This window comes from Bacillus sp. AF23, assembly GCF_020861455.1.
Classification (GTDB): Bacteria; Bacillota; Bacilli; order Bacillales; family Bacillaceae; genus Bacillus; species Bacillus halotolerans.
Genome location: NZ_JAJHVY010000017.1, coordinates 224,854 through 555,371 on the forward strand (window position 1 = coordinate 224,854; position 330,518 = coordinate 555,371).

The 330,518-nt window shown below is 44.6% G+C and carries 343 protein-coding genes, 7 tRNA genes, 11 pseudogenes, 4 riboswitches and 1 other annotated feature (1 of these 366 running past the window's edge); of the genes and pseudogenes, 136 read left to right on the forward strand and 225 right to left on the reverse strand.

The window, feature by feature from the left end; genetic code table 11:
• Nucleotides 1-959: the 5' portion of an AimR family lysis-lysogeny pheromone receptor gene (locus tag LNN34_RS10025; RefSeq protein ID WP_229043232.1), read on the reverse strand. The gene continues 208 nt to the left of window position 1, outside the view; only the first 959 of its 1,167 coding nucleotides appear in the window; its start codon is at nucleotides 957-959; its stop codon lies beyond the left edge, outside the window.
• A gap of 108 nt (nucleotides 960-1,067) precedes the next feature.
• On the opposite strand from LNN34_RS10025, the gene LNN34_RS10030 reads away from it, so the two are divergent.
• Together LNN34_RS10030 and LNN34_RS10035 are read left to right on the forward strand one after the other, a co-directional pair.
• Nucleotides 1,068-1,292, forward strand: a complete 225-nt coding sequence (locus LNN34_RS10030) for a helix-turn-helix domain-containing protein (protein ID WP_229043234.1) — start codon at nucleotides 1,068-1,070, stop codon at nucleotides 1,290-1,292.
• 27 nt (nucleotides 1,293-1,319) lie between these two features.
• Nucleotides 1,320-1,565 (forward strand): helix-turn-helix transcriptional regulator, encoded by a 246-nt coding sequence (locus LNN34_RS10035; RefSeq protein WP_229043236.1) that lies wholly within the window; start codon nucleotides 1,320-1,322, stop codon nucleotides 1,563-1,565.
• Here the strand turns inward: LNN34_RS10035 and LNN34_RS10040 are convergent.
• The 18 genes from LNN34_RS10040 to LNN34_RS10125 all read right to left on the reverse strand — a co-directional run bounded on the left by LNN34_RS10040 (nucleotide 1,562) and on the right by LNN34_RS10125 (nucleotide 11,868).
• Entirely contained in the window at nucleotides 1,562-2,575 is a 1,014-nt protein-coding gene (locus LNN34_RS10040; RefSeq protein ID WP_229043238.1) for a toprim domain-containing protein, read from the reverse strand. The two genes, LNN34_RS10035 and LNN34_RS10040, sit on opposite strands and share 4 nt — an antisense overlap.
• 110 nt (nucleotides 2,576-2,685) lie before the next feature.
• Complete coding sequence (locus LNN34_RS10045; protein ID WP_229043239.1) at nucleotides 2,686-4,080, reverse strand: DnaB-like helicase C-terminal domain-containing protein; 1,395 nt, start codon at nucleotides 4,078-4,080, stop codon at nucleotides 2,686-2,688.
• On the reverse strand, nucleotides 4,080-4,367 hold the full coding sequence (locus tag LNN34_RS10050; RefSeq protein WP_229043241.1) for a hypothetical protein: 288 nt from the start codon (nucleotides 4,365-4,367) through the stop codon (nucleotides 4,080-4,082). The genes LNN34_RS10045 and LNN34_RS10050 overlap by 1 nt, the downstream gene beginning before the upstream one ends.
• Before the next feature lie 218 nt (nucleotides 4,368-4,585).
• Entirely contained in the window at nucleotides 4,586-5,386 is an 801-nt protein-coding gene (locus LNN34_RS10055; RefSeq protein WP_229043243.1) for an ATP-binding protein, read from the reverse strand.
• Nucleotides 5,387-5,405: 19 nt separating this feature from the next.
• The gene (locus LNN34_RS10060; protein WP_229043245.1) at nucleotides 5,406-5,741 is read right to left on the reverse strand and encodes a hypothetical protein; all 336 of its coding nucleotides are present in this window, start codon (nucleotides 5,739-5,741) and stop codon (nucleotides 5,406-5,408) included.
• Nucleotides 5,738-6,703, reverse strand: a complete 966-nt coding sequence (locus LNN34_RS10065; protein WP_229043247.1) for a hypothetical protein — start codon at nucleotides 6,701-6,703, stop codon at nucleotides 5,738-5,740. The genes LNN34_RS10060 and LNN34_RS10065 overlap by 4 nt, the downstream gene beginning before the upstream one ends.
• The gene (locus LNN34_RS10070; RefSeq protein ID WP_229043249.1) at nucleotides 6,696-7,073 is read right to left on the reverse strand and encodes a hypothetical protein; all 378 of its coding nucleotides are present in this window, start codon (nucleotides 7,071-7,073) and stop codon (nucleotides 6,696-6,698) included. The genes LNN34_RS10065 and LNN34_RS10070 overlap by 8 nt, the downstream gene beginning before the upstream one ends.
• Before the next feature lie 18 nt (nucleotides 7,074-7,091).
• Complete coding sequence (locus tag LNN34_RS10075; RefSeq protein ID WP_229043251.1) at nucleotides 7,092-7,460, reverse strand: hypothetical protein; 369 nt, start codon at nucleotides 7,458-7,460, stop codon at nucleotides 7,092-7,094.
• Nucleotides 7,457-7,723 carry a hypothetical protein gene (locus LNN34_RS10080; RefSeq protein WP_229043253.1) on the reverse strand — a complete coding sequence of 89 codons (267 nt, stop codon included), beginning with the start codon at nucleotides 7,721-7,723 and terminating at the stop codon, nucleotides 7,457-7,459. Before LNN34_RS10080 ends, LNN34_RS10075 begins: the two co-directional genes overlap by 4 nt.
• Nucleotides 7,720-8,073 carry a hypothetical protein gene (locus tag LNN34_RS10085; RefSeq protein WP_229043255.1) on the reverse strand — a complete coding sequence of 118 codons (354 nt, stop codon included), beginning with the start codon at nucleotides 8,071-8,073 and terminating at the stop codon, nucleotides 7,720-7,722. The genes LNN34_RS10080 and LNN34_RS10085 overlap by 4 nt, the downstream gene beginning before the upstream one ends.
• Nucleotides 8,070-8,246, reverse strand: coding sequence for a hypothetical protein (locus LNN34_RS10090; protein ID WP_229043257.1), 177 nt, complete (start codon nucleotides 8,244-8,246; stop codon nucleotides 8,070-8,072). Before LNN34_RS10090 ends, LNN34_RS10085 begins: the two co-directional genes overlap by 4 nt.
• Complete coding sequence (locus LNN34_RS10095) at nucleotides 8,247-8,492, reverse strand: hypothetical protein (protein ID WP_229043259.1); 246 nt, start codon at nucleotides 8,490-8,492, stop codon at nucleotides 8,247-8,249.
• Nucleotides 8,492-9,091, reverse strand: coding sequence for a hypothetical protein (locus LNN34_RS10100; RefSeq protein ID WP_229043261.1), 600 nt, complete (start codon nucleotides 9,089-9,091; stop codon nucleotides 8,492-8,494). Before LNN34_RS10100 ends, LNN34_RS10095 begins: the two co-directional genes overlap by 1 nt.
• Before the next feature lie 44 nt (nucleotides 9,092-9,135).
• Nucleotides 9,136-9,459 carry a hypothetical protein gene (locus LNN34_RS10105; RefSeq protein WP_229043263.1) on the reverse strand — a complete coding sequence of 108 codons (324 nt, stop codon included), beginning with the start codon at nucleotides 9,457-9,459 and terminating at the stop codon, nucleotides 9,136-9,138.
• A complete protein-coding gene (locus LNN34_RS10110) occupies nucleotides 9,449-9,787 on the reverse strand; it encodes a hypothetical protein (protein ID WP_229043265.1) in 339 nt (112 codons plus the stop codon). Before LNN34_RS10110 ends, LNN34_RS10105 begins: the two co-directional genes overlap by 11 nt.
• Before the next feature lie 235 nt (nucleotides 9,788-10,022).
• Complete coding sequence (locus LNN34_RS10115; protein WP_229043267.1) at nucleotides 10,023-10,442, reverse strand: helix-turn-helix domain-containing protein; 420 nt, start codon at nucleotides 10,440-10,442, stop codon at nucleotides 10,023-10,025.
• Between the two features lie 151 nt (nucleotides 10,443-10,593).
• A complete protein-coding gene (locus LNN34_RS10120; protein WP_229043269.1) occupies nucleotides 10,594-11,637 on the reverse strand; it encodes a tyrosine-type recombinase/integrase in 1,044 nt (347 codons plus the stop codon).
• Nucleotides 11,638-11,795: 158 nt separating this feature from the next.
• A tRNA-Val gene (locus LNN34_RS10125) sits at nucleotides 11,796-11,868 on the reverse strand.
• A 173-nt stretch (nucleotides 11,869-12,041) separates the two neighbouring features.
• Between LNN34_RS10125 and LNN34_RS10130 the strand changes: the two genes are divergently transcribed.
• Complete coding sequence (locus LNN34_RS10130; protein WP_229043270.1) at nucleotides 12,042-13,232, forward strand: DUF819 family protein; 1,191 nt, start codon at nucleotides 12,042-12,044, stop codon at nucleotides 13,230-13,232.
• Between the two features lie 72 nt (nucleotides 13,233-13,304).
• Nucleotides 13,305-13,847: a GNAT family N-acetyltransferase gene (locus LNN34_RS10135; protein ID WP_199398444.1), complete on the forward strand. Its 543-nt coding sequence runs from the start codon at nucleotides 13,305-13,307 to the stop codon at nucleotides 13,845-13,847.
• Between the two features lie 35 nt (nucleotides 13,848-13,882).
• Here LNN34_RS10135 and metC read toward each other — a convergent pair whose 3' ends face one another.
• Nucleotides 13,883-15,055: a cystathionine beta-lyase gene (gene metC / locus LNN34_RS10140; protein ID WP_059293016.1), complete on the reverse strand. Its 1,173-nt coding sequence runs from the start codon at nucleotides 15,053-15,055 to the stop codon at nucleotides 13,883-13,885.
• The gene (gene metI / locus LNN34_RS10145; RefSeq protein ID WP_193660633.1) at nucleotides 15,048-16,169 is read right to left on the reverse strand and encodes a cystathionine gamma-synthase/O-acetylhomoserine thiolyase; all 1,122 of its coding nucleotides are present in this window, start codon (nucleotides 16,167-16,169) and stop codon (nucleotides 15,048-15,050) included. Before metI ends, metC begins: the two co-directional genes overlap by 8 nt.
• A 68-nt stretch (nucleotides 16,170-16,237) precedes the next feature.
• A riboswitch (SAM riboswitch) is annotated at nucleotides 16,238-16,358 on the reverse strand.
• A 166-nt stretch (nucleotides 16,359-16,524) separates the two neighbouring features.
• Here metI and LNN34_RS10150 point away from each other — a divergent pair.
• From LNN34_RS10150 to LNN34_RS10160, 3 genes are read left to right on the forward strand one after another with little or no spacing between them, the layout of a single operon-like run.
• The gene (locus LNN34_RS10150; protein ID WP_059293017.1) at nucleotides 16,525-17,247 is read left to right on the forward strand and encodes an esterase family protein; all 723 of its coding nucleotides are present in this window, start codon (nucleotides 16,525-16,527) and stop codon (nucleotides 17,245-17,247) included.
• Nucleotides 17,248-17,275: 28 nt separating this feature from the next.
• Nucleotides 17,276-17,791, forward strand: a complete 516-nt coding sequence (locus LNN34_RS10155) for a YjcG family protein (RefSeq protein WP_010333788.1) — start codon at nucleotides 17,276-17,278, stop codon at nucleotides 17,789-17,791.
• A 4-nt stretch (nucleotides 17,792-17,795) separates the two neighbouring features.
• Nucleotides 17,796-18,218, forward strand: a complete 423-nt coding sequence (locus LNN34_RS10160) for a GNAT family N-acetyltransferase (RefSeq protein ID WP_059293018.1) — start codon at nucleotides 17,796-17,798, stop codon at nucleotides 18,216-18,218.
• 71 nt (nucleotides 18,219-18,289) lie between these two features.
• Here the strand turns inward: LNN34_RS10160 and LNN34_RS10165 are convergent, their stop codons facing one another.
• A complete protein-coding gene (locus LNN34_RS10165; protein ID WP_024120952.1) occupies nucleotides 18,290-18,544 on the reverse strand; it encodes a hypothetical protein in 255 nt (84 codons plus the stop codon).
• A 115-nt stretch (nucleotides 18,545-18,659) separates the two neighbouring features.
• On the opposite strand from LNN34_RS10165, the gene LNN34_RS10170 reads away from it, so the two are divergent.
• Entirely contained in the window at nucleotides 18,660-20,939 is a 2,280-nt protein-coding gene (locus LNN34_RS10170) for an ATP-dependent helicase (RefSeq protein WP_059293019.1), read from the forward strand.
• A 65-nt stretch (nucleotides 20,940-21,004) separates the two neighbouring features.
• On the opposite strand, the gene LNN34_RS10175 is transcribed toward LNN34_RS10170, so the two are convergent.
• From LNN34_RS10175 to LNN34_RS10190, 4 genes are all read right to left on the reverse strand, one after another.
• Nucleotides 21,005-21,259 (reverse strand): stage VI sporulation protein F, encoded by a 255-nt coding sequence (locus LNN34_RS10175; protein WP_010333784.1) that lies wholly within the window; start codon nucleotides 21,257-21,259, stop codon nucleotides 21,005-21,007.
• A gap of 164 nt (nucleotides 21,260-21,423) precedes the next feature.
• Nucleotides 21,424-21,564, reverse strand: coding sequence for a YjcZ family sporulation protein (locus tag LNN34_RS10180; protein ID WP_010333783.1), 141 nt, complete (start codon nucleotides 21,562-21,564; stop codon nucleotides 21,424-21,426).
• 81 nt (nucleotides 21,565-21,645) lie between these two features.
• Nucleotides 21,646-21,852: a hypothetical protein gene (locus LNN34_RS10185; protein ID WP_059352740.1), complete on the reverse strand. Its 207-nt coding sequence runs from the start codon at nucleotides 21,850-21,852 to the stop codon at nucleotides 21,646-21,648.
• 284 nt (nucleotides 21,853-22,136) lie between these two features.
• Nucleotides 22,137-22,493, reverse strand: coding sequence for a DUF1360 domain-containing protein (locus LNN34_RS10190; RefSeq protein WP_010333781.1), 357 nt, complete (start codon nucleotides 22,491-22,493; stop codon nucleotides 22,137-22,139).
• Nucleotides 22,494-22,648: 155 nt separating this feature from the next.
• Between LNN34_RS10190 and cotV the strand changes: the two genes are divergently transcribed.
• The 5 genes from cotV to cotZ all read left to right on the forward strand — a co-directional run bounded on the left by cotV (nucleotide 22,649) and on the right by cotZ (nucleotide 25,226).
• Nucleotides 22,649-23,035 (forward strand): spore coat protein CotV, encoded by a 387-nt coding sequence (gene cotV / locus LNN34_RS10195; protein ID WP_014476456.1) that lies wholly within the window; start codon nucleotides 22,649-22,651, stop codon nucleotides 23,033-23,035.
• A gap of 40 nt (nucleotides 23,036-23,075) precedes the next feature.
• Nucleotides 23,076-23,405: a spore coat protein CotW gene (cotW, locus tag LNN34_RS10200; protein WP_014476455.1), complete on the forward strand. Its 330-nt coding sequence runs from the start codon at nucleotides 23,076-23,078 to the stop codon at nucleotides 23,403-23,405.
• 88 nt (nucleotides 23,406-23,493) lie between these two features.
• Nucleotides 23,494-24,009 carry a spore coat protein CotX gene (gene cotX, locus LNN34_RS10205; RefSeq protein WP_069486389.1) on the forward strand — a complete coding sequence of 172 codons (516 nt, stop codon included), beginning with the start codon at nucleotides 23,494-23,496 and terminating at the stop codon, nucleotides 24,007-24,009.
• 149 nt (nucleotides 24,010-24,158) lie between these two features.
• Entirely contained in the window at nucleotides 24,159-24,647 is a 489-nt protein-coding gene (cotY, locus tag LNN34_RS10210) for a spore coat protein CotY (RefSeq protein ID WP_003239243.1), read from the forward strand.
• A 129-nt stretch (nucleotides 24,648-24,776) separates the two neighbouring features.
• Nucleotides 24,777-25,226 (forward strand): spore coat protein CotZ, encoded by a 450-nt coding sequence (gene cotZ, locus LNN34_RS10215; RefSeq protein WP_024120943.1) that lies wholly within the window; start codon nucleotides 24,777-24,779, stop codon nucleotides 25,224-25,226.
• A gap of 86 nt (nucleotides 25,227-25,312) precedes the next feature.
• Here cotZ and cotO read toward each other — a convergent pair whose 3' ends face one another.
• The 10 genes from cotO to LNN34_RS10265 all read right to left on the reverse strand — a co-directional run bounded on the left by cotO (nucleotide 25,313) and on the right by LNN34_RS10265 (nucleotide 34,352).
• Nucleotides 25,313-26,038 carry a spore coat protein CotO gene (cotO, locus tag LNN34_RS10220; protein WP_082687939.1) on the reverse strand — a complete coding sequence of 242 codons (726 nt, stop codon included), beginning with the start codon at nucleotides 26,036-26,038 and terminating at the stop codon, nucleotides 25,313-25,315.
• 100 nt (nucleotides 26,039-26,138) lie between these two features.
• On the reverse strand, nucleotides 26,139-26,915 hold the full coding sequence (gene fabI, locus LNN34_RS10225; RefSeq protein ID WP_059336253.1) for an enoyl-ACP reductase FabI: 777 nt from the start codon (nucleotides 26,913-26,915) through the stop codon (nucleotides 26,139-26,141).
• A 136-nt stretch (nucleotides 26,916-27,051) separates the two neighbouring features.
• On the reverse strand, nucleotides 27,052-27,867 hold the full coding sequence (gene thiD / locus LNN34_RS10230) for a bifunctional hydroxymethylpyrimidine kinase/phosphomethylpyrimidine kinase (protein WP_059336254.1): 816 nt from the start codon (nucleotides 27,865-27,867) through the stop codon (nucleotides 27,052-27,054).
• Between the two features lie 18 nt (nucleotides 27,868-27,885).
• Nucleotides 27,886-28,896, reverse strand: coding sequence for a thiazole biosynthesis adenylyltransferase ThiF (thiF, locus tag LNN34_RS10235; RefSeq protein ID WP_059336256.1), 1,011 nt, complete (start codon nucleotides 28,894-28,896; stop codon nucleotides 27,886-27,888).
• Nucleotides 28,893-29,663 carry a thiazole synthase gene (thiG, locus tag LNN34_RS10240; protein WP_082687940.1) on the reverse strand — a complete coding sequence of 257 codons (771 nt, stop codon included), beginning with the start codon at nucleotides 29,661-29,663 and terminating at the stop codon, nucleotides 28,893-28,895. Before thiG ends, thiF begins: the two co-directional genes overlap by 4 nt.
• Entirely contained in the window at nucleotides 29,660-29,860 is a 201-nt protein-coding gene (thiS, locus tag LNN34_RS10245) for a sulfur carrier protein ThiS (protein ID WP_081638285.1), read from the reverse strand. Before thiS ends, thiG begins: the two co-directional genes overlap by 4 nt.
• Nucleotides 29,860-30,969: a glycine oxidase ThiO gene (gene thiO / locus LNN34_RS10250; protein WP_059336259.1), complete on the reverse strand. Its 1,110-nt coding sequence runs from the start codon at nucleotides 30,967-30,969 to the stop codon at nucleotides 29,860-29,862. The genes thiS and thiO overlap by 1 nt, the downstream gene beginning before the upstream one ends.
• Nucleotides 30,953-31,570 carry a thiazole tautomerase TenI gene (gene tenI, locus LNN34_RS10255; RefSeq protein WP_229043272.1) on the reverse strand — a complete coding sequence of 206 codons (618 nt, stop codon included), beginning with the start codon at nucleotides 31,568-31,570 and terminating at the stop codon, nucleotides 30,953-30,955. Before tenI ends, thiO begins: the two co-directional genes overlap by 17 nt.
• Complete coding sequence (gene tenA / locus LNN34_RS10260) at nucleotides 31,548-32,255, reverse strand: thiaminase II (RefSeq protein WP_202656897.1); 708 nt, start codon at nucleotides 32,253-32,255, stop codon at nucleotides 31,548-31,550. The genes tenI and tenA overlap by 23 nt, the downstream gene beginning before the upstream one ends.
• Before the next feature lie 81 nt (nucleotides 32,256-32,336).
• Nucleotides 32,337-32,445, reverse strand: a riboswitch (TPP riboswitch).
• A gap of 62 nt (nucleotides 32,446-32,507) precedes the next feature.
• Nucleotides 32,508-34,352 (reverse strand): monovalent cation:proton antiporter family protein, encoded by a 1,845-nt coding sequence (locus tag LNN34_RS10265; protein ID WP_202656896.1) that lies wholly within the window; start codon nucleotides 34,350-34,352, stop codon nucleotides 32,508-32,510.
• A 183-nt stretch (nucleotides 34,353-34,535) separates the two neighbouring features.
• Between LNN34_RS10265 and prpE the strand changes: the two genes are divergently transcribed.
• Entirely contained in the window at nucleotides 34,536-35,273 is a 738-nt protein-coding gene (gene prpE / locus LNN34_RS10270) for a bis(5'-nucleosyl)-tetraphosphatase PrpE (protein ID WP_059336261.1), read from the forward strand.
• Between the two features lie 17 nt (nucleotides 35,274-35,290).
• On the opposite strand, the gene LNN34_RS10275 is transcribed toward prpE, so the two are convergent.
• The 4 genes from LNN34_RS10275 to LNN34_RS10290 are packed head-to-tail and all read right to left on the reverse strand — an operon-like array spanning nucleotide 35,291 to nucleotide 38,057.
• Nucleotides 35,291-36,190, reverse strand: coding sequence for an RluA family pseudouridine synthase (locus LNN34_RS10275; RefSeq protein WP_059336263.1), 900 nt, complete (start codon nucleotides 36,188-36,190; stop codon nucleotides 35,291-35,293).
• A gap of 14 nt (nucleotides 36,191-36,204) precedes the next feature.
• Nucleotides 36,205-37,005, reverse strand: a complete 801-nt coding sequence (locus tag LNN34_RS10280; RefSeq protein WP_010333761.1) for an NAD kinase — start codon at nucleotides 37,003-37,005, stop codon at nucleotides 36,205-36,207.
• 19 nt (nucleotides 37,006-37,024) lie between these two features.
• Nucleotides 37,025-37,660 (reverse strand): GTP diphosphokinase, encoded by a 636-nt coding sequence (gene yjbM, locus LNN34_RS10285; protein ID WP_024120930.1) that lies wholly within the window; start codon nucleotides 37,658-37,660, stop codon nucleotides 37,025-37,027.
• A 28-nt stretch (nucleotides 37,661-37,688) separates the two neighbouring features.
• On the reverse strand, nucleotides 37,689-38,057 hold the full coding sequence (locus tag LNN34_RS10290; RefSeq protein WP_024120929.1) for a hypothetical protein: 369 nt from the start codon (nucleotides 38,055-38,057) through the stop codon (nucleotides 37,689-37,691).
• Nucleotides 38,058-38,180: 123 nt separating this feature from the next.
• Here LNN34_RS10290 and LNN34_RS10295 point away from each other — a divergent pair, with 123 nt between their 5' ends.
• The 5 genes from LNN34_RS10295 (at nucleotide 38,181) to LNN34_RS10315 (ending at nucleotide 41,522) form a co-directional block, all read left to right on the forward strand.
• On the forward strand, nucleotides 38,181-38,753 hold the full coding sequence (locus tag LNN34_RS10295) for a CYTH domain-containing protein (protein WP_024120928.1): 573 nt from the start codon (nucleotides 38,181-38,183) through the stop codon (nucleotides 38,751-38,753).
• Nucleotides 38,754-38,767: 14 nt separating this feature from the next.
• Nucleotides 38,768-39,490, forward strand: coding sequence for a lytic transglycosylase domain-containing protein (locus tag LNN34_RS10300; protein ID WP_316274810.1), 723 nt, complete (start codon nucleotides 38,768-38,770; stop codon nucleotides 39,488-39,490).
• Between the two features lie 256 nt (nucleotides 39,491-39,746).
• Nucleotides 39,747-40,145, forward strand: coding sequence for a thiol management oxidoreductase (locus LNN34_RS10305; RefSeq protein WP_010333756.1), 399 nt, complete (start codon nucleotides 39,747-39,749; stop codon nucleotides 40,143-40,145).
• Nucleotides 40,142-41,041, forward strand: coding sequence for a protease adaptor protein SpxH (gene spxH / locus LNN34_RS10310; protein WP_044156379.1), 900 nt, complete (start codon nucleotides 40,142-40,144; stop codon nucleotides 41,039-41,041). Before LNN34_RS10305 ends, spxH begins: the two co-directional genes overlap by 4 nt.
• 313 nt (nucleotides 41,042-41,354) lie before the next feature.
• Nucleotides 41,355-41,522, forward strand: coding sequence for a hypothetical protein (locus LNN34_RS10315; RefSeq protein ID WP_024120925.1), 168 nt, complete (start codon nucleotides 41,355-41,357; stop codon nucleotides 41,520-41,522).
• A 36-nt stretch (nucleotides 41,523-41,558) separates the two neighbouring features.
• Here the strand turns inward: LNN34_RS10315 and pepF are convergent, their stop codons facing one another.
• The 4 genes from pepF to LNN34_RS10335 all read right to left on the reverse strand — a co-directional run bounded on the left by pepF (nucleotide 41,559) and on the right by LNN34_RS10335 (nucleotide 45,690).
• Entirely contained in the window at nucleotides 41,559-43,388 is a 1,830-nt protein-coding gene (pepF, locus tag LNN34_RS10320; RefSeq protein WP_229043274.1) for an oligoendopeptidase F, read from the reverse strand.
• Between the two features lie 229 nt (nucleotides 43,389-43,617).
• On the reverse strand, nucleotides 43,618-44,769 hold the full coding sequence (locus LNN34_RS10325; RefSeq protein ID WP_267476660.1) for a competence protein CoiA family protein: 1,152 nt from the start codon (nucleotides 44,767-44,769) through the stop codon (nucleotides 43,618-43,620).
• Nucleotides 44,770-44,926: 157 nt separating this feature from the next.
• The gene (gene mecA / locus LNN34_RS10330; RefSeq protein WP_024120921.1) at nucleotides 44,927-45,583 is read right to left on the reverse strand and encodes an adaptor protein MecA; all 657 of its coding nucleotides are present in this window, start codon (nucleotides 45,581-45,583) and stop codon (nucleotides 44,927-44,929) included.
• Nucleotides 45,550-45,690 carry a hypothetical protein gene (locus tag LNN34_RS10335; protein WP_125825429.1) on the reverse strand — a complete coding sequence of 47 codons (141 nt, stop codon included), beginning with the start codon at nucleotides 45,688-45,690 and terminating at the stop codon, nucleotides 45,550-45,552. The genes mecA and LNN34_RS10335 overlap by 34 nt, the downstream gene beginning before the upstream one ends.
• Before the next feature lie 171 nt (nucleotides 45,691-45,861).
• Here LNN34_RS10335 and LNN34_RS10340 point away from each other — a divergent pair, with 171 nt between their 5' ends.
• Nucleotides 45,862-46,518, forward strand: coding sequence for a TerC family protein (locus tag LNN34_RS10340; protein WP_044156385.1), 657 nt, complete (start codon nucleotides 45,862-45,864; stop codon nucleotides 46,516-46,518).
• Nucleotides 46,519-46,563: 45 nt separating this feature from the next.
• On the opposite strand, the gene spx is transcribed toward LNN34_RS10340, so the two are convergent.
• From spx to oppA, 8 genes are all read right to left on the reverse strand, one after another.
• Nucleotides 46,564-46,959, reverse strand: coding sequence for a transcriptional regulator Spx (spx, locus tag LNN34_RS10345; RefSeq protein ID WP_024120919.1), 396 nt, complete (start codon nucleotides 46,957-46,959; stop codon nucleotides 46,564-46,566).
• Between the two features lie 179 nt (nucleotides 46,960-47,138).
• Nucleotides 47,139-47,717, reverse strand: coding sequence for a GNAT family N-acetyltransferase (locus LNN34_RS10350; protein ID WP_059293039.1), 579 nt, complete (start codon nucleotides 47,715-47,717; stop codon nucleotides 47,139-47,141).
• A 166-nt stretch (nucleotides 47,718-47,883) separates the two neighbouring features.
• Nucleotides 47,884-49,101, reverse strand: a complete 1,218-nt coding sequence (locus LNN34_RS10355) for an MFS transporter (protein ID WP_229043475.1) — start codon at nucleotides 49,099-49,101, stop codon at nucleotides 47,884-47,886.
• Nucleotides 49,102-49,207: 106 nt separating this feature from the next.
• Complete coding sequence (oppF, locus tag LNN34_RS10360) at nucleotides 49,208-50,125, reverse strand: oligopeptide ABC transporter ATP-binding protein OppF (RefSeq protein WP_229043276.1); 918 nt, start codon at nucleotides 50,123-50,125, stop codon at nucleotides 49,208-49,210.
• Between the two features lies 1 nt (nucleotide 50,126).
• A complete protein-coding gene (gene oppD, locus LNN34_RS10365) occupies nucleotides 50,127-51,203 on the reverse strand; it encodes an oligopeptide ABC transporter ATP-binding protein OppD (protein ID WP_229043278.1) in 1,077 nt (358 codons plus the stop codon).
• A 4-nt stretch (nucleotides 51,204-51,207) separates the two neighbouring features.
• Nucleotides 51,208-52,125 (reverse strand): oligopeptide ABC transporter permease OppC, encoded by a 918-nt coding sequence (gene oppC / locus LNN34_RS10370; RefSeq protein ID WP_024120915.1) that lies wholly within the window; start codon nucleotides 52,123-52,125, stop codon nucleotides 51,208-51,210.
• Between the two features lie 3 nt (nucleotides 52,126-52,128).
• The gene (oppB, locus tag LNN34_RS10375; RefSeq protein WP_024120914.1) at nucleotides 52,129-53,064 is read right to left on the reverse strand and encodes an oligopeptide ABC transporter permease OppB; all 936 of its coding nucleotides are present in this window, start codon (nucleotides 53,062-53,064) and stop codon (nucleotides 52,129-52,131) included.
• 107 nt (nucleotides 53,065-53,171) lie between these two features.
• Nucleotides 53,172-54,809, reverse strand: coding sequence for an oligopeptide ABC transporter substrate-binding protein OppA (gene oppA, locus LNN34_RS10380; RefSeq protein ID WP_229043280.1), 1,638 nt, complete (start codon nucleotides 54,807-54,809; stop codon nucleotides 53,172-53,174).
• A 471-nt stretch (nucleotides 54,810-55,280) separates the two neighbouring features.
• Nucleotides 55,281-55,492: a binding site (T-box leader), on the forward strand.
• Between the two features lie 58 nt (nucleotides 55,493-55,550).
• Here oppA and trpS point away from each other — a divergent pair.
• Nucleotides 55,551-56,543: a tryptophan--tRNA ligase gene (trpS, locus tag LNN34_RS10385; RefSeq protein WP_229043282.1), complete on the forward strand. Its 993-nt coding sequence runs from the start codon at nucleotides 55,551-55,553 to the stop codon at nucleotides 56,541-56,543.
• A gap of 39 nt (nucleotides 56,544-56,582) precedes the next feature.
• Here trpS and LNN34_RS10390 read toward each other — a convergent pair whose 3' ends face one another.
• The 9 genes from LNN34_RS10390 to fabH form a co-directional block, all read right to left on the reverse strand.
• Nucleotides 56,583-57,335, reverse strand: a complete 753-nt coding sequence (locus tag LNN34_RS10390; RefSeq protein ID WP_024120912.1) for a YjbA family protein — start codon at nucleotides 57,333-57,335, stop codon at nucleotides 56,583-56,585.
• Between the two features lie 203 nt (nucleotides 57,336-57,538).
• Nucleotides 57,539-58,450 (reverse strand): oligopeptide ABC transporter permease AppC, encoded by a 912-nt coding sequence (gene appC / locus LNN34_RS10395; protein ID WP_229043284.1) that lies wholly within the window; start codon nucleotides 58,448-58,450, stop codon nucleotides 57,539-57,541.
• A gap of 16 nt (nucleotides 58,451-58,466) precedes the next feature.
• Complete coding sequence (locus LNN34_RS10400; protein WP_044156395.1) at nucleotides 58,467-59,417, reverse strand: ABC transporter permease; 951 nt, start codon at nucleotides 59,415-59,417, stop codon at nucleotides 58,467-58,469.
• Between the two features lie 74 nt (nucleotides 59,418-59,491).
• Entirely contained in the window at nucleotides 59,492-61,120 is a 1,629-nt protein-coding gene (locus tag LNN34_RS10405) for a peptide-binding protein (RefSeq protein WP_069486373.1), read from the reverse strand.
• A gap of 87 nt (nucleotides 61,121-61,207) precedes the next feature.
• Entirely contained in the window at nucleotides 61,208-62,197 is a 990-nt protein-coding gene (gene appF, locus LNN34_RS10410) for an oligopeptide ABC transporter ATP-binding protein AppF (protein WP_044156397.1), read from the reverse strand.
• The gene (gene appD / locus LNN34_RS10415; protein WP_229043286.1) at nucleotides 62,194-63,180 is read right to left on the reverse strand and encodes an oligopeptide ABC transporter ATP-binding protein AppD; all 987 of its coding nucleotides are present in this window, start codon (nucleotides 63,178-63,180) and stop codon (nucleotides 62,194-62,196) included. The genes appF and appD overlap by 4 nt, the downstream gene beginning before the upstream one ends.
• A 190-nt stretch (nucleotides 63,181-63,370) precedes the next feature.
• The gene (locus tag LNN34_RS10420) at nucleotides 63,371-64,156 is read right to left on the reverse strand and encodes a DUF2268 domain-containing protein (protein ID WP_229043288.1); all 786 of its coding nucleotides are present in this window, start codon (nucleotides 64,154-64,156) and stop codon (nucleotides 63,371-63,373) included.
• Nucleotides 64,157-64,235: 79 nt separating this feature from the next.
• The gene (gene fabF, locus LNN34_RS10425; protein WP_024120905.1) at nucleotides 64,236-65,474 is read right to left on the reverse strand and encodes a beta-ketoacyl-ACP synthase II; all 1,239 of its coding nucleotides are present in this window, start codon (nucleotides 65,472-65,474) and stop codon (nucleotides 64,236-64,238) included.
• A gap of 22 nt (nucleotides 65,475-65,496) precedes the next feature.
• Nucleotides 65,497-66,435 (reverse strand): beta-ketoacyl-ACP synthase III, encoded by a 939-nt coding sequence (gene fabH, locus LNN34_RS10430; protein ID WP_010333732.1) that lies wholly within the window; start codon nucleotides 66,433-66,435, stop codon nucleotides 65,497-65,499.
• 165 nt (nucleotides 66,436-66,600) lie between these two features.
• On the opposite strand from fabH, the gene LNN34_RS10435 reads away from it, so the two are divergent.
• Nucleotides 66,601-66,831: a hypothetical protein gene (locus LNN34_RS10435; RefSeq protein ID WP_082687943.1), complete on the forward strand. Its 231-nt coding sequence runs from the start codon at nucleotides 66,601-66,603 to the stop codon at nucleotides 66,829-66,831.
• Between the two features lie 29 nt (nucleotides 66,832-66,860).
• On the opposite strand, the gene comZ is transcribed toward LNN34_RS10435, so the two are convergent.
• The 4 genes from comZ to LNN34_RS10455 all read right to left on the reverse strand — a co-directional run bounded on the left by comZ (nucleotide 66,861) and on the right by LNN34_RS10455 (nucleotide 69,494).
• Nucleotides 66,861-67,052: a ComG operon transcriptional repressor ComZ gene (gene comZ, locus LNN34_RS10440; protein WP_003224559.1), complete on the reverse strand. Its 192-nt coding sequence runs from the start codon at nucleotides 67,050-67,052 to the stop codon at nucleotides 66,861-66,863.
• Nucleotides 67,053-67,066: 14 nt separating this feature from the next.
• Nucleotides 67,067-68,020, reverse strand: coding sequence for a BMP family ABC transporter substrate-binding protein (locus tag LNN34_RS10445; RefSeq protein ID WP_229043289.1), 954 nt, complete (start codon nucleotides 68,018-68,020; stop codon nucleotides 67,067-67,069).
• A gap of 90 nt (nucleotides 68,021-68,110) precedes the next feature.
• Entirely contained in the window at nucleotides 68,111-68,674 is a 564-nt protein-coding gene (locus tag LNN34_RS10450; protein ID WP_229043291.1) for a hypothetical protein, read from the reverse strand.
• Between the two features lie 82 nt (nucleotides 68,675-68,756).
• A complete protein-coding gene (locus LNN34_RS10455; protein WP_229043293.1) occupies nucleotides 68,757-69,494 on the reverse strand; it encodes a hypothetical protein in 738 nt (245 codons plus the stop codon).
• A 258-nt stretch (nucleotides 69,495-69,752) separates the two neighbouring features.
• Between LNN34_RS10455 and LNN34_RS10460 the strand changes: the two genes are divergently transcribed.
• Nucleotides 69,753-69,938 carry a YjzD family protein gene (locus tag LNN34_RS10460; protein ID WP_010333727.1) on the forward strand — a complete coding sequence of 62 codons (186 nt, stop codon included), beginning with the start codon at nucleotides 69,753-69,755 and terminating at the stop codon, nucleotides 69,936-69,938.
• Nucleotides 69,939-69,984: 46 nt separating this feature from the next.
• Here LNN34_RS10460 and LNN34_RS10465 read toward each other — a convergent pair whose 3' ends face one another.
• The 13 genes and pseudogenes from LNN34_RS10465 to LNN34_RS10525 all read right to left on the reverse strand — a co-directional run bounded on the left by LNN34_RS10465 (nucleotide 69,985) and on the right by LNN34_RS10525 (nucleotide 83,258).
• Entirely contained in the window at nucleotides 69,985-70,164 is a 180-nt protein-coding gene (locus LNN34_RS10465; RefSeq protein ID WP_003239319.1) for a YjzC family protein, read from the reverse strand.
• Between the two features lie 85 nt (nucleotides 70,165-70,249).
• A pseudogene (argF, locus tag LNN34_RS10470) lies at nucleotides 70,250-71,207 on the reverse strand (ornithine carbamoyltransferase).
• 2 nt (nucleotides 71,208-71,209) lie between these two features.
• Entirely contained in the window at nucleotides 71,210-74,302 is a 3,093-nt protein-coding gene (locus tag LNN34_RS10475; RefSeq protein ID WP_229043297.1) for a carbamoyl phosphate synthase large subunit, read from the reverse strand.
• Nucleotides 74,295-75,356 (reverse strand): carbamoyl phosphate synthase small subunit, encoded by a 1,062-nt coding sequence (locus tag LNN34_RS10480; RefSeq protein ID WP_059293050.1) that lies wholly within the window; start codon nucleotides 75,354-75,356, stop codon nucleotides 74,295-74,297. The genes LNN34_RS10475 and LNN34_RS10480 overlap by 8 nt, the downstream gene beginning before the upstream one ends.
• 70 nt (nucleotides 75,357-75,426) lie before the next feature.
• On the reverse strand, nucleotides 75,427-76,584 hold the full coding sequence (locus LNN34_RS10485) for an acetylornithine transaminase (protein ID WP_229043299.1): 1,158 nt from the start codon (nucleotides 76,582-76,584) through the stop codon (nucleotides 75,427-75,429).
• Nucleotides 76,581-77,357 (reverse strand): acetylglutamate kinase, encoded by a 777-nt coding sequence (argB, locus tag LNN34_RS10490; protein WP_044156412.1) that lies wholly within the window; start codon nucleotides 77,355-77,357, stop codon nucleotides 76,581-76,583. The genes LNN34_RS10485 and argB overlap by 4 nt, the downstream gene beginning before the upstream one ends.
• A gap of 14 nt (nucleotides 77,358-77,371) precedes the next feature.
• Nucleotides 77,372-78,592: a bifunctional ornithine acetyltransferase/N-acetylglutamate synthase gene (gene argJ, locus LNN34_RS10495; RefSeq protein WP_229043301.1), complete on the reverse strand. Its 1,221-nt coding sequence runs from the start codon at nucleotides 78,590-78,592 to the stop codon at nucleotides 77,372-77,374.
• A gap of 19 nt (nucleotides 78,593-78,611) precedes the next feature.
• Complete coding sequence (argC, locus tag LNN34_RS10500; RefSeq protein ID WP_229043303.1) at nucleotides 78,612-79,649, reverse strand: N-acetyl-gamma-glutamyl-phosphate reductase; 1,038 nt, start codon at nucleotides 79,647-79,649, stop codon at nucleotides 78,612-78,614.
• A gap of 204 nt (nucleotides 79,650-79,853) precedes the next feature.
• Entirely contained in the window at nucleotides 79,854-80,393 is a 540-nt protein-coding gene (locus LNN34_RS10505; protein ID WP_044156416.1) for an MFS transporter, read from the reverse strand.
• A complete protein-coding gene (locus LNN34_RS10510) occupies nucleotides 80,393-81,823 on the reverse strand; it encodes an FAD-binding oxidoreductase (RefSeq protein WP_069486623.1) in 1,431 nt (476 codons plus the stop codon). Before LNN34_RS10510 ends, LNN34_RS10505 begins: the two co-directional genes overlap by 1 nt.
• A gap of 64 nt (nucleotides 81,824-81,887) precedes the next feature.
• Nucleotides 81,888-82,055 carry a YqaE/Pmp3 family membrane protein gene (locus tag LNN34_RS10515; RefSeq protein ID WP_229043305.1) on the reverse strand — a complete coding sequence of 56 codons (168 nt, stop codon included), beginning with the start codon at nucleotides 82,053-82,055 and terminating at the stop codon, nucleotides 81,888-81,890.
• Nucleotides 82,056-82,118: 63 nt separating this feature from the next.
• Nucleotides 82,119-82,427 carry a metal-sulfur cluster assembly factor gene (locus LNN34_RS10520; protein WP_003224525.1) on the reverse strand — a complete coding sequence of 103 codons (309 nt, stop codon included), beginning with the start codon at nucleotides 82,425-82,427 and terminating at the stop codon, nucleotides 82,119-82,121.
• A 63-nt stretch (nucleotides 82,428-82,490) separates the two neighbouring features.
• Nucleotides 82,491-83,258 carry a prolyl oligopeptidase family serine peptidase gene (locus LNN34_RS10525; protein WP_059336294.1) on the reverse strand — a complete coding sequence of 256 codons (768 nt, stop codon included), beginning with the start codon at nucleotides 83,256-83,258 and terminating at the stop codon, nucleotides 82,491-82,493.
• Nucleotides 83,259-83,377: 119 nt separating this feature from the next.
• Here LNN34_RS10525 and LNN34_RS10530 point away from each other — a divergent pair, with 119 nt between their 5' ends.
• The 3 genes from LNN34_RS10530 (at nucleotide 83,378) to LNN34_RS10540 (ending at nucleotide 84,645) form a co-directional block, all read left to right on the forward strand.
• Nucleotides 83,378-84,190, forward strand: a complete 813-nt coding sequence (locus LNN34_RS10530; RefSeq protein ID WP_044156420.1) for a Cof-type HAD-IIB family hydrolase — start codon at nucleotides 83,378-83,380, stop codon at nucleotides 84,188-84,190.
• Between the two features lie 104 nt (nucleotides 84,191-84,294).
• Nucleotides 84,295-84,447 carry a hypothetical protein gene (locus LNN34_RS10535; protein WP_044156421.1) on the forward strand — a complete coding sequence of 51 codons (153 nt, stop codon included), beginning with the start codon at nucleotides 84,295-84,297 and terminating at the stop codon, nucleotides 84,445-84,447.
• Nucleotides 84,448-84,645, forward strand: a complete 198-nt coding sequence (locus LNN34_RS10540) for a DUF3813 domain-containing protein (RefSeq protein ID WP_003224518.1) — start codon at nucleotides 84,448-84,450, stop codon at nucleotides 84,643-84,645. It abuts the gene before it with no gap.
• Between the two features lie 30 nt (nucleotides 84,646-84,675).
• Here LNN34_RS10540 and LNN34_RS10545 read toward each other — a convergent pair whose 3' ends face one another.
• Entirely contained in the window at nucleotides 84,676-85,131 is a 456-nt protein-coding gene (locus tag LNN34_RS10545) for a BsuPI-related putative proteinase inhibitor (protein WP_059293057.1), read from the reverse strand.
• Nucleotides 85,132-85,149: 18 nt separating this feature from the next.
• A complete protein-coding gene (locus LNN34_RS10550; protein WP_024120888.1) occupies nucleotides 85,150-85,992 on the reverse strand; it encodes a YitT family protein in 843 nt (280 codons plus the stop codon).
• A 138-nt stretch (nucleotides 85,993-86,130) separates the two neighbouring features.
• Here LNN34_RS10550 and LNN34_RS10555 point away from each other — a divergent pair, with 138 nt between their 5' ends.
• Complete coding sequence (locus LNN34_RS10555; RefSeq protein ID WP_059336296.1) at nucleotides 86,131-86,985, forward strand: DegV family protein; 855 nt, start codon at nucleotides 86,131-86,133, stop codon at nucleotides 86,983-86,985.
• Nucleotides 86,986-87,027: 42 nt separating this feature from the next.
• Here LNN34_RS10555 and LNN34_RS10560 read toward each other — a convergent pair whose 3' ends face one another.
• The 4 genes from LNN34_RS10560 to LNN34_RS10575 form a co-directional block, all read right to left on the reverse strand.
• On the reverse strand, nucleotides 87,028-88,650 hold the full coding sequence (locus LNN34_RS10560) for a M4 family metallopeptidase (protein WP_229043308.1): 1,623 nt from the start codon (nucleotides 88,648-88,650) through the stop codon (nucleotides 87,028-87,030).
• Between the two features lie 136 nt (nucleotides 88,651-88,786).
• Nucleotides 88,787-89,080 (reverse strand): DUF3784 domain-containing protein, encoded by a 294-nt coding sequence (locus tag LNN34_RS10565; RefSeq protein WP_024120885.1) that lies wholly within the window; start codon nucleotides 89,078-89,080, stop codon nucleotides 88,787-88,789.
• Between the two features lie 19 nt (nucleotides 89,081-89,099).
• Nucleotides 89,100-89,687, reverse strand: a complete 588-nt coding sequence (locus LNN34_RS10570; protein WP_101863844.1) for an HAAS signaling domain-containing protein — start codon at nucleotides 89,685-89,687, stop codon at nucleotides 89,100-89,102.
• The gene (locus LNN34_RS10575; RefSeq protein WP_010333707.1) at nucleotides 89,684-90,031 is read right to left on the reverse strand and encodes a PadR family transcriptional regulator; all 348 of its coding nucleotides are present in this window, start codon (nucleotides 90,029-90,031) and stop codon (nucleotides 89,684-89,686) included. The genes LNN34_RS10570 and LNN34_RS10575 overlap by 4 nt, the downstream gene beginning before the upstream one ends.
• Before the next feature lie 181 nt (nucleotides 90,032-90,212).
• Here LNN34_RS10575 and LNN34_RS10580 point away from each other — a divergent pair, with 181 nt between their 5' ends.
• Genes LNN34_RS10580 through LNN34_RS10590 form a run of 3 tightly spaced genes read left to right on the forward strand, consistent with a single transcriptional unit; the run spans nucleotide 90,213 to nucleotide 92,250 of the window.
• Nucleotides 90,213-90,749, forward strand: a complete 537-nt coding sequence (locus LNN34_RS10580; RefSeq protein ID WP_024120883.1) for an SdpA family antimicrobial peptide system protein — start codon at nucleotides 90,213-90,215, stop codon at nucleotides 90,747-90,749.
• A complete protein-coding gene (locus LNN34_RS10585) occupies nucleotides 90,734-91,669 on the forward strand; it encodes a sporulation-delaying protein SdpB family protein (RefSeq protein ID WP_024120882.1) in 936 nt (311 codons plus the stop codon). Before LNN34_RS10580 ends, LNN34_RS10585 begins: the two co-directional genes overlap by 16 nt.
• Complete coding sequence (locus tag LNN34_RS10590; protein ID WP_024120881.1) at nucleotides 91,666-92,250, forward strand: sporulation delaying protein family toxin; 585 nt, start codon at nucleotides 91,666-91,668, stop codon at nucleotides 92,248-92,250. Before LNN34_RS10585 ends, LNN34_RS10590 begins: the two co-directional genes overlap by 4 nt.
• A gap of 53 nt (nucleotides 92,251-92,303) precedes the next feature.
• Here LNN34_RS10590 and LNN34_RS10595 read toward each other — a convergent pair.
• Nucleotides 92,304-93,202, reverse strand: a pseudogene (locus tag LNN34_RS10595) (S1 RNA-binding domain-containing protein).
• Between the two features lie 98 nt (nucleotides 93,203-93,300).
• Here LNN34_RS10595 and LNN34_RS10600 point away from each other — a divergent pair.
• The 7 genes from LNN34_RS10600 to LNN34_RS10630 all read left to right on the forward strand — a co-directional run bounded on the left by LNN34_RS10600 (nucleotide 93,301) and on the right by LNN34_RS10630 (nucleotide 100,557).
• Nucleotides 93,301-93,792 (forward strand): YajQ family cyclic di-GMP-binding protein, encoded by a 492-nt coding sequence (locus LNN34_RS10600; RefSeq protein ID WP_044156433.1) that lies wholly within the window; start codon nucleotides 93,301-93,303, stop codon nucleotides 93,790-93,792.
• A gap of 107 nt (nucleotides 93,793-93,899) precedes the next feature.
• Nucleotides 93,900-94,017, forward strand: a riboswitch (SAM riboswitch).
• A 90-nt stretch (nucleotides 94,018-94,107) separates the two neighbouring features.
• Entirely contained in the window at nucleotides 94,108-95,946 is a 1,839-nt protein-coding gene (locus LNN34_RS10605; protein ID WP_059293062.1) for a bifunctional homocysteine S-methyltransferase/methylenetetrahydrofolate reductase, read from the forward strand.
• 98 nt (nucleotides 95,947-96,044) lie between these two features.
• On the forward strand, nucleotides 96,045-96,494 hold the full coding sequence (locus tag LNN34_RS10610; RefSeq protein WP_217827165.1) for a GNAT family N-acetyltransferase: 450 nt from the start codon (nucleotides 96,045-96,047) through the stop codon (nucleotides 96,492-96,494).
• Between the two features lie 4 nt (nucleotides 96,495-96,498).
• Nucleotides 96,499-97,350 (forward strand): GNAT family N-acetyltransferase, encoded by an 852-nt coding sequence (locus LNN34_RS10615; protein WP_229043310.1) that lies wholly within the window; start codon nucleotides 96,499-96,501, stop codon nucleotides 97,348-97,350.
• An 89-nt stretch (nucleotides 97,351-97,439) separates the two neighbouring features.
• The gene (locus tag LNN34_RS10620; protein WP_215510667.1) at nucleotides 97,440-98,708 is read left to right on the forward strand and encodes an MFS transporter; all 1,269 of its coding nucleotides are present in this window, start codon (nucleotides 97,440-97,442) and stop codon (nucleotides 98,706-98,708) included.
• Nucleotides 98,709-98,716: 8 nt separating this feature from the next.
• Nucleotides 98,717-99,832, forward strand: a complete 1,116-nt coding sequence (locus LNN34_RS10625) for a mandelate racemase/muconate lactonizing enzyme family protein (protein ID WP_106294501.1) — start codon at nucleotides 98,717-98,719, stop codon at nucleotides 99,830-99,832.
• A gap of 95 nt (nucleotides 99,833-99,927) precedes the next feature.
• A complete protein-coding gene (locus tag LNN34_RS10630) occupies nucleotides 99,928-100,557 on the forward strand; it encodes a YitT family protein (protein WP_044156440.1) in 630 nt (209 codons plus the stop codon).
• A 45-nt stretch (nucleotides 100,558-100,602) separates the two neighbouring features.
• On the opposite strand, the gene LNN34_RS10635 is transcribed toward LNN34_RS10630, so the two are convergent.
• The gene (locus LNN34_RS10635; protein ID WP_044156442.1) at nucleotides 100,603-101,361 is read right to left on the reverse strand and encodes a phosphosulfolactate synthase; all 759 of its coding nucleotides are present in this window, start codon (nucleotides 101,359-101,361) and stop codon (nucleotides 100,603-100,605) included.
• The gene (locus LNN34_RS10640; protein ID WP_059293065.1) at nucleotides 101,358-102,041 is read right to left on the reverse strand and encodes a 2-phosphosulfolactate phosphatase; all 684 of its coding nucleotides are present in this window, start codon (nucleotides 102,039-102,041) and stop codon (nucleotides 101,358-101,360) included. The genes LNN34_RS10635 and LNN34_RS10640 overlap by 4 nt, the downstream gene beginning before the upstream one ends.
• A gap of 201 nt (nucleotides 102,042-102,242) precedes the next feature.
• On the opposite strand from LNN34_RS10640, the gene LNN34_RS10645 reads away from it, so the two are divergent.
• The 3 genes from LNN34_RS10645 (at nucleotide 102,243) to cysC (ending at nucleotide 104,853) form a co-directional block, all read left to right on the forward strand.
• Entirely contained in the window at nucleotides 102,243-102,953 is a 711-nt protein-coding gene (locus tag LNN34_RS10645) for a phosphoadenylyl-sulfate reductase (RefSeq protein ID WP_083244448.1), read from the forward strand.
• A 134-nt stretch (nucleotides 102,954-103,087) separates the two neighbouring features.
• The gene (sat, locus tag LNN34_RS10650) at nucleotides 103,088-104,257 is read left to right on the forward strand and encodes a sulfate adenylyltransferase (protein WP_193660354.1); all 1,170 of its coding nucleotides are present in this window, start codon (nucleotides 103,088-103,090) and stop codon (nucleotides 104,255-104,257) included.
• The gene (cysC, locus tag LNN34_RS10655; protein WP_059336310.1) at nucleotides 104,254-104,853 is read left to right on the forward strand and encodes an adenylyl-sulfate kinase; all 600 of its coding nucleotides are present in this window, start codon (nucleotides 104,254-104,256) and stop codon (nucleotides 104,851-104,853) included. The genes sat and cysC overlap by 4 nt, the downstream gene beginning before the upstream one ends.
• 25 nt (nucleotides 104,854-104,878) lie before the next feature.
• Here the strand turns inward: cysC and LNN34_RS10660 are convergent, their stop codons facing one another.
• The gene (locus tag LNN34_RS10660; RefSeq protein ID WP_059336312.1) at nucleotides 104,879-105,682 is read right to left on the reverse strand and encodes an alpha/beta fold hydrolase; all 804 of its coding nucleotides are present in this window, start codon (nucleotides 105,680-105,682) and stop codon (nucleotides 104,879-104,881) included.
• 207 nt (nucleotides 105,683-105,889) lie between these two features.
• Here LNN34_RS10660 and LNN34_RS10665 point away from each other — a divergent pair, with 207 nt between their 5' ends.
• Nucleotides 105,890-106,528, forward strand: coding sequence for a pentapeptide repeat-containing protein (locus tag LNN34_RS10665; RefSeq protein WP_229043312.1), 639 nt, complete (start codon nucleotides 105,890-105,892; stop codon nucleotides 106,526-106,528).
• A 1-nt stretch (nucleotide 106,529) separates the two neighbouring features.
• Here LNN34_RS10665 and LNN34_RS10670 read toward each other — a convergent pair whose 3' ends face one another.
• Complete coding sequence (locus LNN34_RS10670; RefSeq protein ID WP_229043477.1) at nucleotides 106,530-107,987, reverse strand: PLP-dependent aminotransferase family protein; 1,458 nt, start codon at nucleotides 107,985-107,987, stop codon at nucleotides 106,530-106,532.
• An 87-nt stretch (nucleotides 107,988-108,074) separates the two neighbouring features.
• On the opposite strand from LNN34_RS10670, the pseudogene LNN34_RS10675 reads away from it, so the two are divergent.
• Both LNN34_RS10675 and LNN34_RS10680 read left to right on the forward strand, forming a co-directional pair.
• Nucleotides 108,075-108,714, forward strand: a pseudogene (locus tag LNN34_RS10675) (LysE/ArgO family amino acid transporter); the annotation flags it as partial.
• Between the two features lie 56 nt (nucleotides 108,715-108,770).
• Nucleotides 108,771-109,280, forward strand: a complete 510-nt coding sequence (locus tag LNN34_RS10680) for a DinB family protein (RefSeq protein ID WP_059293070.1) — start codon at nucleotides 108,771-108,773, stop codon at nucleotides 109,278-109,280.
• A 51-nt stretch (nucleotides 109,281-109,331) separates the two neighbouring features.
• Here LNN34_RS10680 and LNN34_RS10685 read toward each other — a convergent pair whose 3' ends face one another.
• The 3 genes from LNN34_RS10685 to LNN34_RS10695 form a co-directional block, all read right to left on the reverse strand.
• A complete protein-coding gene (locus tag LNN34_RS10685) occupies nucleotides 109,332-110,360 on the reverse strand; it encodes a Gfo/Idh/MocA family oxidoreductase (protein ID WP_059293071.1) in 1,029 nt (342 codons plus the stop codon).
• 204 nt (nucleotides 110,361-110,564) lie between these two features.
• Nucleotides 110,565-111,587: a LacI family DNA-binding transcriptional regulator gene (locus tag LNN34_RS10690; protein ID WP_044156456.1), complete on the reverse strand. Its 1,023-nt coding sequence runs from the start codon at nucleotides 111,585-111,587 to the stop codon at nucleotides 110,565-110,567.
• Nucleotides 111,588-111,604: 17 nt separating this feature from the next.
• Entirely contained in the window at nucleotides 111,605-112,468 is an 864-nt protein-coding gene (locus tag LNN34_RS10695) for an AraC family transcriptional regulator (protein ID WP_095713660.1), read from the reverse strand.
• Nucleotides 112,469-112,591: 123 nt separating this feature from the next.
• Here LNN34_RS10695 and LNN34_RS10700 point away from each other — a divergent pair, with 123 nt between their 5' ends.
• Complete coding sequence (locus LNN34_RS10700; RefSeq protein WP_229043314.1) at nucleotides 112,592-113,959, forward strand: MATE family efflux transporter; 1,368 nt, start codon at nucleotides 112,592-112,594, stop codon at nucleotides 113,957-113,959.
• A gap of 28 nt (nucleotides 113,960-113,987) precedes the next feature.
• On the opposite strand, the pseudogene LNN34_RS10705 reads toward LNN34_RS10700, so the two are convergent.
• Nucleotides 113,988-114,813, reverse strand: a pseudogene (locus tag LNN34_RS10705) (phytoene/squalene synthase family protein).
• A 266-nt stretch (nucleotides 114,814-115,079) separates the two neighbouring features.
• Here LNN34_RS10705 and LNN34_RS10710 point away from each other — a divergent pair.
• Nucleotides 115,080-115,559 (forward strand): DinB family protein, encoded by a 480-nt coding sequence (locus tag LNN34_RS10710; RefSeq protein WP_229043315.1) that lies wholly within the window; start codon nucleotides 115,080-115,082, stop codon nucleotides 115,557-115,559.
• A gap of 144 nt (nucleotides 115,560-115,703) precedes the next feature.
• On the opposite strand, the gene asnB is transcribed toward LNN34_RS10710, so the two are convergent.
• Entirely contained in the window at nucleotides 115,704-117,548 is a 1,845-nt protein-coding gene (gene asnB, locus LNN34_RS10715; RefSeq protein WP_229043316.1) for an asparagine synthase (glutamine-hydrolyzing), read from the reverse strand.
• A gap of 174 nt (nucleotides 117,549-117,722) precedes the next feature.
• On the opposite strand from asnB, the gene LNN34_RS10720 reads away from it, so the two are divergent.
• Entirely contained in the window at nucleotides 117,723-118,280 is a 558-nt protein-coding gene (locus tag LNN34_RS10720) for a DUF2777 domain-containing protein (protein WP_059293077.1), read from the forward strand.
• Nucleotides 118,281-118,309: 29 nt separating this feature from the next.
• On the opposite strand, the gene LNN34_RS10725 is transcribed toward LNN34_RS10720, so the two are convergent.
• From LNN34_RS10725 to LNN34_RS10735, 3 genes are all read right to left on the reverse strand, one after another.
• Nucleotides 118,310-120,994 carry a peptidase S8 gene (locus LNN34_RS10725; RefSeq protein ID WP_229043318.1) on the reverse strand — a complete coding sequence of 895 codons (2,685 nt, stop codon included), beginning with the start codon at nucleotides 120,992-120,994 and terminating at the stop codon, nucleotides 118,310-118,312.
• A gap of 168 nt (nucleotides 120,995-121,162) precedes the next feature.
• Nucleotides 121,163-121,519 carry a YisL family protein gene (locus LNN34_RS10730; protein ID WP_044156468.1) on the reverse strand — a complete coding sequence of 119 codons (357 nt, stop codon included), beginning with the start codon at nucleotides 121,517-121,519 and terminating at the stop codon, nucleotides 121,163-121,165.
• A gap of 114 nt (nucleotides 121,520-121,633) precedes the next feature.
• Complete coding sequence (locus LNN34_RS10735; protein ID WP_044156469.1) at nucleotides 121,634-122,539, reverse strand: fumarylacetoacetate hydrolase family protein; 906 nt, start codon at nucleotides 122,537-122,539, stop codon at nucleotides 121,634-121,636.
• A 156-nt stretch (nucleotides 122,540-122,695) separates the two neighbouring features.
• On the opposite strand from LNN34_RS10735, the gene LNN34_RS10740 reads away from it, so the two are divergent.
• The 8 genes from LNN34_RS10740 to LNN34_RS10775 all read left to right on the forward strand — a co-directional run bounded on the left by LNN34_RS10740 (nucleotide 122,696) and on the right by LNN34_RS10775 (nucleotide 126,387).
• Entirely contained in the window at nucleotides 122,696-123,652 is a 957-nt protein-coding gene (locus LNN34_RS10740) for a CotH kinase family protein (protein WP_229043320.1), read from the forward strand.
• A 152-nt stretch (nucleotides 123,653-123,804) separates the two neighbouring features.
• Nucleotides 123,805-123,969, forward strand: coding sequence for an aspartyl-phosphate phosphatase Spo0E family protein (locus LNN34_RS10745; protein WP_229043322.1), 165 nt, complete (start codon nucleotides 123,805-123,807; stop codon nucleotides 123,967-123,969).
• A gap of 483 nt (nucleotides 123,970-124,452) precedes the next feature.
• Nucleotides 124,453-124,674, forward strand: a complete 222-nt coding sequence (locus LNN34_RS10750; protein WP_010333672.1) for a spore germination protein — start codon at nucleotides 124,453-124,455, stop codon at nucleotides 124,672-124,674.
• 14 nt (nucleotides 124,675-124,688) lie between these two features.
• Nucleotides 124,689-124,922: a spore germination protein GerPB gene (locus LNN34_RS10755; protein ID WP_229043324.1), complete on the forward strand. Its 234-nt coding sequence runs from the start codon at nucleotides 124,689-124,691 to the stop codon at nucleotides 124,920-124,922.
• Between the two features lie 24 nt (nucleotides 124,923-124,946).
• Entirely contained in the window at nucleotides 124,947-125,564 is a 618-nt protein-coding gene (locus tag LNN34_RS10760; protein WP_229043326.1) for a spore germination protein GerPC, read from the forward strand.
• Nucleotides 125,561-125,743 (forward strand): spore germination protein GerPD, encoded by a 183-nt coding sequence (gene gerPD, locus LNN34_RS10765; protein WP_024120844.1) that lies wholly within the window; start codon nucleotides 125,561-125,563, stop codon nucleotides 125,741-125,743. The genes LNN34_RS10760 and gerPD overlap by 4 nt, the downstream gene beginning before the upstream one ends.
• A complete protein-coding gene (locus tag LNN34_RS10770) occupies nucleotides 125,736-126,137 on the forward strand; it encodes a spore germination protein GerPE (RefSeq protein ID WP_044156475.1) in 402 nt (133 codons plus the stop codon). Before gerPD ends, LNN34_RS10770 begins: the two co-directional genes overlap by 8 nt.
• 31 nt (nucleotides 126,138-126,168) lie before the next feature.
• A complete protein-coding gene (locus LNN34_RS10775; RefSeq protein WP_010333667.1) occupies nucleotides 126,169-126,387 on the forward strand; it encodes a spore germination protein in 219 nt (72 codons plus the stop codon).
• Between the two features lie 33 nt (nucleotides 126,388-126,420).
• On the opposite strand, the gene LNN34_RS10780 is transcribed toward LNN34_RS10775, so the two are convergent.
• The 5 genes from LNN34_RS10780 to addB form a co-directional block, all read right to left on the reverse strand.
• Nucleotides 126,421-126,723: an HNH endonuclease gene (locus LNN34_RS10780; RefSeq protein WP_059352698.1), complete on the reverse strand. Its 303-nt coding sequence runs from the start codon at nucleotides 126,721-126,723 to the stop codon at nucleotides 126,421-126,423.
• Nucleotides 126,724-126,736: 13 nt separating this feature from the next.
• Nucleotides 126,737-130,129 (reverse strand): exonuclease subunit SbcC, encoded by a 3,393-nt coding sequence (sbcC, locus tag LNN34_RS10785; RefSeq protein WP_229043328.1) that lies wholly within the window; start codon nucleotides 130,127-130,129, stop codon nucleotides 126,737-126,739.
• On the reverse strand, nucleotides 130,126-131,304 hold the full coding sequence (gene sbcD, locus LNN34_RS10790) for an exonuclease subunit SbcD (protein ID WP_229043330.1): 1,179 nt from the start codon (nucleotides 131,302-131,304) through the stop codon (nucleotides 130,126-130,128). The genes sbcC and sbcD overlap by 4 nt, the downstream gene beginning before the upstream one ends.
• A 71-nt stretch (nucleotides 131,305-131,375) precedes the next feature.
• A complete protein-coding gene (gene addA / locus LNN34_RS10795) occupies nucleotides 131,376-135,080 on the reverse strand; it encodes a helicase-exonuclease AddAB subunit AddA (protein WP_229043332.1) in 3,705 nt (1,234 codons plus the stop codon).
• Nucleotides 135,067-138,567, reverse strand: coding sequence for a helicase-exonuclease AddAB subunit AddB (gene addB / locus LNN34_RS10800; protein ID WP_229043334.1), 3,501 nt, complete (start codon nucleotides 138,565-138,567; stop codon nucleotides 135,067-135,069). Before addB ends, addA begins: the two co-directional genes overlap by 14 nt.
• Nucleotides 138,568-138,751: 184 nt before the next feature.
• Between addB and LNN34_RS10805 the strand changes: the two genes are divergently transcribed.
• The gene (locus LNN34_RS10805; RefSeq protein WP_044156482.1) at nucleotides 138,752-139,189 is read left to right on the forward strand and encodes a ferritin family protein; all 438 of its coding nucleotides are present in this window, start codon (nucleotides 138,752-138,754) and stop codon (nucleotides 139,187-139,189) included.
• A 128-nt stretch (nucleotides 139,190-139,317) separates the two neighbouring features.
• The gene (locus LNN34_RS10810) at nucleotides 139,318-139,632 is read left to right on the forward strand and encodes a four-helix bundle copper-binding protein (RefSeq protein ID WP_199398403.1); all 315 of its coding nucleotides are present in this window, start codon (nucleotides 139,318-139,320) and stop codon (nucleotides 139,630-139,632) included.
• Nucleotides 139,633-139,665: 33 nt separating this feature from the next.
• Here LNN34_RS10810 and LNN34_RS10815 read toward each other — a convergent pair whose 3' ends face one another.
• Complete coding sequence (locus tag LNN34_RS10815) at nucleotides 139,666-141,396, reverse strand: SgrR family transcriptional regulator (protein ID WP_229043336.1); 1,731 nt, start codon at nucleotides 141,394-141,396, stop codon at nucleotides 139,666-139,668.
• Nucleotides 141,397-141,511: 115 nt separating this feature from the next.
• Between LNN34_RS10815 and LNN34_RS10820 the strand changes: the two are divergent.
• Both LNN34_RS10820 and LNN34_RS10825 read left to right on the forward strand, forming a co-directional pair.
• Nucleotides 141,512-142,713 (forward strand): annotated as a pseudogene (locus tag LNN34_RS10820) (MDR family MFS transporter).
• 107 nt (nucleotides 142,714-142,820) lie between these two features.
• Nucleotides 142,821-143,975, forward strand: coding sequence for an AbrB family transcriptional regulator (locus LNN34_RS10825; RefSeq protein ID WP_229043339.1), 1,155 nt, complete (start codon nucleotides 142,821-142,823; stop codon nucleotides 143,973-143,975).
• Between the two features lie 413 nt (nucleotides 143,976-144,388).
• Here the strand turns inward: LNN34_RS10825 and ntdR are convergent, their stop codons facing one another.
• Nucleotides 144,389-145,378 (reverse strand): NTD biosynthesis operon transcriptional regulator NtdR, encoded by a 990-nt coding sequence (ntdR, locus tag LNN34_RS10830; RefSeq protein ID WP_229043341.1) that lies wholly within the window; start codon nucleotides 145,376-145,378, stop codon nucleotides 144,389-144,391.
• A gap of 105 nt (nucleotides 145,379-145,483) precedes the next feature.
• Between ntdR and LNN34_RS10835 the strand changes: the two genes are divergently transcribed.
• From LNN34_RS10835 to LNN34_RS10855, 5 genes are all read left to right on the forward strand, one after another.
• Complete coding sequence (locus LNN34_RS10835) at nucleotides 145,484-146,809, forward strand: DegT/DnrJ/EryC1/StrS family aminotransferase (protein WP_229043343.1); 1,326 nt, start codon at nucleotides 145,484-145,486, stop codon at nucleotides 146,807-146,809.
• Nucleotides 146,781-147,629, forward strand: coding sequence for a kanosamine-6-phosphate phosphatase (gene ntdB, locus LNN34_RS10840; protein ID WP_044156490.1), 849 nt, complete (start codon nucleotides 146,781-146,783; stop codon nucleotides 147,627-147,629). The genes LNN34_RS10835 and ntdB overlap by 29 nt, the downstream gene beginning before the upstream one ends.
• A 14-nt stretch (nucleotides 147,630-147,643) precedes the next feature.
• On the forward strand, nucleotides 147,644-148,696 hold the full coding sequence (gene ntdC / locus LNN34_RS10845; RefSeq protein ID WP_044156492.1) for a glucose-6-phosphate 3-dehydrogenase NdtC: 1,053 nt from the start codon (nucleotides 147,644-147,646) through the stop codon (nucleotides 148,694-148,696).
• A 71-nt stretch (nucleotides 148,697-148,767) separates the two neighbouring features.
• The gene (gene glcP, locus LNN34_RS10850; protein ID WP_044156493.1) at nucleotides 148,768-149,973 is read left to right on the forward strand and encodes a glucose/mannose transporter GlcP; all 1,206 of its coding nucleotides are present in this window, start codon (nucleotides 148,768-148,770) and stop codon (nucleotides 149,971-149,973) included.
• A 363-nt stretch (nucleotides 149,974-150,336) separates the two neighbouring features.
• The gene (locus LNN34_RS10855) at nucleotides 150,337-150,531 is read left to right on the forward strand and encodes a hypothetical protein (RefSeq protein WP_059293208.1); all 195 of its coding nucleotides are present in this window, start codon (nucleotides 150,337-150,339) and stop codon (nucleotides 150,529-150,531) included.
• Between the two features lie 26 nt (nucleotides 150,532-150,557).
• Here LNN34_RS10855 and LNN34_RS10860 read toward each other — a convergent pair whose 3' ends face one another.
• From LNN34_RS10860 to LNN34_RS10875, 4 genes are all read right to left on the reverse strand, one after another.
• Nucleotides 150,558-151,085, reverse strand: a complete 528-nt coding sequence (locus LNN34_RS10860; protein ID WP_044156494.1) for a MarR family transcriptional regulator — start codon at nucleotides 151,083-151,085, stop codon at nucleotides 150,558-150,560.
• Nucleotides 151,086-151,161: 76 nt separating this feature from the next.
• Nucleotides 151,162-152,655 carry a monooxygenase gene (locus LNN34_RS10865; RefSeq protein ID WP_069486342.1) on the reverse strand — a complete coding sequence of 498 codons (1,494 nt, stop codon included), beginning with the start codon at nucleotides 152,653-152,655 and terminating at the stop codon, nucleotides 151,162-151,164.
• Between the two features lie 167 nt (nucleotides 152,656-152,822).
• Entirely contained in the window at nucleotides 152,823-153,344 is a 522-nt protein-coding gene (lepB, locus tag LNN34_RS10870; protein WP_044156498.1) for a signal peptidase I, read from the reverse strand.
• Between the two features lies 1 nt (nucleotide 153,345).
• Complete coding sequence (locus tag LNN34_RS10875; RefSeq protein WP_044156499.1) at nucleotides 153,346-153,966, reverse strand: TVP38/TMEM64 family protein; 621 nt, start codon at nucleotides 153,964-153,966, stop codon at nucleotides 153,346-153,348.
• Between the two features lie 155 nt (nucleotides 153,967-154,121).
• Between LNN34_RS10875 and LNN34_RS10880 the strand changes: the two genes are divergently transcribed.
• The 3 genes from LNN34_RS10880 to LNN34_RS10890 all read left to right on the forward strand — a co-directional run bounded on the left by LNN34_RS10880 (nucleotide 154,122) and on the right by LNN34_RS10890 (nucleotide 156,375).
• Complete coding sequence (locus tag LNN34_RS10880; protein WP_059336343.1) at nucleotides 154,122-154,484, forward strand: hypothetical protein; 363 nt, start codon at nucleotides 154,122-154,124, stop codon at nucleotides 154,482-154,484.
• 224 nt (nucleotides 154,485-154,708) lie between these two features.
• Nucleotides 154,709-154,909: a DUF3311 domain-containing protein gene (locus LNN34_RS10885; RefSeq protein WP_010333642.1), complete on the forward strand. Its 201-nt coding sequence runs from the start codon at nucleotides 154,709-154,711 to the stop codon at nucleotides 154,907-154,909.
• Nucleotides 154,906-156,375: a sodium:solute symporter family protein gene (locus LNN34_RS10890; protein WP_229043345.1), complete on the forward strand. Its 1,470-nt coding sequence runs from the start codon at nucleotides 154,906-154,908 to the stop codon at nucleotides 156,373-156,375. Before LNN34_RS10885 ends, LNN34_RS10890 begins: the two co-directional genes overlap by 4 nt.
• Nucleotides 156,376-156,414: 39 nt before the next feature.
• Here LNN34_RS10890 and LNN34_RS10895 read toward each other — a convergent pair whose 3' ends face one another.
• Nucleotides 156,415-156,684 (reverse strand): excalibur calcium-binding domain-containing protein, encoded by a 270-nt coding sequence (locus LNN34_RS10895; protein WP_199398395.1) that lies wholly within the window; start codon nucleotides 156,682-156,684, stop codon nucleotides 156,415-156,417.
• Between the two features lie 212 nt (nucleotides 156,685-156,896).
• Here LNN34_RS10895 and LNN34_RS10900 point away from each other — a divergent pair, with 212 nt between their 5' ends.
• Nucleotides 156,897-157,796 (forward strand): SDR family oxidoreductase, encoded by a 900-nt coding sequence (locus LNN34_RS10900; RefSeq protein WP_229043347.1) that lies wholly within the window; start codon nucleotides 156,897-156,899, stop codon nucleotides 157,794-157,796.
• A gap of 44 nt (nucleotides 157,797-157,840) precedes the next feature.
• On the opposite strand, the gene comK is transcribed toward LNN34_RS10900, so the two are convergent.
• A complete protein-coding gene (gene comK, locus LNN34_RS10905) occupies nucleotides 157,841-158,419 on the reverse strand; it encodes a competence transcription factor ComK (RefSeq protein ID WP_099042780.1) in 579 nt (192 codons plus the stop codon).
• Nucleotides 158,420-158,711: 292 nt separating this feature from the next.
• Between comK and LNN34_RS10910 the strand changes: the two genes are divergently transcribed.
• Nucleotides 158,712-158,945, forward strand: coding sequence for an IDEAL domain-containing protein (locus LNN34_RS10910; protein ID WP_044156508.1), 234 nt, complete (start codon nucleotides 158,712-158,714; stop codon nucleotides 158,943-158,945).
• 28 nt (nucleotides 158,946-158,973) lie between these two features.
• Here LNN34_RS10910 and LNN34_RS10915 read toward each other — a convergent pair whose 3' ends face one another.
• Complete coding sequence (locus tag LNN34_RS10915; protein ID WP_059293097.1) at nucleotides 158,974-159,831, reverse strand: SDR family oxidoreductase; 858 nt, start codon at nucleotides 159,829-159,831, stop codon at nucleotides 158,974-158,976.
• Nucleotides 159,832-159,942: 111 nt separating this feature from the next.
• On the opposite strand from LNN34_RS10915, the gene LNN34_RS10920 reads away from it, so the two are divergent.
• The 7 genes and pseudogenes from LNN34_RS10920 (at nucleotide 159,943) to LNN34_RS10945 (ending at nucleotide 166,792) form a co-directional block, all read left to right on the forward strand.
• Nucleotides 159,943-161,472, forward strand: a complete 1,530-nt coding sequence (locus tag LNN34_RS10920) for an FAD-dependent oxidoreductase (protein ID WP_229043349.1) — start codon at nucleotides 159,943-159,945, stop codon at nucleotides 161,470-161,472.
• Nucleotides 161,473-161,729: 257 nt separating this feature from the next.
• Nucleotides 161,730-162,104, forward strand: a pseudogene (locus LNN34_RS22085) (protoglobin domain-containing protein); the annotation flags it as partial.
• Between the two features lie 12 nt (nucleotides 162,105-162,116).
• Nucleotides 162,117-162,911 carry a methyl-accepting chemotaxis protein gene (locus LNN34_RS22090; RefSeq protein WP_372588344.1) on the forward strand — a complete coding sequence of 265 codons (795 nt, stop codon included), beginning with the start codon at nucleotides 162,117-162,119 and terminating at the stop codon, nucleotides 162,909-162,911.
• 134 nt (nucleotides 162,912-163,045) lie between these two features.
• Nucleotides 163,046-163,603, forward strand: a complete 558-nt coding sequence (locus tag LNN34_RS10930) for a biotin transporter BioY (protein ID WP_229043351.1) — start codon at nucleotides 163,046-163,048, stop codon at nucleotides 163,601-163,603.
• A 6-nt stretch (nucleotides 163,604-163,609) separates the two neighbouring features.
• Nucleotides 163,610-165,049, forward strand: coding sequence for an acyl-CoA synthetase (locus tag LNN34_RS10935; protein WP_229043353.1), 1,440 nt, complete (start codon nucleotides 163,610-163,612; stop codon nucleotides 165,047-165,049).
• On the forward strand, nucleotides 165,046-166,140 hold the full coding sequence (locus tag LNN34_RS10940) for an acetyl-CoA C-acyltransferase (protein WP_229043355.1): 1,095 nt from the start codon (nucleotides 165,046-165,048) through the stop codon (nucleotides 166,138-166,140). The genes LNN34_RS10935 and LNN34_RS10940 overlap by 4 nt, the downstream gene beginning before the upstream one ends.
• A 70-nt stretch (nucleotides 166,141-166,210) precedes the next feature.
• The gene (locus LNN34_RS10945; RefSeq protein ID WP_044156517.1) at nucleotides 166,211-166,792 is read left to right on the forward strand and encodes a histidine phosphatase family protein; all 582 of its coding nucleotides are present in this window, start codon (nucleotides 166,211-166,213) and stop codon (nucleotides 166,790-166,792) included.
• A 28-nt stretch (nucleotides 166,793-166,820) separates the two neighbouring features.
• Here the strand turns inward: LNN34_RS10945 and LNN34_RS10950 are convergent, their stop codons facing one another.
• From LNN34_RS10950 to LNN34_RS10960, 3 genes are all read right to left on the reverse strand, one after another.
• Entirely contained in the window at nucleotides 166,821-167,792 is a 972-nt protein-coding gene (locus LNN34_RS10950; RefSeq protein WP_229043356.1) for an ABC transporter substrate-binding protein, read from the reverse strand.
• 227 nt (nucleotides 167,793-168,019) lie between these two features.
• Nucleotides 168,020-169,012, reverse strand: a complete 993-nt coding sequence (locus tag LNN34_RS10955; protein ID WP_229043357.1) for an NADPH:quinone oxidoreductase family protein — start codon at nucleotides 169,010-169,012, stop codon at nucleotides 168,020-168,022.
• A gap of 71 nt (nucleotides 169,013-169,083) precedes the next feature.
• Nucleotides 169,084-169,533 (reverse strand): GNAT family N-acetyltransferase, encoded by a 450-nt coding sequence (locus tag LNN34_RS10960; RefSeq protein ID WP_059293103.1) that lies wholly within the window; start codon nucleotides 169,531-169,533, stop codon nucleotides 169,084-169,086.
• A gap of 441 nt (nucleotides 169,534-169,974) precedes the next feature.
• Between LNN34_RS10960 and aprE the strand changes: the two genes are divergently transcribed.
• Nucleotides 169,975-171,120, forward strand: a complete 1,146-nt coding sequence (gene aprE / locus LNN34_RS10965; RefSeq protein WP_044156525.1) for a subtilisin AprE — start codon at nucleotides 169,975-169,977, stop codon at nucleotides 171,118-171,120.
• Between the two features lie 40 nt (nucleotides 171,121-171,160).
• Here the strand turns inward: aprE and LNN34_RS10970 are convergent, their stop codons facing one another.
• On the reverse strand, nucleotides 171,161-172,453 hold the full coding sequence (locus LNN34_RS10970; protein WP_229043358.1) for a M48 family metallopeptidase: 1,293 nt from the start codon (nucleotides 172,451-172,453) through the stop codon (nucleotides 171,161-171,163).
• A 143-nt stretch (nucleotides 172,454-172,596) separates the two neighbouring features.
• Between LNN34_RS10970 and LNN34_RS10975 the strand changes: the two genes are divergently transcribed.
• Complete coding sequence (locus tag LNN34_RS10975) at nucleotides 172,597-172,992, forward strand: hypothetical protein (protein WP_024120804.1); 396 nt, start codon at nucleotides 172,597-172,599, stop codon at nucleotides 172,990-172,992.
• A gap of 40 nt (nucleotides 172,993-173,032) precedes the next feature.
• On the opposite strand, the gene LNN34_RS10980 is transcribed toward LNN34_RS10975, so the two are convergent.
• From LNN34_RS10980 to LNN34_RS10995, 4 genes are all read right to left on the reverse strand, one after another.
• Nucleotides 173,033-174,574 carry a fatty acid--CoA ligase family protein gene (locus LNN34_RS10980; protein WP_229043359.1) on the reverse strand — a complete coding sequence of 514 codons (1,542 nt, stop codon included), beginning with the start codon at nucleotides 174,572-174,574 and terminating at the stop codon, nucleotides 173,033-173,035.
• Between the two features lie 117 nt (nucleotides 174,575-174,691).
• Nucleotides 174,692-175,336: an SDR family oxidoreductase gene (locus tag LNN34_RS10985; RefSeq protein WP_229043360.1), complete on the reverse strand. Its 645-nt coding sequence runs from the start codon at nucleotides 175,334-175,336 to the stop codon at nucleotides 174,692-174,694.
• 63 nt (nucleotides 175,337-175,399) lie between these two features.
• The gene (gene lplJ / locus LNN34_RS10990) at nucleotides 175,400-176,395 is read right to left on the reverse strand and encodes a lipoate--protein ligase LplJ (protein ID WP_229043361.1); all 996 of its coding nucleotides are present in this window, start codon (nucleotides 176,393-176,395) and stop codon (nucleotides 175,400-175,402) included.
• A gap of 12 nt (nucleotides 176,396-176,407) precedes the next feature.
• Nucleotides 176,408-177,142 carry an MBL fold metallo-hydrolase gene (locus LNN34_RS10995; RefSeq protein WP_229043362.1) on the reverse strand — a complete coding sequence of 245 codons (735 nt, stop codon included), beginning with the start codon at nucleotides 177,140-177,142 and terminating at the stop codon, nucleotides 176,408-176,410.
• A 157-nt stretch (nucleotides 177,143-177,299) separates the two neighbouring features.
• Between LNN34_RS10995 and yhfH the strand changes: the two genes are divergently transcribed.
• Nucleotides 177,300-177,434 carry a protein YhfH gene (gene yhfH / locus LNN34_RS11000; RefSeq protein WP_069486333.1) on the forward strand — a complete coding sequence of 45 codons (135 nt, stop codon included), beginning with the start codon at nucleotides 177,300-177,302 and terminating at the stop codon, nucleotides 177,432-177,434.
• A 271-nt stretch (nucleotides 177,435-177,705) separates the two neighbouring features.
• On the forward strand, nucleotides 177,706-178,995 hold the full coding sequence (gene gltT / locus LNN34_RS11005) for a glutamate/proton symporter GltT (RefSeq protein WP_044156533.1): 1,290 nt from the start codon (nucleotides 177,706-177,708) through the stop codon (nucleotides 178,993-178,995).
• Nucleotides 178,996-179,036: 41 nt separating this feature from the next.
• On the opposite strand, the gene LNN34_RS11010 is transcribed toward gltT, so the two are convergent.
• The 4 genes from LNN34_RS11010 to LNN34_RS11025 all read right to left on the reverse strand — a co-directional run bounded on the left by LNN34_RS11010 (nucleotide 179,037) and on the right by LNN34_RS11025 (nucleotide 181,688).
• The gene (locus tag LNN34_RS11010) at nucleotides 179,037-179,444 is read right to left on the reverse strand and encodes an ASCH domain-containing protein (protein WP_229043363.1); all 408 of its coding nucleotides are present in this window, start codon (nucleotides 179,442-179,444) and stop codon (nucleotides 179,037-179,039) included.
• A gap of 14 nt (nucleotides 179,445-179,458) precedes the next feature.
• Nucleotides 179,459-180,499: a M42 family metallopeptidase gene (locus LNN34_RS11015; RefSeq protein ID WP_229043364.1), complete on the reverse strand. Its 1,041-nt coding sequence runs from the start codon at nucleotides 180,497-180,499 to the stop codon at nucleotides 179,459-179,461.
• A gap of 133 nt (nucleotides 180,500-180,632) precedes the next feature.
• Nucleotides 180,633-180,815, reverse strand: coding sequence for a hypothetical protein (locus LNN34_RS11020; RefSeq protein WP_081638270.1), 183 nt, complete (start codon nucleotides 180,813-180,815; stop codon nucleotides 180,633-180,635).
• A gap of 96 nt (nucleotides 180,816-180,911) precedes the next feature.
• Nucleotides 180,912-181,688 (reverse strand): YhfC family intramembrane metalloprotease, encoded by a 777-nt coding sequence (locus tag LNN34_RS11025; protein WP_229043365.1) that lies wholly within the window; start codon nucleotides 181,686-181,688, stop codon nucleotides 180,912-180,914.
• Nucleotides 181,689-181,809: 121 nt separating this feature from the next.
• On the opposite strand from LNN34_RS11025, the gene fabHB reads away from it, so the two are divergent.
• Complete coding sequence (gene fabHB / locus LNN34_RS11030) at nucleotides 181,810-182,787, forward strand: beta-ketoacyl-ACP synthase III FabHB (protein ID WP_044156538.1); 978 nt, start codon at nucleotides 181,810-181,812, stop codon at nucleotides 182,785-182,787.
• A 42-nt stretch (nucleotides 182,788-182,829) separates the two neighbouring features.
• On the opposite strand, the gene LNN34_RS11035 is transcribed toward fabHB, so the two are convergent.
• From LNN34_RS11035 to LNN34_RS11060, 6 genes are all read right to left on the reverse strand, one after another.
• Nucleotides 182,830-185,157 (reverse strand): YhgE/Pip domain-containing protein, encoded by a 2,328-nt coding sequence (locus tag LNN34_RS11035; protein ID WP_229043367.1) that lies wholly within the window; start codon nucleotides 185,155-185,157, stop codon nucleotides 182,830-182,832.
• 70 nt (nucleotides 185,158-185,227) lie between these two features.
• Entirely contained in the window at nucleotides 185,228-185,803 is a 576-nt protein-coding gene (locus LNN34_RS11040; RefSeq protein WP_014479348.1) for a TetR/AcrR family transcriptional regulator, read from the reverse strand.
• Between the two features lie 150 nt (nucleotides 185,804-185,953).
• Nucleotides 185,954-187,366: a protoporphyrinogen oxidase gene (gene hemY / locus LNN34_RS11045; protein ID WP_229043369.1), complete on the reverse strand. Its 1,413-nt coding sequence runs from the start codon at nucleotides 187,364-187,366 to the stop codon at nucleotides 185,954-185,956.
• 14 nt (nucleotides 187,367-187,380) lie between these two features.
• The gene (hemH, locus tag LNN34_RS11050; protein WP_010333609.1) at nucleotides 187,381-188,313 is read right to left on the reverse strand and encodes a ferrochelatase; all 933 of its coding nucleotides are present in this window, start codon (nucleotides 188,311-188,313) and stop codon (nucleotides 187,381-187,383) included.
• Nucleotides 188,314-188,387: 74 nt separating this feature from the next.
• Complete coding sequence (gene hemE / locus LNN34_RS11055; protein ID WP_059293115.1) at nucleotides 188,388-189,449, reverse strand: uroporphyrinogen decarboxylase; 1,062 nt, start codon at nucleotides 189,447-189,449, stop codon at nucleotides 188,388-188,390.
• Between the two features lie 120 nt (nucleotides 189,450-189,569).
• Nucleotides 189,570-191,714, reverse strand: coding sequence for a transglycosylase domain-containing protein (locus LNN34_RS11060; RefSeq protein WP_044156544.1), 2,145 nt, complete (start codon nucleotides 191,712-191,714; stop codon nucleotides 189,570-189,572).
• Nucleotides 191,715-191,835: 121 nt separating this feature from the next.
• On the opposite strand from LNN34_RS11060, the gene hmoB reads away from it, so the two are divergent.
• The 4 genes and pseudogenes from hmoB (at nucleotide 191,836) to LNN34_RS11080 (ending at nucleotide 195,382) form a co-directional block, all read left to right on the forward strand.
• The gene (gene hmoB, locus LNN34_RS11065) at nucleotides 191,836-192,336 is read left to right on the forward strand and encodes a heme-degrading oxygenase HmoB (RefSeq protein WP_229043370.1); all 501 of its coding nucleotides are present in this window, start codon (nucleotides 191,836-191,838) and stop codon (nucleotides 192,334-192,336) included.
• 42 nt (nucleotides 192,337-192,378) lie between these two features.
• Nucleotides 192,379-192,646: pseudogene (locus LNN34_RS11070) on the forward strand (hypothetical protein).
• Nucleotides 192,647-192,730: 84 nt separating this feature from the next.
• Nucleotides 192,731-194,119 carry a hypothetical protein gene (locus LNN34_RS11075; protein WP_229043375.1) on the forward strand — a complete coding sequence of 463 codons (1,389 nt, stop codon included), beginning with the start codon at nucleotides 192,731-192,733 and terminating at the stop codon, nucleotides 194,117-194,119.
• Between the two features lie 72 nt (nucleotides 194,120-194,191).
• Nucleotides 194,192-195,382: a M20 family metallopeptidase gene (locus LNN34_RS11080; RefSeq protein WP_105955314.1), complete on the forward strand. Its 1,191-nt coding sequence runs from the start codon at nucleotides 194,192-194,194 to the stop codon at nucleotides 195,380-195,382.
• Nucleotides 195,383-195,398: 16 nt separating this feature from the next.
• On the opposite strand, the gene LNN34_RS11085 is transcribed toward LNN34_RS11080, so the two are convergent.
• From LNN34_RS11085 to ecsA, 3 genes are read right to left on the reverse strand one after another with little or no spacing between them, the layout of a single operon-like run.
• Nucleotides 195,399-196,106, reverse strand: coding sequence for an EcsC family protein (locus LNN34_RS11085; RefSeq protein WP_229043377.1), 708 nt, complete (start codon nucleotides 196,104-196,106; stop codon nucleotides 195,399-195,401).
• Nucleotides 196,107-196,128: 22 nt separating this feature from the next.
• Nucleotides 196,129-197,355 carry an ABC transporter permease gene (locus tag LNN34_RS11090; protein ID WP_229043379.1) on the reverse strand — a complete coding sequence of 409 codons (1,227 nt, stop codon included), beginning with the start codon at nucleotides 197,353-197,355 and terminating at the stop codon, nucleotides 196,129-196,131.
• On the reverse strand, nucleotides 197,348-198,091 hold the full coding sequence (ecsA, locus tag LNN34_RS11095; protein ID WP_229043380.1) for an ABC transporter ATP-binding protein EcsA: 744 nt from the start codon (nucleotides 198,089-198,091) through the stop codon (nucleotides 197,348-197,350). Before ecsA ends, LNN34_RS11090 begins: the two co-directional genes overlap by 8 nt.
• Before the next feature lie 490 nt (nucleotides 198,092-198,581).
• On the opposite strand from ecsA, the gene LNN34_RS11100 reads away from it, so the two are divergent.
• The 3 genes from LNN34_RS11100 (at nucleotide 198,582) to LNN34_RS11110 (ending at nucleotide 200,888) form a co-directional block, all read left to right on the forward strand.
• Complete coding sequence (locus tag LNN34_RS11100; protein WP_059293119.1) at nucleotides 198,582-199,019, forward strand: HIT family protein; 438 nt, start codon at nucleotides 198,582-198,584, stop codon at nucleotides 199,017-199,019.
• A gap of 147 nt (nucleotides 199,020-199,166) precedes the next feature.
• Entirely contained in the window at nucleotides 199,167-200,246 is a 1,080-nt protein-coding gene (serC, locus tag LNN34_RS11105) for a 3-phosphoserine/phosphohydroxythreonine transaminase (protein WP_044156553.1), read from the forward strand.
• Nucleotides 200,247-200,369: 123 nt separating this feature from the next.
• Nucleotides 200,370-200,888 (forward strand): tryptophan transporter, encoded by a 519-nt coding sequence (locus LNN34_RS11110; protein WP_044156554.1) that lies wholly within the window; start codon nucleotides 200,370-200,372, stop codon nucleotides 200,886-200,888.
• 73 nt (nucleotides 200,889-200,961) lie between these two features.
• On the opposite strand, the gene LNN34_RS11115 is transcribed toward LNN34_RS11110, so the two are convergent.
• Nucleotides 200,962-201,153, reverse strand: a complete 192-nt coding sequence (locus tag LNN34_RS11115; protein ID WP_024120779.1) for a hypothetical protein — start codon at nucleotides 201,151-201,153, stop codon at nucleotides 200,962-200,964.
• A gap of 127 nt (nucleotides 201,154-201,280) precedes the next feature.
• On the opposite strand from LNN34_RS11115, the gene LNN34_RS11120 reads away from it, so the two are divergent.
• On the forward strand, nucleotides 201,281-201,637 hold the full coding sequence (locus LNN34_RS11120; protein WP_024120778.1) for a YtxH domain-containing protein: 357 nt from the start codon (nucleotides 201,281-201,283) through the stop codon (nucleotides 201,635-201,637).
• 177 nt (nucleotides 201,638-201,814) lie between these two features.
• On the forward strand, nucleotides 201,815-202,426 hold the full coding sequence (locus LNN34_RS11125) for an HTH-type transcriptional regulator Hpr (RefSeq protein ID WP_024120777.1): 612 nt from the start codon (nucleotides 201,815-201,817) through the stop codon (nucleotides 202,424-202,426).
• Here LNN34_RS11125 and LNN34_RS11130 read toward each other — a convergent pair.
• Nucleotides 202,423-202,764, reverse strand: a complete 342-nt coding sequence (locus LNN34_RS11130) for a YhaI family protein (RefSeq protein WP_024120776.1) — start codon at nucleotides 202,762-202,764, stop codon at nucleotides 202,423-202,425. The two genes, LNN34_RS11125 and LNN34_RS11130, sit on opposite strands and share 4 nt — an antisense overlap.
• Before the next feature lie 207 nt (nucleotides 202,765-202,971).
• Here LNN34_RS11130 and LNN34_RS11135 point away from each other — a divergent pair, with 207 nt between their 5' ends.
• Both LNN34_RS11135 and LNN34_RS11140 read left to right on the forward strand, forming a co-directional pair.
• A complete protein-coding gene (locus LNN34_RS11135; RefSeq protein WP_044156556.1) occupies nucleotides 202,972-203,490 on the forward strand; it encodes a DUF3267 domain-containing protein in 519 nt (172 codons plus the stop codon).
• A 71-nt stretch (nucleotides 203,491-203,561) separates the two neighbouring features.
• The gene (locus LNN34_RS11140; protein WP_081638266.1) at nucleotides 203,562-203,780 is read left to right on the forward strand and encodes a hypothetical protein; all 219 of its coding nucleotides are present in this window, start codon (nucleotides 203,562-203,564) and stop codon (nucleotides 203,778-203,780) included.
• Between the two features lie 70 nt (nucleotides 203,781-203,850).
• Here LNN34_RS11140 and yhzE2 read toward each other — a convergent pair whose 3' ends face one another.
• Both yhzE2 and yhzE1 read right to left on the reverse strand, forming a co-directional pair.
• Nucleotides 203,851-203,937 (reverse strand): sporulation protein YhzE2, encoded by an 87-nt coding sequence (gene yhzE2 / locus LNN34_RS11145; RefSeq protein ID WP_003155248.1) that lies wholly within the window; start codon nucleotides 203,935-203,937, stop codon nucleotides 203,851-203,853.
• Nucleotides 203,938-204,062: 125 nt separating this feature from the next.
• Entirely contained in the window at nucleotides 204,063-204,149 is an 87-nt protein-coding gene (gene yhzE1, locus LNN34_RS11150; RefSeq protein WP_003327753.1) for a sporulation protein YhzE1, read from the reverse strand.
• 159 nt (nucleotides 204,150-204,308) lie between these two features.
• Here yhzE1 and LNN34_RS11155 point away from each other — a divergent pair, with 159 nt between their 5' ends.
• Complete coding sequence (locus LNN34_RS11155; protein WP_059336389.1) at nucleotides 204,309-205,184, forward strand: peptidylprolyl isomerase; 876 nt, start codon at nucleotides 204,309-204,311, stop codon at nucleotides 205,182-205,184.
• 41 nt (nucleotides 205,185-205,225) lie between these two features.
• Here the strand turns inward: LNN34_RS11155 and LNN34_RS11160 are convergent, their stop codons facing one another.
• The 6 genes from LNN34_RS11160 to LNN34_RS11185 form a co-directional block, all read right to left on the reverse strand.
• The gene (locus tag LNN34_RS11160) at nucleotides 205,226-205,438 is read right to left on the reverse strand and encodes a sporulation YhaL family protein (protein ID WP_044156559.1); all 213 of its coding nucleotides are present in this window, start codon (nucleotides 205,436-205,438) and stop codon (nucleotides 205,226-205,228) included.
• Between the two features lie 124 nt (nucleotides 205,439-205,562).
• Nucleotides 205,563-206,507 carry a 3'-5' exoribonuclease YhaM gene (gene yhaM, locus LNN34_RS11165; RefSeq protein ID WP_024120773.1) on the reverse strand — a complete coding sequence of 315 codons (945 nt, stop codon included), beginning with the start codon at nucleotides 206,505-206,507 and terminating at the stop codon, nucleotides 205,563-205,565.
• Between the two features lie 73 nt (nucleotides 206,508-206,580).
• Nucleotides 206,581-209,478, reverse strand: coding sequence for an ATP-binding protein (locus LNN34_RS11170; RefSeq protein ID WP_229043382.1), 2,898 nt, complete (start codon nucleotides 209,476-209,478; stop codon nucleotides 206,581-206,583).
• A gap of 4 nt (nucleotides 209,479-209,482) precedes the next feature.
• Nucleotides 209,483-210,709, reverse strand: a complete 1,227-nt coding sequence (locus tag LNN34_RS11175; RefSeq protein WP_059293123.1) for a metallophosphoesterase family protein — start codon at nucleotides 210,707-210,709, stop codon at nucleotides 209,483-209,485.
• Between the two features lie 116 nt (nucleotides 210,710-210,825).
• On the reverse strand, nucleotides 210,826-212,085 hold the full coding sequence (locus LNN34_RS11180) for an ABC transporter permease (RefSeq protein WP_229043384.1): 1,260 nt from the start codon (nucleotides 212,083-212,085) through the stop codon (nucleotides 210,826-210,828).
• Nucleotides 212,078-212,974: an ABC transporter ATP-binding protein gene (locus LNN34_RS11185; RefSeq protein WP_202647139.1), complete on the reverse strand. Its 897-nt coding sequence runs from the start codon at nucleotides 212,972-212,974 to the stop codon at nucleotides 212,078-212,080. The genes LNN34_RS11180 and LNN34_RS11185 overlap by 8 nt, the downstream gene beginning before the upstream one ends.
• Nucleotides 212,975-213,101: 127 nt before the next feature.
• On the opposite strand from LNN34_RS11185, the gene LNN34_RS11190 reads away from it, so the two are divergent.
• On the forward strand, nucleotides 213,102-213,287 hold the full coding sequence (locus tag LNN34_RS11190; RefSeq protein ID WP_059336506.1) for a YhzD family protein: 186 nt from the start codon (nucleotides 213,102-213,104) through the stop codon (nucleotides 213,285-213,287).
• Nucleotides 213,288-213,307: 20 nt separating this feature from the next.
• Here LNN34_RS11190 and LNN34_RS11195 read toward each other — a convergent pair whose 3' ends face one another.
• Nucleotides 213,308-214,075 carry an enoyl-CoA hydratase gene (locus LNN34_RS11195; protein ID WP_229043386.1) on the reverse strand — a complete coding sequence of 256 codons (768 nt, stop codon included), beginning with the start codon at nucleotides 214,073-214,075 and terminating at the stop codon, nucleotides 213,308-213,310.
• A gap of 165 nt (nucleotides 214,076-214,240) precedes the next feature.
• Between LNN34_RS11195 and LNN34_RS11200 the strand changes: the two genes are divergently transcribed.
• From LNN34_RS11200 to khtU, 3 genes are all read left to right on the forward strand, one after another.
• Complete coding sequence (locus tag LNN34_RS11200; RefSeq protein ID WP_229043388.1) at nucleotides 214,241-214,579, forward strand: hypothetical protein; 339 nt, start codon at nucleotides 214,241-214,243, stop codon at nucleotides 214,577-214,579.
• Between the two features lie 62 nt (nucleotides 214,580-214,641).
• Complete coding sequence (khtT, locus tag LNN34_RS11205) at nucleotides 214,642-215,139, forward strand: K(+)/H(+) antiporter subunit KhtT (RefSeq protein ID WP_010333581.1); 498 nt, start codon at nucleotides 214,642-214,644, stop codon at nucleotides 215,137-215,139.
• Between the two features lie 7 nt (nucleotides 215,140-215,146).
• A complete protein-coding gene (gene khtU / locus LNN34_RS11210) occupies nucleotides 215,147-216,367 on the forward strand; it encodes a K(+)/H(+) antiporter subunit KhtU (protein ID WP_229043390.1) in 1,221 nt (406 codons plus the stop codon).
• A gap of 17 nt (nucleotides 216,368-216,384) precedes the next feature.
• Here the strand turns inward: khtU and LNN34_RS11215 are convergent, their stop codons facing one another.
• Nucleotides 216,385-217,890, reverse strand: a complete 1,506-nt coding sequence (locus LNN34_RS11215) for a coproporphyrinogen III oxidase (protein WP_229043391.1) — start codon at nucleotides 217,888-217,890, stop codon at nucleotides 216,385-216,387.
• Nucleotides 217,891-218,001: 111 nt separating this feature from the next.
• Nucleotides 218,002-218,868 (reverse strand): Cof-type HAD-IIB family hydrolase, encoded by an 867-nt coding sequence (locus LNN34_RS11220; RefSeq protein ID WP_229043392.1) that lies wholly within the window; start codon nucleotides 218,866-218,868, stop codon nucleotides 218,002-218,004.
• A 487-nt stretch (nucleotides 218,869-219,355) separates the two neighbouring features.
• Between LNN34_RS11220 and LNN34_RS11225 the strand changes: the two genes are divergently transcribed.
• Nucleotides 219,356-220,429, forward strand: a complete 1,074-nt coding sequence (locus LNN34_RS11225; protein WP_229043394.1) for a DNA alkylation repair protein — start codon at nucleotides 219,356-219,358, stop codon at nucleotides 220,427-220,429.
• 44 nt (nucleotides 220,430-220,473) lie between these two features.
• Here LNN34_RS11225 and LNN34_RS11230 read toward each other — a convergent pair whose 3' ends face one another.
• On the reverse strand, nucleotides 220,474-220,827 hold the full coding sequence (locus LNN34_RS11230; RefSeq protein ID WP_010333576.1) for a YlbF family regulator: 354 nt from the start codon (nucleotides 220,825-220,827) through the stop codon (nucleotides 220,474-220,476).
• Nucleotides 220,828-220,919: 92 nt separating this feature from the next.
• Nucleotides 220,920-222,053, reverse strand: a complete 1,134-nt coding sequence (locus LNN34_RS11235) for a DUF445 domain-containing protein (protein ID WP_044156575.1) — start codon at nucleotides 222,051-222,053, stop codon at nucleotides 220,920-220,922.
• A 262-nt stretch (nucleotides 222,054-222,315) separates the two neighbouring features.
• On the opposite strand from LNN34_RS11235, the gene LNN34_RS11240 reads away from it, so the two are divergent.
• From LNN34_RS11240 to LNN34_RS11265, 6 genes are all read left to right on the forward strand, one after another.
• On the forward strand, nucleotides 222,316-223,407 hold the full coding sequence (locus LNN34_RS11240) for a YheC/YheD family protein (RefSeq protein WP_059336406.1): 1,092 nt from the start codon (nucleotides 222,316-222,318) through the stop codon (nucleotides 223,405-223,407).
• Nucleotides 223,397-224,758, forward strand: coding sequence for a YheC/YheD family protein (locus tag LNN34_RS11245; RefSeq protein WP_229043396.1), 1,362 nt, complete (start codon nucleotides 223,397-223,399; stop codon nucleotides 224,756-224,758). The genes LNN34_RS11240 and LNN34_RS11245 overlap by 11 nt, the downstream gene beginning before the upstream one ends.
• Nucleotides 224,759-224,916: 158 nt before the next feature.
• Nucleotides 224,917-225,126 carry a YheE family protein gene (locus tag LNN34_RS11250; protein ID WP_044156578.1) on the forward strand — a complete coding sequence of 70 codons (210 nt, stop codon included), beginning with the start codon at nucleotides 224,917-224,919 and terminating at the stop codon, nucleotides 225,124-225,126.
• 212 nt (nucleotides 225,127-225,338) lie between these two features.
• A complete protein-coding gene (sspB, locus tag LNN34_RS11255) occupies nucleotides 225,339-225,542 on the forward strand; it encodes a beta type acid-soluble spore protein SspB (protein WP_010333571.1) in 204 nt (67 codons plus the stop codon).
• A gap of 106 nt (nucleotides 225,543-225,648) precedes the next feature.
• Nucleotides 225,649-225,774, forward strand: coding sequence for a hypothetical protein (locus LNN34_RS11260; protein WP_081638264.1), 126 nt, complete (start codon nucleotides 225,649-225,651; stop codon nucleotides 225,772-225,774).
• A gap of 38 nt (nucleotides 225,775-225,812) precedes the next feature.
• Nucleotides 225,813-226,433 carry an NAD(P)-dependent oxidoreductase gene (locus tag LNN34_RS11265; RefSeq protein ID WP_229043397.1) on the forward strand — a complete coding sequence of 207 codons (621 nt, stop codon included), beginning with the start codon at nucleotides 225,813-225,815 and terminating at the stop codon, nucleotides 226,431-226,433.
• A gap of 45 nt (nucleotides 226,434-226,478) precedes the next feature.
• Here the strand turns inward: LNN34_RS11265 and LNN34_RS11270 are convergent, their stop codons facing one another.
• Both LNN34_RS11270 and LNN34_RS11275 read right to left on the reverse strand, forming a co-directional pair.
• Nucleotides 226,479-228,500, reverse strand: a complete 2,022-nt coding sequence (locus LNN34_RS11270; protein WP_069486317.1) for an ABC transporter ATP-binding protein — start codon at nucleotides 228,498-228,500, stop codon at nucleotides 226,479-226,481.
• A complete protein-coding gene (locus tag LNN34_RS11275) occupies nucleotides 228,497-230,254 on the reverse strand; it encodes an ABC transporter ATP-binding protein (RefSeq protein WP_099042758.1) in 1,758 nt (585 codons plus the stop codon). Before LNN34_RS11275 ends, LNN34_RS11270 begins: the two co-directional genes overlap by 4 nt.
• 447 nt (nucleotides 230,255-230,701) lie before the next feature.
• On the opposite strand from LNN34_RS11275, the gene LNN34_RS11280 reads away from it, so the two are divergent.
• Nucleotides 230,702-231,202, forward strand: coding sequence for a universal stress protein (locus LNN34_RS11280; RefSeq protein ID WP_059293132.1), 501 nt, complete (start codon nucleotides 230,702-230,704; stop codon nucleotides 231,200-231,202).
• A gap of 125 nt (nucleotides 231,203-231,327) precedes the next feature.
• The gene (gene nhaC, locus LNN34_RS11285) at nucleotides 231,328-232,689 is read left to right on the forward strand and encodes a Na+/H+ antiporter NhaC (protein ID WP_229043399.1); all 1,362 of its coding nucleotides are present in this window, start codon (nucleotides 231,328-231,330) and stop codon (nucleotides 232,687-232,689) included.
• 37 nt (nucleotides 232,690-232,726) lie between these two features.
• On the opposite strand, the gene dat is transcribed toward nhaC, so the two are convergent.
• Complete coding sequence (dat, locus tag LNN34_RS11290) at nucleotides 232,727-233,578, reverse strand: D-amino-acid transaminase (protein WP_229043401.1); 852 nt, start codon at nucleotides 233,576-233,578, stop codon at nucleotides 232,727-232,729.
• Between the two features lie 282 nt (nucleotides 233,579-233,860).
• On the opposite strand from dat, the gene LNN34_RS11295 reads away from it, so the two are divergent.
• Entirely contained in the window at nucleotides 233,861-234,709 is an 849-nt protein-coding gene (locus tag LNN34_RS11295) for a polysaccharide deacetylase family protein (RefSeq protein ID WP_106294596.1), read from the forward strand.
• Nucleotides 234,710-234,734: 25 nt separating this feature from the next.
• On the opposite strand, the gene LNN34_RS11300 is transcribed toward LNN34_RS11295, so the two are convergent.
• The 3 genes from LNN34_RS11300 to LNN34_RS11310 all read right to left on the reverse strand — a co-directional run bounded on the left by LNN34_RS11300 (nucleotide 234,735) and on the right by LNN34_RS11310 (nucleotide 236,932).
• A complete protein-coding gene (locus LNN34_RS11300) occupies nucleotides 234,735-235,478 on the reverse strand; it encodes an NAD-dependent protein deacylase (RefSeq protein WP_229043403.1) in 744 nt (247 codons plus the stop codon).
• Nucleotides 235,479-235,559: 81 nt separating this feature from the next.
• The gene (locus LNN34_RS11305; RefSeq protein WP_044156590.1) at nucleotides 235,560-236,675 is read right to left on the reverse strand and encodes a mechanosensitive ion channel family protein; all 1,116 of its coding nucleotides are present in this window, start codon (nucleotides 236,673-236,675) and stop codon (nucleotides 235,560-235,562) included.
• Nucleotides 236,676-236,824: 149 nt separating this feature from the next.
• The gene (locus LNN34_RS11310) at nucleotides 236,825-236,932 is read right to left on the reverse strand and encodes a YhdX family protein (RefSeq protein WP_024120747.1); all 108 of its coding nucleotides are present in this window, start codon (nucleotides 236,930-236,932) and stop codon (nucleotides 236,825-236,827) included.
• Nucleotides 236,933-237,166: 234 nt separating this feature from the next.
• Between LNN34_RS11310 and LNN34_RS11315 the strand changes: the two genes are divergently transcribed.
• From LNN34_RS11315 to crcB, 3 genes are read left to right on the forward strand one after another with little or no spacing between them, the layout of a single operon-like run.
• Nucleotides 237,167-237,892, forward strand: coding sequence for a glycerophosphodiester phosphodiesterase (locus LNN34_RS11315; RefSeq protein WP_059336418.1), 726 nt, complete (start codon nucleotides 237,167-237,169; stop codon nucleotides 237,890-237,892).
• On the forward strand, nucleotides 237,885-238,277 hold the full coding sequence (locus LNN34_RS11320) for a fluoride efflux transporter FluC (RefSeq protein ID WP_229043405.1): 393 nt from the start codon (nucleotides 237,885-237,887) through the stop codon (nucleotides 238,275-238,277). The genes LNN34_RS11315 and LNN34_RS11320 overlap by 8 nt, the downstream gene beginning before the upstream one ends.
• Nucleotides 238,277-238,633, forward strand: a complete 357-nt coding sequence (crcB, locus tag LNN34_RS11325) for a fluoride efflux transporter CrcB (RefSeq protein WP_044156777.1) — start codon at nucleotides 238,277-238,279, stop codon at nucleotides 238,631-238,633. The genes LNN34_RS11320 and crcB overlap by 1 nt, the downstream gene beginning before the upstream one ends.
• A 13-nt stretch (nucleotides 238,634-238,646) precedes the next feature.
• On the opposite strand, the gene LNN34_RS11330 is transcribed toward crcB, so the two are convergent.
• Together LNN34_RS11330 and LNN34_RS11335 are read right to left on the reverse strand one after the other, a co-directional pair.
• Nucleotides 238,647-240,032: a hemolysin family protein gene (locus LNN34_RS11330; RefSeq protein ID WP_059336420.1), complete on the reverse strand. Its 1,386-nt coding sequence runs from the start codon at nucleotides 240,030-240,032 to the stop codon at nucleotides 238,647-238,649.
• Nucleotides 240,033-240,665: 633 nt separating this feature from the next.
• Nucleotides 240,666-241,847, reverse strand: a complete 1,182-nt coding sequence (locus tag LNN34_RS11335; RefSeq protein ID WP_229043407.1) for a pyridoxal phosphate-dependent aminotransferase — start codon at nucleotides 241,845-241,847, stop codon at nucleotides 240,666-240,668.
• 157 nt (nucleotides 241,848-242,004) lie between these two features.
• Between LNN34_RS11335 and LNN34_RS11340 the strand changes: the two genes are divergently transcribed.
• From LNN34_RS11340 to LNN34_RS11350, 3 genes are all read left to right on the forward strand, one after another.
• Nucleotides 242,005-242,436, forward strand: coding sequence for a MerR family transcriptional regulator (locus tag LNN34_RS11340; RefSeq protein ID WP_229043479.1), 432 nt, complete (start codon nucleotides 242,005-242,007; stop codon nucleotides 242,434-242,436).
• Between the two features lie 58 nt (nucleotides 242,437-242,494).
• Nucleotides 242,495-243,829 (forward strand): hemolysin family protein, encoded by a 1,335-nt coding sequence (locus LNN34_RS11345; protein ID WP_044156594.1) that lies wholly within the window; start codon nucleotides 242,495-242,497, stop codon nucleotides 243,827-243,829.
• 178 nt (nucleotides 243,830-244,007) lie between these two features.
• Nucleotides 244,008-244,907 (forward strand): NAD-dependent epimerase/dehydratase family protein, encoded by a 900-nt coding sequence (locus LNN34_RS11350; protein ID WP_044156596.1) that lies wholly within the window; start codon nucleotides 244,008-244,010, stop codon nucleotides 244,905-244,907.
• 24 nt (nucleotides 244,908-244,931) lie between these two features.
• Here LNN34_RS11350 and LNN34_RS11355 read toward each other — a convergent pair whose 3' ends face one another.
• The 3 genes from LNN34_RS11355 to LNN34_RS11365 form a co-directional block, all read right to left on the reverse strand.
• A complete protein-coding gene (locus LNN34_RS11355; RefSeq protein ID WP_059336424.1) occupies nucleotides 244,932-246,059 on the reverse strand; it encodes an NAD(P)/FAD-dependent oxidoreductase in 1,128 nt (375 codons plus the stop codon).
• A gap of 101 nt (nucleotides 246,060-246,160) precedes the next feature.
• On the reverse strand, nucleotides 246,161-246,760 hold the full coding sequence (locus LNN34_RS11360; RefSeq protein WP_044156599.1) for a 1-acylglycerol-3-phosphate O-acyltransferase: 600 nt from the start codon (nucleotides 246,758-246,760) through the stop codon (nucleotides 246,161-246,163).
• 135 nt (nucleotides 246,761-246,895) lie between these two features.
• A complete protein-coding gene (locus LNN34_RS11365) occupies nucleotides 246,896-247,891 on the reverse strand; it encodes an aldo/keto reductase (protein WP_069486309.1) in 996 nt (331 codons plus the stop codon).
• A gap of 196 nt (nucleotides 247,892-248,087) precedes the next feature.
• Here LNN34_RS11365 and sigM point away from each other — a divergent pair, with 196 nt between their 5' ends.
• From sigM to LNN34_RS11380, 3 genes are read left to right on the forward strand one after another with little or no spacing between them, the layout of a single operon-like run.
• Entirely contained in the window at nucleotides 248,088-248,579 is a 492-nt protein-coding gene (sigM, locus tag LNN34_RS11370; RefSeq protein WP_024120735.1) for an RNA polymerase sigma factor SigM, read from the forward strand.
• Entirely contained in the window at nucleotides 248,569-249,645 is a 1,077-nt protein-coding gene (locus LNN34_RS11375) for an anti-sigma factor (protein WP_082687947.1), read from the forward strand. Before sigM ends, LNN34_RS11375 begins: the two co-directional genes overlap by 11 nt.
• A complete protein-coding gene (locus tag LNN34_RS11380) occupies nucleotides 249,633-249,923 on the forward strand; it encodes a hypothetical protein (protein WP_024120733.1) in 291 nt (96 codons plus the stop codon). Before LNN34_RS11375 ends, LNN34_RS11380 begins: the two co-directional genes overlap by 13 nt.
• 33 nt (nucleotides 249,924-249,956) lie before the next feature.
• Here the strand turns inward: LNN34_RS11380 and LNN34_RS11385 are convergent, their stop codons facing one another.
• Nucleotides 249,957-250,385 carry a GNAT family N-acetyltransferase gene (locus LNN34_RS11385; protein ID WP_059293143.1) on the reverse strand — a complete coding sequence of 143 codons (429 nt, stop codon included), beginning with the start codon at nucleotides 250,383-250,385 and terminating at the stop codon, nucleotides 249,957-249,959.
• Between the two features lie 109 nt (nucleotides 250,386-250,494).
• Between LNN34_RS11385 and LNN34_RS11390 the strand changes: the two genes are divergently transcribed.
• On the forward strand, nucleotides 250,495-251,901 hold the full coding sequence (locus LNN34_RS11390; protein WP_229043408.1) for a PLP-dependent aminotransferase family protein: 1,407 nt from the start codon (nucleotides 250,495-250,497) through the stop codon (nucleotides 251,899-251,901).
• A gap of 37 nt (nucleotides 251,902-251,938) precedes the next feature.
• Here the strand turns inward: LNN34_RS11390 and LNN34_RS11395 are convergent, their stop codons facing one another.
• From LNN34_RS11395 to citA, 4 genes are all read right to left on the reverse strand, one after another.
• Nucleotides 251,939-253,294, reverse strand: a complete 1,356-nt coding sequence (locus LNN34_RS11395; protein ID WP_059352610.1) for a sodium-dependent transporter — start codon at nucleotides 253,292-253,294, stop codon at nucleotides 251,939-251,941.
• Nucleotides 253,295-253,411: 117 nt separating this feature from the next.
• Nucleotides 253,412-254,809, reverse strand: coding sequence for a branched-chain amino acid transporter BcaP (gene bcaP, locus LNN34_RS11400; protein ID WP_229043410.1), 1,398 nt, complete (start codon nucleotides 254,807-254,809; stop codon nucleotides 253,412-253,414).
• A gap of 250 nt (nucleotides 254,810-255,059) precedes the next feature.
• Nucleotides 255,060-255,929 carry an SDR family oxidoreductase gene (locus tag LNN34_RS11405; RefSeq protein ID WP_024120728.1) on the reverse strand — a complete coding sequence of 290 codons (870 nt, stop codon included), beginning with the start codon at nucleotides 255,927-255,929 and terminating at the stop codon, nucleotides 255,060-255,062.
• Nucleotides 255,930-256,001: 72 nt separating this feature from the next.
• The gene (citA, locus tag LNN34_RS11410) at nucleotides 256,002-257,102 is read right to left on the reverse strand and encodes a citrate synthase CitA (protein WP_024120727.1); all 1,101 of its coding nucleotides are present in this window, start codon (nucleotides 257,100-257,102) and stop codon (nucleotides 256,002-256,004) included.
• 108 nt (nucleotides 257,103-257,210) lie between these two features.
• Between citA and citR the strand changes: the two genes are divergently transcribed.
• Complete coding sequence (gene citR / locus LNN34_RS11415) at nucleotides 257,211-258,086, forward strand: transcriptional regulator CitR (protein WP_024120726.1); 876 nt, start codon at nucleotides 257,211-257,213, stop codon at nucleotides 258,084-258,086.
• Nucleotides 258,087-258,155: 69 nt separating this feature from the next.
• Here the strand turns inward: citR and LNN34_RS11420 are convergent, their stop codons facing one another.
• A complete protein-coding gene (locus LNN34_RS11420; RefSeq protein ID WP_024120725.1) occupies nucleotides 258,156-259,157 on the reverse strand; it encodes a LysM peptidoglycan-binding domain-containing protein in 1,002 nt (333 codons plus the stop codon).
• A gap of 539 nt (nucleotides 259,158-259,696) precedes the next feature.
• Here LNN34_RS11420 and phoA point away from each other — a divergent pair.
• Nucleotides 259,697-261,073: an alkaline phosphatase PhoA gene (gene phoA / locus LNN34_RS11425; protein ID WP_202656850.1), complete on the forward strand. Its 1,377-nt coding sequence runs from the start codon at nucleotides 259,697-259,699 to the stop codon at nucleotides 261,071-261,073.
• 30 nt (nucleotides 261,074-261,103) lie between these two features.
• On the opposite strand, the gene spoVR is transcribed toward phoA, so the two are convergent.
• On the reverse strand, nucleotides 261,104-262,510 hold the full coding sequence (spoVR, locus tag LNN34_RS11430; RefSeq protein ID WP_059293151.1) for a stage V sporulation protein SpoVR: 1,407 nt from the start codon (nucleotides 262,508-262,510) through the stop codon (nucleotides 261,104-261,106).
• Between the two features lie 166 nt (nucleotides 262,511-262,676).
• Here spoVR and LNN34_RS11435 point away from each other — a divergent pair, with 166 nt between their 5' ends.
• From LNN34_RS11435 to LNN34_RS11445, 3 genes are all read left to right on the forward strand, one after another.
• Nucleotides 262,677-264,209, forward strand: a complete 1,533-nt coding sequence (locus LNN34_RS11435) for a mechanosensitive ion channel (protein WP_059336448.1) — start codon at nucleotides 262,677-262,679, stop codon at nucleotides 264,207-264,209.
• 111 nt (nucleotides 264,210-264,320) lie between these two features.
• Nucleotides 264,321-264,761 (forward strand): nitric oxide-sensing transcriptional repressor NsrR, encoded by a 441-nt coding sequence (nsrR, locus tag LNN34_RS11440; RefSeq protein ID WP_010333538.1) that lies wholly within the window; start codon nucleotides 264,321-264,323, stop codon nucleotides 264,759-264,761.
• 152 nt (nucleotides 264,762-264,913) lie between these two features.
• Nucleotides 264,914-266,368, forward strand: coding sequence for a LysM peptidoglycan-binding domain-containing protein (locus LNN34_RS11445; protein WP_202656849.1), 1,455 nt, complete (start codon nucleotides 264,914-264,916; stop codon nucleotides 266,366-266,368).
• Between the two features lie 42 nt (nucleotides 266,369-266,410).
• Here the strand turns inward: LNN34_RS11445 and LNN34_RS11450 are convergent, their stop codons facing one another.
• A complete protein-coding gene (locus tag LNN34_RS11450) occupies nucleotides 266,411-266,734 on the reverse strand; it encodes a YqzG/YhdC family protein (RefSeq protein ID WP_044156615.1) in 324 nt (107 codons plus the stop codon).
• Between the two features lie 201 nt (nucleotides 266,735-266,935).
• Here LNN34_RS11450 and LNN34_RS11455 point away from each other — a divergent pair, with 201 nt between their 5' ends.
• Nucleotides 266,936-267,178 carry a YhdB family protein gene (locus LNN34_RS11455; protein ID WP_024120719.1) on the forward strand — a complete coding sequence of 81 codons (243 nt, stop codon included), beginning with the start codon at nucleotides 266,936-266,938 and terminating at the stop codon, nucleotides 267,176-267,178.
• Nucleotides 267,179-267,193: 15 nt separating this feature from the next.
• Here the strand turns inward: LNN34_RS11455 and LNN34_RS11460 are convergent, their stop codons facing one another.
• The 14 genes from LNN34_RS11460 to LNN34_RS11525 all read right to left on the reverse strand — a co-directional run bounded on the left by LNN34_RS11460 (nucleotide 267,194) and on the right by LNN34_RS11525 (nucleotide 282,266).
• Nucleotides 267,194-267,718, reverse strand: a complete 525-nt coding sequence (locus LNN34_RS11460; protein ID WP_229043412.1) for an NADPH-dependent FMN reductase — start codon at nucleotides 267,716-267,718, stop codon at nucleotides 267,194-267,196.
• Nucleotides 267,715-268,362, reverse strand: coding sequence for a response regulator (locus LNN34_RS11465; RefSeq protein WP_229043414.1), 648 nt, complete (start codon nucleotides 268,360-268,362; stop codon nucleotides 267,715-267,717). Before LNN34_RS11465 ends, LNN34_RS11460 begins: the two co-directional genes overlap by 4 nt.
• Complete coding sequence (locus tag LNN34_RS11470) at nucleotides 268,359-269,501, reverse strand: GAF domain-containing sensor histidine kinase (protein WP_229043416.1); 1,143 nt, start codon at nucleotides 269,499-269,501, stop codon at nucleotides 268,359-268,361. Before LNN34_RS11470 ends, LNN34_RS11465 begins: the two co-directional genes overlap by 4 nt.
• A 147-nt stretch (nucleotides 269,502-269,648) precedes the next feature.
• A complete protein-coding gene (locus LNN34_RS11475) occupies nucleotides 269,649-271,394 on the reverse strand; it encodes a phospho-sugar mutase (RefSeq protein WP_099042741.1) in 1,746 nt (581 codons plus the stop codon).
• A 133-nt stretch (nucleotides 271,395-271,527) separates the two neighbouring features.
• Complete coding sequence (gene glpD, locus LNN34_RS11480; protein WP_229043481.1) at nucleotides 271,528-273,195, reverse strand: glycerol-3-phosphate dehydrogenase; 1,668 nt, start codon at nucleotides 273,193-273,195, stop codon at nucleotides 271,528-271,530.
• A gap of 144 nt (nucleotides 273,196-273,339) precedes the next feature.
• Nucleotides 273,340-274,830: a glycerol kinase GlpK gene (gene glpK, locus LNN34_RS11485; protein WP_229043418.1), complete on the reverse strand. Its 1,491-nt coding sequence runs from the start codon at nucleotides 274,828-274,830 to the stop codon at nucleotides 273,340-273,342.
• Between the two features lie 18 nt (nucleotides 274,831-274,848).
• Nucleotides 274,849-275,673, reverse strand: coding sequence for a glycerol uptake facilitator protein GlpF (gene glpF / locus LNN34_RS11490; RefSeq protein ID WP_229043420.1), 825 nt, complete (start codon nucleotides 275,671-275,673; stop codon nucleotides 274,849-274,851).
• A gap of 170 nt (nucleotides 275,674-275,843) precedes the next feature.
• Nucleotides 275,844-276,419, reverse strand: coding sequence for a glycerol uptake operon antiterminator GlpP (gene glpP, locus LNN34_RS11495; protein ID WP_029441192.1), 576 nt, complete (start codon nucleotides 276,417-276,419; stop codon nucleotides 275,844-275,846).
• Nucleotides 276,420-276,449: 30 nt separating this feature from the next.
• On the reverse strand, nucleotides 276,450-277,802 hold the full coding sequence (locus tag LNN34_RS11500; protein ID WP_229043422.1) for an aspartate aminotransferase family protein: 1,353 nt from the start codon (nucleotides 277,800-277,802) through the stop codon (nucleotides 276,450-276,452).
• A gap of 137 nt (nucleotides 277,803-277,939) precedes the next feature.
• Nucleotides 277,940-278,851 (reverse strand): AEC family transporter, encoded by a 912-nt coding sequence (locus tag LNN34_RS11505; protein WP_229043424.1) that lies wholly within the window; start codon nucleotides 278,849-278,851, stop codon nucleotides 277,940-277,942.
• Between the two features lie 116 nt (nucleotides 278,852-278,967).
• On the reverse strand, nucleotides 278,968-280,509 hold the full coding sequence (locus LNN34_RS11510; RefSeq protein WP_024120710.1) for a bifunctional GNAT family N-acetyltransferase/carbon-nitrogen hydrolase family protein: 1,542 nt from the start codon (nucleotides 280,507-280,509) through the stop codon (nucleotides 278,968-278,970).
• A gap of 15 nt (nucleotides 280,510-280,524) precedes the next feature.
• Nucleotides 280,525-281,187, reverse strand: a complete 663-nt coding sequence (locus tag LNN34_RS11515) for an HAD family hydrolase (protein ID WP_044156626.1) — start codon at nucleotides 281,185-281,187, stop codon at nucleotides 280,525-280,527.
• 124 nt (nucleotides 281,188-281,311) lie between these two features.
• Entirely contained in the window at nucleotides 281,312-281,734 is a 423-nt protein-coding gene (locus tag LNN34_RS11520; protein ID WP_024120708.1) for a CBS domain-containing protein, read from the reverse strand.
• A 136-nt stretch (nucleotides 281,735-281,870) separates the two neighbouring features.
• On the reverse strand, nucleotides 281,871-282,266 hold the full coding sequence (locus tag LNN34_RS11525) for a YhcU family protein (RefSeq protein ID WP_024120707.1): 396 nt from the start codon (nucleotides 282,264-282,266) through the stop codon (nucleotides 281,871-281,873).
• A 111-nt stretch (nucleotides 282,267-282,377) separates the two neighbouring features.
• Between LNN34_RS11525 and LNN34_RS11530 the strand changes: the two genes are divergently transcribed.
• Nucleotides 282,378-283,286: an RluA family pseudouridine synthase gene (locus LNN34_RS11530; RefSeq protein WP_059352601.1), complete on the forward strand. Its 909-nt coding sequence runs from the start codon at nucleotides 282,378-282,380 to the stop codon at nucleotides 283,284-283,286.
• Between the two features lie 28 nt (nucleotides 283,287-283,314).
• On the opposite strand, the gene srtA is transcribed toward LNN34_RS11530, so the two are convergent.
• Both srtA and LNN34_RS11540 read right to left on the reverse strand, forming a co-directional pair.
• The gene (gene srtA, locus LNN34_RS11535) at nucleotides 283,315-283,908 is read right to left on the reverse strand and encodes a sortase SrtA (protein WP_229043426.1); all 594 of its coding nucleotides are present in this window, start codon (nucleotides 283,906-283,908) and stop codon (nucleotides 283,315-283,317) included.
• Nucleotides 283,905-287,468 (reverse strand): 5'-nucleotidase C-terminal domain-containing protein, encoded by a 3,564-nt coding sequence (locus tag LNN34_RS11540; protein WP_416378570.1) that lies wholly within the window; start codon nucleotides 287,466-287,468, stop codon nucleotides 283,905-283,907. The genes srtA and LNN34_RS11540 overlap by 4 nt, the downstream gene beginning before the upstream one ends.
• 144 nt (nucleotides 287,469-287,612) lie before the next feature.
• On the opposite strand from LNN34_RS11540, the gene LNN34_RS11545 reads away from it, so the two are divergent.
• The gene (locus LNN34_RS11545) at nucleotides 287,613-288,260 is read left to right on the forward strand and encodes a spore coat protein (protein WP_024120704.1); all 648 of its coding nucleotides are present in this window, start codon (nucleotides 287,613-287,615) and stop codon (nucleotides 288,258-288,260) included.
• Here the strand turns inward: LNN34_RS11545 and LNN34_RS11550 are convergent.
• A pseudogene (locus LNN34_RS11550) lies at nucleotides 288,192-289,158 on the reverse strand (hypothetical protein). The gene LNN34_RS11545 and the pseudogene LNN34_RS11550 overlap by 69 nt on opposite strands.
• Before the next feature lie 121 nt (nucleotides 289,159-289,279).
• Complete coding sequence (locus tag LNN34_RS11555) at nucleotides 289,280-289,849, reverse strand: YhcN/YlaJ family sporulation lipoprotein (RefSeq protein WP_024120703.1); 570 nt, start codon at nucleotides 289,847-289,849, stop codon at nucleotides 289,280-289,282.
• 154 nt (nucleotides 289,850-290,003) lie between these two features.
• Here LNN34_RS11555 and LNN34_RS11560 point away from each other — a divergent pair, with 154 nt between their 5' ends.
• Nucleotides 290,004-290,444: a hypothetical protein gene (locus LNN34_RS11560; RefSeq protein WP_059293169.1), complete on the forward strand. Its 441-nt coding sequence runs from the start codon at nucleotides 290,004-290,006 to the stop codon at nucleotides 290,442-290,444.
• Between the two features lie 259 nt (nucleotides 290,445-290,703).
• On the opposite strand, the pseudogene LNN34_RS22095 reads toward LNN34_RS11560, so the two are convergent.
• Together LNN34_RS22095 and LNN34_RS11565 are read right to left on the reverse strand one after the other, a co-directional pair.
• Nucleotides 290,704-290,814: pseudogene (locus tag LNN34_RS22095) on the reverse strand (hypothetical protein); the annotation flags it as partial.
• 278 nt (nucleotides 290,815-291,092) lie between these two features.
• On the reverse strand, nucleotides 291,093-291,716 hold the full coding sequence (locus LNN34_RS11565) for a hypothetical protein (RefSeq protein ID WP_229043428.1): 624 nt from the start codon (nucleotides 291,714-291,716) through the stop codon (nucleotides 291,093-291,095).
• Between the two features lie 82 nt (nucleotides 291,717-291,798).
• Between LNN34_RS11565 and LNN34_RS11570 the strand changes: the two genes are divergently transcribed.
• Nucleotides 291,799-291,972, forward strand: a complete 174-nt coding sequence (locus tag LNN34_RS11570; protein ID WP_169793539.1) for a hypothetical protein — start codon at nucleotides 291,799-291,801, stop codon at nucleotides 291,970-291,972.
• 85 nt (nucleotides 291,973-292,057) lie between these two features.
• On the opposite strand, the gene LNN34_RS11575 is transcribed toward LNN34_RS11570, so the two are convergent.
• The 4 genes from LNN34_RS11575 to LNN34_RS11590 all read right to left on the reverse strand — a co-directional run bounded on the left by LNN34_RS11575 (nucleotide 292,058) and on the right by LNN34_RS11590 (nucleotide 296,108).
• Nucleotides 292,058-292,237, reverse strand: coding sequence for a hypothetical protein (locus tag LNN34_RS11575; RefSeq protein ID WP_229043430.1), 180 nt, complete (start codon nucleotides 292,235-292,237; stop codon nucleotides 292,058-292,060).
• A 96-nt stretch (nucleotides 292,238-292,333) separates the two neighbouring features.
• Entirely contained in the window at nucleotides 292,334-292,750 is a 417-nt protein-coding gene (locus LNN34_RS11580; RefSeq protein ID WP_229043432.1) for an immunity 70 family protein, read from the reverse strand.
• Between the two features lie 11 nt (nucleotides 292,751-292,761).
• Nucleotides 292,762-294,381, reverse strand: a complete 1,620-nt coding sequence (locus tag LNN34_RS11585) for a ribonuclease YeeF family protein (protein ID WP_229043434.1) — start codon at nucleotides 294,379-294,381, stop codon at nucleotides 292,762-292,764.
• Nucleotides 294,382-294,716: 335 nt separating this feature from the next.
• Complete coding sequence (locus LNN34_RS11590) at nucleotides 294,717-296,108, reverse strand: L-cystine transporter (RefSeq protein ID WP_199398353.1); 1,392 nt, start codon at nucleotides 296,106-296,108, stop codon at nucleotides 294,717-294,719.
• 172 nt (nucleotides 296,109-296,280) lie between these two features.
• On the opposite strand from LNN34_RS11590, the gene LNN34_RS11595 reads away from it, so the two are divergent.
• On the forward strand, nucleotides 296,281-297,372 hold the full coding sequence (locus LNN34_RS11595) for a diguanylate cyclase (RefSeq protein ID WP_229043436.1): 1,092 nt from the start codon (nucleotides 296,281-296,283) through the stop codon (nucleotides 297,370-297,372).
• Here the strand turns inward: LNN34_RS11595 and LNN34_RS11600 are convergent.
• Nucleotides 297,362-298,192: a MetQ/NlpA family ABC transporter substrate-binding protein gene (locus LNN34_RS11600; RefSeq protein ID WP_229043438.1), complete on the reverse strand. Its 831-nt coding sequence runs from the start codon at nucleotides 298,190-298,192 to the stop codon at nucleotides 297,362-297,364. The genes LNN34_RS11595 and LNN34_RS11600 overlap by 11 nt on opposite strands.
• A 444-nt stretch (nucleotides 298,193-298,636) precedes the next feature.
• Here LNN34_RS11600 and cspB point away from each other — a divergent pair, with 444 nt between their 5' ends.
• A complete protein-coding gene (cspB, locus tag LNN34_RS11605) occupies nucleotides 298,637-298,840 on the forward strand; it encodes a cold shock-like protein CspB (RefSeq protein ID WP_010333511.1) in 204 nt (67 codons plus the stop codon).
• A 91-nt stretch (nucleotides 298,841-298,931) separates the two neighbouring features.
• Here the strand turns inward: cspB and LNN34_RS11610 are convergent, their stop codons facing one another.
• The 18 genes and pseudogenes from LNN34_RS11610 to queG all read right to left on the reverse strand — a co-directional run bounded on the left by LNN34_RS11610 (nucleotide 298,932) and on the right by queG (nucleotide 315,191).
• Complete coding sequence (locus LNN34_RS11610) at nucleotides 298,932-299,873, reverse strand: ABC transporter permease (RefSeq protein ID WP_044156646.1); 942 nt, start codon at nucleotides 299,871-299,873, stop codon at nucleotides 298,932-298,934.
• Nucleotides 299,866-300,783: an ABC transporter ATP-binding protein gene (locus tag LNN34_RS11615; protein ID WP_229043440.1), complete on the reverse strand. Its 918-nt coding sequence runs from the start codon at nucleotides 300,781-300,783 to the stop codon at nucleotides 299,866-299,868. The genes LNN34_RS11610 and LNN34_RS11615 overlap by 8 nt, the downstream gene beginning before the upstream one ends.
• Nucleotides 300,784-300,799: 16 nt before the next feature.
• Entirely contained in the window at nucleotides 300,800-301,498 is a 699-nt protein-coding gene (locus LNN34_RS11620; RefSeq protein WP_069486290.1) for an ABC transporter ATP-binding protein, read from the reverse strand.
• Nucleotides 301,495-301,866 (reverse strand): GntR family transcriptional regulator, encoded by a 372-nt coding sequence (locus LNN34_RS11625; RefSeq protein ID WP_069486289.1) that lies wholly within the window; start codon nucleotides 301,864-301,866, stop codon nucleotides 301,495-301,497. Before LNN34_RS11625 ends, LNN34_RS11620 begins: the two co-directional genes overlap by 4 nt.
• A 5-nt stretch (nucleotides 301,867-301,871) precedes the next feature.
• Complete coding sequence (locus LNN34_RS11630; protein ID WP_099042732.1) at nucleotides 301,872-302,651, reverse strand: hypothetical protein; 780 nt, start codon at nucleotides 302,649-302,651, stop codon at nucleotides 301,872-301,874.
• Between the two features lie 169 nt (nucleotides 302,652-302,820).
• Nucleotides 302,821-303,195, reverse strand: a complete 375-nt coding sequence (locus tag LNN34_RS11635) for a hypothetical protein (RefSeq protein ID WP_044156652.1) — start codon at nucleotides 303,193-303,195, stop codon at nucleotides 302,821-302,823.
• A gap of 12 nt (nucleotides 303,196-303,207) precedes the next feature.
• Nucleotides 303,208-303,738, reverse strand: a complete 531-nt coding sequence (locus LNN34_RS11640) for an NAD(P)H-dependent oxidoreductase (protein ID WP_044156653.1) — start codon at nucleotides 303,736-303,738, stop codon at nucleotides 303,208-303,210.
• 22 nt (nucleotides 303,739-303,760) lie between these two features.
• A complete protein-coding gene (locus tag LNN34_RS11645) occupies nucleotides 303,761-305,365 on the reverse strand; it encodes an MFS transporter (RefSeq protein WP_059293177.1) in 1,605 nt (534 codons plus the stop codon).
• Between the two features lie 40 nt (nucleotides 305,366-305,405).
• Nucleotides 305,406-306,072: pseudogene (locus tag LNN34_RS11650) on the reverse strand (HlyD family efflux transporter periplasmic adaptor subunit).
• 35 nt (nucleotides 306,073-306,107) lie between these two features.
• Nucleotides 306,108-306,572: a MarR family transcriptional regulator gene (locus LNN34_RS11655; RefSeq protein WP_044156656.1), complete on the reverse strand. Its 465-nt coding sequence runs from the start codon at nucleotides 306,570-306,572 to the stop codon at nucleotides 306,108-306,110.
• Between the two features lie 158 nt (nucleotides 306,573-306,730).
• On the reverse strand, nucleotides 306,731-307,909 hold the full coding sequence (gene yhbH, locus LNN34_RS11660; protein WP_229043442.1) for a sporulation protein YhbH: 1,179 nt from the start codon (nucleotides 307,907-307,909) through the stop codon (nucleotides 306,731-306,733).
• 178 nt (nucleotides 307,910-308,087) lie between these two features.
• Nucleotides 308,088-309,983: a serine/threonine protein kinase PrkA gene (gene prkA / locus LNN34_RS11665; protein WP_024120689.1), complete on the reverse strand. Its 1,896-nt coding sequence runs from the start codon at nucleotides 309,981-309,983 to the stop codon at nucleotides 308,088-308,090.
• A gap of 357 nt (nucleotides 309,984-310,340) precedes the next feature.
• Nucleotides 310,341-311,048, reverse strand: coding sequence for a hypothetical protein (locus LNN34_RS11670; RefSeq protein ID WP_229043443.1), 708 nt, complete (start codon nucleotides 311,046-311,048; stop codon nucleotides 310,341-310,343).
• A 10-nt stretch (nucleotides 311,049-311,058) separates the two neighbouring features.
• Entirely contained in the window at nucleotides 311,059-311,772 is a 714-nt protein-coding gene (locus LNN34_RS11675; RefSeq protein WP_229043445.1) for a bactofilin family protein, read from the reverse strand.
• Complete coding sequence (locus tag LNN34_RS11680) at nucleotides 311,763-312,404, reverse strand: YhbD family protein (RefSeq protein ID WP_069486287.1); 642 nt, start codon at nucleotides 312,402-312,404, stop codon at nucleotides 311,763-311,765. Before LNN34_RS11680 ends, LNN34_RS11675 begins: the two co-directional genes overlap by 10 nt.
• Nucleotides 312,405-312,516: 112 nt before the next feature.
• A complete protein-coding gene (gene trmL / locus LNN34_RS11685) occupies nucleotides 312,517-312,999 on the reverse strand; it encodes a tRNA (uridine(34)/cytosine(34)/5-carboxymethylaminomethyluridine(34)-2'-O)-methyltransferase TrmL (RefSeq protein ID WP_081638260.1) in 483 nt (160 codons plus the stop codon).
• Nucleotides 313,000-313,036: 37 nt separating this feature from the next.
• Nucleotides 313,037-313,966, reverse strand: coding sequence for an amidase domain-containing protein (locus tag LNN34_RS11690; protein ID WP_229043447.1), 930 nt, complete (start codon nucleotides 313,964-313,966; stop codon nucleotides 313,037-313,039).
• Between the two features lie 79 nt (nucleotides 313,967-314,045).
• Nucleotides 314,046-315,191 (reverse strand): tRNA epoxyqueuosine(34) reductase QueG, encoded by a 1,146-nt coding sequence (gene queG / locus LNN34_RS11695; protein ID WP_044156663.1) that lies wholly within the window; start codon nucleotides 315,189-315,191, stop codon nucleotides 314,046-314,048.
• 83 nt (nucleotides 315,192-315,274) lie between these two features.
• On the opposite strand from queG, the gene LNN34_RS11700 reads away from it, so the two are divergent.
• Complete coding sequence (locus LNN34_RS11700) at nucleotides 315,275-315,898, forward strand: hypothetical protein (RefSeq protein ID WP_229043449.1); 624 nt, start codon at nucleotides 315,275-315,277, stop codon at nucleotides 315,896-315,898.
• 90 nt (nucleotides 315,899-315,988) lie between these two features.
• On the opposite strand, the gene LNN34_RS11705 is transcribed toward LNN34_RS11700, so the two are convergent.
• A tRNA-Gly gene (locus LNN34_RS11705) sits at nucleotides 315,989-316,062 on the reverse strand.
• A gap of 193 nt (nucleotides 316,063-316,255) precedes the next feature.
• Here LNN34_RS11705 and LNN34_RS11710 point away from each other — a divergent pair.
• Nucleotides 316,256-316,456, forward strand: coding sequence for a helix-turn-helix transcriptional regulator (locus LNN34_RS11710; RefSeq protein ID WP_010333491.1), 201 nt, complete (start codon nucleotides 316,256-316,258; stop codon nucleotides 316,454-316,456).
• 1 nt (nucleotide 316,457) lies between these two features.
• Entirely contained in the window at nucleotides 316,458-316,931 is a 474-nt protein-coding gene (locus tag LNN34_RS11715; RefSeq protein WP_229043451.1) for a hypothetical protein, read from the forward strand.
• Nucleotides 316,932-316,948: 17 nt separating this feature from the next.
• On the opposite strand, the gene rpsN is transcribed toward LNN34_RS11715, so the two are convergent.
• The 6 genes from rpsN to LNN34_RS11745 all read right to left on the reverse strand — a co-directional run bounded on the left by rpsN (nucleotide 316,949) and on the right by LNN34_RS11745 (nucleotide 321,717).
• The gene (gene rpsN, locus LNN34_RS11720) at nucleotides 316,949-317,218 is read right to left on the reverse strand and encodes a 30S ribosomal protein S14 (protein ID WP_227598365.1); all 270 of its coding nucleotides are present in this window, start codon (nucleotides 317,216-317,218) and stop codon (nucleotides 316,949-316,951) included.
• A gap of 107 nt (nucleotides 317,219-317,325) precedes the next feature.
• Nucleotides 317,326-317,856: a hypothetical protein gene (locus tag LNN34_RS11725; protein ID WP_229043485.1), complete on the reverse strand. Its 531-nt coding sequence runs from the start codon at nucleotides 317,854-317,856 to the stop codon at nucleotides 317,326-317,328.
• A gap of 91 nt (nucleotides 317,857-317,947) precedes the next feature.
• Nucleotides 317,948-319,084 (reverse strand): FMNH2-dependent alkanesulfonate monooxygenase, encoded by a 1,137-nt coding sequence (gene ssuD / locus LNN34_RS11730; protein WP_044156667.1) that lies wholly within the window; start codon nucleotides 319,082-319,084, stop codon nucleotides 317,948-317,950.
• Nucleotides 319,085-319,103: 19 nt separating this feature from the next.
• Nucleotides 319,104-319,937 (reverse strand): ABC transporter permease, encoded by an 834-nt coding sequence (locus LNN34_RS11735; RefSeq protein WP_082687952.1) that lies wholly within the window; start codon nucleotides 319,935-319,937, stop codon nucleotides 319,104-319,106.
• A complete protein-coding gene (locus tag LNN34_RS11740; RefSeq protein WP_202647114.1) occupies nucleotides 319,931-320,932 on the reverse strand; it encodes an aliphatic sulfonate ABC transporter substrate-binding protein in 1,002 nt (333 codons plus the stop codon). Before LNN34_RS11740 ends, LNN34_RS11735 begins: the two co-directional genes overlap by 7 nt.
• Before the next feature lie 17 nt (nucleotides 320,933-320,949).
• Nucleotides 320,950-321,717: an ABC transporter ATP-binding protein gene (locus tag LNN34_RS11745; RefSeq protein WP_202647113.1), complete on the reverse strand. Its 768-nt coding sequence runs from the start codon at nucleotides 321,715-321,717 to the stop codon at nucleotides 320,950-320,952.
• A 397-nt stretch (nucleotides 321,718-322,114) separates the two neighbouring features.
• On the opposite strand from LNN34_RS11745, the gene katA reads away from it, so the two are divergent.
• A complete protein-coding gene (gene katA, locus LNN34_RS11750; protein ID WP_069486281.1) occupies nucleotides 322,115-323,566 on the forward strand; it encodes a catalase KatA in 1,452 nt (483 codons plus the stop codon).
• A 38-nt stretch (nucleotides 323,567-323,604) separates the two neighbouring features.
• Here the strand turns inward: katA and LNN34_RS11755 are convergent, their stop codons facing one another.
• The 3 genes and pseudogenes from LNN34_RS11755 to LNN34_RS11765 form a co-directional block, all read right to left on the reverse strand.
• Nucleotides 323,605-323,790 carry an FbpB family small basic protein gene (locus tag LNN34_RS11755; protein WP_229043487.1) on the reverse strand — a complete coding sequence of 62 codons (186 nt, stop codon included), beginning with the start codon at nucleotides 323,788-323,790 and terminating at the stop codon, nucleotides 323,605-323,607.
• Between the two features lie 142 nt (nucleotides 323,791-323,932).
• Complete coding sequence (gene thiC, locus LNN34_RS11760) at nucleotides 323,933-325,705, reverse strand: phosphomethylpyrimidine synthase ThiC (protein WP_229043489.1); 1,773 nt, start codon at nucleotides 325,703-325,705, stop codon at nucleotides 323,933-323,935.
• Between the two features lie 132 nt (nucleotides 325,706-325,837).
• Nucleotides 325,838-325,945: riboswitch (TPP riboswitch) on the reverse strand.
• 68 nt (nucleotides 325,946-326,013) lie between these two features.
• A pseudogene (locus LNN34_RS11765) lies at nucleotides 326,014-326,704 on the reverse strand (Type 1 glutamine amidotransferase-like domain-containing protein).
• 101 nt (nucleotides 326,705-326,805) lie between these two features.
• Between LNN34_RS11765 and LNN34_RS11770 the strand changes: the two are divergent.
• Genes LNN34_RS11770 through LNN34_RS11780 form a run of 3 tightly spaced genes read left to right on the forward strand, consistent with a single transcriptional unit; the run spans nucleotide 326,806 to nucleotide 328,543 of the window.
• The gene (locus tag LNN34_RS11770; protein WP_024120670.1) at nucleotides 326,806-327,030 is read left to right on the forward strand and encodes a hypothetical protein; all 225 of its coding nucleotides are present in this window, start codon (nucleotides 326,806-326,808) and stop codon (nucleotides 327,028-327,030) included.
• Nucleotides 327,027-327,386, forward strand: coding sequence for a spore coat protein (locus LNN34_RS11775; protein ID WP_010333479.1), 360 nt, complete (start codon nucleotides 327,027-327,029; stop codon nucleotides 327,384-327,386). Before LNN34_RS11770 ends, LNN34_RS11775 begins: the two co-directional genes overlap by 4 nt.
• A 20-nt stretch (nucleotides 327,387-327,406) precedes the next feature.
• Nucleotides 327,407-328,543 (forward strand): zinc-dependent alcohol dehydrogenase, encoded by a 1,137-nt coding sequence (locus LNN34_RS11780; RefSeq protein ID WP_059336490.1) that lies wholly within the window; start codon nucleotides 327,407-327,409, stop codon nucleotides 328,541-328,543.
• A 40-nt stretch (nucleotides 328,544-328,583) separates the two neighbouring features.
• Here the strand turns inward: LNN34_RS11780 and LNN34_RS11785 are convergent, their stop codons facing one another.
• Entirely contained in the window at nucleotides 328,584-328,781 is a 198-nt protein-coding gene (locus LNN34_RS11785; protein WP_010333477.1) for a hypothetical protein, read from the reverse strand.
• Nucleotides 328,782-328,934: 153 nt separating this feature from the next.
• Between LNN34_RS11785 and LNN34_RS11790 the strand changes: the two genes are divergently transcribed.
• Nucleotides 328,935-329,711 (forward strand): sporulation protein, encoded by a 777-nt coding sequence (locus tag LNN34_RS11790; protein ID WP_229043452.1) that lies wholly within the window; start codon nucleotides 328,935-328,937, stop codon nucleotides 329,709-329,711.
• Between the two features lie 98 nt (nucleotides 329,712-329,809).
• Here LNN34_RS11790 and LNN34_RS11795 read toward each other — a convergent pair.
• The 5 genes from LNN34_RS11795 to LNN34_RS11815 form a co-directional block, all read right to left on the reverse strand.
• Nucleotides 329,810-329,891: transfer RNA gene (locus tag LNN34_RS11795), tRNA-Leu, on the reverse strand.
• Nucleotides 329,892-330,145: 254 nt separating this feature from the next.
• Nucleotides 330,146-330,234, reverse strand: a tRNA-Leu gene (locus LNN34_RS11800).
• Between the two features lie 7 nt (nucleotides 330,235-330,241).
• A tRNA-Cys gene (locus tag LNN34_RS11805) sits at nucleotides 330,242-330,312 on the reverse strand.
• A gap of 5 nt (nucleotides 330,313-330,317) precedes the next feature.
• Nucleotides 330,318-330,392 (reverse strand) — tRNA-Gly (locus LNN34_RS11810).
• Nucleotides 330,393-330,441: 49 nt separating this feature from the next.
• Nucleotides 330,442-330,513: transfer RNA gene (locus LNN34_RS11815), tRNA-Gln, on the reverse strand.
• Nucleotides 330,514-330,518: the final 5 nt, after the last annotated feature.

A 330,518-nucleotide genomic window follows, 5' to 3' on the forward strand; every position in this document is an offset into this window, starting at 1 on the left:
GCTATACTCCCTTCTTTAACTAATTGGAAATACCTAAGAATCACGTTTCGCCTTCCGAGTAACATGTCTTCGGGTTTCGGAATATCTAAGGGAACCACACCGCTTTCTTTATAGGAATAGAACCCTTCGAATAGCTTCAACGTGTTATCAGATTCTTTGATAATTCTAATATCATTGCTTCTCTTTGCTTCGGCTGCGCTTTTCCGCAGATAGTGTAAGCACATTTCTCTGCTTTCGCCTAAGAAAGATGCACCCATGTAATAATACCCATCAGAATTAGTTTTCGCACTCAAATTCGAGGAAAAAAGAAATTCAGCATGCCGACGGCATTTGGATAGGTCCTTTAGGTACAGATATGCAGGGGCTAGTACTTCTGATAACCTGATTAAATAGCACTCTTTAAAAAATATTTTTCTCGCGTCACTTAATTGGTAAAGCTCTTTTTCTATATCAGACGCTTTCTCAACAATAGAAACATACTTATTCTCAAAGTAGTAACAATAACACACAAATATGTCTTTCAAGATTTTCAGCTCTTTATCTTTTCCGTACTTAATGGATGAGACGTATTCTTGCAAATTAGATGGATTAATTTCACCTAACATATAGTTATATATCACTTGGTAAAATTGTGTATACTTTATTAGGTGAGTATCTGTTCTGTGCGTGTTCAACAAGTTTTTAAGTAGGGGAAGGTCTCTTTTAATTGCGGCGTATTCGAATGCGTGTTTTATTGCCTCTGTTGTGGTAAGTTTCATGCACCATTCTCGCATCAGAATGTGATACTCCTCTTTATAAAACATCTGAGATAATTTTAATAATGTACGGAACCCGATTTTACCAGTTCTTTTAAAGTTATAAAGCTGATTGACATGGATATCAAGCTTATTTGCGGCATATTCAAAATCCAAAAACATATCGTCGAAACAATTTAACACGTCTTGCTGGATAGCTCCCACTGTAATACCCCCCTGTATTTATTACAACGTTGCTTTAGTTTATATCTATAGTATAATGAATATGTGTACATAAGTAAACATTTTTTTATTATTGAAAGGAAGATAAGCATGATTGACTACTCCCCATTATTTGAACGACTTGATAACAAACGAATGAAACTAAGTTACTTTAGGGAAAAAGGTCTGAATTCCCGCACACAAGCACGAATCAACAAAGGAGAACCTGTTAGTCTTGCTACTATTGAACTTCTTTGCAAAGAGTTAGATGCCCCTATAGAAGGTATTGTAAGAATAGTCAAAGACAATCAAAGTAACACGGACACAGAGAAATAGTGTAAAATGTTACGGACACCTTTACGAATGGAGGTGTTTACTACGTTTAAGGTCGGCAAATGCCGGATACCCGAATTATGCAAGGATATCGGAATTGAACACGCACAACTCGCAGCCAAGGTCGGACTAGATAAATCGCGTATTTCCGATTACGCCAGTCTTCGCAATATACCGAATATCGAGCTCGCCTATAATATCGCTCATGCACTCGGCTGTAGACTCGAAGACTTGTACGAATGGGTAGAGGTATCCGGCGACGAAACGGAGGGCTAGAACCTCCGGCCGACCTGAAGTTCGGAAATTCCCGAACCGACTCGTAATACAGTACGTACACCCTCCGCACGATCATAAACGTTTCTCAACGCCTCTGCACCGTGCGCCACTAGAAGCTCATTAGCGTCTTTCACCTCCGTTATATAACCGTGCGCAAGCCGCACCTTTCCGCTTAAATAACGCTCAATCGCCTCACGTAATTTATCGCCAGCTTTGTCGTTATCTGTAACTACCGTTAAATATTCGATAGGTGACTGCGTAATTATGTCCGCCTTTTTCAAATTAAATGCGCTACCGCCGGTTCCGATCGCCGGTACCCCCACCGAACGCCACGCCATGGCATCGATTTCCGCCTCGCAGATCACCGCGTGCCTTAGCCGCTTAGCATAAACGATATCCATTCCGTAGACTAAATCGCGAATAGGCCAGCCGCCCGACGCGTACCAGAACGCTTTGCCCCACACCGACCGGTATTTCACGTTGGCTAAACGTCTATTCGGCAAACGCCACGGAATCGCGACCGCATTGCCTACGAGACCTACGCCGGCCTCACGTTGCACCAAAGGAGCTATACCCCGACCGTTTAGGTAAGCGTTTGTTCCGAGGCGCACGTTCGCTAAAATAGATTCCGACAAAGGTTCCGGCTTGGTTGCAGCCTTAAGTTTCGGGAGGCGAAGCGTTAGGCGCCCGTTTTCAGACGCAGGTGCATACGAATCCAATAAATAATCGACGGTCTCGGCTTCGGTTTCAGCGCGCAAGAAAGCGAGCAGTTTAACGAACCCACCGCGCGCAAAATCCTCTTCAATGGCGCCTGAGTCTCCCCAATATCCGGCCTTTGCTGACGATGTGTCTTCAAGATAAACGTAGAAGCTTGGCGTTCGGTCGTAACGAAACGGACTGGCAGCGAGTAATCTGTCGTCCGTCCATGCGGGTCGCGTCCATTCGAATTGTTCAAGCTCGTAACGGACGTCTATATCGATATGGCGTCCATTTAGTATTAAATTCGGCATGCAAACGCCTCCTTTCGATCTTTTTGTAAGTTATATTACACGATTGCTATACGATATACAGTCGTTTCTTGTCGAAACTATTCAGAATTTTATATGAAATTGTTACCATTTTAGAAATCGAACTGTGCTGCCGCCGCCTCTCCGGCTTCGGGTTGCTTCACGACGCCGATTTGCGGTAGGTAGATAATCTCCGCGGACTCTCCTTCACCACCGTCACGCCCTTTATTCAGACCGATCAAACCGCGCCCTTCCTTTGCGTTCGTATCAACCGCAATCAATAACGCAGCATCTTCGAGCAGAGCCTTCGTTTTCTTAACGCCTTTACGTTGTGGCAATTTAAGTTCGCGCGATCCATCCTCGGAGTCTTTCTCGTCTTCTTCATCCGCCTGGGTAAGCGCAAAGATAGTCGCCTTTGTCTGGCCCGCTAAACGGCGTAGCTTTTGCGAAGTATTAGCCGCGTCTCCGCCCGCCGTCTTTGACGTATTGGCCTCGTAGTCCAGGTAATAAAAGGGATCTACGAGCACCACGTCGGCTTTCGTTTCGATAATGTCCGACTTAAGATCACGCAATGTACGTGATCCAAAGTCTTCGTCATCCACGCCACGTACCGTAATGTTGCCCGGCAGTATATCGTTAAGCCGCCCGAGGAATTCCATAAAGCCCGCTTCAAATTCTTCGTTTAGGTTTCCCTGGCGAACGTCACGCGAATTAAATCCGGCTTCCATATTGACACCGTTTAGAGTCGCAGTTGTAACGCCAAGACTGCCGGAAATTGATACGTACAGGCGCACTAGGACCTCGTACCAGCCCATCTCCATCGACCATATCAGAACGTTCGCGCCCTGCATCGCACAGTTAACGACTTCTTCTAGCGCAATGGCCGATTTACCGCGCCCCGACTTTCCGTAAATAACGTAGACGTTGGACGAAACATAGCCGCCCATAGCCCGATTAATAAAGTCGAACTTGCTGCGCCAGATCCGGAAAGACTCGCCGGCCTTGCGGTTTTCGTATTCGGCTTTGAATTTATCGATGTCACGCTTGATGTCCGTTCCAACCGAACTTCGAACGTTTGTTCTCATTTTAAGACTTTCGGCCTGCTCCGTCAACCACTCGAAGAAACTTCCCATATCGCCGCTTTTTTGCGCTTCAATAAATCGTTTTTCGAGTTGCGGTTCCTGTACTTGGCGGCCAGTTTCCGGATCAACCCGACCGCTAACAAGCTCGATAAATTGGCGCTCAGCCGCCTGTTCCTTAAGGTTCTTCGCGAGGTAATCCCAGCTGGCTTCGATATTAAAGTCCGGCTGGAAGTCCGGCACCTCATTCGCAAGCATTTCAGCCGTCGGCGCTTGGCCTCGGTGCTGCTCCGCGTATTGCATGACGTACCGGAAGGCTTTGCGTTCGCCTTGCGTTGGTAGGTCGTTTTCAGCGATATTAAAACGCAATAGAGCGTTCGGGTCGTTCGCTTCGATGGCTTTCGATATTAGTAAAGTCCCGTAGTTCATTAGCCCGCCTCCCGTCTCATTTTCGCCAACACACCGTCAGCCTTCGTTTTATACTCCGCATCCCCAAACGCCTCGTACAGGCGCATGTAATCGTTATACTCGTCCAGCAGCCCGTCAGTCTCCCGCTTGCGTTTCGCTACCTCTTGCGCACTTACCGCCCGCGCCGTCTTCGGAGTTTCTTTCGGTTCTTTCGCCATCCCAACCGCCTCCTCTTTTGCGTAGTTGATTTCCGTAAAGTGGAACGCCGTATTCGTCGGTTCCGGATAATTCGTCATGTCATACGTCATCAAGAAATCTTCCGACACTGCCTTCCGACAGACCAACCGCAGATCGTCGCTATCGGCTTCCAACCATTCGCCGTTAATCGCGTCGGTAAGGTCGTACTCGACGTAATCAAAGGCGCCGTATTCTTCGTGCTGCGTTACTTCGCGCCAGCAATCTACGTAGAAAATCCGATCTTTGTATCCGTCTACTGCGACAATGTCTCCGATAGCGAATTTCGGCTTCATCTACGCATCCCCCTTTTCGATTCACCTACGAATTCAATCTCGCGGCACAGATCGCCAATACGGTCGGCTAGGCGCTTTTCCTTGAAAACATCCGACAACGAACCAAGCGCAATGTTACTCGTATAGATTGTCGGTAGCTGATTCGTTACTCTCGCGTTTATTACGGCGTGTAGATAGCCGCGAAATGCGGGCGTACAGTCTCGCACCCCTATATCGTCTAACACCGCGAATGGCGCTGACATTGCGAGCTTCATCTTCCGTTGAAATTCCGTCATGCCTTCGTCGTCATTAGCCATAGTCGCCAAGTTAAACTCTGTTTGCCATTCGTTAACATCAAGGAAATATGCCGGACGTTGTAATGGCGTTAACCCCCGACGCAATGAGCCGCTATAATGGACGCGCAGCCATTCGTTAAGGAGCGCCGCTGCTGTCGTTGTTTTGCCAGTTCCGGTCTTTTCACTTACGAGGTACAGCGATTTGATGCGCTCGGCTGGTGATATTATTCCGGTCTCTTGGTCGAACTGGCGCTCGAAAGATTTAACGTAAGCTTCCGCCATAGTTGTTACGCTTTCTTTTATAACGGACGGCTCCCGTTCCTTTATATAAATGGCATCGCGCGCCGGCGAATTCTGAAGCGTCACGAGCCGATACTCACGCGGAAGTCCTGCCGCCGCCGACCGTCCGCCATTGCCGCTGACGCCGTGCATCTGAATGAACGCCGCGCAGTGTTTCGTACAGGCGCCGCCGCCCGCCGCTTTGCATCCGTTAGCAAGTACGCAATTATTTTCGTTAGTCATATTCGCCGACCTCCTTTCGTTACTCACCGCTTTTTAGATACGCATCTTTCTCTTCTTCGGTTAAGACCTCGTAATCATCGTTCTCAAGGAAAAACATCGTTCCGAAGCACTCTTCATGAACGTCTACACCCATCCGAACCCAAGTCGGAAAAGCCGTAACTTCATCCGCCGCAGTTCCTTCCGGATAGTTGATTTCTAAGCATTCCCGATCATATTCGCCGTTTTCGATCTTTTCTCTAATCGGAGACATGTCGATAATTTTATGAACTCGGAGTACACTCCCTTCCGGATAACTTTCACCTCCGTAAATAGTCAATCGAATCAAATCCCCTACGCTCGCTTTTGCCTTGGTCATCCGTCCACCTCTTCGCGTGAGTCATCGATGATAGTTGTTATGCCGTCCCCTAAAAACTGTCTTACTAATCGAATGGATACGAAACATGCCCGATCATCTGGTCCTTCAGATACCGTTAAACGCGGGAACGTACGACTGTAATGAACAACGTCCTTCACACGAACCTCAGTCGGCTGCGGCGCGTTCAAGTATTCGTCCGGCACCGCCAAGCCTAGCGCACGTCTTAGCGCGATCGCTTTACCGATGTGAACGTTGAAGCAGTCGTCAGGTGCGGCTTTGGCGATTCCTTTTGCGACTACTTCGCGACCTATTCTTTTAATGAGGGCAACGACGGTCCGTTTGTCGTGGTTTACTACGTATTCAACTTCATGAATCGGAAGATACCGCTCTTTTCCGTTATCTTTCGGCCAGAACTTTAAAATATCGCTTGGAATTGGCGTTCCTGATTTACCACACAAATCAACGTCTGCCTTCGCCTGCTCAACGATTTCATCACGGCGGGCTTGTACGGTCTTTTCCGGCTTCCATAAACGTTCCTCTAGCGTCGTACAAACCGGAGTCGTTACCGTATTCACATCGCCAGGTATAATAACAACGTCTTGATTCGTTTTTGCGTAGTGTGCTACAAATCTATAAGAATATGCTCCGCCAATAACGATATCTCCAAAACGAGATTTATAACCGAAATACTTATCGTCCTTCTTTTCAAAAACCGTATTCGCATTATTGATTACCGTTTGATTTACGTTTTTCATTTCGTCATCCTCCTCGTTTTTAACTTCGTTATTGACGATGACTTCGGCGTCTTCTTTACGGATTGCCGATAAATGATGCGGCCCTGTCCGGGTAAGATAATTAGGTCCCTCTCGTTCTACTTCGAATACCTGACCGATTTTATCTGCGTACCAAGCCGCTTCATATGTCGCCTTCTTAATCCGAACATACTTTTTCGTTTCAGTCATTACACAACCACCTCTCAGCCGTTTTAATTGCGATCTCTGCGTGCTCAATCGTCAAAGGTTCCGTATTGTCGTCCGTCATAAATACCGCATTGCCGACCCTTCCGCGCTCTTTGTACCACATCATTACGATATAGCCGCCAAACCCTTCGTAAGTATCAGGCGCATAATTATCGCTTAGAGGTACGTACCCTATAGATCCGCAAGAATCATCGTCGCGATCGGAATGTCCGAGTTCCTCCGATAATCTGCGCAGTTTACCCATCGTTGCGCACGCCCAGTTATCCGGCGAAAACACGCCATTTTCGAAAGCGCATACCGGATCGGAGCCGTGCCACGTCTTTCCGCGTTCCTTACATAATCGACATACCATTCCGCAATCCCTCCTCGTTTAAAACCACGTATTATCTACGCCGTCATTGCGCTCGGCTCTTTGCTGTTCGGCCGCCAGACCGCTAGCCGCCCGCTGTAAATTTCGCCCCATGAACGTCTGCATAAATCCGAAGCTCAAGCCCGGATAATCGAGCGACGGTTTATATTCCGCGAAGCATAGATCGATGAAGCGCTTCGTTAATTCCGGACCGTGCTCGCCTGGCTTACGTTTAGTTCCGACCCATCGTCCGAGCATGCCCGCTTCGGCTTGGTAGCCGCGAAAAGGTACGTACGGGACGCCGTAGATCCGTTCGTGCTCCGCTTTGAGATACGCCTGGAAATCACGCGTATTCCACTTGGCGACCGGCTTTGATTCATACGTTGTCATTTTCCTATCGCCTCCTTCTTTAGAGCGTCGGGGTTATGGATTAAGGTTAATGACGTAATTCCTTTCGTGAAAATAATCCCATCGCCATGGTTTCCGTTGTTATACTCATTCCACGCTAAATCGAACGTTATTAAATCGTTTTTAACTAGCGCACTTATTCCGATGTCTCTTAGTCGCGTAAAAGATTCTTCGGTAATTTCAAACTCAATCGCATCGCCGATTCTATATGTCGCTTTAATAAAATACCGCGGATACTTCATCAAGCGTTCACTCCTTCGATTTTGATTCCGAAAATCCCCAACGTGGTGTGTATTCCGACTAATGCCCCGGCATGAAATCGTTTCCCTTCGGTATCCCCCGCTAAATATCTTTCTTCCCGCAAATTCCGTACAGCTTCGTAATACTCCCGCACCTTTTCCTCCGGCGTCTTTTCGACTTCGTATCCGTTGACCAGTGCGGCTGCTAGCGTCATGATGTCGAGATCGTTTAACGCGCTACATGATTTGCCCCAATCGACCGTAAGGTGGTAACTTAGTATGTCGTCTCTCGTCCATTCCTCGGAATACAGTCGTAATAATACATCCGCCTGTTGCTTCGTGATTGTCGGCTTCATTTTAGCGCCTCCTTTGCTATAACGTCGTCTGCATACAGTTGTATATCGAAACGTACAGAATCGTTGTCATCTGCGTACATCTGCGATCCTTTAACGTGAAACCCCTTCTGCGCAAAGTGATTCCGAATGATTGCCTCGATTTCATCGTTATAAAGCGTAATTACGAGGTTCACTTATTCGCCCTCCTTCAATTCGTTTAATAACAGCGCGTGTAATTCGGTAATTATCTGCCTTTGATTCGCCGAAAGATTTTGCGGAAGCTTCATCATAACCACTCCCGGGTCGGATAGATTTCGTTCTGATCGGACGTATATATCCGCAACCAACTCTTCCGCCTCTTCAATCGTCCCCCTCAACCGCTCATTCTCGCCAATCAAATCTGCCACAGCACATCGCAATCGTTTGACTTCTTCGGGCATCACTTACCCTCCTCTAAACTTTCGTTATAGTCACGGATAGCCGCATCACAAAACGCCTCCGCCGTATTTTTCAAGGACATAAGTTCCTCCGCAGTCAAATACTTAATAACGATTGCGTCTCCGAAATCCTCTCTAGATACGCCGTCATCGTCATGCCCAAGTAACGCTTTCCCAATCGTCAACGTATACTCCGACCACTTTTTCGGAGTTTCTTCGTCTTCTTGCTTAACCGAGTAGTCGTACCGTTCAATTTTGTAGTAGTATTCGTTATCCATTCCGAAGGCATCTTCGAGAACAATTTGCGCATAATCTATGTTCCTAACAAATCCGCCATCTACGGTTCGTTCAAGCGTGTATCCTTTCGTCATATCGAACGTTAGAATATGTTCGAGGAAAGCCGGCAAGCTTGGAACCTTCGGGAAATCGTGTGTACACGCTGAGAATATCGTTTTCTTACCGTGTAAAATCGTAATGTCGTAATAGAAATAAATTACATCACGCATACTTTCGATTTTCTCATCGTCATCACCAAACGTAGTTATCACTGGACTTCCGTACGAAATCAACAGGTCACCTTTTCGCCAAGTTCTACGTGTCAATTTAACGCCTCCACTCCGTGTATTTTCGCGTTTTATCGTCTACCCTACCGAATACCCTCGACCGTCATTAACGCCGCTAATTCGCCGCGAAATTCCTGTATTAATCGTGCTAATTCCGCCAGCGATTGCGCATCCGAGTTCCGCAGCCGTCGATTCATCACGTCCATTAGCGCGCGTTCGACCGTCGAGTGATACGCTACCTCGCGCCACTTTTCCTGCGGCGTTGGGTCGGCGTCCGGATTTTCCGCGAGACGCTTCGCCCAGTTCGGCGCTTTCGTTGGGTCGCTGAAGTAGCGCTCCTTTACGATGATATTACGTTCGTCTGACGTGAGTTTGTAATCGGGTGATACCGGAATGTTAATCGTCATGGTTATCGTTACTCCTTTCGTTAGAAAACTGATTAACAAAAGCGCGCATCATATGCAGAGGAACTTCACTTAATCCGTAATTACCTCCGAGCAATACCTCATTGATTTCGTTCTGATACGCTTTAAGTAGACGGCGAATTCCTGACTGCGGGCTACACGAACATTCGGGCCTGCCACAGTATTTATAACCGTTAACATATTGCGTTGAATATAAGATTAGCTCCAGAAATACTATACGGAGTTTTTCTTTATCTTCGCCTTGATATCCGCACATGAAATCGTTCTGATAAACTTCGATCATTCCACCTAGAATCGTTTTATCGTCCATATTAACGCTTCCTTTCGTTTATTATTAAGACCTAGCAATCGCTCGCTTTCGCTCACTCTTGCAGATATTCTTTATCGCGATAAGATTCTATTAATTAATAAATATCTGCGCGAAAAGGTTTTAATTGAGCGCTATTATTTATCTAGTTATTAATGGCTCTAGTTAAAAGATGGTTCTAGTTAGTGTAAAGTCGAGCCGTGTATGGGTCCGCCGTGTATGGCTAGGCGTCACATGGCTACGTAAGCTCCTCCGTATCTCCATCGAATATCGCGAGCTGGCTAATCGGCATGATCGTATACCGCGCATTATCCCATCGTTGCGTCTTCGGGTCTCGCGCCTTCTGCTTTACGACTAACGGCCGTTCTTGCCAACGGTAATCACACAGCGATTTAATCCGCCTATTTGCCGCGGCTCGGCTGAGGTTCAGCGCGCTTGCGATCTGGTCCTGTGTCGGATAACATTCGCCGTTAGCGTTCATGAACGAAGACAGTACGCAAAGTGTTTGCCAGCGCTCCGCTCCGATGTCCGCGATAAGGCCTTTCTTGACGGCATCGACGTACATCTTAACGAAGATACGTGTTTCGGACTTGCCGGACGTGATGTTGTATTCCGATTGAGATTCGACGGATACGAGCCGTTGGTGTTCGTTTGTCATTCGTTATCACCTCGCTTGCTATTCAATAGATAATACCCGCGACTTTTTCAAACCGCACAATTCAGCGAAAAATTCTTCCGTCACTATAAGTTGCGTATGTACTTCAGAAAATGAGCAAAAAAAAAAATAACCCGGCCGTTAAGCCGAGTCATCATCGTTTTATTTTACGCTGCTTATTTAGTTTTCCACGCACCTTATTTATTGCGGAATATTTTTCGTGTTGAGCCGTCAGCGAACTTCCTGATAAGTGTGTGTACCGTTGAACCATTCGTAAATCACTATGCCCCAATAACATCTGTAAGTGCCTCATATCTCCACCGCTCTCCAAGTACATAGTCGCCGCCGTATGTCGGAATAAATGCGGATGCACACGCTTTTTAATACCGACTTCTTTCGCATATTCAACGAGCCGTTTACGGAAGTGATCGCGCGTTAAACGTTCGCCATAGTTTGCGAGAAAAATATATTCGCTCTCAAAATCCGCACGATTTTCTACTATTAATTCGTTTAGCATTTTCGCTGTGCCAAACTCGATAGGAACCGTACGAGCTCGTCTGTTTTTCGCGATAGTAGCCGGAATATGAAGAGTGCGCGCTGCAAAGTCGAAGTTTTCCTGCTTAAGTCCGAGCGCTTCAGAGATACGCATCATTCCGTCCAATAGAACGTTCATTAAAACGTAGTCCCTAAAGTCGGCATACTCGCGTTGATTCGGTGCAGCAAATAACATACGAAGCTCGTCCTCGTCTAAGATAACGATTTCCTCTTCGGGCTCTCTAACGTTTTTAATGCCCAGCATCGGATTATGTTCGATAAGTCCTTCGTCATATAGCGTCTTAAAGAAAACGCGCAATGTTTTCAGTCGCGTATTGATCGTACCAGGCGCAAGTCCTTTTGTCATATGCTCGTCCTTCTTAAAGTGATGATCCTCGAATTTAACCCATTCGTCTTGCATATAAACGATATACTTCCGAATCACATCCCGGTTCATTTCGTGAATGGATCGCGCGATTCCTTTTCGGTCTAGAAATTCGAGAAAAAAGCCGTAGTTGTCTTCGTATTGACCGAGGGTAGATTCCGCCCGCCCCTCCGATTTCTTGATTGCGCGAAACTGGACGAAAAGCACATCGAGATTGCTCGTTGTCTTTCGTAACGTACGTTCCTTTTTAACGCGTTTTCCTGTTCTATTTGCGGACATATTACCGCCTCCATTCGGTTAAGTCACCGAAATAAAAACCGCTACCTTGTCGTTAATAGGACCGCTACCCTGCGCTTTAATACGCCTAAGTCATCGACTAAGTCAACGCAATAAAAAACGGCTAGAAACGTTGATATAACGCCTCTAACCGCCGTGTATGATTCCGACTGGGCTCGAACCAGCGACCTCTACCCTGTCAAGGTAGCGCTCTCCCAGCTGAGCTACGGAATCATGATATGTATGTGTTGCTGGGTATATTGTTGTCTTTCTGACAAGTTCTATTATATTACCTTCCCTTCTATTCGTCAACTGCTTTTTTAGAAAAACTTTTTTTCGGACTTGCTGTTATGTTCATCGGCTATTATAATATGTCTTAATTTTCTAACAATAGGGGTGATGGGGTTTTGCATTCTTTGATTTCTTCTGATGATGTATGGGTATTATGGGGATTTATTGCGGTGTGGGCGGCAGTGAGCATCGGGCTGGAGCAACGGTTTAAGTGGGCTTCCGCTGTGTCTGGCGCTATTATCGCGCTGGCTGGTGCAATGGTGTTTACAAATATAGGAGTGCTTCCTGTTGAATCACCTGTATACGACACCGTATGGTCATATGTAGTGCCGCTGGCGATCCCCCTTTTGCTGTTTCAGATCAATGTGCGGCAGATTTTTAAGGAAAGCAGGCGTTTGCTGTTTATTTTCCTTATAAGCTCCTTAGGGACAGTGGTTGGCAGCATCATCGCTTTTTTTCTATTAAAACAGTATATTCCCTATCTAGATAAGATCGGCGGGATGATCAGTGCCTCCTATATTGGCGGCGGAATTAATTTTGCGGCGATGGCTGCGAAATTTGAGACACCGGGCGAATACGTGTCGGCAACGGTTGTGGCAGATAACTTCATGATGGCGCTGTTGTTTTTTATTTTAATCAGTATTCCCGCACTCAAATGGTTTCGCCGGCATTATGCGATGCCGTTTGAAGATCAGGCAAAAGCGGAAGGAAACAGTGGTAACAGCGCGGAAAGCTATTGGAAGCGGAAGGACATTTCATTAAAGGATATTGCCTTTAACGCTGGAGCTGCTTTTGCCCTTGTTGCGGTAAGCGGTAAGATTTCCGGCTATTTCAAAATTACGTTTTCTCATCCCCTTTTGACCGGGACGCTTGGCGATCAGTACCTTGTGCTTACGTCTTTAACCGTTCTTATCATCTTTCTGTTCCCTCGTTTTTTTGAAAGGCTCAATGGATCTCAGGAGCTTGGCACCTACTTGATTTATTTGTTTTTTGTGGTGATTGGAATTCCTGCAGACCTCCGGTTAATCATCACAAATGCGCCTCTTATTCTCTTATTTGTCTTTATCATCGCCATCAGCAATTTAGCGGTTTCCTTAGCTGTCGGTAAATTGTTCCGCGTGCGCCTTGAGGAAATTCTGCTTGCCGTAAACGCCACAGTCGGCGGCCCTACGACAGCAGCTGCGATGGCGATTGCCAAAGGGTGGCGGGAGCTTGTTGCACCGATTATGCTGGTCGGCACACTCGGCTACTTGATCGGCAATTATGTTGGCACCTTTATGGGAAATTGGTTTTCTTCCTTATTATAAAAAGGATTTTCACACTTTCCTCAGAATACTATGTAAGAGAAATTGCTGACGAGAGAACGGAGAGATCACTGTATGTTAAAGGGACATACCATTTATATAAGACTTTTAGAAACAGAAGATGCTGAAGAGAATCTTCGGCTGCAAAGCGAAAACCGGGCATTTTTTGAACAGTTCTCCATGATTCGCGCAGACGATTACTATACGGTTGAAGGACAGAGAAAAAGGATCGAACAATATCAGCAAAGGCTGGACAATGATCAAGAGTATCACTTCGGCATCTTCACAAATAAAGACCATACATTAATCGGGACGGTTTCCCTTTTCCAAATCATCCGCGGAGCGCTGCAATGCGCGTTTATTGGATACTTTTTAGATAAAGCCCATAACGGAAAGGGCCTTATGACAGAGGCGGTCAGACTGATTGTTGACTATGCGTTTTACGATCTGAAGCTGCATCGTATTGAAGCCGGTGTCATGCCTCGCAATCTGGGGTCCATGCGCGTATTAGAAAAAGCGGGATTTCATAAAGAGGGCATTGCCCGAAAAAACGTGAAAATCAACGGGAAATGGGAGGATCATCAAGTACTGGCGATTCTGAATCCTGATGATGAATAATAAAAAAGAAGCCGGGATATCGCCCGGCTTCTTTTTTAACGCGCAGCTACAGGCGCAATTTCTTTCAGCGCTTGTTCGAAATCGTGTTCTAAATCATCTGCATGTTCGACTCCCACACTAAGACGGAGCAGGCCGTCTGTGATGCCGCGTTTTTCACGTTCTTCCTTAGGCATTGCCGCGTGAGACATCGTTGCCGGATAAGACAAAATCGATTCCACGGCGCCAAGGCTCACAGCAAAGACCGGAAGTGATACATTCTCTACTAATTTCTTAACGGCCTCCTTGCTTTCTAGCTCAAAGGAAAGCACGGCTCCCGCTCCCATCGACTGACTTTTATGGGTTTCGGCTCCCGGATGATCAGACAGCCCCGGATAATACACGCGTTTCACCGCCGGATGCTTCTGGAAAAATTCCGCAAGCCGCTGCGCTGTTTGGCTCGCTTTTTCTAAACGGACCTGCAACGTTTTTAAGCCGCGCAGCACGAGCCAGCAATCTTGCACGCCAAGGACGGCGCCGAACGAGTTTTGCAGCTTATACAGCTGCTTCCCAAGCTCTTCATCCTTGACAGCAGCCAGTCCTGACAGCACATCGCTGTGTCCGCTCAGGAATTTTGTTGCGCTGTGAAGCACAATATCCACGCCGAGATCAAGCGGGCGCTGCAGTGCCGGTGTCATGAATGTGTTATCCAGAAAGGTCAGACAGCTGTTTTCTTTTGCAAGCTGGACAACCGCTTTAATATCAGTAATTCCAAGTGTCGGATTTGACGGTGTCTCCATATAAATGACCTTTGTGTTTGGCTGGATATTCCGCGCCACTTCGTTGATATCCGTCATATCAACAAACGTGTGCTCAATGCCAAAACGGGTCAAAACCTCTGTCACCATGCGGAAGGTTCCGCCGTATACATCTTCTGTCACAAGAACGTGATCGCCCTGTGAGAGAAGTAAAAATGCTGTTGAGATCGCAGCCATGCCTGAACTGAAAGCAAAACCTCTCGTTCCGCCTTCCAGTGCGGCAATTGTTTCTTCGAGAGCCGTTCTTGTCGGCGTGCCTGAGCGGCTGTAATCATATGCGCCAAATTCTTCAAATGAAGATTGATGGAAGGTCGATGCGTGCTGGATCGGTACACTGACCGCCCCGGTTGCACCGTCTGTTTTAAATGGATTGTGCACGAGCTGGGTTTCCAGCGTCCAATTGTGATTACTCAAATGAAACAGCTCCCTCTTTGACCTGACATAACGCCTGTTTTAGGTCCTCTTTTAAATCTTCCGCATGTTCAATTCCGACTGAAAAACGCAGAAGACGGTTACAGACCCCGTTTGCGATACGGATTTCTTCAGGAATATCCATGTGCGTCTGTGTGGCAGGGTATGTAATAAAGCTCTCCACCCCGCCGAGGCTTTCAGCAAAGCAAATCGTTTTCAGTGCTCTTAGAAATGGATTCACCCACTCTTCTTTTTGCAGACGGAAGGACAGCATGCCTCCTTTTCCCGGGTAAAGCACATCCTTGATTTCTTCTTGCTCATCTAAAAAGGCCGCAAGCTCTTGCGCGTTCGCCTGATGCTGGCGCATTCTGAGACTGAGCGTCTTCATTCCTCTCATCAAAAGCCATGAGTCAAACGGAGGCAGGACCGCGCCGATGGCGTTTTGATGCTGAAACATTTCTTCTCCAAGCTGTTCATCCTTTACAACAACAAGGCCTGCGAGCAAATCATTATGGCCGCCTAAATATTTGGTTGCGCTGTGAATGACAATGTCAGCTCCGAGCTCAAGCGGACGCTGCAAAACCGGTGTATAAAATGTGTTATCAACAATCACCAGAAGACCGTGCTCTTTTGAGATCCGGGCGATCTTTTCAATGTCCGCCTCCTGCATCAGCGGATTTGTCGGTGTTTCCACAAACACCGCTTTTGTATTTGGTGTAATCTTGGAGCGTAAACAGTCCTCATCGCTGAAATCATCATAATAAAAGGTCAAGCCGTATTTTTTCCATTCATTTTCAAACAGACGGTACGTGCCGCCATACAAATCCGATGAAACGATCAGTTCATCCCCGCTTTTAAACAGCGCCATAATCGTTTGAATCGCTGCCATTCCCGAACTGAAGGCAAGCCCTCTCGCTCCATTTTCTAAACTGGCAATCGCGTCCTCAACAAGCTGGCGTGTCGGGTTTTTTGTCCGAACATAATCAAATCCGGTCGATTCGCCGATCCCTCTGTGGCGGTATGCTGTTGATAAATAAATAGGAGGACTCACTGTTCCCGTTACATCGTCGCTTCGGTTTCCGATTTGGGCTAATTTCGTTTCAACGTGCTGTGACATATAGCTGACACCTTCCCTTTTCATAATAAAAAACCCCTTCTTCATAAGAAGAAGGGGTTTAACGCTTCTTCTTATCTTCCAAGCATAGTACGCTTGCTGGATTTAGCACCTTGGCGCTTTGCACGTATGCAAAACAAGCCGGTTGCTGAGGTTTCTAAGGGCCAGTCCCTCCACCTCTCACGATAAGAAATATCGATTTCAATTTTCTGATTGTTTTATATTAGCGCAATTTGCAGTTTATTTCAATACTTTTTTCTTCGGGCACCGAACTGTTTAAAGAGAGAAATTTCTAATAATTCATGGTACAATAATTTCAAACGCAAGAAAGTCTAGTGATGTCCTGGAGGAATGTATTATGGCACCGAAAAACGGCACAGTTCAAGAAATGAAGCTCTTTTCAAAAGAGCTTAACGAGGAAATGACAGTACTCGTTTATCTGCCGTCAAACTACTCCCCTCTTTATAAATATCATCTTATTATCGCGCAGGACGGCCACGATTATTTCAGGCTGGGGAGAATCGGCAGACAAGTGGAGGAATTGCTGTCCAAAAGAGAAATAGACCGATGCATTATTATCGGTGTTCCTTACAAGGATGTAAAAGAACGCAGAAAAACCTATCATCCGGAAGGTTCTAAGTTTTCGGCATATAAACGATTTATTGCCCACGAGCTAGTTCCTTTTGCGGACCATGAATTTCCGACGTACCAAGTCGGCTACGGGCGGACACTGATCGGTGATTCTCTCGGAGCGACAGTTTCTCTTATGACAGCGCTTGATTATCCGAATATGTTTGGTAACATCATCATGCAGTCTCCCTATGTAGATCAACATGTATTAGAAGCCGTGAAACAGTCAGACGACATCAAACACCTCTCTCTTTATCACCAAATCGGAACAAAAGAAACAGACGTCCATACGACAGACGGCAATATTTTGGACTTCACAGAACCGAATCAGGAGCTGAAAAAGCTCTTGGAGGAGAAGCTTTCCGATTATTATTTTGAGCCGTTTGACGGAGACCACAAGTGGACATACTGGCAGCCGCTCATTACGCCGGCTCTCAAAAAAATGCTCTAACATACTTTATTTTCAGGAGGGACATACTATGAAATACGGAATTGTTTTATTTCCATCAAAAAAACTGCAAGATCTCGCGAACTCTTACAGAAAGCGCTATGATCCGAGCTATTCCCTGATCCCGCCTCATTTGACGCTGAGATCTTCATTTGAATTTACGGAAGAGGAAGCCGGTGAATTGGTATCACAATTGAGAGAAATCGCTAAAGAATCTCATCCGATTGTTCTCAAAATGACCAAATACAGTTCTTTTGCGCCTGTCAATAATGTCATTTACATTAAAGCAGAACCGACGGAAGAATTAAAAACACTGAATGAAAAACTTTACACCGGTGTATTAGCCGGTAATCAGGAATACAATTTTGTTCCGCATGTGACGGTCGGCCAAAACCTTTCCGACGATGAGCATTCGGATGTATTAGGGCAGTTAAAAATGCAGGAAGTATCTCATGAAGAAATTGTTGACCGTTTTCATCTGCTGTATCAATTGGAAAACGGTTCGTGGACGGTATATGAAACGTTCCTGTTAGGCGGAGGAGAATAAACGATTGGAAGCAGTTATCGCAAAAAATGAAAATCAAATGAAAGATGCATTTTATGTAAGAAAAGAAGTCTTTGTCAAAGAACAGAACGTACCAGTTGAAGAAGAAATTGACGAACTTGAAAATGAGTCAGAGCATATCGTCGTGTATGACGGTGAAAATCCTGTCGGCGCCGGAAGATGGCGCATGAAGGACGGCTACGGCAAGTTAGAGCGAATTTGTGTATTGAAAAGCCACCGCGCAGCCGGTGTCGGCGGCATCATTATGAAAGCGCTGGAAAAAGCGGCAGCAGACGGCGGTGCTTCAGGTTTTATGTTAAATGCACAAACACAAGCGGTGCCATTTTACAAAAAACATGGATATCGGGTGCTGTCTGAAGAGGAATTTCTCGATGCCGGCATTCCCCATTTGCAAATGATTAAGGATTAAACACCATCCGGGTCTTCTGAGATCCGGATTTTTTCGCATATAAAAAACCGCTCTCTCATGTGAACGGTTTTTTATACATATCGATTAATAGATGTGCCTATCCCTTTTTCTCGCAATCTTTTATAAAGAGAGCGCTTACGTTTCGCCTCGTTTACTTTCCTTTCAGCAGCCGTTAGATTCTCCTGCTGCTTTTCAAGTTCCTTGTATACCCGCTGAAACGGGACATAGCTGATCTTCTCTGTTCCGGCATAATCCTGTTTATGGCCTATTGTGCGATTGGCATATTGAGCGTATTGCTGGTTCTGAATCTGACCTGCATATATCATACGATACCCACCCTTCTGCTGTTCTTTTCCCTTAAACTTACTTTTTGAAACACGTTTCTTTTGATATGATAGTCTTTGTCTGTAATGAACACCTTTTTATTGGGAGGACCCCTTTTTGAAATGCGCCCGACTGAATGATCGAACAATACATTTACATACATATTCGAGAGAACATTATCAATTCCTCTATGAAGAAGGAATAAAAGGGAATTTATTTTGTTCTCATTGCGGAAAGCCTGTTTTGTTAAGGCTCAACATCGCTGAACCGCCTGCATTTATTCATCGGCAGCCTGGTGATTTCCCGGCGTGTGAGGAAGCCTGCGAACCGAAACCGGCGAAAGAAGAGAGAAAAGAAGACTTTCAGGAATCCGGCGTCTTTCGTTTGCCTAAAGGAAAAGCAATATCAGCTGATCCGGCACCCGGTGTCACGGATTGGCAGACTCCAAGACATATTAAACCCGGTACACCTTTTATAAAAAGACCGGAAACACCTGATATGAGCCTTTTTCCGACTGTCGGCTTAAACACAGATCAGCTGAAAGCTGTCACGGAAACGGAAGGCCCTTTATTGGTGCTTGCCGGTGCAGGAAGCGGAAAAACACGTGTGCTGACCGCGCGCGCTGCCCACATGATCGAACACTTAGACATACCGCCGGAACATATGCTGCTTGTCACCTTTACAACAAAAGCCGTCGCGGAAATGAAAGATCGCATGGCGAAGCAGTACGGATTACAGCCGTCAAAAGTCAGAAGACTTGTCACCGGAACATTCCACAGCTTGTTTTATAAAATCCTGTATCACTATGATTCTGCCAAATGGAATGGCGAGCATTTGCTGAAAATGGAGTGGCAAAAGGAACAATATATAAAAAAAGCACTCTATGAAGAAGGCGTAGATGAGAAAGAGTTCCCCGTCGATCAGGCATTGCAGCAAATCGGCTTCTGGAAAAACACTTATTTGCCGAATGAACGTATTCCTTTAAAGGATGAGTGGGAAAAACAAGTCTACCGCCTATACGAATATTATGAACGCCAGAAAAAAGAACACCGCCAATTTGATTTTGATGATATGGCGTCAGCCTGCTATGAACTGTTTATAGAACGGCCTGACCTTCTGGAGCAATATCAATCTAGGTTTACGTATATTTTAATCGATGAGTTTCAGGACATTAATCCGGTTCAATATAAAATCATGCAAATGCTGGCGAGTCCGGAACAAAACCTGTGCTGTGTCGGTGACGATGATCAGTCAATCTATGCGTTTCGCGGCAGCAGCCCTTCTTTTATTCTGGATTTTCAAAAGGATTATCCCGGTGCCAAAACAATCTATTTAACAGCGAACTACCGTTCAACACATCCTATCGTTTCCAGTGCTGATATTGTCGTGAAAAAGAACAAAAACAGGTATGCCAAGATGCTGGAAGCCGCTCGTGACGACGCACAGGTCCCTGTGCTGTTTTATCCTTATGACGAAGAAGAAGAAGCGACAATGGTGGTTTCCGATATGAAAGAAAAAATTCAAAACGGCGCAAAACCTGAAGATTTTGCGGTTCTCTACCGCACAAACAGCGCCGGCCGCGCCATTTATGAAAGGCTTCATCAATCATCCATTCCGTATACCGCAGATCGCGGCGTCCAGTCCTTTTACAGCAGAAGGATCGTCCGCCAGATACTCGCATACTTGTACGCAAGCCAAAACGAGGATGATACTGAAGCGATTAAGCACTTGCTGCCTGCCTTATTTCTAAAACAGTCTGCTTTAAACACGCTGAAGGCGCTCTCGATTACCGAGGACTGCTCCATGATCAAAGCGCTGGCCAAATTGCCGGATCTGAAGCCGTTCCAGCTGGATAAAATCAAAAAAATCGTGCCCTTTTTCGCAAGCATCCGCACCATGAAGCCGGTGGAAGCCATTACCTTTGCCGAAGGAAAAATGGGCTTCTCCGAATACTTAAAAAAACGGGGCAACGAAGGAAATAAGCTGGAAAAAGGCTCTGATGACCTGCGTGACGTTAAGGTTGTCGCCAAAAAATTCAAAACCATCCCTGACTTTCTCGCCCATGTCGATCACATGCGGGCTGCTGAAAAAAACAAAACGGATGAAAACGGCGTGCAGCTGATGACCATTCACCGTTCAAAGGGTCTCGAATTCAAAACCGTCTATGTATTAGGCACGGTAGACGGCTCCATCCCGCATGATTTCTCACTAGAAACAGCGAGAAAGGGAGACGAAGCTCCGCTTGAGGAGGAAAGACGCCTTCTGTATGTTGCAATGACACGGGCCAAACAGCATTTATATTTGTCTTGTCCCGCAAACAGGCGCGGCAAAACCGCCCACCGTTCAAGGTTTTTGTATCCTCTTTTGCAGCAAACGAAACAGCCTTTGCCCAAATAAACAGCCCGGCAGTGATCCTGCCGGGTTTTTCACTGTAAAAAAGGCCCGCTGCCCAGGCCATCCGCTTATTTATTATCCAACATTTTAGAAATCGTTCCAAAATCAAGCTTTTCTTTTCCGCTTGTAATGGACTGGACAATCTTATCTTCCATTTCTTTCGGCACGCGTCTGTTTGCCAGCTGCGCCACGCGTTTAATGACACTGCGGACTGTGTTTTCATCTTTAAAATTGGCGTTTTGAAGTGATCCTGCAAGATTCATGACATCCTGCATGTTCACGCCTGTTTTCTTTTCAATGTTCTTAAAAAATTGATTATCCATGATACGCCTCCTTTTGGCGGAGTAATACAGTATTGTATGAACGCTTTACGCATAATGTGATGATTTGCAATCAAAAATAAGTTACTGATTTAAAAAGCAGCAAAGGGTACACAATGTAAGGAAGAAGCACGGAAATCATCCGTACTTCCTCCTTCATTCATTTCTTAGTAGTTAAAAAAAGATGCACCTACGATGATGAGAAGAATGAACAGTACGACCACAAGAACGAATGTTGAACCGTAACCGCCTGAATATCCTCCAGCATAACCGCCGCCGTAGCAGCCGCCTCCGTAACCAAATCCCATAACTAAGCACCTCCTTTACTCTCTATACACTATGTGAGACATCATGATCGGCTTGGATATCCGCATAGGGCGTTTGCGGATTTATGATGGATCATGCTGAGCCTGCCGTTTTTTCAGTAAGTCTTCCGTCTTTTCAGCCAATTCTTCAATTTCTTGTTCAAACGACAGGCCGGCTTCATCAAATAAAGCCAGTTCCTTTTCAATATGTTTGATTGTCTTGTCATGTTTGTTTTGCTTTTGATCGTGCGGTCCATACCTGCCCTCTATGAATTTTTCAAACTCGTTCATGAGATCCCCCCTCTCATGACATATGCTGAGCGAATCAGCATTGTTAAAAAAACAAAAAACCGGACATCTCCGGTCTCTTGTCAGTGTCAGGCTATTGAGGTTTTTTCTTTTTACTGCCGCACCCGCAGCCTTTCTTTTTGATCTTTTTTGTTTGATACGATGAATCTGTATATGGAGTTTTTTGGGAAGGTTTGTTAAATTGATTCACTTTGATCCCTTCCTTTCCTTATGTCATATATGCTACTTTATGCGGATACTGACGGAAAGTTGCTGGTGGGAATGCCTCATTCCTGCAGCCATTTTGATACAAGGGTTTCAATAATACCGGCCAGCCCTGCGATCGCCAGCAGTAAAACCAGCCACTGGGCCGCCTCTGGAATAAAGGCCTGGCATAAAATCAAAAAGCCGGCGCACCACACGCCTGTGCACCAATAGCAGCTCAGCAATTCACCGATAAACGCCCTCACACCCGTTCCCTTTATGACAATATACGTTTCAATGTTCCCGTCCGCATCCTTTTCCTCCTTCTCTTCATGAAACAGACTGCGAAGCGGCGCCATAATCGTGTCAAACACGAAAAGACGCGCGAGCCGGAAGACCGCAAGCGAAAGAAGGAAAAGAGACAGCCAATTGATAACCACTGGTTCACTCCTTTCATCATCCCCTTCACATATATGCAGAAACCCTAGCTTTCATGAATTTGTATCTTGTCCTGTTGAAAATTGGTTATTTTTCTTATTCCGCTCTGCACTTGTTCTGCATTATATACAGTATGGATAAGAAAGGAGTGAAGGTTATGTCATTTGAAGAAAAAGTTGAATCCCTGCATCCTGAAATATTTGAGCAATTATCTAGCGAATTCGAGCAGCAGATCGAAGTCATTGATTGCGAAAATATCACAATAGATACGTCACATATAACAGCTGCCCTTTCTATACAAGCCTTGGTCACAACAATGATTATCCTGGCAACACAGCTCGTCATCGCCGACGAGGATTTAGCTGACGCAGTAGCAAGCGAAATACTCATTCTCGATAATTCCCAAATCAAAAAAAGAACCATCATTAAAATTATCAATAGCCGAAATATCAAAATTACTTTATCTGCCGACGAAATAATAACCTTTGTACAAATTTTGCTTCAGGTGCTTAACAGCATTCTCCTTGAAATCGACGTCCTTTAAGCCTTTCTTTTCACAAACTTAAAAGCCGAGGTGAAAACAAATGTCAGATAACGATAAAATCAAAGAAGAGCTTGAAAAGCTTCCGGAAGCTGATCCAATGACGAAAATGCTGGTTCAAAATATCTTTCTTAAACACGGTGTCACGAAAGACAAAATGAAAAAAGTATCAGATGAAGAAAAAGAAATGCTCTTGAATCTGGTAAAAGACTTGCAGGCTAAATCAGCTGCATTAGTTGAAAATCAAAAGAAGAAAAAAGAAGAAGCCGCCGCGCAAGAGAAAAAGAACGAAAAACCGCTAAGCCGCAGAGAGCAATTAATTGAACAGCTCAGACAAAGACGGCAAAACAATAACAATTCAAACCAATCATAAAAAATAGGGTTTTTCATCAAGATATATGCCTCAGTCAAAGTATGAGGCTCGCTCATTTAATAACAGTAAAAGAAAAGGAGGAATAGATATGGAAAGCAGACCATACTCTTGGGTTGCACTTGATCCTGACTGTGACCATCCGTTAGACGAAAAAGAAAAAGATAAAAAAGAAGAAAGAAAATGTCATTGCGATGTTTGCTGTAATGATAATGGGTTTTTTGGCAACGACAACGCCTTTATTGACCAAAATCTGGCTCAGGCAAATCTCAATAAACAAGTCTCCGATGAAACAATTATTATCAGAGACTCTTGTGATATCAACGTTTCATCTACAGACGTTCAAGCCGTAACATCAGTTGTAACGGCGGTTAATGCAGCTGTCCTAACAGTAGCTCTCACATCCATTGCAGACGGAGTAATTGCCGAATTAGTCGCACAAGATTTATTGCAGCTTTCAGCTAACAAACAAGTAAACCGCCAAAAACTTCTCATCGAATGCTCCCGGGGCGTAAATATCACAACAGTAGATGCTGATATAGCAACATTGGTTTCCACAGCTACTAACACACTTGTGGCACTCTTAGCCATCACACTCGTCCTCTAACTCTAAAAGCAGAGCTAAAAACGCTCTGCTTTTTCTTATTTTCCCAGCATATGATGATTATATAGACGTTCACCCACACCAAGTGAGGCACGAGTACATATGTTGTTAAGGACTAAAGTCAAATACCCTATAAGAAGGAGCTGAAATCAATGAGCTGCGGAAAAACCCATGGCCGGCATGAGAACTGTGTATGCGATGCAGTGGAAAAGATTTTAGCAGAGCAGGAGGCAGTTGAAGAACAGTGTCCGACTGGCTGCTATACCAACCTTTTAAACCCGACGATTGCTGGAAAAGACACAATTCCGTTTCTCGTTTTTGATAAAAAAGGCGGATTGTTCTCCACATTCGGAAACGTGGGGGGATTTGTGGATGATATGCAATGCTTTGAGTCCATTTTCTTCCGCGTTGAAAAATTATGCGATTGCTGTGCAACACTCTCTATTTTACGCCCGGTCGATGTCAAAGGCGATACCTTAAGTGTTTGCCACCCTTGTGACCCAGATTTCTTCGGGCTCGAAAAAACAGATTTTTGCATCGAAGTGGATCTCGGATGCTTCTGTGCGATTCAATGCCTGTCACCAGAATTAGTTGACAGAACTTCGCCTCATAAGGATAAAAAGCATCATCACAATGGATAAACACTTGTAAAGAGGAATCCCCTTCCAAGCTCTATTACAAGTGCAAATCATTCAGCTGCTTCGAAAGTGAGGCAGCTGACTCTCCATCATTTCGCCAGTCTCAAAATTACAAGGCAGGAGGGATAATATATGAGCCAGAAAACATCAAGCTGCGTGCGTGAAGCGGTAGAACAAATTGAAGATCTGCAAAATGCGGTTGAAGAGGATTGCCCGGCCGGCTGCCACTCTAAGCTTTTGTCTGTAAGCCATTCATTAGGCGATACAGTGCCTTTTGCAATATTTACATCAAAATCAAAGCCTTTAGTCGCCTTCGGTAATGTCGGCGAGCTGGATAACGGACCTTGCTTTAATACAGTATTTTTTAGAGTGGAAAAAGTTCATGGCAGCTGCGCAACGCTATCCTTATTAATCGCTTTTGACGAACATAAACACATTTTGGACTTCACCGATAAAGACACGATTTGTGAAGTGTTCCGACTTGAAAAAACGCACTACTGCATTGAAGTGGATTTAGACTGCTTCTGCGCGATCAATTGCTTAAATCCCCGTTTAATCAATCGTACACATCATCATTCATGATAAGGCGGAAAAGCTTGCAGATTTGCAGGCTTTTCTCTATGTAAAAAAGCTGCCGGAACGATCTGCCGGGCAGCTTTTTGCTTTCATTAAAAACCTAACGGGTGCAAAGATGTGATATCATCGATCGCCAGCTCAGTCGGAGCGCCGTTTCCGGTCGTCCGAAGCAGAACAGAATCATTTCTTCTTCCGACAATCACGCCTCTGTACGTTTTCCCATTGGCTTCAATCAGACAAAGCGCTCTCGGCATGTTATGCGGCAGTTTTGTTAAAAAGTCGATTTTTTCATGGATGGACATCTTGCTCATCGGTTTTTTCACTTTTCTGGCCGGCGGTGTCTTTTCTTCAGCTTTAGCTGCATTATGAACGGCCTCCGGTTCCTTTTCAGGCTTACGGGCTTCAGGTGCAGGCTCTTCCTTTTTTTCCGCTTCCTGAGGATGCTGTTTGGCGGTGTCTTCAATTGCCTGCGGCTCTTCTAACGGTTCCTGCTGCTTTTTCTGGTTCTCCGACTCTCTCGCCTCTTGTTTTTGCTGACTCACTTGTTCCTCTGCCTGTTTTTTCTCTGTTTGCTGAGCATCTTTTGCCTGAATGTCTTCCCGCTCTTTTTCCTCTGTTTCAATGGCACCTTTTACCTGAATGTCTTCCCGCTCTTTTTCATGATAAACCGGCTGTTCCTCTGCTTTTGTCGGAGCCGATTTGGCTTTTCTTTTAATGACGATCTCCTGCATGGACGAGCGTGTTTCCATATAATCCGGCTGAACAATATACATGAGCGGTTTTTTATCCGCGTTTCTTTTCTTATTAGACATCTTCATCCCTCCGATTCTGTCATATTCTATCTATATGACAGAATGCTGAAAATCAGAAGAAATAAAAAAGCAATCCCTATATGGGACTGCTTGATGGTGAATCTGCTTAGCGGGCAGTGATATGGAAACCTGAATCAACATGAAGATTTTCACCTGTGATGCCTCGGGACATATCGCTAAATAAAAATGCTGCTGTATCTCCCACCTCTTCAGGTGTAGTCGTGCGGCGTAGCGGCGCACGCTCTTCGATGTCTTTTAAGATGGAGTTGAAGTCACTGATGCCTTTAGCAGACAATGTTCTGATCGGACCGGCAGAAATGCTGTTAACGCGGATATTTTCTTTTCCTAAGTCAGCAGCTAAGTACTTCACACTTGCGTCAAGAGAAGCTTTCGCTACACCCATCACGTTGTAGTTCGGCATAACGAGCTCTCCGCCAAGATAAGTCAGCGTTACGATGCTTCCGCCTTCAGTCATCATCGGACGCGCCGCTTTTGTGACAGCGGTCAGTGAGTATGAGCTGATGTTGTGAGCTAGAAGGAAGCCCTCACGATTTGTGTTTAAGTATTCGCCGACAAGCTCTTCTTTGTTGGCAAACGCGATACAATGGGCGATACCGTGGATCACACCGACCTGCTCCTTTATGCTTGCGAAACAAGTTTCGATTTCCGCGTCGTTTGTCACGTCGCAAGGAAGGATAATGGAATCGTTTCGCTCTAAAGTTCCAGCGAGTTCATGAACAGATTTCTCCAGGCGTTCACCTGCATATGTGAAAATCAATCGTGCGCCCGCTTCATGTAAAGAGCGCGCAATCCCCCAAGCGATACTGCGTTTGTTGGCTACTCCCATAACAACAATGTTGCGGCCTTCAAGTGAAAAATTCATATGTATAAAGCCTCCTATATTTGTTAAAGACATAGTATTAGTACCTGATCTTAATACCTATCATATCATAACCTTGTCCAGATGAAAAGCGCATACCAAAGTCAAACATGAAAGAGACCACCATAAGCAGGTGGTCTCATCGGTTTATTTTTAAGCTGTTTCGCATAAAAGCGAAATGATTTGTCGGCCCGTGGCCCGATCCGATGCCGAGCGTATTTTCCACAGCTTCGCGGACAAAGTTGGCAGCAATCTCGAATGCCTGATGGATGCTGTCTCCTTTAGCGGTTTGGGCTGTTAAAGCCGCAGCAAAGGTGCAGCCTGTGCCATGCGTATGCTTCGTATCGATATAAGGATGGCTGATTTGCATAAACATGTTTCCATCAAAAAGAAGGTCAGTAATGTGATGGTCCTCAGGCTGGTGCCCGCCTTTGATAATCACATGCTGCGCACCCATCTTCACCAGCTGTTCCGCAGCTTTCTTCCGGTCATCAAGCGAACGGATCGCCATACCCGTCAGCGCTTCTGCTTCCGGCACATTCGGCGTGATCGCATAGCTTCTTGGAATCAGCAGCTCCTTCAGCGTAACGATTGATTCATCGCGCAGCAAGGACGCCCCTCCCTTTGCGATCATAACCGGATCAACGATCACCCGGCTTAATTCGTATTGATCAATTTTCCTTGCCACTTCTTCAATCATTTCTGCATTCCAAAGCATTCCTGTTTTTACCGCGTCCGGTCTCAAATCCTCCGCCACAGCGTCAATTTGCTCTCTCAATGCCTCTGCAGTCAGCGGATACACGCCGTGGACGCCAAGTGTATTTTGAGCAGTTACCGCCGTAATGGCAGACATTCCGAATACACCAAGCTCCTGAAAGGTTTTAATATCTGCCTGTATCCCCGCGCCGCCGCCTGAGTCAGAGCCGGCGATCGTCAAAGCTTTATATATACTCATCAAACTACACTCCTTTTATTACCCGATCCATTTATGATAGATGGATTTTGCCCTGACAATATCATTTGTTCCATGGATCAATGCTCTGCCGTCCCTAAACAGCACCATTTTCATGTCATCCGAGCGGCAGGATATTAAATACGGATTCGCTGCTACTTCTAGCCCCGCCTGCCTCAGCTGTCCCGCCATCACGTCAAGATCTGCTTCTTTTGTGAAAGAGGATCTGATTTGCACCGTGTTTCTGCCGCACAATACTGCTGCTTTCGTTTGGTTTTCGTATGATAAAAACGGAAAATCCTTTGTCCCGCAGCTTGGACACGAGTCATTTTTAAGTCCCGCTGCTCTTACCTCTGACCGCTCATTTTTCCACAGATCAAAGGAGCGCAGCACGGGCTCGCCTTCCTCTCCCGTCAGCAGTTTCAGGGCGTCTGTCACCTGAAGGACAGCAACCTGCAGAACAGCCGGGCTGATAATGCCGGCTGTGTCGCATGTCGCACCGCCAATCGGAAGAGTATCGAGTAAACAATGAAGGCAGGGTGTTACTCCCGGCAATACAGTAAACGCGAGACCGTAGCTCCCCACACAAGCGCCGTAAAGAAACGGAATGCCTTCTTTCACCGCAGCATCGTTAACAATGAGCCGGGTTTCAAAATTATCGGCGGCATCTACAATGATTGATGCGCCGCGAATCAGCTCCGATACGTTTTCTGCTGTGACATCCATGACAAGTCCGGTCACATCCACATCACTGTTAATGGAACGAAGACGCTGCTCAGCAGCTGCTGCTTTCGGCAGTTCCTTTTTGACATCATTTTCTGTGTAAAGCTGCTGGCGCTGCAGATTGCTCCATTCGACGTAATCTCTATCGGCGATTTTCACCGATCCGACTCCCGCTCTCACCAGCATCTCTGCGCTGGCTGTTCCCAGTGCGCCGGCGCCGATGATCACAACGCGCGCCTCTCTCAGTTTCTTCTGGCCTTCGCGGCCGATTGGAGCAAATAGCTCCTGTCTGGAATACCTGTCCGTCATACAGGAAGACCTTCTCCCGGACTGCTTGCCGTCCCATATGACTTGGCTGGAATGCGGCCTGCTTCATAAGATAGACGTCCTGCTTCTACTGCGAGCTTCATGGCGTGTGCCATTTTCACCGGATCGTTCGCGCCTGATACGGCTGTATTCAGCAGTACGCCGTCCGCTCCAAGCTCCATTGCATATGCCGCATCTTTTGGCGATCCGATTCCGGCATCCACGATGACCGGCACTTTCGCCTGTTCAATGATAAATGACAGATTCAGAGGATTTAAAATCCCCTGTCCCGATCCAATCGGAGAAGCCCCCGGCATAATGGCATGAACACCAAGGTCTTCAAGCTTTCTCGCCAGCACCACATCATCCGAGGTGTACGGCAGTACAATGAATCCTTCTTCAAGAAGCTGTTCAGACGCTTTTAACGTTTCCACAGGATCGGGCAGCAAGGAACGGCTGCACCCGATGACTTCGACTTTAATCATGTCACAAAGCCCGGATGCTTTCGCAAGCCGTGCAATTCGAACTGCTTCTTCCGCCGTGCTGGCGCCTGCTGTATTTGGCAGAAGCGTATATTTGGATAAATCAAGCTGCTCCAGAAAATTAGGCTGAGACGCTTCAAAGATATTCATTCTCCGCACAGCAAAAGTTAAAATATCAGACTCTGAAACAGCCACCGCTTCCTTTTGAATGTCAAACGATGGATATTTTCCCGTGCCCAGCAGCAACCTTGATTGAAACTGTTTCCCGCCAATTGTTAACATTCTCATCCGCCTCCTACAAAATGGACAATTTCGATGACATCACGATCAGAAAGCTCTACCTCGTGATATTGTTCTTTGCCGATAATTTCTTTATTTCTTTCAACGATCACGATTTTATTTTCAAGCTGATAAGACGCAAGCAGATCCTGAATCGTACCTGTGTCTCTATCCCACTCAACTTGTTTACCGTTCAGCTGAAGCATCATATCTGAACCGCCTCCTTGCGATCAATTCGAAAGGCGTGTAGCCAGTCTGCCTTGACCTCTTTATTCATCATGAGATCACCGATGAAAGCACCCGTTGCAGGAGCAAGCAGAATCCCGTTTCTGAAATGGCCCGCCGCAAATAAAATGCGGCTGTCCTCAGGGTGTCTGCCAATGTATGGTTTTCCGTCCTTTGTCCCTGGACGCAGTCCCGCCCAAAAACGATCAACCTTCATATTCTGAATCGCCGGCAGCATCGTTTTCGCTTTTTCCATAACCGACTGAAGTCCGCCAAGATCCGGCTTATCGCTCCAATCACCAGGCTTCATCGTCGCGCCGACAACCAGTCTGCCGCTTTTTCTCGGTACGATATAGCAATGATCATGATAAAGTGTTTTTGTCAGCGGAATATCATCATTCCAAACAGACAAGCACTCTCCTTTTACAGGAAAAAATGACTGGTTCAACCCGAGCTGTTTAAAAAACATCCCGCTCCAGACCCCGCTGGCAACCACGACATGGTCTGCATGCACGTCACCGGACGCTGTTTTGACCAAAATGGATTCACCGCCACGTGTCACATCGAGAACAGGAGTATGCTCAAAAATTTCCGTACCAAGCGCTTTAGCCGATTTAGCGTATGCCTTGCATACAAAATAAGGATCAACATGAACATCGTCCTGAATAAAGCTCGCCCCGTAAATCTCACCGGCCGTATACGGCTCTTTTTCCAGCACTTCTTCTTTTGTATGCCAGCTGACAGAATCCAAATCGTCCATACGTCTCAGGCGTGACACGTCTTCTTCTGAGAATGCAAGCTTAAACATACCGCCATCATGCCTTCTGATATCAATGCCGGATAAGGCAAACAGCTCCTCTCCAAGACCCTGATACAAACGCTGACTGTGCATGGCGAAATCAAAAAACGCATCCCGCTCCTCGCACTCAGCATGGGCGCCAAGCATCCCTGCCGCGGCGCTTGTTGTTCTGCCGCCGATTGTTCCGCTTTCAAGCAATGCGGTGTTTTTCTTTTCTTTTGCCAACTGATAAGCTATCGCGGAACCAATGATTCCGCCTCCAATGACAACTGCATCATAATGCCTTTTCATACTGAATCTCCTTTAGCTTGCGGGAATATCGTCTGGCAGCTTCCAAAGGATCATCGGAAGAAAAAATTCCAGACATGACAGCGATACCGTCTGAACCTGCTTGTTTCACTTCTCTTAATCTGGCAGGTGTCATTCCGCCAATTGCAATAACCGGAATCGAGATCCTCTGTTTGATTTCTGAAAGCAAAGACACGCCTCTGCCCTCAAGTCCTTGTTTGCAATCCGTTTCAAACACATGGCCGAACAAAACATAATCAGCGTCTTCCTTTTCTGCCTGAAGCGCTTCCTCCAGTGAATGCACCGATCGCCCAATGTGCAGGTGAGGAAATCTGGCTCTTACTTGTTTCGGCGAAAAGCTGCTGCTCGGCAGCTGAACGCGGTGAATATTTGAAAAAAGCGCAATATCAACCCGGCCATTCATCACCAGCTTTTGCTTATCAACACCGCCTTCAGAAATAAGCTCCAGCAGTTTCAAAATGTCAGCCGCCGATTTAGACCGTTCACGAATATGGATGAAATCAACCTCATCCTGAATAGCTATAATTGATCTCACTAGATTTTCAACCGGCTTGCGGTCATCAGTTATGGCGTGCAGCTCCAAGCCCTTCCACCTCTTTTACGCCGCTGTCTGACCAGCCTTCTTTTCGATAAGCCATTCCCCAGAACTGATATTCATAATAGCTCGAAATAACGAAATTCTCTTTCATCTTGGCGCGCACTTCCTCCGTGCTGTTTTCCGCCAGCTCATCCAGGCGGTTAATTTGTTCTTCCACCTGCTGTCTGAACCAGTCACCGCCGTATGTGCTAATCCACTTCTGGTAAATCGGATGCCCCGGATCACATGTCAGCAATTTCTCACCAACCTCATAATAAAGCCAATAGCACGGGAGAAGAGCTGCCAAGATTTCTGCAAAGTTCCCGCTCAAAACCGAACGGTACATATGGGATGTATAGGAGTAAGCGGTAGGAGCTGGCTTAAATGACTTCCGTTCTTCCTCACTGATTTCCAAAAGCTCCGTAAACTCGCGATGAAGCGCCATCTCCGCTTCATATGTACCTTGAGCATGGCTGGCCATACGTCCCGTTGTATAAAGGTCCTTCGCATAAGCGGCTCCGAACGATTGCACCTTTGCAAAATGAGTTAAATAGTAAGAATCCTGAAGCACGTAATATTTAAAGCGGTCGATCGGAAGCGTTCCGTCACCGATCCCCTGAACGAACGGATGGACAAAGCTGCCTTCCCACCATTCCGCGGCTGCACTGCGGCATTCTTCTGAAAACTTCACACGTCATTCCCCCTGTCTGAAAAATAAAAAAACCACTTTCCCGCAAGGAAAAGTGGTTTGGAATTGGCATAGTTATATAACACAAATACCGCTCCACTTCCCTACGCAGGTCTGAACCTGTTCAAGTTATGAGGGTCTAAAAGTCACACTTTTATCTCAGCCCTTATAAAGGACACCCCTAGTGGTTTTACGAATACATATTGAATTGTTCTGCACCTCTATATTAACACGAATCCTTATTTGGTCAAGATATTATCCTTCCAATGTTTTCTTAAGATCCGTTACGTACCCGCGTGATCCGGTGACAATTAAGCGGTCTCCGATTTTCAGTCTTGTATCGCCGTGAGGAACGATGCTGTCCACACCCCGGAAAATCCTGACAAAAATCACGTCGCCTGTTAAAGGGAATTCTCGGAGAATCACGCCATCGTATTTGCTGTTTTCCATATTAATTTGATACAGCGAAGACTCCTGGTTCGTGAGCAGTTTCATGACGCCAGGCGCTTCTATCAGCGCGCGAAGCAGCGTTTTGGTCGACAGCAAGATGGAAAAGATGCTGATGCCCTGCTCTTTCAATTTCGCTTCGTTCTCCGGTGATCCGGTGCTGGCAATGACTCTTTCTGTTCCTTTTTCTTTGGCGTATAATGCGATGTCCGTATTCATGTCTTCATCCCCTGTCGCCACTACAAGGATTTCTGTATCAAATATACCGAGTGATTCAAGGGTTTGATGCTCATAATCAGAAATCGTTTCGACGGAAAATACTGAGTCTGACAGCTTTTCCGCAGCGTTTTCTTGATAAACGTGCACGACACGCACTTCATACTCGCTCTCAGGCAATTCAAGTGTCACAGGCAGTGTCATTTGATTAGCGCCGATAAATGTGATCTTCTTTTTCTCCTCCGGCTGCTCCTGTTTTTTGTACAGCTTTTTAAAACCGACTGGGGTAAAAATACTTGCAATAACCGCCACCAGCGTAAGCGCTCCTGACATATTCGCGCTGATGACATGAAGCTGCTGGCCGATTGTCGCAGCGGCAATCACAAGAGAGAGCGTTGATGTCAGCAGGAAACCAGACGCCAATATTGTGCGGTTATCATACCATTTCTTCAAGTACAGGACAGGAAGAATCTTGCTTACTAACAGCGCCATAAGCAGCAGCGGAATCATCACTAAAATTTTCGGGTCCTGAAAAAGTGTCCAAATATCCAATTTTACACCGACCATCACAAAGAAAATCGGTATTAAGAACCCGTAGCCGAAGGAATCAAGCTGCTGAACCAATTCCTTGTTCGGCGAGAGCAGGGAAACAAGCACGCCCGCTAAGAAAGCGCCGAGAATATTTTCTGCCCCCAGTGATTCAGACAGAGCCACCAGTACGATAATTAAGGTGAAAATAGCACGAGTCCCGATCTGGATCGTCCCTTTTGACATGGACTGAACAAAAGAACGGTGTTTGAAGACCCGACCGAAGAAGTAGAGCACTACTCCGGCTGCGAACAGGATCATCAAGAGCCACATGTTTCCGCTGTCCTCTCCGTATAGAGAAGAAAATACAGCAAGAAGAATCATAGTGACCAAGTCAGCAATCACAGCAACAAGCAGGATAATCTGCCCGATGTTTGAATCCATGATCCGTTCTTCCTTTAAGGTTGGAACAACAACACCTAACGAAATCGTAGAAATAATAAGCGTCATTAAAAAAGCATTTTGGATAAATCCGGCCAAGACGAACCCATAGGACAGCAGCAATGATAAAATAAAAATACCGATAAAAATAATGGATGCTGTGGCAAATGTATTGGGTGCTTCCTTGCCGTTTTGCAGAAACTGCTTTTTCTTTCCTCTCTCAAAGGATGAAAAATCAATTTCAAGCCCGCTTAAAAACATTAAAAAGATAAATCCGAGCATAGAGAGCGTCTGCAGCCAAGTATCACCCTCCACAACTAAATTAAGACCGCTTTTTCCTATAATCAATCCCATAATAATTTCAGCAACTACAACAGGGATGCTGAGTTTAAACCGATGCAAAAGGATGGGAGTTAGAAATGCAACGATAAGTACGACAACTAATGATGCGACAGATGTATGCGCCATAATCTGAACCTCCTTTTAAAAAAACATAACGCGATTTTAACAAGGGTAATGATGAAAAATAAAGTAATAAGGTCTCATTTTTTTTTAGAAAATGATTCTTCTATAATTTGCACATAAAAGCTGGTGATGACTCACAGCAATTTGCTTCATAATAAATAAAATCATGAGTAAGGAGGATGCTGCATGGCTTACTACGATATTATCAGCGATATTCATGGCTGCTACGATGAAATGACAGCCCTGATAGAAAGACTTGGATACACAATAAAAAATGGATTGCCTGTACATGATGAAGGCAGGATGCTTGTTTTTGCCGGGGATTTGACAGACCGAGGCCCTAAATCAATTGAAGTCATCCGCTTTGTAGCCGGCGCTTATGAACAAGGAGCAGTGCGTTATGTCCCGGGAAATCATTGCAACAAGCTATACCGCTACTTAAAAGGAAATCCCGTTAAAGTGATGCACGGTCTTGAAACAACTGCGGCAGAGCTTAAAGCACTTTCTGAGGAAGAAAGAAGAAAAGTCAGCGAACAATTTATGAAGCTTTATGAAACTGCGCCGCTTTACGACATCTTACATAATGGAGAATTGGTTGTCGCCCATGCTGGCATAAAGGCTGACGATATCGGCAAAAACACAAGGAGAGTAAAGGACTTTGTGCTTTACGGCGATGTGACGGGTGAAACGTATCCGGACGGCAGACCCGTCAGGAGGGATTGGGCCGCCGCCTATAATGGGAAAGCATGGGTTGTATACGGACACACACCTGTTAAAGAGCCCCGCATCATAAATCGCACCATTAACATTGATACGGGCTGTGTGTTTGGGAATGAACTGACGGCCTTGCGTTTTCCCGAACTGGAGACAGTCTCCGTTCCAAGCTCTATGCCCTATGACGAATCTAGATTTCGCCCCATATAAAAAAGGAGAGAATCGTTTTAATGATTCTCTCCTTTAACTAATTCTTGCATATCGTGCGGCAGAGCCGCATGAAACGTCATATTCTCCTGCGTCAGCGGGTGGATAAACGACAGCTGCTCACTGTGCAGCGCCTGCCTGTCAATCTTTTGTCTCGTTCCGCCGTACAACGTATCGCCGCACAGCGGGTGTCCGAGATAGCTCATATGGACGCGAATCTGGTGGGTCCGCCCTGTCTCAAGCTGCAATGCCACCGAGGTTAAGTCATCTGTTATACGTGTGACACGAAAGTGAGTAACAGCCTTCTGACCGCCCGGTGTCACCATCCGTTCAATGATACTGTCAGGATGTCTGCCAATCGGGGCGTCTATCTTTCCCTCTGTCTTTGTCATATGTCCATGCACAACCGCAACATATCTGCGTTTCACAAGGCCGTTTTTTTGCGCCGACGATAAAATGGAGTGGGCAAAGCGATGCTTGGCAATCAGCATGACACCTGACGTATCCCGATCTAGCCGGGTGACAAGGTGAACCGTGGCCCGCACTCCGTTTTTTTGGTAGTGATGGATGATGCCATTTGCGATGCTTCCCGCCGGGTGCTCTCGCGACGGAATAGATGACACATACGGCTGTTTGTTTATCACAAGCACGTGTTCATCCTCATACAGAATATCGAGCGGAACAGGCTCGGCCAAAAGCGTCTCGCTCACCTGTTCCTCAGGAAACTTTACAACAAGAAGGTCTCCCTCTCTCAATACGTATTTAACAGTCACATGCTCACCGTTAATGAGAAGATCTCCTCCGCTAAACTTGATGTCGGTCAGCAGACGTTTCGAAATCCCCAGCTCGCCCGCATATTCCTTTAAGGTCATTCCGTCTTCAGCGGAAGTGATGTTCTTTTCAATAATAAATTGCTCCACGATACGTCCTCTTTCTACTCACCTTTTCCGATAAATGAATCCTGGACTCTTTTCCAAAACGGAAACGGACGGAATCTTGCAAATCTTACATTTTCGGATGCAACCTGGCAGCGGATGGACTTTACATCCTTATGAAGCAGGGTTAAATGGTCAATTGTTACTTGAAAGTCAACTTCGTTTCTCGGTTTAATCATGCAATCATGATGGGAAGGGAGAAGGAGCGGTGATCCGACCGTCCGGAATACGCGGTTATTGATAGATGCCATTTCCGCCAGCTGAATCGCTCTGATGGATGGGTGGATAATTGCTCCGCCCAGCGCTTTATTATAGGCTGTGCTCCCGGAAGGCGTGGACAGGCAAAGACCGTCGCCTCGGAACGTTTCAAAGAGCTGCCCTTTGATTTCCACATCCGCCACAAGGCTTCCTTCAATGCTTTTAATCGTACATTCATTTAACGCCAAATATCTTTCCTCTCGCTCATTTTCATGATAGGTCACGATCACTTCAAGGAGCGGATATTCCACAGTATGATACGGTGTTTTCGCAATTGCGAGCACGAGTTTTTCAATTTCATGAGGAACCCAGTCCGCATAAAACCCAAGATGACCCGTGTGAACGCCGACAAAAGCTGTTTTATCTAACCTGTCGCTGTATCTGTGAAAAGCGTATAAAAGCGTCCCGTCGCCCCCGACTGAAATGACGATTTCCGGTTCATTTTCATCCAGTTCCATGTCAAAATCCAATAAATACGCCTGTATTTTGCTTTTCAGCGTATCAGAAACATTATCTCCTTTTGACGATACGGCAAATTTCATGCTTTTTCTTCCCCTTTACCTATTGATGCTCGCTTCCTTTTTTCTTTCTAGAAAAGGCAGCTTGAGCTTCCTGTATTTCACCCTTGATCTCCGACATCTCTTCATCAAGCCGCGAAGCCGCTTCAGAAGCGCGCTGGAGCCTCAGTTTTACTTTTTCAGGAATGTTTCCGCTGTATTTATAATTTAATGAATGCTCAATGGTCGCCCAAAAATTCATCGCCAGTGTACGGATCTGTATTTCAACAAGAACATGTTTCTCTCCGGATATCGTCTGCAAAGGATACATCACGACAAGGTGATATGACCGATACCCGCTCTCTTTATGTTCTGCAATATAATCTCTCTGATCCACAACGGTGAAATCTTTTCGGGCAAACAGCATTTCCTTTACAAATTGGATGTCATCGACAAATTGGCACATGATCCTAAGGCCTGCGATATCCTGCATGGTTTCAATTTCATGTAACGGTATGCTTTTCCGTCTGGCTTTTTCGAGTATACTCGCCACAGGCTTGACGCGTCCTGTCACAAACTCAATCGGTGAATGGTCATCCTCATATTCATAAAGCGTGCGGATCCCCTTGAGCTTCACTTTTAATTCTTCAACAGCCTGGCGGTACGGCACTAAAAAACGCTCCCATTGCTTGTCATCCATCATACATCCCCCAATTCAGCACCAGTTTCTATAGAAATACGCGTTTCACTTTTTCTTCCATTTCTTCTCCGTAGTTCGCATTATCTTTAATATTTTCTAAAAGATACTCCAGCTCCTCATAGAGGCCTGACAGCTCAATGCTTTCCTTCCCTGCCTCTAAAACAATCGGTTTTCTTTGATCATGGGCCTGCTTCAGTTCAGGCCATATATGTTCCTTTATCATGACATATTCAAAAGAATCAGCTAATTCAAGTATGTATACAAAAGCAATGTTGTCAGAATCAACAAGCATTTGACCTGACGGCTTGCGTTCTGCTTCGTTCCCTTCTGTCTCACAGGTAAGGCGAAGCTCATCGTCCGATAGTGTTGCATTTAAGATTTCGATTCTGTTTTGCATAATGCTCTCCTTTATAAACAAAGTACAGATTCATTTTATCATATCAAGCTCGATATTGATAAACCAAACATCTAAAGAGATAATAGTAAAAATGAGATTTACAGAGCTGAAAGGAAGACAATCATGAGCCAAGAAATTGAAATTGAATTTAAAAATCTGCTGACAAAACATGAATTTGAAAACATAGCTGCAGCACTGCACTTGACAGAAAAAGAATTTACAAATCAAGAGAATCACTATTTTGATACAAACAGCTTCGCACTGAAACAAAAACATGCGGCGCTTCGAATACGTAAGAAAAATGGCGAGTATGTGCTGACGTTAAAAGAACCGGCTGAAGTCGGACTTCTGGAAACCCACCAGAAACTTTCCGGCGTATCCGACTTTACACGTTTCACGATTCCGAAAGGCCCTGTCGAGGACCAGCTGAAGAAGCTTCACATCGATACAGACGCCATTCATTATTTTGGATCTTTAGCAACAAATCGTGCAGAAAAAGAAACAGAAAAAGGTTTAATAGTTTTAGATCACAGCCGATATTTAAATAAAGAGGATTATGAAATCGAATTTGAGGCGGCTGACTGGCATGAAGGCAAACTGGCCTTTGAAAAGCTGCTTCAGCAATTCAGTATTCCTCTGCGCGAAACCAAAAATAAAATTCAGCGTTTTTATGAAGAAAAACGAAAGTCTATATAAGGTGGAATGACATAGTGAACGTAACGAATTGGGCGGCTCTCCTTCAGCTTCAGGCATTACAGTCTATATCAAATGCAAGCAGCACGGGCGGTCAAAGTGCCGAAAGCCCGCTTTCAAGCTTCAGCTCCTTGCTCAGCCAATATACAAATGGACTGTCCCAGCAAACAACAGCGTCAGCAGCATCTTCAAGCCAGCTGAACAGCGTTTACGGGACATCGCCGTCACTGCTTTCAGCTTACGGTCTTACCTCCTATTCAAACGGCAATGTCGGCCAAATGACAAAAGCGAGTGAAAGCACTGAAACAGCCGCTGTTGATGTCTCCTCAAACAAACAAGAGGATAAAAACATCAGTTCGGGTGACTTCTCAATCGACAGCGCTATAAAAAAAGCCTCTGACAAATACGGAGTCGATGAAAAATTAATCCGCGCTGTCATCAAACAGGAATCAGGCTTTAATGCAAAAGCCGTCAGCGGTGCAGGCGCAATGGGCTTAATGCAGCTGATGCCGTCAACAGCAACCTCACTTGGCGTTTCCAATCCGCTTAATCCGCAGCAAAACGTTGAGGGCGGAACGAAGTATTTAAAACAAATGCTGGATAAATATGATGGCAATGTATCCATGGCGTTAGCAGCTTATAACGCCGGACCGGGAAACGTTGATCGATACGGAGGCATTCCGCCTTTCAGAGAAACTCAAAACTATGTAAAAAAAATAACAGCAACCTATTACGCGTAACCGGAGCGGCTCTTGCCCTCCGGTTTTTTTGCGGAGTGAAATCTTACACATTCATGATTTGTATGTGATATGATATGAAATACAAACCCGGCTCGAAAGCCGAACCCTGTCTTCAAGCACATAAAAGGCAGTTTGTTTGTAGAAATGATGCCTTGTTGCTAAAATAAATCATAGATGAATTGAAATAAATACAGAAAATAACTTTTTGCAATAGGAATTATGATTCCTATTAGCCATATTTAAAGGAGTAGTCAACATGGGACAATCGTTTAACGCACCTTATGAAGCGATTGGAGAAGAACTTCTATCGCAACTTGTTGATACTTTTTATGAGCGTGTCGCGTCTCATCCTTTGCTTAAGCCCATATTTCCGAGCGATTTAACAGAAACGGCCAGGAAACAGAAGCAATTTTTGACACAGTATTTAGGCGGGCCTCCCCTTTATACTGAGGAACACGGCCATCCCATGCTCAGAGCAAGACATCTACCCTTTCCAATTACAAACGAGAGGGCCGATGCGTGGCTCAGCTGTATGAAAGACGCAATGGACCATGTAGGACTAGAGGGCGATATTCGTGAATTTTTGTTTGGCCGGCTGGAGTTGACAGCAAGGCATATGGTGAATCAAACAGAAGCGGAGGATCGATCATATTGACAAACTATCAGCATGAGCAATACTTCGCCCATTGCCACGGCCATCCAAAAAAACCGCTGGAAATCTACATGTTTGTTGACCCTTTATGTCCCGAATGCTGGTCCTTAGAGCCTGTCATAAAAAAAATGAAAATCAGATACGGGCGTTTTTTCACCTTACGCATCATCGCATCCGCAAGCCTTACAGCGTTAAATAAGAAACGTAAAAAACATCTTCTGGCAGAAGCCTGGGAAAAGATCGCTAGCCGCTCCGGTATGCCGTGTGACGGCAGTGTATGGTTTGAGCAAGGTCAGCCGCTCTCTTCTCCATATATGGCCGCTCTCGCATTTAAGGCAGCCGAACTTCAAGGAAGAAGAGCCGGTATGCAATTTCTTCGGAATATGCAAGAGAGTCTGTTCGTTTCGAAGAAGAATATTACGGATGAAAACGTGCTTTTGGAAATAGCGTCAAAAACAAGCCTGGATCTCGAGGAATTTCAAAAAGACCTTCACTCCCAAAGCGCGGTAAAGGCGCTTCAATGTGACATGAAAATCGCGGCTGAGATGGATGTTACAGCCACCCCGACGCTGACGTTTTTTAATACGCAGCATGAAGACGAAGGACTTAAGGTCCCCGGCAGCTATTCATATCATGTATATGAAGAAATCTTATTTGAGATGCTTGGCGACGAGCCGAAGCCGTCGGAAACACCGCCTCTGGAATGTTTTATTGAATATTTCCGTTTCGTTGCCTCTAAGGAAATCGCTCTTGTATATGATTTGAGTCTTGAAGAGGTAGAAAAGGAAATGAAAAAATTGGCGTTTGCTAAAAAGGTTGCCAAAGTAGAGGCCAAGCACGGAATGTTTTGGCAGTCCCTCACCAGCAGTTCTGATGAATACCAATCATGTGAAAAATAGCCGCAGGCGTGTATATGCTTGGGGCTGTTTTCTTGCACAAAAACCAAACGCATGTTCCGTCCAAAGCACTAAAGAAACCGCGCCGGGATAAGCGCGGTTTCATATGTCTTAACGACAACAAAGGGGATGGGAGAAATTTTTCACGGTCAAACAAAGGGGTAATGTTTGTTTGTGATCAATTTCACATCCTTATCATATCAAAAGTTGTCGACTGTTGACAACCATTAAGCTTAATGTTCATATTTTTGTCACAAAACATAACTGACAGATTTCATTCATATGCTTGTAAGGAACAAGGACGAGGAGGATCGCCATGATGTTTAATGTGATCTCAATTGTGTGCATTGTTGTTTTTTTCTGTTTAAATTTATTGGCTATGATGCATATGCTGCCTCTTTACATTACATCCCCTCTGCTGTTTCTGTCTATTCTGTTTACCTTGTACCGCCTGAACCATCGGAAAACCTTTAAAGGATTTTAAAAAGCCTGTGCATCATTTATGCACAGGCAATTTTTTTTAAGACTGCTTTACTTTTAACAGCAGTTCTTCCATCTCATCAAGCTTTTCCTCAAACATTTTGCACGCAGCTTCAATCGGTTCTGGAGACGTCATATCAACGCCCGCTTTTTTCAGGATGTCGATCGGATATTGTGAGCTGCCCGCTTTCAGGAAGTCAATATAACGGTCAACCGCAGGCTTGCCTTCCTTCAAAATTTGGCTGCTTAACGCCTGGGCCGCACTGTACCCTGTCGCATACTGATATACATAGTAGTTGTAATAGAAATGCGGAATCCGTGACCATTCGAGTCCGATTTCTTTATCAATCACCATGTCGTTTCCGAAATACTTTTTATTCAGATCATAATATACATTGGTCAGGAGCTCAGGTGTCAGGGGCTCTCCTTCTTGCGCTTTTATATGGATAAGATGTTCAAATTCTGCAAACATCGTTTGTCTGAAGACGGTTCCTCTAAAGCCCTCAAGCATATGGTTGAGAATATATAAACGCTGTTTTTCGTCCACTAAATTGTTCAGCAAATATTCACCAAGCAGCGCTTCATTTGTCGTGGAGGCAACTTCCGCGACAAAGATGCTGTAATTGCCGTAAGGATATGGCTGATGTTTTCTCGTATAGTAGCTGTGAACAGAGTGGCCGAACTCATGGACCAGCGTAAAGAGATTATTGACGTTATCATGCCAGTTCATTAAAATATACGGATTTGTGCCGTATGTTCCAGAAGAGTAAGCGCCGTTGCGTTTCCCTTTATTTTCATAAACATCAACCCAGCGGTTTTCAAGCCCCTCTTTTAAGATAGAGCGGTATTCTTCTCCTAAAGGTGCAAGCCCCTTTAGCATATAATCTTTAGCTTGTTCGTACGTAACCTTCATCCCCGCATCCTTCACAAGCGGTGTATACAGATCATAGATATGCACTTCATCCAGCTCAAGCACTTTCTTTCTCAGTGCAATATAGCGATGCAGCAGCGGAAGATGTTTGTTAATCGTTTTGACGAGATTGTCGTATACCTCTTCAGGGATACTGTTGTTAGAAAGCGCAGCTTCGCGTGCTGATTTGTACTTTTTCATTCTTGCGTAGAAGTTGTCTTTTTTCACAGTCCCGCTCAAGGTAGTCGCCATTGTGTTTTTATATTGGCCGTATGTTTTATATACAGCGTCAAACGCATTTTTGCGGACTTCGCGGTTTTCGCTTTCTAAGAAATTAATAAAATTGCCATGAGTGATCTGTTTTTCATTTCCCTCTTCATCTTTAATAGATGGAAATGTAATATCGGCATTATTTAACACGCTGAACGTATTTGACGACGAAGACAGCACCTCAGAAGCTTCAGCCAGCAGCGCTTCTTCCTTCTCGCTCAGCACATGCGGGCGTTCCTTTGTGATTTCCTCAATCGCGTGTGAGTAAAGCTTCAGCTCTTCTTTTTCAAGAATAAACTGCTGCAGTTTGTCTTCCTCTATGGATAAAATCTCCGGAACAAGATAGGCTGTTGCGCTTGCGGCCTGTGTATACAGATTTCCAGCCTTATCATTAAGTCCCTGATAAAAGGAGTTCCCGGTATCTTGGTCTGAGCGCATATGCGCGTATGTGTAAAGTTTGCCCAAACGCTCCATCACCTTATCTTGGTAAGTAAGGGCTTCGTATAAATGATCAGCTGAATCAGCCAGCTTGCCTTTATACTTAGATAAATCCGGTATTAATTCTTTGACAGCTTGAAATTCTTTATTCCAGGCCTCATCACTAGGAAAAATATCCTCTAGTCTCCATGTGTCCTCTGCCTTTACCTCGCTTCGGTCAGGCAGTTGATTAGCTTTTTTTTCCTCAGCCATGGTGATCCCCCTCGTTTTCTTTGATTCAAGCCAATTGAAAAAACGGTTGTTTCTCAATAAACTTGTGTTGTGAATATCTTCCGGTTTTTCACTGCCATTTGTCAAATCATATGCAGTTATGAAGAGAACGAATGCCAAAAAAGCAGTAAAAACACGAAAAACCTTTCCTTTTGTGCTTCTCACAACCAGCCCACCACCTTTGTCTTAGGGTGAGCCAAATCAGGAAAACTCATTCGATAAAACAGCTTCTGTCTTTTTCAATGAGATCCTGTAATGATTGGCTCCGCTTTGCGGGCTGATTCAGCACATATACTTCTTTCTGAGTCTCCCTCAAAAATCCCTTCTTGCACAAAAACTCAATGTACTGTTTAACCGCCTCAATGAAATCCTGATCCCTGTATACGCCTCTTAGCAGAATGTTCTTTTTATGAATGTGTATTTTGCAGTGCTGCAAAACGGCTGAAAAGCGAATGGGCGCATGTTTATATCCAAGATCCGTAATAAACAGATAAAGATAGCCCTGCCATACAAAAACTGGACTCTTAAAAACAGCTCCTTTCTTTACAGGAACAAACACCTCTGTCGGAAGAAAAGAGAGAGGTGTTTGCCGTTTTTCATAAAACAGAAGCCTGATCCGATTCATATCTTTAGAGAGAAACCGATGAGTTTTGCGGCGAAAACGGAGAATGGCTCCTGTCCAATCTGAGTGCTTAAACGACGAATCTGGTTCAGTGAAAAATAAATCTTCAGCCGTTGCCTGGCGGATTGGAATCGTTTGGACGGAGCAGTAAAAACGGGTTGTGTAAAACGGGATCATGCGGCTGAGCCTCAGGAAAGAATGTGTTTCGGGGCAGTAACATAACAGATCACTGTTCGGACTGGCATTGATAAACTGCCAATGGAAATCGGACAGCTGGTAAAAGGATGATGATGTCCGTTTTAAGCGGCTGCCTCCAAGAATCCACTGCGGTATCATTCCTGCTTGTTTGAAACCGGCTGTTCTTTTTTGAAAGACATCTGGAGCGAGAGTCGCGCATTGGTATTCAACTGCAAGCGTATCCCCCTTTACTTTTGCCAAGATGTCGGGCCTTTGTTTAATCTCTTTCACGTACGGCTCTAAGAGCGGGGAAGCCTTTTGCGTTTTCAGCCATACATAAAGCTGCCGTTTTCCTTCTAAGTGATAGGCGCTCTCAGGTTCTATGTCTATCGTGCAGGACTTGTTCTGTTTATGGGCAAAATGCGGCGCTTTCTGAGACCCTAGCTTCACATCGAGCTCCTCAGCACACACCGGGCAGAAAAACCTGGTCTGCTTTAATTGTTCTCTCCTCTGCCTGCCTATGAGGTGAAACACTTGGCCGTCTTCTGTCACAGCACTAAACAATTGTCATCTCTCCTTTCCAGATTCATAACTCTTTCTGGAAATAACCGATGAACTCCTGTTCGCTGATGTTTTGCCTATATGTATGTTTTTGATTTTCCAGCTTCAATATGTTGTTTTGAAATAGAAAAAAACCGATTTCCGGCAAGAAATCGGTCTGCTATGATGCAAAGTGTTTTTTTATCGTTTCAAGAGCGTGCTCTGATACAACCAGCTTGCCGTATTCTTCAAGACGGTGTATGCTGATTGAGGATTCAGACGCGTACTCCAACAGGATGCTTAGCTGATTTTCAACCTCTTCATCAGTCAAATTGTAAAAATCCACATATAAATAATATCGGTTCTCAAACGAATATAAAGTCGTTTTACTTCCGTTAACGTTTAATTTAGATAGAGAAATTACATCTTCGAAGTCATCAAACCGTAAGACAAATTGAAGCTTTTGCTCCTTCTCTTCCTGATTGACTTCTTGCTCTTCTTTTTGAAAATCATCCAGCAAGGCGTCAAGATCCTCAGATGCTGGTTCTTGCTTTTTATCCTCAGGAATCGGCAGTTCGAGCTTTTGTCCGTCTTTGGAAAGCTGGGCTTTGGTGACGATAATTTCTAATCCTTTGTCCAGTGCCTGAACTTGAATCCAAAGAGGACCTTCAACAGCGAATTCCTCTTCCTCATGAACTTCATCCATGACTTCCCAGAATAGTTCTTCACTGCGCTCACGGTTATACCAAATTTCTTCTCTGTCAAAACCGCGATCTTCAATATCTCCATAAGACATATAAAATTTTACTGTATGCTCGTTAATTCTTTCAATTTCCATTTGCCAACCTTCCCTTCTATATAAGATGTTGAAGGGACATCTAAGCTCCCGATTAATAGTACTTTACTACACTTTACCCATTCCGTCCACATCTTAACCTTGAACAAAGGCAAGTGTGAATTCCTTTGTATTTCTATTTTATGATAAATCAGACACAAAAGAAATAAAAATGCATCTTCGGCCAAAAAATGGCTTGTCTTCCGCACCGCTATCATAAATTGCCTCCCGCTTCATATATTAGTGGTACAAGCGATGGAACGAAAGCGAGGTGCCGATTCATGGAGCATGACTATCTGATATCGCTGCTGCTTATCGTCGGAATTGATCTGATTCTCGGCGGCGATAATGCAGTCGTGATCGCCATGGCCAGCCGAAATTTACCGGACAAGCAAAGACAGCAAGCCATTATTCTCGGAACATTTATCGCCGTTGCGATGAGAATTGGATTAACAAGCGCAGCGGTTTATCTTTTGAATATTCCTTTCCTGCAATGCGCCGGCGGAATTTTCCTTCTATATTTGGGATACCAGCTATTAATTGAAAAAAAAGACGCGCAGCACGTCAAAAGCAGCACCTCTCTGTGGAAAGCCATACGAACAATTGTACTCGCAGACCTGTTTATGTCGCTGGACAATGTTATTGCTGTCGCAGGAGCGTCGCACGGTGAGCTTTCTCTCGTTATGATTGGTCTGTGTGTATCGGTGCCGGTAATTATTTGGGGCAGCAAACTTATCCACATCGCGCTTGAGAAAATACCTTTATTGATTTATGCGGGAAGCGGATTATTGGCTTATACAGGCGGAGAAATGATTGTCCGGGATAAAAAGCTGTCTTTTTTTATGGCTCAGCACGGGGCCGTTGAAGCGCTTCTCCCCATTTTAACTGTCGTCTTTGTCATCCTTGCCAGCATTTATTATCAGCAGGTTGAAAAATAAAAGAAGGCTGATGATGTCTCAGCCTTCTTTTTAACGTGCGATCTATTAGTTTGCCAAACGCTGTGCTTCTCTTAATTGGAAAGAGCGGACTTTTCTTGGCAGGAAACGTCTGATTTCGTCTTCGTTGTATCCGACCTGCAAACGTTTTTCATCGATGATGATCGGACGGCGAAGCAACCCTGGGTGCTCGTTGATCAAGCGGTACAAGTCTTGCAGCGGCATTGATTCAACGTTCACATTCAATTTTTGGAATACTTTTGAACGGGTTGAGATGATCTCATCTGTTCCGTCCTCAGTCATTCTTAAGATTTGTTTTATTTCATCAATTGATAAAGGTTCAGAGAAAATGTTTCTTTCTACATAAGGAATCTCATGCTCCTCGAGCCACGCTCTCGCCTTTCTGCATGAAGTACAGCTTGGTGATGTGTATAATGTAACCATTCATCTTCACTCCTCTAATTAGTAGGATGAACATCTATTTTATTCTTAAATTGAAATTACTCTAAAAAAGGAATCTTTATAGGTATTATACTATAAAAAAGTAAGTGTGAACAGTGTCCTAAGAAAAAAATGTGTCAATCCAGCAAATTTTTATTTTATTCATGTGTTTGCATTCTCAATTAGCTTAACTCATCGAAAATATTTTTTTGCTTCTCTTCATCAATGAGTGTCAGGACTTCATCCGTTTTTTCGTATGATTCCCCGTACCATTTCTCATCTTTATAAGTATGAATGTTTTCATATGTCTGTTTCATGGCTTCTAGAATTTCTTCTTCTGATTCTGTTTTCGGTGACCAGTACAGAATCTCCATCTTGTTGACTTCATTCGTAGCCAATGACCGGCGCCGGTACCCAATTGACTGAGCATGCTTAAAATGCTCTCTTTGATAAAATCTCAGGCGTTTTTCTGTATCAGCATCATCTTCATCCACAGGCTCCACCTCAAGCAATATCGGCTTATTTTTCTTTTTCAGCTTGGCAAGCAGTTTGCCCCCAAGCCCCTGCCCTCTTGCATCTTTTGAAACATACAGATAATCAACGAAGATAAAAGATTCAAATTCCGCAAACATTAAAATATGATGCTTGCCTTCGTCTTTATGATAAATATCGCTTCGCTCTTTCAAAAGAGCTTCCATATGCGCTTTTGATTTCAATTCTTCAATTGGAAAGTACTCGCTAAGCTTTTCGTACCAGTTCATTGATTTGCTCCTTATGAGTTCGTTGTCTTCATACTTTTAGATATACCCCATTTCTTCTTGTTTAAACAGCCTTACATCTATAAAGACGTACGAACTTTCCGCATGGTTTCATTTTTTTTCGGCAAGTAAGACGATTCGTCGTTCCACCGGAGATGTTTGGTCAGGCTCAATTCGCGTGTTTTTTCCGTTTGTAATGACTCAGGCCGGGCTGCGCCAACGCAATCAAAAAAGTCATGCCGTATAATACAGCCGCCGAAATAAAAGCTGTTTTTGCACCAGCAGCATCGGCCAGCAGTCCCATGATGGAATAAGTAACACCAGACCAAGGAGTCAACAGCGCGTTTTTGGCAGCCATGATCCCGATGCGCTTATGTGCCGGAATGACCTCCTGCAATACGGTTTCCTGACAAATATCTCTGACCTGATAAAAAGGCCCCATCGCCGCGCAAACCAGGGCGCATAAAAACGGCAAGGGAGAAAACGCAAAGAAAAATGTCAGCACTGACATCACAAGTGAGCTGAATATAATCGCGTACCCCATGTTTCGCTCAAAAAATGCAGAATAATGGATGGCAATGACACTGCCGATCATAGCACCTATAAAATAAGAAGCATTAAAGATTCCCCACCACACTTCTGTTTCATGCAGAACAGCCACTGTAAAAGCCAAAAGAATGGCAGATGACCAAACTGAGCCGGCAAGAGCTTCTATCATGTCCATTGCAGTGATGTCTCTTACAATCGGGGTTGTCACCAAATCCTTCCATACACTTCTGGCAGATGCTGCTTCAGCTGTTCTTTTCGTTCTTTCATCGTTCACATGAAGCAGGCTGATAAAAGCTCCGGAAAAAACAAACAGGCATATGGCACTGCCGACAACGAACTCAAAAGATACAGCATATGTAAGAAAACCTCCAAGTCCCCAGCCAGCTGTTAAAAACAATTGATTAGCGAGTGAAATCACGCCGTTTGCTTTCACGTAATGCTCTTTTGAAACAATGACAGGCAGCAGCGCGAACCTTGCCGGCTGAAAAAAAGCGCCCGAAAATGAAAAACAAAAAACAAACAGCAGCGTCATGATCAAGGAGGAAATTCCGTTTTGGCTGACACTGTATGCGATTAGCATCGCAAAAACCGCTCTCAGCAGGCTTGCACCGGCAAGCACCTTTTTAAAACCAAGCTTATGGAGTGCATCTGAAATGCAAAAGCTTGCCGCAACACTTGCAAACGACATGAATGATAAAATAAGACCCGAAAAAAAGACAGAATCGGTCATTTGATAGACCCTTACCATTAAAACGATTGTCACCAGTACTCCAGCTAAAGATTGCAGAGATTGCGACAGAAGCAGCGCAAAGACATTTTTCTGATGAATAATTTGAATAGTGTCCGCCTCCGTTTTTCCTCTAATTGTAAAAGATATGACTTTTACTTTCTATCAGCCTGTATAAAAAAATCCTTCAAAACATTTGTTTTGAAGGATTTTCAACTTATGAATAGGCTTTAAATTCTTCTTTCGTGCACATCACAAAATGACCTGGTTTTACTTCACGGAATTCCATCTTTTCTCCATCCTTTAATCGATGCACGGACGGATCGTATTTCTGGCGGACACGATTTCTCTCATAATCCGGGTCAGGAAGCGGAATGGCAGAAAGCAATGATTTTGTATACGGGTGTAGCGGGTTTTCGTAAAGTTCATCTGCCGGCGCAAGTTCAACCAGCTTTCCGAAATACATCACTCCGATACGGTCGCTGATGTATTTGACCATTGATAAATCATGAGCGATAAACAAGTAGGTGAGCCCTTTTTCCTTTTGGAGTTCTTTCATTAAGTTCACGACCTGTGCCTGAATAGACACATCCAATGCAGAAATCGGTTCATCCGCGATAATAAATTCAGGATCAACGGCAAGAGCTCTCGCAATCCCGATTCTTTGCCGCTGTCCGCCGGAAAATTCATGCGGATAACGGTTGGCATGCTCCTTGTTTAAACCGACTGTTTGCAGGAGCTCATGAACCCGCTGCATACGCTCTTTCTTCGTTTTGGTCAGCTTATGAATGTCGAGGCCTTCTGCAATAATATCTGCGACTGTCATTCTCGGATTCAGCGATGCATATGGGTCCTGGAAAATCATTTGCATTTTGCGGTTGAATTCAAGCAGCTTTTTGCGGGATTTTTTACCGTGAACATTTTCACCGTTAAACAGCACCTCGCCATCGGTTGCTTCGTACAGCCGAATGATACTTCGGCCTGTTGTCGATTTACCGCAGCCGGATTCACCAACAAGCCCCAATGTTTCGCCTCTATAGATATCAAACGACAGGTCATCTACGGCCTTAACCGTTCCTCTCGATGTAACAAAGTGCTGTTTTAAATGTTTGATTTCTAATAGTTTCTCCGTCAATTTATTCACCTTCTCTCACTAAGACAGGTTTTTGATACGTATTCGCCAGCGTCCGCATTTTCGCTTTTACCGCTTCAGGCGGCTCTACCTTTGGCGCATTAGGATGAAGCAGCCACGATTTCACATAATGAGTATCGGAAACCTTAAACATTGGCGGCTCCTGTTCAAAATCAATTTTCATCGCATATGGACTCCGGAGGGCAAAGGCATCTCCTTTTGGTGGATTTGTCAAATCAGGCGGCGTGCCCGGGATTGCCGTCAGCTGTTCGTCTCCTGAGCTGTCAAGTGTCGGCATGGATGCCAGCAGCCCCCAAGTATACGGATGTCTCGGATCGTAGAAAATTTCGTCTACCGTGCCGGTTTCTACAATCTGTCCCGCATACATGACAGCGACGCGGTCTGCAACGTTTGCCACAACACCGAGATCGTGAGTGATAAAGATAATGGACGTGTCAATTTTCTTTTGTAAATCCTTCATCAACTCCAGAATCTGCGCTTGTATCGTTACATCAAGAGCAGTTGTCGGCTCATCGGCAATCAGAAGCTTCGGATTCGCTGCAAGCGCCATCGCAATGACGACACGCTGTCTCATCCCGCCTGAAAACTCGTGCGGAAATTGGTTGACCCGTTTTTCCGGCATTGGGATACCTACTAAATCCAGCAGCTCAACAGCACGTTTTTTCGCAGCTTCCTTTGAAATGTTTTCGTGTTTAAAAAGCACTTCTGTAATTTGTTTGCCGACTTTCATTGTCGGATTTAAAGAGGTCATCGGATCTTGGAATATCATTCCGATCTCTTTCCCCCGTACATTTTGCATTTCTTTTTCGGACAGCGGCACTAAATCCTTGCCGTCAAATAAAATCTCACCGCGTTTAAAATAACCCGGGGGCATCGGTATCAGCTTCATGATCGCTTGAGATGTCACACTTTTTCCAGATCCTGACTCCCCGACGATTGCCAATGTTTCACCTTTATTCAGATGGAAATTCACTCCGCGGATCGCCTGGACCTCTCCGCCGTATGTTTTAAATGAAATCGCTAAATCTTTTACTTCTAATAGGCGTGTCACCCGTATCACTCCCTTATTTACGTAACTTAGGATCCAATGCGTCTCTTAATCCGTCGCCGACAACGTTAAAACCAAACATGGTAATGCAGATAAAACCGGCAGGGAAAAACAAACGCCACGGATAATAGGTCAATGCAGGCAATCCGTCAGAAGCCATCGTTCCCCAGCTTGCAAGAGGAGCCGGAACACCAAGTCCTAAATAGCTTAAAAAGGCTTCTGTAAAAATCGCGGTTGGAACAGTTAGTGTCATCGTGACTAAAATAGAGCCCATTGCGTTCGGCACGATATGTTTAAACAGCAGACGGGATGTTTTCGCCCCGAGTGTCTGCGACGCAAGCACGTATTCCTGGTTCTTCAGCTGCAGCACTTGTCCGCGAACGATTCTGGCCATGTTAATCCAGCCCGTAATCGTCATGGCAATAATAATCGTTAACAGCCCTTTCGGAAGAACGACCATCAGCAGGATAACCATTAATAATGAAGGAACAGCCCAAAGGATATCTGCGATACGCATCATAATCTCATCTGTTCTGCCTCCGCGGAACCCTGAAATGCTTCCCCAAATGACGCCAATCAGCAAATCAAGAACAGCGGCTGCGACACCGATAAAGATTGAGATTCGAGCTCCTACCCATGTACGGACGAAAATGTCCCTTCCTAGATCATCAGTCCCGAACCAGTGATCTTTTGAAGGCGGCTTATCCGCATTTAAGAGATTGGTAGTCGAATAATCATATTTTGAGAAAACAGGCGCAAAAATCGCCATGAGAATAATGAGAACAATAATAACAAGCCCGACCATCGCAAGCTTATTGCTGCGGAAGCGTAACATCGCATCTTTCCAGAGGGAAAGGCTCTTTTTACTTATTTTCTCAGCATCGCCGGCATTCGCTGCGGCTGGTTCAAACATGTTTTTTGGAATGTTCTGCATGGCCTAGGCTCCTTTCTTTGCTTTGGAAAGCTTGATTCTTGGATCAATAATGCCGTATAACACGTCTACGATTAATACACACAATAGCAGGATGACACTGAAGAACACCGTTACACCCATAATGACCGTATAATCACGGTTTGTAATACTGTTTACGAAGTGTGAACCAAGCCCCGGGATACCAAAAATGGTTTCAATGATAAAGCTTCCAGTTAAAACTTGAGCGGCCATAGGGCCCATATATGTAACGACTGGCAACAGCGCGTTTCGGATGGCGTGCCGCACTGTAACTGCAGGACGCGACAGCCCTTTTGCTTTCGCTGTGCGAATATAATCACTGTTTAACACTTCGATCATGCTTGAACGGGAAAGTCTGGCAATAAACGCCATCGGCATGGAAGCAAGTGCGATGGAAGGCAAAAAGGTGTATGACCAGGACTCCCACCCCGCGACCGGAAACAGCTCAAGCTTCATGGAGAACACATATTGCAGCACAGCCGCCATGATAAAGCTCGGAACTGAAATACCAAAGATCGTTAAAATCGCGACGGTATAATCCTGCCACTTATTATGGTAAAGGGCTGCAATGACCCCAAACAGTACACCAAACGCTAAAGCGAGGAGAATAGCTTCTGCTCCAAGAGTGAATGAAACGGGGAAACCTGAACTGATCAGGTCATTGACACTCTGACCTTTATATTTAAATGACGGTCCGAAATCCCACATTGCAACTGATTTCAAATAGCTCGCATATTGTACAAACAGCGGCTTGTCCAAGCCATAATGCGCATTTAAGTTTGCTTCAATTTCAGGCGGAAGCTTTTTCTCACCCGAAAACGGCCCGCCCGGTGCTGCTTGCATTAAGAAGAATGTCACGGTTACAATCACAAATAATGTGATAATCATATAGACTAAGCGTCTTCCAATATATTTTAGCAAGGGGGAACACCTCCATGATTTTTACATTTTTACAATCCTTCAGTAAGAAAGGTATATGGGAAATAAGTCCCCATATACCTTGAGGTTTTTGTTTTCACAAATAAGACTTATTGAAAGTACGCGTTTCTGAAATAAATTTCTCCGGTTCCAGTAATGATGGTTCCTTTCAGATTTTCGTCTTGCACCCAAGGAATCGTATAAAAATAAACTGGCGCTACTGGCATTTCATCAATGAAAATACCTTCAGCTTTTTTCAGCAGCTCAGCACGTTTAGTTGGATCAGTTTCAGTTTGTGACTGGTTCAGAAGTTTTTTGAATTCTGGATTTTCCCAGCCGGTATCGTTATTTCCTCCGTCTTTGTCACGGAACAGCTCAAGGAAGTTAATCGGATCGTTGAAGTCGCCAAGCCAGCCCATACGGCCGATTTGATAATCTTGGCTGTGAAGCTTATCAATATATACATTCCATTCTGAGTTATCAAGCTCTACATCCACGCCTAAATTTTTCTTCCACATTTCTTGCACTGCCTGAGCGATTTTTGCATGTGCATCATCAGTGTTATAAGACAACTTGATTTTCGGAAGGTCAGATGCCTTGCTTAAGCCCATTTCTTTCAGGCCTTTTTCAAGATATTCTTTTGCCGTTTTGACATCGTTGTCTTTGTAGTAGCCTTCTTTGTTATCTTCAAATCCCTTCATTGTCGGCGGCACCGCAGCCATTGCCGGGATTTGTTCACCCTGTGTAATGTTTTTAACAATCGATTGGCGGTCAATCGCATAAGATAATGCTTTGCGGATATTGACGTTGTCTAACGGCTTTGCTTCAGTATTGAATTTGTACCAATACACACCCGCCATCGGCTCAACATGTAAAGAACCGTCTTTTTTCAAGCTAGGAAGCGATTCAGTCGGAAGCTGTCCGAGCGGCAAACCAGCCCAATCAAGTTCACCAGCTTGGAATTTTTTGAGTTCAGTATTGTTATTGTTGATCATAACCATATTGATACTCTTCAGTTTGACTTTGTCTTTATCCCAGTATTGATCATTCTTTTCAAGATCGATAGATCCGCTGTGTTTCCATGCCGTCATCTTAAATGGCCCGTTTGACACATAATCGTCTCCGGCATTTGTGTTCCACTTTTTGTTTTTCTCTGCAATTTTTTTGTTAATCGGCATATAAGTATAGAATGCTGTTAATTCAGTGAAGTATGGAATCGGGTTGTTTAGTTCAACCTTTAATGTCTTATCGTTTTCAGCTTTCACTGCCACATCATCAAGGCTGCCTTTACCGGTATTTGCCGCCTCAGCACCTTTTATGTAGTAGAGCTGGTAAGCGTATTGTGATTCGTTTTTAGGATCAAGCGCCCATTTCCATGCATATTCAAAATCTTGCGCTGTGACAGGGTCACCGTTTGACCACTTTGCATCATCACGAATCGTAAACGTATAGGTTTTTCCATCTTTGCTTGTTTCAATTTTAGAAGCTGCGCCTTCTTCAGGCTCACCCTCTGCATTAATACGTGTCAATCCTTCAAAAGTCTGACGGATAACACCGCCTGATACCGAGTCATTTGCCAATCCGGGATGTAAGGAGAACGGCTCAGTTTTAATATTAATGTTAAGTGTCGTCTTCCCTTTGCTGTCTTTTTTCCCATCACCGTTTGAACCGCTGCCGCCAAAGCCGCATGCGCTCAGCACGAGAGTGAAAATGAGCATTAACGTGACAATCGACCAACGTTTTTTCATATCCACAAACCCCCTAATAATCATTTTTTCAGCTCCTTACGGCTAAATCCTCAGAAATATCAGACAAATGAACCTAAGTTTACATAACTTTTATTCTGTTCCGTCTTTTCTGATTATTTTTGTAAAAAAGCTGTAACAATAGAGTGAACAAGTTCATTATAATGAAACAAATTCTTTATTGCAATATTATTTTATCAATTTAAAATTTTTAAACTTCGTTAGTTTTTCTGCCAATAACGCGATATCCTTCTACCGTTTAAAGCATAAATTGATTAAAAACTATTTTAGGAGTTTCCAATCCATATTGCTTTATACATATAATATCTAGCTGTTTAACTGCTGAGAGCGGTTATCATTTGGGCGATTTACAACTGTTCTTTTATTTATATCATTACAATTTTCATGCAAAAAGAACGTTTTTTCAGGATGACAATTGGTTATAATTGATTTATAATGAAGCAATCAAAAGAAAAGCTTGCTATGAAAAAGAGTAGTACGCATTTCACCCGTTTGAAGAGAGTCTGCGGTGCTGGGAGCAGATAACGGGCAATGTGGAATGGACTTTGGAGCAGCTGACCGAACCAAAAAGTAGGCTCAGCCGGAGCAGTCTCCGTTACAAACGTCAGAGTGATTCCATTTTAATGGAATAATCAGGGTGGTACCACGGTTCATTCGTCCCTTTTTTATAGGGGAAGAATGAGCCTTTTTTATTATGTTCTAAGAAATGAGGTTGATTTTCCAATGAAACAGACGATTTTTTCAGGCATCCAGCCAAGCGGTTCCGTTACACTCGGCAACTACATCGGTGCAATGAAGCAGTTTGTCGAACTGCAGCATGATTATCACAGCTATTTTTGCATAGTAGACCAGCATGCGATCACAGTGCCTCAGGATCGGCTTCAGCTGAGAAAAAACATCCGCAGTCTGGCTGCGCTTTATCTAGCTGTCGGTCTCGACCCTGAAAAGGCAACACTGTTTATTCAATCAGAGGTTCCCGCACATGCACAGGCCGGTTGGATGATGCAGTGCGTCGCTTATATCGGTGAGCTTGAACGAATGACTCAATTTAAGGACAAGTCAAATGGCAAAGAAGCAGTTGTCTCGGGCCTGTTAACGTACCCGCCGCTGATGGCTGCTGACATTCTGCTGTACGGAACAGATCTTGTGCCTGTCGGCGAGGATCAAAAGCAGCATCTTGAGCTGACACGAAACCTTGCAGAGCGATTTAACAAAAAATATAACGACATCTTTACAATTCCAGAAGTGAAGATTCCAAAAGTAGGCGCTCGGATCATGTCTTTGACTGACCCGCTGAAGAAAATGAGTAAATCTGATCCAAACCAGAAATCTTTTATTACATTGCTGGACGAACCAAAGCAGCTTGAAAAGAAAATCAAAAGCGCTGTGACAGATTCTGAAGGTATTGTAAAATTTGATAAAGAAAACAAACCGGGCGTTTCCAATCTTCTTACGATTTATTCAATTCTCGGCAATACGACGATTGAAGAGCTTGAAGCGAAATACGAAGGAAAGGGCTATGGCGAGTTCAAAGGTGATTTGGCAGAAGTGGTAGTCGGTGCATTAAAGCCAATTCAAGACCGTTATCATGAACTGATTGAGTCCGAAGAATTAGACCGGATTCTTGATGAAGGCGCTGAGCGGGCGAACCAGACAGCAAACAAAATGCTCAAAAAAATGGAAAATGCCATGGGTCTCGGCCGAAAAAGACGATAACAAAAAGACCGCTCTTGCGATTTGCAAGAGCGGTCTTTTTTAATTTACCTTTGATTCATTTTCTATTTCCCAAAGCTTCTCGAAAAAAGGCTGTCCTTTGATCAGGTTTTCGCAAAAAGCCAAATGCTTGTCCGACCAGCCTTCAATGGTTTCGTTATACAGCATGTCCCAAATCTCTTCAAAGCTCATCCGTTTGATTTGCTCATACATATGCGGGTTCCACTCTGTGTACCAGTAGCCAATCTCCGCACGGTTTTTCAGCCCTTTTAATTGATCCAGGGCCATAAACATAAGCTGCTTAATTTGCCGCTCTTTTCTCGTTAATCCTCTGACGTGCTCTGGTGCCAATGATAAGATATGATATTCTTTTGAGGACTCCAGCTTCTTCGGCTCAAATTCATACGTTTCCGGCTCTACATCTTTCACCATTTCATACACGAGCTGCTCCTGCCGCGGGATAAGGCGGCTTTTTCTGACAGGGATCGTGTAGCCGATTGTATCAACAGCCAAAATGCCGATTCCGTCCGTCACAACAAAACAATACTCCAGCTTTGTGCGTTCATGATTTTTGCGAATGTACGACTTTTGATGAACCTCTTCAAGCAAATCTTTCGGAAGCTCTGACAAATCGTTTTCTATGTAATGAAACAATACTGACGGCACCCTTAAGAGAGGCACCTGATCCAAAAGCTCAACCGTATCTTCCTTGCGCCATTCATGAAAGTGGCATACATTGTAGCCATTTTCTTCCCCTTCAAACCAATTGACCCACACATCATGAAGAAATAACATCTCTAACCCCTCACTTTATAAAAACTGTTGTCCACAGTATAGGCAAGGTGCAGAGAAATTATTCCATAGAGATTGAGGAAATCTGGAATAACTGGGTTTCTGTTATAAACACAAAAAGCAGACTTCCTCGTATATTTTCTGACAAAGGAAATCTGCTTACTTTAGGAATTCGTTACATTTTCTAACGAACATGATTTTCATTTTTATTTAATATTTTTGGGATCAAGAGCATCCCGCAAACCGTCTCCGACAAAGTTGAAGCACAGCACGGTAATTAAAATAAATAGCCCGGGAAATAATGGGTACCACCATGCTTGAATCATCACTGTGAAATTTTGTGCATCTTGAAGCATATTTCCCCAGCTTGCGATTGGCGGCTGAATCCCAAAGCCTAAGTAGCTCAGTGCGGACTCAGCGAGAATAACGGAACCTACCTTTAATGTTGCTGACACAATAATCGGCCCTAATGCATTGGGGAGAATATGTGAAAAGATAATTTTGTGAGTCTTCGTTCCAATTGTTTTAGCAGCCAGAACGTATTCCCTTGAACGAAGCGATAGAAACTCTCCTCTTACCAATCGTGCCGTTGTTGTCCAGCCGGTGAGACAGAAAATTAAAATCAGTTTGTCCACGCCAGGCTTGAAAATGGTAACCAGCGTGATCAGCAAGAAAATATCCGGAATGGATAATACAATGTCGACTAAACGCATAATGACAGCGTCGACAATTCCTCTGAAATAACCTGCTAATGCTCCTAATACAGTTCCGATTAAAATAGAACCGACTACAGAAGCAAAACCGACCAATAAAGAGACGCGCGCTCCATATAAAATCCGGCTGAAAATATCGCGGCCGAATTTATCCGTTCCCATCAAATGTTCAAGGCCCGGCGCTTTATACTTATCAAGCAAGCTTTGCTGCTCTTGAGGATAAGGTGCAATCAAAGGAGCGAAAACAGCCGACATAACAATGATAAACAGAATGACGGCACCTAGAATGGCCAGCTTGTTTTTCGAAAATTTTTCCCAGAAGATCTTGGCCATCGTCTCTGGTTTTTTCGAAATGTTTTCTTTCAGTCTGATCTCCGGCGAGGGAGTTGTTTGCAGCTCTGACATCTCTGTTTCCCTCCTCTTAATATTCGATCCGTGGATCAACAATCGCGTAAAGGATGTCTGCAACGAGGTTTCCGACCACGACAAGCACCGCTGAAATTACGGTCATTGCCATAATAACCGGATAATCACGCTGGAATGCCGAATCCACAAACAGTTTTCCCAGCCCCGGCCAAGTGAAAATCTGCTCTACGACAACTGCTCCACCGATAAAAGAGGGAATCATTAATCCGAAGATCGTAATAACAGGCAATAGCGCATTCCGCAAGCCATGCTTAAATAGCACGCGATTTTCTTTAAAGCCTTTTGATCTGGCTGTTCGGATATAGTCTTGGTTTAACACATCAAGCATATTTGACCTTGTATATCTCGTTAAGCCAGCCATATCTGCTGTAGCTAACACAAATGCGGGTAATAACAAATGATGAATCCGGTCTAATAAGCTAAAATCTGTGTTAAGAGTAGCGACTCCCCCAGTTGGGAACCAGCCGAGATTCACAGCAAACACCATAATTAAAATCAATCCAAACCAAAAATTCGGGATCGCTAAACCGATAAATGAAGTAAATGTAATGCCATAATCCAGTTTTGAATACGGTTTTTTTGCAGAAATCACACCAAATGGGATTGAAATGATCAGCGCCAAAATCGTCGACACCAGCATAAGGAGGAGTGTGTTAGGCAGCCTTGCTATAATCAGCTCTGAAACAGGCGTTCCTTTTCTGATAATGGACGTTCCGAAATCCCCTTGAACCATATTGCCGAGCCATTTTAAATATTGAACGTATTCCGGGTCATTCAGGCCGTATTTTTCAATAAACTGCGCTCTGTCTGCCTGGCTGATGGTAGGGTCCATCATAAGCGTCATCGGATCTCCGGGAGCCGCTTTCATAATGACGAAAGACAAAATTGTAATTCCTAATAGGATAGGAATCGAAGATAGCGTTCTTCGAATGATATATGTAACCATATTCTTGTCCCCTTCGTTGTTCTTTTTCAAATTCAAAGGGGAAGGAAACGCGCTCCCTCCCCTGCAAGGGAAAATTATTGGGCAAGCCACCATTTTTCAATTTGGTACAGCTCGCGTTTTGGATGATACACATACCCCTCTAAATTAGCCGGCATCGCCATATGGTTGTTTGGATAATAAAGGAAGGTATACGGCTGATCTTCAGCAAGTTTTTGATAAATTTTTTCATAGGCCTTAGAGTATTCCTTCCGGTCACTGATCGATTTTGCGTCTTTCAGAAGCTTATCAACTTCAGGGTTTTTGTACCACATGTTATTTAAGCCTTTTTCAGACTGGCTTGAATGGAAGATATCGTAATGATCCGGGAAAGTGGACAGACTCCAGCCTAATACCATTGCGTCATAGTCCCAATTAGGGGCACTGGTTTGTTCAACAAGCGCACTCCATTCCACGATTTGCGGCGTTACTTTAATACCGACTTTCTTCAGCTGCTCTTGGACAACAACTGCAATATCCTCACGCACCTTATTTCCTTGGTTCGTTTTCAGCGTAAACTCGAATTTTTTGCCGTCTTTATCTAAGATGCCGTCACCGTCAGTATCTTCCCAGCCGGCTTCTTTGAGCATCTTCTTCGCTTTTTTCACGTTGTATTTAAATTTAGGCACTTCTACGCCTTTCGGATAGTTCCAGGAAGCCGGGCTTTCCGGAATATAAGCGACTTCCGCGTCTCCATCCAATACAGTTTGCACCATCGTTTCACGGTCTAAAGCGGTGGTGAGCGCTTGGCGTACTTTTTTATCTTTAAAGAGCTCGTTTTTCTCATTCCAGCCGATATATGAGTAGCTCAGCGCCAAGTCTGTTACAACCTTGACATTATTAAACGATTCGGCTGTCTTATAATCAGTTGACGGAACGTTAAAGAAATCAATATCCCCCGCTTGAAGCTGGGCAACCGCAGCATTGGCATCAGGAATGATTTTATACGTGACACTGTCTAAATACGGGCGCCCGTCATAGTAATCATCATTGGCAACGAGCTTGACGTATTGCCCATCTTTCCATTCTTTAAATTTGAAAGGCCCTGAGCCGATTGGATTTTTTCTGTTAAATTCATTATCTTCAAGCTGCGCAACCGGTACATCTTTTAAAATATGCTCCGGAAGAATGCCGTAGCTGTCTAATGTATTGTTATAGAAGTTAGGGTCTTTGTATTTCAGGGTAAATAAAACCTCGTAATCTCCCTTTTTCTCTACTGATTTCAGCATTTCAAAGTTAGAGCCGCGCTCACCTTTGTAGTCCTTGTTCAGCGGGATGTTAAACGTAAATACTACATCGTCAGCAGTAAGTTCTTCTCCGTCATGAAACTTAACGCCTTTTTTGATTTTTACATCATATTTCAGTCCGCCATCCAGCTCTTTGACACTCTCAGCCAATGACATTTTGACATTTAATTTTTCATCTGTTTTTGTTAAAAAGCTGTAAATCATTTGTTCTATATCTGTACTCGATTCATCCGTTGAATATAATGAGTTGAAAAGTGTCGGGGCACCGATTGAACCAACAACCAAGTCCCCGCCCTGCTGCGGTTTGCCGGTTGATTTTTTCTCGCTGCTGCTTGACTTCGATCCCGAGCAGGCCGATAAAAAGATGGCCATCACCATTAATACACTTAGCATCATCAGTGCGGTTTTACGTCTTTTCATTAGATATTCCCCCTCTTGAAATGTTCGTTCTTCTTAGCTGCTGTTTATGTAGTAGCATACCCCCTCTCAAAGCTGTGCGGGCGACAGTTAGCTATAAAGGTGACAAGCCACAAAATGGCTGGGAGCAGCTTCTTTGAATTCTGGTATTTGTTCCTTGCATATCGGTTTTGCAACAGGACATCTCGTATGGAAAACACAGCCTTTAGGCGGATTGGCCGGGCTGGGCAGTTCTCCTTTCAGGACGATGCGTTCGCGTTTGACAGATCCTTTTTTTCTTGTAACCGGGACAGATGATAAAAGGGCTTGGGTGTATGGGTGCAGCGGATTGTCATATAACTCATGCTTGTCGGTCAGTTCCATCATTTTGCCGAGGTACATTACTCCGACCCTGTCACTGATATGGCGGACGACACTTAAATCGTGAGAGATAAATAGATACGTCAGATTAAATTCTTCCTGCAATTCTTCCATTAAGTTGATGACCTGGGCCTGAATCGATACATCAAGTGCAGAAACCGGTTCGTCTGCAATGATAAGCTCCGGATTCAGCGTGAGGGCTCTCGCAATGCCGATCCGCTGACGCTGCCCGCCGGAAAATTCATGGGGATAGCGTGAGGCAAACGACGGATGAAGGCCTACTCTCGCAAGCAGCTCTTCGACTTTCTCATTTCGTTCTCGCATCGTGTACATGTGATGTGTGTTAAAAGGCTCCTTAATAATAGAACGCAGCGTTTTTCTTGGATTCAGCGAAGCAAATGGATCTTGAAAGACCATCTGAATATTTTTGCGGACGTTTTTTCGTAAATTCTCCTCTGACAGATTGGAAATATCCTGTCCCTTAAAGAGAATCTGGCCTTCAGTTGGTTTGTACAGCCTGATCATCGTTCGGCCGGCAGTCGATTTTCCGCAGCCCGACTCTCCAACGATTCCGAGTGTTTCTCCTTTTTTTAAAGAAAACGAAACACCGTCCACCGCTTTCACATCACCAACTTTTCTTTGAAAAAAGCCTGAGCGGATTGGGAAATATTTTTTTACGTCTCGAAGTTCTAAAATTGTTTCCTGATTAGCTGCTGTCATGATTGTTCGGCACCTTCTTCCTCATATAAAAAGCATCTCACTGACCTTCCGCTTTTGTGCGTCAAAAGCGAAGGCTGATGGGTCCAGCATTTATCCATCGCTTTTGGGCACCTTGGAGCAAAACGGCACCCCGGCGGCAGATTATCCGGTGTCGGCACGCTGCCTTTAATCGCATTTAATTTATCAATCTCTCCATCTATGACAGGAATAGACATAAGCAGGCCTTCTGTATAAGGATGAAGGGGCTCTAAAAATAACTCATCGACTGAGGCATTTTCTACGACTTGTCCGCAGTACATGACAATGACTCTGTCGGCTGCTTCCGATACGACACCTAAGTCATGTGTAATCAGCAAAATTGAAGTATCGAACTTCTGGCAGAGATCCTTCATTAGCTCCAGCACTTGGGCTTGTATCGTCACGTCTAACGCCGTGGTCGGTTCATCGGCAATAAGCAGTTTTGGATTACAGCTGAGCGCGATGGCAATCATTACCCTCTGTCTCATGCCGCCAGATAGACGGTGCGGGTATTCCTTCATCATTTGCTCCGCTCTTGAAAACCCAACCATCTTCAAGAGTTCGACGGCTCTTTGATACGCTTCTTTTTTCTTCATGTTTTTATGGTAAATCAGCACTTCGGTAATTTGTTCTCCGATCGTTAACACCGGATTAAGGGAGGTCATTGGTTCTTGAAAGATCATGGATACATCGTTTCCGCGGATTTTGCAATAGTCATTCTCAGTGAATGAGGTGAGGTCCTTGTCTTCGAGTTTAATCGTACCGTCCATGATTTTTCCGCCTGAGCTCTGGACGAGACCCATAATAGACAATGAAGTAATACTTTTGCCGGAGCCCGATTCGCCTACAAGCGCGACGGTTTCGCCTTTTTTGATGTAGAAATCGACTCCGTCCACCGCAGGGATCGGCTCCTTTTTTCTAAAAAAATAAGTCTTTAAATTATTCACTTCTAAAAGTGTGCTCATGCTAGCTCCCCTTTCCCCCTCTTGTCGCCAAACGTTTTCAAGAGAAAGTAATCCCTCTATTCAGAAATAATAAACAATATTGAATTATCGAAAAATTTTATAGTTGTATATTATTACAATCATTTTGCAAAATCAAGAATTTTTTAGGATAATTGTAATATTATTAATGGAATTCCATTATTTTATTCTTTTAAAGCGTTGCTTTCAAAAAGGTTTCAGGAGAGATGGACAACCCTTCTGCTGTACTGGCTCTGTTCTCTGTTAAATATTTTTTTACAATATTGAATCCGACTGCGTATCCAAGCATTTTCGGCTGATATCCTTTGCCGTATAAAAGCTGATCGAACAATCGATGACCCCGTTTGATGTTCAGATGAGGCGCTATCTTTTTTTCGTAAAAAATCTCAAGCTGCAGAGGGGTATACCAGGTGGTCCATTCAGCCGTTTGGCTTTGGCCTAACCTCTCATAAACAGCATATTCTGCCAGCCCCTCCATGATGATTGTATCAAGTAATGTGACGTCTTTTTCCTCTTTTGTCATATGATCTAACCGGCAAACATGATGATATTCATGTGTCATAAGGGCTGAAACCGAGGACAATTCGATATCTGACGAGAGAAAGAGAAACATTTTATCTGGAAAGGCGAGCCCTGATTTTGACCCGAATTCTAAACGGATTCTTCTGTTTCGTTCATCAACCGGCAGTGCTACGATTGGCACGTCAGGTCCTTGCCACTTCTTTTTGAGGTACTGCTCCTCTTTTTGTATATGCCTGAAAAGTCCTTTTTCTTTCAGAATGGAAGACGTGCTTATTCCCTCTGTTATGTTTTTAAACATCCCGTGATGCTGCAAATGTCCCAAGATGCCTTTCCAGTCTTCTTTCTTCGTTTTTGAAAAGTACGGGACAATGTAATGCGCCAGATCATCTATTGAAGCGGCTTTTTCAAACCATTTGTATGTTTGTTCCACGCTCATGCTATCGCCTCCTCTTTTTTATCCTATGCGCACGAAAAAAACCGGCTACCCTTTTAGGGCAGCCGGTTTGGCGTTATGATTACTGATATTTTTTGAAGATTAGCGTTGCATTATGTCCGCCGAATCCCAGTGAGTTGCTGAGAACATAGCTGAGATCCTGTCTGCGTGCTTCATCGGGCACATAATCTAAATCGCATTCTTCGTCAGGCGTTTCAATATTGATTGTTGGCGGGATCATGCCTTCTTTAATGGCAAGGATAGAGAAAATGGCTTCAATACCGCCCGCCGCGCCTAGAAGGTGGCCCGTCATAGATTTTGTAGAGCTTACCGCAAGTTTATAGGCATGCTCGCCAAAAACTGTCTTAATCGCCATTGTTTCATATTTGTCATTGTAATATGTGCTTGTGCCGTGAGCATTGATATAGTCAATCTCTTCAGGCGCAATGCCCGCATCTTTAATGGCTTCTTGCATCGCTCTCGCTCCGCCTTCGCCGTCTTGGGCAGGCGCTGTGATATGATAAGCGTCTCCCGTCGAACCGTAACCGACGATTTCTCCGTAAATTTTGGCGCCGCGTGCAAGTGCATGCTCAAGTTCTTCAAGAACGATAATACCCGCACCTTCACCCATAACGAATCCATCACGGTTTTTATCAAACGGACGGCTCGCTGTTTTCGGATCCGGATTTGTAGAAAGCGCTTTGTTGGCACTGAAGCCCGCGAATGACATTCTAGTCAGCGGCGCTTCTGTTCCGCCTGTGATCATAGCGTCTGCATCGCCGCGCTGAATCACTTTAAATGCGTCACCGATAGAGTTTGTTCCTGTTGCACATGCAGTTACCGTACAAGAGTTAACTCCCTTTGCTCCTAAAGCGATAGAAATTTGGCCTGTCGCCATATCAGGAATCATCATCGGCACAAAAAACGGGCTTACCCGTCTTGGGCCTTTTGTTAAGAAGATTTCAAACTGAGACTCAAGCGTTTCAAGCCCTCCGATTCCGGAACCAACCCAAACACCGACTCTCGGCGCGATTTCATCAGTAATTTCAAGACCTGCGTCTTCAACTGCCATTTTCGCAGCGACAACCGCATATTGAGTGAAACGGTCCATTTTTCTTGCTTCTTTTTTGTCCATGTAATCTTCAACATTAAAGTCTTTTAATTCAGCGGCTACTTTAGCCGGATATTCTTCAGAATCAACACGAGTGATCGGACCGATCCCGGACACACCGTTGATTGCGTTATTCCAACTTGTATCGACGTCGTTGCCAAGCGGAGACAATGCTCCGAGTCCTGTAACAACTACTCTTTTTTTACTCATCTTGTGTGCACCTCACCTTTTTTTATCGGCCCCAGCGGATTGCAATGGCGCCCCAAGTTAATCCTCCGCCGAATCCTACCATGACGATCACATCGCCATCTTTGATTTTACCGGCTTCCAATTCTTCTACTAGAGAAATAGGAATGGATGCGGCAGAAGTGTTTCCATATTTATGAACAGTTTTAGACATCTTTTCGACAGGAAGCTCTAAACGCTCACGTGCAGCTTCCATTATGCGGATATTCGCCTGATGCGGAATCAAAAAGTCGACGTCCTCTTTTGAGAGTCCGGCTTTTTCAATGACGTTTACGCATGATTCACCCATTTGGCGGACCGCAAATTTGAAAACTTCACGTCCATTCATGATTGTATGTCCTTTTTCATTCAGATACAAGTGCTGACCGCCTGTGCCGTCTGCTCCTAGTTCAAATGAAAGGATTCCTCTGTCATCACTGACTGGCCCGACTACCGCAGCGCCCGCTCCGTCACCAAACAGAACGGCTGTGTTGCGGTCTTCCCAGTCTGTAATGCTTGAGAGCTTTTCTACACCGACAACAAGGACATGCTTATAAGTTCCGGATTCAATAAATTGTTTACCCGTTACAACCCCGTACATAAAGCCTGCACAAGCCGCGCTGATATCCATGGCACATGCTTTCTTTGCGCCGAGCTGTTCTTGAATCATACAAGAAACTGTAGGAAATGACTGATCAGGTGTGACAGTCGCAACGAGAATCATATCGAGATCCTCAGCGGACACTTCAGCTTGTTCCAGCGCTTTTTTCGCTGCTGCAACAGCCATATGTGATGAATATACGTCATCAGCGGCAATTCTTCTTTCTTCTATTCCTGTTCTTGTACGAATCCACTCGTCAGAAGTTTCAACCATTTTTTCTAAATCATGATTTGTTAAAACCTTCTCAGGGATATAACGTCCAACTCCAAGTATTCCAGCTTTCATAAGGGAAGACTCCTTTATATAGTTAATTTAGAAGATCAATCAGGTTATGATCAATTATTAGTATCAGGTACTAATTCTATCTTATTTTTTTTCACATGGCAATATATTCGTCTAATCTATCGGTTCATCTTACTCATAGAGTATGGTATATGGAAAAGGAGGCGTATGCAGGTGGATGTGTTTTCAAAAATGATGTTCGGCGATAACGCCAAACAAAAAACAGAAAAAGAAGAAGTGCAGGAGGAGGAGGTTTCCCCGGCAAACGAAGAAGAGACGATTGATTACATGTATATTATGAACCAAATCGGTTCGATTATGAACTCTCTCGATCAAATCAAGCCCGCTCTGAAGGAACTCGCGCCTATGGTATCCGCTATTAAAAAGAAAATCATGTGAAAAGCCACTTTCGAGAAAGTGGCTTTTTCTTATTCGGTTTCAGATTTCGCGTCGGATTTACCCAGCTCATAGGCTTCCGCCATTACCGTTGTAAATAAATTCATAAACGGCTGAATGGCCTCCATCGACAGCTCTATTCCTGATTTTTCAAGCTGCTCTTTCGCTTCAGGCAGATATTTCATTGCTATTTGCAGAAACTCAAGTGATTTTTCGTGCTGCATGTAAAGTCACCCCGTTACTCGTTTTTTGGCAGTTCACCTGTTTTGTTATATGTTTTGACCAGTGTGGCGATTTTTTTCTGAAAGGCTTTGTCTACAAGCGGACTGAAGGTTCCCATTTCGACAACTCGGCTTTTCAGATCGTAATAGTGATCGCCGCCTTTTAAAGTGCCTTTGTCGAATTGCTCAGCTATAATTTCATAGGCCTTGTCCACATTTTGCACCGTGCTGGTTAACACGGTGTTCTCGCCAAGATCGGATTGATCTGTGACATAGCCGATCGCATATAGGCCGTCTTTTTTGATTTGCTGAATGACAGGAACATTATACCCGTCTCCGGCAGGATACACAACATCCGCGCCTTCGTTCTTCATTTTTTGATAAAGGTTCACCGCAGTCGAATCATCATCCCAGTGATCCGTATATTTTGTATTCACTTCTATATTAGGATTTTCATGCTTAGCCCCTTTTATAAAGCCGTCCACTTCTGGCTGCCATGAAAAAGAAGCGATGACGCCGACCTGATTGGTTTTTGACATATGGGCAGCGGTCATTCCGCCGAAAAAGCCGATAGCTTCCCCGCTGAGATGGACGCTTGTGACATTGTCCGCTTTTGCTTTTGCGTTTGAAATCACAAACTGCATATCCGGATAGTCTTCACTCACCAAGTTAAATACTTCTTCATACTCACTTCCATGGCCAAAGAGGAGATTGACGCCGCGCTTATGAAAATCTTCAATCGCATTTATAATATCTTCATCTGTTTTTACGCCTTCTTTATAGTAGACGTCCACATTGTATGTAGATTGTATATTCAGTAATCCTTTATACCCTTTTGTGCCCCATACGAGGTCATTAATCGTATCAGGAAAGAGCATGCCGACCTTCTCAATTTTTCCTTTAAACGGAGTTTGTCCACATCCGCTTAATAAAAGGAGGACAGAAAAGATCATGACAAGCCTAGTGATCAAGTCATGTTCAACTCCTTTTGACAAGCTATCACATGTATTCAAATGATACGTTTATTGTATCTAGAAAACTCGAAACATGGAAGGTTTTTCTTAATATTTGTCGAAAATTGATGAAAATTGTCTTTTCCACTCGAGAATTTTTGTTTTCGCTTCATCTTTTGAAGTTTTTTTCGTGACTTGCAAATCAAAAATGCAATCTTTGCCGGTGTCACGGCCGGGCTCAAGCAGGAATCTCAACAGCTCGTCAGCTACATCTTCTGTATAAAAGCCCTCTTCCTCCTGTTCTTCTTTCCACGGCCCATACATTTTAGGAAGGATCACCGCTTGTTCTGAACCTGTCTTCTCACGTTTCTCCCACTCTTTTCGGTCTTGTTCGTATACCAATACATATGCGGATTTATATTGGTCCAAAGGCAAAAAGCCGCTGCCATATTGGATACAAATTGTATCATACTTTTGATCCTCAATGTGCTCAAGCTGCCGAAAGTGCTCGTTTCTTCCAAGCCACATGAGTCTTTCTTCTAAGTACATTTGTCTGTTTTCATCATCTGTTTCAGCCAAAACGACATCTACGTATATGCCTTCATCCATCATTCGCTCGCATAAAGAAAGGCCGAAAAATTCATCCGCCCCTACAATCAGCGTTGATTCCATTTCATCTGCCGCCCTTCCGGTTTTTCATTTATCCAAAGCAAAACAGCCTCCGCAAAAGAGAAGGCTATTGTTATTGTATTCTTTATAACTCTTTTTCATGCCTGTGAAAGAATTTGCAGATTGATGCATAGATCCTGCTTGGGTGCTCAAATAAATGAAACGTTATGTCAACCGGACAGCCTTGGTTTTGCTGCTGCTTTTCCTTAAATACTTCCGCATGCAGGCTGTACGGATACGGTGCTCCGGTCATCCGCTGCCATATATGAACCGGTACGCTGCTAGGATAGCTTTCGATTGTTTTATAACGGAGTGAAGCCGCTTCTTTTTCGGAGATTTCGTAGCTTTGCGATACTTCTTTCAAAAATTGCTTATAGAAAAATTTATTTTCTTTTTCTGATTCATAATGTGCCTGAAGATCGAGACAAGGATTCAACATCGCGGCTGATCGGACATGATCCGGGGAAAAACGAAGCAATTCATCGGCCACGAGAGCGCCCATCCCTTCTGCTAAAATATGAATCTTCGGATTGAGTATTTCCTGCTTCAACACGAAATGTATCAGCTGTTTGGCATAGGTGACCGCTTTTTCCGCGCCCCAGTGCCTTCCGAACAGATTGCTGTTAAAAATGGTATAGCCTTCGTCCCTCAGCATATGTAAAAGCTGATTTCTGCCATAATGCTGAAGCCAAAAGCTTGAATCATTACCGACAAAGTGGGTTCTGTCCCCGAGGACAAAGATGCCAAAGCCGTTTGGACGATAGGGCAGATGAATCACGTTATGCTCCGTTCCCAATTGAAAATACCTTTCCGTTATTCCCATCGCTTGCCCGCCTCCTTTCACACTTCATCTCACGCTATCTTATGTAAAAAGAAACGAAACGAATAAGGTAAAGTCCTAGCCTTTCTATGTTTTGGCTATTATACCAATTGACGATATTTATTTTTTATATTTTACCATTAAAAATGTGACGAATCAGACTCTTTTGTCACCTCACTTTCTTCTAAAATTAGATTCCCCCTTGGCTTTATGTATGGTATGATAACTTCTAGAATAGAATGAGAAGGACGAGGTGGAAACGTGCGATTTATTATTGCTTTTATTTGGACGTTCCTTTTATCGCATATGGCATGCTATTTGATTGCCAGCATGAACAGTGTAGCGTATAACTTCACAACATCATCCGTAATTGCTGTCGTTTTATATGTGCTGATCATGGCGCTAGCAGCAATCATGCCTATGAACAACAATGCCAGCCAGCATTAATAAGCCAAAAAACCCAAAACATGTATTGTTTTGGGTTTTTTCGTGATCACGGTTTTCTTTTATACGTCCACAAGCGATTGTGATTCGATGTTTCAGGAAACATATCTCCTGCTGACAGATGGACCTTTTGCGGGTTTTTGACCATACTCCCCGTCTCGCCGATTTCTACATAGATGCCGTTGTTGGGCGCTTTCTGCCCGGGCCGGAATTGATGCTGCTGTCCCACTGTTTTTCCTCCTTTTCCTTTTTCGTGTAGTATGCGCCTAAGCGGGTGTGAATATGTTTCCATAAAAAAACTGCTGAGAGTCGGCTCAGCAGTTTTTTCGGTTATTCCCCTTTGTAAAGGATCGCCTTTAACAGCGCTTTTTGCACATGGAGACGGTTTTCGGCCTGCTGGAATACAGCGGAATTCGGACCGTCAATAATCTCTGCCGTCACTTCTTCTTCACGGTGTGCAGGAAGACAGTGCAAAAATGTATAGTCAGGTTTAGCATGGCTGACAAGCGATGCATTCACCTGGTAAGGCGCGAAGACTGCGAGACGCTCTTGTTCTTCCGCTTCCTGTCCCATGCTTGTGAATACATCTGAATAAATGACGTCCGCATTTTTTACGGCTTCAATCGGATCAGCTGTAAGTGTAATGGAAGCACCGGATTGAAGGGCAAATGCTTTGGCTGCTTCCGCCGCTTCGTCTAACACTTCGTATCCCTTAGGCGAAGCAATCGAGATATCACAGCCCATTTTTGCGCAGCCGATCATCAGGGAGTGCGCCACATTATTTCCGTCACCGATATATGCGACTTTCACACCTTTGAGATCGCCTTTGATTTCCTTGATCGTCAATAGGTCCGCCAGCGCCTGGCAAGGATGATATTTATCAGTAAGCCCGTTGATGACCGGAATATCAGCGTGTTCAGCAAGCTCCTCCACCTTTTCATGCTCGAAGGTCCGGATCATGATTGCATCTACATAGCCCGAGAGCACTTTTGCCGTGTCAGCCACAGTTTCACCGCGGCCCAGCTGCAGATCTTTCTGGCTTAAAAAGAGGGCATTTCCGCCAAGCTGCGCCATGCCGACCTCAAATGAAACACGTGTCCGCGTGGATGATTTTTCAAAAATCATCGCAAGGGTTTTGCCTTGAAAAATAGGCTGAATCTTGTTTTGTTTCAGTTCACTGGCTTCAGCAAGCAACGCGCTGATATCCTGTTCACTGAGATCTTTTAGCGTTAATAGGTCTTTTCCGAATAGATTGGTTTGCATTTCTCCCATATTCACTGTGTGCATGATGCCACTTCCTTTTTATAAAGATCTCTGAGGGAAACAGGGTGCGGACTGCCTGATCCGCTTTGCAAAAACGCCCGTACGGTTTCCTCTTCAGTAAAGACGGTAATGCCGTGTGTCATGGCTTCCAAACGCTCTTTGCGTGCTTCTTCAGAGCCATTCAAGTTGATATGGAGCGCTTTTTCATCCTGTTCCATCCATGAGGCGAATGTGCCTTCATGAACCGTAAAGCCGGCGTTTTCCGCTAATGTCTTCAAATCTTCCGGTCCGTTTTGCAAATAAATGCTTCCTTTTTGATTCCAAACACGCGTGTAGATTTTTTTCAAGGCGCTGTCGGCGTCGTATGCAACACACATGCCTTCTCCTGTCGATTTCATTTCCGGTCCAAGCTTCACATCTACATCTTGAATCGCATGTGATGAAAAGACCGGGAACTTTACAGCAACACCATGGTGATTTTGAATTGCCGGGTTTACATCTTTTAGAGATGCCCCCGCCAGCAGCCGTGTGGCGAGCGGAATCATCGGGACGCCCATGACTTTGCTGACGACCGGAACTGTACGGCTCGCTCTCGGGTTCACTTCAAGGACGAGAATGGTTTCGTTATCGATCACAAATTGGATGTTCATAATGCCTTTAAATGAAAGCTTTTGGGCAATTTTTTGCGCAGCATCTTTTATTCCCTGCTGCAGCTTGTTTGTGACGGAAGGCCCCGGGAGAATGGCGAAGCTGTCTCCTGAGTGGACGCCCGCCCGCTCAATATGTTCGGTATATGTCGGGATAAAGACTTCTTCACCATCGGAAATCAGATCAATTTCGACTTCTTTTCCTGACACGTACTGATCAATTAAAATGGGGTACGGCATGCTGTCTTCTCCGTCCAGCAGCTGAGAAAGCGCAGCTTCCGATTCAACGATGATCATGCCCATTCCGCCAATGACATAAGAAGGACGGATTAATACCGGATAGCCGATGCCGTTTGCTTTCTCTGCAGCCTCTTCTTTTGTATAAGCAATTTCTCCTTTAGCGTGCTGCAATCCGAGTTCATCAAGAAGCTGATAAAATTGATCGCGATCCTCTAACACGTCGAGCGTTTCAAACGATGTGCCGAGAAGCGTGATTCCGGCTTTTTCGAGCGCTTCAGCAGCATTGATCGCGGTTTGGCCGCCGAACTGCACGATCGCAAAGTCAATGTTTTCCTGCTCCGCCACGTTTAATATGTGCTCCGTTGTCAGCGGCTCAAAATACAGGCGATCCGCAATTTCATAATCTGTGCTCACGGTTTCCGGGTTGTTATTAATCATAATCGTTTCGAATCCAAGCTTTTGCAGCGTTAACACCCCATGAACAGCACTGTAATCGAATTCAACGCCCTGGCCGATGCGAATCGGTCCTGAGCCGATAATCAGCGCGCGCTTTTTCTCTTTGCGGCTGATGTCTCCATCGGTTTCTCCGAAATACGTGGAGTAAAAATAGTTGGTTTTCGCATCAAACTCAGCTGCGCAAGTATCAACAATTTTGAAGGAAGGCGTAATCCCCTTCTCCTTGCGAAGAGCGCGCACCTCTTCCTCTGTCTTGCCGATAAGCGAGGCAATCGTTGCGTCTGAAAATCCTTTTTCCTTTGCCTTTTTCAATAAATCAAAAGAGAGGTCGCTCCCCGCTTCCATGATCTGATTTTCCAGCTTGATGATATTGTTAAAGGTGTGAAGGAAAAACGGGTCGATTTTTGTTTTTGCATGGATTTCTTCTATTGATATGCTTCGGCTTAACAGCTCCATCACAACGAAAAATCTTCGATCGTCAGGTGTGATTGCCAGTTCCCAGAGCGCTTCAATTGATAAACCGCCGAGCTCGGGCAGATGCGTGCCGACGTTTTTCAGCTCAAGGGAGGCTGCCGCCTTTTGAATTGCCGCTTCTATATTACGTTCAATCGCCATCACTTCTCCGGTGGCTTTCATTTTTGTGCCGAGCTTGCGGTCCGCGTTTTTGAATTTATCAAACGGCCAGCGCGGAAACTTTACGATGACATAGTCCAATGCCGGTTCGAAGCTCGCATAAGTGGAGCCTGTAAGCGGGTTTTTTAATTCGTCAAGCGTGTATCCGACCGCCAATTTCGCAGCCATTTTCGCAATGGGATAACCTGTTGCTTTTGAAGCGAGTGCAGATGAACGGCTCACACGCGGATTCACTTCAATGACGTAGTATTGCTTGCTGAACGGATCAAGCGCAAACTGAATGTTACAGCCGCCTACGACATCAAGTGCCGAAATGATCGTCAGACTTGCCGTCCGGAGCATTTGATAGTCTTCATCAGTTAATGTTTGTGAAGGCGCCACTACGATCGAATCGCCTGTATGCACGCCGACCGGATCGATGTTTTCCATATTACAGACAGTAATGCATGTGTTGTTGCTGTCGCGCATCACTTCATATTCAATTTCTTTAAAGCCGGCAATGCTCTTTTCTACCAGACATTGATTGATCGGGCTAGCCAGAAGCGCTTGCTTGATCATGGCGGCAAATGCTTCTTTCGTAAGCGCGATGCCCCCGCCTTTTCCGCCTAACGTGTAAGCAGGCCGGATAATGACCGGAAAGCCGATGGATTCCGCAAAACGAAGGGCATCGGTTTCGTTATCGACAATTTCGCTCTCTGGAACTGGCTGATTCAGCTCGTTCATTAAAGAACGAAATTTTTCCCGGTCCTCTCCTTTTTGTATTGTATCAACGGATGTACCCAGAAGTTTGACGCCGTGCGCCTTTAAAATACCCGCTTCTTCAAGTTCAACCGCAAGATTCAGTGCAGTCTGCCCGCCTAAATTGGCCAGAAGTCCGTCGGGCTTTTCTTTCTTAATGATGTCTGTCAGGCTTTCTACCGTCAGCGGTTCAAAATAAATGTCATCCGCGAAAGCTTCATCGGTCATAATTGTTGCCGGGTTGTTGTTGACGAGAATAACACGATAGCCTTCTTCTTTGAGCGCGATGCACCCTTGAGTGCCTGAATAATCAAATTCTGCCGCCTGGCCGATGATGATCGGGCCTGAGCCGATTACTAATATGCTTGAAATACTGGTGTCTTTAGGCATGGGCGATTTCTCTCCTTGCTGGTATCACATTCTTTAAATAATCATCAAAAATCCATTCGCTTTCCGCCGGCCCTGGATGGGCTTCCGGATGAAATTGCACACTCATGACAGGCAGCTTTTTATGGGAAAGCCCTTCAACTGACGTGTCATTGACATGGTGGAATCTAATCGTCAGCTCTTCTTGATTAATGGATTTTTCATCGACCACATAGCTGTGATTTTGGCTGGTCATGAACACCCGCTTCGTTTCACGGTCGATGACCGGATGGTTTGCGCCCCTGTGACCGAACGGCAGCTTAAACGTATTTCCGCCGAAAGCGAGCGCAATCAGCTGGTGGCCGAGACATATGCCGAGTGTCGGAAAGCGGCTGACGATGTTTTTGATTTGTTCCATATACGGTGTAATGGCTTTCGGATCTCCGGGTCCGTTGGATAACACGACACCGTCGGGCTTTATGCCGTAAACCGATTCCATTTGCTGATACGGTATAACAGTGACCTTGCAGCCTCGTTTCACGAGTGATGATGCAATTGATTTTTTATAGCCAAAGTCAATGAGAGCGATATGTTTATTCCCTTCGCCGATTGTGCTGATGTCCTGTGCGGACGCCTGTTCTGCGACGTTCTCAGGCTGCAGGGCAATCTCAGCCGCTTCTTTAGAAGCAGTGACAGACGCCCCCATCGTTCCGTTCGCGCGAATTTTTTTGACGACAGCCCTCGTATCGACATGGGACAAGAGCGGGATGTTCCATTTTTTCAGATATTCCTTAAGACTGTATACCGCTTCATGATGAGAAAAATGTTCGCACGCCTCGTAAACAACCGCTGCTTTCACTTGCGGTTTTTTGCTTTCAAAGTCGTTTTCATTAATACCGTAGTTGCCGATCAGCGGGTACGTAAATACGATAATCTGTCCTTTGTATGACGGGTCTGTCAGCACTTCCTGATAGCCCGTCATTCCTGTGAAAAACACAGCTTCGCCCGTACAATCTTCATGTCCGTCCAGTTCTCCGCTGAACACTGTTCCATCTTCTAATACTAAATAACCTTCCATCTAAAAGCCCACCTCTTGATGAATAATTAATTATAAAAATGAATTTTTATGCTTTCATATCGAAAAAAAATTACAAATTGACAGCGGTATGCTGAGCAATCGCTTGTTTCAGCTTGCTGACGGCTTCTGTTATTTCATCCTTTGTCACGGTGAGCGGCGGCAGCAGACGAATCACGTTCGGTCCGGCCGGCAGTACGAGCAAGCCTAATGTCTGCAATTCAGCAATGATGTCTGCAACCGGCCCATCACACTCAATTCCAAGCATTAATCCTTTGCCGCGGATTTGCCTCACAAAAGGACTCTTCAGTTCAGCCTCCAGCTGTTCTTTCAAAAACGCACCCTTATCAGCAGCCTCTTGCAGAAATTCAGGCTGGAATACAACCTGCAATGTTGCATTAACGGCGGCCATCGCCAGCATATTCCCTCCGAAGGTCGTTCCGTGAGATCCAGGAGTAAACGCTGCTCCCAGCTCTTGCTTGCCGATTACCGCACCGACTGGAAAGCCGTTCCCCAATCCTTTTGCAGCTGTGATGATATCAGGTGAGAGGCCGAAGTGTTCGTATGCGAAGCCCTTTCCTGTCCGTCCAATACCGGTCTGAATTTCATCTACGATCAGAAGCGCCTGCTTTTCCTTGCAAAATGACTGTACGGCTGTTAAAAATTCTGCACTGGCCGGATTGACTCCGCCTTCTCCCTGTACGGTCTCAAGCATGACCGCGGCTATGCCGTCTTCCTCCCCAAGAGCATCAAAAGCGCCAGGATCATTGTACGGGAGGTAGTGAAAGCCTTCCAGCATCGGGCCGAAGCCTGTTTTGATTTTATCCTGTCCGGTAGCTGCCATCCCTGCATAGGTACGGCCGTGGAATGATTGGAGAAATGTGATGATTTTCGTTTTTCCAGTTGCTTTTCGCGCCAGCTTAATCGCGCCTTCATTCGCTTCCGCTCCGCTGTTGCAGAAAAAAACGAGATCTCCGGCACTGTTTGCCGCTAACTGCTGTGCCGCTTGCTCCTGAAGACTGTTTTCAAACAGATTGGATACGTGCCATACGCTGTCGAGCTGTTTTTTGACCGCTTCTGTGACCGCTTCATGGCAGTGGCCTAGGTTGGAAACCGCAATCCCTTGAATGAAATCGAGGTATGTTTTGCCGTTTTGATCCTCAACGCAAGTTCCCTTCGCTTTCTTTATCTCAATGTTCCACCGTCCGTAGGTTTGAAACAAGCTGCTCATGAAACAGCCTCCTTTGCTTTAACGATTTTTGTTCCTTGAAATGTTTGATCTGAGAAAAACGATCCTTTTCCATTTACGATCATCACTTCTGATACTTGATCTGATAATGCTGACAAGGCTGAATTGACCTTTGGTATCATCCCGCCTGTGATCACTTCCTGTTTAATGAGAGTCTGAATTTCCTCAGGGGTCAGGATGTCGAGACGCTGTTTTTCCTTCATAATTCCTTCCACGTCTGTGACGAACATCAGCTTATCGGCTTTCAGCGCTCCGGCGACTGCCGAAGCTGCAAGATCAGCATTGACATTCAGTGTTTTGTAATCGCTCGTCAAAGACAGGGGCGCAATTACCGGAATGATGCCTTCATCCATCAGCGCGTTTACCATAGAGGCATTAACCTTTTTAATTTCTCCGACTTCCCCGTATGTGTCCGGATCGAGATAGTCTGCTTCGAGAAGGCCTCCATCCTTGCCGGACACTCCCGCAGCCCGGAGCCCGTGTTTTGCAAGCTCGGCAACGAAAAATTTATTCACTGAGCCGGACAGTACCATTTCAGCGACTTCCAATACCGGTTTGGTTGTTTTCCGCTGTCCGCCTGCAAACTCTGTTTTGATGTTTAACCGTTTCAGCATATGTGTGATTTCCGGTCCGCCGCCGTGCACGATCGCCAATTTCCAGCCTGATTCCATCAATTCTTTCAGGTTTTGAAAAAATTCTTCCGACAGCTCACGGATGACACTTCCCCCGCATTTAAAAACGATTGTTTTCTTCATTGTGCTCCCCTTTATTACGTGCGATAGCTCGCATTAATTTTGATATAATCATAGGTCAGATCACAGCCCCATGCTCTTCCGTTCCCGTCTCCTTCATGCATCTTGATGACAATGGCAATCTCGTCTCCTTCGAGATATTCTTTCGCGAGAGATTCAGAGAATGGCTGAGGCTCGTTGTTTTTAAACAGGCATTGGCCCCCGAGATAAACCTCTACTTCTTCAGCCTTCACCTGAGCCGCGCTGTGCCCGATAGCACCGATAATGCGCCCCCAGTTCGCGTCTGTTCCGTATACAGCGGTTTTTACGAGGTTCGACCCGACAATTTTCTTGGCAATTACGTTTGCATCAAGATTGTTTTTCGCCCCTTTTACTTGGGCTTCGATTAGTTTTGTCGCGCCTTCCCCGTCTCTGGCAATCTCCTTAGCCAAATCTTCGCAAGCCATCAGAAGCGCTTTTTTAAAGAGCGGCCAGTCTTTATGATCTTCCGTAAGGCGCTCATTTTCCGCGCAGCCATTTGCCATGACCAATACCATGTCATTGGTAGAGGTTTCTCCGTCAACTGTAATTTGATTAAAAGAGACGTCAGTGATGTCGCGGAGCGCTTTTTGCAGCGTTTTTTCTTCGATTGCCGCGTCTGTTGTCACAAACCCCAGCATCGTAGCCATGTTTGGGTGAATCATTCCGGAGCCTTTAGCCGCTCCGCCGATGGTGACTTTTTGACCGCCGATTGTCAGTTCATAGCACGTTTGCTTGATGACGGTATCTGTCGTTAAAATCGCTTCCTCGAAATCTCCAGATCCCGCAGGCGTTTCTTTCAAAAGCTCGATGCCGGCCTGAATGTTTTCCATATTTAAATGTTCGCCAATGACACCAGTTGAAGAAACGGCGACAAGCTCCGGCTCAATGCCCAGCTGTAAAGCGAGGCTCTCCCGCATTTTGTATGCGTCCTCTAAGCCTTGTTCCCCTGTACAAGCATTGGCAATGGCGCTGTTGACAATGACTGCTTTCAGAGCTGATCCGTGCTTTAAGCTGTCCTGTGTGACTTTAATCGGAGCCGCCTGAAAGTGGCTTTGCGTATAAACTGCCGCGCTCACTGCCGGTGTCGCGCTGATAATGACGCCAAGGTCTTTTTTCGAGTAGCGCAGCCCGCAATGCACGCCCTTTGCCTGAAATCCTTTTGGCGAGGATACATCGCCTTTTACTTTCACTATTTGATCTTCACTCAACTGAATCATGGTTCGATTCTCTCCTGTTCTATGGATAAATTGGTGTCATGGTAAGACCTGTCTCTTCGTTCCAGCCATTCATGATATTGAAATTTTGTACTGCCTGCCCAGCGGCACCCTTCATCAGATTATCAATTACCGAAACGATCGTGACCCTGTTCGTTCTTTCGTCGAGGGTAACGGATACATCGCAGAAATTGCTGCCGAACACTTCCTTCGTTTGCGGGTAATGACCCTTTGGCCTCACTCTCACAAAATATGAATCTTGGTAAAATTCCGAATATAAATCGTGCAGATCTTCTGCAGATAGATCAGATGTTAATTGCGTATACATTGTCGCCATGATTCCCCTTGTCATCGGAACCAAGTGAGCAGAAAATGTAATAGCCTTCAACCCTGGCTGCCATTCTTTTAACGTCTGTTCAATCTCAGGGGTGTGCTGATGTTCATTTACTTTATAAATTTTAAAATTGTCGTTAAGCTCAGAAAAATGGGTTCCCATGGACGCTTTTCTCCCCGCACCGGAAACGCCTGTTTTCGCATCAACGATAACGAACGATTCATCAAGCAGCTTTTGTTGAGCCAAAGGCGCGAGGCCTAGCAGCACAGCCGTCGGGAAACACCCCGGATTGGCGATGAGCTTCGCCTGCTGAATGTTCCTTTGATTCAGCTCCGAAAGGCCGTAAACCGCCTCTTGAATTGTTTCTTTTGGTGCCGCTGTCCGTTTATACCACTTTTCATATACAGCAGGCTCTTGGATCCTCAGATCACCTGACAGATCAATAACCGGAATTCCCGCCTCTGCAAGCTGCGGAGTCAGTTCACTTGATACTCCCGGGGGCGCAGCAAGAAACATGACATCGATTTCCTGTTTGATTGTATTCATATCAATGGGCTTGAGCTTCTGCTCAGCCAAGCCGGTAAGATAAGGATAAACATGACTATAGACCTTTCCTTCCCCGCTGGATGAATAAAGTATACATTCTTCTGCATGAGGATGATGTGTAAGAATCCTGACAAGTTCGGCGCCTCCATAACCCGTAGCGCCTACAATTCCTATTTTCAAAACGAATTCACCTTCTTGGTCTTTGTGAAATTATTTAACATTATAACATGAATAAAAATTAATTCAATCGTATATTTAATATTTTTATTCATTTATAAAATTTCTGTTCAATAAAAAAATCGGCGATTAAAAAGCAGGCAGAAACCGCTTCAAGTTGTTGATCCGGCGCCATTTGCAGCTGCATAAAAAAACAGGCTGACCGTGTCAGCCTGTTTTCATCATCATCAATCCGCTCAGAAAATATAGAATAGAGCTTGTATAAAAAATCATTTGCACCGTAAAAAAGTCGGCGAGAAAACCGCCGAGCATAATGGCAGCCGCTGAAAAAACAGCGGTCCAAAAATGATAATTCCCAATCTTTTTTCCGCGTTCCCCGGTGTCTGTAAAGTCGGCGATTAATACTTTTTCTCCGTGTTTTTGCATCGCCCCAAAGAGGCCTAACAGCACTTGCACGATGTACACTTGAAGAACGCTGTTTACATGTGGAACATACAAAAGCAGAACCGCCATGCCCCATGAGTTCGCAAGCAGATAATAGCGGCTGTCGATCCTTTCAGAAAGCCGGCCGAGGAGCGGGTAAATGAGCGCTCCGCTCAGTCCGAATAATCCGTAGGAAAAACCGAACTGCGTGTAGCTTGAGCCGATATTCTTCACAAACAGAATATAAAACGGAAAGATTAAACTGCTTGCGAAAAACACGCTGCTTTGTGAAAGTGTCAGCCATTTTAATTTGTTTTTCCCCATTATTTATACCTCTGATAAAAGTAATTCATAAACCGCTCATCCGGATCATACGTCTGTTTTTTCTGAAAAAACGCTTCGCTTTTCGGATACGCCTGTCTCATTTGCGCCTTTGTCTGATATGTCATATACGGCAGATAATAGCTTCCTCCGTGTTTGAGCGCAACGTCTGTCATACGCCTGATGATCCTGGCAGCGTCAGCCTGGTCTTCTTTTGAAAAGCCCTCGTTGATTAAGAGCACGAGCGAAAACATATCATCCTTCGCATAAGACAGGTCAGCCTTTTCGTTTTTTTGCACATACCGGATCGTGATATTAAGCAGATTCAGGTCTTCGTGTGACAGCGTTTGTCTCAGGTCATCAATATAGGAAGCGTACTCCTTCACCGGCACAAAGTATTCCTGCAGCACGTCTGTATTTTCATTGTTTTCGTATTCGAGAAATTTTGATTCTGACCGCATGACGTTATTGCGTGAGACCTTTGTTCCATTTTGGCTTAGAAAATAGGATTGCTGGGTGTTCCACAGCCAGTTTCTGCCCCACCCGTACCTTCTTGACAGGCCGAGCGCGAATTTCGTCACCTGTGTATGCTCATCCTCTTTGAGATCGCTGTAAGATGTCAGCTGATCCTGCTCTTCTGATAATACGTAATTTGTGACATACATGTCTTTCAGAAATCCTTTTTCTGCTGTTGAGATGCGAGCGAGATGCATGCGGACACCGGGATTGCCTTTGACATGCTTTGTAAAATAGTCAGCATATGTACTGTAGTTCATTTTTTCCGTCTGCATGACGTACAGCTCGTCATCCGTTAATTCAAGCTCAGCATCGAGAATCACGCCAAAAAGACCGTACCCGCCGATGACTGCTGAAAATAAATCATCTTTTGGAGTGACAGTGACAATTGTGCCGTCGGCTTTTAAAAGACGGAATGATTTGACTGTATCAATCAGCGACCCATAGCGGATATCACGCCCGTGGGCATTGGCGCTGAGAGATCCTCCGATTGTAAAAATATTTTGTGACTGCATGACTTTTACTGCAAGCCCGTATGGATTTACGTATTTCTGTATGTCATTCCACGTCGCCCCGCTTTGGACCCTGATGGTTTTTTTCTCTTTATCGAAAGCGAGGATTTTGTTGTAGCCTGTCATGTCGAGAACGATGCCGTCCTCGTAATATGTATGGCCGCCCATCGAATGCTGGGTTCCGGCTATTGAGATTTTTATGTTTTTTCGATTGGCTTCTTTGACTGTGTCAATAAGGTTATTTTCTTCCTGCCCTTTCACTGTCTGCTTAATTTTCACCGGCATCAAGCGGCTGACATCAGTCATCTCGCTGGAGCCGCTTTTTTGCTCTGAATGAACAGAGTACGCAAACAGGACCGCATACGCACCGGTGCACAGCGCGAATGCAAGCAATTTCTTTTTCATGGCGCTCTCCCTGCTGTTTTTTATGGCCATTATACCATGTTTGCGTCCTCTTTTTTCCAGATTATCATCTTGCCCGTTTTTCAGCGCGGCGGTCAGCCACGATAAAACAAGCGTGAATGGCGCCCGGCAGCCAAAAGATGCATGTCAATATGAGATTGAGCAGGGCCTGAAACGGCTTTCCCGTAAACAAAACAGCAAGCGGCGGGCATAGAACGGCAAGCAGATACATCATTTTGCTTCACTCCTTTTCAGCTGTAAAAAGGACAGCCTCACAGTAAGGCTGTCCTCTTTTGTTTTATTGTATGCCAAGCGCGATTTTTGCATATCTTGACATTTTGTCCCGAGTCCACGGCGGATTCCACACAATGTGAACTTCCGTCTCTTTCACTTCCGGAATGTCCGCAAGCGCTTTTTTCACTTCATCAACAATAATCGGCGCTAAAGGGCATCCCATTGACGTCAGTGTCATTGTGACGTGCGTTAAGCCGTCTTCATCCATATCAACATCGTATACTAACCCGAGGTTTACGATATCAACGCCAAGCTCAGGGTCGACAACCTGTTCCAGGGCGCCCATAATGTTTTCTTTTAATGCTTCTTCCACGTTCCCTCACTCCTTTTTTCTACAGTATAACGTAAATCCGGCCTATGTTTACACCTTTGTGCTTTATAAATGTGTTTCAAACCATTCAACGGTTTTTAACACAGCGTCCCGCGGCACTTTGTGATCGGCTCGTTCATCCGCAATGAACTGGAGATGTTCCGGCTGCTCGCTGTAATAAGATTTAATCGTGTCATAAAATTTCCGGGTCGGCGCGTAAGGCACGACTTGATCTTTAACGCCATGCCAAAATAAAAGCGGGCGCTGGCGAAGTTTCTCCGGCTGAAGGCTGAGATCCAGCACTTTAAGGCGCTCCATGAGCTCCCGCACCCTTTCCTCCGGCACATCGATATCGATGCCCTGAGATTTGATGTGATCGATCTGCTGCTGAAACAGCTCGACATAATTCGGGCTTCCCATCAGGCTGACGCCGGCTTGTACCCAATCATAAACCGTTAAGGCGCCAAGCGTTGTAATGCCGCCCATTGATGTACCCGCAAGCCCGATACGGCCGCCGTCTATCAGGCCTTCCTTCTCAAAATGGCTCTTGAGTACTTCAAGCTCTTCAATCTCGTTTAGCACGATGTCCCAAAAATGGCCGGCCAGCTTTTCAACAGCCATTTGCTCTCCCCGTTCACCATGGTGCAGCGCCTCCGGCAGAACGGCTCTAAAGCCCTTCTCCGCAAGCAGATAAGCAATATGAAGGTTGTGTTCCTTTGCGCTTGTAAAGCCATGTATAAAGAAAACAAGAGGAACGGCACGGTGCCTGTTCTCTTCTTTTACAATATGTAAAAACGGAATGCCGGAAACGGTTTGATTTTCAATTTGAATCACAATGTCCCCTCCTTAGGATAACCATAATCATAAGTGTAACATGTAGACAATAAAGATGGTAAAAAGCTACACTGTAATTAAGGCAACTCACGCAAAATCTAAGGTTAAAGGAGCTTTTCATGGAGACAAAACCCTATGTAATCGCATTAGATTTAGATGGAACATTATTAAAGGACGATAAAACAATATCAGAAAATACCCTTCAAACGATACAGCGCCTAAAAAATGACGGACATTACGTTTGCATCTCCACCGGCCGGCCGTACCGTTCAAGTTCCATATACTATGAGCAAATGAATCTGACAACGCCGATCGTCAATTTCAATGGAGCGTTTGTCCACCATCCGCAAGATGACAGCTGGGGACGGTATCATACCTCACTGCCGCTTCAAGTTGTGAAACAGCTTGTGGATATCAGCGAGACCTACAACGTACATAATATACTTGCTGAAGTCATCGATGATGTGTACTTCCATTATCATGATGAGCATCTGATTGATGCCTTTAACATGAACACAACAAATGTCACCGTCGGCGATTTGCGTAAAAATCTCGGTGAGGATGTCACCTCTGTGCTCATCCATGCGAAAGAGGAAGATGTGCCAGAGATACGCGCTTATCTAACAGATGTGCACGCCGAGGTGATCGATCACAGGAGATGGGCAGCCCCGTGGCATGTGATTGAGATTATTAAAAGCGGCATGAACAAAGCGATTGGCTTGCAGAAAATCAGCGATTACTACGGCGTGCCGCGAGAACGGATCATCGCTTTTGGCGATGAAGATAACGACTTGGAAATGCTTGAATTTGCAGGATGCGGCGTCGCCATGGGAAATGGAATTGACGCAGTCAAGCAGATCGCTGACAAAACGACGGGTTCCAATGAAGAAGATGGGGTCGCCCAATTTTTGAAAGAATATTTCTCAATCTAAAGAGCGGAGTGTTTTAATTTTTCCCACTTATAAACCTTTACCCGCCTTAGCATACTATGGGAGACGACTCATCTCGTCAAAGTATGGAAGGGGGCAGTCTCACAATGGGTAAACGAAGCAAATCCAAAAGGTTTATTCAGCAGGGTAAAGACTCCATCGGGCTACACGCCGCAAGATTTCCATATCGGTCTACATTAGAAGAAGCTCACCAGCATGCCGCGGCACGAGATTCAGCCGAAAGACAGGTTGAATATTAAATGAGAAACGAACTGTTTCAGCAGGCGAAATCATTTGTTCAACAGGCAGTCATGGTGACAAACGGCTTTGAGGAAGGCGATCAGGAGCAAGCGATTCTGAGGGCCAAAAATGCTGTGTCTTCTGCGTATGCCAATTCGACAGATGCGGAACGTCAACAGCTTCATCAATTTCAAGATCAACTGGATAAATTGCAATAAAAAAGGGCTATGGCGATTCGCCATAGCCTATTATTTGACCTCAAACTGCTGTACAGCCTGGACCTGCTTAAGATTCTCCGCTCTGCCCTTAAACGTCACCTTCACCTCATATGTCCCCGGCTCCGGTACTTCCTTCCATTCATCAGAGAAATCATATGTTTCTCCCGATTCAAGCGTCAGGTTTTGAAAAGCCTGTGTAAACATTTTGTCTTTCGAATAACGGTATCTTTCTTTGTGCTCAGAATCATACACGACAAGTTCAAATTTTTGTCCCGTGCTGAATTGAAACTCCACACTGCGTTCGCTTTGGTTCTTCAGTGACATGTTAAACTTGATTTGTTCAGGCTCCTGAATTGCTTCAACAGATAAAACAACCTCTTGATTCTCCATTCCGCCTGATACCTCCTTATCGGGTTCTGTCTGCTCATTTTTCCCGCAGCCTATTAATAGCACCACAGGCAAGAGCATCACAAGCAGCCGTTTCACGACTTCCACCTGCTTTCGTCAGTCTTTTCTAAAGAAACCAAAAATCCCGGTCGTTTGGACAATGTTCGTAAATGCTTTCGGGTCCACTTCTTTTACGATTTTTTCTAAATCGTACAATTCATACCTCGTGATGACGATAATCATCATTTCTTTCTGCTCGTTTGTAAAAGCTCCTTTGGCTGGGACAGTCGTTATGCCCCGCACCATTTTTCCATAAATGGCTTCTTTGATTTCGTCCGCTTTTTTCGTCACAATCATTGCTGTCAGCTTCATGTGCCGCGTATGAATCGCGTCGATCACCCTCGTTGTCACATACAAAGTAACAAGGGTATATAAAGCTTTCTCCCAACCTTGCAATAATCCTGCCGTCAGAATGATAATCCCGTTCAGAATAAAGAAATACGTGCCGACGGGTTTATCCTTCCACTTGGCCAGCACCATAGCGACGATATCAAGGCCGCCTGTCGAAGCGCCGTACTTTAATGTTAAACCGATTCCGACCGCGGAAATCACACCGCCGAATACCGCGTTCAGCAGAATGTCATGAGACAGTCTCATTTCCGGCAGGATTCCCATAAACAATGTGGTCAGTGCGACACTCAAAATGCTGTACACCGTAAACGATCTGCCGACCTTCAGCCACCCTAAAATACCGACCGGAATATTTAAGAGGAACAAGAGCGTTCCCGTCGATATGTAAAAAGGGGCATATTGGTCAACGACGCTTGATAAAAGCTGGGCGACACCTGTGAATCCGCTGGCATATACATCTGCCGGAATCAGAAATAAGTTCAGCCCGGCCGCATTAAGTAAAGCCCCGATGATGACGATGAGTAATTTTTTTGTTTGATCTAGTACCATGGCATGTTCCTCCGCTCATTCTTCTTTATTATGTTTTCCCTTAAAACAAATATTTGAACACGATTTTGACAAATTAATATGATATAGTTGGCTTAAATCATATGATGACGAGCGATAAACGGAAAGAAGGGAAGCAAAATGACAGTTCATCTCATCGCTGACAGCGCTGCTGATCTGCCTCGTTCTTATTTTGAGGAAAACGGCATTGGCTTTATCCCGCTTAGGGTTTCTCTCGGCGACAAAGAATATGAAGATGCAGTCACGATTCATGCGGAACAAATATTTGAAGCGATGCAAAATGGGGAAGCGCCAAAGACGTCCCAAGCCTCACCGCAAACCATTAAAAATGTATTTTTGCAATATGCCGAAACAGGAGAGCCCGCACTTTACATCGCTTTTTCCTCAGGACTCTCCGGCACCTATCAGACAGCCGTCATGATCGCCAATGAAGTGAAGGAAGAATTCCCCGATTTTGATTTGCGGGTGATTGATTCCAAATGCGCTTCATTAGGCTGCGGTCTGGCCGTCCGGCATGCACGCGAACTCTGTATCAACGGAAATACAATACAAGAAATTGAAACGTCTGTAAAGAGCTTTTGCGCACAGCTTGAGCACATTTTTACAGTCGATGATTTAACGTACCTCGCCCGGGGCGGCCGAATTTCAAAAACGTCCGCTTTTGTCGGCGGTCTGCTCAATATTAAACCGCTTCTTCATATGGAGGACGGCAAGCTTGTGCCTCTTGAAAAAATCCGCGGACAGAAAAAGCTGTTCAAACGGATTATTGAATTAATGAAAGAGCGAGGAGACAATTGGAGCGACCAAACCGTCGGAATCAGCTATGCCGCTAACGAAGGAACAGCCAATGAAATGAAACACTTGATCGAAGACGCGTTCAAGCCGAAAGACATCATCATGCACTCCATCGGCTCTGCTGTCGGATCCCATTCCGGGCCGGGCACACTGGCCATATTTTTTCTGGGTAGATCATAAAAAAACAGCCAGGCTAAAAAAGCCCTGGCTGTTTTTTCATTTTTATTGAATTCCGACTGCGTCATATGCCTTTTCGACAGAAGCTGATTGCTTCGAGTCTTCACCGTATAAATCATTGGCGGCTTCGATAGCCGCTTGCTTCATCATGCTGAAGTCTGAAGAAGGCGTTACATAATATGTCAAAGCCCGGTAATAAATTTGCTCACAAGCTTCACGCCCGATCCCCTCAACCCGCACATCATGGTGCACGCCGCCTTCTGCGAGAAGATATGCCGCTTTATTGTGGATCGACGAATTGATGTGCACCCCGCCGTAATCCTCTGTGCCCGTATACCGGTTTGAATAATGATCCGGATTCCCCTGCTTGGAAGGGTCCTCTAACGAACGTAAAGCATCCCCGCGTACTTCCGGCGTATATACATCCTCGCCGATTTCCCAGTCATCCCGGTCTGTCATCGCCGCCATAATGTCAGAAATGGATTCGTTTAGCGCGCCGGGTTCTCCCTGATATAAAAGGCCGGCGGAATACTGGGTGACCGCGTGTGTCATTTCATGCGCCACAATGTCGAGCGATCCGGACAGCGGCTTAAACCTAGCGCCGTCACCATCCCCGTACACCATCTGCACACCGTTCCACGCCGCATTGTTCCACTGTGTTCCCACATGTACGGTAGACGTAATTCTCGCTCCGTTTTGATCAAAAGAATGGCGGCCGAACGTGCGGCTGTAATAGTCGTAAACGGTTTGTGCGTTTGCATGGGCATCTACAGCCGCGGGATCATGAAATACGGACGTGCCGCTGACCACTTCACTGCCTGTATACCCGATCAATTGAGACAAAAGGGTAAACAAGGTTTCGTTCAGGTTCTTTGCGTCAAAAGTATTTATCCCTTTTCCCCTTGTTTCGTCAGCCAAATAATAACGCCCATTCTGTTCAGTTACTTCAAAGCTTTTTTCTTCGCCTGATACGCCGATCCCTGTACCGGCTGCTTCATGAATGGCATTGAAAGAATCAATGACCTTTCCGCTTTTGGCATTGATGAAATAATGCCAATATCCAGGTTCAGGTTCAGACGTCGAAAGTCTCACAAGGTAGGCAAGATCATATGCGCCTTCGTGCGGATAAATATATAATTCGGCTTTCGGTTCTCCGTCAACATACTCGATTTTTCCAATGGAGGCCTCAAGCGCACGGCGCGCTGTATGTATGGCTTTTTTCTTAGATACAGACGGTGTGACAGATATGTCATTTATTTGCGGGTGCACCTTCCCGAAGAAACTTTTCACTTGTTTGTTTTCCTTCATCGCGACCGCCTGTCCAAAACCGTAAACAGGAATCCCTTTATACACTTCCTCTAATTTAAAAAATGTTTGTTTTGTCTTTGAATCCTTAATTGTTTTTGAAATGCGAAAATGGCTGTTCGCGTTTCCTTTGAGCTTAAAATGGGTTTGTTGCTTGTCCAGATATGAAAATAGCGCTTCTTTCTGCGTTAGGTTTTGAGCTGGCTGCCATGATGGCTGTGATTTTTCGATGATGTATGAAGGGGTTTGATACGTATGGTCGTATTTGATGCTTTGATCTGCTGAGGCATTTGATGCAAAAACACATTGAGCCGCCGTGCATAAGCCGGCCATGAACAGAGATGTTTTGAACAGTGTACGCAAAACACCACATCCTTCCTGTTTTGGAATCTACTTTTTCGTTCATCCTAACAAAAAAGCCGAAACTTGTATGTGGTGCTTCGTTCCTATTTTCAGGAAAAAGAAAGAAGGACAGAGGTTTCGCTCCGTCCTTCAGCTCCTATTCTACCAGTTTTTTATTCACGTAAATAATAACCCCTGCGCCATATGCCAAAATAAGCGGCGGAATCAGCTGCTCCTGGCCTTGAAATGAGATAAAGCTGTTCAGCAGAATGAACAAACCGGAATTCAAGAAAAAGTAGCCTGCTATTCTGGCCAGCCGATCCTTATCCCGGATACGTGCCTCATTAAACCCCGCCAGCATCCACGTCTGTTTTTTGATCCCGACAAAATAGGCTACCACAAAGAATAAAAGCGAAATGACAATTAATAGATAATTGATGCTGATCTCCATATTACAGCCTCCTACAACATTACTTGACGTTTAAATAAAGAAAAAAAGCAGCACAGCTAACCACAATCAGCAGAAGGACGACGAATGCATTGATGAGCGGCTGCACAAGAAGCAGAACAGCCAAAAACAGCAGATAGCCCGCACCGACCCTAGAAATCGTGACAATCTCTTGTTGAGAGCGCATTTTGTTTTTTCTTACACCCGCAAACATCATTAACTTCTTCCGCTTCCACACATAGCCTGCGAGCACCGCCAAGTAAAGAGCCAATGGCGCATATCTGTATGAGGGCGGCAGCAGCGGCAGGAGTATGATTACAGCAATAAGAAAAACTGAAAGTCCGCTTTTTCCTAACACAGAACCCCTCCGTTTCTGTTCCTCCCCTTCACCCATCATCGCTTCGGCAAGCTCTTTCGGATGAGAAAACTCATTTTCGACAGCTTCCCGCAGATCCTCTACATTATGGCCGGCATTCATTCTGTCTTGAACAAAAGCGGTTAAATGGCCCTTCAGTTCGGCTATCGTGTTTTCTCTCTCTACTTCAGGCATATTCGCCAGCTCAGCGTTTAGTTCCTCCGTATAGCGGTCAATGATGTGCTGTGCATTCATAGCAAATCCCCCGATAAAGACAATAAAGCTTGATGGGTTTCCAGGTACTTCTCCAGCCGTTCTTTTAACATCTCTTCTCCTTTTTGCGTCATTTTATAGTACTTCCTTTTCGGGCCGTCCAAAGAATCTTGCCAAAAAAATTCGACCCAGTCCTTCTCCGTCATCCGTTTCAAAATCGGATAAATCGCACCCTCTGAAATAGCCAGTGCAGGGGTTGTTTTTAAGGACGATGTCAGCTCATAACCATACATCGGTTTTGAGCGCAGCAGGGATAAAATAGCCAGCTCGAAAATCCCTTTGCGAAATTGAACAATCCAGCGGTCGTTAATTTGATTCGTTTTCATGGTTTAAATATATCGAAAAAATCACTATATATCAATGACATATAGCTATGAAAAATGTCCTATTTTCCCCATTAACAAAAATGGAATTTCTCATACTTTTTAACCTTTTTATTACAGAAATGTTTTTATATTATGAAAAGTAAGAAAAATGAATTTCTTCAGTTTAAAAAGGAGCAGTCGAATGCAGAAATCGATATCATTTTTTATCATTTTTTCAGTTCTCTGGGGGTCTTTATTTCTGTTTTCAATCATTGGCAGCTTAGGGACAACCCCGATTCCGCTGACAAAGGACTCCAAATTTCTCATGTCCAGCGTCATTCCTCAAGGCTGGGGCTTTTTCAGCAAAAACCCCCGCGATACCGCCATCGGCTTATATGAAGATGGAGATGCCAGCGCCAAGGTCAGATGGCCTAATATGAGGGCTGATAACCTATTCGGCCTGTATCGTTATGGGCGATCGCAGGGCGTAGAAATGGGCGTTATCTACAGCCAAGTCGGCAAGGAACAGTGGACAGAATGTAAAGAAACGGACCTGAGTGCCTGCAAAAGCAAAGCCAAAACCGTTCAGCTGCAAACACCGGCGCCCCGCCCGCTGCTTTGCGGCAGCTATTATTTGACGAAAGAGGACATCGTTCCTTGGAGCTATTCTAAATACACCGCTTCGTCTTATCAGGTAAAAAGCATAGTCAAGGTTGTGATCTCATGCTCGAAAACATAAAACAGACCATCACCGGATGGGACAAAAAAAATCCGTGGACAAATGTATACGGACTCGCGCGAAGCATTATTGCTTTATCCAGCCTGCTGACGCTGCTTGTCAATCATCCGAGCCTCATTATGAAGCCAGCCAGCGGAATCAGCAGTTACCCTGCTTGTAAAATGAATCTCAGTCTCTTTTGCCTCGGCGAAAATAACTATATGATGTTAAATCTGTTCAGGTGGGTCTGTATTGCCATTCTGGTGCTTGTTGTGATCGGGTGGCGCCCCAGAATCACCGGGATTCTCCATTGGTATGTCAGTTACAGCCTGCAGTCGTCGTTAATTGTCATCGACGGAGGCGAGCAGGCAGCCGCGGTTATCACATTTTTGCTGATTCCTATCACGCTGACTGACCCGAGAAAATGGCATTGGAGCGGAAGACCTGATGATCCAGAGGGCCAAAGAACAATTGGTAAAATCACAGCTTTTATTTCTTATTTTGTCATCAGGCTTCAAGTAGCGGTACTTTACTTCCACTCTACTGTCGCTAAGCTGTCTCAGCAGGAATGGGTGGACGGAACGGCCGTCTATTATTTCGCCCAGGAAAAAACCATCGGCTTCAACGGCTTTTTCCAGGCTTTAACGAAGCCGTTTGTATCAAGTCCGTTTGTGGTGATTCCGACATGGGGGACGCTTCTCGTTCAGATTGTCATCTTTGCGGCACTGTTCGCGCCGAAGAAGCATTGGAGATTGATTTTAATTATCGCTGTTTTTATGCATGAGATATTCGCGGTTATGCTGGGTTTAATCAGCTTTTCACTCATCATGGCCGGCATTTTGATATTGTATCTCACTCCAATTGATTCCACGTTTCAATTTACATATATACGCAGACTGAAGTGGAATAAAAAAGAAAAGAAGGGAGAGGTTTCAGTTTGAAGAAGGCGTTTCTTGTATTTTTGTCGGTTGTATTGGTGACAACAGTGTTTTTGGTAAAGCAGCAGGAAAGTGTAGCACAGGCGAAGCAGCTTGAGTATTCAGGTGAAGAGATTTTTAAAGGGTTTGTGTTTGCTCAGGGTGAAGTGGGCAAAAAGCTTCCAGAGGTATTTAATAAAGCCATGACTGACAAGCTCAACACAAAACAGGCAAAGGCTTTTGCCAATCAGGTTGTTGCTGATATCAAAAAAGAGGATGCTGACTTTTTTGACAATCTGAAGAAAGCTGTTTACAGCAAAGATGCAATGAAGGTGGATGAACTGCTGAAAAAAGCAGGTCAAATCGTTGAAGAAAAAGTAGAAGCTGCAAAGGACATCGCCGCTTCCAAGGATGATACGTCCAGAGTTCAAGCCGAGCTCGTCAACACGGTCGATACCGCTAACTATTTCTATTATGTTTCTTATGTTGCCGCAGCCGGTGCGCTGATTCTTGTCATTCTTGCCATTGATATTACGCCGATCGCGATTTCAGACAATGTGGATCGCGAAATGGCAATCAGAACGCTGGTTGATGAATTAAATTAGAATTAAAAAAGGCTCGCTCCGCAGTTCTGCTGCAGGCGAGCCTTTTTCATGCACTATTTTTTCTCGTATGTCCAGCCGTCTTCCTGATACACTTTTCCGTTTTTCATTAAGTGGCCAAGCGCCCGTTTAAAGGCAGCCTTGCTCATGTTAAAACGTTCTTTGATATCATCAGGCTGGCTTTTGTCGCTGTACGGCATGGCGCCGTTTCTCGTTCTTAAATACGTTAGAATATACTCGGCATCAACAGACAGCGCATCTTGCTTTCTCGGAAGAAGCGACATATTCACTGAGCCGTCTTCCTTCACTTGAATCACACGTCCTGTCACTCTTGAGCCGAGTCTAGGCTCTTCTTTTCTTTCTGATGAATGAATAAAACCGCGGATTCCGTCATCCGTAATGATGAACGATCCTGAAGCGATCAGCCTGTACACCGTTCCGGTCAGCTCTTTATTCATCAGATCGTCTGAAGCGTCCGTAAACAGCTCGCTGATGATGTCCTCCGGTGCGGGTTTGGCAAACATGCGCCCCCGATTTGTCACCTTCAGCATACAGTAGAGCTTATCCCCTTTTTGCGGCCAGACATCTTCATACGGCGGCAGATGCTCTGTTGCGACAAGCGCGTCTTTCGAAAGGCCGACATCGACGAATACGCCCATATCCTCTACCGTGTCCACCACTTCTACCCAGCCGTACTCATCAGCGCTGATGACCGGAATTTTCATCGTTGCTGCAAGCCGTTCCTGCTGGTCAACGTATATAAAGACCTCTACCTCATCTCTATCTTCTATATCCTCTGTCACTTCACTGTTATGTAAGAGAATCGTATCTTCTCCATCGGTTAAAAAGTAACCGAAGTCCGTTTCGTGATCTATACTCAAGGTTAATTGCTGCCCTGGTCTCATGCTATCGTCCTTCCTCTTCCCGCTTATTTCACTGCGGATCTTGTTAACATTTTTTCCAATCATCACAAATTGATTCTTTGTTCTGTTGGAAGTTTCTCTTTATTCTACTATAATCAACACATAAGTTAAATGTTATGGAGGTTTTCATATGGCAAAAGAAAGTTCATTTGATATTGTATCCAAGGTGGAACTCCCTGAAGTGCAAAACGCGATTCAAATCGCACTGAAGGAAATCAGCACACGCTATGACTTCAAAGGGAGCAAAAGTGACATTTCATTAGATAAAGAAGAGCTTGTTCTTGTTTCCGATGACGAATTCAAATTAAGCCAGCTCAAGGATGTGCTTGTCAGCAAATTGATTAAGCGCAGCGTGCCGACAAAAAACATTGATTACGCCAAAATTGAGAACGCGTCCGGCGGCACCGTACGCCAGCGCGCAAAGCTTGTTCAAGGGATTGACAAAGACAACGCCAAAAAAATCAATACCATCATCAAAAACTCCGGACTGAAAGTAAAGTCTCAAGTGCAGGATGATCAAGTGCGTGTCACCGGAAAAAACAAGGATGATCTTCAGCAGGTTATCGCAGCCGTTCGAGGTGCTGATCTGCCAATTGACGTTCAATTTATAAATTTCAGATAAATTTTCTGATTCCTATTGATTATTGTCTTTATTTTCGGTAAATTTGGAGAAAGGGAAAATGCCAGGCATCTTTTGGCAGCTCCTGAACATGTAAAATTTCATATCCGTTCTTATCAAGAGAAGCAGAGGGACTGGCCCGACGAAGCTTCAGCAACCGGTGTAATGGCGCATTGCCATGACCAAGGTGCTAAATCCAGCAAGCTCGAACAGCTTGGAAGATAAGAAGAGACAATATCACTGACAAAGTCTTCTTCTTAAGAGGACTTTTTTTATTTCTCTTTTTTCCTTGCTGAATGCGAATAAAGGAGGCAGACAATGGGACTTTTAGAAGATTTGAAGAAACAGGTGTTAATCGGTGACGGCGCAATGGGCACGCTGCTTTACTCCTTCGGAATAGACAGGTGCTTTGAGGAGCTTAATCTTTCAAAACCTGAGGAAATTCAGCGTATACATAAAGCCTATGTCGAAGCGGGAGCAAACATCATTCAAACCAACACGTACGGAGCGAACTATATTAAATTATCAAGACACGGCCTTGAAGATGACATTAAAAAAATGAATCAGGAGGCAGTAAAAATCGCGCGGGCTTCCGCCGGCGATGCGTATGTGCTCGGGACGATGGGCGGCATCCGCACGTTTAACAAAAATGCGTACAGCCTTGACGAAATCAAACGAAGCTTTCGCGAACAGCTGTACTTACTGCTGCATGAAGAGCCGGACGGTTTGCTGTTAGAAACGTATTATGATTTGGAAGAAGCCCGTGAAGTGCTGAAAATCGCCCGGAAAGAAACCAATCTCCCGATTATGCTGAATGTATCCATGCATGAGCAAGGCGTACTTCAGGATGGAACGCCGCTTTCTGATGCGCTGCGCTCGGTTGCGGATCTCGGTGCCGATATCGTCGGCATTAACTGCCGGCTCGGCCCTTACCACATGATTGAAGCGCTCAGTGAAGTGCCGATTTTTGATGACGTGTTTTTATCTGTCTACCCGAACAGCAGCCTCCCCTCTCTCGAAGAAGGCCGGCTTGTATATGAAACTGACGACACGTATTTTCAAAACAGCGCGGCTGAGTTCCGCAAGCAAGGCGCGCGGATTATCGGCGGCTGCTGCGGCACCACGCCAAACCACATCCGGGCGATGGCAGAGGCTGTGGGCGGACTCGCCCCCGTTACGGAAAAGCATGTAAAGGTTCGGGCAAAGGAATTGGTGACTGTTCAGCACGAACGGACAGAGCCGGGATTAAATGAACTCGCTGCGGAAAAGCGCTCAATTATTGTTGAGCTGGACCCGCCGAAGAAATTGAGCTTTGACAAATTTCTGTCCGCCGCTGCTGAATTAAAAGAAGCGGGAATCGACGCCCTGACGCTCGCCGATAACTCCCTGGCAACCCCGCGGATCAGCAATGTTGCCTGCGGCGCCCTTGTTAAGCAGCAGCTCGATATGCGGTCTCTTGTCCATCTTACATGCCGGGACCGAAACATTATCGGCCTCCAGTCACATTTAATGGGACTCGACACATTAGGGCTGCATGATGTGCTGGCGATTACCGGCGATCCTTCTAAAATCGGTGATTTCCCGGGTGCAACGTCTGTCTATGACTTAACGTCCTTTGATTTAATCAGGCTGATTAAACAGTTCAATGAAGGGCTGTCTCTGTCCGGAAAACCGCTCGGAAAGAAAACCAATTTCTCAGTGGCCGCTGCTTTTAATCCAAACGTCCGCCATCTCGATAAAGCTGTAAAACGGCTGGAGAAAAAAATCGACTGCGGCGCCGATTATTTTATCTCACAGCCCGTCTATTCGGAGCAGCAGCTTGTCGATATTCATAATGAAACAAAGCATTTGAAGACTCCGATTTATATCGGCGTTATGCCGCTGACAAGCAGCCGGAACGCTGAGTTTATCCATAACGAAATTCCCGGCATCAAGCTGTCCGATTCCATCCGCGAAAAAATGGCGCGCGCCGGCGAAGATAAAGAGAAACAAAAGGCGGAAGGCCTTGCGATTGCACGCTCCCTTCTGGATACTGCCTGCGAGCTGTTTAACGGCATCTATTTAATCACGCCTTTTCTCAGATCCGACTTGACCTCAGAGCTTACTTCTTACATTAAGCAAAAAGATGAACAGCGTCAGAATATTTATTTGCATTAACATCCCTTACTAAGACTGTCCGAACCAATTGGGCAGTCTTTTTCAAACCCGATTCGTGTTACGATATAGAAAATAAATCACATAAGAGGAGGATCATCATGCTTGAAGTGAAAACCATTCCCGCAGAGGATACATATGAAATCCGGAACCGCATTTTGCGTCCCCATCAATCAATTGAACAATGCAAATATGAACAGGATCAAGCAGAAGGCTCTTTCCATCTCGGCGCTTTTTTTGAAGGAAAGCTGATCAGCATCGCTTCCTTTTCTCCCGAGAATCAGCCGCTATTGACTGATTCACCCGCATATCGGCTTAGAGGCATGGCAACGCTCGAAGAATACCGTGATCAAAAAGCCGGAAGCACACTGATCACATACGCGGAGCAGAAGCTGGCCGATATGGGCGTGCAGGCGGTCTGGTGCAACGCAAGATACCATGTGAAAGGCTATTACGAAAAGCTTGGCTGGAAAGAACTTGGCGAGCCGTTTGAGATTTCCGGCATTGGCACCCATATTGTGATGTACAAAAAACCAGGAACAAGCAGGTGATGACATGCATTCAGCGATTGAGCTGATTCAGCTTACTGAAAAACATGTGCCTGGCCTATTGCGTCTGTCCCGGCAAGCCGGGTGGCCGGATTACGGCGAACGAGAGCTGCAGTTGCTCGTAAAACACGGACGCTTCTTCGGGTATCAAAACAGCCAAGGAGACATCATCTCCTGCATCGGTTTGTTTTTGTATGGCCGACTTGCTTCTATCGGACTCGTTATCGTCGACAACGAGTCCAAACGGCGAGGCCTGGGGAGGCAGATGGTGAACGCGTGTATCAGCCAAGTCGATGAAAACACCGCCATCATGCTTTGCGCCACGAAGGAAGGTTTGCCGCTTTATGAAAAAGTCGGTTTTCAAACTGCGGGTTCAATCCGCAAATACAGCTGTCAAAGCTTCAAGCCGCTTACAAAGCAGCATGACATTGAACTGACATCTTTTACAGAAAAGGATTTTCCGGAATTAATCGCGGCTGATCAAGCCGCCTTTGGCGGAGACAGAGCAGCACTTCTGCATCATTTGATCTCTCAATCAGCGGAATGTGTAATTGCCAGAAATAATGAAGGCACATTCATTGGCTATGGCTTATCTGTACAAACACCGGCCAATCTGAAATTAGGCCCGCTTATCGCACCTTCACCGGGTCTCGCTGCTGTATTGGTCAACAGGCTGGCCGCAGGAAAACAAGGGCCGTTGCGAATCGACGTGCCTGGGGACAACCCGTTTCTGCATGACAGCCTGGAAGCAATGGGATTTCACTTAGACGATGAGCCCCCGCTTATGATGTACCAAAAAAAGACGCTGCCTGCACGAAACAGACAATTATTCGCTGTCATCTCACAAGCGCTCGGTTAACCCTTTTTTACCCGAACAGGAAGATTCTGTTCGGTTTTTTTAATGCCTTCAGGGACACTCTAAGCAGAAGAAAAGGAGTGTGCTTTGAGATGGAAACATCAAAACAAAATAACGGAATGACGATTGTAGCTATCGGTTCTATCCCTTTAATATTAACCCTTGGAAACTCTATGCTTATTCCTATACTGCCAAAAATGAAATCTGAACTTCATTTATCCCAATTTCAAGTCAGTCTCGTGATCACGGTGTTTTCCCTGATTGCGGCGTTTGCGATTCCGATTGTCGGCTATCTCGCAGACCGGTTTTCACGGAAAATCATCATTATTCCCTGCTTATTTTTGTATGGAGCAGGCGGATTGCTGGCCGGGTTTGCGGCAGGTTTTTTTGACAATGCTTATCCGTGGGTCATGGCTGGCCGGGCTCTTCAGGGTATCGGAGCAGCCGGAACGGGACCGATTGCGATGGCGCTGTCAGCGGACCTATTTAAAGGCGCACAGGAAAGCAGAGTGCTCGGCCTTGTTGAAGCGTCAAACGGAATGGGGAAAGTTCTATCGCCGATTATTGGCTCACTTATCGCCCTGATCGTTTGGTATGGCGCATTTTTTGCCTTTCCTGTGTTTTGTATCATTTCAATCGTGCTGACTTGGATTTTTATTAAAGAAAAGGAAAAAGAAAAAGAACCGCCTCCTATCGGAAAATATGCAAAAGGGCTGTTAAGTGTATTTAAGCATGAAGGCAGATGGCTGTTTACCGCTTATTTAGCCGGGGCTACCTGTTTGTTTACCTTATTCGGCATTTTGTTTTACCTATCAGACGTACTGGAAAAAACTTACGATACAGACGGCGTCAAAAAAGGGCTGATTTTGGCGATTCCCCTTTTGGTCATGTGTGTGACATCCTATACGACGGGCAGCAAAATCGGACAAAAGCAATCGTTAATGAAAAAGCTGATCGTCATCGGTTTAACGTTTATGACTGTGTCTTACGCGGCACTGTCATTCATTGAAAATCTCGTCCTGTTTATCAGCGTTCTCGTGCTGAGCAGTATCGGTTCAGGCCTTGTCCTTCCTTGTATAAACAGCTTTATCACAGGTGCTGTCGGCAAAGAACGACGGGGTTTTGTGACATCGCTGTACGGATCAGTCCGTTTTCTGGGCGTGGCGATCGGGCCTCCTATTTTCGGGCGCTTGATGCAGTGGTCAAGACCCGGCATGTTCTTAAGCATTGCGGGCTTGACACTGGTTGTCGGTATTCTTGTGCTTACGCTGATTCATGTCAAACAAAATAAAGACGAGACGAATGAAAAAGAAGAGCCTGCAATGAATGGCAATCGGCTTCAGCCGGCTGAGGAAAGGTAGCGTCCGGTTTGAAAATCGAACGGATCGAGACTTTTCCGCTCTTGCACCGATTAGAGAAACCTTACGGAGATGCAAACGGATTTAAACAATACCGGACATGCTATCTGATCAGAATTATCACAGAAAGCGGCATTGACGGCTGGGGAGAGTGCGCGGATTGGCTCCCGGCCCTGCATGTCGGTTTCACAAAACGAATCATTCCCTATCTCTTAGGTAAACAGGCAGGCAGCCGCCTGCCTTTAGTGCGCACAATCAAAAAATGGCATCAGCGGGCGGCATCGGCTGTAAGCATGGCACTGACGGAGATTGCGGCGAAAGCGGCAGGTTGTTCCGTATGCGACATGTGGGGCGGGCGGTACAGAGAAGAACTCCCTGTATATGCCTCTTTCCAATCCTATTCAGACCATCCGCAATGGATCAGCAGCTCGCTTACGAATGTTGAAGTTCAATTGAAACAGGGCTTCAATCAAATTAAAGTCAAAATCGGCGGGACAACCTTTGAGGAAGATGTGCGGCATATCACCGCCCTGCAAAACAATGCCGGCAGCTCTGTTTCTATTATTCTGGACGCAAACCAAAGCTACGATACAGCAGCAGCTTTAAAGTGGGAGCGTCTTTTTTCGAAATGGGCCAATATCAGCTGGCTGGAAGAGCCTCTGCCTTTTGACCAGCCGCAGGATTACACTTTGCTGCGGAGCCGTTTATCCGTTCCTGTCGCCGGCGGAGAAAATATGAAAGGCGCGGCACAATTTGCACCTCTCCTCTCACAGCGCAGCCTGGATATTATTCAGCCTGATGTCATGCATGTCAATGGAATCGATGAGTTTCGCGACTGCCTCCAGCTCGCGCGTTATTTCGGTGTGAGAGTGTCTGCCCATGCCTATGACGGCGCTCTTTCCCGGCTTTATGCTTTATTTGCGCAGGCCTGTCTGCCTCCGTGGTCAAAAATGGAGAACGACCAAATTGAACCGATTGAGTGGGACGTAATGGAGAATCCTTTTACAGAACTGATCAGCCTTCAGCCTTCAAAAGGAATCGTGCACATACCGAAAGGAACAGGGATCGGCAGAGAAATCAATACGGAGATCATCAATCGGTATATGTGGGATGGTTCAGCGTTTTAAGCTGTACCATCCCTTTATTTATAGACATAAATCATGGACAGCCTCATAAAATGGTAACAGCGGACAAGTCTTTTCATAAAGGAGCAAATGACTTAATGGCTGAACTGCTGATGAAAGCAAAACTCACGTTTATGATTGTCACAGGCGGTGTATTACAGGGACTCGGCATGTCCTTATTTTTATTTCCGCATGATATTCCGACAGGCGGGGCGGCAGGTATTGCGGTCTTATTGCACCATTTGTTTCACATTCCCCACGGCTTCTCGGTATGGGCTGTGAATGTGTCGATGCTTTTCACTGCTTTAAAATGGCTGGAGATGAGAACATTCACCGGCACTCTCGCCTCGATTACCGTCACCTCTGTATCGGTATTGGTCTTCGATGTCATTTTTCCGGACATCACCTCAAACCTGTGGCTTGATTTGGCAAGCGGCGCTGTTTTATTAGGACTCGGCATCGGACTTTTATACAAATATAAAATTTCTAACGGGGGGTTTGGAGCCCTTGCTCTTATGATCTCAATTTACCGGGGCGGAAACCCGGGAACCATCTTGCTCATTATGAATTGCGTCATTTTTATGATTACCGCATCAATTATTGCCTGGGGCATTGTGATTCAAGCTCTGATTTGCCAAGTGATATCAACAAGAGTCATCGACTTCATCTATAACATCCGCCTGACCTCTCTTCCCATACTTACGCCTATGTACCGTCATAAAAAATAATAGGCAAGAGGCTCTCCCGATACAGAGAGCCCCGCAGCCGCTGTTTTACAAAAAAAAGGTATCGGATCTTAACCCCAAGCGCAAAGTCTCCAGAGCAATCGCATCATGAAATGAGATATTCGCCAAATTGACATTCGGCCCAATCCTTTGGATAAAACCTTGCTGGAGCGTTTTGTTCGGTGCTTCAAATATCATTCGGCTGATATCAATATCCGACAAAATGATATCATCAACAATTTGAAACCGGACATCTCCGCTGCTGGAACAGATCCCCCCTGTCCCGCTTTCCCTTGCTTCCGTAATCACTTTCTCTGCGCCTGCCTCCATATCTTCGAGAATATACTCAAGCCATTCCTCAGAGCACTGGCAGCTTGATACTTCCTCATCCTTGCTGCCCACCTCGCTGAGCACAAGAAATTCATCAGAAAAATCAGCAATGTAAGCCGCTTTTTCTTTATTCGTCATCGGGAGAGTGCCGTTTGAAATCTCAATATATTCGCACCCGAAGTATGTGCAGTACCGATGAAATTCGTTGACTTTATTCTGGCTTACATATTTCTCAAACAGCGTGCCGCCGAAGAAAAACTTCACATCATGCTCTTTCAGGGAGCTGATTTTTTCTTCAAGGTCTTTCGTAAGTAATGAAGTGCCCCAGCCGAATTTCACAAAATCTATATAGTCGGATGCCGCGCCTATCACATCTTTGAAAAACTGTAAGGGGTAGCCGTTGTCGATTAAAATGGTCTGTCCGTTTTCTCTCGGTTTACTTGTTCTCACTGGCAATTCTAGTGAAAAATCATTCATATCATGACCCTCTCTATCGTTGGAACTTCTCTTTCTTGTTTTACTTTCATCACGAAGTCGCCCATTATTTCTTTTGTACAGTACGCAATGTCTTCCGGATCAAATAACGGCTGGCTGCTGTCAAAAAACTTCTCCGCAACGGATGAGTTTTTGATTCTTTCAATCACTTCAGCCGCCGCACCATTCGTCCCTTCTATGATGCTTTTGATATATTCCGCACACGCCATATCATCATCACCTGACGGATGGGAAGCCACAATGTTCAGCACACAATCTTTTGCAGCGAGCTTTTTCACATATTCCGCTGTTGTTCTGGCATTAGAAAATCCGGTCACAAAAAGATGCTTGGCCTTCAGCGCTCCTAACGCCGCTGTGACGCCGTTTGTCGTTTTCTGGATCAGCCGCTTATCCGCCATATCCTGCTCTGCCATACGCTTTGGAGAATTATCCAAATCAAATCCTTTGATTCCGACCCCCTTTTCCTCTCCTGTTAATACATAATCCGGATAGGTTTCTTTCAACTTGAAGGCTTCCTCAGTTGTCCGGACCAAGAGAATTTCTTTCGCCCCGCCGATAAAAGCAAAATGGGCCACGGTAAAGGCTCGAATGACGTCAATAACGATATTGATATCTGCCGGGGCAAGTGAATGATGATGCCCCTGATAAATGGTAATCGGCATAATACCTCTCCTTGGGCATAAAACCATTTTGCTAAAAAGCATATTCAGCTGGTCTCTTATTGGTTCCGCCGCGCCTCCGTCTCCTCATTTTAGGCGGCCGCACACCTAAAAACCCTGAACCTTTATCTCAAAAGTGAATAGTCTGCCTATAACTCGATCAATAGATAAAAAAACAGACAGATGCAAAACGGGGGGAAAATATTGAACGAACACATCACCTTTGACACATGGAACGAAACGCTGGCAAAAGAGATGACAGACCAATTGATCGATGAGCTCGATGTATTGAAATGGGCTTACAGGACATACGGGGATAAGATCGTGTATGCATGCAGCTTTGGCGCTGAAGGGATGGTGCTTCTCGACTTAATTTCAAAGATCAACAAACATGCGCACATCATCTTTTTAGATACAGGGCTCCATTTTCAGGAAACATATGAGCTGATCGAAGCCGTCAAACAAAAATACCCGGCATTTACGATCCAGCTGCTTGAACCCGAGCTGAACTTAAAAGAACAAGCGGCGCAATACGGCGATGAATTATGGAAACACAACCCGAATCTCTGCTGCCAATTACGGAAAATCGCACCTCTGCAAAAACACTTATCAGGCATGACAGCTTGGATTTCAGGTCTGCGCCGGGAGCAATCGCCGACGAGAAAGCATATTCAATTCATCAATCAGGATCAGAAATTTAAGCTTATTAAGGTCTGTCCGCTCATTCACTGGACATGGGATGATGTTTGGACGTACATCCGGCTCCACAATTTGCCTTACAACAAACTGCACGATCAAAATTACCCGAGCATAGGCTGTGAAATGTGCACATTGCCTTCTTCAAACCCAAATGATGAGAGAGCGGGAAGATGGGCCGGACGCGAGAAAACTGAATGCGGTCTGCACCAGGAATGAAAGACCGTATGTCGTGAGAATGGAAGCGCCGGCAGGTCTCAATCTACATTTTCTATTGATGAGAAAGCCCGTCCAGCGAAGAAATGGCAGACTATTAAAAAACAATGTAAAACGCAAAGATGGAGGTTAAGCACGTGAATGCAATCGAGCCCCATGGAGGGGTGTTAATCAACCGCATCGATCCCGCATGCACTTTTGATGGCTGCACTTGCGAAGCTGAGCTTGATCAGCTGGCACTGAGCGACCTCGAGCTTATCGCGATCGGCGGCTACAGCCCGTTAACAGGTTTTTTGGGAGAAAAAGATTATCATTCCGTTGTGAAAGAGATGAGGCTGGCGAACGGTTTGCCGTGGAGCCTGCCTATTACGCTGCCTGTCAGCGAAGAAACAGCCAAACAGCTGTCTGTCGGAAATCACGTGAAGCTTGTGAAACACGGCGTGACGTACGGCATGATGACAGTGACCGATATCTATCAGCCAGACAAATCACAGGAGGCGCTGTCTGTTTATAAAACAAACGATCCCGCACACCCCGGAGTAAAAAAACTGCTGGAGCGTCCGGACTTTTATATTGGAGGGCCTATCCTTGTCAGCCGCCTTCCCGATAAGTCCTTCGAACAGTTTTATGCAGCGCCGGCACAAACGAGAACGGCCTTTGAAAAGCTCGGCTGGAAAACGATTGTCGGCTTTCAGACGCGGAATCCCGTTCACAGAGCCCATGAATATATTCAAAAAACAGCGTTGGAAACCGTCGACGGTCTGCTGCTTCATCCGCTAGTAGGAGAAACGAAATCAGATGATATTCCGAGTGATATCAGAATGGAAAGCTACCAAGTACTGCTTGACCAGTATTATCCAAAGGATCGGGTGATGTTATCGGTGTTCCCTGCCGCCATGCGGTATGCCGGGCCGCGTGAAGCGATTTTCCATGCGCTCGTCCGCAAAAATTACGGCTGCACCCATTTTATCGTCGGACGCGATCATGCAGGCGTCGGCAGCTATTACGGAACATACGACGCACAGACCATTTTCAGATCATTCACCGAGGAAGAGCTGGGCATCAAGCCGCTGTTTTTTGAGCATAGCTTTTACTGCCGGAAATGCGGAAATATGGGCACCTCTAAAACGTGTCCGCACAGCGCGAGAGATCACATCCATTTATCAGGCACCAAAGTGAGGGAGCTTCTCCGCCAAGGCAAAAAGCCGCCGAAAGAATTCAGCCGGCCCGAGGTTGCAAGCGTGCTGATAAAAGGGCTCCATCAGCAGCCTGTTGCCATTCAGAGAAACAGCGGGGGATCAGAATGACACACAACCCGAATATCGTTTGGCATCCAGCGGTGATCCAAAAATCTGACAGACAGAGCTTAAACGGACATAAAAGCTGCGCCCTTTGGTTTACCGGTCTGTCCGGCTCAGGAAAATCAGTGCTCGCCAATGCCGTAGATGAAAAGCTCTATCACATGGGAATTCGGAGTTATGTCCTTGACGGCGATAATATCCGCCACGGATTGAATCGAGATCTCGGCTTTCGGACTGAGGACAGAATCGAAAACATCCGCCGGATCGGGGAAGTCGCAAAGCTGTTTGTCGATAGCGGCCAAATGATCTTAACAGCCTTTATTTCTCCGTTCAGAGAGGATCGGGATATGGTCAGAGCGCTGTTTCCCGACGGAGAATTTCTCGAAATTTATGTGAAGTGCCCGCTCCAGGTTTGTGAACAGCGGGACCCGAAAGGTCTTTATAAAAAAGCGCGCAACGGAGACATTAAACATTTCACGGGGATTGATTCTCCCTATGAAGCGCCTCTTTCTCCCGATTTGATCATTGAATCCGACCAAACGTCCATTGCGGATGGGGCTGATTTGATCATCAAAGAATTGCAGCACAAAGGCATCATTTAAAAAACCCGACATTGATCGGGTTTTTTTATTTAGCAAACTGCGCAATCAGGCTGTTTATTTTTTCTTTTTCCTCATAAAAGAGCCCGTGCCCATTGTTTTCAAACGGAACCAATTCCGACTGCTTTATGCCGCGTTTTAATTCTTTGGCAAAATCAAACGGAGCGATTTTGTCCTTTCTGCCGTGCAGGATGAGTGTCGGCACCTTGATTTCCGCCATATCCTTTCTGAGATCCTCGTCTCTTAACGCAATGCCTGAGTGAATCGTTCCGTAAGAGGAAGCATCCAGCAAAAGATTCTGGAACCATTGCTGGAACTCCGGAGAAACTTGTTTTTCGAAAAACTGTCTTCCCAGGTCAGCAAGCGTTTTCGGCCGATCGCTTTTGAATTGTTCAATCATGTCATCAATGTCCTGTTTCCTCATGCCGTACGGATAACCCGGGCGCTTTGTAAATGCTGGCGCGGCCGCTGACAATAAAACAAGTTTATCGATATCGGCGCTCTCATGCCTTGCCATGTAACGGATCGCAATTGCGCCGCCCATCGAAAAGCCGGCGAGAATCGCATTCTCAAGCTGAAGCGTATAAATAACGGCTTTCACGTCATCTGCCATCGTATTATAATCGTAGCCTTCCCACGGGCGGTCGGAATCACCGTAGCCCCGAAAATCGATGCCAATAAAACGGAAACCTCTTTTCGGCAGCTCATTCATTTGATATTCAAACATCTTATGATTCAGCGGCCAGCCATGCAAGAAGATAATAGGCCTTCCATGCCCGATATCCTCCACAAACAGTGTCACATGCTCCTCGGTTTTTACGTAATGCCCCACTCCACATTCCTCCTGTTCCCTTTTCTTTCCCGTCTTGTAAACGCCTTGACGTTCGGGAAGCTTTGCATTTATGCTTACAAAACAAGCGGGGTGCAGCACCCAGAAAAGGCTCTTCACGTTTTACTATATGTATCAATCCGCGGAAACGATCTATGAAATTGATCCTGATGGCTTTAGGTCATTCAGGAATGTAAAGGATGTCAAATCATGAATAAAACAGCGATTCAAAAACCGTACGTACCAGAAAACCTGCAAGCCGCCGATTTTCATGAAACGGCTGCAACAGATGATGTGATCAGCATGCATTTATTTGAAGATTGTTCAATTTCCGGTGAAGACATAGACAGGCTTTGTATTGAAAAAACCGTATTTCGGAATGTCGTGTTTATCGATGTTTCCTTTCGTTTTATTGAGCTGACAGATGTAATTTTCGAAAAATGCGATTTATCGAACGCTGATTTCAGCGGGGCTGTTCTGCACAGAACTTTATTTAAGCAATCGAAAATGGTCGGGATGAACTTGGCGGACTCAACGCTGCGGAATGTGTCGTTCGAGGAATGTCACGGACAATTCATTTCATTTTATTATTCGAATATGAAACACGTTCTGTTTCATCATTGTGTCCTTCTGCAAAGTGAATGCAGCAGCATGGCGCTCCAGCAGACATACTTTGATGCGTGCGAACTAGAGGGCGCCAACTTTACCGGTACGTCACTTCAAAACGTGGACATCAGCTCCTGCCGGTTTGAACAGATCCATGTCTCACTAGACAAATTAAAGGGCTGCAAAATTGCTCCGGAGCACGCAATGGCCTTTGCGAGAGCGCTGGGAGCTGTCATCGTCTAGCTTAAGCCTGCGTCATCAGGCGGCGGGCTGTATCTGCAGCCGCCTTGATGCCGATTTTCAAATCCTGAAGAGACGCATAGGAATACGACAGCCGGATGCTGTGCCGGTCTTCGCCGTCATAAACGGAACCGGGGTTCACCAGCACCTGCTGTTTCAGTAATTCAAGAAACAGCTGCCTGACAGGCAGTTGTTTCTTGAATGTGACCCATATATAAAAGCCGCCGGCTGGGATGCGCCACTCGGCAATATCTCCTGCATACTGCTGAAGTAACTGAAGTGCCGCGTCTCTCCTTTTCTTCAGCTCCTTTCTTACCCAAGCGAGGTGTTCTTCATAATATCCTTGTGACAGCCATTGCGCCGCGGCCCATTGAGAGAGGCCGCTCGATCCGTAATCCGTCTGCATTTTAATGTCAGCCAGCCTTTCAACAACTGGTTCCGGACCGGCCAGCCAGCCGATTCGAAGACCGGGGCTTACTGTTTTCGAAAACGTGCCGAGATACAGGACATTGCCTTCCTGATCCATCGACTTTAACGGCAGCGGCGGCTGTTCTTCAAACCACAAATCACCGTATGCATCATCCTCAATGACCGGCAGCTGCTCTTTTTTTGACAGACTGACAACCTCTTCCCTTCTCTTCTCCGACATCACAATGCCAGTAGGATTATGAAACGACGGAATCGTGTAAAGCAGCTGGCCCCCGTATTGCTTCCGGTAAGCTGAAATCAGCCCCGCCTGCATTCCTTCTTCATCCATCGGCACACCGCGAAGCCGCATCCCTGCGGATTGAAAAACATGCAAAGAGTGAAGATAGGAAGGTTTTTCTGTCAAAATGACTGAGTCTCGTTTTAAAAGCCCGATCGAAATGAGCTGGAGCGCCTGCAGTGCGCCGGATACAATTAAAATGGCTGAAGGTGACACATTGATATGCTTTGTTTTTAAATGCTCAGCCACCGCCTCCCGCAGGTCTATATTTCCTTTCGGCTGTTCGTATCCTAAAGACAGAACATGCGGATTGATTTGCTGAAACATCCTGCGCATCGTTTCAGCCGGCAGCAGCTCTGATGAAAGCTCTCCAGTCCCCAGCCGAATGATATCCGCTCGCGCCTCGTTTTTATTGATATCCTGAATGGTAGAAGAATTGGGATGATGAATCCCTGAGCGGACATAGGTGCTCCAATCAAGCGGCGGAGCCGACGCAAGCACGCTCCATGTGCTGTTTACTACCTTTGTGCCGCCGCCTCTTCTCCCCTCTAACAGACCTTGAGACGTGAGTTCATCAATCGCCGATGTCACTGTGCTTCGGTTGACCTGAAACATATCCGCCAGCGTTCTTTGCGACGGAATTTTCGTCCCTACAGCCCACTCGCCATGGAGAATTTTTTCTTTTATATATTGTTCGATTTGCCGATGAAGCGGAATGTCCGATTCACGGCTCGGCTGCCAATGTGACAACGTTATGCCCCCTTTTTTCACATTATACATTTGGCTGGTTTCAAAACCAACCAAATGGCCGGAGACATGTAAAATCTTCTCTATTATTATGAGAAAAACAGATGTGAAAGGAGTTTTTTTCAGCATGAATGCAATGATTCACGGAATCGTGCTGGCCTTCGGCTTAATTTTGCCGCTGGGGGCGCAGAATGTATTTATTTTTCAGCAGGGAGCGTGGCAAAGGCATATTTTGCTGGCGCTTCCAGCCGTCATCAGTGCTTCTGTCTGCGATACCCTGCTCATTGTGTTAGCGGTTGCGGGTGTATCTGTCATTGTGCAGCAGGTGCCTGTTTTTGAGACGGGAATGATGGCCGTGGGATTTTTGTTTCTCATTTACATGGGCTGGGTGACATGGAACAGCCGTCCGAAAACGGATGACAAAGAAAACAATATATTCACAGCAAAGAAACAAGCCGCATTTGCCGCAGCCGTGTCTCTGTTAAACCCGCACGCCATTTTAGACACTGTCGGCGTCATCGGTACAAGCTCTTTGCAGTATTCAGGGCTGGAGAAATGGCTCTTTATGGCCGCCTGCATCGCTGTGTCTTGGATTTGGTTGATCAGTCTTGCGATAGCGGGCCGGCTGTTCCAGACGATAGATACGAGCGGCAGGCTTATGTTGATCGTAAACAAATGTTCTGCGGTGGTAATGTGGGCTGCCGCCGTCTATTTCTTGTTCTCGATCTTTCGTTAACTGGAGGAAACCACAGCCTAAACATCGAATTGTATTTAGAAAAGGGGGCGATGTTTGTGACTGATGCTAAACAATTTTATGACTACCATTCCTGGGCGAACAAGCGAATCTTGAACCATATCGAACACCTGCCGGAGGGAACTGCTTATCAAGAAGTAAAGAGCGTATTCCCTTCAGTCAGTGACGTACTGCTTCATATGTGCAGGGCTGACTACATATGGCTGAACGTTCTTTCGGGAGTGGACTACCAAGAGATTATAGACGGCACAGGGAAGTTCGAGTCCGCGCATGGCAATATGACAGCGATTAAACAGCACGCTTCCGAGTTGGAATTACAGTATCATCATTTCTTCAGCCGCCAAACGGACTTAGAACAGACCTTCTCCATGCAGCATCCGAAACTCGGTACACTGGAATCAACCTATGCAGACACCATCCTGCATGTCGTCAATCACGGCACTTATCACAGAGGGAACGTGACAGCCATGCTAAGACAGCTGGGTCATTCAGGCGTACCTACTGATTATATGTACTTTTTATATGAGAAAAGAGAAAGCAAGGGCTAAACTGTCCTTGCTTTTTTTGGCGGAAAAGCCTCGAATGGAACCTATTAACTTTTACATACCTGTATAAGCACGCTCCACATCAAGCTGTACAGACCTGCCGCTTCGATACGAATCGGTCGCGGCGATGCCGACTTCTAAATTGATTGTCGCATCGACATCTGTCACAATCGGTGTTTTTCCATTTCGGACGCACTCTGCAAAATGCTGCAGTTCTAAGCAGTAGGCTTCATGAAAACGAGTTTGAAAGTCTGGGATGATCTCATAGCTGCTCCCTTTAGCAGTCAGGATGGTCACATTTTGGTTTCTCAATGTCCCTATGAAAATACTGCCCTCTGTCCCGATAATTTCTGCACGGATATCATGGCCGTATGGAGAGGTTCTGCTTGCCTCGACGTCTCCCGCTGCGCCGGAATCAAATTCTAAATACGTCAGCGCCTGATCAACATCGCCGTATTGTTCCATAAACGGGTTGTTTAAAATCCGGCCGTGTCCGGAAACAGAAGTGATCTCCGCTCCGAGCAAATATCGGGCAATATCGTAATCATGGATGGAACAGTCGATAAAGATCCCTCCGCTATGTTTGATAAACTCAGCGGGAGGCGCTCCTTGATCGCGTGTAAAGCCTTTATAATAGATGGGTTTGCCGATCTCTCCCGCGTCTATCCGCCGTTTCGCATCCGCATATGCAGGATCAAAACGCCTCATAAAACCGACTTGGCAGATGACACCTGTCTCTTTTATTGTTTCAGAAACTGATTTTGATTCCTCAAGGTTTAATGTCAGCGGTTTTTCAACGAAAATCTGTTTGCCGTTTTCCGCCGCTTTGATGATCATTTCCCCATGTGTGCTTGTCGGCGTTACGATGACCACTGCATCAATCTCGGGATCTGCTAAAATCTCATGCGGATCATCCGACCATTTTTCAAGCCCGAATTCTTTAGCGACCTGCTCTGCTCTTTCTGTCATCGGATCACCGACACTGACAAGCTCAGCTCCCGGAACGCTGGTCATAAGGTTTCTTGCGTGATAGTATCCCAGTCTCCCTAACCCTAATACCGCGCATCTTACTCGATTTCCCATGTCCTCATCTCTCCTTAGTCTCCTTTTTTACCGCCTAATGAAAGCGCTTTATCAGAATTAAAAAAATAGCGGTTCATCCCACTATTTGACCGATATATTTTTGCGCAAGCGCTTTCTCAAAAGGTGATTTCATTTTACAATGTCCTTTCTTCCCATGCAATATCTTTTTCGCCTTCGCTGTCAAAAAGAAAAGAACCCGCTGCATTATCGGATTCTTTTCTTGAACGGTGCTGTAGAATGTCTGATCACTAGCTCGGGTGATAACACGATTTTTTGTTTTGCCTTTCGTTTTCCTTCGATTTCTTCCGCCAGCAGTTCAATGACGCGCTGCCCCATTTCTTTAATCGGCTGGGCTACCGTTGTCAGGGGCGGATCGACCATTTCAGCAAGGATGGTGTTATCAAACCCGATGATGGACAGGTCATCCGGAACCTTGATGCCTCTTATTCTCGCCGCCTGAATGGCGGCACAGGCCAATACATCGTTAAAAGCAAAAATAGCCGTTGGCCTATCCCTGTCCAGCAATTTTCCCGCCTCTTCCTTTCCGCTCTCCAAAGAGAAGCGTGTCGGAACGATCAGCGACTCATCGACCGGCACATTCGCTTCCCCCATCGCCTGCCGGAATCCTTTGATTCTGTCTGTTTCACCTGTCGTTGACCCATCACCCACAATGCAGGCAATCCTCGTGTGGCCCAGTGACAAAAGATGCTTCGCCGCCTCATACCCGCCGAGAACATCATCCATCACGACGATATCCATCGGTAGAAGGGGCTTATCCTGTGAAATCATGGCGAGCGGGATATGTTCGCTAATGATTTCCTCTAAAGCTGACATGCTGTCATGATTCTCAATTCCTGTCGCAAAAATGATGCCGTCTACGTTTTTTTGCTTTAGGACAGAAAAATATTTCGTTTCTTTTTTCGGATCGTAATCGGTACTGCAAATGATCATCTGAAAACCAAGCTCATCCGCTCTTTCCTCTATGCTTTTCGCGAGCTCGCCGTAAAACGGGTTTGAAATATCAGGCGTCACAAGGCCGATAATATTGGTCCGCTTTCCCGTTAAAGCAGCGGCGTGGACATTGGGCGTGTACTCCATTTCCTTCATCACATTCATGACCCTTTGCCTTGTTTTGTCGCTGATCCGGCCCGTATGGTTAATGACGCGCGATACGGTCGTGATCGAGACACCCGCCTTCCTCGCCACATCGTAAATTGTCGTTTTCATCTTCATCCCTCGTCTGCTTATTGAACTTTCCGGCTGACAATTTTCCGGTATTCAATTGGTGAAATGCCTTCAATTTGCTTAAAGAGCTTTGAAAAGTATGTCGGGTCCTCCATTCCAATCGTTTCCGCGATGACGCCCATTTTATCATTTGTCGAGGATAAAAGACGCTTTGCTTCAGTCATTCTCACCCGATTTGTGTATTGGCCCGGCGTGACACCAAGCACTTGCTGCATGCAGCGGGTCACATAATCCTGATTATAGTGCAAGGCGAGCGACAGATCCTTGATTGTCGTTTTCTCCTTATAATGCTCCTGTAAGTATCGGGCCGCCTCCCATGCCACCCGCTCTTTTGCAGACGGAATTTGAAACGCCTCCTTTTGAAGGTGCAGCATCAGCTCTTCAAACAAGATTTGTTTTCTGAGCGGCAAATCGGAGTTTTCTGCGGAGTAATCAATGAGCCTTTCAAACTGCTGCGCCATAAATTGCGGGCGCTGCACCTTGCCTTTTCTCGGCAATGCGAGTCCATAGCGGGCCGGCTCCTCGAAGCTCCCCTTTTCCTGCTGAAGCTCTGCCCAATTGCTGCCCCCTTTTGCAGTAAATTCATATTGATGTTCATCAAAGTGAAGCCAATAATAGGAGGTCGCTTCATCACTGCCCTTTGTCCCATAGTGTTCAAGACCGGGAGAAAGCAAGATATATTCGCCCCCTTCAACAGAGAACGATTTTTCATTTTCAGTGATATATAACGTCCCCTGCTTGACGTATATCAGATCAAATACAGAAAAAACGCGTTTGACATGGGTTTCTCCTTTTTTAAAAACACCTTCTCCGGCTGCAATAAACACCGGAAAAGGCGGGACTGTAAACAGGATGCGAGGCAATTTGATCACCCTCCTTTTTAAGTCGGATTTTTGCAAGAAGTATCGTTTCTCTCCCTTTTTATTATAAGGAAATGGAGGTACACTTTAAAACGTTGATTTTATTTACGAAAGGGGTTAGACACTATGAAACAAGCTGTCTTCAAATCAACTGCTTTGAAAAAACCCGCTGACAAATCGTTCTCATTATTTTCGCTTACTTGGCCGATCTTTATTGAGGTCTCATTATATATGTTTATGGGTAATGCTGATACACTGATGCTGAGCCAATACTCAGATAACAGTGTGGCAGCAGTCGGCGTCAGCAACCAGATTTTGAATTTAATTATCGTGATGTTCAGCTTTATCGCAACAGGAACAACTGTTGTCATCTCACAATTTTTAGGATCCCGGAAAAAGAAAGAAGCTATGGAAGTCGCTTATGTGTCAATCGCAGCCAACTTCTTCATCAGCCTTGCCATCAGCGCTCTCATCTTTTTTGCGGCAGTTCCCCTGCTTCATATGATGGGATTATCAAATGAGCTGATGCCTGACGCTAAAGTCTTTTTACAAGTTGTCGGAGGTCTGTCCTTTATTCAGGCTTTAATCATGACATTCAGCGCGATCTTAAAAAGCTACGGTTATACAAAAGATACAATGTTTGTCACAATCGGCATGAACATTTTAAACATTGCCGGAAACTTTGTTGTTATTTTCGGTTTGTTCGGCTTTCCTGTTCTCGGCGTTGCCGGTGTGGCGATGTCTACATCTATCGCCCGCGTCATCGGATTAATCGCGATGATTGTCATTGTCAACAAACGCATTCAGCTGAAGATATCGTTGAAAAAAGTATTTCATATGCATAAAGACCATTTGCGCAAGCTGCTGAAAATCGGCATTCCTTCAGCAGGCGAACAGCTTTCTTATAACCTTTCGCAAATGATTGTCACTTATTTTATTGCCATCATGGGGGCGCAGGCTTTAACAACCAAAGTGTATACGCAAAATATTACGATGTTTATTCTGCTCTTCGGGACTGCGATCAGCCAAGGCACGCAAATTTTAATCGGCCGCTATATCGGCGGCAAACAATTTGACGCCGCATATGAGCGCTGCATGAAAAGCTTGTATTGGGCGCTCGGAATCGCTGCGGCCACATCTGTTTTGATGACAATCTTTTCAAAAGACCTGATCGGCATCTTCACACAAAGCCCTGATATTATTGCTACCGCAAGCCTTTTGATTGCGATGACCATCATCCTTGAACCGGGCCGCTCATTTAATGTGATTATTATTAACTCTCTGCGCGCCGCGGGGGATGCGAAATTCCCGGTCTACATGGCGATGATTTCCATGTGGGGCATCGGCCTTCCGCTTGCTTATCTATTCGGCATTCATCTCGGTTTCGGGCTTGCCGGCGTATGGATTTCTTTTATCGCGGATGAATGGGTCCGGGGAATCTTAATGTACAGAAGATGGCGCTCACGGATCTGGATTCAAAAAGGTATGGCGTAACACCCGGCAGAACAAGCCGGGTGTTTTTTTACAGCTCGGACAGAATCATTTTTGCTTCGCTGTCTGTTAAGGCATGCTTTTGTCCAAATACGTTGTACTGCTCCGTTCGGATTTTTTCCAGAATGGCTCGGTACAGCTGAGCTGCAGCTTTTACCGCTTTTTGAGAATACTGAGGGAAAATCGGCAGGGCATCCAGGCACTCTTCAAGATAGGCTTCCGCTTCAAATGCGATATACTCCCACGTCATCGTGAACGCTTTATTTACGGTGCCTTTTTGGAGATCAGCCTCTGTATAGCCGAATTGCTGCATTACCTGGCGGGGAATGCGGTTTTTTTGCTGATCTGTGCCAAGATGGCTTAAGAAGCGAACCAGCTGTATGGCCAAGCCGAGAGAGACGGCTGCTTGTTTGAGCTGATCTTGTTTTCGGCGTGTCAGTATCGGCAGCAGCATCAATCCGGCAGCACCGCCCGTCTGATATGCGTACATGAGCAGTTCATCAAGGGCATCATACGGCTTGGCGTCTTCTTTTTGTGCGGCAATAAACTCCCGAAAAGGTTCGCTGTCCAATGTAAAGGTCTGATACGCATGATCAAAAGCCTTCCATAGATGGTGATTACCGTTATTTGTCCTTTGGTAAACATGATCAGCCTCAGCTTCGAATGCGGGCAATACCTTTTCGGCTCCACTGGCCGCCGTGTGGCAAAACGACAATACTGCCCAAGCGGCTTCTCTTTGCTTTAGCGGGAGATATGATAATGCTTTGAAACAGGCTGGCGCGTATTCGCCAACAATCTGTCCGCATTGCTGGTAAGCTTCTTTTATCTCTTTCATTTTTCTCACTCCTATGTATCACTGCTTCTTCAAGTCTAGTATGTTTTTTCTTAATTGTATATGAAGAAAATGCCGATTCTTTCTTTGTAAAAGTAACAAGACGCAGCATGCTGCTAAACCTCGTATACCTAGTCTGAACAGCATCATCGACGAGATATGCTTTTTTATTTTGAATGCCATACAACAGATAGAATGTAAACATTTCTCAATCATTACTTCAATAATAGAGGAATCACGGAAAAAAGGGCTAATTGTTATTTGATACATGATAGTATTGGAGTGAGTTCAGTGATAAATTTTTTTGAATATAACTGGCAGGTTAGAGATCAATGGTTTACTTGGTGTCATCAACTAACCATTGAAGAATTACTTAAAAACCGTCTTGGCGGGGTAGAGAATATTTTATATACCCTTTTTCATATTATTGATGTGGAATATAGTTGGGTTCGTGCTATCCAAGGAAAAGAAGATATCGTTGTTCAGTTCGCTGATTATCATACACTCAATAAAGTAAAATCTCTCTCAAATACATTCCGAACTGAAATAATTGATGTTTTAGAAACACATTCAGATCAAATAAAAGATGAACTTGTAAGCGTTCCTTGGGAGAAAGGTGTTTTATATACGCGAGATGAAATATTACATCATATAATCGCTCATGAAATTCACCATATTGGTCAACTTTCTGTATGGGCTAGGGAATTAAAGTTAAGCCCGGTATCAGCTAATTTTATCGGCAGAACATTAAAACCTATTCATTCTTATTGAAGGAACGCGGGAACTTTGGCGCAGCAACAATTCGATAGTGCTGTTGTACAAAAAAGGATAGATAGAGCATATATTTTCTCTGCTCATCTATCCTTCTTATTTTAATCTATACATCTCTGGCTTTTAATCACATTTGCATTGAACCTACCCCTCATCAATATCAATGCGGTACGCTTCAAACCATGTATGGATTTGGGCAAGGTGGGCGATCAGCTGAGGCCCTTTCATGAGCTGTCCGAACCACGGCACCTTGAAGGAGGAGCCTTCCGTCTCTAAAAGCTGATCCAATTGGTTTCTGTCCAGCAGGGTATGGAGCACGGAGTCCTTTTGGCTCCTGATCGCTTTCAGCCACTCGCTGACTCCTTTTGTATATTCAGGATGGTGCGTTTTCGGATACGGGCTTTTTTTACGATATAAGATTTCATCAGGCAAAATGCCTTCAAGCGCTTTTCGCAAAATGCCTTTTTCCCGGTTGTCATGCATTTTCATTTCCCATGGGATATTCCAGACATATTCAACGAGCCGATGATCTGCAAACGGCACCCGCACCTCAAGGCTCGCCCCCATGCTCATGCGATCCTTCCGGTCCAAAAGATTGGTCATAAACCAAAGCATATTTAAATAGAACAGCTGTCTCCTTGCTTTATCCTCACCTGTTTCACCGTCTAGTAACGGCGTTTCGGCCAAGGTTTCTTCGTATTTCGCATGTACGTATTCTTTCAAATTCAATTTTTTCTGCCACGTATCGGAGAGCAGCTTCACCCGCTCTTCAGTTGATCTCATCCACGGAAAACCGGACTCAACGTCTGCTGTATGGAACCACGGATATCCGCCGAAAATCTCATCCGCGCATTCTCCTGACAGGCTGACGACAAAGTCCTTTTTGATTTCACGGCAAAACCATAATAGGGACGAGTCGACGTCAGCCATTCCCGGAAGGTCTTTGACCAGAACGGCTTCCTCCAAATGATCGACGAGATCTTTTTGGCTGATGACGCATTTATGATGCGTCGTGCCAAAGGCCTCTGTCATTTTTTCAATCCACGGCCCGTCGTCATTTGGCTGAAAGGCGCTCGCTTGAAAAAATTTGTCGTTTTCTTCGTAATCAATCGAATAAGTATGAAGCGGGGCTTTTCCTTCCTTTTCAAAATGGCCTGCGGCAATGGCGGTAATCGCACTCGAATCAAGTCCGCCGGATAGGAACGTACAAACCGGAACATCCGACACTAGCTGCCGCGTCACCGCATCCTGAAACAACGATCTCACATTGGCCACACTGTCTTCAAAGCTGTCCGTATGTTTCTCGCTTTTGACATTCCAATAACGCCATATGTTCAGTCCGTCTTTAGAAAACGTCAGCGCATGGGCCGGACGGACTTCATTAATGCCTTTAAACACGCCTGTCCCCGGGGTTCTGGACGGTCCGAGCCCGAAAATTTCCGAGAGACCCGTTCTGTCCACCCGCGCCTTCACCCCGGGGTGTGCGAGGATGGCTTTGAGTTCTGATCCGAAGAGAAAAGAAGAGCCTTGCTCCGTATAAAAAAACGGCTTCACGCCAAGACGGTCTCTCGCCGCAAACAGCAGATCACGCTTTTCATCCCACACGGCAAAGGCGAAAATGCCGTTCAAGCGATCCACACAATCCTCCTGCCATTCAATGTAGCTGTGCAGCAACACCTCGGTATCAGATGTCCGCTCGAACTGATGGCCCCGCGCCCGCAGCTCTTTGCGCAGATCTTCCGTGTTATACAGCTCACCATTGTAAATAATTGTGTACGTATCCCCTTTATAGGTGCATGCCATCGGCTGGCGTCCGCCTTCAATATCAACAACCGCAAGCCTTTTATGTCCGAATAAAACATGGTGCTCTCCCCAAACGTTAGAATCATCAGGCCCCCGTTTGGAAAAAGTGTCTGTCATTCTGTTCATCGTTTGTTTTTCTTGGACGAGCTGCTTTTTAAAGTCGACCCAACCCGTAATTCCACACATGTGATATCAGCTCCAATCCCGTTTCTTTCGGTATCAAATTCGTTTCTTTCAGCACCTTAGTAAGTTTATGCATCTATAGACAGATAGTTGATTTGTCCACAAAAGAGTTGTATGGGACAGGCTTGTATTGGAAAGAAAAGAGAGGAACGAAGAAAAAAGGAGAGCACTTCATTTATGAAACGAAAACAATTTCTATATAAAGATGAACAGAAATGGGAATACGGCACCATTCTGGTCGAAGACGGCATATGCTTAATCGAAAACCAGGAAGGTGAAGTGCTGCTGGCGGAAAGTCTTCAAAACAGACCGATCTGGATTCAGCGCGAAGGGAAGTGGGAGCAGGCCGATTTCCAGGACAAAATGGTTCTGACATGTTACGGAGAAGACATCTCCCTTTCCGGCGGAGAATGCATACGCTATGAAAAATCGGTAAAACGTCCGCTTATGACGCTTCTGGATTCGCTGGATGATGAAACCTTTCTCGCTTTTTTGCAGCATTTGCACAGCTTTGGTTTATCGGTATTCGATTGCGTGTTTTCTTATAATAAAGAGGTCTTTTCAAATATCTCAGAGGAACAGGGTGTTTCCTTTTATCACTTTTCAAATGATACCGCCCAATGCGCGCTGCAGCACCATTACAGCAGAGGAGCGGCTGGCGACCGGTTCGAATGGACGGCTTCCGATGGAAAGCGTTCCATTATGTATTCAGCGGTCCAGCGGGGACGCAAATAAAAAAGCGGTGCTTCAGCACCGCTTTTTCTTTATTTTTCTACAACAACCTTTACAGCCTTGCTTTCTTTTTTATCCGTATCAGCTGCCGTGACGTACAGCACAGTCCCGGCTTTTTGTTTTTTGATTTTTACCGTAAAGGCACCTTTTGCGTCAGCTTTACCAGAAGCGATCACTTTTTTCGATTTGTTTTTCACTTTGATCACCGCTTTGCTGCTGGCCGTGCCTTTTACTGCTGTGTCTTTCGTTTTGACAGCCTTTACTTTCGGTGTGCCGGATGGTTTTCCTTTCACGACAACCACTTGTAAGGATGTTTTTGCATCGCCTTTAGAGGCTTTCACATGCAGGACTTTATCTTGTTTCTGAGTCGGGATGCTGACTTTAAATGTACCGTCTTTTCCCGCTTTGGCACTGCCGAGTTTTTTCTTGCCGCTCATCACCTCGATCAGCGTGCCTTCTTTCGCTTTTCCTCTGACGGCTGTTTGCGTGCTTTCCAGCTTATTGATCTTCACCTGTAAGTCAACGGCACTGACAGCCTGCATCACATTCAGCCGGCCGTATCCGGAATGCCAGTCAACTCCTGGAATGCGGGGAATTTCGATTGGATCGCCATTATCGTCATACAATTCCTCTTCTTCACCGTCGGCGCTTTCAAAGGAAATATCGTCCGCTGTCTTTTTCAGGATATCCTCTGCTTCTGTTCTTTTAAGCTTCGGATTTTGCGCAAACAGCAGCCCTGCCGCAGCTGCCGCATAAGGCGTCGCCATAGACGTTCCGCTCATGTACGTCACATTTCCGTTCGGCACCAAGCTCGGGATATCAGAACCCGGCGCACTGATGTCGAGACCTTTCCCGTAGTTAGAGAAGTCTGCTGTCATATCCATGCGGTTCGTCGCTCCGACTGACATGGCATATTTAGAGGAAGCTGGGTAAGATAAGGAATTGGCTCCGTCATTTCCGCTGGCTGCCGCAATCAGGACGTTTTTGTCAGCCGCGTATTTCAAAGCAAATTCAAGCACGCGGCTGTAGCCTCCGCCTAAGCTTAAGTTAATGACCTTTGCTCCTTTGTCAGCTGCGTATTTGATGCCGAGGGCAATTTGTTCAGTATCTCCGGAGCCTGTTGAATCAAGCACCTTAACCGGTATAATTTTCGCTTTGGCGTTCAGGCCAGTCATGGAATAGCCGTTATCGCTTTGGGCGGCGATAATGCCGGCGACATGCGTTCCATGCCCTTGATCATCCATTGCATTGTTATTCCGTCCCACAAAATTGCGTCCCAGATCGGTTCTTACTTTCCCTTTTAAATCAGCAAGCGTACTGTCTACACCTGTGTCCACAACCGCAATCAATGTATCGTTCAGCTTGCGCTTGGACAGCAATGTGCTGGCAGGCTCATATTTGACATCTGCATTTTTGATGCCGCCGTTTTCACCATTGTTTCTAAGCGGCCACTGGTAAGAGTACTGAACGTCGTTAGACAGGCTTTTGTATTCCTGAACCGGTTCAGCAAATTCTACGTTAGACATTTTGGATAATGTCGCGGCAGCGCTTTTCACACGTTTTGCGCTTGCCGTGTATGTCCCGCTTTGCTTTTGATCCTTCGGCAGTTCAAAAGAGTAGAGGTTGTCAAACAGTTTCTTTGCCTTATTCACATTGGAAATGTCTTTTTTCGATTGCGCGCTGGCAGAAAAGCCCTTCATTTCGTTATGTACTGATGAGAGGCTTTTATTGTCTTTTACCTTAAAAATCACCTTTGTTGTCTGAACTTCGCTTTTTGCCGACAGGCTGTTTTCAGATAAAACCGCTCCTGCCGTCTTGCCTTCAAGCTTTGTGATGTTTAATCGCTCCGCCTGTTTCTTTATATCCCCTTTCAAGAAAGACGGAACGGATTGTAAAGCCGTTTCGTATAACCGATTGATTGCTTTTTGATCCTTTTCGGTTACCTTATATGCAGACGCTGCGCCATTTTCTGACACATCGTCAAACATTGGTTTTAACGTCACAAGATCTTGATAGACTTCATTTCTCTCTGTTTTATTGAGTGCGAGTTTTGCAGCAATAAATGGAGCCGCTTTGTAGTAAAGGCTTGTCAGTTCTTTGCCCTCTGCTGTTTGGCTGAGCTGCTCATCACGAATCGCTCTCAGCTTTGCCAGAATGCCTTTTCCCGATTTTTTCTGATCGACACTCATTTCCACCGGGCAGGCTTCTTCCTCTTCCAGATCTGAGGGCTGTTTTTTGGTGCCTGTATATCCAATCGTATATTTGGCTTCGGCAGCTGTTTCTGCGCTTCCTCCGTCTTCCGTTTCCTCTTCCCCAAGGTTCTCAACCTTTACATAGTAAGGGCCGCTCCATGCATAAGGAAAAACAATTTCGCTCTTTCCATCCTCTGCTGTGTAGGAACGGTACATGTCAAACGTCTCATCTTTAAGCGCTTTTTCCTTGCTTGGGTAGACAGATACATTCAGTACAGCATCACTCTTAACAGTCAGTGCCATATGCGAGTCTTTCTGAATATCTGCCTTTCCAGGATTCACTTGATACCATTTCGCCTGCTCCGGTTCCTTCATGGTTCCCGTTTGTTCTTTGCCTTTTTCCAGCACACCGGCTGCATCAATGGTTCCGGCAGCAGCTGCTTTGGTGCCTGGAGAAAAAAGGCTGAAGATCAGTGCGAAAATAAGCACTGCCGCCAAAAAAGAGCTGAATTTTCTTCGTTTCATGTTATCCCTCCTGTAAAATAATGAATCTTTTTGAAGAGTATCATAATTTCATAGGCCGAGATACCGCTTACAGGGAATTTTAAGGTTATTTTAAATGATTTGGAATATCAGGGAGGAACCATATAAAAAAACCCGATTCTCTTTAGAACCGGGTTCAAGCTTTTTCTATTAAAATAATCGGAATCCAATCGGCAGATGAAGACCGAGCAGCACTGTCAGCACAAGGACAATGATAAAGCCGATCCACAGTCCGCCAGTTGATTTTTCTTTTTTCTTGCGGATCAATAGCATTTCCATCAGGCCGATGGTGATAATGCCAAGCAGCATTTTTCCAGCGTATTCCCCGTTCCAGTTGGCGAAACGGACAAACAGCTCAGCACCTGTCAAAATAATAATGATATAAAATAACCGCAGAATCATATGAGTGATTTTGGCGCCCTTCGCACTTCCTGATGAATACAGCGAGTAGCTGACGAAAAGCAGGATCAGCGCTACCACCCATGATGTAATATGCATGTGTGTCATACATGTTCCCCCTATCAGATAACATTACCCCACTTATAGTACCACGAACTTGTCCCTTGCTACAAAGATGATTCACAGAAAAAGCGGGCGGTTCCTGTGCCGCCCTCCTTATGATCAGCCGATTTGATTTGACAGCGTTCCGATGGGTTCAATCGTGATGTCGATTTGATCGCCTCGCCGCAGAAATTTCGGCGGTGTAAAGCCTTTTCCTACACCAGACGGCGTGCCGGTCGCAATAATGTCCCCCGCTTCAAGCGTCATCCCCATTGAAAGGGTTTCGATTAATTCCGCGACAGAGAAAATCATATCGCTTGCCGAGCCGGATTGGCGCAGCTCGCCGTTGACCCTCGTTTCAACCTTAAGGCGCTCCGGATCAGGAATTAACGATTTATGTACAAGCACAGGTCCCATCGGACATGTCGTATCCAGACTTTTTCCGATAAAAAACTGCTTATGTCTTTTTTGCAGATCCCGCGCCGTGATATCATTCACAATTGTATATCCGAAAATATGGTCATAAGCTTCTTCTTTTGAAATGCGGGTGCCGCTTTTTCCGATGACGACAGCAAGCTCTCCTTCGTAATCGAGCTGAGAGGTGACCTCCTCATGGCTGTTTACCGCATCACCGTGGCCAGTGACTGTTACAGGCGATTTTGTAAATACCATCGGATGCTCCGGAATGTCAGCCTCGCTGCCCATTTCAATTGCGTGATCCCTATAGTTTTTGCCGATGCACATGATATTTTTTGACGGCTTAGGAATAGGCGCATGGAGCTTCACGTCAGATAATGAGTAAATAAATGAGCCAAGCTCATCATTTGGTTTCTTCGCCCACTCGGCCAGCTGCCTTGCATGCGCAACAAATTTATCCCCTTCTGCGATACACTCAATCAGCGAACCCGGAATCGTCTCAAGTTCAAACAGTTTTTTTTCAGCCCTTTGCAAGTCCATAATTTTATCATCTTCAATGATCAGGCCGACAAACATTCGGTTGTAAAGTTCCCCTGTCGCAAATTTCATGTTATTCCTCCATCATCTTTTAAATCAGAGTTCTACTTCAGTTATTCTCTGTCGAATGCTGAAATTCCTTTTTATCAAATGCGTGTTTTCATTCCCGTTTCGGGACTAGCTCGCTGTACATATCATACAAATGGCTTCTGAGGAGGAGGAAAGAATATGGAAAGCATACATTTATTTTTTCGTCGGCAGCAGCTTAACAGAACGGGGACTGCCAAGGGACTGATGATGACAGACAGAATCGTTTCTCCCATTCTTCTCACACAGCGTGACAGCCTGCAAAAGGCGTCCTATGAAATAAACTGGGATCAGTCTCCGCTCGGTGAAAAAAAGTTTTATCTGAATGCGGAACAAGATGATCCTTCACTGATGCGGCGCAGGCTTGCTTATTGTTTTTTTCATCAAATCGGTATCGCTTCCCAGGATGCTTCTTACATCTTTCTGATCATTAATGGCCAAAGGGAAGGCATTTATTTGAAAATTGATGGGCTCGATGAGAATCGCCGGCTTCCGAAAGGAGCCATTTTTGAAGTGAAGGATACCGATCCGAGGGTTCCGCTGTCTGTTTTCAAACACGACGCTTCCATTGAAAACAGACAGCGCACCGCATACTTACGTGAATTTCTCACGCTGATCTGTACAGCGGAGGATGAAGAATTTGCCGAACGAATTAAAATGTATCTTGATGTAAAGCTGTTTTTCCTGTGGCTGATCGGCAGCGCCTGCACCCGCCAAGCCTTTTATTACGGCCTTTGTTTGAACGAGACCGGCCGCTTTCACATCGCTCCAATGGAAACAAAAGCGCTTGCCGCATACGGATTTACAGAAGAAGACCCTCTATTGACAAACGGCCGTACACTTGCGTCAAGACTTCTCTCCATCCCAGCTTTCCGGGCGCAATATCACGCGCTAATGAAAAACGTGCTGAGCCGGGAGTTTACGATCGACCGTCTGTCTCCGTTTATCAGAGACTGGCATTTTGACATTTGTCAAAGAGCAGGCGATGATCCTCACATAAAAAAAAGCCCCTTACAATTAGAGAAGGAGCAAGCAAATATCCTGCGCGAAATCGAAGAGCGGCAGGACTTTTTACAAGTACACCTGACGAGACTATAGTCCTTTCTCAGCCAGAGCAAGTCAAAAAGACCGCAGCAAAAATTGTCGCTTTTTTAGTCAAATTGACGAAAGGCAACCTTTTCAGCCAAAATAGGTTATACTATCTATATCCAGTATGCATCAAAATAAAATCTAGAATTGGAGATTGTTTCATGAATACAAAAATTGAAGAAATGAGAGTTATCCTAATTGAAACAGCACAAAAATACGGTATGAATTCGAAAGAAACGATTCAATGCAGCCAAGAGCTGGACAGTCTGCTCAATATTCGAATTAAAGAAGAAATCACCTCTTGGGGGCAAAACGCCCGTGTGTGATCATATGATATGTATTTAAAGGCTTGCCGCCTCACCCGCCGCTATTGCTCATCAACATCCTGAGACATGCTTCAGGTCGAGAATTTTCCGCCCCGAAAACAACACCTTGAACAATACAGCAGACTCTTTCAGGATCAGCATGAAACATCACACTTCAGCAGCACGAATTACTCCGAAAGACATTTCTTGTACCTCTTTTGCACATACACCAACGCAACACAATATACAATCACGCAGGCGGACAGCGGCAGCATCGCCGCATTTCCGCTTGGCCGTATACAATACCCAGATTCTCACATATTTAAACCTTCATCTGGAAAAAATAAACGGATTTTTTTATACATCTCTCCGGCATGTCCCCATTTAATTTTCTCTCACACAAATGTGCGTTTGTCATAAGCTATCGTGAATAGCCCAGCAGAAACAAATCTTGTCCTTACTTGACCTGCCTTTTTTCAATTTTACAACAAAGGATGTGCTCGTATGCCGGCAATTGTCGGAGCGTTTAAAATTAATGCGGTCGGTACGAGCGGAGTCGTTCATATCGGAGACTGCATTACCATTTCTCCTCAAGCCGAGGTCAGAACGTTTGCCGGGGCAGGCAGCTTTAATACCGGTGACAGTCTGAAGGTGATGAATTATAAAAACGCAACGAATGTGTACGACAATGATGTGGTTGATCAGCCGATCGCAGGCAATGCGTAAAGGAGCGGTGCTTCATGAATTTTTATATCAATCAAACCATCCAAATTAACTATCTCCGGCTGGAATCAATCAGCAACTCCTCCATACTGCAAATCGGGAGCGCCGGATCTATTAAGTCTCTTTCAAACTTGTATAATACGGGCAGCTATGTGGAACCCGCACCTGAGGTTTCCGCTTTGGGGGGACAGGGTGAATCGGAAGGGCCCGATACAGGATCATTGGTCCCGCTCCAGCCCCCTGGCCGTTAATAATAAGATGAGAGGTGAAAGAACATGTATGATCAATCCATTTCCTCTTACTTGCAAAATTTGAATTCCTTCGTTCAGCAGCAGGCGCTGCATATTCAGCAGCTCGAACGCCAGCTGAAAGAGATGCAAACTGAAATGAATACGATGAAACAGCGGCCGGCCACAACCATTGAGCGTGTGGAATATAAATTTGATCAGCTGAAAATCGAACGGCTCGACGGCACGCTGAATATCGGTTTAAATCCGACAGACCCGAACAGCGTTCAAAACTTTGAAGTGAGCCAGACTACACCGGAAATCGGAATGATGCAGCAGGAAGAGAGCGCCCAGCTCATGCAGCAAATCCGGCAGAACGTCGACATGTATTTAACCGAGGAAATCCCGGCTGTTTTGGAGCAGCTAGAAAACCAATATGACAGCAGGCTTGACGACACAAACCGGCATCATGTAATTGAGGACATCAGAAAACAAATAGACAGCCGGATTCACTATTATATGTCCCATATCAAAAAAGAAGAAAACACGCCGCCCAAACAATATGCGGAACATATCGCTGAGCATGTGAAGCGTGACGCGATCCGTGCTGTGGAACATTTTCTCGAACATATCCCCTCCGAAATGAAAGGAGATGAGCAAGCATGATCTTTACCGTCGTCAACCGCAGCCTGGAAGTCGGAGATATCCGAATGAACGGTGTATCCAGTTCCTCTGTTTTCCAAATTGGAGACGCAGAATCCATCTATTTATCGTCTATTTTCGATACGCCGCCTGAATCTCTTATTATCGGTCCGTTTGCTCCGCTGCCGTCGAATCATGCTTAAGCGTATATCACGCATCAGACAGATTAAATTTAACTCACTCGGAATATCAAGCGTATTTCAAGCAGGCGATACAAACGAAATTGATATGAAAATAAAAGTGCTCGCTGTTCAGCGCTCGCTTTCAACGTTTTATGAAAATGAGGGCTCATTTAACAGAAAGGAGTACCCTATTTTTGATCAGCACGCTGTGAAGCTTCTTCCGGAAACGGGCGTGCAAACCGCTTTTTGCCATGAGGTGCCTGTCATTCATGTCCGCAACATCAAAATTCAAGGGGTCTCATCCTCTTCCGTTTTTCATGCAGGCTCAGCTTCGGTCGTACGCGGCGACGCGCGGATTAAACATATCCGTCAGATTTTCCCTCCAAACTCACAATCGTCCGGCACGGGCATATAATAAACAGAGACTTCTATAAAGGGTGTCGTCTATGCCAGCAATTGTCGGGCCTATAGCTATCAATTCCATATCGGGCGGAGTCGTGAACTTTGGTGATTCCTTTTACCTTTCTCCGAAAAGCTCTTCAAAATCTGCGCTCGGTTCGGGAGCAGGAAACACGGGAGATTTCCTTCTTTTAAACAATGCAGTCAACGCGACAAATTATATAGACCCCGATGTCAGCGATCAGGATATGGTTGGAAACGGATAAAAAGCAGCCGCTCTGCAAAGAGAGGGCTGCTTTTTATTTTTTCTTTTTCCGTTCATTGGACTTCTTTGTTTTAATCAGCTTTTCAGGCGGCTGTTTTCTGATCCATTTAACAAACCTGGCAAGCTGCGGATCGTTTCTGAGCGCTTCTATTCCGGACAGTCGAACTGCCAGCTCCTGATTTGTATACAAGGCATGGATCTGTTTATGGCAAGGGATGCAAAGCATCGCAGTCGGCTGGAACGTTCCGCCTTCTTCCTTCGGTGTGAGATGGTGCTCTGTCAGCTGGACATCGCTTCGGCCGCACAGCTCACATATCCCGACAGTCTGTTTTGCCACATCCGCGCCCCCCTTACATCATCTCAAGTGTTACCCTTGTGCCGCGTCCGCTAGGTTCAGCCGGATGTACGATCAGCTTTTTCGGAAGCCGCGCCCGCAGTTCCTGCACATGGCTGATCACGCCGACAGACAGATTGTCTGACTGCAGTTTTTCCAAGGCGGTGACAACCGTATCAAGCAGATCTTGGTCAAGCGTTCCAAACCCTTCATCCAAGAAAAAGAACTGCAGCGGGTATTCACCGCGAAGCTGAATCTGCGCAGACAGCGCGAGAGCAAGAGAAAGCGAGGTAAGGAAGGTCTCCCCTCCTGACAAGCTTGATACCGGACGCTTAACGCCTCCATTGGCATCATCCCGCATCACAAATCCGCCTTCTGAATCCACTTCAATGGCATAACGCTGCCTTGTCAGCACGCCGAGCCGTGCTGACGCATCCCGTGCAACACTTTCAAGCTGTTCCTCAGCTAAAAATTCAACGAACGTATTGCCTTTAAACACTGCTTGAAGCTTGTCCAGCCTGTCGATATGGGTCTGCCATTTTTTCAGCTCAGCTTCAATTTCATTGAAACGTTTGTGATGGTCGCGGATCACAGCCAGTGCTTTGGCCGCCGCTCCTTTTTCTTCCATAGCAGTCCCAAATGCCTCCTCGGCTTCTTTTAAGGACGTGACGGTTTCGTTCCATTCACTTTCGGATAAGGATCTGCCGGCGAGCTTATCAGACACACGTTTTAAGTTTGCGGCATTTTGCTTACATTTATCCAGAAACTGGTCAATGCTGCCTTTGATCTTTTCAAGTTCATCGGCTGGGATGAGACTGCGCTCCACCTCGTCAGCCCGGACAAAGCGGGTGCTTTTCGCATGTTCAAGCCAATCCGCTTCCGCTTTTTTCAACCTTTTTTCCGCTTCCTTAAGCGTATGCTCGCTTGCTGAAGCGCGGCTTTTTGCCTGATTGAGCATCATTTGGGCGCTTTGCAGCTCTTCATATAGAGATTGTTCTTTTTCCTTTAAACATTTCAGATCCTGCTGAACTGAGCGGAGCTTCGTTTGGATGGAATCCTCTTTTACATAGTCTCCGAGTTCCTGCTTATAATCAGCTACGACGCCCTTCGTACGTTCTGCGGCATAGTGAAGCTCCAGTTTTTCCCTTTCAAGCTGATGGCTCGATTCCCGCAGCCGCTCCTTTTGTGACTCATGCTCAGAAAGAAAAGCGATACTGCGTTCAATTCGTTTCTCGCACTCTTCCGCGGCCCGATCCTTTTCTTCAATGGCTTGCTGCCATTTTTCCGCTTCATCCAGGGATTGGCCTTCAAATGCTTCATGAAACATCTTCTGCTGGCTGTCCATCGAGGACTGAAGCTCTGCGATCATGCTGCCAATACGGTCAGCCTCTCTTTTTTCAAAACTCATTCTCTCGTTAAGCTGTTCAGCTTTTTTTAATGATTCCTGATATGTGCCGATCATTTGGGTCATTCGTGTTTTGACTGACAGGATGTCCTGTTTGATTTGCTTCCATTCTATTTTTGCGGCATGAAATGCTTCCTGCACCGGCTGATTCTCGTAGGAAGCAGCTGCCTCAAGAGTCGGCGCTTGAATCGATTTCAAAAACGGACACTGCTCGAGAAAGCGGGCGGACTGCTCTTCAAGTGTGATTTTGGCAGAAAGAATCTCCTGACTGAGCGCCGCCGCTTCTGACAGCAAATCTTCTGTCTGTTTGATTTCTGCTTCAACGTTGCGATCCGGCTCATATGTCCCATGTGCTGAGGCAGACGGATCATGATCGGTTGAACCGCAGACCGGGCAAGGTTTTCCGGCAATCAATTTTTCCGATAACTCCTTGGTAAGTGCCGCCATTCTTGCTTTCTCACGCTGAGTATGGAGTGTGTTTTGTCGCTGTTTTGCCTGATCAGCAGTACGCGTAAGGGACCGTTCCGTCTCGCAGACCATATGATATACAGCTTGAACAGCCTCATATGCCTGTATGATTTTATTTTCTTCCGCTTCAGCCTTTTGAACGAATGTGTTCTTTTCCTCATTCATCTTCTGTAATACAAGGTTCAATGCGTCAATGCGTTTTTTCTCTTTTCCCAGCTGCTCCTCAGTCTGTCTGATCCGCAAAGCCATTTCAGCGGCCTGCTGGCAGCTTTTCCGCTCATCAGTGGTTACCTGCAAGGTTTTGAGCTGCTGTTTTAATTCCGTCTGTCTGTTTTGTCCCCTTGAAAGACGGTCGGTTACGGCTTCTAAATCCTTCATGACAGATTGAAGATTTTCGGCCTTCTGCTGAAGTTCAGCCTGTTTGCGCTCTGCCTCCTGCTGGGCCTCTCTCAATTTGATTTCGATCTCCTGCAAGCGGAAGAGCTGTTCCTGCTCAGCTAAAAGCTCTGGCTCTTTCTCGCTTTTATGGCGGCGCCACGCCTCATATTCTTCATTCTTTTGCTGAAAGAAAGCGGTGCGTTCTGTTAAATCCTTTTGGGCAAGCACTTCCTCCCTTGCGGCCTTCTCCTCATTCTGTACCGCTTCCAGGTACCGGTCCGCATACGGCTTTAAAGCGGCCGCTGTTTCCGCTTCCGCCAGGCGTTTTTGCATGCTGCCGACATGCGGTTCTTCCTCTTCAAGCCGCTTTTTCTCTGCTTCATAAACGATTTTTTCCTTCTGGACATTCCAGATCTCTTGATGCTCCGCAAACCGTTCTTTTATTTGATCACGATTTTTCCGCACTGATTCCAGTTTGGCTTCCGCTTGTTCAAGCGCTTGTTCAGCTTGTTCAACCGCTTCTGAACTCGCCTCTCCGAGACCCGATTGCTCTGCAAGCATTTCGTTTTTTCTCGCATTGGCTTCCTGCGCCTGCCGTCTCAGCTTTTTCACAAGGCGGTCTCCATACTGTTCCAAATTGAATAAACGCTGAAGCATATGCCTGCGTTCCGCCCCTTTTAAGGAAAGAAATTCAGCAAACTTCCCTTGCGGCAGCACAACCGCTCTCGTAAAGTCGTCGATGGTCAGACCCAAGAGCTCCTCGACTCTTTTGTTTACTTCATTGGCCTTATCAGCAAGCACGGTTTGCTCATCCTTGATCTCGATGAAACGGCAAAGCGCTGTTTTCACCTTCATTTCATCCGTTCTCTTAAACACGCGCTCGACTTTGTAAGAGGTTTGATGATTGGACTGAAGCGCAAAGGTAAAGGAGACAGTCAGCGAATCTTCCGCATGGTTTAAGATCCCGTGCGTATTGTTCGCCGCCCGCTCTACCTTTCCGTATAAAGCAAGGGTCATCGCATCAAGGATCGAGGATTTACCGCTTCCTGTCGGCCCGAAAATACCGAAGACACCTGCACCGGAAAGGCTGTCAAAATCTATCGTCTGCTCCTCCCTAAAGCTGTGGAGCCCTTTTATCGTTAAGGCGATCGGCTTCATCTTGCTTCCTCCTCATCTTCTGCGCCTGATGCAAGCTCTAAAAACAGCTTCACCATTTCATCATCCGGCACTGCGCCGCCTGTCTGTTTTTCATAAAATTTCTTAAAACGGTCTTCGATGGACACATGTTTAACCTCGATCCGTTCGCGTTCACTGTTTTGTTCTTCAAAGACCGGCCTGATATGGATAAAGCCCGGATGTGCTTTTCGCAGTCGGTGAATGTCTTCAAGTGACAGCTGGTCCGTTACACGGATTTCAAGATCAATCCAGGCATTCTGATCCCTGCCTTCATCGAGCCAGCTGTATACCTCGCTTAAACCATTTGCCGCTTTCCATTTTACGAGAGACTTGCCGCTTGATAATAAAACCTCATGCCAAGAGGCCTCTTCGCCCGGCTTTGCGTCTACAATGGTCACCGATTTGGCGTAGCCTGCCTCAGAAAAGCTGTAGGCCAGCGGAGATCCAGAATACCGCGCAAGCGTTCGCGCCCGTTTAATCGTTTGCGGCCGATGCAAATGGCCAAGCGCCACGTAAGCGGCGTCCGCCGGCAGGCTTTCAGCGGCCACCGTATAAGCGCCGCCGACTTCAATCGGCCGCTCCGAGTCCGTTTGGTTGCCGCCCGCAACATAAATATGGCTGGCCGCAATCTTTATGGCGTCTTTTCGAAAGCGGCTTGTGATCTGTTCAAATGCCTGCCTGATTTTCACATCATAGTGATCACGGAGAAGTTTCTCATCAAATGTATCGGAAAGAACTTCATTTAACCGTGCCTCAGACGGATATGCCAGCGCTCCGACAGCCAAAAGCTCATCTGCTGAAGGCACTTCTATATGAAGCGGTTCAGTTGTCGGATAGCCGATTAAATAAATGCCGTTCTCATGTGTCAGCGGTGAAGCAGCGGACAATCTGTCAGGATTATCATGGTTTCCGGCAATGACAACGATCGGGCGCTTTCCTCTGTCACTGAGAGCGGACAGGCTTTCATAAAATAACTGCTCGGCTAAAGCCGGCGGGTTCACGGTATCAAACGCGTCTCCCGCCATCACAATAGCATCGATCTGCTCTTCCTTTACGATTGTATTCAGTTCGTCCAATACATCCGCCTGTTCACTCAGCCTGCTTCTTCCTTCAAGCGTTTTTCCTAGATGCCAGTCAGCCGTATGTAAAATCCGCAAATGTGTTCACCTCTCTTTTGTATAGAAAACGAGATCCGCTCCGTCTGAATTCCCGGAGCTTATGGATCTCGTTATAAAGTCAGAATGTGCCCTCCATCAAAGAAATAAAGCGCACACCCTTTTACCTTCGTTTGAGCAATTTGTTCAACGGCCCTTGTGTACAGCTGAATTTGCGTTTCATATCTCTTTTTCAGGATCGGGGCTGCTCCTTCAAAGCCGTGCTGGAATTTACCCTCAATCCGGTCTGTTTTATAGTCCAGCAAATATAAGCCATCCTCTGTTTCGTAGAGACAATCGATGATCCCCTGCACCAATAGCGGCTCATCCGCCTCTTTCGCATCAGGATAAATCTCTTTTGCCGGAAGCGCCAAACTGAATGGAACTTCGCGGTTCTTCCATTTAGCGCCGATCAGTTTTTCCCCAATTTCCGTATGGAAAAATTGAACGATTTCCTCAATATTGATAGCGGATTGCTGTTCTTCGGTGAGCAGCTCTTTTTCATAAAGATGCTGCACTGTCCGCTCCGCTTCTTCTATCGTCGGCACATGTGTCAGCGGAATATGCTGCATGACCGTATGCATAGCTGTTCCTTTTTCTGCTGCTGTCAGGCCTTTTTTCATCATGAAAGCCGGGCGTCTGTACAGAATGCTTCCATCAGCCGGTTTAACGGGCGCCCGCCCGCTGTATTCGTCTTCGTACTCTCTTCTTCTCTTAATCTCAGAAACGGACTGCTTCGTGCGAATTTGTGTCACCTCGTGATGCGAATACTTCCAGGCCAGCCGCTCGCGAGCTTTTTCCTCAAATGCAAACGGGCCGGGAACCGGTTCACCACGGCGGATCGCTTCAAGACGTTCGCTTTTTTCTTCCAGTCTCTCTTCCAGCTCATCATCAAGCAGATCATATGAATGGATCATTTGAATAGCAAAGCGGGCCGGATGGCCTGATATATCAGAAACCGCTGCCGCGCCGCCCTCAGCCAAAGACTCCAAGTCTCTGTGTCTGACAAGAGCAGGTCCGATGAAATCCAAATACGTTTTCGCCTGATAGCGGTCAAATTCCGGCAGAAGCCAGTCAGCTTGGGACGCGGATGCCTGCCATTTTGCCAGCTGTTTCTGATGATCCTTGCATGAGCCTACAAGAAACAGCTTTTCCTTTGCCCTCGTTAAAGCCACATAGAGGACACGCAATTCCTCAGACAGCAGTTCCCTGCGCATTTTTTTCTTCATCGCGATGAGCGGAAGCGTCGGATAGCTGATGCGCCATTCAGGATGGATAAATTTCGTGCCAAACCCAAGCTCCTTGTCCAGCAGGTAGGATTTGTTGAGATCCATCATGTTGAAATTCCGGCCGAGTCCCGCTGTGAAAACGACTGGGAATTCGAGCCCTTTGCTGCTGTGAATCGTCATTAAACGGACAACATCCTCCTGTTCGCTTAACGCTCTCGCCGTTCCCAGATCATCGCCGCGTTCCTGCATGCGTTCGATAAACCTCAAGAAGCGAAACAGGCCGCGAAATGCCGTCGATTCATATTGGCGCGCCCGGTCATAAAGGACACGCAAGTTAGCCTGGCGCTGTTTTCCGCCCGGCATCCCGCCGACATAATCCATATATTTTGTGTCGCGGTACACTTCCCAGATCAGCTCGGACACCGAATGGTTTTTCGAAAAAGCGCGCCACTTTTGCAAATGTCCGTAAAACGTTTGCAGCTTTTGATAGAGCTCATCGTTTCGGTCGCCGGCTGACAGATAGTCTTTCATTGCTTCATAGTACGGCGCCTTTTTGTTTTCAAGCCGGATCAAAGACAGCTCGTTCTCGTCAGCACCGACAATCGGTGAACGCAGAACGGAAGCAAGCGGAATATCCTGATACGGGTTATCAATCACCTTCAGGACAGAAAGCACCACAGACACTTCCACCGCATCAAAGTAGCCTGATGTTAAATTGGCGTAAACCGGTATGCCCTGAGCTCTCAGTTCCTCCATGATTTGCGGCGCCCACGGCATGGATCGCAGCAAAATCACGATATCGCGGTATTGAATATTGCGGTGTGTTTTCGTTTTCCCGTCATATACCTTAAATGGCGATGAGATCAGCTTGCGTATTTCCTTGGCGATCGCTTTTGCTTCGAACTGCACCGTTTCCAGCTCTTCCGCTTCCTCGCCTGCGTCCGCCTCCTCTGACTTGTCAATCAACAGCAGCTCTGTTTCCGTTTCGCTGTTTTCCGGATACGCCGCTCCGAGTTTCAGCTCAGCCTGTTCATCATAATCGACCTCGCCGATTTTGCCGCCCATCAGCTGTTTGAACAAAAAGTTTGTGCTGTCTAAAATATCAGCCCTGCTTCGAAAGTTTTTGTTCAAATCGATTTTCCGGCCCGTACCTTCTCCGCTCTCTGTAAACCGTTTGTACTTGGAGAGAAAAAGAAGCGGCTCCGCAAGCCTGAATCGATAAATCGACTGTTTGACATCTCCTACCATAAACAGATTGCCTGTCTCTTCCGGCCCGCTTGTGACGAGCTGAAGAATGGATTCCTGCACCAGGTTGGTATCCTGGTATTCATCGACAAGCACCTCATGAAACTGCTCTTGATAAAATCTTGCCGCCTCACTCGGCTCACGTTCGCCTTTTTCGTTCGCAGCGGTCAAGATGGACAGGCAATAATGCTCCAAATCAGAAAAATCGATGAGCGATTTCTCCTGCTTTGCGGCTTCAAACCGTTTCCCGTAGCTGATAACAAGCTGGACGAGTGTTTCAATGACAGGCTCCATGTCAGCCAAACTTTTTACATGCTGCTCCGGGCTTCTGGTGAAGTAATCGGTTTTGAGTTTTTCAAGCAGTTTTTTGGCGCCATTTCGTAAGTCTGTCGCTTCATCAAGCAAGACGGGATCAAACTCGTCCCCTTTCACCGCTTTTGCACGCTTAAAGGAGACAGCGGGCACGCGCTGATAAAGTTCATTGAAGTCATCCTGATGCTGAATCAGGTCATCAATCTGCGCGAGATCATCGAGAAAATTTTCAGCGCGCGGCGCCGGTCCGCCCGGCGCTTTTGTCAGCTCAAGGGCACGCTGGAGCTTTTCCTTTGCTCCGTCCAGCACCATCGCAATATCTTCTTTGACATACGGATAAAACGGCAGTTCCTCGATCGCGCTCTTTTCTGTTACATCATACAAATGAACAAAACTTTTCAGCCATGTCTCCGGATCAGGGTGGGAACGGGAATACTCATACACCTGTTTCACGAGATATTGCAGATCTAAGTCATGCCGGTCAGTCGTGTAACGGTCGACAAGCTCAAAGAACGCCTTATCACCCTTTGCATATTCATCCTCAAACAGCTCATCAAGCACCTCGTCCCCGAGAAGCTCGCCTTCTGTCTGATCAGCAATCCGAAAGCCCGGATCAAGATCAATCAGATAGTAATATTTTTTCAGCACCTGCAGGCAAAACGAATGAAGCGTTGAAATGCTGGCCCGGTTTAACAGCGACAGCTGGCGTCGGATATGCAGCGATCCTGGGCGTTTCACCAGCTCTTTTTCCAGTGCATCCGCGATCCGGTGTTTCATCTCTGCTGCTGAGGCGTTTGTAAAGGTGACAACGAGAAGCCGGTCTACATCAACCGGATTTTCTTCCGCCGTGATTTTCCGGATCATTCTTTCGACAAGAACAGCGGTTTTACCGGAGCCTGCCGCCGCTGCCACAAGGATATCCTGGCCGGTTGAGACGATGGCATTCCACTGGTCATCTGTCCATGTGCTGTCTGCCGGTTTAGGAATGTTCATTGCCATCAGCCTCCTTCTTTATCCAATCAAGTACCGTCTTGTCCTTTTCGGCCTTTAACAGACGATACCCGTTTTCTTCTAATGATTCATCAAATTGGCATACTGATTTGAACGCACAGTATGTGCAAGGCGTCTTGTTCTTCATTTTATACGGCTCAATGGATACGCGCCCGTCAGTGATTTGCTCGCCTGCTTCTTGGAAGGTGCGGCGCACATGCTTCGTCAACAGCTCAAATTCTTTTTCACCGACTGCCGCTGAATCCGATCTGAGTGAGCCGTCTTTCTTCAGGCCCGCATTGATGATATTTGATCTTCCTTCTTGAAGGGTTGTATCCATGAGGCGAATCGCTTCCTGATCACCGAGGAGGAGGCCCTTCATCTTAAATTTCTTAAAAATTTCCTGTTCAATTTCATCAAGTCCGAGCGGAAGATTCGATTGTATCATCGGGTCATGAATATGGAAATACAGCACTCCGGCCGGCGTGGCTTTCATTCCTAGCCAGTCTAACGAATGTGTAATCGATAGATCCAGATACGTCAGCATTTGCAGCGCAAGTCCGTAATACACTTCCGCCAAGTCAAGGCCTTTATCGCTGGATTTATAGTCGACAATTCGGAGGAGCAGGCCTTTAGAGCTTTCCGCTTTATCCACGCGGTCAATCCGCCCGACGAGCTCCATCGTACAGCCGTTTTTCAGCTTAAAGGTAAGCGGCGGGAGCGGGCCTTTTCCGCCAAAGCCCAATTCAAGGCCGATCGGCACGAATCCGCTCGCTTTCGCATGCTCGCTTAAAATGCCGGACACGCGTGTCACAATTTTTTGCAGTTTTTCCTTCACGTAATAATGTCTGTTTGAACTGAGCAGAATTTCTTTTTGCAGTTTCGGCGCCAGCCGCTCGACCGCATCATAAGAAAACAGCTCGCACTGCTCCTTCGTTAGGTCGCGCCAATCTATTTTGTGCTCGCGCAGCCGGTCTGAAATCAGTTTTAAACTCGAATGAAAGAGCTGCCCGATATCCGGTGCTTCAAGCTTAAAAAATTGACGTTCCTTCAGCTGCAGCCCGTGGGACGCAAAATGGGAGAACGGACAAGCGTTAAAGGTTTCCATCCTCGACACGCTCCCTTGAATGCGTTCACCATAGAGCTGTCTCGATACAGAGCGTTCAAGCTGCTTGACTTCATTTCGGAAAAACAGGCTAGAGAAAAGCTTTTTCGACTCCAGCCTGTCAGGTTCATTCATCAGCGCATTGTACGCGCTCCACCAGACATCACTGATCTCATATTCCCTCGTCCATAATCTGAGCTGGCTAGCGGTGTATGATTGTGCCACGCTTTTATTGACAAGGTACATAAGCTGTTCCTCATCGCTGACCTGCTCCGGTTCATTTGTCAATAGACGCTCACGATGCTGCGGAAACAGTTCTTCCAGCCGCTTGATTACAATCGACGGCAAAAGCGTTTTCCCTTCCGCATCAGCAATCGGATACATCACATAAAGGCGGTCAGAAGGGCTTGAAAGCGCCATATAGATGAGGAAATGCTCATCAAGCAGACGCTCCCGCCCGCCGGAGGAAAGCTCAATACCTATCGTCTTCAGCCACTCACGATCATCATCCGACAGCACCCCGTTTTCGTCAGGGCGAGCCGGCAGGACGCCGTCGTTTGCCCCGATCACAAAGGTGCATGAGGTGCCGTATATTCTGGACAAATCCATATTGCCGACAAACACCTGATCAAGCGCCGGAGGGATGAGAGAGAATGTCAGCGACTCTGCACCGGTCTCCATCATTTGCTGAAACAAATCGAGAGAAATGTCATCTTCGCCCATCATTTCTACAAACTCCTCAAGCAGCTGAATGACTGCATCCCACGCCTGCTGGTGCTGCTGTGCTTCAATGATTCTGCCGTCTTCCTCAGCCCGCTGTCTTTCCTGATCCAGCTTCAGCGGCACATCCGTCTCTTCTAAATAACGGTAAAGCGCCTCCGCCTTCTCTTGAACCGTTTTTGCTTTTTTCATTCGTTTCTGCAGCTGGAACAGCGGCGGAACAATCCAATCGCGCGTGTCATTCAGCATGTTTTCCATTTCGATTTCTTGATCGGTCTGCGCAAATTCATCATCTAACGACACAAAACGTCTGTAATGGAAACGATCGCCCTTTGTCCAGCGATCGCCTTTGATCCCGTAAGCGATACAGTAATTCTCCAGCTGATCAACCTGCTCTCTTACCTTGGCCTTCGGCTGGTTAAGCGGGAATAACAGTTCGGTTTTCACGCAGCGGAACACCGCTTCATAACGCCAATTTCCCTTTAATACGTCAAGGCTTGACCGGATAAATTCTACTAACGGGTGGTTCAGCATAGAAGTTTTCCCGTCAATAAAATAAGGAATCTCGTAATCTGCAAATACTTCCTTGACCATATCCTTATAGTCTTCCGGCTGACGCGCTAGAATCGCCATATCCTTGTAACGGTAGCCCTTCTCTCTGACAAGACTGTGGATTTCCCGGGCAATACCTTCCAGCTCTGCTCGTCTGTTAGCGGCCTGCATCACAGTAAAAGCCTCTTGTTTCTCAGCAAACGGAATAACCGGACGCGCTTCATACTGTGCTTCTAAATGGGCCAATTCCGGTGCGCGTTTGTGCCGCTTTGATTCATCAAGCTCTTTATAGGTGATGTCCAGATTCAGTTCCTTTGCCGCCTGGTGCAAGCGATAATACGTTTTTCCCGTCATTCTGAACAAATCAAGTTCCTGCGGCTCCCCCTCATGTGACGGCTTGTCCGCTGTGAGTGAAAACGTGATATGCTCTGCCTGAAGCATAAGCTGCTCTAACACCCTGAATTCCTGCGGTGTAAACTGATAAAAGCCGTCTACATAGACATGTGCCCCTTTCAAATCTTCCGCCTGCGGGATATGCTCTGCCAATAGTGTCAAATAATCCTCAGAATGAAGATACTGATCCTCAAGGCTTTTTTCCATCTGCTGGTACAGGATCGATAAATCATGAAGCTTTTCAGATAAAACACGTTCCCCCCGATACTCGGAAGCTGTTCCGCTATCCGCCATCCGGCGAATATCTTCCGGTTCCAGACAGTATCTCTTAAACTCAGTCAGCATCCGTTCTACCTGTGCGGTAAAACCGCTTTTATCACTTGCTTTTTGATAGACTTTAAACTCCTGTTTGTGCTCTTCAATGAGCTTCCGCAGGAGCATCTGTACGCCCGTGCTCGTAAGAAACGGCCTGCTCATTCCTCCCGTATGCTGGAGGACGCGCCAGGCCAGTCGTGAAAAGCTGAAGACTTGAGCACGAATCATGCCGCCCGTATCAGGCGTTTTAGCAAGCTCGTATTCCATTAAAAACGTCATTTGATCCGGGACTAGAAAAATGATCGGTTTCCCGAATGGAGCCCGGCGCAGTTCATCTTGAATACTGTCGATGATCAGCTTCGTTTTTCCACTCCCGGACCTGCCTACTAAAAACTCTGCTCCCAAATTAGAAGACCCCTCTCTTTTTATCTGTTTATATTTTATCGAATATTGACGAAAATGACCAATCTGATCTATTGGTAAAAACGGCCTTTTCATTTATAAGAAGCTGAATTTCTCCGCACATGTTTTCTGGCCTCACATATACTTTTACAGAAGCCCAATTCCTTAAGAATGGAGTTGAACCCCCTTGTATTACAGCTATTTTCCTTATCCAGCGCAATACCGGGAAGACCCTGTTTTGATTCAAAATCTCCAGAAAGCCATCAACGGAGAATTCAGCGCGGTTCAATGCTACCGCAGGCTTGCTGAACTTGCCCATCCTGCTGATGTCAGAAAACAAATTGAAGAAATCAGGCGCGATGAGATCCGCCATCTCCGTGATTTCTCCTCATTATACGGAGCCATTACAGGCAAACCTATCATGCCGAAACAAACAGAAAAATGCCCGGACACTTTTACAAGAGGACTTGATGCCGCTTTTAAAGATGAACAGAAAACCGTTGACTTTTACTTACGCGCAGCTGAGGAAACATCAAATGTAAAGGCAAAGGGTATCTTTACGCGCGCCGCACGAGATGAACAAAACCATGCTGTCTGGTTTTTATACTATTTGATGGATCGCTAGCACCTGATTTTGATCGACACGATCAGATTATATTTACACCATCTCCCCCTAAAACACACTCCACTGTTTTTCTTAACCTCAGCCGGGAAACATAAAATCATACACGAACATATGAGGGGGAATCAAGCATGCAGCAAACCATTGAAGCTTGTATCACATGTATGGAAGCTTGCAACCATTGTTTTACAAAATGTTTGGAAGAAAGTGCGCACCACGATCTGAGCGGCTGCATCCGGCTTGACAGGGAATGTGCGGATATTTGCGCGCTGGCAGCGAAAGCCATGCAAACGGACAGCCCCTTTATGAAAGAAATTTGCGCACTTTGCGCCGATATTTGTGAAGCCTGCGGCACTGAATGCGAAAAGCATGATCATGATCATTGCCAAGCGTGTGCGACGTCTTGTTTTGCCTGCGCCGATCACTGCCGCAAAATGGCTGCGTAACGAAGCATGAGAGGGGTCAAATGAGAGCCCTCTTCACTCTTTTGACAGCCATACAGAGTAAAAATCAATCCATCCCTCTTCATCCAGCATCAGACCCTCAACAGTCTCACTCGATGCTACCTCAAGCACATTTTGATACAGCGGAATCGCGCTGACATCGCCTATAAGCTGACAGTCAATTTGTTTTACTATATTCATTCTGGAAGACCTGTCGGGCAATGAGAAAAACCGTTCTATCTTTTCTGAAAATGTCCGTTTCTGTTCATCTGAAAGATGCTGATGCAAAAAGCTGTTCTCCGAAAGCAGCAAATGCAAAAAACCAAACTCGCTTTCTTCATAAAACGTTGCGCTGTCATGAATGATGTCAGCCATTTGTACGATTTCCGGGCGGCGCAAATCGGCAGCAGTACAAAATTGCAGCTCAAGCCTAATGCCGTTCCGTTCACAAACCTCTTGAATCCATGCTGCGTCCTCACGATGATCCGTTTCAGAAAAGGTAAACAGTGACAGCGTTTCCCCCGCATATCCGCTTTTTTTCATTAATTCCGCAGGTGAAGCGTCTCCCCAGTCAAAAGGTGCCGGGTGAAAAAAAGATGATACCGGATTGCTTCTGTGCCCTCCCGCCTCACGAACGAGCTGTTCAGACGAAATCAGCAGCCGAAGGGCTTTTCTCAAGCCTGGATGCTGAAGCGGCCCTTTCTTTCTGAGGTTTAGTGACAAATATTGAACATGCCGTTCTTCAAAAACAGTTTGCCGCTCAGAAGGTTTCTGTTTTTCTCGAAGGGTAAAACCGTACATATCATCCGCTTGCTCAGAAAACACAAACTCAATACGATCTAAGAATGCCCGGCCTTTAAAGTACCGCTCGTTGGCTTGAAGAATGAGCATGTGTTCGTCATGCTGAACAAGGCAAAAAGGTCCCGTCCCATTCACCCCGCCGTTCGTTTCTGCCGGCAGGATAGACAGCCGTTCATCACAAAGAATATATGGCAAAAGCTCATTCGGCTGATCGAGCTCAATGTCCACACAAAAAGGCCCTTTCTCTGAAATCCGTTCAACACCTTTCAGCAGCCATTTATATGGATTTTCATCATGATCCATAAAACGCTGAAACGTAAATACAACATCCCTAGACGTCAATGGCTTTCCATTATGAAAAGAAACGCCTTTCCGAAGAAAAAATCTCCACCGTTTTTTCCCCGCCTTATTCCATCCGTGGATTAAATGCGGCTGCGGCTCTCTCTTTTCCCGATCAAATCGGAGCAGTGTATCATAAATCTGCTTGACAAAATGGCCCTCTGACCGCAGAAAGATCCTGCACGGATCAAAACTGCTTACCGCTGCTGGGGCTATAAACAAGCGCAGCACATCCTGTTCACCATCCTGTCCGGTTTCTGTTACAAAACCGAACACCTCAGAAAACCACATGTCATACCTATTTTGAATCCCCGGAAACGCCGGCTGATAATGGTCAAGCAGTCCTTTTGCTTTTTCAAGTTTACCGGCTGTTGTATATTCCTTGGCAGTTTGAAGCAGCAAATCTTCCGGCTGACGGAGAAAAGCGATTTTTGATTTATGGCCGCGCCCCGATCCGCTTTCGCGAATGATCCACTTTTCGCTCTCCATCTTACGTAAAATCAGCTTCGCATTTCTCTCTGTACAATATAAACATGCCGCAATCTCACTAAGCGGCATTTCCTTCATCTGTCCCGGTTCGCCGCTCTCAGCTTTTGCGAGCGCCACATAATGGTCAATCAGCTTCAATCCCTGCACCTCCTGACAAAAAAGGGGAATCTTTTTCTCTTATTTTCTTCTCTTTTTGGCCCGCCGCCCCTTCTATACACTACTACTATATCAAACAGCGAAAGGCGGAAATCATATGTTTATCCTCTTCCAATCAATTAAATCCCGCTACACAGCACCCGTTTGGCTCCGATTTTTCGGCGAAATGCTGACAAGCCTGACAGGGGCCATGATGGGGCCGTTTATGGTGCTGTATCTGCATGAGCAATTAAACGGAAGCGTGATGCTTCCCATGCTTATCATCAGTCTTCAGCCCTTCGCTGATATTTGCCTGACACTCATAGCGGGACGTGTGACAGATCAGCTCGGACGGCGAACAGCGATCCTGACTGCCCTGCTTCTGCAAACAGCGGCAATGGCGGGTTTTGTTTTTGCTCATGATGCGTATTTTTTCGCTTTCCTTTATATCCTCAACGGCATCGGCAGATCCCTGTACATTCCTGCATCACGCGCACAGATCGCCGAAAGCACGCCGGAAAGCAGACGTTCGGAAGTTTTTGCCGTCATCAATGCCATCTACTCAGCAGGCTTGACAGCAGGTCCGCTGCTTGGGCTGCTGCTGTACGCTCATGATCCCGTTTGGATATTTGCATTAGATGCCGCGGCACTGTTCATTTATTTTCTTATCGCCGCCTTTAAATTACCAGAAACAAAGCCGCTAAAAGCAGATCATCCCGCAGCATTATCCGCGAGTTTCACAAGATATCGGCCTGTTTTGATCCTTTTGCTGCTTTCTCTCCCAATCAGCATGTTATACGCGCAAACAGAAACGACATACAGGCTGTTCAGCAAAAGTATGTTTCCTGATTACCTGTCCATGCTGGCAATCTACTCGGCGGCAAAAGCTTTATTAAGCTTTGTTCTTCAAGTCCCTTTAGTAAAATGGACAGAAAAGTTTCCGATGAAAACGATTCTTCTCATCACCTATATCAGCTACTCACTTGCGGCCGCCGGCTTTGCATTCTCAACATCTTTGACGCTGCTTATGCTGACTGCGGCCGTGATGACGGTTGGAGAAAGCATCGGACTCACTCATATCCAAACCTTTATTTCCCGGCTGGCGCCGCCGCATATGCTCGGCCGTTTCTATGCGATATACGGCTTGCATTGGGATATTTCACGGTCAATCGGACCGCTGGCCGGCGGACTGATCCTGACTTCATTTGGCGGGGAAATCATGTTTTACACTCTTTCCGTGTGTCTTCTCGCCGCCGGTTTCTTGCTGTCTCATATCATGGAGAGGATTGAATATAGGTCATAAGAAAAGTGAATGTCTGACAGAAAAAAATTCATAATTTCATTATCAACAAAAATATACTATAGTAATGATACATTCACTACATGAACAATTGGAACTGTAAGTTAATAGGAAGAAGGGTTTTATATTGAAGAAAGACAAAAATCTCCTCACAGATCTATGGTTTATCGCAATCAGTGCAGCCGGGGGGTTTATTCTTTCGTTAACCGGAGTATCGATCGGGTGGATGATCGGAACGCTGATCGTCGCCTGCTGTCTCGCTATGATACGGCCTGCTTGGCTGATGATGGCGCCAGATCAAAAAGGAATTAACCGTCGGTGGCTCGCTCTCGGGCAGATGATCCTCGGCATTGAATTGGGCCAAAAGCTGAACCTATCCGTTCTGTCTGTCCTCAAAGATCATTGGTTTTCGGTCGGCATCATGCTGATTTTATCGATACTTCTTGCCATGCTGTCAGGCTATGTGCTTTGGCGTTTCAGCAAAACGGATATGATGACCAGCTTTGTCGGCACGGCCCCCGGCGGACTGTCCGCCATGCCGAGTATTGCTCAGGAGGTCGGTGCCAATACCGCTATTGTCAGTCTCGTTCAAATGATGCGGGTGCTGCTCGTGGTCCTGTCTATTCCGTTTTTGGTTATCCTGATTTACGCTAAACAAGATGGCCCTGCAAATGCCACAACACAAACGGTATCCGCTGCCACGACAGAAATCGGGCTCGCTCCCGTACTGTGGACCGGCGTTCTCATTTTCGTTGCCTGTGGAGCTTGTAAAGCGGCAAAATATTTAAAATTTCCCGCTCCGTGGCTGCTCGGCAGTATGCTCGGTGTAGCGGCCGTGCACATAGGCGGCGCTTCAATAACAGGCCATGACATGCTTGCATGGTGGCCATCACAAGCCAACCATCTTTCACAGATATTTCTGGGGGCTACAATCGGTTCTAAGATGTACAAAAGCATGTTTGCCGGCGTTACACGTATCATGATCGTCGGTTTCATTTCATCAGTCGGCTTAATTGCCGCTATGCTTTTAAGCGCGGTGATTGTTTCCAAACTGACAGGGATTTCGCTGATCACCTCTGTTTTGGCATTTGCACCCGGCGGCATTGCGGAAATGGCGACGACGTCTGTTACATTGCATGCCGATTCGACCTTTGTCGTTGCGGTTCAGGTCATACGCGTCATCCTTGTCATCGCCCTCTTGCCGCCGTTTTATCGTCTGCTTCACCATCTTCACGGTGAAAAAAAAGGCAAAGAGAGTTCGATAAGCGGCAGCAATGCCTAGTTGGGGAAAATCTCCATATAGTAGACTTTAGGAAGAAAAGGCTTGGGGTGACTCTATTCTGCAGAGTATGGAAGACTTCAAAATGGAGCAGGTAAGTGAAATAAAAGGATTCAAGAACTTTTAAATCGCAAACCACCAAGATGAGGAAATGTAAGTGTAAAAAGCGTCAATCCAGATATTTCGTTGTTGAGAATGCGTTGATTGAAAATTGCTGACACAAATGAATGATAAGTAAAAATGGATACAGCGTATAGAGCAATGAGTAATGAAGAATCTTTAAATAGAGCGACTTTTGGTATAAGAACATCCATAAGAATTCCAAAACAGGCTTCCTGATTTTGAAAAAGAGGTTACATATGAATAACCTCTTTTTCTATACAAAGGTAAAATGATAAGGAAGTGAAAATCTCTAGTTACGTTGATTCTCTTATAATAAGATTTGTTGGAAGTTTAATAATTTTTCTGTTTAAAGAAGTGTTACCCGAAATATACTCGATTATTTTCAACACAGCCTGTTGACCTAATTCTATTATAGGAATATCAATTGTTGTTATGGTCGGAGTAACGACTTGGCAAATCGAATGGTTGTCAAAACCAATTACAGCTAAGTCTTCTGGGACTTTAAAGCCTTTTTTTATCGCCTGTTTAATAATCCCTGCGGCGACTTGATCATTTCCTGTAAATATTGCTGAGGGTCTGTCCTTTAGATCCTTTATCTTATGAAAAACACGAAAGCCATCCTCGATATTAAACAATTCGCCGAATATCCATTCGTTTCTATGATGTAAATTGTAATCTTGTAAAGCTTTCAAGTACCCCTCTCTCCTCTGACATTGAGCTTCGCTATATGGAGTATCAAAACAAAATCCAATTTTTTTATGTCCTCTCTCAATTAAATGTGCTACCCCCATGTATGCGGCTTCAAATTCATCATACCCAATGATCGTGATGTCCGCTGAGTGATGATATTCATTACACAATAAGATAGGACCATACTTTAAGAAAGGGGATATCTTATCCCATTCATTTTCTAAAGTTCCAAGAATAATGCCATCAACTTCTTTGTGTTTCAATAACTCTAATAATTCCAGCTCTGTCTGTTTGTCATAAAAGGTTTGAAATACAATGACCTTGTAATTCTTAAACAGCGCTTCATGAGAGACCCCTTTTATTAATTGAGCAAAAAATGGATGGTCGATACTCGGAACCGATAAAGCTATCGTTTGTGTCTTATTTCTCCTAAAATTCCGAGCTAAATAGTTGGGAGTGTAGTCAAGATCGTTAATAGCCTCTAAGATCATATCTCTTTTTTCTTTTGATACATAAGGATGATTATTCAATACTCTTGATACTGTGGTTTTAGACACATTGCACAATTTTGCTATTTCATCAATTGTAGGCATATTTTCCCTTCCTCAAAAAAGTTATTGACATGTTATCGGTTTCAGAAATTAGGATAAATTTGTATCAAATTTTCCAGATTATAAAAATCATTGGAGGTACTGTTCATGCAAAAACAGGTTAGAGTTTCAGGTAAAAGTAAAGAAAACATGTTATTGCTAAAACATTTAAAAGGTGACATGCAAGGAAAAGAACTTGTTATTGAAGACAGTATTGCAAACGAGCGATGGAAACAAGTATTAAAAGAAAACACAGATATTGAAAACGACCTTTTCAACTACCAAAAAAATCGTGAAATCAGTAAAGTCCCTTTTATGCCTGTAGACAGATTAATAACCAATGATGAAGTGAATGATATCTTAAATACATTAACTGCAGTTTTGCCAACTGGAAAATTTACGAGTGGTTCCTATTTAGAGCAATTCGAAGATGTTTTATCTACATATTTACATAAAAGGTATGTAATTGCAACCAGCAGTGGAACGGATGCTATTATGATAGGATTATTGGCTTTAGGGTTAAATCGTGGGGATGAAGTGATCATGCCAGCTAATAGCTTTGCAGCTACTGAAAATGCTGTGTTAGCTTTGGGCGGCGTTCCTGTCTATGTAGATATTAACCCGCAAACATTCTGCATCGATCCTAACAAAATCGAGGAAGCAATAACTCCTTATACAAAATTTATTCTGCCTGTGCATTTATACGGAAAACATTCAGACATGAAGCATATCCGTGAAATCGCAAATCGTTATCAATTGAAAGTAATTGAGGATGCTTGCCAAGGAATTGGACTGACCGACTTAGGAAAGGATGCAGACATCACTACATTAAGTTTTAATCCATATAAAAATTTTGGTGTATGTGGCAAGGCTGGAGCAATAGCAACTGATAATGAAGAACTCGCTAAAAAATGCATTCAATTTAGTTATCATGGTTTTGAAGTAAATGTGAAAAATAAGAAAGTCATCGATTTTGGACTTAACTCAAAAATGGACAATTTACAAGCAGCTATTGGTTTAGAGAGAATGAAGTATCTTTCATTAAACAACTTCAAAAGACTGTTTTTGGCGGATAGATACATTACTCAATTAGCAGAATTACAGAATAAAGGTCTTATTGAATTACCGGAATTAAGTGAAGATCATGTGTGGCATCTGTTTCCTATTAAGGTAAGAACAGAAGATAGGACAAATATCATGACGAAATTAAATGAAGAGTTTGGTGTTCAAACAGATGTATATTATCCAATCCTGTCTCATATGCAAAAAACTCCTTTAGTACAGGACAAGTATACAATACTCCAATTGGTTCATACGGAAAAAGCTCATAGCCAGGTACTGCATTTGCCATTATATCCGTCATTTACTTTAGAAGAACAAGACAGAGTAGTGGAGGGACTGTTTCATGTTATTAAGCAAGAAGTCAGAGTATAAAACCTTATCTAAGGTTGAACATCCTAAGTATATTGTTTTTTGTGATTTTGATGAAACGTATTTTCCGCATACAATCGATGAACAAAAACAACAAGAGATATATGAACTCGAAGACTATCTAGAACAAAAAAGTAAAGCTGGGGAACTGCTCATCGGATGGGTTACCGGGAGTAGTATAGAATCTATTCTCGATAAAATGGGACGAGGAAAATTTAGATATTTCCCGCATTTTATAGCTAGTGATCTTGGAACTGAAATTACGTACTTTTCAGAGCATAATTTCGGGCAGCAAGATAATGAGTGGAACAGTCGTATAAATGAAGAGTTTAGTAAAGAAAAGATTGAGATACTTGTGAAACAGTTACATGAAAATCATAACATTCTTTTGAATCCCCAAACTCAATTAGGAAAGTCACGGTATAAGCATAATTTTTATTATCAGGAACAAGATGAAATAAACGACAAGAAAAATTTATTAGCAATCGAAAAGATCTGCGAGGAATACGGAGTTTCAGTTAATATAAATCGTTGCAATCCCTTAGCAGGTGATCCAGAAGACAGCTATGATGTAGATTTTATACCCATGGGAACAGGAAAGAATGAAATTGTAAAGTTTATGCTAGAGAAATACAACCTAGATACCGAAAAAGCTATCGCATTTGGAGATAGCGGAAATGATGTTCGTATGTTACAGGCAGTAGGAAATGGATATCTACTAAAAAATGCAACACAAGAAGCCAAAAATCTGCACCAACTGATAACCGATAGTGAGTACTCAAAAGGAATTACCAATACCTTAAAAAAATTAATTGGATCATGAGGAGGAAATAGAGTATGAAGAAGATTGGTATCATAGGTGCAGGCGGTATTGCAAGAGCGCACGCAACTGCTTTATCTACAATTAAAAATGCAGAGTTAGTAGGGGTGTATGACATAAATCAACAAAATGCGGAAAGCTTTGTGAAAACTTTCGGCGGGAAGACATATGAAAATGTAGATGAACTAATTGATGTCTCAGAAGGTTTAATTGTAGCATCTCCAAACTTTTGCCATAAAGAACATGCTTTGCAAGCATTAGAAAAGCATAAGCATGTATTGTGTGAAAAGCCTATGGCTATTTCTCTTGAGGAAGCAAGCATTATGAAAGATACTGCTGAAAGGTTAGACGTAAGAGCTAGTATGGGATTTAATTATAGATATTTGTCTTACGTAAATATCTTAAAAAGCTTAATTATCAATAATGAACTAGGTAACATCCTGTCCATAAAAGTACACTTCAAGAAAAACAGCGCCCTTAGACGTAAGAAGTTTACTTGGAGAGATGACGCGAATAGTAAGAAGACCAGCGGGTCATTGGGGGATCTGGGTATTCACCTTATCGACATGGTATGGTATTTGTTCGAGAGTGATTTCATCACAGAATCAGTAAGGGCAAAGATGAACACAAATGTAAAAACAAAAGAGGATAAACAGGTACTTGTAGATGACTATGCAGAAATATACGGTCAACTGAAGAACAAGGTATTTGTAAATATCATCACATCAAAATGTTCTGTACCTGAAGACTGCGGTTTTAGCATTGAGGTAGTTGGACACAAAAAAGAGTTTAAATACCACACAGGCAACCCTCACGTTTACAAGCTCATAGATGGCTTGAACGTGGTAGACTGCCCAGTGCCGCAAAGTCTATTAAATGATCCGCCAAACGAATTTTATGGTTGGGCTGATTCTTTTAGAAGCGAGTTAATCAATTGGATTTCATCAACTCAGAAAGATTGGGTTGAGATCCCTTCTTTTCACGATGGTTTTAGATCTCAGGAAGTATTAGAAATGTTCTTTGAGAAAGATAGCAACTCTCAAACAATGTCTGTTTTAGCAGTCAACTAGTATTTCGAAGAGATAAGTTACTGAAAAAGCAGGAATTTATTTTCCTGCTTTTTCATATAGGGGTGTAATGAATGTTAAGAGGCACATATTTATTTGGATATGCTTTCTTTTTCACAGTGGGTATTATCCATATATCAACAGGAAGTTTGACACCATTTCTTTTAGAGTCTTTTAACAAGACAACAGATGATATTTCGGTCATCATTTTCTTTCAGTTTACCGGATTCCTAAGCGGGGTATTAATCGCACCGTTAATGATTAAGAAATACAGTCACTTTAGGACACTTACTTTAGCTTTGATCATAATGCTTGCAGCGTTAAGTATCTTTTTTCTCACTAAGGATTGGTATTATATTGTTGTAATGGCTTTTCTCTTAGGATATGGAGCAGGTACATTAGAAACGACAGTCGGTTCCTTTGTTATCGCTAATTTCGAAAGTAATGCAGAAAAAATGAGTAAGCTGGAAGTCCTCTTTGGATTAGGCGCTTTAACTTTCCCATTATTAATTAATTCCTTCATCAATATCAATAACTGGTTTTTACCGTATTACTGCATATTCACCTTTTTGTTCGTCCTATTAGCAGGGTGGTTAATTTTCTTATCCAAGAACCGAAAGTATGCTAAGAATGCTAACCAGCAAGTGGCCTTGCCAGATGCAGGAGCATTTCAATACTTTATAGGAGACAGAAAAAAATCAAAGCAATTAGGCTTTTTTGTATTTTTTGCTTTCCTATATGCTGGTATTGAAACAAATTTCGCCAACTTCTTACCTTCAATTATGATAAACCAAGACAATGAACAAATCAGTCTTATCAGTGTCTCCTTTTTCTGGGTAGGGATCATCATAGGAAGAATACTGATTGGTTTCGTAAGCAGAAGGCTTAATTTTTCTAAGTACCTCCTATTTAGTTGCAGTTGTTTAATTGTTTTGTTGATCGCCTTCTCTTATATAAGTAACCCCTTACTTCAATTGGGCGGCACATTTTTGATTGGTCTAAGTATAGCGGGCATATTTCCCATTGCTTTAACACTAGCATCAATCATTATTCAGAAGTACGTTGACGAAGTTACAAGTTTATTTATTGCTTCGGCAAGTTTCGGAGGAGCGATCATCTCTTTCTTAATTGGATGGAGCTTAAATCAGGATACGATCTTATTAACCATGGGAATCTTTACAACGATGGCGGTCATTCTAGTAGGTATTTCTGTAAAGATTAGGAGAACTAAAACAGAAGACCCTATTTCACTTGAAAGCAAAGCTTCAAAAACACAGTAAAAAACGTGAAAATGAAAGATACGAATAGACATATCGTAAGTAAGAAGAGGACTTAATGTCCTCTTCTTTGTCATGAGAAAACAGTGTTTTAGCAAGGGAGATGGTAGATGATAGAAGTGATTATGATTCTGTACCTGTCCGAGATCGTTCAGGTGACTAGCAAAGGTATTTACAGAATTGTTTTATGATACATCCATAAATCAAGGTATACTAGCCTGTTGCTCCCCATCAAAAATAAACCTAAACCTAAAATTTCCTCAGCATATTCTGAGGAAGCATCAAAAGCCAAAGATCGAATTTTGAGATGAACCGAAGATGCATGTAAACTAAAGGAGAAATCATAAAATGAATAGGGGCGTTATGATGAAAAAGATTTTTAAAGTGAGTTTGCTGCGCGACAACCCCGAGAAAGCAATGCACTTATATTATGGAATATGTTTAGGAATCTGGCTGATTTATAATTTGGTGACATCCAGCTCCCCTGGACTGCCGCTTATCATTTTAGCCGGAGGAAATCTGATTTACCTTACAATCTTGAAAAAGAAAGAAGAAACGTAAAAAACACCCACCTAAGTGCGTGTTTTTTATTTAAAAACGTTGTGAAGACCATCTTCCATCTCTTCTGACGACGGATACCATTTTGTCACCAGATCCCGAAACAGCCGTTCCGCAAAAAGAATCTCTTCCTCTGTATACCGATCAAAAAATGACAGAAAACGCTGTTCGACCTTCTGATGATAATATTTATGCAAATTGTGAAGTTTTTTCCCAGCCGGCGTCAAACGGAAGTAGACCTCCTTCTTATTATCGCTGAGCTGTGTTCTATGAAGGAAGCCGGCGCCGAGCAATTTTGTGCTGATGCGCGATACAGTCGCTTTTGTCGTATTCATTTTTTCTGCTATAGACGTGACATTGATTGGTTCATTGTCCCCGACACAGGATAGAACATGAATTTCTGTCATCGTCAATTGAGATTTACTCCCGTGCTCGGCATCAAGCTTCTTCAATTCATCAGCCAAAAAGGCTTTAATAAGCCCCTCCCATTTCTCCTGCTGATGAATGAGCTCCGCATATAATTCAAAAAGATTGCGTTTCGTATGATCTGTATTCATCTGGTTTTCCATCCTTTTTCATTCGATTGTTTCTTCTATCATACCGTTTTGTTACAGATGAAACAATCGAATTGCGTTACACCCGGCTGGTAACGGAAAGCCAGCGGCTGATCCCTGTTTGAATCACCTCGGCACAATCAGGCGCCGATGCATCCACAGCCCAGGCAACATGTCCGTCAGGGCGAATCAATATTGTATGCACGTCCCGCAACTTTTCATTCGGTTCTGCAAGCGAGGCGTTTACCGTGCGTAAGCCTCTCATTCGGCTATGATCATCAGCTTCTTGCATCAATGACAGCAAAACGAATGTCCCGTTTTGGAGACAGCTGTACAGCCGTTCCGAACTGCCGCCGGAACGAATCAGCTCCATATCAGGGAGCCTTGACCCGTTCAAACGATGCGGCGGCATATTGGGATCGGCTTCATACCTGACATCAAGCGCAGAAATTTGCCCCGCTACATATCGATTCACTTCAGGGAAGGCGAGCAGCTCCGACATCATACTCCGCAAATGGAGGCCTGCTTGAGTGAAATCAATCAGTTTCGTCTGCGCCTCCGTGTTCCTCAGTAGCCCTTCTGCAGCCGGGTGCCGCTCCTCATGATAGCTGTCTAAAAGCCATGAAGGCGCAGCGCCCTTGACGGCCGCCGCCAGCTTCCATCCAAGATTCATCGCATCCTGAAGGCCGACATTCAGCCCTTGGCCGCCCGCTGGAAAATGAATATGCGCCGCATCCCCTGCAAGGAAGATTCTGCCGTCGCGGTACCGTTTCGCTTGGCGTGCGGCGTTCCCGAACCGTGACATCCAGGAAGGCTCGGTTAAACCGAAGTCAGTCCCGCAAATTCGTATGAGATCAGTTTTTAGCTCCTCCTCAGTGACAGGCACATCTTTCGGCGTCTGCGTGCGATAAGGGCTGATCACGACTACACGGTATCGGCCCGGAGAAAGCGGAACGATCATGACACCCCCCTCTTTTGTGCAAAGGGACAGCACTCCTGACGGCGGCGGAGAAAGGAGCGCCACATCTCCAAGCGCTGCTGTAATGGTGCTGTCTGTTCCCGGAAACTCAATTCGAGCCTGTTTCCGGACAGTACTTCCTGCTCCATCGGCACCAATGGCAAACATACTTGTGATTGTCCTCAGACTGCCGTCCTGATCCTTGAAAATGATGTGCGCCTCTGCTTCGTTTTGCGTAACCGCCAGCACCTCTGCCCCTCGTAACACCGCTGCTCCCAGGCTCCGCGCATGTTCCTCTAGCAGCTGCTCTGTTTTGGCCTGCGGAAGCAAAAGCGTGTAAGGACAGCCCGTATCCAAGTCTGAAAAATCAAGACGTGTATCCAGCATCGAAAAGTGTCCGGAAGGTATTTTGGTTCCCATGGATACGAAACGTTCCAGCAGCCCTCTCATCTCAAGAAGCTCCAGCGTGCGGGGATGCAGCGTCAGTGCCTTAGAATGCGGAACAGGCTTTTCAAGCCGCTCAATCACACATGTTTTCACCCCAGCCATCGCAAGCTCGGAAGCCAGCATAAATCCAACCGGTCCTCCTCCTATAATCACTGCTTCAACATTCATCTAAATCACTCCTTTTGTTTCATATAAAACTAATAAAAACCACTAAAAATAAAAGAAAAACCAAAAATCAAATATATTTTTGTTACACTCGTAACGATTTTGATTATAACTCCTTACAATTTTTTCTTCAACACATTTTTCCAAACCAGCACAAAAAAGACGCCGCTTCAATTGGCGTCTTTTTGTTCAGCATCGGAAATCAAACCGACGATATTTTTTTCTCTAACCGGACCAAAGTGCCGGCTGTCGAAGCTGTATATGCGATTATCTCCAACGACAAAATATTGACCTTTCGGCACCTTGCTTGTTCCTGTCACATCTTTCAACGTAAAATCACCTGTTACATGGCTTCCGGCAGAAACTGATTTCAAATGCTTCAAAAATGGTTCAGCCACCTGCTTTCCGTTCACATACAGCTGATCATCTTTATATTTGATCGATTCACCGGGCAAGCCGATTACCCGCTTAATCAGCACTTTTTGATCAGGGCCTTTAAACAAAACAATATCAAAACGATGGATGGTTTTGAATCGATGTGAAAATTTATTGACCAACAGTTCGTTCCCTTCCTGAAAAGTCGGGTTCATGCTGATGCCTTCTACTTTGTAATCAATAAAGACGGCATTTTTGACTTGAATGGCGAGAACTACGGACACGACACCGGCAAGAAACCAAAACCGTTTTTTCATGTTACTGTCTCCCTCCATCATGCTCACGCTGGCTGGCTCTCACATGCAGATGCCGTTCCACCCTTTTGCCGACATACCATAAGACAGCAATCACCAGAACGGCAATAACCGTGCGAATCGGCTGTGTGATCAGCGCGTGAAGATCATATCCGATGAAGCTGATCATAAAAATCATGACGAGCTTTCCCGAGGCTGCCGCCAAAACAAACGGCCGCGTCCCGATCCTTGACAAACCAGCGACAACATTCACCGCGGCAGACGGTGTAAATGGAAAACAAAGCAGAAGAAACATCGGGCCAAAACCGTGCCTTTCCACCCATAACATAAGCTTTCTGACAGACGGATGCCTGCGGATGAATCCAAGAGCTCTTCTTTGTCCATAATGACGGACAATGAAAAACACGAGAATGGACCCCGCTGTTGATCCGGCCCATGACAGGATGAAGCCTTCCCACAATCCAAACGAATTTGTATTCGCCACCACAAAAACGATAAGCGGCAAAAACGGAAGAAATGCTTCAATTAAAGGCAGCAGCACAGCAATAAGCGGACCGAAAGCCCTATAGCTTTGAAATAATTCAGTTAAACGATCCTCTGTCAAATAGGATAAAAATTGCTCCAACGTTTATACTCCTCACCGGGTTTGTCTATCCTTATTCTACACATTCTCGGCGAAAAACTAAAAAGTTTTGGTGATTTTTTCTGTCTTGAAACATTTCACCAGCCGATATAGAATATAACAAGAACAAACGTTCCCTCAAGAAAGAAGGAGTTACCATGCCGCATTTGCAGCCGGAAGGATATGAATTGATAGAGCGGGCTCTCTTTTTGCCTATGGTCATTACGATTTTAAACCGCGATCTCGGCGGAATTGAGAAAAGCTCATTAAAATTGAAACACCCTTATATACAACTTATCAACGAATCATTAAAAATAGCACAAAAGGATCTGATTGAGATCAGAAAAGAGCTGAGGAAAAGAAAAATCGCCATCTACGAGGCTGAGCGTGATGAAGCCTTTACGCTTTATTTATTTGTCATTGATGGCTACGAAGAAAAACACCGCTATTTTAACCCGCGAATTCGAGAGCAAGTAAGCAGTTTGTTAACATTCTATTTATTTGCGCCGGACTCGCCATAAGTCTTTCGAATCATTCTGTATTCCCCTCCTTGCGCCCGTCCCCCCTTCTAGCTCCCCAAGAATAAATTTCTGACAATTCGCACTATACAAACAAAATAAATTTATTTATAATTCGTACCACAGCCTTTCACTCCCCAAAAAATGACATGTGCCGCCAGATTAGCGACATGATTTGCAGCCCGCGCATGACACGCACCGCCCATTTTTGATCAAAGGAGGATTCTATGAAACTGATTCACATTCTTGCCGCTTTACCCTTCATCGGACTTTTGCTTGGCATCCCTTTTGCAAACAAAGTGACACCCTATCTGTTTGGCATGCCATTCATTCTCGCCTATGTCGTCATGTGGGCTTTGCTGACCTCTGTCCTGATGGCGATCGTGTATGTCCTCGACAAAGAAAATAAAAGGGAGGAAGCAGAATGAACGCAGCTCTCATCATCATTTTCGGTGTCCTGCTATTCAGCATGTTTCTCGGCGTACGCGCCCAAAAAGGAAAAGACATGGACCTTGAGCAGTGGACGGTTGGAGGCCGCGGCTTCGGTACTGTCTTTGTTTTCCTATTGATGGCAGGAGAGATTTATACGACGTTTACGTTTCTCGGCGGAAGCGGCTGGGCTTACGGAAAAGGCGGGCCGGCCTTTTACATCATCGCCTACGGCTGTCTGGCCTATATTCTTTCTTATTGGCTCCTGCCGGCGGTATGGTCCTATGCGAAACAGCATAAGCTGATGTCGCAGTCCGATTTTTTCATCAAAAAGTACAACAGCCCGCTGCTTGGCGTGCTCGTCTCACTTGTCGGCATCGCCGCGCTTATTCCTTATCTTGTGCTGCAGCTGAAAGGGCTTGGATTGATTGTATCGGAAACGTCTTACGGAAAAATTTCTCCTACTGCTGCCATTTGGATCGGCGTCATTTCAATCACAGTTTACGTTATGGTATCCGGCATCCACGGGTCCGCCTGGATATCCGTTGTCAAAGACATCATGATTTTGGCCGTCGTTTTATTCTTAGGCGTATATCTGCCGTTTCATTACTACGGCGGATTTCAAGACATGTTTCAGCAGATTGAAAACGCAAATCCCGGTTTTATTACCCTGCCCGAAACAGGGCAAAGTGCAGCATGGTTCAGTTCAACCGTGCTGCTGACGGCGCTGGGCTTTTATATGTGGCCCCATACGTTTTCCGCTTCCTATTCAGCAGAAAACCCAAAAGTCTTTCGAAAAAACGCCATTATTATGCCTTTATACCAGCTGGTCCTTCTATTTGTCCTTTTCGTCGGCTTTGCGGCTATCCTGCAAGTTCCCGGTCTGAAAGGCGCAGACGCGGATTTATCACTTTTGAGACTGTCTCTTCAAACCTTTGATCCTTGGTTTGTCGGAGTCATTGGGGCAGCCGGACTGCTGACAGCGCTTGTGCCGGGTTCCATGATTTTAATGTCGGCCTCCACTTTGTTTGCCAAAAATGTTTATCAAGTGTTTGCTCCCCGCACGACGGAACAGCAGGTGTCATTATTGGCTAAATGTTTAGTGCCTGTGATTGCGCTGATTGCTGTGTACTTTACATTCAAAGGCGGGAACACAATCGTTACGCTTCTCCTTATGGGATACAGCCTCGTCACACAGCTATTTCCGGCCCTGCTGTTCAGCCTGTTCAAGCATAAGATCGTGACCAAACAAGGAGCCTTTGCCGGCATTATAACGGGCGTCGGAGCGGTTTCTTATATTACCGTTACAGAAACAACAATCGGCACTTTATTTCCGGCGCTGCCGCAAGCGGCGAAAGACTTAAACGTCGGCATTGTCGCTTTGCTGCTGAATGTTACGGTCATGATGGCGGTCAGTCTTATGACAAGAAAAGCGAAAAGCGCAGCTGCTGAACAAGCCGCTTAAACAAGAAAAAAGCAATCTGGACAACAGATTGCTTTTTGTTTAGCGTTCGCAGGCGATATAATCTTTATCGCGATCTTTCTTTTTATTGGCATCATAAAGCGCCTTAGATACGTAAGGCTTGTACTTCGTTTTTCCGCCTTTATTTTTCACCTTGGACGTACGGGCTACCCCGCCTTTGTACACTTTGTTTAATTCCTTGCAGTTCTTATACGTCTTTACCTTCGTTTTGGCTTCCGCCACATGGTCAGCTCCGTATGAAAAACCGAAAACGAGACCGAGTGAAAGCAAAAGCGCCGCGGCTTTTTTCATGACAATATACTCCCCCATACCCAATATTTAGTTGTTTTATAGCGATTTTATCATAATTCAATTCGGCATATTTTACAAGATAAATATGGAAGGAGCGGCAGTTTTTTTTGCTTTCTTTGTCTTGCAGAGATGCAAACTGCCAAAACATGTTTTTCTCACTTTGCTCAAGGGTACACATACGAATGTACACCACACAAAAAGGAGCGTTGATGATGTCTGATACAAAACGAAACAATCCTTTAACAGCATTTTTTCACGATGAATTTCCTGAACAATACCAAGAACCGCCCGGCTTGCAGCAAAAAATGAAGCCGGTTCCGGACTGCGGAGAAAAAAGCTATAAAGGAGCCGGCAAACTAAATGGCCGAAAAGCTCTTGTCACCGGCGGTGATTCCGGTATTGGCCGCGCTGCCGCCATCGCTTATTCGCGTGAAGGCGCCGATGTGGCAATTAACTATTTGCCTGCGGAACAGCCTGATGCAGAAGAAGTAAAAGAACTGATTGAAGCAGAAGGACGCAAGGCAGTCCTGATTCCAGGTGATCTGAGTGACGAATCGTTTTGTCACGATTTAGTCAAACAAGCGCATAACGAACTCGGCGGGCTGGATGTGTTAGCGCTCGTTGCCGGTAAACAGCAAGCAGTGCAAAACATCGAAGACCTTCCTACTGAACAAATCTATAAGACGTTTGAAGTGAACGTCTTCTCGCTATATTGGGTTGTTAAAGCGGCGCTTCCGTATTTGCCGGAGGGCGCGTCTATTATTACCACAACTTCAGTTGAAGGCTACAACCCAAGCCCGATGCTGTTAGATTACGCGGCGACGAAAAACGCCATTATCGGCTTTACCGTTGCGCTCGGAAAACAGCTGGCGCCCAAAGGCATCAGAGTGAACTCTGTTGCGCCAGGACCAATCTGGACTCCGCTGCAAATTTCCGGCGGACAGCCAACTGAAAACATTCCGAAATTCGGCAAAGGGACGCCGCCGTCACCATTAAACCGCGCGGGACAGCCGGCGGAACTGGCAGATGTTTATGTATTCTTAGCTTCAGAGAATTCAAGCTATGTGACATCTCAAATATACGGCATCACCGGCGGAATTCCGACGGCCTGATCGTTAGAAGGAGCTGCCCTGTTTGGTCAGCTCCTTTCTATTTTCTAATACCGCTCCCCGAGCTCACGCAAAATAAAATCATAAATCATCTTCGTCCGCTCTTCCTTCGGGTACAGCATAAATTCCTGCCGTTTCGGGACACGGTGTTCGATTCTGTCCTGAAATTTGGTTCTGAGCCAGGCTGTCCGGTATACCTGATTCTCGAACGAATTGCAGGAGACCGGAAGTTCCATCGTTTTTCCGTTTGAAAACGTCACTTCCGTATCGTCGAATTCAGTCGGTTTGAATTCTTTTACATGCACATGGGAAATCCAGCCGCATTGGGGTCTAGTCGAAGAAAGTGTAGGGAATAAAAAGATTTGGTTCGAAGGGTCCACCATGATTGGCGGTTTGTGAGAAATTTTTGTCACTTCATAAGTTCCCGCTTTTCTTCCCGCGTAGCTTGATCCGAAAAATCGGCAGCTTCGGTCGACAATTTGCAGCGGCTTCATGCTGACGTAAAACATACAGTCTTTTTCAATGATTTTTGAACAGATTTTGCCGTCGATTTCTTCTGGCAAAACGGCAATTGTTGCGCTGTTTACTTCATACGATTCTAATGGTGTGTCAGTTTTCTGACTCATGTTATGTCCTCCATCCTTTTTCTGCAAAATTTATACTAATAATCTATCATCTGTGTTTATAAAACGACAGGATTTTTTAACAAATGAACTAAAATCATCTTTTATTTATATTTTTTAGTTCTATTTTACTATTAATAAAGCGATTTTACTTTACTGCATGATCTCAGATCACAGCATTTCGCAGGATATGTCGATAGATTGCCAAGTGTTAGTTGTCTAAAGATTATAAAAATTTATTGATTTTTTCGACCGTTATCCATATACTATAAAAAAGGCATTGGGGGGATTCTTTATGAAAGAGAAAAAGTCGTACACTGAGCTCATGAAGTCCCGCAACACGCAAAAAACAAAAGAATTTGATGGAACAATGATGGATATTTACATTCAAATGGTGCTCGATGAATCCTTGTTTAAGCGTCGGTTGACCATGCTGACTGACCAAATCAACAAAGCCTTGGACGAAAAAGATAAAGATGCGTTTCTTACGCTCTCTAAAGAATATGCAGCGCTCAAACAGAGCGAATAAGCCAATCCTTAAGGATTGGCTTTTTTAATTACCCATTTACAATCGTTCCCCCGTTGACATGAATGGTCTGGCCGGTGACGTAAGTGGAATCATCGCTGGCAAGATATAAATAGCTCGGTGCCACTTCCACCGGCTGGCCCGGCCGTTCCATCGGCACATCCGAACCAAACACTTCCACATCTTTTGCAGCAAAGCTGGCCGGAATGAGCGGTGTCCAGATTGGCCCCGGCGCAACCGCATTGACTCGAATGCCTTGCTGAACAAGCGATTGGGAAAGGGATCTTGTAAAAGTGACAATGGCTCCTTTCGTCGCTGAATAATCGATCAATGTTTTATTGCCTTTGTACGCGGTGATCGATGCTGTATTGATAATACTGCTTCCTTTTTTCAAATGAGGCAGCACAGCCTTCGTTAAATAAAACATAGAAAAAATGTTCGTCTGAAAGGTTCTGATCAGCTGGTGGCTAGTAATTTTTTCAATGCTCGGCTGCACATGCTGCTCAGCGGCATTATTAACCAAAATATCTATGGTTGGAAAAGCCTGGCTGGCCTGTCTTACCACTTCATTACAAAAAGCTTCATCTCCGACATCTCCTGCAATCAGCAGGCACTTCACCCCTTCTTTCTCTACATACTCCTTTGTTTCTTCGGCGTCCTGATGTTCATTAAAATATACAATGACCACATTCGCCCCTTCTTTTGCGAATAACACCGATACAGCACGTCCGATCCCGCTGTCTCCGCCTGTAATAATGGCCGTTTTGCCCGCTAGTTTTTTTGCCTTCTTCGGCTTATCAAATACCGGACGGGGATCCATCAGATATTCGAATCCCGGCTGCTGGTCCTGATGCTGCGGCGGCAATGTTTTCTTTTTCTCATTCGCCAATGCAATCACTCCTTTTCAACCCTATTATGGTATGACCAAAGCCTGCTTCCTATGTATGAAAAGATAGAAAATGGAAAAATTAAGAATAAATGATATTGGAGGTACAATGGTTTGACTAATCAACCTTTTTCAAAAGAAGCTCCCGAAACATATTGGAGAACATCGGCGGACTTGCCTTCTTTTCCGGCGCTGCAAGAGGATACGGAATGTGATGTCACCATTATTGGAGGAGGCATTACAGGAATCACGACGGCCTACGAGCTGTCCAAAAGAGGCTTCCGAGTCGTTCTGATTGAAGCGAATCAGGTTCTCAATGGCACAACGGCCCACACAACGGCAAAAATTACAGCGCAGCACGACATGATTTATGATGAATTTATCCGCAATTTCGGACTGAACCACGCAAGGCTTTATTATGAAGCGAACCAGAATGCAATTGATTATATAAAAGGAATTGTTGATGAACTTCAGATCGGTTGCGAATGGACCGAACAAGACGCTTACCTTTACACAGCAAGTGAAGACGCTGTACAAAAAATCCGCACTGAGCATGAGGCATACACAAAACTCGGGATTGAAAGGGATCTCATAAAAGATCTTCCGCTTCCCGTCGGCTCTAAGCTGGCGCTTGTGATGAAGAATCAGGCCCAATTTCACCCGCTTCACTTTTTAACCGCGCTCCTTGATCAGATCGTGCAAAAGGGCGGACGGATTTATGAAGAGACTGTTGCGCTTGATATTAAAAAAGGAGAAATGCCTGAAGTTGTTACAAAAAGCCGGCACGCCATTAAAAGCCGATTTATCGTATGCTGCTCCCATTTCCCTTTTTATGACGGGGGCGGATTATATGCAGCAAGAATGTATTCTGACAGATCCTATGTCCTCGCCGTCAAGCCGAAGATCGACTATCCTGAGGGCATGTATTTAAGTATAGACCAGCCGTCAGTTGCGCTTCGCTACACCATTGTAAACGGAGAAAAGCTGATTCTCTTCAGCGGAGTAAGCCATAAAACAGGCCAAGGCAAAGACATGTCGACCCATTACGAAACGCTGAGACAATTGGCAGAAAGCACAATTGGAATCGAAAGCATTCCCTATTACTGGTCCACACAGGATCTCGTGACCATCGATAAAATCCCATTCATCGGGCCTATGTCTGAAAACGAAGACAATATTCTCGTTGCGACCGGCTTCAAAAAATGGGGCATGACATCATCAGCTGTCGCAGCTCAGCTTTTGTCAGACCTTGTGGAGAAAAAAGACAATCCATATGAAAGCATTTTTACACCGTCTCGTTTCCATCTGAATCCCGGCTTGCAAAAGGTGATTTCTTACAATGCAGATGTGGCTAAGCATTTCATTAAAGGGAAGCTTGAAAAACCGGACGTCGAGTTTGAAGAGATCGCGCCAGGTGAAGGAAAAGCCGTCACCATTAACGGCAGACGCGCGGGGGCATTCAGAGATGAAACGGGCTGCCTGCATCTTGTTGATACAACCTGCACCCATTTAGGCTGTGAAGTGGAATGGAACGACGGAGAGCACACATGGGATTGTCCGTGCCACGGATCACGCTTTAAACCAACTGGCGAGGTAGTCGAAGGACCGGCCATCAAACCACTAAAACAAATTGACCTTGATTAAACCGTTCATATAACTGAACGGTTTTTTTATAAATAATTTCTATCTGCCGTCTTCATTCGTGCTTCCCTTGACCGATAAAAAAGAAAAAGGCTTAAAAAGCCAAATGATAAAATTATATTTTCCCAAGGGGGATCACTGTATTGTTATTTAAAAAAGATAGAAAAAAAGAAACGGCTTATTTTTCAGATTCAAACGGCCAGCAAAAAAACCGCATTCAGCTCACAAACAAGTTCTCAGATGTGAAAAAACAGCTCAAAATGGTCAGACTGGGAGATCCAGAGCTGCACGTGCTGCAAGAGCTGCAGCCCTTAATCCAAGAACACATAGTTTACATTGTTGACGCTTTCTATAAAAATCTTGATCATGAAAGCTCATTAATGGATATCATTAACGATCACAGCTCAGTTGACCGCTTAAAACAAACGTTAAAACGGCATATTCAGGAAATGTTTGCCGGTGTCATTGATGATGAATTTATTGAAAAACGAAATAAAATTGCTTCTATCCATTTACGAATCGGCCTTCTGCCAAAATGGTACATGGGGGCGTTTCAGGAATTGCTTCTATCAATGATTGACATTTATGAAAAGTCAATTACAGATCACCAGGAACTGCTGAAAGCAATCAAAGCGACAACTAAAATCTTGAACTTAGAACAGCAGCTTGTCCTTGAAGCATTTCAAGCTGAATACAACCAAACCCGCGATGAACAAGAAGAAAGAAAAAATCTTCTGCATCAGAGAATCCAAGAAACCTCCGGGTCGATCGCAAATCTGTTTTCAGAAACGAGCCGATCCGTTCAAGAGCTTGTTGACAAATCTGAAGGCATTTCCGAAGCATCCAAAGCCGGCACAGTGACATCCAGCACCGTTGAAGAAAAGTCGATCGGCGGGAAAAAAGAGCTTGAAATCCAGCAAAAACAGATGAACCAGATCGATACAAGCCTCGTCCAAATCGAAAAAGAAATGGTCAAGCTGGATGAAATCGCACAGCAAATTGAAAAAATCTTCGGCATCGTCACAGGCATCGCCGAACAAACGAATCTTCTGTCGCTAAACGCATCTATTGAATCAGCCCGTGCAGGCGAACACGGCAAAGGCTTTGCCGTTGTGGCCAATGAGGTGCGAAAGCTGTCTGAAGATACGAAAAAAACCGTTTCTACAGTGTCCGAGCTTGTGAACAACACCAATACACAAATCAACATCGTGTCGAAGCATATCAAAGACGTGAACGGGCTTGTCAGCGAAAGCAAAGAAAAAATGACACAAATTAACCGTTTATTCGATGAAATCGTTCACAGCATGAAAGTCAGCAAAGAACAATCAGGAAAAATTGACGTCGATCTGCAGGCCTTTCTCGGAGGGCTCCAGGAGGTCAGCCGCGCCGTTTCTCATGTGGCTGCTTCTGTTGATTCGCTTGTCATTCTTACAGAAGAATAATCATCAAAAACCGGCCGACCGCAGGCCGGTTTTTTCACACCTCATTTGTAAACCTATATTAAAATTAAGTTGACATAAAAGCTGTCTGCATTTATTGTATAACCATATTTTATTCGTTAGTTGGAGGATTTCATATGAAATTACTAGACATGATGCACATTGCAATCTTTACTGCGCTGATGGCAGTGCTTAGTTTTATCCCCCCTCTTTTCTTATCCTTTACACCTGTTCCCATTACACTGCAGACGCTCGGTGTCATGCTGGCCGGCAGCATTCTCAGACCCAAAGCCGCTTTTTTAAGCCAGCTTGTCTTTTTGCTGCTCGTCGCCTTTGGAGCGCCGCTATTGCCCGGCGGCCGCGGCGGGTTTGGCGTTTTTTTCGGACCGAGCGCGGGTTTTCTGATTGCTTATCCGTTCGCCTCGTGGCTGATCAGCCTAACCGTTCACAGACTGCGTAAGGTGACAGTGTTCCGTCTCTTTTTCATTCATATTGTGTTCGGCATCATCTTTATATACCTGCTTGGCATTCCTGTACAGGCTTTTATCATTCATATTGATCTGTTACAGGCCGGTTTTATAAGTCTTTCATTTGTGCCCGGCGATTTATTAAAAGCGGCAGCATCTGCGCTGCTTGCCATTAAGATCACCCAAGCCTTGTCTCTTTCTGATACGATGTATACAAAAGGAGGCTGACATTCTGTGACCATTACACATACATACCTATCCTTTGCCAATAAAAATCCAAGCCGGATTGCGATCCAGACTGAAACTGAACATATTACATATCGGGATTGGAACCGGCTCGTCACCCAAACTGCCAATTGGCTGCGGACGCAGCCAAACGTTCCAAAACGTGTAGCCATCCTGCTCCCAAACAGCCTTGCATTTTTACAGCTGTTTGCCGGAGCTGCCGCGGCTGGATGTACGGCGGTTCCCATTGATACACGCTGGAGTGCCGCTGAATGCGGTGAGCGGCTGGCATTAAGCGGTGCTGATTTTGTGGTGGCTTCATCTCTTTTTAAAAACAAACTGACAGATTGTCTGACACCCGTTGTTTGGCTGGAAGACTGTATGGCGCATATCTCAGAGGCGTCCGCTGCCCCGGCCCCAGCCGTTGATCCGGAGCTTCCCTTTTATATGGGCTTTACGTCAGGCTCAACAGGCAAGCCGAAAGCATTTACGCGCTCTCATCGCTCTTGGGTTGAAAGCTTTCATTGTACAAAAACTGATTTTTTGGTCTCTTCAAATGACAAAGTTCTGATTCCGGGGACATTACTGTCCTCTCACTTTTTATACGGTGCTGTCAGCACTCTGTATCTCGGGGGAACCGTTTGTTTGCTTAAAAAATTCATTCCCGCTCAAACAAAGGAGTGGTTAACACAAAAATCCATCAGCGTACTCTATACCGTACCGACAATGACAGATGCCCTCGCCAACATTCACGCTTTCCCTGACAGCTCCGTTAAAATCATTTCTTCGGGAGCGGACTGGCCGGCAGCATCCAAGGAGAAGCTTGCATCCAAATGGCCTCATTTGAAGCTGTATGATTTTTACGGCACATCTGAGCTTAGCTTTGTTGCGTATCTCTCACCAGAAGACAGCAAACGAAAACCTCATTCAGCGGGCCGCCCTTTTCATAATGTCCGCATAGATATCCGCAGCGCCGCCGGGGACCTCTGTCAGCCGGGGGAAATCGGGAAAATATTCGTCAAAAGCCCGATGAAGTTCTCAGGCTATGTAAACAGCCGCACACCAGATCAACCGGAATGGATGACAGTAGATGACATGGGCTATGTTGATGAAGAGGGATTTCTGTACATAGCAGGACGGGAAAACGGAATGGTCGTATATGGCGGATTAAATATTTTCCCTGAAGAAGTTGAGCGCGTGCTTCTCTCCTGCCCAGAGGTTGAAAAAGCAGCTGTGGCGGGCATTCCGGACGAGTATTGGGGAGAAATCCCCGCGGCCGTCATTTGCGGGAATACAGACGCCAAAAAGCTGAAAGCCTGGTGCAAGCAGAAACTGGCATCCTACAAAATCCCGAAAAAATGGGTATTTACAGACAGTATGCCGGAAACAAGCAGCGGCAAAATTGCCCGTTCCAGCGTAAAAAAATGGCTGCGGGGTATGGTGGATTGAACGCGGTTATTGCAGATGCCAAACGAACGATTTTCGGAAAAGAAAACGGTCTGCTGAAGCAGTTTCTGCCGGAGGATTTGGCCGCTCCTCTCATCAGCTGTCTCAGCCGAAAGTTAGAGGATCCAATTGACGAGGTGATTTTGGGAAACGCCACTGGCAGAGGCGGCAACCTCGCCCGGCTGTCAGCACTTCAAGCTGGACTTCCTTTATCTGTTCCCGGCATGACGATTGACAGACAATGCGGCTCCGGGCTTGAAGCAGTGCGTTCCGCATGCAATCTTATCAAAGCGGGTGCCGGAAACATTTATATCGCAGGCGGCGCGGAAAGCAGCAGCCGATCGCCTTTTTCAGAAAGAGCCCGCTTTTCGCCGGACACTGTTGGTGATCCCGATATGGGCATGGCAGCAGAATATACAGCAGCACGCTATGCCATCCCAAGAAGCATGCAGGACGAATACGCGCTTCTCAGCTATCAACGCAGCTGGAGTGCTCATACCGAAGGATTGTACCGTGAAGAGATTGTTCCTCTCGGGGAGTTGGAAACAGACGAAGCTTTTCTGAAAAGACGGCTGATGAAAGCGATCATTTCTCGTGCAAAGCCGGTGTTTGACACCAGCTCCGGAACGGTTACAGCCGCCAATAGCAGCGGCATTTCAGATGGAGCGGCTGCACTCCTTGTCATGGAAGAGAAAAAAGCTGCATCCCTCGGCTATAAACCTGTACTGCGATTTATCGGAAGCGCCGTTAGCGGCATTCATCCCAACTATCCGTCCGCCGCGCCGGTTGAAGCGATCAAAAAGCTTTTAGCTGCAAACGCATTGACAACTGACGATATCGGTTTATACGAAATCAACGAAGCCTTTGCCGTTAAAATATGTGTCTGCTCACAAGAACTTGGCATTCCCTATAGGAAGGTCAATGTGCGGGGCGGCGCATTAGCTCTCGGCCATCCTTACGGCGCTTCCGGGGCGGCACTGGTGACCAGATTGTTTTATGAGGCGCAGAGACGGACAGGCTGTCAATATGCTGTTGCCGCCATCGGAAGCGGCGGCGGAATCGGCATGGCTTTATTATTTGAGGTTTTGACATAGGCTTTTTCATAGGATGCATGCCTCTGATTTAGTATAATAGCGATAAGATCAAAGTCAGGAAGGGGATTTTATGACAGCCGTTTGCTTAGTAAGACACGGAGAAACCGATTGGAACCTGCAGCAAAAATGCCAAGGAAAAACAGATATCCCGCTGAACGCGACAGGCGAACGCCAAGCAAAAGAAACCGGAGAATACTTAAAAGATTTTTCTTGGGATATCATTGTCACCAGCCCGCTGAAAAGAGCCAGAAGAACCGCGGACATTATTAATGAATACCTCAATCTTCCTATCGTCGAGATGGATGACTTTAAGGAGCGTGATTACGGGGACGCGGAGGGCATGCCGCTTGAAGAACGGACAAAGCGTTATCCGGACAAGAACTATCCAAACATGGAAACGCTAAAAGAGCTCACGGACAGGCTGATGGGCGGATTGGTGAAAGTAAACCGCGCATATCCAAATCAAAAGGTACTGATTGTCGCGCACGGCGCAGCGATTCACGCACTGCTGACAGAGATTTCCGGCGGTGATGCCGAGCTTCAAAATACGCGCCTTGTCAATGCCTGCCTCAGCAACATTGAATTTGCAGAAGAAAAATGGAAAATTAAAGATTATAACATCAATAGCCACTTATCCGGTTTTATTCAATAAGAAAAGACAGGCGTTTGCCTGTCTTTTCTTATTTATTTTCTGCTGTCATATCATTTTGAAGCTCATCTAAAATCGCATTCGCTCCGTCCACACTGCGGCGCAGAGACCATACCTGACGGTCAACATGGTACACATGTTCGTTTTTCACTGCCTTCAGCTTCTTCCACAGAACATTTTTTTCGATCGGGCGTTTGCCGTCCGCGTCAATGTCGTCTGTTTTTCCTGTCATCAGTATGATTACATCCGGGTCTGTTTTCAGCAGCTGCTCAAGTGTCATTTTCATGTTCACAGAGTCGCCGCCATTACCGGTTTTTTTGTTACCGGACGTGCTGATCGCATATTGATAGCCGACTTGTGTTAAAAGTCTCGATGTGAAGAAATTTTCATCTCTGGCCATAATCGTATCATTTGTATTTCCAATCAAAAGCACAGATTGGCTGTTCGCACTGATCTTTCTCTTTGTTTCATTCACTTTTTCTTCATGCGCTGTCAGCTTTTTCTCCATTTCCTTCTCTTTGCCGGCTGCTTTGGCAATGGTAAGAGAAGCGTCTATTGTATCCTGATAATCAGCATTTAAATTATGAAGCGCGACCGTCGGCGCGATGTTTTTCAGCTGATCATATATCTTCTTATGACGGGTCGTGTCTGCAATAATCAAATCCGGTTTTAGCGAAGCGACTTTTTCCATGCTTGGCTGTGACCGTGTGCCGACAGATGTGTAGCCGTCAATTTTTTTCAGTACATCCTTGTTAATCAGCTGCTTTGCTTTATTGTCATCCGCCACTCCAACAGGCGTAATGCCGAGATCAAGCAAAGTGTCGATAAAGCCAAGCTCAAGCACAACGACCCGCTTCGGATGCTCAGGCACGTTCGTTTTCCCTAAATCATGTGTTACCGTTGCTTTATTTTCTTCACTGTTTTGATGGCCGGCTGAAGAAGAACAAGCCGCAGTCAAAACAGAAAGAAGTAAAACTGTAAGAATAATCAGTGTTTTTTTCATAACATTCCAGTCTCTCCTGTATGTAGTTTCTCAATTAAGATGTCCAAAAGATAGTATAACACGGAATGATAATCATTATCACTATTATTATTGAAAATCGTATAGAAAGTTTCACATCGAAGGAACGTTTAAAATACGGAAGCATTGGATGCACTTGCATTTTCTAGAATCAAACAAAAAAGCTTGCAGAAAAAGCATCGTGTTTTCTGCAAGCTGAAACTTCAATTTTACAGTTTTACAAGAACTCTTCCTTGAATGTGATTTTGCAAAATATCTTTTAGCGCATCAGGTGCTTCTGTTAACGAGACTTCCTTGTCTATGATTGTCAGGAGCTGTTCAGGCTTAAGATCGGATGCCATGCGCTCCCAAACCGCCGCTCTAAGATCCATTGGACAATAGACTGAGTCTATGCCCAGCAGGCTGACTCCGCGAAGAATAAACGGATACACCGTTGCAGGAACCTCTCCCCCGCCCGTTAAACCGCTCACCGCGACAGATCCGCCATATTGGATTTTGCTTAAAAGCGAGGCAAGCTGCTTCCCGCCGACAGGATCAACAGCTCCTTGCCATTGCTGCTTGGACAGCGCCTTACATTTACCGTCATAGACATCTTCCCTGCTGATTACTTCATTAGCACCGAGCTGCTTCAAATAGTCAGTCGCCTTCCGGTTTCCTGTGCTTGCGACCACGTTATAGCCGCGTTTGCTGAGCATCGTTATTGCAATTCCGCCGACACCGCCGGTTGCTCCGGTGACAAGCACGCTCCCTTTTTCAGGAGAGAGTCCGTTCTGTTCAAGACGATGCACAGATAACGCCGCTGTAAACCCCGCCGTTCCGTACGCCATCGCTTCCTGCAGCGAAAGGTTCTTTGGCAAAGGCACCAGCCAGTCGCCAGGCACTGAAACATATTCGCTTAATCCGCCATGACGTGAGACACCAAGCTCATAGCTTGTCGCAATGACTTCATCCCCTTCGGCAAAACGCGGATCATTTGAAGAAACAACTGTACCTGCAGCATCAATGCCTAAAATAAGCGGATATTCTTTGACAATATTGCCGCCCGCTTTTCCGGCCAAGCCGTCTTTGTAGTTGATGCCTGAATATGCTGTTTTAATCAGCACGCCGTCTTTCGGCAAATCCTCTGTTGATATGGTTTTGATATTGACTGAAACATCATCTGCATTTTTTTCTGCCAGCAATGCTTGAAATAACGTTGACATTCGGCACACTCCTTTTCATCTTTATCGTAACCGAACATCGGCCAAAAAACCAAATCATGAGGCCTCTATCTTCACTTCTCCGGCACATTAAGGCTATAATGCACAAATGCGGTTTCCTCTTCATAGCCGTTTTGCTCATATAAACTTCTTGCCGTCCGGTTGTGATGTTCCGTCTGCAGCTTTAAACATTTCGCTCCGTTTTCCGCGGCATAATCCTTTGCAGCGGAAAGCAGCCGCCGGCCAACTCCCTTTTTTCGTACAGAAGAAGCGACGAATAAATCATTTAATATGTAGATTCTTTTCATAGCCACGGAAGAAAAGGCTGGATAAAGCTGTGTAAAACCAATGAATTCCCCATTTTCTTCTGCGATAAAAATAACAGACTCTTCATTTTCCAGGCGTGCTTTCAAAAAAGCCTCCGCTCCTTCCAGATCCGACGCCTGCTTATAAAATTCCCGATACTGATGAAACAGCGGTGCTATAGCTGCCGCATCTGCTGGTAAAGCTTGACGAATGTTCATCTCGTTTCCTTCTCTCTATATGCTGTTAAGAATTATATTTTATATTTAATAGAATTTTCTGTAAACCATATTGATCAGAATACTTTTTTCAGCATGCTTGGAAAAAATATCACGATAATATCCATTGATCTCATAGAAAAACATGCAGGTCAATGGAACTGATTTATTCGACAGTTTTTTTTCTGGTCGCGGGAGGATTTAACCTGAAAAAACATGAAATTTCAACATAATGATTATTTACTCATGTCTATTTTCGTTCTTTTCTGTATGAATGCAGTTATTTCGAGTCTCTATAGAAATAACGAGAGATGATATACCTAAATAGAAATAAAACAATCTCAAAAAAATGGGTCTACTAAAATAGTATCCAATCTATTACAATAAATTCACAGAATAGTCTATTAATAGGCTGCTCTGAAATTGTAAAGGAGAGGGTAAAGAGTGAGAAGCAAAAAATTGTGGATCAGCTTGTTGTTTGCGTTCACGCTAATCTTCACGATGGCATTCAGCAACATGTCTGCACAGGCTGCCGGAAAAAACAGTGAAGAAAAGAAGTACATTGTCGGATTTAAACAGACAATGGGAGCTATGAGCACCGCCAAGAAAAAAGATGTTATTTCTGAAAAAGGCGGTAAAGTTCAAAAGCAATTTAAGTATGTAAATGCAGCCGCAGCAACATTGGATGACAAAGCTGTAAAAGAACTGAAAAAAGATCCGAGTGTTGCTTATGTGGAAGAAGACCATGTTGCACATGAATATGCGCAATCTGTTCCTTACGGCATTTCTCAAATTAAAGCGCCGGCTCTTCACTCTCAAGGCTACACAGGCTCTAATGTAAAAGTAGCTGTCATCGACAGCGGAATTGACTCTTCTCATCCTGACTTAAACGTTCGAGGCGGAGCAAGCTTCGTACCTTCTGAAACAAACCCATACCAAGACGGCAGTTCTCACGGCACGCATGTAGCCGGTACTGTTGCCGCTCTTAATAACACAATTGGTGTTCTGGGCGTAGCCCCTAGCGCATCATTATATGCAGTCAAAGTGCTTGATTCTACAGGAAGCGGGCAATACAGCTGGATTATTAACGGTATTGAATGGGCGATTTCTAACAACATGGATGTCATCAACATGAGTCTTGGCGGACCTACTGGGTCTACAGCGTTAAAAACAGTAGTCGATAAAGCGGTTGCAAGCGGTATCGTCGTTGTTGCCGCAGCCGGAAACGAAGGAAGTTCAGGCAGCACAAGCACAGTCGGCTACCCTGCAAAATATCCTTCTACTATTGCAGTAGGCGCAGTAAACAGCAGCAACCAAAGAGCTTCTTTCTCAAGCGCAGGTTCTGAGCTTGACGTTATGGCTCCAGGCGTGTCGATCCAAAGCACACTTCCTGGCGGCACATACGGCTCTTATAACGGAACCTCAATGGCGACGCCTCACGTTGCCGGAGCAGCAGCTTTAATCCTTTCTAAACATCCGACTTGGTCAAATGCACAAGTCCGTGATCGTTTAGAAAGCACTGCGACAAATCTTGGCAGCTCTTTCTACTATGGAAAAGGGTTAATCAACGTACAAGCAGCTGCACAATAAGATTAAAGAGAAGCAGGTCACTCCATACCTGCTTCTTTTTTTATTGGTCGTCCCCCTGTTCTGAGGCCGGGTGTTCTGAGGTATTCTCTTCGGTTTCCGCATGTTGAATCCGTTCCATGATCGAAGGATGGCTCCCTCTGAAAAGTTTCACGAGAAAAGGCGGATCAACCTGGCTCAGCCCCGTAACAGCCAAATCTTGAAACGTTCTGACTGCGGCTTCGCTGTCCCCTGTCAGCTCAATTCCATATTGATCAGCCTTATTTTCCTGATAACGGGAAACGGCATTAGAAAAAGGCGTAACAGCAAAGCTCAAAACAGACACGATAAGCAATAACAGCGGCAATGCCCCAAGATCACGCCGGCCCTCTACATGAAACAGATTGCGTGCAAAGTGTACCCCCCTCTTGTAAAGCTTATCAACCACATAAAATCCCGCTAGCGACACAATTAAATAGCCAGCCAATCCGATATACACGTGCTTCATGACATAATGGCCCATTTCGTGCCCCATAATAAAGAGAATTTCCGAATCATCGAGTTTATTCAGTGTCGTATCCCATAGAACAATCCGCTTATTAGCCCCAATTCCTGTCACATAGGCATTAAGCGCGTTTGTTTTCTCTGACATATTCACTTCATACACATGATCAGCCGGAATATCGGCTTCTTCGGCCAGAGCTAAAATTTTGTTTTCCAGCTCTTTGTTTTTCAGCGGATAAAAGTCATTGTATAAAGGATCAATAATCACCGGCTGAATAAAAAACAGAAACAGCGAAAACGGCACTGTTAACAGCCAGGCGTAAAACCACCATTTTTTTTCATGCTTTTTGATCAGCCAATAAAACACCAGCACGCAAAGCATAAAGATCGGAAAACTGATCCAAAAATCAATGACTTGATCTTTAGCCCAGCTGGAGGCTGTCTGCGTCGAAATATTGTAATCAAGCGATACCTGATAGCCTATCCAATCCAAAGGCAGTGTCACCAGAGCAGTGATCAGCGAAAGCACAAACACAAAACCGATGATCTGCAAAAAACGAAAACGCACAGCCGCTTCCATCCATTGCTTGATTTTCTTTGAAACACCGCTGATCAGCAATACAAAAAACAGAAACCAATCAAGAGGAATACTGATAAAAAATAAAAAGTTCTTCACGTCAGAATACTGTTCGGCGACAGCCAATTGAGACGGCTTCATGAAAGAAGCCGGGTCAGCCTGTGTTCCTTTCACGGCCTCCGGCACAGCGGAATCGCCGGACATAAAGAAATACCAATAGAAAAAAAGCCCATACAGCACATATGCAAGCCCTGCACCCGCAATCCACTTGCGCATATTCGCCTCACTCCTCACATCTAGACCCATTACTTCTATTGTAATCATAAATTCAATTTCTTAGAACCAAGCTGTGAGTTCGGACTTTTTCGCATGGAATCGCCCTTTGCTGGAGAAACTAGCAAATGTTTGGAGTGATGCAGATGAAAAAAATAGTAGCAGCCATCGTGGTTATCGGTCTTGTGTTTATTGCATTTTTCTACCTTTACAGCCGGTCAGGCGATGTATATCAATCGGTTGATGCGGAATTGATCACCCTGTCTTCAGACGGGCGGGAAAAGATTGAAATCGAAAAAAGACAGCACGTCAAAGATATGCTGGACATTATGAATCAGGGAAAACAGCTGAAAACGGAAAAAACATCAGCTCCTGATTACGAAGGCACGATTAAATTTCATAAAGACAGATTTGACTCATTCAGATTATGGATTGACGACAGCCAGCAGGCCATTTTTTTGAAGGACGGCACATATTACAAATTAACGCGAAACGATACCAAAGCGCTGCAAACGATCATTAAAAAAGAAGCAAAGGATTAACAATGAAAAAAGCGAAGCTCACTGGCTTCGCTTTTTTACATTAATGAGGCAGCATATCTTTCAGCGCCCGTCTGAGCATTTTGCCTGTCGCATTTTTCGGAATCTCATCAAGAAAGATGATCGCGGCAGGCCGTTTGTATTTTGCCAGATGTTTTTCGCAATGCGCCATCATTTCTTCTTCTGTGACACCAGACCGTTTCGGTACGACATATCCCTTTACCGCTTCGCCGCTTTCAGCATCAGGCACGCCGATGACAACAGCCTCCTTTACGTCCGGGTGGCTGTACAGCACCTCTTCCACTTCACGCGGATACACATTGTAGCCGCCTACAATAATCATGTCTTTTTTCCGGTCAACAATGTAAAAATAACCGTCCTCATCCCGCCTTGCCAGGTCTCCCGTATAAAGCCACCCGTCCTTTAAAGCGTGCTTCGTTTCCATCGGCATATTATAATAGCCCTTCATCACATTGGGCCCTTTTACGATCAATTCGCCCACCTGGTGATCAGGGACCTCACGTCCGAGCGGATCAACGACCTTGTTTTCGACATGCAAAATACTTGTCCCGATGGAGCCTGGTTTTCTCCCTCTGTCAAACGGGTTAAAGCATGTGACAGGCGATGCTTCCGAAAGCCCGTAGCCCTCCAAAATGGTAACGCCGAATTTCTCTTCAAATGCCGTAAGCAGCGCGACCGGCATGGCCGCACCACCCGAGATGCACAGGCGAATAGAAGAAAAATCATCTGCCTTTCCTTCTTCATGCTGGAATAAATAGTTATACATCGTAGGCACACCTGCAAAAATGGTTGCCTGCCGCTGCTTTACAAGCTTAAAAACAGAGGCGGGACTGAACTGCGGTTCAATCAGCACACATGCGCCGCTCATCAGCGGAGCATTCATGCAGACAGTTAAGCAAAAAACATGAAACATCGGAAGAGCGCAAACCACATTGTCTTTCTCATCCATTCCCAAATACCCGGCGACATCGTTTGCATTGCTGAACAAATTCCGGTGGGTCAGCATCGCGCCTTTCGGTTTTCCCGTTGTTCCTGACGTATATAAAATGACCGCAGTGTCATCAGGCACAAGCTCTGGATGGCGTGCAGCACCGGGTGTCGGACACAACATTTTTGTAAACGTTGTCATTTTCATTCTGACCTCGGGATCTGAAGCTTCCGGCTCAGTTTCTCCCGTCCGGCATAAAATGACGAGTTCGACCTTTGGCAAAGATTCGTGCATGCTTTCATAAATCGGCAAAAGCTGATCTACTCCTACGATTGCTTTGACATCGCCGTTTGTCAGCATATAGCCGATTTCTGTCGGCGTGTACGTCGGATTGATCGGCACCACCACAATACCGGCCTTTAATGCGCCGAAAAATGCGATGACAAAATCAGGCGAATTGCCAAGCAGCAAAGCAAGGTGATCCCCTTTTTCCATACCCGCTTCCTGAAGACCGTCCGCAAAACGCTGAATATTGTCATTCAGATCCTTGTAAGTAATCACTTGATCCCTAAACCTGCATGCGATGCTGTCCGGCTTCTCAGATGCTGTCTCTTCTAATTTTGAAACCAGATTCATTCTCCCACCCCTTAAAGTGAATGAGTAGTCATTCATTATTGAAGATAAGCTTTCCTTTTCATTATAGAGAAACACAAAAAAACACTCAAGAGCAAAAAGCCCCGAGTGTCAGTACTGTTATAGATTCTTCAAAGCTTCGGCAATCGGTGTATCTCCTTCAGTGAGATCAAAAGCCCGATTTTCCGTGTTGGTTTCATCTAAAGAGGCAATGACTGCTGCCGCAACGTCATCACGTGATATATCGCCCCGCTCTAGATCTGCGGCTGCGGAAACCGTTCCAGTTCCCGCTTCATTGCGAAGGCCTCCCGGACGTATAATCGTATAGGCTAAGCCGCTGGATTCCAGAATTTTATCAGCATAATGCTTGGCCACGTAATAAGGTTTAAGTGCCTTATTCCAATTTTCCCGGCGGTGGGCCTGCAGTGCGCTGACCATAATAAAACGTTTGATTCCAGCGATTTCCGCAGCCTCTATTGCTTTTGCCGCTCCGTCAAGATCCACCAGCAGCGTTTTATCATAGCCTGTGCTGCCCCCGGAGCCCGCTGTAAAAATAATCGCGTCACAGCTTTTTGCCGCGGCTGCGATTTCTTCCGGGCTTCCTTCTAGATTTGCTAGCACAGCTTCCGCGCCGGCCGCTTCCAAAGATGCTTTCTGTTCTTCTTTTCTGACCATCGCCCTGACGGAATGATCAGCATTCTCTTTGAATAAAGAAACAAGTCTTTGTCCGATTTGTCCGTTCGCTCCGATTAAAAACACTTTCATGTGAATCCCTCCTGCCTCCATTATTTCAAAACACAAATTTCCTTTCAAACAATGTGTTTCACATTAATAAATCAGATCAAGAAAATCTTCTTTCGTAATGTTCCCAAAATAATGCTTCAGATTCACATCAGCCAGCGCATCAGCGATCACACTGCGCTCATATTGTTTTCCAATCAGCAGGTTCTCGATTTCCGATACATCGCCCACACCGAAGAAATCGCCGAAAATTTTGCAGTCTTCAATTTTCCCTTTTTTTACTTCCAAACGCAGATCAATGGACCCGACCGGATAACGCTTTGAGTGGTTCAGGTTAAATTTAGGTGAGCGGCCGTAGTTCCAGTCCCAATTTTGATAGCGTTCTTCCGAGATTTTGCGAATGACTTCCCAATCTTTTTCAGTCAGCTTATACTCCGGCACATCTTGAATGTGATTTGTATTGAAAATATGTTTGAGCAAATGACTGCGGAAATCTTCGGTCGTCATTTTATCATCAAGAAACTCACTGATGTTTGCCACACGGCTTCTGATTGACTTGATGCCCTTTGATTCAATTTTATCCTTTTTGACTTTTAAAGCGGACACAACATGGTCAATGGCTGAATCAAACATGAGGGTGCCGTGGCTGAAGATGCGGCCTCTTGTGGCAAATTGTGCGTTACCTGATATTTTGCGGCCATTTACCACAATATCATTCCGGCCGCTTAATTCCGCTTCAACTCCGAGCTGATGTAGCGCTTGAATCACCGGCTCAGTGAATTTTTTGAAGTTATGAAAGCTTTCACCGTCATCCTTCGTGATAAAGCTGAAATTTAAATTCCCTAAATCATGATACACAGCCCCGCCGCCAGATAAACGGCGGACGACGATAATTCCGTTTTCCTCTACATACTTTGTATTGATTTCTTCTATTGTATTTTGGTTTTTTCCGATGATGATAGACGGCTGATTCACGTAAAAAAGCAAATACGGCTGTTCAGGGTCTAAATATTTAAGGCAATACTCCTCGATAGCAAGATTGATCCGCGGATCATTGATATTTTGATTGTCAATAAATAACATCGTGCTCCTCCTTTATCCTTCCCACACAAAACCAGATTTCGCAATGTTCACTTTCCCGTTAAAAACGGTCTTGGCTTCTTTGCGAAGATTGTCATGCACGCCGAAATGAGGCAAATGGGTCAGCAGCAGCTCGCCCGCTCCCGCTTCTTCTGCAATTCGCCCTGCTTCCAAGCTGTTCATATGGCCTGCGCTTGTCCCGTCTTGATCAGCATAAAAATTACATTCAGAGATCAATAAATCAGCGTTTTTCGAAAACGGAATAAATGAATCCTGATAGCTGGAATCAGCAGTATACACAACAGTATGGCTGCCGTCAGTAATCCGCATCGCATAACAAGTCACCGGGTGAACCGTTTTTAAAAAGGAAATCGTAAACGGACCGACAGTCAGCTGCTGATCAGGCTGATAGGCAATCCCTTTCGTATGCGTTTTATATGTAAGCTTTTGAAACTGTTCTATATCAGCATCATGTCCGTAAATTGGAAGCGAGTGCTCTCCTTTGCCGAGGAATGATCCGACTTGCTTCGCAAATTGCAGCGGCCCGATGTCGGCAATATGGTCATGGTGATAATGAGACAGAACCACCGCGTCCAGCTTTTCCGCCGGGACATATCCAAACAGCTTAGATAACACGGCACTTCCGCAGTCCACTAACAATGAAAAATCCCCCGATTGAAACAAGTATCCCGACGTCGCTTCATTTGCGGCCGGAAAACCGCCGTAGCATCCGATAACTGTAACTTTCATAATGTCCTCCTTCTTTTCAAAGAAAATTGATCCTCCTTCAATATACCCATTTTTCTAAAAAAAAGCATGTTTTAAACATTGTATCAAAACAGATGTTGAATTTTACTTTCTGTTATATTACAATGAAGACATTACAAAGGGGAAAGAGGGATTGGTTATGCTAGGGAAACTTACTGAATTTTTTAGAAACCTGCCTTCGAAAAAGTGCGCGGAATGCGGAAAAAAGATTGATGAGCAGCATGAGTGTTATGGTAATATTTGCAATGACTGTATAAAAGTAAGCGATATGTAAAGAGGCGAAAATCTCACGCATACAGTGTGAGATTTTCTTCATTCTTCTAACTTCTTTTTATATTGAAATAATAGTCAGGTTGGGTCGAAGCTCACCTGTTTTTAGATAATTCTGGTGATTCACTTTCTATTTTTGAATATTCTATATTTTCAAAATATAATTTACTATAGACGAACCTATTTCTTATCTATTATAATTTGATCTAATAGTGAGATTAAATATATGTCTATTCATGATATATGTTGATACTTTGTTTTTTGGGAGGTAATCTATGAAAAGAATTAGGTTTGGATTAGCCACGCAAATATTCGTTGGACTTATTCTAGGTGTTATTGCTGGCGTTATTTGGTACGGCAACCCAGCACTGCCTACTTATCTGCAGCCAATCGGGGATCTCTTTTTACGCTTAATCAAAATGATAGTGATTCCTATTGTTGTCTCCAGTTTAATCATCGGTGTAGCCGGAGCCGGAAATGGAAAGCAAGTTGGTAAATTAGGCTTCAGAACAATTCTGTACTTTGAGATTATTACGACCTTTGCCATTATTCTCGGACTAGCCCTTGCAAACATCTTCCACCCGGGTACAGGAGTTAATATACACGAAGCTCAAAAAACAGACATCAGTCAATATGTTGAAACAGAAAAAGAACAAAGCAATAAATCAGTGGCAGAGACATTCCTGCACATTGTGCCGACAAACTTCTTCCAATCCTTGGTCGAAGGGGATCTTCTTGCCATCATCTTCTTTACCGTACTATTTGCATTGGGAATTTCCGCGATCGGTGAAAGAGGCAAGCCAGTATTAGCCTTTTTTGAAGGCGTTTCCCATTCGATGTTCCATGTGGTAAACCTTGTGATGAAAGTAGCGCCATTCGGGGTTTTTGCTCTAATCGGAGTTACTGTCTCTAAATTCGGACTCGGTTCTCTTCTATCTCTCGGAAAGCTTGTCGGATTGGTATATGTTGCACTTGCTTTCTTCTTAATCGTCATTTTTGGGATTGTCGGAAAAATTGCCGGTATCAGCATCTTCAAATTCCTGGCTTACATGAAGGACGAAATTTTATTGGCGTTCAGTACGTCCAGCTCTGAAACCGTTCTTCCGCGCATCATGGAAAAAATGGAGAAAATCGGCTGTCCGAAAGGTATTGTATCTTTCGTTATCCCGATTGGATATACGTTTAACTTAGACGGCTCCGTTCTCTATCAATCTATTGCAGCGCTGTTTCTGGCACAGGTGTACCACATCGATTTGTCGATTTGGCAACAAATAACGCTAGTACTTGTGTTAATGGTGACGTCTAAAGGAATGGCTGCCGTTCCGGGAACTTCATTTGTTGTCTTGCTTGCGACGCTGAGCACGATTGGTGTTCCGGCAGAAGGACTCGCCTTTATTGCTGGGGTAGACCGCATTATGGACATGGCACGTACAGTTGTAAACCTGACTGGTAACGCACTTGCTGCCGTTGTCATGTCTAAATGGGAAGGCATGTTTAATCCTGCAAAAGCAGAAGCTGTCATGACCCAATCTAAAGCAGATCAAAACGCAACCATTTCCGGTTAATCAAAAAGCCTGCGGGGTTCTCAACGCCCCGCAGGTTTTTTTTAATCTTGGACAAGCTCAAACAGCTCTGTAATCAAAACAGTGTCCTCATTCAGTTCCATTTCGCCATTTTTGATCAGCTCCGCCCACGCTCTCCGATGGTCCTCTTGAAATTCATCAATTCGGTCTCCGTTGCCCTCTCCTTTGACTAACCTCGTATCAGGCGCTCCAAAGGTCGTTTCAAATACATCTGTCACTTTTATATTGCATCTCGGATGATCATATTTATCATAAACGGTTACAAGCTGTCCCGCTGTTTGATATACATCACTCAGTTCATCTTTTGAATATAATGATTTCGGCGCGCAGGTGGCCGTTTTTTCTCCAGCAAGGATTTGCTGGATCAGCTGTTCTCCAAGACCTTCATCGCCTTCCCAGCCGAAAGTGCTTTTCAGTTCATAGATTTTCATTTATTTTCTCCCTCTTATACCATCGGTGATTGCACATAATAATACAGGAGCTTCGCTGTATGGCGGAGAGAAGACTTATGCGTGCGTTCAAAAGCGTGCGAAGCGTCAATTCCCGGCCCGATTAGGCCGTGCACAATATCATGCCCGGATTTGATCGCTGCTGAGGCGTCCGACCCGTAATACGGGTAAATATCAAGCTTATAGTCAATATGGTGCTTTTCAGCTAAATCGACCAAATGCTTTCTAAGCTGATAATGATACGGACCGCTCGAATCCTTCACACAAATCGAAACCGAATATTCGTCTGTCGCCTGGCCGTCACCGATAGCCCCCATATCCACCGCCAAGTATTCAACAGTTTCAGCAGGAATATTAGAGTTCCCGCCGTATCCGATTTCTTCATTATTAGAAATCAGAAAATGAGTCGTATACGGCAGTTCAACTTCTTCTGTTTGAATTTGATGGATTAAGCGAAGCAACAAGGCCACACTTGCTTTGTCATCTAAATGGCGTGATTTAATGAATCCGCTGGATGTGATCTCGACACGGGGATCAAACGAAACAAAATCCCCGACGCCAATGCCAAGCTCTTCCGTATCCTTACGGCTGTGCACAGGCTCATCCAGGCGGATTTCCATATTCTCTTGATTGCGCTCCGCTTTTCCCGCGTCTTTGTACACGTGCACAGACGTTTGATGCATTAAAATGGTGCCCGTATACGTTTTCCCCGAAGCCGTTTCAATTTGGCAATACTCCCCTTCTATCGAATTGTAGCGGAAACCGCCGATCAAATCGATTTTCAGCCGGCCGTCTGCTTTAATTTCTTTCACCATCGCGCCCAAGGTGTCAACGTGCGCCGTGAGCATTCGATGACGGGATGTATCGCGGCCTGGAAGCGTGGCGATCAAACCGCCCTTATGGTTCAGAACCGTTTCGACCTTCCATTCTTTTAAAAGGTCTTCAACGTATTTGATCACCTCATATGTATTCCCTGTCGGACTTGGAATAGAAACGAGTTCTTTAATCAGCTCCATCGTTTTACGAACGGACGTCATAGGACATTCCTCCTTTTATTTTCTATTTAAAATATACTCTTTTCCTGATAGACCCGTCCAATCTTTTCCTATCAATCTAGCATATGCTGTAGAGAGCATGGGAAGAGGAGGGATATCTATGTGCTGTCGTCATTCACATGAACGGAAACATCATTGTGATTTTTGGTTTGATGATTTTTGGTTCTTTGACGAGTGGTTCGATAAGGATTTCCACGACCATTGCAAGAAAGAGAAAGAATGCCATGACCCTTGCGAGAAAAAGAAGAAAAAGAAAAGACATTGCTCTTGCAAAAAACGCTGCCACTCTTGCTGTCATTGCTAAGGACTGAATCAGAAATATTCTGATACCCATGCCTACACGAATATTTCATTCATATTTTTCCAAGCAGGCTGTTACTGCTGCTTGGATTTTTTATTGAAACAGCCTTTTTGCCTTTACAATCCAAACCACTGATGCCGCGGCTATCCCAGCAACGATGAGTTCAACAGCCGCCGCATGTTCTATCACTCCTTTTTGGTATAAAACCGCCGGTACATTAAACAGCCCGTGTAAGAGAATCGAATACAGCAAAAACAGCGGCCGGCGGCTTTTAACCGCATACAGCACAAGCAGTGACAGACCGATTTGAACAGAGAGGGCGCTGATTCTTTCAATTCCGCCGAGCAGCCATTCATACGAAGGTGTATTCAGCAGCTGCGCCTGAATCGGCATAAGTGCCTGCTTCACATCATGATTCATCAAAAGCTGTTCAAAAGTGCCGCTATTGATCGCAAAAGCGTACACGATAAGCGTAATGCTGGACAAGCCGGTAATTAATATCGCCTCCAGACTGCCGTGGCCCGCTCCGAAGGCCAGACCGTCCGCCCAAGAAAGACGGCGCTTCATAAAGAAACGCATCATGATATACCTTCCGCACTCCTCAAAAATCCCGGCCATCAAGCATCCGTAAATGGCATACCAGACTGGATGCTTCATCACTTCTTTCGTCGTTTCATTCATTTGCAGCACATAAACATGAACGCCGCCCTCCAACAGCTGGGCAAAGACAAAAAACGTAAGAGCGCCAATAAAAAACACCTTAATCGGAGCATGATACTTTCGCCTAAACCATATCATCAGTCCGATCGGCAACAAAAACGCAATAACCCCGGAAATAATCATAGAGGCTATCGCTCCTTGACTGACCATTTTTTTCCTCCTTTTCTGGTTTTCTACTGACAGTTTCTCTTTTTTTATCAAAAATCCTCTTTTTAGTACCAGATACTAATATCTAGTGTTATAATCTGATAATAAAAGGAGTTGTGTTATTATGTCAAAAGCAAACATTACAGCAATCGGCACCTATGCGCCGAGCCGGCGTTTAACCAATGCGGACCTGGAAAAAATCGTAGATACATCTGATGAATGGATTGTTCAGCGCACAGGAATGAGAGAACGGCGGATTGCCGATGAGCAGCAGTTCACTTCAGACTTATGCATTGAAGCAGTTAAAGATCTCAAGAGCCGTTACGAAGGAACACTTGAAGATGTGGATATGATTCTCGTCGCCACAACAACAGCAGATTATGCCTTTCCGAGTACGGCTTGCCGGGTGCAGGAATATTTCGGCTGGGAGAACACCGGCGCGTTAGATATCAATGCGACATGCGCAGGACTGACATACGGTCTCCATTTGGCAAACGGATTGATTACATCCGGGCTTCATCAAAAAATTCTCGTCATCGCCGGAGAAACATTGTCAAAAGTGACTGATTATACAGATCGAACGACATGCGTGCTGTTCGGCGATGCTGCGGGCGCACTATTGATTGAACGAACTGAAGAGGCACCGGGATTCCTCGCCTCCGTCCAAGGAACATATGGAAAAGGCGCGGATATTTTGTACCGGGCGGGACTGCGGAACGAACTCAACGGCATGCCGCTTGCGGATTCCGGGAAAATGGTTCAAAACGGACGCGAAGTGTATAAGTGGGCCGCAAGAACCATTCCCCGTGAATTTGAACATCTTTTACACAAAGCAGGGCTCAGCCGTGATGATCTTGATTGGTTTGTTCCCCACAGCGCCAACTTGCGCATGATCGAATCGATTTGTGAAAAAACACCGTTTCCGATTGAACAAACACTCACCAGTGTGGAATACTACGGAAATACATCCTCAGTCTCTATTGTTTTGGCCCTTGATCTGGCAGTGAAAGCCGGGAAGCTGAAAAAAGACCAAACCCTGGTGCTTTTCGGCTTCGGCGGAGGATTAACGTATACCGGACTTCTGATCAAATGGGGATGTTAAATCAAAAAAGACCTTGTTTCCTGAGAAACAAGGTCTTTTTCATTAGGAAGCCGGCTGTTCTTCTGAAGTGTCCTCCTTCCGGCTTAAGATCGTAAAGTAGGTAATGCTCAGCGCGATCATGACTAGAGCAATGCCGATTAAGACACCGGCCATCTGCCACATGTAGCCGAAATCTCCGTTTGAAATCACCGCTCTGAACCCGTTTATGCTGTAGGTCATCGGCAGCGCGCCATGGATCACCTGATAGAAATTCGGAAGCAATTCTAACGGGAAGGTTCCTCCGCTGGCCCCGAGCTGCAGCACTAAAATAATGACTGCAATAAAACGGCCCGGATTGCCCATCGTCGTGGCCAAAAATTGAATTATTGCAAGGAAAGCGAGACTCGTAATGATCGTAAACACGTAAAATCTCCATGTGCTCTCCACCTCGAGCCCGATTCCCAGAAGAAGAACTGTCGCCACAATAAGTGATTGAATGATTCCCACCAGCATCATGACATTAAATTTACTGAAGAACCACTCAAATCCGTTTCTCGGACGGCCTGATGCTTCTTTCAGCGGGAATACGACCGTCAGCATAATGCCGCCGACATACAAGCCCATTGATAGGATATAAGGCGTCAGCCCTGTTCCGTAGTTAGGGACGGAATGAATCGCGTCGTCATTAGTTTTGACCGGATCCGCAAACATACCGTATGTTTTATCATCAGCGCTGATATCTCCTGTTTGATCAGCCGCGTCATTCAGCTTATTAGACAGCTGTCCTGTGCCGTCCAGTAGCTTGCCTAAACCTGTATCAAGTGATGCAGATCCGTCTGCAAGTTTTGATGATCCGCTTTGGACCTGTTTAGACCCGTCTAACAGCTTAAACAATCCGCCGGATACTTGGCTGCTTCCTGTCACCAATTGCTCTGAGCCCGCTTTTGCTTTTGCGAACTGCTTATTATATTCACCGATACCCGCTGTCAGTTTAGTTTGGCCATCTGTCAGCTTCTGTGAACCGTTGTATATCTTATCAGCTCCCTCAGTTAATCTGTCAATTGCATCTTGGATTGTTTTTGCGCCGTTATAAAGCTTAGATGTAGCTTCCGGCATGGCTTTCACCTGCGCCACCTGCGCTTTCACTTCTTCAAGAGAGCTTTTTATCGTTGCGATGTCAGGCAGCTGATCAGCTGCAGGAAGTCCACTTAAAATTTCATCAAAATCAGGCGCATCAACTTTCGGAAGCTGCTTTTCAACAGAGCTGATCAACTGGCTTTTTTGCTCCGCTGTTAAGAAATCACTCGAATTGATGAGATTTTTGAATGCCTGATCACGGTTTTTTAAGCTGTGTTCAAAGTCAGACAGCTGTTTTTTAAATTCCTTCATCGCAGTTTCTGACTTTTCCAGGTTGTTCACAGCTGTTTCAAGCTGTGTTAAATCGAGCGCATTAATGAGCTTTTCCGCTTTTGCTGCTTTCTCAGAACCTTCTTGGGCTTTACTGTTGAGCTGATCCAGCCCGTTAGTCAGATTAGGCGTACCCTTCTGCACATTTTGAAGTCCGCCAAGAAGTTCATTCATCTTGCTTGTCAGCTCGCCTGATCCTGCTGCAAGCTGACCAGATTTATCATAAAGCTGGTTGCTGCTGTCCTGGAATTTTCCAAGCGAGCTGTCAAGTGATTGGATGCCGCTCGTCACCTGAGCCGCTCCATCTGCAAGCTGCGCTGTTTTGTCACTGATGGTAGCGGTGCTTTCCTTCAGCTTCGCCAGATTTTCTTTCAGCTGGGCGCTTCCGTTTTTCGCATCCTTAGTGCCGTCATCAATTTTCTTCGCGCCGCTGCTCGCGTCGCTCAAACCTTTTGCGATATCTTTAAAGTTATCAAAAATCACTTTCGTATATTGCTTGGTCACTTCTTTAGAAACAGAGGCTTTCAGTTTATCAATCGCTTTTTCGCCGATCGTTGCCCCTACATAGTTGGAACCTGCATTTGTATGGTATTTCAAATCCAGTTTTTTTGGATTTTTATCCATTACAGTGCTGGCGTTTTTAGAAAAGTCTTCTGGAATCTCGACTACTAAATAGTATTTTTGATTTAATAAGTCCTTTAACGATTGGTCGAGATCATTGGAAAAATGCCAGTCAAAGTTTTTATTATCCTTTAATTCTTTTACCAGATCATCACCGATTTGAAGCTTTTCTCCCTCATATGTCGTTCCTTTATCCTGGTTGACGACAACGACAGGCAGCTGGTCAACTGTGCCGTACGGGTCCCAATAAGCCTTTAAGAATACGCCGCTGTAAATAAGCGGGACAAACAAAATGGCGATAATGGGAATCAATAATTTTTTACTTGTTACGATGTCTTTCCACTGACTTCGTATTGTGTTCATCCTGATGCCTCCATTCTAAAACTGACTCATCATGAAAGATGGTCATTTTCTTGCAAAGAGAAAGGATTATCTAGTTGGCTGACAATCCTTTGACAACATACAATTCAAGCAGTCCCGCAATTGTCTCTTTATCAAGCGGGGGGTGTTGTTTTTCCCAGTCAAAAATGAGCGCGATATAAAGCTTCAGCATCACAAAGGCTGTCAGCTCAGGGTCGCACGGCTTGATTGCGCCGCTTTTGATCCCGTCTTCAATCTTACTTTTGATATAAGACAGTATGGCTCGCTCCATTTTCTGGATCACTTCCTGAACAGCCATTGTACCAATCTCGGCATTCTCTTGGAAAATTTTAATCGTCAGCTGATGTGTTTTCCTGAACTCCAGAATGGCAAACAGCGCTCTGTGCACATTTTCATGGAACGGAAGGTTCGGCTCCATCGCTTCATCCGCTTTTTGCTTCATTTCCTTTAATAAAGTAGTGAAAATCTCGTCAAACAGCTCTTCTTTGTTTTTGAAAAAAGTATAAATGGTTCCCTTCCCCACGTTCGCAAGTTTTGCGACAAGATCCATTGTCGTCGCTTTATACCCGAACTGCGTGAAAGACTTTGTAGCCGCCTCCAAAATGAGCTTTTTTCGATCTATTGACATTGTATTCACCTCGAAACTGACCGTTTGAACATTTTAGTCATTAAGTACATATGCAAATGTATCATACCATGCTGAACAATTCAAACATTTTTTACACAATATTGCCATCATCTTGACACAAAAAACCTCCGTACCGGGTACGGAGGTTTTTTAGTCGAATAAATATTTCAGCGCGTCTGCCACAGCTGCTTTTCCTTGATCGATACAGTCCGGGATTCCAACACCCTCGAAGGATGCGCCAGTCATGTACACACCAGGATATGAAGAAGACAGCGCTTCACGGAGCTCATTGATACGGCGTTTATGGCCGACATGGTACTGCGGCATGCTTTCATGCCAGCGCGTAACACATGTCATTTCCGGCTCACCGTTGATTTTCATTACTTTCTTTAGGTCTTCCAGTACAATGTTGATAATGTCGTTATCTGATAGGTCGACGATGGATTCGTCTCCGGCTTTTCCGACATATGCCCGAAGCAGTGTTTTGCCTTCCGGCGCTGCGTGCGGCCATTTTTTGTTCGTCCACGTACAAGCTGTGATCGCGAAATCACTGTTTCTTGAGATGACAAAGCCCGTGCCCTCATGTTCCATTTGGACGGCGCCTTCCGGGAAACCCAAGGCGACATTCGCCACAGATGTGGAATGCATGTTTTTCAGATTTGCAACAGCCGGTAAATCTGAAAGCATTCCCGCGGCAGCTTTATGCGGTGCTGTTACAATCACTGATTCGGCATCAAGTAATACGCCGTTATCAAGATCAAGCGAGTAGCCCGTGCCCTCTCGGCTAATTTTGGTAACCTTTGTGCCTTTGTATACCTTTGTCAGCTTTAGTTGATTTTCGATCTCTTCGACAAGCGTCTGCAGGCCTGTTGTCAGCGTCTGAAACTGCCCTTGTTTTTTAGCTGTCAGCTGCTGGCCGGAGCCTTGAGGCCTTGTTTTTTTCATCCCCAGGATCAGGCTTCTGTGCTTTTGTTCCGTCTGATAGAATTGCGGGAATGTTGACATCAGGCTGAGTTTGTCGATATCACCTGCATAGATGCCTGATAAAAGCGGCTCGATTAAATTCTCGACAACTTCATCCCCGACACGTCTGCGGAAAAATTCTCCCAGTGACTGATCCTCTTTTGATTTACTTGCGGGCAGGATGAAATCCATTGCAGCTCTCGCCTTCCCTGACAGAGAAAACAGCCCCGTTGACACGAACGGCGCGATTTTTGTCGGTATTCCCATTACAGCCCCCTTCGGCATCGGATGCAAAGTGCGGTTGACAAGCACGTAAGATTGTCCGGTCGCATTGTTCACAAGCAGATGGTCAAGACCTAAGTCTTTGACAAGCTGCGGAGCGCTTTTTTTCCGTTCCAGGAATGAATCAGGCCCTCTTTCGATGATATAGCCGTCCTTCTTGACTGTCTGGATTTTTCCGCCTACTCTCGGACTTGCCTCAATAAGCGTCAGCTCAAGCGGCAAATCTTTGTCTCTGATTTCTTTTTCCATGTAGAAGGCGGCGGCTAAACCGGTAATGCCGCCGCCGATGATGACTACATGTTTTTTGCCGTCACTCATGTTCATCGCCTTCTTTAACGTCCTAATTTTTTCAAAACGACTGTTGCTAAAGCATCAATAAATGCCGGCTTAGCGTTTGGCATTTCCGGCCGGTAATAGCTGGCGCCGATATCGTCAGTCACCACTTTGCATTCATAGTCATTGTCATAAAGCACTTCTAGATGGTCCGCGACAAATCCGACAGGCACATATACAAATGCTTGATAGCCTTTTTGTTCAAATAAATCACGTGTCAGATCTTGCACGTCAGGTCCGAGCCACGGATCAGGCGTATTGCCTTCACTTTGCCAGCCGACAGCGTATTCAGATACGCCTGCGCCTTCAGCGATCAGCTTCGCGGATTCATGAAGCTGATCCGGGTACGGATCTCCGTACTCTTTAATTTTTTCCGGAAGGCTGTGCGCGGAAACGATGAGCATCGCGTTTTCTCTTTCTTCCTTCGGCATTGACGCGTACGTGTCCTTCACTTGGTCAACCCAATATTTCACAAACTTCGGTTCATCGTACCAGCTTTCGACAGACGTAATTGTTAAGCCTCCGAGTTTTTCAGCCTCTTCTTTCGCACGCTTGTTGTAAGACTGCACGCTGAATGTGGAGAAGTGCGGTGCCAATACAAGGCTGACCGCCTCTGTAATGCCGTCCTTATGCATCTCTGCCACAGCGTCTTCAATAAACGGCTCGATATGCTTCAGCCCGATATACGCTTTAAACGTAATCTCATCCTGAATCTCGTTTAGGTGCTGTTCAAGCTTATAAGCCTGTTCCTCTGTGATTTTGGCAAGCGGCGAAATGCCCCCGATTGCTTCATATCTGTCTTTCAGATCCTGAAGCATTTCAGGCTCAGGCTTTCTGCCTCTTCTGATATGTGTATAATAACGCTCTATATCTTCTTCTTTGTAAGGCGTGCCGTACGCCATAATGAGAAGCCCCATTTTCTTTTTACCCACTGTTTACACCCTCTTTAGATGATCTATCACAAAACAATTTTGACAGGCTTTGATCCTGATACCAAAAAATATGCTCAGGAGTATTGGCCTATTTTCTTTGATTGAGAATATTCATGTACAAATGCAGTCAGCTTTTTCAGCACTTCCGGACTGACATCAGGAAATACGCCGTGTCCGAGGTTAAAAATGAAGCCGTCCGATTTTAAGCCTTGATCGAGAATCTCTTTTGTTCTCTTCTCGATCACTTCCCACGGAGCAAGCAAAATGGACGGGTCCAGGTTGCCTTGCACCGTTTTGGTGATGCCTTTTGATCTGGCTTCATCAATGCCAAGTCTCCAATCGAGCCCCACAACATCGAGAGGCAGGTCATGCCAATCCGTTGCTAAATGGCTGGCACCTACACCAAACATGATAAGCGGCACATTTTCCGTTGCCAGCTCAGAAAAAATCCGGTTCATCACCGGTTTGATGTACGTTCTGTAATCCGCTTGATTCAGCGCGCCAACCCATGAATCAAAGATTTGAATGGCTTTTGCGCCCGCCTTCATTTGCGCTTTCGCGTACACGATAATCATGTCGGCAAGCTTTGTCATCAGCAGGTTCCAGGCATCCGGCATGCTGTACATAAAGGCTTTTGTTTTATTGTAGTTTTTCGAAGGCCCGCCTTCGATCATATAGCTGGCAAGCGTAAAAGGCGCACCAGAGAAACCGATTAGCGGGACGTCAAGCTGTTCATTGACAAGCAGTTTGATCGTTTCGAGCACGTACGGCACGTCCTGTTCCGGCTCAAGCTTGCCGAGCTTTTCAATGTCCTGCAGAGAACGAATCGGCTGATCAATCACCGGCCCGATTCCATTTTTAATTTCAACATCCACACCGATCGACGGAAGCGGCGTCATAATATCTTTATAAAGGATTGCAGCATCGACTCCGTATTGCTCGACCGGAAGTCTTGTGACGTACGCACACAATTCGGGCTGATGTGTAATTTCGAACAATCCGTATTTTTCCTTCAGCTTACGGTATTCCGGCTGTGAGCGCCCGGCTTGTCTCATGTACCAAACAGGCGTGTGATCCGCTTTTTCTCCCCGCGCAGCTTTTAAAAACGTCTCGTTAAACGTTTCTCGTTTCCTCATCTGATTTCCACCTTTCATACTGCAACCATACGTTCGTGTTCCTTGACCATTACACTATACCTCGTTTTGGGCAAATGGTATAGAAATGCGGCTCAAAGTTCAAAAAATCGCCGAATTCCATTAAGAGGAAAACAGTTTCGGCTGAACGTAATCGGTTCCTTCTCCTTCTTTTTTTGTCTGTGTATTATAAGGCACCACTTTATAGGAAGCGCCCGAAAACAAATTAGCGTATGGGATCTCATAGCTTCCCTTTCCTTCAACAGAATCAAGAAGCGTTTCCTTGCCGTCCTTATTTACATAAATTCTGTACACTGCCCGATCATCCTCTTGCGCATCCCATTTTAATTCAATCGTAAACAGTCCCGCTGCCCTAAATGTATAGTCAGCCGTCAGCGTTTTGACAGGCTCAAGCTCAATAGGGCTTTCAAGTTCTTTTACTTTTTTAGGCTTCGCAAACGCAGAACCCGTTTCGCCAGCCTGTGTCAAAATATCCTTAAACATTCTGGTCGGATACGCGCTTCCGCCTTTTAAGTAATGGTTCTGATCTGTTTTGTCATAGCCCATCCAGACAGCTCCCGTTATGTTTGGCGTATAGCCTGCAAACCAGGCATCCTTTGTTGCGCCGGAAACGCCTGTATATGAAGTAGAACCGGTTTTACCGGCAAGATCGCCGTGATAGGTGCCGGACGTTGCTGTTCCGTTCTTAACCACCTGCTGAAGCATTCTCGTCATGTTCCAAGACGTCTGTTTGCTGAATACTCGTTTCCCTTCTTCTTTATGATCGGCTATTGTTTCCCCGTCTTCATCTGTTATGTTTGAAATAAAGTACGGCTCGGTGTATGTTCCATTAGCGGCAAACGTATGAAAAGCGCCGGCAAGCTGGAGGGGTGATACGCCTTTTTCCAAACCGCCGAGAGCCAGAGCAAGCCCTTCATCCGGTATATCAATGCCGTTTGCCTTCAAATAAGATTTCCCCGTTTCCACACCGATCTCATTCAGCGTCCACACTGCCGGCGCGTTTTTGCTGTAAGTGATGGCATCAGACATCGTGACTTCCCCTTCATAACGGCCGTCATAGTTTTTCGGTGTGTAATCTCCGTAGGATTGTAATTCATCCTTTAACAGAGAGTACGGCTTAAATTTCTTTTCCTGCATCGCCGGTCCGTATACGGCCAGCGGCTTAAACGTTGACCCCGGCTGGCGCCCAGCTGTCACACGATTATATCCTTTAGCCGTGTAATCTCTTCCGCCGATCGCCGCTTCCACACCGCCCGTTTTATTGTTGATAAAGACTGCGCTTCCTTCAGCATCTTGATCTGTTCCGGGATAATAGCTGCCTTCCTTCATGACTTGATAAGCCGTTTTTTGCAGTTTTGAATCAAGCGGCACCTTAATCGTGTACCCGCCTTGAAGCAGCTGCTCTCCGGAAATGGAATACTTGTCCTCCGCTTCTTGGATCACAAGGTCAATATAGCTGTCAAACCAAGGTGTTTCCGACTGTTTTTTCACGTTCAGCCCGAGCGTCCTCCCCTGCGCGCTGACAGCTTCTTTCGCACTGATATAGCCTTGATCATTCATCATGCCGAGAATCGTATCACGCCGCTCCTTGCTTTTATCAGGATGCAAAACAGGAGAATACGTAGAAGGCGCCTTTGGAATAGCAGCCAAGACCGCGCCTTCTGACACGGTTAAATCTTTAACTTCCTTATTAAAATAATAGTGGGATGCAGCTTGAATGCCATAAACCCCGTGTCCGAAGTATAGCTGGTTCAGATACATTTCCAGCAGCTTGTCCTTGCTGTAATCCCGTTCAAGGTTGATCGCTATGATCACTTCTTTCGTTTTTCTTAAAAACGTTTTGTCATGTGTCAGAAAAATATTTTTGGCAAGCTGCTGGGTGATCGTGCTCGCGCCTTCTACTTTTCCTCCTGCTAATATATCGCGGTACACCGCTCTTCCGACAGATTTCACATCGATCCCGTGGTGTTCATAAAATCTCTTATCTTCCACTGAGATAAACGCTTCTCTGACCTCTTTCGGAATTTCATTGATAGAGACCGGTTCACGATTTTCTGTATACAGACTTGCGACCTCATCCCCGTTTTGGTCAACAATTTTTGAAGATGCGTGAAGGATCAGCTTCTTTTCATCTATGACATAATGACCGAGAAAAATGATTGAAATATATCCTATTAAAGCGAGAAAAGCAGTTAACACTAAAATAATGATGGGAATGAAAAGTTTCTTTTTCTTTATCTTAAACATGAACTCACCTCGCCTTTCTACAGGTAGTATGGGAAAAATTGTTTGGATTTATGTTTGAAGCAGTCGCCAATAGAAACTTATACCATTGTTTTGATATACTAGCAAGCAGGAGGTGGCTGATATGAAGGTTTATATTACATATGGGACAGCCGATTTTTTGAAAAACATCGTGCAAAAACATTCCTCGGAAAATATGCTTTTGATGCAGGGACAGGAAAATGCGATTTTAATTCATGAAACAAACGGAGAAACGGTTTTTCAGGCCCCCCATTCCTATGAAGTCATTGACCAAGTCGGAAACATGAAGCATCCCGGTTTCGCAGTATTGAACAATATAGCCGTCACACAGGAAGGACGGCCGCTGTTTGAAAACAGATTTAAAAACAGAGCGGGAAAAGTCGAAAACGAGCCCGGCTTTGAAGCCATTCGTGTCCTGCGTCCGCTTGACAGCGACACGTACGTCATTCTCACCTTGTGGGAAACAGAAAGAGCCTTCCAAGACTGGCAGCAGTCAGGCTCATACAAAGAAGCCCACAAAAAACGCGGCACGTCTGCCGGAGTTGACACAACGTCCATTTTCTCCCGGCCTTCGTATGTCACCACATATGTTGCTGTCGAATAGCTGCCGGAATGTCCGGCAGCTTTTCTTATGGCAAGAAGCTAGATGAAGTATATTTGCCCAGTCTGCGGGTTTAAAGGGCTGACAGACCGGCATATGATGGACCAAGGGAATCACTCCTCGTGCTGCGGCCTCCAATTCGGATACGACGATTTTGAAATGACGCGTGAGGACGGTTCATATTTAGAACCTTCGGAAAGCATAATCGCCCACCGAAAAAACTGGCTTGCTGTACCCGCAGCATCAGCAGCAGGCTAAAAAAGTATTGAAGCACGAGTTGATCGAGCAGCTAAAACATATCTGTCTTATCTGAAGTAATATCTGCGGTCAGATGCTATCTGTCCCGGCACCTTCCGCCCGCCTATGAATAATCTGTAGGAAGCGGAAGGAGTGATCAATGATGGAAATCGGGATTATGTCTGTTCATGTTCTTTATGTGTTTTTTATTGGAGCGATCATTCTTTTTATGCTGCTGCGAAAAGATACAACCTTTATTTCGTTATTTGGGATTTTCATCATTTCGTTATGGGCCAGCCATTCGCTTTCAGCTTCGGTCAGCAGTTTATTCCACAGCTTCATCTATGCGGCATCTGAGCTGCTTCCTACGATTTTCATCATCTGTTTTATCGTGTCTATGAGTGATGTGTTAACGAAAACAGGGATAAATGAAGCGATGATTTCTCCCTTTGTCCGTCTTGTTAAAGGTCCTGTAATTGCATACTGGCTGATTGGCGGACTGATGTTTGCCATTTCTCTATTCTTCTGGCCTTCGCCGGGTGTCGCTTTAATCGGCGCCGTTCTGCTTCCGGCAGCCTCCCGTGCCGGCCTGCCGCCTATCGCTGCCGCCATGGCAATGAATTTATTCGGGCACGGCTTTGCCCTTTCAGGAGACTTTGTCATTCAGGCAGCGCCAAAACTGACAGCTGATGCAGCAGGCATCCCTGTCGGTGATGTCATCTCAGCTAGCATTCCGCTCGTTCTGATTATGGGCGTGACCACCACAACTGCCGCTTTCTTTATGATTCAGCGTGAACGCAAAAAACAATTGCGGCCCGCTTCTTTTTCCCCGATGTCAGAAGAACAAGACACTTCAATGTATTTGCCGAAACGTCTTCGGTCATTGCTGGCTCTTTTGATTCCTCTTGTATTTGCAGCTGATATCGCGTGTATGGTCATATTCAACCTTCAAGGAAATGATGCAACCGCGTTAATTGGCGGATCGGCCATTTGCATCATGCTGATCGTCCATTTCCTTGTGTATAAACAGAAAGGGCTTGAAAAAATTACTGGATATTTTATCGAGGGGTTTCAATTCGGCTTTAAGGTTTTCGGTCCCGTCATTCCAATTGCCGCTTTCTTTTATCTTGGTGATTCCGGCTATGAGAGCATCTTGGGTACTGAACTCCCTAAACCTTCACACGGCATTGTCAATGATCTCGGCATCGCCTTATCCCACGCCATGCCTATGTCTAAGGAGCTTGCCGCCGCAGCCTTGACTGCCGCTGGAGCCGTAACCGGACTCGACGGTTCAGGTTTTTCAGGCATTTCCCTCGCCGGCTCCATCGCCAAGCTCTTTTCATCCGCTCTCCATGCTGATCCAGCCGTCCTGACCGCACTCGGGCAAATATCAGCCATCTGGGTGGGCGGCGGTACGCTTATTCCATGGGCGCTCATTCCCGCTGCAGCCATTTGCAAGGTCGATCCATTTGAGCTTGCCAGAAAGAACTTCCTCCCCGTTGTGATCGGACTTTCGGTGACAACCATTGCAGCGATGATCATGCTTTGAAACCCGACCAGTTGAAATATTCAGACTTTTTCTATACAATCATGGAAAAGCTTAGAAAAGGGGGAAGGGGCTTTGTCCATAAAGACGCTGCAAAAAGAGATAAACAAACAGCTCGACAGCTGTTTCGATGAAATGGTGGAAATCAGGCGCCATTTCCATATGTACCCTGAACTGTCCAATCAGGAAGAAAAAACAGCCGCTTTTATTGCTTCCTATTACGAATCGTTAGGAGTCCCGATCCGCACCAAAGTTGGCGGCAATGGGGTTCTGGCTTATATTGAAGGCAGCGAACCCGGTCCTGCTGTCGCATTGCGGGCCGATTTTGACGCCCTTCCCATCCAGGATGAAAAAGATGTTCCTTACGCCTCCAAAGTGCCCGGTGTCATGCATGCATGCGGCCATGACGGCCATACAGCGGCTCTGCTTGCCGTCGGAAAGGTGCTTTATCAGAACAGGCATGATCTGAAAGGAACGTTTATTATGATCCATCAGCACGCTGAGGAGTACGCGCCAGGGGGCGCAAAACCGATGATTGAGGACGGCTGTCTTGAAAACGCAGACGTCATATTCGGCACCCATCTTTGGGCGACTGAGCCGATCGGAACCATTCTCTGCCGCTCCGGCGCCGTAATGGCCGCAGCTGACAGATTTACAATCAGCATTCACGGAAAGGGCGGCCATGGCGCTCACCCCCATGATACAAAAGACGCCGTCCTGATCGGCTCGCAAATCGTTTCCTCGCTGCAGCATATTGTCAGCCGCAAAGTCAATCCGATTCACTCCGCTGTCATATCGACAGGCTCTTTCATGGCTGATAACCCGTTTAATGTGATTGCAGACCATGCAACTCTCATTGGCACAGCTCGTTCGTTTAATGAAAATGTCCGCGACATTCTGGAAAAAGAAATCGAAGCTGTTGTAAAAGGTGTGTGCAGCATGCACGGCGCTTCCTATGACTACAACTATGAACGCGGCTACCCGGCTGTAGTCAATCACCCTGCGGAGACCGATCATCTGGTAAACGTCGCAAAAACCACAGACGGCGTTCAACAGGTTCTTCAAGGTGAACCGCAAATGGGCGGCGAAGATTTTTCTTATTACTTACAGCATGTCAAAGGAACCTTTTTCTTTACCGGCGCCGCTCCTGAACAGCCTGAGCGTATCTTTTCCCACCACCACCCGAAATTTGATATCAATGAAAAAGCGATGCTGACTGCTGCCAAAGTGCTTGCGGGCGCTGCAATTACTTACCATTTATCTTAAAAAAACAGCCGGAGTTTTACTCTCCGGCTGTTTCCTTTAATATTCTCAGATGAAAAACGTGTCTTGCTGTATCTCCAAGCTGAGCAAGCAGTTTATAATTGGCAATTCCGCCGACTGCGGCCCCTACCCCTGGTAAAAGCTGAAAAAGCTTGACGACATCAATATAATCGCGATACTCCTGCTGAAACACTCTCCAGTCAATATCCTTTTTCTCCGTCTCCCAGTTTTCAATAACAGAAAAAAGCGCTTTGCGGCAGTCATCACTTGAAAAAGCAAGCTGAAATACAAGAAGCAAAAACATCCTTTCATCTGCATTCTTCACATCAAAACCGTATATCGAGGACAAAGTGAATAAACATTTCATCTTAATGGAAAGCAGCAGCGGGAAATCGGCAATACCTAAAAAAATGCCGCCCGCCCCTGTGCCGACTCCTTCAGCAGCCGCCACTTTCTGATAAGAAGCAATCGTTTTTTTCGCAAGCTCGTTTTTTTCACTGAGTGAAAGCGTGCTTGTATCCTTCTTATAAGTGATGATATTAGATCCTGCCATCGTGGCTTCCACCATTTTTTTCACGCTTTCAGTTACCGCTGCATGAATTTTTTCAGGTATCCGTTCATTCACCTTTGTTTGCACACGCTTTGAGAAGCGTTCAAACATGGAATCCTTTCGCAATAAATGCATTTTCCATTGAAGAGCTTCCTGCATCAGCAGATTCTCGCTCATTAGACCTACCCCTTTTTTCAGATCACAGCTTTCCGTGTTTTTTTAATCTGGCGGTCATGTAAGACGGCAGAACGACAAAGATCAAGACAACAGAGCCGATCAGCGCGTACAGAAAACCTGCAGCGCCCGCAGCATACGCAGAGGCCGCTGCCATGAGCAGAGCCTGCACGCTAAGCGCAGTTTTTAATAGAGAGAAATAGCTTTTCAGCTTCGCTTCCTTTTTGACAGGATATAGCTCTTGAAGCGCCAGATGGTCAAAGTGGCCAAACAGCGGCAGAAGCTGAATGCCTGTGATAAATACGGTAAACACAGTCAAAATCCCTGCGATGATCGGGCTTGCAGATGCATACATCATAATCAGCGCGAAAATAACGGTTAATCTGACTTGAATGCCCAGATAATCACTTGAACGCAAAAACGCGCGGGCAAACATATAGGCAAACGTTTTACGCTGTTCAAACGGCACAAACCGCAGCAAAAAGTCGAGATACGCTCTCCGTTTCGCTTGTTTCTTTAAATGCGGCACATCTGTAAACAGGTTGGCAATCCGGTAAAAACGCTGCTTGCGTCTCAATTCGTGTTCTATATGGCTTTCCCATTTAAATGTTTTTCCTTTTGCAGCGGAAGACACATAAAGATAAAGAGCCGCCATAATGATATAGATCACAAGCGCATACACATAAACCGACTGAAAAACAAAATACAGAACGAGTGTATTAGCGGCAAAACGAATGACAAGATCCATCTGTTTCATGCTTCTGTCATTTTGAAACGTCATACGCCATTCCAAGGCCTGATTCCACGCTTTCAGCAGCAGAAGCTGTACAAATACCGCCGCGTACGACACGAGCGATGCTCCCGGCGTGACAGCGAAATAAAGCGGCATCGCTACGAGGCTCAATGCAATCAGCGGAAACAGCTGGGACACATAGCTGTAAACAAACGCCTGTCTCAAATACGGCTCCATCTTAGCCTCAAGCGGCAATAAGAAGACAAGGTCAGCCTCCTTTAAAAGCGTCCGCACATAAGATCCAGTCAGAACGAGTGAAAACAGAACGGCCATCACCCAAAAGGACGGAAAGTGAGCGGGAATGTCCCGTATCCATTTGCTGTACCAGCTCGCCGCACCTGCGATAAAAAAGATCAAAACGATAACGAGGTGATCGTTGAGCATATATTTCATGTACATTCTTGTTTCTTTAATATGCTCCTGCAGCCGTGACTGCCAAATATCCAGCATGTTATTCATGGCCAGCGTCTTCCTTTGTGAGCTCTAGATACAAATCATCCAGCGCCGCGTCCTTCATTCCAAACTGCTCTCTGAGCTCGGACAGCGTGCCGCGCGCCCGCACTTCGCCGTTATGTAAAATGATAAACGAATCACAATAGCGCTCCGCCGTTGCCAGGATGTGCGTTGACATCAGCACGCTCGCCCCGCTTTTCTTCGCTTCATTCATCCGCTCAAGCAGAGCATTGATTGCCAGCGGATCAAGTCCCAGAAACGGCTCATCAATGATGTAGAGCGCAGGCTCTGCCAAAAACGCACACATGATCATAACCTTCTGCTTCATCCCTTTAGAAAAATGCGCCGGGAACCACTTCAGCCTCTTTTCCATTCGGAATTCCTTTAACAGCGGCGACAATCTTTTTTCCATGGTTTCTTTTGAAAGGCCATATGCCATCGCCGTCAATTCAAGGTGTTCCATCAGCGTCAGTTCTTCATATAAAACGGGTGTCTCAGGAATATAAGTGAATTGGGACCGATAGCCTTCCCGATCCTCAGCAAAGGTTTTCCCGTTTAACTCAATAGATCCTTTATGCGGGTCCATCAGCCCGATGATATGTCTGATTGTTGTACTTTTACCTGCACCATTTAAACCGATTAAACCGACAATTTGGTTCGGCTCAAGGGTGAATGACACGTTTTTCAAAACCGGATTTCTCGTATAACCGCCGGTTAAGTCTTTTACCGATAGCAGAGACATAGTTTCTCCCCTTATATTGTTTTTCTTCATAGTACCAAAAACAAAGCCTGATTTGAAACAATTCCCTTTTAACAAATGATGAATTTGCTGTCATAAAGAGACAGGTTTCTGGACAATATAATCGTTGTAGAGGAAAAAGCATATCAACTGAAAAATGAGGTGTTTGTCAAAGACGTCTTAGGCACAGTTGGATAGAAAATAAACATGTCCTATGCTCAAACCTTTTTGCATTCACTGAATTGATGAATCTTCATTTCTGAAGCTGACTATCAAATGAGGTGTTTATCGCAGGAATCGTTAAGCATTAAACAAGTCTTCATTTTATTGACAAATGAGGTGCTTACCAAAGGCATATCACATTTTCTTTATAAAGCTGATTCCTCTGCATTCAGGGTGAACGCTCCGCCGTTCATCCTGTTTTCTATTTTCTTCATTTCTGTGGTACGATGAGTTTATACATAAAAAAACAATTTCATAAGGAGGAACCCTCATGCATAGTGCAGAGAATTGTATCTTTTGTAAAATTATCGCCGGCGAAATCCCGTCAGCAAAGGTTTATGAAGATGAACATGTGCTGGCATTTCTCGATATCAGCCAAGTGACGAAAGGCCACACCCTCGTTATCCCGAAAACCCATATTGAAAATGTTTACGAATTTACAGACGAATTAGCGAAACAATATTTTCACGCCGTTCCGAAAATTGCCCGCGCCATAAGGGATGAATTTGAACCGATCGGCTTAAATACGTTAAACAACAACGGCGAAAAAGCAGGACAATCTGTTTTCCATTACCATATGCATATTATCCCGCGCTACGGAAAAGGAGACGGATTCGGAGCAGTGTGGAAAACACATGCGGATGATTACAAACCGGAAGATCTCCAAGACATTTCTTCATCCATTGCCCAACGCCTGGCCTCATCATAAAGATGAGGTTTTTTTATTTGTGAACAATTCGCAAATATTCGTCATTTTCTTTTAATAATTCTAATTTTTTATCAAAAATACTGAATTTTTGTGATAGGATAATTGTATTATTTATTACATTAACGTGGAAAACAGGGAGAGATCATGATGGAACGTACAACGAATTTTAACGCAGGTCCTGCAGCGCTGCCATTAGAAGTTCTGCAAACAGCACAGAAAGAATTTATTGATTTTAATGAATCCGGCATGTCCGTTATGGAGCTTTCCCACCGCAGTAAAGAATATGAAGCGGTGCATCAAAAAGCGAAAAGCTTGCTGATTGAACTGATGGGCATCCCGGAAGACTATGACATTCTGTTTCTTCAAGGCGGGGCAAGCCTTCAATTCTCAATGCTTCCGATGAACTTTTTAACACCTGAAAAAACCGCTCATTTTGTGATGACAGGCGCTTGGTCTGAAAAAGCGCTCGCTGAAGCGAAACTGTTCGGAAACACATCTGTGACGGCGACAAGCGAATCAGACAATTACAGCTACATTCCCGAGGTTGACCTTACAGATGTAAAAGACGGCGCATATTTACATATTACATCTAACAATACGATTTTCGGCACACAGTGGCAGGAATTCCCGAATTCTCCAATTCCGCTCGTCGCTGACATGTCCAGCGATATTTTAAGCCGAAAAATCGATGTATCCAAATTTGACGTCATTTACGGCGGTGCCCAAAAAAACCTTGGCCCTTCAGGTGTTACTGTTGTCGTAATGAAAAAATCATGGCTGCAAAATGAAAATGACAACGTTCCGAAAATCCTTAAATATTCAACACATGTCAAAGCGGATTCTCTTTACAACACTCCGCCTACATTTGCCATTTATATGCTGAGCCTCGTCCTTGAATGGCTGAAGAAAAACGGCGGAGTTGAAGCCGCTGAACAGCGCAACGAACAAAAAGCACAGGTTCTTTACAGCTGCATTGACGAAAGCAATGGCTTCTATAAAGGCCATGCCAGAAAGGACAGCCGTTCACGCATGAACGTTACCTTTACGCTCCGTGATGACGAATTAACGAAAAAGTTCGTTCAGGAGGCAAAAGAAAGAAAAATGGTAGGCCTTGGCGGACATCGTTCAGTAGGAGGCTGCCGTGCTTCCATTTATAATGCGGTGTCACTGGAAGACTGTGAAAAATTAGCTGCGTTCATGAAGAAATTCCAGCAGGAAAATGAGTAAAAAGTCTGGCTGTGCAAACCATTCGTTTGGTATACTGTTTGCATAACAAATTCTTTAAGCCTTCGCAATAAATGATGAGCATATTATTGGAGGGCAAAAAGCTTAGCAGAGGAGAGCATAGTTATGAAAACAAAAGAGTTAGTCATTATGGCTCTGTTTGCCGCAATCGGCGCAGCGCTCCATTCCATTATTCCGCCCTTTTTAGGCGGGATGAAACCAGATATGATGCTGATCATGATGTTTATGGGCATCCTTCTGTTTCCGCGGGTGCAAAATGTACTCGTTATCGGGATTGTGACCGGAATCATTTCAGCTCTTACAACCGCGTTTCCGGCCGGACAGATTCCGAATATCATTGACAAACCTGTATCAGCGTTTCTGTTTTTCTTCCTGTTCCTTCTGGTCAGAAAGAGCCAGAAAACAGCTTCAGCCGCAGTGCTGACAGTCATCGGCACCATCTTATCAGGAACTGTATTTTTAACGTCAGCTTTATTTATCGTCGGTTTGCCTGGCGGTTTCGCCGCATTATTCGCCGCAGTCGTTCTTCCGGCAGCTGTATTGAATACAATTGCCATGATCATGATGTATCCCATTGTGCAAACCATTTTAAGACGCTCAAGTTTTATGGAAGCTGCAAAATAAATGTGACACAAAACCTCTTCCGCTTCCGGGAGAGGTTTTTTTAAAAAAAGAGCCCGCAGCATGTCAGCATGTTTTAAGCGAGGAGTTTTGTGAAAAAGATAAGACATAGTGTAAAGGCGGTTCCGGTTGAACAAACAAGCGCTTTCTGCCGGATGACTTTCTTCGGCGGATAAGAAGCAGCCTGGCTGAGAAGTCTGATATAGTAAATGGCGCCTGTTGCAAAGGCAAGGGTGATGCAGGATAACACAATCATAAAGACAGACAACCTTCTCCCTCCTTTTCACTTAAAAAATATGCTAAAATAAAGCAAGCTATGTATAGAAGTTCATTCTTCGAACAAAATTGAAAAAGTTGCATGTATCATATTTCAAGAAAAAAACGGGGTGATTTTAATGGCGGACGGACGTTCTCTATTAACAGGACTATTCGTGGGCGGCATCATCGGAGGTGCTGCAGTTCTTCTATCAGCACCTTCTTCAGGTAAACAGCTGCGTGAAAAGATCAAAACCAATTGCGATTCTTTTGAAGAAACGATCAAGCGCTTAAAATCAGACGGCTTAACTTTAAAGGACCAGCTAGTGAAAGCGGCAAAAGAAAGTGCAGATGTCATTAAAGACGTGAGCGGTGAACTGCAAACCTCAATTAAAAAATGGCAGGAAGAGATCAAACCTCATCAGCAGGATCTTCAAAAAGAAATCGCTGATATTGAGGAAAAAATCAAACAGCTGGAGAAAACCTTACAAAACTAATATCCTATTCAAAGGAAAAAAGTGCGGGTCAAAACATGACCTGCACTTTTTTTATTCGCAAAAGCCTTTACTAGCAACGGCTCAAGAATTTATTAAAAAATTCTTACATTTTCATCTTTATTAATCTTTATTTTATTGGCATAATAGAGAAAAAGATAAAGAGAAGCAGGTGACGTAATGAATCAAGTGGAACCGCCTTATGATGTGAAAGAGGCTCTGGTCTTCACCCAGAAAATGGCTCAGCTTAGCAAGGCTCTTTGGAAATCGATTGAGAAGGATTGGCAGCAATGGCTCAAACCGTATGACCTGAATATTAATGAGCACCATATTTTATGGATTGCTTATCAGCTGAATGGAGCTTCCATTTCTGAAATAGCAAAGTTCGGGGTCATGCACGTATCAACGGCATTTAACTTTTCAAAAAAGCTCGAAGAACGCGGGTATTTAAGGTTTTCAAAACGGCTGAACGATAAACGAAACACATATGTTCAGCTGACTGAGGAAGGAACTGAGGTATTCTGGAGCTTGCTTGAAGAATTTGATCCGACGCGCAACGCGGTTTTTAAAGGGTCACAGCCTCTGTATCATTTATTCGGAAAGTTCCCTGAAGTGGCAGAAATGATGTGTATGATCCGCCATATATACGGCGATGATTTTATGGAAATCTTTGAAACATCACTCACAAATATCGACAACGACTTTGAAAGCGTAAACGGAAAACTGAAGAAAAAAGCAACGGACACTGCTGCGGATGAATCAGCCGAAGAACTTGAACCTGTAAACAGTTAATCAAAGTGTCTGATAATGTCTATAAAAACTTCCATCAGTTCTTTATAAAGCCCCTGCTCATACAGGGCAAAAATCGTTTCATGAACATCTAATTTTTCGTTCAGCTGTCCGGCAAAAAGCGCAAGGAGCTTATCAAAGGTTACAAATCCTTGCGCTTTTTGTGCTGCCAGCTCCTCCGACAATTCACCGCATATGCGCACAACCTCTTCCCCTTCTTCTCTGCTCAGCCCTTTATCAATCAGCAGCGCATAGAAAGGGTACCTGTCCATATCCACTGTTTTCACTAATAATTGTATGTAATATTCCAATCGCTCAATGCGATGATCCATCGAATCCATCCACACCACTTCTTTCTATCTTTAATCTTATTTTAGCTGATAATTCACTGAGAAGAAAGTTCTAACCCCATATTTCATAGATTGTTTGCTCCTTTCAAAAAAATACCTATTGAAAGATATTTTTTCTTAAAAAAGCATTGATTTTTTTTCTTGGGAGGAGTAAATTATTTTGAGATTCTATTCAAGATGTACGGAAGGATGACTTTGATGAATTGCTGGAAAACCATAAATCTGATGAAAGATTATGGTGCCGTTCGCATAATATTGATTGCTGTGTGTTTCATGATTATGGTTTTTATATCTAACTTCTTAGCATTTGAGCTGTTGCGGCCTAAAACAAGCTTGAGCGATGAATATGTACCGCTGTTCGGCGTTTTGCTCGTCGTTATTTTATTTGTACATAAAGTCATCCATGTCCTGCCGATCATCTGCAAAAAAAGAAAAATAGAAAAAAAGATTTATATATGGCGTATGCGAACGTGGAAACGAATACCGAAAACGACGATGCTGATTTCACTGTTAAGCCCTTTTATGCTGATAACACCTGTATTATTTTACGCCGCGCTGGCGTTTCCGAATCACGCCCATTACTTCTGCATGATTTCAGGCATTCATGCAGGCTACTGTCTGCCGGACTTTTTGCTGGCTCTGAAGCTGATGCAAGCACCGAAAGCATGCTTTATCGATCAGGAAGCAGACGGCTTTGATATTTTGGTCGAAAAGTAGCTGACGCTTGGCGCTGTGCCGATTTTTCAGTTTACATTCTATCTTTTTTGATAAATATTTGGTAATGTAATATGGGAGCAGTTCAGAGAGAGGGGGAATCTCCCATCATTTTATTCTATTTTATCGTGACTGCCTTGTTTATTGTTTACTTTATAAACAGGCTCACCAATACATTATGCCTTGTCAGAGAGATTCCTGAAGAGCGCCAGGATAAGGTATTTCGATTTATCAATGTATGTATATTAATTTTACTGATCTCTTCATTTGTGGAGATATCCTTTACTGTTTAAATATGAAGGAAGTAAAGAAAGCATAGCTGCCGGTCTCGCTAGAACCGGCAGCTATGCTTTTTTGCATTGATTAGTAAAGCCAAGAAGCGCCGATGATAATCAACAAGATAAATAAGACGACCAATAAAGCGAAACCGCCTGCAAATACTTCACCCATCTTAAAAAGCACCTCCTGTAAAAAGCTTTATTTTCCAATTACATCTTATGCAGTTAATTGATGAAACGATTAGGCGCTTGTGAAAGCAAAGGATCGCTTATTCAACAAGCGATCCCTTTTGCTGCTTAGTAGATGTAAGCTGCACCTACAATGATAAGCAAAATGAACAGTACAACAAGCAAAGCGAAACCGTTTGAATATCCTCCGCTCATGTTACATACCTCCTTTTCTTGATCAATATATTTGTATGTCATCAGCGAAAGTTTGACTAGACGAATGCCCTTTATTTAAAATCTTTTTACAGAAAGCCACAATATGTTATGATACGCATAGGCAATTCAATTTGGAATGATTAGGAGTGTTTGAAAACAATGAAGAAAATCGCAATAGCAGCTATCACTGCTACAAGCATCCTCGCTCTCAGTGCTTGCAGCAGCGGCGACAAAGAAGTCATCGCAAAAACAGACGCAGGCGATGTGACAAAAGGCGAACTTTACACAAACATGAAAAAACAAGCTGGAGCGAGCGTCCTCACTCAGCTGGTGCAAGAAAAAGTTTTGGACAAGAAATACAAAGTATCAGATAAAGAAATTGACAACAAGATGAAAGAATACAAAACACAGCTCGGCGATCAATATACTGCGTTAGAAGATCAATATGGAAAAGATTACCTCAAAGAACAAGTTAAATATGAATTACTTACACAAAAAGCAGCTAAAGATAACATCAAGGTTACAGATGACGAAATTAAAGAATACTGGGAAAACTTAAAAGGCCAAATTCGCGCAAGCCACATCCTTGTCGCTGACAAAAAGACAGCTGAGGAAGTAGAGAAAAAGCTGAAAAAAGGTGAGAAATTTGATGCCCTTGCGAAGGAATACTCTACAGACACAGGCTCAGCTAAAAACGGTGGCGAACTTGGCTGGATTTCAAAAGATAACGAACAACTGGATTCCACATTCAGAAAAGCTGCATTCAAGTTGAAAACAAACGAAGTCAGCGACCCTGTGAAAACACAATTTGGCTACCATATCATCAAAAAGACTGAAGAACGCGGAAAATATGAAGATATGAAAAAAGAGCTGAAATCTGATGTTCTCGACCAAAAACTTAATGACAACACAGCTGTGCAGGCAGCCGTTCAAAAAGTAATGAAAAAAGCTGACATCGATGTGAAAGATAAAGATTTGAAGGATACATTTAAAACTTCTGCTTCTACTAGCGGTTCTTCAAACAGTTCTAAATAATAAAAAAAGCTGTGCAGGCTCACTGAGCTGCGCAGCTTTTTTTATGCGATGGAATGATTTTGGTTTTCTTCCTCACGCTGCTGGGACGTGCGGCGTTCTTTTTCTTTTTCCATCCTTTCAATATAAACCTGACCTTCTTTTTCAATAAAAGACTGGTCTAACTTATCTTCCTCTTTGGCTGCTGAAACCAGCTTATATGCACTGAAAATGATACCCACAATACAAAGATATACCCACCATGGAAAAAACAACACGGGCTTCTCCCCCTTTTGCATAGATTCTTTATTTTTAACCTTATGCAGGAATGAGACAGGTTATGAGCGGGAAAAGCATGTAAAAAAGGACTGAGCTGAACATGTCAGCATCAGTCCTTTTTGATTATTGATGAAAAGTCGGTTTATAAAAGGAACGGTTTTCAAGTGCGAATACACGTTCAGTGTACTCACCCGGCTTCACGCGCTCCAGCGCTCTGTCCATCATATTCATTTTCGCATCCAGATTATCAATATAGTGCAAAATTTCCGCTTCTTTTACCATCGGCGGTTTTGGGCTGCCCCACTCTGCTTTGCCGTGATGGCTCAGAATCAAGTGCTGAAGAATCAACACCTCTTCAGAATCGATTTGAAGCTCCTCAGCCGCTTTGGACAGCTCTGTGACCATAATGGAAATATGGCCAAGCAGATTGCCTTCTACTGTATAGGAAGTGGAAACGGGCCCGGACAGCTCTTTCACTTTTCCGAGATCGTGAAGGATAACTCCTGCATAAAGAAGATCACGGTCAAGAGACGGATATAAATCAGCAATTGCTTTTGCCAGATTCAGCATAGAGACGACGTGATACGCTAAACCTGAGACAAACTCGTGATGATTTTTCGTAGCCGCCGGGTAATCCATAAATTCTGCTTCGTGCTTTTTGACCAAATATCTTGTTATCCGCTGGATATTTGGATTTTTCATTTCAAATATATATTGAGTGATGGTATCCAGCATTTCATTTTTCGGAATCGGCGCAGTTTCCAAAAAATCATCAATATTGACGTTTTCATTCTCGCTCACCGGTCTGATATTTCTCAGCTTCAGCTGGGTGCGTCCGCGGTAATGGTGGACATCCCCCACAACCTTAACGATCGTCTGCGGCGCATAGGTTACTTCATCACTTTGCTTGGCATCCCACAGCTTGGCTTCAATATCACCTGACTGGTCTTGAAGCATCAGAGTTAAAAACGGTTTTCCATTGCTTGCAATCCCTTTTGTTAAGGATTTGATCAATAGATATTGGTCAACCTGTTCGCCAACCTCATGTAGCATAATCCCTTTAGCCATACTATTAAAGCTCCCTCCGTATCTTACATAATATCAGTATATCACATACCGATTTTCAGCTATATAACCTCATTTATGATACTAAATGGATGATTTGATCACTTTGAAACGCATTTTTTACATGTTCATGGCATGTAAAATAGAAAATCTGCCGTTCTCCTCCTGATAAAACAGCAAGCATTTCCAGCACACGGTTCAGACGTTTCTGATCGAAATGTACAAAGCTGTCGTCGAGCTGGAATGGCAGCATTGCCCCATCCTGACGAGTAACGGCCAGAGCGAAACGAATTGCTGTATACAGCTGTTCACACGTGCCCTGAGACAGCTCTTCCGCCTGAAATACCGTTCCAGCGCTGTTCATGACCATGATGGAATCATCTGTTTCGGAAAAATAAATCGATTGATAGCTGCCGTCAGTCAGCGGGCGGAAGAATTCTCCAGCCGTCTCCAAAAGACGCGGCAGGCCGACTTTTTTATGCCGCTCCATTTTGTTTCTGATCACATGTCTGACCATTTGAATCGATGCCCATTTTTTTGCAGCTTCTTTCACACGCTCTTTTTGCATTTCGGTTTGCAATTTGAGATCTGAGACCAATCCCGAAGCCTCTAGCTGTTCCTGTTTGACCAAAACCATTGCGATTTGAGCGCGCAGCTGTTTCAGCTCCTCATCGAGCCGTTCTTTTTTTTCATGTTCCTGCAGTCGTTTTTGTTCCAATTCAGAAAGAGTGCCGGAGCCCGCCAGATGAAGTTCTGCTGAGCTGACACCTTGAAGCTGCGCATTTACGTTATACAGCTTTGTGTCAATATCCTTCAATTTCTTGCTGATATCGGCTATGGCGAAAAACTCATTTCTGTCTTTTGCACCCGCCTCAGTGAATAATTGTTCGATCTGCGCTTGGAAATACCGTATTTCTTGCTCCAGCTCCAGCACCTGCTCTTCGTGATATTGGATATCTGTTTCAATTTCTCTTTTTTGTTTCTCGATCTCTTTTTCGCGTTCTGCATTTTTCCGCAGTGCGTGAAGGACATCAGCCACGGGGGTTTGAGAATCGTTTTTGTCAGGATGCAGCATTCTGACGCGTTCCTCAAATGTCCGCCGATGCTTTTGAAGTCTCCCGGCTTCGATCGTTAGCTCATGTTTTTTCTTCACTTCTTTTTTTACATCCTTCATTACATTGTAAGCATCCAGCAAGAAGGAAGGGTCTTCCTTAAATCCGAGTTCATTCATGAATTGCTCAGCTTGGCTGAAGGAGGGAGCCATATCGGCCTCCCATTGTTCGAATTGCTGGATGATCCTTTCGTAAGCTGCCTCTTTCTGCTGGAGCTCTGCCCGCAACGATGTGAGGTGCTGTTTATTGCGGTCATCCTCCCATAACGCTTCTCTAATCGCTTCGGCTTCTCGCGGAGAAATATCCGTCTCTGGCTCTTTCCTCTCCCTTACTTCTTCAGAAGACAGCGGCTTTCTGCCAGTTGTAAAGGCATACAGCATGAGTGCAGCGCCGACGCATATGGCTGGAATCCATTGCCCCAGCAGCAGAAAGAGAACCATGAAGAGAATGCCTGCTGCAATCATGATCTTCTTGTGTTTCGCCTGCTGCCTTTCGAAGAACTTCAGCTGTTCCCTCAGTTTCATCTGCTCTTGATGCTGTCCCTGTGCTTTATCATATGCTGTAAGAGCGGCTTCTTTTTCTTTTCTTTGGCTGTTTTCAAGTATAGCGAAAGATACGTCACGAACTGCCCTTTCAGCGTCTTCCAGCTCGCGCCGCGCCGCTTCAAACGCTTCGTCGAGCTGTCTTTTTCTGTCTCTTGCCTGCACGTAATGCCGCACCGCCTGCTGGAGCTGCCATTCATAGTCATAGGACGTGTTCATATTCAGCAGTTCATTTTCATCTGTTTTATTCAGCTGCTCCAGCCCGGCCGCTGCCTGTGAAGAGGACTGGCGCAGCTGAGCCTGGATGGCGGCAAGCTGTTCCCCGTAGGATTGGTACATATGAAATGCTGATGATAGCTCTAGAATAAGCGCTTCATTCGCCAATATATCCTCATTCGGGTTAAGCTTTTGCAGCTGTTTGTCCAACTCTGCAAGCTTTACCCGAAGCGCCTCCAGCTGTGCGGATTTCGGATGAAGATGGGATTCATACTTTTCTAATCGATGTAATCCGTCAGCAGGGAATTGCCCCGCATGCTCCGGATATTGTCCAACCGCCTGTTCCAGCAAAGTTTTTTCGATTAGCACCGGCTTCAGTTCAATGGCTCTGTCGATGTTTCGAATATGTTCCGCAGTCTCTTTCATCTCTGTTTCAGCAGCAGCAAGACGGGACTCGAGCGTTCTTTTCTCCTCAAGAAGCTGCTGATAGCCCGCCTCCTCCGCTTCAGCCTGCTTCAGCTTTGCTGCCAGCTGCTTCAGCGTTTCCAGCTCCTGATTCAAATGAGGATTTCGGCCGTTTGGTTTAAAGAGCCTTTCGCTTTCCTTCATCAGTCTTGAATCAAGCTTTGATACGGCTTCAGCGCCAAATAGACTGGAAAACAGCAGGAATTCTCCAATCTTGTCCCGATTAAAGGCGTGAATTTCCTGCAATCCGAATACGTCAAACGAATAAATGGCTTTGTACAGCGCCCTGTCCGTACCCTGGAACAGCTGCTTCAGAAAATCTTCCTGCTTTACTTCTCCGGTTTCTGTGTACACCCTTACCTTCTCAGCGGTTCCTTTCGTCCGTTCAATCTTCATCACGCCGTATTCAGGGTGCTCAGCCTCAAGAACACCGCCATACACACCGCCTGATTTCGGTTCATATTTTTTCGATTTCGGAAAACCAAACAGCATGCTTTCGATAAATGACATCATCGTCGTTTTTCCTGCCTCATTTAATCCGTAGATTAATTGGACAGGCGAGGCGGAAAAGTGAAAGGTTCGATTTAAAAATTTTCCGTATTGGTAGATATGTATTGATATGATTCGCATAGCTTTCACCGCCTCATGACTCAAGCACCTTAAGCTGTCTTTTCAATAAAACCTGTGCCTGCTCTTTTATTTCCTTTATTTCCCCTTGACTAAACCGGTCTGCGTGTCTCCTATATACAGGATGCCGCTCAAGTCCTTCAAGCACACCTGCAAGATCAGTCTGTTCAATGTCTTCCAATAAACCGCCGAAAAAAGGATCAAGGCTCTTAAGCTCTGCTTCATTTTCCGTCTCATCTTCCAATGAGAGCGGCCATATAAAATTCTCCTCGTCCACCTCTTGCTCCTGAAAGGCTTCAAGGAGCTCGTCCAGTGAACCTCTCGGCGCATCCGATAACCATTCTGGCGCGGTCCCCTGTAATACGAGCTTCACACAAGCAGGAGTCCCTTTTTTCCGCAGCTTTGAAAACGTGTCCTCGACAATTTGAAAGAGCGCGGTCATATTCTCTATCGCTGACACATCAACTTCTGCTTTCTCCCACAGGACGTCATGCGCTTTCTTAAATTCATAGGAAATATCTCCGCGCTCCACACGGACAAGATAAAAGCCTTTATCTCCTGTCTCCTTCATATGGCGCGCTTGAGGATTTCCCGGATATATCACGGCCGGCTTCCCGGCAGAAAGAACCTGGCGTTTGTGAATATGGCCAAGCGCCCAATAATCCATCCCGCTTTTCACAAGATCATCCTGAGTAAACGGGCAATATGGATCGTGTCCTTCAGATCCTGATAACGTGCCGTGGAGCATCCCGATATGAAAGGGCGCGTCAGTTGATCTCCGGTAGCGGGCGGCTTGGTTTTCCGTCACAGCTCTGGTCTGATAGCTGAAACCGTAAATGCTTGCTGCGCGCCTGCCATCCTTATAAAACGATTTTTCTTCAGGGACTGGGGATGTAAACATGTGAACATTCTCCGGCCATTCAATCGGCGTCCATTCTCCGCCGAGATGATCATGGTTCCCAAAAATCACATAGACTGAAATCCCGTACTCTCTAAGTCTATCGAACTGTTTTTTCAAAAAGAGCTGCGCCTTTAAACTTCGATTGGCCTCATCAAACAAATCCCCCGCCAGCAAAACGAAATCAACGTTCTCTGTGATTGCAGCGTCTATGATATGTCTCACGCTTGAAAACGTGCTTTCTTTGATCCGGGCAAAAATGGGTTCCGGCAGATGCGATATCCCGTAAAACGGGCTGTCGAGATGAAGATCTGCCGCATGAATAAAGGTTAGATCAGTCAACATTCTGCTCCTTTCCAGGATGAAGTACCCTTATTTTAGCACCGATTTCTTACGAATGCACGTTCTGTCAAAACGAATACAATCAAAAACAGCCTGAGCATCCCCAGGCTGTTTTCCAATCAGCTTTTTGACAAACGCAGCGCTTGTTTGATTGCTTTAAACGCGCTTGAGTTGCCGTAAATCAAGACGCCGCCTTTATAAATTCTGGCGCCAATGACGGCAAGTATGATAATGGTGAGCAGTGTTATCCCGATGCCGGCAGCCGCCTGCCAAAACGGAATATCAAGCATGCCGACGCGTAAGAACATAATCATCGGCGTAAAGAACGGGATAAACGATGTGACCGTAATAAATCCTGCGTCCGGAGCGTTTAGTCCGAACATGGCAATCATAAAACCGGCAACCACCAACAGCGTCATCGGTGTGATCGTTTGCTGCACGTCCTCTATTCTGCTGACGACGCTGCCAAGAAACGCGGCCAGTGTCGCATATAAAAAGTAACCGAGCAAAAAGAAAATAACAGCATATATCACGGTAGAAACGGGAACGTCGGTCAGATTAAGAAAACCGCCGACAGATGAAGCCGTTTCGCTCGTTTTGTTCAGCTTCAGCGATAGATATCCGGCAGAAATAATGACAGCAAGCTGTGTTATTCCGACGAGGCCGATGCCTAACAGCTTTGCAAACATTTGCTGGATCGGCGGCATGCTTGAGATGAGGATTTCCATGACACGCGAAGATTTTTCGGTCGCAACCTCCATCGCAATCATGCTGGCATACATAATAACTGAGAAATATATGACAAACAGCATAATGTAAACAAGCCCCATCGCCTGCCCCAGCTCTTCCTCAGACTTTGCCCCCTCTTTCAGCGCCTCCTGCCCGACAGTGACAGGCGCATAGAGGCTGCTGATGGCTTCCTGCGAAACGCCGAGCTCCTCTGTTCCAACAGCGGTTTTTGTTTGTGTTAACGCCTGCTGCAGTGTTTGATACGTGCTTTCATCCGAAATCGTTAACGCTTTGTACGTCCCTGAGATCGTCCCTTTTTCATCTCTTTTGATAATGAGCATCCCATCAAGCGTTTCCTCTTTGACTTGCTTTATAACCTTTTCCTCTGATTGCTTAGACTGCTTCACATCAAGATCGCTGTCTGTATCGACTGCTTTCAGCTGCTTAGAGAAAATCGGATATAATTCGTTTGTTTCATCAATAACAGCAATTTTCTCTTTTGTATCTTCTCCTTGAAACATGGAAATGATCGATTCTAAATTGGTGACAGCCAATACAAGCAGAACCGTAATGACAGTAGAAATAATAAAAGACTTTGCCATAATCTTACTTTTGTATGTATGAGAAAGCATGATCAAAAATTTATTCATAGACGGCCCCCACCTTTTCTATAAAAATATCATGGAGTGACGGCTCTTCAAGCTCAAACTTTCGAATAAATCCTTTTCCTTGGAGCATGGCGAAGATCTCTTGAGAGATGTCTTCATTGGCAATTTGCAGCTTTACGCCGCCGGCCGTTTCTTTCCATTGCGTAATTCCTTCATGCCCCTGTAAAAAATGCAGATCGTCGTCGGAATGAATGGTCACATTCTTTTTGCCGAATGAACGTTTAATTTCCTTCAGTCTGCCTTGCACAACAGGTTTCCCTTTTTGCAAAATACAAAGGTGCTCACACAGCTCCTCGACATGCTCCATCCGATGGCTGGAAAATAAAATCGAGACACCGCTGTTTTTCAAAGAGATAACAGCCTCCTTCAACAGCTCGACATTGACAGGGTCCAGCCCGCTGAATGGCTCATCGAGAATCAGCAGCTCAGGCTTATGCAAAACCGACGAAATAAACTGGATTTTCTGCTGGTTTCCTTTTGAAAGCTCTTCTACTTTTTTATTCTCGTATTCTGTTATATTGAAGCGTTCAAGCCATGTTCCGAGCTCTTTTACGGCTTCGCGTTTCTCCATGCCTTTTAATCTTGCCAGATAGACAAGCTGGTCCTTTACCTTCATTTTCGGATATAGTCCGCGCTCTTCCGGCAAATATCCGATTTTGTTGCTCATACTGTAGTTGACGGGACGGCCTTTCCAGCTGATCGTACCCTCCGTAATGCTTAATAAGCCGAGAATCATGCGAAAGGTCGTCGTTTTTCCCGCTCCGTTTGCGCCTAAGAGGCCAAACATTTGCCGTTCCGGAATTTCCAAATTCAAACCGTCAACCGCTTTATAATCTCCAAATGTCTTCGTTACGTGATCAATCGTCAGCACCGAATCTCCTCCTTCCCTGACCCATTATATACTATATTTGGTTAAAACATAATAAAGGATTTTGGTTTGCTATTTAGAATATAAATGAAGAAAGAACGATAAATGATGAAGTTGGAGGCGAAATATGATGGCGGAGTATTTTCTTACGGCTTTTGATCCTTCGGGAGAAACACTGATAAACGAGCGATTTGAGGCGGAAAACGAAGATGCGGCAAAACAGCAGGGTGAAGCCCTGTTAAAGGAAAAAGAGCTTCATAGTCATACCCATCGTTTAGTGAATGCAGCCGGAAAGCTGATTTTATTTCAGAGATGATCAGCTTCCCGGCTGATCTGTTATGCTTGAAACTTCGGCTCCCGTTTCTCTAAAAATGCACGGATTCCTTCCTGGTGATCTTTGGTCCTCCTCATTCTCTCCTGGGCTCTTCGTTCAAGAGCCAGCACCTTCTTCAATTCATCAATATGGAGTCTTTGAAAAATGGCTTTCGTCTCAATCATTGCCAATAGGGGCGAGGCTAAAAGCGTTTCAACATAAGGTCTTGCACCTTCCATAGGATCTCCGTTAAATGTTCCATCCAAGAGACCCATGCCAGCCGCTTCTTCAGCGGATAGCTTTTTCCCGCTCCAAATCAGCTTTTTCGCTTTCGCTTCCCCAATCCTTTTTTTCAGCAAATAATGTCCCCCGCCATCAGGAACAAGGCCGATGCCGATAAAGTTCATTGCAAGAACGGCATTTTTCTCCGCAAGCACAATGTCAGCACATAGTGCTAAACTCAAGCCCAGCCCCGCGGCAGCACCATGGACAGCGGCAATTGTCACTTTTTTCATTTCGTATAACGTTAAAGTAATGGCTTCGATCGTATCCATCAGCTGCCTAAATTGATCAGGGTCATGCTCAGAGGTCATCATCCTTATATCGCCGCCTGCCGAAAAACCTTTTCCGGTACCTCTCAGGAGGACGATGAGCGCCTCGCTTTCAGAAACCTTTTCACACGCCTCCTTCAGCTCGAAAAGCATTTGCTCATTCAAGGCGTGATGAGCATCAGGGCGATTCAGCACAATTTCTGCCACAGGCCCCTTCAGTTCATATTGAATATAATCCATATGAAACACCTCCATGTATACGCTTTCTTTTTTTCTTTCTCATATACATTCCCCGCCGTCCTTAAAGAAACCTTTTTTATTTTTCAAGGTCAATAGATACTGAAAAATGCATATCATTTGAATGGGAACATAAAGTTTTATATAGTGAAATGGAAGGGATATAGAATGAGAAAGGGGGAAGGTAACATGGATAAATTGCTGATCAGCTTTCTATTAAGCTTATTTATGGTGTGCTTTCCCCCTTCTGACGTGGTCCTGCCCTCCCAGTTTGATGCAAGCACTGACAGCTATGTGCCAATGGCCTCATATCCGAAAGAATCACAATCAGCCAAAGCGCCTTCACCGGGCAGTCTGCATCTGGCGGAGTTTATGAAAGAGTACAATCCATTGGCGCAGTCGATCAGAACGTTATCTGTCAAGCCGCTTGATGATCCTCACATCAACAGGCTGGAAAGGGTTTGTGCCGTCCCTGTCAAATACCAGTCTAATTACCTCCGAATATGAATGTATACCGTTTTGTTTGTACCCTATCTTTTATGCCAACACTACATTCGGAGGGATTTTCATTGAATATAAAAGAAAACGATTTGCCGGGAATCGGCAAAAAATTTGAAATTGAAACAAGAAACCGCGAAAAAATGACGATTATCATTCATGATGACGGAAGAAGGGAAATCTATCGGTTTGATGACCGGGATCCCGATGAGCTTCTTTCCAATATTTCATTGGATGATTCTGAAGCAAGGCAAATTGCCGCCATTTTGGGCGGCATGGTCTATAAGCCGCAGGCGCTGGAATCCATCGAGATGGCGTTTAGCGACCTCATTATTGAATGGTTTAAGGTGGAAAAAGGCGCGAAGTCAATCGGGCGCACCCTCGGCGAACTTGATGTCCGTCAAAACTATGATGTCACTGTCATCGCCATCATTAAACACAACCAGCAAAAGTTTTTAAATCCGGGTGCGGACTCGGTGATTGAAGAAGATGATACCCTTGTCCTCTCAGGTGAAAGAAAGCATCTGAAGAAACTGACTCATGATTTTCTTTCTAGAGAGGGCGTGTGATCAGCGGATGGATCATCTTGTGTTTGAAGTCGGAACCGCGCTTGTGCTTGTGGCAATTGCCAGTGTCATCGCAAATAAAATTAAGTTTTCAATTATCCCGTTTCTCATTATTTTAGGGATGCTGCTTGGCCCTCATGCCCCTAAAGTCGGGATCATTGACCTCACGTTTATAGAAAGCAGTGAAATCATTGAGTTTTTCGGGCGGATGGGCGTGCTTTTCCTCCTTTTCTATCTCGGACTTGAATTCTCTGTCGGAAAGCTGATCAAATCTGGAAAATCCATCGCAATTGGCGGATCAATTTATATTTTGATTAACTTCACCCTCGGCCTGCTTTATGGCTTTATCACCGGGTTTTCTTTTCTGGAAGTCCTCGTGCTGGCAGGCGTCATCACCATTTCTTCAAGCGCGATCGTCGCAAAAGTGCTGGTCGATTTAAAAAGAACGGCCAACCCGGAAACCGAGCTGATTCTCGGCATTATTATGTTTGAGGATATTTTCCTTGCCGTGTATCTGTCTGTTGTTTCCGGCCTTGTGCTTGGAGACGCGACATCAGTCGGGGGTGCGCTTTTGTCCATTCTGATCGCATTTGGCTATATGCTGCTGTTTTTTATCGCGGCCAGAAAGCTCCCGCCGCTTTTGAATAAGCTGTTGGACATACGCTCAAACGAAGTGTTTATTATCGTCATTTTTGCAGCGCTCTTTTTCATCGCCGGATTTTCAGAGACAATTCATGTGGCAGAAGCCATCGGCGCGCTGCTGCTCGGTTTGGTCTTTTCAGAAACAGAGCATTCCGATCGGATTGAGCACCTTGTCGTTCCGTTTCGCGACTTTTTCGGCGCGATGTTCTTTTTCAGCTTCGGCCTCAGCATAGACCCGTTTTCGCTCGGTGAAGCGGTTTGGCTGGCATTGGGAGCTGTGATCCTGACCATATTCGGAAACTTTATCGCCGGAATGGTGGCTGGGCGCCGCGCAGGGCTTTCTCATAAAGCCTCATCCAATATCGGTCTTACGATCGTATCACGGGGAGAGTTTTCGATTATCGTTGCCAACCTCGGCATAGCCGGCGGCCTGTCAGTTACATTAAAGCCGTTCGCCGCATTATATGTCCTCATTCTTGCGATTTTGGGGCCGTTATTAACAAAAGAATCAAAATGGATTTACCGCCAGCTGAACAAGGTGTTTAAATGGAAGCCGGACGTTCAGCCTGTGAAAAAACTGCGGGGATAAAAAAAGCAGCACTGTGATCAGTGCTGCTTTGACGTTCTCTCAAAAATCCGCTCTAAATATTTGATCTTTTCGTCCGTGTAGTGCTCAAATCGGTCATTGTATGATTTCGGGTCTTTCGGATTGGCAAAGTGTGTAATTTTCCCTGTATCCGGATCAATAAATTTACTTGCCGCACCGCAGCCGATGCCGATAATCGTCTGCACCTCTTCCATAATCATAATGTTGTAGATGCTTTCCTGGCCCGGAATCGAGTACCCGACGTTTTCCAGATTTCCAAGAATATTTTTCTGGCGGTATAAATAATAAGGCACGTATCCATGCTCTTTCGTCCAAGCTACCGCATCATCCATCATTTGAGAAACTTCTTCTCTCCCGGCAACTTTGTATTTATGTTTGTTTCTTGTCATTTCTGACGCCCGCTTAAAGGAAAGGGTGTGAACAGTCAGCGATTCCGGCATCAGTTTCTCGGTTTCTGAAAGGCTGTGTCTGAACTCCTTCACGCTTTCGCCAGGCAAACCGATAATTAAATCCATATTGATATTATTCATGCCGTGCTGGCGTGACAGATGATATTTTTCAATGGTCTCTTCCACCGTATGATGACGGCCGATTGCCTTGAGCGTTTCGTTTTCATAGGATTGCGGGTTAATGCTGATCCGGTCAATATCGTATTTGTTCAACACGGCAAGTTTTTCTTCAGTAATCGTGTCGGGGCGGCCGGCTTCCACAGTAATTTCCCGAATGTTTTTCACATCCGGGAAGGAGCGGACCATTTCTTCATACAGAAGATCCATCTCTTCCGCTGTAATGCTTGTAGGCGTCCCGCCGCCAAAATATATGGTTGTGACCTTGACGTCATGCTCCTTCAGCCATTCGCCGATTTTCTGCATTTCGTAATGCAGCCCCCATAAAAATGAGCCGACTCTGCCTGCTTGTCCTTGGATGGCGTATGCAGGGAATGTGCAATACGCACATTTGGTCGGGCAGAAAGGAATACCGATATAAATACTGACTTCGTCCTTTACTTGATACAAATCAGGAACTGCCGCCAGCTGCCTGTCGACAATTTGCTGCATCAATTCGATTTTCTCATCATGAATTAAATAGTCTTTTTTCAATTCTGCATGCGCCTGTTCCTTCGGCATCCCGCTTTGCAGCTTTTTATGAAGCAGCTTCGTCGGACGGATTCCCGTGAGGATTCCCCACTTTTGCGTCATGCCCGTATGCGCTTGAAGTAGATTTAAGTAAACATAAGAAATTGTGTTTTTCACTTGTTTGAAAGCTTCTTTTTCATTCATATCAGGAGAAAAAGCTTTAGTATGGTGTTCCTTAATTCCGGTTCCTTTCACTTCTCCTGAAACCGTCACATGCTCATCCGTTTGCGTGCACGCTAAAGAGATGACAAAATCCGCCGGCTCCTCTCCGCCGTAGACAAGATCGCATTCCTCATAAAACAAATTTGCGATATTTTGCAGTGGCCGATGAAGGCGGTCATCGTGTATGCCTTCTATTTTCATTTGCAACTTCATCACCTAATTTATCAGATTCAAAACTTTCTTTAGTGTACAGAAATAAACAGCTAAAATCAATCCGGCAAAAAAGCCGCCGCACCTGTTTGGGCGCGAGCGGCTTTTTTATACGCGTTTCATGTGGAACTTATCGAGGAACCCTTTTCGCTGCTGCATACGGAAATATTCCTTCATCATATATGCGACGCCTTGCTCGTCATTTGACCTTGTGACCCAGTCGGCTTTTCTCTTAATATCCGGTGCAGCGTTCCCCATTGCAACCCCAAGTCCGGAAAGCTCAATCATCGGAAGATCGTCTTGCTGATGGCCGATAGCGACTACATCCTCCATCCCCAGCCCCAGTTCCGAAGCAACAAGTGCAAGGCCCGCTTCCTTCGAAACTCCCTTTGGAACAATGTTCATCTTCTCATCGTTGACGCGAATCACGTCAACCGCCGGGAAGGCTTTTGTAATCGTTTCTGTAATGTCTTGCTGAATATCGTGTTCTGTATATACTTCGATGACGGGCGCACTCACCGGTTCATCCATCAGAAGATCGCTTAACGATTCAACAAACTGAACCGGGTAAAAGATGGGATCTGACGGGTGGATCAGCGCTTTCCCAAGCAAATTTGAATTGACCTTTTTCTTGTTTCCAATTGAATATTTCTCGTGAAGAAGCCTGATGTTGCATTGATAGCTCTCAAGCACTTGAACGATATTAAAAGTATGATCGTCAGAAATTCTTTTTTCAAAAAAGGGCGCGTCTATTTTCTCAGCGATATAGGCGCCGCTGTGGGTGATCAGCTTTGCATCAAGCTTCAGCGATTTTGCTATTTTCTGAGCTGAGCGAAAATGACGGTTGGTGACAAGTGTGACGTAAATCCCTTTTTTCTTAACATATTCAATCGCGTCTTTCGTTGCCTGATGAATTTTCCCGTTCGACCGAAGCAGCGCTCCATCTATGTTTAAGGCAAGCAATTGTTTAGACACAGAGATGTCCCCCTCCTTGATGACTGTACTTGTGTATAGGATATGACCCTGTCTCTGTGTTTAGAACAACCTTTTCTGTACAGCAAAAAAAGCCTGACTCAGCAGACTTTATATATGCAATCATAATAGGATACGATCGAAGCAGCCATTCTCCCTAATATCGTTATTTCGATTTACGAAAAATCATGTATCAGGAACCCCTTATTTGACCAATGATGCGCTCCGAACACTTACTCTCTGTTGCTTATCCCCTCTATATAACGGCATGATATGCGACCGTATCCATTTGAAATAGGTAAGTGTAGGCGCTTTCAATGTTATTATCCCAGTTTTCTCTGCAGATGACAAGGGTTTTTTTAACTAAAAAAAGCAACCAATATCTGTGTAACTAAGGTAGCGTGTAATGTTAATTATTGGATTTCACCACTTGAATAGGAACGTACATTCGTATACAATATAAACATTAAATGAAAAAAGCGGTGGTCCAATGACTGTATTAAAAGAAATTTATAATCAAGAACTGATCTCTCGATTGACAGATACTGTAAAAGAAACCTATCCAGCATTCAACAAAGACAAATTCGAGGAACTCTTAATGACGGGAGAATGGCCTGGGCTCGCATTAAAAGAACGCATGCGCCGCATTACCGTTGCTTTATACGAAACACTGCCGAAACATTATGGCGAAGCGCTTGCAGTATTATGGGATGCAGCTCCTCATTTTAAGGGACTCAGCGGAATCATATTTCCTGATTATGTGGAGCAGTATGGGTTAGAGCATTGGGATGATTCAATAAAGGCATTAGAATACTTTACGGCATATTCCACTTCAGAATTTGCTGTGAGACCTTTTTTGCTTTTAAATCAGGAAAAAATGATTGCACAATTCCTGATATGGTCTAAGCATGAAAATGAGCACGTAAGAAGACTTGCAAGTGAAGGAAGCAGGCCCCGCCTCCCATGGGGAAAATCGATACCCGCTTTGAAATCGGACCCCTCCCCCGTGCTGCCGATCCTTGAGCAGCTGATGCAGGACGAGTCTTTGTATGTGAGAAAAAGTGTGGCCAACAACCTTAATGATATATCAAAAACGCATCCTCACTTGCTGAGAGAAGTCGCAGAACAATGGTATGGAACACATCCTCATACAGACTGGATCATCAAACACGCTTACCGGACCTTGTTAAAAAAAGGCGATAAACAGGCTTTATCGCTTTTTGGCTATCACGATGCTGACTCGATTCAACTGCAAGAATTAACGTGCGAGTCCAACCGTATTTCTATTGGCGAAACCCTCAAGTTTACTTTTCACATTCATTCAGACAGGGATCAGAAAGTAAGAATTGAGTACGCCATTGATTACGTAAAAGCCAGAGGCCAGCATCATCGAAAAGTATTTAAAATAACAGAAACGAATATACGAAAAAACGAAACAAAATCATATACCAAAACACAAACCTTTAAGGATTTATCTACAAGAAAACATTACAACGGAATTCATACATTATCAGTGATCATCAATGGAGAGGTAAAGAAATCGCTGGATTTTCTAGTTTGCTGAACGAATAAAAAAATCCCTTCTTATCCAGAAGGGATTTTGAATGATTAGCCTTCGACACTGCCGTAAAGCTCTTCTAAAGGCTTCATGATGATTTTGTTTAATTCGCCGATCAGCATACTCATACGCTGCTCCGCTTCCATCAGCTGAGAGATTTTTTCGTGCTGCTGCACAAGCGCAACGGTTTTTTGAGCCTGCTGCACTTCGTCTTCTGTAATTTCTTCTCCAGCCATTTGTTTCTGCTGAAGTCTCAGCTGCACATCACGGAAGTTTTCAAACATCCGTTTCGCAGACTCGTCTGCGTTTACTTCATCATACAGGTTTTTCAAACGGGTAAACTCTTCGCTCCCGCGCAATGCATTTTCCAGATCATACGCTACATCGTAAAAATTAACAGCCATTGTAAATAGCTCCTTTCATTATTGCCGATTGACATACCACTCCACTATAACAGACTATGGAGCTCCTTTCATTAATCGAAACCCGTTTCTTCTTAAAAAAGGATGACAAACAACGCTTGAATTGCACCTATGATTCCGCCGAGAAGGCCGCCCAAATAGGTTATCATTTTAAATTCTTTTTTCGAAATCGACAGCACCATTTCTTCAAGACGCTGTACCGGGAACTGATCCACCTGCTCCTTTACAATTTCCTCAAGGCGCATTCGTTTTAATACACTTTCAAGATTGGTTGAAATCCCCTCAAGCAATTTGTCTAAAAGCGCCGGCAGGATACGATGGTTCAGATCATTTTCATAGCGGGCTGTAAGCGAGCCAATCGTATTTTCAAAAAACGGAGCAGTTGAAAATGCTTGCAGCACTCTTTGTTTCAGGCTAAAGATTAATACTTTTGCGTTCCATTTTTCGTCCGCTTCATTAAATGTATACTCCTTCAGCTTGCCCCATTCGTTTTTCAGAAGATCAGAAAGCAGCTTATTCGTTTCCTCATTCCGCAAAAACTTCAGAAGCTCCGGCAGCACGCGATCAGCAAGGCTTGAATTGCCGAGAAACATTTGCACCATGCTTCCAAGCATACCGCGTTCTTTTAAGAAATCATCAATCATATTGCCGAGACGGATTTTTCCTTCTTCACTTTCAAAATAATGAATGCTTCGCGACAAAATATAGCCTGAAATCATCGGTATCTTCTCTTCAAGCTTTTCTTGCACTTCCAATGGCAGTGCTTCTTTTAACGTTTGATGCTCATATCGGCGGAAAAGTTCATTCAATTTATCATCCGTCCAGCGGCTGATCCAGGCGTCTGCCGCTTCACCCGGATGCTTTACTCCGGCTTTTTCAAGCGCTTCTTTTACTGTCATTTCAGATAGCGACAGGTTTTGAATCAGCTGTTCTCCGACTTGAAGCGCCTGCTTTTTGGCTGAATCTGAAACAAGCCGCTTTTTAATACCCTCAGGCGTTAATAAGTGGTTTACCACCATCAGCCCCATTTGTTTCGCAAGCTCATCACGTCTTCTCGGAATCAATCCCGGAGTAAAAGGGACTCGTTTTCCAAACAAATAATATGCCTTATACGGCCTAAATAGCATTTGAATTGCTAAATGATTGGTCACCGCGCCGATCACTGCGCCGATCACGATCATAAATATAAAGGTTCCTGCAATACCCATTCCTGCTCATCTGCCTCCATCTGTGCTTTTACTTTTTCATAAATAGAATGACCTATTTGTATTATAGAGGTTGGCGTGATCACTTAGCAAACAAGGAGACAAAACATATGGCCATAAAATCAGCTTGTTTAACAGGAATAGGGCAAGATGCTGAATCGTAATCTGTAAAGTAGACTACCGACAGCTGTGTTCCTGATGTTTTTTGAAGCGTAAAGCTGCTGACACCCGCCGGCAGCTTTTTAATAAAAGGGGGAGTCTCACCATGATAACACTCGGTTTTATGTCCTTAACCCGCCAGCACGAGCAGGATTATTCCGCAGAATTGGCCACAAGAGCGCCCGAATTCGGCATACGTTTGATCCGCTTTACACCGTTTGACATTTTGCCCGACACCCTGCGTGTCAAAGCGCTGGTATATCATCCAGCGAGCAGCAATTGGAACGAAACAGAACTTGCGATTCCCGATTATATTTATGACCGCTGTTTTTATGGGAAGGATTCACAATCACAAAAAGCAAAGCCGATCGTTGAATGGCTCAAAAAATATCCGAAAACCGAATTTATCGGGCGGGGTCTTCCTGATAAATGGACTGTGTTTCAAGATTTGCAGGAGCATTCTGTGATCAATCCTTACATTCCGGAAACCATGAAAGTGAGCCGATTTGAACAAATCCATTCGTATTTATCGAAAGAAAAAGCCTGTATTTTAAAGCCAGCGTTCGGTGCTGGCGGCAGAGGTGTGATACTTCTGGAGCTTGGCAAGAAAAACATAACCGCCACCTACCATATCGGAAAGGATAAACAGACAAAATCCTTTTCCAACCAAGCTTCATTTAAAACTTGGTGCAAAAAAGTGCTTCAGCACCAATATTTGATGCAGCCTTATTTAAATATCCAAGATAAGGAGCAATACCCTTGTGATATCCGGCTGTTTATGCAAAAAAATGAGGACGGTGAATGGCATACCGTCGGAAAGGCAGTGAGACGCGGATACAAAAACGGGCTGCTGGCCAATTTATCAGGCGGATCGGATACGCTTACATTTGATACATGGTTTGAAAATATCCCGAAAAAACAGCAGGTAGTCTTACTGGATGACGTATTCTCGATTACCCAATCGGTTCCGTATTATCTTGATGAGCGATACGGTCCATTATTTGAACTCGGTCTGGATATATGCCTTGCGAAGGACGGGAGGATCTGGATCCTGGATATCAATTCTAAACCAGGCAGAAAATCAATACTTCATGTTTCTCCTGAGAAAAAAGAACATCTATATACTTGTCCTCTTAAGCGATGCAAATATCTATTTTCGCTGCAAAATCAGAAAGGAGTCCTTCCGCGTGAATCGTAAACGGTTTTTAATCGGCATAGACAAAAACAGTGAAAACACTCTGTTTCTGCCCTCCGCAATGAAGCAAGACGGCCTTTTGTCTGCCTCATTCGGAACGAAGGTTGTCAGATGCCATGTTACTTTCAGACGAAATCTCGAACAGACAGTGGTCCTCTCTGAAAATCTGTTTCACGAACTGCTGATACCGCATCGCAGCCGGGCTGATATTCTCATTCATGATCATTCGGTGCACATTGGTCCGTTAATCGGCATCTTCACCGCGGGGTTTACCGCATCACTTGAGCGCCCTTTTAAGGACCGTTCTCTCTTTTTTTCTAAACTGCTCACTTTGCATGAACAAACAGGAAGCTATTGCTTCGTGTTCGGCGCGCACCAAATCAATTGGCAGGAAGGGACGATTGAAGCGCTTCTATACAGGGAAAATGGCTGGGAGAAACACATTGTCCCGCTGCCAAACGTCGTGTATGACCGTTTGCCGAACAGAAAAATCGAGAACTCAATTGTCTTGCAGAATACAAAAAACCGGCTGATCAATGAATATCAAATCCCATGGTTCAATAAAACATTTTTCAACAAATGGGATGTTCATCAATTGCTGGAAAAAGACCCGAGAACGGCTCCTTACTTACCGAAATCAATCCTTCATCCTACTGTTGAGCGGATTGAAGAGCTGAGTGATTCATTTGGCAAGGTTTATATAAAACCGGCGGACGGAGCACTCGGCACCGGGATTTATCAGCTCGCCAAAACGGAATCCGGTTTGACTGTGAAACATACAAATGATGCCAAATCTTTTTCTTCAATCGACTATCCCGATGCTTCCGCATTTCTGGATGAATTTCAAAAACAGCATGATCCCGCTGTCTTTCTCGTTCAGCAAGGGGTAAATTTGATTGAATTTCAGGGAAAACCAGCCGATTTCCGCGTTCATACGAATAAAAACAGTAAAGGCAAATGGACTGTGACCGCCATCGCAGTAAAAATTTCAGGAGAAAACAGCATTACAACACACCTATCCAATGGCGGAAAAGTGAAAACGCTGGCCGAAGTATACGATGATCCGGCGGAACGAATACATGTCATTAAAAAGCTTTCTGCGGCGGCATTGACCGCCAGCCAAGTGCTCCATGACCATATCGAAGGGTTCATCGGCGAGATCGGGTTTGATTTTGGCATTGACCAAAATGGTAAGGTATGGATGTTTGAAGCGAATTCACGTCCGGGCCGCAGTATTTTTTCTCATCCGAGTCTGCAATCTGTCGATTCTTTGACAAAACGAAGAAGCTTTGAATATGCTTCATATCTTTCGAAGATGGCCATTACCTCCCATGAATCGCTGTGGCCATCCTAATTTGCCCGCTTTATGTAAAAGCGGGCTTGAAGTTTATTCAACACAAGGACAAGTTCATCATAAAGCCCCTTCAATGATGTTTTGCAACAATGATACAATGAATGTAATTCGTCCGTATCCATGTCAATTGATATCAATTTCAAGGAGCGTGGCCCCTGATGATTTCTCATTTCAGCTGGAAACCTTTGTTTCAAAAACAAAAACTGCCCGGATGGACAATTTCGTTTTACTATAAAGGCATGCATTACGAGGGCATCTATCATAAAAGCGGCGAGATTGAATGGGGAGATTTGTTTCCCGCCAGTGCTGATGAGCCGGCACTCAAAAACGAGATACATGAATTGATGCTTTTTCATATTTACGATTAGCTTAGCCTGAGCGGCTAAGCTTTTTTTATGCCTTCTCAAGATTTACCACTAAAATCCCCGCATGAGTTTCAGTCAAATCTAACATAATACGTAGTAACAAGCCGGCAAAGCATTGGGTTACGCCGAGACGGCAGTGACACCCGAGGCGGGTCCACAGACTGGTGCAACTCCAGTTAACCCAACCATATCAAATAAAAAAGGAGATTTTACACATGGCAAACCAAAACTCTTCAAATCAATTACTAGTACCTGGCGCAGCTCAGGCTATCGACCAAATGAAACTTGAAATCGCTTCTGAATTCGGCGTTAACCTTGGAGCGGATACGACTTCCCGCGCTAACGGTTCTGTCGGAGGAGAAATCACAAAACGTTTAGTATCTTTCGCTCAGCAGAACATGGGCGGCCGCGTACAATAACAATTCAATAAATGGCTGACAGAAGGCGCGGTTTCCGCGCCTTCTTTATATTTGTCACCCTTTTTTCCTACACCACATATCCTAGGAGAAAAGGGAGGGAATCAAGATGCCATTCATCGCTATTGTGAATTGGGAGCTGGTGCAGTTCGTAAGTATATCCATGATTAATGAATATGTTTCCCATCGTTCTGTCTTTTTGTACAGGTATTCTTTCCCGCGCTGTTCAAACTGAGTACCTCCTTTTATAATGAGGGGCGAGGAGGTTTTTTCATGAAAATTGCCTTATTTGGCGCAACCGGCCGTGTCGGACAAGCCTTTTTAAGATTGGCAGGCACCAATGAACAACTTGATATTTACGCTCTGATCAGGTCATCGAATGATAAACTTGGCCTGCCGAAAGAACGAATCGTTATCGGGAATGCCCGCTGCCGGGAAGATGTGAAAGAAGTCATGAAGGATGCTGAGATCGTCATCAGCTGTCTCGGTACAGATGGCGACGATACGTTGTCAGCTGCCATGACACATATTCTTGCCATTATGCAGGAACAGCATATCAAACGGCTTATCACGATCGGCACCGCGGGCATTCTTAATTCACGATGTGAACCAGGAAAATACCGATTTGAAACAAATGAATCAAAACGAAAGCTGACCCGCGCTGCCAAGGAGCATGCAAAGGTATATGACATGCTTAGAGATTCGCCCTTAGACTGGACCATGATCTGCCCCACATATCTCCCCGACGGAGAAGCAGCAGGTGATTACCGTGCAGAGCGCAACGTCTTGCCGGCGGAAGGCAAAAAGATCACTGTCGGCGACACTGCGGCTTTTCTGTATCACGAGCTTCTTACAGGAGACTATATCGGCTGCCGGGTAGGACTGGCTTATTAATGCGTACAAAAACCCAAAACATTGAATGTCTTGGGTTTTTGAAAGCTATGCAATAGAGTGCTTCTGTCCTTTTTGCAGCTCATACATTTGATAATATTGCCCTTTTAACGCCATTAGTTCCTCATGATTCCCTTTCTCAACAATTTCTCCTTTTTCAAGCACTAAAATTTGATCCGCGTTTCTGATGGTTGAAAGCCGATGGGCAATGACAAATGTCGTGCGCCCTTGTTTCACTACATCCAGTGCCTTCTGGATCAAAGCCTCTGTCTCCGTATCAATATGCGCCGTTGCTTCATCCAAAATCAAAATGGCGGGATCGTACGCCAGAGCTCTCGCAAAGGAAATGAGCTGCCGCTCTCCTGATGATAGTGTGCTGCCTTTTTCTATGACAGGTTCGCTGATGCCTTTCGGAAGCTTTTCAAGAAGCGACTCAGCCCCGACTTGCCGCAGTGCTTCTATGATGTCTTCTTCTGAAATTCTTTCATCCTCCAGACTGACATTAGAACCGATTGTTCCTGAAAATAAGTACGGGTCCTGCAGCACAATCCCCATATGAGATCTAAGTTCCTGCCTTGACATGCTGTAAATGCTTCTCCCATCGATGAGCACATCCCCTTTTTGCGCATCATAAAAGCGGAAGAGGATATTCAAAATCGAGCTCTTGCCTGATCCGGTATGGCCGACAAGCGCTACAGTTTCGCCTTTTTGTGCTGTAAAGGAAATGTGTTTCAAAACATTTTCTCCTTCTTGATAAGCAAATGATACGTCTCTAAATTCAACCCGCCCCAGCGCGCGCTCCTTCGCCGGTTCACCCGTTTCTTCCGTTTCCTTTTCTTCAAGCAGTTCAAAAACACGCCCGGCGGACACCCGCGCCAGTTCCAGTTTAGAAAACTGATTGACGATACCTGTAATTGGCTGGAATAAGCGGTTTAAGTAATCCACAAACGCGTACAGCACACCGATGGAAACAATTCCTGCCGCGTTTAGGCTTGCGCCGCCAAAATGCCAGATCAGACAGACAAACGCAAGGTTGCGGATCACATTCACAAGGTTGTGTGACATTAAGGAGTTTAAATTCAGCATCCTGTTCTGATAATAATAATGAGATTCATTTAATTCCTCAAACTCTCTCATTGTTTCTTTTTGATGGCGAAAAGCTTGGATGATCGGCATGCCTTGAATGGACTCATTCATTTTTGCATTAATGTCACTATTGATCGAACGGATTTGATGATTGTAATAGGAAGCGTATTTCCGGTAGATAATCGACCACAGCCAGATGATCGGCACAATCGCCAAGCATAAAAACGCGAGCTTTACATCCAGCAGGAACAACGCCGTAAATATCCCGATCATATATATGCCGCTTGTCACAAACGTCGACAGCACTGTCACATATAAATCTCTGATTGCCTCGGTATCATTTGTAATTCTTGCGACTACTTTGCCCGCGGGAAGATTATCAAAATAGCGGATCGGCAGTCTCTGAATGCGTGAAAACACATCCTGTCTCATCTTTTGAATAATGCGGTTGGCACTCATCTGCAATAAATAATGCTGCCCATATTGGAAAAATACCGAGAAGACAAGCAAACCGGCATACAGAAAAATAAGAAACGTCATCCCCTTCATTTCCGGCTTATAGAACTGAAAAATCTCCTGCTTTGTCAGCTTTTCGGCAGGATACGTCCGGCTTTCGTTCCCATTAGTGATCGTCAGCTTTCCGTCAGAAACCGTTCTGTTCCCGTCAAAGCTGACAGCCTGATCAATGAAATAAAACGCCATTCCCACTTGATAAATATGCGCTTCTTTCTCTTTAGCAGCCGCTCCCTGCATCCGGTCCTCCCTGACATAGGAGGTGCCGTCAAATTCAACTGCATTTTTATCTTTTTTCGAGACCTCATACCATGTTTTTTCAATGCCGAGGATGTGGTCGTCAATCATTTTTTTGCCGATAAACGGTCCGGTCAGCTCTGCCCCGACTGCAATCGCAAGCAACAGGACGGCAGTGATCAGCAATTTTTTATATAGGAGTGCGTATCTCCATAATGTTTTTCCCGTGTTCATGCCCCTGCTCCCCCTTCTTCTGCAGTGAACAGCTGCTGCCTTTCGTATTGTTCCCGATACCATCCGTTATTGGCCATCAGCTCTTGATGTGTGCCTCTCTCAGAAATCAGGCCGCCGTCCATCACAAGGATGAGATCGGCATGCTCCACAGCTGATAAACGATGCGTCAGAATAAATGTCGTTTTCTCTTGGCGGTTTTTCCTGATATTGCTGATAATAGCCGCCTCCGTTTTCGCATCTACAGCGGAAAGAGAATCATCCAGGATTAAAATCTCCGGATTCGCCATCAGTGCCCTCGCGATTGAAATTCTTTGTTTTTGCCCTCCAGAGAGTGCGACGCCTTTTTCACCCACCATTGTCTCCAGACCGGCCGGAAGCATTTGCAAGTCTTTATCAAAATGAGCTTCTGAAACAGCCTTCTTTACCTCAGCATCACTTGCGTCAAGCTTTCCGTACAAGATGTTTTCTTTTACAGACCGCGAAAACAGCAAATGATCCTGCGGCACATATCCAATCCATCCGCGGAGCCGGTCAAGAGGAATCTGCTCAATCGGCACACCTGAACATGTGATGCTCCCTTCACCGGCTGGATACTGGCGCAAAAGCTGCTTAATGATCGTCGTTTTACCGCTCCCTGTTTTACCGGCAATCCCGACAGTCTGCCCTTTTCGCACGGCAAAAGAAATATCTTGAATATTCACATTTGTTGAGCTTGGATATGTAAAGCTGACATGGCTGAAAACGATATCTCCAGGCTCTTTTAAATCAGACGGCCGCTTTGGATCTCTCACGTCCGGTTCATAAGAAAGGGTTTCATTTACCCGATCTAAGGACGCGTTGCCGCGCTGCATCACATTAATTAATTCGCCGATCGCAAACATCGGCCAAATCATCATGCCCAAATAGACATTAAAGGAAACAAGCTCGCCAAGCGTCAGCTCATTACGGAAAACAAGAAACGCTCCATACCCCAGCCCAATCAGATAGCTGGCGCCGACAAGCAGCTTAACAGTCGGCTCAAACAGAGAATCGATAAAGGCTACCTTCATATTCTTCCGGTACACATCGGCCGTCATTTCATTAAAACGGCGTTCATCATTCGTTTCCTGCACATAAGCTCGAATCACTCTCACACCCGAGACCGATTCGAGCACCCTGTCATTCAGCGCTCCGAAAGAATTTTGTGCCTCTGTAAACCTTTCATGAATTTTACTTCCGTATATGCTGATCGCAACAGCCATAATGGGAAGCGGTATTATGGCTGCAAGCGTCAGCTTCCAGCTGATCAAAAACCCCATCGTCAAAAAGATCGTCATCATAAACATTGTGGAATCGACTAATGTCAAAATGCCAAAACCTGTCGTTAAACTGACAGCCTGGAGATCATTTGTCCCCCGCGCCATTAAATCTCCTGTTCTGTATTTTTCATAAAACGGCGGCGCCATTTTCAGCAAATGGCCCATCAGCTTTGAGCGGAGAATTTTTTCCATCACATTCGCCCCGCCGAACAGCTGGTGCATCCAAAAATAAGACATGATATACACCACCGCTGTCAAACCTAAAAATACGCTGACATAAAACAGCAGCCCGCCTGAGGTAAACTCCCCCGATTTCATATCATCAATGGCGTTCCCCAACAGTTTAGGCGGAAACATCTCAAGTACATTTACACATAATAAAAGCACAATCGCAATGGTATAGCGCAGCCAGTAGGCTTTAAAAAACCAGCCCAGCTTTTTCAATACTGAAAACATCCATCCCCATCTCCTTTATCTCGTCAGCCGCCTTCTATTTTTTCCTTGCAGCTCTTTTCGTTCAGGTTGTCATAACCAATCCTTGCCTCTGTATTTGTCTTCACATCCGATACACCTGTCTTTCTTAAGATTTTGTATATAAAAAAGGCACGAAGCGTCAGCTCCATGCCTTTTGTTATCGATTATGATGTACAGAGCGCTTTTCGGCGCGCGGATTAACCCAAATCAAAAAAACAGAATAAGGGTTTGCCGCGCCAATATGAAACTGTTCTGTAAGACATATCATTCCTTGGCATAGCAAACCCTCCATTCATTCTGATTTTTCACTCTTTTTTCATAATATAAACAAAACCTTTTTTTGTCAATCATTACTTGAACAGAGAAAAGATTAAATAGATATGATGTCGGGTATTGTATTGTACGACGTTTTTTGAAAGGGTGAGAATGATGTTTCATGCTGACCGTATTATTGTTGCGTTTGACGGAAGTGAAAACAGTAAGAAAGCGCTTCAGACTGCCATTGATCTTGCGAAAACGGTAAATGCAGCCATTACAGTCGCCCATTCACATGATATGAAAGACAACCAGACCATCATCGACCCGCCGAGGCCCGCAGCAGGGGCAAGCTATATTGGCGGAGGCATGACAAGTGTTCCTGACCCGCTGATATCAGATGTTGCACCACCGGAGCCAATGATTTATGAAGACCGTACGGAAGAAGTCATCGCCGAAGCCAGAATGATGCTGAATGATCAGCAGACAGAGGGAGATATCGATATATTGGAAGGTGACCCGGCTGAATCAATTATCGAGCATGCCAACCGGGTTTCAGCCGATCTGATTGTAACCGGAAGCAGAGACCAAAACAGACTGAAGAAACTTTTGTTTGGAAGTGTAAGTGAAAAGCTTTCGGCGAAATCAGATATACCGGTTCTGATCGTAAAGTGAGCACGCCACGTGCTCACTTTTTTATATTCATAATTGTGAAAAAACACGGATTTTCGTTTTTTTCTGATATAATGCTTTCGTGCCCAAAAGCACAAAAGCATTAAAGAAAATGATGGGGTGTTGTTTTGGATTCTCAAAAGAAGCTGACGTTTCCGTTAGCCGTCGGTTTATTTATATTCATGTTAGGAATCATTATCTCCTGCTTATTTTTTCTTCATACAGAACCGCATATCCCGCTGTTCCTATGTGTTGTCCTGCTTTCAGCAGCCGGTTTATGGTACGGTTTTTCCTGGAACAGCCTTGAAAAAGGAATTGTTAACGGGATTAAAAACGGTGTGCAGCCGATCATTGTTCTGGCACTGATCGGTATCTTAATCGGCGCTTGGATGTACAGCGGCGCCATACCGTCCGTTACAGTTTATGCTTTGTCCTTTATTGAACCGAGCCATCTTCTGTTGACTGCTTTGTTTTCCTGCATGATCATCAGCACGCTAGTCGGCTCAAGCCTGACAACTGTAAGCACAATTGGCGTGGCACTGATCGGCGTGGCGAGCGCGGCGGGCGTTCCGCTCGAATGGACGGCGGGGGCAGTCATTTGCGGAGCCTGCTTTGGTGATAAAATGTCACCGATGTCGGATACAACAAATTTCGCTGCGGGTATAGGCGAAATATCTATCTTTGAACACATTCGCCACATGATGGGCACAACTATTCCCGCCTTGCTGATCACCGTTGTCCTTTTTTACTTTCTTGGTTTATCAGTCTCAGCAGACACTGCTTCAACAGATGATATTGCACATGTTATTGCCGGAATAAAAGATGCAGCAAACGTCACACCGTGGGCGCTTCTTTCTCCGCTCTTAGTTGTTTTGCTGGCGATTAAGCGCGTGTCCGTTATTCCCGTTCTGACTGCCGGGATTATTTCCTCGGGAATTTTGACTGCCATTTTCGTTCCCGACAGCAGCATTCAGGCTTTTATGTCAGCCCTGCAAAATGGCACCATGTTCGAAACTGACAATGAGGCAGCCGCTAAAATCATCAACAGAGGCGGACTGCAATCCATGATGGGCTCAGTTTCTCTTATTATGATCGCTTTTGCACTCGGCGGTTTAATGGAGAAAATCGGCCTGATCTCCGCACTATTGGAGGGTGTGATGAAAGGAGTCCGTTCAAAAGGCAGTCTCATTGCAGCAACTGTCTGCTCCAGTATCGGTGTCAATCTTGCAACAGGCGAACAGTATTTATCTATATTAATACCGGGACAGTCATATAAATCCTTATATGACAAACAAAACATTCAGCGGAAGTTTTTATCAAGATCATTAGAGGACGGCGGAACATTGATTAATCCATTGATCCCTTGGGGAGTCAGCGGGGCTTTTATGGCAACCGCGCTTGGTGTTCCCGTCATTGACTATATCCCATTTACGTTCTTCCTCTATATATCGCCGATCATCTCGATTTTAGTTGGATTTGTAAAAAAATAAAAAGAGCGCCGCTTGCAAAGCGGGCTCTTTTTTAACATTAAAATGATATGCGGGCTGCCTGCTGAATGCTTTCTTGAAAAGCCGCCTGCAGCTGTTTTGTCACCGGTCCGGGCACTCCGCTTCCGACTGATTTTCCATCAAGCGTCACAACCGGAACAATCTCTGCCGTCGTTGAAGAAATAAAGATTTCCTCCGCCTGTCTCAGCTCTTCTTCAGTAACGGGCTTTTCATCAAGCTCTATGCCGTTCTTTACGATGAGATCCAAAATCTTCATTCGTGTAATCCCATTGAGAATCATTCGGTTAGCCGGATGCGTCCGCACCGTACCGTTTAAAACAGCATAAACATTAGAAGATGTACCTTCTGTAACAATTCCGTCTCTTATTAAAATGCCTTCAAATGCTCCCGCTTCATAGGCTTTCTGCTTTGCCATCACATTATACAGTAAATTCAGACTTTTAATATCGCATCTCAGCCAGCGAAGATCCTCATCCGTGATGGCTGAAACGCCGTATGTCTGCTCCTGTTCCGGCTTTTTAACAGAAAATGTATAGGCCGTCGTCTGCGGCTCAAGGCCCGCTTCATATTGGTGTTTTCGCGGAGCAACCCCTCTTGTGGTTTGAATGTAAACCGCTCCGTCGCTGACCGCATTTTCCTGCACAAGCTTTTGCAGGTCCCACTCTAAATCTTCTAAACTGAACGGCAGTGAAATTCCGATCTCACCCGCGCTTCTGAATAAACGCTCCGCATGCTCGCGCAAGCCGAATAATACCCCTTTATACACCCTGATAACCTCATAGATTCCGTCTCCAAACTGATAACCGCGATCTTCCACATCAACGGATGCCTCGTTCCGCTCCACCAGTTGGCCATTGACTAAAATCTTCATATAAGCCCTCCCTTTTTCGTATTTATCCTGATGTCTAATCAAGCTGTCATTGTCACTCATTCTACCATATCAAACCAGCTGAAAAACAGAAAGATCAAGAACTCAATAGCTGGGAAGGAGATTATTTTTTCCTTAAAATCTGACATTTCGACATTTTTTCTATGTTCTTTCCAGTTTTATTCCTGTATACTTGATTCGTAATACATAGGTTGTAAACAATGGCACCTTCAGAGCTGCCAATACAGCGGTATGTAGAGATTTTATGCCACTGGAGAGATTGATATGCGACAAACGAGAGGAGACGCTTCTCCTTCTGCAGTTTCGCTTGCTTTTAAATTTGCAAGTTTAGCAGTTTTATGTGTGCTGCTTTTGCTTATGGTAATTTTAGGTTATTCCAACAGTTCCTCGAAAGCAAAGGAGATCACTGTCACAACAAACAGCCAGCTTCGTGATGAGAAGGAAAGCCTGAAGCTGAAAGACGACTCCCCAGGCCTGCTGATAAAGCATTTGCAGACCGAGCAGAATATGGGGGACAAAACGGTTTATTTAACCTTCGATGATGGCCCGTCAGCCTCTACAAACCGCTTGCTGGACGTACTGAAAAGCGCTGATGTAAAGGCGACATTTTTTATGCTGTCACCGCGAATGAACGAATTCAAACACGCGGTTAAAAGGGCCGGAAATGAAGGGCATGCACTCGGTTTACACGGGGTCACGCATAATAACAAATTGTTTTACCAAACGCCGACATCACCGCTAAAAGAAATGGTGCAGGCGCGTGACACGCTGGAAAGCATTACAGGCTATCGCACTGATCTCGTCAGAACGCCCTACGGCAGCAAGCCGTCTCTTACAGATTCACAAATTCGCAATCTAGAAAAAGACGGTTTTGTGTACTGGGATTGGACGATTGACAGCATGGACTGGAAATACCGCAACTCAAAATACGTAGCAGAAGTACTGCAGCAGCTTGACAATATGGAACACAGCCACTCAAATCGGCCGTATGTGATTCTCATGCACGATCTTCCTGCTACAGTAAACGCACTGCCGGTGCTAATCCATAAACTGAAAGAAAAGGGCTATTCCTTCGGTGTGTTAAAGGATACAATGGTTCCGGTTCATGAATAAAAAAGTGAGGCGCTTATCTGCGGCCTCACTTTTTTATGCCCCAGCTCCGGGCAAACTCTCCGATTTTTTGATGGATGACGAAATCAAACAAACTGTCGCAGTACGTCGGCTCCAGGTTAATAATGGCTTTTTTAATGCCTGGAATCCGGCTTGCATCCTCAGGCACAAATCTGGCGGGAGCAACCTCAAGAGACGTGCCGATCACCAATAATAGGCCGGCTTTATCCAGCTTTTCATAAAGCGTGTCAAAATGCAAAACGGCATCGCCAAACAGAACGACATCGGTTTTTAATACCGTTCCGCACACCTCACCGTCATTTCCGACCGCTGTACACTCCGGCACATCATGCTTCAGCAAATGAGGGAGATCATATCGGGCGCCGCATGAGAGACAGCTCGCTGTTTGGATAGAGCCATGCAGCTCGTATACATGTCTGCTTCCGGCTTTTCTATGAAGGCCGTCAATGTTTTGTGTGAATATATCCACCTGCTTCCCTTGTTTCTCCAGTTCTGCCAAAAGCAAATGCCCTTCATTCGGTTCATAGCTCCCGCTCATTTTCATTTGAAACAATTCTTTGAACTTAGGCCAAAACAGACGCGGATAGCTTAAAAAATAATCAAGGCTCATCGCCTCCATCCTTGAGGCATCCTCAGTCCAGATGCCGCCGGCTGAGCGAAAATCGGGAATGCCTGATTCTGTGCTCATTCCCGCTCCGGTCAGCACGACAATTCGCTGCGCTTCATTCAGCATGTTTCTGAATGCTTCCAATTCAACACCGCCTTACAGTCATTTTTCTCTTATTTTACCATGAAAAAGACTTCGCCTCTTTACAGACGAAGTCTTTCTTTTTTAAGCCCGTTCCTTTTCCCCTTTATTGAGATTTACTTGAAACGGATCGTGCTGGTGCTTCTGGTTGACATACACCATTTGTCCGGGATAAGCAAATTCAACCCCTTCAGCGCCGAGGATTTCAATAATTTTGTAGTTGATATCCTCTCTGACATGAAGGTTCTCTGCCCAAACCGTTGTTTTTGTATAGAAGTTGAAAAATAAATTGTAATAGCTGTCAGCAAACGTATCGAAATTGACCATGATTGTATCATTATCGACGCCTTCATGTTCAAGCAGCATCTTTCTGAGTGAACGAATGCAGCGTTCCAAATTCTCAATCGGCGTTGCGTAGGATACATGAATGGAAAATGTAATCTGACGCTTGGTCATTCTCGTCCAGTTCGTGATGGCTTCCATCGACAGCGTGGAATTCGGCACCGTTACAAGCGCACCCTGCGCTGTTCTGAATCTTGTGCTTCTGAAGGTAATATCCTCCACTGATCCGGTTACTGTCGCCGTTTCCACCCAATCACCGATCGTAAACGGCTTTTCAGTGATAATGATGATTCCGCCAAAGAAGTTGCTGATCGTGTCTTTCGCTGCTAGCGCAAAAGCCAATCCGCCAAGCCCAAGGCCCGCCACAAACCCATTGACGTCATAATTGAATTCTTGTGCGATTACGCTCACACTGAGCGCTATAATGACAAAACGGAGCAGCTTAGACAAAAACGGCGCCAGAATATCATCCATATCCAGTTCGAAGCGCTGATTCACTTTATGAAAAATAAAAGATGATGTAGCGGTCAAATTACAAAGCCCCCAGCACAACAGCGCCACAATCAGCGAGCGGTATATTTTACTGATCAGCGGCATCTGTGCATCTAAAAACGGTGAATAGCGAATCGCTAAAAACAGCCCTAAGGCAACAAAAAACCATCTGGCAGGCTTATCGAATGCCACAACCACCTGTTTAAAAATTTCGGTTTTCGGTTTGTTTGTTATATTAAAAAGCAAATTAAAGAAATATCTTGTAAACAGTTTTCTTAGTATAAGAAACAACAGCAAAATTGCCAAACTGATGCCGGTTTGTATAATTTTATCTAGCGTGAAATATTGCTGCAGATGATCTAGCATGGCAGTCTCCCCTCTATCCCAATCGAATGTTATTATACTAAAACATTCGGCAGAATGCTTCTCTAAATGTCTTTATAAAACACAAAACCCCGGCAGAGCGCCGGGGCAATTTCTCATTTTAACCATTCAGCCAGATTCAATAGGGACAGTCACTTACTTTTTTTCGTTTGTGTCTGATCAAGGAGAGTTGCTTTTTGCATTTCAACATCTGTTTCGGCTTTAATTCTTTCCTCCACTCTGATTCTCCCTTTTCCCATGATCTCGCCTCCTTTTTTGCTATTATAAAGTAACAGAATATTTTGTGAACATGTCGAAAGCACTATTTTTCTGCCGAAATATGCTCGGATACGGTGAGTGTTCTTGTTTCAGTTATACGTTGTTTTCAGCTTGGACTATTCAAACATGACAGAAAAAAATTCACAAGTTGGTATCGCGGTGCATATATGGATTTGATACAATAACAGAAATGCCCATATGAGGAGCTGACAAGCTTGTACACCATTGCCCACCGCGGAGCATCCGGCTACGCTCCCGAAAATACAATTGCTGCATTTGATCTCGCGGCAGAAATGAATGCAGATATGATTGAGCTGGATGTCCAGCTAACAAAAGACAGGCAGATTGTCGTTATACACGATGACAGAGTGGACCGGACAACAAACGGTTCAGGCTTTGTTAAGGATTTTTCGCTGAAGGAGCTGCAGGCACTCGATGCAGGAAGCTGGTACGGCCCCGCTTTTCAAGGAGAAAAAATCCCAACTCTGGAGGACGTGCTCAAGCGCTACCATAAAAAAATCGGGCTTTTAATTGAACTAAAGGGCCATCCTTCGCAAATTGGAATTGAAGAAGAAGTGGGACAGCTGTTAGGACAATTTTCTTTTTCTATTAACAATATTGTTCAATCCTTTGGATTCCGCTCCATCCAAAGGTTCCGCGAGCTTTATCCATCGATTCCGACAGCCGTTATTACAAGGCCGAATTTTGGCATGCTGTCCAGAAATCAGCTGAAAGCCTGCAAGTCTTTCGCAAATTATGTCAACATCAAATACACACGTCTCAATCGTCTCATGATCGCTTCCGCCCATAAAAACGGATTAAAAGTGTTTGCATGGACAGTAAGGCATCAGAAAACAGCAGCCAAATTGCAGGCCATGGGCGTGGACGGTATTGTCACAGACTACCCGGACTACGTATTAAAGGATGGAAAACATGAATAGATATAGTGTAGTTTTTATCGGAGGCGCCCTTGGCGCTTGTCTCCGATACGGATTAAACATCGGCATAAACAATGACATACTTCCGGCTGCAACTTGGCTGGAGAACGCGGCAGGCAGCCTTCTACTAGGCGTTCTGACCGGCTTTTTTATGATTAGGGCGAAACGGCCTTTGCTATCGGCTTTTTTAGGCACCGGTTTTTGCGGAGGCTTTACAACCATGTCAACATTTTCTAAAGAGACGGTCATGCTGTTGCAATCCCATTCGTCATTAGCTGTTTTGTATATGGCGTCCTCATTCATATCCGGAATCGCGCTTGCCCTCTTTGGCGTTTTGGCAGGACGGCAAATAACCCGATTTCAAATAGGAAGGGGGCGGAAGCAATGATGACACTAGCTGGTATTTTCGCAGCGGGAGGACTCGGTGCTGTGCTGCGTTTTTGGCTCGGCAATGTCATAACATCTAAAACCGAAAGCCTTCGTTTTCCAGTCGGCATTTTGACCGTTAATATACTGGGTGCCCTCGGTCTTGGTCTTTTTACAGGGCTTCACGTGACAAATTCATCTGCAGCACTCATCATCGGCACCGGCTTTTTTGGCGCCTTTACCACTTTTTCCACTTTCAGCGTTGAAAGTGTTCAGCTCTTGCTGGCCAAGCGTGTAAAGGAAGGCATCCTATACATCGGCTTCACGCTTTGCGGGTCCCTCTTGGCGTTTTGGTGCGGCTGGACGCTGCTGACATAAAAAAACCTTGAGCTTATTTCTCGCTCAAGGTTGCACTGTTCAGCATGACCGGCTCGGGCATCGGCAGCGTATGGTGGGCCGTAACCCCGGTTGTTTTGCTGATTTCTTCTTTTATATCTATTTGCTTAATCAGACGGCCATCCATCTTCAGCACCTTTATTGTATATGATCCGATGCGAATGGATTCGCCAGCCTCAATATCAATGTTTTCTTTCAATATCAGGCCGCCGATGGTGTCCACGTCTTCTTGAATCGATGTGCCAAGAAGGCTGTTCACCTGATCCATGCGAACCTTTCCATCCATAACATAATGGCGGTCGCCAAGCTTTTGGATCAACGGCTGTTCGTCTTCATCAAATTCATCTCTGATCTCGCCCACAATTTCTTCAAGAATGTCCTCTGTCGTGACAAGTCCCGAGGTTCCGCCGTATTCATCCGACAAAATCGCCATATGAATGCGTTCACGCTGCATTTTAATCAGCAGATCATGAACCGGAATTGTTTCAATGACTTCGATCACTGGCCGCACATACGGATGGATCGTCATTTTCATTCTTTCCTCTTCTGTCATAAACAGCAAATCAGAAAACAAATGCTTCGTATTGACCAAGCCGATTACACTGTCTTTGTCCCCATCTGTGACAGGCCAGCGGGTGTATTTTTCTTTCAGCATAACCTCCAGCATCTCGGCCATTGTCATATCTGTTGATACAGCGGCCATTTCCTTCCGCGGTATCATAATTTCTTTGGCAATGCGGTTATCAAATTCAAAAATCTTATTCACATATTTATATTCAGACGGATTAATCTCTCCGTTTTTTAAACTCTCAGACAACAGCATTCTGAGTTCTTCTTCAGAATGAGAACCCTCATGTTCTGACGCCGGCTTTAAACCAAACATGCCGCATAAAAGCCGCGCCGATCCATTCAGGATCCAAATAAACGGAAACAGAAGCAAATAGAATAGTCGCAACGGACCCGCTATCAGCAAGGTTAGCTGTTCAGCCTTTTGAATCGCGACCGTTTTCGGGGCCAGTTCACCTACAACAACATGCAGAAATGTAATCAAGCCGTACGCGACCGCAAAAGAGACTGCATGAGAAACCGATTCCGGCAGGCCGAGCTGTTCAAACAATGGGTGCAGCAGCCGTTCAAATGCCGGCTCCCCCAGCACGCCGAGTCCAATTGATGTCACTGTAATGCCCAGCTGGGATGCAGATAAATATTCATCCAAATCTGTAATGACACGCTTTGCGAGTATCGCCCGTTTGTTTCCTTCTGTTATAAGCTGATCAATTTTGGATCTCCTTACTCTAACAATCGCAAACTCACTTGCGACGAAAAATGCAGTTAAAGCAATGAGCACACCAATTAAAATCAGACTGTCAATATCGTCCATTTAACCTTATCCCCTCATTAAAGGATAAGGAGTCACCTCCTGATATAATCATTTTTCCTTAACATTGAGGTACGCGGTGTATTGTTGCCTAAGCAGAGGGCCCCATCATACCACCTCCAAGTCAAAGTTTGATTATAAATTGTATATTTTATTGTAACACAACTCATTCCAAAAATGATTTTTAATTTTTAGACTTTTATCATAGGACAGACTATTGATTTATCTGGCCAGCAGGTACTCAATATCCGATATAGCCTTTCAACCTCTGGCTCTGCACCTGTAAAGATGCTAAAACTATTGGCAAGACGCTGTTTACTGAAATATCAGACATTTATCTGTTTTTCAAGCTGAACCCCGTTTAAGACGGAACAATTGGTGACCGTTAGATCATTTGAATGCTTAAAAGATGCGTCTGTCACGCAACGCAGGCAAGGGCCAGTAATTGACTTATCCAGTTTACATTATAAATGGGTTTTTCTTCATTTTGATAGCTCTGCTGTTATGATTGAATTTGGCGGTTTATCTAAAGGAGAGATAAAATCAGGAATTGAAAAACGGGGCAAAGCTTGGGGCATACGACAAATAAAAAAGATAACAGCCTCAAATAGCTGTTATCTTTTTGTCTGAGATGGCCTATGAAAAATCTTTATATAAGGCAATAAAGATGTCGCGTGATTTTTTGATCTGCTCCAGCGGCACACTGAAGGATAAACGGAAGTGCCCTTTCATCCCAAAACCGCTGCTCGGTACAATTAACAATTTATACTTTTGCGCTGCATGCACACAAAATGCGACTTCATCTTCAATTGGCGACTTCGGAAAAACGAAGAAACCGCCTTTTGGCATTTCAAATTCAAAACCGGCTTCCTTTAAAATATCAACCATGAGATCCCTGCGCTCTTTATAAGCGCTTGCGTCTATTCTTAAATCATCCATTCTCGCCACAGCCCGCTGCATCATGACAGGTGCATTTACAAATCCAAGCGTTCGATTGCAGTACACAAAAGCGTTTATCAAAAGGCCGGCATCCGGCATGCTGCTGTCTAAGCCGATATAACCGAGCCTCTCCCCTGCTATGCCGAGGTCTTTACTGAATGAGCTCGCCAAAATGACACGGTGATACGATTGAAACGGATTTGCCAGTTCTTCATCATAAATCAGCTGACTGTACGGTTCATCAAACAGCACATAGATGGTTTGGCCGTTTGTCTCTTCGATCTTTTTTAACAGAGCGCCTAGATCATCTATATTTTTCTGGCTGAGTACGGTTCCCGTCGGGTTATGCGGTGTATTCAGGATGAGACCTTTCGTCTGCGGGGTGATCGCCTGCCTGACCGCTTCAATGTCAATCTCGAACCGGGCTGTCAGCGGGCAGCTGACAGCCTTCCCGCCATAGTTCTCAATATACAATTTATATTCTGCAAAATAAGGAGCGAGAATGATGACCTCTTCTCCCGGATTTAATATACTTTTTAATGCCACATTCAATGCGCCGCCCGCACCTACTGTCATGACAACGCGCTCAGCTGAAAACTCGGCAGCAAAGCGGCCTGCCAGAAATTGCGCGACTTTTTCTCTAGCTTCAGGAAGGCCCTGATTTTGTATGTATCCGTGGTTTCCTTTTTCAGCTTCTTCTATTAATGCTCTCGTAAAGGCTTCAGGCGGTTCAACGACCGGGTTGCCGATTGAAAAATCAAACACCTGGTCATTCCCGAACTCTTTCTTCAGTCTCGCTCCTTCATCGAACAGCTTTCGAATCCACGATCCTTTATTTAGGTTCTCTTCAATTTGCCGCGATAAACCAGCCAATCTCATCTGTCCCTTCTGCACATATAAATTGAAAATTCTATCTATCTATGTTACTTCAAACAGAATTCGGATGCCACAATTTCCATATCCGGCATCTCAAAAAAACAATAAACTTGTGTAAGGCACCCTTCATATATTAAACTATTCTCATAACTATAACGTGATGGTTGGGAGGGATTTAGATGGGGCTGAGACTTATCGTATCAGTGAACTAGCGGCACTTGCCGGGGTAACGAAACGAACAGTTGATTATTATACGAATCTTGGTCTGCTGACGCCGGCCAGATCCTGTTCAAATTATCGTTACTACGATGAAAACGCACTTAAACGACTCATATTTATTGTAGATTGCAAGCAGCAGCGATTGGCCCTGTCCGATATTAAAGATCGACTGGAGAACCAGTTTCCCTCTTCAGCCATAGATCGTGATGAAATTGGAAATCTGGCATCTGAAATTGATTATATGAATCAAAACATCTCCGGAATCTTGCATCGGTTTGAACGGCTGGAGCCTAAGGATCGTGACAAGCTGAAAAGCAAACTTACACCCGAAAAACTCGCCGTATTCCAATCATTTATGCTGCTGTTAAGTTAAAACCATTTTACTAACAGGAGGTGTTACCTTCATTCTCATTGTAGAGTGAAGGTTCTAATTGGATATTGTTAATTTGATTTTAGTCGCCGTTTTAATCGCGCTGACGGCATTTTTCGTAGCATCTGAGTTTGCCATTATCAGGATCAGAGGCTCACGGATTGATCAGTTGATCGCGGAAGGAAATAAATCAGCCATTGCCGCAAAAAAAGTGACCACGCACCTTGATGAATATTTATCAGCGTGTCAGCTGGGAATTACATTGACTTCGATTGGATTAGGGGTTTTAGGCGAATCGACGATTGAAAGGCTTCTTCACCCGCTTTTCGTACAGATGAACATGCCAGGTTCACTGTCTCACGTCATCTCATTCATCCTTGCCTACGCCATCATTACTTTCCTGCACGTCGTTGTGGGAGAATTGGCGCCTAAGACGGTCGCAATTCAGAAAGCTGAAGCAGTGTCCATGCTGTTTGCCAAACCGCTGATTTGGTTCTACCGCATTATGTTCCCATTTATTTGGGTGCTAAACAACTCAGCACGATTATTGACGAAAGCTTTCGGCTTGGAGACCGTTTCTGAAAATGAACTGGCTCACTCCGAAGAAGAATTGCGGATTATCTTATCCGAAAGCTATAAAAGCGGAGAAATCAACCAATCAGAATTTAAATACGTGAATAAGATATTTGAATTTGACGACAGGCTCGCGAAAGAAATTATGATTCCAAGAACCGAAATTGTCAGCCTGCCGCACGATATTACGATCGCTGACATGATGGAAATCATTCAAATTGAAAAATATACCCGATACCCTGTAGAAGAGGGCGATAAAGATAATATTATCGGGGTTATTAATATTAAAGAAGTGCTGACCGCCTGCATCAGCGGCGAGGTTTCTGTTGATTCCACCATCTCTCAATTCGTGAATCCGATCATTCATGTGATTGAATCTGCGCCGATCCATGATTTGCTTGTCAAAATGCAAAAAGAAAGAGTCCACATGGCAATCCTGTCAGATGAATACGGCGGAACTGCCGGACTGGTGACCGTAGAGGACATTATTGAAGAAATCGTTGGCGAAATCCGCGATGAGTTTGATATTGATGAAATCAGCGAAATCCGCAAAATCGGCGAAGGCCATTACATGCTGGACGGTAAAGTCTTGATCGACCAAGTGAACGACCTGCTCGGCATTCATTTAGAGAATGAAGAAGTCGATACGATCGGCGGCTGGTTCCTTACTCAGAAATACGATGTTGAAAAGAACGATTCAATTATCGAAGAAGGCTGTGAATTTATTATTAATGAAATTGACGGCCACCACGTCGCTTATATTGAAGTGAAAAAGCTCGCAGCAGAAGAGCTGATAGAAGTTGGCGAGTCGAAAGAAGCATAATTTGAAAAAGACACCCTTTATTGAGGTGTCTTTTTTTATTCTGGTTCGTTTTTGACGTGATCATACCTCTTTTCTGAAAACTGCTGCTAATAAATCGGTCATCCGCGGGAACTCTAAAAAGGTGCAACTGCGAGAAAAAACGAACATCTCTGCATGATTATCGAAAAGGAGCGAAAACATGAAAGTTGTCGTAACTGGAGCAGCAGGTAAAATCGGACGCTGGGCTGTCAGAACAATATTAGAGGCCGGCCATGATGTGACAGCATCAGACAGAGTATTAAAAGAAGAATCCGCATCGAAAAAATTTATTCAAGCTGATTTACGGGATTACGGTCAGGTATGTCAGCTAATTATGGGCAGTGACGCTGTGATTCACCTTGGGAATATCCCTACAGATGTCAGGAATACATCACAGGCGATATTTGAAAATAATATGCTTGTTAATTTCAATATTCTGGAAGCCTGTAAAGATTTTAAAATCCGTAAGCTTGTGTGGGCTTCAAGTGAAACGGTGCTGGGATATCCATTTGTGCCGGACGAGCTCAGTTACCTTCCCGTAGACGAGGAGCATCCAACGATCGTAAAGTCATCTTATGCGATGGCAAAACGGCTGACCGAAATCCTCTCAGATATGTATTCAAAGCTGATCAATACACAAATTGTCACTCTCCGCTTTGCGAATATATATGAGCCTGATGAGTACGAAAAAATCCCAGGCATGCACTGGAACGAGCAGCAAAAGGATATTCAAAAGAAAAATGCATGGGCGTATTGTGATGTCAGGGATGCTGCACATGCTTGCCTTCTAGCACTCGAAAAAAACAATCTCGGAAATGACGTCTTCCATATTACTGCACCCGATACCATCATGAAAGAGCCGAGTGAAGACTTAGTAAAACGATTTTTCCCCGATGTATCTTTAAAGAGAGATATAAAAGGATATGAAACGCTGATGGCAATCGATAAAGCCAAAAAGGTCCTTGGCTATGAACCGCGTTATACATGGCGTTCTGTATTAAATAATGACGGCTCTCTTAAAGCACTGCCAGAGGATCAGCTATCATTATCAAAAATATAAACATCACAAAAAAGCAGCAGGCGATCACCGGACTCCTGCTGCTTTTTTTATATCATAATCATCTAAATTGATATCCAAATCCATTTTGAGGGCCATCTTTGCCAACTGCTCCCCCATATAGGGGCCCATTGTTAAACCAGACGATCCAAGGCCGTTTGCCACTATGATCCCATTCCAGCCGGGAAGAGATCCGATCACCGGCACATCTCCTGGTGTAAAGGGGCGTAAGCCGACTCTTGCCTCTTGAAAGGTGCTGTTCGCTAAGCCGGGAGCCATTTCTAATCCTTTGCTCAGAAGTTCCTGCAGCCCGCCAGCCGTTATCCGTACATCACGTCCGCCTATCTCATCTTCACGTGTCGCACCGATCGCTATTCTATTGTCATGATAAGCTAAAAGATATTCTTTGGAAGGCGGCATCACTGCAGGCCAGCTGTCGATATGATTTACATTCGGCACCTGCACATACACAATTTGCGCTTTTTGCACACTTACTTTGAAGCGAATTCCCAAAGGCGCTAACAATTGGTCTGCCCAAACACCGGCACAAACAATAACCTCGTCAGAAGAATAGATTTCATTACCGACAGTTACGCCTGTGACATGATTCGAATGATGTCGAAGCGCAGCATCACCTTTTAAAATGACTGCGCCGTTTCTTTGAGCAGATCTCAATAATGTATCTCGCAGCACTTCTCCATCCACGCGGGCGGCTCCGCTTATATGAACAGAATGGTACCGTTCAGCCAGCAGAGGAAACAAATTAGCGGTTTGGTTTTCATGAAGAGAGGTAATCTCACCCATTTCCGCGGCAGCTTGTTTACGCTCCCGCACACGTTTTTCGATCTTTTCTATCTTTTCTTTATCGTGATGAATACTGAGAGCACCGACTTGAGCATAACCAATGTCCGTCTCGCCTTCTTTTCTAAGTTCTTCTATGAACCGAGGATAAAAGCGCGCTCCGTCCTTTGCCAGCCGGTACCAAGCCTGATCACGGCGAGGAGACAGCCATGGACAGATAATGCCTTTCGCTGCATGGGTGGCCTGGCCCTTATCTTTCCGATCTATAACCAGAACCTCTGCACCCATTTTGGCTAGCTGATATGCTGTTGATGCTCCCAAAATTCCAGCCCCGACTATTATAATTTTTTTCATGATTCGTAACCTTTCCCAATGATCAATACCTCATTTAGTATAGCTAATGGACCAGGAAATTATAAACAATCGGGAAATGGATGAATGCAATGACTGATGAATTAAAGTTGTTCCAGCTTCTTTTCAAGCTCTTTAATGCTGTTATTCAAAGCCTCTGTCATAGCCGCCAGCCTTTCCTTAGACGGAAGATGGGCAAAATCGGCCTGCTGCAAAGGTTTACCGATAATCAGCTTCATTTTTCCTTTTTTGAACAACGCCTTTCCGCTTGAAGGTCCTTTATAAGCGGCCGGAACAAGGGGCGCTTTCCCCATTTGCGCAATTGTCACTGCGCCTCTTTTTAAAGGCACATCCTCAGAGGTTCTTGTTCCGCTTGGGAAGATTCCGACAATTTCTCCTTCTTTCAGCAGCTTAATCGGCGTTTTAATGCTGCTTGGCCCGGGATTTTCCCGGTCTACCGGAAAGGCATGAATTTTCTGCAGAAACGAACCGATCCATTTATTTTGAAAAAGCTCTTTTTTCGCCATGTAGTGTATTTGATAAGGAAGAATCCCGACTCCGAGTGTGATCACATCAACCCAGCCAGAGTGTGTACACGCGATGACAAAACCTGAATCGGCCGGAAGGTTTTCTTTGTTATACACCTTCACTCCTCCGCGAAGAGAAAGAATAACTTTTAAAGCATTTGCACAAAACTTATACATATCGCACTTCCTTTGTCGTAATCAATGATTCTTTCTGTTACTTATTATAACAACATTTTTTATTACCTGGTACTAATTTTTAAGATTTCTCTTTTCTTAACGTCAAAAAGCTGAGGAATCATCCTCAGCTTTTTGTTATATGCCCTCTCTTGTCGGAGGCGCCATAAATTCCGGTCCGACCGGGTTTGATATCGTATGTTCCAATATGGTATTGATGTCTTTTTTATCTTCACTGCTCAGCGTCCAACCGGTAATTTCGGATACCGCTTCTATTTGCTCAGGTTTTCTAGCCCCCCAAAGAGCGATTCCCGCTCCCGGCTGGTCTAAAATCCATCTGACGGCCAGATGAATCACTGATTTTCCATACCGTGTCTTCGCCAGCTCATCTAATTGATTGACAGCAGAAAGATACTCTCTAAATCTTGGCTTCTGGAATTTCGGATCGTGATTTCGGAGATCGTCTCCCTCAAACGATTGATCTTCTGTCATTTTTCCTGTTAACAGCCCTCTGCATAAACTGCCGTACAATAGTGTTGTCATCTGCTTGTCTTTCGCATACGGGAGCACATTCTCTTCAATTTCCCTTTCAAACAGATTGTAAGGAGGCTGGATTGTATGAAGCGGCGCAACAGCCCGAAATGTATCCATTTGTTCAACCGAAAAATTACTCACGCCGATTGCACGGATTTTCCCGGCATCATATAATTCCTTCATCACTTCTGCGGTTTCCTCTATCGGGACAAGCGGATCAGGCCAGTGCACCTGATATAGATCGATATAATCCGTCTGAAGCCGTTGCAGGGAATCCTCGACCTCCTGAATGATTCTCGCTCTGTTAGCATGGCGGAACAGCTGATTGTTTTTCCAATCCAGCGCCGTTTTAGTGGCAAGAACAACCTGATCTCTTGCCCCATGCTGCTTGATCGCCTTCCCGACAATTTCTTCGGACTGTCCGAAGCCATATGCCGGCGCGGTGTCAATCAGTGTGATCCCCTTATCAAGAGCGGCGCGGATGGTTTCGATCGATGTTTTTTCATCAGTGCCTCCCCACATGGTTCCGCCGATCGCCCATGTGCCGAGTCCAATTCGGGAGGCTTTTATTCCTGTGTCTGAGATACTGGTATATTCCATTGTGCCACTCCTTCACTTTTTCACTATGGTTTCCCTGATGGAAAAAATGTTAAACATTTCTCACCACTATCTTTCAGGGCAAATTTTCGGTACTATAGAGTAATGGTGTTTGATTACGTATTAAAAAGCCGTTTGCATGTAATGTGCAACTTTATACCTTTCTTATGCGTGTATAACATAGAGGGGAGAAAAGGCAGTGACGATCGATGAAATTTACCAAATGTACATGAATGATGTTTACAGGTTCCTGCTCTCCATGACAAAAGACAAGCATCTTGCCGAAGACTTGCTGCAGGAAACCTTTATGCGGGCATACATACACATTCACTCCTATGATCACAGCAAAGTAAAGCCCTGGCTTTTTCAAGTGGCGCGGAACGCCTTCATTGATTACGTCAGAAAGCATAAGAAAGAAGTAACCATTTCTGATGATTTGATTGGAAGTCTCTTTCAGACTGCTGTTCAGAGCCCTGCCCATCAGGTAGAGATAAAGGAAGTGCTGACTGGTTATATGTCCGAGCTCCCCGATAACTATCGGGAGGCGTTAACACTATATTATTTAAAAGAATTAAATTACAAAGAAGCATCCCATATTATGAATATTTCAGAGGCGAATTTTAAAAGTGTTTTGTTTCGTGCCAGACAGCGGCTGAAAGCACTTTATAATAGAGGTGTTAATGATGAATGAAGAATTTAAAAAGCGTTTTGATCAATATAAAAACGGTGAAATGAGCGATCAGGAAATGACCGCGTTTGAAGAGGAACTTGAGAAGCTCGAAGTGTATCAGGAACTGATTGATAGTGAGCTGCCAGACGATCATGATTGGGATGTCGACATCAGTCCTGAAAAACAAAAAGCCATTCTGGCCTACGGCAAACGGAAGTCATATTTGCGTATTTCCGCGCTTGCCGTCATTTCGACATTAATGATTTTGCCGCTATGTACGCTGGGAAGCTACCTCTATTACGGAATGGGAGGAAAACACAGCACCGGCAATGAATTTATGGAAACTGCCGCAGTCACTGTAGCCCTGACTATGCCAAATGTTCTTGTCGATACTTCTGGACTGAAGAGCCAGGTGAAGCTGTTTGGCATGAATACAGAATTCCCGCTGCAAAAACAGATTGGCACGAAAACGGCCGCCGTGGGGAATGAACGGGTGGAAATGTTTTATGACAGAGTGAAAGCGCCGGTCGTCAACTACTATGACTTAGAAATCCATAAAGCTGGCCATTACTTTACACACCCATCAAGCGGATCTGAACAAACAACCGCAAAAGCGGAAAAAACATTAAAAACTTTGCCTGAAGGGACTGTTTCCGAGGTCTACCTTTCTTATGACCGGGCATATCCGACAAAAGAAGTGTATAAAAAATTCAGCGGCTATGATGTAAGCTTTTTGTGGAACGCGGTTGAAACAGAGAACAATACAAAGGATACCCCTTACGCAGAGCCGCTTGGCTACCCAGGGAAAGATTCAAAGTTCCTGACTGCGCTTAATACAAAAGGCAAGTCAAACGGCGACCAATTTATCGATGCTTTAACTTACATATCGAAGCACGAGAAATGGGCGCAGGTCATCTCAAAACGAAAAGATTTAAAAGTGGACTCCCGGTTGGATTATGTAGAGAAAAATGGTGTTAATGTATACGGCTCAGTCGTTACAGGACCGACCAAGGAAATCCAGCGCATGCTGAAAAACAAATCAGTAAAATCAGCAAATGTCGGCGAGGTGGAATTATGGAATTGGTAAGAATTTTTAAAGAACATAATGTATTTGGCTGGATATCTGTCGGGACAGCAATTCTGTCTTTGCTCTTGCTTAATTTGGCGATTATCAGCAATGTGACCTCTTATTCTTATCAAATGCTGCCGTTTGCCATGGCCGCCGTTCCGTTTGGCGTTATCGAGCTTTTCATCAAAAGAGGACGCACGGGTCCCGGTCTGCTCGGCGTTGTACTTAATCTCTTTGTGATTATCTGTGTGTATACGATCGTATCTGTGGATACCAACTTACAGTTTGGCTTTTAGCAGAAAAGACGCCTGAAACGGCGTCTTTTTTTATTACAGTTGTTTTCTGAATAAATAGCTTTCAATCGTAAATCCCATTTTATCCGTATAAAATCTGTGGGCGTCTTTGCGCTGAAGGCCTGATGAAAGACCGACAAGAGGATAGCCCGCATCTCCCGCCCAGTTTGCCGTATAATCCAAAAGAAGTTTGCCGTACCCTTTAGATCTGTAAAGCCCGCTTGTGACAAGATCCGCTATCCATACGTACTCTCCTTTATGAAGCGAAACCCTTGGCAGCGCGCCGCACAGCGCCCTGATCGCTTTATCCTCATATAAGGCAAACAGCATATACGACTCTTTTTGGACACAGCGTTCCAGCCTATGTAAATACGTCTCTTCATCCAGCTCTGTTCTTAATTCGTGCATCACCGGATAAGCTTCCATCCACTCTTCTCTCTTCGTTAATTGTTTGATATGAAGCATCTTATCAATCCCCTCTCCATTCGTTACAATGATGATATCCGATTTATGGCATTCACCAAATAGCCAAAACCTGAAAAAATGACCACGCCAGATGCAAAGGAGAGATAAAATGGATATCACGCCGTTTCTGGACAAAACAAGCAAAACACCGCTGTATGAACAGCTTTACACCTATTTCAAACATGAAATGATACATGCCAGAATCACCAAGGGAATGAGGCTTCCGTCAAAACGAAGGCTCTCCGGCTTGCTCGGTGTCAGCACGGCAACGGTAGAACGCGCCTACGAGCAATTAACCGCTGAAGGATATGTCAAAAGCCAGCCTAAAATCGGCTGGTTTGCGGCAGAAATTGAACCTGAGTTTCCGGCTGCTCCAGTATCATATCAACCGCCTCCTCAATTGGTCACTCATAAAGAAATAGAACCTGTTATTAACTTTCACCAAGGAAATGTCGATCCGGTCCACTTTCCCTTTAACGCTTGGCGAAAAAGCATAGTGAAAAGTCTCGATCTGTATTCTGAACAATTTCACACCTCAGGCGATCCTCAAGGAGAACCTGCACTCAGAGAAATGATAGCCCGATTTGTCAGACTGTCACGCGGTGTCAATTGTGACCCCAGCCAGATTATTATCGGAGCAGGCACTACCGCCCTTCTGCAAATTCTTTGCCTTACGCTACAGCCGGGAACAAAAATCGGTTTTGAAGAACCGGGATTTCACCGTTCAAGACGAATGTGTGAGGCCAATCACATGAACGTGATTCCCATTTGCACTGATGAAGAAGGAGTCCTGCCGGCTAGCCTTACACACGAGAGCCCGCATCTTGTCTATACGACTCCCTCGCATCAATTCCCGCTCGGGAGCATAATGACGATCGCCCGAAGACAGGAACTGTTATCTTGGGCAAAAGAGGCAAACTCATTTATTATTGAGGATGATTATGATGGAGAATTCCGCTACAGCGGGCAGCCCATTCCATCTCTGCAAGGCCTTGACCCGAATGGCAGGGTCATTTATCTCGGCACTTTTTCAAAATCATTGCTCCCTTCCTTGCGGATCAGCTATATGATTCTTCCTGCTGCACTTATTGAACCCGTAAGAAAAAATGCGCTTTTGATGAAACAGACGGTCTCTTCCCATAATCAATTGGCATTGGCAGATTTCATTGAAAACGGCGAATGGCAAAAGCATTTGAACAGGATGAGATCCTTGTATCGAAAAAAACATGCTGTTCTGCTGGAAGCGATACGAACTGAACTGGGAGACAGTGTGGAGGTTCTCGGAAAAAACTCGGGGCTTCACATCCTGCTCCGGCTCATGTTTTCAGCCAGTGAGGATGAAGCGATAAAAGCCGCTGCCAAAAACAGAGTGAATGTCTATCCGGTATCTCCATCGTACAAAAGCCAGCCGCCGTATGTTTCTGTCTTAATCGGTTATGGAGGGCTTTCTGAAGAGGACATCTGGCTCGGTATCAAAAAGCTGAAAACCGCATGGGAGCCGCTGATGAAATCATAAAAAACAAAAACACAGGCCCCCATCGGAGCCTGTTTTTCTAAAAGGATATAATGCCGATTAAATTTAAGAACACAATAATAATAGCCAGCGGCACAACGAAACGGAGCAAATAAAACCATATATAAAAGAATGCTTTTCCGGGATGCGATCCTTGTCTCATTTCTGCCCACAGCTCCTGTTTTGATATTTTCAGCGGAATGAAAATAGAAATTAACAGGGCGCCTAATGGTAGCAGAACATTGCTGACGGTAAAATCGACAACGTCAAAAAACGTCTTATCAAATATGCGCACATCGCTCAGCATGCCATAAGATAAGCAAGATGGGATACCGACTAAGAAGATTAAAAACCCGCTTGTCCATGACAGTTTTTTCCTCTTCGTTTCATCGCCTTTGCCGATAATGGCTACAATCATTTCCACCATTGAAAAAGCAGAGGTCAGTGCGGCAAATAAAAATGCGACAAGAAAGCCGATGAAAAACAGGATGCCGAACGGAAGCTGTTCAAAAACGGCCGGAAGCACTGTAAACAGCAAAGTCGGACCTTCATTCGGCTCCAATCCGAAGGAGAATACCGCAGGAAAAATAGCCAGGCCTGCCAAAAGTGTCACAATGATATTCATGACGACAATGGAGGCTGCAGAACGCGGGATATTTTGCGTTTTCGGCAGATAGGAGCTGTAAGTCACCATGACCGAAACCCCCAGTGTTAACGTAAAGAAAGCCTGTCCCAGCGCAAATAAAACAGACTCCGGCGTCAAATCGCCGAAATGAGGCACAAGCAAAAATTTCACGCCTTCAATCGCATGATCCAGCGTGAGCGACCGAAGAACAAGCAGGACAAACAATATAAACAAAATCGGCATCATCACCGCGCTTACCCGTTCAATCCCTTTTTGAACCCCTCTGGCGACAACCAGCACAGTCAGCACCATAAAGATAAGCTGAGCCGCGAGCGTCTGCACGGGATTTTGAATAACAGAACCAAAAAGTGCACCGTACTGTTCCTGGGTGAGTCCGGACAGTGAACCTGATGCTGTTTTCACTATATATAGTAAAATCCATCCTCCGATAACACTGTAAAACGATAAAACTAAGAAACAAGCCGCTACGCCGACCCATCCTGTGAGAAACCAAGCGGTTCGCGGCGCTTCTTTTTTATATGCATCAATGGCATTCGTTTGGTTCCGTCTTCCAAAGATAAATTCTCCCACTAAAAGCGGATAGCCCAAGAGAATGGTAAATAGCACAAAAATAAGGAAAAAGGCGCCTCCTCCATTCGTCCCCGCTACATAAGGGAACTTCCAAATCGCGCCTAAGCCGATGGCTGATCCAGCGGCAGCCATGACGAAACCGATTTTTGAAGCCCATTGGACTGGTTTTTGCTCAGACAATGATGTCACTTCCTTTCCAGCCTATATTATCTCTTATTTTCATGCTTATTTCTATATATTCATTTGATGAGAATAGAAAAGAGAGCGGCCAGTGTAAGCCGCTCTCTTCTTTGAGAGTTATTGATTTAATTTTGAATGCTTTCTTGAATATAAGAAATAGATCGCCAAGCCAATTAACAGCCACACAAGGAAGCGGACAATCGTCACCCATCCAAGATTAAAAATTAAAAACAGGCAGAAAAGAATTGCTAAGCCCGGGATAACCGGAACCCCCGGACATTTAAAAGCTCTCGGGAGATCAGGCTGTTTCTTTCTCAATACGATAACCGCCACAGAAATCAGCACAAACGCTGACAGCGTACCGATGTTTACCAGCTTGGCAAGCTCATCAAGCGGAACAAGTGAACCGAGAAGCGCCGACATAATGCCGAAAAACCAAGTCGCAACATAAGGTGTTTTATGCTTCGGATGAACCTTAGAAAGCGAGCCCGGAACCAGACCGTCACGAGACATAGCAAACATAACGCGTGTCTGTCCATAAAGCATCACAAGCATAACCGTTGTCATTCCCAAAACCGCGCCGATATCGATAATGCCTGCCACCCAGTTTTGCCCCGCGCTTTGAAGAACGAGAGAAACCGGATGATCGACGCCTGCAAACTGGACAAACGGAACAACCCCTGTCATGATGGCTGATACAGTCACATATAAAATCGTACAAGCCAATAATGAGAAAATAATTCCTTTCGGCAGATCCTTCCCAGGGTTTTTCGTCTCTTCCGCAGCAGAGGATACAGCGTCAAATCCGATAAAAGCAAAGAAAACGAGCGCCGCTGCGCTGAATACGCCGCCAAAGCCCATTGGCATAAACGGCTGCCAGTTATCCGGCTTCACGTAAACAGCTGCCACCGCAATAAATAAGAGAACGACCAGCACTTTTAAAATTACCATTATGTTGTTGACTCTTTTAGATTCTCTGATACCTAAATAAAGCAAATACGTAATCGCAAGAACGATGACGAACGCAGGCAGATTAAAAATGGTAAATGTTCCTTTTACAGCCCCCGGAGCAGCCGTTAAGGCAACCGGAAGATGAATGCCCAGCCCGGACAAAAATGATTGAAAATACCCGGACCACCCGACTGAAACGGCACTTACCGCCAGCATATACTCTAAAATTAAATCCCACCCGATAATGAAGGCCAAAAGTTCTCCCATTGTAGCATAAGTAAATGTGTACACGGAACCTGAGACAGGCACACTTGAAGCAAATTCAGCATAAGACAAAGCAGCGAATAAACAAGCCAGCGCTGCGACAACAAATGAAACGGTCAGTCCGGGTCCGGCAGTTACTGCCCCTGTTCCCGTCAGTACAAAAATCCCAGTACCAATAATGGCCCCAATCCCAAGCAGTGTTAAGTCAAATGCCCCCAATTCTCTTTGTAAGGATTTTTCCCCATTTGTTGCAGCGATTAAATCTTGTATGCTTTTCTTCCTAAATACGCTTCCTTTCATTCCCCTTCAACTCCTAGCTGATGTATTCTTTATATTTTATTTGAATTTTCTGAATTCATGAGCGGTAATGGCCGTTTTTCTTTTTTTCTACTATATTTGTACTGGTGATAAATCATTCCTTTCTCCTACTCAATATTATATATAAAAATCCGAAAATGAAAACTAAATTTTTTAAAAATTCGACAAATTTCTGCAGGAATCTATTTTCATGCACAAAAAAAACCAGCAGATTTGCTGGTTTTTTTGTACATTATGTTGAAATAAAACGGCCGCCATTTACATGAATCGTCTGTCCCGTCATATAGGAAGATTCGTCAGATGCGAGCAAGACGTATGCCCCCGCATGCTCAACCGGCTGTCCCGGTCTGCCCATCGGTGTATCAAGTCCATGCTGTTTCACTTTTTCTTCCGGGAATGTCGCCGGAATCAGCGGTGTCCAAATCGGACCGGGCGCCACCGCATTCACTCTGATGCCTTTATCCGCAAGAGATTTGCTCATTGATCGTGTAAAGGAGACAATTGCCCCCTTTGTACTGGAATAATCAATTAATGCGGTATCCCCTTCATAAGCGGTAATCGAGGTCGTATTAATGATTGCGCTACCTTCTTTCAAATGGGGCAAAGCTTTCTTTGTCATATGAAACATTGAAAAAATGTTCGTGCGGAAGGTTTTTTCAAGCTGCTCTGTTGAAATATCAAGAATACTGTCCTGCGGGTGCTGTTCAGCTGCGTTGTTAACCAAAATATCCAGCTTCCCAAAATGGTCTACGGTTTGCTGTACAGCCTGTTCACAATGCTTCTCATCTCCGACGTCACCCGGAATCAGCAGGCAGCGGACGTTTTCCTGTTCAATCTGTTTTCGCGTTTCCTCCGCGTCAGAATGTTCGTCCAGATAAAGAATGGAGACGTCCGCCCCTTCTTTTGCGTACGCGATTGCTGCCGCTCTCCCGATTCCGCTGTCGCCTCCTGTAATGATTGCGACTTTTCCTTTCAGTTTTCCGCTTCCTTTATAATCACGGTCCTCTGATAAAGGAAGCGGATTCATTTCGGACTCAATACCCGGCTGCCGGTCCTGCCGCTGCGGTTCTTGTCCTTCTGTTTGTCTGTCCATTGGGTTCATATTGATCACTCCTAGACATGATAATACTGATCGTTTACCACATCACAGAAGCGAATAAACTGCAAAATATGTTTATAAAAGTACTTCTTCAGGAATAGCCCCTGTATATTTAGCTGACGGGCGGAAAATCATGTTGTTTTCTGCTTGTTCCAGCACATGTGCGCACCAGCCTACCATTCGGCTTGCGGAAAACGTCGGTGTAAACAATTCATCATCAAAATCAATCGCCTTCATGACAGCAGCTGCATAAAATTCAACGTTTGTGTACAGCTTGCGGCCCGGTTTGTAGATGTCCAGCAAACGAATCGCTTCTGCCTCTACATGCAGCGCCAGATCCAAATCACGGTCATCGCCTGCAACCTCTTCAGCTTTCTGTCTCAAAGCTTCTGCCCGCGGATCTTTCGTCTTATACACGCGGTGCCCAAATCCCATCAGGCGTTCTCCTTTTTCAAGCTTTGCTGTCAAATACGCTGCAGCATTCGCTTTTTCTCCAATGTCTTCAAGCATTTTCGTCACAGCAGATGGAGCCCCTCCATGAAGCGGGCCTTTCATCGTGCCAAGCGCCGCGGTAATGGCCGATACCAAATCACTCTCTGTAGACAAAGTGACCCGTGCCGAGAAAGTTGATGCGTTCATGCCGTGCTCCATGGCCAGAATCATATATGTTTCAAGCGCTTTCTTTTTTGCTTCTGAAGGCTGTTCACCGGTGAGCATATAATAATAGTTTTCGACATGTCCGTACTGGGAAGATGGCTCAATGGCTTGCTCGCCGCGCACCCAGCGTTTTCTGTAAGCGATAATGGACGGCGTGATGGCAATCAGCCGAATCGCTTCTTCTATTTTTGGATAAAACGTGTACGTATTTTCCCCTAATGCTGAAACAACCGTTCTCAGTACCGACATGTCGTCCATGTTGTTTGGCAGCGACTGAATCAAACGCCCGATACGGTCAGGCAGGTTTCGCTCCGCAATCAGCTTTTTTTCAAATGTCTGTAATTCATCTGATGCCGGCAGTTTTCCAAATAAAATCAAGTAAGCGGCTTCTTCAAAGCTATGATGCAGCGCGATGTCTTTTGCATGATGCCCTCTGTAGATAAGCCGGCCTTTTTCGCCGTCAATATGGCTGATTGATGTGTCCACACATGTAATTCCCTTTAATCCGTAATGTACCATTTGTATTCCCCCTATCCTTTTCTGTTATTATAGTAAATATAATATTTAAAAAATATTGAATATTTTAAAGGGAATTAATTAAAAATCTTAATCAGAGGGAGAATGGAAATGGATTTCAAATGGCTTCACACCTTTGTGACCGCAGCGAAATATGAAAACTTCAGAAAAACAGCAGAAACGCTTTTTTTATCTCAGCCCACTGTAACCGTTCATATCAAGCAATTAGAAAAAGAAATCAGCTGCAAGCTGTTCGAGCGAAAAGGCAGGCAGATTCAGTTAACCGATGAAGGCAGGGCTTATTTGCCATTCGCACTGAGGCTGCTTGATGACTATGAAAACAGCATGGCAGAGCTCCACAGAGTGAGACAAGGCTACTCTCAAACCTTACAGCTCGCGGTTTCGCCGCTTATCGCCGATACCGTGCTTCCATCTGTTATGAAACGATACACTTCAATGAATACCGAGACAGAAATTGCAGTGAAAATTTTTGAATCGGCAGAAATCTCGTCTCTGATTAAAGCCGGCGAGGCGGATATCGGACTGAGCTGTTTAAAAGTCCAGTCTTCTTCTTTAACATGCCACTGTTTATATAAGGACCCTGTCGTCCTCGTTGCGCCTCCTGATCAGCGTTTCACATCAGACGAAGAAATTGATGCCAAAGAGGTGCTTGAGCAATACCTGCTTTTGACCCACAATCACCCTGACTACTGGGACGACTTACTCCGTCAAGTCAGAGTGACTTTTCCATTTGTGAGAACAATGAAAGTCACACAAACCCATATAACGAAACGGTTTATAAAAGAAGGACTTGGCGTTTCATTCCTCCCCTTATCTACAGTAAAGCGCGAATTAGAGGAAAAACAGATGATCAGAATCCCTTACCATTCTGTGCAGCTGCCCTATGCCGGTGCTTATGCGATCGCCCTTTATGAAAATAAGAAGGAAAAAAAGTTTTTGGACTTTTTATCACATTTTCATTTTTAGATGTAACCAAAACGAAGATGCTCCGTCTAATGAAAAAAACCCGTTCTATGAACGGGTTACTTCGTAAAATTAGAATCTTTTCGCACCGAGGTAGCGAGGCTTCCAGTAGCTGTTGTTCAGGCTGCTGATTTGTACGCCGTCAGATCCTGCATGAACGAAACTGTTGTTTCCAATGTAAATCCCCATGTGAGAAGGGCCGGATTTATATGTTGTAAAGAATACGAAATCACCGACAGACGGGCTGGCAATGCTCTTCATGGAACTCCAGTATCCCGCAGTGCTCGTTCTTGCCACACTTGTTTGTTTGTTTAATACGTACCAAATGAATCCGCTGCAGTCAAAACCGGAAGTTGTTGTTCCGCCCCATTTGTACGGCGTTCCAGTTAGCGCTTTTGCATCAGAAACCAGTTTGCTTACGTTAAGTGATGTAGATGATACTTTGCTGCTTGAACTAGATGAAGGCTTAGAGGAAGTGACAGGTTTAGAACTTGTTCCTTTCACCTTCAATACTTGTCCGACATAGATTAAATCTGATTTTAAGCCGTTGAGACTCTTTATTTTGCTAACCGTTGTGCCGTATTTTTTCGCGATTTTAGATAGACTGTCGCCGCTTACTACTTTGTATGTAGAAGTTGCAGACGTAGACACGCTTGATGAGCCGGAGCTGCTTGAACTGCTTGAGCCCTTCACTTTCAGAACTTGTCCGATACGCAGAAGATCTGATTTTAAGCCGTTCAGTTTTTTCAGTTCATTGATCGTCATGCCGTATTTTTTCGAAATTTTCCAAAGACTGTCGCCGCTCACTACTTTGTATGTAGAAGAAGATGAACTGCTTTTTGAACCTGATGCTGCCGATTTACCGTTAATAGATAAAGTCTGCCCTGCGTAAATAATATCAGAATGAAGCTTGTTTTCTGATTTAATTTTACTTATTGTGGTGCCGTATTTTTTTGAAAGATCCCATAACGTGTCGCCTTTTTTCACTTTGACGCTTTGTGCAGATGCCGCTCCTGCAAATAAGGTCGATCCTAAAACTACTGCTGTTGTAGCTGTAATGATTTGCTTTTTCATGTTTTCCTCCCTAAATATGTATATCTATTATTATCTCTTTTTTTTAATTAATCATCTTGTTTTCTATTATAAGGATGGATTCCCAACAGAAATAGTCTTGACTTCACGTGACAAATTTCTTAATTATTCGTTTTCAAAAAAAGTTTTTAAGGGTATTAAATATTTCATTTTCATTTCAAAGGTGACAAAAAACGAGTGCTTTTGTCATGTTTTTTGGGCGGTTTATCAACATTTAGGAAATAATTGAAGAACATTTTGGGGATTTATGACATAGCGAAAGAATGTGGAACTTATAGGTTTCGATAAAAACTGCGGGCATCCGCAGTTTTTTTATTTAAACAACCATATCACGCATAAACCATGAGGTAAAGATTTTTCAGAAAAAATGAATGCTTTGATGAAAGAAAGGCAAGATAACGGACACAGACAATTTATATTCATCACAATCCTTTACTTAATGTTTACAGGATCAACAGCCGCACTTAACAAACATTCCATATCGTAATAAGCAGAACAAATTAAAGGAGGCCTGCAAAAAAATGAGTCTGTTTCAAAAAATGAAATCAAAATTGCTGCCAGTCGCAGCTGTTTCCGTGCTTACAGCCGGTATATTCGCCGGTGCAGAGCTGCAGCAGACCGAAAAAGCAAGCGCCAAAAAACAAAACAAAGATGAGATCAGAAATGTCATTGTGATGATTGGGGATGGCATGGGAACATCATACATAAATGCCTACCGTTCCATGAAAAATAACGGTGAAACACCGAACAACCCAAAGTTAACTGAATTTGACCGGAACCTGACAGGCATGATGATGACGCACCCGGATGACCCTGACTATAATATTACAGATTCAGCAGCCGCCGGAACAGCATTAGCGACAGGCGTTAAGACATATAACAATGCAATTGGTGTCGATAAAAACGGAAAAAAAGTAAAATCTGTGCTCGAAGAAGCCAAACAGCAAGGCAAATCGACTGGGCTTGTCGCAACGTCTGAAATTAACCACGCCACACCCGCAGCATACGGCGCCCACAATGAATCGCGGAAAAACATGGACCAAATCGCCAACAGCTATATGGATGATAAAATAAAAGGCAAACAAAAAATTGACGTTTTGCTTGGCGGCGGAAAATCCTACTTTACCCGCAAGGACAGAAATGTAACGAAAGAATTTAAACAAGCAGGCTACAGCTATGTGACAACAAAACAAGCGCTGAAGAAAAATAAAGATCAGCAGGTGCTCGGGCTTTTTGCAGACGGAGGGCTTGCTAAAGCGCTCGACCGCGACAGCAAAACCCCATCCCTGAAAGATATGACTGTTTCAGCAATTGACCGGCTGAATCAAAATAAAAAAGGATTTTTCTTGATGGTCGAAGGCAGCCAAATTGACTGGGCCGCTCATGACAATGATACTGTCGGAGCCATGAGCGAGGTTAAGGATTTTGAACAGGCCTATAAAGCCGCTATTGAATTTGCGAAAAAAGATAAACATACGCTTGTAATTGCAGCTGCTGATCATACGACAGGCGGATTTACCATCGGTGCAAACGGCGAAAAAAATTGGCATGCGGAGCCGATTTTGGCAGCGAAAAAAACACCTGAGTTTATGGCCAAAAAAATCAGCGAAGGCAAACCGGTCAAAGATGTGCTCGCACGCTATACAGATCTGGATTTCACACGTGAAGAAATGAAAAATATTGAAGCCGCTTCACAGGCTGACAAAAGCAAAGGCGCCTACAAAGCCATCATCAAGATTTTCAACACCCGCTCTAACAGCGGCTGGACCAGTACCGATCACACCGGTGAAGAAGTGCCGGTATACGCGTACGGCCCCGGAAAAGAGAAATTCAGCGGACTGATCAACAATACCGACCAGGCAAAAATCATATTTAACATTTTGAAAACAGGTAAATAAAAAGGATGCAGAAGACTGCATCCTTTTTTCTTATAAATACCTGCGGTGAACCCCTTTTCCGTCATACGAAAACATCACTTGCTTATCCTCCAGCACAGATTCGATATGCACGCTTCTTCCCCACAGCTGGTATAAATAAGGAAGCACTTTCTCCAAGTATTTCAAATCCAGTTCTATGCCCTCATACCAATGCTTAATTAAGAGCTCGTTATTTTTCAGATAATCGCCTTCGTTTACTGTCAAATACGGAAATCCTCCGTTTACCCGCATGCTCACAAGCTGGTCGCGGACAGCCTCCCACTCTTTATCGACGATTTTGTAGTCTCTGCCCTGCTTTTGGAACAGGTAAAGATCCTCGCGCATCACTAAATCTTTTGTTAAATAATTGCGGATGAATGAGATATCTGATTCAATCTCTCTGACCTCAAACATTTTCTCCCGGCCTGAGTTCGGCTTGACGCCTATTTTCTTCATTTCCTCAGTCGGATTGTTATACCGTTCCTCAATATCTTCAAAAATCTTCAGTCCCAAATAATAAGGATTGATTCCTGTTTTTGACGGCTGGACAACCCCGGCATTCAGCTTGGCGAACTCTATCGCTTCATCAGAGGTTAAATCAAGCTCCCGGATAATTCTTTGATGCCAGTATGAAGCCCATCCTTCATTCATAATTTTCGTTTCCAGCTGAGGCCAGAAATAAAGCATTTCTTCTCTCATCATCGTCAAAATATCACGCTGCCACGGCTCAAGTTCCCTTGAATGCTCTTCAATAAAAAGCAGAATATCTTTCTCGGGCCGCGGCGGGAAAGGTTTTTTTGATTTTTTCAGTTGTTTTCTCGGTTTCTTTCCATCTAAATTCCATAGATCATCGTACGGCGTAGCCATTTCCTCAAACTCTTCTTCCTCATCATCCACACTCCACTGGAGCTTCGGACGCACCAAAGAAGGATCGATATGCTCCTGGATTGAAAGGATCGCGTCTAAAAAGGCCTCCACTTCCTTTATTCCGTGAATCCGTTCATAATACTTAATTCGCTCCGCCGTTGCCGCCATGCTTTCCACCATGTCACGCTTCGTGTTTTGGAAGCGGCAGTTGTTTTTGAAAAAGTCACAGTGAGCGAGAACATGGGCGACAATCAATTTATTTTGTATCAGTGAATTGCTGTCCAGCAAAAAGGCGTAGCATGGGTCTGAGTTAATGACAAGCTCATAAATTTTGCTTAATCCAAGGTCATAATGCAGTTTCATTTTATGAAACTGTTTCCCGAAGCTCCAGTGGCTGAATCTTGTCGGCATCCCGTACGCGCCGAATGTATAAATAATTTCAGCCGGGCAGATTTCATATCTCATCGGATAGAAATCAAGGCCGAATCCTTTTGCAACTTCGGTAATTTCCTCAATTGCCCGCTGTAATCCCTTTTTCTCCTCCGCGTTCAACCGAATCCCCCCTACTTGGACTTATCTATAATGTATGAGCCCGCCTGATAAAAGATGATAAGTCACATTTTTGCCTGAAAAAAACTCGCCCTGCACATTGGCCTGTTTGCCAAATGTGTCAGTGGGTAAAAACAGACCATATTACGAAAAAAAGGAGCGATACCAATTGAATGCAGCAGACATGTTTTCTTCTTATCTCAGTAAGTTGCCAAACCTCATCATTGCTTTGCTTGTCTTATTAATCGGATGGGCTATCGCCAAAATCATTGAAAAAGCGGTGTACAAAGGGCTCAGAAAAACAAAAATCGACGACAAGATCTTTGCTGAGAAAAAGCCGTCACGCTATTCATCAGAAAAAATCGTAAGCAAGGTCGTTTATTTTATCGCTTTGATTATCGTCTTTATTTTATTCTTTAACATTTTGCACCTGACAACAGTGGCTTCGCCTTTTGTCAGCATGCTTTCTGCTATTGCAGCTGCTGTTCCGAGCCTGCTGAAGGCCGGATTGATTCTGCTGTTAGGCTGGGCGGCAGCTTCTGTGTTAAGCTTTCTTGTCAAAAAAATCGGGATGAAGCTGAACACGAGCGAAAAACTGCGCAAATGGAACTTGGTATCTGAAGGGAAAGATATTCACCAGGCAGTTAACGCCGCTTCACAAATTGTCTTTTATCTTGTGCTGCTCATATTCTTGCCGGGAGTCTTATCTTCGCTGAATATCAGCGGAATTTCAGGCCCGTTTACAAATATGATGGAAAGCGTACTCGCTTTTCTGCCGAAATTATTCGCTGCGGCGCTGATCGTTTTAATCGGCTGGCTCATCGCCCGCCTGGTCCGTGACATCATCACGAATTTCCTAGCAAGCATCGGTACAGAAAGATTCGCTGCTCGTATGGGATTATCCATTTACTTAAAGGATACAAGCCTTTCTGCTGTCATCGGAACCATTGCTTATGTGCTGATTTTCATTCCGGTTGTCATTTCAGCGCTTGATCGTCTTGATGTCGCCGGCATTTCTCAGCCAGCCGTCTCTATGCTCAATACCATCTTAAACATGCTTCCGAATATCATTATCGCCATCGTACTGATTTTAGCCGGTATATGGGCCGGAAAATGGGTAAACACAATGGTGTCCGGACTGCTCCGCCGTGCAGGCTTTGATTCTTTATTAGGAAAAATGGGCGTAGAACCTGGCGCATCCGCAAAGCTGTCACTCTCCCAAGTTGTCGGTATGATTGCGCAAATCATTGTGATCCTGCTGTTTACAGCCGAGGCGCTGCAAGTTGTTCAGCTGCATTTACTCGTTGAGATCGCTGGCGGCATCATCGCGTATCTGCCGAATGTCCTTGTCGCAGTATTTATCCTCGGAATCGGCCTTTACGCCGGAGAATTGGTGCGCAAGGTACTGGCCAGCATGATCAAAGGTCAGGAGTTCAAATCTTTAGCTGCGATTGCAAAGTATACAATCATCGCACTGGCTTTCTTTATGGCCCTTGATCAGCTCGGAGTCGCTGACACAATTGTCAATTCCGCATTTATCATCGTGCTTGGCGGATTCGCACTTGCATTCGGTTTATCATTCGGTCTTGGCGGAAAGGATTTTGCTTCACGTTATCTTTCTAAATTCGAACGCAAAATTCAAAACACTGAAGTTGATACGAAAAACCGTTCAAAACAAAATCCTTCCAATGACATGAATTAAAAAAATGCGTGTGCCCAGCAGGGTGCACGCTTTTTTAGGGAAATTCCTTTTTTTTCATTTTATAATAGATTATGATAAGATATAGAAAATGTCTTATTCCGAGGTCTTAATATGAAGTTAACAAATTATACAGATTATTCATTACGAGTTTTGATTTTTCTTGCTGCAGAACGTCCCGGAGAACTTTCAAATATAAAACAGATTGCCGAAACGTATTCTATTTCAAAAAATCATCTCATGAAAGTCATATACAGGCTCGGTCAGCTCGGATATGTAGAAACGATACGCGGACGGGGCGGCGGCATACGTTTAGGCATGGATCCTGAAGACATTAATATCGGAGAGGTCGTCAGAAAAACAGAAGACGATTTTAATATTGTTGAATGTTTTGATGCGAATAGAAATCTCTGCATTATTTCTCCAGTGTGCGGCTTAAAACACGTGCTTAATGAAGCGCTTATGGCCTATCTTGCCGTTTTAAACAAATATACGCTGCGAGACCTTGTCAAAAACAAAGAGGAAATTATGCAGCTTTTGAAAATGAAGGAATAGTTGATGATTCCTTCTTTTTTTATGCCCTTTTTCCTGCTTTCTGTTAAGATAATATGACTGATTTTTAAAAAAGGCAAAACGATGAGTTGAATCTGCCGATATAAAAAAGAAACAGCATATTCAAAATCATTGGGGGAAAAAGGAGAGCTCAGATGAAAAAGAAATTAGCAGCAGGGCTGACAGCATCCGCGATTGTCAGCACAACACTAGCGATTACACCCGCTGAAGCAGCAACGATTAAAGTCAAAAGCGGAGATTCCTTATGGAAGCTGGCGCAAAACTACAACACAAGTGTAGCGGCCATCACATCCGCCAACCATCTTTCGACTACCGTCCTGTCAATCGGCCAGACGCTTACCATCCCAGGCAGCAATTCCGGCACTTCATCATCTTCTTCAGGCTCAACAGCAAAGAAGAGCGGAAATTCTGTTTACACAGTGAAAAGCGGCGATTCACTATGGCTGATTGCCAATGAGTTTAAGATGTCGGTACAGGAACTGAAAAAGTTAAACGGATTGAGCAGCGACATGATTCGTGCAGGGCAAAAATTAAAAGTATCCGGAAAGGTTTCTTCAAATTCCAGTTCCGGCACTTCAAGCAGCTCTAAATCATCTAAATCATCTAAATCGAGCTCAAGCTCTTCAGCTTCGACTGGCACTTACAAAGTGCAGCTAGGTGATTCGCTTTGGAAAATCGCGAACAAAGTCAATATGTCCATCGCTGAATTGAAGGTATTGAACAATTTAAAATCAGATACCATTTATGTGAATCAAGTGTTAAAAACAAAATCAGCGGGTTCTAATTCGTCATCCAAAAACAATTCATCCAAATCGAATCAATCAGCGTCAGCAACAACGAAGTACACCGTAAAAAGCGGAGACTCACTTTGGAAGATCGCAAACAAATATAACCTGACTGTACAGCAAATCCGAAACAGCAACAATCTGAAATCAGACGTTCTGTACGTCGGACAAGTGCTGAAGCTGACCGGCAAATCAAGTTCCAGCACATCAACAACACCGTCTTCGTCAAATTCAAGCTCCGGCACAACGACGACTACATATACGGTGAAGAGCGGTGATTCCTTATGGGTGATCGCTCAAAAGTTCAATGTGACAGCCCAGCAGATCCGGGAGAAAAACAACTTGAAAAACGATGTCTTACAAATCGGCCAGAAGCTCACGATTACAGGCAAAGCTTCATCTTCAAATTCAAGTTCCGGATCTTCAGGCAGCATGATCTCAACAAGCGCGAAGATTAACAAAATGATCGCGGCCGCTAAGGAGCACCTTGGTGTTCCATATCGCTGGGGAGGAACAACACCGGCCGGATTTGACTGCAGCGGATTCATTTACTATGCGCTAAACAAAGTGACTTCTGTGTCCAGATTAACGGCGGCTGGCTACTGGAACACCATGAAACCTGTCAGCCAGCCTGCAGTCGGAGACTTTGTCTTCTTTTCGACATACAAAGCCGGCCCTTCTCATGTCGGGATTTACCTCGGAAACGGGGAATTCATTAATGCCAACGACTCAGGGGTTGTCATTTCAAATATGAACAACTCATACTGGAAACAGCGCTACCTCGGAGCAAAGCGTTATTTCTAAAAACAAAACTGTATGGCCTTTGTCGGCTGTACAGTTTTTTTATTAAAGACGAAACACATTGATGCTGATCATATGTTTTGTCACAGGGTGAAAATAAACTTCCGCACGCACGGAAAATGTTTCATCATTCTGTTTGACGGTCACCCGAAAGACATCCTTTGTCTGCTGGTCATTCACCTCGGTCCGCCCCATATAGGCGTAATCGGAAAAAGAAGCCCCTTTATATTCATCTTGAATTTTACTCCAAGCGAGCTGTTCCCACTTTTGAACAGACTCGTTCATGTTTTCTGAATGCCCTTTTGCAGCCATCGATAAGATGAGTAAACCGCAAAACAGAAGCGCAATGGCATACGGCAGAGATTTCATGTTTTCAGTCTCCTGTACCCAGATTATTTTCATCTTAGGTTTTCCAAAACCGCTTGCTTCATTCAGACATTTTCATTTTATGTCTCCCTCATATTGCTACCCCAGTTCTGACGCAGACGCCAAGTTTTGCCCCGTCAATAACAGCTGATGCGGCATAAACTAATCCTGAACTTCTCACACAGGAAAGGAGAAGCGATTGATATGGATTATGCTGATTACGACAAAGCATTGTATTACACCCATCGTTCCCAATGGGATAATTTATTAATTTTAATGGTGCGGACAGAGGATGATTTGTTATCAAAACGAATAGAGCATTTTTTGCATGCATACCATTTTGAACAGGATTATGCTGTATTAGAAAAGGTGCTGTATTCTCTTCTCCGCTATATTGACCATGCCACTGAGCTGACATATGAGGATCAATTAGCGCTTCTCACATAAAAAAACCCCCGGTGTTTAGACGCCGGGGGTTCCTGCATTTGCGAACATGTGCAATTCTTCCATCAGCTCTTTTATGCTGGCCGCCATGCGTTCCGTTACTGTTGCGTTTTCCGCATCAATCGTTACCGGATCAAGCACAAGCTGCCTCGGTATGGCATTGGCATATAAGCCCCTCATCACGGTTCTCATATCGTTCAGCGCATTGATTCCGCCTTTTCCGCCGCCTGCTGCTGCCAAAAGAGCTACTGGCTTATATTTAAATTGTTCGCTGCTTAAAAAATCCAGTGCATTTTTTAAAGCGCCGCTCATGCCGCTGTGATATTCAGGAGATAGTAATACAATCGCATCCGCTTTGCTGACGCGCTGTTTCAGCTCTTGTACCCGCGTAAGCTCGGCCTGTTCGGCTTCACCGTTAAATAACGGCAATATAAATTCGCTCAAATCAATCAAATCCGTTTGATACACAGCTGAAATATAGGCTGCCGCAATTCTTGTCCTGCCATGTGTTCTCGGCGAGCCGCTAATCACTAATATGTTCACTTTGTGGTCTCTCCATTCAGGTTGTATTTCACTGCAAAAAGCGCTGCTTGTGTGCGGTCCGCCAGCTCAAGCTTTGCTAAAAGATTAGACACATGAGTTTTTACTGTTTTTTCTGAAATAAACAACGACGCCGCGATTTCTTTATTGCTTTTTCCGCAAGCAATTTCATTTAGCACATCTCTTTCCCGCCGGGTTAATTGATAATATTTTTCTTTTTCCGGTTCATTCTGTTTTTTCATATGTGTCAGCACATGGGGCATAATAGCTGAAGACAGCATGTATTCACCTGAATAGACCTGTCTCAATGTTTTCACCAATTCCTCCGGCTCTGTATCCTTCAACTGATACGCCTTCGCTCCTGCCTGAAGCGCAGGGATGACATGCTCCTGATCGGAGTAGCTCGTCAGTATGATGATATGCACGCCGGGAAATTGCTGTACTGCTTTTTTTGTTGCCACTATTCCATCCATTTCCGGCATGGACAGATCCATCAGCACAAGATCCGGCTTTGTTTCTTCAATGACACGGAGGGCCTCAATTCCGGTTGCCGCTTCTCCGACAACGTCAATGTCGTCCTTAGTGGCAAAGAAAAAACGAAGCCCCTTCCGGACAACATGGTGATCATCCGCAATGACAATTCTCATCTCACTGTTCTTCCTTTCTGATTGGTAAGCGGAAGCCTGACGGACAGCTTCGTGCCCGCTCCAAGTTCTGATTCAATGGAAAATTCCGCGCCGGCTTTTTCTGCCCGTTCTTTCATTCCTTTGATGCCAAGTGAAGGCAGTCCGGCGTGCGCTTCATAACAAAATCCTGCCCCATGATCGATAATATCCAGTTCTGCATAGGACGAAGAAGAAGCCATTCTGACATATGCCGTATCAGTCCCGGCATGCTTTTTGCAATTATTGAGGGCTTCCTGCGCGACACGCCACAGCATATGCTCCTCTTCATCACGAAGGACCGGACATCCGTTTTGTGTAAAGACGACATTCAATCCGATCAGTGTGCCGTAGCTTTTAATGGCTTCAGCCAGCCCTTTTTCTAATCCTCCGGGGCGAAGCTGCCAGATTAAGGACTTCATTTCAGCCAGAGCATCCTGCGATAAAGTTTGAATAAAATCAATCATTTGCTGCAGGGTCTCTTCTTGTGTTAATGTCTTTGCCGCTTTTGCTGTTAAACTGACGGAAAACAGCATCTGGTTGACTGAATCATGCAGCTCCTGAGCGAGACGGTTCCGCTCCATTAAAAGAGCGTTTTTTTGTTTGTATTCAGCAAGCCTCATCCGCTGTATCGCCGTTCCGATCTGAAAAGCAACTGCCTCCAGCAAATGAAGCTCCTCCTCATCAAAAAGTGTCTTTCCGGCCGCCGCCACATTTAATAAACCAAACCGTCTGTCTCCATCTTCTAAGGGAACGGTTGCATGATGCGTAATCCCTTCTGTGTCAAAACAATGCAGCTCTTCAGCTGATTCTATGCGTTTACAGTTCATAATATTGGCTGCTTTTCTAAGTCCGCCGTTATTGAATTTCGTCAGGCAATAGCACTCCCCTTCACACATCAGCACTTTTTCCCTCCTGCTTAAAGCAGGCGGCAGGTATGCGTCTGCCGCTAATGTATAGGAACCGTCCTCTTCAATGAGAAAGATCCATCCAGACTGAAGATTCGTTAAGCTCAGCAATTCTTTTAACACTTCATTCAGCGTTGCTTTGACATCGTGTCCTTGATTCAAAGTCTCGGCAATGGTTTTCAGCGTTCTTAATTTTTCCACCCTCGGTTTGGTCACGTCTCTCACTCCGGCTATGGTTATTATCTAAGATTATACCAGTTTTTTGAATATTGTTACTTCACATGAAGGATGATTTTCTTTCAGACTTTTGGATGAGAAATAGAAAAAAGCCGGATCACATTGCGTGATCCAGCTTTTTTCAAATTATTTTGCTGTTGCTTCGACAATTTCGTCAACTGTCTTCATGACATCGTCAGAAAGTGCGGCAAGACGCTGTTCACTGTCTTGTAGGGATGTTCCTTTTACAGCGAAATAAAATTTGACCTTCGGCTCAGTGCCAGAAGGACGGAGGCAGAACCAAGATCCGTCTTCCAAGAAATATTTCAATACATTTGATTTTGGCAGGTCGATGGCTTCTTCTTTATTTTCCGTCAAAACCATCCGTTTGCTTACAGCGTAATCCTCTGCTGAGACAACCTGTTTTCCGGCCATTGTTTGCGGCGGATTTTGTCTGAAGGAAGCAAGAATCGCTTCAATCTGCTCCGCTCCCTGTTTTCCTTTCAGCGTCAGTGATTTCAGCCCTTCACGGTAAAAACCATATTCTTTGAAGATATTCATTAACGCTTCGTATAATGACGTTCCTTGTTTCTTATAGAACGCGCAAACCTCAACTGCCAAAAGTGCGGCCTGAATGGCATCCTTGTCGCGGGCGAAATCTCCGATTAAATAACCATAGCTTTCTTCATATCCGAATTGGAAAGTGTACTGGCCTGAGGCTTCGTATTCTTTAATCTTTTCACCGATAAACTTAAAGCCCGTCAGTGTATCAATCGTATCGAGTCCGAATGAAGATGCGACATCGCGGCCGATTTCACTTGTTACAATTGTTTTCAGAACGACGCCATTCTCAGGCAGGATTCCTTGTTTTTTCTTTTCAGAAAGCAAATAATGAAGCAGCAGGGCACCGGTTTGGTTTCCTGTCAGCACTGTATATTTGCCTTCATCATTTTTCACCGCAATGCCAAGGCGGTCCGCATCTGGATCTGTTGCAATAAGAATATCTGCATTTTGCTCTTCGCCGAGCTTAATAGCGTATTCAAAAGCAGCATGCTCTTCTGGGTTCGGAGATGTTACAGTTGAAAAGTCCGGATCTGGCAGTTCCTGTTCCTTCACGACCGTGACATTTTGATAGCCGAGGGCTTCGAGTCCGCGTCTGACCGGTTTGTTTGCGGTTCCATGCAGCGGAGTGAAAACCACTTTCACATCCACTTCTCCGGATAACTCAGGATGAACGGAAATAGATGTCAGTTTTTCAGTATAGACCTTATCAATCTCTTCACCGATGATCTTTATTAAGCCTTTTTCTTTTAACGCTTCTTCATCTTCGACTGTGATTGTCAGTTCATTTTCGATGGCGTTTACCTGCTCAATGACGATGTCTGCTTCACGCGGAGGCAGTTGGCCGCCGTCATCACCGTACACTTTGTACCCATTATATTCAGGCGGGTTATGGCTAGCCGTCACGACAATTCCTCCATAAGCGTTCAGTTGTCTGACAGCAAATGACAGCTCCGGCGTCGGACGAAGCTCATCAAATACGTACGTTTGGATGCCTTGTGCAGCAAGCGTTTTTGCCGCTTCCATCGCAAACTCCGGTGATTTATGGCGGGAATCATACGCAATGACAACGCCCCGTTTTTTCGCTTCCTCACCCTGCTGCAAGATGTATGCCGCAAATCCCGCTGATGCCTTGCGCACCGTGTAAATATTCATCCGATTCGTACCGGCGCCAATTTCTCCGCGCATACCCCCAGTTCCGAATTCAAGGTTTTTATAGAAGCAGTCTTCAAGAGCCTGATCATTCCCCTCTAATTCAGTGAGGAGCTTTTTTAATTCAGGATCTAAATTTTCTGTCTGTTTCCAGCGTTCATAGCTCTTTCTCCAAGTCATAATTCGTCCTCCTATGTATCAGCCATATGCCATTATTTTAATATGAAGAGAGCGTCTCTGTCACTTGATATCTTGAGATCTGACGCTTTCTGGCTCATAAAAGAAAAAACGGGCTGCAGACAGCCCGTTATTTTTATTGTTCGACCGGTACAACCGCATCGTGTAATAGCTTGTTAAGGTTTTCTGTATGTTTGTTTTGCGTCTGCTCATCCCACTGGAATCGCTCGCTCATAAAATCAATAACGGCGTCTTTATATGTTTTTACCCAATTGATATCAAAAAATAAACGTCCCGTTCTGCGGACAAAGAAGTCAGCAGGCGTTGCAGTCAATTCTTCTTCAATGCTGTATTCTGCCTCGGCAAGGATATGAACCGGGATATTTCGCTTCACAGCCTCGTCTTTCAGTGCCTCGACCCGATTAAAGACACGCTCTACGTTGGAGCCGTATCTGATAGCCAGCTGTTTCGCATCCTTTTCTGATAAGCCGGCCGCAATGCCTTCTTTCGTTTTCGCCGTCACGAAGGATGCAAGGTTTTTAGAACCGCCGACGTGCCCGCCTGAAATCGGCATGTTTTTCGTTTTGCATGGGCCGAAATCCTTTTCGCCTTCCTCTTTTAATCGATCACGAACAAGATCGACAATGTGCTCCGCCATTTTTCTGTACCCGGTCAGCTTACCGCCGGCAATAGTAATCAAGCCTGAATCTGACGTCCAAATTTCATCTTTGCGTGAAATCTCGGAAGGGTCCTTCCCTTCTTCATGAATGAGCGGACGCAGGCCAGCCCAGCTTGATTCGATATCATCCGCTTTAAGATTCAGTTCCGGGAACATGTAATTGATTGAATTGATGACGTAATCGCGATCCTCAGTTGTCATGCGCGGATGCTCCAGGGCCTCTTTGTAAACAGTATCGGTTGTGCCCACGTATGTTTTGCCTTCACGAGGAATAGCAAACACCATGCGGCCGTCCGGTGTATCAAAATATACCGCTTGTTTCAAAGGAAAGACAGATTGGTCAAATACAAGGTGAATACCTTTTGTATGCTGAAGGTGCTTTCCGTTTTTAGAATGGTCTTTTTCTCTGAGCTGGTCTACCCAAGGGCCTGTCGCATTGACGATTTTTTTCGCGTATACTTTATATTCCTTTTTCGTCAAAACGTCTTCAATTAATACACCGACTGCTTTGCCTTTTTCATAAAGGAGTTCTTTTACTTTGGAATAATTCACAGGCTCTGCCCCGAATTTGACCGCTTCCTTCATGACCTCTATTGTCAGTCTCGCATCGTCAGTGCGGTATTCAACATAGTAGCCGCCGCCTTTTAAACCGTCTTTTTTCACCAAAGGCTCTTTTTGCAGCGTTTCTTTTGCTGAAAGCATGCTTCTGCGTTCTGATTTTTTTACGCCGGCTAAGAAGTCATAAACTCTTAAACCGATAGAGGTTGTGAATGAGCCGAATGTGCCGCCTTTATGAAACGGAAGCAGCATCCATTCCGGTGTGGTAACGTGCGGGCCGTTTTCATAGACAATCGCCCGCTCTTTCCCTACCTCAGCGACCATTTTCACTTCAAATTGTTTTAAATAGCGCAATCCGCCATGAACCAATTTTGTTGATCTGCTTGATGTTCCAGCCGCGAAATCCTGCATTTCGCTGAGTGCGACCTTCATGCCCCTTGATGCCGCGTCAAGAGCTGTACCAGCTCCTGTAATTCCTCCTCCGATAATAAATAGATCATATGTTTTTTTCGTCATGTCTGTCAGCATGCGATCCCGCTCAAGACTTGAAAATTGATTTTTCATTATTACGTTTCCTCCTTGTTGTCACGGTAAGTAAATAGAAAAAGAGACCACAACAGCCAAAGTGCATGTTCACACTTTGGTGCTGTGGTCTCTCCTCATCTCAGGACCGTTCTTATTAACTTGTAACCATTATAACATACTCTTATTTTATTTAAAAGCCATAGCTGCTTTAACGGCTTTTTGCCAGCCTGTATACAGCTCATTTCGTTTTTCTTCTTCCAATTTAGGTTCAAAACGCTTATCCAGATTCCACTGGTTAATAATGTCAGAACGATCCTTCCAGAATCCCACAGCGATACCTGCCAAATATGCCGCGCCAAGCGCAGTTGTTTCATTGATTTCCGGTCGTTCCACAGGCACATCCAAAATATCCCCTTGAAACTGCATCAAAAAGTTATTTTTAACAGCGCCGCCATCCACACGAAGCGTTTTCAATGAAATGTTAGAATCCGCTTCCATTGCATCAAGCACATCTTTCGTCTGATAAGCCAATGACTCCAGCGTGGCACGGATAAAATGTTCTTTTGTTGTGCCTCTAGTCAGGCCGAAAACTGAACCGCGCACATCGCTGTCCCAGTAAGGCGTTCCCAAGCCGACAAAGGCCGGAACGACATATACGCCGTCAGTTGAATCAACTTTCTCTGCGTATGATTCGCTAAGCGAAGAGTCCTGGAACATTCTCATTCCGTCTCTGAGCCATTGGATGGCTGAGCCTGCGACAAAAATACTTCCTTCTAAAGCATATTCAACTTTACCGTCAATGCCCCAGGCGATTGTTGTCAGCAGCCCGTGTTCCGACTTAATTGCTTTTTCCCCTGTATTCATCAGCATGAAACATCCTGTGCCGTATGTGTTTTTCCCCATGCCTGCTTCAAAGCACGCCTGGCCGAACAGCGCGGACTGCTGGTCGCCTGCCGCTCCAGCAATCGGAATATTTTTTCCGAAGAAGTGATAATCAACTGTCTCTGCATACACATGAGAGGACGGTTTTACTTCAGGGAGCATTGATTTCGGAACGCCTAAAATCTCAAGCAGCTCATCGTCCCATTTCAAATCGTAAATATTAAACATCAGCGTTCTTGAGGCGTTGGAATAATCCGTCACGTGCGCTTTTCCGCCTGACATTTTCCAAATGAGCCATGTGTCAATCGTTCCAAACAGCAGCTCGCCTTTTTCCGCTTTTTCTCTTGCGCCTTCCACATTGTCTAAAATCCATTTCACCTTCGTGCCAGAAAAATATGGATCTATCAAAAGGCCTGTTTTCTCTCTGAATGTATCATTATATCCTTTTTCGCGAAGCTCCTCGCAGATTCCAGATGTCTGTCGTGACTGCCAAACGATCGCATTATACACAGGCTTTCCTGTATCCTTATCCCAAACAACCGCTGTTTCCCTTTGATTGGTAATGCCGATTCCGGCAATTTGAGAAGCGCTGATTCCCGATTCAGAAATGACAGATGCGATAACAGCAAGGACAGATCCCCAAATTTCATTTGCATTATGCTCAACCCACCCTGGATGCGGGAAGTATTGTGTAAATTCCTTTTGAGCGGAGTGAACGATTTTGCCTTCTTTATTAAACAGAATCGCTCTTGAACTTGTTGTCCCTTGATCTAAGGATAAAATGTAAGTTTCCATAAGATGTCTCCCCTTTGCTTAAATATATTTTGAATTTGATAGTGTTTGAGCTGCATGTTTTTTCGTATAGCCATAGAGTCCTAACAATACCACAACCAATACAACGCTTACAATCCAGAAACTGCTTGTAATCTGCCCCTGAAACGCGGCGCTGTAAAATACACCGCCGAATGATCCGCCCAAAATCGGGCCGGCAACAGGAACCCATGCGTACTTCCAGTTTGATGAGCCTTTCCCCGGAATCGGCAGAAGTGCGTGGGCAATCCGCGGACCTAAGTCGCGGGCGGGATTAATTGCATATCCCGTGGTTCCTCCAAGAGAAATACCGATAGCAACGATGAGAAAACCGACGATTAAAGGGTTAAGTCCCTCTGTAAACTCATTTGCCCCAATCGCCAAAATTCCAAGCACAAGGACAAATGTCCCAATAACCTCACTTAAAACGTTTGCAAACGTATGCGGAATGCTGGGTCCGGTTGAAAAAACACCCAGCTTGGCAGCGGGATCATCGGTAGACTTCCAATGCGGCAGGTAATGAAGGTAAACAATCACCGCACCGATCATTGCACCGATCATTTGCGCCGCAATGTAAACCGGAACCTCTTTCCACGGAAAATCACCAACAAAAGCTAATGCTATCGTTAACGCGGGATTGAGATGGGCGCCGCTGATGCCGCCGACCGCATAAGCGGCCATTGCCACACCTAATCCCCATCCAAATACAACAACAATCCAGCCAGATTGATATGAAAGCGATTTCTTCAAATTGACTCCTGCACAAACACCTGCGCCAAAAATAACAAGCAGCATCGTACCGATTAGTTCTCCCCAAAATGCTGTCATAGATAATTCCTCCTAAGGTTGCGATTAAGAAGTATGATAGAGAATAAAAAAAACACAACAAACCGCTTTACGGATGTATAACTTTTACCGTAAAGAGCTGCTGTGGGTCTCCGGATTCTCCATCACATTGTATTAACCTAGTGCAATTGTATCAGCGGATGAAAGCGGTGTCAATCACTTTCTGTCAAAAAGTTTTCATATTTTTTCCATAATTTGGTGTTAGATGTGGTGACAGCAACGGCACCAGCTTTCAGTGCCTGTTCTACATCTTGTTCTGTGCGGATGAAACCTCCCGCAAAGATAGGGATACCTGTTTTCTCTTTAATTTCCTGAATAAGTGACGGCACGATGCCCGGCAGCACTTCAATGAAGTCAGGCTTATGCTTGCCGACAAACTCCATGCTTTTTTCCATTGCGCTTGTATCAAGCAGAAACAAACGCTGGATCGCATAGATTTTCTTCTGCTTCGCTTTTGCAATCACGTTTGATCTTGTTGAGATAATCCCCGCTGGCTTGATATCCTGGCAGATGAATTCCGCTCCGTATTCATCATGTTTGATCCCTTGAATTAAATCGACATGCACCATCATCTTCTTCCCGTGCTTTTGCGCCTCTCTGATCACGCCCTTTAATTGTCCGAGATGAATATCAAGTATCACGCCGTACGAAAACGAGCTGTTTAAAAACTCATCAAATTGCTTCATATTGCGAATAGCCGGTAAAATAGGCTGGTTGTGAAAACTCATAGTGTGCTCCTTTAACAAATCACTTTTGTATCAAATCGTCAGTATGCTTTCCTTCACCGTTTTTACGATAAATGCAAGGTCCTCTTCTGTCAGACAAAATGGCGGGGCGAGCTGAATGACATTGTTATATCCGGCGACTGTATCGCCGTTTTTGCCGATGATCAGCCCTTTCTCTTTGCATGCCGCAACCACTTGGTTCACTTGGTCAGCGCCAGCCGGCTCTTTAGTCAGCTTATCTTTGACAAGTTCGATTCCGACCAGCAGCCCTTTTCCCCTTACATCTCCTACTGCAGGGTGTTCTCTCAACGACTGAAGCTCACCTAAAAGCTTTGCTCCGAGATCGCGGGATCGCTGAATCAGCTGTTCATCCTCCATAATTTGCAGGTTTTTCAAAGCCAATGCGCAGGCTGCCGGGCTGCCGCCGAATGTGTTGACGTGGCGGAAACGGTCATAAGGAGCTTCTCCTTGGTATGCTTCAAAAATCTCCCGTTTAACTGCGGTCGCTGACAATGGCAGATACGCGCTTGTAATCCCTTTTGCCATTGTAATGATATCGGGCTTCACGCCGTAGTGCATAAATCCGAACGGCTCGCCAGTCCGCCCAAATCCGCAGATGACCTCGTCACAAATCAGCAGGGCGCCGTGGCGGCGGCAGATTTCCTCCACTTTCTTCATATATCCATCCGGCGGCATTAAAATGCCTCCGCCAGTAATAATGGGCTCCATAATGACACCGGCAATCGTTTCGCTTAATTCCCATGTCATGATGCGGTCAATTTCATTTGCGCTCTCTAATGTATTGGCGTCCTCAGGATTTCGGTAGACATCAGGCGGGGCGGCGTGCAGGAATCCTTGGCTTAACGGTTCATATTTATATTTCCGCTGTGCCTGGCCGGTTGCAGAGAGCGCTCCCAACGTATTGCCGTGATAGGCTCTATATCTAGAGATGAATTTATAACGGCTGTGGTCGCCGTTTTCCAGATGGTACTGGCGAGCGATCTTAAAAGCGGTTTCATTTGCTTCCGATCCGCTGTTGGAAAAGAAAATCACATAATCGCCGCCAAGCCACTCATTCAGCTTCTCCGCCAAGTGAATCGCAGGTGCGTGACTTTGCGTTAACGGGTAATACGGCAGTTCCTTTAATTGTTCATAGGCAGCCTCCGCAAGCTCTTTTCTGCCGTAACCAATATTAACGCACCACAAACCGGACATCGCATCAAGATAGCGGCGTCCGTCTATATCAGTCACCCAGGCTCCTTCCGCCTTTTGGGCAATCAGACTGTCCGCTTGATGCGCTCCCTTCATAGCATGCCACACGAATTGCTCATCCTTTTGCTTTAATCCCTGATTTTGCTGAATGTTTCCCATCCCCATCATCTCCATTTCATTAGCGTTCAATAAATAAATTGAAACAGACCTTCTCTTATGTGATGTCTAGGTGATGATTTCCCTGACTTCAATATAAAGCCAGACGACAAAGGAGTCAATAAACCGCCGGGTAATTAAAACATCCTCTTTCATCAAGAAGAAAGAGGATGCAGCATCCAAAGCAGGACCGGCAAAGTGACTATGCTCAGCATTGTGCTGATAAAAGTGGCACTGGAAACGACTTCGGGCCTTGTATTAAACTGAACGGCTATTAAGGTCGTATTGGCAGTCGGCATGGCCGCTACGAGGATCATAATTTGCTTCGTCATGTCATCCACAGGCAAAATCAATGTGAAGGCCAGCGCAATTAACGGTGATACCATCAGCTTCAGCAGCAGAGAATAAGAAATTTTTCTGTATTCAATATTCCTGAAAGAGATCAGCGCAAGCTGCATGCCAAGAATAATCATGATCGTCGGAATCGTCGCATTTCCGACCAGTTCAATGCCTGTCATTAACTCTTTAGGGACTGAAATATGCATAAGCTGAAGAATTGCGCCTAAAAGTGCTCCGTACGCCACAGGCATACGGATAACCCGAGTCATCACCGTTTTAAATCCGCCTTCCTCCGAACCGCCCTTTGCAGCGTAATACATGCCGATAGTACTGATAATTAACTGCTGCAGCACCATTAACACAACAGCCGTATCCAGCCCCGCCGTCCCAAACACAAGCAGTACGACAGGCGTACCGTAATTGCCGTTATTCATAAAGGCTGATGAGAGAATCATGGCACAGCGATCTTGGTTCGGATACCTATGTAAAAAGGATAAAAAGGAGACCAACAGCACAAGAACCAGGCATAGACCCAGCACAAAAATAGACAGATACACATAGTCCATCGTCAGCTCGTTTGAATAAAACGTATCAAAAGCCAAAAAAGGAGACATTAAATATAAGGACATTTTGGACAGAGTCTGAATATCAAAACCAAGTGTTTTCTGTCCGATATAACTAATTGCGAAGATTCCGAAAACAGGGACTAAAACAAGCAGAAACTCCATAAGGCACCTTCTTTTCCGATGTACACACATTTATATCTATTTTAAAGAAAGCACGGCAGAGGAGTTTCAATTCCGCTTTTTTTAAAAAAACCCGCCAATTCAGGCGGGTTTCTGGATTATTTCTTATAGTGAATATGATAAATATCACGCCGTCTGTCTTTGAGCTGGCGCACCGTTCCATTTTGGCGCTGTCTTCTGAGAATTTCTAAGTCAACATCGCCAATGACGACCATTTCAATATTCGGGTTGGTTTCCCCAACGATGCCGTCTCTTGCGAATTCAAAATCAGAAGGGGCAAAGATGCCGGACTGAGCATATTGGATATCCATATTTTCAGTTTGCGGCAGGTTTCCAACCGTTCCGGAAATGACGGTATAAATTTGATTTTCGACCGCTCTTGCCTGTGAACAGTATCTGACACGCAAGTAGCCTTGGCGGTCTTCCGTACAAAATGGCGTAAAAATAATTTTTGCGCCTTTATCGGCCGCAATGCGGGCAAGTTCAGGAAACTCAATGTCATAGCAAATTTGGATCGCAATTTTCCCGCAGTCCGTATCAAACACACGTACCTGGTCGCCCGCGCTGATTCCCCACCATTTGCGTTCATTCGGCGTAATATGCAGTTTATATTGCTTCTCAATCGTTCCATCGCGTCTGAACAGGTAGGCGATATTATAAATTTTCCCTTCCTCTTCTACAAAATGAGATCCGCCGATAATGTTGACATTATACTTAACAGCCAAGTCTGTAAACAGACTGATGTAATCCTCAGTATACTCGGTAATTCTCTGTACCGCCAAGCTTGGTGAACGTTCCTCAAGGAAGGACATCAGCTGGGTCGTGAAAATTTCCGGGAACACTGCAAAATCAGACCTCGCGTCAGATGCGACATCGACATAGTACTCTACTTGATTCGCAAATTCCTCAAAGGAATAGATTTTTTTCATTTCGTATTGAATGACACAAATTCTCACAGGGAAGGCCGATTTATAATAACGCTTTGTCTGCTGCGGCAGATAATCGACATTATTCCATTCCATCAGCGTCGCATATTTGATTGAAGCTGTATCATCCGGGAGATAATCCGGGTTAATCCGCATCAGGGTAAAACCGTTCATCAGCTGAAAAGAAAGGACAGGGTCGTAAATTTGATGGCGTGTTACCTGTTCAACATACTCTCTCGCAGTCATTTCATCAGCATATTTATGATAGTTCGGTATCCGTCCGCCTATGATGATGCTTTTCAGATTTAAACGTCTTGCCAAATCCTTTCTTGCCTCATACAAACGATGGCCGATTTTCATCCGTCTGTAATCAGGATGCACCATGACCTCGATCCCGTACATGTTTAAGCCATCCGGATTGTGATTGGTGATGTATCCGTCATCTGTAATGTCCTGCCACGTATGGCGGTCATCATATTCATCAAAATTAATCAGGAGGCTTGAGCACGAACCGATAATTTCACCTTCGAATTCTGCACAAAACTGCCCTTCCGGAAAATGCTCCAGATGGCTGATTAAATGCTCGCGCTTCCACGGCTCCATGCCTGGAAAGCAGTCCTTTTGAAGGTCTATAATGTTGTCGATATCTTTCTCTTCGATATTACGGATAACCATTTTCTTTTCAAAACGGGTCAAATCTAATTTCTCAGACAATCTACTCGCTCCTTTCTAGTTTTGTGCGTTCAGATGATCAAGCAATAGGGCGAGCTCCATCTCCGCCATTGATTCGAGCCTGTGATCATATTCCTCAAACATCAAGGTGCCTGTTACTTGATTCGGAACGATTACACACTTCATGCCCGCTCGCTTGGCAGCAATCGAACCATTGACGGAATCCTCGAATGCGAGACATTCCGACGGCGATACTCCAAGATTCTTTGCCGCTAACAAATACAGCTCGGGATTGGGCTTGACCTCTTCTACATCATCAGCTGTCTGAATCACTTCGAATTCGTCAAACAGGCCAAGTTGCTTCAAATGGCCGGATACCCATTTATAATCTGAGCTGGAAGCCAGTCCTACTTTTAAGCCTAAATCCTTTGCCGCATTCAGATACGCTTCAACACCAGGTCTCGCTTTTTCTGTTTCCATGCGTTTTGCAAACCGGTCTCTTCTCAGTTTTGTCAGCTCTTCATGGTTCAGCTTTTTGCCTATCTGCTTTTCTAAGTATTCAAATGGCCGAAATCCCGCCGCTGTTCCGATAACCTTGCCCCAAACGGATAACGGCAGAACTGAGCCATGTTCCTCAAAAATTTCCTGAAGGACTTCATATTCATGCGTTTCTGTATCAAGAATAAGTCCATCAAAATCAAAAATTAACGCTTTTATCACTGCGTACAACTCCTTTGGCCCGAATTGAGACATATATGTATACACTATACCCCGAAACGTCTCTGCTTTCAAAAAGTAAGGGTTTATGTGAAGAAAGAGCCTGCACACTGCAAGCTCTTTCTTATTAATGCAAGTTTTGATGAGAAATGTTTGTCAGCGCTTCTCCAGCAGACTCGTTTGACATCTGATTGACAGCCAGGTCTCCAAGCGCAACGATCCCGACTAGATTGTTTTGATCTACAATAGGAAGGCGGCGGATTTGGTGCTGGGCCATCAGATGCGACGCGTCTTCCAGACTCATATTAGGATTTCCTGATACGAGGTCTGTTGACATCACTTCTGAAACGGGTGTCTGGCCATCTCGGCCTTGAGCTGTGGTTCTCAATGCAATGTCACGATCAGTCAGCATTCCTTTTAAAACACCTTGCTCTACCACGGGAACCGCCCCGACGTTATGCTGTTTCATCAGAGAAGCCGCTTCCTGAATCGTTTGATTCGGAGAAACGGTTGCTACCTGCGTTGTCATTGAATGTTTAACTGAACTCATTGGTCAGCACCCCTTTCAATCATTAGTATGTTCAGACACCGGATGATTAAAAAGGGAGTTGCAGGAAAGGATTTGTGGTATGATTTCTCTGATGCAAAAAGAGCTTTTCTCAAAATGGAAAAGCTCTTGCCGCAGATTATATCAGCCTTCTGTGACCCGAAAAGGCATTGTTTGTTTTCGGTTGAAAATCAGATAAAGCAAACGGAAAATATACTCCGCAATCATTCAGCATCTTGCTGTTTTTATCAAAAATGGCTTGATCACTCAAGTCATCGTGCGGTGAAGGCTTTGTCAGAATAATATGTATCATTTGCAGACAAGCCATAATTTGAAAAGCTTCTTTTAATGTTCCTTGGTAATATTGGTTATTTAAAGACAGAACGCCTTTCTTTTTAAAGCGCTGAATGTCCAGTTCGGAGAAATAAAGAGGAAATACATGATGGAAAAGCTCCATTGACAGTTCCTTGATAAAGCTTTCCTGTTCTTCAGTTGCTGCGTTCACGATTCTCACGTCTATCACCTTTCTTGCCATCGAATATCCAAAGTCTTTCTCAAGAATATCACAGAAAAAAACGCGAATGTTAAGGTAAGTGTTTCCTATGAGAAGCAGCGGCCTTTCGCGCAAAAAAGGAGCCATTTGATCATGAAAGAAAAAGGCAAAGGGCTAGAGCTGATAATCAGTGAAAAACAGGACGGACAATGGCTGTTTTCTGTGCTGAAAACAGAGCTCAAAGCTTCTAAACCCGTTATCCAAGAATGGATGACTTATCACAATATAAAGGTCAATCACGAGCCTGTCAAAAACAACATACTCGTAAAAAAGGGTGACCGCCTGTTTATTGATCTTCAGGAAAACGAAGAGTCCTCCGTCATACCTGAGTATGGAGAGCTTGATATTTTATTTGAAGACCGCCACATGTTAATCGTCAATAAACCAGCTGGCATTTCCACTCATCCCAATGAAGAAGGCCAAACCGGCACACTCGCCAATTTGATCGCATATCACTTTCAGGTCAATGGAGAAACAATCAAAGTGCGCCATGTCCACCGTCTTGATCAGGATACATCAGGCGCTGTCGTATTCGCTAAGCATCGTCTGGCGCATGCCATCTTAGACCAGCAGCTAGAGCAAAAAACGCTGAGGCGTACGTATCTCGCAATTGTTGAAGGAAAACTGAAACCGAAAAAAGGCAAAATCGATTCACCGATTGGAAGAGACAGATCACACCCGACAAGACGGCGGGTTTCGCCAGGCGGACAAGCCGCCGTCACCCATTACCGCACCCTTGCTATCAATGCGAGAGAACAGCTCTCGCTTGCTGAATTAGAGCTGGAAACAGGCAGAACACATCAAATCCGTGTGCATATGGCAAGCATCGGCCATCCGCTTACGGGGGATACACTTTACGGAGGCGGGAGCCAATTTCTTAACAGACAGGCGCTGCATGCCAAAAAGGTACAGGCTGTTCATCCGATTACCCAAGAGCTGGTCGTTGCCGAAGCACCTCTTCCCGCTGATATAGAAAGCATATGCCATACGTATTTATCATGAAAAAAGCCGCAGGGATTGTCCTGCGGCTTTAAATACGTTTTCCGTAAATAATATAACGTTTCGGGGCATTCCCGACGTATGAAAAAGGGTAGCAGGTGGTCAGAATGAGCTCTTCCTTTTCGTGCTGCAGCGTAATAATGGAGGTATCATCCTTGTCCACGATTTTTGTTTTGTCAATTTCATATGTGAAATCACCATATGAAAGGATGATGTTGAGCCGATCACCTTTTTCAAGCTCTCCTGTCCGGCGAAACACGGTGTCCCGATGTCCTGACAGTACAATTTGCCCGTTTTCATCTGGATAATAGCTGTCCTTGTAATGCCCCACACCCTTTTCTAAATCATCCGCATCGGTCCCTTCCACGATCGGAAGCTCCGCATTGATTTTCGGTATTTCCAGTATGCCGCTTGCTTGGCCGGTCTTCGGCTTAAACGATGATTTTTTCTCGGCTTGATTATCGTTTTTCTTCGTGCCTGCAATGGCCCGCGGCTGTTCAGCCGCCTTTTTTGCTTCTTTTAATGTCTGCTCTGTTTTCATGCTGGTATCAATCAGTTTGAAGCCCCCGTAGCCTGTGATCACAAGACCGATCATAATGATCACAAGAGGAATATATTTTTTCACGTCGTAGCAGCACTCCTTTTCCTTCTGATATATAAATACGTTCCGGACAGTGAGACCGCTGCGCCGATCACAATAAAGTTGTAGTATCCTGCTGACGTATCCGGAAGCTTATGATCAGAACCGCTTCCCTCCCTTTCTTTATGCAAAGGCAGTGTGTTGATACGGCCGGCGGCAGTGGCAGGCTGTTTGGTCTCTGTTAATTCTTCAAAAGTCGAAATGACTGCAGGCGGCAGCTGATAGACCGGAGCTGTAACCGGAGCCTCTCTTAGATCAGGCTGTTCTTCGCCAGGTGTCGGATTTGCCTTTCCCGGATCGTCTGTTCCCGGACTGTCTGCCGGGTCTTCAGTGACTGGGTCTTCAGCATGACTGTCTTCAGCCAGTTTAATTCTGCCTTCTTTCGTATATGAAATCGGCTTATCAAAGCTTTTGACATACTCTACAGTCGCTTCTAAATCCTCAGGTCCTGTAACAGCATGTTTCCCAAGCAATCCGATTGGCTGGTATTTGGCTCCTGTCGCCGTCGCCATAAAATTATTGACGGTTAAAGTGTATGTAGCATCCGGCTGGATTTCGGTTCCATCTGCCATCTTTATATCAACCGCTTTGCCTGTTTCTGTATCCCACGTATACGTAAACCCGCTTATGCTGTAGTCAGGGCCGAAAACCGGTGAGATTTGCGCATTGATGATCTCGCGCAAATCTTTTCCTTTAATCTCAAGCTTCGTCAGCACATTTCCAAACGGCTGAATGTTATAAAGGTCTCCCCATGTAATTGGGCCTTTATTCAGTCCTTCCCGTATCCCGCCGCCATTCATTAGCGCAAAATCCGTTTTCATCGCCGCTCTCATGCCATCAGCAATTAAATTCCCAAGAGGTGTGTCGCCATCATTAGAATAACCGCCTTCCATATCAACAGCCGCTTCACCGACGACTTCGCTGATAATCGGTTCAGCAAGGGCCTGATACTTATCTAAAATAACTGAGGCGCTGGCATCAGGTTTTTTCTTGCTTTGATCGACGTATTCGATTTCAGCCGACTTTTTGACGATGTCTTTTGTCTGTTTATTAATTTCCAGATCAACGACACCTATCGCTTTTCCGTATTCAAACGCCTGAACGATCAGCTTGCCGTTCACTTCACCATTGACGACCTTATGGTTATGCGCTGCAAAAATGATGTCTATTTCAGAATCTGATTTGTTTGCAAGGTCAGCGGATTCACCTGTGAACGTGGTGCCGTTTTGTTCGGCAGACATATGCGCGAGCACTGCAATGGCCCTGATGCCTTTTTTCTTCAGCTCTTCGGCAGCGTCATTTACCGCTTGTACTTCATCGGTAAACTCAATATCCTTTATTCCGTCAGGCATGACCATTCCTGCCGCCGACTGTGTGACAACCCCAATAAAAGCAACGGGTATGCCCTCTACGTTTATAACATCATAAGCCGGCAAAAAGGGTTCTCCGGTAGACTTCATTTTACAATTGGCGCACACAAGGGGAAAGTTTTGTCCGTCATAGCCGCTAGTGCCTTTCGGGTGATCTCCCCCTTTTAACATTCTCATGAGTTCATCCGTACCTTCATCGAACTCGTGATTGCCCACAGTTCCGACATCAAATCCGATATCCTCCATCAGTTCCACAGTTGGTTCATCTTGAAGAAGAGATGATACGGGCGAACTTCCCCCGATCATATCCCCGGCGTGCACAGTGAGCGTGTTTTTCTTTTCCGCCTTTTTTTCTTTCAAATAGGCAGCTGCATAGTCCATGCGTCCGAATGTGCCATCTGGAGTGCCGTCTCCATCAAGATCAAGCTCGTATTGCTGATCGATTTTCCCATGTAAATCGTTCATGCTTAACATCCTAAGCGGTATATTTTCTTGGGAGGTTTGCTTTTTCTTGTAACCGGCACTCTCTGCTTCAGCTGCTGAAGAAAAAAAGATCCTGTTTTCCACAGCCACCTGCTTCCAGTCTGCTGGCGAAACATAGGTCTTGTTTGATGAGTCTCCCACATACCTTGTCAGCCCTTTCCCCTGGTCTCTGGCTCTAAATTCAAACGGCATTTCCATAAGAGGATCCGCTTCATCCCAAATGCCTTTTTGCTCTTTTTTAGCATTGGCGGCTGCGGCCTGAAATTCCTGATAATCCTCTTCATTTTCAACAGGCCAAATAAAATATGTTGGAGCATAGCCATTTTTCACGAGTTCTAAATTTACATTTGCCCCTGTCTCAGTCACAACCTGTCCAAGAAGTCTGCCATAGCTGTCCTTGGCTTCGCTGCCGACTTTTACAGTAATGTGATCTCCTGGAGACAAAACCGTTTTTAAATAGTCAGAGGCTTTCTTTCCAAATCTTAATTGATTTTCATCCGCTTCATTTTTAGGTGTATGGTACGTTTCTGGCGTGTCTACATTTACAAAACGGATTTTTGCCGTGCCAAGTATCGGTTTTTTGACATGAATGGTATCACCGTCTACAACGCGATCAACCACAGTTTCATATTCGCCTTCTGAAGACGGCGGGGCAGGCTGCTTCTGAAGCAGCTTCATGTCTGCTGATTTTCGCGGAAGAAGCTGAAAGGATTGATATCTGCTCAAAACGCCAGTGATTTCATACCATTTTTCCTCAGTCAGTTCATCAATGATACCTGTCTCACTCATAACACGCAGTGTCATTGCATGATGATCATTATCAATCATCGTAACATTGTAACCGCCGCCTGCTTGAGAATTTGGTATGGAAGAAATATAAGCTTTGACCGTTACAAGACGCCCTTCATATTGATCACCCAAGCTGCCATTGACCAGTTCATTGATCGTTGAAAATTCAGGGACAGGGAGAGGCTGATTTGATTGGGTAATACGGATGCCAGATGTATCCGGAACTATTTCAGTAAGCCCTTGGTAAGTCGTTATTTTCCCTGTCACCGTAATGTCCATTCCTTCTTTTAACTCAGGGAAATTCTCTGGCGCTGCCGAATAAATGTTGATGCCGCCTGTGTCATCCTGCATAAAGGTCGACAGCTTTCCGCCTCCGATTGCGCTCTGATCGGCAGTAACAACGCCTTTAATCGTGACATGTTCATTCATTCGGCCGCGCGCTTCCTGTATTGTAATCGGCTGTGCTGCCGGCGGAGATTCAGCGTCATCCTTTAAGATTATTGACTGAACCTTCTTAAGACCTGTCGTATTAAAATAATGTTCAAGCTCGCCTTGAACAGCTATCTTTTTCCCAAGAAGCAGCGGGTTCGTTTGCAGTCCGAATTGGCTTCTAAACGCGGAGGGGATTTGCACGGGAAGAATGTGATCGGGTGATGTCTCGTTTTTGCTGTCCGCTATAGCAATGTTATAATCATTTGAAAAAGGGCTTGTCAGATTGTAATGCTGAGGTGAAACGGCTTGGCCGATTGTATATCCTTCGACAAGAGCTTGCCCCTCTTTTTGCTGTATCGCTTTTTCAACCGATATTGGTTCTGGCTCAGCAGCTCTTACAGCTTCATAAGCGGACATGACATTCAAGAAAATGAAAAGTATGATTAAAACAACATGCAAAAAACGCCTCATCAGTTTTCCTCCCTTACATCTTGCATAATTCGTTTATTTGCTAATCACTTCGACAATCAGCATATAAATCCTGTCAGGCGCTGCATAAAACACCGCAGACAAGCACAAAATACAGCTGATCTGAAAAAAAAGGAGGAATTCGGTTTGGATCAGCAATTTCAGCAGCAATCACAGAATAAAGGGATACCAGGCAAACCGCATCAAAATCACGGCGGGCATGAAATGTTTGATATGCACGAGGTGCTTTCCGGAACGCTTACTGTGCTAGATCAGTTTATGATGCTGAGACAATTCTGTAAGGATCAGGAATTATTAAACATCCTTGACCGTCAATATCAATTCATTACATCTCAATATAACTTAACGGCAGAGTGCTTCAAAACAGGAAGCGAGCCTTCACAAAAAACGGCAACTTATATGATGAAAGAAGACAACCAGACTGTTTACGGTATGCAGCCGGCACAGCCTAAGAAACCTGTTCAATCCATGAATGACATTGATGACAGCATCATCAGCCGCCAAATGCTTTGCGCTGTTAAGGCACAGGCATCTATGCTCACGATGGCTTCTCTAGAAATGACAAATCCGGCCGTAAGACGTGTACTGTCTGCGCAAATTCAGCAGTATGTCGAAATGGCTTTTGAGATTTTCCTTTACCAAAACAAACATGGTTATTACCAGGTTCCGCAGCTTGACGCGCAGGATATGGAACAACTGAGAAATTCATTTGCCCCTGCACAAGGACAAATGCCTCCGACTCAAGGCGGTATGGGCCAGCAGGGACTTCATTAAATAAAAAAGGCATTGGATAGAAACTATCCAATGCCGCATTTTCTTCAAACCTTCTGGTAAAATCTTTTTCAAATTGATAAAGACTATCCTGCGTCGCCGCTTTAAACCCTTTTTTAAAATCCCCTTTTTTCGCTGTTTCCTTTATAATCTCCAAAATAATGTCTTTCCCGTATGTTTCCGTCAGCTCATTGATCATATAAAAGCTTTGCAAATAAACATCGGTTTCATATTCCGATCGAGCTTCCTGCCAGTTCTGATCTGTCTGCAAACGGTCAAACGGCACGACAGTAAACGTGATTGGATCTATGAGCAATTCATAGTTCGCGATCCACTCGCTTAATCCTTCATGGAACCATAAGGGGAACTCATCAGGATCTGCTTCGAGCTCCCGTAATTTCTGATGAAACGCATGGTGTGTGTACTCATGAATCAATAATCTCTGATACAGATAAACCGCTACATCATCACCTTCTAAAAGCTGCTTTTTCTCTTCAGGCAATAATCCGATCAGCTGCTCCCGCTCAGAATAAAAGCCGACAACATCCAATAAACCGGAATAAGCCTCCATCTGTTTTTCATTAGGAAAAAAAATAATATCAATAGGCTTATGATTCGAATAGTCAAGCATGACCTGATTAATACTCACCGCATATTCTAGCGTTTCTTTCGTTAATGGCAGTAAGGATTTTTCCTTAGAAGTGTAATAAACATCGGCCTGTTTAAATGACTCTTTCTTCATGTGCTTCGTCACTTGTTCTTTCGTTATCCCAGATGTCTGCCCTGGCAAAGACAGAATATACATCGTGCTTGATACGATGGCCGAGCTTACGGCCAGCATCACAAGGACTCCGCACAGGAATAGAGCGGATGCCGCACGCTTTCCTATGCCACCCTGCAAACGTCTCCCTCCCTGAGCCGGTCCGTCTTGTACCTTTTATTTTTACTCTATGCAGCCTTAGTTCACAGCGTGTCATTTCTGCAAAGAAAAAAGCCGCACAAGTTATGCGGCTTTTTATCTGTTATTCAGCTTGCGGAAAGACACGTTGTACTGTTTGACTGAATTCATCAAAGAATCCTGCAATCGGATCACCATTTTGAATCCGTTCGCCATACCCCTGCATCCGATCAACAAAGTCTGGATTTGCAGAGACATAAACATTGTCCATGTTCTTATCAGTGTCTCTTACTTTATCGGAAATTTTCTTTTTCAGATCTTTTCCAACTTCTTTTTTCCCATTTGTTAATACAACTGCAACATACGCTTGATTTCCGGCAACAATCACATTCGCGTGTTTAACTTCTTTCATATCGGTAATTTTATCGGCTGCATCATCAGCAACTTCCAACTTACGGTTATCATTACCGTTATTGTCATTACCATTATTCGTCATATTATTGTCAACGTTGTCACGGCTATCATTTGCATTGTTGATATTTCTTGTGCCATTATCATTTGCCGGATTGCGGTAGTTAACATTTTCAGGCTCTGCATTATCACGTCTGCCCTCACCCTGATTGGCCATACTGCAGCCAGTCATAAGCAAAGGGATAAGAAGCATGGACGCAAGGACTTGTTTTTTTCCAAGCATGTGAATTCCTCCTTTATCACTTTACTTATAGGTTTTTCTAATTGGCTCTAAATATGCATGAAAAAATAGCGGAAATGCTTTCCCGGGAAATAAAACGGTTAATTTGTCTAATCAGAGGGGAAAATATCAATACACTTATAAAGGAGGGATCACGTTGTTCAATCAGCGAAAAGGAATCAGTCCTACAGCCTTAGTTATCGGTTCAACTGTGCTTGTTGCTGCTTTATCCCCGCAGATCCGGCAAAAAATCAGCGGGTTTATTACAGGTCAAATGAACAACCGGAATGCTCAAAATAAGTCGTTGGATCTTTCTAATGTTGGAGGTATGATGAAACAGGCGTTTGGCGGAAATAATCAAGATCAATCTCAAAATCGTCAGCAAAATGGCCGGCAGCATCAGCATGCAGGCCAACAGCAAAGCCAACCTCAACAGCATCAGTCTCAGTCTAAGCAAAATCGTCAAACGGACACAACAACAGCCAGAAAAAGACAGCAGCAATATGCAGAGCCAATCCATTTCGAACAAAGCGCAATGAATGTAATGGATGACAACACTGTAATGGGAATGCTGGAAGACTTAGAACCCGGCCGTTAAAAAACGTGTAATCCAGATGGGATTGCATAAGGGTTCAAATGGTTAATTATATTGGCTTTTTAGACGTTTTTTGCTTTCAATTTTTTTGTTTTTTATATTTTTTCACCTATTTTGGAGTACAATTGGTGAACATAAAAAAATCCTTCTTTCGTTCAATATTGAACGAAAGAAGGATTTTTTCATTTATGCTGCTCTATCCGAAGCAATCTTTATCATTTCATTATTAGTTCCCACTTCAAAAGTTGAAAAGGACAGAACACTATTTAACACCGCTATTACCAATATACCTCGACTGAGTTTCATTAATAATCTCTCCTTTTTTAATTTTGTTTCTTGCTTCAACACTCAACATATAATAAGCGTTGGAAATCCTGTTTCGGTCCGATGAAAAAATACCAATATTTTATTTGGATGATGCACTGGCTTCTAGGAGATTGATCGGTTATGGCAGCATTTTGAAAGAGATACATAAAGAGCTAAATCTTAGTGATGTGGAAGACAGCGATCTGGTTAGATTGAGGAAGAAGATGACGAGGCTGCAAATGGTGCATTTGAGGTAATGGCTTATTGGCACCTGGGAATTAAAATTACATAATCAAATAATACAAGCAGGTATTTACCCTGCTTGTATTTCTGTTTTTAAAACAATTAGAAACAATTATTAACAACGTCACCTAAACTAAAGAATTCTAGTACGGCTTTTTGAGTTTCACCTGGTAGTGCTTTAGTAGATACTTTTACGGCTTTTTTAATAGCATTTGTTCTAGAAAGTCCTAGGTTTCTTTGATGTTTATAAGCTCTGATAATTGTTTTTGTCATAGAATTTAGTCCGCCCATTAATTTTGCGGCTTTTTTAACTTTTAAGATCTTTGCCCATGGGATAGCATTTACTGCTATAGCTTTAGCAGCACTAGAAATGCAACTCCATGTATTCAATACTATGAATGGTCCTATACTTTCCTGTACGGTTTTAACAGCAGTTAGGTTTTCTCCATCAGCAACAAATTCATAACCTTCAAATTCGTTACCTTTATGTACGTTTAACCATTCAACACCGGAGTTTATTCCTTGCTCAGCAACATCCTCTGGCATTTGATCAATTAATTCTAATAGAGGTTCGAGAGTTCTTTTCATGTTCTGAGCTTCTATATTAACTTGCTCAGCAGAAACATCATTAGAATTTTCTTTTGCGTTAGCTATTGGTATTGTAATAGCGGTGAAAATTAGAGAGAAACAGATTACAATGACCAATTGTTTAATGCTTTTCTTCACGATAAAACTCCTTTACAATATTTTTATAGAATTATTTTCCGTGAAAATAATAACATATTTTTTAAAAAATAGGAGGATGTTTATGAAAAAAAGTTTGTATTTTTTGATACTATTGATTGTTGCAGGCTCATTTATTATTAATATTTTCGTAGATAATGAATCCATTTCAACAATAGTTAATATTATTGGACTAATTGCGATTATTATTATGGGCATTGTTTTAAGAATTACTTTTGGTAGCTCTTCAGAAAAGTAATCCTTTTTAGATCAAATGTAAAAAGCAGACCTTTAAAGGTCTGCTTTTTTCGTGTTAGGTTCAATGCGTGAGGACGGAGATTGCTTCAATTTGGTTTATTTTGATCTTTGGGTTTAGAGGGGAATTTTGTAGAATATCCAGCAGCTAATAAAAAGATAATAGCAAGAACATATGCTAAAATACCTTGATGTAATATGAATATCGAAATTAAATTAGATGCTGCAGCAAGAATAATAAAAATAATTGTATATATGTTTAATCTCAATAGGGAGTCCTCCCTTGGTTTGCTAAGCAAGTGTTCATACAGCTTAATCAACCTTGTGCAGAAACCTCACCTTCTGAAATTGGTGTAGTCCCCGTTTCAGATACTATCAATAAGAACTTCTGATTTCGTTTTTAAACCTTTTTCAAGGGCACTCTTTAAAAGACTTATAAAATCTTCTCCATCACTCGTAACAAAATAATTTGATAAGTCAGTTATGTCCTCGCTTATATTATCTCCCCAAGGTGGGCGTTTATTAATGTCTTCAATATCCCAAATAACTTGTGAAGGACTGTATTCTTTCAGTCTTTCTTTAATATCTTTTAATTCTTCAAGGGCAGCTTCAATGTTTTTGGTTTCAAGCTTTCCTTGATAAAGTTCATTTAATAAATGCGGATATTTTGATCCCCAACCGTGTTCTTCTAAATGATAGCTCACAGTTGAAAAAAATGAATGGAGGAAGTCTCCATGTCCAACCTGATACCAATAATATTTAACCTTAAACCCAACAGTCATCGTGTTCACCTCTAATTGGTTTTGAATTTAATATCTGCTTTCCCATTAGTCTTTTTCATAATTTTATCATATAAATCGTCCATTATTTCTTCAGAAACTGATTGTCCCCTAATATCTATGATTATTGTTTGTTTAGTATTACCCGGAAGGTCAGTCAGACGTTTTTCGACTTGTTTAGAAACATTGTTTACTAATCTGCTTCTTCCACTGGACGTAGTAATCTTATAGTTTTTAACCTCTATACTATGCTCATCTTTATAAAAGTCTGGGCGGGAACTTCCTTTCTTTCCATAAGGGACCTCTTTGCCATTTATAAATGACTTTTGTTCACTGTAATTAGGATAATCTTTTCCAACATCTTTTTCAGATTGTCGCCAGGATGGTCTTTTAGGAACACTAGGATTTGTTGCATTTAACTTTTTGTTCACACCACGCAGCCCAAATCCACCAAGAACACCTAGAGCCTGATTAAGACTATTCTGTCGTTGTTCATCAGATATTTTATTCCCAAACATATCTCGGCCGGTTATAGCTTCACTAAAGCCATTCGCCGAAGCAAGTCCGTAAAGCCCTTTACTTGAGTTTTGAAGAGCATAGAATGTTTTAGGTGTTTTATATACTTCGAGGGATTTTTCGGCTTTAGAGATAGCTTTTCCTGTTGAATAAACAGCTTTTACACCTTTCCCTAATTTACCGGCCCATCCCACAATAGGAACATAACCCGCAGCAGCCATTGCACCAGCTGCTACTCGTTGTCCCTCAGTGAGCTTTTCACCAGTTACAGGGTCAACTCCATCGGCAGCCCTTTTATAATCATAATATCCAGAGACTTCTCCTGTAAAATTACAAACAACATCCCACGTCTTTTCGTACCATGGGCGATTTTCAAGCTCCTCCTGTTCTTTTGCAATCCTTCTTTGTTCAGCCTGCTGATCTTTAAAGGAGATATAATCAGTTGATTGTTTTTTTACATCCTCAGCCATCTTGTGAACTTCACTGTCTCTATAAGCTTTAGCATCATAATAGATGGGTGAAGCACTTTTACCTTTTGAAGTTGCTCCAATCAAGGCTTGGTAATCTGCCTGAATCATTTGTTCATTGGTTTCTGATAGAGCATATTCAGATGTTAGAGTTTCATCGACTTCACTTATTTTCTCGACTGTGTTTTTTCGTTCTTTATCTGCAGAAGATAATTTATCTTTAAAGTCTTCTGTTGAAATAACATCTAGGGGAAGGATGTCGTGTATATCATTTAAGATGTCTTTAATCGCTTTTTTCTGTTCAGACATGATGGCCTTTGATTTAGTATTAGCATTAACCAACTCATGTTCTAAGAAGGATTCTTCTATGTATGCATCAGATAAGTTAGCATCTTCCAAGATACCAGGAATACTTGTTAAAAAAGCAATTTTCATTTCAATCAGTTCAATCCATTGATCAGCTATGCCGGCCTGATCCTCATAAAATGATTTGATATTATCTGCACCTTTACCTGAAAACTCACTATCATCTAAGTCAGCAACAGCTTTAAAGGCCTTCTTTAATCTGACCATTTTACTTTTTAATTCTTTGTATTCTTTTGCTCGATTTTCTGATTCTGAAAGAAGTGTTTTCGCTTCAAATACTTTCATGACCATATCCTTTCTTAATAGTTTAATATCAAAATATTACCATGGGAAAATTAAGAAGGGGTGGTCATGAAGAATTAACCCTTAAAATGATAGTTTAGACCTGCGACTTATCTCTTAAATTCCGAAAGCTACTTCAAGTATTTCTTGATCACGGTCAGGAAGGTATCCTTTCTGACCCTTTATTTCTAATTACTTTTAGTAAGTGGAGTAAACAGGAGTAAAAATAAATCACAAAAAAGAAAAAGAACCCACGAAACCCTAATATTAGAGGATTCATGGGTCTTTTATTGAAATTTAACTGGTAATCCCCCGTGGGATTACACGTTTTAATATGACTAGGCTTCTTCCGCTTCGATCACATTGGATCGATCTTGGAATACACCAGAATCTATTTCCTTCGTAACTTTGCTGGTAATCAGGCCTGATGTCATACTTCCGCTGACATTCAGCGCAGTACGTCCCATGTCAATCAACGGTTCGATAGAGATTAATAAACCGGCGAGCGCGACAGGCATATTTAACGCTGATAAAACGAGCAGCGCTGCGAATGTAGCTCCGCCGCCAACTCCGGCGACACCAAACGAACTGATGGCAACAACCGCGATCACTGAGATAATAAACGCCGGATCAAACGGATTTTGACCGATTGTAGGGGCAATCATCATCGCCAGCATAGCCGGATAAATCCCGGCACAGCCATTTTGGCCGATAGATAGCCCGAACGAGCCGGCGAAATTCGCAATTCCTTCCGGGACACCCAAGCTTCTTTGTGTTTTAATATTCAGCGGCAAAGCGCCTGCGCTTGATCGTGACGTAAATGCAAACACGAGTACAGGCAGCGCTTTTTTCAAATAAACAACCGGATTTAATCCGCTGATCGTCAGGAGAAGCAAGTGGACGATAAACATTACAATTAACGCGGCATATGAAGCAATGACAAACATACCCAGTTTCAAAATGCTGTCAATATCACTTGTCGCAATCGTTTTTGTCATAATGGCCAGCACACCGTAAGGCGTCAGTCTCAAGATGAGAGTAACAACACGCATGACAATGGCGTAAACAGCATCAATCAATTTTTTGAACGTTTCAGCCTGTTCCGGCTGTTTCCGTCTCACACCTAGAAATGCAATGCCCAGAAAAGCGGCAAAAATAACGACTCCGATAGTTGATGTCGGTCTAGCCCCTGTAAAATCCAAAAACGGATTTCCAGGAAGCAGCTCAATCATTTGCTGCGGCAGTGTTTTCGCTGTCATCTCCTCTGATTTCTGTTCAAGCTCCTGTCCTCTAGAAAGCTCTGTATTTCCTTGATCAACCTGAATCGCATGAAGATCAAAGGAAAGGGCGGACGCAATACCAACCGCCGCGGCTACCGCTGTAGTCGCAACCAAAATCCCGATAATCAAACCGCTGATTTTCCCGAGATTTTTTGTCAGCTTCATCTTTGTAAAAGCGCCTAGAATGGAAATAAAAACAAGCGGCATGACAATCATCTGAAGCAATTTGACATATCCGCCCCCGACAATATTAAACCAGTCGGCTGTTTGAACCACAATGTTTGAAGTCGGACCGTATATCAGCTGAAGCGCAAATCCAAAAACGATCCCCAGCCCCAGGGCAGTAAACACACGTTTTGAAAAAGAAACATGTTTCTTCTGCATGGCAAATAGCCCAATAATGAGTAAAAGTAAAATAAATACGTGCAAAATGACTAGCAAAGTCTCCAATTGAGGCAAACTCTCCCTTCAAAATTTTTCTTATATACTATATTACACAAATTCCGATAGTTCAAGTAAGAATTATTCCAGCATCAATATTTTGATAAAAAAACCCAATGAATACCGTTTTTGTTCTTTTCATTACCCCCTTTCTTTAGTAACTTATATAAGGGTGATAATATTGCTGAAAGAACTGTTCGTAAATTTGACCATTTTAATCACATTTAATTATCTGTTCACCCACCTGTTTAAAGAAAGGTTAATACATAAAAAAGACCGCCTGTCCTTTCAGTTAATAAAAGGAACTGCCTGCGGTCTCCTCGGGGTTATTCTTATGAATTTTGGTTTGACGTATCACCATTCAATCATAGATTTTAGAAATATCCCTATTATGATCACCGCTCTTTATGGAGGCTGGGTGTCTACAGCGACAGCTCTGATAATAATCGCAGCAGGCCGCATGCTGATCAGCTTGAATGAATCAGCGCTGTATTCCATGATTACAATTTGTATCGCTGCCGTGCTGTCACTTATTGCATCAAGGAGAGAAAAGGTTCAGCTGAAACACGTTCTGTTGCTTTTAATCATTTCAAATGGTTTCATCTCCTTTTTCTTCTATGTATTTGTTGATATCCATTCACTTAAGCTTCACTTTTACTTTTGGCTGATTTCAATTATCGGCGGCATGCTCAGCCTATATATTATCGAGCATGAAACAAATGCACATCTTTTATTTAAACAGTATAAGTTCCAGGCGCACTTTGACTTTTTGACAGGTATTTATAACCGCAGAAAGTTTGAAGAAATCACAAAAGACCTGTATCAGCAGGCTGCACACACTCCATCTTTACAATTTTCGCTTATTTATATGGATATCGATCACTTTAAAACGATTAATGATCAATACGGCCATCATGAGGGGGATCAGGTTCTAAAAGAGCTGGGATCCCGACTAAAACAAAATATCCGCAACACTGATCCTGCCGCACGGATCGGCGGCGAAGAATTTGCCGTCCTCTTGCCAAATTGCACGCCCGAGAAAGCATTCCAAATCGCCGAACGGATCAGGCACTCGATTAGTCATACACCGATTGTATTAACAAACGGGGAAAAGCTTTCCGTTACGGCCTCACTGGGAGTAGCCCATTACCCCCGAAACACAGATAAGCCGGAAACCTTGCCGGTTCTTGCTGATCAAATGCTGTATAAAGCGAAAGAAAACGGCCGAAACAAAGTATGGTTTTCCGAAAAAAAGAATGAATTCATGTTTTGAATTCATTCTTCCAATCTGAAAGACGATGTAAAGGCAAAAAAGCGGGAACAAGCATCCCTTGATACTCTTTCTCTATAAATGCCGCTGTATCATCTGATTGATAGAGTTCAAGGATGGTTTGCAGTGTTTCGCGATCTCTGTCCTCAGCTCTGACAACAATTACATTCATATCTTCCTTCCCGGTTTGCCTGGCGCCCTTTAATGTATGCTTCTGCGGGTTCAGCCCCGCTTTTTTTGCCGCGGCTGTTTTCATCACAAACACGTCGGCTCCGCTCAATACATCCTGTTGGCGTACGGTTTTCAATTTCAAGTGTTTCGGATTATCTTTTATCACATCAATTGAACCGGTTCCGTTAAATCCGTTCTTCAAAGTAAGCAAACCCGCTTCCTGCAGCAGCGTAAGGGCTCGCCCAAAATCGAGCGCTTCATCCGGGACAGCAACAACAGCACCGCGCGGAATATCTTTGATTCGCTGATACCGTTTTGAATAAATGCCCATAGGCGCTATGTATGTCGTGCCGAGCGGCGCCAGTTTATGTTTGTATTTCTTTGAAAACGACTGAAAATATGAAATGGATTGAATAGCATTGGCATCAATCTCTTTGTTAGCCAGCGCAATATCTGATTCTGCATAATCAGAGAATGGAATCAGCTGAATATCAAGCCCTTCCGCTTCAGCCTTTTTTACGATATAGTTCCATATCGCTTCGTCCGACTCAGCAATTCCAATTTTTATCGTTTCATGTTCTGCTGACGGTGAGCATGCAGTAAATGAAATGAAAAGAATAAGAACAAAACTGCATACAAGCCACTTTTTCATTGTGACACCATACTCCTATCTATTTATTAGAGCATGCAAGCAATATCAGACATAAAAATCAGACGCTCTTAGTTGATAAACGTTGTCATTTGTAACATTGGTTAACTTTACCTTACTCATATCAGATAGGGTTGTCAATTACTATTACCCTGCCTTTGCGTAAAGAGAAATTAAAGTAAAAAGTCCTGCAAACATATGATCATGTATCGAAAAAACAGATACATTTCGGCAAATAAATATCAAAATGAAAAATAATATGTTATTTTCCGAAAAAAGTTTCGTTTAACAGTTGTTTTTTCTCAAAATTACTGGTAGAGTAAAGGTAATTATTTTTGTTCGAACTATCTTTAAGAAGAAAGTTTTGTAAGAGTTTTCGTCTTGGAAGTTTGTTTTAGAGCAAGAATAGTGAATTTAAGCGTTATGATCGCTTTAGGAGGAAATTTCATGTTAGAAGGTAAAGTAAAATGGTTCAACTCTGAAAAAGGTTTCGGATTCATCGAAGTAGAAGGTCAAGACGATGTATTCGTTCATTTCTCTGCTATTCAAGGCGAAGGCTTCAAAACTTTAGAAGAAGGCCAATCAGTTTCTTTCGAAATCGTTGAAGGAAACCGTGGACCACAAGCTGCTAACGTTACTAAAGAAGCGTAAGCATAAATTGATAATAAAAACTGCAGGTGCAAGCCTGCAGTTTTTATTTTAAAGAAAAAGCTGTTTTGCTTATGCAAAACAGCTTTTTTCATTAGTTCGCAATATCCCGTTTCATAAAGATTCCGAAAGCAAGCAACAGGAAGACGACAAAGTAAATCGCCAGCATCACAATAGAGAAAGTCATTGTCATCCCTTCCACTAACGGTGTTCCCTCTACATACTGCATCAGATTAACATTGGCAAATAAAATATACTTCGCCCAGTCAAACTTCATCGCTATAAATGCAGTGGCTGTCGTGCCCGTTACCAATAAGAAGATGGAAAACCCTACAGCAAGAGAGCTGTTTCTAAATACTGCGGACAGCATAAATGCCATCGTAGCCAGCATTAAAGCCGCAACAGATTCTGAGAGATACGTTTTGGCCAAATATCCCAGCATGTTTTGTTCCAATACATGACCGTCCTTATAAATTAAATGAACATTCGCGGCAGTGTCCCCGCCTGTTCCGAAAAAGACCAGTCCCAGCAAAGTTGAACCCATAAATAAAATAAACAGCAATAAGAAACCAAATAAAAGAACGGTTATATATTTTGAAAGCAGAATTTGAAAACGGCTGAGCGGCCGGATCATCAACAGCTTAACCGTACCCCAGTTAAATTCGTTTGCGACGATGCCAGCTGCGATTATAATCGTGAACAGCCCAGTAAGGATTGTAAAACCGGCAGAATCCGTTACATAAGACCAAACGGTATATCCAGTGTCACTCGGGATATTATGTTCAATGCGATAGTTATTGATTGTGATCGTTTCTTCATATTGTCCTTTCAGGGAAGGATCTTCTTTCATTGCCTTCTTCAAATCAGCATTTTGTGCTTGAAGCGTTTCTTTCCACTTCGGATTTGCTTCATCGGTCGAAAAGTGGTTTGTTAAAAATGCCCACCCGATCATTGTCAAAGCAAGAATTCCGATCATCACCCATGTTCCGACACGGCTGAAAATTTTGATCCACTCATTATAAATCAAATTAAGCATGTTGAACCTCCTCTTTTGCTTCGCCTGTGATTTCTAAGAAACGGTCCTCTAATGATTTTGTAATCACTTTGACTTCATAAATACGGATTTGCTGCATGACCAGCAATTCAATGACTGCAGGGACGTCCTCTTTAGCCAGTTTGATTTCCAAACCGTTTGTCTTGATTACCGAATCATATTCTTTTAGAATCGCAGCAGCTTCCTTCGGCTGCTCCACATGGAAGAAATATGTATCCTTTTCATCAGTTATTTCATCTCTTACATTCTGAATGTCGATAAGCTTTCCTTTTTGAATAATCGCAATTCGGTCACACATCAGTTCCATTTCTGACAGCAGATGGCTTGATACGATGACAGACATTCCTCTTTCTCGCGTCAGCTTCTTTAAATGGTCCCTGATTTCTCTGATTCCCGCCGGATCAAGGCCGTTTGTCGGTTCATCCAAAATCAGCACTTTCGGATCGTGCAGAAGGCATTGTGCCAAGCCGAGACGCTGTCTCATTCCCAGAGAGTAGGTTTTCACTTTATCATGGATTCTTTCTTTGAGGCCTACCAGTTCTACCACTTCATCAATTTTTTCCTTCGTGACACCCTTTACCATCCTTGCGTATTGCTGGAGATTTTTATATCCGCTTAAGAATTTATACAGCTCTGGATTCTCTACAATAGCCCCGATATGTTTGATTGCCTTGGCATGATCTTTCGTGATTGATTGGCCGCAAATGAGCACATCGCCTTGTGATAGCTTCATTAAACCGACCATCATTCTGATTGTCGTCGTTTTCCCTGCTCCGTTCGGTCCCAGAAATCCAAATACTTCGCCTTCGCGAATCGAAAAGCTCAGATGATCAATGATCGTCCGGCCTCTGATGTTTTTTGTCACATTTTTTAATTCCAATACTGTTTTCATCAAATTCCTCCTCTTTCTAGTAAACTTCCATATTCGTTTTAAACCATTGCAGCACGGACATACCTTCCTGCTCGCGAATCTCTTCCACATCACGCTGCGCCATTTTTTCTCCGTCGGCGAGCACGATGACCTCGTCAAGCAGGATTTCAATTTCATCAATTTCATGTGTCGCAATGACAACGATCTGCTGCTCAAAATCAATATAAGAAACGAGGCTGTTTACGATTGAATCCCTGACCATTGGATCAAGACCGGAAAAAGGCTCGTCCAGCAGAATGACGGAAGCTTTTCTTGATAGTGCCAGCACAATTTTAAGACGGCCTCGATTCCCCTTGGAAAGCTGCTTTATCTTTTTTTTAGGCTTCAGCTGCATTTCCTCAAGCAGCTGATAGGCTTTTTCCATCTGAAAGTCAGGGAACTGTGATTCGTAAAAATCGAGCATATCTTTCACCGTAAATCCGGGATAAAACATGTCTAACTCTGTTAGATAAGCCGTCTGCTTGATCATGTCTCTTGTTACAGGCTGTTCACCCGCTTGCACTGAACCTGAAGTAGGAAACATCAATCCGGCGATTAATTTCAAGGTTGTCGATTTCCCGCTGCCATTCGAGCCCAAAAAACCGTAAATTTTTCCCGGATATAAAGTGAAGGATATATTGTTTAGCGCCGTGTGGCCGCCGTATCTCTTAGACACATTGTCAAATACAATATTCATTCCTGTCCTCCTTCCGTGTATTTTTTAATGCCTGCCAGCATTTCTTCTTTTGTTAATCCCAGCTCTGCCATTTGATGAATAAAGCTTTCAAACACTTCACGGGTAAGCCTCTCTTTCAGTTCATCCACGATTTCAGCTTTTTCAGCGATAAACGTCCCTTGCCCTCTTCTTGTCTCCACAATTCCCAGCCTTTCCATTTCACTGTAGGTTCTTTGAATCGTATTCGGATTTACTTTTGTTTGAATTGCCATTTCTCTGACAGACGGCAGCTTGTCTCCGGGAACAAGCTCCTGTCTGACCAGCCTATAAAAGATTTGATCAGCAATTTGCAAATAAATCGGTTTAGAGGATTGAAAGTCTTGTCTCATGTTCTCTACACCTCAACTTTTCGCTGCAGGAGCCTGGAAGCCAGAAAAAGAAAGACAGCTGCCAAAACCAGCATGACAATAATAGACGGATATGGAAGATGAAAGATGTTTAATTCCACGCTCCACCCTAACGATCCCTTGTATGTAAAACCGACATCTCCATACGTTGTGAAATAATACAGTTTATCCAGCGGTGTCAGCCAAGGCATGATCAAATGGTCCTCTGCATAAAACCACCCTATCCCCAGTAACATACAAATGAACCAGCGAAACCGCCTGATGAGGGATGAACTCGATTTTAAAGAATGAAACACATTCCACAGCAGGATCACCGCACAGGAAAGATAAGCAGTAAATACCAGCCCATAAAGATTAAAGATCAGTATAGTGCCTGCAAGCGGAACTTGATCAGCAATGAGCGTTTTTGAGTTAAGGTATTGATAAAGAAAGACTCCGTAAACTGAAATCAAAAACTGAAAAATAAATTGATAGACAAGACCGGCAGTCAGTTTCGAGAGTAAAAGCGCGGCTGCGCCGTTCGGATTATATAACCATAGCTGGTTTTTCCCCTCTACACGAAGACTATTGTAAATCAGCAAAGGAGCTAAAAACACTTGAAAAATGGCAAGCATTACCCAGCATCCAAAAGCAGCTAAAGGTTCTTCAGTCAATCGTTCTAATAAAAAGCTTCCGGCAGCTAAAAGTATGACTGCACCGAGACATGCAAAAAACCGCATTATTGACAGTCTCAAATCCTTTTTTACTAAACCCCAAAACGGTTTCATTGTTTTTCCTCCTAAAAACACTCATGAAGTGTATGACTCAAATAGTACACTAGAACTTTTTGAAATACAACATATTCCATGGATTTATTTTATAAAAAACCAAGTTTTATGCATTTAAACAGCATAAAAAAAGCAAACCCGCCATGAGTAAACGGATTTGCCTTTGATATTATTTCTTTTTATTTTTCATGGAGAGCAGCGCATCACGATAACTGCTGTCCTGCATTTTGTCACTTTGTTCAGTGACCTCTTTGTCTTTCTGATCTTCCTCAGAATGCTTAAACTTTTGAAGCGCCTGCCTGTAGAAGTCATCCCCAATTGAGTCACTTTTCTCTTTTTCAGAGTCAGTTTTTACAACGGCTGGGACATGCTCAGCAGCCCTTGCTTCAGCAGGGTATTGTGCTTCGTTTTCTTCCTCTTCTGGAGGGGCGATTTTTTCAGCTGATTCTCGCTTCTCGAGTCCAGCAGAGGCGTTGCGGACGTTATACGTGATAAGACCCGCAATCACAATGACAGCAGCAATAATTGCTATAATAATGGCCATTTTAACCTCTCCTTACTGTCCGGCTGTTAAGTTTCCTGTGACTTGGCTGACGCGTCTTCCTAATGCGCGGCCCAGCTGGATACCTTCCTCAGACATTAACTCATCACTGTCTACCGGGCAAGTGACGCCCGCTCCGTAGTAAGAACCGTACAGCGCGTTTTCAGGCACATTGCCAGGCAGACCGACAACAATCATCCCTTGGTGGAACATTGGCGTGATTAAGTTGTGCATTGTCATTTCCAAGCCGCCGTGTGTTGTTGCCGTTGTGCAGAATACTGCGCCGACTTTGTTGATCAGCTCGCCTTCAGCCCATAAGTAGCCGAGTCTGTCGATCCAAGTTTTCAGACCTGCACTGATTGTTCCGAAATGCCCGGGGCATCCCCAAATAATCGCGTCCATGTCTTTAAGCTGGCGGATATCCGCCTGATCTACGTGGTCGATGAATACTTCAGCCGCGTCGTTTTCCCGAGCGCCTTCAGCAATCGCTTCTGCCAATACCTTTGTATGTTCGCCTTCACTGTCATACACTACATAAATTTTCATTCAGGAAACCTCCCTGTACAGTTTAAGATTCCTTAACTTCTTTTGGAGCCGGAAGCAATGAAAGCTCCTCTTTTTTCTTTTTCTCCGCACGCAATTTATCTTTTCTGACATCACGCAGGAAAAGACTGAGAATCACACCTGCCACACAGAATAATGTCGCCCACATAAAGGCGTCATTAATCCCCATGACGTTTGAATCGAGTGTCGCGTGTTTATAAATATGTGAGTAAACATACGTTTTCGCTGTTTCATAAGGCACATTCATATTCACCATTATATTCGAAACTGCATTTTGGAACGCATGGAGGAAGTTCGGGTCCGCCGTGCTTGTTTTATCTGCAATTTGTGAATAATGGAATGTCGTGCGGTTTGTATAAATCGTCGTAATTAAGCTTGTTCCAATTGATCCGCTGATTTGGCGGAGCGTGTTGCTCATCGCCGTTCCGTGACTGTTCAGACGGGCAGGAAGCTGGTTCATCCCGGCTGTCATGACAGGCATCATTAAGAGTGACATACCGAATGCGCGAATTGAGTATACAAGCATAATGTGTGTATACGGTGTATCGATGGTCAATTGCGTATATTGGAATGTTGTCACCACTGTCACGACCAGACCGATAATTGCAAGCGGTCTCGGGCCGAATTTATCAAACAAAATACCAGAGATCGGTGACATGATCAGCATCACGATCGCACCTGGAAGCAGAAGCAGACCGGATTGAAGCGCCGTAAATCCGACCAGGTTTTGCAGATAGATCGGTAACAGGAACATACCAGTGTAAAGTGCCACTGTAATAATGATATTAATAACACTTGAGAGTGAGAAAATGTCGTATTTAAACACTCTGAAATCAAGCATCGGATCATCATGGCGCAATTGCTGAACAACAAAAGCAATAATTGCAATGACGCCGATTATAACTGTAGACAGTACAACCGGGTCGGTCCAGCCGTCAGAACCCGCTTCACTGACTCCGTATAATAAGGATGCGAAACCGACAATTGAGAGGATCGCTCCAAGTGTGTCGAGTTTGATTTTTTGCGGCTCCACCAGATTCTTAAAGATGAAGAAAGCCACGATGATAACAATTGCGCCGACCGGCACAAGTCCGTAAAACATAATGCGCCATGTGTAATGCTCAATAATCCACCCAGAAAGAGTCGGGCCGACCGCTGGAGCAAACATCATCGCAAGTCCGAAAATCCCCATTCCTTTCCCCCTGCTTTCAGGCGGGAAGATTAACAGAATGGTTGTCATAACGAGCGGCTGCAAGATACCTCCGCCCACGGCCTGGATCAAACGGCCGATCAGCATTACAGAGAAGTTAGGTGCGATACCGCAGACTAACGTACCGAGCGTAAAACAGAACATGGCGACGAGAAAGAGACTCCGTTGGCCAAAACGTGTAATCAGGAAGGCAGATAACGGAATCAATACGCCGTTAACAAGCATGTAACCTGTTGTCAGCCACTGAATCGTCGTTGCACTTACGCCAAATTCAGTCATTAAGTGCGGCATTGCGACGTTAAGCAATGTTTGGTTTAGTATTGCCAAAAACAAACCCGCCATTAGCACAATCAGCAATGTCATAGGGCTTTTTGTATTTTTTTCTTTGCCTCTAGCCATCTAAGACAACCTCCTTTCATGGTTTGATGACTGATCTGTTTTACTCAGAAATCTTAACAGATGCATTCATACCTGGAAGCACCTTATCAGATGGGTTTTTAATTGAAATTTTAACAGGAACTTTTTGCGTTACTTTTGTGTAGTTTCCGCTTGAATTTGTAGATGGAAGCATATCAAAAGTTGAGTTCGTCGCATAGCCAATTTCTTCTACAGTACCGTCAAAAGTTGTATCAGGATCTCCGTCAACGACTACGTCTACACTATTTCCTACTTCAATATCCGCAATATCTGTTTCTTTAATATTTGCTGTGATGTACAGGTTGTCCATGTCAATCGTTTGCGCAATTGTTGTACCAGCCTGTACGGTTTGTCCGTTTTTCACTTCGTTTTTCACAATTGTTCCATCCATGATGGATTTCACATCAACAGTTTGTTCACCTTTGATTTTTGCAACTGTGTCGCCTTTTTTCACTGTTTTTCCTTCTTCAAGATCCCAGTCGGATACTTTACCTGCTGCCGGAGCTGAGATAGCTGCCATATCGCCGGCTACTTTTGCTTCATCTGTTTTTACGTAGTTTGTGCTTTGATAATAGTAGTAAGCACCTCCGCCTATAATTGCAAGAACAACAATCAAACCGATAATGTTGGTCAGAATTAAACGTCCTCTGTTCATTTTGTTTTTCTCCTTTCGTTTCTTCCTCTATCATTTTGTGGAAAGCTGGTGAAAATATGTGGGAAGTTTTCAATTACCGCTTTTTTCTGCACAGCCTTCAGCGAGTTTTGATAAACTCCCGGCAAGCTTACGCAAATATTGAAGCTGAGACGTGTCAAGCTTCTGATACAGGCTCGCGCCCATTTTTGCGTATTGCACAGCGGCTTTCTGTAAAAGTTCTTCCCCCTCTTCGGTTAACTGAATCATGACGATACGGCGGTCATCCGGACTGTCATATCGATTCATCAATTGCCGGTTATATAGGATATCGGTCATCCGGGTCACAGAAGCAGGCTTAAGATCAAGAGACATGGCCAGCTTGCTGAGCGGCGTGCTTCCGCTTTGATGAATTTTAAACATCAGTAAATATTGAAGGACTGTAATATCAAAAGGCTCAAGCACAATCTCCAATATCTTCTTCTGTTTTTTATAGATAGACCGAGACGTATCGAAGAGCTGTTCAAAAGTGAGCAAAGCACGTTCTGATTCAGTCAACTCCTTTTCACCTCATTCCTCAATAATAGTTCACAAGATAAAATATTAATAAATGAAAGAAGATTTGTCAAAGGAAAAATTCCTTTTTTCTTCTTATTTTTTTCGTAATCGCTTTCTTACTTTTTTAAATAAAAAAAAGCCCTGAAATGGGCTCTTCACTAGGATAATTGATGGCTGATGCCAGTTTCTTCATTTCTAAAAAAGTTCTTCAGCGCCTGAAAAACGTCTGACTTCTGTTTTAAAATATAGTATTTGAATTTCTCGTCTTTCACATTTTTATAAGCCGACATTAACGTCGAGTGTCTATTGTATTGATTGACCTCGCCATAACAGAACAAATTCGCTTTCTTCATAATATCATTCACCAATTTCACGCACCGGGCATTATCAGATGTGAGATTGTCGCCGTCGGAGAAATGAAAAGGGTAAATATTATAACGGGCGGGGCTGTATTTTTCATCGATCAGCTCAAGCGACTTTCGATATACGGAAGAACAGATTGTTCCGCCGCTTTCTCCCTTTGAAAAGAAATCTTCCTCAGACACAACTTTTGCTTCTGTATGATGGGCAATAAATTCAATTTCAACAGTTTCATATTTCGTCCGTAAAAAGCGGGTCATCCAGAAAAAGAAGCTTCTCGCCATGTACTTTTCCCACACGCCCATACTGCCGCTCGTATCCATCATTGCTAACACGACAGCTTTTGACTCAGGCTTCGTGACATCATTCCATGTTTTATATTTTAAGTCCTCCGGATAAATCGGATAGAAAGACGGCTTCCCTGTCATCGCGTTGCGTTTAAAAGCCGACATCATTGTTCTTTTCTTATCAATATTACCGGTTAACCCTGTTTTACGGATATCGTTAAACTCAATATCCGTGTGGATGATATTATCTATTTCTTTTTGCTGAAGATTCGGAAGCTCTAATTCTTTGAAGAGCGCATCTTCTAAATCCATTAGTGAAACTTCTGCTTCATAATAATCTTCGCCTGCCTGATCTCCGGCTCCCTGGCCTTTACCCGGCCCCTGCTTTTTGTCTGATCCGTCCCGGGCTACAACATCTCCAACCTGGCTGTCGCCGTCCCCTTGCCCTACATGTTTATTTTTATCGTAGTTATAGCGGATTTTATACTCATCCAGTGAGCGGATTGGAATTTTCACTACATCCTTGCCGTTAGACATAATAATGCTTTCCTCGGTTACGAGATCCGGGAGATTGTTTTTTATGGCTTCCTGTACTTTTTTCTGGTGGCGCTGCTGGTCATCGAAGCCTTTGCGATGGAGGGACCAGTTTTCCTCAGAAATCAAAAAATGGCCGCTGTCATTTTGGGACATGAATTCCCCTCCTTAACCATTTGTGGTCGTGATACATACCTATTCCGGCTTGTGCCAGATTATGAAACAAGTCTTTCGAAAAGATTTATATTCATCATATGCGCATCACTACAGTTAATTGACAAACTATTTAGAAAATGGTACAAAACAACCCGCCCTGTTCGGACGGGTCACTTGCTTATCGGTTCAGCAGGCTGCCGACGTATTTCAGCAGCTCATTGGCACTCGTCGAGTTGTAGCCGTGCTCATCAATTAAACGGGCGACGACTTCATTTACTTTCTTCAGCTGCTGCTCATCAGGCGTTTTCGTTGAGGTCGTAATTTTAACGACATCCTTCAAATCAGCAAACAATTTTTTCTGAATGGCTTCACGCAGTCTTTCGTGGGAATTGTAGTCAAACCGCTTTCCTTTTCTCGCATACGCGGAGATGCGGATTAAGATTTCTTCGCGGAACGCTTTTTTCGCGTTTTCGGAAATGCCGATCTGTTCTTCAATCGATCTCATCAGCTTTTCGTCCGGATTCATTTCTTCCCCTGTCAAAGGATCACGCAGCTTATTTTTATTGCAATAAGCCTCTACGTTGTCGAGATAATTATCCATGAGCGTTTTGGCTGATTCTTCATATGAATACACAAACGCTTTTTGGACTTCCTTCTTCGCAATATCATCATATTCCTTACGTGCTGCGGAAATAAAATTCAAGTACCGCTCCCGATCCTCGTTTGAAATAGACGGATGCTGATCAAGTCCTTCTTTTAAAGAACGGAGAACATCAAGGGAATTGATCGACTCCATATTTTTTCTGATAATGGTTGAAGAAATGCGGTTGATCACGTAGCGCGGGTCAATTCCGCTCATCCCCTCATCATTATATTCTTTCTTCATGTCCTCAACGTCTACTGAATTAAAGCCTTCCACACTTTCTCCGTCATACAGTCTCATTTTCTTCACCAGATCAATATCAGACCGCTTCGGCTCTTTTAATCGCGTAAGGATTGAAAACATCGCGGCGACCTTAAGGGTGTGAGGAGCAATATGAACATCTGATACATCACTTTCTGCGATCATTTTTTCATAAATTCTTTCCTCCTCAGACACTTTTAAGTTATAAGGAACAGGCATCACAATAATTCTGGAGTGCAGGGCTTCGTTTTTCTTATTAGAAATAAATGAGCGATACTCCGTTTCATTCGTGTGAGCTACGATCAGCTCATCAGCAGAAATTAACGCAAATCGCCCGGCTTTAAAATTCCCTTCCTGTGTCAGTGAGAGCAAATGCCAGAGAAACTTCTCATCACATTTCAGCATCTCCTGAAACTCCATCATGCCTCGGTTCGCCTTGTTCAGCTCTCCGTCAAACCGGTAGGCGCGCGGATCAGATTCAGAACCGTACTCGGCAATGGTTGAAAAATCAATACTTCCCGTCAAATCGGCAATATCCTGAGATTTCGGGTCAGACGGGCTGAAGGTGCCGATTCCCGTACGCTTATCCTCAGAAAAGAAGATCCGCTCCACCCTCACATCTTCAATACGCCCTCCGTACTCTTCCTCCAGCCTCATCACATTTAATGGTGAAAGACTTCCTTCTATTCGAATGCCGTATTCTCTGTAAAAATCCTCCCGCAAATGATGAGGGATTAAATGAAGGGGGTCCTCGTGCATCGGGCAGCCTTTAATCGCGTATACAGCACCATTATCCGTCAGCGTGTACGCTTCAAGACCTTTTTTGAGCATCGTGACCAGCGTTGATTTACCGCCGCTCACAGGGCCCATTAAAAGTAGAATCCGCTTTCTGACATCAAGCCTTTTCGCTGCCGGATGAAAATATTCTTCCACAAGGCGCTCGAGGGATTCTTCAAGCCCGAACAGCTCGCGGTCAAAAAAGCTGTACTTCTTCCGTCCGTCAATCTCCTCTATCCCGCTGTCTTTTATCATATTAAAAACACGAGAATGAGCAGATTGCGCGACCATTGGATTCTCTTTAATAATCTCCAAATAATCAGCGAATGTTCCTTCCCATTTCAGACGCTGCTCTTCCTCTCTGTACTTTTCAATTTTCTTTAATATATCCATAAGGACCTCCTCTATCATGTTTGATGCGCTGTGCAAAAAAAGGTACTTTGATACAATCTATGCCGTCAGCTCGTGATACATGCTTTGGTTTCTTAAAAATAAAGATACCTTATACAGCGTTGACAAGGCAGACTGCGTGCGTTCATAATAAAGAAAATACAGAATCATCCAGACTCGGACAGCAGGAAAAATTGAAGAGGGGGAGAGACGGTGAAAACAATCATCATGATGGGAGTCATTGTCACTTTTTTAGTATCAATTTTTACCGCAGGGTACGATAGCAAGCCGGGAAAAGAATAAAAAGAAAAGGGTGCTCCCTCCTGAGAGCGCCCTTTTTCTTTGTAACAGAACAATGTTTTACAACTTAATTCTTTTCATCATTTTTGAATGCTGATCGCATTCGCATTTGTTTTCAAACTCAACTGTGCCGATTTTACAGCCCGGCCCGATAACGACTTCTTTCCCTCTGACAACCGCCGCCTCGGTATTTTCCAAATAGATTTTATCTCCTTCAATCAGCTCCGCAGTTAGTTTCGCTTTTTTTCGCGTAAAAAAGCGCGCACGTTTTTTTACAGTAATGGACGTTCCGCCTATTTCCCGAACCCGGCTGGCATCATGGCTCAATCCGATATCAATCTCGCCTGCATTCAACAAACCTGTTACGTCCACACAGCCAGTGATATGAAACGATTCGATTTCACAATCGCCTTTCACGCTGAGCTTTCCTTTTGCTTCACACGAATCCCCTGCCATATTGCCGCCGATCTCAGTCAGACCCTTCAGCTTCAATCGGCCAACATGAAGAGCGCCTCTGACTTGTATCGTCCCATATATGCTGATTTTGTCCGCAGTCAAATCGCCTTCAAACTCGCTTTCTCCGAATACTTTCAGCCGTTCAGTCTCCGCGTTCCCGAGAAAACGGCCTGTGCCGTATATGCGGCAGCCTGCAGCGGACAGTCCTTCTCCAACCGTACCTTCACCTTTGATGCTGACATGGTGATAGGCACCTCCCGCAGCGTGCCCGGCACCATATAATTTTAAATTCCCTAATTTTACTGTTTCCATATGATCCTCCTTACATTCTTGTGTACGTGCCTACCGAAGCGTTCGGATCACAAGTATAATCGCCGCTGTATTCCACGGTCTCAATCCGGCAGTTCGGACCGATTTTCACTGTATTTCCCCGCACAGTCTTGGCGTTCGTATTTGTCAGCTCAATCACGTCCCCCTCGATCAGTTCAGCCGTTAACACAGGGATCGGCATCAGCTTCAGCAATGTCAGCATCCCTTTTCTGCCCGTCACTTGAAGATGGCGGCAGCCGATTTCCCGCACATAACTCTCTCCGGAAGAAAGCTTGATATTCACCTGATCAGCATTTAAAAGGCCGCTGACTTTGCATTTGCCTTCGGTCTGAAATGTTTCCGTTTCACAATCAGCTTCCATGACCGCCTTTCCGGTGATCACAATGTCATCAGCCTTGACTGTTCCGCCAAATGCTGACGATCCCGCAACCTTCAATTGTTTAGCGGCGGTATCACCTTGAATAAAGCCTGTTCCATTCATGCGGATGGATTCTGCTTCAACATCCCCATGAATTTTCCCTGAACCGCTGATGGTTACTGTTTTTGCCTTGACGTTCCCATCCGCTTTACCGGTCCCATTAAATGAAAAAGAGTCACACTCCACGTCTCCGGCCACGGTTCCGCTGCCATTAATCTCAACTGATTGAAATTTTCCGCCCTTTGAACTCCCTGTACCGTTTATCACTAGATTATCCATTATTTCCATTGATGGCCCTCCTGCATATATTTTGTCTTTAGTTCCTCTGAAGCATTTGCTAAATCCACTCTTTCGACAATCTTGACGGACGACTCAAAAAGGATGCTGTCTGCGGCAGCCGCTATAAAACAAGTCGTTACACCCAGCTTGCGTAAAATGATCAGTTCCGTCTGCTTCTTGATCTCCGCTGTATCATACTTCCTCAATACCTCGGCAGCCATTTTCGCTTCTTCCAAGCTGACATTTCCGGATTGTAAAAGCCCTTCAAGCACATACAGCGACAACAGATCCCGAGAAGAAAACATCGTGTCTGCTCCGCCTTCTGAAAAGACATGGAGAGCCGGCTTTGATATCAAACCTTTCGTCAGCAATTCATCAGCTGTCATGCTCACATCTTTCATTTTCGGTGACAGCATCTCCCGCATCTCATCCAAAGACAAATTTTCTTTCATCTTTTGAATGATTGAAATGCGCTTTAAAATATCCTCTCTAGGAAAAAACGTCTCTTGCCCTGTAAATGTGGATTTACGTATAAACCACTCCTCAGGAATTAAATTTTTTCGTTTCCATCGATACAGCTGACCGTATGAGATGGATGTTTCTTCAAGCAATTCTTTTTTAGAGATTAATTGATCTTCCATAAGTCCAGCTCCTTTGATGGATACATTGTAACATAACACTGTTACGTTGTTAAGCCCAGAATAAAGTTCCTTAACACAAAAAACCCGCCCATACACATGAGCGGGTTTTTCACTATTTTAAATCTCGGTAATTTTGCTGACGCAGCGCCTCATACACAAGAATCGCTGCGGTATTGGACAGATTTAGCGATCTGACATGCTCTGTCATCGGAAGACGCAGGCATCGGTCCATATTATTTTGAATTAATTCCTTTGGCAAGCCGCTTGTTTCTCTTCCGAACACAAAGAAATAATCCTCGTCAATATCCGTGTAGTCAAAAGATGTATGCGGCTTTTGGCCGAATTTCGTGATAAAGAAAAACTGCCCTTTTTTATATGCCTCAAACAATTCTTCTAACGAGTCATGATACACTACGTTTACAAACTCCCAATAATCAAGTCCGGCGCGCTTCAGCATTTTATCATCAGTTGAAAAGCCGAGCGGACGAATCAGGTGGAGCGTTGTATCTGTTGCTGCGCAAGTACGTGCGATATTCCCTGTATTAGCAGGAATTTCTGGTTGATATAAAACGACATGTAATGCCACTGTGTTCACCTCTATTTTTCTTATCCGCCCATCATTATATCATTAATTACTCTTTTGTCGTATCATCAACGATATGAAAAAAGGCATATCGGATAGACGGTGTGTATGCAGTTGAATCCTCGTATGACCAATACCTCATCCGGCTGTCATAGGACTGGGCGTTGACAAGCGGCATATTGCCTTTGTCCTTCGCCACCACAATCGTTGTGTGATTAAACCGGCCGTCTCCCTCAAAATCATAGCAAATCACATCACCCGGCACCAGCTCATCCGCTGATTTCACCCGAACCGCCCGAAGGCCGGCCTTGGAATTCGTCAAATACATTTTCATCGAGTGCGCCACCGTCCAGCTATAGCTCCAAGAGCTTTGTTTCATCCACCAGCCAGATCCTCTGTTCGGGTGGCCGCGCATTGGCGCTCCCCCTGCATGAAGACACTGAGAAATAAAATTCGTACAATTATCACTGAAATTTTTATAAGCCGGATTACGCTTGTTCCAATATTTTTCGGCATATTGTACCGCTCCGAGCCGGTCATATTGAAAAGCTCGGCCAAACGCTTCCCTATCTTCCTGTGAATAGTCAATAATGCTTTGGCCTTCACTAAACCCCGCCGGTTTTTTTATCACTTCCTGATCCTTAATCAGAATTTGATCATAAACAAAAGCGACTCTTTCTTCTATCTGCTCTTCCATATACAGACTGTCATCCTGCTCCTTGTATAGATATTCGAAGTGTATGATATACCTGATGCAGGCGGTTCCGTCATCCTCAACCTGCACATAGTCAATGACAGCTTTTGCTTTCGCTTTTATCATCTCAATCTTACGTTTTTCCAGAAGCTTTTTCTTTCGTTCCATGACTTCCAGGTCTCCGACTTGAGGCTCCTGTCTCAGATCATGCCCGTTGACCAGATAGCTGAGACGCTCCTCCGCTAGTTGTTCTAATATGTGCTTCAAGCTCACCCCACCCGACATACTTTTTTATAGAGAAAAAACACTTGGCTGCATCTCAAGTGTTTTTTCCTTCTGCTCTATACGTATGTCAGGACAAGACTTATTTAGTCATGCCGGCTTTTAGCAATTCAATTCCTTTTTCAATTTCCTGCTTTGCCTCTTCATCATTTTCTTTTTCCAGTGCTTTTTCAAGCTCCTCCGCGTATGCGTTGTCTCCGATTTTCCCGATCGCCCAGGCAGCCGTTCCCCTGATTACCGGGCGCGGATCTTTATGCATAAGCTCCGTCAGTTCAGGCAGTGCGGAGGTGTCTTTAAAGTGGGCAAGCGCCAGAATCGCATTCCGCTGAATCGGTTTTTTTCCGCGCCACGAGCCTGAAACATGTCCGAATTTCTCTTTAAATTCACGGTTACTGATGGTTAAAAGCGGCTTCAATAACGGTTTTGCAATCTCGGGATCCGGTTCCATTTCAGGATGAAGATGAAAATCCTTCCCTTTATTGATTGGACATACCGTTTGGCACGTATCGCATCCATACAGGCGGTTTCCGATTTTCGTGCGGAATTCATCCGGCAAAAATCCTTTTGTCTGGGTCAGAAAAGATATACAGCGCTGAGCGTTGAGCTGCCCAGGGTTCACAAGCGCTCCCGTCGGACAGGCGTCTAAACATTTGGTGCATGATCCGCACATATCCTCAATCGGCACATCCGGCTCGAAAGGTATATTTGTAATCATTTCCGCTAGATACACATAAGACCCGTACTCTGGCGTTGTAATCATACAGTTTTTGGCGCTGAACCCAATTCCGGCCCGTTCCGCCACTGCCCGATCAGACAATTCACCCGTATCGACCATTGATTTTGTCCTGATATCCTCATGCTTGCTTCTCAGAAAACCCTCCAGAAGATCGAGCTTTTCCCGCAGGACGTCATGATAGTCCTTTCCCCAGGAGGCTCTGCAAAAAATGCCTCTGCGCTCAGTTCGCGTGCTTCTTGGCGCATCCTTCATTCTCGAAGGATAAGCAAGTGCAATGGCCACGATTGATTTCGCTTTCGGCAAAAGCAGCGTCGGCGTCACTCTTTTTTCAATATCAGGCTCTTCAAAACCGGAAAGATATCCGAGTGACTCCTGAAGAATCAAACGGTCTTTTAAACTGTCAAATGTATCAGCGGTCGTAAAACCGATCTTGTCCACGCCAATGCTTTTCGCGTATTCTATTAATTCTTCTTTCAGCTGATAAACGTTCATGTTTTGCACAGCCTCCTTTCTTTGTGATAAAACAACAAGCCGTTGTATAATAGGTTGATATCCCGTAATTGGAGTGAATGCATGTGAATATCAAACTTGATCCTGTTATTACTGAACGTGCGGCAGGAATAAACGCAGCCGCTGTGATATATGAAAATATTGAAGTCGGCTCCTCTCCGCAAATGCTGAAAGGCAGACTTCGTTTATTTCAAGAGTCCCTGTTTTTTGACTATGCGGACGGCGGAATTTCCAGCCAGCCTTTCGTTAAAGAATGGCAGACAATCTTTAAGCAGCTTGACCCTTCATTCGAGGGAGAAAAAACGCCGATGGAGCAAATGCTGATCCCGATATCCAAAGAACAATTCATGGAAAGCGAGGATTCAGCTCATGATACCATACATTTTTTCGCGTTAAAATATTCTCTCCCCATTATGATCTATGATGCCGGCAAGCTCCAGGAGCCAGTCCGGATTTCAGCAGGAGAAAAAGATAACATACTGATTTATTCTGATGAAGACGGGGTATTTGGCGATTTCAAAAACAAAGTCAATCAAAAACCCGTCACAGCAGATACAAAAAGCATGCTGCAAATCATCTTTTTCCCGCCATCGATTAAAAAAGAAAACGCCGTTAACCTATTAACATCATTAACGAAAATGTTTGAACAAATTCACGGCGGCGGCCATACAGTACATTGGCTTACGTAAAAGAACACGAGATTCGTGTTCTTTTTCACATAAAAAAACGCAATACTTCGTTTATCTGAGAAACGAAACACTGCGTTAATAACGTATGTATGGAGCGGGTGATGAGAATCGAACTCACGACATCAGCTTGGAAGGCTGAGGTTTTACCACTAAACTACACCCGCATTTGTTATTGTCGGTGTCAGCACCGCTTTGACTTTTATTATGTTACACGTTTATTAATTTTTCGTCAAGAGTATATAAAAAATTTGTCGAAAGAAATTTTTATTTTTGAAATGTTGTTAAGTTTCATTTACATAATGTTAAATAAACTATACAATGGAAGAAAGTGAGAATGTGAAGGTGGCAGACGTCATGATGAAAAATAAAGTGAAAGAGCTCAGAGCGCGCTTCAGCTATTCTCAGGAAAAACTCGGAGAAACGGTCGGCGTCACGAGACAAACAGTCGCAGCAATTGAAAAAGGAGACTATGTTCCCTCACTGTTATTAGCATTAAAAATCTGCAAAGCCTTCTCCATGAAAATGGAGGATGTCTTTTGGCTAGAGGAGGAAGACTAATATGAGCATGAAAACAAAAGCAGCATTTCACCTCGTTTTGTTCGGCCTTGCATGCTGGACACTGATTTCATACTTTGAAGCTTCGGGAGGCATTGGAGCCTTTTTCAGCACAAGGAACGGCCAGATGATGTTTGATATAAACATTACCCCGTTTATTCTTTTTATTGCGGCAGCTGCAGTTTATATCTATTTACAAAAGAAAAGCCGACCTGCGTCAAAAAACCTCCTGCTGCCAGATGAATTTGAGGAACAGGATGAAAGAGAGCAGATGATGACCGCAAAAGCCTGCCGTGCGTCATATATCGCCGTCTACTTTTCACTGCCTGCCGCCGCTGTCCTGCTCATTTTTTACCCGCTGTTTCAGTCACACATTCCCTTTTTCCCTATTATTATCGTGTTTATCATCATGATTATCCAGCACATATCCTACGTCATTTCCTTCAAAAAAAATGAAAAAAACTCCGGCGCGGTGTAATCGTCCGGAGTTTTTTCTTACCAGCTTGCTTTTTTTACGCCCGGAATTTGGCCTTTATGCGCCAGCTCCCTAAATGCAATTCTGGACATTTTAAATTTTCTCATATATCCTCTCGGGCGGCCCGTTACCATACAGCGGTTATGGAGTCTTCCCGGTGCTGAATCTCTCGGCAGCTTGCTGAGTGCTTCGTAATCTCCTTTTGCCTTTAACTCTTGTCTGATAGCATCATATTGTTCAACAAGCTTCTGGCGTTTTAATTCTTTTGCCACTTTTGATTTCTTAGCCAAGAAAAAGCCTCCTTTAAATCGTAATATTTACGATTTAAAATGTATCATGATGTATTCTAAAATGCAAGCACACCGCTCGGTAAAACAGACGGCCGAAGCCGTCCATTCTATTTATGCAATTCAACATAATAAAGCAGAGCATCTTTATGTTTAATCAGTTCATTTTTGTTTTCAGAGGTTTTCATTGTACCGTTAGAATCCTTTATGCTGCTGCCGATCAATACCGGTTTCCCGAAAGAAATTGGCTCCGCAGATGATAAATTTTGAGTCATTTCCTGTGCAGCGCTGACGTCACGCTGAAACGATGAAGCAGCCGTGCTGCTCCCTTGTTCATCAACAATGCCAAAGTGAACGGTGCTCATTTTTTTCTCATCTTCCTCATTCTCAAAATAAACAAATTGTAATGTAGCGGGATTTTCTTCCGTAAAATCAGCAGTTACCGGACCTATCGTTTCAACAAGCTTTCCGTTTTGGTAATGTTCAATGTACATGTCAGCCTCAGAAATGCTTTCATTGATATTAGTCACTTCAGCAGCGAATGAATACGGAGCCGCAATCTTCATTCTGTTTTTTTCAATATCTGAAACATCTGCCTCTTTGATTTCCATGTGCTTCGTATTTCCGCATGCGGACAGCATGACCAACAGAGTAACGGCACTTATAAGTATTCTCAGGAAAAACAGCCCCCTTTTTTGATTATCATACCATGTTCGGAGACTGTGTTTTCACTTAAACTGATGCATGATTCTCTTTGACAAAATAAGTGTTACCTACGGCTTCTCCTCTTTTTTTCTGAAGTTTCCTTGTCCGCTCATTTTCGAACGGCAAAAGCGGGAAGACGAGCTCTGCAAAATAGTACGCTTCTTCTAAATGAGGATAGCCGGAAAAAATAAATGATTCAATGCCGAGGGCGTGGTACTCCGCTATGCGGTCGGCAATGGTCTGCGGATCTCCGACAAGGGCCGTTCCTGCCCCTCCTCTGACCAGGCCGATACCCGCCCATAGATTCGGGCTGATTTCAAGCTTTGTCCGATCGCCTCGATGAAGCTCCGCCATCCGCTTTTGACCCGAAGAATCAGCACGGCGCAAAGCGTTCTGTGCTTTGGCAATCGTGTCATCATCCAAATGGCTGATTAAACGCTCAGCCGCTTCCCACGCCTCATGTTCTGTTTCACGGGCGATCACATGCAGCCTAATGCCGAACCGCACTGTTCTTCCCTCTTTTTCCGCTTGCTTTTTGACTCTCTCAATCTTTTCTTTTACCTGTTCAGGCGGCTCACCCCACGTTAAATACACATCTGTATGCTTTGCCGCGACTTCAATTCCAGCCTGTGAGGACCCGCCGAAATAGATAGGCGGGTGCGGTGCTTGCCGCGGCGGGAATAGCAGATTGCTGTTTTCCACTTTTATATGTTTTCCTTCATAGGTGACCGTTTCTCCGCGCAAAAGCCCCCGCCAAACAGTTAAAAATTCGTCCGTTGCTTCATAGCGCTCATCATGACTGATAAACAGTCCGTCCCCGGCTAGCTCGTACGGATCGCCCCCTGCCACAACATTAATCAGCAGCCGTCCATCTGAAATGTGATCTAAGGTAGAGGTCATTCTGGCTGCAAGAGAAGGTTGCATTAACCCGGGCCGTACCGCGACTAAAAACTTTAAATCTTTTGTTTCCCCGGCTAACGCCGAGGCTGTGAGCCAAGGGTCCTCGCACGATCTTCCCGTCGGCAGAAGGACTCCTGTATACCCCAGCCTGTCAGCGGCCTGCGCCACTTGTTTAAAGTATTCATGATCCGCCGTCCGTCCATCGCTTTCTGACCCTAAATACCTTGCGTCTCCATGCGTCGGAATAAACCAAAGAATGTCCATATCAATCTCTCCTTTTCGTCTATTTTCCCTCGTAACTGTTTCTCCACTTTAATAGCTTTCGTTCAAGCATCCTGACAAAAGAATCCGTCAGCTTTCCAACCACCGCAAAAATGATAATCCCCGCAAACACTTTATTTGTTTGTGAAAATTGTCTGGCATCCATGATCATATAACCGACCCCAGAGCTTGAACCCATCAGCTCCGCTACAACAAGCCCAAGCCATGCAATACCCAGCGATAAGCGAATGCCGAGCAATATATTGGGCAGGGATGCCGGCACAATCACTTTTGTCATCTGCTGGTGCCATTTAAATTCAAGCACCCGGGCAACTTCGAACAGCTTAGCGTCAACTCCGCGAATGCCGTTAAATGTATTGATATACACAGGGAAGAAAGCGCCGAGCGCAATCAGCAAAATTTTCGATATTTCATCAAAACCGAACCATAAAATAAACAGCGGCGTGACAGCCAGATGCGGAACGGTTCTGAGCATTTGCAATGATGGGTCAAGATACAACTCCGTCCGTTTAGAGAATCCGGCCAAAATTCCGATCAAAAGTCCAAGCCCCGCACCAAGTACAAAACCAAGCGCTGCCCGATATATACTGATTTGCAGATGGCCAAAGAGCTCGCCTGTCAAAATGAGCTCTTTAAACGTCAGCAAGATCGCAACAGGCGTAGGGAGCACTGTCGCCGACACGATGCCAAGACTGCCGATCACCTGCCAGATGGCTATGATCACAGCAGGCAGCAGAAGCCCCTTTGCCCACCCGTATTTGATTCTATGGGGCTTTCTTTGGATCGCTTCAGCATTTGCTTTCGGCAGTGAACCTGCAGCCTCTGCTTTCATGATGGATCACCTCCAGAGACTTTTTCCTTTAACGCTTTTTTGATAAATGAATTATCAACAACTTCTCTCACATCAATTTTCTTATCTATCGCTTTTGTTTTAAATTGAAAATCCGCTGTCTCCTGCTGCGCTTTTATAATGTCTTCACTAATAACCTCATTCAGAGGCTCCGTATTTTTCAGCACATTTTCAACGACCTTTTTATCGAGATCTTTTATTTTTGCATACAAGTCAGCCGCTTCACCCGGATGTTCCTTTTGCCATACAACCGCCTGATTAAATACCTGCAGAAAACGGACCACTTCGTCTGGATGTTCCTTAGAAAATGTTGTTCTAACTAATGTAAACCCTGGTGAATATAAATCGGTGCTTTCCCCATTCACAAGAAGTTTCGCTCCGTGTTTGATTGTTTCTAAGGATAGGTACGGCTCCCAGATGGACCAAGCGTCAACCGAACCGTTTTCAAACGCAGAGGCCGCTTCATCAGGCTGCAGCTGAATAACAGTCACATCATCAGCTGACAAGCCTGATTGATCAAGCGCTTTATACAAAAAGTCAAAGCCGCTGCTGCCTTTCGCTACAGCAATTTTCTTTCCTTTTAAATCTTTGACCTCCTTAATCCCGCTGTCTGGATTCACAAGTATGCCGTTCGCCTTTAATCCGTCCTGAGACAAGCCGATTTCTTTAAAATCAATGCCTGCCGCCTGTCCAGCGATCACTGGTGAATTGCCGACTTGAGAAAAGTCAAGTTTATCTGCTGCAAGCCCTTCAAATTGTGGCGGCCCGCTTTGAAACTCCACCCATTTCACCTTGATGCCTTCTTTTTCGAAAGCCTCTTCAAACCAGCCTTTTTCCTTGGCAATTAAAAGCGGGCTTAAGCTTTGCTGTATCCCGATCCGAATTTCTTTCAATGGTTTTTTATCACCGCTGGCTCCATTTGCTCCGCACCCTGCCAGCAGAAAAAAAATAGCTGCCAATACAATGATTCCTTTTTTCATCTCTGCTTCAGCCCTTTCTATATCCCTGATCCTTCTGCATACTCAAAGTCTTCTGTTTTTTCGAATTCCGACAGCACTTTCTGTCTGATCGCTTGGAAGTCAGGCGTCATCCTGTTTCGGGGGTAAGCCAGATGAATTGGCATCAGCTTATGAATTTTTCCCGGTTTGGCTTTTAGGATCGCAATCTCATTCCCTAAATAAACAGATTCATCTATATCATGTGTGACGAGTATCATCGTTGTTTTTTTCCTCCGCCATATATCCAGCAGCACATCTTGAAGGTGTTTTCGAGTAAACGCGTCTAACGCACCGAACGGTTCATCCAAAAGCAGCACCTCCGGCTCCCGCAGAAGAGCACGTGCGATGGCCACTCTTTGAGACATACCGCCCGACAGCTCACGCGGATATGCTTTCTCCGATCCTTTTAATCTGACAATCTCGATCAGTTCATCTACCTTCTGTTTGACTTCAGGATCTTTCAAATTCAAATCGGCGGCAATATTCTGCTCAACCGTCAGCCAAGGAAAAAGACGGTGTTCCTGAAAAATAAATCCTTGCTGAATACCTGGTGCAGTCACATGGCGTCCGTTAATTTCGACACTCCCGCTAAAATCAGAATCAAGTCCTGCAATTATCTTTAAAAGTGTGCTTTTTCCGCATCCGCTCGGTCCGATGATCGTTAAAAACTCACCCGGTGCAATTGATAATTGAATATTCTCCAAGACCGTAGTTTGGCGGCCTTCTTGAGCAAATGCTTTTTCCTTGATGTTGATGGTCACAGCCACTTTTATCCCTCTCCTTCTGCCAACCCCGCCTTCTAAAAAACAAAAAGGCCCCCATCTCTGTTTTTGTAGAGATGAGAGCCTTCGGCGGTCCGATCAGCTGCCCAATTGTTTTTTTGTTTGAATATCATGTTAATTCAAATTATTCCGATATGTCAACTCTTTTTTATTCAGCATTTTTTGGATGAATGTTTATCACTTACTTCTCATATTCGCAAATAGCGCTTATTTCTATAAACCCTCGATCATCTCTATTAAACTGTTCTGCCAAGGGTTTTCTGCTTTTTTTAATAGTTTTTATCGTATTATACAAATAATTATTTTATAATCATTATAAAATAATATTGACTTTTTACTTAGAGATGATATTATGTTCTTATCAATTCCAAGAGGTGATGACATGAGTTCAAATAAACTGACAACTAGCTGGGGAGCTCCAGTTGGAGATAATCAAAATTCAATGACTGCCGGTTCTCGCGGACCAACTTTAATCCAAGATGTACACTTACTCGAAAAATTGGCCCATTTTAACAGAGAACGTGTTCCTGAGCGTGTCGTTCACGCTAAAGGTGCAGGCGCACACGGTTATTTTGAAGTGACAAACGATGTAACAAAATATACAAAAGCTGCTTTCTTATCAGAAGTCGGCAAACGCACACCTTTGTTCATCCGTTTCTCAACAGTTGCCGGTGAACTTGGCTCTGCTGACACCGTTCGCGACCCGCGCGGATTTGCTGTTAAGTTTTATACAGAAGAAGGAAACTATGACATCGTCGGCAACAATACGCCGGTCTTCTTCATCCGCGATGCGATTAAGTTCCCTGATTTTATCCATACACAAAAAAGAGATCCAAAAACACACTTGAAAAATCCTACAGCTGTATGGGATTTCTGGTCACTTTCACCGGAAGCCCTACACCAAGTGACGATCCTGATGTCTGACCGCGGAATTCCTGCTACACTTCGCCACATGCACGGTTTTGGTAGCCATACATTCAAATGGACAAATGCCGAAGGCGAAGGCGTATGGATCAAGTATCACTTTAAAACAGAACAAGGCGTGAAGAACCTTGATGTGAAGACAGCAGCAAAAATTGCCGGTGAAAACCCGGATTATCATACTGAAGATCTGTTCAATGCAATCGAAAACGGCGATTTCCCTGCATGGAAATTATATGTGCAAATCATGCCTTTAGAAGATGCAAATACGTACCGCTTCGATCCGTTTGATGTCACAAAAGTATGGTCTCAAAAAGACTATCCGCTCATTGAAGTCGGCCGTATGGTTCTTGACAGAAATCCGGAAAACTACTTTGCCGAAGTAGAACAAGCAACATTCTCACCTGGAACACTGGTCCCCGGTATTGATGTATCACCGGATAAAATGCTTCAAGGGCGTCTGTTTGCGTATCATGATGCGCATCGCTACCGTGTCGGAGCAAACCACCAGGCCCTGCCGATCAACCGCGCACGCAACGAAGTAAGAAACTATCAGCGTGACGGACAAATGCGCTTTGACAATAACGGCGGCGGCTCCGTCTACTACGAGCCAAACAGCTTCGGCGGACCGACTGAGTCACCTGAGGATAAACAAGCGGCTTATCCGGTACAAGGAATGGCTGACAGCGTAAGCTACGATCACAATGATCACTACACACAAGCCGGCGATCTCTACCGTTTAATGAGCGAAGAGGAACGCACCCGCCTTGTAGAAAATATCGTAAATGCAATGAAACCGGTAGAAAAAGAAGATATCAAACTCCGCCAAATCGAGCACTTTTACAAAGCTGATCCTGAATACGGAAGACGCGTGGCAGAGGGCTTAGGTTTGCCGATTAAAAAAGAAGTTTAATAGCATAGAAAAAACCCGCTGAATAAACAGCGGGTTTTTTACATAGATTTACGGATTGCCGTATGCTTCTCGTCAATCTTCATATAAATTTTCTCCATTAACTCGTCACTATTCATTATCTCCCGCTTGTTCTTTTCAATAAGAAGCGCCAGCGGCAGCATCTGATTGCCATATGTTTTTCGTTTTCTGAAGCGTCTTCTCCCTTTCTCTTTTTTGGTTCCCATCATTTCTCCCTCCTTTAAAAATAAAAAAGGCTCTTATCTCAAAAGATAAGAGCCTTCGGTGATCCGATCAGCAAATGTTGGAAATGTATATTAGCTATATTTAAACGTATTCAATTCGGCCTGTCAATGACTTTCTATACTGTTACTTATAAAGTTTGCTCCCTTGATTCACAAATTCCTCGGCTTTTTCTTTCATGCCCTCTTGAATGGCATCCCACTCATTAAGCTCTTTGTCTTTGGCATAATCACGGATATCCTGAGAAATTCTCATGCTGCAAAATTTCGGCCCGCACATCGAACAGAAATGAGCCGTTTTCGCCCCTTCAGCAGGCAGGGTCTCATCATGATATTCAAGCGCTCTTTCCGGATCAAGCGACAGGTTAAATTGGTCTCGCCAGCGGAATTCAAAGCGGGCTTTTGATAAAGCGTCATCTCGTATTTGCGCTCCCGGATGCCCTTTTGCAAGGTCAGCCGCATGCGCCGCAATTTTGTATGTAATAACCCCTTCCCGCACATCTTCACGGTTTGGCAGCCCGAGATGCTCCTTCGGCGTCACATAACAAAGCATGGCCGTTCCATACCAGCCGATCATCGCTGCTCCGATCGCAGAAGTAATGTGGTCATAGCCCGGTGCAATATCTGTCGTCAGCGGCCCTAGCGTGTAAAAAGGCGCTTCTTTACAGATTTCCATTTGTTTATCGACGTTCTCTTTGATTTTATGCATCGGCACATGACCCGGCCCCTCAATCATCACCTGAACATCATGCTTCCAGGCAATTTGTGTGAGTTCTCCGAGAGTCTCTAATTCAGCAAATTGCGCTTCGTCATTGGCATCGGCAATTGACCCTGGGCGAAGCCCGTCTCCAAGAGAAAAGGCAATATCATATGTTTTCATAATTTCACAGATTTCTTCAAAATGAGTATACAGAAAGCTTTCCTGATGATGAGCCAGACACCACTGGGCCATAATCGCTCCTCCGCGTGACACAATTCCCGTTGTCCGTTTAGCAGTTAGCGGCACATATCGCAGCAAAACACCCGCGTGAATCGTAAAATAATCCACACCCTGTTCAGCCTGCTCAATCAGCGTGTCACGGTAGATTTCCCACGTTAAATCCTCCGCTACACCGTTTACTTTTTCAAGCGCTTGATAGATCGGAACGGTGCCAACAGGAACCGGGCAATTTCGGATAATCCATTCACGCGTCGTATGAATGTCTTTCCCTGTGGAAAGATCCATCATCGTATCTGCTCCCCAGCGAATTGCCCACGTCATTTTTTCCACTTCTTCTTCAATCGAAGATGTAACCGCTGAATTTCCGATATTCGCATTAATTTTCACATGGAAATTTCGGCCGATAATCATTGGTTCACTTTCCGGATGATTAATATTTGCTGGAATAATCGCCCGGCCGCTGGCTACTTCATCTCTGACAAATTCGGGGGTCACATGCTCACGAATAGCGATAAACTCCATTTCAGGGGTAATTATCCCCTTTTTCGCATAATGCATTTGAGTGACATTTTGGCCTGTTTTCGCCCGCAGCGGTTTCCGTTTTAACCCGGGATAGCTTACATTAGGGTTAGCCTTTTTATAGCCGTTGTCTTCTGGCTTCACAGCACGTCCATCGTATTCCTCAACATCGCTGCGCCCAGTGATCCACTTGTGCCGAAGCGGTTTTAAACCTTCTTGAATATTAATTTTTACATCGGGGTCCGTATACGGTCCGCTTGTATCATAGACACGAACCGGCGCGTTTTCCTCTTCGCCGAATGATCCTGTCGTCGGACTGAGTTCGATTTCTCTCATCGGCACTTGAATATCCGGCGAAGCCCCCTCTACATATACTTTTTTACTCCCCGAAAAACTCGACATAATGGAAATGTTGGCTTGCTGCACTGAATGATTTTGCATCACTTATCCTTCCCCTCTCTTTGTTTGAAAGGACAAAATCAAGCCCATAACCAGCACAAAAAACCGGATTCAATTGAATGAACCCGGTTACAGTCAGAAAGAAACATATTATTGCAGTATTCAGCAATAATAAAAACAATTCCTCTACTTCCCCACGCTGGTACGAACCAGATCAGGTCCAAAGGGTTAAGAAGCATATCTTCTCTCTCAGCCCGTCAGCGGGCACCCCCAGTAACTATTAATTTCGCACTTATCGTATCATAAAAACAAACTGAAAAAAAGAGCAATGTATAAAATATTCAGCAAATTCAAAACAAATATGTAATCGGCAATCTATTTCAGAGATTTCATTTTCATGAAGCACCACCTGATACGCATTTGCATCAGATCTTGAACTTACAGCCTGAAAAAACTGATCATCAATAAAATGCAGAGCTGCTCCATCATCCGCCGCATAACCGCTGCTCAACGCTTTCGCTGATATCATGTGATGATATGCAGGTCTCCGATCCTTTTCTCCATCATAATGAGGACAAAAACTGCCTTGCAAAAAACCCAAGCTTTTCAAACCGGTCAGCGGTCCGGCAGAATCCGTCACACCTTCTTCAAACCAGCAGATCGCACCTGCACTTAATCCCGCTAAAATAATCCCCTTCTCCCAAGCTTTTTTCAATATGTGATCCAGTCCCCACTCCTTCCACAGCACCAGCAAATTTCTTGTATTTCCCCTCCGACATAAATCACATCTTTCTCCATAATAAAGGAGGCTAAATCTGTTGTCGGCGGCTTAAATAAAGACAAATGAGACGGGTCACAATCAAGCTTTTGAAAAGCATGGTAAAACCGCTGAACATAGTTCTCCGCATCCCCGCTTGCCGTTGGCAAAAAACAAATGCGAGGTGAGGGCTGCTTTGACTGATTAATGATAAATTGATCAAGAACGAGATGATCTGGTTCCATTGAAAAACCTCCGCCGCCCATCGCAATAATCTGTTTCATCATCCGACTCCCCCAAGAAAATATTTTACCCATTATAGCACTTTCGCATAAAAGCATGATACAAGGTAAAAATACCTTTGAATCAGGAGGTGACCGAAAAAATGGAACAAGACCGTTTGGCAAACCACGAAACAGTTGATTTACACGAAATCCTCAACTTCAAAACCGTATGTTTACTTAAATCAAAAATGATGCAGGGACTGGTGTTCGATCAGGAACTGAGAGCCCTTATGGAGAAGGATGTACAGCAGTCTGTACGGGACGTAACTGAGCTTCAGAGCCTCTATCAAAAGGCCCCGACAATAACAGGAGGTGACTATCATTGAACGATTTCTTAGACCCAAAAAACGCAAAAGGCATGCCTGACCTTGCTGATTCAGCACTTGCCCTTGATTTCTTAATTTCCGTAAAAACCGGTATCAAAAATTATGCTGTCGCCATCACGGAAACCGCAAGCCCAGAACTCAGAACAGCATTGCGCAATCAATTAGACGCTGCTATTTACCTGCATGGAGAACTATCACAGCTCATGATGGAAAAAGGCTGGCTTTTCCCTTCTGACTTGGACAAACAATTTCAAATCGATATGAAATCAGCACAAACAGCCGTTGATATCGCCGGGCTAAAACTTTTTCCTGATAACACGAACCGTCTCGGAACATTCGCAACGCCCGATCACTAAACAATAAGGAGACATCATGAATGAAAGCTGTTACGTATCAAGGCATTAAAGACGTCCGCGTCAAAGAGGTAAAAGCGCCAGAAATCAAAAAGCCTGATGATATCATTGTCAAACTGACAACCACAGCAATCTGCGGATCTGATTTACACCTAATTCACGGCATGGTTCCCAATTTTCCTGAAGATTATATCATCGGCCATGAACCAATGGGCATTGTTGAAGAAACAGGCCCCGACGTTCACAAGGTTAAAAAAGGCGATCGTGTCATCATACCGTTTAACGTCAGCTGCGGCGAATGTTTTTTCTGCAAAAACCAGCTTGAAAGCCAATGTGACAATTCAAATGCAAACGGCGAAGTCGGCGCTTATTTTGGCTATTCAGACTCAGCAGGCGGCTATCCCGGAGGCCAGGCTGAATACATGCGCGTCCCCTATGCTAACTTCACTCCCTTTAAACTGCCTGATGACTGTGAAGTAGAAGATGAGAAATTAGTATTGCTTTCAGACGCTATGTCGACAGCCTATTGGAGCGTAGACAACGCAGGAGTAAAAGAGGGAAATACCGTCATTATTCTCGGCTGCGGTCCTGTCGGGCTGCTCGCGCAAAAATTCGCATGGATGAAAGGCGCCAAAAGAGTCATTGCAGTGGATTATGTAGACTATCGCCTTCAGCACGCCAAAAAAACAAACAATGTAGAAATCGTTAATTTCGAGCATCATGAAAACGCCGGTTCATATTTGAAAGAAATCACACAGGGCGGTGCAGATGTTGTCATCGACTGCGTCGGAATGGACGGCAAAATGTCCCCGCTTGAATTTCTCGCCACCGGTGTTAAAATGCACGGCGGAGCCATGGGTGCGCTGGTAACGGCGGCACAGGCTGTCAGAAAATGCGGCACAATTCAGGTGACAGGTGTGTATGGAATGAGATACAATGCATTTCCATTTGGAGACATCTTCCAAAGGAATGTAAATGTTAGAACCGGGCAAGCCCCTGTCATTCATTATATGCCGTACCTGTATGATTTGATTGCTACAGGTAAAGTAGATCCGGGCGACATCATCACACATGTTCTGCCGTTAGATCAAGCAAAGCACGGTTATGAGGTGTTTGATACGAAAACAGACGGAGCCATTAAAGTGCTTCTTAAACCATAAAAAAAGACGGTCTCTCATTTTGAGAAGCCGTCTCTCTATTTTATTGCTCCACTCTTCTTAACGCTTCGTTTACTGTTTCTTTTATAAACGCATCTTCCCCGGTCAAACTGTCTAATCTGAGTTCACCGCTTCTCAGTCTTTCTGAAAGATTGTTAATGTCCTCCTCGACTGTGATTTGCAGCTCACCAGCTAAAAACATTCTATGTAATTCATCAGCGACCATCGTTTCTTTATTCATTCATATCTCCTCCTTTACTTAAGCATCACTTTTAGTCTGTCCCTCAGATAAACGAATATAGGAAAAAAGGTTCATTTATTTCAAAATAAATGAACCTTTTTTCCTTCTTCCCACGTATAACTGTTGAGAAAAAGAAAAAGGGGAATATCTAATATGTCATTTTTTAAGAAACTTGCAGCAAGTGCCGGCATCGGCGCAGCAAAAATCGATACCATTTTGGAGAAAGATGTGTATTGTCCAGGAGAAGAAGTCCGCGGAACTGTACATGTAAAAGGCGGGAAAATCGCCCAGGATATCCGTTATATTGACTTACAGCTCAACACAAGATATGTCATTGTAAAAGACGATGAAGAGCACCGGAAACACGCAACAATTCATTCTTTTCGGGTAACGGGTTCATTCACCATTCAGCCTGGAGAAGAACACCAATTTCCGTTCTCCTTCATCCTGCCTCTTGATACACCGATTACTGCAGGGAAGGTAGAAGTCGCAGTAGTGACAGACCTTGACATTCAAGGCGGTATTGATAAATCAGATCACGATCGTATCTTCGTAGAAGCACACCCTTGGGTTGAAAATGTATTAGAAGCAATTGAGAACCTTGGCTTCCGTCTTAACGAAGCAGACTGTGAACAGGCATCTTACTTCCAGCGCCTTCTGCCTTTCGTTCAAGAATTTGAGTTTGTTCCAACATCAGGCTATTACCGTCAGATGCTTGATGAATTAGAGCTTATTTTTCTTTTAGAGGAAGACGGTTTAGAAATTATTTTCGAAGTCGATCGCCGGGCAAGAGGCCTGCGTGGATGGCTGGAAGAGATGTATAATGACGGAGAGCAGCTCGTACGTGTCCGTTTCAGACAATCAGAGCTTGAAGATATCGAACAACTTGAAGAGGTCTTAGAAGAGATCATCGACCAATATGCTGAGTAAATTACAAAAAGGAGCCTATGCTTATTAATATAGGCTCCTTCTTTTAATGAAAACAAAACCCCGTTTCTTACATAAGTAAGAAACGGGGTTCTTTTGTATACCGGTGGTCGGGGTCGAACCGACACTCCAGAAGGAACACGATTTTGAGTCGTGCGCGTCTGCCAATTCCGCCACACCGGCAAGTTTTACGTCGTACCTAACCGACGAATATAAATATATCATGGATATGATAAAGTGTCAATGTATTTCAAAAAAGTTTTTTGGGAAATATAATAATAAAGGGCTAAAGCGACTTTTTATGAAATACAGCCCAATGCTTACATCGACACTTTCATACAATAAAAAAATGATCTACTTATGTAGATCATTGATATGATTAACTTCATTATATTTTCAAGCACAAACACCAATTTAACTTATCAAGTAAGTAAAATTGGTGCCGAGGGCCGGACTTGAACCGGCACGGTAGTCACCTACCGCAGGATTTTAAGTCCTGTGTGTCTGCCAATTCCACCACCCCGGCAAAAGAAAGGCGACACCCGGATTCGAACCGGGGATAAAGGTTTTGCAGACCTCTGCCTTACCACTTGGCTATGCCGCCGTAATTGGAGCGGAAGACGGGATTCGAACCCGCGACCCCCACCTTGGCAAGGTGGTGTTCTACCACTGAACTACTTCCGCATTTTAAGGGACTTAATACATTATATTCAATCGATATAAAAAAGTGAGACTGGGCTAGCTGGATTCGAACCAACGCATGACGGAGTCAAAGTCCGTTGCCTTACCGCTTGGCTATAGCCCAATGAT

Excerpts from the sequence above, each read along its gene's own strand:
- dat (WP_229043401.1), bottom strand. The coding sequence starts at position 233,578 with ATGAAGATTTTAGTCAATGGCCAACTGGTGGAGCGGAACGAGGCATCC.
- glpP (WP_029441192.1), bottom strand. The coding sequence starts at position 276,419 with ATGAGTTTTCACAACCAGCCTATTTTACCGGCTATTCGCAATATGAAG.
- LNN34_RS10150 (WP_059293017.1), top strand. The coding sequence starts at position 16,525 with ATGGCACCGAAAAACGGCACAGTTCAAGAAATGAAGCTCTTTTCAAAA.
- hmoB (WP_229043370.1), top strand. The coding sequence starts at position 191,836 with ATGAAGGTTTATATTACATATGGGACAGCCGATTTTTTGAAAAACATC.
- LNN34_RS10110 (WP_229043265.1), bottom strand. The coding sequence starts at position 9,787 with ATGGACGATAAAACGATTCTAGGTGGAATGATCGAAGTTTATCAGAAC.
- argB (WP_044156412.1), bottom strand. The coding sequence starts at position 77,357 with ATGAAGAAAACAATCGTTTTTAAATGCGGGGGAAGTGTCATCCGTGAG.
- LNN34_RS10185 (WP_059352740.1), bottom strand. The coding sequence starts at position 21,852 with ATGAACGAGTTTGAAAAATTCATAGAGGGCAGGTATGGACCGCACGAT.
- thiD (WP_059336254.1), bottom strand. The coding sequence starts at position 27,867 with ATGAGTATATATAAAGCTTTGACGATCGCCGGCTCTGACTCAGGCGGC.
- LNN34_RS10405 (WP_069486373.1), bottom strand. The coding sequence starts at position 61,120 with ATGAAAAGACGTAAAACCGCACTGATGATGCTAAGTGTATTAATGGTG.
- LNN34_RS11610 (WP_044156646.1), bottom strand. The coding sequence starts at position 299,873 with ATGCTTAATTTGATTTATAATGAGTGGATCAAAATTTTCAGCCGTGTC.
- LNN34_RS10575 (WP_010333707.1), bottom strand. The coding sequence starts at position 90,031 with ATGAAAACGAATCAAATTAACGACCGCTGGATTGTTCAATTTCGCAAA.
- pepF (WP_229043274.1), bottom strand. The coding sequence starts at position 43,388 with ATGGCTGAGGAAAAAAAAGCTAATCAACTGCCTGACCGAAGCGAGGTA.
- LNN34_RS11450 (WP_044156615.1), bottom strand. The coding sequence starts at position 266,734 with ATGAAATCTCTGCCGTATGCCATTGCGCTTCTGTTTTGCGGTTTACTC.
- LNN34_RS11270 (WP_069486317.1), bottom strand. The coding sequence starts at position 228,500 with ATGAACACGGGAAAAACATTATGGAGATACGCACTCCTATATAAAAAA.
- cotX (WP_069486389.1), top strand. The coding sequence starts at position 23,494 with ATGGAAAGCAGACCATACTCTTGGGTTGCACTTGATCCTGACTGTGAC.
- thiS (WP_081638285.1), bottom strand. The coding sequence starts at position 29,860 with ATGCTTCAGCTGAACGGTAAACAAGTTGAGTGGGATAGAGACACAGGT.
- fabF (WP_024120905.1), bottom strand. The coding sequence starts at position 65,474 with ATGAGTAAAAAAAGAGTAGTTGTTACAGGACTCGGAGCATTGTCTCCG.
- LNN34_RS10485 (WP_229043299.1), bottom strand. The coding sequence starts at position 76,584 with ATGAGCAGCTTGTTTCAAACCTACGGACGGTGGAACATTGAGATAAAG.
- LNN34_RS10175 (WP_010333784.1), bottom strand. The coding sequence starts at position 21,259 with ATGGATAATCAATTTTTTAAGAACATTGAAAAGAAAACAGGCGTGAAC.
- thiO (WP_059336259.1), bottom strand. The coding sequence starts at position 30,969 with ATGAAAAGGCATTATGATGCAGTTGTCATTGGAGGCGGAATCATTGGT.
- LNN34_RS11190 (WP_059336506.1), top strand. The coding sequence starts at position 213,102 with ATGGCGGAGTATTTTCTTACGGCTTTTGATCCTTCGGGAGAAACACTG.
- yhzE2 (WP_003155248.1), bottom strand. The coding sequence starts at position 203,937 with ATGGGTGAAGTATTTGCAGGCGGTTTCGCTTTATTGGTCGTCTTATTT.
- LNN34_RS11195 (WP_229043386.1), bottom strand. The coding sequence starts at position 214,075 with ATGGATTATATTCAATATGAACTGAAGGGGCCTGTGGCAGAAATTGTG.
- yhfH (WP_069486333.1), top strand. The coding sequence starts at position 177,300 with ATGCTAGGGAAACTTACTGAATTTTTTAGAAACCTGCCTTCGAAAAAG.
- LNN34_RS11710 (WP_010333491.1), top strand. The coding sequence starts at position 316,256 with ATGAAAAATAAAGTGAAAGAGCTCAGAGCGCGCTTCAGCTATTCTCAG.
- LNN34_RS11075 (WP_229043375.1), top strand. The coding sequence starts at position 192,731 with ATGATGGAAATCGGGATTATGTCTGTTCATGTTCTTTATGTGTTTTTT.
- glpK (WP_229043418.1), bottom strand. The coding sequence starts at position 274,830 with ATGGAAACTTACATTTTATCCTTAGATCAAGGGACAACAAGTTCAAGA.
- LNN34_RS10030 (WP_229043234.1), top strand. The coding sequence starts at position 1,068 with ATGATTGACTACTCCCCATTATTTGAACGACTTGATAACAAACGAATG.
- cspB (WP_010333511.1), top strand. The coding sequence starts at position 298,637 with ATGTTAGAAGGTAAAGTAAAATGGTTCAACTCTGAAAAAGGTTTCGGA.
- cotO (WP_082687939.1), bottom strand. The coding sequence starts at position 26,038 with ATGAAGATGTCTAATAAGAAAAGAAACGCGGATAAAAAACCGCTCATG.
- LNN34_RS10930 (WP_229043351.1), top strand. The coding sequence starts at position 163,046 with ATGAAATTACTAGACATGATGCACATTGCAATCTTTACTGCGCTGATG.
- khtU (WP_229043390.1), top strand. The coding sequence starts at position 215,147 with ATGGATCATCTTGTGTTTGAAGTCGGAACCGCGCTTGTGCTTGTGGCA.
- cysC (WP_059336310.1), top strand. The coding sequence starts at position 104,254 with ATGACACACAACCCGAATATCGTTTGGCATCCAGCGGTGATCCAAAAA.
- LNN34_RS11250 (WP_044156578.1), top strand. The coding sequence starts at position 224,917 with ATGATTTCTCATTTCAGCTGGAAACCTTTGTTTCAAAAACAAAAACTG.
- LNN34_RS10900 (WP_229043347.1), top strand. The coding sequence starts at position 156,897 with ATGTCTGATACAAAACGAAACAATCCTTTAACAGCATTTTTTCACGAT.
- LNN34_RS10635 (WP_044156442.1), bottom strand. The coding sequence starts at position 101,361 with ATGAATGATTTTTCACTAGAATTGCCAGTGAGAACAAGTAAACCGAGA.
- LNN34_RS11690 (WP_229043447.1), bottom strand. The coding sequence starts at position 313,966 with ATGTCGGGTGGGGTGAGCTTGAAGCACATATTAGAACAACTAGCGGAG.
- LNN34_RS10295 (WP_024120928.1), top strand. The coding sequence starts at position 38,181 with ATGAGCCAAGAAATTGAAATTGAATTTAAAAATCTGCTGACAAAACAT.
- LNN34_RS11675 (WP_229043445.1), bottom strand. The coding sequence starts at position 311,772 with ATGGAAATAATGGATAATCTAGTGATAAACGGTACAGGGAGTTCAAAG.
- queG (WP_044156663.1), bottom strand. The coding sequence starts at position 315,191 with ATGAACGTTTATCAGCTGAAAGAAGAATTAATAGAATACGCGAAAAGC.
- oppA (WP_229043280.1), bottom strand. The coding sequence starts at position 54,809 with ATGAAAAAACGTTGGTCGATTGTCACGTTAATGCTCATTTTCACTCTC.
- ntdR (WP_229043341.1), bottom strand. The coding sequence starts at position 145,378 with ATGCCTACAATTGATGAAATAGCAAAATTGTGCAATGTGTCTAAAACC.
- LNN34_RS10045 (WP_229043239.1), bottom strand. The coding sequence starts at position 4,080 with ATGAACTACGGGACTTTACTAATATCGAAAGCCATCGAAGCGAACGAC.
- LNN34_RS10865 (WP_069486342.1), bottom strand. The coding sequence starts at position 152,655 with ATGAATGTTGAAGCAGTGATTATAGGAGGAGGACCGGTTGGATTTATG.
- LNN34_RS11635 (WP_044156652.1), bottom strand. The coding sequence starts at position 303,195 with ATGGCCATTATTATAGCAATTATTGCTGCTGTCATTGTGATTGCGGGT.
- LNN34_RS10505 (WP_044156416.1), bottom strand. The coding sequence starts at position 80,393 with ATGGGGAAAAACAAATTAAAATGGCTGACACTTTCACAAAGCAGCGTG.
- LNN34_RS11740 (WP_202647114.1), bottom strand. The coding sequence starts at position 320,932 with ATGAAAAAAGGAATCATTGTATTGGCAGCTATTTTTTTTCTGCTGGCA.
- phoA (WP_202656850.1), top strand. The coding sequence starts at position 259,697 with ATGAGTCTGTTTCAAAAAATGAAATCAAAATTGCTGCCAGTCGCAGCT.
- LNN34_RS11235 (WP_044156575.1), bottom strand. The coding sequence starts at position 222,053 with ATGGGTATTGCAGGAACCTTTATATTTATGATCGTGATCGGCGCAGTG.
- LNN34_RS11010 (WP_229043363.1), bottom strand. The coding sequence starts at position 179,444 with ATGAAAATCTATGAACTGAAAAGCACTTTCGGCTGGGAAGGCGATGAA.
- LNN34_RS10605 (WP_059293062.1), top strand. The coding sequence starts at position 94,108 with ATGGGACTTTTAGAAGATTTGAAGAAACAGGTGTTAATCGGTGACGGC.
- LNN34_RS10120 (WP_229043269.1), bottom strand. The coding sequence starts at position 11,637 with ATGTCCGCAAATAGAACAGGAAAACGCGTTAAAAAGGAACGTACGTTA.
- LNN34_RS11790 (WP_229043452.1), top strand. The coding sequence starts at position 328,935 with ATGTCATTTTTTAAGAAACTTGCAGCAAGTGCCGGCATCGGCGCAGCA.
- LNN34_RS11360 (WP_044156599.1), bottom strand. The coding sequence starts at position 246,760 with ATGTATAAGTTTTGTGCAAATGCTTTAAAAGTTATTCTTTCTCTTCGC.
- LNN34_RS10880 (WP_059336343.1), top strand. The coding sequence starts at position 154,122 with ATGCCGCATTTGCAGCCGGAAGGATATGAATTGATAGAGCGGGCTCTC.
- LNN34_RS10075 (WP_229043251.1), bottom strand. The coding sequence starts at position 7,460 with ATGACAACGTATGAATCAAAGCCGGTCGCCAAGTGGAATACGCGTGAT.
- ecsA (WP_229043380.1), bottom strand. The coding sequence starts at position 198,091 with ATGTCTCTGCTATCGGTAAAAGACTTAACCGGCGGTTATACGAGAAAT.
- LNN34_RS11405 (WP_024120728.1), bottom strand. The coding sequence starts at position 255,929 with ATGAACCCAATGGACAGACAAACAGAAGGACAAGAACCGCAGCGGCAG.
- hemE (WP_059293115.1), bottom strand. The coding sequence starts at position 189,449 with ATGAGGAAACGAGAAACGTTTAACGAGACGTTTTTAAAAGCTGCGCGG.
- LNN34_RS10280 (WP_010333761.1), bottom strand. The coding sequence starts at position 37,005 with ATGAAATTTGCCGTATCGTCAAAAGGAGATAATGTTTCTGATACGCTG.
- LNN34_RS10895 (WP_199398395.1), bottom strand. The coding sequence starts at position 156,684 with ATGAAAAAAGCCGCGGCGCTTTTGCTTTCACTCGGTCTCGTTTTCGGT.
- LNN34_RS11670 (WP_229043443.1), bottom strand. The coding sequence starts at position 311,048 with ATGGAAACAGTAAAATTAGGGAATTTAAAATTATATGGTGCCGGGCAC.
- fabI (WP_059336253.1), bottom strand. The coding sequence starts at position 26,915 with ATGAATTTTTCACTTGAAGGCCGCAACATTGTTGTTATGGGAGTAGCC.
- LNN34_RS10945 (WP_044156517.1), top strand. The coding sequence starts at position 166,211 with ATGACAGCCGTTTGCTTAGTAAGACACGGAGAAACCGATTGGAACCTG.
- argJ (WP_229043301.1), bottom strand. The coding sequence starts at position 78,592 with ATGATTCAGTTGAGTGAAGATCAAATAGTGAAAGTAAAAGGCGATGTA.
- LNN34_RS10550 (WP_024120888.1), bottom strand. The coding sequence starts at position 85,992 with ATGGTACTAGATCAAACAAAAAAATTACTCATCGTCATCATCGGGGCT.
- LNN34_RS11355 (WP_059336424.1), bottom strand. The coding sequence starts at position 246,059 with ATGAAAAAAATTATAATAGTCGGGGCTGGAATTTTGGGAGCATCAACA.
- LNN34_RS10400 (WP_044156395.1), bottom strand. The coding sequence starts at position 59,417 with ATGGTTACATATATCATTCGAAGAACGCTATCTTCGATTCCTATCCTA.
- LNN34_RS10435 (WP_082687943.1), top strand. The coding sequence starts at position 66,601 with ATGCAGGTGGATGTGTTTTCAAAAATGATGTTCGGCGATAACGCCAAA.
- LNN34_RS10540 (WP_003224518.1), top strand. The coding sequence starts at position 84,448 with ATGAGAAACGAACTGTTTCAGCAGGCGAAATCATTTGTTCAACAGGCA.
- LNN34_RS10455 (WP_229043293.1), bottom strand. The coding sequence starts at position 69,494 with ATGGGAATAACGGAAAGGTATTTTCAATTGGGAACGGAGCATAACGTG.
- LNN34_RS10070 (WP_229043249.1), bottom strand. The coding sequence starts at position 7,073 with ATGGTATGTCGATTATGTAAGGAACGCGGAAAGACGTGGCACGGCTCC.
- appC (WP_229043284.1), bottom strand. The coding sequence starts at position 58,450 with ATGTCAGAGCTGCAAACAACTCCCTCGCCGGAGATCAGACTGAAAGAA.
- LNN34_RS11500 (WP_229043422.1), bottom strand. The coding sequence starts at position 277,802 with ATGGAGATGATGGGGATGGGAAACATTCAGCAAAATCAGGGATTAAAG.
- LNN34_RS10985 (WP_229043360.1), bottom strand. The coding sequence starts at position 175,336 with ATGAAAGTGTTTTTAATCGGAGCGAACGGACAAATCGGACAAAGACTT.
- LNN34_RS11180 (WP_229043384.1), bottom strand. The coding sequence starts at position 212,085 with ATGAATAAATTTTTGATCATGCTTTCTCATACATACAAAAGTAAGATT.
- LNN34_RS10050 (WP_229043241.1), bottom strand. The coding sequence starts at position 4,367 with ATGACGTATGACATGACGAATTATCCGGAACCGACGAATACGGCGTTC.
- ssuD (WP_044156667.1), bottom strand. The coding sequence starts at position 319,084 with ATGGACATTCTTTGGTTTATTCCGACGCATGGAGACGCAAGGTATTTA.
- LNN34_RS10910 (WP_044156508.1), top strand. The coding sequence starts at position 158,712 with ATGAAAGAGAAAAAGTCGTACACTGAGCTCATGAAGTCCCGCAACACG.
- yjbM (WP_024120930.1), bottom strand. The coding sequence starts at position 37,660 with ATGGATGACAAGCAATGGGAGCGTTTTTTAGTGCCGTACCGCCAGGCT.
- ntdB (WP_044156490.1), top strand. The coding sequence starts at position 146,781 with ATGTTATTAAGCAAGAAGTCAGAGTATAAAACCTTATCTAAGGTTGAA.
- LNN34_RS11375 (WP_082687947.1), top strand. The coding sequence starts at position 248,569 with ATGATGAATGAAGAATTTAAAAAGCGTTTTGATCAATATAAAAACGGT.
- LNN34_RS10580 (WP_024120883.1), top strand. The coding sequence starts at position 90,213 with ATGCAGAAATCGATATCATTTTTTATCATTTTTTCAGTTCTCTGGGGG.
- LNN34_RS10950 (WP_229043356.1), bottom strand. The coding sequence starts at position 167,792 with ATGAAAAAAACACTGATTATTCTTACAGTTTTACTTCTTTCTGTTTTG.
- LNN34_RS10890 (WP_229043345.1), top strand. The coding sequence starts at position 154,906 with ATGAACGCAGCTCTCATCATCATTTTCGGTGTCCTGCTATTCAGCATG.
- LNN34_RS11505 (WP_229043424.1), bottom strand. The coding sequence starts at position 278,851 with ATGGAGTTTCTGCTTGTTTTAGTCCCTGTTTTCGGAATCTTCGCAATT.
- LNN34_RS10770 (WP_044156475.1), top strand. The coding sequence starts at position 125,736 with ATGCTTAAGCGTATATCACGCATCAGACAGATTAAATTTAACTCACTC.
- LNN34_RS11025 (WP_229043365.1), bottom strand. The coding sequence starts at position 181,688 with ATGGTCAGTCAAGGAGCGATAGCCTCTATGATTATTTCCGGGGTTATT.
- yhzE1 (WP_003327753.1), bottom strand. The coding sequence starts at position 204,149 with ATGAGCGGAGGATATTCAAACGGTTTCGCTTTGCTTGTTGTACTGTTC.
- LNN34_RS11445 (WP_202656849.1), top strand. The coding sequence starts at position 264,914 with ATGAAAAAGAAATTAGCAGCAGGGCTGACAGCATCCGCGATTGTCAGC.
- sbcC (WP_229043328.1), bottom strand. The coding sequence starts at position 130,129 with ATGAAGCCGATCGCCTTAACGATAAAAGGGCTCCACAGCTTTAGGGAG.
- LNN34_RS10730 (WP_044156468.1), bottom strand. The coding sequence starts at position 121,519 with ATGACACACATGCATATTACATCATGGGTGGTAGCGCTGATCCTGCTT.
- LNN34_RS10700 (WP_229043314.1), top strand. The coding sequence starts at position 112,592 with ATGAAACAAGCTGTCTTCAAATCAACTGCTTTGAAAAAACCCGCTGAC.
- LNN34_RS10350 (WP_059293039.1), bottom strand. The coding sequence starts at position 47,717 with ATGAACTGGTACGAAAAGCTTAGCGAGTACTTTCCAATTGAAGAATTG.
- LNN34_RS10755 (WP_229043324.1), top strand. The coding sequence starts at position 124,689 with ATGAATTTTTATATCAATCAAACCATCCAAATTAACTATCTCCGGCTG.
- LNN34_RS11755 (WP_229043487.1), bottom strand. The coding sequence starts at position 323,790 with ATGGGAACCAAAAAAGAGAAAGGGAGAAGACGCTTCAGAAAACGAAAA.
- glcP (WP_044156493.1), top strand. The coding sequence starts at position 148,768 with ATGTTAAGAGGCACATATTTATTTGGATATGCTTTCTTTTTCACAGTG.
- LNN34_RS11225 (WP_229043394.1), top strand. The coding sequence starts at position 219,356 with ATGACTGTATTAAAAGAAATTTATAATCAAGAACTGATCTCTCGATTG.
- LNN34_RS10305 (WP_010333756.1), top strand. The coding sequence starts at position 39,747 with ATGGGACAATCGTTTAACGCACCTTATGAAGCGATTGGAGAAGAACTT.
- LNN34_RS11525 (WP_024120707.1), bottom strand. The coding sequence starts at position 282,266 with ATGGCAAGAAAGGTGATAGACGTGAGAATCGTGAACGCAGCAACTGAA.
- citR (WP_024120726.1), top strand. The coding sequence starts at position 257,211 with ATGGATTTCAAATGGCTTCACACCTTTGTGACCGCAGCGAAATATGAA.
- comK (WP_099042780.1), bottom strand. The coding sequence starts at position 158,419 with ATGAGTCAGAAAACTGACACACCATTAGAATCGTATGAAGTAAACAGC.
- cotV (WP_014476456.1), top strand. The coding sequence starts at position 22,649 with ATGTCATTTGAAGAAAAAGTTGAATCCCTGCATCCTGAAATATTTGAG.
- LNN34_RS10095 (WP_229043259.1), bottom strand. The coding sequence starts at position 8,492 with ATGCCCGAAGAAGTCAAACGATTGCGATGTGCTGTGGCAGATTTGATT.
- LNN34_RS10510 (WP_069486623.1), bottom strand. The coding sequence starts at position 81,823 with ATGAAAAAGAAATTGCTTGCATTCGCGCTGTGCACCGGTGCGTATGCG.
- LNN34_RS11320 (WP_229043405.1), top strand. The coding sequence starts at position 237,885 with ATGAATAGATATAGTGTAGTTTTTATCGGAGGCGCCCTTGGCGCTTGT.
- hemY (WP_229043369.1), bottom strand. The coding sequence starts at position 187,366 with ATGAGTGACGGCAAAAAACATGTAGTCATCATCGGCGGCGGCATTACC.
- LNN34_RS10960 (WP_059293103.1), bottom strand. The coding sequence starts at position 169,533 with ATGAACATTCGTCAAGCTTTACCAGCAGATGCGGCAGCTATAGCACCG.
- LNN34_RS10290 (WP_024120929.1), bottom strand. The coding sequence starts at position 38,057 with ATGCAAAACAGAATCGAAATCTTAAATGCAACACTATCGGACGATGAG.
- LNN34_RS10620 (WP_215510667.1), top strand. The coding sequence starts at position 97,440 with ATGGAAACATCAAAACAAAATAACGGAATGACGATTGTAGCTATCGGT.
- LNN34_RS11680 (WP_069486287.1), bottom strand. The coding sequence starts at position 312,404 with ATGGAAGATCAATTAATCTCTAAAAAAGAATTGCTTGAAGAAACATCC.
- LNN34_RS11725 (WP_229043485.1), bottom strand. The coding sequence starts at position 317,856 with ATGCTGTCCGCATGCGGAAATACGAAGCACATGGAAATCAAAGAGGCA.
- LNN34_RS11540 (WP_416378570.1), bottom strand. The coding sequence starts at position 287,468 with ATGAGGCGTTTTTTGCATGTTGTTTTAATCATACTTTTCATTTTCTTG.
- LNN34_RS10690 (WP_044156456.1), bottom strand. The coding sequence starts at position 111,587 with ATGAAAACGACAATTTACGATGTGGCGAGGAAGGCGGGTGTCTCGATC.
- LNN34_RS11295 (WP_106294596.1), top strand. The coding sequence starts at position 233,861 with ATGCGACAAACGAGAGGAGACGCTTCTCCTTCTGCAGTTTCGCTTGCT.
- sspB (WP_010333571.1), top strand. The coding sequence starts at position 225,339 with ATGGCAAACCAAAACTCTTCAAATCAATTACTAGTACCTGGCGCAGCT.
- LNN34_RS10970 (WP_229043358.1), bottom strand. The coding sequence starts at position 172,453 with ATGCGCAAGTGGATTGCGGGTGCAGGGCTTGCATATGTGCTGTATGGG.
- LNN34_RS11365 (WP_069486309.1), bottom strand. The coding sequence starts at position 247,891 with ATGGAATATACCAGTATCTCAGACACAGGAATAAAAGCCTCCCGAATT.
- LNN34_RS11625 (WP_069486289.1), bottom strand. The coding sequence starts at position 301,866 with ATGAGACAAGACTTTCAATCCTCTAAACCGATTTATTTGCAAATTGCT.
- LNN34_RS10480 (WP_059293050.1), bottom strand. The coding sequence starts at position 75,356 with ATGGAAGGTTATTTAGTATTAGAAGATGGAACAGTGTTCAGCGGAGAA.
- LNN34_RS11555 (WP_024120703.1), bottom strand. The coding sequence starts at position 289,849 with ATGCTTGGAAAAAAACAAGTCCTTGCGTCCATGCTTCTTATCCCTTTG.
- LNN34_RS10760 (WP_229043326.1), top strand. The coding sequence starts at position 124,947 with ATGTATGATCAATCCATTTCCTCTTACTTGCAAAATTTGAATTCCTTC.
- LNN34_RS10720 (WP_059293077.1), top strand. The coding sequence starts at position 117,723 with ATGAAACGAAAACAATTTCTATATAAAGATGAACAGAAATGGGAATAC.
- LNN34_RS11385 (WP_059293143.1), bottom strand. The coding sequence starts at position 250,385 with ATGCTTCATATCAAACAATTAACGAAGAGAGAAGAGTGGATGGAAGCT.
- LNN34_RS10515 (WP_229043305.1), bottom strand. The coding sequence starts at position 82,055 with ATGATGTATCTGCTTGCCGTTCTATGCCCGCCGCTTGCTGTTTTGTTT.
- LNN34_RS11035 (WP_229043367.1), bottom strand. The coding sequence starts at position 185,157 with ATGAACACAATACGAAGTCAGTGGAAAGACATCGTAACAAGTAAAAAA.
- LNN34_RS11020 (WP_081638270.1), bottom strand. The coding sequence starts at position 180,815 with ATGACAGCAAGAGTGGCAGCGTTTTTTGCAAGAGCAATGTCTTTTCTT.
- LNN34_RS10885 (WP_010333642.1), top strand. The coding sequence starts at position 154,709 with ATGAAACTGATTCACATTCTTGCCGCTTTACCCTTCATCGGACTTTTG.
- LNN34_RS10135 (WP_199398444.1), top strand. The coding sequence starts at position 13,305 with ATGTTAAAGGGACATACCATTTATATAAGACTTTTAGAAACAGAAGAT.
- LNN34_RS10665 (WP_229043312.1), top strand. The coding sequence starts at position 105,890 with ATGAATAAAACAGCGATTCAAAAACCGTACGTACCAGAAAACCTGCAA.
- LNN34_RS10610 (WP_217827165.1), top strand. The coding sequence starts at position 96,045 with ATGCTTGAAGTGAAAACCATTCCCGCAGAGGATACATATGAAATCCGG.
- prpE (WP_059336261.1), top strand. The coding sequence starts at position 34,536 with ATGGCTTACTACGATATTATCAGCGATATTCATGGCTGCTACGATGAA.
- LNN34_RS10725 (WP_229043318.1), bottom strand. The coding sequence starts at position 120,994 with ATGAAACGAAGAAAATTCAGCTCTTTTTTGGCGGCAGTGCTTATTTTC.
- LNN34_RS10165 (WP_024120952.1), bottom strand. The coding sequence starts at position 18,544 with ATGATATATGCAGGTCAGATTCAGAACCAGCAATACGCTCAATATGCC.
- LNN34_RS11715 (WP_229043451.1), top strand. The coding sequence starts at position 316,458 with ATGAGCATGAAAACAAAAGCAGCATTTCACCTCGTTTTGTTCGGCCTT.
- lplJ (WP_229043361.1), bottom strand. The coding sequence starts at position 176,395 with ATGTTATTTATTGACAATCAAAATATCAATGATCCGCGGATCAATCTT.
- LNN34_RS11530 (WP_059352601.1), top strand. The coding sequence starts at position 282,378 with ATGAAAGAAAAAGGCAAAGGGCTAGAGCTGATAATCAGTGAAAAACAG.
- LNN34_RS11125 (WP_024120777.1), top strand. The coding sequence starts at position 201,815 with ATGAATCAAGTGGAACCGCCTTATGATGTGAAAGAGGCTCTGGTCTTC.
- LNN34_RS10835 (WP_229043343.1), top strand. The coding sequence starts at position 145,484 with ATGCAAAAACAGGTTAGAGTTTCAGGTAAAAGTAAAGAAAACATGTTA.
- LNN34_RS10085 (WP_229043255.1), bottom strand. The coding sequence starts at position 8,073 with ATGAAGCCGACAATCACGAAGCAACAGGCGGATGTATTATTACGACTG.
- LNN34_RS10390 (WP_024120912.1), bottom strand. The coding sequence starts at position 57,335 with ATGTTATTTCTTCATGATGTGTGGGTCAATTGGTTTGAAGGGGAAGAA.
- LNN34_RS11130 (WP_024120776.1), bottom strand. The coding sequence starts at position 202,764 with ATGGATTCGATGGATCATCGCATTGAGCGATTGGAATATTACATACAA.
- thiG (WP_082687940.1), bottom strand. The coding sequence starts at position 29,663 with ATGAGAATGTTAACAATTGGCGGGAAACAGTTTCAATCAAGGTTGCTG.
- cotY (WP_003239243.1), top strand. The coding sequence starts at position 24,159 with ATGAGCTGCGGAAAAACCCATGGCCGGCATGAGAACTGTGTATGCGAT.
- LNN34_RS11645 (WP_059293177.1), bottom strand. The coding sequence starts at position 305,365 with ATGGCTAGAGGCAAAGAAAAAAATACAAAAAGCCCTATGACATTGCTG.
- spx (WP_024120919.1), bottom strand. The coding sequence starts at position 46,959 with ATGGTTACATTATACACATCACCAAGCTGTACTTCATGCAGAAAGGCG.
- LNN34_RS10955 (WP_229043357.1), bottom strand. The coding sequence starts at position 169,012 with ATGTCAACGTTATTTCAAGCATTGCTGGCAGAAAAAAATGCAGATGAT.
- LNN34_RS10265 (WP_202656896.1), bottom strand. The coding sequence starts at position 34,352 with ATGGCGCATACATCTGTCGCATCATTAGTTGTCGTACTTATCGTTGCA.
- LNN34_RS11265 (WP_229043397.1), top strand. The coding sequence starts at position 225,813 with ATGAAAATTGCCTTATTTGGCGCAACCGGCCGTGTCGGACAAGCCTTT.
- LNN34_RS10640 (WP_059293065.1), bottom strand. The coding sequence starts at position 102,041 with ATGCCGATTACCATTTATCAGGGGCATCATCATTCACTTGCCCCGGCA.
- LNN34_RS10040 (WP_229043238.1), bottom strand. The coding sequence starts at position 2,575 with ATGCCGAATTTAATACTAAATGGACGCCATATCGATATAGACGTCCGT.
- LNN34_RS11600 (WP_229043438.1), bottom strand. The coding sequence starts at position 298,192 with ATGAAAAAGTGGCTTGTATGCAGTTTTGTTCTTATTCTTTTCATTTCA.
- crcB (WP_044156777.1), top strand. The coding sequence starts at position 238,277 with ATGACACTAGCTGGTATTTTCGCAGCGGGAGGACTCGGTGCTGTGCTG.
- nsrR (WP_010333538.1), top strand. The coding sequence starts at position 264,321 with ATGAAGTTAACAAATTATACAGATTATTCATTACGAGTTTTGATTTTT.
- yhbH (WP_229043442.1), bottom strand. The coding sequence starts at position 307,909 with ATGTCCCAAAATGACAGCGGCCATTTTTTGATTTCTGAGGAAAACTGG.
- LNN34_RS11465 (WP_229043414.1), bottom strand. The coding sequence starts at position 268,362 with ATGAGAATTGTCATTGCGGATGATCACCATGTTGTCCGGAAGGGGCTT.
- LNN34_RS11310 (WP_024120747.1), bottom strand. The coding sequence starts at position 236,932 with ATGGGAAAAGGGAGAATCAGAGTGGAGGAAAGAATTAAAGCCGAAACA.
- LNN34_RS10975 (WP_024120804.1), top strand. The coding sequence starts at position 172,597 with ATGAAAAAAATAGTAGCAGCCATCGTGGTTATCGGTCTTGTGTTTATT.
- fabH (WP_010333732.1), bottom strand. The coding sequence starts at position 66,435 with ATGAAAGCTGGAATACTTGGAGTTGGACGTTATATCCCTGAGAAGGTT.
- LNN34_RS11630 (WP_099042732.1), bottom strand. The coding sequence starts at position 302,651 with ATGAAACCGTTTTGGGGTTTAGTAAAAAAGGATTTGAGACTGTCAATA.
- LNN34_RS11155 (WP_059336389.1), top strand. The coding sequence starts at position 204,309 with ATGAAGAAAATCGCAATAGCAGCTATCACTGCTACAAGCATCCTCGCT.
- LNN34_RS10530 (WP_044156420.1), top strand. The coding sequence starts at position 83,378 with ATGGAGACAAAACCCTATGTAATCGCATTAGATTTAGATGGAACATTA.
- LNN34_RS10105 (WP_229043263.1), bottom strand. The coding sequence starts at position 9,459 with ATGACGATTAACATTCCGGTATCACCCGATTACAAACTCACGTCAGAC.
- oppC (WP_024120915.1), bottom strand. The coding sequence starts at position 52,125 with ATGCAGAACATTCCAAAAAACATGTTTGAACCAGCCGCAGCGAATGCC.
- LNN34_RS11615 (WP_229043440.1), bottom strand. The coding sequence starts at position 300,783 with ATGAAAACAGTATTGGAATTAAAAAATGTGACAAAAAACATCAGAGGC.
- lepB (WP_044156498.1), bottom strand. The coding sequence starts at position 153,344 with ATGAAAAAACGGTTTTGGTTTCTTGCCGGTGTCGTGTCCGTAGTTCTC.
- LNN34_RS10570 (WP_101863844.1), bottom strand. The coding sequence starts at position 89,687 with ATGAATGCACAGCACATCATTGACCGCTATACGGAGGAACTAAACGCT.
- LNN34_RS10615 (WP_229043310.1), top strand. The coding sequence starts at position 96,499 with ATGCATTCAGCGATTGAGCTGATTCAGCTTACTGAAAAACATGTGCCT.
- LNN34_RS11200 (WP_229043388.1), top strand. The coding sequence starts at position 214,241 with ATGAGAAAGGGGGAAGGTAACATGGATAAATTGCTGATCAGCTTTCTA.
- LNN34_RS10555 (WP_059336296.1), top strand. The coding sequence starts at position 86,131 with ATGACAGTTCATCTCATCGCTGACAGCGCTGCTGATCTGCCTCGTTCT.
- LNN34_RS11120 (WP_024120778.1), top strand. The coding sequence starts at position 201,281 with ATGGCGGACGGACGTTCTCTATTAACAGGACTATTCGTGGGCGGCATC.
- LNN34_RS10735 (WP_044156469.1), bottom strand. The coding sequence starts at position 122,539 with ATGAAATTTGCGACAGGGGAACTTTACAACCGAATGTTTGTCGGCCTG.
- LNN34_RS11330 (WP_059336420.1), bottom strand. The coding sequence starts at position 240,032 with ATGGACGATATTGACAGTCTGATTTTAATTGGTGTGCTCATTGCTTTA.
- trpS (WP_229043282.1), top strand. The coding sequence starts at position 55,551 with ATGAAACAGACGATTTTTTCAGGCATCCAGCCAAGCGGTTCCGTTACA.
- appD (WP_229043286.1), bottom strand. The coding sequence starts at position 63,180 with ATGAGCACACTTTTAGAAGTGAATAATTTAAAGACTTATTTTTTTAGA.
- LNN34_RS11570 (WP_169793539.1), top strand. The coding sequence starts at position 291,799 with ATGAAAAAAAGTTTGTATTTTTTGATACTATTGATTGTTGCAGGCTCA.
- LNN34_RS10980 (WP_229043359.1), bottom strand. The coding sequence starts at position 174,574 with ATGAATCTGGTTTCAAAATTAGAAGAGACAGCATCTGAGAAGCCGGAC.
- LNN34_RS11340 (WP_229043479.1), top strand. The coding sequence starts at position 242,005 with ATGGTTGGGAGGGATTTAGATGGGGCTGAGACTTATCGTATCAGTGAA.
- LNN34_RS10630 (WP_044156440.1), top strand. The coding sequence starts at position 99,928 with ATGGCTGAACTGCTGATGAAAGCAAAACTCACGTTTATGATTGTCACA.
- LNN34_RS11060 (WP_044156544.1), bottom strand. The coding sequence starts at position 191,714 with ATGTTTAAGATAAAGAAAAAGAAACTTTTCATTCCCATCATTATTTTA.
- LNN34_RS10420 (WP_229043288.1), bottom strand. The coding sequence starts at position 64,156 with ATGAGCGTGGAACAAACATACAAATGGTTTGAAAAAGCCGCTTCAATA.
- metI (WP_193660633.1), bottom strand. The coding sequence starts at position 16,169 with ATGTCACAGCACGTTGAAACGAAATTAGCCCAAATCGGAAACCGAAGC.
- LNN34_RS11350 (WP_044156596.1), top strand. The coding sequence starts at position 244,008 with ATGAAAGTTGTCGTAACTGGAGCAGCAGGTAAAATCGGACGCTGGGCT.
- thiF (WP_059336256.1), bottom strand. The coding sequence starts at position 28,896 with ATGACGGACAGGTATTCCAGACAGGAGCTATTTGCTCCAATCGGCCGC.
- LNN34_RS10155 (WP_010333788.1), top strand. The coding sequence starts at position 17,276 with ATGAAATACGGAATTGTTTTATTTCCATCAAAAAAACTGCAAGATCTC.
- LNN34_RS10995 (WP_229043362.1), bottom strand. The coding sequence starts at position 177,142 with ATGAAAGTTACAGTTATCGGATGCTACGGCGGTTTTCCGGCCGCAAAT.
- LNN34_RS11335 (WP_229043407.1), bottom strand. The coding sequence starts at position 241,847 with ATGAGATTGGCTGGTTTATCGCGGCAAATTGAAGAGAACCTAAATAAA.
- LNN34_RS11100 (WP_059293119.1), top strand. The coding sequence starts at position 198,582 with ATGCATAGTGCAGAGAATTGTATCTTTTGTAAAATTATCGCCGGCGAA.
- LNN34_RS10450 (WP_229043291.1), bottom strand. The coding sequence starts at position 68,674 with ATGGAATCAACGCTGATTGTAGGGGCGGATGAATTTTTCGGCCTTTCT.
- LNN34_RS10055 (WP_229043243.1), bottom strand. The coding sequence starts at position 5,386 with ATGACTAACGAAAATAATTGCGTACTTGCTAACGGATGCAAAGCGGCG.
- LNN34_RS11040 (WP_014479348.1), bottom strand. The coding sequence starts at position 185,803 with ATGTCAATAGATCGAAAAAAGCTCATTTTGGAGGCGGCTACAAAGTCT.
- LNN34_RS10600 (WP_044156433.1), top strand. The coding sequence starts at position 93,301 with ATGGCAAAAGAAAGTTCATTTGATATTGTATCCAAGGTGGAACTCCCT.
- LNN34_RS11380 (WP_024120733.1), top strand. The coding sequence starts at position 249,633 with ATGGAATTGGTAAGAATTTTTAAAGAACATAATGTATTTGGCTGGATA.
- LNN34_RS11015 (WP_229043364.1), bottom strand. The coding sequence starts at position 180,499 with ATGACGTCCGTTCGTAAAACGATGGAGCTGATTAAAGAACTCGTTTCT.
- fabHB (WP_044156538.1), top strand. The coding sequence starts at position 181,810 with ATGTCAAAAGCAAACATTACAGCAATCGGCACCTATGCGCCGAGCCGG.
- LNN34_RS11275 (WP_099042758.1), bottom strand. The coding sequence starts at position 230,254 with ATGTTTTCAGTATTGAAAAAGCTGGGCTGGTTTTTTAAAGCCTACTGG.
- LNN34_RS10035 (WP_229043236.1), top strand. The coding sequence starts at position 1,320 with ATGGAGGTGTTTACTACGTTTAAGGTCGGCAAATGCCGGATACCCGAA.
- LNN34_RS11620 (WP_069486290.1), bottom strand. The coding sequence starts at position 301,498 with ATGAATATTGTATTTGACAATGTGTCTAAGAGATACGGCGGCCACACG.
- asnB (WP_229043316.1), bottom strand. The coding sequence starts at position 117,548 with ATGTGTGGAATTACGGGTTGGGTCGACTTTAAAAAGCAGCTCGTCCAA.
- LNN34_RS10315 (WP_024120925.1), top strand. The coding sequence starts at position 41,355 with ATGATGTTTAATGTGATCTCAATTGTGTGCATTGTTGTTTTTTTCTGT.
- LNN34_RS10585 (WP_024120882.1), top strand. The coding sequence starts at position 90,734 with ATGCTCGAAAACATAAAACAGACCATCACCGGATGGGACAAAAAAAAT.
- yhaM (WP_024120773.1), bottom strand. The coding sequence starts at position 206,507 with ATGGCTAAAGGGATTATGCTACATGAGGTTGGCGAACAGGTTGACCAA.
- LNN34_RS11780 (WP_059336490.1), top strand. The coding sequence starts at position 327,407 with ATGAAAGCTGTTACGTATCAAGGCATTAAAGACGTCCGCGTCAAAGAG.
- LNN34_RS11640 (WP_044156653.1), bottom strand. The coding sequence starts at position 303,738 with ATGAAAATTTATGTAGTGTATGACAGTGAAGGCGAACATACAAAGGTA.
- LNN34_RS11110 (WP_044156554.1), top strand. The coding sequence starts at position 200,370 with ATGAAAACAAAAGAGTTAGTCATTATGGCTCTGTTTGCCGCAATCGGC.
- LNN34_RS11090 (WP_229043379.1), bottom strand. The coding sequence starts at position 197,355 with ATGAATAACATGCTGGATATTTGGCAGTCACGGCTGCAGGAGCATATT.
- LNN34_RS10750 (WP_010333672.1), top strand. The coding sequence starts at position 124,453 with ATGCCGGCAATTGTCGGAGCGTTTAAAATTAATGCGGTCGGTACGAGC.
- LNN34_RS11135 (WP_044156556.1), top strand. The coding sequence starts at position 202,972 with ATGAATTGCTGGAAAACCATAAATCTGATGAAAGATTATGGTGCCGTT.
- LNN34_RS11240 (WP_059336406.1), top strand. The coding sequence starts at position 222,316 with ATGATAACACTCGGTTTTATGTCCTTAACCCGCCAGCACGAGCAGGAT.
- LNN34_RS11390 (WP_229043408.1), top strand. The coding sequence starts at position 250,495 with ATGGATATCACGCCGTTTCTGGACAAAACAAGCAAAACACCGCTGTAT.
- LNN34_RS10745 (WP_229043322.1), top strand. The coding sequence starts at position 123,805 with ATGAATACAAAAATTGAAGAAATGAGAGTTATCCTAATTGAAACAGCA.
- LNN34_RS10685 (WP_059293071.1), bottom strand. The coding sequence starts at position 110,360 with ATGGGAAATCGAGTAAGATGCGCGGTATTAGGGTTAGGGAGACTGGGA.
- LNN34_RS10535 (WP_044156421.1), top strand. The coding sequence starts at position 84,295 with ATGGGTAAACGAAGCAAATCCAAAAGGTTTATTCAGCAGGGTAAAGAC.
- LNN34_RS10115 (WP_229043267.1), bottom strand. The coding sequence starts at position 10,442 with ATGACAAACGAACACCAACGGCTCGTATCCGTCGAATCTCAATCGGAA.
- LNN34_RS11455 (WP_024120719.1), top strand. The coding sequence starts at position 266,936 with ATGGATTATGCTGATTACGACAAAGCATTGTATTACACCCATCGTTCC.
- cotZ (WP_024120943.1), top strand. The coding sequence starts at position 24,777 with ATGAGCCAGAAAACATCAAGCTGCGTGCGTGAAGCGGTAGAACAAATT.
- cotW (WP_014476455.1), top strand. The coding sequence starts at position 23,076 with ATGTCAGATAACGATAAAATCAAAGAAGAGCTTGAAAAGCTTCCGGAA.
- LNN34_RS11420 (WP_024120725.1), bottom strand. The coding sequence starts at position 259,157 with ATGAAAAAGCAAATCATTACAGCTACAACAGCAGTAGTTTTAGGATCG.
- LNN34_RS10855 (WP_059293208.1), top strand. The coding sequence starts at position 150,337 with ATGAAAAAGATTTTTAAAGTGAGTTTGCTGCGCGACAACCCCGAGAAA.
- gltT (WP_044156533.1), top strand. The coding sequence starts at position 177,706 with ATGAAAAGAATTAGGTTTGGATTAGCCACGCAAATATTCGTTGGACTT.
- LNN34_RS11520 (WP_024120708.1), bottom strand. The coding sequence starts at position 281,734 with ATGAGTTCAGTTAAACATTCAATGACAACGCAGGTAGCAACCGTTTCT.
- LNN34_RS11580 (WP_229043432.1), bottom strand. The coding sequence starts at position 292,750 with ATGACTGTTGGGTTTAAGGTTAAATATTATTGGTATCAGGTTGGACAT.
- LNN34_RS10475 (WP_229043297.1), bottom strand. The coding sequence starts at position 74,302 with ATGCCTAAAGACACCAGTATTTCAAGCATATTAGTAATCGGCTCAGGC.
- thiC (WP_229043489.1), bottom strand. The coding sequence starts at position 325,705 with ATGCAAAATCATTCAGTGCAGCAAGCCAACATTTCCATTATGTCGAGT.
- citA (WP_024120727.1), bottom strand. The coding sequence starts at position 257,102 with ATGGTACATTACGGATTAAAGGGAATTACATGTGTGGACACATCAATC.
- LNN34_RS10065 (WP_229043247.1), bottom strand. The coding sequence starts at position 6,703 with ATGACTGAAACGAAAAAGTATGTTCGGATTAAGAAGGCGACATATGAA.
- LNN34_RS11770 (WP_024120670.1), top strand. The coding sequence starts at position 326,806 with ATGGAACAAGACCGTTTGGCAAACCACGAAACAGTTGATTTACACGAA.
- LNN34_RS11585 (WP_229043434.1), bottom strand. The coding sequence starts at position 294,381 with ATGAAAGTATTTGAAGCGAAAACACTTCTTTCAGAATCAGAAAATCGA.
- comZ (WP_003224559.1), bottom strand. The coding sequence starts at position 67,052 with ATGCAGCACGAAAAATCACTTGAGTTTCTGCAAATAGCAATGAAATAT.
- LNN34_RS11785 (WP_010333477.1), bottom strand. The coding sequence starts at position 328,781 with ATGAATAAAGAAACGATGGTCGCTGATGAATTACATAGAATGTTTTTA.
- addA (WP_229043332.1), bottom strand. The coding sequence starts at position 135,080 with ATGAACATTCCTAAACCGGCAGACAGCACATGGACAGATGACCAGTGG.
- LNN34_RS11475 (WP_099042741.1), bottom strand. The coding sequence starts at position 271,394 with ATGACTTGGAGAAAGAGCTATGAACGCTGGAAACAGACAGAAAATTTA.
- prkA (WP_024120689.1), bottom strand. The coding sequence starts at position 309,983 with ATGGATATATTAAAGAAAATTGAAAAGTACAGAGAGGAAGAGCAGCGT.
- LNN34_RS10860 (WP_044156494.1), bottom strand. The coding sequence starts at position 151,085 with ATGAATACAGATCATACGAAACGCAATCTTTTTGAATTATATGCGGAG.
- LNN34_RS11175 (WP_059293123.1), bottom strand. The coding sequence starts at position 210,709 with ATGTTGACTGATCTAACCTTTATTCATGCGGCAGATCTTCATCTCGAC.
- glpF (WP_229043420.1), bottom strand. The coding sequence starts at position 275,673 with ATGACAGCATTTTGGGGAGAACTAATCGGTACGATGCTGCTTGTTATT.
- LNN34_RS11260 (WP_081638264.1), top strand. The coding sequence starts at position 225,649 with ATGCCATTCATCGCTATTGTGAATTGGGAGCTGGTGCAGTTCGTAAGT.
- LNN34_RS11305 (WP_044156590.1), bottom strand. The coding sequence starts at position 236,675 with ATGCTAGATCATCTGCAGCAATATTTCACGCTAGATAAAATTATACAA.
- gerPD (WP_024120844.1), top strand. The coding sequence starts at position 125,561 with ATGATCTTTACCGTCGTCAACCGCAGCCTGGAAGTCGGAGATATCCGA.
- LNN34_RS11140 (WP_081638266.1), top strand. The coding sequence starts at position 203,562 with ATGGGAGCAGTTCAGAGAGAGGGGGAATCTCCCATCATTTTATTCTAT.
- LNN34_RS11280 (WP_059293132.1), top strand. The coding sequence starts at position 230,702 with ATGTTTCATGCTGACCGTATTATTGTTGCGTTTGACGGAAGTGAAAAC.
- LNN34_RS10775 (WP_010333667.1), top strand. The coding sequence starts at position 126,169 with ATGCCAGCAATTGTCGGGCCTATAGCTATCAATTCCATATCGGGCGGA.
- katA (WP_069486281.1), top strand. The coding sequence starts at position 322,115 with ATGAGTTCAAATAAACTGACAACTAGCTGGGGAGCTCCAGTTGGAGAT.
- serC (WP_044156553.1), top strand. The coding sequence starts at position 199,167 with ATGGAACGTACAACGAATTTTAACGCAGGTCCTGCAGCGCTGCCATTA.
- LNN34_RS10180 (WP_010333783.1), bottom strand. The coding sequence starts at position 21,564 with ATGGGATTTGGTTACGGAGGCGGCTGCTACGGCGGCGGTTATGCTGGA.
- appF (WP_044156397.1), bottom strand. The coding sequence starts at position 62,197 with ATGACAGCAGCTAATCAGGAAACAATTTTAGAACTTCGAGACGTAAAA.
- LNN34_RS11085 (WP_229043377.1), bottom strand. The coding sequence starts at position 196,106 with ATGAGCGAGAATCTGCTGATGCAGGAAGCTCTTCAATGGAAAATGCAT.
- LNN34_RS11230 (WP_010333576.1), bottom strand. The coding sequence starts at position 220,827 with ATGGCTGTTAATTTTTACGATGTAGCGTATGATCTGGAAAATGCATTG.
- bcaP (WP_229043410.1), bottom strand. The coding sequence starts at position 254,809 with ATGAAAGGAAGCGTATTTAGGAAGAAAAGCATACAAGATTTAATCGCT.
- LNN34_RS10340 (WP_044156385.1), top strand. The coding sequence starts at position 45,862 with ATGGAGCATGACTATCTGATATCGCTGCTGCTTATCGTCGGAATTGAT.
- ntdC (WP_044156492.1), top strand. The coding sequence starts at position 147,644 with ATGAAGAAGATTGGTATCATAGGTGCAGGCGGTATTGCAAGAGCGCAC.
- LNN34_RS10565 (WP_024120885.1), bottom strand. The coding sequence starts at position 89,080 with ATGGAGATCAGCATCAATTATCTATTAATTGTCATTTCGCTTTTATTC.
- LNN34_RS10060 (WP_229043245.1), bottom strand. The coding sequence starts at position 5,741 with ATGACCAAGGCAAAAGCGAGCGTAGGGGATTTGATTCGATTGACTATT.
- LNN34_RS10810 (WP_199398403.1), top strand. The coding sequence starts at position 139,318 with ATGCAGCAAACCATTGAAGCTTGTATCACATGTATGGAAGCTTGCAAC.
- mecA (WP_024120921.1), bottom strand. The coding sequence starts at position 45,583 with ATGGAAATTGAAAGAATTAACGAGCATACAGTAAAATTTTATATGTCT.
- LNN34_RS10740 (WP_229043320.1), top strand. The coding sequence starts at position 122,696 with ATGGAAAGCATACATTTATTTTTTCGTCGGCAGCAGCTTAACAGAACG.